Annotated in this window: 355 protein-coding genes, 6 tRNA genes and 8 pseudogenes (1 of these 369 running past the window's edge); 173 read left to right on the top strand and 196 right to left on the bottom strand. The window is 41.4% G+C overall.

Going from position 1 to position 416380, the window contains the following annotated elements; translation table 11 throughout:
- From NSP_RS26680 to NSP_RS04035, 7 genes and pseudogenes are all read left to right on the top strand, one after another.
- Positions 1-206: pseudogene (locus NSP_RS26680) on the top strand (RNA-guided endonuclease IscB); the annotation flags it as partial.
- Between the two features lie 229 nt (positions 207-435).
- A complete protein-coding gene (locus NSP_RS04060) occupies positions 436-717 on the top strand; it encodes a 4a-hydroxytetrahydrobiopterin dehydratase (RefSeq protein WP_006198209.1) in 282 nt (93 codons plus the stop codon).
- 372 nt (positions 718-1089) lie between these two features.
- A complete protein-coding gene (locus NSP_RS04055) occupies positions 1090-2856 on the top strand; it encodes an iron uptake porin (protein WP_006198208.1) in 1767 nt (588 codons plus the stop codon).
- Between the two features lie 183 nt (positions 2857-3039).
- Entirely contained in the window at positions 3040-3477 is a 438-nt protein-coding gene (locus NSP_RS04050; protein ID WP_071839270.1) for an RrF2 family transcriptional regulator, read from the top strand.
- Between the two features lie 51 nt (positions 3478-3528).
- On the top strand, positions 3529-4491 hold the full coding sequence (gene cysK, locus NSP_RS04045) for a cysteine synthase A (protein WP_006198206.1): 963 nt from the start codon (positions 3529-3531) through the stop codon (positions 4489-4491).
- 15 nt (positions 4492-4506) lie between these two features.
- Positions 4507-5212, top strand: a pseudogene (locus NSP_RS04040) (J domain-containing protein).
- Between the two features lie 129 nt (positions 5213-5341).
- Positions 5342-6208, top strand: a complete 867-nt coding sequence (locus tag NSP_RS04035; protein WP_006198203.1) for a 6-carboxytetrahydropterin synthase — start codon at positions 5342-5344, stop codon at positions 6206-6208.
- Positions 6209-6477: 269 nt separating this feature from the next.
- Here the strand turns inward: NSP_RS04035 and NSP_RS04030 are convergent, their stop codons facing one another.
- Entirely contained in the window at positions 6478-7395 is a 918-nt protein-coding gene (locus NSP_RS04030; protein ID WP_006198202.1) for a class I SAM-dependent methyltransferase, read from the bottom strand.
- 85 nt (positions 7396-7480) lie between these two features.
- Complete coding sequence (locus NSP_RS04025; protein WP_006198201.1) at positions 7481-9157, bottom strand: DUF3352 domain-containing protein; 1677 nt, start codon at positions 9155-9157, stop codon at positions 7481-7483.
- Positions 9158-9785: 628 nt separating this feature from the next.
- Here NSP_RS04025 and NSP_RS04020 point away from each other — a divergent pair.
- A complete protein-coding gene (locus NSP_RS04020; protein WP_006198200.1) occupies positions 9786-10019 on the top strand; it encodes a DUF3134 domain-containing protein in 234 nt (77 codons plus the stop codon).
- A 42-nt stretch (positions 10020-10061) separates the two neighbouring features.
- Here the strand turns inward: NSP_RS04020 and NSP_RS04015 are convergent, their stop codons facing one another.
- Positions 10062-11468: a 1-acyl-sn-glycerol-3-phosphate acyltransferase gene (locus NSP_RS04015; RefSeq protein WP_173403254.1), complete on the bottom strand. Its 1407-nt coding sequence runs from the start codon at positions 11466-11468 to the stop codon at positions 10062-10064.
- A gap of 93 nt (positions 11469-11561) precedes the next feature.
- Here NSP_RS04015 and NSP_RS04010 point away from each other — a divergent pair, with 93 nt between their 5' ends.
- Positions 11562-12197 (top strand): class I SAM-dependent methyltransferase, encoded by a 636-nt coding sequence (locus NSP_RS04010; protein WP_042202795.1) that lies wholly within the window; start codon positions 11562-11564, stop codon positions 12195-12197.
- On the opposite strand, the gene NSP_RS04005 is transcribed toward NSP_RS04010, so the two are convergent.
- Positions 12198-12270 (bottom strand) — tRNA-Ala (locus tag NSP_RS04005).
- Between the two features lie 56 nt (positions 12271-12326).
- Between NSP_RS04005 and trhO the strand changes: the two genes are divergently transcribed.
- Positions 12327-13223: an oxygen-dependent tRNA uridine(34) hydroxylase TrhO gene (gene trhO / locus NSP_RS04000; protein ID WP_006198197.1), complete on the top strand. Its 897-nt coding sequence runs from the start codon at positions 12327-12329 to the stop codon at positions 13221-13223.
- A 145-nt stretch (positions 13224-13368) separates the two neighbouring features.
- Here trhO and NSP_RS03995 read toward each other — a convergent pair whose 3' ends face one another.
- The gene (locus tag NSP_RS03995) at positions 13369-14031 is read right to left on the bottom strand and encodes a class I SAM-dependent methyltransferase (RefSeq protein ID WP_006198196.1); all 663 of its coding nucleotides are present in this window, start codon (positions 14029-14031) and stop codon (positions 13369-13371) included.
- 415 nt (positions 14032-14446) lie between these two features.
- Here NSP_RS03995 and NSP_RS03990 point away from each other — a divergent pair, with 415 nt between their 5' ends.
- Positions 14447-15301 (top strand): SDR family oxidoreductase, encoded by an 855-nt coding sequence (locus NSP_RS03990; protein ID WP_042202794.1) that lies wholly within the window; start codon positions 14447-14449, stop codon positions 15299-15301.
- Between the two features lie 185 nt (positions 15302-15486).
- Positions 15487-15744, top strand: a complete 258-nt coding sequence (locus NSP_RS03985; protein WP_006198194.1) for a hypothetical protein — start codon at positions 15487-15489, stop codon at positions 15742-15744.
- 120 nt (positions 15745-15864) lie between these two features.
- On the opposite strand, the gene mgtE is transcribed toward NSP_RS03985, so the two are convergent.
- Positions 15865-17265, bottom strand: coding sequence for a magnesium transporter (gene mgtE / locus NSP_RS03980; RefSeq protein ID WP_006198193.1), 1401 nt, complete (start codon positions 17263-17265; stop codon positions 15865-15867).
- A gap of 82 nt (positions 17266-17347) precedes the next feature.
- On the opposite strand from mgtE, the gene NSP_RS03975 reads away from it, so the two are divergent.
- The gene (locus tag NSP_RS03975) at positions 17348-17554 is read left to right on the top strand and encodes a hypothetical protein (protein ID WP_006198192.1); all 207 of its coding nucleotides are present in this window, start codon (positions 17348-17350) and stop codon (positions 17552-17554) included.
- A 358-nt stretch (positions 17555-17912) separates the two neighbouring features.
- On the opposite strand, the gene NSP_RS03970 is transcribed toward NSP_RS03975, so the two are convergent.
- From NSP_RS03970 to smc, 4 genes are all read right to left on the bottom strand, one after another.
- The gene (locus NSP_RS03970; protein ID WP_006198191.1) at positions 17913-18665 is read right to left on the bottom strand and encodes a TVP38/TMEM64 family protein; all 753 of its coding nucleotides are present in this window, start codon (positions 18663-18665) and stop codon (positions 17913-17915) included.
- Positions 18666-18880: 215 nt separating this feature from the next.
- A complete protein-coding gene (locus tag NSP_RS03965) occupies positions 18881-19591 on the bottom strand; it encodes a TIGR04283 family arsenosugar biosynthesis glycosyltransferase (RefSeq protein WP_006198190.1) in 711 nt (236 codons plus the stop codon).
- A gap of 208 nt (positions 19592-19799) precedes the next feature.
- The gene (locus tag NSP_RS03960; RefSeq protein WP_006198189.1) at positions 19800-20789 is read right to left on the bottom strand and encodes a PRC-barrel domain-containing protein; all 990 of its coding nucleotides are present in this window, start codon (positions 20787-20789) and stop codon (positions 19800-19802) included.
- A gap of 58 nt (positions 20790-20847) precedes the next feature.
- Positions 20848-24468: a chromosome segregation protein SMC gene (gene smc / locus NSP_RS03955; protein WP_006198188.1), complete on the bottom strand. Its 3621-nt coding sequence runs from the start codon at positions 24466-24468 to the stop codon at positions 20848-20850.
- Positions 24469-24623: 155 nt separating this feature from the next.
- Here smc and NSP_RS03950 point away from each other — a divergent pair, with 155 nt between their 5' ends.
- The gene (locus NSP_RS03950; RefSeq protein ID WP_006198187.1) at positions 24624-25370 is read left to right on the top strand and encodes a Uma2 family endonuclease; all 747 of its coding nucleotides are present in this window, start codon (positions 24624-24626) and stop codon (positions 25368-25370) included.
- A 155-nt stretch (positions 25371-25525) separates the two neighbouring features.
- Here NSP_RS03950 and NSP_RS03945 read toward each other — a convergent pair whose 3' ends face one another.
- The 3 genes from NSP_RS03945 to NSP_RS03935 form a co-directional block, all read right to left on the bottom strand.
- Positions 25526-25810, bottom strand: a complete 285-nt coding sequence (locus NSP_RS03945; protein WP_017803814.1) for a tetratricopeptide repeat protein — start codon at positions 25808-25810, stop codon at positions 25526-25528.
- Between the two features lie 190 nt (positions 25811-26000).
- Entirely contained in the window at positions 26001-28016 is a 2016-nt protein-coding gene (locus NSP_RS03940) for a serine/threonine-protein kinase (protein WP_006195789.1), read from the bottom strand.
- A gap of 213 nt (positions 28017-28229) precedes the next feature.
- A complete protein-coding gene (locus NSP_RS03935; RefSeq protein ID WP_006195790.1) occupies positions 28230-30071 on the bottom strand; it encodes an aspartate kinase in 1842 nt (613 codons plus the stop codon).
- A gap of 552 nt (positions 30072-30623) precedes the next feature.
- Here NSP_RS03935 and NSP_RS03930 point away from each other — a divergent pair.
- Entirely contained in the window at positions 30624-32825 is a 2202-nt protein-coding gene (locus tag NSP_RS03930; protein WP_006195791.1) for an HAD-IIB family hydrolase, read from the top strand.
- Positions 32826-32918: 93 nt separating this feature from the next.
- Here the strand turns inward: NSP_RS03930 and NSP_RS03925 are convergent, their stop codons facing one another.
- From NSP_RS03925 to rpmB, 14 genes are all read right to left on the bottom strand, one after another.
- A complete protein-coding gene (locus NSP_RS03925; protein WP_044482726.1) occupies positions 32919-34289 on the bottom strand; it encodes a PP2C family protein-serine/threonine phosphatase in 1371 nt (456 codons plus the stop codon).
- A gap of 723 nt (positions 34290-35012) precedes the next feature.
- Positions 35013-36674, bottom strand: a complete 1662-nt coding sequence (gene ftsY / locus NSP_RS03920; protein WP_006195793.1) for a signal recognition particle-docking protein FtsY — start codon at positions 36672-36674, stop codon at positions 35013-35015.
- 190 nt (positions 36675-36864) lie between these two features.
- Complete coding sequence (nusB, locus tag NSP_RS03915) at positions 36865-37494, bottom strand: transcription antitermination factor NusB (RefSeq protein ID WP_006195794.1); 630 nt, start codon at positions 37492-37494, stop codon at positions 36865-36867.
- A 106-nt stretch (positions 37495-37600) separates the two neighbouring features.
- Positions 37601-38839 (bottom strand): RNA-guided endonuclease InsQ/TnpB family protein, encoded by a 1239-nt coding sequence (locus NSP_RS03910; RefSeq protein ID WP_006195795.1) that lies wholly within the window; start codon positions 38837-38839, stop codon positions 37601-37603.
- A 189-nt stretch (positions 38840-39028) separates the two neighbouring features.
- A complete protein-coding gene (locus tag NSP_RS03905; RefSeq protein WP_006195796.1) occupies positions 39029-39805 on the bottom strand; it encodes a DUF502 domain-containing protein in 777 nt (258 codons plus the stop codon).
- A 420-nt stretch (positions 39806-40225) separates the two neighbouring features.
- On the bottom strand, positions 40226-41110 hold the full coding sequence (locus NSP_RS03900) for a glycosyltransferase family 2 protein (RefSeq protein WP_006195797.1): 885 nt from the start codon (positions 41108-41110) through the stop codon (positions 40226-40228).
- A 427-nt stretch (positions 41111-41537) separates the two neighbouring features.
- Positions 41538-42377, bottom strand: coding sequence for a hormogonium polysaccharide biosynthesis protein HpsJ (gene hpsJ-B, locus NSP_RS03895; RefSeq protein WP_006195798.1), 840 nt, complete (start codon positions 42375-42377; stop codon positions 41538-41540).
- A 284-nt stretch (positions 42378-42661) separates the two neighbouring features.
- On the bottom strand, positions 42662-43315 hold the full coding sequence (locus NSP_RS03890) for a TIGR04282 family arsenosugar biosynthesis glycosyltransferase (RefSeq protein ID WP_006195800.1): 654 nt from the start codon (positions 43313-43315) through the stop codon (positions 42662-42664).
- A 79-nt stretch (positions 43316-43394) separates the two neighbouring features.
- Positions 43395-43970, bottom strand: a complete 576-nt coding sequence (locus NSP_RS03885; RefSeq protein ID WP_006195801.1) for a type II secretion system protein — start codon at positions 43968-43970, stop codon at positions 43395-43397.
- Positions 43971-44143: 173 nt separating this feature from the next.
- Positions 44144-44854: a pilus assembly FimT family protein gene (locus NSP_RS03880; RefSeq protein ID WP_006195803.1), complete on the bottom strand. Its 711-nt coding sequence runs from the start codon at positions 44852-44854 to the stop codon at positions 44144-44146.
- A 25-nt stretch (positions 44855-44879) separates the two neighbouring features.
- On the bottom strand, positions 44880-45788 hold the full coding sequence (hpsC, locus tag NSP_RS03875; RefSeq protein WP_006195805.1) for a hormogonium polysaccharide secretion pseudopilin HpsC: 909 nt from the start codon (positions 45786-45788) through the stop codon (positions 44880-44882).
- A gap of 311 nt (positions 45789-46099) precedes the next feature.
- Positions 46100-46816 (bottom strand): hormogonium polysaccharide secretion pseudopilin HpsB, encoded by a 717-nt coding sequence (hpsB, locus tag NSP_RS03870; protein ID WP_006195806.1) that lies wholly within the window; start codon positions 46814-46816, stop codon positions 46100-46102.
- 26 nt (positions 46817-46842) lie between these two features.
- A complete protein-coding gene (gene hpsA / locus NSP_RS03865; RefSeq protein ID WP_006195807.1) occupies positions 46843-51210 on the bottom strand; it encodes a hormogonium polysaccharide biosynthesis protein HpsA in 4368 nt (1455 codons plus the stop codon).
- A 485-nt stretch (positions 51211-51695) separates the two neighbouring features.
- Complete coding sequence (rpmB, locus tag NSP_RS03860) at positions 51696-51932, bottom strand: 50S ribosomal protein L28 (protein ID WP_006195808.1); 237 nt, start codon at positions 51930-51932, stop codon at positions 51696-51698.
- A 547-nt stretch (positions 51933-52479) separates the two neighbouring features.
- On the opposite strand from rpmB, the gene iscB (NSP_RS03855) reads away from it, so the two are divergent.
- The 3 genes from iscB (NSP_RS03855) to NSP_RS03845 all read left to right on the top strand — a co-directional run bounded on the left by iscB (NSP_RS03855) (position 52480) and on the right by NSP_RS03845 (position 54084).
- A complete protein-coding gene (gene iscB, locus NSP_RS03855; protein ID WP_420892084.1) occupies positions 52480-53250 on the top strand; it encodes an RNA-guided endonuclease IscB in 771 nt (256 codons plus the stop codon).
- Positions 53251-53270: 20 nt separating this feature from the next.
- Positions 53271-53492: a hypothetical protein gene (locus tag NSP_RS03850; RefSeq protein ID WP_017803811.1), complete on the top strand. Its 222-nt coding sequence runs from the start codon at positions 53271-53273 to the stop codon at positions 53490-53492.
- Between the two features lie 292 nt (positions 53493-53784).
- Entirely contained in the window at positions 53785-54084 is a 300-nt protein-coding gene (locus NSP_RS03845) for a hypothetical protein (protein WP_017803810.1), read from the top strand.
- Here NSP_RS03845 and NSP_RS25030 read toward each other — a convergent pair.
- The 5 genes and pseudogenes from NSP_RS25030 to NSP_RS03830 all read right to left on the bottom strand — a co-directional run.
- Positions 54081-54203, bottom strand: a pseudogene (locus NSP_RS25030) (dehydrogenase); the annotation flags it as partial. The gene NSP_RS03845 and the pseudogene NSP_RS25030 sit on opposite strands and share 4 nt — an antisense overlap.
- A 138-nt stretch (positions 54204-54341) precedes the next feature.
- The gene (locus NSP_RS23875; RefSeq protein WP_017803808.1) at positions 54342-55301 is read right to left on the bottom strand and encodes a lamin tail domain-containing protein; all 960 of its coding nucleotides are present in this window, start codon (positions 55299-55301) and stop codon (positions 54342-54344) included.
- Between the two features lie 303 nt (positions 55302-55604).
- On the bottom strand, positions 55605-56663 hold the full coding sequence (locus NSP_RS03835; RefSeq protein ID WP_006198679.1) for a zinc-dependent alcohol dehydrogenase: 1059 nt from the start codon (positions 56661-56663) through the stop codon (positions 55605-55607).
- 190 nt (positions 56664-56853) lie between these two features.
- Positions 56854-57045, bottom strand: a complete 192-nt coding sequence (locus NSP_RS23870; RefSeq protein WP_006198678.1) for a hypothetical protein — start codon at positions 57043-57045, stop codon at positions 56854-56856.
- Positions 57046-57114: 69 nt separating this feature from the next.
- Entirely contained in the window at positions 57115-58170 is a 1056-nt protein-coding gene (locus NSP_RS03830; protein WP_006198677.1) for a glycosyltransferase family 4 protein, read from the bottom strand.
- Positions 58171-58615: 445 nt separating this feature from the next.
- Between NSP_RS03830 and xth the strand changes: the two genes are divergently transcribed.
- The 3 genes from xth to NSP_RS03815 all read left to right on the top strand — a co-directional run bounded on the left by xth (position 58616) and on the right by NSP_RS03815 (position 62126).
- Positions 58616-59398, top strand: coding sequence for an exodeoxyribonuclease III (gene xth, locus NSP_RS03825; RefSeq protein ID WP_006198676.1), 783 nt, complete (start codon positions 58616-58618; stop codon positions 59396-59398).
- Between the two features lie 37 nt (positions 59399-59435).
- Entirely contained in the window at positions 59436-60311 is an 876-nt protein-coding gene (locus NSP_RS03820) for an SDR family oxidoreductase (protein ID WP_006198675.1), read from the top strand.
- Between the two features lie 318 nt (positions 60312-60629).
- Positions 60630-62126 carry a beta-barrel domain-containing protein gene (locus NSP_RS03815; RefSeq protein ID WP_006198674.1) on the top strand — a complete coding sequence of 499 codons (1497 nt, stop codon included), beginning with the start codon at positions 60630-60632 and terminating at the stop codon, positions 62124-62126.
- Between the two features lie 60 nt (positions 62127-62186).
- On the opposite strand, the gene NSP_RS03810 is transcribed toward NSP_RS03815, so the two are convergent.
- The 4 genes from NSP_RS03810 to NSP_RS03795 all read right to left on the bottom strand — a co-directional run bounded on the left by NSP_RS03810 (position 62187) and on the right by NSP_RS03795 (position 68594).
- Positions 62187-63650 (bottom strand): S8 family peptidase, encoded by a 1464-nt coding sequence (locus NSP_RS03810; RefSeq protein WP_006198673.1) that lies wholly within the window; start codon positions 63648-63650, stop codon positions 62187-62189.
- 465 nt (positions 63651-64115) lie between these two features.
- Positions 64116-66761, bottom strand: coding sequence for a peptidase domain-containing ABC transporter (locus NSP_RS03805; protein WP_006198672.1), 2646 nt, complete (start codon positions 66759-66761; stop codon positions 64116-64118).
- Complete coding sequence (locus NSP_RS03800) at positions 66710-67468, bottom strand: peptidylprolyl isomerase (RefSeq protein ID WP_006198671.1); 759 nt, start codon at positions 67466-67468, stop codon at positions 66710-66712. The genes NSP_RS03805 and NSP_RS03800 overlap by 52 nt, the downstream gene beginning before the upstream one ends.
- 316 nt (positions 67469-67784) lie before the next feature.
- The gene (locus NSP_RS03795) at positions 67785-68594 is read right to left on the bottom strand and encodes a TIGR00297 family protein (protein ID WP_006198670.1); all 810 of its coding nucleotides are present in this window, start codon (positions 68592-68594) and stop codon (positions 67785-67787) included.
- A 360-nt stretch (positions 68595-68954) separates the two neighbouring features.
- Between NSP_RS03795 and NSP_RS23865 the strand changes: the two genes are divergently transcribed.
- Complete coding sequence (locus tag NSP_RS23865) at positions 68955-69386, top strand: VOC family protein (protein WP_006198669.1); 432 nt, start codon at positions 68955-68957, stop codon at positions 69384-69386.
- Here NSP_RS23865 and NSP_RS03790 read toward each other — a convergent pair.
- Positions 69316-69984 (bottom strand): esterase/lipase family protein, encoded by a 669-nt coding sequence (locus NSP_RS03790; protein WP_006198668.1) that lies wholly within the window; start codon positions 69982-69984, stop codon positions 69316-69318. The two genes, NSP_RS23865 and NSP_RS03790, sit on opposite strands and share 71 nt — an antisense overlap.
- A 474-nt stretch (positions 69985-70458) precedes the next feature.
- On the opposite strand from NSP_RS03790, the gene NSP_RS03785 reads away from it, so the two are divergent.
- Positions 70459-70899: a RodZ family helix-turn-helix domain-containing protein gene (locus NSP_RS03785; RefSeq protein ID WP_017803806.1), complete on the top strand. Its 441-nt coding sequence runs from the start codon at positions 70459-70461 to the stop codon at positions 70897-70899.
- A 1-nt stretch (position 70900) separates the two neighbouring features.
- Here the strand turns inward: NSP_RS03785 and NSP_RS03780 are convergent, their stop codons facing one another.
- The 4 genes from NSP_RS03780 to NSP_RS03765 all read right to left on the bottom strand — a co-directional run bounded on the left by NSP_RS03780 (position 70901) and on the right by NSP_RS03765 (position 75595).
- Complete coding sequence (locus tag NSP_RS03780; protein WP_006195678.1) at positions 70901-71971, bottom strand: tetratricopeptide repeat protein; 1071 nt, start codon at positions 71969-71971, stop codon at positions 70901-70903.
- 140 nt (positions 71972-72111) lie between these two features.
- Positions 72112-72819, bottom strand: a complete 708-nt coding sequence (locus NSP_RS03775; protein ID WP_006195677.1) for a 16S rRNA (uracil(1498)-N(3))-methyltransferase — start codon at positions 72817-72819, stop codon at positions 72112-72114.
- Positions 72820-72920: 101 nt separating this feature from the next.
- On the bottom strand, positions 72921-74840 hold the full coding sequence (gene sir / locus NSP_RS03770) for a sulfite reductase, ferredoxin dependent (RefSeq protein WP_006195676.1): 1920 nt from the start codon (positions 74838-74840) through the stop codon (positions 72921-72923).
- A 218-nt stretch (positions 74841-75058) separates the two neighbouring features.
- On the bottom strand, positions 75059-75595 hold the full coding sequence (locus NSP_RS03765) for a porin family protein (RefSeq protein ID WP_006195675.1): 537 nt from the start codon (positions 75593-75595) through the stop codon (positions 75059-75061).
- Positions 75596-76093: 498 nt separating this feature from the next.
- Here NSP_RS03765 and NSP_RS03760 point away from each other — a divergent pair, with 498 nt between their 5' ends.
- Positions 76094-77041, top strand: coding sequence for an ADP-ribosylglycohydrolase family protein (locus tag NSP_RS03760; protein WP_006195674.1), 948 nt, complete (start codon positions 76094-76096; stop codon positions 77039-77041).
- A gap of 72 nt (positions 77042-77113) precedes the next feature.
- On the opposite strand, the gene cutA is transcribed toward NSP_RS03760, so the two are convergent.
- The 4 genes from cutA to NSP_RS03740 all read right to left on the bottom strand — a co-directional run bounded on the left by cutA (position 77114) and on the right by NSP_RS03740 (position 80111).
- Positions 77114-77440 carry a divalent-cation tolerance protein CutA gene (gene cutA, locus NSP_RS03755; RefSeq protein ID WP_006195673.1) on the bottom strand — a complete coding sequence of 109 codons (327 nt, stop codon included), beginning with the start codon at positions 77438-77440 and terminating at the stop codon, positions 77114-77116.
- A gap of 5 nt (positions 77441-77445) precedes the next feature.
- A complete protein-coding gene (locus NSP_RS03750; protein WP_017803805.1) occupies positions 77446-78444 on the bottom strand; it encodes a helix-turn-helix domain-containing protein in 999 nt (332 codons plus the stop codon).
- A gap of 17 nt (positions 78445-78461) precedes the next feature.
- On the bottom strand, positions 78462-79313 hold the full coding sequence (locus NSP_RS03745) for a hypothetical protein (protein ID WP_173403253.1): 852 nt from the start codon (positions 79311-79313) through the stop codon (positions 78462-78464).
- 138 nt (positions 79314-79451) lie between these two features.
- Positions 79452-80111 (bottom strand): Npun_F0813 family protein, encoded by a 660-nt coding sequence (locus tag NSP_RS03740; RefSeq protein WP_006195670.1) that lies wholly within the window; start codon positions 80109-80111, stop codon positions 79452-79454.
- Between the two features lie 384 nt (positions 80112-80495).
- Between NSP_RS03740 and NSP_RS03735 the strand changes: the two genes are divergently transcribed.
- A tRNA-Arg gene (locus NSP_RS03735) sits at positions 80496-80568 on the top strand.
- A 22-nt stretch (positions 80569-80590) separates the two neighbouring features.
- On the opposite strand, the gene NSP_RS03730 is transcribed toward NSP_RS03735, so the two are convergent.
- The 10 genes from NSP_RS03730 to ffh all read right to left on the bottom strand — a co-directional run bounded on the left by NSP_RS03730 (position 80591) and on the right by ffh (position 89071).
- The gene (locus NSP_RS03730) at positions 80591-81757 is read right to left on the bottom strand and encodes an Arm DNA-binding domain-containing protein (protein ID WP_006195669.1); all 1167 of its coding nucleotides are present in this window, start codon (positions 81755-81757) and stop codon (positions 80591-80593) included.
- A gap of 213 nt (positions 81758-81970) precedes the next feature.
- Positions 81971-82042: transfer RNA gene (locus tag NSP_RS03725), tRNA-Thr, on the bottom strand.
- A gap of 89 nt (positions 82043-82131) precedes the next feature.
- Positions 82132-82217 (bottom strand) — tRNA-Tyr (locus NSP_RS03720).
- A gap of 97 nt (positions 82218-82314) precedes the next feature.
- Positions 82315-84135 (bottom strand): ABC transporter ATP-binding protein, encoded by a 1821-nt coding sequence (locus NSP_RS03715; RefSeq protein WP_006195668.1) that lies wholly within the window; start codon positions 84133-84135, stop codon positions 82315-82317.
- Positions 84136-84222: 87 nt separating this feature from the next.
- A complete protein-coding gene (locus NSP_RS03710; protein WP_006195667.1) occupies positions 84223-85011 on the bottom strand; it encodes a DUF6816 family protein in 789 nt (262 codons plus the stop codon).
- A 5-nt stretch (positions 85012-85016) separates the two neighbouring features.
- Complete coding sequence (locus NSP_RS03705; protein ID WP_006195666.1) at positions 85017-85424, bottom strand: ChuX/HutX family heme-like substrate-binding protein; 408 nt, start codon at positions 85422-85424, stop codon at positions 85017-85019.
- A 288-nt stretch (positions 85425-85712) separates the two neighbouring features.
- A complete protein-coding gene (locus tag NSP_RS03700) occupies positions 85713-86666 on the bottom strand; it encodes a PhoH family protein (RefSeq protein ID WP_006195665.1) in 954 nt (317 codons plus the stop codon).
- Between the two features lie 133 nt (positions 86667-86799).
- The gene (locus NSP_RS03695) at positions 86800-87258 is read right to left on the bottom strand and encodes a KH domain-containing protein (protein ID WP_173403252.1); all 459 of its coding nucleotides are present in this window, start codon (positions 87256-87258) and stop codon (positions 86800-86802) included.
- Complete coding sequence (rpsP, locus tag NSP_RS03690; protein ID WP_006195663.1) at positions 87221-87481, bottom strand: 30S ribosomal protein S16; 261 nt, start codon at positions 87479-87481, stop codon at positions 87221-87223. Before rpsP ends, NSP_RS03695 begins: the two co-directional genes overlap by 38 nt.
- A 117-nt stretch (positions 87482-87598) precedes the next feature.
- Complete coding sequence (ffh, locus tag NSP_RS03685; protein ID WP_006195662.1) at positions 87599-89071, bottom strand: signal recognition particle protein; 1473 nt, start codon at positions 89069-89071, stop codon at positions 87599-87601.
- Positions 89072-89415: 344 nt separating this feature from the next.
- On the opposite strand from ffh, the gene NSP_RS03680 reads away from it, so the two are divergent.
- Complete coding sequence (locus tag NSP_RS03680) at positions 89416-89850, top strand: hypothetical protein (RefSeq protein ID WP_006195661.1); 435 nt, start codon at positions 89416-89418, stop codon at positions 89848-89850.
- A gap of 13 nt (positions 89851-89863) precedes the next feature.
- Here the strand turns inward: NSP_RS03680 and NSP_RS03675 are convergent, their stop codons facing one another.
- Positions 89864-91219 (bottom strand): aminopeptidase P family protein, encoded by a 1356-nt coding sequence (locus tag NSP_RS03675; protein ID WP_006195660.1) that lies wholly within the window; start codon positions 91217-91219, stop codon positions 89864-89866.
- Between the two features lie 70 nt (positions 91220-91289).
- Here NSP_RS03675 and NSP_RS03670 point away from each other — a divergent pair, with 70 nt between their 5' ends.
- Together NSP_RS03670 and NSP_RS03665 are read left to right on the top strand one after the other, a co-directional pair.
- Positions 91290-92087 carry a PhzF family phenazine biosynthesis protein gene (locus NSP_RS03670; protein ID WP_006195658.1) on the top strand — a complete coding sequence of 266 codons (798 nt, stop codon included), beginning with the start codon at positions 91290-91292 and terminating at the stop codon, positions 92085-92087.
- Positions 92088-92181: 94 nt separating this feature from the next.
- Positions 92182-92619, top strand: coding sequence for a DUF4332 domain-containing protein (locus NSP_RS03665; RefSeq protein ID WP_173403330.1), 438 nt, complete (start codon positions 92182-92184; stop codon positions 92617-92619).
- A 41-nt stretch (positions 92620-92660) separates the two neighbouring features.
- Here NSP_RS03665 and NSP_RS03660 read toward each other — a convergent pair whose 3' ends face one another.
- Positions 92661-93275 carry a TetR/AcrR family transcriptional regulator gene (locus NSP_RS03660; protein WP_006195656.1) on the bottom strand — a complete coding sequence of 205 codons (615 nt, stop codon included), beginning with the start codon at positions 93273-93275 and terminating at the stop codon, positions 92661-92663.
- A 183-nt stretch (positions 93276-93458) separates the two neighbouring features.
- Here NSP_RS03660 and NSP_RS03655 point away from each other — a divergent pair, with 183 nt between their 5' ends.
- The 14 genes from NSP_RS03655 (at position 93459) to NSP_RS03585 (ending at position 105125) form a co-directional block, all read left to right on the top strand.
- Positions 93459-95069, top strand: a complete 1611-nt coding sequence (locus NSP_RS03655) for a M16 family metallopeptidase (RefSeq protein WP_006195655.1) — start codon at positions 93459-93461, stop codon at positions 95067-95069.
- 49 nt (positions 95070-95118) lie between these two features.
- Positions 95119-96612: a M16 family metallopeptidase gene (locus tag NSP_RS03650; RefSeq protein ID WP_231859530.1), complete on the top strand. Its 1494-nt coding sequence runs from the start codon at positions 95119-95121 to the stop codon at positions 96610-96612.
- Positions 96613-96853: 241 nt separating this feature from the next.
- A complete protein-coding gene (locus tag NSP_RS03645; protein WP_006195652.1) occupies positions 96854-97114 on the top strand; it encodes a hypothetical protein in 261 nt (86 codons plus the stop codon).
- A gap of 648 nt (positions 97115-97762) precedes the next feature.
- Positions 97763-98020: a hypothetical protein gene (locus NSP_RS03640; RefSeq protein ID WP_006195651.1), complete on the top strand. Its 258-nt coding sequence runs from the start codon at positions 97763-97765 to the stop codon at positions 98018-98020.
- Positions 98021-98189: 169 nt separating this feature from the next.
- Positions 98190-98426 (top strand): hypothetical protein, encoded by a 237-nt coding sequence (locus tag NSP_RS03635; protein ID WP_006195650.1) that lies wholly within the window; start codon positions 98190-98192, stop codon positions 98424-98426.
- Positions 98427-98587: 161 nt separating this feature from the next.
- Entirely contained in the window at positions 98588-98836 is a 249-nt protein-coding gene (locus NSP_RS03630) for a hypothetical protein (RefSeq protein WP_006195649.1), read from the top strand.
- A gap of 169 nt (positions 98837-99005) precedes the next feature.
- Complete coding sequence (locus tag NSP_RS03625; RefSeq protein ID WP_006195648.1) at positions 99006-99257, top strand: hypothetical protein; 252 nt, start codon at positions 99006-99008, stop codon at positions 99255-99257.
- A 144-nt stretch (positions 99258-99401) separates the two neighbouring features.
- Entirely contained in the window at positions 99402-99668 is a 267-nt protein-coding gene (locus NSP_RS03620) for a hypothetical protein (RefSeq protein ID WP_006195646.1), read from the top strand.
- 144 nt (positions 99669-99812) lie between these two features.
- Positions 99813-100067: a hypothetical protein gene (locus NSP_RS03615; protein ID WP_006195645.1), complete on the top strand. Its 255-nt coding sequence runs from the start codon at positions 99813-99815 to the stop codon at positions 100065-100067.
- 144 nt (positions 100068-100211) lie between these two features.
- On the top strand, positions 100212-100463 hold the full coding sequence (locus tag NSP_RS03610; RefSeq protein ID WP_006195644.1) for a hypothetical protein: 252 nt from the start codon (positions 100212-100214) through the stop codon (positions 100461-100463).
- Between the two features lie 242 nt (positions 100464-100705).
- Positions 100706-100951 carry a hypothetical protein gene (locus NSP_RS03605; RefSeq protein ID WP_006195642.1) on the top strand — a complete coding sequence of 82 codons (246 nt, stop codon included), beginning with the start codon at positions 100706-100708 and terminating at the stop codon, positions 100949-100951.
- 831 nt (positions 100952-101782) lie between these two features.
- Positions 101783-102973 (top strand): phosphotransferase, encoded by a 1191-nt coding sequence (locus tag NSP_RS03600; protein ID WP_006195641.1) that lies wholly within the window; start codon positions 101783-101785, stop codon positions 102971-102973.
- Between the two features lie 178 nt (positions 102974-103151).
- Positions 103152-104258 carry a T3SS effector HopA1 family protein gene (locus NSP_RS03595; protein WP_006195640.1) on the top strand — a complete coding sequence of 369 codons (1107 nt, stop codon included), beginning with the start codon at positions 103152-103154 and terminating at the stop codon, positions 104256-104258.
- A gap of 573 nt (positions 104259-104831) precedes the next feature.
- A complete protein-coding gene (locus NSP_RS03585) occupies positions 104832-105125 on the top strand; it encodes a hypothetical protein (RefSeq protein WP_006195639.1) in 294 nt (97 codons plus the stop codon).
- Between the two features lie 225 nt (positions 105126-105350).
- Here the strand turns inward: NSP_RS03585 and NSP_RS03580 are convergent, their stop codons facing one another.
- Entirely contained in the window at positions 105351-106772 is a 1422-nt protein-coding gene (locus tag NSP_RS03580; RefSeq protein WP_006195638.1) for an NADP-dependent isocitrate dehydrogenase, read from the bottom strand.
- 304 nt (positions 106773-107076) lie between these two features.
- Between NSP_RS03580 and NSP_RS03575 the strand changes: the two genes are divergently transcribed.
- A complete protein-coding gene (locus NSP_RS03575) occupies positions 107077-107802 on the top strand; it encodes a GUN4 domain-containing protein (RefSeq protein ID WP_042201971.1) in 726 nt (241 codons plus the stop codon).
- A 66-nt stretch (positions 107803-107868) separates the two neighbouring features.
- Positions 107869-109014 (top strand): ABC transporter ATP-binding protein, encoded by a 1146-nt coding sequence (locus NSP_RS03570; protein WP_006195636.1) that lies wholly within the window; start codon positions 107869-107871, stop codon positions 109012-109014.
- A 27-nt stretch (positions 109015-109041) separates the two neighbouring features.
- On the opposite strand, the gene NSP_RS03565 is transcribed toward NSP_RS03570, so the two are convergent.
- The 5 genes from NSP_RS03565 to NSP_RS03545 form a co-directional block, all read right to left on the bottom strand.
- A complete protein-coding gene (locus tag NSP_RS03565; RefSeq protein ID WP_006195635.1) occupies positions 109042-110268 on the bottom strand; it encodes a hypothetical protein in 1227 nt (408 codons plus the stop codon).
- 346 nt (positions 110269-110614) lie between these two features.
- Entirely contained in the window at positions 110615-111658 is a 1044-nt protein-coding gene (gene mtnA / locus NSP_RS03560) for an S-methyl-5-thioribose-1-phosphate isomerase (protein ID WP_006195634.1), read from the bottom strand.
- 65 nt (positions 111659-111723) lie between these two features.
- Positions 111724-113733: a cation:proton antiporter domain-containing protein gene (locus NSP_RS03555; RefSeq protein WP_006195633.1), complete on the bottom strand. Its 2010-nt coding sequence runs from the start codon at positions 113731-113733 to the stop codon at positions 111724-111726.
- Between the two features lie 286 nt (positions 113734-114019).
- The gene (dxs, locus tag NSP_RS03550) at positions 114020-115927 is read right to left on the bottom strand and encodes a 1-deoxy-D-xylulose-5-phosphate synthase (protein ID WP_006195632.1); all 1908 of its coding nucleotides are present in this window, start codon (positions 115925-115927) and stop codon (positions 114020-114022) included.
- Between the two features lie 168 nt (positions 115928-116095).
- Positions 116096-116788 (bottom strand): S-layer homology domain-containing protein, encoded by a 693-nt coding sequence (locus NSP_RS03545; protein WP_231859585.1) that lies wholly within the window; start codon positions 116786-116788, stop codon positions 116096-116098.
- 639 nt (positions 116789-117427) lie between these two features.
- Here NSP_RS03545 and rpiA point away from each other — a divergent pair.
- Positions 117428-118138 carry a ribose-5-phosphate isomerase RpiA gene (gene rpiA, locus NSP_RS03540; protein ID WP_006195630.1) on the top strand — a complete coding sequence of 237 codons (711 nt, stop codon included), beginning with the start codon at positions 117428-117430 and terminating at the stop codon, positions 118136-118138.
- 340 nt (positions 118139-118478) lie between these two features.
- On the top strand, positions 118479-120923 hold the full coding sequence (locus NSP_RS03535) for a GH116 family glycosyl hydrolase (protein WP_006195629.1): 2445 nt from the start codon (positions 118479-118481) through the stop codon (positions 120921-120923).
- An 87-nt stretch (positions 120924-121010) separates the two neighbouring features.
- Here NSP_RS03535 and NSP_RS03530 read toward each other — a convergent pair whose 3' ends face one another.
- Positions 121011-121619 (bottom strand): hypothetical protein, encoded by a 609-nt coding sequence (locus NSP_RS03530; RefSeq protein WP_006195628.1) that lies wholly within the window; start codon positions 121617-121619, stop codon positions 121011-121013.
- A gap of 1916 nt (positions 121620-123535) precedes the next feature.
- On the opposite strand from NSP_RS03530, the gene NSP_RS03525 reads away from it, so the two are divergent.
- From NSP_RS03525 to NSP_RS03505, 5 genes and pseudogenes are all read left to right on the top strand, one after another.
- On the top strand, positions 123536-123901 hold the full coding sequence (locus tag NSP_RS03525; protein ID WP_006195627.1) for a HetP family heterocyst commitment protein: 366 nt from the start codon (positions 123536-123538) through the stop codon (positions 123899-123901).
- A 2309-nt stretch (positions 123902-126210) separates the two neighbouring features.
- A complete protein-coding gene (locus NSP_RS03520) occupies positions 126211-126819 on the top strand; it encodes a helix-turn-helix domain-containing protein (RefSeq protein ID WP_006195626.1) in 609 nt (202 codons plus the stop codon).
- 21 nt (positions 126820-126840) lie between these two features.
- A pseudogene (locus tag NSP_RS03515) lies at positions 126841-129892 on the top strand (peptidase domain-containing ABC transporter).
- Positions 129893-130018: 126 nt separating this feature from the next.
- Complete coding sequence (locus NSP_RS03510) at positions 130019-131566, top strand: beta-barrel domain-containing protein (protein ID WP_006198646.1); 1548 nt, start codon at positions 130019-130021, stop codon at positions 131564-131566.
- Between the two features lie 378 nt (positions 131567-131944).
- Complete coding sequence (locus tag NSP_RS03505; protein ID WP_006198645.1) at positions 131945-132727, top strand: peptidylprolyl isomerase; 783 nt, start codon at positions 131945-131947, stop codon at positions 132725-132727.
- On the opposite strand, the gene NSP_RS03500 is transcribed toward NSP_RS03505, so the two are convergent.
- Complete coding sequence (locus tag NSP_RS03500; RefSeq protein WP_006198644.1) at positions 132694-133128, bottom strand: cytochrome P450; 435 nt, start codon at positions 133126-133128, stop codon at positions 132694-132696. The two genes, NSP_RS03505 and NSP_RS03500, sit on opposite strands and share 34 nt — an antisense overlap.
- Before the next feature lie 154 nt (positions 133129-133282).
- On the opposite strand from NSP_RS03500, the gene NSP_RS03495 reads away from it, so the two are divergent.
- A complete protein-coding gene (locus NSP_RS03495) occupies positions 133283-134569 on the top strand; it encodes a family 10 glycosylhydrolase (RefSeq protein WP_017803804.1) in 1287 nt (428 codons plus the stop codon).
- A 218-nt stretch (positions 134570-134787) separates the two neighbouring features.
- On the opposite strand, the gene rsmG is transcribed toward NSP_RS03495, so the two are convergent.
- Positions 134788-135528: a 16S rRNA (guanine(527)-N(7))-methyltransferase RsmG gene (gene rsmG, locus NSP_RS03490; protein WP_006198642.1), complete on the bottom strand. Its 741-nt coding sequence runs from the start codon at positions 135526-135528 to the stop codon at positions 134788-134790.
- 24 nt (positions 135529-135552) lie between these two features.
- Positions 135553-136233, bottom strand: a complete 681-nt coding sequence (locus tag NSP_RS03485; RefSeq protein ID WP_017803803.1) for an ABC transporter ATP-binding protein — start codon at positions 136231-136233, stop codon at positions 135553-135555.
- A 304-nt stretch (positions 136234-136537) separates the two neighbouring features.
- On the opposite strand from NSP_RS03485, the gene NSP_RS03480 reads away from it, so the two are divergent.
- The 3 genes from NSP_RS03480 to NSP_RS03470 all read left to right on the top strand — a co-directional run bounded on the left by NSP_RS03480 (position 136538) and on the right by NSP_RS03470 (position 138533).
- Positions 136538-137476, top strand: coding sequence for a Sll0314/Alr1548 family TPR repeat-containing protein (locus tag NSP_RS03480; protein WP_017803802.1), 939 nt, complete (start codon positions 136538-136540; stop codon positions 137474-137476).
- A gap of 105 nt (positions 137477-137581) precedes the next feature.
- On the top strand, positions 137582-138034 hold the full coding sequence (locus NSP_RS03475; protein WP_006198639.1) for a DUF3531 family protein: 453 nt from the start codon (positions 137582-137584) through the stop codon (positions 138032-138034).
- A gap of 43 nt (positions 138035-138077) precedes the next feature.
- Entirely contained in the window at positions 138078-138533 is a 456-nt protein-coding gene (locus tag NSP_RS03470; RefSeq protein WP_006198638.1) for an NUDIX hydrolase, read from the top strand.
- Positions 138534-138774: 241 nt separating this feature from the next.
- Here NSP_RS03470 and NSP_RS03465 read toward each other — a convergent pair whose 3' ends face one another.
- The 11 genes and pseudogenes from NSP_RS03465 to phnF form a co-directional block, all read right to left on the bottom strand.
- On the bottom strand, positions 138775-139107 hold the full coding sequence (locus NSP_RS03465; protein WP_006198637.1) for a hypothetical protein: 333 nt from the start codon (positions 139105-139107) through the stop codon (positions 138775-138777).
- The gene (locus NSP_RS03460) at positions 139107-139493 is read right to left on the bottom strand and encodes a hypothetical protein (RefSeq protein ID WP_006198636.1); all 387 of its coding nucleotides are present in this window, start codon (positions 139491-139493) and stop codon (positions 139107-139109) included. Before NSP_RS03460 ends, NSP_RS03465 begins: the two co-directional genes overlap by 1 nt.
- Positions 139494-139694: 201 nt before the next feature.
- On the bottom strand, positions 139695-141287 hold the full coding sequence (locus NSP_RS03455; RefSeq protein WP_006198635.1) for a glycoside hydrolase family 57 protein: 1593 nt from the start codon (positions 141285-141287) through the stop codon (positions 139695-139697).
- Between the two features lie 342 nt (positions 141288-141629).
- Positions 141630-142763, bottom strand: coding sequence for a small ribosomal subunit biogenesis GTPase RsgA (gene rsgA / locus NSP_RS03450; RefSeq protein ID WP_006198634.1), 1134 nt, complete (start codon positions 142761-142763; stop codon positions 141630-141632).
- On the bottom strand, positions 142760-143017 hold the full coding sequence (locus tag NSP_RS03445) for a sulfurtransferase TusA family protein (RefSeq protein WP_006198633.1): 258 nt from the start codon (positions 143015-143017) through the stop codon (positions 142760-142762). The genes rsgA and NSP_RS03445 overlap by 4 nt, the downstream gene beginning before the upstream one ends.
- Entirely contained in the window at positions 143017-144150 is a 1134-nt protein-coding gene (gene dnaJ / locus NSP_RS03440; RefSeq protein ID WP_006198632.1) for a molecular chaperone DnaJ, read from the bottom strand. Before dnaJ ends, NSP_RS03445 begins: the two co-directional genes overlap by 1 nt.
- A 499-nt stretch (positions 144151-144649) precedes the next feature.
- Positions 144650-146614 (bottom strand): molecular chaperone DnaK, encoded by a 1965-nt coding sequence (gene dnaK, locus NSP_RS03435; RefSeq protein ID WP_006198631.1) that lies wholly within the window; start codon positions 146612-146614, stop codon positions 144650-144652.
- 293 nt (positions 146615-146907) lie between these two features.
- Entirely contained in the window at positions 146908-147654 is a 747-nt protein-coding gene (grpE, locus tag NSP_RS03430) for a nucleotide exchange factor GrpE (RefSeq protein WP_044482724.1), read from the bottom strand.
- Between the two features lie 423 nt (positions 147655-148077).
- Positions 148078-148695, bottom strand: a pseudogene (locus tag NSP_RS03425) (RNA-guided endonuclease InsQ/TnpB family protein); the annotation flags it as partial.
- Positions 148696-148721: 26 nt separating this feature from the next.
- On the bottom strand, positions 148722-149999 hold the full coding sequence (gene iscB, locus NSP_RS03420) for an RNA-guided endonuclease IscB (protein WP_006194169.1): 1278 nt from the start codon (positions 149997-149999) through the stop codon (positions 148722-148724).
- 721 nt (positions 150000-150720) lie between these two features.
- A complete protein-coding gene (phnF, locus tag NSP_RS03415) occupies positions 150721-151461 on the bottom strand; it encodes a phosphonate metabolism transcriptional regulator PhnF (RefSeq protein WP_231859529.1) in 741 nt (246 codons plus the stop codon).
- Positions 151462-151624: 163 nt separating this feature from the next.
- Here phnF and phnG point away from each other — a divergent pair, with 163 nt between their 5' ends.
- From phnG to NSP_RS03345, 15 genes are all read left to right on the top strand, one after another.
- Entirely contained in the window at positions 151625-152083 is a 459-nt protein-coding gene (phnG, locus tag NSP_RS03410) for a phosphonate C-P lyase system protein PhnG (protein WP_006194171.1), read from the top strand.
- Between the two features lie 13 nt (positions 152084-152096).
- Positions 152097-152699, top strand: coding sequence for a phosphonate C-P lyase system protein PhnH (gene phnH / locus NSP_RS03405; protein WP_006194172.1), 603 nt, complete (start codon positions 152097-152099; stop codon positions 152697-152699).
- Between the two features lie 117 nt (positions 152700-152816).
- Complete coding sequence (locus NSP_RS03400; RefSeq protein WP_017803800.1) at positions 152817-153956, top strand: carbon-phosphorus lyase complex subunit; 1140 nt, start codon at positions 152817-152819, stop codon at positions 153954-153956.
- Positions 153953-154069 (top strand): VOC family protein, encoded by a 117-nt coding sequence (locus NSP_RS23855; protein ID WP_006194175.1) that lies wholly within the window; start codon positions 153953-153955, stop codon positions 154067-154069. The genes NSP_RS03400 and NSP_RS23855 overlap by 4 nt, the downstream gene beginning before the upstream one ends.
- An 89-nt stretch (positions 154070-154158) precedes the next feature.
- The gene (locus NSP_RS03395; RefSeq protein ID WP_173403328.1) at positions 154159-155013 is read left to right on the top strand and encodes an alpha-D-ribose 1-methylphosphonate 5-phosphate C-P-lyase PhnJ; all 855 of its coding nucleotides are present in this window, start codon (positions 154159-154161) and stop codon (positions 155011-155013) included.
- Positions 155014-155032: 19 nt separating this feature from the next.
- Positions 155033-155803 (top strand): phosphonate C-P lyase system protein PhnK, encoded by a 771-nt coding sequence (gene phnK, locus NSP_RS03390; RefSeq protein ID WP_006194177.1) that lies wholly within the window; start codon positions 155033-155035, stop codon positions 155801-155803.
- Positions 155804-155848: 45 nt separating this feature from the next.
- On the top strand, positions 155849-156577 hold the full coding sequence (gene phnL, locus NSP_RS03385) for a phosphonate C-P lyase system protein PhnL (RefSeq protein ID WP_017803799.1): 729 nt from the start codon (positions 155849-155851) through the stop codon (positions 156575-156577).
- Entirely contained in the window at positions 156570-157706 is a 1137-nt protein-coding gene (gene phnM / locus NSP_RS03380; protein WP_006194179.1) for a phosphonate metabolism protein PhnM, read from the top strand. Before phnL ends, phnM begins: the two co-directional genes overlap by 8 nt.
- A 41-nt stretch (positions 157707-157747) precedes the next feature.
- Positions 157748-158359: a hypothetical protein gene (locus NSP_RS03375; protein WP_006194180.1), complete on the top strand. Its 612-nt coding sequence runs from the start codon at positions 157748-157750 to the stop codon at positions 158357-158359.
- A gap of 141 nt (positions 158360-158500) precedes the next feature.
- Positions 158501-159124, top strand: a complete 624-nt coding sequence (locus tag NSP_RS03370) for a hypothetical protein (RefSeq protein WP_006194181.1) — start codon at positions 158501-158503, stop codon at positions 159122-159124.
- Positions 159125-159702: 578 nt separating this feature from the next.
- A complete protein-coding gene (gene phnD / locus NSP_RS03365) occupies positions 159703-160617 on the top strand; it encodes a phosphonate ABC transporter substrate-binding protein (protein WP_006194182.1) in 915 nt (304 codons plus the stop codon).
- 244 nt (positions 160618-160861) lie between these two features.
- Positions 160862-161638, top strand: a complete 777-nt coding sequence (gene phnC, locus NSP_RS03360; protein WP_006194183.1) for a phosphonate ABC transporter ATP-binding protein — start codon at positions 160862-160864, stop codon at positions 161636-161638.
- A complete protein-coding gene (phnE, locus tag NSP_RS03355; RefSeq protein ID WP_017803798.1) occupies positions 161607-162404 on the top strand; it encodes a phosphonate ABC transporter, permease protein PhnE in 798 nt (265 codons plus the stop codon). Before phnC ends, phnE (NSP_RS03355) begins: the two co-directional genes overlap by 32 nt.
- Before the next feature lie 2 nt (positions 162405-162406).
- The gene (gene phnE / locus NSP_RS03350; protein WP_006194185.1) at positions 162407-163207 is read left to right on the top strand and encodes a phosphonate ABC transporter, permease protein PhnE; all 801 of its coding nucleotides are present in this window, start codon (positions 162407-162409) and stop codon (positions 163205-163207) included.
- Positions 163208-163537: 330 nt separating this feature from the next.
- Entirely contained in the window at positions 163538-164299 is a 762-nt protein-coding gene (locus NSP_RS03345; protein ID WP_006194186.1) for a hypothetical protein, read from the top strand.
- Here NSP_RS03345 and NSP_RS03340 read toward each other — a convergent pair.
- The 4 genes from NSP_RS03340 to NSP_RS03325 form a co-directional block, all read right to left on the bottom strand.
- Positions 164296-169809: an ATP-binding sensor histidine kinase gene (locus tag NSP_RS03340; RefSeq protein ID WP_006194187.1), complete on the bottom strand. Its 5514-nt coding sequence runs from the start codon at positions 169807-169809 to the stop codon at positions 164296-164298. The genes NSP_RS03345 and NSP_RS03340 overlap by 4 nt on opposite strands.
- A 285-nt stretch (positions 169810-170094) precedes the next feature.
- Positions 170095-170982, bottom strand: coding sequence for a hypothetical protein (locus tag NSP_RS03335; protein WP_006194188.1), 888 nt, complete (start codon positions 170980-170982; stop codon positions 170095-170097).
- A 171-nt stretch (positions 170983-171153) separates the two neighbouring features.
- Positions 171154-171666: a hypothetical protein gene (locus NSP_RS03330; protein ID WP_017803795.1), complete on the bottom strand. Its 513-nt coding sequence runs from the start codon at positions 171664-171666 to the stop codon at positions 171154-171156.
- Positions 171667-171686: 20 nt separating this feature from the next.
- On the bottom strand, positions 171687-172340 hold the full coding sequence (locus tag NSP_RS03325) for a class I SAM-dependent methyltransferase (RefSeq protein ID WP_006194190.1): 654 nt from the start codon (positions 172338-172340) through the stop codon (positions 171687-171689).
- A gap of 113 nt (positions 172341-172453) precedes the next feature.
- Here NSP_RS03325 and NSP_RS03320 point away from each other — a divergent pair, with 113 nt between their 5' ends.
- Positions 172454-174037, top strand: coding sequence for an ArnT family glycosyltransferase (locus tag NSP_RS03320; protein WP_017803794.1), 1584 nt, complete (start codon positions 172454-172456; stop codon positions 174035-174037).
- A gap of 114 nt (positions 174038-174151) precedes the next feature.
- On the opposite strand, the gene NSP_RS27150 is transcribed toward NSP_RS03320, so the two are convergent.
- Together NSP_RS27150 and NSP_RS03315 are read right to left on the bottom strand one after the other, a co-directional pair.
- Positions 174152-174280 (bottom strand): hypothetical protein, encoded by a 129-nt coding sequence (locus NSP_RS27150; protein ID WP_017803793.1) that lies wholly within the window; start codon positions 174278-174280, stop codon positions 174152-174154.
- A gap of 415 nt (positions 174281-174695) precedes the next feature.
- Positions 174696-175832, bottom strand: a complete 1137-nt coding sequence (locus NSP_RS03315) for a cob(I)yrinic acid a,c-diamide adenosyltransferase (RefSeq protein ID WP_006194192.1) — start codon at positions 175830-175832, stop codon at positions 174696-174698.
- A gap of 387 nt (positions 175833-176219) precedes the next feature.
- Between NSP_RS03315 and fraC the strand changes: the two genes are divergently transcribed.
- The 3 genes from fraC to NSP_RS03300 all read left to right on the top strand — a co-directional run bounded on the left by fraC (position 176220) and on the right by NSP_RS03300 (position 178827).
- Positions 176220-176771: a filament integrity protein FraC gene (gene fraC / locus NSP_RS03310; RefSeq protein ID WP_006194193.1), complete on the top strand. Its 552-nt coding sequence runs from the start codon at positions 176220-176222 to the stop codon at positions 176769-176771.
- A 40-nt stretch (positions 176772-176811) separates the two neighbouring features.
- Positions 176812-177867, top strand: a complete 1056-nt coding sequence (fraD, locus tag NSP_RS03305) for a septal junction protein FraD (protein WP_006194194.1) — start codon at positions 176812-176814, stop codon at positions 177865-177867.
- A gap of 180 nt (positions 177868-178047) precedes the next feature.
- The gene (locus tag NSP_RS03300; RefSeq protein WP_006194195.1) at positions 178048-178827 is read left to right on the top strand and encodes an ABC transporter permease; all 780 of its coding nucleotides are present in this window, start codon (positions 178048-178050) and stop codon (positions 178825-178827) included.
- Between the two features lie 373 nt (positions 178828-179200).
- On the opposite strand, the gene NSP_RS03295 is transcribed toward NSP_RS03300, so the two are convergent.
- The 3 genes from NSP_RS03295 to psaK (NSP_RS03285) all read right to left on the bottom strand — a co-directional run bounded on the left by NSP_RS03295 (position 179201) and on the right by psaK (NSP_RS03285) (position 181445).
- A complete protein-coding gene (locus NSP_RS03295; RefSeq protein WP_006194196.1) occupies positions 179201-180397 on the bottom strand; it encodes a site-2 protease family protein in 1197 nt (398 codons plus the stop codon).
- 174 nt (positions 180398-180571) lie between these two features.
- Positions 180572-180838, bottom strand: a complete 267-nt coding sequence (gene psaK, locus NSP_RS03290; RefSeq protein ID WP_006194197.1) for a photosystem I reaction center subunit PsaK — start codon at positions 180836-180838, stop codon at positions 180572-180574.
- A gap of 358 nt (positions 180839-181196) precedes the next feature.
- Entirely contained in the window at positions 181197-181445 is a 249-nt protein-coding gene (gene psaK, locus NSP_RS03285; protein WP_006194198.1) for a photosystem I reaction center subunit PsaK, read from the bottom strand.
- 124 nt (positions 181446-181569) lie between these two features.
- Between psaK (NSP_RS03285) and NSP_RS03280 the strand changes: the two genes are divergently transcribed.
- Positions 181570-182205 (top strand): phosphoribosylanthranilate isomerase, encoded by a 636-nt coding sequence (locus tag NSP_RS03280; RefSeq protein WP_006194199.1) that lies wholly within the window; start codon positions 181570-181572, stop codon positions 182203-182205.
- 64 nt (positions 182206-182269) lie between these two features.
- On the opposite strand, the gene folE is transcribed toward NSP_RS03280, so the two are convergent.
- From folE to NSP_RS03255, 5 genes are all read right to left on the bottom strand, one after another.
- On the bottom strand, positions 182270-182977 hold the full coding sequence (folE, locus tag NSP_RS03275) for a GTP cyclohydrolase I FolE (protein WP_006194200.1): 708 nt from the start codon (positions 182975-182977) through the stop codon (positions 182270-182272).
- Positions 182978-183042: 65 nt separating this feature from the next.
- The gene (locus NSP_RS03270; protein ID WP_006194201.1) at positions 183043-183765 is read right to left on the bottom strand and encodes an SDR family oxidoreductase; all 723 of its coding nucleotides are present in this window, start codon (positions 183763-183765) and stop codon (positions 183043-183045) included.
- 374 nt (positions 183766-184139) lie between these two features.
- Positions 184140-185120, bottom strand: coding sequence for an acetyl-CoA carboxylase carboxyltransferase subunit alpha (locus NSP_RS03265; protein ID WP_006194202.1), 981 nt, complete (start codon positions 185118-185120; stop codon positions 184140-184142).
- 226 nt (positions 185121-185346) lie between these two features.
- Positions 185347-186387 (bottom strand): long-chain acyl-[acyl-carrier-protein] reductase, encoded by a 1041-nt coding sequence (locus tag NSP_RS03260; protein WP_006194203.1) that lies wholly within the window; start codon positions 186385-186387, stop codon positions 185347-185349.
- A gap of 368 nt (positions 186388-186755) precedes the next feature.
- Positions 186756-187451 (bottom strand): aldehyde oxygenase (deformylating), encoded by a 696-nt coding sequence (locus tag NSP_RS03255; RefSeq protein ID WP_006194204.1) that lies wholly within the window; start codon positions 187449-187451, stop codon positions 186756-186758.
- A 176-nt stretch (positions 187452-187627) separates the two neighbouring features.
- On the opposite strand from NSP_RS03255, the gene NSP_RS03250 reads away from it, so the two are divergent.
- A complete protein-coding gene (locus tag NSP_RS03250) occupies positions 187628-188455 on the top strand; it encodes a carbohydrate ABC transporter permease (RefSeq protein WP_006194205.1) in 828 nt (275 codons plus the stop codon).
- 720 nt (positions 188456-189175) lie between these two features.
- Here NSP_RS03250 and NSP_RS03245 read toward each other — a convergent pair.
- The 4 genes from NSP_RS03245 to NSP_RS03230 all read right to left on the bottom strand — a co-directional run bounded on the left by NSP_RS03245 (position 189176) and on the right by NSP_RS03230 (position 192928).
- Positions 189176-190207, bottom strand: a complete 1032-nt coding sequence (locus NSP_RS03245; RefSeq protein WP_006194206.1) for a hypothetical protein — start codon at positions 190205-190207, stop codon at positions 189176-189178.
- Between the two features lie 311 nt (positions 190208-190518).
- A complete protein-coding gene (locus NSP_RS03240; protein ID WP_006194207.1) occupies positions 190519-190995 on the bottom strand; it encodes a tetratricopeptide repeat protein in 477 nt (158 codons plus the stop codon).
- A 4-nt stretch (positions 190996-190999) separates the two neighbouring features.
- Positions 191000-191938 (bottom strand): homogentisate phytyltransferase, encoded by a 939-nt coding sequence (locus NSP_RS03235; RefSeq protein WP_006194208.1) that lies wholly within the window; start codon positions 191936-191938, stop codon positions 191000-191002.
- Positions 191939-192085: 147 nt separating this feature from the next.
- Positions 192086-192928, bottom strand: coding sequence for a methyltransferase domain-containing protein (locus NSP_RS03230; RefSeq protein ID WP_006194209.1), 843 nt, complete (start codon positions 192926-192928; stop codon positions 192086-192088).
- Positions 192929-193140: 212 nt separating this feature from the next.
- Between NSP_RS03230 and NSP_RS03225 the strand changes: the two genes are divergently transcribed.
- The 3 genes from NSP_RS03225 (at position 193141) to NSP_RS03215 (ending at position 195809) form a co-directional block, all read left to right on the top strand.
- On the top strand, positions 193141-194475 hold the full coding sequence (locus NSP_RS03225; RefSeq protein ID WP_006194210.1) for a TrkH family potassium uptake protein: 1335 nt from the start codon (positions 193141-193143) through the stop codon (positions 194473-194475).
- A 173-nt stretch (positions 194476-194648) separates the two neighbouring features.
- Positions 194649-195344, top strand: a complete 696-nt coding sequence (locus tag NSP_RS03220) for a potassium channel family protein (protein ID WP_006194211.1) — start codon at positions 194649-194651, stop codon at positions 195342-195344.
- A gap of 81 nt (positions 195345-195425) precedes the next feature.
- Positions 195426-195809, top strand: coding sequence for a DUF4346 domain-containing protein (locus tag NSP_RS03215; RefSeq protein ID WP_042201511.1), 384 nt, complete (start codon positions 195426-195428; stop codon positions 195807-195809).
- Between the two features lie 53 nt (positions 195810-195862).
- On the opposite strand, the gene psb32 is transcribed toward NSP_RS03215, so the two are convergent.
- Together psb32 and NSP_RS03205 are read right to left on the bottom strand one after the other, a co-directional pair.
- The gene (gene psb32, locus NSP_RS03210) at positions 195863-196594 is read right to left on the bottom strand and encodes a photosystem II repair protein Psb32 (RefSeq protein ID WP_042201495.1); all 732 of its coding nucleotides are present in this window, start codon (positions 196592-196594) and stop codon (positions 195863-195865) included.
- A 316-nt stretch (positions 196595-196910) separates the two neighbouring features.
- On the bottom strand, positions 196911-197108 hold the full coding sequence (locus NSP_RS03205; RefSeq protein ID WP_231859527.1) for a hypothetical protein: 198 nt from the start codon (positions 197106-197108) through the stop codon (positions 196911-196913).
- Positions 197109-197267: 159 nt separating this feature from the next.
- Between NSP_RS03205 and NSP_RS03200 the strand changes: the two genes are divergently transcribed.
- Positions 197268-198131 carry a hypothetical protein gene (locus tag NSP_RS03200; protein ID WP_006194215.1) on the top strand — a complete coding sequence of 288 codons (864 nt, stop codon included), beginning with the start codon at positions 197268-197270 and terminating at the stop codon, positions 198129-198131.
- On the opposite strand, the gene NSP_RS03195 is transcribed toward NSP_RS03200, so the two are convergent.
- Both NSP_RS03195 and NSP_RS03190 read right to left on the bottom strand, forming a co-directional pair.
- Positions 198106-199419, bottom strand: a complete 1314-nt coding sequence (locus tag NSP_RS03195; RefSeq protein WP_006194216.1) for a site-specific DNA-methyltransferase — start codon at positions 199417-199419, stop codon at positions 198106-198108. The two genes, NSP_RS03200 and NSP_RS03195, sit on opposite strands and share 26 nt — an antisense overlap.
- A 23-nt stretch (positions 199420-199442) precedes the next feature.
- The gene (locus NSP_RS03190) at positions 199443-199655 is read right to left on the bottom strand and encodes a helix-turn-helix domain-containing protein (protein WP_006194217.1); all 213 of its coding nucleotides are present in this window, start codon (positions 199653-199655) and stop codon (positions 199443-199445) included.
- A gap of 240 nt (positions 199656-199895) precedes the next feature.
- Between NSP_RS03190 and NSP_RS03185 the strand changes: the two genes are divergently transcribed.
- Complete coding sequence (locus NSP_RS03185; RefSeq protein WP_006194218.1) at positions 199896-200213, top strand: hypothetical protein; 318 nt, start codon at positions 199896-199898, stop codon at positions 200211-200213.
- A 203-nt stretch (positions 200214-200416) separates the two neighbouring features.
- Here the strand turns inward: NSP_RS03185 and NSP_RS03180 are convergent, their stop codons facing one another.
- The 4 genes from NSP_RS03180 to NSP_RS03165 form a co-directional block, all read right to left on the bottom strand.
- Positions 200417-200659, bottom strand: coding sequence for a hypothetical protein (locus NSP_RS03180; RefSeq protein WP_006194220.1), 243 nt, complete (start codon positions 200657-200659; stop codon positions 200417-200419).
- 391 nt (positions 200660-201050) lie between these two features.
- A complete protein-coding gene (locus NSP_RS03175) occupies positions 201051-201524 on the bottom strand; it encodes a heavy metal-responsive transcriptional regulator (RefSeq protein WP_006194221.1) in 474 nt (157 codons plus the stop codon).
- A 258-nt stretch (positions 201525-201782) separates the two neighbouring features.
- A complete protein-coding gene (locus tag NSP_RS03170) occupies positions 201783-202055 on the bottom strand; it encodes a thioredoxin family protein (protein WP_006194222.1) in 273 nt (90 codons plus the stop codon).
- Between the two features lie 107 nt (positions 202056-202162).
- Positions 202163-202993 carry an SDR family oxidoreductase gene (locus NSP_RS03165; protein WP_006194223.1) on the bottom strand — a complete coding sequence of 277 codons (831 nt, stop codon included), beginning with the start codon at positions 202991-202993 and terminating at the stop codon, positions 202163-202165.
- A 417-nt stretch (positions 202994-203410) separates the two neighbouring features.
- On the opposite strand from NSP_RS03165, the gene gatA reads away from it, so the two are divergent.
- The 5 genes from gatA (at position 203411) to NSP_RS03135 (ending at position 218857) form a co-directional block, all read left to right on the top strand.
- Entirely contained in the window at positions 203411-204868 is a 1458-nt protein-coding gene (gene gatA / locus NSP_RS03155) for an Asp-tRNA(Asn)/Glu-tRNA(Gln) amidotransferase subunit GatA (RefSeq protein WP_006194225.1), read from the top strand.
- A gap of 492 nt (positions 204869-205360) precedes the next feature.
- Complete coding sequence (locus tag NSP_RS03150) at positions 205361-206236, top strand: alpha/beta hydrolase (protein WP_006194226.1); 876 nt, start codon at positions 205361-205363, stop codon at positions 206234-206236.
- 1335 nt (positions 206237-207571) lie between these two features.
- Positions 207572-213427 carry a choice-of-anchor I domain-containing protein gene (locus tag NSP_RS03145; protein ID WP_006194227.1) on the top strand — a complete coding sequence of 1952 codons (5856 nt, stop codon included), beginning with the start codon at positions 207572-207574 and terminating at the stop codon, positions 213425-213427.
- A gap of 396 nt (positions 213428-213823) precedes the next feature.
- Positions 213824-216343 carry a metallophosphoesterase gene (locus NSP_RS03140; RefSeq protein ID WP_006194228.1) on the top strand — a complete coding sequence of 840 codons (2520 nt, stop codon included), beginning with the start codon at positions 213824-213826 and terminating at the stop codon, positions 216341-216343.
- Positions 216344-216442: 99 nt separating this feature from the next.
- Positions 216443-218857 carry a DUF4114 domain-containing protein gene (locus NSP_RS03135; protein ID WP_006194229.1) on the top strand — a complete coding sequence of 805 codons (2415 nt, stop codon included), beginning with the start codon at positions 216443-216445 and terminating at the stop codon, positions 218855-218857.
- A gap of 220 nt (positions 218858-219077) precedes the next feature.
- Here the strand turns inward: NSP_RS03135 and NSP_RS03130 are convergent, their stop codons facing one another.
- Positions 219078-219740 (bottom strand): HAD family hydrolase, encoded by a 663-nt coding sequence (locus tag NSP_RS03130; RefSeq protein WP_006194230.1) that lies wholly within the window; start codon positions 219738-219740, stop codon positions 219078-219080.
- Between the two features lie 171 nt (positions 219741-219911).
- Here NSP_RS03130 and NSP_RS03125 point away from each other — a divergent pair, with 171 nt between their 5' ends.
- Entirely contained in the window at positions 219912-220688 is a 777-nt protein-coding gene (locus NSP_RS03125; protein ID WP_006194231.1) for a glucosamine-6-phosphate deaminase, read from the top strand.
- A 171-nt stretch (positions 220689-220859) separates the two neighbouring features.
- On the opposite strand, the gene NSP_RS26675 is transcribed toward NSP_RS03125, so the two are convergent.
- The 17 genes and pseudogenes from NSP_RS26675 to NSP_RS03035 all read right to left on the bottom strand — a co-directional run bounded on the left by NSP_RS26675 (position 220860) and on the right by NSP_RS03035 (position 238891).
- Positions 220860-221105 (bottom strand): hypothetical protein, encoded by a 246-nt coding sequence (locus NSP_RS26675; RefSeq protein ID WP_410175160.1) that lies wholly within the window; start codon positions 221103-221105, stop codon positions 220860-220862.
- 632 nt (positions 221106-221737) lie between these two features.
- Entirely contained in the window at positions 221738-223312 is a 1575-nt protein-coding gene (locus tag NSP_RS03115; RefSeq protein ID WP_006194233.1) for a glycine betaine ABC transporter substrate-binding protein, read from the bottom strand.
- 202 nt (positions 223313-223514) lie between these two features.
- Positions 223515-224492 carry an ABC transporter ATP-binding protein gene (locus tag NSP_RS03110; RefSeq protein WP_006194234.1) on the bottom strand — a complete coding sequence of 326 codons (978 nt, stop codon included), beginning with the start codon at positions 224490-224492 and terminating at the stop codon, positions 223515-223517.
- 10 nt (positions 224493-224502) lie between these two features.
- Positions 224503-225756: a class I SAM-dependent methyltransferase gene (locus tag NSP_RS03105; RefSeq protein WP_006194235.1), complete on the bottom strand. Its 1254-nt coding sequence runs from the start codon at positions 225754-225756 to the stop codon at positions 224503-224505.
- Between the two features lie 35 nt (positions 225757-225791).
- Entirely contained in the window at positions 225792-227282 is a 1491-nt protein-coding gene (gene asnB / locus NSP_RS03100; protein ID WP_006194236.1) for an asparagine synthase B, read from the bottom strand.
- Between the two features lie 308 nt (positions 227283-227590).
- Positions 227591-228847 (bottom strand): DEAD/DEAH box helicase, encoded by a 1257-nt coding sequence (locus NSP_RS03095; protein ID WP_006194237.1) that lies wholly within the window; start codon positions 228845-228847, stop codon positions 227591-227593.
- 8 nt (positions 228848-228855) lie between these two features.
- A complete protein-coding gene (locus NSP_RS03090) occupies positions 228856-229314 on the bottom strand; it encodes a hypothetical protein (protein WP_006194238.1) in 459 nt (152 codons plus the stop codon).
- Between the two features lie 291 nt (positions 229315-229605).
- Positions 229606-230058, bottom strand: coding sequence for a type II toxin-antitoxin system VapC family toxin (locus tag NSP_RS03085; RefSeq protein ID WP_006194239.1), 453 nt, complete (start codon positions 230056-230058; stop codon positions 229606-229608).
- A gap of 38 nt (positions 230059-230096) precedes the next feature.
- A complete protein-coding gene (locus NSP_RS03080; RefSeq protein ID WP_006194240.1) occupies positions 230097-230321 on the bottom strand; it encodes a hypothetical protein in 225 nt (74 codons plus the stop codon).
- 135 nt (positions 230322-230456) lie between these two features.
- Positions 230457-231029 carry a transposase gene (locus NSP_RS03075; RefSeq protein WP_006194241.1) on the bottom strand — a complete coding sequence of 191 codons (573 nt, stop codon included), beginning with the start codon at positions 231027-231029 and terminating at the stop codon, positions 230457-230459.
- 72 nt (positions 231030-231101) lie between these two features.
- Complete coding sequence (locus NSP_RS27350) at positions 231102-231860, bottom strand: hypothetical protein (RefSeq protein WP_006194242.1); 759 nt, start codon at positions 231858-231860, stop codon at positions 231102-231104.
- A gap of 48 nt (positions 231861-231908) precedes the next feature.
- Complete coding sequence (locus tag NSP_RS27345; RefSeq protein ID WP_006194243.1) at positions 231909-233045, bottom strand: Eco57I restriction-modification methylase domain-containing protein; 1137 nt, start codon at positions 233043-233045, stop codon at positions 231909-231911.
- The gene (locus tag NSP_RS27340) at positions 233042-234574 is read right to left on the bottom strand and encodes a hypothetical protein (protein WP_006194244.1); all 1533 of its coding nucleotides are present in this window, start codon (positions 234572-234574) and stop codon (positions 233042-233044) included. The genes NSP_RS27345 and NSP_RS27340 overlap by 4 nt, the downstream gene beginning before the upstream one ends.
- Before the next feature lie 475 nt (positions 234575-235049).
- On the bottom strand, positions 235050-235805 hold the full coding sequence (locus tag NSP_RS03050) for a hypothetical protein (protein ID WP_071839268.1): 756 nt from the start codon (positions 235803-235805) through the stop codon (positions 235050-235052).
- 134 nt (positions 235806-235939) lie between these two features.
- A pseudogene (locus NSP_RS03045) lies at positions 235940-236287 on the bottom strand (IS982 family transposase); the annotation flags it as partial.
- A 241-nt stretch (positions 236288-236528) separates the two neighbouring features.
- Positions 236529-238223: a beta-carotene ketolase CrtO gene (gene crtO / locus NSP_RS03040; protein ID WP_006194248.1), complete on the bottom strand. Its 1695-nt coding sequence runs from the start codon at positions 238221-238223 to the stop codon at positions 236529-236531.
- A gap of 410 nt (positions 238224-238633) precedes the next feature.
- The gene (locus tag NSP_RS03035; RefSeq protein WP_006194249.1) at positions 238634-238891 is read right to left on the bottom strand and encodes a hypothetical protein; all 258 of its coding nucleotides are present in this window, start codon (positions 238889-238891) and stop codon (positions 238634-238636) included.
- A 594-nt stretch (positions 238892-239485) separates the two neighbouring features.
- Between NSP_RS03035 and NSP_RS03030 the strand changes: the two genes are divergently transcribed.
- Positions 239486-241690 (top strand): phosphoketolase family protein, encoded by a 2205-nt coding sequence (locus NSP_RS03030; RefSeq protein ID WP_017803787.1) that lies wholly within the window; start codon positions 239486-239488, stop codon positions 241688-241690.
- A gap of 138 nt (positions 241691-241828) precedes the next feature.
- Here NSP_RS03030 and NSP_RS03025 read toward each other — a convergent pair whose 3' ends face one another.
- The 4 genes from NSP_RS03025 to NSP_RS03010 all read right to left on the bottom strand — a co-directional run bounded on the left by NSP_RS03025 (position 241829) and on the right by NSP_RS03010 (position 243768).
- A complete protein-coding gene (locus NSP_RS03025) occupies positions 241829-242422 on the bottom strand; it encodes a hypothetical protein (protein ID WP_006194254.1) in 594 nt (197 codons plus the stop codon).
- Positions 242423-242498: 76 nt separating this feature from the next.
- Positions 242499-242951: a hypothetical protein gene (locus tag NSP_RS03020; RefSeq protein WP_006194255.1), complete on the bottom strand. Its 453-nt coding sequence runs from the start codon at positions 242949-242951 to the stop codon at positions 242499-242501.
- A 234-nt stretch (positions 242952-243185) separates the two neighbouring features.
- Positions 243186-243479, bottom strand: a complete 294-nt coding sequence (locus NSP_RS03015; protein ID WP_006194256.1) for a HigA family addiction module antitoxin — start codon at positions 243477-243479, stop codon at positions 243186-243188.
- 10 nt (positions 243480-243489) lie between these two features.
- Positions 243490-243768, bottom strand: a complete 279-nt coding sequence (locus tag NSP_RS03010) for a type II toxin-antitoxin system RelE/ParE family toxin (protein WP_006194257.1) — start codon at positions 243766-243768, stop codon at positions 243490-243492.
- A gap of 193 nt (positions 243769-243961) precedes the next feature.
- Here NSP_RS03010 and NSP_RS03005 point away from each other — a divergent pair, with 193 nt between their 5' ends.
- The 10 genes from NSP_RS03005 (at position 243962) to NSP_RS02960 (ending at position 247675) form a co-directional block, all read left to right on the top strand.
- The gene (locus NSP_RS03005) at positions 243962-244225 is read left to right on the top strand and encodes a type II toxin-antitoxin system ParD family antitoxin (RefSeq protein WP_006194258.1); all 264 of its coding nucleotides are present in this window, start codon (positions 243962-243964) and stop codon (positions 244223-244225) included.
- Positions 244191-244487: a type II toxin-antitoxin system HicB family antitoxin gene (locus tag NSP_RS03000; RefSeq protein WP_006194259.1), complete on the top strand. Its 297-nt coding sequence runs from the start codon at positions 244191-244193 to the stop codon at positions 244485-244487. The genes NSP_RS03005 and NSP_RS03000 overlap by 35 nt, the downstream gene beginning before the upstream one ends.
- Complete coding sequence (locus tag NSP_RS02995) at positions 244488-244706, top strand: type II toxin-antitoxin system HicA family toxin (protein ID WP_017803784.1); 219 nt, start codon at positions 244488-244490, stop codon at positions 244704-244706.
- Positions 244707-244944: 238 nt separating this feature from the next.
- The gene (locus NSP_RS02990; protein WP_006199366.1) at positions 244945-245232 is read left to right on the top strand and encodes a DUF2281 domain-containing protein; all 288 of its coding nucleotides are present in this window, start codon (positions 244945-244947) and stop codon (positions 245230-245232) included.
- Positions 245229-245630, top strand: a complete 402-nt coding sequence (locus NSP_RS02985) for a type II toxin-antitoxin system VapC family toxin (protein WP_006199367.1) — start codon at positions 245229-245231, stop codon at positions 245628-245630. Before NSP_RS02990 ends, NSP_RS02985 begins: the two co-directional genes overlap by 4 nt.
- 68 nt (positions 245631-245698) lie before the next feature.
- Positions 245699-245920, top strand: coding sequence for a ribbon-helix-helix domain-containing protein (locus NSP_RS02980; RefSeq protein ID WP_017803783.1), 222 nt, complete (start codon positions 245699-245701; stop codon positions 245918-245920).
- Positions 245878-246249, top strand: coding sequence for a type II toxin-antitoxin system PemK/MazF family toxin (locus NSP_RS02975; RefSeq protein ID WP_231859526.1), 372 nt, complete (start codon positions 245878-245880; stop codon positions 246247-246249). Before NSP_RS02980 ends, NSP_RS02975 begins: the two co-directional genes overlap by 43 nt.
- 109 nt (positions 246250-246358) lie before the next feature.
- Positions 246359-246886, top strand: a complete 528-nt coding sequence (locus tag NSP_RS02970) for a GUN4 domain-containing protein (RefSeq protein ID WP_006197349.1) — start codon at positions 246359-246361, stop codon at positions 246884-246886.
- 109 nt (positions 246887-246995) lie between these two features.
- Positions 246996-247262: a hypothetical protein gene (locus tag NSP_RS02965; protein ID WP_006197348.1), complete on the top strand. Its 267-nt coding sequence runs from the start codon at positions 246996-246998 to the stop codon at positions 247260-247262.
- On the top strand, positions 247259-247675 hold the full coding sequence (locus NSP_RS02960; RefSeq protein ID WP_006197347.1) for a PIN domain-containing protein: 417 nt from the start codon (positions 247259-247261) through the stop codon (positions 247673-247675). The genes NSP_RS02965 and NSP_RS02960 overlap by 4 nt, the downstream gene beginning before the upstream one ends.
- Positions 247676-247771: 96 nt before the next feature.
- Here the strand turns inward: NSP_RS02960 and NSP_RS02955 are convergent, their stop codons facing one another.
- Positions 247772-248032, bottom strand: a complete 261-nt coding sequence (locus NSP_RS02955; protein ID WP_006197346.1) for a type II toxin-antitoxin system RelE family toxin — start codon at positions 248030-248032, stop codon at positions 247772-247774.
- A 5-nt stretch (positions 248033-248037) separates the two neighbouring features.
- Positions 248038-248280 carry a hypothetical protein gene (locus NSP_RS02950; RefSeq protein ID WP_006197345.1) on the bottom strand — a complete coding sequence of 81 codons (243 nt, stop codon included), beginning with the start codon at positions 248278-248280 and terminating at the stop codon, positions 248038-248040.
- Between the two features lie 205 nt (positions 248281-248485).
- On the opposite strand from NSP_RS02950, the gene NSP_RS02945 reads away from it, so the two are divergent.
- Positions 248486-248701, top strand: coding sequence for a hypothetical protein (locus NSP_RS02945; protein ID WP_006197344.1), 216 nt, complete (start codon positions 248486-248488; stop codon positions 248699-248701).
- 1 nt (position 248702) lies between these two features.
- Here the strand turns inward: NSP_RS02945 and NSP_RS02940 are convergent, their stop codons facing one another.
- Positions 248703-250346, bottom strand: coding sequence for a fasciclin domain-containing protein (locus tag NSP_RS02940; protein ID WP_006197343.1), 1644 nt, complete (start codon positions 250344-250346; stop codon positions 248703-248705).
- An 828-nt stretch (positions 250347-251174) separates the two neighbouring features.
- Between NSP_RS02940 and NSP_RS02935 the strand changes: the two genes are divergently transcribed.
- The 4 genes from NSP_RS02935 (at position 251175) to NSP_RS02920 (ending at position 255220) form a co-directional block, all read left to right on the top strand.
- The gene (locus tag NSP_RS02935) at positions 251175-251948 is read left to right on the top strand and encodes an MlaE family lipid ABC transporter permease subunit (RefSeq protein WP_006197342.1); all 774 of its coding nucleotides are present in this window, start codon (positions 251175-251177) and stop codon (positions 251946-251948) included.
- Positions 251949-252343: 395 nt separating this feature from the next.
- Entirely contained in the window at positions 252344-253075 is a 732-nt protein-coding gene (locus tag NSP_RS02930) for a hypothetical protein (RefSeq protein ID WP_017803779.1), read from the top strand.
- Between the two features lie 103 nt (positions 253076-253178).
- Positions 253179-253946, top strand: coding sequence for a DUF1350 family protein (locus NSP_RS02925; RefSeq protein ID WP_006197340.1), 768 nt, complete (start codon positions 253179-253181; stop codon positions 253944-253946).
- A gap of 137 nt (positions 253947-254083) precedes the next feature.
- Positions 254084-255220, top strand: coding sequence for a PP2C family protein-serine/threonine phosphatase (locus tag NSP_RS02920; protein WP_006197339.1), 1137 nt, complete (start codon positions 254084-254086; stop codon positions 255218-255220).
- On the opposite strand, the gene NSP_RS02915 is transcribed toward NSP_RS02920, so the two are convergent.
- Complete coding sequence (locus NSP_RS02915) at positions 255217-255546, bottom strand: STAS domain-containing protein (protein WP_006197338.1); 330 nt, start codon at positions 255544-255546, stop codon at positions 255217-255219. The two genes, NSP_RS02920 and NSP_RS02915, sit on opposite strands and share 4 nt — an antisense overlap.
- 650 nt (positions 255547-256196) lie before the next feature.
- On the opposite strand from NSP_RS02915, the gene NSP_RS02910 reads away from it, so the two are divergent.
- Positions 256197-256469, top strand: a complete 273-nt coding sequence (locus tag NSP_RS02910; protein WP_006197337.1) for a GlsB/YeaQ/YmgE family stress response membrane protein — start codon at positions 256197-256199, stop codon at positions 256467-256469.
- A 120-nt stretch (positions 256470-256589) separates the two neighbouring features.
- Here the strand turns inward: NSP_RS02910 and NSP_RS02905 are convergent, their stop codons facing one another.
- Together NSP_RS02905 and NSP_RS02900 are read right to left on the bottom strand one after the other, a co-directional pair.
- Positions 256590-257357, bottom strand: a complete 768-nt coding sequence (locus NSP_RS02905) for a ChaB family protein (RefSeq protein WP_017803778.1) — start codon at positions 257355-257357, stop codon at positions 256590-256592.
- Between the two features lie 173 nt (positions 257358-257530).
- The gene (locus NSP_RS02900) at positions 257531-258070 is read right to left on the bottom strand and encodes a Dps family protein (RefSeq protein ID WP_006197334.1); all 540 of its coding nucleotides are present in this window, start codon (positions 258068-258070) and stop codon (positions 257531-257533) included.
- 443 nt (positions 258071-258513) lie between these two features.
- On the opposite strand from NSP_RS02900, the gene NSP_RS02895 reads away from it, so the two are divergent.
- The 4 genes from NSP_RS02895 (at position 258514) to NSP_RS02880 (ending at position 268181) form a co-directional block, all read left to right on the top strand.
- Positions 258514-266610 carry a phytase gene (locus NSP_RS02895; protein WP_006197333.1) on the top strand — a complete coding sequence of 2699 codons (8097 nt, stop codon included), beginning with the start codon at positions 258514-258516 and terminating at the stop codon, positions 266608-266610.
- A gap of 363 nt (positions 266611-266973) precedes the next feature.
- Positions 266974-267288 carry a hypothetical protein gene (locus tag NSP_RS02890; RefSeq protein WP_006197332.1) on the top strand — a complete coding sequence of 105 codons (315 nt, stop codon included), beginning with the start codon at positions 266974-266976 and terminating at the stop codon, positions 267286-267288.
- Between the two features lie 126 nt (positions 267289-267414).
- Entirely contained in the window at positions 267415-267849 is a 435-nt protein-coding gene (locus NSP_RS02885) for a PIN domain-containing protein (RefSeq protein ID WP_006197331.1), read from the top strand.
- Between the two features lie 2 nt (positions 267850-267851).
- On the top strand, positions 267852-268181 hold the full coding sequence (locus NSP_RS02880; protein WP_006197330.1) for a toxin-antitoxin system HicB family antitoxin: 330 nt from the start codon (positions 267852-267854) through the stop codon (positions 268179-268181).
- Between the two features lie 235 nt (positions 268182-268416).
- Here NSP_RS02880 and NSP_RS27470 read toward each other — a convergent pair whose 3' ends face one another.
- Entirely contained in the window at positions 268417-268569 is a 153-nt protein-coding gene (locus NSP_RS27470) for a phage integrase N-terminal SAM-like domain-containing protein (protein ID WP_107805826.1), read from the bottom strand.
- 827 nt (positions 268570-269396) lie between these two features.
- Here NSP_RS27470 and NSP_RS02875 point away from each other — a divergent pair.
- The 3 genes from NSP_RS02875 (at position 269397) to NSP_RS02865 (ending at position 275065) form a co-directional block, all read left to right on the top strand.
- Complete coding sequence (locus NSP_RS02875) at positions 269397-270176, top strand: peptidylprolyl isomerase (RefSeq protein ID WP_006197329.1); 780 nt, start codon at positions 269397-269399, stop codon at positions 270174-270176.
- Between the two features lie 54 nt (positions 270177-270230).
- A complete protein-coding gene (locus tag NSP_RS02870; protein WP_006197328.1) occupies positions 270231-273227 on the top strand; it encodes a peptidase domain-containing ABC transporter in 2997 nt (998 codons plus the stop codon).
- Between the two features lie 257 nt (positions 273228-273484).
- A complete protein-coding gene (locus NSP_RS02865) occupies positions 273485-275065 on the top strand; it encodes a beta-barrel domain-containing protein (protein ID WP_006197327.1) in 1581 nt (526 codons plus the stop codon).
- 505 nt (positions 275066-275570) lie between these two features.
- Here the strand turns inward: NSP_RS02865 and NSP_RS02860 are convergent.
- The 4 genes from NSP_RS02860 to NSP_RS02845 all read right to left on the bottom strand — a co-directional run bounded on the left by NSP_RS02860 (position 275571) and on the right by NSP_RS02845 (position 280618).
- Positions 275571-277805, bottom strand: a complete 2235-nt coding sequence (locus NSP_RS02860; protein ID WP_006197326.1) for a glycoside hydrolase family 57 protein — start codon at positions 277803-277805, stop codon at positions 275571-275573.
- A gap of 202 nt (positions 277806-278007) precedes the next feature.
- A complete protein-coding gene (locus NSP_RS02855) occupies positions 278008-278238 on the bottom strand; it encodes a NifU family protein (RefSeq protein WP_006197325.1) in 231 nt (76 codons plus the stop codon).
- Positions 278239-278438: 200 nt separating this feature from the next.
- Entirely contained in the window at positions 278439-280202 is a 1764-nt protein-coding gene (locus NSP_RS02850) for a sensor histidine kinase (RefSeq protein ID WP_006197324.1), read from the bottom strand.
- 179 nt (positions 280203-280381) lie between these two features.
- Positions 280382-280618 (bottom strand): hypothetical protein, encoded by a 237-nt coding sequence (locus tag NSP_RS02845; protein WP_042202456.1) that lies wholly within the window; start codon positions 280616-280618, stop codon positions 280382-280384.
- A gap of 450 nt (positions 280619-281068) precedes the next feature.
- Here NSP_RS02845 and lepA point away from each other — a divergent pair, with 450 nt between their 5' ends.
- The 3 genes from lepA to NSP_RS02830 all read left to right on the top strand — a co-directional run bounded on the left by lepA (position 281069) and on the right by NSP_RS02830 (position 285591).
- Positions 281069-282880, top strand: a complete 1812-nt coding sequence (gene lepA, locus NSP_RS02840) for a translation elongation factor 4 (RefSeq protein WP_017803776.1) — start codon at positions 281069-281071, stop codon at positions 282878-282880.
- Between the two features lie 326 nt (positions 282881-283206).
- Complete coding sequence (locus NSP_RS02835) at positions 283207-284397, top strand: glycosyltransferase family 4 protein (RefSeq protein ID WP_017803775.1); 1191 nt, start codon at positions 283207-283209, stop codon at positions 284395-284397.
- 162 nt (positions 284398-284559) lie between these two features.
- A complete protein-coding gene (locus NSP_RS02830) occupies positions 284560-285591 on the top strand; it encodes a cyanophycinase (RefSeq protein ID WP_173403251.1) in 1032 nt (343 codons plus the stop codon).
- Positions 285592-285732: 141 nt separating this feature from the next.
- Here NSP_RS02830 and NSP_RS02825 read toward each other — a convergent pair whose 3' ends face one another.
- The 4 genes from NSP_RS02825 to NSP_RS02810 all read right to left on the bottom strand — a co-directional run bounded on the left by NSP_RS02825 (position 285733) and on the right by NSP_RS02810 (position 288436).
- The gene (locus NSP_RS02825; RefSeq protein ID WP_006195727.1) at positions 285733-286899 is read right to left on the bottom strand and encodes a cysteine desulfurase family protein; all 1167 of its coding nucleotides are present in this window, start codon (positions 286897-286899) and stop codon (positions 285733-285735) included.
- A gap of 3 nt (positions 286900-286902) precedes the next feature.
- A complete protein-coding gene (locus NSP_RS02820; protein ID WP_006195726.1) occupies positions 286903-287529 on the bottom strand; it encodes a hypothetical protein in 627 nt (208 codons plus the stop codon).
- 164 nt (positions 287530-287693) lie between these two features.
- Complete coding sequence (gene bcp / locus NSP_RS02815) at positions 287694-288173, bottom strand: thioredoxin-dependent thiol peroxidase (protein WP_006195725.1); 480 nt, start codon at positions 288171-288173, stop codon at positions 287694-287696.
- Between the two features lie 41 nt (positions 288174-288214).
- The gene (locus tag NSP_RS02810; protein WP_231859525.1) at positions 288215-288436 is read right to left on the bottom strand and encodes a hypothetical protein; all 222 of its coding nucleotides are present in this window, start codon (positions 288434-288436) and stop codon (positions 288215-288217) included.
- A 7-nt stretch (positions 288437-288443) separates the two neighbouring features.
- Here NSP_RS02810 and NSP_RS02805 point away from each other — a divergent pair, with 7 nt between their 5' ends.
- The 4 genes from NSP_RS02805 (at position 288444) to NSP_RS02790 (ending at position 292642) form a co-directional block, all read left to right on the top strand.
- Positions 288444-289781: an aromatic ring-hydroxylating dioxygenase subunit alpha gene (locus tag NSP_RS02805; protein ID WP_006195723.1), complete on the top strand. Its 1338-nt coding sequence runs from the start codon at positions 288444-288446 to the stop codon at positions 289779-289781.
- Positions 289782-289904: 123 nt separating this feature from the next.
- On the top strand, positions 289905-290747 hold the full coding sequence (locus NSP_RS02800; protein ID WP_006195722.1) for an FAD-binding domain-containing protein: 843 nt from the start codon (positions 289905-289907) through the stop codon (positions 290745-290747).
- Positions 290744-291160 (top strand): adenine nucleotide alpha hydrolase family protein, encoded by a 417-nt coding sequence (locus NSP_RS02795; RefSeq protein ID WP_006195721.1) that lies wholly within the window; start codon positions 290744-290746, stop codon positions 291158-291160. The genes NSP_RS02800 and NSP_RS02795 overlap by 4 nt, the downstream gene beginning before the upstream one ends.
- An 87-nt stretch (positions 291161-291247) precedes the next feature.
- Positions 291248-292642: a TldD/PmbA family protein gene (locus tag NSP_RS02790; protein WP_006195720.1), complete on the top strand. Its 1395-nt coding sequence runs from the start codon at positions 291248-291250 to the stop codon at positions 292640-292642.
- Positions 292643-292775: 133 nt separating this feature from the next.
- Here the strand turns inward: NSP_RS02790 and NSP_RS02785 are convergent, their stop codons facing one another.
- Complete coding sequence (locus tag NSP_RS02785; RefSeq protein ID WP_006195719.1) at positions 292776-294188, bottom strand: hypothetical protein; 1413 nt, start codon at positions 294186-294188, stop codon at positions 292776-292778.
- A gap of 565 nt (positions 294189-294753) precedes the next feature.
- Here NSP_RS02785 and NSP_RS02780 point away from each other — a divergent pair.
- Both NSP_RS02780 and NSP_RS02775 read left to right on the top strand, forming a co-directional pair.
- A complete protein-coding gene (locus NSP_RS02780; protein ID WP_107805820.1) occupies positions 294754-295446 on the top strand; it encodes an esterase/lipase family protein in 693 nt (230 codons plus the stop codon).
- A gap of 99 nt (positions 295447-295545) precedes the next feature.
- Positions 295546-296154, top strand: coding sequence for a cytochrome b N-terminal domain-containing protein (locus NSP_RS02775; protein WP_006195717.1), 609 nt, complete (start codon positions 295546-295548; stop codon positions 296152-296154).
- On the opposite strand, the gene NSP_RS02770 is transcribed toward NSP_RS02775, so the two are convergent.
- Entirely contained in the window at positions 296144-298063 is a 1920-nt protein-coding gene (locus tag NSP_RS02770; RefSeq protein WP_006195716.1) for a cation:proton antiporter, read from the bottom strand. The genes NSP_RS02775 and NSP_RS02770 overlap by 11 nt on opposite strands.
- Positions 298064-298578: 515 nt before the next feature.
- On the opposite strand from NSP_RS02770, the gene NSP_RS02765 reads away from it, so the two are divergent.
- Positions 298579-298651 (top strand) — tRNA-Glu (locus NSP_RS02765).
- 297 nt (positions 298652-298948) lie between these two features.
- On the opposite strand, the gene NSP_RS02760 is transcribed toward NSP_RS02765, so the two are convergent.
- Positions 298949-299539 (bottom strand): SRPBCC family protein, encoded by a 591-nt coding sequence (locus NSP_RS02760; RefSeq protein WP_006195714.1) that lies wholly within the window; start codon positions 299537-299539, stop codon positions 298949-298951.
- Positions 299505-301565, bottom strand: a complete 2061-nt coding sequence (locus NSP_RS02755) for a sensor histidine kinase (protein ID WP_173403250.1) — start codon at positions 301563-301565, stop codon at positions 299505-299507. The genes NSP_RS02760 and NSP_RS02755 overlap by 35 nt, the downstream gene beginning before the upstream one ends.
- Before the next feature lie 388 nt (positions 301566-301953).
- Between NSP_RS02755 and NSP_RS26665 the strand changes: the two genes are divergently transcribed.
- Positions 301954-302127, top strand: coding sequence for a hypothetical protein (locus tag NSP_RS26665; protein ID WP_161942192.1), 174 nt, complete (start codon positions 301954-301956; stop codon positions 302125-302127).
- A gap of 155 nt (positions 302128-302282) precedes the next feature.
- Here the strand turns inward: NSP_RS26665 and NSP_RS02750 are convergent, their stop codons facing one another.
- Entirely contained in the window at positions 302283-302618 is a 336-nt protein-coding gene (locus tag NSP_RS02750; RefSeq protein WP_006195712.1) for a ribbon-helix-helix domain-containing protein, read from the bottom strand.
- Between the two features lie 84 nt (positions 302619-302702).
- Between NSP_RS02750 and NSP_RS23840 the strand changes: the two genes are divergently transcribed.
- From NSP_RS23840 to NSP_RS02720, 7 genes are all read left to right on the top strand, one after another.
- The gene (locus tag NSP_RS23840; RefSeq protein ID WP_006195711.1) at positions 302703-302948 is read left to right on the top strand and encodes a hypothetical protein; all 246 of its coding nucleotides are present in this window, start codon (positions 302703-302705) and stop codon (positions 302946-302948) included.
- A gap of 141 nt (positions 302949-303089) precedes the next feature.
- A complete protein-coding gene (locus NSP_RS02745; protein ID WP_006195710.1) occupies positions 303090-303521 on the top strand; it encodes an alr0857 family protein in 432 nt (143 codons plus the stop codon).
- A 340-nt stretch (positions 303522-303861) separates the two neighbouring features.
- On the top strand, positions 303862-304221 hold the full coding sequence (locus NSP_RS02740) for a hypothetical protein (RefSeq protein WP_006195709.1): 360 nt from the start codon (positions 303862-303864) through the stop codon (positions 304219-304221).
- Positions 304222-304982: 761 nt separating this feature from the next.
- On the top strand, positions 304983-307031 hold the full coding sequence (locus NSP_RS02735) for a serine/threonine-protein kinase (RefSeq protein WP_173403249.1): 2049 nt from the start codon (positions 304983-304985) through the stop codon (positions 307029-307031).
- 650 nt (positions 307032-307681) lie between these two features.
- Positions 307682-309001, top strand: coding sequence for a glycosyltransferase family 4 protein (locus NSP_RS02730; RefSeq protein ID WP_006195707.1), 1320 nt, complete (start codon positions 307682-307684; stop codon positions 308999-309001).
- 19 nt (positions 309002-309020) lie between these two features.
- Complete coding sequence (locus NSP_RS02725) at positions 309021-309281, top strand: hypothetical protein (RefSeq protein ID WP_006195706.1); 261 nt, start codon at positions 309021-309023, stop codon at positions 309279-309281.
- A 9-nt stretch (positions 309282-309290) separates the two neighbouring features.
- Positions 309291-309776 carry a class I SAM-dependent methyltransferase gene (locus NSP_RS02720; protein ID WP_071839265.1) on the top strand — a complete coding sequence of 162 codons (486 nt, stop codon included), beginning with the start codon at positions 309291-309293 and terminating at the stop codon, positions 309774-309776.
- Between the two features lie 60 nt (positions 309777-309836).
- On the opposite strand, the gene NSP_RS02715 is transcribed toward NSP_RS02720, so the two are convergent.
- From NSP_RS02715 to NSP_RS02705, 3 genes are all read right to left on the bottom strand, one after another.
- Complete coding sequence (locus tag NSP_RS02715; protein WP_006195704.1) at positions 309837-312500, bottom strand: chloride channel protein; 2664 nt, start codon at positions 312498-312500, stop codon at positions 309837-309839.
- A 223-nt stretch (positions 312501-312723) separates the two neighbouring features.
- Entirely contained in the window at positions 312724-314034 is a 1311-nt protein-coding gene (locus NSP_RS02710) for a TldD/PmbA family protein (protein ID WP_006195703.1), read from the bottom strand.
- A 256-nt stretch (positions 314035-314290) separates the two neighbouring features.
- On the bottom strand, positions 314291-315154 hold the full coding sequence (locus NSP_RS02705) for a Tab2/Atab2 family RNA-binding protein (RefSeq protein ID WP_006195702.1): 864 nt from the start codon (positions 315152-315154) through the stop codon (positions 314291-314293).
- A gap of 220 nt (positions 315155-315374) precedes the next feature.
- On the opposite strand from NSP_RS02705, the gene NSP_RS02700 reads away from it, so the two are divergent.
- Complete coding sequence (locus NSP_RS02700; protein WP_006195701.1) at positions 315375-316121, top strand: DUF561 domain-containing protein; 747 nt, start codon at positions 315375-315377, stop codon at positions 316119-316121.
- A gap of 125 nt (positions 316122-316246) precedes the next feature.
- Here NSP_RS02700 and NSP_RS02695 read toward each other — a convergent pair whose 3' ends face one another.
- A complete protein-coding gene (locus NSP_RS02695; protein ID WP_006195700.1) occupies positions 316247-317395 on the bottom strand; it encodes a DegT/DnrJ/EryC1/StrS family aminotransferase in 1149 nt (382 codons plus the stop codon).
- Between the two features lie 450 nt (positions 317396-317845).
- On the opposite strand from NSP_RS02695, the gene NSP_RS02685 reads away from it, so the two are divergent.
- Positions 317846-318622: an ABC transporter permease gene (locus NSP_RS02685; protein ID WP_006195698.1), complete on the top strand. Its 777-nt coding sequence runs from the start codon at positions 317846-317848 to the stop codon at positions 318620-318622.
- Positions 318623-318761: 139 nt separating this feature from the next.
- Positions 318762-320627: a tetratricopeptide repeat protein gene (locus tag NSP_RS02680; RefSeq protein ID WP_006195697.1), complete on the top strand. Its 1866-nt coding sequence runs from the start codon at positions 318762-318764 to the stop codon at positions 320625-320627.
- 169 nt (positions 320628-320796) lie between these two features.
- Here the strand turns inward: NSP_RS02680 and NSP_RS02675 are convergent, their stop codons facing one another.
- From NSP_RS02675 to NSP_RS02665, 3 genes are all read right to left on the bottom strand, one after another.
- Positions 320797-321045, bottom strand: a complete 249-nt coding sequence (locus NSP_RS02675; protein WP_006195696.1) for a hypothetical protein — start codon at positions 321043-321045, stop codon at positions 320797-320799.
- 32 nt (positions 321046-321077) lie between these two features.
- A complete protein-coding gene (locus tag NSP_RS02670) occupies positions 321078-321977 on the bottom strand; it encodes a succinate--CoA ligase subunit alpha (RefSeq protein WP_006195695.1) in 900 nt (299 codons plus the stop codon).
- Positions 321978-322061: 84 nt separating this feature from the next.
- Positions 322062-323288 carry a succinate--CoA ligase subunit beta gene (locus tag NSP_RS02665; protein WP_006195694.1) on the bottom strand — a complete coding sequence of 409 codons (1227 nt, stop codon included), beginning with the start codon at positions 323286-323288 and terminating at the stop codon, positions 322062-322064.
- Between the two features lie 850 nt (positions 323289-324138).
- On the opposite strand from NSP_RS02665, the gene NSP_RS02660 reads away from it, so the two are divergent.
- The 4 genes from NSP_RS02660 to surE all read left to right on the top strand — a co-directional run bounded on the left by NSP_RS02660 (position 324139) and on the right by surE (position 327945).
- Positions 324139-324336, top strand: coding sequence for an RRXRR domain-containing protein (locus NSP_RS02660; RefSeq protein ID WP_006195693.1), 198 nt, complete (start codon positions 324139-324141; stop codon positions 324334-324336).
- 132 nt (positions 324337-324468) lie between these two features.
- Positions 324469-326163: a hypothetical protein gene (locus NSP_RS02655; protein WP_006195692.1), complete on the top strand. Its 1695-nt coding sequence runs from the start codon at positions 324469-324471 to the stop codon at positions 326161-326163.
- Between the two features lie 261 nt (positions 326164-326424).
- A complete protein-coding gene (locus NSP_RS02650) occupies positions 326425-327159 on the top strand; it encodes a DUF1995 family protein (RefSeq protein WP_006195691.1) in 735 nt (244 codons plus the stop codon).
- Between the two features lie 105 nt (positions 327160-327264).
- On the top strand, positions 327265-327945 hold the full coding sequence (gene surE / locus NSP_RS02645) for a 5'/3'-nucleotidase SurE (RefSeq protein ID WP_042201980.1): 681 nt from the start codon (positions 327265-327267) through the stop codon (positions 327943-327945).
- Here surE and NSP_RS26660 read toward each other — a convergent pair.
- A complete protein-coding gene (locus tag NSP_RS26660) occupies positions 327942-328193 on the bottom strand; it encodes a zinc ribbon domain-containing protein (RefSeq protein WP_306424163.1) in 252 nt (83 codons plus the stop codon). The genes surE and NSP_RS26660 overlap by 4 nt on opposite strands.
- 210 nt (positions 328194-328403) lie before the next feature.
- Here NSP_RS26660 and iscB (NSP_RS02640) point away from each other — a divergent pair, with 210 nt between their 5' ends.
- A complete protein-coding gene (iscB, locus tag NSP_RS02640) occupies positions 328404-329681 on the top strand; it encodes an RNA-guided endonuclease IscB (RefSeq protein ID WP_006194169.1) in 1278 nt (425 codons plus the stop codon).
- 26 nt (positions 329682-329707) lie between these two features.
- Here iscB (NSP_RS02640) and NSP_RS23830 read toward each other — a convergent pair whose 3' ends face one another.
- On the bottom strand, positions 329708-329959 hold the full coding sequence (locus tag NSP_RS23830; RefSeq protein WP_269454134.1) for a transposase: 252 nt from the start codon (positions 329957-329959) through the stop codon (positions 329708-329710).
- A gap of 82 nt (positions 329960-330041) precedes the next feature.
- Between NSP_RS23830 and NSP_RS23825 the strand changes: the two genes are divergently transcribed.
- Complete coding sequence (locus NSP_RS23825) at positions 330042-330182, top strand: ribbon-helix-helix protein, CopG family (protein WP_071839264.1); 141 nt, start codon at positions 330042-330044, stop codon at positions 330180-330182.
- A 54-nt stretch (positions 330183-330236) separates the two neighbouring features.
- On the opposite strand, the gene NSP_RS02635 is transcribed toward NSP_RS23825, so the two are convergent.
- Together NSP_RS02635 and fraI are read right to left on the bottom strand one after the other, a co-directional pair.
- A complete protein-coding gene (locus tag NSP_RS02635) occupies positions 330237-331988 on the bottom strand; it encodes an ABC transporter ATP-binding protein (protein WP_006195688.1) in 1752 nt (583 codons plus the stop codon).
- A 276-nt stretch (positions 331989-332264) separates the two neighbouring features.
- Entirely contained in the window at positions 332265-332990 is a 726-nt protein-coding gene (fraI, locus tag NSP_RS02630; protein ID WP_006195687.1) for a septal nanopore formation protein FraI, read from the bottom strand.
- A gap of 304 nt (positions 332991-333294) precedes the next feature.
- Between fraI and galE the strand changes: the two genes are divergently transcribed.
- Positions 333295-334293, top strand: a complete 999-nt coding sequence (gene galE, locus NSP_RS02625; protein WP_006195686.1) for a UDP-glucose 4-epimerase GalE — start codon at positions 333295-333297, stop codon at positions 334291-334293.
- Positions 334294-334375: 82 nt separating this feature from the next.
- On the opposite strand, the gene NSP_RS02620 is transcribed toward galE, so the two are convergent.
- From NSP_RS02620 to pdhA, 9 genes are all read right to left on the bottom strand, one after another.
- Complete coding sequence (locus tag NSP_RS02620) at positions 334376-335017, bottom strand: hypothetical protein (protein WP_006195685.1); 642 nt, start codon at positions 335015-335017, stop codon at positions 334376-334378.
- On the bottom strand, positions 334992-336263 hold the full coding sequence (locus tag NSP_RS02615; protein ID WP_006195684.1) for an urease accessory protein UreH domain-containing protein: 1272 nt from the start codon (positions 336261-336263) through the stop codon (positions 334992-334994). The genes NSP_RS02620 and NSP_RS02615 overlap by 26 nt, the downstream gene beginning before the upstream one ends.
- A 301-nt stretch (positions 336264-336564) precedes the next feature.
- Positions 336565-337695 (bottom strand): mechanosensitive ion channel family protein, encoded by a 1131-nt coding sequence (locus NSP_RS02610; protein ID WP_006195683.1) that lies wholly within the window; start codon positions 337693-337695, stop codon positions 336565-336567.
- A 5-nt stretch (positions 337696-337700) separates the two neighbouring features.
- Positions 337701-338798, bottom strand: coding sequence for a mechanosensitive ion channel family protein (locus NSP_RS02605; protein WP_006195682.1), 1098 nt, complete (start codon positions 338796-338798; stop codon positions 337701-337703).
- An 820-nt stretch (positions 338799-339618) separates the two neighbouring features.
- Positions 339619-340176 carry an alpha/beta hydrolase gene (locus NSP_RS02600; RefSeq protein ID WP_006195681.1) on the bottom strand — a complete coding sequence of 186 codons (558 nt, stop codon included), beginning with the start codon at positions 340174-340176 and terminating at the stop codon, positions 339619-339621.
- 170 nt (positions 340177-340346) lie between these two features.
- Positions 340347-341426 (bottom strand): class II fructose-bisphosphate aldolase, encoded by a 1080-nt coding sequence (gene fba, locus NSP_RS02595; protein ID WP_017803772.1) that lies wholly within the window; start codon positions 341424-341426, stop codon positions 340347-340349.
- Positions 341427-341774: 348 nt separating this feature from the next.
- A tRNA-Lys gene (locus NSP_RS02590) sits at positions 341775-341846 on the bottom strand.
- Between the two features lie 57 nt (positions 341847-341903).
- A complete protein-coding gene (locus NSP_RS02585) occupies positions 341904-342776 on the bottom strand; it encodes an aldose epimerase family protein (RefSeq protein ID WP_006197351.1) in 873 nt (290 codons plus the stop codon).
- 207 nt (positions 342777-342983) lie between these two features.
- Complete coding sequence (pdhA, locus tag NSP_RS02580; RefSeq protein ID WP_006197352.1) at positions 342984-344018, bottom strand: pyruvate dehydrogenase (acetyl-transferring) E1 component subunit alpha; 1035 nt, start codon at positions 344016-344018, stop codon at positions 342984-342986.
- Positions 344019-344668: 650 nt separating this feature from the next.
- Here pdhA and NSP_RS02575 point away from each other — a divergent pair.
- Positions 344669-346954, top strand: a complete 2286-nt coding sequence (locus NSP_RS02575) for an IMS domain-containing protein (protein ID WP_006197353.1) — start codon at positions 344669-344671, stop codon at positions 346952-346954.
- A gap of 19 nt (positions 346955-346973) precedes the next feature.
- Here the strand turns inward: NSP_RS02575 and NSP_RS26185 are convergent, their stop codons facing one another.
- Positions 346974-347120, bottom strand: a complete 147-nt coding sequence (locus NSP_RS26185) for a hypothetical protein (protein ID WP_006197355.1) — start codon at positions 347118-347120, stop codon at positions 346974-346976.
- A 598-nt stretch (positions 347121-347718) separates the two neighbouring features.
- Here NSP_RS26185 and NSP_RS02565 point away from each other — a divergent pair.
- On the top strand, positions 347719-348972 hold the full coding sequence (locus tag NSP_RS02565) for a DUF4912 domain-containing protein (protein ID WP_042202471.1): 1254 nt from the start codon (positions 347719-347721) through the stop codon (positions 348970-348972).
- Positions 348973-349243: 271 nt separating this feature from the next.
- On the opposite strand, the gene NSP_RS02560 is transcribed toward NSP_RS02565, so the two are convergent.
- On the bottom strand, positions 349244-349900 hold the full coding sequence (locus NSP_RS02560; RefSeq protein ID WP_006197357.1) for a DUF2301 domain-containing membrane protein: 657 nt from the start codon (positions 349898-349900) through the stop codon (positions 349244-349246).
- Positions 349901-349971: 71 nt separating this feature from the next.
- The gene (locus NSP_RS02555; protein WP_006197358.1) at positions 349972-350775 is read right to left on the bottom strand and encodes an SAM hydrolase/SAM-dependent halogenase family protein; all 804 of its coding nucleotides are present in this window, start codon (positions 350773-350775) and stop codon (positions 349972-349974) included.
- Between the two features lie 106 nt (positions 350776-350881).
- Between NSP_RS02555 and pirA the strand changes: the two genes are divergently transcribed.
- Positions 350882-351037 carry an arginine synthesis PII-interacting regulator PirA gene (pirA, locus tag NSP_RS25855; RefSeq protein WP_006197359.1) on the top strand — a complete coding sequence of 52 codons (156 nt, stop codon included), beginning with the start codon at positions 350882-350884 and terminating at the stop codon, positions 351035-351037.
- 135 nt (positions 351038-351172) lie between these two features.
- Here pirA and NSP_RS02550 read toward each other — a convergent pair whose 3' ends face one another.
- Complete coding sequence (locus tag NSP_RS02550; RefSeq protein ID WP_006197360.1) at positions 351173-352105, bottom strand: DUF2382 domain-containing protein; 933 nt, start codon at positions 352103-352105, stop codon at positions 351173-351175.
- A gap of 364 nt (positions 352106-352469) precedes the next feature.
- Here NSP_RS02550 and NSP_RS02545 point away from each other — a divergent pair, with 364 nt between their 5' ends.
- Complete coding sequence (locus NSP_RS02545) at positions 352470-353276, top strand: S-layer homology domain-containing protein (protein ID WP_006197361.1); 807 nt, start codon at positions 352470-352472, stop codon at positions 353274-353276.
- An 87-nt stretch (positions 353277-353363) separates the two neighbouring features.
- On the opposite strand, the gene aspS is transcribed toward NSP_RS02545, so the two are convergent.
- From aspS to NSP_RS02525, 4 genes are all read right to left on the bottom strand, one after another.
- Positions 353364-355151: an aspartate--tRNA ligase gene (gene aspS / locus NSP_RS02540; protein ID WP_006197362.1), complete on the bottom strand. Its 1788-nt coding sequence runs from the start codon at positions 355149-355151 to the stop codon at positions 353364-353366.
- A gap of 271 nt (positions 355152-355422) precedes the next feature.
- A complete protein-coding gene (locus tag NSP_RS02535) occupies positions 355423-356748 on the bottom strand; it encodes an ABC transporter substrate-binding protein (RefSeq protein WP_006197363.1) in 1326 nt (441 codons plus the stop codon).
- Between the two features lie 9 nt (positions 356749-356757).
- Positions 356758-357420, bottom strand: coding sequence for a glycosyltransferase family 2 protein (locus tag NSP_RS02530; protein WP_017803770.1), 663 nt, complete (start codon positions 357418-357420; stop codon positions 356758-356760).
- A 165-nt stretch (positions 357421-357585) separates the two neighbouring features.
- Entirely contained in the window at positions 357586-358692 is a 1107-nt protein-coding gene (locus NSP_RS02525; protein ID WP_006197365.1) for a methyltransferase domain-containing protein, read from the bottom strand.
- A gap of 357 nt (positions 358693-359049) precedes the next feature.
- On the opposite strand from NSP_RS02525, the gene dnaK (NSP_RS02520) reads away from it, so the two are divergent.
- The 15 genes from dnaK (NSP_RS02520) to NSP_RS26180 all read left to right on the top strand — a co-directional run bounded on the left by dnaK (NSP_RS02520) (position 359050) and on the right by NSP_RS26180 (position 377294).
- Entirely contained in the window at positions 359050-360933 is a 1884-nt protein-coding gene (gene dnaK, locus NSP_RS02520; RefSeq protein WP_006197366.1) for a molecular chaperone DnaK, read from the top strand.
- A gap of 731 nt (positions 360934-361664) precedes the next feature.
- Positions 361665-363017, top strand: coding sequence for a UDP-N-acetylmuramoyl-tripeptide--D-alanyl-D-alanine ligase (locus NSP_RS02515; RefSeq protein ID WP_006197367.1), 1353 nt, complete (start codon positions 361665-361667; stop codon positions 363015-363017).
- A gap of 940 nt (positions 363018-363957) precedes the next feature.
- Positions 363958-364563: a hypothetical protein gene (locus tag NSP_RS02510; RefSeq protein ID WP_006197369.1), complete on the top strand. Its 606-nt coding sequence runs from the start codon at positions 363958-363960 to the stop codon at positions 364561-364563.
- 48 nt (positions 364564-364611) lie between these two features.
- Positions 364612-364989 carry a hypothetical protein gene (locus tag NSP_RS02505; RefSeq protein ID WP_006197370.1) on the top strand — a complete coding sequence of 126 codons (378 nt, stop codon included), beginning with the start codon at positions 364612-364614 and terminating at the stop codon, positions 364987-364989.
- Positions 364937-367684 carry a hypothetical protein gene (locus NSP_RS02500; protein WP_042202469.1) on the top strand — a complete coding sequence of 916 codons (2748 nt, stop codon included), beginning with the start codon at positions 364937-364939 and terminating at the stop codon, positions 367682-367684. The genes NSP_RS02505 and NSP_RS02500 overlap by 53 nt, the downstream gene beginning before the upstream one ends.
- A gap of 148 nt (positions 367685-367832) precedes the next feature.
- Positions 367833-368603: a hypothetical protein gene (locus NSP_RS02495; protein ID WP_006197372.1), complete on the top strand. Its 771-nt coding sequence runs from the start codon at positions 367833-367835 to the stop codon at positions 368601-368603.
- Between the two features lie 16 nt (positions 368604-368619).
- Positions 368620-369669, top strand: a complete 1050-nt coding sequence (locus tag NSP_RS02490) for a hypothetical protein (protein ID WP_006197373.1) — start codon at positions 368620-368622, stop codon at positions 369667-369669.
- Positions 369670-369713: 44 nt separating this feature from the next.
- Positions 369714-370538 carry a hypothetical protein gene (locus NSP_RS02485; RefSeq protein ID WP_006197374.1) on the top strand — a complete coding sequence of 275 codons (825 nt, stop codon included), beginning with the start codon at positions 369714-369716 and terminating at the stop codon, positions 370536-370538.
- 47 nt (positions 370539-370585) lie between these two features.
- Positions 370586-371266 (top strand): hypothetical protein, encoded by a 681-nt coding sequence (locus tag NSP_RS02480; RefSeq protein WP_006197375.1) that lies wholly within the window; start codon positions 370586-370588, stop codon positions 371264-371266.
- 23 nt (positions 371267-371289) lie between these two features.
- Positions 371290-372843 (top strand): TrbI/VirB10 family protein, encoded by a 1554-nt coding sequence (locus NSP_RS02475; RefSeq protein ID WP_006197376.1) that lies wholly within the window; start codon positions 371290-371292, stop codon positions 372841-372843.
- 156 nt (positions 372844-372999) lie between these two features.
- Entirely contained in the window at positions 373000-373548 is a 549-nt protein-coding gene (locus NSP_RS02470; RefSeq protein WP_006197377.1) for a hypothetical protein, read from the top strand.
- Between the two features lie 359 nt (positions 373549-373907).
- Positions 373908-375059, top strand: coding sequence for a phosphotransferase (locus NSP_RS02465; protein WP_006197378.1), 1152 nt, complete (start codon positions 373908-373910; stop codon positions 375057-375059).
- Between the two features lie 26 nt (positions 375060-375085).
- Complete coding sequence (locus tag NSP_RS02460; protein ID WP_006197379.1) at positions 375086-376177, top strand: T3SS effector HopA1 family protein; 1092 nt, start codon at positions 375086-375088, stop codon at positions 376175-376177.
- 189 nt (positions 376178-376366) lie between these two features.
- Entirely contained in the window at positions 376367-376711 is a 345-nt protein-coding gene (locus NSP_RS02455) for a hypothetical protein (protein ID WP_006197380.1), read from the top strand.
- A gap of 409 nt (positions 376712-377120) precedes the next feature.
- Positions 377121-377294, top strand: a complete 174-nt coding sequence (locus tag NSP_RS26180) for a hypothetical protein (protein WP_006197381.1) — start codon at positions 377121-377123, stop codon at positions 377292-377294.
- Positions 377295-377431: 137 nt separating this feature from the next.
- Here NSP_RS26180 and NSP_RS02450 read toward each other — a convergent pair whose 3' ends face one another.
- From NSP_RS02450 to gyrA, 7 genes are all read right to left on the bottom strand, one after another.
- Entirely contained in the window at positions 377432-378178 is a 747-nt protein-coding gene (locus NSP_RS02450; protein WP_006197382.1) for a peptidylprolyl isomerase, read from the bottom strand.
- Between the two features lie 655 nt (positions 378179-378833).
- Positions 378834-380336: a beta-barrel domain-containing protein gene (locus NSP_RS02445; protein WP_006196259.1), complete on the bottom strand. Its 1503-nt coding sequence runs from the start codon at positions 380334-380336 to the stop codon at positions 378834-378836.
- A gap of 136 nt (positions 380337-380472) precedes the next feature.
- Positions 380473-382968, bottom strand: coding sequence for an ABC transporter transmembrane domain-containing protein (locus NSP_RS02440; RefSeq protein ID WP_006196261.1), 2496 nt, complete (start codon positions 382966-382968; stop codon positions 380473-380475).
- Positions 382961-383113, bottom strand: coding sequence for a hypothetical protein (locus NSP_RS27465; protein WP_157133654.1), 153 nt, complete (start codon positions 383111-383113; stop codon positions 382961-382963). Before NSP_RS27465 ends, NSP_RS02440 begins: the two co-directional genes overlap by 8 nt.
- Positions 383073-383798 carry a helix-turn-helix domain-containing protein gene (locus tag NSP_RS02435; RefSeq protein WP_006196262.1) on the bottom strand — a complete coding sequence of 242 codons (726 nt, stop codon included), beginning with the start codon at positions 383796-383798 and terminating at the stop codon, positions 383073-383075. The genes NSP_RS27465 and NSP_RS02435 overlap by 41 nt, the downstream gene beginning before the upstream one ends.
- Before the next feature lie 437 nt (positions 383799-384235).
- Positions 384236-385798 (bottom strand): apolipoprotein N-acyltransferase, encoded by a 1563-nt coding sequence (lnt, locus tag NSP_RS02430; protein ID WP_017803768.1) that lies wholly within the window; start codon positions 385796-385798, stop codon positions 384236-384238.
- A complete protein-coding gene (gene gyrA / locus NSP_RS02425) occupies positions 385776-388418 on the bottom strand; it encodes a DNA topoisomerase (ATP-hydrolyzing) subunit A (RefSeq protein ID WP_042202134.1) in 2643 nt (880 codons plus the stop codon). The genes lnt and gyrA overlap by 23 nt, the downstream gene beginning before the upstream one ends.
- Before the next feature lie 733 nt (positions 388419-389151).
- Between gyrA and NSP_RS02420 the strand changes: the two genes are divergently transcribed.
- The 3 genes from NSP_RS02420 to NSP_RS26175 all read left to right on the top strand — a co-directional run bounded on the left by NSP_RS02420 (position 389152) and on the right by NSP_RS26175 (position 390944).
- Complete coding sequence (locus NSP_RS02420; protein WP_006196265.1) at positions 389152-389370, top strand: hypothetical protein; 219 nt, start codon at positions 389152-389154, stop codon at positions 389368-389370.
- A gap of 55 nt (positions 389371-389425) precedes the next feature.
- The gene (locus tag NSP_RS02415) at positions 389426-390346 is read left to right on the top strand and encodes a histone deacetylase family protein (protein ID WP_006196266.1); all 921 of its coding nucleotides are present in this window, start codon (positions 389426-389428) and stop codon (positions 390344-390346) included.
- A gap of 460 nt (positions 390347-390806) precedes the next feature.
- The gene (locus tag NSP_RS26175; protein ID WP_006196267.1) at positions 390807-390944 is read left to right on the top strand and encodes a hypothetical protein; all 138 of its coding nucleotides are present in this window, start codon (positions 390807-390809) and stop codon (positions 390942-390944) included.
- A 255-nt stretch (positions 390945-391199) separates the two neighbouring features.
- Here the strand turns inward: NSP_RS26175 and recR are convergent, their stop codons facing one another.
- The 3 genes from recR to NSP_RS02390 form a co-directional block, all read right to left on the bottom strand.
- Positions 391200-391757 carry a recombination mediator RecR gene (gene recR / locus NSP_RS02405; protein ID WP_006196268.1) on the bottom strand — a complete coding sequence of 186 codons (558 nt, stop codon included), beginning with the start codon at positions 391755-391757 and terminating at the stop codon, positions 391200-391202.
- A gap of 384 nt (positions 391758-392141) precedes the next feature.
- Positions 392142-393224, bottom strand: a complete 1083-nt coding sequence (gene psbA, locus NSP_RS02395) for a photosystem II q(b) protein (RefSeq protein WP_006196269.1) — start codon at positions 393222-393224, stop codon at positions 392142-392144.
- Between the two features lie 173 nt (positions 393225-393397).
- Positions 393398-393748, bottom strand: a complete 351-nt coding sequence (locus NSP_RS02390) for a histidine triad nucleotide-binding protein (protein ID WP_006196270.1) — start codon at positions 393746-393748, stop codon at positions 393398-393400.
- A gap of 125 nt (positions 393749-393873) precedes the next feature.
- Here NSP_RS02390 and NSP_RS26170 point away from each other — a divergent pair.
- A pseudogene (locus NSP_RS26170) lies at positions 393874-394838 on the top strand (Rpn family recombination-promoting nuclease/putative transposase).
- 68 nt (positions 394839-394906) lie between these two features.
- Here NSP_RS26170 and NSP_RS02375 read toward each other — a convergent pair.
- Complete coding sequence (locus NSP_RS02375) at positions 394907-395521, bottom strand: Uma2 family endonuclease (protein ID WP_006196275.1); 615 nt, start codon at positions 395519-395521, stop codon at positions 394907-394909.
- Between the two features lie 45 nt (positions 395522-395566).
- Between NSP_RS02375 and NSP_RS02370 the strand changes: the two genes are divergently transcribed.
- On the top strand, positions 395567-396190 hold the full coding sequence (locus NSP_RS02370) for a fimbrial biogenesis chaperone (protein ID WP_006196277.1): 624 nt from the start codon (positions 395567-395569) through the stop codon (positions 396188-396190).
- Between the two features lie 87 nt (positions 396191-396277).
- Here the strand turns inward: NSP_RS02370 and NSP_RS02365 are convergent, their stop codons facing one another.
- Positions 396278-396790 carry a Csu type fimbrial protein gene (locus NSP_RS02365; RefSeq protein ID WP_006196279.1) on the bottom strand — a complete coding sequence of 171 codons (513 nt, stop codon included), beginning with the start codon at positions 396788-396790 and terminating at the stop codon, positions 396278-396280.
- 6 nt (positions 396791-396796) lie between these two features.
- On the opposite strand from NSP_RS02365, the gene NSP_RS02360 reads away from it, so the two are divergent.
- Together NSP_RS02360 and NSP_RS02355 are read left to right on the top strand one after the other, a co-directional pair.
- On the top strand, positions 396797-399115 hold the full coding sequence (locus NSP_RS02360; protein ID WP_006196280.1) for a fimbria/pilus outer membrane usher protein: 2319 nt from the start codon (positions 396797-396799) through the stop codon (positions 399113-399115).
- A gap of 108 nt (positions 399116-399223) precedes the next feature.
- Entirely contained in the window at positions 399224-400756 is a 1533-nt protein-coding gene (locus tag NSP_RS02355) for a YifB family Mg chelatase-like AAA ATPase (protein WP_006196282.1), read from the top strand.
- A 93-nt stretch (positions 400757-400849) separates the two neighbouring features.
- Here NSP_RS02355 and NSP_RS02350 read toward each other — a convergent pair whose 3' ends face one another.
- Positions 400850-401554, bottom strand: coding sequence for an ATP synthase subunit B family protein (locus NSP_RS02350; RefSeq protein ID WP_006196284.1), 705 nt, complete (start codon positions 401552-401554; stop codon positions 400850-400852).
- 339 nt (positions 401555-401893) lie between these two features.
- Between NSP_RS02350 and NSP_RS02345 the strand changes: the two genes are divergently transcribed.
- Positions 401894-402142 (top strand): peptidoglycan-binding domain-containing protein, encoded by a 249-nt coding sequence (locus NSP_RS02345; RefSeq protein WP_017803766.1) that lies wholly within the window; start codon positions 401894-401896, stop codon positions 402140-402142.
- 382 nt (positions 402143-402524) lie between these two features.
- Here the strand turns inward: NSP_RS02345 and NSP_RS02340 are convergent, their stop codons facing one another.
- The 3 genes from NSP_RS02340 to NSP_RS25850 all read right to left on the bottom strand — a co-directional run bounded on the left by NSP_RS02340 (position 402525) and on the right by NSP_RS25850 (position 403468).
- On the bottom strand, positions 402525-402935 hold the full coding sequence (locus NSP_RS02340) for a helix-turn-helix domain-containing protein (RefSeq protein WP_006196287.1): 411 nt from the start codon (positions 402933-402935) through the stop codon (positions 402525-402527).
- Positions 402923-403210, bottom strand: coding sequence for a type II toxin-antitoxin system HigB family toxin (locus tag NSP_RS02335; RefSeq protein ID WP_006196288.1), 288 nt, complete (start codon positions 403208-403210; stop codon positions 402923-402925). Before NSP_RS02335 ends, NSP_RS02340 begins: the two co-directional genes overlap by 13 nt.
- A 114-nt stretch (positions 403211-403324) precedes the next feature.
- Positions 403325-403468, bottom strand: coding sequence for a hypothetical protein (locus tag NSP_RS25850; RefSeq protein ID WP_158442620.1), 144 nt, complete (start codon positions 403466-403468; stop codon positions 403325-403327).
- A 64-nt stretch (positions 403469-403532) separates the two neighbouring features.
- Here NSP_RS25850 and NSP_RS02330 point away from each other — a divergent pair, with 64 nt between their 5' ends.
- From NSP_RS02330 to NSP_RS02320, 3 genes are all read left to right on the top strand, one after another.
- Positions 403533-404555, top strand: coding sequence for a YihY/virulence factor BrkB family protein (locus tag NSP_RS02330; protein ID WP_006196289.1), 1023 nt, complete (start codon positions 403533-403535; stop codon positions 404553-404555).
- 75 nt (positions 404556-404630) lie between these two features.
- Entirely contained in the window at positions 404631-405926 is a 1296-nt protein-coding gene (gene purB, locus NSP_RS02325; RefSeq protein ID WP_006196290.1) for an adenylosuccinate lyase, read from the top strand.
- A gap of 316 nt (positions 405927-406242) precedes the next feature.
- Positions 406243-407457 (top strand): RNA-guided endonuclease InsQ/TnpB family protein, encoded by a 1215-nt coding sequence (locus NSP_RS02320; protein WP_006196291.1) that lies wholly within the window; start codon positions 406243-406245, stop codon positions 407455-407457.
- A 177-nt stretch (positions 407458-407634) separates the two neighbouring features.
- On the opposite strand, the gene hemH is transcribed toward NSP_RS02320, so the two are convergent.
- The 3 genes from hemH to NSP_RS02300 all read right to left on the bottom strand — a co-directional run bounded on the left by hemH (position 407635) and on the right by NSP_RS02300 (position 410486).
- The gene (gene hemH, locus NSP_RS02310) at positions 407635-408801 is read right to left on the bottom strand and encodes a ferrochelatase (RefSeq protein ID WP_006196296.1); all 1167 of its coding nucleotides are present in this window, start codon (positions 408799-408801) and stop codon (positions 407635-407637) included.
- Positions 408802-409082: 281 nt separating this feature from the next.
- Positions 409083-409982 carry an alpha/beta fold hydrolase gene (locus tag NSP_RS02305; protein WP_006196297.1) on the bottom strand — a complete coding sequence of 300 codons (900 nt, stop codon included), beginning with the start codon at positions 409980-409982 and terminating at the stop codon, positions 409083-409085.
- A gap of 12 nt (positions 409983-409994) precedes the next feature.
- On the bottom strand, positions 409995-410486 hold the full coding sequence (locus tag NSP_RS02300) for a HugZ family pyridoxamine 5'-phosphate oxidase (RefSeq protein WP_006196298.1): 492 nt from the start codon (positions 410484-410486) through the stop codon (positions 409995-409997).
- Between the two features lie 323 nt (positions 410487-410809).
- Between NSP_RS02300 and NSP_RS02295 the strand changes: the two genes are divergently transcribed.
- From NSP_RS02295 to NSP_RS02285, 3 genes are all read left to right on the top strand, one after another.
- A complete protein-coding gene (locus NSP_RS02295; RefSeq protein ID WP_006196299.1) occupies positions 410810-411172 on the top strand; it encodes a putative quinol monooxygenase in 363 nt (120 codons plus the stop codon).
- Between the two features lie 217 nt (positions 411173-411389).
- Positions 411390-412889: a CIA30 family protein gene (locus NSP_RS02290; protein ID WP_006196301.1), complete on the top strand. Its 1500-nt coding sequence runs from the start codon at positions 411390-411392 to the stop codon at positions 412887-412889.
- A 274-nt stretch (positions 412890-413163) separates the two neighbouring features.
- Complete coding sequence (locus NSP_RS02285; protein WP_006196303.1) at positions 413164-413505, top strand: hypothetical protein; 342 nt, start codon at positions 413164-413166, stop codon at positions 413503-413505.
- A 171-nt stretch (positions 413506-413676) separates the two neighbouring features.
- On the opposite strand, the gene petE is transcribed toward NSP_RS02285, so the two are convergent.
- The 3 genes and pseudogenes from petE to NSP_RS02265 all read right to left on the bottom strand — a co-directional run.
- Positions 413677-414096 carry a plastocyanin gene (gene petE, locus NSP_RS02280; RefSeq protein WP_006196305.1) on the bottom strand — a complete coding sequence of 140 codons (420 nt, stop codon included), beginning with the start codon at positions 414094-414096 and terminating at the stop codon, positions 413677-413679.
- A 403-nt stretch (positions 414097-414499) separates the two neighbouring features.
- A complete protein-coding gene (gene psbV, locus NSP_RS02275) occupies positions 414500-414991 on the bottom strand; it encodes a photosystem II cytochrome c-550 (RefSeq protein WP_006196306.1) in 492 nt (163 codons plus the stop codon).
- A 270-nt stretch (positions 414992-415261) separates the two neighbouring features.
- Positions 415262-415597: pseudogene (locus NSP_RS02265) on the bottom strand (carbohydrate ABC transporter permease); the annotation flags it as partial.
- 379 nt (positions 415598-415976) lie between these two features.
- On the opposite strand from NSP_RS02265, the gene NSP_RS02260 reads away from it, so the two are divergent.
- On the top strand, positions 415977-416380 hold the start of the coding sequence (locus tag NSP_RS02260) for a phosphotransacetylase family protein (protein WP_006196309.1). Its footprint extends 691 nt past the window's final position; only the first 404 of its 1095 coding nucleotides appear in the window; its start codon is at positions 415977-415979; its stop codon lies off the right edge, out of view.

Raw genomic sequence — 416380 nt, 5'->3', positions numbered from 1 at the left:
TATTCACTCATGTTTCTACAGGAGATTTTGTTAAGGCTACTTTGCACAAAGATCGTAAAAACATAACTTCTGGAAAGTATGTAAGTCGTGTTAAAACTCCCACAAAAAACGGATGTGAGATTGTTATCAATGGTTTTAGAGTTGAATTTTCAACAATGAAAGATATTACTAAGGTTCATTGTAGTGACGGGTATAGCTACGTTTGACTACGCAAAACTACAATTTTATGAGATTAAATGCAAAGACTGAAAGAGAAATTACGTTAAAGTCTTTTTAGACAACAAGAAATTTTGCACATTCATAGCAGCTAGACCTGGGAATTATTTCTACATCACAACATAATTATTGTGTAGGAATCAAAGGGTGCAGTGTAAATAAATTGCTAGGATAATACAGTGCAAGATTTAGCACAGATGTAAACAGGAATTTTTTCATATGACGCAACTACTGACTGATGCAACAATTCAAGCACAGGCGAGCCGTTTGTCAGGTTGGACAGTAGAGGGTTCTAAGTTGCAAACTACTCGCAAATTCAAAGATTTTATCGCCGCAATTGAATTTGTAAATAAGCTAGTAGAACCTGCGGAATCGTCAGGACATCATCCAGACATCGAAATTTCCTATAACAAAGTCACTATCAGCTTGACAACACATGATGCAGGTGGGTTAACGCAAAAGGATTTTGATGTAGCTCAAACAATTTCTCGGATCAGCTAAAGTGTTTTGCTGGAAAAGCCCTAATTATAGGCGATATCAGAAATTGAGGCGGACTGGGAACATATAAACTCTCAGAACGTCTTCTTTTTTCAAGATGATTGTATGTGACAGTTAATCAAGCGATCGCTAATATCTTGCCATATACTTCAGATGCCTTATAATGGTAGGCTAATAAGCTGTGTTTTTGCATTGATTAGTTAATTACATTAATTTAATTTTGAACTTTTAAATTAATCAGTTATTAGCTTTGCAAAAACTAAAATTGTGGTAGTGGTAACTATGCCTCATCAAAAGAGTTCAACAGTTGTTGAATTCGTGAGAATAAGTGCAGCAACAACAATTATCTATACAAGGTGTGAGGAAAAAGTGAAGATGTCTAATATATTGTGGAAATCCCTGGTGGTTAGTCCAGCAGTTTTGGGAGCAACATTGTTAGTGTCGGCCGCAGCAGTTGCAGCTCCAAGTACCACCACGGAAGTTTCGGCAAATGAACAACAAGCCGCTACTGAAGTTGCTCAAAAGCCAGAACTATTCGCTCAAGCAACCAACAACACCAATGTTGTTATTAGCCAAGTTAACAGCAGCGAAAACCAAGAAAATAATACACTGTCTCAAGTAACATCGGTTTCCCAGTTTTCGGACGTACAACCGACAGACTGGGCATTCCAAGCGTTGCAGTCCTTAGTTGAGCGCTACGGTTGTATTGCTGGTTACCCAAATGCGACTTATCGCGGTAATCGGGCTTTGACTCGTTACGAATTTGCTGCTGGTTTAAACGCTTGTTTGGATAGAGTTAACGAATTGATCGCCACAGCAACTGCTGACATGGTGACCAGACAAGATTTAGCTACTTTACAGCGATTACAAGAAGAATTTTCCGCAGAATTGGCAACTTTACGCGGTCGCGTAGATTCCCTAGAAGCGCGGACGGCTGAATTGGAAGCCAATCAGTTCTCCACCACTACCAAGTTGTCTGGTGAAGCCATTTTTGCTCTGACTGATAGCTTTGGCGATACAGTTGGCGACAACAATAACACTGTTTTCCAAAACAGAGTTCGTTTAGGCTTGGAAAGCAGCTTTAACGGTCGGGACGTTTTGACCACCCGTTTGGTCTCTGGTAATGCGAACAACTTTAACTTGGGTAATGATACAGCCGTTGGCCCTGCTCTTGCCCAAAGTGGTGAAGGTCTGCAAACCTTTAACGTTGATAACACTGGTGGTAATAACGTTGAGATAGACAGATTAACCTACCAAGCTCCTATCGGCCCAGCCCAAGTTTACCTCGCGGCTAACGGTGGTCAACACAGCCATTATGCAGCTGTTAACAACCCCTACTTTGCTGACGGCACTGATGGTGGTAACGGTGCTTTAACTACCTTTGCTTCTCAAAATCCCATCTATCGGATTGGTGGTGGTGCAGGTCTTGCCTTTACTTTACCCTTGGGTCAAGGTGGCGGTATCCTCAGACCAAGTTCAGTCACTGTAGGTTACTTGGGATCAGAAGCGAATGAATCCAATCCTGGTTCAGGTGTCTTCCAAGGTAACTATGGCGCTCTAGGACAGTTGAACTTTAGCGTGAGCGATCGCTTGGCACTAGCTGCAACCTACGTTCATGGATATCATGGAACAGGTTCTGCTATCTTCAATAGTGGATCTAATGCTAACCTCTTCAATCCAGCGTCTGCCAGACCTGTAGTGGGTACTACAATAGCCAACTATGGTGGTATTAACAACCAAACAGGTGATGGCAGCGCCTTCGCAACTAATTCCTACGGTGTGTCAGCTGCATTCCGACCCAGTGACAGATTGTCTGTGAGCGGTTTTGTTTCCTACACTGATGTCAATGGCTTTGGTGCTAACGACAGTAGCGAAGTTTGGAGTTACGGTGTTGGTGTAGCTTTACCTGACTTTGGTAAGAGAGGTAACGTCTTGGGTGTTTTCGCAGGCGCTCAACCCTATGCACTTAATAGACAAGAAGGTTCTAACCAAGTTCCATACCAAGTTGAAGGCTTCTACAAATATCGCGTTTCTGATAACGTCTCAGTTACTCCTGGGGTGATTTGGGTGACAAATCCTGGACAGAACAGCGACAATGAAGATGCGTTTATCGGTACTCTCAGAACAACCTTCACCTTCTAGAGTGTTGCACATCTGCTAAATATAAACAACATAAACTTGATTGCTCCCCGCCCTCACGCGGGGCTTTTTGTTGTCCATCAGAGTAAATAACAAACCCCAGTGGAGAACCGTAGTATACTAGAAAAAGTTAAGAGTCAAAACTCTATTTAACTTTTTCTTGATCCCTTACTCATATTGCTGCTTGTGGAACTATCATGTAAATCTGAATACGCCATTCTCGCCTTAATCGAAATGGCAACTCATTATCAAAGCGGCGAACCAATGCAAATTCGCCAAATCGCCGCCCAACAAAGCATACCCGACCGCTATTTGGAACAGCTACTGGCTACTTTGAGACGCGGAGGTATAGTTAAGAGTCAACGCGGTTCCAAAGGTGGCTATTTTTTGACCCGCGAACCTTGGAAAATTACGGTCTTCGATGTTTTAGAATGTTTGGAAGGGTTAGATGTGCGGACTTGTGAAGAAGACAACAATCCCAAAAGTATAGATACTGCTGTGATTAAAGAAATTTGGCAAGAAGCTTGTCAAGCAGCAAACTTAGTTTTACAAAACTACACACTTCAGGAGCTTTGCGAAAAAAGAGATTCTCGCAGGCAATTGGATATTATGTACTACATTTAGTCCCAAGTATTTTTAGCTGTTGATTGATAACTAAATAGATCAGGAATAATTATGAAGATTGCCCGTAATATTACAGAACTTGTTGGTCGTACACCGTTAGTACAGTTGAACCGCATCCCCCAAGCTGAAGGATGTGTGGCTCAAATAGTTGTGAAACTGGAAAGTATGAACCCATCAGCATCAGTCAAAGACCGGATTGGGGTAAGTATGATCAACGCCGCAGAAGCAGAAAAGTTGATTACTCCAGGAAAAACTGTATTGGTAGAACCGACATCGGGAAATACAGGTATTGCTCTAGCTATGGCCGCATCTGCTAAGGGTTATCGGTTAATTTTGACTATGCCAGAAACTATGAGTGGGGAACGCCGGGCGATGTTGCGGGCTTATGGGGCTGAATTAGAACTAACACCGGGAATTGAAGGCATGACGGGGGCAATTCGCCGCGCTCAGGAGATAGTTGATACTACGCCACATACTTATATGTTGCAGCAGTTCCGCAATCCAGCCAATGCCAAGGTGCATCGGGAAACTACAGCTGAGGAAATCTGGGAGGATACTGATGGACAGGTAGATATGATTGTGGCAGGTGTGGGTACTGGTGGTACGATTACTGGTGTAGCGGAAGTTTTGAAAGCCCGTAAACCGAGTTTTCAGGCGATCGCCGTTGAACCCAGCAATAGCCCCATATTATCGGGAGGACGACCAGGCCCCCATAAAATCCAAGGAATTGGGGCGGGGTTTGTACCTCAAGTTCTGAAAGTAGAACTGATTTCTGAAGTAATTACCGTCACCGACGACGAAGCGATCGCATACGGTCGGCGTTTAGCCAGAGAAGAAGGGCTACTATCTGGTATTTCCAGTGGTGCAGCCTTATGTGCAGCCATTCGTGTTGCTCAACGTCCAGAAAATCAGGGACGCTTAATAGTAATGATTCAGCCCAGTTTTGGAGAAAGATATTTAAGTACACCTTTGTTCCAAGACTTGGAAGCTAAAGTAGCCGCTAGCATCAGCTAACGTTACATTAAATCAATGGTCGATTTTAAACAAGTTTCTAACCACTACGAAACGCTCAAAGTTAATGCCAATGCTAGCCAAGCGGAGATTAAGCAATCTTATCGCCGCTTGGTAAAGTTGTTTCACCCTGACAGCAATCAGCAAACAGCAGATAAAGAGCAAATTATTCGGATAAATGCAGCCTATGAAGTCTTAGGAGACAGTCAAAACCGTCTGTGCTATGACCAACACCTGCAAGAAAATTCCCAAAAATTCCATAGTAGTTATCAACAGCGCGCCGCATCAGCTCAAAAACGGTACCAAACAAACAGACAGACAGACAGGACGAGATGCTGATCAACACGTTGAGGAATGGCTACGTTTAGTTTATCAACCAGTCAATGATCTGCTTGATCATATTCTCAATTCTCTAGACGATCAAATTGAGGAACTAGCCGCCGATCCTTTTGATGATGAATTATTAGAAGAATTTCAAGAATACTTAAACACCTGTCGAGACGATCTCAAGCAAGCCCAACTGACTTTTCGTTCTCTACCAAATCCCCCCAGTTTAGCAAAAACAGCAGCTTATCTTTACCATAGTCTCAGTCAAGTAGCCGATGGAGTGGAAGAGTTAGCTTACTTTCCTTTGAGCTACGATGAGCGTTATTTGCATACAGGACAAGAATTATTCCGTATAGCTGCGAGACTGCACTACGAAGTCCAAGAATCGGTGAGTTAATTCTCAATAGTCAATTATTAGTTACAAATACACAAAAATTACTGATAACTAACAACTGGTAAAGAAATTAGTTTATGCTGGAGTATAGTGAAAGTTTAAGAAATGTAAAGCTCAGTTTACAGAATACTCATGCAATGTATTGTTAATCGCCGCGCTCAGTTTTCGGCTAGTCATCGGTATTTCTTACCAGAACTGAGTGAAGCCGAAAATACTGAAAAATTTGGTGCTTGTTCTAGATTTCCTGGACATGGACACAACTATGTTTTATTTATCTCCCTGGCTGGAGAATTGGATAAATATGGCATGGTACTCAACTTGTCTGATGTGAAACACGTAATTAAGCACGAAGTTACCAGCCAACTAGACTATTCTTACCTCAATGATGTGTGGGCAGAATTTCAAGAAACTTTACCCACGACTGAAAATATTGCACGGGTGATTTGGCAGCGTTTAGTACCGCATTTACCCTTAGTGCGTGTGCAGTTATTTGAACATCCTGAACTTTGGGCAGATTATATAGGAGACGACATGGAAGCTTACCTCAGCATCAGTACTCACTTTAGCGCCGCCCATCGGTTGGCTCATCCTCAACTGAGTAACGAAGAAAATTCGCAAATTTATGGTAAGTGCGCCCGTCCTCATGGTCACGGACATAATTACCATTTAGAAGTCACTGTGAAAGGTAAAATTGATCCACGCACGGGGATGATTGTGGATTTAGGGGCTTTAAATCAGGCGATTGAAGATTATGTGCTAGAAGCATTTGATCACACCTTTTTAAACAAAGACATCCCTTTCTTTGCGGAAGTTGTCCCCACTGCTGAGAATATCGCACTTTACATCAGTAATTTATTGCGATCGCCTATTCAGGAATTGGGTGGTACACTTCACAAAATCAAACTGATTGAAAGTCCCAATAACTCCTGTGAAATTTACTGCACAGAATCGGATGCAAATACTGTCAGTGCAGTCAAATCTGAGCCAGTGTTAGTTTAACCGAAGAAAGAACCTCACCCCCAACCCCTCTCCTTATAAAGGAGAGGGGAGTATAGAACCTCACCCCCAACCCCTCTCCTTATAAAGGAGAGGGGAGTATAGAACCTCACCCCCAACCCCTCTTCTTATAAAGGAGAGGGGAGTATAGAACCTCACCCCCAACCCCTCTTCTTATAAAGGAGAGGGGAGTATAGAACCTCACCCCCAACCCCTCTTCTTATAAAGGAGAGGGGAGATAAAGGAGAGGGGAGGATATAACCATAAATAAATCAGGTACTAACTTGAGCAATGATAGTGCGGTGACGAGGGGAGTTACTGGTGATAGTGGGCGCTTGGAAACCAGCCTCAACTAAGGCTTGCTCAATGTCCAAAGCAAAATATTCATCTAAATAAGGTTCAGTACTTTTGAGCAGCGTCAAAATGTAGGGGGGCATTTTCTGGTATATTTCTGATCGGGGATTCATGTCCATAATTGCCAAATGACCACCGGGACGCAACACCCGCCGCATTTCGGCAAAAATCTGGCGGGTTGCGGATTGAGGCAATTCGTGGCACATTAAGAAGATAGAAACTAAATCAAATGAAGCATCTGGTAACTCAGTAGATTCAGCTGCGGCATGAAGCCAATTAATTTGACCTTGACGCTGTTCGGCGCGGTAGTGAGCAACAGCTAAAAAATAAGGCGATAAATCCAAACCTGTAATCTGAGACTGGGGATAAATTTCTTGCAGGGCAAAGGTACTGAGTCCTACACTACACCCGACATCTAGGATATCTTGCGGAGTATGGGGAAGGGAAGCTGTGAGAATATCGTGATAACTTTGACGCAGTTTAGCATCACCTTGGGCTTCTGCATCTTGCCAAATTTTAGCATGAACGGCATGAGCTGCCGGCTTGACTTCAAATGCAGCTTGCCAACTTAGATTACCAGTTTCGTAAGCATGAAATGAATTGAGGTAATAGTCTGGGTAAGAAAGCTGAGGATTTTGTACTTGAGCTAATTCTTGTGTCCAATCACGCGCCTGTAATGTTTTGACTTCTTGTGTCCAAGGAACGCCAATTCTTTCGGCGCGTTTGATCATCATTTGTCTGGCTTGATGCTTGGCTAGATTGGCTAAAGGTTTGATAGCCAAGATACCATTCACCAAACGGGAGGCTAAACCAGGAGTAGTTGTAGCAGCAGTCATAAGTTTTGCGTTTGTTTGTGTTTTATAGCCTATTTAACTTATGACACAATTACCCCAGGCTAGTCTAGAAGCACATTAGCTTTATCTACTTCGCCGTTTTCGGTTTCAGAGCTAATAACATCTCCAATTGAGCGATAGACTTGTTGGGACTGGTAAGGGTGACACCAAAACCATGAATGGCACTCAGGACTGTGTTAGCCTCAGATGGCAAAGGTTGTCCTTGTGTCATAAAGCGATTAACTAGGAACGCGGTTTTTTCTGCATCTATATAGAAGTAACCAGCATTGGGTTTTTGCAGTGAACCAGTTACAGCTTTGAAGGTGTCGCTACTATCGAGCTTGGGAGTATCGTTTGTGGCGATCGCATCAGCTACAGAACCACCAACTGCCAAAAATACGGTATCTTGATTTAGCCAACCATGAGATAATAAAGCTCCTTGTCCGGGCATTTGCCATTCAGTGATATCTTTACCGTCGATATTTATGGTAGTGACGTTGATTCTTTGAGTTTTAGCGAGGTTATCTAGTTTGCTAAAAGTGGCTGTCGCAGTTTGGCGATCGCTTGTTCCTAATACTAATGCACCGCCTACACCCAGATTCGCTAATATCCCTTGATTCGATGGCATAGCAGCAAAGGCAAATTCCTGATCCATCCACCCAAAAACGTCTTTATCTAGGTCAATATTCACAAACTTGAGTTGTCCCCGCATCTGTTGTAATATTTGATTAAATGCAGGATCATCTTCAGACTGTTCTACTATAGTTGACCAACTGCGGCTGATGCCATTACCAGTCATCAATGCAAAGGTATCCAAGGGTAATTGACTGACTATTTTTGCCGGCGTTGTTTGATACTCGAATGTATTCAGTTGTGGATTTAAATTAGCGATCGCCTTCATCCGCACTCCCTGATCATCAACCCCAACACGCGCCACCATAGATTTTACTTGTTGCAACTGTTTCAGACTTTGTGGTGGTAATTGCCTAGCCTGGGGACTTGCAGCTACCAATTGTTGCATCATTTCCGCATAGTCTGGTATATAAACTTGAGCGAGAATGTTTTTCATATCTGCGTTAGCAGTGAGAATCGTCTTTGCACCTTCTTGACTGGCGAAAGAAGGCTTTCCTTTGAAAGTTTCAATAGCCGTTTCTACATCTGGCTTTTCCGAAGATAATACTACATGATTATTATTTAAAACAGCACTATATGTCAGTCTGCCATTTTCTGTAACTGCTGTGATTGTTTCACCTTTGTAATCAAATTCCTCAACTTTGACATCTTTTTGTGCTTTTAATTTCTTGGCAAAATTCAAGGACTTCAGTTTATCTTTAATACCTACTACCATCAAGATATGAGATTTTGTTTGTCCCTTTGTCGCCGCACTAGGCTGATTCGATTGTGCAAGTTGAGTAGAATTGGGCGGTAGTACAGCCACCATCACACCACCAACCCAAGGCTTCAAATCTTGTTCGTATGAAATATTACCTTCACTCAAAAAATCTTGTTTAAAATCTTCTAACCCTTTGGCTAGGAGCTTTTGCGTTTCTGGAGTGCCAAACTCTGCTAACTTCGCCCAGGCTTCGGGTTCAGTGGTAATATAAGTTGCCATCAGTGCTGTAGAAGGGACTAATTTAGCACTCCCTAGAGCGCTGGAGCTATCTCCAGATGGCCCTTTAAAATAGATATAAGCAGCTACAGTTCCCGCCACGAGTACAGTCGCACCAACAGCAGGAATTAACAAATTCGCTTTACGTTCGGGCATTATTACTAACCTTTTTTGTTATATTTCTCATTAATAAAAGTCAAATTCCGGTAAAAAACCAGGACTTACGCAAAATCATGAAAAAACGAACCACATTCGCGTAGCGTCTCCCCTTCTCCCAAAGGGAGAGGCTAGCGCCAAGGGAGAAGAACGCGTTGGCGCTAGCCTCTCCCCTTCTCCCAAAGGGAGAGGCTAGCGCCAAGGGAGAAGGACACGAAGGAAAGAGGGTTGCAGAGAGTTATTGCGTAAGTCCTAAAAACTTGTTGCTTATCACTAAAATTCCCTCCATAATGCAATGACTCTTATCCCTGAGCAATTCGCCCTCAGTTACTGGGAAATCTCCAAGGCTGATCTAAAATTTTATTTTCTCCAGATTTGTCAAGCTGAATTATACTGAGAGTGTTGTTGAGTGATCATGAGTAAGCATAATTGTTTTTATGGCTTAGATAATATAGTTTATCACATCAGATGGGGTTAAATCCACTGAGCTTGTAGCCAATATAACCAGGAAATGCCAGTTGAAAAATCTCAGTTTTGAGATGATTTCGGCAAGTAGATAAAGGCTAAGATGCAGACTATGATTTACTTCTAGCCAGTCTAGTTTTTACCATTAAAAGTGAGTGTTTGTATGCCTAACGGCCCTTTGAGTGAAGAACCTCGGAATCAACGAGCCACTGTAATTCGTACTAGTAATGAATTTGTTTTGCTAGAATGGCTAAAGGCAAATGGTCGCCTGATAGAGCGTGAACATCAAGAATCTCAGCGTCTGAGTCAAGTAGAAGAAATCTCTGAGATGATTGAGCTTGATGATCTGCCCTATGATCATGACGATGATGATTCAGATATGGATTTAGAAGATTAAGTAGAAGAACAACTGGGTTTTTATCCAAAAACCCGGTGTTTGCTAATTATCCTGAATTAAATTTTCCATAGCAGTTTGTAAGTCTTTTGTCAATGTATTCACAGCTTGACGAGTTGCAGAGCGATTCCCTTGAGTTTTTTCCCAGCGTTCAGTCACAGAAATCGGTTCACCGACAGTAATCAGCGCCTTTCGCAAACCCAAGCGAGGTCTTCCGGGAAGAGTAGATTCCTGAATACGAGACAGCAAATCAAACATTAATAACGTTGTTTCTGCGAACCTTTCCGCCGTCGGTTTTTCCTGGATATAATTAGCAGTTACAGCCACAAAACTTTCCACAATTCTCATGTGTTGCATTTTCAAATCTGCTTCCGACGCAACCCAATCTGCTAAACCGCGTTTGAACGGTGGTAAAGCATTGATATCTGCTATATCATCCCGGTAAATGTAATTCCAACCGGCTTCTTCTAAACGACGACAACGATCAATAAAATTTCCTTGGGCTTGTACGCCAAAATATGCTTCAGGAACCTGTAAAGCTTTATCCATTAAACGATGCAATCTCGCAATTAAAATATCATTAGGACTTGCAGATTCATCAATCGATATGGTTTTGGGGATATCTTGATGATAGAAGCGGCGATAAAACTCTTCCATCTCGGTAATCAAATATTCACCCAAGCGACAAATGCGTTGATAGTAAATTTCTGGAGTCGCTGGTTGATCAATTGGTTCCAAACCGCTATCAGCTTCTAATTTAGTTAATAGCTTATGCAGTTTTGACCAAGGTGGCTCGACGTAACTATACTGAATACCAATCGGGACAATTACCACAGTCTCAGAACGCTGGGCTTTTTGCAAGTCTTCTACACACCAGAAACCTAATTGCGCCACACCGGGTTCTAGGGGACTGACAATTTCACTATGACCATTATTACCTCCTTCTGGTGCAACTGCGATCGCCATTTCACCATTACAAAACAATTCTCGTGCGGTTTGAATCGCTTGTCTATCTACTCGGCGACCACGACGAATGGGAACACCCCCAACTTTAGAGAATAACCGCCCTAGCCAATTTCCCGCCCATATAGTCATCCCACGGTCATAAAGAAAGTAGCTGTGAATGGGTTCTTGCAATTTAATCCCGTGCTGGCGAGCAACATTGGGCAAAATGTAGGAAAGTAGATATAACATACACAGAGGATCTTCTACCTCTGGATGACGAAATGCAATCAAAAAGCGAATTTTGCCAGCCTGGAATTGGTGATAAAGTTTAGCTAATGTCTCAACATTCTCAGCTTCAATGTGGACAATACCCGCAGGTAGCCACGGTTTAGTGCGAAAACGTAGCACAATAGGCAATAACCACCGGAAAATTTGGAGTATAAAGGGGTTAAAGCTTTGGCGAATAAATTTGAGTGGTGGTTGGGTCGAGTTGATTGATTTAGGCAAATGATTCTCCAGAGAATATGGATTTAGTAGGGCTACGCCCCGCTCCGCTAACACGCAAAGGCGCAAAGGCGCAAAGGACGGAAAAGTTTGGATATTAATATACCGGAGGATGCGCGACAGTACGCGCCTGCAACTCAACGCAATCGTGAACCTATTTTAGAGGTGCTTTTACAAGTGTTACCTACAACTGGCACTATCTTGGAAGTTGCTAGTGGTACGGGTGAACACGCTGTATATTTTGCGCCCCGTCTTAGCCCTCGTCAATGGCTACCTTCTGAACAAAATCCGTTGTTACGCGCTAGTGTGAGGGCTTGGGCTGAAGAATGTCCATCAGATAATCTTTATCCACCTCTGGAACTTGATGCTAGTGCGCCAATTTGGGGAGTGGAGAAAGGTAATTTACCTGACTCACCCATTGTAGCTATAGTTAATATTAATATGATTCATATTTCACCTTGGTCAGCTTGTTTGGGATTAATGGCTGGTGCTGGTCGCATTTTGCCGAATGGTGGAATACTCTATTTATATGGACCGTTCAAACAAAACGGCGAACATACTGCTTCTAGCAATGCGGCCTTTGACCAATCTTTAAAGGAGCGAAATCCTGAGTGGGGTGTGCGTAATTTGGAAGATGTCATAGAAGCAGCTAAAACCCAAGACCTGACTTTTAAAGAAATTTACCAAATGCCGGCTAATAATCTTTCTGTCGTCTTTCAACGTGCTGAATAGTGGAGATTAGCAGACTCGAACTGCTGACATCCTGCTTGCAAAGCAGGCGCTCTACCAACTGAGCTAAACCCCCATACAATAGAAAAAGCATTTGCTACTTTAGATAAAGATTATATCATTGCTCAGGAAATGAAGCAAGAAAATATCCAGGTGGTGGCAGCGCTGTATAAATTTGTCAGACTGCCCGATTTTGCCGAAAAACAAGAACCTCTGCTTTCTTACTGCCAATCACAAGGTGTTAAGGGGACAATTTTATTAGCAGCAGAGGGCATTAATGGCACTATTACCGGGTCGCGGCAAGCTGTTGACTCTGTTTTAACGTTTTTGCGTTCTGACCCCCGTTTATCCGACTTAGAAGCCAAAGAATCATACACCGAAACACAGCCTTTTGAACGGATGAAGGTGCGGCTAAAACCAGAAATTGTGACTATGGGTTTACCGGAAGTTGACCCAAATCAGCAGGTGGGGACTTATGTCAGTCCCGAAGAATGGAATGATTTGATTTGTGATCCTGACGTAATTGTAATTGACACTCGTAATGATTATGAGGTGAATATTGGGACTTTCAAAAAAGCCCAAAATCCTCAAACTAAATCATTCCGAGAGTTTCCCGAATATGTGAGTCAAAATCTCGACCCCAAGCAACACAAAAAAGTGGCTTTGTTCTGTACTGGTGGAATTCGTTGTGAAAAAGCCTCATCATTTATGATATCTCAAGGCTTTGCCGAAGTTTATCACCTCAAAGGCGGTATTCTGAAGTATTTAGAATCAGTCCCAACAGAGTCAAGTTTGTGGGAAGGTGAATGTTTTGTATTTGATGAACGAGTAGCCGTCCGTCATGGCTTAGAATCAGGTAGTCATGAATTATGCTTTTGTTGTGGACATCCAATTTCTGCGACAGATAAGACTTCCCCTAAATATGAAGAAGGTATTTCTTGTCCCCACTGTTGTGATAAACTCACCGCAGAAAAAAGAGTGCGTCAGCAAGAAAAGTGGAAACAATATCAATTAAGTCGTAATGCGTAATTTCCTCTTTCCTCTTTCTTCTTGGCGTACTTGGCGTACTTGGCGGTTCGTTGCTCTTATAGAATTTCTATAAAAACGAAATTGCAGATATCAAAATTCCAAACCTGTGCAATAGAGACAATTGATAAAATTGCCTCTACGGTAATTATTTCTTGTGCGCCAGGGTTAAACCATCAGCGATGGGAATTAAACTCAAATTAATTCGCTCATCTTGATGCAATTTCTCATTCAAGGCGCGAATCTTTGTAGTGCGATTGTCTTGAACTTCGGTATCTGCAACTCTACCAGACCAAAGCACATTATCAATCAAAATTAATCCACCAGGACGGACTAATTGCAGCGATCGCTCATAATAACCATCATAATTGCTTTTGTCAGCATCAATGAAGGCGAAGTCAAAGGTTTCTGCTTCACCTGCGGCGAGTAACTGATCTAATGTCTCCATTGCTGGGGCAATATGTAAATCAATTTTATCTGATACTCCGGCTGCTTGCCAATAACGAAGTGCGATCGCTGTAAATTCCTCACTCACATCACAGGCTACTACCCGACCTTCTGGAGGTAACGCCAAAGCCACCGCTAGAGAACTATAACCCGTAAATACCCCCACTTCTAAAGTTTTCTTTGCTCCCATTAATTGCACCAGCAAAGCCATAAATTGTCCTTGTTCCGGTGCAATTTGCATCATCGCCATCGGATGCTGCGCTGTTTCTTCCCTGAGTTGAGACAGGATTTCTGGTTCCCGTAAAGATACAGAGAGTAAGTAGTTATATAGTTGTGGTTCTATTCCCAGTGTTTTATTCGCCATAATTCAGTACAATTAACATCCAAATTATTTATTAATATTACTATATTTTACGTCTTAAGGTTGAGAAAAGCTAATTTGTCTTTCCATCTCCAGAATGATAAATTTCTCCAATTTCATAGTTAACTTAAAAGCAGATGAACAGGAGCAATCCTGACATTCCAAGAGAGTTGTGTACTTGTTTTCAGTGGTCAGATTAAGAGCGTGTGTCAGGTGTGAGGATAAAAATGTCGGTCGCGTACAATTGCCCTCAATTAGTACGTTTGGCTTACATCCGGGGTAAAAAGCCTAAACTTACAAATTGTAAGTTGGGAGTTAAAGCATAAATTAAACCTTGGATTGAATTATCGATCCAGGGTTTACTTTTAGAATTTTGTTAATTGTTTTTTCCTTAATTAATTTACCAGAAATTTATCCTATGCCAGAAGAAATCTTACAACCACCACAGGAACAAAAACCACCCGGTAAAGAATCAGAAATGAAGCCCAAACCTAAAGCTGATGACCCCCAGTATCAAGGTAGTGGCAAATTAAACAATAAAGTAGCATTAATCACAGGGGGAGATAGTGGTATTGGTCGAGCTGTGGCGATCGCCTTTGCGAAAGAAGGTGCAGATGTGGCGCTGGTTTACTTGATGGAACATGACGATGCGAAAGAAACCAAACATTTGGTAGAAAATCTTGGGCGGCGTGTAGTGGCGATCGCAGGCGATATTACCGATGAAACCTTTTGTCAGCAAGCTGTAGAACAAACCGTTGAGCAATTAGGTAAACTCGATATTCTGATTAATAACGCTGCTGAACAACATCCGCAAGAAAGCATTGAGGACATTAGTAAAGAGCAACTAGAGCGCACTTTCCGCACTAATATTTTCTCGATGTTTTACCTGACTAAAGCCGCAATGAAACACCTAAAAGCAGGTAGTTCCATCATTAATAGTACATCCGTCACAGCGTATAAAGGTAATGCCAAATTACTCGATTATTCCTCTACAAAAGGGGCAATAGTCGCCTTTACTCGTTCCTTATCACAAAATTTAGTCTCCAAAGAGATTCGAGTTAATGCTGTCGCACCTGGACCGATTTGGACACCATTAATTCCTTCCACTTTTCCCGCAGATCAAGTTGCAACTTTCGGTAAACAAGTTCCAATGGGACGAGCCGGACAACCTGAAGAAGTTGCACCCAGTTATGTCTTTTTAGCTTCCGATGATGCGTCTTATATGACTGGTCAAGTATTACATCCCAATGGTGGTTCAATCGTCAACGGCTAATTCAAACAACTGAGAATTTGGGATTGAAGATGTTATGTTACCCCGGATTAATCCGGGGCTAGAGAATTTTGGATTGACGAATTACGAATTACGAATTCTTACTATTCCATTGGATAGATGTGTTAATACTAAATAAATGCTAACCTATCTAAAGAAAAACACCCAAGAAATAACAACTACGACTTATGACATCCCCAAAACCATTGCTTGGCACAGAATTAGTAGATTGTGCTAGAGCAAATGCCAAGCAGGGAATAAAAATCGCTGCTTATCAATGTGGCTATGGCGATGATGTTAATACTTTTGCCCGTGAACTCAGAGAATCTTGCGAGAAAATGAATTTAAAAGTTAAAGAACTCAATGAATTAATTACTGATCAAGATATGATCCTAGAGTTAGGGACTGGAGAAATTGTTGCACCAGAAACGGCTTCAGAATTGTAAAAATTTTAGAGTCCGAATTGCAGAGTTTTCATTATATAGCAGGGCTTTCAGCCAAAGAAAAAATGTGTTCGTTTCATTTGTTGCGAGGGAATTTAATACTTTTGACTTTCCCTCTTGGGACTATAACCCTAAAATGACTCGCGCCAACTTAAAGTAAATCAAAACACCCAAGACATCAACGGCTGTAGTAATAAACGGTGCTGACATCAAGGCTGGGTCTAAGCGGAAGGCGCGGAATAAAAATGGCAGTGCTGAACCTGAGACAGAAGCAATCACAGAAATAGCTACCAGACTGATACCTACAGTGAATGCTACCTCGGCGCGTCCTTGCAGAAAGTAAGCCCAGATGGTGGCCATGCTACCTAACATTAAACCCAAGAACGCCCCGGCGATCGCTTCTCTGCCAATTACCTGCCATATCTTCAGGGATCTAATTTCATCGGTACTCATCCCCCGAATTACCACTGTAGAAGACTGCGCGCCCACATTACCACCAGTGCCTGTCAGCAAAGGAATAAAGGCTGTCAGGATAACTACTTGTTTTAAGATATCTTCTTGAGACTTAATAATTGTACCCGTGACTGTGTTCGTTATCAGTAAAACGAATAACCACACCACCCGCTTCCGGGCAACTTGCAGTAAACTCATTTGAAAATAGTTATCACCATCAGACTGCACACCACCGCCCAAGGCGTAGATATCCTCGGTGGTTTCTCGTTGCAGAATATCAATCACATCATCAACAGTGACAATACCTACTAAACGCTGTTCTTTATCCACCACAGGAACAGCTAAAAAATCATATCTTTGAATTAATCGAGCGACTTCTTCTTGGTCAGTATCGGTATGGACAAACACCACTTCACGGGTCATAATATCGCCAATGGTTTGTTCAAGCTGAGATACCACCAACTCTCGTAAAGAGACAATTCCCGTCAAACGCCTAGCGGTATCAGTAACATAAAGGTAGTAAATCATCTCACTCATATTAGCGAGGCTGCGAATTCGCTCTATGGCTTGAGATACCGTAAAATTTTCTTTGAGATAAATTAACTTTGGAGTCATAATGCGCCCAGCTGTATCCGCCTCATAACCCAAAAGTTGGGCTGTAGCTTGGCGTTCGGCTGGACTCAATTGTTCTAGCAAGCGATTGACAACTTTTGCTGGTAACTCGTCAAATAACCTGGCGCGGTCATCCGGGGACATTTTATCTACAATGTCACGGACATCCTGACTTCTGAGTTCTTCAATTAAATGTTCTTGAACACTGTAGTCGAGATATTCATAAACTTCGATAGCCTCAGTTTTAGGAAGCAAGCGAAACACCAAAGCGTGCATTGCTTCTGGTAAACCTTCAATGGCCTCAGCAATATCCGCAGGTTGCACAGGTTGGAGAATAGATTTGGCTTCCTGCAAGTTCCCCGATTCTAGGAGAATTTGTAGCTGATTTCGCACTAAATCTTGCAATTCGCTGCGCGTGATATTTTGGGTGGTAAAGTTTAAATGATTCGTCTCAGTCAAAATCTATTTTCCTTAGCCAGTTTCAACAAGTTTGCTGCTTTTAGTTTAGAGGAATGTGGGAATGAGGAAGTTAATTTTGTAATTGCTTCCATTTGCAGCAATTCGGGATTTATTACGCACCAGTGGCGGTGAATGGACTTTAGAACAAGTTATCAAACAGTTTAAAGTTACCCAGCGACAAAAGCAAGTGATTAATCACCATTTAGAAAGTTTAGAATGCTTCAATATTCTAGTTACCTCAAATGAAAATGGTGTAACACGCTGGCACTATGCAGAAGTAGAAAAATAGGCGTTAATTATGAATTAGGTAGATAAGAACCCCACTCCCAACCCCCTCCCCGCTTACCTACCGTGTACACACAAGTGGTATCTGTAAAGGTTTCAAGCTTTCTAGACACTTTAAATTGTCATTACGAGTGCAGCGATAGCGGAACGAAGTAATCGCATAATCCCGTGATTGTTGCGATTGCTTCGTCGTTCCTCCTCGCAATGACAGGTTTTTCGGCGCAATCCTAGAGCTTAGAATTAGACAACGAAACCAAGCGTTAGGTAGGATTTCAAGACTTGTGTGTACACCGTAGCCCCGCTTACGGGGAGGGGGCTATGATATAGCTTACCAAAAATCAAATAGTAGTCCTATATTTTATTTAATTATTAGTCTCATCTTTAGTAACTTCTGCTGTCACCATACTTTCGCCTAGAGCTTTTTGAGCAATTTTTGTCATATATATAGTTATCGCAATAGTGGCAATTAATCCAATTATTTGCATTACCCATTGCCAGATTTGCGCTTCGGGATTAATTGGCGGATTATTCTGATTTATCATGGCTAAATCACCTGCTAAGGAACCCATATAAACGTACATAACTGTACCGGGAATAATGCCAAAGGAACCTAATATATAGTCTTTGAGCGAAACTTGTGTAACTCCAAAAGCATAATTTAATAAGTTGAATGGAAAGATGGGACATAAACGCGTCAGTAAGACTATTTTCCATCCCTCTTTAGCTACTGCTAAATCTATGGCTTGAAATTGAGGATGTTTATTAATCTGTTGTGAAACCCAATCACGGGATAAATAGCGTCCGAGGATAAAAGCTAAAATTGCTCCGATAATGGCGGCGATTAACACATATACAGCACCCCAAAATAAGCCAAACAAGCAACCACCTTTGAGGGTTAAGAGAGAACCGGGGATAAATAATATTGTGGCTAAGTTATAAATGACAATATACGCAATGGGTCCGAATACACCCAGACTTTGCACCCATAAAATGGAATTATTTAAAATTACTGGAATGTTGATGTATTGGGCTAGGAAAATTAGGGTAATAATCAGAAAAGTAATTATTAAAAATTTGAGTGTACGATTTGTTCGGGGCTTGGGTTTTTGAATCATGCAATTTACCTGCGTTTTTCATATAGGACTCATATTTGATTTATGAAATACACGTAGGGTGTGTTATAGAGGAGAGTACGGCACCAAGACCACAGAAGACGGTGCGTTAGGCTAAAGCCATAACACACCCTACATATACTGAGATTTTTTCAATAATCAAATCGGATTCCTATAGCTACCTGCTATTAATATACGAAGCTGATTTGAGAAGTGGCTTAAAATTTATGAAGTTTTTCCCGACGATACCAGCTGCGAATGCGTTCGGGTGAAACACCGAGGAAATAAGCAATAATTACTATTTGATTGAGAAGGGTAGTGTGAAATACGCCTTTTTTTAACCATCTCCGGGCTGAGGTGATAACTGGTACAGGAATGATAGTAATATTACCAGTACGTTTTAAACGCCGGATGAGTTCCAAGTCTTCCATGATGGGCAAATTCGGAAAGTTGCCAATTTTATGGAATATTTCTGTGGTTAAAAATATTGCTTGATCACCGTAGGGCATTTGATAAAAGTGCGATCGCCAGTTTACTCCTTTTTCTACCCATCGCAAAGCCCAATTGTCGGCATCAATCCGCAACGTGAACGCACCAGCTACTGTTTGAGGCTGTTGTAGGGCGCTACGAACCATGTTATCAAAGCCAGCAGGTAAGCGGGTATCGGCATGAAGAAACAGGAGAATGTCGCTAGTTGCGGCCATAGCACCGGCGTTCATTTGACTAGCACGACCAGGGGGAGATAAAATAATTTTGACACCTAATGATTTGGCTATGCTTACAGTGTCATCTTGTGAGCCACCATCCACCACAATTAATTCTACATTTGTACTGGGTTGTGTGGATGCGATCGCATTCTCAATATTTGCCGCTTCGTTGAAGGTGGGGATAATAATCGAAATTGTGTTATGCACTGGGATTTGTCTCACGCAGAGGCGCAGAGGCGCAGAGAGGAGGAGGAGTTAGAAAATTAAATACCCCCTTCCGTTTGAATTATAGGAAGAGGGTTTACGAATTACGAACTACGAATTATGAAGGCTGATTAAAGTATGGCGCGGATGAGATTATTTGTGATAGCAACAGATGCTAAAATCCGTGAAATCCGTTAATCCGTCTCATCCGTGTTCACGAATTATCCTAATATCCGCCTTCTTCTTCGTATTCTGGCTGCCTTTCTTTGATTTTCTTGGGAATGTTGACTGGTTTTGGTGCATCTTCCCATGCGTCGCCTTCTACATCGTCGTAGTCGTCGTAGTCGTCGGCGTAAGGTTTGCTGTAGGGCTGGGGTTGGGCTTCATATCTGGCTGGTGCTTCTTGATATCTATCCCTACCACTGGCTTCACTCCAGTTGTCTTCCTCGTCGTCTTCGTATTCTATGGGTTCATACTGTCGCGCCCGCATGACTTGACGCTGTGGGATTTCTTCTTCCACATAGTCTTCTGTCCATTCTTCCTCAACTACGGGTTCGGGAGCGCGGACTTTAGTTCTGGGTGGTTGTAATGGGACTCCACTGGGTAGCTGATTCGCTGGTGACACTGTGCGCGGAGTATAGCCATATTCTTCTTCGGCTTCTCGCTCCCACGGTGCTTTACCTATGCCTAAGCGCTCTAGCACACCCACTGTTAACTGGTTAACTCGTTCTTCGGCTCCTTCAAAGACAATCAACCTGCTGGGGCCAGTGCTGACGATTTCATCTACTGAGAATTCGTAGGTGCTGAGAAATTGGTCGGGAATTTGGGGTAATCCTAAAGAGGCAATGACTATAGAAAGAATTTTTCCAGTTTCACCATTGAATTTGAAACCCCTCACCCTGCCTAATACTTCACCTGTTTCTGTGATTACTTCCCAGTTAATCAGGTTACTTAATGTTTCAACTTCGATGTCTTCAATAGCATCTTCGTTATCAACTAGAATTACATCACCAATTTGGTTGATGGTGCTGAGGTACATATATCGTGGCAAACTCGAAATAGAGATCAGGCTGTCTCGTAAACCAAGTGCCACAACCTCTCTTTGATCGATATCAACCCAAAGCTGATTGACGACACCGAGCCGTTTGCCGTTGTCGCGAGTAATCACCTGGGTGTTTAATATGTCGGAACGCCTAATTATCTGTTCAGAGGTCATTCTATACCGAGTCCTGATCTCGAATCCGGTTTATCTATACACTATTATTAACAAAAACTCAAGCAGATGTATGGGATGATTTTAATTTAATACCCAGAACTTGAGTATAAGCTCCTCGTGCTTGAGTAACGCCAATGGTGCGCTCGGCTGATTCTATCATCGGACGACGCAAACTCACAACTATAAATTGTGCTTGTTGGGCTTCTTGTTTAATCATTCTAGCTAATCGCTCGACGTTTGCCCCATCTAAAAACATATCTACTTCGTCAAAAGCATAAAATGGCGAGGGGCGGTAACGTTGTAGAGCAAAGATAAAACTCAAGGCTGTGAGTGATTTTTCACCCCCGGACATGGAAGCTAAACGCTGTACTGGTTTACCTTTGGGGTGGGCGACTAAATTTAGTCCACTGTTAAAGATATCTTCAGGATTTTCTAATTGTAAATAGCCGTCACCGTCGGAAAGAATAGCGAAAATCGATTGAAAGTTTTCGTTGACAGCATCGAAGGCTTCTTTAAAAGCCCGTTGCCGCAAGGTGGTAAAGTTTTCAATGCGTAAAAGTAATTCGGTGCGTTCTGCTTCTAGGGTTTGCAATTTTTCCGTTAGTTCCTGGAGACGGTTTTGGGTGCGTTCATATTCTTCCAAAGCCAACATATTCACAGGTTCCATCGCCTGTAAGCGTTTGGCTAGGCTTCGCAGTTCTTTTTGCAATTCCTCTAAATCTACTTTATCGGGGACTTCTGGCAAAGGATTGGGTAATTCTGCGCCAGTTTCTCGCAGTTGGTTTTGCAAGGTTGTCAACTCTTCTCGCCGCTTTTCTTGGGTTTCTTGGAGTTTTTGGATTTCCCATTGCAGTTGTTGTTGTTTGAGAAGTTGCGATCGCACTTCCTGTTCTGTTGCGTCGCGTTTTTGCTTTTCTGCCCCCAGATTCTGCTCCATTTGACTCAGATTCGCCTGTATTTCGCTGATTTGAGCGTTGAGTTCAAAATTCTGATTTTGCAGGGTGTTGAGTTGATTTTGTTGGCTGCTTTGCTGTTCGTGATATTGGTGAATCTTGGTTTGGGCTTCTTGGATTTTCTCTTGCGATCGCAGTTGCTGAATTTCCAAATTTTTTAATCTTTGCTGGGCATCCCTTAATTCTCCCTCTCGTTGTTGCAATTGTTGCTCTTTGCTTTTAATAGTTACTTGGATTTCTTGCCATTCACTAGGGGTTTGAGAGTCTTCTAACTCGGCTAAAGCTTGTCGCAATTGTTGCAATTCACTTTCTTGTCCTAGTAATTCCCGATCTAAAACTGATAACCGGGATTGGGCGACAGTAATTTTTTCGCTGTTTTGGGTAAGTTGCGATCGCGTCCCCTCCAATTGCGCTGTCAAACCCTGAATATCCTTTTGCAACTGTGACAACTGTAACTGCTGTTCTCGCCGCCCCTGTCTAGCTTCTGTGAGGGCTTGGGTATGTTCTTTGGTTCTGGCTGATAAAGTAGCGATCGCCTCGGTACAACGTTCTATAATGCGCTCAATATCTGCCAAGCGACTCTTTAAAGCCACAACTTCCTGAGATTCCGCCGATTCCCCCTGACCGAACTTTAAGGATGAACGCTGATTACTACTTCCCCCAGTCATCGCGCCGCTTGTTTCCAACAATTCCCCGTCTAAGGTGACAATGCGATACAGTCCGATATTGGGGCGCGCTTCTTGGATATTCCTAAAGACTACGGTATTACCGAATACATAACTAAACACATCTTGATAACGGCGATCGCACTCCACTAAATTCACCGCATAGTCAACAAAACCGTTCGCATAACGCAACGTAGCATCCTGCGTAAACTTACTAGCGCGAATCTTAGTTAAAGGTAAAAAAGTTGCCCTCCCAGCGCGTTTCTGTTTCAGTAATTCAATGCCGGCTGCGGCTACACTGTCATCTTCCACGACAATATGCCCCAAACGCCCACCAGCAGCGATTTCCAAAGCTAACTGATAGCGAGAATCCACCTTACCTAACTGGACAACTAAACCGCAAAGCCCCGGCAATCCAGATTGTAATATAACTTTACTTGCTTGAGTTCCCTGGACTTCCTGTTGGGCTTGGGCTTGGGCTTCAATTTTATCCAACTGGCGTTGTTTTTCCCGTTGTTCTTGGAGAAGTCGCTTTTGGGTTTCCTGTTGGATTTGTAATTCTTGTTCTGTCGCTGAGAGATTTTCGGCTAAATTTTGGATGGGTTCACTAGAAGCGTTAAACTCCGTTTCCAGACGATTACATTCAGTTTGTTTAGCGGCTAATTCTGGTTCTAAAGTCGCAATTAACTGAGTTTGTTCAGTAATCAGTTGCTGTAACTGATGATGGCGTTCCCGGAGTTGGGCTTGTTCAGTACGCTGGGGTTCCAGAGTTTGCAGTAAAGCTTCAATTTGACGATTGAAAGCCGTTTGTTGCTGTACCCAAGCTTCCGAAGCGGTGGCGATTTCAGCTGCGGCGGCGCGAGAAGCATCTAAAGCTTGTTGTGCTTCATCCCGTTGTTGCTGACAGGAGAGAATAGATTGCTGTTCTAAAACCTGAGTTTGGGCAAATTCCGTTAAAGAATGCTGATATTGTTGAACTTCCTGCTGAGTTTGCGCCAACCGCTTCACAGTTTCCTGAATAGCCGTATTTAACTCAGCTTGTCGGCGTTGGAGTTGTTTCCGTTCCGCTTCCTGAGTCGCCAGAGTTGATTGTACCGCCAAAAGTTCCTCTTCACCCAAAGCCTTGACACGGGCATTGAGTTCTTCTAATTCAGCGCTTTTCTGAGAAATTGCAGAATTGAGAGTTGTGAGTTGAGAAATTAATTCAGTAGAAGTGCGATCGCCTGCTTGAATTTCGCCAATTAATTTTTCTTGTTGTGCTTGAAGCGATCGCCAAGAAAGAACCGCCTCCCAAGACTGTTTAGCCAAAAATTCCGTCCGCAGTTTTTGATACTTTTCCGCCTTCGCCCGATCCTGAGACAAGCGATCGCGCTGAGTAGTCAACTCCGTCTCAATAATCCGACAACTATCCTCCTTATCCTTCACCTCATCCAGAGTTTTTTTCGCTTGAATAATCTTGCGATCGTAAGCCGAAACCCCAGCCAACTCATCAATAATTTCGCGACGTTCCTTAGCATTCATCGAGATAATGCTAGTAACATCCCCTTGCAGCACAACATTATACCCCTCTGGATAAATGCGGAGATTATTCAACTCCTCATGTAACTCCGTCAGAGTACAAGCCAAACCATTCATATAATAATTCGACGTATAACTCCCATGATGAGTCACCCGTAACCGCCGAGTCACACTCCATTCAAGAGGGGAGTCGGGAGTAGGGAGTGGGGACTGGGGAAATTCCTCCTCTTCCTCTTCCCTCCGCGCCTCTGCGCCTCTGCGTGACACATCCTCCCCCGACAAATCAAAAGTCACCGTCACGCTAGCCTCAATCGAAGCCCGTCCCCTAGAAGTTTGATTATTATTTACCAAATCCGGTAATCTATCCGCCCGCATTCCCTTAGAACTAGAAAGCCCCAAGCAAAACAGCAAAGCATCGAGAATATTAGATTTACCGGAACCATTCGGCCCAGAAATGACAGTAAACCCCGGTAGGAGAGGGACTGAGGTAGTACCACCGAAGGATTTGAAGTTGGTAAGTTCCACGCGCTTGACGTGTACCATAGGCGCTGTTTATCTGGGCTGATGGCTAATGAAAGACAAGTGTAACAATTAATTAATGTTTCGCAACAGTGGAGAAGAATTTTATCGAACCGCAGAGGCGCAGAGGACACAGAGGTTTCATAATAGAGGGAGGACTTCGACAGGACTGTTTTCTAATGTATCAAACTGATCCGCCCCTTTCTCCCCAAGAAGTTTTACCCACAATGTATGATCTCATGAGTGAAGATCCAAAGGAACCTGGTTTGCCTGATCATTTTCATTTATTACAACCGCGTTTGTTAGACGAAAGTTTTAACTCGCCTAGTTATCCTAGCGACAAGATATTTACTGCTAGTGATATGAATCTTTATTATGACCCCCATCATCCGACATGGTACAAAAGACCAGATTGGTTTGTGGCTGTGGATGTTTCGCCGCTTTATAAAAATGGTGATTTACGTCTGAGTTATGTGGTTTGGCAAGAGGGAATTAGTCCGTTTATTATTGTGGAATTACTCTCACCTGGAACGGAGAAGGAAGATTTAGGACAGACTTGGCGAGATGTAGCAAAACCGCCGACAAAATGGGAAGTCTATGAAAAGATTTTAAGGATTCCTTATTATGCTATTTTTGACCGTTATAAATATGAATTTAAAATGTTTAAATTAGATGGCGGTCGTTATGCGGAAGTTATTTTATCAGATTCCCGTTTTTGGATTCCAGAAATAGAGTTAGGTTTAGGAGTTTGGGAAGGAAGTTATCATAATATTCAGCAGCCTTGGTTACGTTGGTATGATAGTACAGGTAATTGGGTTTTGACTCCCACGGAAGCGGAAAGGGAACGCACAGCACAAGAAAGGCGACAAAAAGAACGGTTAATAGAACAATTGCGGGCTTTGGGTGTAGAACCTGATTTAGAGTAATGATGATTAGTTATTGTTTCTGATTTTTCTTCTCTTTGTGTACTTTGCGTACTTGGCGGTTCGTTTAAAAAAATGACTTTTATAAATGCGAGAGGATCAGATCCCCGACTTCTTGAAGAAGTCGGGGATCTTTGAGTTCTTAGTTAAAAGTGATATCAGGTACTTTTAAGCTTGCTAATTTGCTTCCTAGCTTTTTGATAAGATGTTTCATACCCTGATTTTTTAGATAAATTTGCAGCAGTTTCAAAATCATCAATTGCATCCTGTTTATATCCTAATGCAGAGCGAGCAATCCCCCGATTCTGGTAAGCTTTAGCAAAATAGGGGTCAATGTTGATAGCTTGGGTATAATCATCAATTGCACTCTGGATATTTCCCAATTTATGACGACAAGTACGCCAAGTGAAGAAAGAAAAGGAAGAAATTATTGGCTCAACCATATTGGGATTAGTGCAAAATTAGGAATAAAATTAAGATATAGCAGTTTTAAATCATTTCTGAACTTCTTCACTTGGCGACCTTGGCGACTTGGCGGTTCGTTTAAAAAAATTGACTTTTACAAATAGCGAAAGTATCAGATACCCGACTTCTTGAAGAAGTCGGGTATCTTTGGGTTTGTAGTTTGATTTCTCACCTATTTAGTAATAAATTAAGTTCTTTCTGTGCATCTTTAAGACTATTTCTTTCTCCACTTTCTCGGAAGAGTCTTATAGCTTGTTGAAAATCCGCGATCGCACCTTGTCTATTTCCCTGTTTCGCGCGAGTTACACCTCTGTTATAATAAGCTAAACCGTATTTAGAATTAATGGCGATCGCCTGAGTGTAATCTTCATTAGCAGCTTTATAATTTCCCTGTTGATAATTAGCATTCCCACGGTTATTGTAAGCCGCAGCATCCTGAGAATTGAGTTCAATGGCTTTGGTATGATCTGCAATTGCGCCTTGGTAATCTCCAAAGGAAAGGCGATGAATACCTCTGTGATTATAAGCTGCGCCCCATTGCGGATTTAGCTGTAAAACTCGATTATAATCTTCGGTAGCTTCCAATTTATACCCCAATTCACTATGCATATTACCTCGTCGGAGATAAGCTACTGCATAATTAGGATTGCGGTTAATTGCTTGAGTATATTCCTTAATAGCTGCATACTTTTGATTATTACTAGCTTGGATTAAACCTTTTTGATAATAAGGTCTAGCATCATCAGGATTAATCTTAATTATAGCATCAAAATCTTGGTTTGCTGTTCTGTAAATTTTGAGGCGACGGCGAAGGATACCCCGTTGTAAATAGGCTTCAATATAATTAGGTTGCAGTCTAATAGCTGTGCTAAAATCTTCATTAGCGTCTCTATTCTCCTGCATTTGCACCAGGGCTAAACCCCGGCCATAATAAGCGTAAGCATTACCAGAATTTAATTCAATTGCTTTGGTGTAATCAGAAATTGCTTCTTTGTATTTGCCTAATTCATATAATGCAAATCCTCGATCATAATAAGCATTGGCATTTTGAGGATTTAATTCAATGGCTTTAGTCGTATCTGCCTTTGCTTGCTGATAGTCTCCTAACTGATAAAAGGCATTACCTCTTTTATTGTAAGCCGAAGCATTTTCGGAATCAAGGGCGATCGCCTGAGTAAAATTCTCAACTGCGGCTTGATAGTTTCCGGCTTGATATTTTTTTAATCCTTCCTGATATAGTTTCTCAAAATCAACTTCATTAACTACATTTCGTGTTGATTGAAAAAACCAGGTTGCTGTGACAATTACGATAAAAGTAGCTATCCCGGCTAAAATTAACCAAAGTTTTGGTTGATGCTGTTTTTCCTGAGTAAATTTATGACTTTTCACCTGCTGTATATCGTTTAAAACTTGAGTTACAGACTGGTAACGCTTGTGGTAATTAAAGCATACCATCTTATCAAGAATTTTTGCTAATTCTTTACTGACGTTTACATTCTTGTTCCGCCAAATAATTTCGCCTGTGAGTAGATTTTTCTGATGTTGTAATCGAGAGATTTCCTGAACTGGTAAACCGATAAGTGCGGCGATCGCAACTATGCCCAAAGCATATATATCGCTGTTATAATGGGGTTGACCGCGCAATTGTTCCACTGGTACATATTCCAGATTACCCACAATAGTAGTCACAACTTCTTGAACAGCCCCAAAGTCAACCAAAACCAACTTTTTATCTGAATCTCGACGAATGATATTTGCTGGTTTAATGTTCTGGTGAATCACTCCCCGACTATGAACAAATGCTAAAATTTCTAATACTTCCGATAAAACACTAATTACCTGTGATTCTTCTAGAGGTATTCCCCGAAAAAATTCTGAGGTTAAGTTATGACCAATAATATATTCTTGAACTAGATAAAATTCTTGATTCTCTGCAAAATAATTGACTAAATTTTGGATTTGTTCGTGTAACTCTCCTAACTGCTTTAACTTTTTTGCCTCATCTGCAAATAACTCTCGCCGAATTGTTAAATCTTGGAGATTATCACTACCAGGATGTAGCTGCTTTATGACCAATTGGCTACCCGGAAGCATAGCATCTTCAACTAAATAGGTTTGTACAACCTCCTCCACATTCAGAACTTTGACAATTTGATAACGTTCATCCAAAATTTGACCATTCATAAATTCCCCAGTGATTCCACTTGTACTGTTTTATTAGACATCTGGTGGGAAAGAATGTAGAGACGCTCCATGAAATGTCTCTACAAGGATTCTGTGATCACACATATTTGATTTGCACCAGATGTATATCTATTGTCATGTTAGTTAACAGAATTGTAATCTGAATCACTGAGGAGTTGGGCAGATAATCAATGACCAATAACAAATGACAAATTAAACTGGAATGACAAATTTTTCGCTACCAGCTAACCCAAAAGCGGCGTGAATCACTTGTAAAGCTTTCACACCTTCTTCTTGTGCGACGACGCAGCTAATTTTAATTTCTGAGGTAGCAATCATTTGAATATTGATGTGGTTGTGGGCTAAAGCCTCAAACATTTTAGCCGCAATACCTGGTTGTCCTACCATCCCAGCCCCAACGATACTTACCTTAGCGATCGCATTATCTAAGACAACTTCACCCCATCCTAACTCAGACGCTACTTGAGTCAACATTTGCTGTGTACTTTCCCCATCTATCCGCGAGACGGTAAAAGCAATATCTCGTTTGGGAACACCTTCCACCATGCGACAGCGCTGTGATTGAATAATCATGTCAACGCTGACATTGTGCTGTGCTAATAGTCCGAACAATTTCGCCGCCATTCCCGGCCGATCTGGGACTTGACGAATTGCAAGACGTGCTTGGTTCATATCTAGGGCGACACCACGGACAGGGGGGGGAGTGGGGAGTGGTCCGTGGGGAGTGGTCCGTGGTCCGTGGGGAGTGGGATTTTCCTTTTGTTCGTTGTCTGCTTCAATTTCAAAGGCTTGACGAAGTGCAGCTACGGCGCGATCGCATTCGGTCGCATCGACTACACAACTTACTTTGACTTCACTGGTGGAAATCATTTGAATATTGACTTGCGCTTCGGCTAAGGTGGCGAACATTTTCGCCGCTACCCCAGGACGACCAATCATTCCCGCCCCTGCGATGCTGACTTTGGCAATATTTTGTTCTACCATCACCTCGGCTTCGTCTGAATTCGGGTGAGATTGATTTCTCAATGCTGGGGCGATGGCTGCTGCTACAGCTTCCGCGCGTTTTAATATAGGTGCTGTTACCGTAAAGGCAATGTCATTACTATTACCTTCATGTATTGACTGAATAATTAAATCTACATCGACATTTTGCCGAGATATTTCCCCAAATAACCGCGCAGCTACCCCTGGTTTATCCGGTACACGCAACAATGCCACTTTTGCTTGGTCGGTGTCAAAATCTACATTATCGACAGGACGAGCAATTTCTAAATTAACAAGCGATCGCCCTTGGGGTTTCGGTGATATTACCCAAGTCCCAGGTTCATCACCCCAACTAGATTTCACTACCAGGGGAACACCATAATTTCGGGCAATTTCCACAGCACGGGGATGTAACACTTTTGCCCCCAAGCTCGCCAGTTCCAGCATTTCATTACAAGTAATTTCGTCCATTAACTGGGCTTCGGCTACCAAGCGGGGGTCTGTAGTCAATATCCCTGGTACGTCGGTATAAATTTCACAAAAGTTTGCCTGTATTGCGGCGGCGATCGCCACGGCGGAAGTGTCGGAACCCCCACGCCCCAAAGTCGTAATTTCCATATCTCTCAGGCTAGATATCCCCTGAAATCCAGCCACTACAACCACTTTACCTTGAGCAATATGATAATTCAGCCGTTGGGTTTCAATATGCAAAATCCGGGCGCGGGTGTGTTCAGCTTCGGTAACAATTCCGACTTGAGCGCCAGTCATAGAGATTGCTGGCTGTCCGATTTCTTGCAAAGCCATACTGACTAAAGCAATAGTCACTTGCTCACCAGTGGAAAGCAGCATATCCATTTCCCGGCGGTTGGGATGTTGAGAAATTTCCTGAGCTATTTTCACCAAACCATCAGTGGTTTTACCCATAGCGGAAACCACTACCACTACAGAGTTTCCCGCCTTAACAGTTTTGTAAACACGCTGTGCAACAGCTTGAATACGTTCTACCGAACCAACAGATGTACCACCGTATTTTTGAACTATGAGCGCCATAAGTTTATATTAAATCAGTGCTGCCTACTTTCATCAATGCGCCGTCACTTGGGAAACCAAAAGAAAGCATTGCCAGTTGTTTAGTCTATTCATATCAGAATCAGTGCCGACAAAAAACCTGTAATTTAGGTTTTTTGGTGACTTTTTGGACAATGTATCTAAAAATTACTGAAAATTCCAGTCTGCTGAGTGCGATCGCAAAGGTAAGACTATAGTATATTGTGTGAGCAGAGCGATGAAATAATTTGAATGTATACAATGTGAATGTGGCATTTTTGTCAGATCAAAAAATCACCGATTTAATCATCATCTGCCGCAGACATAAAACCAAACTTCCTATAACTCCAGAGACGCTGCAATTTTTGAGATGATTCCTGGGCTTGATCATGCCTGACTGTCACTCCTTTGACATATATTGTGATAAATAGGCACATCTGTTTTATAATATTTAAACATCAGCATAATTTTTTTTACTAAATCTGTAGCGGACAACAGCCAAGTGTATGAGAAGCTGTTCCCGGGCTGTAATACAGTAAAATTGAGGAATGCAAAATGTCAAATAGCCCAGGATTGTATATTCTACTAGTCAGTGTTCACGGCTTAATTCGTGGTAAAAATTTAGAATTAGGACGAGATGCAGACACGGGTGGACAAATTAAATATGCTGTAGAATTGGCTCAAGCCTTAGCAGCAAATCCACAAGTAGAACGAGTAGACCTGGTAACCCGTTTAGTTAATGATCCCAAAGTTAGTTCCGATTATGCTCAACCAGTAGAAATTCTAAGTGACAAAGCCCAAATTATTCGTGTTAACTGCGGGCCACGTCGTTATCTCCGCAAAGAAGTTCTCTGGCCGCATTTAGATAATTTTGCCGATGAATTACTCAAGCACCTGCGCCAAGTAGGAAAATTACCCCATGTGATTCATAGCCATTACGCCGATGCTGGATATGTGGGTTGTCGGGTTGCTGGTTGGTTAGGTGTACCACTTGTGCATACTGGTCACTCTCTGGGACGTGTGAAACAACAACGACTTTTAGAGCATGGCACTAAAAAGGAAACCATTGAAAGCACTTATCACATTAGTACACGCATTGAAGCCGAGGAAGCCACTCTGGCCAGTGCAGCATTAGTCATCGCCAGTACCCATCAAGAGGTGACACAGCAGTACGGTATTTACGACCACTATCAACCAAAAAGAATGGTTGTCATTCCTCCTGGGGTAGCACTCAAAGAGTTTTACCCGGTTCCCGAAAATTGGCAAGAACCACCCATTTATCAAGATTTAAAGAGATTTCTCAATAATCCCGAAAAGCCCATGATTATGGCGCTTTCCCGTCCAGCTATTCGCAAAAATGTAGCTACTCTGGTCAAAGCCTATGGTGAAGATCCAGAATTGCGTCATTTAGCGAATTTAGTCCTGATTTTAGGCAATCGAGATGACATCACCACGATGGAATCAGGACCACGCCACGTACTGACAGAAATTTTCCAGTTAATCGACCGCTACGACCTTTACGGATACGTCGCTTACCCCAAACACCACCGTTCCGATGAGGTCGCTGACCTGTATCGATTGTTGGCGAAAACACGGGGCGTTTTTATCAATCCCGCATTAACTGAGCCATTTGGTCTAACTTTAATTGAAGCGACAGCCTGTGGTGTGCCAATTATTGCCACTTCCGATGGTGGTCCGCGAGATATCCTGGAGGTTTGCGAAAATGGGATGTTGATTGATCCTCTAGATATTAAACAGATTCAGGATGGTCTGCGAACAGCGCTCACAGATAAGGAACAATGGGAAACTTGGTCTAAAAATGGATTAGATCGAGTTCGAGAAAATTTCTCTTGGTCTAGTCATGTAGAACGTTATCTCGAACAGGTGAAGCAGTTACCGCAACGACGAGTTAAATCTGTACTGAGTCCTCTAGCAAAAGCCTTAGCAACTGACTTACCTGATTGGAATATTCCCGACCAAAACCGCTTACCAACCGCAGATCGTTTTCTGGTTTGCGAAATCGATAATACTCTGTTAGGCGACCAAGAAGCTCTGCATAAACTGATTTCGCGACTACATAACGAAGGCCAATCAACTGGAGTGGGAATTGCTACCGGGCGCAATTTGGAAAGTTCTTTGCAGATGTTAGAAGAATGGCATTTCCCCAGACCAGATTTGCTGATTGTTTCCGCAGGTAGTGAAATCTATTATGGACCCCAGGTAGTGCCGGATAGCAATTGGCAAAGACACATTAGTTACCATTGGAATGCTGAAGCTATTCGTCAAGCAATGGAGGAACTACCCGGAGTCGGACTACAACCCCCGGAAGCTCAAGGTAAGTTTAAACTCAGCTATTTTATTGATGAAGCTAAATCTTTAAGCTTTAAGGAAATCATGCGACACCTGCGACGGCGTAGACTCCATGTCAAAGGAATTTACAGCCATAATATGTATCTTGATTTGTTACCTATCCGCGCTTCTAAAGGTGATGCGATTCGTTATTGTGCTTTGAAGTGGGGATTACCTATTAAACGATTCTTAGTAGCAGGTGCATCTGGTAATGATGAATCAATGCTGTCTGGGAATACACTAGGTGTGGTTGTGGGTAATTACAGCGCCGAACTGGAAAAGTTACGCGGTTATCCACAAATTTACTTTTCCGAAGGACATTATGCTTGGGGAATCTTGGAAGCACTAGACCGCTATGACTTTTTTGGTACTCTGTCTCATACAGAACCGGAAATGACCGCAGTCTAAGAAACTCACAAATCAAAAAATTATCCCCAATTTTCTGGTGGAGTGGGCATCTTTGCCCGCTCATGTACTCCAATACATGATTTGTGGTAAATGTCAATCAATTTTGAGGACAACTAATGTCATATCATCGGTGTTTTGCTTTTCAGCACCGATAAATTGCAAAACTTGGTCAAAAAGATAATCCACAATTTCCTGTGGTCCACTGTAATACCTGCAAGCGGCGCTAAAGGCCGCAACAAAATTTTCTTCGTCGAAGCGATCGCCACTGGCAGCGGCCGCATCAGTCAAACCATCTGTATAATAAATTACTGTATCCCCAGGTTCTAACTGTGCCTGAGCATCTTCGTATTGGCTATTGGCATCTAAACCAATCAGCATTCCCAAAGTATCTAAACGGGTAATAGTTTTCGTGGCGGCGTGCCACCACAAGGGCGGATTGTGTGCCGCATTACTATAAGATAAAACTCGATTAAAGGGATTATATTCTGAGTAAAACAGGGTCACAAAGCGGTGGGAATTTTCTAAATCCGCATACATAACGCGATTCAAATTTTGCAGAATTATACATGGCGAATTACCATGCAATACCTCTCCGCGCAGCATTCCCCGCATCATCGTCATAATTAGTCCGGCTGGCACACCTTTACCCATCACATCGCCAATTACCAAACCCCAACGCCCGTTTTCCTGGGCAGTTTTGCTATTAGTGGGGATAAAATCGTAGTAATCTCCACCGACACGATTAGCAGGTTTACAACGTGCAGCGAGACTTGCACCCGGAATCATCGGACATTGACGTGGTAGGAGTCGCCGTTGAATTTCTGCGCCAATTTCTAATTCTTGATCTAGGCGTTCTTTTTTTCGCAGTTCTACGGCTAGCTCGTCGTTTTCAATGGCTACAGCCGTTTGGTCCGCTACCAATCTGACTAACTTTTGTCTGGTTTCCGTCCAGCTATATTCAGGGTCACGGCTGAGGACATAAAGCCACCCCCGTTCCGTATGCTTCACCAAAATTGCTGTGCCAAAGATTTGCACATCTGGCCCCAAGTAGCGATGCATTTGAGCATCCAAAATCCCCGTCGCTGTTGATAAACCAGACGTATTCGACAACAGTGTGATTTGACTAGTAGCAGTTTCTAGGGCTTTGCGGATGTTCTTGCGCTGGCGGCTATCCTGCCAATGTAGTTGCTCTAACTTAATTTGACCGTTAGGTTTATGCAGAAACAAAGCACTACCATCTGCATCTGTGACTCTGGTAGCCATGAGCGGGATCAGCTCCAAAAACTGGTTCAAATTATTGAAGCTTCTCAGGGCAAATCCTAAAGAACTGAGTAAATCTGGGATTTTATTCTGTTCTCGGCGCAGCCGTGCCACGAGTTCTTTGAGTGCCACGACTGGTGTGACATCCGTCGCAGCACTACTATTACTATCAGTGGGTTGAGAGGGCAGTTGAGACACAGGCAAAGGTATTATTGCACTTGATATAAGTAGGTGGGCGTAAATAAAGTTAACTGGCGGGGGTCGTCATTTGTCCTTTGTCATTGGTTATTGGTAAGGGTTTCATGGGTGTTTACGAGTCGTAATATAGTTTGGTTTTTCCCTACCCACCTACTTAGATAGAGTTGAGATTACTTATAAATAAAGTAAGTTGCCGGGGAATTGCTCAATTATATTGGGACAAGAGTTATGACTTTAGCAAGAGTAAAAAGACGTAAGACATAGCTGGAGATAAGTATTGTATTTGCGTATGATATCTCTGGCTCAATTTGGATGTATTTTTAGTGAAAAATCATTAGGTAAAAATCCGTAAATTCTGTCATTACCGATAAAGCCTTTTATTTTTCCAGAACTTGATTAGCAAATCATACATCTTTAGACCTAAAAAAGTACCTGGTCAACAAAATAATTTTGTCACCTTTGCGGATTTTCTCCTAAAACTGTTAAAAATCATCCGTGTAGCCTACGGCAAGGCGAATTTCGCGTCTACATCTGTGTTGAATTGGGTCTGTAGCAGCCAGATATTCTGTGTGTCTTTGGGTCTTGGTGGTGCAAAAATCAATGAGCTTAACCACTAAGACACCAAGACACCAAGCAAATCAGGTGAATAAAAGTGAATTTTTCATCCACCTTAACAGAAGTAATACGGCTAAGGTATACCCAAAAAAATCTTAACTAAAAAATTCTCCACTAGCCACTCAAGAGCGCTTCCACAAACTCGTAGCTAGAAAAAGGACGCAAATCTTCCATACCTTCGCCAGCGCCAATAAAGCGAATGGGCAAACCTAGCTGCTGCACAACGGCTAGAGCTACACCTCCCTTGGCTGTGCCATCGAGCTTGGTTAAGACTACGCCACTGAGTTGGGCGGCTTGGGCAAAAACTTCAGCTTGGCGCAATCCATTTTGCCCTAGAGTGGCATCTAAAACCAGTAGGGATTCTATTTTGGCATTAGGGGCTTTTTTGTCAATAATCCGGCGTATTTTGGCAAGTTCGTCCATTAAGTTTTTCTTATTTTGCAGTCGCCCGGCGGTATCTACTAAGAGTAATTCAGTTTCTCTTGCTTGGGCGGCGGCGATCGCATCAAAGACGACGGCGGCGGGGTCTGTATTTTTCCCAGGATTGGCAATGACTTCTACACCGCTTCTGTTGCCCCAAACCTTCACCTGTTCCACTGCCGCAGCCCGGAAGGTATCTGCTGCCCCAATTAAGCATTTATAACCGGATTTTTGGGCGAGGTGGGAGATTTTGCCGATAGTGGTGGTTTTCCCAGCACCATTCACCCCAGTAATTAACCAAATATTCAAGGTTTCTTTTTCTGGGGTAAAGCTAAGACTTTCGGCTTTTTGCAGTGGTGCATCTAACATATCCCGCAGGATTTGTTTCAGGTAGGCGATCGCCTCCTCTGGCGGGGTAACTTCTGCTAAGAGTTTTTTCTGTAGCGCACTAATAATGTAATCAGTAGCTTCTACACCCACATCAGCTTGCAGTAGTGCGGTTTCTATTTCGTCCACAGCCGCTTGATTTAGCGGCCCCTGCCCCACAATTGCCTTGAGTTGGTTGAGGATATTACGACGGGTTTTACCTAACCCTTGGCGGAGCTTTTTCAGCCAAGTAATTTCCTCAATAGAAACATCTTCTGGTCGCCTACCTTGAGCCGCCAATACTTCTGCTGACCAGACAAAACCTTCATCAAAAGCTAATCCGGCAATGTCTTCGGCTGTTTCTGTTGTAGTCGCTACTGGTTGTAATACTTCGGGTTCTGGGACTTCAATCGCATTGGCTATCAGCCGTTCTTGCTTGGCTTGCCTTTCTGCCGCCGCCCGTTCTAAAAATGATAAATTACTCGGCGCTGCTTCAGTAGGTGTAGTCTCTGGCTGCTCAACTGCCTCTGCTGGTGCTGTGGGCGTGACTTCACTTACTGTAGATGGCTCGGTTTCTATTTCCGTAGCAGCAACGGTTTCTAGCACTTCGGGTGTTTCTGATGGTGTTTCCACTTCCACTGCATCAGCAGCAGTTTCTACAGCTTCGGGTGTTTCTGATGGTGCTGCCACTTCCACTGCATCAGCAACGGTTTCTACAGCTTCGGATGTTTCTGGTGGTGTTTCCACTTCCACTGCATCAGCAGCAGTTTCTACTTCTGGAGTTTGTTGTTTTTGCTGGATATTCTTATAGGCAGATTTAGCAAAAGCCAATAAATCTGCCGTTGAATCTGGTGTAGTGTCAGCCGTGGGGGTGGGAGTTACAGCTGGCTCTGGTTGGGTTTCTGGTGCTGAAGGAGTTTCTTCGGGTTTTTGTTCAGGTGGAGTATCAGAGGAATCGTTATATTTACGGCGGAACCAATTAAAAACCATTGCAGCTATGGGTATTTGTGAGTTTGAATTATTAGTTATTAGTTAAAAGTTTAATTGAACCCGTAGCTCTTGACTGGGGTATTAACCTGCCGATTATCCTCACCTTTCAAAGCCAGTTTGCTTAAGAGGGGGAAAACACCTCAAAAACTGGCTTCTGCCCACAACCATCAGAAAATCAGGATACGAAATCCTACACGACTGCTTTTTGTTCTGTAACTCGGCGCAGAACACCATTAATAAACCGATGTCCTTCATCTCCACTGTAACGTTTAGCTAGTTCCACCGCTTCGTTAATAGCTACTCTGTCGGGCAAATTGAAAAACCTCATTTCTCCCACAGCGATTCGCAAAATATCTCTGTCTATTTGGGCTAGGCGAGTCACTTGCCAATCTACTAAGGCAGAGGAAATTTCTTCATCGATGCTAACTCGATGTTCGTTGACTAATTTGACCAGTTGGATGGCATATCTGCCCACTTCCTTGTCTTGATTTGCTAGTTGAATCAATTCGGGGAACTCAACTGCGGCTCCGAGTTGATTGATTGCTGTTTGGGTGTAGTCTATGGCCTCTTTGAGGAGGTTTCTGGCGGTATTGAGGTCTGAGGCGCGAGTTTGGCTAGTTAAGAGGCGCTCGTTACTGCGTTGCAGTTCTCCGGTGGCGTTATCTAGAGTATCTTGCACTTCTGATCTCAGAGTGCGGACTGTGGCTAGCACTAATTTTGGCAGATGCTCTTCTGTCAATTTTTTGGGGTTAATTGGCAACTGGCTGAGACTTAAAAGTGCCAATTCACGAGCAATTTGCTGGGGTTTTCGTTCTTGCATGGCAGTGAGTTGTAGTAGTGCCTAAGCACTAATGATTGGAGGTTAATAATGGAGCAATTATGGCAAAGTCAGATAATCATAGTTCCAAAAAGCATGAACAAATATCTCATGCCATTTGTTTACCGGGAATAATCCCGACAGCGCGAACTACAACGCCCCCTATCCCTAGACTAAATGCTGTCGGGACTACTTTACGTAAGATATTCAAACTACCATTGACATCAGCGTGAATCAGTTTACCATTACCTGCTTTATAAAGCTTAGTTCTGATTCTTCGACCACTAAATTTAACTTCTTTCGCGTCAGCTTTTCCATAGGTAGGAATCATATCTTGGTCTAAAAAAGAAGCCACACTGGTGTAAGACTCCTCAGAAACCAATACCTTTATCCCCACTAATTTCGCTTTATAAATCAACTGCTGTACAAATCGATGATGCGGAATACAAACAAAGTTTTGATTATTTCGTTTACCCAAATTAGCATTTTGCTTCCACAGTGGACTTTGACCAATTACTAAAGTGCCAAGCCCCTGCTTCACTAAAAGCTCAATAACTAACCGACTGGCTTTATGCAGATAATCATCAACTCGAAAATTCCGTTTTTTAGTTAAACTTTGCAGTTGTTGAGATGTCTTTTGATGACTTGGTAGTAAAGATTGTAATTTAGCTTTTCTTTGATTGTAATAACGATTAATTGATTTGATAATTCTCCCCGAAACCAGAACTGGTAAAAACCCAGGCTGGTTAGATGTTAAGGTAGCTAGGTTATCTATGCCTAAATCAATCGCTGCTATAGCATGAGAGTCTAAATCATCATCTAATTCCTCTTTTTCATACACAGCTTCTAGCACATAATGGTCAATTTTTGGGACAATTCTCACCTGATTTAGATGTACATACTCTACTTTGGTTGGAATGTCAATTTGTGTTTTTGACAGATGAATTACACCAGCTTTCATTTTGGGTTTACTCACAGACTGGGCTGTGTAAACTAATAAATGTCTGCCTTTGTCTTTGTGTTTATATTTGGGTAATTTTGGTCTGCCTAAAAACTTGCTTTTATTTTCTGTATATACTTGAATTGCGGCAAAAAAACTTACCCAGTTGCGATGTAATCCTAATAATACTTGTTGGGCGACTTTGGCGGGTAAAGCTTGATATGCTTCTGTAGATTTTAATTGTTTAGCTAAACAATTGTAGTCTAGATATTTTTGAGTCAGAATAAAACTTTGGCGGATGTGGAAGTTAGCATAATTGTAGAGGTTTTTAGCAGCAAAACATAACTGATCAATCTCTTGATAGTGGGGATGATTTCGTTGAATTATATGCCGTTCGACCAACTGCATAGACTAGCTGCCAAAAATTAAATGCATGATTACATATACTAACATTTGTCGGTACTTGGCTTAATGAATTTATGTTAATTATCTGGATTGAGATTTGCTCTATCCCCATCTATTAGCTGGTTTCACTGTGATGAATGATAATAGATGGAGATATTTGTCTATATATTCGGCGAAGTTTTACAATACTATCTATTTACTGGTAAGTTTGCCGGATTGATTTGAAGTTTCGTCTAAGGGTGCTGCTTCTAGGTTTTGCTCTTTGGACATCGCTAGGGGCGCTAGGGGCGTGTTTTGAGCGATGATACCGCCAGAAACTAAGACTTTAAAGGCATCTTCTATGGGCATTGATAGGTTTACTACTTCATCCTCTGGAACGATGGCATACCATCCTGTGGTGGGGTTGGGGGTACTGGGAATGAAAATACTGAGCATGGGACGGGGTAGATGAGCTTGAATGTCGTTACTCATGGTTCCGGTGACGAAGGCGATCGCCCATATGCCTTTTCTGGGATACTCTACTAAAATCACCCGGCGAAATTTGTTGCTGGAATCTTTGAGTAGGGTTCCTAAAAGCTGTTTCAGGGTTTTGTATACCTGCCCAGCTAAGGGAATTGCCTGTAATACTCGCTCACCAAAATCTAATAACCAACGCCCAGCAATATTCCGAGCCATCAACCCTATTAAAAGAATGCTTAATAGAGGCACGGCTAGTCCCACGGCTAGATTCAGTATATTTACTAGTATAGGTTGGAGTCCGTCAAAGGGATTGAGTTGTTTGGGAATTTTGGTGAGAAAGTTGATTACCCAATTAGCGATAGTAATAGTTAGCCAAATAGTTGTTGCTAAGGGAATTACTACCAATAAACCAGCAATCAGGTCATTCTTTAAATCTTGTTTGATTTGATTAATTCCCAAGTCCCTATTCTCCTGTTGTAGGTTACTGGAACTTTTGTTATTGGTATTCATATACTTGTCAAATTGCGAAGACATTGCTTGTCATATTTTATACTCAAAGCAACTGCCTAACATTGTAAGCATCTGAGCTAATGCTATAAAAATATACACTTATTGCTAGAAAAATTCTATTTTACTAGCCGGGTACATATAGACACTTACCAACCAAGATCATGGCTGATTTGACTTTGAGGATGTTACTTTTCTTTGTCAGAGTTGTAAACGTTTGTTGCAAATCTCTGACATATTACTCATCTTACCGCGCGCAATTAAAAGCTGCTGAGAATTCTTATAGTAATACACTACCACTAGAGGCGGATTCTCATCAGGTTTTCAAGTTGTCACTTAGCAGGAGTTATTTTTGTGAAAATTGAGTTAAATATCTTAACTTATTATTCGAGCAAGCATCGCGCCTGTCTTGAGACCTGAGAGTTAAGAAACAGTATTATGGGCTTGGGCTTTGTGATCTTCACCGTGAGATATGCCCATGTCTAAACTGGGTGTAGGCATATTTTTCATTTCCCAGGCTTTGAGCAAAATCAGGTATTCGTAAAACGCCTGCAATGTACACCAAGCTATGCCGGCGCGTCCGTCTAGGCAACCGCCCAAAATAAAATACATATACAGAAAGCGCAGAAATGGTCTGGCGGGTAAGCGTAAAGATAAATCTTTTAAGGCGCGTCTTCTTTCGATTTCTGTTTTGCCGAGAAATAAATCTTGCCAGTTGACTTCACCTTGTTCTATTTGGTACAATGTTTCTCTGGCTTCGTCTGTAGAATAACGGTTATGTTTTTCAATCCAACGGCTTAAACCCTTGCTACAAGTGTAGTGAGGATATGTTTCTTTGATGAAGCTGGTAGCGCCGTTACATACTTCCCGTTCAGTATGACCATAATCTGTAAACCAAACTTGACCGTGGCGGAACAGACGCATTTGATAGCGGGGATATTGGGTGCTGTGGCGAATCCAATGATTCATGAACATCACACGCTCGGCGACGTAGTAGCCTATATAGTCGGGGTTTTTAGTGGCTTGTACACATTCGGCAAACAGTTCTGGTGTCATGCGTTCATCGGCTTCGAGAATGTATACCCACTCATATTTGGGGGGAATAGATTCTAACATCCAGGTGCGTTGCAGTCCGTGGCTTTCAAAGGCGTGTTGGATGGTGCGAACAGGATAGCGATTGGCAATTTCTACGGTGCGATCGCTACTGCATGAGTCTACAACAATAATGTCATCAGATAGCATTGCGGACTCGATACAAGCAGCAATATCTAGCTCTTCGTTATATGTCAGTATGTAAATTGAAAACATTTCTGAGTTTTTCAAGGAATTTATTAATTGCTAAGAGGATATTGAAAAAGTATTATAATTCACATTAATTAGCAAACCTCACCCCTAGACAATACTGTTCGGTTAAGCAAATTCCTGAGCCGAAAACCATTGTAGAGACGTTCCATGGAACGTCTCTACATCCCTTAACCGAAAGGTATTGCACCCCTAGACCCCCCAAATTTGTTACTTTTCGTCCCCTTTTAGGAGAGCATACGCTAGGGGTGGGGGTGAGGAATGGAAGCGGGGTTATTCGATCAAGTTTACGAGTTGAGAAACATTTTCTCAGTATATTTGTTGTACTATCACTTAGGCTCTCTCAAAGAGGCTGACCGAGGCTCTAACACAACAGACACCAGAGGACTAAAGTCCTGCCTTTAATAATTTTTGCTAACCCATTGATGGTGAACTAGCGTGCGGCTACTTTCCGTTTACTACCTTGTAAAACACCCATGCTTCGTAAACCTGTCCAGCCAATGATCATATAACCAATGGATAAGAGCAAACTACTAATACCAATTCGCATTCCCGACTTCCAAGCGCTTTCTTTAGCTTGTTTTTCAGCCGCTTCGCGACGTTGGCGAATTTGGGTGACTCTTTGAGTTACCTGTGCTTGAGGATCTGTTTGCTGGGCGATAAATTTATCCAGTTCTTCGGGATTTTCTTTAAATCTCTGGAGTAATTCTTTTTGGGCTGCGGGAATTTGAGGGTTGTTTAGTGCTTGCTGGTATGATTCCTCGTTTTTCAGTACCTCGGTAAACTGGTTTCTGGCTTGCTTTCGGATCTGTTCTAATTGAGCTTTTCCTTGCTCGCTGTTGATTTGGGCTTGCAATTGGGGTAGCTGACTTTGCAGTTGATTTTCTGCCTGTTCGGCATCTTGTCCGATTTGCTCGACGTTTTGAGTGCTAGCTTGTCGGACATTATTCAAGTGCAAAGGAAAAATTAGCAAGAACATTAACCCTAAGATGCTAGAGAGTACCAGGACGGGAAATCTGATATCTAAAGATTTTTGGCGATCGCTATCATTAACACCATCAATCCAATAACCCACGAATAGCATTCCTATACCCACTAAAGGCACTATACCTCTGTCTACTAATGCGGTGGCTAAATTGATTTGCCATAGCCGATCCGTTGGTTGGAAGGGGAATATCAGGATTAAAAAGTCTAGTAAAAAGGACAAAATTAAAATTATCCCCACTACTTTCACTGTCAGTGCAGCGTTCCCAGAAGCAAAACGATTAGTCATAGTTTTTCAAATTTTTGGTGTATCAGAGTGATTATCCTATTTAAAGTAACTTGAATATTGTTCCTATAACTGTTGTATGAAACTTCTTTTCTCTACCTACCTGTTCTACAAAAGTATTAGGCAAGTATATACTTAGATGGCATTTCTTCAACTGTCAGCATCAAGGTAACATTTGTTTTGGTGACTGTCTTCAGAAAACACTAGGTAATCCAAGCTACGAGTCTAGGGTAAGAGTCAGCAGTCAAAGAATATGAAGAACAGACAAAGAGATACATGGAATTTGTTTACCTCATAGTTCTGTTTTTATACTTGAGACTCTGTTCCCAAATCGGTAAATCCTCTGGAGTATCTACATCAGCTAAAGGAGGTAAATACCCAAGTGACATTTTCAGCTTTTGTGCAATATCCACAGATTGCTGTAATACTTGAGAAGTTCCCCAATCGATGTTAACGAATAATTCTGGAGTCAGCCGACACAAACCAATCAAGTAATAACCGCCGTCAATGGCTGGTCCGAGTGTGAGATCACAAGTTTTTAGTACCTCAAAGGCTTGGGTAAGTATATCAGCATTTATCCCAGGACAGTCTATACCAATGATGATTACTTGTTCTGCACCAAATTCAAAGGCATGAGCAAGCGATCGCTCCATCCGCGCACCTAGATCACCGTCTCCTTGAGTGTGGTAGACTAAATCTGACCCCAGCCAATCTTGCATGAGTTGCAAGTTACCGCCGGCAAATCGCACTTCCCAAGATATCGCCGTGGTTTTCTGCAATTCTTGAACCTGAAATATGGTATCCTCTGTCATCTGCCGTTGTAAATTGGCAGCGCCTACAGTACCCAAGGCGGGGATGAGTCGGGTTTTGGTCTTACCTGGTTCTGGGTAGCGAGTAAAAATAATTAAGTGCTGTTGAGCAATTTCTAATATTTTCAGCACAGTATAACTTTGAGTTAGGTACTAGGTGGGCATCTTTGCCCTCTCCACAAGATTTATTTACTTTGAAACTGTGTAGCAGTTAATAGCAATACTTATTGTCTTTCATCTTACTTTGCTCTTTTGCAGTTCGCATTGCTCCTAAAATTGTCGAAACAATCACGCAACGCTTGACTTTACCACCGCACGTTGTAGATAGGGTAGATAGGGTAATCCTTCCTAGGGGTGGTTGTTTCACATTACCTGTATAATCAAATTTAATTCGTCTGACACCATTTGAGAGTTGCAAGGTGGTTTCAGGATCAAGGCAGATATTCGAGTTTAAATTGTTCCAGTTAGCATCAGATGGGTTAACTGTATCACGATGAACCGCCCATTGAACAATACCATTTTGTTCCCGAAAGCTAGCTTGAAAAGTTAATTTTTCTTTTTTAGCTTGGCGTTGGGCTTGGCGCATAGCACTGTATACTTGACTTTGCCCAGCGTTGAGGCTTTGAGTTTGGACAAAACCTAACCAGCTAGGTACGGCGATCGCAGATAATATGCCTATCATCAAAATAACGGTTAATGTTTCTAGCAGAGTAAAACCATCACTCAAGTTGGCATGGCAATATTTTCTACTTTTAAAGTAATTATCTGAATTTTTATATACCTTCATTGTTATTACTATATTGTGGGATGGGCATCTTGCCCGTCCTCATCATCAAGTTAAATGAGGAAAGCTCAAGACTAAAAAACTACTCGTGATATTTAAATTTTCCTATCAGCACGCAGTTTGATGTACCGTGTTTATACGGATTTTATTATGTTGTTTTAGAAAAGACAATTGATTTAATCGCATTGATCATCTTTGTGTGTAATCATTGTACCTAAAAGAGTTTTCACAATCACACATCGCTTCATGTCATTAGCTGATGCAGAAGTACCAGCCTTGCGTGTGACTACAGCAATTTTTAAGCCTGGTGCATCGCCAGAACCATTTACTCCGCCAAAGTCAGCATCTGGCAAACTTCCTATGTAATCAAAGGTAATACTTTTAGGAGTATCTAAAAAATCGTAATTTGGATTTAAAGCACCAGTGGTAGCAGTTTGATTGGTAGCAGTCAGATTTGTTAAAAGCACTATTTGTTTTGCTTTATTTCCCGCACCATCGATTAAGTTCTGCCAAGGAAGTGGGTTGGTAAGAGGCGTTGTAACTTGATAAACTGCAAATTGGGGAATATGATTATTGTCAGTTTTAAAACTAACACTGTAATTAACTTTTTTATTTTTGGCTTCTCGCTGTGCTTGCTGTATGGCAGATAAAACAGCATCATTACCTTTATTTACCCGTTGACGGTTGACAAAACCCAGCCATCCTGGAGCTGCGATCGCTGCTAAAATACCCACCATAATAGCCACAACTATCACTTCCAGCAAAGTAAACCCAGCATCTTGCTGATTGTCCTGAAATGCTAAAACTCCTAGTTTTTTGTTTGCATTCCTTCCACGAAGTAGGAATGATTTGATATTCAACTTTTCTCTTATGTAATCAGCAGCCATAGCTTGCTCCTTTAATTTAGAAAATTTACTTAAATAAGAATCCCTTACCTTGAACCATGACATTTGTTGTGGGAAAATAAGTGCTATTAGCCACAGAATATTTGATTTTATTTGCATCGTTTTCCAGGCGAGCCAGTGCATTACCTCGGATGAATACCTGCGCTGTTGTGTTCTCTCTATCTACACAAACATAAAACCCTGTCATGCCATTTGCTGGTGTTATTGTTGACCATGTATTTGTAGCAGTTGTTGTGGGACAAGTTGCAGGTGGTACAGAATTTGTGCTTTGATCTACATAGTCAATCAGAGGTGTAACTGGAGCATTAGACGCTGGAGTAGCTTGTGTCCATTGGTTCATACCGTCCTCTAAACTGTCAGCATTATTCACCTTGTCTGCAAAGGGAGCAAAACCCTGATCGGGAGGAGAGATATATTGACCATTAACGCTGACACCATCTTTAATTTGCCATCTAGCGATGCGAGCAGCTTTTGACCAAGTAGAATTAGTATCTTTGATTAAATAGTATGCTATTAACGAGTATACAAAAGCATCATCTTTGGTATTATCGGCGGCTGGTACTACGTTAGGAACTAATTCTCGTTTCCAAAAAACTAATAAGGGCGACTGTCCTGTACCATCTGGTAATTCGTCTTTTATTGCCGTAACACCGGCATTATCATAAATATACACTGCCTGCTGTAAATCACGGGCAATGTAATTGACAGCAGTTTGAATTTCTTGCTCAGAATTGGCTTTAGCTTGTTCCTTGCGGTCTGTAGTCATTACACTAATCATAAAGCCTAATAATGGCGTAATGATTAAAACTGAAATCAGCCCAGCTACTAACAATTCAATGAGAGTAAAACCACCAGGGTTTTGCGTAACTTTAGAGCTTTTGAATTGACTCCTCACTATAAATTGAAATGTCTTCATCATGGGTTTATCCTTTTACTGAAGATGCACTGATTATATCAGGTTGTTAATCACTTATAAATTAAGTAAGTTGGGTATAGGCTTTGCGTAGGCGTAGCCTTCTCGTAGATTAACCCAACACCAAAAATAACTGGTTTCGTGAGTTTTCACTTCTTTCTACCCCTAACGAATATTTGATTTTTTTAGAGTAATAAAAGAGCGCTAAATGGTAAAAAGTTTGTAGTCAGGAATTTAGTCCTGAAATTTATTTCCAGGAGGGATAAATCCCTCACTACAAACAAGGTTTTTCTTTGACTGGGGATGATGTTTAGCTAATTACAGGTTTGGTTGTCTCCTGCCGCGTTTTTTGCTATACCAAAACGCTGACATAAAGCCCCAAATGAAGTGCTGATGTTGCTAATATCAACTGTTCTTTCAACTGCTGGCGCTTGCTTGTTACCCATTCCTGCGGTAACAACTGATGACGTTTTTTTGTTAGTACCATCACTAGCTAGAAGGTCTTCACTAAAATCAACATCTCCGCGATAAACCCGCAGTGCTAGACGATAACCGTCATTGGCTCCATCTGTGGCTATAATCTGACGTGCTTGAATGAAAAACTCCTCAAATGGGCTATCTGGTTTTTTTGTACAATCATTTGCGCCAAAGGGTTTGCAAATAGTGCCATCACTCTTAACGAAATACAAATCTGCATCTGTTGCACTTCCAGGAGCAGGCATTTTCTGAAGAGTAATTAAATTTTCTTCGAGTGTTCTCTGATTAGTTGTGGTTACTAGGTCTAATTCAATTTTGTTGGCTGTAGGTGCTTCAATTGAGCCAATTCTCACACCATCAATGAATGTATTTGCAGCTTGAGTTGCTTTTTCTGTGCGTCGAGATTGGACACGCATAGCTGTTGACATTACCAGCACCGGCGATATACTTGCCAATAAAATCGCAACTACAACTACGCCTAAAAGTGACTCAATAATGGTAAAACCAGAATCACTGGAAGATGAAGTTTTTGGCTGTGGTTTGAGTTTAATCATGACTTATCACCAGTTTTTCAGTTTGATTAGTTGCAAATTGCAGGACGTTGTTGGGGGTCGGGGATAGCATAATTATTGCCATCTTTAGCACACATTAATGTCTCTACCCATTTGTCACTGCGACTAACTTCACGGAAGTATTCATCTGGTAATTGAGTAGATGGTGTGGTGGGCATTTTTTCTGACAATAAGTCAGGTTCTTGAGTCAGCAGTCCCACATCATAACCCCAGTTTCTCGCAGGAGGAATGTAACCTGTTCTTGCACCATTATCAAGAGCAATGCCGTAGTTTGTCCCACTATTAACTGCGGTAAATGGGGCGGTAGCGTAGAGGCTCTTTTTCACCTGACCCAATGAGCCACGAATCTGATTAACTGCAAGTCCTGCCGGTGGGTGCCAGTTTTCCATATACCGGACTAAGTTGAGCAGACCACCGTTCTTTTCCGTAGCATTAGCGGGACTATCTCTGGTGATAATAACGGCGTTGACTGTAGTGGTAGAGGCTGGTTGTAGCCATCTATTGGTGTCGTTTCCACCAGTAATCTGGGTGGTATTGTTGATATTATTAGGTTTAGCAAAGGGTTGTTCAATTTGCAAGAGAGGTTTGAATCCTGTAACCTGACCATTTGTGATTGTTAGGTTTAACAAAGGTACAGTTATGTTGTTAGGTGGAGGCAAGATATTGGGACCAGGATCAGCAAAATCGAAAGCACCGATGTTGCCATTGTTCGCAACACCAAGGACATCAGGGGTACCCGTTGAATCTACTAATATTGCTCCCGTAGTTAAATTTCTATTGAAGGCGATTCGGCGCGGAGCGTTATCATCAAAACATTTTGGACCCTTGTTATTTTCCACTGTAAAAGTTTCCGGGTCATCGAATAGATATCCAGTTTTCAATCTATTGTTATTCGGATTACCATTTTTACCTTCAATTTGCCCATTATAAAAGGTGTTACCGCCACCTCCACCACAGGATGTCTGAATAGTCCAGTTTAATGGGTTTTTACAATGGTCGTCTACATTTACTGTTGCCCCGTTTACGGTTGCTGTGCCATCAGGTTGGATATTGTCTACAGGACAAACTTCTGTTAAGAATGACCCTGGTATTGTCCTGTGAATAATGGGTGTGACAAAGTTGTTTAAGTAGGAACTGAAGTAGGCAGGTTTACTAGACTTGTCTGCGTCATCCCACTCATACCACTGTTTGACAGTGACAAAGTTATTGTATTCAGAGAAACCAGGTGGTAGTGTTTTTCCGGCATTTAGTTGGCTTTGGATTGCTGGAGCTAAAGTCCAATCGTAATCACCTTCATCACGGAATCCTTCCCTAAAGGTATCAGAAACTATGGACACAGCATCGGCTATCACTGACGCAGGTCGCCATGTATCGCTAGCAGTACAGCCCGGTTTGGTGGTGTCACCGTTACGACAGGCAAATGTCTGATTAATTGTGCTGCGAGTGTAGAAATTACTCCAATCATTTGTGAGTGTTTCGCCGAATTCTTCTTGGCCTGGGCTATGTAAATTAAAGTCACCTTTAATATAAGCTGGCAAGTTTGTCGCTAAAATGAAGCCTTTCTCTTCTGGGTCGTAAGTTGGCCCCCAAAGTTGTTGACCATTTTCTAACATAATGCCGTTAGGGCGACGAGTCGGGTCAAGTCTATAATCTACAGGACTACGACTACGATCAAGTAGATTCAGGTTGGTAATGTCATAAGTGCTAGATTTACTAATACCTGCACTGTCATCTGGCAAAGCATCATTACGTGTGGCGTAAATAAGACCGCTCTTGGGTAATGGGAGTACCCCTAAATTGAGGACAGTGGCGCGAATTTCTACGGGTCTTCTGTCCTTAATGGGCATATCATAGGTTTGAGGAGTTCCAGAATCACTATTTTGCTCAACTTCCCTGGGGTCTAAGTAGGAAATTTCTCGAATTGCACCGTGAGGAATGACAGAATTGTTGGGAGTAGCATTATTTAAAATTTGCAGGGCGCAAAGTTGAGCATCAATAGCAGACTGTTCGGCTAAAGTGCGATTTGCTGTTTTTGCTAACGCTCTTTTTAAGAGTCCATCATCTACAGAACGCCCATTGGGATATTTTAAGTCAGCTTGGTAGTTTAGTACCGTTTGATTATTACCGCTAAGAGTTGCGGTCAGTGGCCCATAAACTATACCGTTGTTGGAAAGACCACCAGTAGCATTATTCCAGGTTGATATATTCTTAGCTGTAATACTGTTAGTCGGCACATAATAACTACTGACACATATTGGTGTGGCAGCTAGTCCATAAACTGCCGTAGCTCGCATTCGCAAGCGAGGTTTGTTCGCATCTGTCAGGTCTTCCCATGTATATATTAGGGATCCAAAATCAAATACATTAGGATCAGGAGCTGCATTATCTAGGTAGGCATACATCCAGTAGGGTTTGATACTCTTGTTAGTTGGGCCTGTACCTGGAACTGGCTTGGTGTCAGGCCAAATAGTTTTGTCTGTGCTATTGAAACCAGTGGGAGTAGGAGTGTTTAAATAAATCCCTGCACCAGTGACGACTCGCAAACCGCCTTTTGTAGCAGCGTCTACTTCCCATTGTCCATCTCGTTCTGTAAAGGCGATATTATCATCGAAGGTTTTGACCGCAGAACGACGGGTGCGGGTGTCATCGTTACCAGCCGGCTTGTTCCATTTAATGTCACTAATTTCTTCAGTATCATCAATACCGGGACCAACAAACCGCCCTTTGTCTGGGTCCCACCAAATTTCCGGTAAATTATTACCTACCAGAACTCTGTCACCTAATTCCTGTTCTTTCCCACCTTGTTTTTTCAGTTCATCTGGTTCTGTGGCTTTTGGCTCTAGGGATGCACCATTAGTATTTAGTGCTAGTGTAGTGAAGCCTGTACCAGTTTTACCATCATTACCAGTGGGATAGATCCATTTATCAATAGGACGTAATGTATCACCAGTACCTTGGGTGACTGTACCAGATATAGTTTCAATTCCAGCAACTTCGGCAAAGGGTACGCGACGAGTGCGTTTCCTAAAGTAAAATTCTAATTGTTCCCGACGGAACTTCTCGTCATCGCCAGTAAAAGCGCCTAAATTTAAATCTTGCTTTCTCCGGGTAATACCGTTTGTAACTTCCGTGGGGTCAGAACCTGTGTTCTTACCCATTTGCTCATTAACTAGCGCTTGAATGCGGTCTTCATAAGCGCGGTTGTTATAAGCTGTGCTGTTGGCATCATTAGTAACTGAGTTCAGGAGATTGGTATTAGTAATCGCAGTACCTTTACCCTGGAATAAATGAATTTGTGCAGGGTTATTACTCAAGGCTACATTACCACCCACGGTGATTTTGGAGTTGGCAGCTTTGTACACACACGAGTTTAGAGAACTAACTTGATACAGTGTTATCTGTCCAGAATTAACACTAGAATTCAGGATGTTACTATTGGTAAATACAGACGCATTTAACTTATTATTAAAATTCGCTTCCGTATCAATTATTAAGTCATCGTTGTAAATAACAGCGTAGCTATTTGGATCTTGTATCCGGTCTTGCTGATATTCTACTGTGGCAAAACTTTTGTTACCATTATATTTCTCAAAATTGCCTGCATCAGCACCAGTGGGAGGAATTGTAATGGGAACTGTGGCAGTATAAACAAAGAAGGATTTTGTCAACTCGTTGTTTTGTTTTACCCAACCAGTGTCACCTATTAAAGAAGGAATTGTAGCACCACATTCAGGGTCTAACTTATCCACTACCATAGGTGAGGTTCTGGCCTCTAAGGTATTTCTGGCACGCTCATATTTATTATTACTGTTGACTGGGGGAGTTTTAAAGTAAATTCCATAGAGGGTGTAGCTATCAAATTTGCCGTTGTTATCGCTATCAACGGGAAATCTCCAAGCTGTGTCTAATGTATTGTTGCTATCACCAGGGTCTGTTAGCCTGATGGGAGTTTCGTCGCCAAAGGTATATTCGTTTAACTTGTTGTCTTTTGTCAAAGCATCGTATAGTTCATCATCCGTTGGTGTTGACCGTGGTAAGGTGGTATCTTGAAAGAGCTTATTTAACTTGGCTCTACCTCGATCAATTGCTGGAGTAGCAGCACTTAATACAGATGAATTCACACGGACATTACTAGCATTTTGCGCCCGGTCAAATGACCGGAACAGAATTGCAGTGGTTAATACAACCACAACTACTGATACCATTGCCACTGTGGGCAACACAAAACCAGCATTTGCAGAAGTTGTCCGTTTTTTTGTGAGGAATAAGGTTCGCAGTAGCCAAACGAGTTTCTTTTTGATTGCAGAGATAAAATTCCGGCTAAATTGAGGGAAGTTTTTTTTAATCGTCTTGACTAGACGGCGTTTTCTAGACATGGCTGCTTTCCTGTCAAGTGATTTTTAAGGTTAATTTCTTTTTTCATTAATGGATTGTGCCTGTATAGTGAATTTGCAGGCATATTTGCAATTTTATTGACAATTTGTTACCCTGTTTAACTAACTCCTCTGTGAATGCATGGTCAAGTTTTTGTAAATGCTTGTATCAGTTATACCATTTATATTTTTTTTAGCTTTGAAGGAAAATACTTATTTTTGCCAAATATTTAATTCATGGAATATGGCGTTAATAACTACGTAATTTTCCTGGCAAATGACAAATCTAGATTTAAAAGTCCGTCAATTTGACTAACCAAGATATAGTTAGGCCATTTAACTTATATTACCCACTTGGTAAAAAAACATATCACGTAACAATAAATTAAGTGAAAATAATTAAAAACCTCCCCATGAGCGGGAGGTTTTCAAAGTTCAATCTGGCTGTCTATTCTACCAGTTGGAGATTTTTGTGTTTGAGAAATGCCTTAGTAATGATTGAGATTAATTCCAGCTTCTTTAGCCATTGCTTCTAAACCTTTAGTTTCTAGGCTTTTGATGGCTTTGGTGGAAAGCTTCATTCTTACCCAGCGATTTCCCCCAGCCCACCAAACACGCTTGTTTTGCAGATTTGCGTGCTGGAGGCGTTTGGTACGGCGGTGAGAGTGAGAAACTGCAAAGGCGTTGTTAGCTTTTTTCCCAGTTAATTCGCAGCGACGAGACATAGCAACTATCTCCAAATTTTTATTTTAATACAACCTTTCTATTCTAGTCGGCATTAGGTCTTTCCTGTCTGAGCAAGTCCTAAGTTGACAATTTCATAGACAAAACTATACTTATATTGACAAAAATCAATATATATTTTAGGAAAAAATCAACTACTTGATATATAATACGGTGATATCAAGTATTGAATTGAGACTATTGCCGACGCGAAAACCAAGCAATGATGGTGGTAGTCTTTTTCAGAAACTTAATTGGAACACAATCGCGTCTGGCTAAGGCGTGAAAGTCTACTGAGGGATAACTGCTCCCATGCTCCCGTTGAAGTAGAAAGTAAAGTCTAGTTTTGTCTAGGTTTTATATAGCAGTACTACGCATCTCGTGCCGAAGAAGATTAAGAAGAGAGCATAAATAAACGGAGTAATCTGTAGTTTATGTGAACCAAACCACTCAAAACATGAGTAAACGTTATCTAGGTCATAACACCTTGGGATTCGCTAGTCCCCTGCCATGTTGCTACTTATTAAACAATAGCTAGAAAACCCGGAGATATCAGGCTTTGAGTATCAACAGGGAGAGTTACAAGGGTATGAAGTCCGTGAATATCTTTTGAATAAATGGAATAGAAAATGTGCATACTGTACTGCGGAAAATGTCCCTTTACAAGTTGAGCATATTAAACCAAAAGCCAAAGGAGGAACTAATAGAATTTCTAATTTGTGTCTAGCTTGTGAGAAATGCAATATCAAAAAAGGTACTCAAGATATTGAGAAGTTTTTAGCAAAAAAGCCTGAGTTGTTGAAGCAAATTTTATCCCAAGCCAAGCGTCCACTAAAAGATGCGTCTGCTGTAAATTCAACGAGATGGGCTTTATTTAATAAGTTAAAAGAAACTGGATTACCTATAACAACAGGTTCAGGAGGTTTAACTAAGTTTAATAGAACTCGTTTAGGATTGCCTAAAACTCATTGGATTGATGCTGCTTGTGTAGGAAAAGTTGAAACTCTCAAAATACTGACAACAAAAATTTTAACAGTAAAAAGCACGGGGCATAGTTGCAGAAGATTCTGTAGGATCAATAAATTTGGTTTTCCTTGCACTGAGCCTAAAAAAATATTCACTCATGTTTCTACAGGAGATTTTGTTAAGGCTACTTTGCACAAAGATCGTAAAAACATAACTTCTGGAAAGTATGTAAGTCGTGTTAAAACTCCCACAAAAAACGGATGTGAGATTGTTATCAATGGTTTTAGAGTTGAATTTTCAACAATGAAAGATATTACTAAGGTTCATTGTAGTGACGGGTATAGCTACGTTTGACTACGGAAAACTACAATTTTATGAGATTAAATGCAAAGACTGATATTACCAAAGATAGCAAATTAGGTATTAAACCAACGAAGCTGAAGTCACCTCAAGGCATCAGCTTTTCGTTTAAATATTATCAAGATGGACATACAAAATTTTTGTGTACCGAAAAAGAGGTAATTTATTGGCTGACCCTACTTGATCCGTTAAAAGCTTTATCTAGCTTGACCGAAAAACGAGACGCAAGCCCCTGACTTTAGGCATGGGGAGAAGGCGGTAAGAACTTTTAAGTTCCGTCAAACGATTGCGTGGCTTTAGCCACAGTGTTAAAATAGATTAGCGAGAAAACAAGTAGGAATAACCTTCAGCGCCTTGAAATATCCTAGTACGGAGCAATCCCGGCAACGGACATATCCGACTCGATTCGGAATAGTTAAAGGGCAAATAAGGGCAGGATATGGAGCGTTCATCTTTAAAATATGAAGGACTCAGAAAGTATGCGCGAATGAGAGCAAAAGCTCTTTGAGTGAGTAGAGGGATACTTGAATGTCCCGTTGTCGCCTTTTTCAGGTGGGCAAGAATCCCCTGGCTTTAGACGTGGGGAGGTTCAAGGCTCAAGATTTGTTAATAAATCGTAGTAGTAGCCTCAGATGTCATCCTATAAAATGGGAAGATACCAGCGAAAGCGGATTTGGTTTGCCCAACGAAGAACAATTGGTTGATACTCCTTATCAATTTTCCCTCTCCTCAAATAAACATGGTAGGATTCATGGGTTTTTTATTGACGAGATTTTTTATATTGTTTGGCTAGATCCAGATCATCTACTTTACCCTGCAAAAAACTAAGGAATCATCGCCACCTTAATCACTTTACGCGCCTTCATATCACAGAATACCTGTTCTAAATCCTCTAGCGATCGCTGTTCACTAATCAGTAACTCAAAAGGTATTTTAACACTACGGATATCTGGGGGGACCAGAAGCCCACCCCACAATATTTATGCTGATGCACAAAGTTAGCTGTCTGCTATATAAAACCTAGACAAAACTAGACTTTACTTTCTACTTCAACGGGAGCATGGGAGCAGTTATCCCTCATCTCCTCACTGTCCTTTGATGGGCGCTCCATCGGAAAACAGATAGCGTTTTGTTTCTTGATTTTCAATGATAACACTATCACCACTGGGTATAATCTTCCATAAAGCACGGTTGTAATAATTGGCATCAGCACCAACGACTTTAGGACTTTCAAAGCCGCTTGATGCTAGCCAGCCACCTTCATCTCCTCGCTGTCCTTTGATGGGCGCTCCATCGGAAAACAGATAGCGTTTTGTTTCTTGATTTTCAATGATAACACTATCACCACTGGGTATAATCTTCCATAAAGCACGGTTGTAATAATTGGCATCAGCACCAACAACTTTAGGACTTTCAAAGCCGCTTGATGCTAGCCAGCCACCTTCATCTCCTCGCTGTCCTTGGATGGGCGCTCCATCGGAAAACAGATCGCGTTTTGTCTCTTGATTTTCAATGATAACTGTTTTGTTTACTAGCTCATTGATATTTGCATCTGTGCTTTGTGGTATCACATTTTCCGCAACGCTGTCCACGGCTGATGTCTTTTGGTTAGCAGTGGCTGTTTTCGTGAAATTGCCTTTGCTGTCATAGGCTAAACCCGATACCAAATTTCCTTGAGCATCTAATAGTCTGGCCTCATCTCCTGAATCTTTCCACAGAGATACGCCGCTACCGTAACTAAAGCCGCCTGACTCTGGATGCACCTCATTGGTATAAACCCGCACGCTCTGACCTGGAGCTAATATTGTTCCTTGGGGAAAAGTGAACGCTTTATTTCGTCCTACCCCTGAAACAATTTGCCAACCAGATACATCGGCGGGTGTCTTTTCCTGATTGCTAATTTCAACATATTCGTCAGATTGAGTTCTCTTGACCTCAGCCTTGTAGACAATATTGGTAATCTCTACCTGTGGAGTAGCAACCACATTACCACCTAGAGTTGCTGCTGTTTCTTTGGCTGGATTGATAGGTAATTCTTCTTGCATAAATCCTTTTACTTATAATTGAAAGGAGAGTTAGCTCACCCCGTAGTTTTAGGGTGCTTTATCGCAGTATTTTGCAATTACAACCATACAGATAAACACGCCTAATTTCAGCACTTATACATATAAATTTAATATTTATAGGCGTTTTATGTGATTAAAAATCCAATTAGTTGCTCCCTGGTGTCATCGACGCTATACCTACGCCTAGTTATGGTATCCAGGTGATTTTTTGGGAAATTGGTGAGGTTACGAATGTTTTTCAGATTGCGGTACGTTAAAAGTCAATTTTGGCTCAACTGAAACCTAAAATTTAATCTCCGCGCCTGGTGCGCTTGGTGCGTGAGGAATCATCGCCACCTTAATCACTTTACGCGCCTTCATATCACAAAAAACCTGTTCTAAATCCTGAAGCGATCGCACTTCACTAATCAATAACTCAAAAGGTATTTTACCACTAGCTATCAGCGCCAAGGCTGCCCTGACATATTTCGGTGTATTGTGAAACACACCTTTCAAAGTCAGTTCACTATAATGTAACTGCTCCGTATTCACAGTAATCGTCGTATCACGTGGACAACCACCGAATAAATTCACAGTAGCACCAGGACGAGCGCAAGCGATCGCAGTTTCCCAAACACTAGGTACACCAGTCGCCTCAATCACCACATCAGCACCCCAACCCTGAGTTAATTCTTTCACCACACCGGGAATATCTGGGATTTGATGATAATTAAAAATCTTCGCAGCACCAAGTTTTTCTCCAATTTCCAGCCTGTGGTCATTACCTCCCCACAGCATAACTTCAGTTGTATCAGCTAAAACAGCCACAAACATCAACCCAATCGCCCCATCACCCAAGATAACTACCCTGTCTTGGGGTTTAATGTTAGAACGAGCGATACCATGTAAAACACAAGCTAAAGGTTCCGTCATTGATGCTAACTGAAACGGCAAATCATCGGGAACCCTTAACATATTATGCTGCACTATTGCCGACGGAATTTTCAGATATTCCGCAAAAGTACCATTATTCCAGGTAATATGGGGACACAAAGAATATTCTTGGCGTTGACAAAAGAAGCATTTCATGCACGGGGCAGAATTATTCGCCACAATGCGATCGCCTATTTGCCAATCTGTCACCCCAGCACCCACAGCCACAATATGCCCAGCCGCCTCATGACCAAACAGCGTCGGTAGTTTCAGCATCTTCGCATGACCACCACGCCGCCACACCTTCAAATCTGTGCCGCAAGTTGTCGCCGCACCCACTTGAATCACGACCTCACCAACACCCGGAGTAGGTTCAGCAACCTGCTCTAAGCGTAAATCTTCTTTACCGTAAAGTAACGCTGCTAACACAGCTTTTAACCTAATTCATGAGCTTCACCCGATTTTATCAGATTGCCGAAATAGGGAAGAAAAATTCTCTCTCATCTCCCCAATCTCTTGTACAGCAAGACGTAAATAGCACAACCCTACGGGTTCACCATCTTGAATCAAGTTTTTGATTTTTGACTTTTGACTTTTGACTTCCGCCTTCAAGGCGGTACTACTCCCTTAATGTTGTCTGAGGAAGCACCGCCGTATTCTGAGTTTCCCCACGAGGATTAGGCATACGAATCACAGTCAACAGAGGTACTTCTTGCCTACAAGACTGACAAAACCAATACAATTCACTATGACGCGCATGACGCAGGAGGAAACCACCGCAGCATGGACAGGTATTAACTTTCATATTCATACCAATATGCCCCTAAAACAAAGTTGTTGTGGAAAATCTTGAAAAAAACTTGTTAATTAAAGTCTGACTCTAGCCGCATCTAAAATAACTATTTAAATGAATGCGGCTCTTGATAATTTGTTGGTAAACTGCTTCATAGTCATTAACCATGTGGTTAACACTAAATTTGTTTTCTATATGTTTTCGACAGGCTTGACGATTGAGTGCTAACGCCGCCGGAATCATTGTCGCCATTTCTGCATAGTTTTGGCAGATAAAACCTGTTTCACCGTGAACAATCACCTCCTGTACAGAACCTAAATTCATGGCGATCACTGGTGTTCCAGTCGCCATTGATTCAATCATCACCAAGCCAAAAGGTTCTTGCCAATTAATCGGAAACAGAGTTATGGTAGCATTTCCCAGAAGTTCAGCTTTTTCGGCGTGGTTGATTTCGCCCAAATATTCAATTTGCTGACCATCAATATGGGGGACAATCTCTTGTTCAAAAAACTGAGCATCATCAACATCAACTTTTCCGGCCATTTTCAAGCGCCAACCAGTCTGCTTTGCAATGGCGATCGCTTGATGTGGCCCCTTCTCTGGAGAAAAGCGACCTAAAAATGCTAAATATTGCGGTTCTTGCGGTTCGGCTATAAATGGATAATCACTCGTTTCTATGCCGTTATAAACCGTAGCCACATAGTTTAATTTGATTTGACGTTGCGCCTCGCTAATGCTGACATAAGGTTGCTGGTGGTGGTAGCGAAATACTTTTTGGTTATCCGGGGTAAAATTGTTATGCAGAGTATGGACTGTAGGAGTTGAGACCAAACTTGCTAAAGGTAATGCCCTCATCCCTACATGAGAATGAATAATATCGAATTCCGCCGCTTGTTGGTAAACTTGGCTAAGTTCTATAATTTCATACCCCGCATAATCTCCGACATTTTTGTCTAAGCGCAATGCAAGGGGAGAAACTGCTTTTAAATCAGCCAAGGTTTGAGAGTCACCAGAAGCAAATAAAGTAACTTCATGACCACGACGAACTAATTCATCGGTCAAGTGACTCACTACCAGTTCAATTCCTCCATAACTGGGAGGTGGAACTCGTTCCCATAAAGGGGCGACTTGAGCGATCTTCATAAAGTTGTTTCGGTTCAGCCGGGAAAATATTCCTCAAAGCAAGTCATATTCTCATATTTCAAAACAGAGGATTTATACTTACTTTGTTGCGATTTAAATTAACCTGATTTACTCTTTAGAGGGCAATTTTGGTTAACCGTACCTTCAACCACCACCAATACATTTTAAAACATTAATAATAGCTACTCAGCAGCTACACTTTTAAAATATAGCTTAGGTTCTAGCAGTTTCATCTACCTTGGGGATCATGCTATTCTGAGGATTTTTTGTAGCTAAACTGACAAAAAAATAGATTTTGTAGCTGAGAATACTAAAAATATGAAATAGTAGTAATTTTTCTTAACGCTAAGTTAACCAAAATGGGTATATTAAGTGAATGCTCATGAATGCTCAACACATAACTAATTAAAAATTAATATTTATTTTCAATACTGACAACTAACAAATGAAAATTGCCACTTGGAATGTTAACTCAATTCGGACTCGCCTAGAACAGGTGATATTTTGGTTAAGCGAAAATCCCATTGATGTTCTCTGCTTGCAAGAAACAAAAGTTGTAGATGCGGACTTTCCGCGATCGCCCTTTGAAGAATTGGGCTATCATGTTTATTTTTCTGGACAAAAAGCTTATAACGGCGTAGCCTTAATTAGTCGCCAACCACTAACCGATGTCAGCCCTGGTTTCACCCCCATTTTACCCAATATCGATCCACTCTGGGATGAGCAAAAGCGCGTGATTACAGGCGTAATTGACGGCATTCGCATTGTAAATTTATATGTCCCTAACGGTTCCGCAGTGGGAAGCGAGAAATATGAATTCAAGCTGCGCTGGCTAACAGTTCTACGGGAGTATTTGCAAACCCTTTTACTTTCACAACCTGGAATTTGTATGTGTGGTGACTTCAACATCGCTCTAGCAGCCGAAGACATTCACGAAAACGCAAATCCAGACAATCATATAATGTCATCGGAACCAGAACGCCAAGGCTTACGAGATGTTCTAGAACTGGGATTTGCTGATGCCTTTCGCAAATTTACCACAGAAGGCGGACACTACAGTTGGTGGGACTATCGCGCCGCCGGCTTTAGACGCAATCGGGGTTGGAGAATTGACCATCATTATCTCACCCCCACGCTGTACGAAAGCGCTAAAAGCTGCATAATTGACATTACCCCCAGAAAATTGCCCCAACCCAGCGACCATACCCCAGTAATCGTCGAATTTTAGATTAGTCTGTAGATGGAATTCATCACCGAAAATCCTTATGTTTCTGGTAACTGGAGCAACGGGAGCAATTGGTCGCCGAGTCGTGCGACTTCTACGCCTACAAGAAAAGTCCGTGAGGGGATTTGTTCGCCTCACTTCACGTTATAACGAGTTAGAACACCGAGGAGCAGAAATCTTCATCGGTGATTTGCGACGAGACAAAGATATTGCAAAAGCTTGTCGCGGTGTCGATTATATTATTAGCGCCCACAGTTCTGATGGTGACTCCTTATCTCTGGATTATCGCGCCAATATTGAACTGATCGATCAGGCTAGAGCTAATGGAATCAAGCATTTTGTGTTTATTTCTGTACTGGGAGCCGAACGGGGCTATGAAGATGCTCCCGTATTCAAAGCCAAACGAGCAGTAGAACAATATCTAGAAGCTAGTGGCTTGAATTACACAATTTTACGCCCATCTGGATTAGCATCAAACTTACTGCCATTAGCAGAACGGTTTCGCGAAACAGGTTTGTATTTGCTGATTGGTGATCCTAAAAATCGGACTTCGGTTGTCAGTACAGATGATTTAGCCAGGATAATAGTGGATTCAGTCACCGTTGAAGGCGCACGCAACCAAATATTACCAGTCGGAGGACCGGAGATTTTATTGCGTGAGGATATTCCCCAAATTTTCAGTCGCATCTTCAACAAAGAACCAGTAGTTATTAATTCCCCTTTGTTTGTTGTGGATGGGTTACGCAGTGCATTTGGTTTATTTAACCCCCAAGCACAAACAGCTTTGGGAACCTATCGCACATTACTGTCCAATGAATTTTTCTGTAGAAAAGAGGAAATAGCCAATCTAGAAAAGATTTTCAATTTTCACTTGGAAACTTTAGAAAATTTTCTGCGGCGCTATCTTGCGGTTTGAATTCTGGGGAGTAGGGAGTAGGGAGTAGGGGGATTGAATAGGCAGGGGAGCAGGGAGCAGGGAGCAGGGGTGAGTTGGAAATTACTTTACACGGACGACTGCTTACAGCAGTTTTTATGTATTTAGACCACACTCTTAATTCCTCTGGTGCGCCTTTGCGCCTCTGCGTGTTAGCGTAGCGGGGCGTAGCCCGACATAAAAATGTGGTTCATTTAGCTGAAAATCGCCCCCTCAACCTATTCTCTTCTCCCCAATCCCCAGTCCCCCAATCCCCATTCCCCACTCCCCATTCCCCAGTCCCCAATAATCTAAAATTTTATGAAATATTCCTTACTTGCAAATGCTGCTCAAGCGCGACAAACGAAAGAACAATTTGCCAAACCAGAAGACCAATTGTCTTATGAAGTGGGTAAGGCTGTACAGGAATTACCACCGCTATATACCAGAGTTTTAGCAGGAACACTGAGCTTAGTGGTATTTGGGGCGATCGCCTGGGCAAATTTCTCTCAAATCGATGAAGTAGCGATCGCACCTGGGGAATTAATCGCCTCAACAAAGGTACGACCAGTGACATCCTTGAATGGTGGCTCTATTTTAAAAGTGAATGTAGAAGAAGGCGATCATGTCACTAAAGATCAAGTTTTAATTCAACGGGACACAAATTTAAAACAAACAGACGTTACCCGTCTCGCCCAATCTGCGAAATTAATCAGCGAAGACTTAGGACGTTTACAAGCAGAACGCATTGGAACCACAACGACTGGGACAAAACTACAAAATGAACTTTTAGAATCGCGCCTCGCAGATTACCAAGCCCGTCAAGCTGTCACCGAAGCCGAAGCAAATCGCCAACTAGCAATTATTGCACAGGTAAAACAACGCCAGAAACGGTTGCAAGAAAACCTCGTAAATGCTCAAAGCAGCTTTGAAAATGCCCAAGCTAATGTAGTCAACGCCGAAAAAGTCGTTGTCGGAGTCGAAAAAAATGTGGCGATCGCCCAACAAAGAGAAGAAAATCTACGTACCCTAATTGCTCCTGGTGCATTACCTAGAATAGATTACCTAGAAGCCCAAGAAAGATTAAATCGCGCCAACACAGAAATGACCAGAGCCAAAGATGAAGTCATAAACGCCCAGAATAGAGTCACAGAGACTCAAGACAGAATAGCATCCTTAAAAAGAGAAATTGCCGCCCAAGACCAAGAAATTCGCCAAGCAGAACAAGCCTATCAAGGAGTTCTCCAGCAAGCCCAGCGTTTAGCATCTGAGCGCCAAAGCGAAATATTAACCCAGATTAAACAGCGCCAAGAAGAACTTACCAATATTAACGGTCAACTCGAACAAGCCAGAAAACAGCAAGCCGGGGAAACCATTAAAGCCCCAGTCGCCGGGACAATTTACAAAATTCAAGCCACCCAAGGCCCTGTACAAGCCGGTGAAGAATTACTCTCAATTTTACCTGCGGGAGAAGAAATCCTATTAGAAGTGAAAGTCCTCAACCGCGACATTGGCTTTATTCGTCCAGGAATGAAAGCAAAGGTGAAAATGGCAACCTTTCCCTTTCAAGAATTTGGCACAATTGACGGTAAAGTTGTACAAATTAGTCCTAATGCCGTAGTCGATAAAGAATTGGGTTTAGTGTTTCCCACCAGAATACAGCTAAGTCAACACTCAGTGAATGTCCGGGGAGAAGAAGTAGAATTTACTCCCGGAATGTCAGCCAACGGTGAAATTGTCACCCGTCAAAAGTCAGTTTTAACTTTCATCATTGAGCCTGTAACTCGTAGATTTAGTGAAGCTTTTTCAGTCAGGTAGTTGAAGAAGCAGGGGTGCAGGGTGCAGGGTGCAGGGGGGATTTGGAGTTCCCCTGTCAAATTAGAAACCAGGGAAAAATCTTCTAAATTCTTCTATCTGCTGCTGTAATTGATTGAGAATTTTTTCGATATCTGTGATATCTGGGTTATTGTCGTCAACATTATCAGCATTGAAGATGTTATTCATGATGCTGCCCACAGTGTTGAGGGTGCTATGGTAATATCGGAATTGCTTCAGGTCTCCTAGATTCATTGATGAGCCTGTGCTGACAAATGAAGAGATTGAAGGTTGATGAGAAGTTATAATTTTTAATTCCCAGTTAATGGTAGTATCTGATGTACTATTGCCTACCATCTGTGCGATCGCCTGAGAAATTACCGGGCTGATCTGGAAGGAATTAGACGTTGCTATGGGTGTACTATTTCCCGCAGTTTCTATGATAATTTTCCGGATTTCGGCATCAGTTAAATTGGGATTAGCACCCAGCATTAAAGCAACTACACCAGCAACGTGGGGAGTAGCCATAGATGTGCCACTATATGTAGCGTACTGATTACCAGGAACTGATGAATAAATCCCAACCCCTGGAGCGGTGACATAGGGAAATGAATTCAGCCCTGCTCTGTTCGAGAAGTTAGCCATATTATTATTCTGATCAACTGCTCCCACTGCTAATCCCCAGTTACTGGCATAGCTAGCAGGATAGTTTGTAAATAAGTTACCATCATTACCTGCTGCCATCACCACCACAGTCCCTTGACTACTAGCGTATTTAATTGCAGCTTCCAGGGTGCTGTTCGGAAAATTTCCACCCAGACTGAGATTAATCACATTAGCGCCATTCTTCACAGCATAGTAAATACCATCGGCGACAGAATTACTGCTGCCTGCTCCCTTGTCATTCAGCACTTTAACTGGCATAATCTTGGCATCATAGGCAATACCCGTCACCCCAAAGCCATTATTCCCCCCAGCAATGGTTCCCGCTACGTGACTACCGTGACCATTAACGTCCATAACATTGTTACTATTGTCAGCAAAACTCCAACCTTGGGCATCATCAATATAGCCATTACCATCATCATCTATGCCATTACCAGGAATTTCTCCGGGATTAGTCCAAATATTATTCTTCAAATCTGCGTGGTTGTAGTCAACCCCAGTATCTAACACAGCAATCACCGCACCTTTCCCGGTGTATCCCTGCGCCCAAGCTGCTGGGGCTTTCACTAAATCTGCTCCCCAATTATTACCACCAAGATTAGGAACATCAGCAAAAGTATTTTCACCAGCAGCTCTAGCCACTGCGGCGGCGCTGTTAATTAAGCCATAGCCAGAAGTAAAATTATAGTTAGCAGTTCGGGCGGAAGTTGCAGCAATATCACTGGTTGGATAAAAGCTACTGCGACCACTGAAACTGAATCTCTGATCATTCTGGGTTGAAAATGTATCTACTGAGGAGATAGGGGTGAAGTTTAGCCCGTTATGAGGAAACAAATTGTGACTAATATCGTCAATGGGCATATATATTTTCTCCTCAAATAAAGTATTTTTTGGCAACACTAATTGTTAAAACCTGTCTCTAAGGTTTTAAAGTAAAAGGTGAGTTTACCCCTTTGCCAAAAATTACTATGAAATGAAATAGAAAAATGACACTTTTTTGACTAAAGAACATAGTTGAAAGTGTAATCTTTCTGAAAATTATTATTTTTCATGTATTTGAACCATATCTGTCTTAGGGGCGCAAGACCTTGCGATCCTACCACTTGGTATATTTACCTGAAAATAACTGTAAGCAACTTCCCAAAAATAAGTTATCCAAATACGTAATTTTCTTGTAGGGTGTGTTGTCGCAAAGCGCAACGCACCGTCAATACTTCAGCAGCGCTCAGTGTAAATAATTCAAGGTGCGTTAGCCTACGGCATAACACACCCTACGAATTTGGTGGTGCTGAAAAACGAAGACACGAAAAAGAATAAATTTGATGACTAAATATTTGCTTGCTGTCTTTGATATAATGACCAGTACAAACCTTTTTGTTGTAACAAATCTAAGTGTGTTCCGCGTTCAGCAATCACGCCTTTTTCTAAGACTAGAATTAAGTCAGCACGTTTGAGGGGAGCGAAACGGTGAGCAATGAGGAATACAGTTCGGTGAGCCGAAACTTTTTGTAAGTTTTGCAAAACTTGCTGTTCAGTTTCACTATCTAAGGCGCTGGTAGCTTCATCTAAGACTAAAATTGGCGCTTGGGAAAGAAATAATCTGGCTAAGGCTATGCGTTGTCTTTGTCCACCAGATAAAGCTGTTCCTCTTTCTCCCACGTTGGTTTCGTAACCGTAGGGTAATTCACTAATAAAGTCATGTGCTACAGCTAACCTAGCGGCTTCTACTACTTGTTCTGCACTAATATCGGGATTACCGAGGGTGATATTTTCTAAGACAGTACCGTTAAATAAAAAGTCTTCTTGGAGAACTACGCTAATTTGTTGGCGCAATGAGGCTAAATCGGCACTTTTAATATCAAATCCATCAATTAAAATCCGTCCTGATTCAATTTGATAGAGGCGTTGTAATAGCTTGGAAAGGGTACTTTTCCCAGAACCACTGCGGCCAACGATTCCCACAAATTGCCCTGGTTCTACGTTGAAGGAGATGCCTTTGAGGACTGGTTCAATGTGTGGTTGGTAGCGGAAAAAGATTTGCTCGAAGGTGACTTGACCTCTCAGGGGTGGTAAAACTAACCCTGTACCAATTTCTGCTTCTGGGGCGATGTTGAGAATATCACCAATTCGGTCTACTGAAAGTAGAACTTGTTGCAGATTTTGCCATAGTTGCACTAGACGCAATAGTGGTCCGGTAACTCTTCCCGATAGCATTTGAAAGGCGACAAGTTGCCCAATGGTTAAGTTTTGCTCGATGACTAATTTCGCACCAAACCAGAGGATAAGTAAGGAGGAAAAGTTGGTGAGAAAGTTACCAATATTACTGCTAATATTAGAAGTGGTGGATGCTTTAAATCCTGTACGCACAAAACGGGCAAATAATCCTTCCCAGCGATCGCGTGCTACTGGTTCGGCTGCATGGGCTTTAACTGAGTGTATCCCTGAAACTGTCTCTACCAGAAATGATTGACTGTCAGCACTGCGATTAAAGGTTTCGTTGAGCCATTTACGCAGAATTGGTGTAGCAATAATTGTCAAAGCTGCAAATAACGGTAATACAGCCAAAGCTACAAAGGTGAGTTGGACGTTGTAGTAAAACATCAATACCAGGTACACTACAGCAAAGATACTGTCTAAAATTACAGTTAATGCTGTACCTGTGAGAAACTGGCGGATTTGTTCTAGTTCTTGAACTCTGGCTATGGTGTCTCCTACGCGCCGGGATTCAAAGTAAGCTAAAGGCAAACGCATGAGATGGCGAAATAGTTGCGCCGATAAGCTTAAATCTAAACGCCGGGCGGTATGAGTGAAGATAAATAGCCGCAGAATACCTAGTATAGATTCAAATGAGGCAATCATTAAGAGGGCGATCGCCATCACATCCAAAGTGGGCAAACTCTGCTGCACCATCACTTTATCAATTACAACTTGGGTAATCAGTGGTGTCCCCAAACCCAGAAGCTGCAAAGTAAAAGATGCGAGTAATACTTCTCCTAACAGTTTCCGATACTTCCAAACTGCTGGAGTGAACCAACCCAGGTTAAATTGTTCTTGATTAGATACCAGTTCAACTTGCCATAGTCTACCATCCCAGGCAGACTCAACTTCTGACTGCGGTAAACTCTCACAAGCATAATCATCTTTGAGGGGATTAGCAATAATTAAGTTAGATCCTTTCATCCCATAGGCTACTACCCAGGAAGCCGGTGGAGATGAATCGGGTTGCCATTGTAGTATTGCTGGAAACGATAACTGCCGCAAGTCAGCCCAACTAACTTGCACCCTTCGCAACACCAACCCTAACTTTTCCCCCGCTTCCACCAGATTTTTCGGGCTTTGTCCCCTGAGTTGGCGTTGCACCCATTCTAATTTGACTGGATGTTCTAATTGTTGCGCCACCATTGTTAAGCAAGCAGCAGCAGTATTCCAACTATAAACGAAGGGATACCCCGATGTCACCGGAGTCGGGAATGGGATAAGTTGCTGAATGTCCCGGCTCTTCTGAATCTCCTCTGTCTCCTTATCACCCTTTGCAGCTAGCCAAAACTCTGCAATTTCGGGAGTGGAAAATTCTGACCACAGCGCTGTATTCCAACACACTACTACTACTTCTTTGCTAGCAGCTACGGCTTTACAATCCACAGTCAACTGATATAAGTCGCCAAACCAATCCCCGGCTTGTAGGGCTGCTAAAGGCTTTCCTTCTCCTTCTTCCCGCAAGCGGACTTTACCAGTAAAAATAAAAAACTGATAACCACCTGCTGCGGTTGACCAAATTTTTTCTCCCAGAGCATACTGACGAATTTCTGCCTGATTTTGCAGTTGGGATTGTTGCTCGTTTGTCAGCGAAGATAGGGGCGGTTGATTCCAAGGTATAGAAGCTAAGGCGTTGATTTGTAAAGATTGATTATTCAGAAGTTTTAGCTCATTTGTAGTTTGACTGTCAGCTTTTGAATTTTCTCCACTAGCCATTTCTCAAATAATTCATTTTGTAGTGCTTGTTTGAGTTGCATATCTTCTAAAGACGCGGGCAGAAATTGTTCTACTCGAAATAAGCCATAACGTCCTTCGATTTCTATAGGACCGACAACTTTTCCAGGATTAGCTATATCAATAACTGCTCTCAATTGATCTGGCATTGTGCCTCGGCTGACTGGCCCCATCATGCCGTTAACCATTCGATCCTCTGACAAGGAATATTCTTTTGCTAGTTGCTCAAAACTACCTCCTTCTTCAATTTGGGTTTGTAGTTCTTCAGCTATTTCTTGATTGTCAACAATAATCCGGGAAACTATCACCCGATCTAGAAAAATTTTGCGTTCAATAAAGTATTCTGAGATTTTTGGTTCGGCAATTAAAACTTTTAGTTTTTCTAATTTAAAGCTAAAGGCGATTGATTCGTAAAAGGTAGCGTAATCTGTGGCATTTTGCTGTAACCATTCTTGAAAAGTTTGGGGGTCGTTGAGTTGATTTTTGAGGCGGAAATCAATGATGGTTTGTTCTGTTAAAGCGGGGCTGATTTGTATGTCATCTCTGTTTTGTATTTCTTGTTCAATAACATACTGGCGGAGAATGTCGCCAATGAAATGCGCTAGTTTTCCAGAGGCTTGCAGATATTTTACTGCCTGATTTATAAAAATTGGCTGGTCATTTACTGTCAAAAATGATGAAGATTCCATGAATTAATCTGATAAGGAACAGCGAAAGTTTGATATATTACAAAATATATATTGGCAATTTTTCCAGCCAATCTGGTTCACAGCGAAATCATTAACTGCAATAAACACAGTGAACAGTGAACAGTGAACAACGTCTCTTGAGGTGATAACTGATTTTGCGCGGATTAAATTATTTATGATAGCGACAGATACTAAAATCCGAACGCTGATTAAAGGATTACGCGGATTAGATTAACGTGAGTTCGACAGATGGTAAAATCCGTGAAATCCCTTAATCCGTCTAATCCGCGTTCATACTTGTGTTTTTTTTCAAGAATTAGGCAGAGAATGCAGAAGTCGTAATTGTCCAGATTAAGGCGAGTAAGATGGCGGCGATCGCACCAATTAATGTGTTGAAAATATTTACTACTTCATTGGTAAGCCAGTCATATTTAGATTGCAATGTTGCACCAATTACACTTTCTAAATTAGTGGCGATAAATGCAGCCAATATGCACCAAGCTACTCCTAATAAATCTATCAAACCCACTGCCCAACCTACGCAGGCGATCGCAATCGAAGCCACCACACCTGCTATTGTTCCCTCTAAACTCACTGCTCCCTCTGTACCACGAGCTACAGGTTGCAGTGTCGTAATCAAAAAGGTACGTTTACCATAGGCTTTACCGACTTCGCTAGCAGTGGTATCAGAAAGCTTAGTACTAAAACTCGCCACATAGCCTAACAACAGTAACAACTGAGGATTAGGGATTAGAGACTGGGTACTGGGTATGAGTAATCCTGAATTGAGAATCCCTACTCCCAAAGCACACAAAGCCCCAGTCAGCGCCGAACCCCAAACATTTTCCGGGCCTCTAGCTCCAGAACGCTTTTCAGCTATTCCTGCTGCTTCTTTCTGTGCCATACCAATACGTGTTACACCAGAACCAACTAAAAAATAGAACCCTACCACGAGATATCCTTTCCAACCGAGAGTTACCCAAATGAGTACTCCTAGAAACCAAGCGTGAAATATTCCTGCTGGAGTCAGTAGCTGTTTGGGCGAAATCCATACTAAACCCAATAAAATGGTGTTCAATCCTATTGCTACCAACCAGGGATTTGCAGAGTCAATAAAAGATAACATCGGTAATAAATCATCAGTAGTTTTGCCAGAATATCAACAGAATAACCAATTTTAGAATTGAGATGTTGAATTCCTGCCACTACCTAATTCAAAAAATGCCCCGGTTCTATTCCTCTTACACGTCCAAAAGAGAAGAAACAGGGAAAACAACAAAAAACCTTTCCCTACTTTTACAGGTGCGATTCATCGGCTCTCTACCCCACTCCACGCAAACATCGTTATCAGGATATAAGTTTAAATTATCTAAAACTGTGTGCAAATTGACCGCACCAATTTTGGATGAACGGATTTTTTCGTTTTCAATCTCAAATACTCGCTGCGTTGCCTAAAATTATTTAAAACCGGAGTTTAACAATACCCATGAGCCAAACTTTATTTCATCTGGCTTTTCCCGTGACTGACATAGCCCAAACTAAAGCATATTATGTCGATGCCCTCGGCTGCATCCCTGGGCGTGAAAATCCTCAAGCGCTAATTCTGAACCTCTACGGACATCAATTAGTAGCCCACGTCACCAAAGAAACCCTATTACCGCAAAAAACTATATATCCCAGGCACTTTGGACTAATTTTTCTCCAGGAACATGACTGGGAGGACTTACTAGAAAAAGCACAACAGCAAAATCTAATTTTTCGGGAATCACCTAAAACTCGCTTTGTTGGTTCTCCCTTAGAACATCGCACTTTCTTTTTAGAAGATCCCTTTTACAACTTGATGGAATTTAAATATTACCGCCACCCAGAGGCGATTTTTGGCAGTTATCAGCATACCCAAATTGGTGACAGGGGTTAACTGGCTCGGCTAAAGCAGATGCGACTGCTGCCAAACTTCTGGAATCTGTTAACATCCAAGAGTGTAGTACAACTGGTACTACTACTTCTTTTCCCAGTGGCATTTGTGAACTATTTGCCGGAACTATCATCAAATCATAGGGTGTCCATATTGACGTAAAATTTAGCTGCCCTAACATCACAGCATCAGCATTTAAATCCTGGATAAATTGACTATTGCGGCGCATTTGCAAGCAGCCGTGACGTTGGGAAGCATAAGCCGTCACAGTTCCATGATGAGGTGAGGAAATAGTGATAAACCTCTGCACACGGTTAATTCCTCCTAGCCGTTGAACATAATAACGGCTGACAATTCCTCCCATGCTAAAGCCTACTAAATCGATTGGTTCTTCTGGCGCAAAGGTTTTGACGACATAATCAGCTATCTGCTGTGCCAAAATATCCAGCCCAACAGCACCATTATTAGGAACGAGATCCAAAGTATGCACAGACCAACCCAATTGTCTGAGATAACTGGCCATTTGATTAAAAACGGCTCCCGTGTCATCAATACCGTGTATTAATAATACGGAGTTGCGCTGTTGGTTTTTGGTGTTCATTTCCCAATGTTGCCTGCATTAACAAGTCTGTAGGAAATTTAACTGAGTATGGTTATGCCCTGCCAATCGGCTATGACACTTTTCCCACTGGTTGAACAATTCCATATCTTCGAGATGTCTTGGTTGAGTCACTGGCGTGGGGGGCTGGAATCGCACAACAATTCTATTGTCTAATTTTTTAAGGAAATCTGTGTAAGCTAAACCAAAAAATGTTAATTTTGATTAAGCATTATTTCATAATCTTGCTCTTAGCTACCATAAAATTTGATAATTAATTCTTGATATCTACGAGTTGCGAGTGCTTGCACTAAAGAGTTAAGACTATTTGCTCTGTAGTTTTACTACAATGTTAATTAAGTAGATAATTATAAGGTTTGTCACCCTAATCGCATAGTTGGTGCAAAAAAATGTAATATATTACGGTTTTTTTGACACCACGTTCAAAGATATATATACACGACGGGAGAAATTTTCATGTTCGGTTTTATCAAAAAGTTAATCACGGGTATTCTCGGCTTCATCACTGGGTTGTTACCTGGCAAAAAAGGCAATGGCTACTACTTGGAGTTAGATGAACCTGCATCTGAGAAAGCACCTGCAACTACAGTTAATGGTACAAAAGCTGCGGCTTCAGTAGCAGTAGCTTCGCCAGCAGACGCGCCTGCGGCTAAGAGCAATGCACCCACTGCAAAAAAAGCGGACAAGGTAGAGCCATCAAAAAATGGCAAAGCTCCTCAAGCTGAACCCGCTACAGTTCCAGCCGCAACATCTAATGGTACAAAAACAGTACCTGCTGAAACTACATTTGCACCCAAATATCTTGCTCCTTCAGGTTCTAGCTCTAGTCGTCGTCGTCCAGGTGCGAACATGAGTTCTTACCTAGATATGGCTAGTAAAATGAAAACTTCTAACTAAGTTAGGTTTGATTCACAAATACCAAGCCACTATATAAATGAAACGCTGGGTCCCAATTAGTCTTTTCCCTACGCAATAGGTGAATGTGAGACTCAATGTTGCCCAGCATTTCTGTTTGGTCTAATACGGTCTGTGCGAAGGATGTGAAATTTGACCAAGTTTTAACTTCTGGTATTTGTGATGAGATCCATTGCAGTAAACTGTTCCAATTAATTCTGGTTGTATTTTGGCTGGCTTGAGAAGTCATTTCTACGCCTTTCTGGAATTCATAACCATGATCATAAAATCGGAGAATGCAATTTCTACTAGGTAGGTGTAAATCACAAAACTCGGCATAGTCTTGGGTTTCGGTTTTGCGTTCTAATCTCCCACGCTTGTCAAGGTCTATAACTTGCTCAAACATGGGTAAACGTCCTACCACTTTGGCTGTGACTTCTGACCAGTCAAATGTGAGGGAACCAAGTTGATTTTCTTGGTTGCGGCAAACAATAGTAGGTTTTGGTTGTGATTCTGAAAAATATTTAAGCTGAAAAACTTGAATTTGCTCTACTGCGGCTATTGTTGTCCAGAAGCAAGGAATACTGGCTTGTTGTAGCTGTTGACCATAAAATTTGAGTTCTCCTATTTGTCCAGTACGATAGAATCTCCAGCCGCGACTCGGTAGCAATAGCCTGGCTGTGTAGGGGTCTAGTTGCATAATCTGAGCAAATTTTGGCGCTGCTATAGTTTTTAGTTCAGTTGCTAAAGGTTCTAATACTAATACTCCCAGTTCAGCATTACTGGGTTCAGATGTGGCTTTGGATATGGCGCGTTGTCTTTCTTCTTGCTCAATTTCTTGGAGTCGCTGCAAACCTTGGCGAGCTTGAGCGAGTATTTTGGTGTTGGTTGTACTCCGTAGCAGGTGTCGATAAATTTTATCTGCTTGCTGGTGCTTTCCAGATACTTGATGCAGTAGTCCTAGATAAAATTGCACCCAAGGATTTTCTGGTGTTTCTTTTAATAACTGTTTGAGTAGTTTGGTTGCTGTGTGATAATCTTTACGCTCAAAGGCGGTGGCAAGTTGCTCAATCATTGTATAATTCCTGATTCGTAATTCGTAATACTCGCCAAGGGCGAGAAGCAAGCTACGTAATTCGTAATTCGTAATTAAGAGTGTAGAAGTTTCCAATGATTGCAACTACGAATTATTTTAAATGGGACATCCTAAATTATTTATACTTCATAATTTGCGGAAATTAAGGTTAATGCTACTACTGGTGCTGTAACTGCGCGCAAGATACGGCGACCAAGGGATACTGGTTGAAATCCAGATGCGATCGCATTTTCAATTTCTGGTTCTGTCCATCCCCCTTCTGGACCAGTAGCAATAATGATTTCAGGTATATCAGTTTTAACTAGGCTGTTTAAGTGCGGATAATCGCCACGCCCTTCACAAATATAACGGTGAGTTGCTTGACTAGCATTAATCGCAGTCATAAAACTTACAGGTTCTAAAATTGTGGGTACAAAAGCACGTTCTGATTGTTCTGCTGCTTCTGTAGCTATGCGTCGCCAACGTTCGAGTTTTTGCGGACTGGGATTTAGTAAGGTGCGATCGCTCAATAACGGAGCAATACAAGTTACACCTAATTCCGTAGAATACCGGATGATGTCATCAAATCCATTGCCTTTGGGTAAGGCTACCATGAGCGTAATGGCTACAGATAATTCAGTTTCTACGGTGAGTGTTTCTAAAACCTGGGCTTGCTCTGATTCTAATTGAGTTAACCACCATTTGCCTTTACCATCCATCGCAATGAAGCGATCGCCTGTACGTAACCGCAACACTCTTCTGAGATAATGTTGTTGCTCTTTTGTCAAGGTAATCAGATTTTCTTGAATTTGAGAGGGTGCGATCGCAATTCGTTGTAGTTGCGCCATGTGAATTACCTGAAGCCGAAGCTGTAAACAGCATAAAATTAAACCTACTCTCTATTACAAGTAATGGAGAATAGGTTGGAAATTAACCACGAAGTTGGAATTTACGGCAGATTTTGGAAATAAGCTTCTAGGGCTTCGTTGACTAACTCAGTCATAGGCTTGTCTTGGCTATTGGCTGCTTCTTTCAACTTGAGATATACTTCATCCTTAATACTGACTCGATGGCGTGATTTACTGACAGTATTAGTAGTTTGGGGTTGGTAAGTGGCAGCAAATTCACGTAGAGCATCAAAACCCAGGCGATCGCAAAAATCACCAAAGCTTTCTTCATATTCCCGGAAATTCTTGAAGTAAACGAAAATTGGCTCTAAAAAGCTTTCTATGTCGTTATGATGTAGCTTTTCTATGTAAGGTTGCGCTAATCTTGTTTGATCCGGCGAACCTCCCAGCCAAACTTGGTAAGATTCGGGGGCGCTACCCACAAAACCTAATTCTGCCATGTAAGGACGAGCGCAGCCGTTGGGACAGCCTGTCATCCTTACCACAAAATGTTCTTTTTGTAAACCTAGTTTATCCAACAGAGTGCGAATTCGTTCTAATATACCTGGGATTGCCCGTTCTGATTCGGTGATCGCCAAGCCGCAGGTAGGCAAGGCCGGACAAGCCATTGCATACCGGACTAGAGGTTCGATGGTTTCGGGGTCATCAACGATACCGCAACTTTGTAAAATCTCCTGAATGGCTGACTTATTTTCTGGCTGAATGTCGTAAAAAATGATGTTGTGGTGGGGTGTCAAGCGCATAGGTAAGTGAAATTGCTCGACAACTTTCCGCAAGGCCGTTTTCAGTTGAAAGGAACCTTCATCTTTAACTCGACCATTATCAACGGAAATGCCTAAAAATAGCTTGCCATCACCTTGTTCATTCCAACCGAGGAAATCGTAATATTTAAATTCTGGTAGGGGTTTAAAGGGGGCGACTGATTTACCGAAATAATCCTCAACTTGGGTGCGGAACTTATCTACACCCCATTCGTTAATTAAATATTTTAATCTAGCATGACGACGGTCAGTGCGATCGCCATAATCTCTTTGAGTCGCCACAATCGCTTTGACTAGCTGATAGACATCATCTTTATCTACATAGCAAATCTCATCTGCTATTCTGGCAAAGGTTTCTTCTTTATTGTGTGTCCTGCCAAAACCGCCACCGGCAAACACATTAAATCCTTCTAATTCTCCCAGAGGATTGGTAATTACGACTAAAGTCAAGTCTTGGGAATATAAATCTACGGAATTATCACCAGGTACAGTCACGGAAATTTTAAATTTCCGGGGCATATAGTGAGTCCCATAAATCGGTTCTTCGCTGTCATGGATAATTGTACCAGTGCCATTACGCTGGCGTGCAGCTTTGACTTCTGGACTTTCTTCGGCACTAATGATTTTTTCCCCGTCTAACCAAATTTCGTAATATGCCCCGGTTTGCGGTGTCAGCAAATCAGCGATATTATTGGCATATTCCCAGGCGTACTGGTAATCTCGGCGATTTTTAAAGGGGGCGGGTGGAGCCATGACGTTACGGTTGAGGTCCCCGCAAGCACCCAAGGTTGAACCCATATTTTGTACTATAGTGGCGATCGCCGCCTTGAGATTCTTTTTTAAAATCCCATGCAACTGAAAGCCTTGACGGGTAGTAACTCGTAATGTGTGATTCCCGTGTTCATCAGATAAATTATCTAAAGCCAAATACAACTGCGGCGGTACAAACCCACCAGGATTTCTTGTCCGCAGCATAAACTGATAATCTTTCTCCTGTCCCTTGACGCGATTATCGCGGTTATCCTGCTGGTAGGAACCATGAAATTTGATCAGTTGTACTGCTTCTTCGGTAAAATGAGTTGTATCTTCCAGAATTTGGGTAGCTACAGGTTCGCGTAAAAAATTACTTCTTTCCTTAATGCCTTCTACTTTGGAAGGCTGATCACGATTGGCAATTGGGGCAGGAGCAGATTTAACCATCAGAATTGTTATAGTATTCTCAATAAGGCATCGGTCAACGCCGAAGCATTTTTTCGGCTGAGTGATTCCCGGTAATCCGGTCGGAAATAAGAGGAATCATCTAATTTTAACACGGCAAAAAGCCGACTTTATCCGTGATTTAACACTTCCAAAAATCGGCTTTTTTATAGTTGTTTGTCGAGACGCGATAAATTGCGTCTATCAGGAAGTATCCAGTCCTACCTAAAGCGATAGCCTACACCGCCATTAATGCTGACAGCAGAACCACCGCTATTTTCGTAGGAGCGGATACCCACTTTGGCATTGGTATAAACCAGAAGATTCTTAGCAACTTCCGACTCTACCCCAGCACCCACAACTACAGCATCTTTGTCGCCTAGGGGAGTAGGTAAGTTATTCTTTTCTAGGAAAGAATAACCACCAGTGATAAAGGCATTAGTACCTTTAGCAATTGGCACGTCTACGGAAACTTCTGGGATAATAGCACTCGTCTCATTATTCCAAATCACATTACCGCGTGCCGACAATGGTGTATTTCCCAATTTCACACGACCAGTGACATTCCCACCAAAGTTACCAGTATCTTGGTTTCCTCCATCATTAGTCAGACCACCTGTAACACCAATACCAACATAACTAGCATCTGTACCTTTTTTTGGTTGAGCAGAAGCTTGACCTGCATTAATAATCAGAGGGGCAACTATTAAAGAAGATAATGCAGAAATTGCCACAAAAGACTTGAGGATATTTTTCATAATCTTGAAAAAACTTTGTAGGTTTTGCTGATATATTCCAGGTCGAAAACAGTATAAAAATGTTCCAGATAATTTCTATATTTTGGGAAAATCTTTATGATCTTTGTTGCAGCAGATTTCCAGGCTGATTAGGTGTAACCGATGACCAAAAGAATTTTCCCATGAGCGCAAAGTTTAAATAATCGCTGTTGTTGTGGCGTTTGCCTCACCCATCATTATTTATGTATTGGGCTTTCGGCTGAAATTGCTCAAGGAAAAACTTGATATTTTCTGGCTGGTTTTTCCCGTTCCGGAATTTTTGCTCAGAGTAGGCACTTGATCAACTGGCACAACCAGAAAAATAAATTTTCCAGAAGATATAGTAGATAAAATAGTTAATTAATACCCGTTATTCTGGCTATTCACATAGGAAAAATAATAGGCTGTAGCAGTTATGGCAACAAGGTTGAGAGGGAATCTATAAAGTTAAGTTTTGGTAATTCTCATGGAGAGTGAATAATGCTAACCGCTACAAAAACGTTGTCTGGTTTGATGGGTTTATGTGTCGGTGATGCGTTGGGTGTGCCAGTTGAGTTTACTAGCCGGGCTGAAAGAGTGAAATCTCCAGTGACAACGATGCTAGGTTATGGCACATGGAATCAACCACCGGGAACTTGGTCTGATGATAGTTCGTTGACATTCTGCTTGGCAGAAAGCCTTTGTAGAGGATATTCGTTGGATGCTATAGCCAATTCTTTTTGGCGCTGGTATAAGCAAGCTTATTGGACTCCTCGTGGCGACCTGTTTGATATTGGTCAAAACACTCATGAAGCCATTATGCGCCTGAAACAGGGGATCGTACCTCATCAGGCAGGAGGTAAGGTAGAAAATAGTAATGGTAATGGTTCTTTGATGAGAATTTTGCCGATGGCTTATTGTCATCAAAGCATAACTTTCACCGAATTGATCGAGCGGGTGCATGATGTTTCTGCAATTACTCATGCTCATGTGCGATCGCAAATGGCCTGCGGTATTTATATTAGTATTGCCGTAGCCTTACTAGAAGGGGCTAACCTGGACACAGCTTATTTACAAGGATTAGAAAGAATTCAATCAGTTTACGTTGACCGGGAATATATTTTAGAAAAGCCGCATTTTCGCAGAATATTCAGTGGTGAAATAGCCAAGATACCAGTGGAAGAGATTAATTCTGGTGGCTATGTGATTGATACCCTCGAATCATCCCTGTGGTGTTTGTTAAATAGCTCATCTTACTCCCAGACAGTCCTGAAAGCCGTTAACTTGGGTGGAGATGCAGATACTACTGCTGCTGTGACTGGGGGGTTAGCAGGCATTTACTACGGTGTGGAAAATATTCCCCAAGAATGGATCAACAAAATCGCCCGCAAACAGGACATTATCAAGTTGGCAGAGCGTTTTGCCGACGCTATGGACGCTCAAATGTAGAGCAAATCACCCAACCCCCAAACCCCTCCGGTGCAAGGGAGGAGGGGAGCAAGAGGGGTTTTTAGACAACTGCTAAGGTTTAACCTGTTGAGAAATCCATTGCAAGTAGGCTTGCGAACCCGCAACAATAGGTAAGGCGATGATTTCTGAAACCTCGTAAGAGTGGAGTTCCCGAATTTTGGCTTCCAAAGTGGAAAATAGTGCCAAATCAGTTTTAATCAGCAACTGCCACTCATACTCTTTGTATATTTCTCCTTGCCAAGCGTAAATTGAATGGATGGGCAACAAACTCACACAAGCAGCTAGTTGAGCTTCCACAAGGGCATTTGCGATTGTTTCTGCTTCCTGCTTGTTGGCAGTTGTCACCAGTACTACACCATAATCAGCAGGTATCTCCATAACTTTTAAACCATAGACAGAGAGTACACCTGACCATCAATCAACAGTCGCGTAATTCCCTTGGCTTGCAGATGAGTACTAGCCTTATGTAGTACTTTACTGTCGGGAACTTTAATCACGCGATCGCGCTTGGTTGAGAAACGCTTTGCGACACGATGGTTATCAAACACTGGCAAAGTTTTTTGCAGGGTTTCTAGGTTAGGAATTTGTCCCAAGTCACCAAAATCCTTAAGTGGTCGGGTAATTAACTCAGAGGACCTATCGATGACCAAATAGCAACTTTTCGGCAACTGTGCTGCCGACAATGGCAAGACTTGAACTGGTGCTTCACTTACCCTGCGTGTTGTCACTAAAGGTGTTGAATCCTCTAAGTCTTCTTCCTCGTCCTCGTAATCGTCCTCGTAATCGTCCTCGTCTAAATCATCCTCTAAATCTGACAAATCTTCTGACTCGTCTAGCAAGTCTTCTCCGAGCATTTGGGCGATGACATTTGCTTCAGGATGTTCGTCCTTTAATATGGGGCCAGGAACACTGGTGATTTCCGGCGGCTTGGGTTCGACTATTTCTAATCGCTTTGCTGGGCGTAACTTTGGTTTTTCCTCTGCTGAGGAACGCCGCCGGACTCTTCTGATAGAGGAACTAATTTCCTCCTCTAGCTCTGACTCTGGATGAATTTCCTCTACCACTGGCTTGGGAGGCGAAATCTCTGGTAACTTCAAGCGAGGAGTTGCTTTTTCCTGGCTTGGTTGCGCTTTCTCTGGCTCTGGTTGAGTTAACAAAGGCAACTGCTCGTAACTTACCTGCGCCCTGCCTTCAGGAGTCCTAGCGGCACGTTTGAGAGAAACGAGATATTCGTATTCATCTTCTGGTAAGGTACTTTTGAGCAGACGACTAATTGTCGAGTTACTCACACCATAGCGTTCTGCCAAAGTTGAGGTTGTTTCGGCAGTTTCTCGATATAACTTCAGAATTTCTTGTTTGTCAGGATCTGTTAATTTTCTCACGGTAGACACCAAATTTTCTAAGCTCGTTTGCGCCCGCTCGAACGCCGAGTTCGGCTCAATGATGCGTCATGTTCTAGGACAGCGCCCATACCAAATAAAACTCCACTAAATACCCAAAACACTTCTAGTATCTCCCCACTTTGATAGTTTGGCCCTTGAGCATAGTTAAACCACATATCTGCAATGTAGAGCGAAAACGCGGCCGCTGCAATCATTCTCCACGACTGAGCAACTCTTCCCCCCCAAAAAGCTAGTAACAAAGTGGTAGCAATAATTAACAAAACTACATCGCTAACTATGTAAAACCAACTCAAGACAGTAACTAGCGGCTCTGAGGGTTCTGACTCTTTCATCGAAATCCACCATGGCAACAGACTACCAAACACTCCTATTGCCCACACAATGAGCAACTGCCATTTTTCTAAATTAATTCGTCTGGAAGCTACAGCTAAAATCATGCCTACGCCAAGGGAAAGATAAGTCAGGACAAAAAAGATATCGCCAATAGACACATCCGGTTCTTCGTCTAAAATTATTTCTGTGTAACCGAAAAATATCCCTCCCAGGAAATAAGAAAACATACCAATAGCAATTGCGAGCCAAATATTCCGGCTACTGACGATTTGCGGGCTACGCCAATTCCTTAAGCATAAGATACCTGCACCCAAGTAAGCCAAGCCTTCAAAAATATTTGTACCAATGACGTACCAGTCAGCACGACTTTCTACACCATCTGCTCCTGGGACTTTGGCACTAAATAATAAAAAGTATAACAGTGCCAACACAGCCCAGGCGGTACCAGCCAAGATGATGTTCCGATTGGTGAAGAGGGATGGAGAACGATAGGACTTGTCGTAAGAGCTACTCATAAAAATTGACTATGTAAATGCACTCAGCAGTATTTTGGTGTGCAGGACTGTGTAGGAAGCAGTCTATCTATCCAGTGATACACTAGTTAATTACCAGCATCACTACCGATAGCTGTAGTTTTTCCCACACTTGTCATGCTATTGCCACAGTTTACTCAGTGATGTTTGATTTAGCCAAGTGATAAACAGCGATCGCTCGGCTTCTGGCATATCTTGTAACATATCAGTGACTTGATGGGCAAAGTTAGTATTCCCGAAATATGTTTTTCCGAGTTTATGCAGTTCTTGCAATAAACTAATCAAATGTTCTTCTTGCCAGGGAGGAAGTTTGACTAAATCTAGCGGGTCATTTGTTACCAAATCTTTGACTGCTTCTAGGGAAGATGTCTCAGGAAATTTTTGCTCTTGTAACACTTGTGCAATATCTTTCTCAAAAATTCCCGCTTGCCGATTGCCTAATAACTCCTCAATGTCGAGATAAACTGCTTGCAGCAGTAAAAGACTCCCTTGAATGTAAATTCCTCTCTTGCTATAGCCACCAGTGTCATTATCTATTTGATCTAAGCGGACTTTCCCCCAGACACTAAAGCGATCCGGTTCCTCTAGCAAGACACAGGCCTTACCCCGGTTATCAGTTAATTCTCTCCACAAGGCTCTAGCTTCTTCTTCTTGACTAGCTTTAAAGACGCTAATCAAGCGAAAGGTTTGCCCCTGATAATTAAGGATCGACACTTGCTGATCCCGTTTTGGGTGCTGAATACTCGATATTTCAACATCCTGCCGTTTGAGAATAAACATGGCACTAGCAAATAACTCATCAGGGGCTTTGTGGATAATGCGATCTGTAGTCGTGTTTTGGTAACATCGCCAAAGGAGCGATTACCTAGCGTGTCATGGGGTTGAGCTTCGCGATCGCCAGAAGCTAACCTAGAGTATGCCGCCCAGAGGGCATTTTCCAGTAGGAGAGGAAAAGTCAGACGGGGTTCGCTCCGCATTTTCCGCCAGTATCCTAGAATCCCTGTCCCGAATGGGGCGGGGAGTATGTCAATGTAAATCAAATCACTAGCGACTTGGATCTTACCCTTGCTAGTGGGCAATATGCAATTTTTGCTTGCTTATTGCTACGAAATAACGATATAATGATTTATCAGTTGACTCCTTTGGGAGCAAACTAATTAACTTGGGTGCGTAGCTCAGTGGATAGAGCCACGGATTTCTAATCCGTTGGTCGCAGGTTCGATCCCTGCCGCACCCGTTTTATGATATTGAATGAATAATTAAAGCGGTTTCAGTTGGTCTAAAAGACCAGCATCAAGATACTTTTGTTCTATAACATCTACTGAATTATCACACCATTTTGCCACTACAGCAGTAGGAACACCTTTAGCAATTTGTTCAGATATAAAAGTATCACGACATGAATATGGAGTAGTTTGACGGGCTACTAAAGGATCTACGATTTTATCCCAAGCCCGTCGGGAAAAGTTTCTATAATGTATTGATAGTCCTTCTGGAGATGGAAAGACTAAAGATTCAGGTTCAGAGTTTTCAGGCTTAATGGACAATAATAATACTTGTAGTTTTTGATTACAGTTAAAACCGCGCATTTTATTATTCTTGGAGCCATTAACTCTTACCCTTTCACCGTTTCCCACCTGAACTAATGCACTATCAAAAGTAATTCTAGAACAATCAGACGTAATATGCTTCCATTGCAAGCCAATGGCTTCTGATGGTCTGCATCCGGTCAAGAATAAAAACTCTACAAATGAAGCATAATAACTGTAACCCATACCTTTTAAAGGTTTGTGATTTTTAAAAGCCTGAATTATCCTTTGCTTTTCTGCTTCACTAAAAGCATTAGGTTTTGAATTATCCTGCCAATTATGCTTGGGAAGTGAATTATACATTCCTTCAAAGGGATTAAAATTCACTAAACCGTATTTCATGCCCCATTTACAAGCTGCTGCCAGATACATCAGTACATCTTTAGCTTGTGAATTGGTTGTTTGTTGTAATAAAGCCAGTTTAATTTTGATACTTTCGTTCAAATTTTGATAACGACAGCGTTTAATATGTTTTTCCAGTACAGCCAGTTTATCTAATGTTCTCGGTTTTAGAGATGGACGTTTGTACTCAATGTACTTATCCCATAATGCTGAAATTGTGGTTATAGTCTGTTGTTCACCTGGAATAACTATAGATAAATGTCTCTGGGGTTTGTACTTAGTAAGTGTTTTGTCAAATTCGCCAGAGAGAATATCTAACTCTATTTGATGCGCTGTCTGTTCTGCTATGTGGTGATTTTCTGGTGTATCAGCTAAACCCAGGGTCAGATACTTTTGTGAACCTTCATAAAGTTGTCTTGGTAATCTCAGACGTAATCTTCCCTGAAAGGATTCAATACCTGCTGATCCTTTAGAAGCCTTTTCTGGTTTATGCATATATTTTGACTATGAAAATAATTGGTTCTACCAAAATCATAGTCAAATCATAGTCAAAAAGGCAAGGATGATTGTTTAGGTTTTGACCTCATAGTCAAATCATAGTCAAAATCATAGTCAAAAAAGAACTCAGGGAGTAAGTTTATGAATCCCTGAGTCTATTGGAAAGGCTGAAACCCTTGGTTTAGCGTTGATTATTTCTTCAAATAAATAAGCCCGTGACGAGGATTGAACTCGTGACCTCACCCTTACCAAGGGTGTGCTCTACCACTGAGCCACACGGGCAAAAATTAGAAACTTGGATTTTTGAGTTATGAGCTATAAAGCTGTGAGTATACCAATCACTTAGCTATTATAGCTCATGACTTTAGAAGTGGTGGGCCGGGCTGGATTTGAACCAGCGTAGGCGCTAGCCAACGGATTTACAGTCCGTCTCCATTAACCACTCGGACACCGACCCATTTGTCTCACGATTACTAACGTTAGCACCACTTTTTAGAAATTGCAAGTGTTTTTCCAAAAAGATTTCAGAACAGATTAATTTCACCGACTGACAACTAACTCAGCAATTCTCCGGTTTCTTGGAGAGAGTGCAAGCGGTGGTAAATACCCTCATGACGCAACAGTTCATCATGGCTACCCACCTCGGCAATTCGGCCTTGATCGAGAACCACTATTTTATCGGCTTCCCGGACTGTACTTAAACGGTGGGCGATAACAATTGTGGTGCAAGTCCCCTGAATTGAGCGCATGGCTAATTGAATAGCACGCTCGGACTCGTAATCTAGGCTAGAAGTAGCTTCATCAAAAATCAGCACATCTGGTTCGACTAATAACGCCCTCGCAATTCCTAAGCGCTGTCTTTGTCCTCCAGATAACCTCACACCACGTTCCCCCACAACGGTGTAATAACCTTGGGGTAGGTGTGACATCACTTCATCAACTCTGGCAATTCTACAGGCTTCCTTGACCTCTTCCAGAGTCGCGTTTGGTTTGCCGTAGGTGAGATTATCCAAGATAGTACCGTTGAAAATGTCCACTTCTTGGTGAACGATCGCCAGTCTGCGCCTATACTTACCTACATCCAAGGTGCGAATATCTTGACCATCAATGGAAATTTGACCTTCTTGAGGTTCAAAATACCGCAGCAGCAATTTCACTAAAGTGGACTTACCGGAACCGGAACGCCCAACTAACGCCACTGTTTGATAGGGTGAAATCAACAAGTTGATATCTTGCAAAACTTGACGGCTGTCATCATATCCAAAATTAATGTGCGATAACTCAATTTTTCCCGTGAATTTATATGGTGATTCCTTTTGCTTTTCCTCTTCCAAAAGTCCAACCGAATCAGATGCAATTGGTGCTTGCAAAAACTCGTGAAATCGCAACATCGAAGAATAGCGACGGGCAAAAAGTTCTGCGAGTGTGCTAATAGGTTCCAATTCGGCATAAGCCATACTAGAAAGAGTTAAAGTCATGACAAAATGACCGAGAGTAATTCTCCCGGCTACTGTTGCGGCTAAGGTTAAACCTAAGATGGTAAACACGCAAAACTGAATGACAACCTTTTGTAAAGTCAACAGTTTGACATAACCTTTATGAATCCGATGATCAACAACTGTCAATTCACGCTCTAAACGTTGCTTTTGGCGCTTCAATTCCTGGGATTCCGTGGCAAATGCTTTGACTGTTTTGATATTAGTAATCAATTCTGACGTGCGGCTTTCTGTACCTTCCATATATTTATCGAGGCGACTTTCATGCCAAATTATCCGTCGTAAAGTCTTTAAACTAAAGGCGAGGATAAATACAAAGGAAATTAGATATAAAACCGCAATTCGCCATTCAATCAATAAAATAAATCCGAAAATTCCCAGCACCCGAAACAGTTTAGGAATCAACTGACCAGCAATTTCGGGATATGTCCAAGTATGGTTAGCCAAACCTCTGGCTACTCGCCCAGAAATGCGTCCGGGGTTATTTTCATCATAAAATTCTAGTGGGAGTGTGAGAATTTTGGCTATGGCTGTTTCGTTTTGATGGCGACGCGCCCTTAAGGGTATATCCCAATGAAACCAAACGGTTAGCCAAGGCTGTGTGGGCGCTTTGACTACGGTGACTACAAAAATTAAACCCAATAATACACCCAAAGATAGTGTTTGATTAACTGGGTAATTGATATATTCTGCAATACTAGCGATCGCACTTTGCAATGGTTTATCCAACGGTTGATTAGACAAAACATTTAAAATTTGCCCAATCCCATAAGGAACAAGCAAATCAATAATTTCGTAAACGCTGGATGCAGCAATAGTGAAAACACTCAGCTTCCAGTCCGAATGAAAGTAATTGAGAATATCTTGAAATTTGGCCATGATGCACACCATCCAAGAGCGCGAACTTAGCTTGGAATAATTATATTACAAAATGTAATATTTTGTAATCAAGTGTCGGTAAATAAATCAATCTTGAGAAGTAGGTGAAAATTCTAAGCGGTAGCGATAAAGGGCGACTGGATGAGAAGCTGCGGCGAAGTAATCTGGGTCTTGAGGTGAAAGATAAACAGCAGTTACTTGATCCGCCTCAATTGACGGATAAGATGTAGAAAGTTGATGGTATGCGGTAGTAGATTCCACTGTATTGAAATAGGGACGGGAACCGCCTTTAAATAGTTGTTGAAATACTTCTGATGTGATGAAGTTTCTATTTGAAGTAGTTTCGGTAAGACGTGCAGTTACAATAGAAATTAATTGGCTATCGCCACGCAAAAAGGTAATTTGCCGATTAGGTGATTCTGGATCTACTTTGGTTGATAATACAGCTTCATCACCTAAATAAGCCCTGGCTAAATTCAAGCTATTAAAAGCTCTATCTGCTACTAAAATTGATGATTTATTCACAATTTTAGGAATAAATTTCCAGGCAGTAATTGGAGATTTTTCTGGAATAAAACGCACTAAAAAACTCACAGGTTGATTTAGTTGTTGGCGATTCGATTCAAATCCAGGGGTGATGATATCGGGTGCTAAAGGTGCAACTAAATCTACTAATGTACTTGTAACTTCCCATGAACCAGCAAACCAGTCAGGATAAACCAAATCGCCCTGAGCCGGTTGTACAGATGTGAGTTGTTCCCACTGGGGAAAATTTGCTAGGCGTTGAGATAATTCTCCGGCTTTTGCTGTTCCACTCGATCCCAGTAGGCAGAAAATAATTAAGCAACAACTCCAAATCGCCCTGATATTCAGCATGAATTTTATAAGGTTTCAATGGGTACAGGTTGCCAAACTTCTCCATACTGTTCCCGTAAATTTTGCCAAGCTTCCACTTGTCCGGGTTCATATTCTCCCGGTTTACCCCATTGCAAAAATAAGCTTAAAGCAACTTCTTGTTTTTCATCTAAAAACCGAATTGCATAGGTGGTAAAGTTACCTCTTTTCGCGTTACCTGTTTCAAATTTAACTTGAGTAATTTTATCCATATTAAAGTGAAACTCAAAGCCCTCAGTGTGCAGATTGACATACTTCCCTTTGAGCAATTCGGCGTAAAATAACTTTTCTATTTTGCCGCGAGCTTCTAATACAGCAGCGCTGCTAGTAACAATAATCCGTAAAGTTCCTAAGTTTTCACAAGCTTCTAAAAAGTCTTTCAAATTGTTATTCATAGTCAGTTATTAGTTATATAGTTTTGCTGTTAGTCGTTTTTTATTACTCTCACCAAATAAACACCAGAAACTTGTTTAAATATTTTGATAAACTAGGTGTTGGTTGGATTTCGTTACTCAATTATACCCTAAGATTCCCTGCTTTTGTTGGGTTTTGCAAAGCCTCAACCCAACCTACAAATAGCTGCTTTTTTCAGATTAAATCACATCAAAATCCAGTTTTTAAGTTTTCTTAAATTCTCCCCTCTCCTTACTAAGGAGAGGGGTTGGGGGTGAGGTTCTTTCCCATTATCTTTCATAACGTTCGTAAGCGGCAACAATGCGCTGAACTAGGGCATGGCGCACAACATCTTTTTGGGTGAATTCGCAAAAGCCAATACCTTCAACGTTCTTGAGAACTTGTAAGGCTACGGCTAGTCCTGATTTTTGGCTCAGGGGTAAATCGGTTTGTGTGGTGTCACCTGTAATTACCATTCGAGAACGGAAACCCAAACGAGTCAACACCATTTTCATTTGGGCGGGTGTAGTATTCTGGGCTTCATCTACAATTACAAAAGCATGATTGAGGGTGCGTCCTCGCATATAAGCAAGTGGCGCAACTTCAATGACACCCCGTTCCATTAAACTAGGGACTTTTTCTGGATCAATAAATTCATAGATAGCATCGTAAAGTGGGCGGAGATAGGGATTAACTTTCTGCTGTAAATCTCCGGGAAGAAATCCCAATTTTTCCCCAGCTTCTACAGCCGGACGAGTTAAAATCAGCTTTTCTACTTGGTTGTTTAGGAGTGCTTGCACCGCAACCACAACAGCAAGATAGGTTTTACCTGTTCCAGCCGGGCCAATGCAAAATGTCAGGTCACGCCTACGGATATCCTTAATGTATTCTTTTTGGCGAAAAGTTTTAGCACGAATTTCTTCACCGCGACGAGTTTTAGCCAAGACATCTCGCTGTAATTCCTGAAGTTCGTCTTGTCGATCGCTATCCAGGGCTTGGCGGGCTGTTAAAATGTCGGCACTGGAGAGAGTATTGCCCTTAGTCCAGATTACTTCAAGCGATCGCACTAATTGATCAGCCAGATGCATTTGCGCTTCTGTACCACCAATGTGTAGTTCTTGTCCGCGCAACACTAAACTAGCTCCTGTTTGTCGGGATAGGAGTTTGAGATTTTCTTCTCTATCACCGGCGAGAGCGATCGCACTGGGAATATTAGGCAGCTGAATGATTAAGGCATCTGCCATAAGTATTTATTGCTGAGTTTCTTAAGTGCAGTTTTTGACAACAAAGGTGATTTTTACTGAAATATCTGAGCGGGATTAACCACAGCACTTCGGCGAGCTTCAGTGTCCACCGCTCAGACTTTCTCTAGCCTAACTAGCGAATTCGGGGTTTGACAACAGGTTTGGGTATATTTACAGTTCTGTCTGGCGTTTTTGGTTCTGGCGATTGCCCTCCCCGCAGTGCCGAAGGCGAGCGCTCTTGCTGGTCGTCGTCAGAAGACATTCCCTCTCGTCCAAAACTATTACTGCCGTACATATCCCAGTAAACGGATTGTCCCGCAAATTCTGCTGCCGCCGCAATTACTGTTCTAATTGCCTGAATATTGCGTCCCCCTCGACCAAACACTTTTCCCTTGTCCTTGCTTTCAAAGGCGATGCGAATCCAAACCCGTTTGAGGGTCTGAGAAATTTCACAATCAATGCTCAAAGTCTCTGGAGATTCTAAAAATGGCTGCATCAAAAATTTAACTAGCCTAACATAGTTAGGACTAGCTGTGAGGGATTCTATTCCGGCGTTAAGATGCGGTTGTGGCACTGACCTGTTCAAAAACATTGGCTTTTACTAAAATGCTACGGACGGTCTCAGTCGGTTGAGCGCCTTGTTGTAGTCGCTTGACGATACCGGGAACATCTAGTCGCACTTCATCCGTGATGGGGTTGTAGAATCCCAATTCTTCTAGGGGACGGCCATCGCGGCGTGCAAGGCTGTTAATGGCGATAATCCGGTAACTTGGTTCCCGCTTTTTGCCGAATCGCTTCAAGCGCAATTTAATCATGGTTAAGGACTGATTCTTCTATTTGTTGGTACCCAAATGACAATTTTAGCACTTGCTAGCCTTCGCTGCTATGAATCAGTTAACAGTTATCAGTTAACAGTTAACAGTTCATCAAGTCTAGAGAGTGCCGAAGCCTTTTTTCTTTTTCTCTTTGTTCTTTTTCTTTTTCGTGGTGCGATCGCCGCTATTATAACCCCGCCAGCCAGGGGACGAAGGACGACTATTATCACCACCGCCAAAAGGATTACCCATGCCGCCACCGCCAAACATTCCAGGCATTCCCGCCGGCATTTGACCTTGACCCATTTGCTGCATAAGAGTTCGCATTTTTTGGAAATCAGCCACTAGCTTACTCACATCCGGCTCTCTGTAACCAGAACCTTTGGCAATGCGCCGCCGCCGACTGGGAGAACTTGCCAATAAATCCGGGTCTTGGCGTTCTTGGCGAGTCATGGAGTTAATCATCGACTCGCAGCGCTTGAGTTGAGTTTCGCCCTGCTTCAATTGCTCATCGGAAATCTTGTTCATTCCGGGAATCAACTTCATGATCCCGCCCAGGGAACCCATATTTTTCAGCATCCGCAACTGTTTGACAAAATCATTAAAGTCAAACTTGGCTGACAGGATTTTATCCTGCATTTTCTCGGCATCTGCCAAATCAAATTCTTCCTGAGCTTTTTCTACTAAGGAAAGAACATCGCCCATTCCCAGAATCCGGGATGCCATGCGCTCAGGATAAAAAGGTTGCAGTGCTTCGACTTTTTCGCCTACACCCACAAACTTAATTGGCGCTCCCGATATTTGTCTGACTGATAGCGCCGCACCACCACGGGTATCACCATCTAATTTGGTCAGAATCGCCCCAGTAATGCCGATTTTGTCGTGGAAGGTGCGAGTCAGATTTGCTGCCTCTTGTCCAGTCATAGAGTCCACGACTAGCAAGGTTTCATGAGGTTGGACAGTGGCTTTAATTCGGGCTAATTCCCCCATCATGTCTTCGTCAATTTGCAGACGACCAGCCGTGTCGATAATTACTGTATTGAAACCTTCTGCTTTGGCACGTTCTACACCTTGGCGGGCAATTTCTACAGGGTCGGCATCGCTTCCCAATTCAAAAACCGGAACGTCAATTTGTTTACCTAACGTCACCAGCTGATCAATAGCGGCTGGGCGATATACGTCTGTGGCGACTAACAAACAGCTACGCTCTAATTTTCTTAAATGTAAGGCTAATTTAGCTGTAGCTGTGGTTTTACCAGTACCTTGTAAACCAGCCATTAAAACGATTGTGGGCTTTTCCTCGGTTTCCGCTAAGGGAACATTTTCCGCCCCCATCACCCGCACCAATTCATCGTGAACAATTTTGATGAATTGTTGGTCAGGTCGCACACCAGCCACAACATCAGCACCTTGGGCTTTGGTTTCGACTTCGCTAATAAAATCTTTGACTACCTGGAGATTGACATCAGCTTCCAATAAGGCGCGGCGCACTTCCCGCAAAGCGTCTTGAATATTGGATTGAGATATTTTGTCCTGTCCCCGTAGTTTCTTCCAGGCACTTTCTAAACGATCAGATAAGGCATCAAACATAATGTAATTACAGGTAATTCGTCAATGAGTCAGCCGGGACCGCCCAGGTTAAATGTTTCTAGGGTGGTTCAGAATTTTCGGTAAAATTTTAACGTGCTATTTACAGCTTAGGTGATTTCAACGCGAGTTGAGCAACCAGATACCGACGATAACTCAATCTATGGTGAGGTTAATTGGTAGAGGTTTGACTTTTAGCGATCGCAAAGCCCATGATCAATGAGGTTATGTACCAATTATGACTCGTGAACATCTTTATACTTGTACTTTCGTTGAGTTTGGCAGTAGGCTCGTAAAACTGTGAGAAAATGGAACTTAATGCCAAATTTTAAATTAAAGTCAATCTTATGAAAAAGAACTATGTTTTCCTGACTTTAGCTTTATTGACTTGCGCTGCTGCACCTCAAAAAGCTCTAGCAGATGAGGTTTGGACAACGGAAGAATATAATGTGGTCTATCAAGAGGATCGCAATAAAACTGCTGTGTGGCGCTATGGTTCCGATGGAGTGATCTTTATTGATGGTTTAGCAGGAGTGTTCACAGACAGAGGTTCATATAGCGGTTATTGGGTACAAAACTCTTCATCAGTACGTTGTGATACCTATAGAGAAGGGGCTGATGGTAAACCTACCTATCATTGGGGCCGAGTTGAAATTACTTTCATTGATCCAGATTTCCCCTCTCGTTGGCAAGCTGATATTAGTATTTGCGATGGGCTGCGCCCCGCCGGAGGCGATCGCAATCCTGTGATGACTTTAAATGGTACACCTGTGACAAAATAATTACAATGAGCCATTAATTTGCTATTGTTTCAATGGCGATCGCCTGATTTGGTAAAGCATCTGTCAAAACTTCGCTGCCTGATTCTGTAACTAAAACATCATCTTCTATACGTATTCCCCGCACGTCGGTGAATTCAGATAAACGCTGCCAATTGACGATATTTTCATATTTTGAGCGCACGTTAGGATCATTTAAAATTGCTGGAACTTGATAAAATCCCGGTTCAATTGTGACTAACATTCCTGGACGCAAAAGACGATTTAAACGCAGGTAGCCCAAGCCAAAGCGATCGCTTCTGGTTCTTCCTTCTTCATACCCAGCTAAATCGCCCAAATCTTCCATATCATGCACATCTAAACCCAATAAATGACCAATTCCATGAGGGAAAAACAGCGCATGGGCATCCATTTCTACTAAATCTGCGGGATTTCCTTGTAAAATGCCTAAATCTACCAAACCTTCAGCGATGACTGTAGCGGCTAATAAATGAATATCTCCATACTCCACACCTGGGCGTATTTTAGCAATACAAGCATCATGAGCCGCCAGCACTACATCATAAATATCTCTTTGGGTAGATGAAAACTTACCAGATACAGGCCAAGTCCGGGTAACATCAGCAGCCCAACCCATTGCGGTTTCTGCACCGACATCAGCCAAAATTAAATCACCTGGTTGCAGTGGATGGTGATAATGTTCGTTATGTAGAACTTCGCCGTGAACGGTGACAATACTGTTGTAAGAAGTGGTCATATTTTCACCAATAATCACCGCTTCCATAGCTGCACGAACTTCTGCTTCTAGTTTAGCTTTTGATGTGGCTGCTATCCCGGCTTTATGCGCCGCAACAGTTACAGCCGCAGCTTTTCGCAATTCAATTAATGCGCCTGCGTCATGGGTGAGACGGAGGGAAATTATGGCTTTGGCTAATTCTAAATCATTTCCTTGGGGCGGTTGTTGTGGTAGCACCCATCTATTTAATAACTGTGTTTGCTGTGTCCAAGTAGCTGCATTCTGGACGGGAATTGTGGCTGCATCTTCTAAATATGATTCTAATTCTGCCATTGGTCGGGCTGTATCTGCGCCTATTTGCTCGGCTATTTCGTCACGGGTGGGCATTTGTCCATGCCACAGGGCGCTGCTGGGTGTGGGATTATCTATGAATAGTTCTAGTTTGCCTCCTTCTAGGCGAATTGCGGCGTTTTGTAATGGTAGTCCGGCGAAGTAGAGGAAATGGCTACTGGCTCGAAATGGGTAAGTGTTGGCGGGGAAGTTGCGGGGGTTGGTGTTTCCTGACCACAATATTGCGGGAAAGTTGATGAGGGTGGCTAGTTGTTGTCGGCGGTGGTGTAAGGTTTGTTTGAGCATGATTTAACGCAGAGGGGCGCGGAGGTAAGCGCAAAGGTTCGCGGAGTGGTTATTTTATTTTAGGTGAGTTATGGGATTGGTGATTTTTCAGGTTGATGCTTTTACAAATAGGTGTTTTGCGGGGAATCCGGCGGCGGTTTGTGTTTTGTCTGAGTTTCGGGATGATGCTTGGATGCAAAATGTGGCTCAGGAGATGAATTTGTCGGAGACGGCTTTTTTGCTGCGACAGGATGATGGTTTTAGTTTGCGTTGGTTTACTCCAACGGTGGAAGTTCCTCTTTGTGGTCACGCAACTTTGGCTAGCGCTCATGTTCTTTGGTCTGAGGGGTATTTGTTACCTGATGAGGTTGCCCGTTTTTATACTAAAAGTGGTGTTTTAATTGCTGAATGTTTGGGTGAGTGGATTTCGTTAGATTTTCCGGTGAATTTATCTCAGGAAACGGTCGCTTCTGGGGAATTAAGCGAGGCTTTGGGTGTTAGTTGTAAATCGGTGCTGCAAAATTCTCTGGGGTATTTAGTCGAGGTGGAGTCTGAGGATTTGGTACGACAAATGCAGCCTAATTTTCAGCTATTGAAAACTTTGCCTATACCTGATGTGATTGTCACTAGCCAAACTAATGCTGATTCTGAATATGATTTTGTTTCTCGCTTTTTTGCACCGGGATTAGGTATAAATGAAGACCCTGTGACTGGGGCGGCTCATTGCTGTCTGGCGGCTTTCTGGCGCGATCGCCTGCATAAAGATGAGTTTTTGGCGTTTCAAGCCTCCCAACGCGGTGGAGTGGTCAAGGTGCGCTATCCAGGAGGCGATCGCGTGCTTCTCTCTGGACAAGCAATAACCGTAATGCGGGGCGAATTATTTACCTAAAAAACTCCGCGTACCTCTGCGCTTACCTTAGCGCCCCTCTGCGTTAAAAAACGTTAGGATGAACTCCAAACACAGCCATACTCAACAAAAGCAAATGCCCGCCAAACAGCCAAATACTAAAAATCCGATCACCGCTTGTGATTGGCCAATTGAACAATTACCAGGATTAACTGAGTCAGAACAAGCCAAACTGCAAAATTGTGGAATCATTACCACAAAAGAGCTAATTAAACAAGGAAAAACTGCCGAAACCAGGGTAAATTTAGCAAATAAATTACAAGTTAATCTGCAATATGTAAATAAATGGATCGCCTTAGCCGATTTGGCGCGTATTCCTGGAATAGGAATGAAATATTGTGGTTTATTGCTGCATTCTGGTATTGCTTCTGTGGCACAACTAGCTCAAACACCCACCCATAGATTACACCAACAAATTATGCGCCTACAGGTATCAACAACGCAGCGACGAGACTTGTGTCCAACGATTGATGTAGTAGAACAATGGAGTCAGCAAGCAAAACAAATCACCTAAAACGCCTTCATCGGCGTACATCGGCGTACATCGGCGTTCAATTATTCTTTAGCCAACACACCATTGAGGAAGATATCAGCCAAACCTTCCGCCATTTGTTGCATTTCTTGGGGTGAAGCATCTGGAGCCATGAGAGTATTGTTAGAGAATCCAGCGATCGCAAACATTCCCAAAAACACCTTAGCCACTAATTTAGCATCAGTTTGGCGATAAATACCCTTGTCCATCGCAGATTGAAAGAAAGCTTCAGCCACATCAGTCATTTTACCAATGACTTCTTCTTGAATGCGATCGCGCAAATCTGGATGAAACTGCACCTCCATAAAACAAACCTTCATCAAATCTACATTTTTATGTAAATTCCACATCCGGCGGCGCATCACTTGAGCGATCGCCTTATAACTGCCCATTTCACTCAATTCTGTGAGCAAATCTGTTAAAATGTCCACCCAGCCACTTGTAGCGACTTCCACTAAAATAGATTTTTTATTGGCAAAATAACGAAACAAAGTACCTTCAGCAACACCTGCTGCTTGGGCTAAATCGCGGGTGGTAGTACCATCAAATCCCTTAGAAGCAAATAACTTCTGTGCGGCCTGTAAAATGCGGGTACGTGTTTGTGCTTCTGAAGGTGGAGGTGAATTAAAAACTCGCATATCAATTATTGTGTGATTTTCGGAACGCGACTTGTATCATTATTGTCTAACGTCAGGTACAAAAAGCACAGAAAGCTTAATACAAGGTTAACCGTAGCTCCTGAGCTAGGAGAGAGTTGGGGTGAGGTTTTAGCTCCCACAGGATATTTATCAGATAATGGAACTTTAATTTTATTCTCGCTTATGAATCAACCCAATTATTCAACTATCATATTGCGTCGGCTCTCGACCATTTTGATGGTACTTGTAATTTGCTGGTGGGGGTTACTTCCCAACATAGCTCAAGCTCAAGCTCAAACTCAAACTGCAAATCCTCTGCAAAGAATTCGGCAATTTCGTCAAAACCCACCCGAAAAAACTTCAATTCAACCGTATTTAGATCGGGTAATTAAGCAATTAACTGAGTTTCGCTTGGAAAATGGGTTAAAATTCATCGTCTTGGAACGGCATCAAGCCCCTGTAGTTTCGTTTCTGACTTATGCTGATGTGGGTGGTGTGGATGAGCCAGAAGGACAAACTGGTGTAGCACACTTTCTAGAGCATTTAGCATTTAAAGGCACAACACGCATCGGTACAAAAGACTACGAAGCGGAAAAACTTTTACTCGACCGCTTAGAACAATTAGATGCTCAAATTAGAACCGCAAAAGCCAATGATAAACAAGATGATCTGGCTAAATTGCAAACTGAATTTAAGCAAGTAGAGTCCCAAGCAGACACGCTAGTTACACAAAACGAAATGGGGCAAATTGTCAACCAAGCCGGGGGTGTAGGTTTAAATGCTACCACTTCATCGGAAGCGACGAAATACTTTTACAGCTTTCCCTCTAATAAGTTGAAACTGTGGATGTCTCTGGAATCAGAGCGATTTTTAGAGCCTGTGGTGCGTCGGGAGTTTTACAAAGAAAAAGATGTGATTTTAGAAGAACGGCGGATGCGGGTAGATAATTCGCCTATCGGGATGATGGTGGAGAATTTGATGGATACTGCTTTTACAGTCCATCCCTACAAACGACCGGTCATCGGTTATGAAGAAGATATCCGCAATCTCACACCGGAAGATGTGCAAAAATTCTTTGATGCTCACTATGTACCGAGTAATTTAACCATTGCTGTGGTCGGAGATGTCGATCCGGTGGAAGTGAAAAAACTGGCAAAAATTTATTTTGGCCGTTATCAAGCCAAACCAAAAGCAACAGCCAAAATTCCGGTTGAACCACCGCAAGCACAAACACGAGAATTTACTTTAGAACTAGCTTCTCAACCTTGGTATTTGGAAGGCTATCACCGCCCATCAGTTACCCATCCCGATGATGCAGTTTATCAAATTATTGCGGGTTTATTAAGTAATGGGCGCACGTCGCGTTTGTATAAATCTTTGGTAGAACAGCAGCGTTTAGCATTAAATGCTCAGGGTTTTAGTGGCTTTCCTGGGGATAAGTACCCAAATTTAATGTTATTTTATGCTCTCACGGCTCCCGGTCACACGGTGGATGAGGTAGCAACAGCTTTGCAACAAGAAATTGAAAAGTTGAAAACTGAACCTGTGGCGGAGGTTGACTTACAACGGGTGAAAACCCAAGCACGGGCGAGTTTATTACTTAGCCTTAATTCCAATATGGGTATGGCGCAGCAGTTATTGGAAGCAGAGGTAAAAACTGGTTCTTGGCGGAATTTGTTTAAGCAATTAGATGACATTTCGGCGGTGACAACTGCGGATATTCAACGGGTGGCGAAGGCGACTTTTACACCAGAAAATCGCACTATTGGCAAGTTGTTGTCGAAACAAGGATAAGGGAATGAACCGCAAAGACACAGAGCGTAAGAGACAGATGGGATTAAGAATGTTCAATTTTAAATTGAGGCTGGGTAAGAATAAGGGGCTATTTTATAGTTTGATTCTGGCTGTCACCTGTTTGTTGGTCAGTTTTAACTTTTCTTTGGCAGCGACGGCAGCAGCGAAGCATTATACTGAGTTGGAGCTTCCACCGTTACCTGAGATTAAGTTACCTAATAATGAGCGCTTTGTTCTCGACAACGGTTTGGTTGTGTATTTGATGGAGGATCATGATCTTCCGTTGGTGAATGGTACGGCGTTGATTCGGACAGGCGATCGCCTAGAACCAGCTGATAAAATTGGCTTGGCTGGTTTTACTGGTGCGGTGATGCGGACTGGGGGAACTCAGACGCATTCGGCGGATCAGCTTAATCAGATTTTGGAACAACGCGCCGCTTCTGTGGAAACTGGGATTGGTGAAGCTTCCGGTAGTGCTGGTTTTCAATCTCTGACTGAAGATTTAGAAACGGTGTTTGATTTGTTTGCCGAAGTGCTGCGAGAGCCTGTATTTGACGAAAAACAGTTAGAATTAGCAAAAACTCAGGCTAGGGGTGGTATCGCCCGCCGTAATGACGATCCAGAAGATATTGCGAGCCGAGAATTTCAGAAGTTAATTTATGGCAAAGATAGTCCCTATGCTCGCACACCCGAGTATGCGACGCTGGATAATATTTCTCGTGAGGATTTAGTCAAGTTTTACCAGGAATATTTTCATCCGAATAATATAATTTTGGGAATTGTGGGGGATTTTGAACCGCAAAAAATGCGATCGCTGATTCAAGCAAAGTTTGGTGATTGGAAACGTTCCCCTAAAATGACTCAACCCCAGTTATCAGAAGTAAAGCCAGCTAATACAGGTGGTGTATTTTTTGTCAATCAACCACAGCTAACTCAGAGTAGTGTATTGATGGGACATATCGGCGGTAAGTTTGACAATCCTGATTATGCGGCTTTGGATGTCTTGAATGGGGTATTAAATGGATTTGGTGGACGCTTATTAAACGAAGTGCGATCGCGCCAAGGATTAGCATACTCTGTATATGGCTACTGGAGTCCTCGCTTCGACTACCCAGGAATGTTTATCGCCGGGGGACAAACGCGATCGGATGCTACAGTCCAGTTTGTCCAAGCCTTACAGACTGAAATCAAGCGTATCCAAGCCCAACCCGTTACCGCCCAAGAACTAGCCTTTGCAAAAGAGTCCACCCTCAACTCCTTTGTATTCAACTTTCAAAACCCGGCTCAAACCCTATCACGATTGATGCGATACGAATATTATGGCTATCCGGCTGATTTCTTATTTCGCTATCAAAAAGCCGTAGCAGCCACCACAGAAGCTGACGTGCAACGGGTAGCACGAGAATACCTCAAACCAGAAAAACTGGTAACTCTCGTAGTGGGTAATCAGACAGCCATACAACCCCCATTGACACAACTAGCTGCATCAGTAACGCCCATAGATGTGACAATTCCCAGTTCACAAACACAAGCGCAGAATTAACACTTACTCAGAGACGTGATAAATCGCGTCTCTATTCCTATCTAAAAAACTCAATATGAAAAACTGCTACTACAAAAACATCTCTTTTTCAGACCTAATTACTTGCTTTTTGTCTATGTAATTAACAAAAACTATTGACTTATGTAAATCAAATTGCAAAATATAATAAGTGATTATAATTCTGAGCATATAATTTGCCAGGTCTTACTGAATTACTGTAAGTATTTAGGGAGTAAATTACATGGCGAAGATAGAAATTTATAACTTGTATCCTAGTAATGAGCAACAGCTTCTTAATGAAATAACAGAAGGAGAAATCAAAACGGTGGAGGGACGTGAAGGAAGTACCGTCACAGCAGGTAACAGTGATATAAATGAACAACCTTTAGGAAATACGGTAGATCAAAATCTAGATAACCTTCTTTATCGCTTGAGAAATCAAATGGGTATAGTGATTTTTGGTGCTAGAAATCAATTCAATGAAAGATTAAATTCTTTTTAATTCATTTTGACATTTTTAATTATCATTAACTTCGACTATAATTAACCGAAATATAGACTATTTTTCAGATAAATTAATCTTTATATCACATAATTCATAGCCTCACAGGCTAAAGCCAGCATATAGCAATCCTATCTGATTTGCAAATACTAAGAGACTCACATACCCGGCTTCTTCAAGAACTTGGGTATTTTTCTTTTTGTCACTTATCTACATGATATAGGACTCCTATTTGATTTCTGTTGGCGTAGCCTGCGCTTTGCGCTTACAACTCAAAAAGCTGTTTCCCACGGACCACTCCCTACGGACCACTCCCCACCTACGCAAGTAAGTTCAAAATCCAAGCGGATTACTATAAATCTTCTGAGGTGGGCATCTTGCCCGCCCTTATCTACGATTTACTGTAAATCTGCATTTGGTATGTTGTAATTATTCAAATAAGTATTACTAGCAACTGAAACACATAATCTATCAGATCCAAATACTATTTTAAAAAAGACACAACTCTTGAATATATGTCTTTTCAAACAGGGTTTTAGCCTTGACTTTCTGATTTTGAATCAATAAAAATGACAGTATCAGTTAAGCAAACACAGATTGATTGCTTACCGATTTCATTTACCACCGACAAGTGCTTGAGGAGCTAATATGGCAAACATCAAATTGTTTGAACTAAACACCACTGGTTCTGAATTATTCCTAGATTCTGAGAGTTTTCTCAATGAATTGAACGATGTCGATTCTATTTCCGGTGGTAGTACCTCTAGTCAAGGTTACGACCAAGGCTATGGCTACAAAACAGTTAGTGGAATTTCAACATTAACTAAACTAGCCGAGGCATTTGTTACGGTTTATGCCATTGGTCATGTTACCGTGCTAGCCAAGTCATTCAGCCACGGATACTAATGGCTTCAGGTAACTAGTAAGCTATAGGGCTTTTTGGGGATTAAAGCTAATAAGTAATCTATGTGATTAACATGGACTTTCTTAATTATCAATAATCCCTGAGAGCTAACCAGCTTAAACAATTTTCTGTAAGCTTGCTTAATTGCGACAAGACTGTTAGGAGTAAATCATGGCTAATATTACACTGTCCGAACTACACGTTGCTGGTTCTGAATTATTCAACGATTCTGAAAGTTTCTTGAATGAATTCAGCGATGTAGATTCTATTTCTGGTGGTCAAGTTGGCTACGCTGGAGGAGTTAGCGACCCCACAACATTAATGAAGCTAGCTGAGGCATTTGTGACTGTATATGCTATTGGTCACGTTACCGTGTTAGCAAAATCATTCAGCGCAAGCAACGTTTAATAGTTCTGGATCACTACAGAGCTTGATGGTTTTCCAGGGATTAAAGGTAAAAAGCTATCTATGTGAATAACATGAGCTTTTGTTATTACCAATTATCCCTGTGGTCTAGCTAAATCTAAGCAATTTTCAGTTCATTACAACAAGTCTTTTAGGAGAAAATCATGGCAAATATTACACTGTCCGAACTACACGCTGCTGGTTCTGAATTGTTTCAAGATTCTGAAAGTTTTCTGAATGAATTCAGCGATGTAGATTCCATCTCCGGTGGTCAAATCGGCTACGGTGCTGGAATAGGCGCTCAAGTTGCTGTCAGTGATCCTACGACACTGACTAAGCTTGCTGGAGCATTTGTGACTGTATATGCCATTGGTCATGTAACTGTGTTAGCCAAGTCATTTAGTGGCATTTAATGACTTCGGGTAACTGCTGAAATTGATGGCTCTTTAGGAATTAAAGGTAAAAACTAATTTATGTGATTACCAATAATTCCTAAGAGCCGACTAGACACCATCTTGATCTTCACTGAAACTAACAAGTCTTCACAAGTTCACAAGTTCACAAGTCTTTTAGGAGTACATCATGGCTAATATCACTCTTTCTGAATTACACGCTGCTGGTTCTGAATTATTCCACGATTCTGAAAGCTTCTTGAATGAATTCAGCGATGTCGATTCTATCTCTGGTGGAGGAGCAGTTGCTGCTACAGGTGCTACCTACGTCGCCAGCAATCCTTTGACACTGACGAAGTTGGCTGAAGCGTTTGTAGTTGTATATGCGATTGAGCATGTCACAATCGTGGCTAAATCCTTCAGCATAACTGGTGTTTACTAGGTCTAGTTAACAACTGAAATAAATGGCTCTTTAGGGATGAAAGGTATTGTTTGATAATCAAACATCCCTAAGAGCCAGCCAAATTCAACGCTCTCGATTTTCACTGAAACCAACAAGTCTTCACAAGTCTTTTAGGAGTACATCATGGCTAATATCAAACTTTCTGAATTACACGCTGCTGGTTCTGAATTATTCCACGATTCTGAAAGCTTCTTGAATGAATTCAGCGATGTCGATTCTATCTCTGGTGGACAAGTTACCATCGCTACTGGTACTGTCGCTACAGGTGCTACCTACGTTGCTAGTAATGCTAGTACATTGACCAAGTTGGCTGAAGCATTTGTAATTACATATGCTGTTGAGCATGTCACAATCGTGGCTAAATCCTTCAGCATAACTGGTGTTTACTAGGTCTAGTTAACAACTGAAATAAATGGCTCTTTAGGGATGAAAGGTATTGTTTGATAATCAAACATCCCTAAGAGCCAGCCAAATTCAACGCTCTCGATTTTCACTGAAACCAACAAGTCTTCACAAGTCTTTTAGGAGTACATCATGGCTAATATCAAACTTTCTGAATTACACGCTGCTGGTTCTGAATTATTCCACGATTCTGAAAGCTTCTTGAATGAATTCAGCGATGTCGATTCTATCTCTGGTGGACAAGTTACCGTCGCTACAGGTGCTACCGTAGTCGCCGCCAGTAATCCTTTTACATTGACCAAGTTGGCTGAAGCATTTGTAATTACATATGCTGTTGAACACGTAACTATCTTGGCTAAATCCTTCAGCATAACTGGTGTTTACTAGGTCTAGTTAACAACTGAAATAAATGGCTCTTTAGGGATGAAAGGTATTGTTTGATAATCAAACATCCCTAAGAGCCAGCCAAATTCAACGCTCTCGATTTTCACTGAAACCAACAAGTCTTCACAAGTCTTTTAGGAGTACATCATGGCTAATATCAAACTTTCTGAATTACACGCTGCTGGTTCTGAATTATTCCACGATTCTGAAAGCTTCTTGAATGAATTCAGCGATGTCGATTCTATCTCTGGTGGACAAGTTACCGTCGCTACAGGTGCTACCTACGTCGCCAGCAATGCTAGTACATTGACCAAGTTGGCTGAAGCATTTGTAATTACATATGCTGTTGAACACGTAACTATCTTGGCTAAATCCTTCAGCATAACTGGTATTTACTAACTCTAGTTAACAACTGAAATCAATGGCTCTTTAGGGAGAAAAGGCATGATTTGATTACCCAAAATCCCTAAGAGCCAGCCAAATTCAACGCTCTCAAATTTTCACTGAAACCAACAATTCTTCACATGAAATCAATGGCTCTTTAGGGAGAAAAGGCATGATTTGATTACTAAAAATCCCCAAAGAGCCGACAAAATTCCGTAATTTACCATTTAATTCCACAAGTCTTTTAGGAGTAATTCATGGCAACTATCACTGTTTCTCAACTATACGCTACTGGCTCTGAACTGTTCGACGATTCCGAAAACTTTCTGAATGAACTGAGCGATGTCGATTCTAGCTCTCTGGGTGAATACAATGTTGTCGGTGGCATAATTACATTCACTGCATTAACTGGAACATTTGTCGGTACATATGCCATTGGTCATGCTACTTATGTGGCTAAGTCATATAGTCAACCATACTATGGGCATAGACGGCGCTTCTAGCTTTGTAGTTAATTATTAATCTTGATGGCTGTCTTGAGATAAAAGGTAAAAAGTAAGCAATTTTATCTGAAATAAAACCTCAGAATACAAAGTGAAGTGAAAGCAAAAAGTTCACAAATAATCTACAATTGCAAACTATTATCTTAATCTGGGTTATGAATACTAAGATACCCTAATAGCCAGCCAGATTGAAAAATATATGCTGTAATTCGACAATAGAATTGAAACTTAATTAAAATAAATATTTCGACAGTCGCCAAAATTGCTCAACCACCTAAATTAAATGTATTTAGTTTGGTAGTTATAAAAGATTGCAAATAAATAACAGTTTTATCTGAGTTGTGATAGCAGATTAGTTGACTAATGATTGAGGGAATTACTGAAACCAGGATAATTAACTCATTAATCAATAATTTGTCTAGGAATCAAGTAAATGGCAGGAATTATCATTTCCGAACTACACTCTACGAACTCAGAAAGCTTTTTAGTTGAAATAACAGATACGTGTTTCCTATCTATATATGGGGGTAATGAATATGCTTTGGACTATGCTTTCCATCAAATGCTGAATTTTAGTTATAGGCTGATGGATTTTATGTTATCAGCATTTGCTATCTACAGTATCGTGTCCCTAGCACAATCATTTATTACTACGACTGATTTTAACTTTGCACCTGTTCAGTTTACCCCGTTCTATTTATTGAATTCAAATTGAGATGATCACTCATAAAATGTTGTGTGCAATCAATGCTTGGATAGGAATTCTCTGGTTTTACAGTTTCTTGATTAACCAGGAACAAGTTTTCACATTACTGAGGAGTATTTAACGCTATGCCATTTTTATTAAGCTATCAAAATGTTTTTGATTACCTAATTCCCCTGGGATTATGTTCGGAAGAAGAACGTTCATTGAGTAATATTGAATTAAAACCTGCGAAAAACTTTAATTTATTACTCAGCTTATCAGAGGATAAAAAACTTCTAGTTAAGCAAGAGCGCCACAACCGAGAAGGAAAAACTGCGGGCGAGTTTGTGCAGGAATGGCGCATTCATGGGTTTTTGCAACAAAACCCAGAACTTAGCTATGTACGTCCTTTGCTTTCGGAAGCGGTACATTTTGATGCGGAAAATTCGATCATTATTTTCAACTATCTCAAGAATTATCGAGATGTGGCGGATTTCTACACTAAGGAGAATATTTATCCTACACAGGTGGCGACCAAAATTGGCACTATTCTGGCGTTAATTCATCGCGTCAGTGTTCAACGTCCTGAGTATCGGGAGTTCTTTGAAAATTCCCAGGATGGAGTAACTCCAGAGGCTCCTAAGCTCAATCAGAGAATGGATAGAATTACGCCGGAAATTTTTGGTAATGTTCCATCTGATGGGTTGAAATTCTTTGCTCTATATCAACGTTACGACAGTTTGGGTCAGGCGATCGCACAATTAGGAAATTCCTACACTCCCTACTGTTTGACTCATAACGACATGAAGCTGAACAACATTCTCATCTCCTTAAATTGGGAAGATGTGAATTTAAATAGCTCATCCTCAGACGAAAGCATGATTCGCTTAATTGACTGGGAACGCTGTTCTTGGGGAGACCCAGCTAACGATTTAGGCTCATTGCTCGCCAGCTACCTGCAATTGTGGCTGTATAGCGTAGTTGTCGGTAAAGGAATGGAAATTGAAGAATCTTTACGTTTAGCTACAACACCGTTACAAACACTCCGTCCTTCACTTGCTGCACTGGTTAAAGCTTATTTGGCTGAATTCCCCCAAATTCTAGAAGATCGTCCTGATTTCTTACAGCGAGTAGTGCAGTTTTGCGGTTTAGGCTTAATTCAATCTATTCAAGCCACACTCCAGCACGAAAAAACCTTTGGTAATCCTGGTATCAGTATGCTCCAAGTCGCCAAGAGTTTATTGTGTCGCCCAGAAGCATCTATACCAACTATTTTCGGTATGGATGCTTCGGATTTGACTCCCAAAAAATATTCATCTGCGACGAAGAGTCATTAGTCCTTAGTCCTTAGTCATTAGTTAACCACATCCACAAACCGCAGGGTATACACCCCGAATAACTAATGACTAGGACTACTTAATCAAAACGATTTTCACTCTACACGCTCTCTTCAACGCGATGAATCGGGTCTCTACAATCTTTTCAACACACTCTCTTATTTACAGGTAATCTCTTATGCAACTATTAGATTCGCTACAAACACAACTAGCTAATATTCCTGAGCCTTTGCAGACATCAATACAAGACATTATTCATAAGGTTGAAATCGTTTCTCATTATTGTATTAAGCACCCAAACTATAAAAGCGTAGAATTAACTGAGCAAGCAGTTTCTCGCTTTCAAAAATTGCCTTTAGACCTCCAGAACAAGTATTTAGGTGTGCAACTGCGTAGTTTTCTTTATGGTGTCTACTATAACGGTTCTTTAAAAGAGGATCTCAATCTCGCATCAGATGGAGAGTCAAAAAATGTTGCATTAAATCAGGATTTAGAAAATAATAGCTTTTTGGGTGTAGATATCGGTTTTTATGACCGCTTACATGAAAGCAACAGAGGTGAAGGCTACTTCAGTAATGATTGGTTGGTAGTTAAAGAAGAAACAGATGGTGCTTTGGCTGTGCATAAGGGTGGTTTAACTGTACATATTGAGCGCGATATTCACTTACGACAAGAAGATAAAGCTGTAACTATCGGTAGTTTAGTTCCGATCAAATTGCCTAAAAATGTGGTACAAAATGGGTTCTATATGGCAGTTGGTAATGAAGCTGCTCATGGTGATCAAGAAATAGTACGGATTTACTTTAATTTATCTCCAGACGGTGCTGTGGCTGTGATGGATGGGTTGACTACAAAACTCAATGCTCTGCCAATTTCCTTCACGTTTAAAGCACTCTATAATCCTACTGATTATGGACGTTGTGATTCAGCAGTGCTTTACTTTGATAAACATAATTATGAAGTTGTTCGCCCAGTATTAGAAAGGGTATATACAGAAAATCAATCACATTTTGCTGATTCAGTGCCTTTGTTTACTAAATTACTTGCGCCGGGGTTAGCTCTGGCGGAAGAACCAAATAGCAAATTTACAGATAGGGAAAGTTTTGGGATGAACCGTTGTCAAATTATTGCTAATGCTTTGCTTGATGTTTGGCAGCAAGATAATGATACGCCAGCAGGTAGGTTAGAATCTATTCTGAAACATTTCTCTATGCTGGAAATTGAATTGCAATGTCCTTATCTCAATCCCCATTCTGAAGATATCTTTACTTCTTTGCAGTTTTAATATTGGAACCTCACCCCAACCCTCTCCTTAGTAAGGAGAGGGAGCCGGAATTTCGTTTTTCCATTCTTCTGTAAGCCAAAATCCCATAAATAAATTGAACTTGCACATTTGCGATGCTCCCGATAAATAGTCTATTTAACTTGATGGAATAGCGCAACAAAACTTCACCCTGCTTTTGCTGGGAATTTTTGTTGCGTAATTTATTCAGGACTTACGCACAAGTTACGAAAGAATGAACCACGTAAAGCCTACGGCATAGCTTCTCTACGAGACGCTCCGCGTTAGCGGAGCTTTCGCTTTAGCGATACGCTTATGGCGCTAGCCTCTCCCCTTGGGAGAAGAACACGTAAAGCCTTCTCTACGAGAGGCTTGTCTGCGACACGCTACGCGAACGCCAACGGCATAGCTAGAGCCTCCGGCACGCTACCGCGAACGCTTACCGCGTTAGCGTCTCCCCTTCTCCCAAAGGGAGAGGCTAGCGCCAAGGGAGAAGGAAAGAAGGTTTGAGAGATATTTTGCGTAAGTCCTAACAATAAAACATCTTATTATATCAATCAAGATGAATGGGAAGATTTGATAAAAGAGGAAATAATTGAATATGCCATAGCTGATGCGAGTTTAGAAGTGCTAAATGGCAATTATAGTCGTTCTGAATTATCAGTAATGCTGAATAAACAGCAACTTTTAACTACAGCCATTAAATTTCTATCTTTAACTTATATAGGACTCCTATTTGATTTCTGTTGGCGTAGCCTGCGCTTTGCGCTTACAACTCAAAAAGCTGTTTCCCACGGACCACGGACCACCTACGCAAGTAAGTATGGCTACGCCACGCAAGCTATCAAAAATCAAAGCGGATTACTATAGTTATTCGCCAAAAGAATTACCAATAATTATGGATGATTATCTTCGTCAATTACCTGGAGGCGAAACTTGGATTTATAGATTAGGTCATTGAAATTGCTTAGAGTTGCGAAAAACTTAGGACATAGGGCGGGATGGCGTTGTACAAACCAAGTGGTTTTGACATGATCACAAATGGTGTTCATACTTCAAATCAGCAACGCCGGCGGGATTATCCCGCCACTACTATTAATCGAAATGTTTGATAATTGCGTCGGCAAATTCAGAACATTTTAAGGGTTCTACTGGTGGTTCTAGTAACCGGGCTAAATCGTATGTAACTTGACTATGAGCGATCGCCTGTCCTAAACCTTTTTTTACCAGGTCTGCGGCTTCTTGCCAACCCATAAATTCCAGCATCATCACACCAGAAAGAATGACAGAACCGGGATTAATTCGATCTAAGCCAGCGTGTTTCGGTGCAGTCCCGTGGGTAGCTTCAAATACGGCACAGGCATCGCCTATATTTGCCCCTGGCCCCATGCCTAAACCGCCGACAATGGCCGCAGCCGCATCAGACAAATAATCGCCGTTTAAGTTCATTGTGGCGAGGATAGAATACTCATCTGGTCTGGTTTGGATTTGTTGAAAAATACTATCAGCAATCCGGTCATTGACCATGATTTTGGCTTTCCATTGACCGTTTCCGTGGGTTTCCCAAATTGTGCTGAGAACAGTTTCGACTTCCTGGACAATTTGCGCTTTTTTCTCTGGTGTCAGGGAATCATAACCTGGGTCAACTTCACGGGCGTTATCTTCGGGGGAAATATCAGGATTTTTTTCTTTATTAATTAAAATCCAAGATTCCCGTTCAGTCACGCATTGGCTGCGAAATTCACTGGTTACTAATTCATAACCCCAATCACGGAAAGCGCCTTCAGTATACTTCATAATATTGCCCTTATGCACCAGTGTTACCTGTTGCTTGTCTTTAGGCAATAACAAAGCGTGTTTCATCGCTCTGCGTACTAGGCGCTGAGAACCTGTTTTGCTGATGGGTTTGATACCAATACCAGCATCGAGGGGAATCTGCTTTTTCCCATGTTCTGGGGTAGCAGGGATGAGTTCTTCATTGAGAATTTTAATTAAGCGATCGCCGATTTCACTTCCCTGCTTCCACTCAATTCCCAAATAAATATCTTCCGTATTTTCCCGATAAACAATCACATCCAGTTTTTCAGGATTTTTGTGAGGCGAGGGTGTACCTGCATAATATCGGCAAGGACGCACACAGGCATATAAATCAAAAATTTGCCGTAGCGCCACGTTTAAAGAGCGAATCCCACCGCCCACGGGGGTAGTCAAAGGCCCCTTAATCGCTACACCATATTCTTTAATTGCTGTTAAAGTATCTTGAGGCAAATACTGATAAGTACCGTATAAATCACAAGCTTCATCACCAGCATAAACCTTAAACCAACTGATTTGACGCTGACCTTTGTATGCTTTAGCTACCGCCGCATCTAGCACCTTTTGGGTAGCAGGCCAGATATCTATACCTGTGCCATCGCCCCGAATAAAGGGGATAATTGGATTATCAGGGACAATCGGTTCACCATTTTTAAAGGTGATTTTTGTTCCAGTTGTGGGGGGGATAATCTTGTCGTACATATTTCAAACACTCCTGAAGGATACGCCACCCGCCAAAAAATCTGGCTTTGACAGGCTGGTTAATTTTACTGTGTCTTTTGTTCACCAAGTCATGAGGCGCAGATTTTCCCCTTATTCCCGTTATACAGTCTTTGGGGTTAAGCTATTGAATTCAGTGAAGCGATTGCAATTTTGTACGATTGCCTTCGGCACTGCGCGCAGCGCAATCAAAAATAGTAAACTACTTTTCGCTATCAGTACTTCATCTGGGAAAATACCCGATAGCCCATCGCTTTTTCACGCTCACGCTAACACGATTAATGGCATGACAGACCAAATGATTTTATCAGGCACTGCTGACATCGACTCCCTTCGACAATCGTTAATCACTGGGTCTGTTCAAGTCCAACAGCAAATCATCCCACAGTTGGCTAACTTGGGCGACGAGGGATTAGATGTGTTGATGGAATTTTTACAGCAACGACGTGAACACCCAGCGACTTGGATCGATGGTAAAGCTTACCAAGTCCTCTATAACTCTGATGCACCTCAAGTTAAAGAATTTCTGCTTGACTGTTTTCCTGAAGGAATTGTACCTCTAAAATCAGAGTGCGGGATTAATTATAATCCTTTGCAACAGTTACTGGCTATGCAAGACTTCCAAGCTGCTGATCTCATGAGTATCCAAAAAATGTGTGAACTAGCAGGGCCAATGGCTGTACAAAGAAAATGGTTATATTTTACGGAAGTCGAAAACGCCCCAATTGTTGACTTACAAACGATTAACAACCTCTGGTTAGTCCATTCAGAAGGTAAATTTGGCTTTTCGGTACAGCGCGAAATTTGGTTGAGTTTAGGCAAAAACTGGGAAAGTTTATGGCCGAAAATTGGCTGGAAAAGCGGTAATAACTGGACACGCTACCCAAACCAGTTTACCTGGGATTTGAGCGCCCCTAAAGGTCATTTACCCCTGTCTAATCAACTGCGGGGGGTACGGGTCATGGCTTCGTTATTGTCTCACCCTGCTTGGTCTAAGAGTACCAAAAATTGATAGTCTTAGAAGGAGTAGACTCGCCTTTATCCGCAGAAATTCAAACTGGAAATTTTAAATTGGCTCATGGCAAAAGTTCATTTAGAAGATATTAGGCGTAGATTTAACAATGTCACTGCTATTGAGGACATTAGTTTTGAGATTCCTGATGGAGAGTTTTGGGTTTTAGTCGGACCGTCGGGTTGTGGTAAGTCTACAATTTTACGCACGATCGCCGGGTTGGAATCGGCGACATCTGGTAATCTGTTTATTGGCGATCGCTTGGTCAATAATATCCCCGCTAGACAGCGTGATATAGCGATGGTATTCCAGAATTACGCCCTGTATCCCCACATGACGGTGGCGGAAAATATCGCTTTTGGCTTAAAAATGCGGAAAGTTGACCCCAAGATTATTCAAGAACGCGTGGTGAATGTGGCGCGCTCGCTTTCTCTCGAACATCTACTAGACCGCAAACCCAAACAACTTTCTGGGGGACAGCAACAACGGGTAGCATTAGGACGAGCGATCGCCCGTGAACCACAAGTATTTTTACTTGATGAACCTTTGTCTAATTTAGATGCCCAGTTGCGAGATGATACTAGGGCAGAGTTGAAACAGTTACATCAACAATTAGGCATTACCACGATCTATGTCACTCACGATCAAGTTGAGGCGATGACCTTGGCTGATAAAATTGTGGTGCTAGATCGGGGTAGGATTCAGCAAATTGGTGATCCTCAAAGTATTTATGCACTTCCCGCTAATCACATGGTGGCGACTTTTTTGGGGAATCCTCCCATGAATATTTTACCTGCTATCTACAAAAATGATGTTTTTGATGTGAGTGGACAATCGTTGGCGGTTCCAGCAGTTGTCAGGGAAAAAGTGCAGTTACGTCAGGGTCAAAGTTTTGATTTGGGAATTCGTCCCGAACATATTACAATTAAGATTGACGAACCGCCAAGTCGCCCGCGCGCAGCGATGCCCGACAGGGCTGTAGTACGCCAAGAGGAAGAGTTGGGAGGGTTATCGGTTGAGGTGAAGGTGGTGGAACCTTTGGGAAGGGAAACTTTGATTCGTGCGAGTTTACCCGGTTCAATGGGGGTGATTAATATTCAGACATCTGCTGATGTTCGTCCCCGTCCAGGCGATCGCTTGTCTTTGCAACTTGATTTAAACCAGTTGTTTGTCTTTGACACCGCAACTGGTGACAGAATCTCACCGGAATAATGGCGATCGCCTGAGTAGAAAATTCAGCTAGACAAGTTTAAATCCTGTCGCATTCAGGATTTCTTTGTCGCCTTGCTTCACAATGAGGGTGGGAGAACCATTTCCATCTTCAGTAATCGGTTGTGACAAAATGTATCTATAATCTCCATTCACCCAACCAGTCACACATCTACCATCCCGACAGCTAACTTTACCACCTGTTAAGTTGATACAATTGCCTTGAGCATCACATCCTTTATAGGTGAGATTTCCCGTATTGTTCACCCCTGACCAAGAATTTCTATTACCAATGGTAATTGTCCACTTACCATTACTGTAAGTAGATGAATTACTTGATTGGGGAGGAGTTGGTGATTGTTTATCTTTAAATCCTGTCGCATTCAGGATTTCTTTGTCGCCTTGCTTCACAATGAGGGTGGGAGAACCATTTCCATCTTCAGTAATCGGTTGTGACAAAATGTATCTATAATCTCCATTCACCCAACCAGTCACACATCTACCATCCCGACAGCTAACTTTACCACCTGTTAAGTTGATACAATTGCCTTGAGCATCACATCCTTTATAGGTGAGATTTCCCGTATTGTTCACCCCTGACCAAGAATTTCTATTACCAATGGTAATTGTCCACTTACCATTACTGTAAGTAGATGAATTACTTGATTGGGGAGGAGTTGGTGATTGTTTATCCAAAATTTCCATTTGGGAAATTATCGATTCTTGACGACTTTTACCGCAGGGTTCATTACTTTCGCAATCATTTAATGATGCGATTTCATAAGAAGCGCGTACCTTCTTATTTAAATATTTTTCGGATTCTGCACACAGTTCAAAAGACGCACCATCACGAAATTCTTTTCCCTGTTCATCTACTAGCGTCGCGTAGCAGATAATATCGCCAGTAACTAATTCTTTAACTGTACCAATTTTGGGTTGTTTGTTAACAACTGATTTCGTTTGATTATTAGCTTGATTGCTGCTAGAACTGCTATTGACTACCTCAGTTGTCTTTGGTGGACTTTTAGGATCTACCTGGGCAGTATTAGTTCCATTAGAATTTACTGTAGAACTCTTTGGTGTAGATGAAGTAGTTTCATTAGAATTTACTGTAGAATCATCTAGTTGAGATTCGGATTGTATTGTTTCCACATTATTAGTCGTAGTGTCCCGTACAGTATCAGTAGGGGAAGTACCACAACCCGTAATTAGGATTGAGGAAACAATTAATGCAATTGTGGGGATTAACTTGTTCATATGTTTTCAGACTCTCAATTTATCGATTTCGGTTCCCATATAAATCAACTACAGCCTTCAAATCCAGATTTTTGCACTCAGTAATAAAAGTTAACAAAAGCATTTATCGCCTTAACTAACCGAGGTCAGGATTTATCTGTGTTTATCTGTGTCCATCTGTGTTCAACTAATTCTTGGTGTATTTCATTGAAGTTATAGCAAGAAAAAGGTTGTTAGGACATAGGAAAAGTCTCAAACCCAGTCACAGCAGGTCTTTCACTTTTGACTTTTGCTATACATGGTGGGTTACGCTGTTGTAACCCACCCGAAAATTTATAGTTGTTTGCGGCTGAATATAGGAAATTTGTTAACCGACTGGCTGAGGCTGAGATTTTGCCAACTCACCAGGAGTAAATGCCCCATTTTCCGTAATTATAGCCGTAATTAACTCAGCAGGGGTAACATCAAAAGCAGGATTGTAAAAATCAACCCCCGAAGGTGTCAGCATAGTCTCGCCCACTTGGTAGATTTCCTCTGGGTGACGCTCCTCAATGGGAATTTTGCTACCATCAGCTAAGGCAAAATCGACGGTAGAAAAAGGAGCTGCCACAAAGAAAGGGATATGATGGGCTTGAGCTGCGATCGCTACACTATAAGTCCCAATTTTATTCGCAGTATCACCATTAGCAGCAATGCGGTCAGCACCCACAACTACAGCATGAATTAAACCCTGCTTCATACAATGAGCCGCCATGCTATCAGTAATTACCGTAACGGGAATACCTTCTTGAACACATTCCCAAGCCGTAAGTTTTGCCCCTTGTAACCGAGGACGAGTTTCATCAGCAAACACACGTTCTAAACGCCCTTCCCGCCACGCAGAACGGACAACACCCAAAGCCGTACCATAACCAGCCGTAGCCAACGCCCCAGCATTGCAGTGAGTCAGAATCCGCAGCTTTTCAGGAGTGCTAGGTAACGCTGTCAAACCATGATCACCAATCGCCTGACAGGTTTGTAAATCCTCAGCATTAATCCCTTGGGCTGTTTGCAAAAGATGCTCTTTAATTTCCGCCACAGTTCCCAAACTTTCGTAAGCAGTTTTCATCATCCGGCTAATCGCCCAAAATAAATTAACTGCTGTGGGGCGAGTAGAACGCAACAACTCGGCCACCCTTTCCAAACCTGATAAAAACTCATGGTGATTTTCCGCCGTAATTTCCCGCGCCCCCAGATACATACCATAAGCAGCAGCCACCCCAATAGCAGGCGCACCTCTGACAATCATCGTCTTAATCGCCCGTGCCATATCCTCACTACGGTGAATCTGCACCACAGTATACTCACCAGGTAAACGAGTTTGATCAATCAAAGAAACCGAATCATTTTGCCAAATAACAGGATAAAGCATAAAAAACCAGATAAATAACTCAACTCCTACTCTCTGCGCCTGGTGCGCCTGGTGCGTGAAACTTCCTACTGAGGAAAATACGCTATAATCATTGCTACTTGAGGATGACTACGAGCGATCGCTTCCGGCGCATGACCCAGAAGAGAAAACAACTGAGTTTTTTGTTCAACAGTACCATTTAACACCAGCAGGTCATTAGATTTGAGTAACCGAGAAACTTGGCGGACAAAATTACCTCGCACCTTGAGAATCGGTGTATCTGGCGGTAGTTCAAGACCAGTAAGTTCCACAGTTGCACCTCTGACTGCTACAACGTGTAATAGTTGTAAGGTGGCTTTGAGTTCCGTCGCCAGGCTTTTAGCTAATTCGATACTTTGCTTAAAAGAACTAGCGTAAGTCTGTTGAGTCGTGAAAGCGATAAAGACGCGCCCTGTATGTTCAATTGGTAATGGGAATCGACTGACTAAAACTGGTACAGAACTGCGATTCACAATTTTGTCAATCACACCGCCAAATAAATTTTCCTCATAAGTAGAGTAACCCTTCCAACCGCAGACAATCACACTAGCTTGTTGTTCTTCTGCTACACGGGCAATACCCTTATCAATTGATTCATCAATGCGACCAATGGGCGTAACATTGGTAACAGCAGCATGGGCAATCATTTCCGCAGTTGATAATAATTGGTTTTGTCTGGTTTTATCCTCTGGGGAAATAGTGGAATTTTGCTCTAGTAAAATGTGGAGGGGTAGCAGAGTTCCTTTAGCGGATTTTGCCAGGAGAATTGCCAACTGTAGGAGATTATCTTCAGTTCTGGGGTTAGCAACTGGGACTAAAACGCGATCGCCAATGGTTCCTGTCTTCGGGTTTTGAGTCGTCGCTTCTCCGGGCTTAATTTTTTGTCCCCATTGCGCTGTCACCCAAGGAGAAGCAACACAAGTCACTAAAATCATGGCGATAGTGCCATTTACAGTTAATTGGTCAACCAACTCGATATTATAAGCAACAGTAATCGCCGCTAGAGTAGAAGCAGCTTGAGCTACCGATAGCCCAAACATCACCATAATATTGTCAAAATTGAAGCCAAATAACTTACCCGCACCCCAAGCCGGGATAAACTTAGAGCCAAGAGCAACAGTCACCATCACACCTGATACTACAAGCGATCGCGGTTCTTGAATTAAAATCATAGGATTAACCAACATCCCTACAGAAATCAGGAAAAATGGCACAAACAGCGTATTACCGATAAATTGAATCCGATTCATTAAAGGGCTAAGTTGCGGTATCAGTTGAGTAATCGCAACTCCAGCTAAAAAAGCCCCAATAATTGGTTCAATTTGGATTAATTCTGCGGCGTAGGAAACAACAAACAAACTAGCTAAAACAAAGGTAAACTCTGCCCCTTCGTCATGTCCAAAGCGTTGAAAAAACCAACGTCCCAGGCGAGGTAATCCCCACAGAATCAGGAAGGTGTAGATAATCAGAGAGGGAATTAGAAATAGCCAAAACTGTAAAGTTAAATTGCCTTCATGCGCTCTTACCACCACCGCTAACACTAAAAGTGCCAAAATATTAGTGATTAACGTCCCTCCCAGAGTGGTAGTCATTACCTGCGATCGCATAATACCCAGTTTACTGGCTACAGGCAATGCTAGCAGGGTATGGGAGGCGAAACAGGATGCAACCAAAACAGCCGGCAATAAATCGTAGCCGATAGCCATCATGGCTCCAGTACCCAATACCATAGGTACTAGAAAAGTAGCCAAGCCAAAGATCACAGCCTTATCAGCATTATATTTCATGTCATCCAGGCTAGTTTCCAGTCCCGCCATGAACATGAGAAATAATAAACCGACTGTACCCAGTAGCACAATTGTATTATCTCGTGCCAACAATCCCAGCCCATTGGGACCGACTACGACCCCAGCCAAAATTAAGCCCACAATTCCAGGTAGCCGAATTTTCTCAAATAACAGGGGAGCGATGAGCATAATCCCCAAAATCATCAAAAACACAGGTACGGGGTCTTTAATGGGTGTTGATATGAGGGTAGTCATTAATAAATCAGTCATGTCCTGCCCTTGGGTTGCGATATCTACGATAAGCTACGCTAGTGCATCTGGTCTCATAAATGTTTGTCAGAATTTGCACTGACTCAAATATTAATACTTTCTCAAAACTCTATAAAACTAAGACTAATTTGAGCGCTATCTTTTGCCATCAAAGAAATTATCTAATTTTCCCGCTTAATGCCGATAAATGACACAAAAAAAGGTGAGTTATCCCCACCCTTCTTGCTCAATAATTTAACAACTAGGCATAAATCAACCCAGTTATTTTTAGTTAATAGTTCTAGCCCTAGACAACAGGAGATGCTTGCTTTGCAAAGAAAGCAGCCATTACTCTTTCCGCTATTTGACGACTCGTTAAACCTAATTCCGCCTTAGATTCATCAGGTGTCGCATGGTCTACCAATATATCTGGTACACCAATCCGCTTGACAGGAACCACAACATCTGCATCTAGTAATGCTTCCGCCACAGCCGAACCAAAACCACCCATTACACAACCTTCTTCCAAAGTGACAACCCGGCCGATTTGCTTCGCCAAAGGCAAAATTAATTCTGTATCCAAAGGCTTGACAAAACGAGCATTAATCACAGTGGCTTCAATGCCATGTTCGCTGAGAATTTCCGCAACTTGCATACTGGGATATACCATAGTCCCGTAACCGATGAGTAACACATCATCACCGTTACGCAGAATTTCTGCTTTACCAATTTCTAAAGGTTCCCAGCCTTCTTCCATCAAAGGAACACCGTAACCGTTACCACGGGGGTAACGCATGGCAATTGGTCCACTTGTATGGTTAACGCCAGTTACTACCATACGTTGCAATTCCGCTTCGTCTTTGGGTGCCATCATCACCAGATTGGGAATACAGCGCAGATACGCAATATCATACATACCTTGGTGTGTGGGACCATCAGCACCAACAATTCCCGCCCTGTCTAAACAGAAGAACACAGGTAGGTTTTGAATACAAACATCATGAACTATCTGGTCGTAAGCCCGTTGAAGGAAGGTGGAGTAAATAGCCGCTACAGGACGCATTCCTTCACTAGCCATCGCCGCAGCTAAGGTGATAGCGTGTTGTTCCGCAATACCAACATCAATATATTGATTGGGTAGTTTAGTTTGGAGTTTATCTAAACCTGTTCCCGTAGCCATTGCGGCGGTAATGCCCACAATTTTGGGGTTTTGTTCCGCCAATTTGACTAAAGTGTGGGAAAAAACTTTGGCGTAAGCGGGGGGTTTGGGCTTCGTTGAGGGAACCGCTTTACCTGTGGTTAAGTTAAATGGGCTTTGGGCATGGTAGCCTACTTTGTCGAGTTCGGCGATTTCGTAGCCTTTACCTTTAACTGTAATCACATGGACTAAAACTGGCCCTGTCATCTCATGTGCTTGGTTGAATGTGGCAATTAATTCTTCTAAATTATGCCCATCTACTGGCCCCATATAAGTAAAGCCTAGTTCTTCAAAGACTGCACCAACTTTGGGAACTGCTAAACGTTTCATTCCTTCTTTGATGCGTCCCAGTTCGGGAGACAAAGATTCGCCAACAAAGGGAATTTGCTTAAACTGTTCTTGAAAATTATCTTTGATAAACTGCACGGGTGCGCTGAGGCGCATTTTATTAAGGTAGCGAGGAATTGCGCCGACGTTGGGAGAGATGGACATCTCGTTGTCGTTGAGAACCACCAGCAGTTTTGTTTTAGGTAAGTGTCCCGCATGGTTGATGGCTTCTAAAGCCATACCACCAGTTAAAGCACCATCACCAATTACGGCTACTGATTTAAATTTTTCTCCTTTCAACTCTCCCGCTAAAGCCATACCCAATGCTGCGGAAATACTGGTTGAAGCGTGTCCAGCACCAAAGTGATCGAATTTGCTTTCACACCGTTTGAGATAACCAGCAACGCCGGCTTTTTGTCTGAGGGTATGAAAGTCGTTGTAGCGTCCTGTCAGCAGTTTGTGGGGATAAGCTTGATGTCCCACATCCCAAATGACTTTATCCCGATCCAAATCCAGTGTCTGGTAAAGTCCTATTGTTAACTCTACAACTCCCAACCCAGGGCCGAGATGTCCCCCACTTGTGGCTACGGTTTGTAGGTGCTTTTGTCGAATCTGATGGGCGATTTGTTGCAATTGTGGGATCGACAAACCATGCAACTGGTTAGGATGTGTGATTTCACTCAGATGCATATTATAGGGTGTTCCTCTCTAAACTCTACTTCTAACATTCTTTGATTTTCCCACGGTGGGGATGCCTCGATAATTATTTAGTCATTGGTCAATCAATTTTAGATTTTAGATTTTAGATTTTAGATTAGACTGCAATCTAAAATCGCTTTCTCCAAAATCCAAAATTCTTTACGGACCACTCCCCACACTCCCCTGCTTCTTCTCCCCACTCCCCACTAATGGCATTTCTGGTTGTGGCTGCTGTCTTTGTAAATATTGACTCAATAAATAAGCCATGTCTCCACGGGTCATGGGGCGTAATGGGGAAATGTTATTTTGGGCATCTGTGTTAATAAATCCTTCAGCAACTACTGTGGCGATCGCTCTTCTGGCCCATACTGGAATTGATACTGCATCTGGATGCGGCTCAAGTATTTCATTTACGGTACTATCACCAAATTGAAATACACCATAAGCTTGGGCAAAAATCGCCATACCTTCTGCCCTTGTTACTCTTTGATTAGGAAAGAATAAATTGCCTCGATATCCTTTCATAATGTCAGTTTTAAGAACTGTCTGAATATCATTAAATGCCCAATGGGAACGGGGAACATCTGGCACGGTTTTCGACTCTTGTTGTTTAACAGCTTCGCGTTGCTCTAGGTTAAATGCTTTCACCAAAATGGCAGCTAATTCTGCACGACTAATCATCCTTTCTGGATAAAAGTTTCCATCAGGTGAATTCGTCATTAACTTAGCTGTAATTACCTGTTGAATTTCTTCAGAATGCAATTTTTCACTTGGTTCTAGCGCTTTAGCAACACTTAATGGCAAGTTTTGCAGTAGTAATACTAAGGAAAGAGTACTTAGCAACTTTCGCATATTGTTCATGATTTTGATTTTGCTACTTTGCATCTACAAGCAAATGAGAGACTCACCTTGGTGGGTGATGCTCAGAATATTGACTTGAACTGATTGACGCGTTTTCGCTTGACAAAGTTGCCATTATTAGGTAAAGAAGTAATCTGACGGTTTTTAGTTAATAAATCATGTCTCACTAATTATGTGGGTGGGCAATTTTTGCTAATTTGAATTTAATCAAGCTAGCTCTTTTTTGATTCAGCCTGCATAGTCTATATTAACTAACTTTATTGGTACATTTCAGATTATTAGTGTTCAGATTAAATCTAAAATTTTCCTAATTTCAAATGTCAAGTTAGTTTTATAGTCACTACAGAATAAACCCTCACAGTAGGGGGGTAAGAATTTATCACTGAAGATGCACGATTGAAATCAAGTAATCATTATAACGAGATTCAAAATAATTTTACGTGGTATTAAATTTGATATTGAAGCCAGACAAATATTATAACCTAACTGCTTTTATGCGGTTGTGTCGTTGGTAAATCTGGTATTTTGCGGAAATAATGAGAAATTTTGGGTGAGTGAATTAGGAATTGCCGAGGATGTAGTATAGTCGGCCGTGATAGAGCATTTAGTCAATATTTCAGGAGTTTTGGGATGAGCGCAACAGCAGACCCAGTAAAGTTAATGAAGCAAGAAGTTGGCAAGGCGGCGGCGGCTCTGGTAAAATCAGGGTCGATTGTCGGTTTGGGTACAGGGTCAACTACAGCTTATACAATTCAGTTTTTAGGCGATCGCATCAAATCCGGTGAACTTAAAGATATAGTGGGTATTCCTACCTCTTTTCAATCAGAAGTGCTGGCGAAAGAATACGGCGTACCTCTGACCACCTTAGATGCTGTTGACCACATTGATATTGCCATTGATGGGGCTGATGAAGTTGACCCCCAGAAGAATTTAATCAAAGGCGGTGGTGCGGCACATACCCGCGAAAAAGTAGTAGATTACTTAGCAGAGCAATTTATCGTCGTGGTTGATAGTGGTAAATTAGTCGAGCGCTTGGGTTCTACTTTTGCCGTACCTGTAGAAGTGATACCTATGGCCATTACCCCTGTTACCAACGCCATTAAAAAACTCGGCGGTAAACCAGAACTCCGCATGGGTGTGAGAAAAGCCGGTCCAGTAATTACCGACCAAGGTAACTTTGTATTAGATGTCAGATTTGACTCTATTGATGACCCTGTTAACCTAGAGAAAACACTGAATAATATTCCTGGTGTTTTAGAAAACGGCATCTTCGTCAATTGTGTAGATGTAGTTCTAGTAGGCGAAGTTATAGACGGTCAGCCCTTAGTACGTCAACTGTAAGACTGGGAACTGGGTGAAAATTTTGCTCATCTCCCCATCTCTTTTGTGGAACAGGCATCTTGCCTGTTCTGGGGGAACCAGTAGTTCACCCCACAATATTTATGCTAGAACTTACGCAAAAACTCTCTTAAACCCTCTTGACTCGGTGTACTCTGTGCCTCTGTGGTATGCGCTACGCGCACGCTACGCGAACGTTTTCCCATAAATTTGCCTAAGTCCTATATCCTATATGCTTATGCACAAAATTAGCTCTGTCACAGTTAATTTTTTTGATAAATCGCACCGGATTTCTATATAAATTACAGTTAAATACCGTAACCGCACGTTGTAAAATTAGGCGATGACAAAACCGCACTCCACCGTAATTCCCTCTTGCACTTGGAGCCGTCCCATCGGTTTAGGCTGGGACAAGCCCTACACTGTTCGCTACGCTAGTAATATTGATGATGGCCCTTGGCACGGTATGCCTTTAGGTGGCTTTGGTGCGGGTTGTATCGGTCGTTCTTCACGAGGAGACTTTAATCTGTGGCACATTGACGGCGGTGAACATACGTTTCAAAATATCCCCGCTTGTCAATTTAGTGTATTTGAATCTGATGGGACATCGGCTCAAGCTTATGCTTTGGCTACAGAAGCGCCAGAAAATGGTAGTCTCTCAGCTTGGAAATGGTATCCAGCATCTACAGCTACACAGTCAACAGGAACTTATCACGCCTTATATCCTCGTAGCTGGTTTGTCTACGAAAATGTCTTGCAAGCACAGTTAACCTGTGAGCAGTTTTCCCCAATTTGGGCAGAAAATTATCAAGAATCTAGCTATCCGGTGGCGGTGTTTAACTGGAAGGCTCATAACCCCACAAATGCACCGATTACGCTGAGTATTATGCTGACTTGGCAAAATATGGTGGGCTGGTTTACTAATGCGCTCAAGTCTCCAGAAGTGCGGATACGGGATGATGGTAGTCCGGTTTATGAATATCAGCCACGTTTAGGCGATAGTCAAGATAATTATAATTGTATCACAGAAAATACAGAAAACTTTAGTTGTTTTTGTAGCCGAGTTGTTGATGATGACTCAGTAGCAGAAGGCGATGGTAGTTGGTGTATTGCGACTATCAAACATCCCCAGTTTAAAGTATTTTATAATACTTGCTGGAATCCTGCTGGTACTGGGGCAGATGTGTGGGAAACCTTTGCTGCTGATGGTTCTTTAACTAATTATCAAGATGCTACTCCCGCGTTAGAAAATACACAAATCGGGGTAGCGATCGCCCTGCGTTTCACTCTCCAACCAGGGGAAACTTTAGCCATTCCTTTTGTCCTGTCTTGGGATTTTCCGGTAACAGAATTTGCAGCCGGAATTAATTATTACCGCAGATATACTGACTTTTTTGGGCGTGGTGGTGATCATGCTTGGGCGATCGCCTCTACAGCCCTGACTCAATATCAAACTTGGTATAAAAATATAGAAAATTGGCAACAGCCGATTATTGACAGAGAAGATTTACCCGACTGGTTTAAAATGGCTTTATTTAATGAGCTATATGACCTCACAAGCGGTGGAACTCTCTGGAGTGCAGCCTCAGAACTTGACCCCATTGGGCAATTTGCCGTCCTGGAATGCTTAGATTATCGTTGGTACGAAAGTCTCGATGTGCGGTTATATGGTTCTTTTGGGCTACTGCACTTGTTCCCGGAACTGGAAAAATCAGTAATTCGCGCCTTTGCCAGAGCAATTCCCCATAGTGATAATCACCAGCGTGTCATAGGCTATTATTATACCATCGGGGCGGATACCACAACCGCAGTTCGTAAAGTTGCAGGTGCAACACCCCACGATTTAGGCGCACCGAATGAACACGTTTGGGAAAAAACAAATTATACCTGCTATCAAGATTGCAATTTGTGGAAGGATTTGGGTAGTGATTTTGTCTTGCAGGTATACCGAGATTTTCTGCTAACTGGTGCTGATGATGTCCAGTTTTTGGCAGATTGTTGGGCGGGAATTGTGCAAACTCTCGACTATCTGAAAAGCTTTGATTTAGACGGTGATGGGATTCCTGAGAATTCTGGCGCACCTGACCAAACTTTTGATGATTGGCGGTTACAGGGGGTGAGTGCTTATTGTGGCGGGTTGTGGTTAGCGGCTTTAGAAGCTGCGATCGCAATTAGTGATATTTTATTAACGAACCACAGAGGCGCAGAGGACACAGAGGAGTTAGGACAGAGGTATCGGGTTTGGTTGGCGCAGTCGCGTACTATTTATCAAGAAAAGCTCTGGAATGGTCAGTATTTCCGCTTGGATAGTGAGAGTGGTTCTGATGTGGTGATGGCGGATCAATTGTGTGGACAATTCTATGCGCGTTTATTGGGATTGCCTGATATTGTACCAAGCGATCGCGCTTTATCTGCTTTACAAACTGTTTATCATGCTTGCTTTGTTAAGTTTTGTAACGGTGAGTTTGGCGCGGCTAACGGTGTGCGTCCTGATGGTTCAGCAGAAAACCCCAATGCTACCCATCCTCTGGAAGTCTGGACAGGGATTAATTTTGGATTGGCGGCTTTTCTTGTACAAATGGGAATGCAGGATGAAGCATTGAAGTTAACAGGCGCTGTAGTCCAGCAAATTTATCACAATGGCTTACAATTCCGCACACCGGAAGCTATCACCGCATCTGGGACTTTCCGTGCTAGTACTTATCTACGGGCGATGGCTATTTGGGCAATTTATCTGGTTATCGATGCTAAAAAGCACATCCTACATAGTGACACTAATACAGTCTGAAAAATAGCAGATAGCATTTTCCGTTGCATTAATTCCCACAATTCGGCTGCTTAAATCCCTAATTTTACAGGCTTTATCTGTAAGGAGTTAACAAGCTTTTTTGCTGAACTTTAATTTAGAAATTCCCACTCCACCTGCAAACAAAACACCTAAAACAGTATTTGGTTCTGGTATAGATTGTGGGTTAGTACTAATAGCACCATTGACTTGGAGTTGTACATCGTCATAACTCAAATCCCCACCGTTTTGATCATCTTCAAAAGTAGCATTGATTACTCCTAGTTTAATCGTTGCTAAACCTGCATGGATAATATTATCAGGGTTGCGATCTGCTGAACCTAAGAAGTAAGTTTGGTCATTATTCGGGACATATATGCCGAAAAATAGTTCTTGTCCAGAGGGAAATATACCTAAATTGACGGTTTTACCAACCTCTTTATTAGTACCAATAGGCGTGAATGCTCCATTGGGGTCAAGTGAACTAAATAGTCTTAATTCACTGATAAATGAAGTATTGGGGTTACCTTCTAGAATTGTTGCTTCTACGTTACCTCCGGTGGCAAAAATTTGTTCGCCCAGGGTATATTCAATACCGCCTATAGTTATTGCTTGAGCAGAAGCAACACTTCCTAGAAGCATAAATGTAGCTCCAGTTGTTGCCATTGCTAAGTTTTTCAAAAAAGTGGTTGTTGTCATAAAATGTAAACACTTATGGAACTAGTAATTGAGTTTTTCCAGTTTTGGTATAAACAATCTTAAAGTATCTGTCTGTAAAATAAAGACCCTAGCAAATGACTTAACAAAAAAAATACACATAAATATTGTTGATAAAGGTAGTAATTATTTAAAACGGCTCAAATTCAAAGGGTTTGAGGTCATACCAAACACAAATTTCAGCTTCACAATGTCTTTGTGTATATTCCAATACGAATATAGATGCAGAGCAATACAGATGTTTTACCGTACCGCTCCTCATTCGTATACTGTCTCCAGCCCCAACACTCAGCATTTCCAATTTTTGGATTTATTTTCCGGGTGTTTCATGAACCAAAAGAACATATAACTAGGGTTAAAAAAAGATTTCCAATACTTACGAATTAAAACTGCTAGTTGCCACAATACAAAGGTGACTAATTTTCGTCATACCAAGATTAGTAAAATTTCCATTAAATATGACTTGAGATCACAATGCAATAGCATCTGTTCAAAACTCTGATATTGGTCGCATCTGGGTTGGGTGAGTAAAATCCTTGTGTAAAAGACTTTGGGGAAAATGAAACTGAAAAATAGCGATTAATAAAATCCTGACTTAAAACCCAATCATTAACACGAATTACAAGACTGCATCCGCCTACCCAGTATCAGTTAAACCATGCACCCCTCTTAGTCCTTCAGAGTCCAGTACCCTTCTCGGTTACATCAATCGTGTTTAGACAAAACCTGCTAGATTATACTTTTCAAACAGCCTCAAAAAGATGTTTTATTTTAGGTATTTAGGAATCTGGAAAATTTCGCAAATAATACCATAAACCATTCATAAGTACAAATTCTTCTTTGTGGTTACTTGCTAAAACCTCAGCCAAATACATAATGAAATTGGATAAAATGATCAAATACCCTACGACTACAACCCTTGTATAGCAAGGGCTGACACTCATATAAACCATGAAAAATGCCAAGAATAAATAATAAATGTTCTCAATAGCTAAGTTAGTCAAGATATTTTGATTTTTTTTGATGCTATTTATATGACTCTAATTATCAGTCGTTGATTCATCTATTTAGTGGTAAATTGTCTAGGAACTTCATGAATACACCCAACTCAAATCAATTACAAGCGAGGGGTTTGACCCCCCTAACAGATTAGTAACTCAATGATATAAAATAAGTTTAAACAACATATAATTAGAGATGAAAAAACTCACCAAATCTCATGATACACATACTAAAATAAGATATGATATTAACAGCAAACAATAGTATACTTACTAAAGTTGTCCCTCACATTCTCAGATAAATAATGATTTATTTTAGAGAGTGAATGGAATTTATTAGAAAAATGCTCTCAAATTAAGAGCAAAAAAAATAAAATAAATTTGTTTATCAGGGAAAGCTAGTTTAATGAAAAATTAAAACATTCAAAACGAGTCACAACTGCATCTACCACCAGCCATATAAAGCAAGAAATAGACTTTTAATTGAAGGTCAGCTTATGGAAAGAATCATCAGGTCACATGCAGTCGCAACCTCAAATCAAGGGAGAAGTTTAAAGATGAAATTTTATCATTTTTATTTTTATTACTATTTCGCTTTTCCTCTGGTGTCAATTTCTAGCAGTCTTGTTACCTCAATAACAATGAATTTACCAAAAATAAATATCCTCGTGTGCCTATTGCCGCAACCTTTTATATTTTTGCTCCTAGTTTTCCAGTCGGAAGCTCAAACTCTGCTGAACTGTGTCCCAGCCAAACTCAAAGAACCTTCTGTATGTATCTGTTAATCAAGTTCTTGGTTTCTCAATAATCTGTTGTATTGTCAATCAGTAACTGCAAGTCAAGTTTCACACCAAGCACCGAAGAACCTAGCTAGTCTCATCAAAGATAACTAACACTATGAATCAAGATATTCCTGGAATTAGTAGCAACTTTAATCAAGCAATGAATCCTCAACAATTCGAGCAAATAGTAGAAGCGATTCTTGCCGGTAAGTATTCCTGGGCGTGTGTTTTAATGCTACGCATAGTTGGTTACAATCCTTTACATTACATTCCTTATCGCACTTACAATCGATTACTCAAAGAAAATACCCAAGCTAGCAGAGCGCAGCAACAGCATCATCAAAATATGAAAGCTGGTAAACCATCGATAAGTAACAGGTGTAATACTAATGCTTCAGCCAGTTGTTTAAATAAAATTAAAGACCTTGCTTATCTTGAGGTGGTAGGAAAGCAAACAAGCAAAATTCGTGGTGGCGGTTGAGATAATTAATTTACCACATCAAATGTTTACCATAAGCTGCTCTATTCCTCTCAGTAGGGATAGAGCCAGATTTTATAGGGACTGCTGGGTGTGTTATTTAACATATTTTTTATCTGCTTAACTAGCCCTATTCGATAACAGCAAAATTGCTGAATAAAATCTGCCAAAATGGCAAATATTGCCTACCAAAATCCGATAAATTAGAGATAGCTACTAAACAAGAGGTGAGTAAATAAAAATTCCGTTAAAAACATCAAATCAATGAATAGATTATGAAACATATCTCACTGATTGCTGTTGCTGAAGTAGTCAGTATCTGAGGGAGTAATAACTCCTAAACCAAGACTGACGATTTAAGCGTTATTATTGGTGGTTCTTTTTGCAAAGAAGTCTGGCTACAGTAAATTTAGAGTCGCGTCTCCCCGCAATTTTAAATTTTAATGCTTGCTGGCTATTGAGTCTTCAGACGTGGGGAAACTCAATGGAGCTTCTTGACTGAATTTGGTGTTATCTGTGCCTAAAAAGGTGATATGTAGCATCATAAGCAGCAGTGGAAAAAGAAAAAGTAACGTTTCAATCGTAGTTATGCAGGACTTACGCAAAATTATGGAAAAACGAACCACGTAAAGCCTTCGGCATAGCTTCGCTTACCGCGAAGCGTCTCCCCTTCTCCCAAAGGGAGAAGTTAAGAAGGTTTCAGAGAGTTCTTGCGTAAGTCCTATTATGGTTGATAGATTTTATAGCACTGATGTTTTTTTTTCAAATATCATAATCCTCTTTCTCCCAAATAGGATTATTTCTGCTTTATAAGTTGACAATTTATACAGCAACTACTGGAAGCTCACAATGAGGAGCTTCCAGTTTTTTTATCTCACCCCCTACCTATTCCTGTACGGGCGGGTTTATTCAGAATTTCGTACGCAGGGAGGGCAGTCCTTGCCCTCCCCCACAAGATTTATAATATTAATGTGTGTACTTGATTTACTTGCAAAGTGCTGTATATTACGAGAAGTAAACACGCCAGAAACCCTTAGCAATGACAAAGGATAAATGACGACCCCCACGGGTTAACTTTATTTACCCAAATCAATAAGTTTCATCCTAGAGATAGATACTTTAAATATAAAAAACTAGATATTAATCAATATATATCTCTCCGGCTGGAGATAGAGGTAAAAAGCTTATTTATTATATAGTATGAATGTTTTGATTAATAAATAACTGAGTAATCTCCTAATATCTAAATACATACTATAGGGTAATTACTAAAGTTTAATGACGGAATTTTACCGAGAAGAAACTAATAATAAATTTGTAAATTTCATGGAGACAAAATTATTATTAATTTCAAGTAAAGATATAATCAATATTGAGTAAAGATCTCGTCTTTTTTAAGAAAACCCTTGACTAGATGTAGGAAAATTTCTAAAAGGATAACAGTAGGTTAAGACAACAGAGTGAAAACCTGTGGCTTTTTCGTTAAACTTGTTTTTCAGATAATTCCAGATTTATTGAAATCTGCTGATGAGATATTAGCTAGTCTTAGGCTAGTCTAGGAAGTAGATTTGTATTCATAACCTGACCTTAGCTGCCTCTAAGTTCCATTTTTTGATGGAACACATTCCAACCACATTTTTGGTAATCGAAAAAAACCAGTTTAAATATTTTGAGGTTGACTGATGAACCTGTATCACAGAGTTTAGGAACATCCTCAAAATAGGAGTCACTAAAAGACTGCAAAGCACTTCCCTGTGATGGTCAACTAATTATCTTGGTTGAAATCACTACCAATATCACACCATTTTTTCAGGGAAGTTTTTCAAGTTATTGGGGTTAGCCAGTGATTAGTTTACTGGTTTTAGGTATCTTACCAGAAATTGCTGTTTATTAGATTAGACAACAGCTATGCTTGCTTCATATTTTGTCAGGTTTGTTTACTACTACTTACTGACTATCGCTCACACTACAAGAGCGCAGCTTTTAACTAAGAATGTGTTGACTGGGAAAAATAGAAAAATTCCGTGATGTATCGGCTGCTTTTTGATTACATTTCTGATTCGTTGTATAGCCGATAAAGCAGGGTGAAATATTGAGGATAAAAAGCCAAGATCACACGGGTATATGCCCTCGATTTCGTCACAATAGCAGAGGGAAGTTACCAAGCATTATACCCGCATCAGGTAAATACTTAATTAGCTGGAAAAGGCTAATTACTTTTGCAGTTGTCAAGCCTTATTTATAGAGCGTTGACTATAGCTGCAACGGATAAAATTGCCCACATTTTCAGTAAATGACAATTGGTAATTAATATGTCACACTCTCTTAGCCAAAGCGAAACCTTGGAAAATTACAACATCCAAAATTTTCAAGAAGGTAAGTTTTTAACATCTTTCCAAAAAAAGGCTTTGCAGAAAAGCTTACAAGGTGATTTACAGCCAGAATATCGGCGACGCATTGAAATTATGTTGTTAGCTGATGTGGGTAAATCTCAAAGTCAAATCTGTGAAATTATCGGGTGTTCTCAGGAAATGGCTCGCTATTGGATTGGTTTAGCTGAAGCGGGTTTAGCACACAAATGGAATGAGCGCCCCATCGGTAGACCGAAGATTGTGAATGATCAATATCTGGATAGACTTAAAGAATTGGTTAGCCATAGCCCTCGTGATTATGGTTATGCGTTTACTTATTGGACTGCTCAATGGTTGAGCAAACATTTAGCTAACGAATTTAATATCCAAATTAGCGATCGCCACATTAATCGTCTACTTAAACAAATGGGACTGTCAACCAAAAAGAAAAGTTCCAGCCCTCCAGAAACTGAGCAAACCAAGGATGCTGGGATTACAATTTGCGATTTGCAATCTCACTCCGAGCCTAATTTGCATTGGTCATTAAATCTGATTCCGACCAATAAATAATTCTGTCTTGGAGGTCAAAAAATGGCATCAACGTTTTCTCCAGAATACTTAGCGCAACAACTTATCCACAGCCTGGGTGAGCCGCTATCAGAGCCAGAAATTGAAAGATGTTTGATTGGGGTGGAAATTGTCGAACCACCTGTAGCAAAGCAATTTTGGCAAGCAGCAAGCGCACCGAATGGGATATATATCGTCCTGGGGGGTAAAGTCAGGCTTTTAGATAGCGCCAATAATTTAATTACCACCCTGACAACAGGAGCATCATTTGGCGAACTGACTTTATTTACAGAAGAGCAATTTAGCCCTTATGTTGCTAGAGCTTCTGTGAAGTTAAAAGTTGCTTATTTTCCCCAAGCATCTTTACAAGAAGTAATCCGCAAACATCCGAGTATTCGCGATCGCCTCAAACAACGTGCCGAACTGTGGGATTTACTGTTACTATGTTGTCAAACGTCCCTCATTCCTCACAATAGTTCTGTAGAAGAAATACTCAAAGCTTTGGCTTTATTTGAGCGCCACACCGTCGAAGGCGACTCACTTCCAGTCAATTTATTCCAAGATACCAAACTGTGGCTACTGCATCAGGGCGAACTACAGCACACAGATGGACGCAGATTAACACCGGGAAACATCTACGTATATCCCCAGCAGGAAGATTGGCGCGCGACTCAACCCACAAAGGTTTATAGCCTGAAAAATGCCCATTGGCAAGTCGCATTAGAATATTGGCCGGAATTAGCCGAATTATCGCAAAATCGCCAAGCCGTTACAGAAGACACACCTACACCAGTAATTCCCCCAACTCTAATTAGACAGTTACCACCACCAGACCCAGAACCGAAAAAGAAGCAAAGAAAAGCCTATTTTCCCAGTCCTACAGTCAAAGCTGGCCATTGGTGGGGACGATTAACCAAGAGGTATCCGTTCTATGAACAACAAAGCGCTGCTGACTGTGGAGCCGCTTGCTTGGTGATGATTAGCCGCTATTGGGGTAAGCGTTTGAGCGTTAACCGACTGCGAGATTTAGCTAACATTAATCGCACCGGTGCATCATTGCGGGGTTTAACAACTGCGGCGGAAAGTATCGGTTTTACTACCCGTCCCGTAAAAGCCAGCTTAGATAAATTAGCACAACAAACCTTACCTGCGATCGCACATTGGGAAGGTAGACATTACATTGTTGTCTATGAAGTCAGCAAAAAACAGGTAATTGTCGGCGACCCCGCTTTTGGTCAACGCACCCTCAGCGAAGAAGAATTTAAAGCTGGTTGGACTGGTTACGCGTTATTATTACAACCCACAGCCCAACTTAAAGAAACCGAAGAAGCGAGTACACAATTTTGGCAATTATTTGAATTAGTCAAACCCCATTCCAAAGTATTGCTAGAAGTCTTCATGGCTTCGGTGTTCATTCAAATATTTGGATTAGTTACGCCCTTATTAACTCAGTTGCTTTTAGACCGAGTATTAGTACAGCGTAGCACCCTGACATTAAACGCCGTGGGGTTCGGGTTGCTAATTTTTGGCTTGTTTAGTGTCGTAATTAATGGACTGCGCCAATATCTACTAGACCACACAGCCAACCGCATTAGCGTAGCCTTATTGGTAGGTTTTATTAAACATACCTTTCGTCTACCTTTAGCCTTCTTTGAATCCCGCTACGTTGGTGATATTATTTCCCGCGTCCAAGAAAACTACAAAATTCAGCGCTTCCTCACCGGTGAAGCTTTATCCATCACTTTGGATTTGCTGACAGTGTTTATTTACGTGGGATTAATGTTTTGGTATAGTCCACCAATGGCTTTGCTGAGTTTAACGATTATCCCACCATTCTTTATTCTCGCACTGGTGGCTACACCGTTCTTTCGGCGCATTAATCGTGAGGCTTTTAATGCCACAGCCAGCGAAAATAGTTATCTGATTCAATCCCTCACAGGTATTAGCTCAATTCGCTCAATGGCTATTGAACAAACAGTACGTTGGCATTGGGAAGAGCTATTAAATAATGTCATTAAAAAGACATTTGCAGGGCAGATAATTAGTAACAAAATGCAGCTTTTTAGCTCCGGGATTGAAACTTTAGTAACTACGGGTTTGCTGTGGTTTGGAGCATGGTTAGTCATTCAAAATGAACTCACAATTGGGCAGTTAGTGGCGTTTAATATGTTGTTGGGGAACATTATTCGCCCATTTCAAAGGTTAGTGGTTTTGTGGAATCAATTCCAGGAAGTAGTTATTTCTAGTGAAAGAATTAATGATGTTCTGGAAGCGGAACCAGAGGAAGATTTACACTATCAACCCCGGCAGTTTTTACCGAGATTAGAAGGACAGATTAAATTTGAAAATGTAACTTTTCGCTATCACCCAGAGAGTGATATTAATGTCTTAGAAAATCTCAGCTTTGAAATCCTTCCTGAGCAGACTGTAGCGGTGGTTGGGCGTAGTGGTTCAGGAAAAACAACCCTCGCCAAGATGATATTAGGACTATATCTGCCGACAGATGGAAAAGTATTAATTGATGCTCAAGATGTGACTAGCATTTCTTTGCGATCGCTACGTTCTCAAATTGGAGTTGTTGATCAAGATACCTTCTTATTCGGCGGGACAATCCGCGAAAATATCAGTATTGCTCATCCAGAAGCCACCTTAGAGGAAATTATTGAAGCTGCCAGTTTAGCAGGAGCCGATGAATTTATCAAGCTCATGCCCACCGGCTACGAAACCCAAATTGGTGAAGGTGGGGGGATGTTATCTGGTGGACAACGCCAACGAATTGCGATCGCCCGTGCGTTACTCGGAAATCCCCGCTTATTGCTCTTAGACGAAGCCACCAGCCACCTCGATTCGGAATCTGAGCGAATCATTCAAAATAACCTGAAAACCATCCTCAAAGGGCGTACCAGCCTAATTATTGCCCATCGCCTGTCCACAGTCCGTAACGCTGACTTGATCCTAGTTTTAGATCGAGGTCTACTCGTCGAAAGCGGGACTCACGATGAATTAATCGCCAAAAAAAGGTCATTACTTCTATCTCAACCAGCAACAACTGGCTCAAACAGCACAAACAGCTTGAAGAAGAAGCAGGGGAGCAGGGAAATCAATTTTGGATTTTGGATTTTGGATTTTAGATTACACTTCAATCCAAAATCTAAAATCTAAAATTCCTAATCCCTATAGAAAATAAACTGTTGAATTACTTATGCCAAATCCATCTCAACATTTATCATCTGTACTTGCAATACCAAAGCAAGACCAAAATAACCAGGTTGAAAACTCTAGTGCTGTTGTTGATAATCAGACAGAGGTAGAAAACGAAGCCAACGATTGGTTTTATGGTACAGAAGAACTGCTAGATGCTTTACCAAAGCTTTGGACACGTTCCATGCTGTACTTTCTGGTAATATTTACTTCGATCATTTTACCTTGGTCGATGCTTACCAAAATTGATGAAACCGGCAGCGCTAGAGGGCGTTTAGAACCGAAAGGCGCGACACATCAATTAGGTATTTCAGTTCCTGGGACTGTGAAAGCTGTTAATGTCCAAGAAGGGGCGATGGTGAAAGCTGGACAGGTTTTACTGGAGTTGGATTCTGATATCCTGGAAAAGGAGTTACAGCAAAGACAAACACAATTACAAGGATTAAGCGATCGCCAAGCACAACTCAAACTGCTAAAAAACCAATTGATGCTGGCGATAAATATCCAAGAACAACAAAATCAAGCCCAAGAATTAGAAAAAATGTCTCAAGTAAATCAGGCGCAGCAAAACCTGGATGCGAGACAAAGTGCATTAAATTTACAAAGGTTAGAAAGACAGGCTTTAGTTGAACAAGCTCGACAGAATATTAATTCTACCCAGACTGCTGAAAAGTTAGTTAATAGTCGTTTTAATCGAGATGTCGCCGAAGTTGCTCGCTTTCGTCAACTGTACGAACAGGGTGCAATTCCGCAAATCCAATTAGTGGAATTAGAAAAGACAGCCGAGGACAGCCAACGCTTGCATTTACAAGCACAATCTGATGTTACCCAAGCGCAACTGCGTTTAAGAGAAGAAATGAGCCGCTATCAGGCGACTATGAGTCAAGTTGTCGCCGATATTGAGCAAGCAAAACTACGTTTACAAGAACAACAAAGCAGTTATCAAAGCATTGTCCAAGCGGGTAAATTAGCGGTGCTGAGAAGTCAGGAACAACTCAAAGATATGGAGACGCAAATTAGCAGTTTGTCATCAGAAATCAGTCAAACCAAGAGTCAGATTGCGTCCTTGCAGATTCAGATGAAACAGCGCATAGTGCGATCGCCTATTGATGGTATAGTTTTTGAATTACCCATCAGTAAAGCAGGGCCAGTGGTAGACCCAGGACAAATCGTTGCCCAAATTGCGCCTCAAGATAGTAAATTGATTCTCAAAGCCCAGATACCCAGCCAACACAGTGGTTTCTTAGAAGAAGGAATGCCGGTAAAAATCAAATTTGATGCCTATCCCTATCAAGATTATGGTGTAATGGAAGGGCGTGTAAGTTGGATTGCACCTAATTCTAGAACTCAGTCTAGCAACCAAGGCAGTATAGACACTTATGATTTAGATATCACCCTAGATCAGCCTTATGTACAAACTGCTAACCAACGCGTTAATTTAACCCCCGGTCAGACAGCTACCGCAGAGGTAGTTATTCGTCAACGCCGAGTAATTGATTTCATCTTAGATCCCTTTAAGAAATTGCAACAAGGCGGTCTAGAACTTTAGACAAATAATTAGGGACAAAAAAATGTAGGTTGGGGAGCCAGTGCGATCTTGGGGGTTTCCCCCATGAGCAACTGGCGTTTGACGCAAGGAAACCCAACATCTTTACCAGGGCTAGGTGTCAAATATTTGTTATTAACAATAACCCCTATTTTTAGAGTTAAAATAGTTATGGAATAGGGTAAAGTTTATCATTCTTTTTATTTCATGAAAATTTGCAAAAACTAATAGTTGTAATGAGGGTAAATTAAAAGATTAAAACTATCATTAGATAGAGACGTTAAACAATATATCAAGCAAAGATGGTGAAGAAGATACTCGCTTGCTTGTCAACGGTCAAAAAACTAATTTCAATTAGTTAATAAGTGGAGGATTTTAATTATGTCAAATATTGTAAAAATTTCGGCTGAAGACATTATTTATTATATAAAGATGGCTTGCCAAATACCTGGAATATTAGAGGCGATCGCCACTCAAAAAATTATTGCAGAAGCCGCTGACAAAGCCGGAATTGAAATCTCAACAGAAGAACTGCAAACAGCCGCAGATAATCTTCGTTTAGCGAACCGACTACTCAAAGCAGAAGACACTTGGAGTTGGTTAGAAAAACATCATCTTTCCCTAGATGACTTAGAAGAAATAGCCAAAATCAACCTCACATCCTCCAAATTAGCCAATCATTTATTTGCAGACCAAATCGAACCATTCTTTTATGCACACCAAGCCAAATATTTTGGAGCAGTAACTTATGAAGTTATTTTAGATGATGAAGATTTAGCCTTAGAGCTATTTTATGCCCTCCAAGAAGGCGAAATCAGCTTCCAAGAAATTGCTCGTCAATACATCCAAAATCCCGAAACCCGGCGCGCAGGTGGTTATCAGGGAATCCGCCGCCGCATTGACTTTAGAGCCGAGATTGCAGCCGCAGTTTTTGCCGCAACTCCCCCACAAATTCTCAAACCAATCATTACACCCAAAGGAGCGCATATCATCGCCGTTGAGGAAATCATTAAACCAGAATTAGATGAAAACTTGCGGCTTCAAATCATGGGAGACTTCTTTACAAATTGGTTACAGCAACAAATAACCACAGTGGAAATTGTCGCCAATATGCAACAAAATACCAACTCTCAAACATCAACTAATTTGGTCAAACCAGCATAGATATCATTGACTGTGGTTTCATGACCAGCAGTTAGTAAAAGCGCCACCATAGCAATTAATTCATCTTCCGATAATTTCGAGCCATCGGATTCAGCTTGTAGCAGGGCGCTGGTTAAGTCATCTTGGGGATTTCGGCGATGTTCGCGGAAAAGTCGGCGCAGAAACCTCACAAGTTGATACAAGCAGGGGATAGCAAGAATACCGTCAATCGGTTTACTGGTGCTGGTCATCACCCTTGACCAATGATGAAAAGCGGCTCGGTCTTGTTCAGCAACGCCGAGCATTTCGCTGATCACAACCATTGGAATTGGCAAGGCAAAATCATGAATTAAATCCATTTTACCTTTGCTTTGGGCGCGATCAATCAGTTCATGGGCGAGGCGATGAATGCGGGTTTGCATTTGCCCAATCAGGCGTGGTATAAACGCCTGATGCACCAGGGAACGCAGACGGGTATGGTCGGGGATGTCGGAGGCGATCGCACAATTAGGAGTTTTTGCGGAATCCCACCACTGTATCTTGATGTTAGATATTGGATAGATTCAACATATTAATATGTCAGGACAGAAAAAAGAGCCGAATGGGTGTGGATGCGCGAATATCCCCATATCAGTAATTCTCATAATTTTAGGATTTGGTGGATGGTGGTTGAGCCAGAAAGGTAATCGAGATATGATCACTAATCTTTTTACTAACCTTGTATCTCAGAATCCGCAAATAACTATACCAATTTTGAATACCACTCTCACTCCCATTTCCACTCCAATTCCCACTCCCACTCCTACCCCAACTCCTACCCCTACCCCCATTTCCACTCCAATTCCCACTCCCACTCCTACCCCAACTCCTACCCCATCAAACACAGTCAATCCTGATACTAAACCAAAATCGGCTTTACCACCAACAACCCCTATTCAAAAAACAACATTACCTCAAAATCCTTGGGATAAAAAAGTAATTAGAGGTATTTATTTCAGTCGTTACTATATTACTAATAATGCTAACGAAAAAACCATTCGTCAACGAGTTCGCCAATATCGTTCCCAAGGATTTAACACCATAATTCATGGCGTTTGGGGTAATGGTTGTACAATGTATAACAGCGATGTCATGCAAAATAAATTAGGGTTTAAAAGTTGTCCTAATAAGTTTCAAGATAAATGGTTAGATTGGTTAATTGATGAAGCGCATAAGCAAGGAATGGAAGTCCATGCTTACTTTGAAAAAGGCATTAAAATCGATAAAAATAGTCCAATTTTTGATTTAGCGATCGCGCGCCGATGGGTAGTTCCTGGTGTAGATAGAACATACTCCAACATTGAACATTATGTTTTAGATGTAGAAATACCAGAAGTTGCTAATTTCTTTAAAGATATCTCAGTGGAATTTGTCACCAAATACCCCCAAATCGATGCCGTGCAATGGGATGATTATTTAGGCTACCACGCTGAACTACCAGGACAAGTAGACCGTACCGCTAACTTAACAAAATTTGTCCAACAAATGGTGAGTGGAATTAAACAGGCTAACCCAAACGTTAGTTTTGATATTTCTCATCATAATCCTTATTGGGCTAAAAGATATTTTGCAGCAGATTGGCCAAACTGGAACGTTGATAGAGTGTTTATTCAAGTTTATAATGATGACAATTACCAAGAAGAATTAAAATATGTGAGAAATGTTGATGGAATTGGCATTAGTGACAACCAATTTCATCGATTAGAGGCAATAATTAATAACCCACAAATAAAAAGTGTTTTAGTATTTCCCATAGATGGAAAACCAGAAAAAACCGCCAGTAACCTGCAAAATTTAGTACAATCAATCACTCAAAAACCATAACTTTAGCAGTCCCAAATCATTCGTTAACACCTGTCTTTGTAATCTCTCTGTGTCCTCTGTGTCTCTGTGGTTCCATTAAAAAATACATTGATGGCTACACCAAGCCAACTATCACAAATAAAATAGGATTACTATAAATATTTTAAATTACTGATGAAATAATCTATAAAACCTCACCCCAACCCTCTCCTTTGTAACCAGAGGGTTGGGGTGAGGTTTTAGGACAAAGGCTTTTGCGTTGCTACACCCGCACCACGAGGAAAACTAGCTGGAGTATTTACTACTTTTCGCAAGTACAAGCAATGACGAATGCTGTTAGTTAAAGGTGTTGTAAATTGTTCTAAAGATTCAATTATTCCACCCAATTGGTTAACAGCATTTTGCAAAGATTTAGTTTCTTCTTCTGTCCAATTACCGCGATAAATTACAGCTAAACCACCGTGTTTGAGCAATGGTAAAGTATATTCTGCACAGACAGCCGCATTACTAACTGCGCGAATTAAAGCTATATCGTAGGTTTTGCGGTGCTGGGGATGATGTCCTATTTCTTCGGCTCTTCCAACTAAAGTTTTGGCATTGCTCAGAGTTAATTGTGTCAAGGTTTCGTTAATAAAGTTAATTTTTTTGCGGGTGGAATCTAGCAGAGTTATTGTACAATTAGGCACGGTAATTGCTACGGGAATTCCGGGAAAACCCGCACCTGTGCCGATATCAATTATAGAAGCATTTTCTGAGAGAGAGGGGATAAATTGCCCTTGTGGTGCAATTCCTCGCAAGGAATCCCAAAGATGTTTTTCCCAAAAATCTTGGGGGTCGGTAATGCGAGTTAAATTTAACTGTTGATTACCTAGTACAATTAATTCATACAACTGCTGAAATTTTTGCTGCTGTTGTTCGTCGGGTTGCCAATTTAGGGTTTGTTGCCATATTTCCGCCATTTCTGGCAATAAGTTAGTCATTGGTCATTGGTCATTGGTCATTGGTCATTGGTCATTGGTGATCACAGGTTCTTGAGCTTTCGCTTTCAGTATGGCTGGGTCTACTGATTGTAGTTCACCGTGGTTCAGTGTCCAACATCGGTCGGCGATCGCCAACAAATCCCCAGCATCATGAGTCACCACTAACAGTGTCCAATCTTTTTTCAGTTTCGCTAATAAATTTACCAGTTGCCGACGCATTGACCAATCTAACCCGGCTGTGGGTTCATCTAATAACAGTAAATTCGGCTGACGAATTAATTGTACCGCTAAAGCCAAACGCCTCTGCTGTCCACCACTTAAAGCGTGAGGTGCGGCGGAAAGTGATAAATGCTCTAATCCTACCTCGCTTAATGCTCCCCTGACTCGCTCTGAGCCTAATTCCGGATGTCCTAAACGCAATTCTTCTAAAATCGTACCACCACAAAAGTGCCTTTCGGGGAACTGAAATACTAATCCAGCCAATTGTTGTAACTGTTCAGGGATAAGTTCTTGTTCTCTCCAGAAAAGTGAACCTGAAGTTGGTTCGGCTAATCCAGATAAAATTTCTAGTAAGGTACTTTTACCTGAACCACTCGGTCCAATAATCATACCCAGTTGCTGGGGGACTAATTCTAGATTAATTGATTTGAGAATCTCTGCTGGGCTGGCTGTGGGATGATAAGTTAGATTTCTGATATAGAGCATTTGTGAGGACTATGAAAAAGTTGGCTGATTATTCCTAAGAGTAACTAGAAAATTAAATTTCGCAAATTACGAGTTTTTTTTGGCGAAAATCTGATACTAACTGCAAAAAGCTACCTTGATCTTTTCTCTATTGTGGCAGATTTTACCTTGAACAAAGGCAACAAAAATGGAAACCTGCCAACATAATCGCAGTCAACTTGTGTAGAATATTTGGGCTGAAACCGACACAAATTATAGTTAACTTTTTTTGGCATTCTAAGTAACACTTGCAATAATTTTAACTGCAATTTTTTGAAGGGTGACAATGAATAAACGGTTTTCTACTGCGAAATCTATGGGGTTGGCTAAAGTCTCTAAGCTGGCTCAGAGGACTTTTGTAACTGCACTTGCACTTAATTTGTGGGTTTATCCTTCTCTGGCTGGCGATCCTTTCCGCACTAATGAAGCTCGTAACATTGGAGACAATACAGCAGCAGCTTTTAAAGCGGTTTTCCAAAACGGTGATTATCCAGCAGCCGAAAGTTATTTACAAAAAGCAATATCCACCGAAGCAAATGAGCCTTTAGCCTATGCGATGAAAGCATCTTTAGCTTATGCAAATAAAGACTTGGCTACACTGGATACTTACAGCAAAAAAACTCTTGAAGCTGGAGAAAAGCTGATTGCTACAGACAAACTACGTGGTAATATATACACTGCTGTGGGACATTTTTTTGAAGGAGCAACCATTCTCACCCGTGAGGGTACACTCAAAGGTGCGCCCCAAGCTTTAACTCGCCTACGGCAAGTTTATCAACATTTAGACAGAGCCGAAGCGATCGCACCTCAAGATCCAGAATTGAATTTGCTCAAAGGCTACATGGATTTGATGCTAGCTGTGAATTTACCCTTTGCTAATCCTGATGATGCGATTGCGAGGTTAAAAGCAAATGCTGCGCCTCAATACTTGGCGCATAGGGGTATAGCCCTTGCTTATCGCGATTTAAAACAGTATTCTCAGGCTTTGGAATATGTGAACAGTGCTTTAAAAACCACATCTGAGAACCCAGAGTTATATTATCTCAAAGCTCAAATTCTTAGAAAACAGGGAGAAAAAGCGAAAAGTCAGTCAATAATCCAAGAAGCTGTGGTTAATTTTGACAAAGCTTTAACTAAAAGATCCCAACTTCCCGCCGATTTGGTGAGACAAATTGAACGTGAACGCAACAATACCTTTAACAACCTCAATAATTTAGGTGGTTGATTGAGAATGGGGAATAGTCTTATACAGACGCGATTCCTCGCGTCTCCCCATTTCTTACCCTGATATGCTAATTCTTAGAGACAATAATAGAGATATTCCAGCACAATGCAAATTCAGTTCCGTGAAATTAACCCTTTTGATGTGTGGATTTGGCTGAAATTCACTACAATTCCTTCTGGACGTGAAAAGCAATACATAGAAGAAGTTTTTAATTCCTGGTTTTATTTGGGGAAATTGGGCGCATTTAATGCCGAAAATCTGCAAGTTCAAGAAACAGGACTGGAAATCAGCTACATGAATTATGACCCAGAAGGGTATGATAAAAGTTTGCTGGCACTGATGCACAATATGGGAGAATTTGAGTATGAAGGACAGTGGGCGCGTTGTTGGTTTGACATGGGAACTGCTGATGCGATCGCTCTTGATATTTTAATCAATGCTCTCAAACAGTTAAATCAGGAATATGTCGCTATTGAGGAATTATACATCGGTGGCGAAAATGAAGATTGGCCTGTAGAGGATAGTGAAAACCCAAATCACTCTATGTACGATAATTAACTACGGCTAAAAAAAACGTTTCCATATTCCCGGAGATTTTTAGATGAGCAAACTAGGAAAAATTCGGCTATTAGCTTTAGGATTGATCCGGGATAGCGAGTACGCAAAGCGTACGCAAAGCGAACGCATTTTTGTTTCCCAAGGCTACGATTCCCTCAAACAAGAATCTTATTATCGAGCTTTAGGTGGTGGGGTTGACTTTGGCGAAACTAGCCAAGCTGCTTTAAAAAGAGAATTTCAAGAAGAAATTCAAGCAGACTTAACAAATATTAACTATTTAGGCTGCATAGAAAGTATATTTATCTGTAATGGTAAGCAAGGACACGAAATCATTCAACTTTATGAATGTGATTTTGTTGATTCTAAATTTTATCAATTGGAAAGTTTGATATTTTCTGAATCCAAAAATCATCAACATAAAGCACTATGGGTAGATATTTCTGAATTTAAATCTGGTAAATTAAGATTAGTTCCCGAAGATTTTTTCGCCTACTTGTAAAGTATTAATCCAGTAGCTCAGTAATTTTTACGAACTACGAATTACGAATTACTCATAGGGTGCATCCCAGTTTTTATTTTGCAACAAGAGAATAATTGTCATTGCGAGGAGGAACGACGAAGCAATCGCATAGGTTTGTTGTTAGTCGGAGATTTTGCGATTGCTTCACTCTACTTCGTTCCGTAAGTCCTTCGGACACGCTACGCGAACGCAATGACGTGCAAAAAAGTGGGATGCTCCCTTACTCATATCTATCTCTCTTTGATTTAATAACTTTAATCACATCATCATGTTGTTGACCTTCAATAATGTCTTTTAAATGTATTTTTCCTTCAATATATTGAATATGGATGCGCCAACCTGATATTTTATCGATATCGGCTCTGTATATTGCTTGTTTAATACCTGTGACTTTATGGAGTCTAGTTTTAGGAAAACTTCTGGTTCGATGACACTCATTATCTTCTAGTTCAGCTAAAGCTTGGAGAAAATCAACTTTTAACTCCTCTGGTAAAATCTTAATTGCTTCATGGATGACACCATATTCATCTAAAAGAGGCTTGATTTGTGCCATTAGCTGGAATGAACCTCAATCTCTTGATTTTCTACAGTGAAGTCTTGGTAAAGAGTTTCCGCAACTGAATTATATGCTTTTGTTGCATCTTCAGCCTTGACGGCTCTAAATAAAGTTATTACAGTCCGGTCAAAAATGGGATCATCATCAATAGTCAGAATAATTCTAATTTGTTCATTAATTCTCAGAGAATATATGGAAGAATCATAATTTTCATTGAGTCTGATATTTCTTAATTGCGTGCTATTCTTGTAAAAGAGATTTGTATCTATTGAAAGTAACTCAACATATCTATTTAGTTTTTTAATAATCTTAAATTTTTCTGTATTACTAAATTGCTCTAAATCTTGTTCAAAATCTTTTGTAGATTCAATCAATATATCCATAGCAATTGCTCCTGGGATTAAATCCCCAACTTACTTCAATTTAACGTAGATAATCAATAAATAAAACCTCACCCCAACCCTCTCCTTACTAAGGAGAGGGCGCAGGAATGTTTTTTGCTGATTCAAAAGATGAATCCCCAACTTCTCAAAGAAGTCAGGGATATGGGTATGAAGTTAATTGATACTCAACTTTCAAAAAGACTACGACAAAGGACGGTAAACCCGATAGTTGATTGCAGGGAAAATATTATCCATTAATTCCACCTTTTCCAGCCAACCACTATCCACCTTGCCGATTTTAACATCTTCGTAGAGCTTATTGAACCGCATTAAGTGCGATCGCGTTCTTCTCACAGCATAGGGAACCATTGTACCCGTCCGCATAATAAAAGCCCAGTCAGAAGATTGCGCTAATAAAAGTTCCCGCGCAGCTTGGTTGAGAGCTTTTTCCTGCAAATCATCTTCAGCTTCTATATGCGATATTTCAATCATGCGTTCAGTTGCTTTGTGTAAATGTGGATAAATCCAAGCATTTGTTTCATTCAACCAATACTCATGGAAACCCTTATAACCCCAACTCGACTGCGAAGGGCGACAAACTTGCTGAGTTGGTTCTGTCCGCAAATAATCAGCCAAATGAGCCATTTCATATGTGCCTTGGTCGTGCCATGATTTCCGGAACAGGTAATCAATAAACCAAGGGCCTTCATACCACCAATGACCAAATAACTCAGCATCATAAGGCGACACAATAATGGGCGGGCGACCCATGATACCGTTTAAATGCTCAACTTGACGTTCCCGGTTATACATAAAGTTAGCAGCGTGTTCTGCCGCCTTTTCCCTCGCCCAATAAGGATCATAGAGTGCTTTATCAGAAAGTCCTAAACCACGCCCAGTAATTTTATGATACTTAATCCCCGTGTTTTTGCGCTGACCATTGGGCATGATGTAGGGTTTAATGTACTCATATTCTGCTTCCCAGCCCAAATCTTTGTAAAATTCCCGATATTCAGCTGCACCGGGATAACCCACCTCAGAAGACCATACTTGCTGAGAAGATTCATGGTCTCGACCAAAAGCCGCAACACCAGGTTCTGTAAAAATCGGCGCATAAGTACCAAAGCGTGGGCGAGGACGAGCGTATAAAATGCCATGTCCATCAGTGAGGAAATAGCGTAAACCAGCATCCGCCAGCATTCGCTCCACACCTTCATAGTAAGCGCATTCCGGCAACCAAATACCTCTGGGGGCTTGGCCAAAGGTTTGCTCGTAGTGTTCACAAGCTACCTGAATTTGCGCCCACACAGCTTGTGGATACATTTTCATCAATGGTAGATAGCCGTGAGTAGCACCACAAGTGATAATTTCTAAGTTATTGCTATCTTGAAACTTCTTAAAACCTGTGATTAAGTCACCTTTGTAGTGTTCCCATATCTGACGCGCTTCGTTAAACTCGTTAGCGTAATGTTCGGCTAAATAACGAAGATGCCCATTTTTGACATTACGCTCAATTTCCAGTTCTATAAGTTCTTCTAGTTGGGATAAGTGCGCGTCATAGCGTTCTTGGAGTAGGGGGTCACGGAGCATGGACACTAGGGGGGGTGTCATACTCATGGTGATTTTAAAGTCGATACCGTCTCGTTTTAAGCCCTCAAATACTTTTAATAATGGAATGTATGTTTCGGTGATGGCTTCATAAAGCCATTCTTCTTCTAACACATAGTCACTTTCTGGGTGACGAACAAAGGGTAGATGTGCATGAAGTACAAGCGCGACGTAGCCGATAGCCATAGTTATTTTAGGGTAGGACTTGTAAGTTTAAAAACGAGGGTTTGGCGAAATTAACAATATTTTAAGACTTTATGGGGTGCGTGAATGTAGTTTTATAGTGGGCTATATTGTTAAGATATTTATCAGTTATCAGTTCAGGACTTACGCAAAAACCCTCTCAAACCCTCTTAACTCTGTGTCCTCTGCGTCTGGTGTGGTATGCCTCCGGCACGCTCCGCGAACGTTATTCCGTGATTTGTGCGTAAGTCCTACAGTTATCAGTTAGCAATCGGAAGGCATCATTGGGTCTAAATCGCCTAGGACATTGGCTTGATAACTGATAACTGTTCACTGTTCACTGATTCACTCTTCGGGTTCGTTATACAATTGTTCTAATTCTTGCAACTGTGTTTTCCGAGAAACGCGACGATATTTTTTACTCTCTAACTTCGGTTCGTACTGTTGCTTACCCTGACCTTTGCTTTTGATTTTCATGGTTGATTCGGGATCGGCTTGTTGGTGCAGATGGGTCTGATGTGCGATCGCCTGATCTAAAAATTCCAAGTAATGTTCGTATCTTTCCCAGTCGCCCCGCACCACACAATCAGGCTCGTCTCGATGCAGACAGTCACTAAAACGACAGCTAGCCACTGCTAACCGTTCTCTGGCTTCTGGGAAGTAATAGATTAATTCTTCGGGGCGACAATCTAAGTCAGGTTGATTAAAGCCGGGAGTATCGGCCAGCAAACCACCCCCTGGTAATTCAAATAATTCTGTATGGCGCGTTGTATGGCGACCTCGTGCTAATTTGCCAGAGACTTCCCCCACTCGCAGGTTAAGAGTGGGTATCAGCACGTTAATCAGGCTAGATTTTCCCACGCCAGAAGGCCCAGCAATGACAGTAATTTTATGATTGAGATACTTAAGTAATGCGTCAATATTGATGTTGTTTTGGACGCTAATAAATAGGGGTTTATAGCCCCAACCTAATAGGCGATCGCTAATTTCCTGTTGTACCTGTGGTGAGACTAAATCACTCTTATTCAGGCATAAAAGCACATCAACATCAGTAGATTCAGCTTTTAGCAGAAATCGACTTAATTGATAAGGTTCCAGAGGTGGGTCTGTAACGGCAAATGCCAGGAGGATTTGGTCAACATTGGCGATCGCTGGTCGGTCTAATAAACTTTCACGGGGTAGAACATTGGAAATTGCCCCCCTACCACCAGACCAATCAGGCTCGGAAACAATGACGCGATCGCCCACCATCACCTGTTGCCCGATTTTTTTCAAACGGGTTCGGCGAGTGCAGAGGAGGATGGGGGGAGTAGGGAGTAGGGAGTAGGGAGTAGGGAGTGGGGAAAAATCTTCCTTCTCACCCTGTACCCTCATACTCTTGTCTTCTACATCCAGCTGCACGCGATAAAAATTAGCTTGCACGGCTAGCACCGTACCGAGCAACTGTCCATTAGTAGACATAGTTTCCACTGTTGTCATTGGGCAGTAGCCGGACGGCGTACTAACAAAGAAAAATAGCCCATGCAATCTGTAATTTGCTCAACCTGATAACCTGCCATTGTGAGGCTATCAGGAACTTGCTCAATCGGTTCTCCAGAGTCTAGCCAAACTTCGAGTAAACTTCCGGGCAGCATTTTTTCCAAACATAATTTTGTCCGCACGAAATTAATCGGGCAAGGAGTGCCGCGCAAGTCAAGTTGAGCGTCGGGAGTTGAAAGGTGAGAAGACTTCATTACTTAAACAGATTTCCCAAGAATCCTTCTAGACCACCTTTACCAGTACGGTCTCCCTTAATTTTAGCCAGCTTCTCCAGCAATTCTCTTTCTTCGGGAATCACCTTGGTAGGAATATCAATTAATATTGTCAGCAGATGGTCTCCGCGACTCACCGGATTTCCCAAACGAGGTACGCCGCGATTTTCCAGCTTCATGACTGTATTCGGCTGAGTTCCGGCGGGGATAATCAGTTCCACTGGCCCGTCTACTGTTTCTACTTCCAAACGACAACCTAAAATTGCTTGCAGATAGCTAACTTTAATTTCTGAGAGAACATTAATGCCATCTCGTTGGAATTCTTCGTCTTCATTGACAAATAAATAGACATACAAATCTCCAGGAGGGCCACCACGTTGACCAGCATCCCCTTCTTGGGAGATTCGTAAGCGCGTCCCATTATCCACCCCAGCTGGAATGGTAATCTTGAGTTTTTTAGGTACTTGATTTGTACCCTTACCATCACAAGCATCACATTTGTCTTCAATCACCATTCCCGTACCGTTACAGCTCGGACAAGTTGAGACTTGAGTGAAGCTACCAAAAGGTGTTCTAGTCACACGACGCACTTGACCAGAACCGCCACAAGTGGAACAAGTACGAGGGCGAGTACCTGCTTTGGCACCTGAACCACCACAGGTATCACAGACCTCTAAATGGGAAATCCGAATTTCTTTTTCGCCGCCAAATACCGCTTCTCGAAAGTCTAACTTCAGGTCTAGCCTTAAGTCGTCACCCCGCACCGGGCCACTGCGCCGTCGTTGCGTGGGACCACCCATACCGCCACCAGCGAAGCCACTGAAAATACTTTCAAAGATATCGGCAAAGCCGCCCATATCGCCCATGTCTTGGAAACCTGCGCCAGCAGCAGCCCCTGAAACACCAGCTTCACCAAAACGGTTATAACGTTCTCGAATATCTGGCTCAGAAAGCACTTCATAAGCGCGGTTAATTTCCTTAAACCGATCTTCCGCTCCCGGTTCTTTGTTCACATCTGGGTGATACTTCCGGGCTAAACGGCGGTAAGCTTGTTTGATGTCTTCTTTGTCGGCGTCACGAGAGACACCCAGAATTTCATAATAGTCGCGGGCCATATAGCAAAGGTAAAAGTTAGGGGTAAGGCAGTGTTCTTTAGAGGGCGGCTTGCCGGAGGCTAGGCAGAAAGAAAAAGTAAATTTTTATTAACATCTTAATTTTACCTTTTACCTTTCACAAAAATCACCAGCAAGTTTAAAGCAACAGTTTTTTGCTCATGCGAGACAATAAAAGTCGCCAAAGTTCGACACATCAACTGTCTCTTTTACAATTGTGCTACTTAGCAGGGTCAAGCCCCGCTTATGAACTATAGGAGCTAGCCGCACAATTAGGTGCGGAAAACCCCCCATCTGCATTTGATCGCATTTGTACGAATGCAATGTCTAGCCCACGGCAATTCGCTTCTACAATCTAGCAAAAATAGGGACAGGGGGCAGGGAGAAAGAAGCAGGGGCAGGGGGCAGGCAGAAAGGACAATACACCAATGACTAATGACCAATGACCAATGACCAATGACCAATGACCAATGACCAATGACCAATGACTAATGACCAATGACTAATCTATTGCTTCATAATCAGCCTGTGCTGTACTTTCGTCATCAAAATCAAAGTTGAATTGTGGTATTAGTGTTCCATTCAACGGTTGCTCTAATTCTGATGTCAACAGTTGCTCTGAAACTTCTGCCACTTCGGCACTATCTTCTTCATCGTTAGCTCGGTTGTAGACATCAGCACCAATGGCAAACAAAGTTTGTTGGAAGTCATCTAAGCACTCTTGAAATTCTGTGAGCGTAATGCGGGGATTAGCCATTACGGCTTGGAGTTGAATGACTTTTTCGTTGGCTAAAGCTTTCATCTGCTCACCAATAAAGTCACGGTTATCCCTGATGCTTGATTGGTAACTAAACAACAAATTATCTGCTTGATTTTTGAGTTCAACCAGTTCTTTCCGTTTTCTATCTTCTTCGGCAAATACTTCGGCTTCTTGTTGCATCCGTTCTACTTCGTTGGTTTTGAGACCGCCTGTATTCGTGATCCGAACACTCTGCTCTCGACCAGTACCTTTGTCTTGGGCTGCAACCTTGAGAATACCGTTAACATCAATTTCAAAAGATACTTCTATTTGTGGAACGCCACGGGGAGATGGCGGAATTCCTTTCAGGAGAAATTTCCCCAGACTTTTGTTATCCCTGGCCATTGCCCTTTCCCCTTGGAGGATGTGAATTTCTACAGAGGTTTGTCCATCAACAGCAGTGGAAAAAACTTGAAATTTACTGGTGGGAATTGTGGTGTTACGTTCAATAATTTTTGTAAACACTTCTCCCAAAGTTTCAATTCCCAGGGATAGGGGAGTGATATCCAAGAGCAGAAGATTATCGACCTCGCCACTCAGTACCCCTGCTTGAATTGCTGCACCAAGTCCTACTGCCTCATCAGGGTTGATAGAGCGATCGGGAGCTTTACCGTTAAAAAACTTAACGAGGGCATTCTGCACTGCTGGAATGCGGGTGGAACCACCTACCAAAATAATTCGATCTATGTCTTGTGTTTGGAGGTCTGCGTCTTTAAGGGCTTGAATCATTGGCTCGATAGTAGCGTCAATTAAAGGCTTTGCCATCTCTTCAAATTGAGCGCGATTGAGTTCCATTTCCAGATGTTTTGGCCCAGCCTCATTGGCAGTGAGAAATGGCAAGTTAATGGAAGTACTCGCCATATGAGAAAGTTCAATTTTTGCCTTTTCTGCTGCTTCCCGCAGACGTTGCAGTGCCATTTTATCGGGGGAAAGATCGATTTTCTCTTGTTCCTGGAAACGTTCAATCATCCAGGTGACGATCGCGTTATCAAAGTCATCTCCGCCCAAGTGGTTGTTACCACAAGTTCCCTTCACTTCAAAAACTCCATCCCCAAGTTGGAGGATGGAAACATCGAAAGTCCCGCCTCCTAGGTCAAATACTAAAATCAACTGCTCTTGGTCTTGTTTTTCTAAACCAAAGGCTAAAGCCGCAGCAGTTGGCTCGTTGATGATCCGGAGAACTTCCAGTCCAGCAATAGTACCAGCATCTTTAGTTGCTTGTCTTTGGGCATCTGTGAAATATGCTGGTACGGTAATTACTGCCTGAGTTACTTCTTCACCCAAGAAACTTTCTGCATCCTGCTTGAGTTTTTGCAGAACCATAGCAGATATTTCCTGGGGTGTGTAGTCATGGCCCCGAATTTGCACATCAACAGTATCATCTCGACCTTTGATACAGCTATAAGGTACACGACTGCGTTCTGTTTGAGTATCTTCCCAGCGACGACCGATAAATCGCTTGACACTATAAACTGTGTTTTCCGCATTAGTGACGGCTTGGCGCTTTGCCATCTGACCGACTAAGCGAACATCACCCTTGCCAAATCCCACAATACTAGGTGTAGTACGTCCCCCTTCAGTGTTGGAGATCACAATTGGTTTGCCACCCTCCAAAACTGCGACGCAACTGTTAGTAGTGCCTAAATCGATGCCAATAACTTTTCCCATACGTACAGTATTTTTACCGAATTATTCTACCCTAATGTTTGGCAGATTATTTTTTGTATCATCTAAAGCTTATGGTAACTTCTATGGAACTCCTCTTGCGAGCAGTTGAAACATTGACAGTTTTTGAGGGTCGGCTGTTTGTGTTCAAGTCGCTCCCCAGATGCAAGCTGCTATCAAAAGGCGGGCTGCGAAAGTGCGGCCAACTGTCCACAGCCCTATCCTTTCTGAGATATGCGATGCCTATCCTGGATAGAACCTAGCCACTTTTGGTTAATGAGACGAGCAACTACAGTTTAACTGTCAGAGGAACTCGACTGTTCGTCGGGTGCAGGTGGTGTGTCTTCCTTGGGAGCAGCCACCTTGACCATTGAATGGCGCAGCACGCGATCGCCCAAATAATATCCGCGTACTAACTCTTCTAACACTGTTCCTTCTGGATGTTCATCCGTAGGTTCGCGCATAACTGCTTCATGGAGATTGGGATCGAATTCTTGACCTTCAGGACGCATCGGTGATACACCTATGCGTTTCAGGCATTCCACTAGTTGTTTATAAACCCCTTGATAACTTTTGTGAATTGTCATCTCGCCGTCACTTTGTGGCTTGAGGTGCGCTCGCGCCCGTTCAAAATTATCGACTATGGGTAGCAATTCCAAAATAGTGTTCCGCTTGACTTGCAAATCCAACTCTTCTTTTTCTTTGCTAGTACGTTTGCGGTAATTCTCAAAATCTGCGGCAATCCTCATATATTGAGTACTGCGTTCTTCTAGTTGCACTTTGAGAGACTCAATTTGTTGAGTCAATTCTGCCAAAGCAGCCGTTTCTACTTCAGTTTTTTCAGTGGTAGCAACACTATCTTCTGGGGAAAATATTGTATCTGAAGATACATTTTCTGGTGTTGTCACTTGCTCAGTAACCTCGCTGTCAGATTCGTTGGAGTTTGTTTGGGCTGGGGAGTCGCTCTTCATTGATTGCTTTACCTCTGTTGGTTCACCCAATTGCTGGCTTGTATTGTTTACCTGTTTATTTTCGTCCATCATTGTCTACTCGTCCCAGATTATTTTTATGGCAGTACGTCACCACAGCTTACAACTGAGGCTAATTTTTGTGCCGACATTTTCCTGTTTGTGATGCCACCGTCCTTTTATTGTGACAAATGGTGAACACGTTAGCGTAGACACCCTGGGGACGGTATCCCGAACGAGTCGGTTTACACCAGAAGTAAGCCTTTTGGAAGAGTAGTGCTTGATATTATTCGCCTTTCCTCATCAGAAAAATGGGTATAGCTGCTGACTACGACCCAAGTTAAATATTGTTACATTACTTAGTTCTCTCTGGCAAATCCCAGCAGTGGAAACCCGACAGAACAGACAGGAGAGAAGAGGAAAGCTTGTTAAAAGGTGAATAACTAAATTTACTCAGTTTGACATACTCCCCAGCCTAAAGGCATGGTGATTCTAGGCTCAAACAGCAATTGCAGGCATAGCCTGTCTGACATTGCCTAACCCAACAGTCGATGCCCCGACTGCACAAATATTCCTACTAGCGTTTTCATCCCTCCCATTCACTGATTGACAGGACGGACAACGCCACTCTCTAACCGACAAATCTAAACTTTCTAGAACGTGTCCACAACTAAAACAAGTCTTAGAACTTGGATACCACTGGTCGATGAAAACAACCAGTTTATTCTTCTTTTTGGCAACCCACTCTAGGATTTGTAGGAACTCACCGAAAGCCAAGTCTGATATTTTTCTACCCCAAAGACGCTGCATTCCTTTCAAATTTAAGGTTTCAAAGCACAGCACATCACACTTATCAGTCAGTTGATGCGCCAACTTCCAAAACCAATCACGCCGACGATGATAAATATCCTCATATTTGCGTACTAGATTCTTCCTGGCTCGTTCTCTGTTAGATGAGCCTTTTAGTTTTTTGGAATGCTGTCTACTGGCTTTTGTGATGGAATTTAGAGATTGCTTGAAAAATTGGGGAGACTCAATAGTGCTACCGTCAGAGCAGGTGAGGAATGTCTTCAACCCAAAATCAAAGCCAGCGATTTTACCCGTCTTTGCATTTAATCTCATAAAATTGTAGTTTTGCGTAGTCAAACGTAGCTATACCCGTCACTACAATGAACCTTAGTAATATCTTTCATTGTTGAAAATTCAACTCTAAAACCATTGATAACAATCTCACATCCGTTTTTTGTGGGAGTTTTAACACGACTTACATACTTTCCAGAAGTTATGTTTTTACGATCTTTGTGCAAAGTAGCCTTAACAAAATCTCCTGTAGAAACATGAGTGAATATTTTTTTAGGCTCAGTGCAAGGAAAACCAAATTTATTGATCCTACAGAATCTTCTGCAACTATGCCCCGTGCTTTTTACTGTTAAAATTTTTGTTGTCAGTATTTTGAGAGTTTCAACTTTTCCTACACAAGCAGCATCAATCCAATGAGTTTTAGGCAATCCTAAACGAGTTCTATTAAACTTAGTTAAACCTCCTGAACCTGTTGTTATAGGTAATCCAGTTTCTTTTAACTTATTAAATAAAGCCCATCTCGTTGAATTTACAGCAGACGCATCTTTTAGTGGACGCTTGGCTTGGGATAAAATTTGCTTCAACAACTCAGGCTTTTTTGCTAAAAACTTCTCAATATCTTGAGTACCTTTTTTGATATTGCATTTCTCACAAGCTAGACACAAATTAGAAATTCTATTAGTTCCTCCTTTGGCTTTTGGTTTAATATGCTCAACTTGTAAAGGGACATTTTCCGCAGTACAGTATGCACATTTTCTATTCCATTTATTCAAAAGATATTCACGGACTTCATACCCTTGTAACTCTCCCTGTTGATACTCAAAGCCTGATATCTCCGGGTTTTCTAGCTGCTGTAGGTCAAACCTAGCAAGCTCTTGAACTATGTCAGTTATTGGGGCAAAATTACATAATCTTTTAACCCAAGTGTTAATAGTTAAAACTCTATGGCTTAAAGAAGGTGCTAACCAACCTTGAGGTTTAGTGCGGTTAAGAAATCTAGCTTGACGATAACGAGTATGTCTAGAACGTCTTCCTCGCCTTACTCCTTTTCGAGTTTCTAGGCTTTCTTTAATAGCTAAACCTCTGTGTTGTAATTCCATACCCCAGATGACTTTATTATTTTGAACTAACGCAAAACCTGTAGTTTTACTCCCTGGATCTATTTTTAATTCAATCGGTTGAGTTGGAACTTCAGATTTAGGTTCTTTCAAAATTATGGTAAATGGAAATCTTCTAAATACAGCAGCTTTTTGTTGATTTAATAAAAAACGTGCATCTCCTGGATGAATTGGAGTAAGTGGTTTTTTGTTGGTATCAAGAACTAGAACAAAATTAGACATTTAAATTTCACCTTTTCAGGGTAATGTTTGCTTCAACCTTGTTATCTGAGCTTGTTATGCTAAATACACTATCCTTGCGGATTGTTTAATAAGTAGCAACATGGCAGGGGACTAGCGAATCCCAAGGTGTTATGACCTAGATAACGTTTACTCATGTTTTGAGTGGTTTGGTTCACATAAACTACAGATTACTCCGTTTATTTATGCTCTCCTCCATTCTAGCAACTTGTATATCTTTAGGACTTACGCATAATCTAAGTTTTCTTGGCGTTCTTCTCCCAAAGGGAGAGGCTAGCGCCAAGGCGGCTTGGCGGTTCGATAAATCAAGATTTTTGGTAATTGTTGCGTAAGTCCTGATCTTGATAAATTTGAATTTAAAATACTTGTCCTATCTTTTTCTTACGTAAAAACAGTCACACTCTTCTATTTTATTGGCTTCAGCCCCTTTGTCACCCCTTCAGTTTTGATAGCTTACAAGGGGAGCAACGGGATTTGATGAGGTGCGGGAAAGTAGTAATATAAGTTACCTAATTTTTTAGCGAACTGACAAAAGTCCTCCGGACATCCAAGAAACAACGCTGGCGCTATCGCTACCTAGAAAAGGTAAAAATGGGAACTTCGAGCAGGGTTTATTAGGAATAAGCCCTGGCAATTGAGATATAAAATCCGAACATTTTCGCGTAAGTCCCCGTTATATAATATTTCGGACAGGTCTAATGGGCTAAACTGTCAAATCGTTTTCAAAAAACAACTCCATGCGATCGCCCCGAAATCTAGTCACACCATATTCAATCACATTACCTGTTTGATCGACATTGACCGACTCAGCCAGGAGAATAGGTTGATTTAGGGGAAGTTGCAACCAATGTGCATCATCAGGCTGAACTATACGGGCGGAAACACACGTACTACGACGAATATGGTCACATCCATATACTTGCCGCAAAAACCAAGAGATTGATTGCTTTTCTCGAAAAATCTTGATGTTATGCGGTGCTAAAAAATCTGGAAAGCGCTGGAGGGGAAAGTATCCTGTACTCACACTAATTGCTTCTTCATCCGCTAAACCCAAACGTTCAATTAAAGCCACAGGTTCACCAAGCTTCATCTCTAAGCCTTTGGCAACAGCCCGATCAGCAGGTACTTCCAATATCCGGAGTAGCTGAAATCTGGTTTGCCAACCTTGACCTTTCAGGGTTTGGTTATAACGCACTCGCTTACCGATGGCATAGCGGATAGTTTTAGCAGCCACAAACGTACCTCGCCCCTGATCAACTCTGAGTAACCCCTCATTTTTCAAGAGTGCGATCGCTTGTCTTAATGTATGACGATTGACGGCAAATTGTTCTGCTAACTTCGTTTCTGTCGGTAATTGGTCGCCAATTTGGTAAGTCCCTTGATGGATATTCTCTCGTAACTGGGCAGCAATTTTGGCGTAAATAGGCATTAGTTCATGATTCATAAAATAATTATCTGTATTTAGGTTGTCAACTGAATAGAATTGAGTTACTGTATTTTCATCTAGATGTCTAGATGAATTTAAGAACAGGTTAAGACATGAAAAAGGAATTGGGGAATCAACTCTCAGATATTCAATAACATAATTACTGACATCCTTGAAGACAATGGCTAGCATAACCCAAAGACAAGCTTGGATGAAAACAGTGGCTAAAGCCGAACTAAAGCAACTCGAAGCATTGGTAAGCAAGTTAGACACATTACCCAGTTATAGTTTTTTACGTTCTCCAGAGATTGGTTTAACGATGGTTCAAGGAAGTACAGGGGGTACAGGAAGTCCCTTTAATCTCGGAGATATGACTATTACTCGCTGTGTAGTCAAACTAGAAAGCCCGACCAAATCAGAAAGCATCGTCGGTTTTGGTTTTGTCGGAGGGCGATCGCATCGTCATGCTGAATTAGCAGCCTTTTGTGATGCCCTACTGCAAAGTCCTGAATGGCATGATCAGATTCAAGCTGAAGTAATTCAACCACTACAAACCGCCAGTCTGCAACGGCAAGAACTCAGAAAACGCCAAACCGCCGCCACTAAAGTCAACTTTCTCACAATGGTGAGGGGAGAATAATCAAAATTTACAAATGACTCCAACATTTACGCATTTACCAGGCTTTTCAGACCCGATTCACGACTCTCAACGAACGTTTCGGGCTTTACTTGATGCTAGTTCTCGACCAGCAAAAGTATTTAATATTACATCTGATTTAACTACGCCCACAGGATTAACACTTGCTTGTGCCACAGCTTGTTTGACACTCTTAGATTTAGATGTTCAGGTCTGGCTGCAACCGGGTTTTGCACCCGAAGTAAAAGACTGGTTACTATTCCATACTGGCTGTCAATTTACAGAACAACCCGAAAAATCCGATTTTGCCTTAATTCACGAATTGCCATCACTGTCACAATTATTTAGTTTTCATCAGGGGACAGCGGAACAACCCGAAACTGCCACAACGTTATTGATCCAAGTCGAAAGTTGGCAAGGAGGGCAACCTGTAATATTGACAGGGCCAGGAATTTTAGACAAACAAATTATTACCCCAAAACTTCCCAACTATTTTTGGGATTTTTGGACAAAAAACAATCAAGTATATCCACTTGGTATCGATGTTTTTTTATTAGCAGAAAATACAGTCATGGGATTACCACGCACAGCAAAATATCAGGTCTACCATAATGCTTGATATTCTTTCAAGATAATAGTTCACTAATCTAATCAAACATGAGGATTTGAACAGCTAGATTGAAATTTAAAACCTGTATTAGCTAACACACAATATTTTTAATTAAACATAAAAATCATGCCATACGTTGCAGTCAAAGGCGGTGAACAAGCAATCCAAAATGCAGAAGCATTACTCCAAAGCCAGCGCCGGGGTAATCCGGCTATTCCCGAACTAACCCTAGACCAAATTGAACAACAATTGACCTTAGCTGTAGAAAGGGTGATGTGCGAAGGCAACTTATATGACCGAGGATTAGCAGCCTTAGCCATCAAACAATCCTGGGGTGATTTAGTAGAGGCAATTTTTTTAATTCGAGCCTATCGCACAACACTGCCACGCTTTTACTACAGCCAGCCTCTAGACACCAGTCAAATGCAAATTCAACGGCGAATTTCTTCTATCTTTAAAGATGTGCCAGGAGGACAAAACTTAGGGCCGACCTTTGACTACATTCACCGCTTGCTAGATTTTCAGCTAATGGCAGAAAGTGAAGTTTCATCAGCACCGGAAGCAGAAGCCAGTAATGAACCTGTTCCCTGGGTGATTGACACATTAGATCAAGAAGGGTTAATCCAGGCAGAGATAAATGATGGTTCTCCCACGTCTCCACCGTTTGATTTAACTCGCCAACCTCTCACCTTTCCGGCCGGAAGGGATGCGAGACTTCAGAATTTAGCGCGTGCAGACGAGGGCTTTTTACTATCTTTGGCGTACTCTACTCAACGAGGTTACGGCAGAAATCATCCATTTGCGGGGGAAATTCGCATGGGAGAAGTAGAAGTAGTGATTTGTCCTGAAGAATTGGGATTTGAAATTGCGATCGCTGATATAACAATCACTGAAGTGCAGATGGTGAATCAGTTTCAAGGTAGCAAAGAATTACCCGCCCAATTCACTCGCGGTTATGGTCTCACCTTTGGCTACAATGAGCGCAAAGCTATGTCAATGGCCTTAGTAGATAGGGCAATGCGATCTGAAGAATTGGGTGAAACGGTAGATAGTCCCGCTCAAAATATTGAGTTTGTACTTTCTCACTCTGACAACGTAGAAGCACAGGGATTTGTCCAACACTTAAAATTACCTCACTACATTGACTTTCAAGCAGAGTTAAATTTAGTACGCAAAATGCGACAAAATCAACAGCCAGAGAAGAATCATGATGTGCCTCACGCAGAGACGCACAGACGCACAGAGGAAGTGAGAAAAGCCAAATGATTACAGGAATTAACCATATAACTTTATCACTTGCCGATATAGAAGAATCTTTTAATTTCTACACCCAAGTTTTAGGTTGTCAAGCGATCGCTAACCAGAATCGCCGCCATTAAACAATCCCCCTACGAAAACATAGAATTTTTTGTCTAAAAAACCTCAGCGAACCTTTGCGGGAACTTTGCGCTCCTTTGCGTTAAAAAAAATGCCCAAATCACAAACCCAAACCGGCTTCAACTTTGCTTACCTCGACGAACAAACCAAACGCTCAATTCGCCGCGCCTTACTCAAAGCCATTGCCATCCCAGGACATCAGATTCCCTTTTCCTCTAGAGAAATGCCCATGTCATACGGCTGGGGAACTGGAGGAATGCAAGTCACAGCGGCCGTAATTGGTCAAACTGATGTTCTCAAAGTCATCGACCAAGGTGCAGACGACACCACCAACGCCGTGAATATTCGCCGCTTTTTCAAAAAAGTGTGCGGGATAGAAACAACAGAACAAACAGAAAAAGCCACCCTGATCCAGACACGCCACCGCATACCCGAAACACCACTGAGGGAAGGACAAATTTTAGTTTACCAAGTCCCAATTCCCGAACCTTTACGCTGGCTCGAACCCTCATCTGTAGAAACGGGCAAAATGCACGCCCTAGAAGAGTACGGGCCAATGTACGTCAAGCTGTATGAAGATATTACCAACCACGGACACATTGCCACATCCTACGATTACCCCGTAATGGTGCATGACCGTTATTTAATGAGTCCTAGTCCCATACCACGTTTCGATAATCCCAAAATGCAGATGAATCCAGCACTCCAGTTATTTGGTGCTGGAAGAGAAAAGCGCATCTATGCCGTACCACCTTATACCAAAGTTAAAAGCCTCGACTTTGAAGACCACCCCTTCACTGTGGAACGATGGCATCAAGGCTGTGAGTTATGTGGTTCTACTGAAAGTTATCTAGACGAGGTATTAATTGATGACAAAGGAGGCAGGCTGTGGATTTGTTCAGATACAGACTATTGCCGTCAGCAACAGCAGCAAAGAATGTCTTAATTACGAATTACGAATTACCATGAAGCCTATTTTACAGATACAAGAACTCAGTAAATCTTACAATCAAATCCAGGCTTGCGATCGCATCTCTTTTGATTTGTATCCTGGGCAAGTTCTCGGTATTGTCGGCGAATCAGGGTCGGGTAAATCTACTTTGCTCAAAGCGATCGCCAATAATATTACCATCGACAAAGGTAACGTTATCTACAAAAGTCGCCAAGAAAAATATTTAGAGATCACCCAACTTCCAGAACATCAACGCCGTTGGTTAATGCGAACCGAGTGGGGTTTTGTCCAACAAAATCCTCGTGACGGCTTACGAATGCAAGTAAGTGCAGGAGCGAACATTGGTGAACGATTACTAGATATTGGAGTCCGACACTATGGCAAAATTCGGGATGAAGCGGCGCACTGGTTACAACAAGTAGAAATTGATCCAACGCGAATGGATGACTTGCCAACAACTTTCTCTGGAGGGATGCAGCAAAGGCTACAACTTGCCCGTGTATTAGTAACGCAACCACAGTTGATATTAATGGATGAACCCACAGGCGGACTAGATGTATCAGTCCAAGCACGCTTATTAGACTTATTGCGATCGCTAGTCAGAAACTTTAATTTAAGTGTAATTTTAGTCACCCATGACATCGGCGTTGTCCGACTCCTAGCCCATCGCTTACTAGTAATGCAACAAGGACAAGTCGTGGAATCAGGACTAACCGACCAAGTACTAGACGATCCACAACATCCCTACACCCAACTCCTAGTCAGCGCCGCCCTCACACCATAACCTCTCCTTCTTTCCTCCTTTGCGCCTTTGCGTGAGATAAAAAAAATGCTAACCCTCAACCACCATCACCCACCAATTAACATCCATCCTCAAACCCTCCTACACATTGAAAACCTACATAAAAGCTTCATCCTCCATCAACAAGGAGGAGTACGCTTACCAGTCCTAGAAGAAATTTCCCTCACCTTAAATCCTGGAGAATGCGTAGCCCTATCAGGTGCATCTGGTTCCGGTAAATCTACATTTATGCGCTGTATATATGGCAACTATCGTGCTGATAGCGGCTCAGTGTGGGTCAAACACGAAGGACATTGGCTCGACTTATGTCAACTTCTACCCCATGAACTTCTAGCCGTGAGGCAAAAAACCATTGGATATGTCAGCCAGTTTTTGCGAGTAATTCCCAGAGTACCAGCCCTAGAAGTTGCCGCAGAACTGTTGTTGGATTTAGGCGAAGATCCAAAAGTTGCTTTGACCAAAGTTGAAGACTTATTTCATCGACTGCAACTACCAGAACGCTTGTGGCATCTTTCCCCCACAACCTTTTCTGGCGGCGAAAAACAACGAGTAAATTTAGCTCGCGCCCTTGTAGTTAACTTCCCAATTTTGCTACTAGATGAACCCACCTCAGCCCTAGATGCGACCAATCGCCAAGTAGTGATGGAAATTCTAGAAGAACGTAAAAGTATGGGCTGTGCCTTAATTGGCATTTTTCATGATCAAGAAGTGCGATCGTCGCGACTGTGTAACCGGGAGTTAACCTGCAATGAATGAGCAAATATATACCAACTATCGTCTCCAACTTCCAGATCAAGAAATCCTCGGTACTCTTTTAGTTCGAGATGGAATTATTGCCGATATTCAACCAGGAGTAGTTAATCATGGACAGAATGGACAAGGAGACTATCTCCTACCAGGATTGATTGAACTCCATACAGACAATTTAGAACGCTGTATGTCTCCCCGTCCAGGAATTCGGTGGCCTTTAGAAGCAGCAGCCGTTTATCATGACCGAGACTTAGCCAGTGCTGGAGTCACAACAGTATGTGATGCGATCGCTATTGGCGATATAGCTGCCAGTTCCCCCCGTTTAACTAACTTTGCTCCCATGATTGATGTCATCTGTCAGGGACAAGCAACAGGACGCTTTTCTGTCGAACATCGAATACACCTGCGCTGTGAACTAGCTTATGAAGAGGTTTATCAAATTACCGAAAATTATGCCGATAATTCCCTCTTATCAATGATTTCCCTAATGGATCATACCCCTGGACAAAGACAGTTTATCAATCTAGACAAGTTCAAAGAATATTACATGGGCAAACATGGAGTGACAGCCACAGAAATTGAAAACCTCATCATAACTCGTCAACAAAAACAACAAATGTATGGACAAAAAAACCGGAAAGCTTTAGTAGAATTAGCTCAAGCTCAAGGTATTTCTTTAGCTAGTCATGATGATGCTACCGTTGATCATGTGCAGGAAGCTGTACAAAATGGAGTAGTGTTAGCGGAATTTCCCACCACCATAGAAGCAGCAAAAGCCGCCCATAGTTCAGGTTTACAAGTTTTGATGGGTGCGCCTAATTTAGTCTTGGGTGGTTCTCACTCTGGAAATGTTTCGGCACTGGAATTAGTTTTGTTGGATTTAGTAGATGTGATTTCCTCCGATTACGTTCCTCAAAGTTTGTTGCAATCTATTTTTATCATTGCCCACAAAACTGGGAAACCTATTTATGAAGCCATGAGATTATTTACCAGTAATCCAGCCAAATCTATTGATTTATTTCATAATCGTGGCAGTCTAGAAATTGGTAAACGGGCTGATTTTATCACTGTTCATGATGATGGCATTGTACCGTGTTTAATTTCCACTATCTGTCGAGGTCGTCGTGTTAGCTGATGCCGAGTTATAGTAATTGTATTTAAATTTTGAGGTAAAACATGGATTCAATTACAGTGTTACCAAATACCACGATTGAAAATCGAGGATTAGTATCTGAAAAATTTCTCAATCACGGAATTAGTAACTTTCACCAAGCTTGCAACTGGGTAAAAAATCTCCCCTATGGATTTAACTCCAATACCGAAAATTCTTTAATTATTTTTGCCGAAAATTGTGGAACTTGCACGACAAAACACGGCATAATAGCTAGATTAGCTGAAGAGTTAGGATTAGACATACATAAAACTCTAGGTTTTTATCGACTGAATGACGAAATCATCACTGGTGTTAACAAAATCATTCAGCCCTATGGTCTAGATTTTATTCCCCAAGTACACTGCTTTTTAGCATATCAAAATTTCAGAGTAGATTTAACAGCAGGAAATTGCAACGGTAAAAATAAACCAATAGAGAAATATGATTTTTTTGTAAAAGTAAATCCAGATTTAACAATCGAGCAAAGCGAGAACTATTATACAGACTACTTAGAAAAATATTATTTAATTGAGCCAAAATTTCAAAAGATTGGTTCTTTTAAAATATTACGAATTATTGAAGAATGTGATCGACAATTAAAATATCAATGCTCATTAATGTTTGGAAATGCTTAATTCCTCTGAAACGCTATGCTTTGGCGCAATGTTTTTATCAAGAGAAGGATAGAAATTATATTAGACCACTAGTGTCGCAAGGCGGAAGTCAAAAGTCAAAAGTTTATTTACGCCGTACTGTACTAAACTAATTAGTTAAAAATGAAAGTTGGTGTTGCCCTAATTCCCAGCCATGATACTATCGAATCAATTATAGAATTACAACAAAAAATCATAACTATCTGCCCGCTTTATCCAATTTTGTACAAGACATTTAATCTTCCTCATCTTACACTTTTACAAGGAAGATTTGATAATTCTATTAATTGGTTAACCTTAATCCTCAATTTGCAAGATTATTGGCAAAGACAACAATATTCACAAAAATATAAATTAATTAAATTAGAATATAAATCACCAGGATGGTATTTTTTAATACCTCAGCAGCAACTTATATTTTTGGAATTGCATAATTTTGTATTTTCAGCTTTAAAAAACAATCTCTTCGTTACTGAAGAAGATTTAAACAAAGATATTTCATTATATGATGATTTAGAAAAGAATAATTATATCAAGTACGGCTATCGATATATTGGCAATGCCTTTTATCCCCATATTACTTTAGGACAAACTATAGATAAATCTAGAGATCCTAACCAAGCTGATTGGATACATCTAGTAGAGTCATTTACAGCCAAACATATAATCAAACTTGAAAGAATAACTGTTTATCAAGTTGGTGAACATGGCAGTCATGCTAAAATTTTATACTCTGTAAAGATTTAGATACAAGATTATTTCAATAATCTCCAAATATTTCGCATATCCCTGAATAAGGTTATAAAAACCAATTTTAATGAGAATCTCAGTATTTTAGAGGTACTGGGATTTTTAAATTTCTTAAGTATCATGAAATATGTAAATTTAATTATTACTTCAAACAAAATTTTAAACTTCCGTTAATCATCCATTAATGACTAGTTTACCAAGTTCTAGTATTGTGTAAATCAGATTCAAATTAAATACTTGTAAATGTTAGCGAACTTTGTTTAGTAGTACGTTTAGAAAAATATATCTGAACAGCTAATAACCAACTAGAAGACATAAACCACAAGTATTGAATGTTAAGAAAAAGTATCCAGGTAGATGTATATGAAATAAGAATAATGTTTACTACTTGCATTTACCCTAAAACTTGATCATAGGAGTATTGGGCTTTATTTATAGATGCAAAAACTCCAAAAATTCAAGTATCTAAAAACAAATAGATTTTGTCATCTTCAACAGTTCAGTATTCGTTGGTTAAGCCTTGCAAAAAATTGCTTTAACTGATGTCACTTAAATATATTAAGGAGCCAAAATTAATGGTTGTATCTCGTCGTAACCCACTGCTCTTAGGTATAGCAGTTGTGCTAATAGGAGCTATAAGTTCATGCGCCTTGCTTAATAGCAATAGCCAAAAAGAAAACCTCGCAGACAATGATAAAGAAATAGTCTTGGGTTTAATTCCAGCAGAAAGTAACGAGGAAGTAGTAGCTCAATTTGAGCCGATGCGAGCCTATATGGAAAAGAAAATAGGTCGCCCAATCACCATGTTCACAGCTACAGACTATGCCGGGATTGTGGAAGCTATGCGCCGTGGCCGAGTTGATATTGCCTGGTTTGGGGCCCTTTCTTACATCATGGCAGAACAAGAAGCCGGAGCTGAAGCTTTTGCTGTCGGTGTACCTGAAAGTGGCGATTCTACTTACAACGGGATCATGATGGTGCCTGCGGATTCTGACATTCAATCCATAAAAGATTTAGAAGGTAAAAATGTAGCTTTTGTAGACCCCGCTTCCACATCCGGTGGTCTTGTACCTTCTTTTATGGTGAAACAAACATTTAACCGTGATCCTCAAGAAGTCTTTGGACGTTTGACCTACGCTGGCTCTCATGACGCGGCGATGTTAGCAGTACGGAATAAATCGGTGGATGCAGCAGCTTCTCATACCGTGATTTACCAAACCATGATTGACCGTGGCTTAATTACAGAACAAACAAATCGCATTATCGCCAAATCCGCCCCCATTCCTGGACCACCTCTGACTTATCGTCGTGATCTCGACGATAAACTGAAAACTCAAATCCGAGAGACTATCCTCAATGCCCATAACGATATTGATGTCACCGGGTTCGGCAAGCTAGCTAGGTACGAAGTTGCCACCCCAGATGATTACAATCCCATTCGGGAAATGATTAAAACTTTGGGACTAAAACGGGAAGAAATTCTGAAATAGTTGTTACTCCCTTCGCGGTGTAATTCTTCCTGATGTTTCTCTTGTGGAACAGGCATCTTGCCTGTTCTGGGCGGGCTAGACCCGGATTTCTCACAATATTTATGCTTATGCACAAAATTACCTGTGTCACACCAATATCCAAATACAGGTTTTTAGACTTGTGTGTACACGAACTAACCCACAAAGTAAATTCAGAGTTCAATCTGGCTTCAATTTGCACAGTTATTGACTTTTAAGGTTTTTCATGTCTTTAATTCGCATTGAGCAAGTAAGCAAGCGCTATTCCAATAACTTTCTGGCACTTCACCCCACTAACCTGACTATTGAACCTAGTTGCTTCACAGTAATTTTGGGGCCTAGTGGAGCTGGTAAGTCCACATTACTTCGTACCATTAACGGCTTAGAACAGCCGAGTACTGGCACAATCACTGTTGACGGTAGAAAACTGACCCCTGCAAGTATGCAACGGTTGCGGGCTAAGGTTGGTATGGTGTTCCAGCAATTTAATCTAGTGGGACGCTTAAATGTCATGACCAATGTCTTGACTGGGTGTCTCTATAATCGTCCGTGGTATACCAGTCTGCTTTATTTATTTGCCAAAAAAGATTATGAATTAGCTCATTGGGCTTTAGAACGTGTTGGCTTGATTGATAAAGCTTGGGAGCGGGCTGACCAGCTTTCAGGAGGTCAACAACAGCGCGTAGGAATTGCTCGTGCTTTAGCCCAGCGCCCGCAAGTAATTTTGGCCGATGAGCCAGTGGCTAGTCTAGATCCTCTCACGAGTGAGGAAATTATGGGGTTATTGCTAGAGATTTGCCGGCATGAGCAGATTGCAGTAGTAGCTAGCTTACACCAGGTGAACTTGGCTATGCGTTACGCTGACCGGATTATTGGCTTGAATCAAGGACAGGTGGTGTTTGATAACGCACCCGCAGCCCTCACCTCAGATATGTTGCAAACAGTTTACGAACGGCAAGAAGGTACGACAGATGAAGACTTTAAACTGGAGATGGCCAACTAAATACGGTAGGTTGCCTACTTCAATAGTGGTGGGCATTCTGTTGGCAATCTCCGCACTACTGGTAGCAGCACCCGCCGCAGAAATCAATCCGCTCAAAGTTTTGGGTTCAGTAGGTCAATTATTAGAGTTCTTGGGCTTTATGCTGATTGCTCCTGATTGGGCATATCTGCCCGACCTACTAGCCAAAATGCTAGAAACGATTGAAATTGGCTTTTTAAGTACCTTTATGGCATTGGTGGCGAGCCTGCCACTAGGAGTATTAGCTGCAAGTAACACCTCTCCACATCCTTTGGTATATCACTTTACCCGTAACTTGATGAATTTGATGCGGGCTTTACCAGAGTTTATGTGGGCGCTGGTGTTTGTCTCGGCGGTAGGTTTAGGCCCTTTACCGGGGGTGATGGCATTAGCATTTGTCACCACTGGGTTTATGAGCAAGTTTTTTGCTGAAAGCATTGAGGTGATTGACCCGAAAGCGGTGGAAGGGGTGAAATCAACTGGGGCGCAGCAATTTCATATATTGATGTTTGCTGTACTACCACAGGCACTTCCTGATTTTATTAGCACCACCCTTTATATTTTGGATAACAATATTCGCTCTGCTACAGTTTTGGGGTTAGTAGGAGCTGGCGGTATTGGCTACGATATGGTGATGGCTATGCGTCTATTTAACTACAGTCGCCTGATTATGATTGCGGTCTGTATTTTTATCGCTGTAACTATTTTTGATCGGCTTTCAGATAAGTTTCGTAGTTGGGTGATCTAATCGTGAAACCATTAAACATTAAGTCTAAACTTCAGCCTTTACCACCCAAGCCATTCAGTTTTATTCCTGTGTGGTTTAGCTTATTAATAGCACTGTTTTTTTTGGCAGTAAATGATTTAGGTTTGTCTTTTGGTGAACTTTTAGGCGGATTAGGAAATATTTTTGAATACTTGAGCCGCTATCGTTCTCCCAATTTTACTGATCTGAGAGAGTATTTGGTCTTGATGGGGCAAACTTTAGCTATGGCGTTGTGGGGAACTGCGATCGCTTTTTTTATGGGTTTTCTACTGGCTCCTTTAGCAGCCAAGAATCTCACACCCCATCCGGTAATTTACCGTTTGTCAAGAGAATTGCTCAACTTTATGCGAGCTATGCCTGATTTGCTCCTAGCTCTAATTTTTGTGGCTGCTGTTGGGCTAGGGCCACTACCAGGAGTGATGGCGCTGGGGTTTCATACAACTGGTTTTTTAGGTAAGTTTTTTGCTGAGAGTATGGAACGAGTCAACCCTGGTATTTATGAGGCGGTGTCAGCAACGGGAGCGAGTTTTTTACAGCAGATTATGTTTGCGGCTTGGCCAGCAATTATCCGGGAAGTGGTGGGTTATACCTTATACATATTTGACCGGAATGTGCGAATGGCCGCAGTGCTGGGGTTAGTTGGGGCTGGCGGTATCGGTTTGGCACTGCAACAGAATTTACGTACCTTTCGTTACGATGAATCAGCAGCCCTGATTATTGTGATGTTAGTCAGTATTGTCGCTATTGACTATCTATCGGCAGCAATTCGGTCACGTCTATCCTAATTGTTTTAACTAGGGTATTGAGACTAAACACATCTAGAACTAACCCAGGAACCACCGAGACAGATATTAAGGGACTGACAAATAAAAAAATACGAAATCACCTAACCCAAAAACCTCTCAAACCCTCATAACTCTGTGTTCTTTGCGTCTGGTGTGGTAGCCTTCGGCAAACCCTTCGGTCTACATTTATCTGGATAATTTATTCCTTGGAAGTCCCTTACGTTAAAATCTGGCGGAACTAACAGCGATAAATATCTATCTTCTTGTATACTCACAAGGTGTAGTGGATACCATTAGTCTGCAAGTTCTGGCTCAGGATTATCACAAAAAATGTTGCGCGTTTATCATCTCTTTCTCGGTGCTATTTTATTGGCTTTAACGCCAGTGGGAGTCAAAACTTTTCTCCCCCGGTTTTCTCCTGCGGTTATAGAAAATCCGAGTCCTGTAGAAACGACAACTCCCAGCAGTTCTCCTCAACCCACTCCTTCAATAACTCCCAATTCCGTAGAAGGAAATACTTGGAGGAAAATTTTGGGGAAAACACCTACCCCCAATGGTTGGGAAGTTCTCCCTTGTGAGGGAAACGCCCCCCTGCTGTGTGTTTCTTCCCAAGGTAAACTTTTGGGTACGGTGGAAATCGGTGTTTACCCGGTGAAAAACAATCCAGATTTCCAAAAAAATCTCACAGATGCAGGTATTCCACTCGACTCTCAGGTAGATTACCAAAGTCCTGAATACCAAGAGAAGTTATTAACAGCACTCAAGGCTTGGGTTGCAGATTTAAATGCTACTTTTATGAAAGACCGTCAGGGAACCTATGGAAATACAATAGTGTTCTCAGCCTACCCACCACAACAGGTATCAGTTGGTAAACTCCAGGGAATACGCTACGGGTTTGTGGGAATTAAGGCAGAGGGTGGAGTAGAAGAGCAACATATTAGTCATGTTGCTTTCGATGGTAAGGCTATGTATATAATTACCACAGCTTTTGACTCAGCCTCGATTACAGGTAAATTCGAGGAACTGGAAAATTTGGCAATTTTTCAACCTTACTTTGGGGCGATCGCAGCTGATTTAAATTTGCCCAATTAACGAGATAATGGGATATCAATCAAAAATTCTGTACCATTTCCCGGAGCAGAATTACAGGTTAAGCGGCCTTGGTGCTGACCAACAATTACCTGATAACTAATAGACAATCCCAACCCCGTCCCACTTCCTACAGGCTTAGTAGTAAAAAATGGGTCAAAGATTTTTGACTGCACCGTTTCTATCATACCATAAGCATTATCAGCAATGGTAATCCTTAACATATTTCCATCTATGAGTTGAGTGGAAACCTCAATTATGGGATTGTCTGTGGTTTTTCCCTTAAATAATGAATCTTCTAAAGCATCTATGGCATTATTTAATATATTCATAAATACCTGATTCATTTGACTAGCAAAACAGCTAACTTTTGGTAGTTTAGCGTAATTTTTGATAATTTGAATTTCTGGGAAATTACTCCTTCTCTGGAGCCGATGATCTAAAATCATTAAAGTGTTGTCAATACCTTCGTGAATATCTACAGCTTTCATTTGCGCTTCATCGAGGCGGGAAAAGTTGCGTAAGCCCAAAATAATATTCTGTATACGTGAACTCCCAGCGTTCATAGAATTGAGAATTTTCGGTAAGTCTTCGCTCAGGAAATCCAAATCAATTTCTGCGGTTTTCTGTTGAACTAAATTTGCATCTTCTTGTTGATAAACAGCTATTAAATCTAGTAAATATTGCACATACTGATTGACATGGGAAATATTACCATGAATAAAATTGATGGGATTATTAATTTCATGAGCAATTCCCGCTATCATTTGTCCCAAGGAAGACATTTTTTCACTGTGAATTAATTGGGATTGGGTACTTTGTAATTCTGAGAGTGCTTGTTGCAAACTTTGATTTTTTTCGTGGAGTTGCTGCGTTCTCTGCTCTACTTTGGCTTCTAATTGCTGATTCACTTGTGCGAAACTTCTATAAAGCATGGCATTTTCTAGAGAAATTGCAGCTTGGGTGGTGAGGAGTTTGAGAACTTCGATGCGATCGCCTGTAAATGCTCCTATGGTAAGATTGTTTTCTAGATAAATAATCCCCAGCAATTTACCCTGATTAATAATGGGGATACATAACAGACTCTGAGGTTGCTGAGTAAGAATATAAGTATCTTCTGCGAGGAATGTGACAGTTTTAGCATCATCGCTGACGAAGACTTCCAGGGTGCGTTTGACGTATTTAATCAAAGGAACGGGAACATCTGCGCTCAACTCTAGGCTCATTGATGGAAAAGTTGTCACCATACCCGCAGTATTTGCACTAGAAGCCACAGCAGTGACAATTAAGGGTAATTCTTCATCTTCGCTCAAAATCAAAGCAGATTTAGAAGCTCCCGCATTTTCCATCACAACTTGCATGATAGTAGCCAGCAGTTTATCCAACTCAATTTCCTCAGAAAGTGCTTGAGAAGCTTTGATAACAGTAGCCAAATCTAAAGAGTCGGAAATACTGCTTTTAGAGCTAGAATCAGGAGGATTATCACTTTCAGGGAGACTTAATTTTTCTGGTTGGAGTATAGGCGCGAGCAATTGGGGATAACGTTTTACCAAATCATTAACTTTAGCTTTTGCTCCCCAGCGAATGTAACTATTGTAAGCATCAATTAAATAAGTTTGAGCAATTTTGGTTTTTCCCCATTCCAGATAAAATTTAGCTGCTAATTCCTGAGCGAGAGCTTCTTCATTCATAAACTCATGCTCGTGGGCGAGAGAGATAGCTTGATCATATAATTCCATTGCTTGCAGATATTCACCGCTCACCCGATATTTTTCTGCTTCTACTAAATAAAACTTATGCAGATAATTCATCGGTGCATGATGTGCAAAGTGTTGTAACTGTGCTTGGTTATCTGCTACCTGCTGAAGTAAATTAGCTTGCTCATTTTCCACAGTTGGATATATGGCTAAAGCTATGAGAGAATCATAAAAATAAAATACAGGCTGGGTTGTTAAACCAGGAGTTGTTGCTAAATATTTTTTTCCTTGACTACAATTTTCTTGGGCTTTAACAAAGTTCCCAAATAAATAGCAGGGGATGAGTTTATATAAATAGTAATATTGCAATCCACTGATATCATTGGCATTTATTAGCAGCAGCAATGATCTATCCTCATTATATGCCTCGCCTATGATCTTAGAGGCATCATCAGGATTACCTAACAACTTGATAATACTTTGCAAACATATTTGAGCATAGTTCAAGATGCTTGCTTGCTTGATTTTTTTGAGTACATGACTGTAGTCTCTAACTTGTTCTTTCAGGCTTGTTAATTCTTTACCCATAAAATATGATTGGTGACAAATATCATTTATACAGTAACCAACATATTGAAAATTACCTATTTCTAATGAAGTTTGGTAGCCGTCTAACAAAATTCGTAAACATTCTCGAATGTGGTACTTTCCATGAAAAACGAATGTTCCTAATGGATATATTACTTTAGCTTTTATATCTGGGTCATTAAATTTATCAGTTAACTTCAGAGCTAAATTACCAAACTCAACTGCTAGCTCAATATCTTTCTGAATCCCATTTAAAATAATGGCATAACCTGCATAAGAAGTAGCACCTAAAGGATCATTTCCATACTGAATTGATAACTTCACCTGTGAACAAATAATTATTGGGAATAATAGGGGATTTGCCATATAAGTCGCAGCGCCCATACTGGCGAAAATGCGAATAATTGCCAATTGCTTTTCATCGGTCATCAATGGTAAGTTGAACAAATCTGCAACGGTTTTATCTGCTAGCAGTGCTGTGGTTTCTGCAAGACCTTTCTGGATATCACTTGCGCTTGGGGAATCAGGGAAAGTCAGACCTAAATATTGTAATACTTGTCGGGCGATCGCGATCGCTTCCAACAATCTATTCTGCGATGTATAAGCCAGAATTTTGATTTCATAAACTTTCACTTTCTCTAGCACGGTTTTCGCTCGTTGCAGTATGACCTCTCCTAATTCTTCCATTTCCTCAAAATTGCGACCGAGATATGCTACATCTGCTGCTGTTTCATACAAAGCCAAGGTTAACTGATATTGTGTCTCCCAGCTATCATCTGCAAGTAGTTTAATTCCAGTATTTAAATACTTCAGGGCTGAGGGATAAGCCATTGATTTCACAGCTTTTCTTCCAGCCACAAGATTCATTTCAGCTAATTGCTGGCGTTCTGCGGGAAGATGAATTAAAGGTATGGCGATATTAAATTGATTTACCAGTTCAAAAATCAGGTCTTCCCTTTCAGACTTTGAAGTGTTATTTAATAACAATTTCCCAATTCTTAGGTGAATTGACTGTTTTTTTGATTCAGGAATTAAAGCATAAGCAGCTTGTTGTACACGGTCATGGATAAATTTATATTTAGGTGATTGGTTATGACTATCTTTGACGACTAACTGGCTCATTTCACCTCGCAGTAAAACTAGCCCTTGCAATAATGCTGGCCATAAGTCCGAAGCTGTATCTACCGCTAATTGCTCATAGACAATCGCCAGAGTTTTTAAGTCAAATTGGTTCCCTACACAAGCTGCTAACTTCAGAACTTCCTGAGTTGGCATTGGTAGCTTCATTAGTTGAATTGACATAAATTCAACTACATCATCTGTGAGCGCTAATGCTTGTATTCCTGATAGCTTATACTGCCAATTACCCAGTTCAAAATTAAATTTAAATAATCCATTTTTATGTAAAGCTTTGAGAAATTCATGGATAAAAAAAGGATTGCCTTTGGTTTTAGCAAATACCATTTGTCTCAAGGCGATCGCCTGATTTTCTCCCCAACGCAAACTATCAGCAATTAACTGATTTAAATCAGCTTGCGTTAAAGGCTTTAACCTGATATAATTAAGAGTAGATGCCTGTTTTTTTATTTCATTAATAGCCAAATGTAATGGATGTGCATTGTTAACTTCGTTATCCCGATAAGCACCAATAATTAAGAGACTTTTTTGTTTTTCCAGTGTAGCACTCATGGCAATATTTTCGGAATCATTGCTGGCACTGTTTAATAATTGAATTAATTTCAAGGATGTGAAATCTGCCCATTGCAAGTCATCGAGAAATATTACCAAAGGATGTTCCTTAGTCATGAAGACTCGGATAAATCTTTGCAATAATAAATTAAATCGATTTTCAGCAGCAGAGCCAGATACTTCTGCCACCTGCGGTTGCTTACCAATAATTAGTTCCAGTTCAGGAATGAGATTAACAATTACTTGACCTTGTGTACCCAAAGCCGACAATATTTGAGTTTTCCATTGGGCAATTTCGGCATCGGTTTCTAATAGTATTTGGGCGATTAAATCCCGAAAGGCTTGGATAAATCCTGACAAGGGAATTTCCCGTTTAAATTGGTCATATTTTCCTTTAATAAAATAACTACGTTGGCGCAAAATTGGTTTGTGAATCTCATTGACTACTGCTGTTTTGCCAATACCAGAAAATCCTGTCACCAAAATCATTTCTGTTGTACCACTACTGACACGCTCAAAAGCTGCAAGTAGTTTTTTTACTTCTGCGTCGCGTCCATAGAGTTTTTCGGGAATCAGGAAACGGTCAGATATATCTTTTTCTCCTAACTCGAAGCTGGTGATATTTCCTGTCTCTTCCCACTGCTGGTGACATTTTTCTAAATCATATTTAAGTCCGTAGGCGCTTTGATAACGGTCTTCGGCATTTTTTGCCATCAGTTTGCTGATGATTAAAGACAGTATGGGCGGAATATTGGGGTTAATTTGGTTCGCTGTGGGAGGCTGTTTAGCAATGTGACAGTAGACTAACTCCATTGGGTCTTTAGTTGTGAAGGGTAACTCACCTGTGAGGAGTTCAAAAAATGTCACACCCAAGGAATAAAAATCACTGCGGTAATCAATACCTCGGTTCATCCTTCCTGTTTGTTCCGGGGACATATAAGCTAATGTCCCTTCTAAAACATTGGGGTTGATCTGGAATTGAATTTCTCGCGGTAATAGGGTAGCAATACTGAAGTCTATCAGTTTGACTTCCAGAGTTTTGGGGTCAATTACTATATTGGCGGGTTTGATATCTTTATGGATGATGCGATTCCTTCGGAGCGCTGAGTGCAAGGCACACGCTTCGCGAACGCTATCGCTATGTAGTCCCTCTATAGTAGATACTATTTCTATAGCAATCTGAAAAAACTCTCTGAGCGCTAAACCATTTCCTGGTTTGTGCTGTTTCCCAACTGTCCAATCTTTGAGCGATATACCGCCAAAGTCCTCCATAATTAGAACTTCACTGTTGCGGTAATTTTCTAAGCTTAAAGGTTTGACTATGCCAGGAATATCAAGGTCTTTGGTGATGGTATACTGATGACGTAACTGGGAAATTTCGCCGAATGTAGGGTGTTCGTTCCGCATCAGTTTGATGATGACGCTTTTTTGGTCGTTTTCTCTGATACCTCGATAAACTAGGGTTTTGTTGCTCGAATATATTTGCTGGGTAATGCGATATCCAGGAATAGTGAATCTGGTATCAGAGAATATTGACATTGCAGCGACGCTCAGAGGGATTGTTTCTTTAGCTTATTATGCCCTCGATATATAGGCCAAGTATCAGATTTTATTTCTAAATCATAGCTAAATAAAATATAGAACCTCACCCCCAACCCCTCTCCTTATCAAGGAGAGGGGAGAATTTACTGAAATTCCCACCCCTGTCCTTAGCAAACAAAGGGGAGACTTTACTGAAATTCCCACCCCTGTCCTTATCAAGGAGAGGGGAGAATTTACTGAAATTCCCACCCCTGTCCTTAGCAAACAAAGGGGAGACTTTAATTAAATTTCAGCTACAGCGCGTTCAATCAAGCGACGTGCTAAAGTTTGTGTACCTGTGTGTTCGTAGTAATTTGTGGCTACATCCAAAAATGCGGCTAGATAATCTAACTTATCATCAGCAAGTTGCACAAAACTTTGCAAATTACCCACTACTTTTTGTGGTGTTAAATTATTTTGGCTCACAATTCCATCCATCCAACCTTTAACAGAATCAAAGCTTTCGCCAATAAAGTTTAATTTACCAGCAGCACTGTTACCGGGAATTGCATCTTGGATACCTTGAAAAGTCGAGTTTTGTTGTAACTCCTGGGGATTCATTTGATTAAGTCCAGATAAGGCTTTATCAATGAAGTCTGGCCCTAGGGGTATTAAACCATCAACACAAACCAAAGCCACCATCCGAATCAGGGACTCTCCACTATACTCACCCAAAGAACCGACAAAATCGCCGATGCTGTCTCCGGGAATGCCGTTAATTTGGCAAAAAGCTACTAGTTCTACCACTAATTTGAGACACAAATCAATAGTTTGGGCTTTGTCGGCCTTGGGAGTTACCTTATTTAAAAAACCCAACAGAGGAATTTTTTCACCGATTTTGTTCGCTAAAGCTGCTGCACCCAGGGCTTTATCTGTCGTATCTACAGTTTGATAAAGCCACATTGCTCGTTGGTATCCTTGGGAGCGGTCATTATAAAGATAAATCGCTCTTTCTCCAATTTGCTGAATTAAATCTTCGTCAGTTTCACCAGTTACCTTCTTAATGGTGTTGACAAAACCTACAGTGTTTTCCCACTGTCTAGGAGCGACAAAATCCAGGGCGTTCAACATGGAAATGGTCAAGTTACTAGTTGGAAGTTCATCAACTAATTCAAAAATCGGTTTGTTCACAAGAATCTCCTGATTTGGGGTGTTAATTTGGGGTACTTAGGAACTGAGAAATAAAAAAATATTCCAAATTTTCTGGTGGAGCAGATATCTTTCCTGCTAATCACTAAGGACGGGCAGTCCTTGCCCTCTCCCACAAAATGGGATAATTTATTTTCTGGTGTTCCGTTAAACTTATTTCAATGTCGCTAAACCATCAAGATTAAATTTCTCGATCCAATCGGCGCGATCGCTTGCCGTAAATGACGGATCACGGGATAATACTTTTACTTGGTAACGATTATTTACCAGAACTGCTGTTTGGGTATTGCCAATTTCCCGCGCTGGATAACCTGCAATTGTTTTAGTGCTATTAGAGTAACTTTCTGCTGTTTTTGGTGTGCTGCTGGTATCAGAAACAGCTAGCATTGCTAACTCTTTGCCGTCTTTCTTTAATTTAGCTTCTGCAAAACCTTTTTTCTCTTGGGTAAATACTCTCTCGTAGTCATCATCAGCAGCAGGAAAGAATTTATTAAATTCTCCACCTTGAGTAGCTTTTGCGTCAACTGCTTGACCTCTTTTTTGTTGGGTACTTTCTTGCTGTACTTGGTCAAAACGACCGGGTTCTTGGGGAGTACAAGCGGTGGTCAGTAGTAAAACTGACAGTAACAAAGCAGGTAAAATTTTAGATACGCGAGAGAAATTCATTTTTGGTTGTTCCTGATGTTTCAACTTTGAGGAATGCGGTGTGCTATTACAGCATAGAATGGGTCTCCACCACCAGCACCTAACCACTGTAAAAAATTCGGCGCTGTGGATTTATTCACAATTACCTCTGGAACTGTAAATCCAGGTACTGAGGTGAAGTATTGCTTGACTAATTCCACCCTAGTAGTTTCTGAAGCGTCTCGCCAAGCTTGAATCGCTTTTTGGAAAAACATCCGGTTGGAAAAGCTGATAATTGCTACACCACCAGGTTTAAGGATACGATGAATTTCAGCAAATATGGCTTCTGGATACTGCAAATATTGTACAGAAACGCAATTCAAAACAGCATCAAAACTTTGGTCTGGTAGGGGTAGTTGAGGCTGCTGATTCAGATTCTGGACAAAGTAATGATTTAAACGGCGATTTCGTGCTAGTTCCTCGGCGTTGAGTCCGTGTCCCTCAATATGAGCAAATTCCATTTCTGCGGGGAGATGGGACACCCAACTGCTCATCATGTCTAGTATAAGGGTGTTGGGTTGGAGGCGATCGCTATATAAATCCGTTAGCTGTTGAATAAATCCATCATCGACATGGGTGACGAAGCGGGGATAGTCGTAAAACAGCTGATCGTCTGTATCGTCTAATTTCTGGCGTTGATCGGGTTTGAGCATCATAAAGATTTATCTATCTTGTGCAAGTTTTTTGCCCAATTATGAGTTTTTAGCTAATATCTTGTATCTTAATGAATCTCTGGGCTAAAAATCAGGAGAGCGTCAATATTAAATCAATGTTGTATAGATTTCGTTTATTAGCACCTATTTGGCAGCAAATCCGCTTTTCCTCGGTATTTCCTTATCTCAGTTTACTGCTGTGGATACTCCCCTTATTGCTATTTAGTTCTGGGGATAATAGCCTGATGGCGCATGATGAAGGGCTTTACGCCAGGCGATCGCGTGTAATGTTTGAATCTGGTGATTGGATAGCGCCTTGGGGTACTGTTCATCATAAAACCCCTGGCCCTTATTGGATAATTGCCATTTCATATCAATTATTTGGTATCAGTGAAGCTAGTGTGCGATTACCTAGCATGATTATTGGGATTTTGAGCGTATTACTAATATATGAAATTGGTAAAATTCTGCTCAATCAAAAATTAGCTTGGCTAGCAGGTTTAATTTTAAGTGTACAATTTCTCTGGCTGCAATATTGCCGCTTAGGTACACCAGATGTACCCATGATTTTTTTAGTATTGTTAGCTATTTTCTCTTTCCTGAAAGCAGAATTACATCCTAAATATGGCTATTTTTGGACTTTTATCGCTGGCTTAAGTTTGGGGTTAGGCTTCTTAGTTAGAAGCTTTATGATTTTTCTGCCAATTGTCGCTTTATTACCTTATTTAATTGGAGAACATCGCCGTCATCGCCATCTGACCAACCCTGGTTTATATTTAGGTTTTGCAGTGGGTTTAATTCCTACCTCGGTTTGGCTATGGCTGAATTGGATGCGTTATGGCAATGATAGTTATGAAGAATTATTCAGGTTTGTTTTTCAGTTGGGTTCTAATGAGCGTGGTGGAAATGGCATAATTTTCTATTTGTGGAATGTGCCACTAAAAGCCTTTCCCTGGTTCTTTTTGAGTCTTTTAGGCTTATTTTTGCTGCTGCGTCGTCCCATTCCTCGCTACCAATTAATATTAGTTGGTTTCCCACTGACGCTGTTTGTTGAACTGAGTGTTTTCTCAACTCGTCTGTCTCACTATAGCCTTTGTCTTTACCCTTTTATAGCAATGCTTGCGGCTGTGGGTTTAAGTTGGTTGGGGAAATGGGGAGATAGAAAATTAATCAGGAAAGTTGCTGGTGTTCTCAGTTATACCTTTGGCGGATTGGGTATTTTATTGGTGGTAGCAGGGATAGTTATTTTAATTGGGGTGGATGGTGTGGAGGTTCGCCAGTACGCCTTGCTGGGCTTAATTATGGGGTTTGGGTGGTTAATTTTGCCCCTGGTGTGGATTGGTCGTTACCAGTTTGAGTATTGGGTGGCGGGTTGGTTAATTCCTTGTTGGTTAGGTTTGGCTGTGGCTGGAAATTTAGGCTTATTAGGTGACTATAACCCGGATGTGAGGGTGTTTCTGCAACAACCTGCGATCGCCTCAATTGTGCAGAATCACCCTATTTATTTTTTGCAGGTAGAAGGTAAAACTGGGGTATTACTCAATTTTTATACTCCCGTTCATGGTAAACAAGTAAATTCAATTACCGAATTACCAAGTTCTAGCTACGCTTGGATTTCTGCAAACCAAGGGGCGGAATTAACCACACCCCACCAAGTTATTGGTACTGTCCAAAAACACCAATTAATTCAAGTTTTTTAAGAGAGGGAGTGGGGAGTGGGGAGTAAAGAATTTTGGATTTTGGATTTGCAATTTTAGATTGCAGTTTAATCCAAAATCTAAAATCTAAAATCTAAAATTGATTGACCAATGACCCTATTTCTTACCTTTCTTGGTATTAAACTTGGTGGAAAATACAGTAGTAAACATCATTAACATACCGCCGATAAGAATAGCGATCGCCAATCCTCCTGTGATTAAATCAAGTAAATTGCTGTTTTCCATAGTTAGTAATTAAATCAGTGAACAGTGAACAGTGAACAGTGAACAGTGAACAGTTATCACACCAATGTAGTCATACCAATTCTTTATGAGGATGCGCTGAATTATAGGAGGAACGAACCACGTTCGCGAAGCGTCTCCCCTTGGGAGAAGAACACGAAGAACACAAAGAAAGAAAGAAAGAAAGAAAGAAAGAAAGAAATTCAGCGCAGCTTTACACAGAAATGGTATCAGGGATTTCGAGCTAATTATTGCTCTTAGGACTTCCAAATAAAAAAATACTCAATCACCTAACGCAAAAAACCTCTCAAAATCTCATAACTCTGTGTCCTCTGTGTCTGGAGTGGTTCGTTTATTTAGATAATTTATTTCGAGGAAGTCCCTTAAGTGATAACTGATAACTGATAACTGATAACTGTTAAAAATCTACTCCGCGTTTGAGTTCTACGCCTTGATTGGCATAATGTTTGTGACAGTATACCTCAGAGTGAACGCTGGCTAAATCGAAGTAGGCTGGTTGTTGTTGACAGCGACCAGTGATAATGACTTCGGTATCGCGGGGTTTGCGGAGTAAGGCTTGGACTATGGGTTCTACGGGAAGTAGTTCTAGGTCAACTGTGGGATTGAGTTCATCGAGAATGATGGTTTTATACAGTCCAGAGGCGATCGCAGTTTTGGCAATTTCCCAACCCCTTTCAGCTTCTACATAGTCCAATTCTTGGCGACAATTGCGCCAAACAATCGCATCTCGACCACAGCGTTGATGATCTACCACCTCTGGATATGATTGCTGTAAAGCGGCGATCGCTGCGTCCTCTGTGTAGCCACTACCACCTTTGAGCCATTGCATAATCAACACGCGGGTAGACCCTGGATGATTAATTCCCCGACCAATGGCTTTTAATGCTTTGCCTAAAGCACTGGTAGACTTACCTTTACCAGCACCAGTATAAATTTCAATCCCCTCAATAAATAGTTCTTTGGCTTTTGGATGGTCTTGGGGTTTCATTTCCGAATGTAAATCGGCAATATCGAGCAAATCTTGGGGTGCGGCGCGTCCAGTGGCGATGATTTCTAATTCCTGGGGTTTGGATTTTAATGTCCGTACCACCTCATCCACTGGTAGCAAACCCAAATCTAAGACTGGGTTAATTTCATCTAAAACCACAACTGAATATAAACCAGAAGCGATCGCACCTTTGGCGACATCCCAACCCCTGATTGCTTCTTCTCGGTCAAAGGAGGTAATTTCCTCATGGCCAAAAAATTCGGCTCTCCCAGTGCGAACCTGATCAATTAAATGGGGAAAACCACGCTGCAAAGCTGCGATCGCGCCATCTTCATCATAATCACGTTCTGGCCCTTTCAAAAACCGCAACAATAAGACCCGACTGGAATCGCCCGGTGTATTTATTCCCAAGCCAATTGAGCGCAAAACTACCCCTAAAGCCGCTTGAGACTTACCTTTACCCACGCCATCGTAAACGTGAATTTGACCTGTGAGCCGTTCAGGACGCACTTGCGCCGTGCGAATACCGATACCGTTCCTTGTCATGTCTTGAAAAGCTGTAACGTGGGAATCTGTCACCTAAATTTTACCTTAAACAGCAGAAGCCATTAAATAGCAGTACAGATATAGCGCTGCTAGACTCAAGCCAACAGGGTATAGTATCAAAATGACCAATAGTTCCTTAATGGTACAAGCCCCCAGATTTATCTGTGGAATCAATCAATCGAAAATCCCAAATCTAAAATCCTCAAGCCCGTAGATTTATCTGTGGGGTCAATCTAAAATCTAAAATCTAAAATCTAAAATCTAAAATTGTTTGACAAGCCCTAGGGCTTACTGACTACACAATGAATAATATTATACTGTGACACCAAGATGACTATCAACAATAACAATGAGATAATTAAACTCAGCCATTAATCTGAAGATTTTATGCTTGGACTTGGAGATTTCGCTATTCCTAGAATATTGCCTATCGGTGCAATTTTATTTGAATTTTTGTTTTTACTGATTGCCATTCCTATAGAAGCATACGTTTTGAACAAGAGGCTAAAATTTGACAAAAAAACTAGTGCTTTTTATGCCATAGCTATAAATCTTTTTTCCAGCACTATTGGTTGGATAATCTTTTTTATCATAGAACCAATGTTACCTATAAATTTAAAATCAGAATTAATTAGTTACACATTTTTTCATACTTTTAGATTGCAAAGCACACAAACTTTTCTGATTTTCACTGCTTCGATCATGTTTTTTATGACATTTTTGATGAAATTCTTTCTTTTAAGGTTTTTTGTAATTTCATTAAAAGAGAATTTGCCAAAACTTTATGAAAATACTCCAGAGAATAAGCGATTAAAATGGCGACGCTCCAGCATTGCTAGATTGCAAAGTACAAATTTAGTTACTACTATCTTGATCGCAAATTCCCTGAGTTACAGCGCCATTAGCTTAATTATCTTGTTGAGTAGAAAGTCAAGTTAATTGATAATTTTATAGGTTTAATTAATTAGAGGTGTGAAGGATGCAAACATTATTTAAAGATATTTTCGTATTTTTCCAGTTTTTTGCCGGCATTTATGAGGGAATTAAAAAGCTATTAATTCCCCCCAAAGCTTATTCCTGGCAAACATTCATTTATTTGAGTGCTTATTCGTGGATACTTTCATTTTTGGCTGCGGGTTATGTAGAAAATGTCATTGCATTTTTAGGGTGGTTATTTTTAATTGCTGGTACGGCTTGGTATACTACTGAAGATCCTTTAAGAGTTCCTGGTACTTTTATGCCAGTGGGAGCAGTCATAACTGGATTTTTAGTCAGTGTTTTTGCATTTGGTAATTCCGAGGATGTGATTACACCCAGAACAATTATCCTCTGGCCGACAATCGCGGGAATAATTACAGCAATTCCAGATTTTATTGAAGGTACTGATAGCAGCACTACAGCGAAAATTCCGAAACCAGAAGTTCGGGAAAAAATCATAGTTTTAGTAGCTAGCTGTATGCTAATCAGTTGCTGGATTCAGTTTTACTTTGTCATGGATAATTGGTTAACACAATACCCCAGCATACTCACAGATGACTTTGGGCGTAGTACCTTTGTGATTAGAATCGCAGAACCAGAAACACAGACAACACCAGAAGTCCGAAAAATCCCCAAAAATGGTGTTACCATTCTCGATACACTGCAAACAAGAGTAGAAGAAGAGTTAAATCAAAAACCTTGGTCACAAGTGGAAAGATGGTTGCTAGAAGCAACAAAGGAAGTGAAAAGCTTGGGGAATCAAGTTATAAATCAGCAACTAGGAGAATATGAAGAAAGAAAGTTATGGCGTTTGGAAGCGCGTGTAACTAATATCAAATCTGGATATAAATTAGATTTACTCAGTATTTGGGATGGTCCGAGTTCTGATATTAAGGGGTATTATCTGCAAAAGTCTTGTCAAGTTGAACCAATAGCAGTCTCCCAGGGAAATTCCAGAATTGCTCTGAACGAGGTAGAACAGAACAATACAGTGGCGGAAATTGAATGCGATCGCCTGAGTAAATTTATGGCGGGTGAACTACCAGCGAAGCAGTGAGTGGAAATGCTCGGAATTTGGGCATAATTTAACTGTTGACACTTTCCGGGAGCCAAACCACTCAGATGCTTGGTTCAACGAATAGGGGCGGGTTTAGACTCCCTACAACTACGTTGCTGTTTCGGGTGGGGTTTTCAACCTACCCTTGATAACTAATCATTGATTTTGAACTAAAAAACCATGAATTTCGGCAGAGTTTTTGTAATTGCGAAGAATGTATTTCAGGAAATGGTGCGCGATCGCATTCTGTATATTATCGGGTTTTATGCTATCCTACTGGCGATCGCTCTGCGGGTATTACCTGAATTTGCAGCTGCGACTGAAGATAAAATGTTTTTAGACTTTGGTCTAGGCGCAATGAGTGCTGTGTGTTTAATTGTTGCCATCTTTATCGGTACGGGATTAGTTAATAAAGAAATTGATAAACGGACTATTTTGGTATTAATCGCCAAACCTGTCAGCCGCAGCGAAATTATTGCAGGTAAATTCTTAGGTTTATCGGCTGTGTTGGCTGTACTTGTCGCCGTAATGACAATACTTTATTTGGGATTTTTGCAGATTGGTAATATTCCCCATTCAGCACTGAGCATTTTAATTGCCGCCAGTTTTTTAGTTTTGCAGTTATCTTTAATCACTGCTGTGGCTATTACCTTCGGTGTATTTACCAGTTCTCTGTTAGCGGTGACTTTAACATTTGCAGTCTACTTAATGGGGAATATTACTCCAGATTTAGTTAATCTGGGTCGTCTGAGCGATAACCCTGTAATTGAACGTATCACTCAAGGCTTGTACTTGATTTTGCCAGATTTATCGCGATTAGATTTGAAAAATGATGCTGTTTACGGCTTACCAGCGTTACCTGATACCACTGTACTGATTCACAATGTCAGCTATGGTTTACTTTACAGTGTCATGCTGTTAGCGATCGCTAATATTATCTTCTTACGACGCGAGTTTTGAAAAAGCTAGTCATTGGTCATTGGTCATCAAATCCCTTGTGAATATCGTATTTCAAGGACTAAGAACTAAAGACTAATGACTCCGCGAAGCGGTTTAATCAATAATAACTAGGGGTTGCTGAAAAAGTCTTGTCGTGGAGACAGGGAACAGGGAACAGTTTCAAGAGTTGGATAGGAGCGATTTTTCCTTTGAATCAAATTTAAATGCAAGGTTTTTAAGTTCTCACAGCCTAAAGGCTTGCACTTTTTCAATTTAAAACTCCCTGAAATCCTTTACCTGTAAGGTTTTCGTATTTATTCAGCAACCCCTAATTCATAAAACTCTCCCCTCTCCTTACTAAGGAGAGGGGTTGGGGGTGAGGTTCTGTATTCTATTAATTTGTAGCTGATTTCGCGATCGCCCCCAATTGTAACCCAGGCGGATAACTACCTTCTTCTTTAATCCGCTTAATTTCCTCATCGGTAATGCGTAAACTTAACTTTTGGGCTAATTCCCGGACAATATCCCCCCGGTCAATGACACCCGCTACCGTACCAGCAGGCGAAAGCACAGTAATTCGAGGTAACTGCTCATTTTCCAGCTTATTAATTACCTCAGCAATAGAAATCGATTCAGTTACAGAGGGAATTTCTGCTAAAGGATGGACAATACTTTGCACAGTTCGGTTTTCCCATTCGCTTCTTTCTACTAAGCGTAAATCGTCAATGGAAACCATACCCCGATAACGCCCATCAGAGACAGCAAAATAAACACTTGGGGCGTTGGTGTCCAATAAGTAAGAGTCAGCAAAAGCACGTAAAGTTTGGTCAGCATCGACTACGCGAAAATCACGAGTCATCGCATCGCTGGCTATTACCTTGAGTAGAGTTTCTTGTAATGTGGTTACACGGTCATAGCTGTTAGCATTACGCACAGCAAACCAACCGATTAAAGCAATCCACAAACCAGTGATTAACTCTCTGGTGAAGAAGTCTACAGCTAATCCTAATGCGATCGCACTATAACCTAAAATCTGCCCAGACTTCGCAGCCCAGTGTACAGCTTGAAAGCGGTTCCCTGTAATTTTCCACAGGGCGGCTTTTAAAACTTGTCCCCCATCCAGAGGTAAACCAGGAATCAGGTTAAATAGGGCGACTACTAAATTAATTCTCGCCAAATCCGTAACCATTGCTGAAAGGGGTGTAGATTCGGGCGTGATGTTAGTAGCTAGGCTAAATAGCAAAAATAGAGCAATACTTACCAAAGGACCCGCGATGGCGACTTGAAAGGCTTTTCCTGGGGTTTTTGATTCTTCTTCAATAGCCGCAACCCCGCCAAACATAAACAGAGTAATTGAATTAACTCTAATACCTTGCGATCGCGCTGCCAAACTGTGACCCAATTCGTGTAACAACACTGAACCAAATAATAGCAGTGCCATCACCATTCCAGCACTCCAACCGATAGCCGTACCCCATTGCTGGTAAGCTATGCCAAAGTTAAGCGTAGCTAGCCCTAAAATTACAAACCACAGTGGGTCTAAAAATAACGGGATGCCTAGTAAAGACCCGATGCGCCAATTTGTTTGCACTATATTCTCCTAAAACTAAATATTTGCCGCAATTAATCCTAAAAATGTGCAGTTTTTTTATACATAAAATTTAATCCCAAATCTCAAATCCAAAATAGTCTGAGATGTCCTAACTTCTAGGTTGACATATTCCCGACCCCCAGGACAAATAGCTGAGGGTGGGGATTTCCGCCGTTAAATAATGCCGAGATTGGTCAATCCCAAAACAGCACCGATACCAATCAGATGGCCAGCACTCATAGCCGCCAGGAAGGAACCGACGCTAGGATTGTTAAAAAGTCCTGGAAAAGGTAAAGGCATTTTATTCCCAACGTGAGGGTAGCTAATGGTGCGGGGAATAATCAGAAGGCATAATAAACAACTACCAATAATAATCGGAGTACCAATCCAATTCCATGTAGTGCCGGTATTGGGAACAGTAACTTGGACGACTAATAACATTGATGAGAATGAGATCATGGTTCTTGCTCCTGCATGAACAAACTGATTTAGCTGTCATTTCTCAACCATGTAAATAGTCCGCCTGATGAAGTAAGCGAATCCTCCCTCAAAGGGAAGGTTAGTTTCTCTCTCTTCTGTCGGAGTGATTACAAACCAATCTGATCATGCTAAATTCAATAGTTCCTTGAGTGGGGAGTGGGGAGTAGGGAGTGGGGAGTAGGGAGTAGGGGAATGGGAATTGGGAATTGGGAATTGGGGAATTGGGGAGTCTTAATTTTCCCCCCTGCCCCCTGCCCCCTGCCCCCCTGCTTCTTCCCCCCTGCCCCCCTGCTTCTTCCCAGTCCCTAAGTTCTCGAACCTACAGACGACCGATGTTAGTCAGCCCTAAGACAATACCAATGCCGATTACATGACCAAAAGCCATCGCACCGATAAATGCGGGAATGCTGATGGGCAGGATAGGCAACTTGGGGCCGACTAAAGGATACTGAATTCTGAGAGTTAGCAAAAGAACTATCAAGCTGCTGACGCTAATAATGATCCCTACTGTGGGAGTCCATTCAGGTGTGACGGGAACAGATGCGGCGGCTAGTAATGATGAAATCAAACTGGTATCTCCTAAATGACAAAATTAATTAGTCCTCCAAGATTATAAAGTTCCACAGCAAACAACCGAAAATTATTAGGAAATTTTCGATCTTTTTTTTCAGTTACCAATATCTCAAATTTATATGCGGGTTAAAATTTGCGGCATTACTCAACCAAAACAGTCTGTAGCGATCGCCAATCTGGGCGCAACTGCATTAGGATTTATTTGTGTACCCACCTCACCCCGCTATGTTACCTCACAGCAAATTCGGGCGGCTGTGGCGCAATTACCGGAAAATATTGACAAAATCGGGGTTTTTGCCAATACGAGCATTTCTGAAATTAGCCAAATAGTGATCGATTCTGGATTGACTGGTATCCAGTTACACGGAGACGAATCACCAGAATTTTGCTCCCTGTTACGTCAAAGTCTCCCAAATGTAGAAATTCTTAAAGCTTTTAGAGTTCGCAGTCTTGAGCATCTAGCTCAAGCCTCAAATTACACCGAATATATAGATACATTACTACTTGATGCGTATCATCCGCAACAGTTGGGAGGTACTGGACAAACTCTAGACTGGCAGATGTTAGAGCAATTTAAACCCAGTTGTCCTTGGTTATTGGCTGGGGGACTAACGCCAGATAATGTAGTGACTGCTTTAAATCAAGTCAAACCCGACGGGATAGATTTATCTAGTGGTGTGGAAATTAAACCAGGAGATAAGGATTTAAATAAAGTAGCACTGCTATTTGAGAAGTTAGGAAAATGGGAAAGCTAGAGGTTACAGTAATTTGTAGTCCCCATTCCCCACTCCCTACTCCCCACTCCCTACTCCCTACTCACTAGTAAAATGAAGGTTGGTGACGAATCAGGTTAAAGAATTCTTCACGAGTTTTTTGGTCTTCATCAAATGCACCAACCATTGCGCTGGTGACAGTCCAAGAACCGGGTTTTTGCACACCCCGCATTGCCATGCACATATGGGTAGCTTCCATTACCACGGCTACACCTTGAGGTTCGAGAATGGTTTGAATGGCTTCGGCGATTTGACGGGTTAATCTTTCCTGGACTTGTAAACGGCGAGAATACATCTCGACAATGCGGGCAAGTTTACTTAAGCCTACAACTTTTTGGTTGGGGATATAAGCAACGTGGGCTTTACCCATAAAAGGCAGCATATGGTGTTCGCAGAGGCTAAAGAAGTTAATATCCCGGACTAATACCATCTCGTTATGTCCTTCATCAAAGATGGCATCGTTAAGGAGTTCTTCGAGAGATTGGTTGTAGCCACTGGTGAGAAACTGCATGGCTTCTGCTACACGTTTGGGTGTTTTCAGCAGTCCTTCTCTTTCGGGGTCTTCTCCAACTCCTACGATTATCGCTCTGACTCCATCCATCATTGACTCCATTTCTTCGGCTGTCGGTGGGTGCAAATTCGGCTGTCGTCCATTATGGGTGTTGCGGTCGGGTTTGGGGCTGATGGCTTCTACTAAATCTGGGCTTAGAGGAGATTTCGAGCGATTGGAACCGTTGGAACTAGCAATAGTCATGATGTGATTACTTGGTTATGGTTTGAATTATTAGCGTTGCTGATTGAACACCAGGCGCACCAGAGTTAAAGAGCGCCAGCACTGGGCATTAACGTTAATTCGTCTATGACGGCTTGCTGTGGTAGTAAGGCTGTGTAGAGAATTGATTGGGCAACGACTTCTGGCGTTAACATTTTGGAACGGTCAAAATCTGACTGGACGGTTTCTGTGTCCCAGAGTTCGGTATTGACAGCACCAGGACAAATGGCTGTGACACGAATGCCGTGGGCGCGTTCTTCTTGTGCCAAGGTTTGAGAAAGTGCCATTACACCAGCCTTGCTGACGCTGTATACTCCCCAACCAGGAAAGGGTTGCTTGGCAGCAATTGAGGCGACGTTAATTATTGTGCCTGTGTGGCGTGAGCGCATTCCGGGTAATATTCCCATCAGGCATTGAAAGACGCTGGTGAGGTTCAAGTTTATGACTTTCTGCCAATCTTCTAAGGGGGTTTCGCTCAGGTTGGCTGTGTATGCTATGCCCGCATTATTTACTAATATATCTATGCCTCCAAAGTCAAGGGCGATCGCCTCTATTTCTGCTTTGACTTGAGTTATATTCGCAAGATCAACAGCGTAAGCTTTGGCTACTACTCCTGTATGTCTAGCTGCTTGGGCTACTGTCTCTAACTTATCTAAAGAACGGCTGACTAAGGCGACATCAATTCCCGCCTTGGCAAATGCTAAAGCCGTTGCTTTGCCAATTCCACTACTAGCCCCAGTAATTAGGGCGCGTCGTTTATCAAGACTCATGCTGTCTCCAATTTTGTTGGCAGTTCTGAAAACTTTTTTCCACCAGCCAATTACCCAAATCTTGCGGATGGGTTAAATTTAATTAACCTGAATTTCCGATGATTTATGGTTGATAACTAACTGCTAATTTTTTCTGTGAGCGTGGGTATTTTTTCCCGTCAGGTGTGTTCCCAGTCAGGATAACAAATGTTTAACTGGGAAATTATGTCATAGATTTAAATGTGATTACTGAATAACAGGCAAATCACTGAATCAAATCAAGTTGATTTGCTTAAAATACAAAAACCTATGGCTGTTGAGATTGTTAAAAATCTTTAAGTAGCCATAGGCATTATAACATTGCTGATGAGTAAAGCGGTTATTTTCTCGCAGGATTAGTGGGCAGCTTCAGTAAAAACACCAATTTTACGGAATTTTTCATAGCGGAGTTGCCGACGTTCTGGAGATGTTAAGCGGTTGAGTTGGTCTAAGTTGTCTAATAAGCTCTGCTTGAGAGTTGTGGCGGCTTTGAGTGGGTCAGAATGAGCGCCACCAGTGGGTTCAGGTAATATTTCGTCGATGATTCCCAAGTTTTTCAGGTCGTGGGAAATAATTTTGAGGGCGACTGCTGCTTGGGGAGATTTGCTAGAATCTTTCCACAGAATGGCGGCACAGGCTTCGGGGGTAGCGACGGTATAAACGGCGTGTTCAAACATCATGAGGCGATCGCCTACGCCAATACCTAAAGCGCCACCAGAACCACCTTCGCCGATGACTGTGCAGATAATTGGCACATCAAAGCAAAACATTTCCCGTAGATTATAGGCGATCGCTTCCCCTTGTCCTTGGTGTTCGGCTTCTATGCCTGCCCAAGCGCCTGGGGTGTCGATAAACGTTAAAATCGGCATCCCAAACTTATTGGCGTGTTCCATCAAGCGCAGGGCTTTCCGATAACCACCAGGGGAAGCCATACCGAAGTTACGGGCGACATTATCTTTAGTGTCGCGGCCTTTTTGATGCCCTAACATTACCACTGGTTGCCCGCCCAAACGACCTACACCACCAACTAAAGCTGGATCGTCACCGCCGCAGCGATCGCCATGCAACTCCATCCATTCATCACTAATGGACTGAATGTAATCAAGAGTACTAGGGCGGCGAGGATGACGAGCTACTTGCAGGCGCTGAGACGGTGATAAATTACTAAAAATTTCCTCCCGTAGTTGCATAGCCCGTGTTTCTAGTTTGCGAATTTCACCAGAAACATCAACGCTATTTTCTTCTGCAAGTTGCCGAATCTGATCAATTCGGTTAGCCAGTTCTGCTAGTGGCTTTTCAAAATCTAACAGTAGTGGTTTGCGCTCGGTAGTTGCCATCGTACAAGTTAAGAGTGTTGAGTGTGGAGTTATTTAAGGTGGGGATGTAGGGCATGGACTATTGGCTGTGATTTACTTAGATCGTAGTTCTCTCTTGGTACAGAATTGATTAATCTTGTCTGTACATCAGCTAAGAATTAATTAACCACAGATGTAGACGCGAAATTCGGCTTCTTGTAGGCTACACAGATAAATTCTGAATTTACAGATGAGATAATGCTATGAGTCATGAGTTCACGACTAAGGACTCAACTAGCAGGGGTCTAAATCCGTGTTTTATTGATGCTTGACCAATCTGCTCCATTTTGTCTACGGTAATCTGATTCCGCCCCCAAGAAAAGTTCGTGTATAACTTCTCAAATTCCAGCAGCATCGATTCCGCAAAACAAGCAAACAACTGACGTGCTGGCACATCCATATTGACTATTTTCATAATTTTCCAGTCAATATCCAGAGAATGTTCGACAATCCCACCATTTAGCACATGAACACCAGGATATTGAATTTTAGTCGCTAAGTTTTTCGGATAGCCACCATCAATGAGCAAACAAGGCCGCTTCAATACTTGGAAATCAATTTCCATGCTTTTGGGCATACTAGCAACCCAAACTACAATATCAGCTTCGGGCAGTGCTTCGTTCAAAGCCATGATTTTTCCTCGCCCCAGTTCGTCTTGTAAATCTTTGAGACGTTCATGATTGCGGGCGATGAGCAAAAGTTCCTTGACATCTGTTCTGGCATCTAACCAGCGTGTAACGGCGCTGCCAATATCTCCAGTTGCCCCACATATAGCAACAGTCGCTTTCGACAAATCAATTCCTATTTGTTTCGACGCTTGTTCCACTTGCCGACAAATAATGTAAGCCGTGTGAGTATTCCCGGTGGTGAAGCGTTCAAACTCTAGTTTGATGTTGCGGACTTGGCTAAACTGCTCCAATTTAAAATTTTCAAAAATAATTGAGGAAAATCCTCCTAAAGCAGTGATATTGATGCCATGCTTTTGAGCATGAGCCATAGCGTTGAGAATTTTGCGTGTTGCGGCCTTGATGCGGCGATTAGCTAGCATTTCCGGCAGAAAACAAGATTCTACATACCGTCCTTCAATTGTCTGCCCAGTTACACTGGTAACTGTGATTTCATCGACAATTTGCGGCGGGGCGCTGCACCAAAAATCTAGCCCTTGATCGGCATATTCTGGATAACCTAATTCTTTGGCTACCGATTGAGCGTGTTCTAAACTAGTCAAATGTCCAATTAGACCAAACATGTATTGATGTATTAGGCGTGTGCTTTGTCGAAAGCGTTGAATAAGTGGGCAAGAATTAAATACCAATTCGTAATATTTCCTTCGGAAACGCTACGCGAACGTAATTCGTAATTCGTAATTAACAAAATCCGACTCTATTCTAGTTTCCTAGTTGGTATCTGTCGGATTATCGCTTCAAATTGATACAACTTTGAGAAAGAGGAAACAAAGCGTAAGATTTGTCCGGGTCAAAACAGGCAATTTTTAATACTCAGCACTCAGCACTCAGCACTCAGTGTCCGGGCGGGTTTACTAAGGATTTCGACAAACCACAGACTGATTGCTTAAACCCGCCCCTACCCACTCAGCACTCAGCACTCAGCACTCAATTAAGCGGCTGTGAGTCCGTAAGCTGACATTTTCATAATGTCTCTGGTAGTGAAACCAATGTTACTCAAAGTTTCACCGTATTGAATCATGAAGTCTTCTACCAAAGCTTCTTTTTCCATTGCTAAGACGTGGGCATCATTTTCAACTTCGTTGAGCATTTTCCAAACAATGGGTAGGTTTTGGCGATTGGCTGCTTCTAATTCCGCTTTGGATTGTGCGAAGTTTTCTTTTAACCAAACTTCCCCAAAGTTGAGGTGACTATACTCATCTTTTACGACTCCCTCTGTGATTTTACGGGCAAAATCATCAGCGACGGGAATGTAGATGTTGTATGCTGCGATCGCAAAGCATTCAATAATCAAAGATTGAATCAGCAAGCAAGTCACTACTTGACCTTCAGCCGCCGCTTTTTGGAAATTTTCGTGTAGTCCACTGAAAAACTTCTGAGCAAAGGGCATATCTGGTTTTACAGACAGATTCCGCCCACAAGCTTCAAAACCCTTTTTGTGGCGACTTTCCATTTTCGATAAACGAATCAGTTCATCTTTAAGCTCTGGGAGCATTTCTCCCAATGTGATGTAATTGTCATGAGCTTCCTGTTCGCCTTCAATCACAATCGCATTAATGCGGCTGTAGGCATCTTTGTATTTTTCGCTCTGAAAATCAATTTTTAATTCGGCTGCAAGTTGTTGCATGGTGTGTTTACTCCTGTAAACTTGAATCATTTGATACAAAAATTCGATTTTCCCTGTTTATTAAGGGTAATGATCGCTATGGTTTAATTTAACTTAACAAGTCACTATGTTATAGATTAGCTTTTGCTGGGGGCAATTCTCTAGTAATAGAACACAAATGCTTTAACGCTCAACTCATGTCCAAAATCAACTGGAATCTAAAATCTACCAATTTATTGAGATTAGGAGTGCTGGTATTGGGGGCATTTATTGTCCTATTGCCGTTGCTCGTGGTCTTTATCACCTCTTTTGCACCTCCAGGGGCTATTTTAGAAGTTTCACTCAAAACTAAGTGGTCTTTAGCTAATTACCGCGATGCTTGGGAGCGAGGTAAATTTTTACTAGCGTTTGCTAATTCTACCTTAGTCGCGATCGCTGTGACGGCTTTTCAGATGGTAACATCTGCATTAGCGGGTTATGCCCTAGCCAGATTTCAGTTTCGCGGGAAACAAGCGCTGTTACTGGTTGTCTTAGCTACTTTAGTCATTCCCTTTCAATTATTGGTGATTCCCATCTTCCTAGTTTTAAAGTGGGGACACCTGATAAACACTTACGGGGCGCTGATTTTACCAACGGCTGTCAATGGCTTTGGGATTTTCTTGTTACGTCAGTATTTCCAGACAATTCCCGTAGAGTTAGAAGAAGCCGCAACCATAGACGGAGCGAACCGACTGCAAATTTTGTGGCGAGTGATGTTACCTTTAGCACGTCCAGCCTTGGTGACGCTATTTCTGTTTACCTTTATTGGGGAATGGAACGATTTATTTAAGCCTTTGGTATTTACGACACGACCAGAATTAAGAACAGTGCAATTGGCTTTAGCCGAATTTCAAGAACAATTCACGAATAATTGGCCTCTCATGATGGCTGCGGTGACTATAGCCACTGTGCCGGTGATGGTGTTATTCCTCATCGGTCAGCGTCAATTTATACGTGGTATAGCCGCCACAGGGATTAAGAATTGAGCAGGGAGTGGTCCGTGGTCCGTGGTCCGTGTGGTCCGTGTGGTCCGTGTGGGGAGAAGACGGTAACTTCCTAATGACCAATGACCAATGACCAATGACCGAAGCGATTTTGGATTTTAGATTTTAAATTTTGGATTAAATGAAAATCTGAAATCTAAAATATTTGGTCTCAAGCCTCTGGGTTCACGCAGAAGAAAAACAAAAAGTTTTCCATGTTTAAGCCTCTTCTTTATAAGGAGAGGTTAATCCAAAATCGTAAATCCAAAATCCAAAATTAAGTGACCAATGACCAATGACCAATGACCGAAGCGATTTTGGATTTTAGATTTTAAATTTTGGATTAAATGAAAATCTGAAATCTAAAATATTTGGTCTCAAGCCTCTGGGTTCACGCAGAAGAAAAACAAAAAGTTTTCCATGTTTAAGCCTCTTCTTTATAAGGAGAGGTTAATCCAAAATCGTAAATCCAAAATCCAAAATTAAGTGACCAATGACCAATGACCAATGACCAAAGCGATTTTGGATTTTAGATTTTAAATTTTGGATTAAATGAAAATCTGAAATCTAAAATATTTGGTCTCAAGCCTCTGGGTTCACGCAGAAGAAAAACAAAAAGTTTTCCATGTTTAAGCCTCTTCTTTATAAGGAGAGGTTAATCCAAAATCGTAAATCCAAAATCCAAAATTAAGTGACCAATGACCAATGACCAATGACCAATCCCTAATTCGTTTCCTGAATTTGTAGGCGGATTGTGTGTTCAGTACCGCCACTCAATTGTAATTCCATGATTTCACCGCCCAGAGGTTCGACGCAAGTCAGGAGCGATCGCAAATTGGGAGTGCTTGCGCCAGTATCCACATATAATCTATCTGCCAAGTTACCGATGCGTTTCCAAGTCATGTATAACTTGGCAATGGTTTGTTCTATCTGTGATGCTTGATTGACTAAATCAGCAGCTATACTCAAACAGCCGATTCTTTGGGCTTCTTCTAGGGCTGTTTCAATGTCAATATCCGCCTGTGTCAGTGCTTGGACTTGAGCGGCTGATTTAAGATATTTAGCTAAATGACGCGCCTCTGAAGTTGCTTGTTTGAGAGTATCAACGTCAGGATTAGCCGCAATTTCGGTGTGAATCATCTTCTGGTGTGATTCTGGCAGTTTTTCCATTTCCTTCACCAGAGGGGCAATGTAGCGCGAGGGAAGGGAGTTGTCGGCTGCTTTTACCTTGACTGATTCTGGTAGTAACTCCGAGGACATGGCTGTCCATTCGTCGGTGAGTTGACGCACTTCTCTTCTGGTAATCTGGTCGCCTTTTTGCGCCGCTTCACTCACCATCTGTTGGACTTCTGGGACGGCTTTGGAGGTTTCAATAAATGCCCGTTTGCTAAAATTATTCACTGACGCTGGGTCAAGTTTTCCTTCTTCGAGGAGAGTATCAGCACTATTAGCTAGTTGAATCCAGGCGTAAGCTTGACTTTTACTGATTTCGCGTTCTTTGAGCCATCTGAGAAATCCTGTACCTCTTCCGTCACCACCTCTTTTTTCTCGGTCACGGATAGCCCGTAAGATGCGCCCCCGCCAGATTTCAGTTTGCAGGTCAAAGCGATCGCATACCTGCCATGCTACATCCAGTTGTTCTTGAAAATCTGACTCTAAAATCTCTTCATCTTCTGGATCTGGTAGTTCAAAGCTGAGGTCGGCTGGTTGTTGCAAAGCCGCAGCTAGGTCGTTGATGGATTCGGTATCTTGCACAATTGATAGCTAACTAATGTATGCGATTTTCTTTGGCACTGCGCGCAGCGCAATCGGCTTAATTATTACATATTTTTGTAACACATGAAACCTCACCCCAACCCTCTCCTTACTAAGGAGAGGGAGCCGGAAGGGGAGTTTTTTCTATCTAGGCTTGATTGCCAGTTTTAGCGGTAATTTTCTCTAATAGATGTCGGAGCGCAATCGGCTTAATTATTACATATTTTTGTAACACATGAAACCTCACCCCAACCCTCTCCTTACTAAGGAGAGGGAGCCGGAGGGGGGAGTTTTTTCTGTGCTAGATAAATCTAGGCTTTATTCCCAGTTTTAGCGGTAATTTTCTCTAACAGATGACTGACTTTTTGCGCCCTTTCAGGTTGTCGCTGTTTTTGTAATAAGGCTTTGGCTTGTTCTAGATTTTCTTTGGCTTTTTCTGGCTGTTTTTCTTCCATGAAAACATTTGCTAAACGCAGGTAAGCATCAGGATTTTTCGGACTGCTGCGAATCACTTCTTGATATAATTCTGTTGCTTCTTTGACATTACCTTTCTCTTTGAGAATATCTCCCAATAACAAGCGAACTACGTCGTTAGTGGAGTTGTTAGAAATCACTTTCCGAAAAGCTGCTTCTGCGCCTGGGTAATCTTTTTGTTCATAGAGTTTTACACCTTTTTGGAAAGAGTTTAAAGTTACCAAAGTTTTCCAAGAGAAATAAACGAGAATTGTCAAAGCGATCGCCACTGGAATTATGGCGAAAATGTCTGTATTTTTGAGATTTTCTAACATGGTTTTAAGCTAAAAGACAAGCGATGGGGAACATAATATATTCGAGGTAAAAGAGTTTCCAGATAAATTGGTAGAAATCAGCGATCGCACTTTTATCTTCTAAGTCTACGCCTAAACTTCGCATCCACATTCCAGCCAACACAATTAGATGAGTAATTACTAAAAACATTGGGTTGATTCCCGGAAAATTCAGCACACCAATGAGCATGATTCCCAAATAGCAAACAGTTAGTACCCAAAGCGCTAAATTAAATACGGCTTGTGGTCCGAGTTGGATGGTGAAAGTAGTGATATTGTAAAGGCGATCGCCTTCTAGATCGGGGATATCTTTAAAAATGGCGATCGCAAAGGTAAACACCAAAATAAATATGGTCAAAACCCAAACCGCAGGAGGAATTGTTGGAGTTTTTCCTAAAGCCCAATTAAAGTGTAAAAATAACCCCAAATTCACGATAGTTCCCCGCACTGAAAATATACACAGTGCCGCCCAAAAAGGAAATCGCTTCAAGCGAATCGGCGGTAAAGAATAAGCCGTACCAATAGCCAAACTCGAAGCAACTAATCCCAATAAAAAAGGACCAGTTAGCCAAGCCACAACCAGCGCCACAACGCCCATAGTGATGACAATTAACTGCCCTTGTTTATGAGAAAATTCTCCTGATGCAAGGGGTAAATGAGGTTTATTAATTTTGTCAATTTCAACATCTTCTAATTGATTCAACCCCACAATATAAACATTGCCACATAAACAGGCAATCCAAGCACCCAGAACAGAAATCAGTTGTTCATTAGAAAAACCAGTCGCAGAGATAGCAACAGCAATTAAATACAAACTCCACACACTCAAACTCGTACCAATAATCGTATGCGGGCGGGAAAACTTCCAAAAAGCATAAAGCCAATTACCTTGAAAATTAGAAGACTGACCAGAAATTTGATTCATAAAAATTGTAGATGAAGGAATGGGGAAAAGAGGAACGGGGGCAGGGGGCAGGGTGCAGGGGAGAAGTGGAACAGTTGTTGTGAAGTAACTGGAAGTTTAAAGTAATTTCTAAATCCCCCTTGCTCCCTGCTCCCCGCTCCCCTGCCTCTATTTAGTTCCGCATAACAAAGCAAACCGAATTAACCCACGTTTGTAACCGTCACTCATTAATCCCAGTGATAGTGCGCCTTGAATAGTTTCCCAACCAGAAGTGAGTAACCCAAACAGCGCCTGGGGAGTGAAAGCCGAATCAATCACAAAATCCCAAAATGGAGCCACAGCCGTTGACCAATCAGCCGTGCGAAGATTATTTAAAGGAAGTTGACGAGCGATCGCTTCGTATTCTGGCAACGAAATCACGTAGGGTAGACAATATACGCGATAAATATCTTGTAAATGCTTTTGTTCATCAGCCGTCAACGGTGAATTATCAGTGGGACGATGACACCAAGTCACCACAATCAGCTTTCCACCAGGCTTGAGAACTCGATAGCACTCTTGCAAAAACTTCGTTTTATCTGGCATATGTTCACCGCTTTCTAGTGACCAAACCAAATCAAAAGAATCGTCAGCAAAAGGCATTGCTTGAGCATCTGCGACTTGAAACCGACATCTACCACTCAAACCGGCATATTGGGCGCGTTCGTTGGCTCTAGCCGCTTGTACTGGACTTAAAGTAATCCCCGTGGCTTCAGCCTTAAACTTACCTGCTAAGTAAAGAGAACTACCGCCGATACCACAACCCACATCCAGAATGTTTTCTGCTGTTTCTACCTCAGCCCATTTGAGTAGTTCTTCGATTAAATCAATTTGAGCCAGTCGGCGCTCTTTTTTTTGGCTACCATCTGCGCCGTAATAGCCGTGGTGCATATGTTCGCCCCAAATCTGTTCCCACAGACCAGAGGAAGCATCATAAAATTGTTGTATTTGCTGGTAAAGAGTTTCGCTCATGAAGAAAGCAGTGTTAAAACAATGCCGAATTTAAATAAACATACTGGTAGGCTACCATGTGTGTTTTTAATTGAATAAGAGTGTTTTTGATTCCAGGGGTGTTAAATCCGTGAACAGTGAACAGTGAACACTGATCAAGGCATCAGGTGTGGGATTTCAACCCAATTATGTTTCTTGACTGATAACTGATAACTGATAACTGATAACTGATTATGACCGTTTCTCGCACAGTTTGCTTGGGATTTTTAGCTGTGATCACCGTGGGGACTATCCTGCTGATGATGCCTTTCTCTACTAGCAGTGGTAATTGGAATGACCCCATTGTGGCGCTATTTACAGCCACCTCCGCCGTTTGTGTCACGGGGTTAGCTGTAGTTGATACTGGGACTGATTTTTCTTTTTGGGGTCAGTTGTGTATTTTGCTGTTAGCTCAAATCGGCGGCTTGGGGTATATGACAACCACCACCTTTCTGATTATGCTCGTGGGGCGGAAATTTAACCTGCGGCACAAATTAGCCATTCAACAAACTTTAGATCGACCGGGAATGCAAGGTAGCGCTCAAGTGATCCGGTCAATTATTGCCACAACGATGATTTTTGAAATTACAGGCATTTTGTTACTTCTCCCGGCATTTGTTCCCGATTTTGGCTGGAATGAAGGACTTTGGCTGGCGATCTTTCATAGTATTTCGGCTTGGAATAATGCCGGCTTTAGTTTATTCTCAGATAGTTTAGTGGGATATCAGTCATCTGGGTTAGTGGTTTTCACTATTACCATGTTGATAATTTTTGGCGGTATTGGTTATCAGGTAATATTAGAAGTGTATCTTTGGGTGCGCGATCGCCTGCTCAAAAAAACCACCAATTTAGTTTTTTCTTTAGATTTTAAAGTCGCATCAAGCACAACTTTAATACTTTTATTTATCGGCACAATCGCATTTTTTCTCATAGAAACAAAAAATAGAGAAACATTTGGTTCACTGAATTTACCTACCCAGTTACTAGCAGCTTGGTTTCAATCAGTTACTACCAGAACTGCTGGTTTTAATAGCATTGATGTCAGTCAAATGACCACGGCTGGTTTATTTATTACCATTGCATTTATGTTTATTGGTGCTAGTCCCAGTGGCACAGGAGGAGGTATAAAGACTACAACCGTGAGAGTTCTCACCAGCTGTACAAAATCAATTCTTCAAGGCAAGGAAGAAGTTTTATTATATGAACGCAAAATCGCCATATCTTTGATATTAAAAGCTGTTGCTGTTTTAGTTGGTTCTGTCGCTATGGTGCTGTTCTCTACAATTTTAATTTCCCTCACAGATCCAGAATTAAATTTTATTCAACTGCTGTTTGAAGTTGTATCAGCCTTTGCGACTGTAGGGCTTTCCACAGGAATCACGAGTAGCGTCTCAGTACCAGCCAAACTGATTCTAATTGTGACAATGTATGTGGGACGAGTCGGTGTTTTACTGCTAATGGCTGCTGTACTAGGAGACCCCCGCCCCAGTAGGGTACACTATCCTGAAGAAAGTTTACTTGTGGGATAGCTGATTAGGTAGAGAGGGTGATGGAATGTTAATTAATGGCTAATTAATCAATCAATGTCAGTAACGTCTACTGATAAAATATGAATGAGTAGGCAAAAAACTAAAACTTTTAACAAATTTTAGTGTCATCGTTTTTACCCTATCCCCAGGTAGCGAAAATAAGGATAACAAATGTGAATCTGTCATCGATAGGCTTTTTTCGCAGTTTACGTCGAGATAACCACCAATTTGCTGTAATTGGGTTGGGTCGTTTTGGTAGATCAGTATGTTCAACGTTACATAAATTGGGTTATCAAGTACTGGCCACAGATGTTGATGAAAAGCTTGTATCAGATGCATTACATGAAGAGATGGTTGGTCATGCTTTACAGCTAGACTCAACTGAACCAGCTGCTCTTAAAGAAGCGGGAATATTTGAATTTGATACGGTAATCATCGCTATTGGTAACTACATTCAAGAAAGTATTATCACTACTTTGAATGTGAAAGAGGGTGGTGTACCTCATGTAGTGGCTAAAGCTTCTAGTGAAGTTCACCGTAAGCTGTTAAAACGAGTGGGTGCAGATCATGTAGTGTTTCCCGAATTTGAAGCAGGTTGCGCCCTAGCGCGATCGCTCACTAAACCATCTATTTTAGACCGATTTGACCTCGACCCAGAAAACAGTATTGTCGAGATGATTGTCCCTGATGAATTCCACGGTCGAACCATCTCGGAATTGCAACTGCGTAACCGCTATGGCTTGAATTTACTAGCCGTGAGTCAGGATGGTAAATTTAAAATCAATCCCGAACCCACTAAGCGTCTAGAACGGGGTACAGCAATGGTGGTGATTGGCCATAACAAAGATATTAATCGCTTGCCGATTTGAATTAGATAAATGGAAGATAAGAATTACACTTGATATGGGTGTAAAAAACCAGTAGAAACAAGTTTGCTTTTTTGAATGTTTATGGATTTAATACTTGAAGATTTGGCAGCAATTGATAATAAACTTTCTCAACGTTATATTGAACTTGACCCCGGCGGATATTTCATTATCTATTTAGATCGAGGCGCAGGGTTAATTTACGCCAAGCATTTCACAAATGTGATTGATGAGAAAGGTTTAGCCGTCGATCCCGAAACCGGTAAGGTAATTCCTGCTAGGGGGAAAGTGGAACGAACTCACACAACGGTTTTTAGTGGAAGGACGGCTAAGGAACTTTGTGTAAAGATTTTTGAAGAAACTCAGCCCTGTCCAGTCACTTTTTTAGACCATGCGGCTTATTTAGGGCGCGAATTTCTCCGGGCTGAGGTGGCTTTAGTGTCAGGGCAAGAGTATATTCAAGATTAAATCAGTGAACAGTTAGTTGATAACTGTTCACTGATAACTGATAACTGTTAGAGTTAGCCTTCAGATGATGGTTGGTTTACCTGGTAAACAAAGTAAGTAGCCATCGGGATCACGGTAGCGGCAATTAAAAGTCCTACTACCCAAGCAGTAGCGTTACCTTGATCCGTATCTTCGGCTTTGGTGAAAGTACCTTCTACCTGCACAGTTTCAGTAACTTCCGGTGGTCCTGGATCTGGTTCACCAGAGAGGACGGCGAGCAGGCGATCGCTTGCATCCACAAAAGCTTGGTTGTATTTATTACCATCTCTTATGGGTATACCCATAGTTTCTGAAACCACACTTTCGGCGATAGAGTCAGTCAACAAGGGCTTAACTTCTTCACCAGTCACAATAGCAGTACCGTTGGTAACAGTATCCAGTACCAACAATGTTTGATTAGCTTGTTCTGCTGGTGTAGGAAACCATTTTTCAAACAGTTCTTGAGTAAAACTTGCTGGTGTTTCACCGTAATCGAGGCGACGAATAGTCACAAATCTGACTTCGTTACCTGTTTTTTTTGCCAAATCCTCAAAGGTACTGTTGATTTTACCTTCGTTGACGCGACTAATAATGTCACTTTGATCTAAAACCCAGTTGTTTCCGCTCAGATTTGGGATTTGATATACACCTGTAGCTAATGCAGGTGAGACAAACACGGAAGCACCCAGAACTACCATCAGTAAGGGTACAACTAGCCGAAGTAGGTATTTTTTAAGACTAAATATTTCGTTAAGGATCTGTTTCATCGGATGATCTGTTTAAGACAGGCTTGCACCAAAAATACTACAGAACCAAGGTCAAAATCACCTGATTTACACATCTATTCAATTTTGGCGGTATTCAGCAGGATATTTTTCCTGTAACCATATATTTTACAGCTAGTCTTGACGATGAGCGATCGCGCGCCAGTGGCTTCTCTTGTGGTTTAAGCTACGGTGTACACACAAATGATTAAATTTACTCAAAATCCTTATTTGTAGGGTGTGTTGTCGCGTAGCGCAACGCACCATCATTTGTTTCATCTAGCAAAAAAATTAATCCCTATTGAATAACCCTCTTAACTCACCCTTTATTTCTAATTCGCTTCAGGTCTTCCCAAAACTTTTCTCTTGTTACTTTAGCTAAAGTTTCCTTTCTTTCCTGTGTATAGTCACCGCTTCCCCATCCAGCTTGTTGTAAAAAGCGAATAGCATCTACTTGACCCAAATTTTCTACTAAAATCTGATAACCTTTGTTTCTCAACTCAATTGGTGTCATCATTTGTTTTCCTCTTAATTAAAATAAGTATTCATTTGCAAATGAGAAAACCCATGCAGGATCAGGGGTTGAAAATTTATTGCAGGATTTAACTCGGATATCTGATCAATGCCGTTTATACTGGATTAATTGTATTCATTATGGCAACGGAGATTTATTGTTGTGTTTAATCCATTCAGTAGTTACAAAGCAACAGCATCTAAATGGATTACTATATTTGACTCAGCATTCTACCCAGATTCTTTAGATGAAGCTAAAATACTCTATGAAAAAGTTCTAGAGCGCTTTACAGAATTGGTAAATCAAGCGGAAAGTTCTGCAAACTTACTTGAACTTATTACAGAAGATCCTGATCCGCTACGAATTCAACTTCTTAGAATATTTCGCAGGTACGTATCACCTGATACTTCAGTTGAAATGATTAAGAGGAAGACAAAAATATTGAGTATAATTGATGATTTTGGTGATAGATTCCGTAATTTAGATGAGGTTAGGAAAAAATTAAAAGCTCGCCCAATCCCTGATGAAGCTCTGATGGCAATTCTTTTAGAACAGAAGACACGAGGACAAAAAGGTTATGACTTGACAGAAGCTTTTTTCTCACATTTTCGTAAAACTTTTGGAGAACATTACCTAATTCAAGGACCGATTCGGGGTGGAAGAGATGTAATGCTTAATGAGGTTTTAGACAATTGGGAAACTAAAACTCCAGCTGATATTCTGATATCTCGATTAGATGGAACTCCATTGGTAGTTGGATTTGCTCGTTATGACTCTGACAGAGGAGGCTCGCAAGAAGATGATCGAACAGGTGGTAATCGAGATAAAATAACAGATATTTTTAAATATGCTGATACCTATGAAGTCCCTTTAAAAGTGTTTTTTCTGAATGATGGACCAGGATTACTTCTAGGTTCTATGTGGAACGATTACGCTAGCCTGGAAAGCAACGGGAACGGTAGAATAATGGTGTGTACCTTGAAAATGCTTGACGATAGATTTACAAAAGATTGGCTTGACAGTTAAGTTGGCTATTCCAATTTTTTATCGCAGTATCAGAGATTAACTCTAACTCAGGTGTTTCCTCAAAATATAAATCCAGACCAGTATGTAAAATTCGATTTGTATTAATTAAGCTTTGTTGTTCATATTTAGTAGGATTATTTCTATTAACGAAGTCGCCCATTGCTTCAGTTCCTTTAACTAAACGTTGAACTATTGTAGTTATAGCTAGTGATGAGTTATCAATGGCTATCCATTTTCTGCCTAGCTCTTCAGCTACGGCTACAGTAGTTCCACTTCCAGCAAAGGCATCTAGAACAAGGTCTCCTGGGTTAGATGAGGCTAGAATTATTCTTTTGATAAAATCTAAATTTTTTTCTGTGGGATAGCCAGTAATTTTTATATTTTGATTATGAGCATCCTTAAAATTCAGCCAGATATCTTGAACGGAAATACCTTGACTATTATCTAAATAAACTTTTCTTCTGGGATTTCCTGTAGAAGACCAGTAGATTTCTCCTCGTGTATCCATTTCATCTAAAGTTTGAGGAGTATATTGCCAGTGTTTACCAGGAGGCGGCAGCATTCCTCTCCAAGGTTGGCCTGTTGCGCCTTTTCTTACACCTGGCGCATGAATGGGAACTTTTTTATAAATTCTTCCAGTGCGTTCTTCAACATATTGATACTCCTTCTTCGCAGTATTTTCAGTCCAAGGATCAAATTGCTGATTCCATACATAATTTTCTGTTTTTGTATAAAATAGAATATAGTCTGCAATGTTTCCATACTGATTACGTGTATAGTTTTTAGGATTACATTTTTTTCTAGTAATCCAATTGCGAAAATTTTTGGTTCCAAAAATTTCGTCCATTATAATTTTTACAGCACAAGCCATATTTTGATCTAAATGCACATATATAGAACCTTCTTCAGATAAAAGTTCTCTTAATAAAATAAGGCGTTGACGCAGAAATTCTAAATATTCCGCACCTTCCATTATGTCATGATAAGCATGGTCTCTTTTTCGTGACTCAAAACTACTCCCAGTTGCGTAAGGGGGATCAATATAAATTAACCCTACTTTACCAACAACAGCATCATTTTTTATTAACGAACTAAGAACCCTTAAATTTTCCCCATAAATTAATTGATTTATTGGTTTTTTATCTACGCTAATTATACGCCGAAGTCGCGCAGGCTGAGTCTTTAGGATCTCTTCTACAGGGATTTTTCCTTCATATTCTAGGCGGAATGATATTGTATTTTGTTTTTTACTTTTATGACCATTTTTTTTTGTTATACCTGTTGCCATTTCAACTCCTATTTTTAGTGTAATTAATTTTCATTGTGATCAATTCCCATAAAATCGTCTAAATCTTGTTTTTTAATACGCCAAACTCTTGGTCCTATTTTTGTAGCTTTAAGACGATTTGATGATATCCATCGTTGTACAGTCCTTTGGTGAACACGAAGAAGATTAGCCACTTCATTAGTTGTCAGAAATGAAATTTCATCTTCATTATTGTTGTGTTGTGCATCTTGGAGCATTTGTCGCTTTTGTCGTTAGAGTTGTATAGTATCGTTAATTATAATGTTTGACAAGGCCTTAAGCCACCACACCAACGGAGCGTTTTCGGACAAATACCCCCAAATCTGGACAATCATGGCAGTCCTGCAATAGGCAGAATTGTTGTGTAGATATTGGGCTGAGTGAAGTTTGATCGCGATCGCTCACCCAAGTCAGAAATGCTGCAAAATATAGATATTGGACTCAACAGATAATTAACTATGACTGAAGCGAAGTCAACTCGTAGAGTACACCGGGGAAGAATTTTTCCCGAAATTCAGTGGACAGAACACCAGAAAACCCAATGGAAAACTGAACGCCAAGCATTTAAACAGCGTTGTCAGTCAATTTTTGCTCAGGTACAACCAGAATTAATTAAAACTCACTATAACTGGTATGTGGCAGTTGAACCCGAAAGTGGAGAATATTTTATTAACGAAGATATCTTAGTAGTTGCACATAAGGCACATGAAAAATACCCGAATGTGAGGCTGCACGTTTTCCGCATTAATGAAAGTGGGCTGTCCGGTGGGATATGATTTTGGGCAAATTTGGTGATGAAGATGAATTATTTTGTGAAATAGAATTGATAACTGCTGACAGATTAGAAATATCAGTAGATGCACTTTTTGATAGGAATCAACGTGAATTTGTGATGTGGTAAAACTTGGTAATATAACCTACTTGTATTTTCAGCAACCCCTACTTACAAAAAGTAAAAATAGAAAACTAAGTCCTCTGTTTAGTGAGAATATTCGTTGGTAATTGTGATAGAAAATTCGATATCACCAAGTCGCGTTGCAGCCCATTTATGAGAAAGTTGAATTTCCGCAGTTGTTACAACCTCAACTAAACTCTGGCTCAACGCACTTTTACTTTCTTGAAAACCCCCAATTGTCTTCTTGCTTTCTTCATCCGTTAGTTCAATCCACACCGAGCGCGAATCAGAGAGTTCCTCGATTGATATTTTTTTATCTGACTTCATTAAAGTTGGCTCCTCATGTTATGCTTCTGACAGAATTGTAGTAGAAAATTAGAGAAAATTTCCTATATTGGGTAAAGTCTCAAGAGGGTTAAATCAGGAGCTAGATATACTGAAACTATTGCTATATATACTTTTTGATAATCATTTTTCTGTAAAAAAAATTTAGACCTAACTCGCACGGGAGATGTGGCGGTGGATATGTCGTTAGGGGTGTTAAACCTGGGATAATTTTATCACTAAATCAAAGGGTTTTCGATTTATTAAGACTTTATCATCTGTTCAGCTTTAGCTGCATTCCGCAGATAAACTGTCAATCGTTTGCTGGTGTTGCTGAAACCAAGTATGAATGTAGGTGTAGACATGGAACGTCTCTACAGGGGTTTGTACATGATCAAAAATCGTGTTCATACTTCAAATCAGCAATGTCGTTTTCTCGCTCTACAAGCCAACAGATTGCGCTGTGATCAATTTCATTGCTCGGTATATTTGACGGATCTGCAAGCAGTGTATCAATTTCTTGATAACGATGAGCTAAACTCTCGCGTAATGCAGCCATCTCCTGGATCTGATAGTCTAATTCATCTAAATGCTTCTTTACCATTACCTTCAGGTCAGCACAGGGAAGAATACCAGAGATCCTAATATCAATCAACTTTTTAATTTCGTCGAGAGAAAGCTTGAAGCGCTTGGCTTTGAGAATAAACTGCAAGCGTTCTACATCTTCTTCTGAATAGACGCGATATTGAGACTCTGTTCGCTGCGGTGGGTTAAGCAGTCCCAACCGTTCGTAATAGCGAATGGTTTGTGTTGGGATACCCATCTGACGGCTTAACTCGCCAATAAATAAACCTGATTTCACTGTCATTTTGCCTCCTGAGAGCGTGAGAGGGAGAGATAATTACCGAAGAGGCAGAGGGGCAGGGGGCAGGGAGCAGGGGGAACAAGCCCGAACCCTCTGCGCGGAGCAAAGCGGAGCAGGGGTACTCTTACCCGCCACTTCGACAAGCTCAGTACAAGCCTTTTAGGGTGCTTGGACTGGGGCGGAGTACAAGCTCCATCTCAGTCTTCTCCCTTGCTCCCTGCTCCCTGCTCCCCTGCTTCTTTTGACCCTCCCCCAAATGCTTTATCCTTGTCCGATACCAGCAGCTATCAGTGCTTCGCGGGAAACTGGTTTTTGCTGACAACACTCAGCTAGTTTGCCATTAACAACAACAGAGGGAACACGATAAACGCCGTACTGAGATGCCTTTTCTTGGTAAGATTTGGTGTCAGATTCTGAATGCAAATCGTAAATTTGTATTTCGCAGTTAGGACAGGCTAACTCTCTGACTAATTTGACAGTTTCATCACATAAGGGGCAACCTGCGGTAAAGACTTCAACTAAACGCTTGGACATATTAAACTTCTTTTTCTAAACTCTAATACCATGCTAGACCTTATACTTGACTTCAATGTCAAGCACATTATCCAAATGGGAAATGCTGTGATTTTAGGTTTGGGATATTAGTATGCTACGGAATCAGAGCTAGAAGTCTGACTAAGCTGAGAAAAAATTGTTTCCCAGTCTATTACAGGCGGTCTTGCTCCTTTGTTGACTAAATTAAAGGCTTTGTTGGCTGTGGATGGGTGAAAAATAGATTCTACACACGCAGCAGCTACGTCTATGCGGCTAGCGTCTCCTGCAAGTTGGTCGCCATTTTCTACTATTACGCCCTGTTTTCCGCCTGTTTTGGCTTTGAGTAAGGTGTTGAGGTCGTAGGATGTGTAAGGACCATCAATTAAGCGTCCTGGACGAATAATTGTATAGGGTATTCCAGAACTGATGATGGCTTGCTCTCCTTTTTCTTTGGCATCAAGTACACCAAAGGCGTTGAGAATATTAAAAGGTGGTTGATCTTTGCGGTGAATTCCCACTGAAGAGACGAAAACGAAGCGTTTTAGCTGGGGAGGTGCTACTGATACTAAGTTGCTGACACCTTCCGCATCTACTTTTGGGGGGTTATTCTTGGCTGTGCGATCGCGATATTCTGAGTCAATTAAAATTCTTCCCCATTCTAATAAGTTGGGTTTGGGTTCAAATTCCCATCTCTGGGAAGGAAAGGCAGTAGTTCCAGTACAACAGATAATATAGTTAATATCCTGAATGGCTGGGGCGAGTGTAGTGATATCGCGGATGTCACCAACGGCAATTTCTACCTTTTCATTAAACATTTTTGCGGCTTTGGCGGCGTTGCGGGTGAGGATACGCACTTTCATCCCTTTCTCTAGCAAGTTGGCTGTGACAAGTTGTCCTACGCCACCAGTAGCACCAGCAATTAGCACTAAATCTTCCATGAACTGACCTTAAGATAGTTTAATGCTAATCTAGCTAATACTTTGGGTGTAATGTTTCTGCCTAGAGAGAGCATCTCATACAAAAACCCGGTCATAATAACCGGGCTTCTGATTCAGGAGGTGGGGATATGTTCCCCGATGAGTTATAGAAGTTCTGTATAAATCGCCGTACTGATAAGTAATACCACCGCAGCCCAGACAATTCCGGAAAACTAGCAAAATTTTTTTCGCCCAAACTCTTGAGATTCCCTAGTACAGCACGGCGTAAATAAGCATAACTATTGCAAAAAGTTCAAAATTCCAAAATAAAAGCCTTTTGACTTTTGACTTTTGACTTTTGACTTCCGCGAAGCGGTAATACCCATTACCCTGGAAAATATACTAAAATCAATGACTTGAGTCATAAAGAGAGCAATCATGGCATCCATCCGCGAGTTGCATGAACAATTAATTAAAAAAGAATGTTCTGCTGTTGAAATTACCCAAGAAGCTTTAGACCGTATTCAAGCCTTAGAACCGAAATTACACAGTTTCTTACACGTAACGACAGAGAAGGCGTTAGCGCAGGCTCGTGCTGTGGATGCCAAAATCGCTGCTGGTGAAGAAATAGGACTACTGGCGGGGATTCCTATCGGCATTAAAGACAATTTGTGTACTCAGGGGATTCCTACTACTTGCGCTTCGCGAATTTTAGAGAATTTTGTGCCGCCTTATGAATCAACTGTGACACAAAAGTTGATTGATGCCGGGGCTGTAATGATTGGCAAAACCAATCTAGATGAATTTGGTATGGGTAGTTCTACAGAAAATTCTGCCTACCAAATTACTAATAATCCTTGGGATTTATCACGGGTTCCTGGTGGTTCTTCAGGGGGTTCGGCGGCGGCGGTGGCGGCTGGGGAATGTGTTGTGTCTCTGGGTACGGATACGGGCGGTTCTATTCGACAACCTGCGGCTTTTTGTGGTGTGGTGGGAATGAAGCCAACTTACGGGCTGGTGTCTCGCTATGGTTTGATTGCTTATGCTTCATCTTTGGATCAAATTGGACCATTTGGACGCACAGTGGAAGATGCGGCTATAGTATTGAATGCGATCGCAGGTTACGATCCCAAAGACTCTACTAGCCTAAAAGTGGAAATCCCCAACTACGTCTCCAGCTTAAAACCAGACCTCAGAGCTAGAGGAAAGCTGCGAATTGGCGTGATTAAAGAAACTTTTGGGAATGGTTTGGACTCTGTGGTGGAACAAGCTGTTACTAAAGCCTTAGATGTCTTACAAAGTTTGGGAGCCGAGGTTCATATCATTTCCTGTCCCAATTTCCGCTATGGCGTACCTAGTTACTACATCATTGCGCCATCGGAAGCATCAGCCAATCTGGCTCGTTACGATGGTGTAAAATACGGCTTCCGGGCTGAGGATGCCGATAATCTGCTATCTATGTATACTCGTACCCGTTCCACTGGTTTTGGTACAGAAGTTAAACGCCGAATTATGATTGGCACTTACGCTCTTTCGGCTGGCTATTATGACGCATACTATCTGAAGGCGCAGAAAATCCGGACTTTGATTAAGCAAGACTTTGAAAAAGCGTTTAAGATGGTTGATGTTTTAGTTTCTCCTACTGCTCCCACCACAGCATTTAAGACAGGAGAAAAAGTTAGTGATCCTCTGAGTATGTACTTAAATGACTTGATGACTATTCCCGTAAATCTGGCAGGTTTACCGGGCTTAAGTATACCTTGCGGTTTTGATCAACAAGGCTTACCCATTGGAATGCAGCTCATTGGCCAGGTGCTGCGAGAAGATCAACTATTTCAGGTAGCTTATGCTTATGAGCAATCTACTAGTTGGCTTGTCAATAAGCCGCGAATTTGAGGTATTGCGACTACTTCCATCGGTACTAGAGGAATTATTCGACCACAGATAAGGGACTTGCAATTAATCAGAACTTACGCAAAAACTCTCTCAAACCCTTATTCCTCTGTGTCCTCTGTGTCTGGTGTGGTTCGTTATTCCCTAATTTGTGCGTAAGTCCTAATTTATTTTTTGGTGAACCCTAAACACAGATAAACACAGATAATATAGTACCTAGCAGACTAGGAAATTCTATATCGCTGGGTTAGGTTGCAATCAGAGCAAATTTTGCTCTTGATCATCTGCTCTTGTGCGCCTAATCCACTGTCATTCTCTGTGAAAAATCAAATATTATTCCCATATTTAAGGGTGAAACTACTTAAAATCGGTGGATAAGTTCGATTTTTATGGTAAATTACCCAACCTGACTAGGTTGATATTTATTTCTGCCATTATAAATATTTGTTAAAGTATAAACTCAAGTAGTTAAATTTCAACAAACCCCAATTTTCAATGTCATTGAGTTTCAAGGTGCTACTGACGGTAGGAATATTTGTTGTCATCGCCTACTTAGCCATTTGTCTACTTCTGTTTGTGAAGCAGCATCAGTTTATTTTCTTTCCCTCTAGTGTGATTGAAAGAACACCAGAGGTTTTTAATCTCTCATACGAGGATGTCTGGTTACCTATAAACAGCGATGGTGAAACGAAACTGATTCACGGTTGGTGGATTAAATCCCCACAACCAGATGCTCATGTTTTGCTGTATCTGCATGGTAACGCCATCAATGTAGGTGCAAATGTTGGTCATGCTAATCGGTTTCATCAACAAGGATTTTCTGTGCTGCTGATTGATTATCGCGGGTATGGTCGCAGTGAAGGTGACTTTCCTAACGAAAAGCGGGTTTATCAGGATGCAGTCTTAGCGTGGAATTACTTGGTACAAGATCAGCAGATTCCGCCGGGTGAAATTTTTATTTATGGCCATTCTATGGGGGGTGCGATCGCTATTGATTTGGCTCTCAAACACCCAGAAGCTGCTGGTTTGATTGTGGAAAGTTCTTTTACTTCTATCCAGGATATGGTGGCTTACCGGAACTTGTTTCGGATTTTTCCGGTCAATTTGCTTTTGACGCAGCGCTTTGAATCAATTAAAAAAGTCCCGCAGTTAAAAATACCAGTGTTGTTTATTCATGGTACTGCTGATACAACTGTGCCATCTTTCATGAGCCAAAAACTTTATCACGCTACTCCCGAACCGAAAAAACTGTTTTTGGTGCCAGCAGCAGATCATAATGATACAGCGATTGTGGCTGGTGATGAATATATGCAATGGGTCAGGTCTTTTGTGGAACGAGTCAAAAAATACAGCTATTTAAGTAATAATTAGAACTTGACTTTTGTGTAAATTCTGTTTAACAGGTGTTGAGGATTGCGTCATGGCGCTGCACAAATATCGGCTTTAATAGCAATTTTTACGGACAACATTAGCGTTATACAGCAATAGTAAATCAAATATCATTCAGTTAGCTAACTATTTTTTTGGGAAAACTAGATAATTCATCCAGAATAATCCGGATATTCAAACACTGAAAGCGAGAAATTATTGTGAAACTAGAATCCCCGTGCGTTCACGCCGGGGAGTGCCAACCTCATTAATTAGGGCTTGCTGAATAAAGGTGAAACCGTTATCCATCAAGGGTGTAAATCACCTGAAAAGTTAAAAAGGTGCAAGGAATAAAGCTTGTGAAGATGAAAAGTTATGCATTGATTGCATAGTCAGATATTTTCGCCAAGATAAATCCTCAAAACCCTGTTCCCTATTTTCACAAATTACTTTTTACACACCCTGCTATATAAAACCTAGACAAAACTAGACTTTACTTTCTACTTCAACGGGAGCATGGGAGCAGTTATCCCTCAGTAGACTTTCACGCCTTAGCCAGACGCGATTGTGTTCCAATTAAGTTTCTGAAAAAGACTACCACCATCATTGCTTGGTTTTCGCGTCGGCAATAGTCTCAATTCAATACTTGATATCACCGTATTATATATCAAGTAGTTGATTTTTTCCTAAAATATATATTGATTTTTGTCAATATAAGTATAGTTTTGTCTATGAAATTGTCAACTTAGGACTTGCTCTAACTCTGCAAAGTTCCCTTGGTGGACTACTGGAGTGGTAAAAAAGATACTTTTAAAGATTTATTAATCATTAAATAATAATTCCTTAACTTTGAAATTGCATTATATACGAGTCGTTATAGCAATTCTTAAAGATTTATGAACAACTTTTTCACCTACACAAAGAAGCCTTTTTAGGGATGATTCTGGGGTATTGGGTGCTGGGAATGAAGAAGAAAATTCTTTGTTCACACCAAAGTTTGGAAATTGACTACAGGTTATCCCTAATACTTCTTGACGTGAAATCTTGGCCGTCTCAGGATTTCAAATGTGACTGTTGCTTAAATTACGTATATTTTCCTGTTTTCACAAAAGATCAGTGTGAATTCTACACCATCCAGGGGTGAAAGGGCATATCGTGACTAATTGATAAGTTACCTGGACATCAAATATATACGTACATTTTCTTAGATAACGCCCAAACATTGGATCACTTTTGAGTAAGTTCCAAGCCTCGACCAATACCGTCTTCCCTACACCCTACCCCCTACACCCTATTCGTGACCCTGTTTTTAGCAATTTTGATTCTTCTAAACCTACTATGTCTAAAATTCAACTGAATCCCATTGGAACCTACGAAACTGCCATCTTTGATGATAGCGCTGCTGAAATAGTCGTCCATGATCCACAAACTCAACGACTGTTTGTAGTCAATGCCAGCACTCCGGCAGTAGATGTGCTAGATATTAGTGACCCTACAAACCCTACCAAGCTGTTTTCCCTTGATCCATCTGCCTATGGGTCAACTGCCAACAGTGTAGCGGTGTTAAATGGCATCGTGGCAGTAGCTATTGATAATGTTGTGGCTACAGATCCCGGCAGCGTGGTATTCTTCGACACGGATGGTAATTTCCTAAATGCTGTCACCGTGGGAGCCTTACCTGATATGTTGCTGTTTACCCCCGACGGCACCAAAATACTGGTAGGTAACGAAGGGGAACCTAACGATGATTACACCATCGATCCAGAGGGTTCTGTCAGCATTATTGATATTTCCGGCGGCGTTGCTAACCTGACTCAAGCCAATGTCACCACCGCCGACTTCACAGGCTTTAATGAGCAGAAAGAAGCCTTAATTGCTGCTGGAGTGCGGATCTTTGGACCCAATGCTACTGTAGCTCAGGATGTAGAGCCAGAATACATTGTAGTTTCTAGTGATTCTCGTACAGCCTATGTAGCCCTGCAAGAGAATAACGCCATTGCGGTAGTAGATATTGAGTCTGGCACAGTTACAGATATTTTACCCCTTGGCTATAAGTCCCACGGTGTGGAGTTATTTACCTTTGACCGCACCACCCTACCTGCCTTTGATGGTACTACTAGCGTAGAACCTGCTATCAGTGGGGAGATTTTACTGGGTGGCTTGTCTGGGATGTTCTTTGAAAGCTTCACCGAGTCGGGAAATCTGCAATTTATTGGCGTACCCGATCGCAATCCCTCCAGCACCAGGGATACTACAGGAGATGGTAGCAATGATGCACGGGTGTTTCCCTTTGCCGATGCACCCACAGAAATCGTCCGCTTTGAGCTAGACCGCAACAGTCGCCAAATCACTGTTACCGAGCGTGTGCAACTGTTCCGCGAGGATGGTACAACCCCTGTCACCCGCTTGCCTAATATACAGGGTGATGACAATGGTTTAACCCCCATTGCTCCCGATGGAACTGTGTTGGACTTCGACCCCTACGGCGCTGATTTTGAAGGGGTGTTGCGTACAGAGGATGGCAGTTATTGGCTAGTAGACGAATATCGCCCCGCCATTTACCACTTTGACACTAACGGTATTTTAATCAATCGTTTTGTAGCTGAGGGTACTGCTGCAAGTGCTGGACAACCTGTAGGCACATTTGGTTCAGAAGTTCTACCTGCCGAATACGCTCTAAGCAGAGATAATCGAGGCTTTGAGGGGCTAGCCTACCAAGATGGTAAGGTTTTTGCCTTTGTGCAAAGTCCTTTAAACAACCCCAACTCTCGCAACTCAGAAGTAATTCGCATTGTAGAGTTGGATGTAGCTACCTCCACCGCTACAGGTGAATACCTCTACGTACTAGAAGGTGGTCAAAGTGATAAAATTGGCGATGCAGTTTCCCTGGGAGACGGTACCGGCGAATTTTTAGTAATTGAGCGAGACTCAATAGCCGGTCGTGATTCCATTAAAAATGTCTTCCGCATTAACTTAGCAGAAGCCACCAATTTGATGACTGTGGATGCCGGCACACTACCTGCTGATGCCACCTTTGACAGCTTATCTGCCACAGAACTACAAGCCTTGGGTATTAATCCCGTAGGTAAAACTTTAGAAGTGGATTTAGCCAAGATTGGCTATGATTTGGTGGATAAACCCGAAGGATTGGCTTTAATTGATGCCAATACTATTGCTGTCCTCAACGATAATGACTTTGAGGCTGGCCCTTCAGTCTTGGGATTGATTGACCTACGCAGTGTAAATAATCCTCTGGATGGGAGCGATCGCGATGGGGCTATCAACATCACCAACTATCCTAATCTGTATGGTACATACCACCCAGATGGAATTGCTATCACCGAAATTAACGGTCAGACCTACATCGTCACTGCCAACGAAGGGGATGCTCGCGACTACGACGGATTCAGCGAAGAGGCTAGGGTAAAGGACTTGGTACTCGACCGCGATGCCTTCCCCCACGCCCGTGAACTGCAAGCTGATGCAAATTTGGGTCGTCTGACAGTCACCACCGTCAATGGTATTAGTGATGGGGTCTTCTTTAAGTCCGACCTCACCGGCTCTCAGGAAACGGTTCCTGTCACCACTGAAGCTAGTGGTAGTGCTGTTCTGAAGCTGAACGAAGACCGCACCGCTCTGAGCTACGAGTTGACCGTCGAGGGTCTGGACTTTGGCTCGATTTTAGGATTAGATCCCCAAACCCCTGATACCACTGCTGATGATGTGACTATGCTGCACTTACATGAAGCCGCAGCAGGGGAAAATGGTTCTGTAGTCTTTGGAATTTTAAGCCCCAACCAAGACCCGGAACTGAGCTTCACCATTAATCAGGATGGTTCTACTACCCTTAAAGGCATCTGGCGGGAAAGTGACCCAGCTAACAAGTCTTTGAGTGAATTTATCCCTACCTTAGTCGATGCCAGCATTGATGATCAGGTGAATTTGTACTTCAATGTCCACACTGAGGGCAACCCTGGGGGTGAAATTCGCGGACAACTGACCTCAACCCTAGCTTACAACGAGCTATACGCCTTTGGTGGACGCTCTTTCGGTATCTGGGATACTGAAGGAAATCTGGTCTATGACAGTGGATCTGACTTTGAGCGAATCACAGCCGCGCGGTTCCCTGACAATTTCAACTCTAACCACAGCGAAACCAACTTTGAAGGCCGCAGCGATAATAAAGGCCCCGAACCGGAAGGGGTGACTATTGGTGAAATCGACGGACGCACCTATGCCTTTGTGGGTCTGGAGCGTATGGGTGGCGTAATGACCTACGACATTACCAATCCGGCTGAGGCTTTCTTTGTAGACTACACCAACAACCGCGACTTTAGTGAAGCTTCTGATTCAGGACTAGCTGGGGATTTAGGTGCTGAGGGTATAATTTTCATCTCTGCCGAAGATAGCCCTAATGGTCAACCTCTGCTAGTGGTGGGCAATGAAGTCAGTGGTACTACGACTCTATTTGAAATTGCTCCTGCTCCCTTTACCCTGCAACTGTTCCATTTTGCCGACCAAGAAGCAGGTATTTCCGCTTTTGAAGACGCGCCTCGGTTCTCTGCGGTACTAAATGCCCTTAAAGCAGAAGATATTGATCAAGATGGTGTGTCTGGCTTCGACAATACCCTGATTCTTTCTTCTGGCGATGCGATTATTCCAGGTTTATTCTTCAACGCCTCTGAATCTGTTTATGGTGGCAGAGGCCGGGGCGACATTTTAATTCAGAATGCTTTGGGAGTACAGGCGATCGCCTTTGGAAACCACGAGTTTGACCTCGGTACGGAGGTAGTTAGAGATTTAATTGCCGGTGATGCAGAAGATAATTTCCCTGGAACTGCTTTCCCTTACCTGAGTTCTAACCTGGACTTCAGCACCGATAGTAACCTGGCTGACTTAGTTGTTCCCGATGCCCAAGCTCCTGAACCTAACAGTATTGCCGCTAGCGTGGTGATTGATGTCAATGGCGAGAAAATTGGGGTTGTTGGTGCTACCACGCCAACTCTGCCCGTGATCTCTAGTCCGGGAGATGTCACTGTTAACCCACAACCCTTTGATGGCAATCCCACTTCTGCCCAACTCGATGCCTTAGCAGCTGAGATTCAAGCTGATGTCGATGCCCTGTTAGCGGCTAACCCCGATATCAATAAGGTGGTTGTACTGGCTCATATGCAGCAGTTAGCTATTGAGCAGGAGTTGGCAAGTCGGTTGAGCGATGTCGATATTATTGTGGCTGGTGGTTCCAACACCCGCTTGCTAGATGAAACTGATCGCCTCCGGGCTGGGGATACAAATCAAGGAACCTATCCCATATTCACAACCGATGCTGATGGCAACCCTGTCGCTGTTGTCAATACCGATGGTAACTACAAATACCTGGGTCGTTTAGTTATCGACTTTGATGACAACGGTGTAATTATCCCAGACAGCTATGACTCAGCCATTAGTGGAGCTTATGCTACCGATGCTCAGGGAGTGGCAGATTTAGGGGCTGAGGCTCTGGTTGATCCGCAAATTCAAGCCATTGTGGATAATTTGCGTGATGTGGTTGTGCAGCAGGAAAGCAACTTCTTTGGTATTAGCGAAGTATTTTTGAATGGCGATCGCAACAGTGTACGACGGCAGGAAACAAACTTGGGTAATCTCACCGCCGATGCTAATTTGGCACTGGCTCAGGAAGTAGACTCGGATGTAGTGATTTCTTTGAAGAACGGCGGCGGTATTCGCAACAATATTGGTCGAGTAGTTGTACCTACAGGCAGCACCGGGGAAGTTGAAACTCTACCCAACGAAGCCGTCACAGATGCTGACGGTAATATTGTCAAGCCCGAAGGTGGCATTTCGGAAAACGATATCGCCAACGCCCTCAGTTTCAATAATGGCTTGACATTGGTGACTGTTACTGCAACCGAACTCTTAGCTTTGGTAGAACACGCCGTAGCTTCTAGCACTTCAGATGATTCCACAACTCCGGGAAGTTTCCCACAAATTGCTGGCTTCTCCTTTAGCTTTGACCTCTCCCGTGAACCAGGTAATCGTGTTCTATCTCTAGCTATTGAAGACGAAACTGGAAAAGACTTGGATGTAGTAGTGCAAGCAGGGGAAATCGTCGGTGATGCCAACCGCACCTTCCGCATGGTTACTCTTAACTTCCTAGCTGGCGGCGGTGACGGTTATCCTTTCCCCCAAGGCGACAGCGCGAACAGAGTAGATTTAGCTCAAGCAGACGATGCCCCTCGCACTGGTAATGCTTCCTTTGCCGCCGATGGTACTGAACAAGATGCTTTGGCAGAGTACCTATTCGATAATTTCCTGAACACACCCTTTAGTGAAGCAGATACACCTCGTGAGTTTGATCAACGACTGCAAAATCTAGCCTTCCGAGCCGATACAGTTATTGACCCCGAACCCCTGACAGTATTTAGCGGCACTCCTGGTACTGACGAGTTGATGTTGACTAGCGCTCAATCTGGATTCACAGCCTTTACAGGCGATGGCGATGACGATGTAGACGCAAGTCAGGCTTCTCCAGCGCAGATATACGGCGGTAGAGGCAACGATACAATCTTAGTCGGTAGCGAAACTTACGCCAGTGGTGGTGATGGTGATGATACTTTAATCCTCGGCGCACAAGGTGCGGCTGGTGGCAGCGTGTTAGATGGCGGTAAGGGTAATGATTCCCTCCTAGTCATCGAAGCGGCTGAGTCTAATATCCTGCTTGGGGCGGCTGATAACGACAATCTCCAAGTTGCCGAAGGAAGTGGGCAAATGCTCTTTGGTGGTTCTAGTAATGATGTGCTGCGTTCTAGTGCCGACGGTAACAATCGCCTCTACGGTGGTTCCGGTGATGACACATTGTACTCCACAGTAGGCGATCGCCTGTTTGGTGGCGATGGCGATGATAGCCTCTACGCCGGACAAGGAGGTAACAATTTCCTCTGGGGTGGTGCTGGGGCAGATAACTTCTGGTTAGTAGTTAGTGGTTCCTTACCCGATGCTTCCAATGTCGTCAAGGACTTTGAACTAGGAATAGACCGCATCGGTATGGGTGGCATTACTTCTAACCAAGTAAGTTTCCTGAGTCAGAACGGCGATACCCTAATTCAAATTGGTGGTACTGATGTCGCCCTACTAGAAGGCGTGAACCAGAACCAATTCAATGTCAACGATCCTAATCAGTTCATCTTTGCTTAAGCGTTAGACAGATAGCGTTGCAAGTCCAGCTTTATCGGCTGGACTTTTGGGGAGCAGGGAGCAGGGGAGAGACTGGGACAAAGCTTGTACTCCGCGCCAGATCAAGCGTCCTAGAAGCGGCACACTGTATCAGGACTTACGCAAAATTATGAAAAAACGAACCGCAAAGGACACAAAGGACACAAAGTTAAGAGGGTTTTAGAGAGTTCTTGCGTAAGTCCTATGTATCACTTGCCGAAGTGGAGGAAGCTTGATACCCATGTTCCGTCTCTCTACAAGACGCTGCGCGGTAAGCGGAAGCTATGCCGAAGGCTTTACGCTCCACAGCAAGAGGGAAGGGCTTTGCTCCCCCTGCTTCTTCGGTCAAAAAAACTACTATTTGAGAGGCTGCATACAATGTCTGAATTTCGGGTCAATCCCTATCTCCAAAATCCATCATCTGAAGGCATCTACCTTACCTGGTTTACCGAGCAGGATGTAACTGGAACCGTAACCGTAACTGGTCCAGGATTAAACACTCCCCTGACCTTAGTTAGTAACCCCGCATTTCAACCTTTGTTGGTTTATACCACGGCTGAGAAAAATCAAAATATCTCTGGGCTAGAGCCAGGCTCATGGTTAATCAGTGACAATAACTATAAGCACGCTTTAGATATACAAGGTTTATTACCTGGACAAACCTATAACTACACAGTCAGTCTAGGAACAAACACTTTCACCTCCACCTTTAAGACTGCCCCCAGTAACACAGACTGGTCTAGTGTTCGCTTTGTGGCTATGTCCGACAGTGAAACCCAACCCCAGGGTAGAGTTACAAATCGTGAATGGCAACCCGGTTCCCTAGACCCCAATTCATTAGAACGTCCGGCACTCAATGATAGTCAATGGGCTGGCACATTTGGTACTAGTGGTTCTGGGGCTTCTCAAACTTTGCGTTATGCTCTGACTGAAACTGAAGGCTACCGCCAGAATTTAGCCATTGTCAACAGCCGTAACCCAGATTTTCTGATGATGCCTGGGGACTTAGTGCAAGGAGGAGGCTATCAGCCAGGTTGGGATGAATTCTTTAGACACAATGCTGGGGAATACGATGGCGGTTTGTCTCAATACCCGATTTTACCAGCCCTGGGCAACTGGGAAAACTTCGGTGCTTTGAATGGTGGCTATGGCACAGATGCAGACGGCAGATTTGGCCCCCAATTTGGGCGGGAGAAGTATCATGTTTACTTTGATGCCCCAGATAATGGCACACCTGAGCATCGGGACAATTACTATCGCATTGATTATGGTCCGATTACTGTCCTCACCCTTGATAGTTCCAATGGCGAACCAGATGACCGCCGTTCTAACTACGGTGGTGAAGGACAACCTGCTAAAATTAGTGGCACAGAGTACACAGGCCCTGGAACTGATACTCAAGACAACTACACCCGTGAGCAGTATGAGGCCACAGGTGGTACTGACTTAGCTGACTTCAATCCTGGTAGCATTCAATGGAATTGGGTGAAAGAACAGCTTGAAGATGCCCGCAGCCAAGGGCAGATTATTTTTGCCCAGTTCCATCATGCCCCCTACAGCAGTGGTGAACACGGTCAACCCATGAACCATGCCCTTTCCACCGGTCAGGGCGGAACACCCATGCGGCAATACCATAGCCTGTTTGAAGAGTATGGCGTAGCAGGGGTATTGTCTGGCCATAGTGAGATGTTCGAGCGCAGCTTTGTGGATGAAGACGGTGATGGAATTGGGGTGAGCTACTACGATGTGGGGGTAGCTGGTGATGGTTTAAGAGGTCAAAAACGAGATGGTTCTGGATTAGACCAACCTCTACTAAATTACAACGAGTTTAGCCAGTGGACTGCTGACCAAAGTGAATCGGAGTTGTGGCAAGAAATTGATGGAGTTGCTCAACTGATTGCTGGGGGTAAGCACTACGGTCACTTAGAAGTAAACTTGGAGCGCTTAAATCCCGTCGGCGGAGCCAGTGCCAAAATTGTCATGACTCCAGTTTATAGTTTCCCGATTCTGGATAGCGATTACAACCTGACTAACACTGAACGTCGGGTTTACGGAGATGAGATTCTGTTGTTGGCGGATACAGAAGGCAAAATAGCCAGTGCGCCTTTAGATGCTAATCCTTTAATTTTCGGCACTGCACAATCTGACGATATCGTTTTGAACCGTAACCAACCACTAAAAACGGTATTTGTTGGGGATGGTGATGATAGCGTTGATGCCAGTCTGGTTTCCTATGCAGACATCTCTGGTGGCGAGGGTGATGACACCATTATGGTAGCCAGTGCATCTCATGCTAGTGGTGGTGACGGTGATGACACTTTGATGCTCGGCGCACAAGGTGCGGCTGGTGGCAGTGTGTTAGATGGCGGTAAGGGTAATGATACTCTCCTGGTCATCGAAGCGGCTGAGTCTAATATCCTGCTTGGGGCGGCTGATAACGATAACCTGCAAGTTGCCGAAGGAAGTGGGCAAATGCTTTTTGGTGGTTCTAGTAATGATGTACTGCGTTCTAGTGCCGACGGCAACAATCGCCTCTATGGTGGTTCCGGTGATGACACATTGTACTCCACAGTAGGCGATCGCCTGTTTGGTGGAGATGGTGATGATAGCCTCTATGCCGGACAGGGCGGTAACAATTTACTTTGGGGTGGTGCAGGCGCAGATAACTTCTGGTTAGTAGACGCTGGTTCCATACCTGATGCTGTCAACGTAGTCAAGGACTTTGAAGTAGGAATAGACCGCATCGGTATGGGTGGTATTACTGCTAACCAAGTCAGTTTGTTGAGTCAGAACGGTGATACCTTAATTCAAATTGGTGGTACTGATATTGCCTTGTTAGAAGGAGTGAACCAAACTCAGCTTGACCTGAGTAATCAGCAGCAATTTGTCTTCATCTAACAAATTTTAGGAAGGGGCAGCTAAAACACTGCCCTCCTAGCACTAGGAAGAGCCGCAAATATTTAATTCTCAGGTAATTACAAATCACAAACTACTGAAATGAATTTAATAAATACAGAAACAGCAAATATTCTCAAAGCACTAGAAGCCCAGGCTATTCAAGAAGCCACAGAAGGTATAGTCAATGAGTCCAGAATATTTGGTACTGATAGTGAAGATGAAATATTCGCTCCCGTTACAGGGGATATTCAAGTATTTGGCTTGGTGGGTGATGACATTCTTGACGCTACTACTTCCCAAGGAGAGGTAATTTTATTTGGTGGGCTAGGTAATGACACGCTGATTGGTGATAATAACCATACTCTCTACGGTAGTGATGGGGATGATCAGTTGTTTGCCGCAGGTGCTATTGGGGGAAATAAATTATATGGTGCTGCCGGTAATGATACTCTGATTGTGGTTGAAGGTAGCCATAATGAGCTTTACGGCGGAGAAGGTAACGACAGGCTGATAGTTTCAGATGGTGGTGGATTTAATCTTCTGCATGGGGGCGACGGAGACGATTTTCTAGATGCTTCTAGTGGTACGGGAAATAATCAACTGTTTGGCGTATCTGGTCATAACCGCTTGATTGCAGGAGACGCTACCGATGAACTGTTTGGCGGTGAAGGAGATGATCAACTATTTGCTGCTGCTAACGGTGGTATTCTGACAGGAAGCGGGGGAGCGAATATTTTTTACGTCGCCAATGCTTCGATACCCACTGAGTTTGCTGTAATTAAAGATTTTAAACCAGGAAGCGATCGCCTGGTGGTTGCTGGTCTACCCGGTCTGACAGGGGTAAAGGCAATTTTGCAGGATGGAGACACCTTGATAACTGGTCTGTTATCGGATACAGAAGTACCCTTAGCCCGTCTCTTAGGTATCCAGCCGACTGCATTAGTAGCAGGCCGTGATGTCTTTTCTCAGCAGCAAGATCATCCTCTAGTACCTGTAAATATTCAGACACTCGACCCAGTTGACCCAGATCCAGTTGATCCAGACCCGGTTGATCCAGACCCAGTTGACCCAGACCCAGTTGACCCAGACCCAGTTGACCCTAGCTTGATTAACCTGCTTCCCGGTAATTTTGAAATCACCGATATCAATTTTATTAATATTCTCCGTGATACCAATCTGCTGGAGAGATTAACACAGGATATTCCAGATGGTGAGTTACATACACCACTGTTATCATTCACCATTGCCCCTACTCCTGGTTCTGACCCTGATATCTTCTCTGGTAGAATTCAACGGGCAGAAGTGATATTTAGTGAAAGACCATCAGACGCTCCCGACTACAACGCCTTTTTGAAGCTGGTTGACGGTCAGTTCTCCCTCACTGACTTCAATCCGAATAATGGCTTAGGTGTAGTACTGCGAGACCGAGATGGTAATGGTCGTTTTGATGGGGCGACACTGTTCTTAAAAGATAATGGACAGGGAGATTTAGACCCAACTCTTGGGGTCATCCGTGACTCTGCTGCGCCTTCTGTGATTGGGGTTAATCAGAACAATCCCCTGACGGTGACGATCACAGATGGTCAAAGCGACCCCTTGACAACAATCTTTGGCACTACCTTTAAATTCTCTGTGGAAGGCTCAACCTCTTCATCTCAGGTGCTAGAGGCTATCTTCCGGGATGGTACAACTCAAACAATTTTGACTACTTTGGGCGATGCTTCTGGGCTACCTACTGGTATCAACTCAGTTCTTTCTAATCTCCAGTCGTCCCTGGGTACTAAGGACAGCGACGGTAGAACAGTGCGGTTTCAACTGCGGGAAGTGGGGACTAATGCCATGACTGAGTTAACTATTGGAGACGTTACTTCCACTAGCTTCACACTTTCAGGCGGTAGTTTTAACATTGGGGCAGAGATTATTAACGCAACTAATGTTGAAATTTATACTCAGGGACTTGAGGTTAACAGTGAAAGCTTTCCAGCCCTTAGTCTGAGAGACTTAATTCCTACTGCTGCTTCTGAACAGGATACAATCAAAATTCAGGTCGAAGCTACCCTTAACCGAGAAGCAGCTTTTGATAATTTGGTGGGTTTTTACTTAGCCGAAAGAACTACAGGTGCAGTTGTCGATCCACTGACAGGTTTGAGTGTAGCTGACCTTGGTAATCGTCAGGAATACTTAGGTGCAGTCCGTGACCACTCCGTGCTGACTGGTAGCCTTGCCAACAACCAAACTGGACAGTTTGCTAACAATGGTCAATTTGAAATACTTACCAGTATTGACCTAGCCGCCCATGTTCTGCTGCCCTTCTTGGTGACAAATGGCAATATAAACTCAGTCAAACCTGACTTTAGTAACCTTTATGTGAGCGGTATTAGTACTAACTTTGACAGCAGCAACCATGTAAAATTGCTGGGTAACAACATCTTCGGCTTTGAGGATTTACCTGGGGGTGGTGACAATGACTTTGATGACATTGTTGTTCAAATAAATGGATTAAGCCTAGTCTGACCACAGCAATTTTAGATTTTGGATTTTGGATTTTGGATGATTTCTTCGGTACAAGCCCCGCCCCTTGTGGGCGGAACAAATCTCAAATCTTCAATCTAAAATACTCGCTGCGCTGTGTACGCTGCGCTAAGGGACTTCCAAATAAAAACACTCAATCACCTCACACAAAAAGCCCCTCAAAGTCTCATAACTCGGTGTCCTTTGTGCCTCTGCGGTTCGTTTATTCGACCTTGATCAAAGAATTGAGGAATTTCCACAAGTGCAAATCAGTAAAATCTGGAATTGCCATCAATGTGCCAAATTGCTGCAACACTTGCGGATCATGGGTAGAAGCTATGCCAATGGTACGAATACCTGCACCGACTGCGGCACGAATGCCAGAGGGAGAATCTTCTAAAGCGATCGCTTGTTCTGCTACAATTCCTAAGTTGTTTAAAGCAACTTGATAGGGTTCAGGATCAGGTTTACCTGCTCTACAATCATCAGCTAAAACAATCGTGTGGAAAATTTCTTTAATTCCTAAAACTTCTAGCATATATTTGGCATTTTGTCTAGGAGCATTAGTTACTAAAGCCCGTTTTAGCTGATGTGTTTCTGTCCATGCTATGAGTTCAGCAAATCCATTCAATGCTTGAAGATCGGGGGCGAGTTGGCGGAAAAGCGTTTCTTTTTCATCTGCAAATTTTTGACCTTCAGCTACTGATAATTGTGGCAAAATATCTTTAACAATTTCTGGGTTTAGTCGGCCACTAATTCGAGATTTATAGAATATTTCATCAATTTGAATATTGTAACTCAGTAGCATTTTCTGCCACGCTTGGTAGTGTATGGGGTCAGTATTGACGATAGTGCCGTCTAAGTCAAAGAGAATTGCAGCCAGCATGATTTTTGGTAAACTGTAAATAATTATGAAGTTAATTTACATAGTTTACAGGGTTTTTTGTCCTCAATGATTGTGCTGGGGTTAATACAAGAATAAAACTGTTTGAAATTCTCAAATCTATACTAAAGAAAGGATGTCAGTGGATTATTGTCAAATATTCCATATAAGCAAATGTTAGCCGCTACAAACTTTTTTCGCGTTGATGATTTATTGGTGCAGATTTATAACTCTGAAGTTGAAATGGCAGAGAAAGTTGCCGAAATCGCCCAAAATTATTTACAGCAAGTTCTCCAGCAACAGGAAACCGCAGCAGTACTGTTAGCCACAGGAAATTCCCAACTCAAATTTCTCGATGCTTTAATTAAGTTGGGTGGTGTAGATTGGTCACGGATTATCTTATTTCATTTAGATGAATATTTGGGAATTACGGCTGTTCATCCGGCGAGTTTCCGGCGATATCTGCAAGAACGTGTAGAGAAGCGGGTTTCTCCCCGACAATTTCATTATATAGAAGGTGATGCATTGGAACCTCTCATAGAGTGCGATCGCTACACCAAACTATTGCAATCCCAACCCATTGATTTATGTTGTCTTGGTATTGGTGAAAACGGACACTTAGCTTTTAACGACCCCGCAGTAGCGAATTTTCAAGATCCTTACAGCGTCAAACTGGTGAAACTAGATACAGCCAATCGCCAGCAACAAGTTAACACAGGTCAATTTCCCAATATTGATAGTGTTCCCCAGTATGCTTTTACTGTAACTTTGCCTTTGATTTGTTCAGCCAAAAAAATTATTTGTCTAGCACCAGAAAAACGTAAAGCCCCGGTAGTAAAACAGATGCTAAAAGGCTCAATTAACACCAATTGTCCGGCCTCAATTTTACGTCAACAATCCCAAGCAACCTTATTTTTAGATGTAAATTCTGCCAGTTTATCCCTCCCTTAATCCCCCTCTCCGGCTCCCTCTCCTTACTTTCGCGTAGCGTCTACGGTTGAGGTGAGGTTCTCCCCCTCTCCGGCTCCCTCTCCTTACTTTCGCGTAGCGTCTACGGTTGAGGTGAGGTTCTCCCCCTTTCCGGCTCCCTCTCCTTACTAAGGAGAGGGTTGGGGTGAGGTTCTATGGCATTGGTTTATGACCGAGTTTAAAATGAGATAAACAAGCTTCTAAATAGGTACAGTCCTCACACTTCAGTTTCTTTCCAGGATTTTCACAGTCACAGGGAGGATTGACAAAACAATCAGCAGGAGTTTTGGGTGCGGAGTATTTTTTCAAAATATAATAAGAAGTAGCTTCTTTGAGACAAAAAATAATATCTTGTACCATAAAGACGATTAGCTGAAATGTATTTACAGAATATTTCATTTGGATGAAGTACACTAGGGCGGGCAAGATGCCCACCCCACAAGATTTTTAACATAAGAATTTGTACTTCATTTACCTGAAAACTGCTGTCAGTGATGAGTAATGATACTTTCTTGAGCATTGAAAGCTTATATAAGTTGAAACCACACACCACTGATTTCATGCATAAATATTATCTTCTACCAAAAATGTGAACATAATTATTTGCACATTCTCATTCTCTATACGCTAGTAAATAAAAACCTCATACGTTGATGGTGTTTTATTTTAAACTTAAGTATGATTTTATTGTCACTCAGCTTATTACTCTGGATATATAGGAATCCGATTTGATTATTGAAAAAATCTAAGTATATGTAGTATATGTAGGGTGTGTTATGGCTTTAGCCTAACGCACCGTCTTCTGTGGTCTTGGTGCCGTACTGGACTGGCAAGGCTAAAATGTTGTATTATAATTTTCTTGTGGAACAGGCAAGATGCCTGTTCTGGGAGGGCAGTCCTTGCCCTCCCCCAAAAAAGTTTTGTCTAACGCACTGTTTTAGGCTTGTCAGTCCACTACTTGTGTTTCATAAATCAAATATGAATCCTATAGCGATTCTCAGGGAAATTAATTGACGAATTACCCCTCACCTCTAAATATCGTTTAAATTACTCAGATTATCTAAATATTCTTTCAAATTAGAAATAGAACTAATATTGAATTTGGTTGTATCTTCCCTACGCATCATCAGTCCATAGGTGTTGTTGAAACCAAAGGAGGTTAGCCAATCTACATCATAACGCTTTTTCGATTCTTCTTTGACGTAGTTGAATACTTGATCCTTACTTTGAATAATTTCGTCACGAGTTTCTTCGTCTACTTGGATAATAGTTAATAGTCCCGTTCCCGTATACTCAGGATAAAGGTCAATATCTCCTTTAATTAGGGCATTAAAAGCAATTTGTGTCCCAGCTAGTCCCGTTTTTAAATCTACATCAAGATTTGTGTAATTTTCAATAATCACTGCTAACATCTCTGCTAACAGATATTGCTCGGTGAAATTCTTCGAGCCAACAATTATATCAGCTGCACCGCTTCTTTGGGTAGATGTTTTGAAACCTAACTTTTGGAGAAATTCCCTGGCTACCTGACTAGGTGGTTGCTTTTTCTCATCAACGAGGTAATTAAGTTCTGCCATGATTTCATCAGAAATTTTACCTGTCAATTTGTCTAAAGCTGTTCCTATTTCTGGATATTTTCTCAGGGTTTCACCTCTGACTAAAGGTGCTGCATAGTAGGGCGGAAAGTAATTTTTATCATCTTCTAACACTTCCAGATCATAGGCTTTAATTCTCCCGTCTGTAGAGAAGCCACTAATAACATCTACCTGTTTTTCTTTAATTGCTTCATACATCAGTCCTGGGTCTAGTTCCAAAGTATTAAATTGCAAATCATAATGCTCTCTTAAGCCGGGATAGCCATCAGCACGTTCCATAAATTCTGATGTAAATCCAGCTTGGAAGACGGCCGGAGTAGAAATAGTTAACGCCCACAAAATTGCAGAACTCAGTAATACTAAGCTTGTAACTAGAATGGGCTTGATTAACTTGGTAACATTTTTTTGCAGGACACCAAGCAGAAAATCTAACATTAAAGCTAAACCAGCTGAGGGAATTGCCCCAGCTAGAATCATATCTGTATTATTTAAGGCGATACCACGAAAAATAAATTGTCCTAACCCACCGGAAGCGATTAAGGCGCAGAGGGTGGCTACACCAACATTCGTAACGGCGGCAGTGCGGATACCTGCAAAAATTACCGGGGTGGCTAGGGGTAATTCTACTTTTAACAAAATTTGAGAGCTAGGCATACCCATACCTTTGGCTGCTTCTTTGATGGAATCATCTACTTCTTCAATCCCAATAAAGGTATTGCGGATGATTGGTAATAGGGCATATAAAAATAGGGCAACTATGGCTGGGGTAACTCCAATTCCTAATACGGGGAGCATGAAACCTAATAGGGCAACGCTAGGAATTGTTTGGATCATACCAGCTATACCAATAACGTTATTAGCTACTTGTTTATAGCGAGTTAAAATAATGCCTACTAAGACACCGATGACTATGGCAATTGATAGCGAGGCTAATGTTAGTCCCAGGTGTTCTATTGTTTGTTTGGCAATTTCTTCTCTAGAATTGATAAAAAATGTCCAAAGGTTGGTCATGTTAGGTTGGGATAATTAGTTGTGTTATTTTAAGAGGACTTACGAAAAAACCTCTCAAACCCTCATTTCTCTGTGTACTCTGCGCCTCTGTGGTTCGTTTTTCCCTGACTTATGCGTAAGTACTATTTAAGAGGAACGAACCGCAAAGGACACAAAGGACACAAAGGAAGAAGGAAGAGAATTCGGAGCGTTTTTTTAAACCCTAAGAATTGTTATGTAGTGATTCTTTGAATTGGTAAAATGCAGCAAGCAGGTCTTCACCACTGACTATGGCAATTGCGCTATGTTGCGAATTTTTAATCTGGATAAAGGAATTTTTGAGGGATGTTTGTATTTGTTCGAGAATTTTTAATAGGCTGGTGTTTTCTTCGTGTTCCTGAAAGTTTTCGGTGTCGGTTTCTTTTTTCGATAGCCAGGGAAGTAAATCTTTCAGTGTGGTGACTTGTAGTTCTAGTTGAAATAGGTAGGCTTGGAAAAAGTTACGTACAAAGTCGTTGTGCGGGTTAAATATCAACTCTTTGGGTGTGCCAATCTGCCGGATTTTTCCTTGGTCCATTAGACAAATGCGATCGCACAAGGTTACTGCTTCAAAAATATCATGGGTCACTAACACAATTGTTTTATTTAACAAACTCTCCAGCTGTTTAAATTCTTGCTGAATTTGTCGTTTGGTAATTTGATCTAATGCTCCAAAGGGTTCGTCAAGCAAGATAATCGGAGGATCAACAGCGAGGGCGCGTGCTAATCCTACCCTTTGTTTCTGCCCCCCACTGAGTTCTTGGGGATAACGCCGAGCAAATTTTTCTGGCGCTAGTCCCACAAGTTTGAGTAACTCAGAGGTGCGGCGAACTATGTTTTTTTCCTTCCATTTCAATAACCGGGGTACAACAGCTACGTTGTCAGCCACGGTGTAATGAGGGAAAAGTCCGATATTCTGAATGACGTAACCGATACTTTGGCGCAGGACTTCGGGACGACGACGGCTGATTTCCTGTCCAGCAATCAAAATTTGACCTGAATCTGGCTCAATTAATCGATTCAGCATTTTTAGGGTGGTAGTTTTGCCGCAGCCACTAGTGCCAATTAGGCCTAGAGTTTCCCCTTCAGCAACGTGGAATGAAATATTATCTACCACAGTCAAATCTTTGTATCGCTTTGTGAGATTGGTTACATCAATCATTAAAATTAAGTTATTTTTGGACTTTTAAGATTGCCAGAAGACCGTGACCGCAGCCCATCCCAGTCTGCATTTCGTATTCTAAGGTTCGCAAGGCATAACCCAATTGCGGCTCAATAATGTTGGCTCTAGGGTCTCCATACCACATCCAGCCTACATCTGCAATCACCCGATCCATTGTCATCAGGGCAAAATGCAAGGGTTTGGGAAACTCATCCCAGTCTCTTAAATCGGTGAGTTGAATTTCGTTGCGAAGTCTTTTTTGGGTGTAATCTACCAAGATGTTCCAGGCTTTAATCAGACTGTGCAGAAATGGAGCTACTTCAGGGTGGTTGGGAACCATTCTCTCATCAAGCATCAATGTTTGCAAGTCAGTGCGAAAATAATCTTCATGCAAACAATTGCTCAACCTGCGAATCGGTTTTAGTTGCTGATTGTATTCTCTGGTGTCTGTATGACGACCGACGAGAATAGAGCGGTCCATCAGTTTTAATACTTCTAGTCCCACTCCTGTTTCTGCGGTGAGTCCTTGAGCTAGTTCTTTAACTTCATTGCCTGTCCAGAATCTCAGGGGAAATTTCTCAATGTCTAAGCTTTCCCTCACTGGTTCGGAGTAAAGATAACTCATGGTATAGTCGCGCACTTTTTCATCTTCGGAATTTGCTGACCAAAATTCTGGCCATTCGATGGAGTAGCGCCCGACTAAATCTAATACGACTAGACTCTCGTTTGTACCGTGTGCGGAAATATCCTGCAACAAATTTTGCAGTTGTTTTTTAGAAAGATGAGACAGCGCCGCATATGAAGAAAAGTAGATATCAAAGGGCTTTTCTGCGGTTTTAATTCTGCCTAAACCGTCTCGCAGGTCTAATTGAGCAAATTTGACATTAGGTTTATCCGCAAATAAGACTTCACCTTTATCAACCATCGGTTGACTGATATCTACGCCGTAATACAAGTCAATACTATCTTCTGGTAGCACTCTTTCGTGCTGTAAACCCAAGTCTAGATCACGGCTATCAATTTTGACGAGAATTTCATAGCCTTGTCCAGAACCACAACCCAAATCTAAAATTCTGACACCTCGGTTTTCCTTGCGCCGACGTTCCACAAGGTCGAGTAAAAATGGTCTAAAAGCTATGCGAGTTAATTGATCTTCCCAATAGGTGCGGACGTTATCATATTTACCAAAAAGGTTGCCGACATAAAGATCGTATTTTCCCTCTTTGACAGCTTGTGAGTAGGTTTGTTCTCCAACTGATTGCATGATTTTTCCTTGTGATAAATTACAGAGTTTCAGCTTCAATGAAGAGTACCTTGCCACTTACCAATGAGAGCAGCAGCATCCGGATGTGTGAAATGATTTCGGAAAATCTGGTAATAGAATAACTCTTCTTTGCTACTTACAGGAAATTTCTTTTTTTGAGCTTCTTCTAGAGTTTGCTCAGTAATGCAACTATTGGCATGGTCTTCTAAGACTGTGGAAGAGGCGCAACCTTGGGCAAATTCCATTTTGTCCCGCCACACTATTTCTTGTGGTAGTAAGTCGCTAAAAGCCTGACGTAGTAACCATTTTTCAATGCCAAAGGTCTTGTATAATTTGAGTGTGGGATCGATGCTTAGGGATAGTTCGATAAAGTCAGTATCTAAGAATGGGACACGTCCTTCTAAGCCGTGAGCCATTGTCATTCTGTCCAATCTTTGCAGATTCAGGTTGTGTAATCCTTTAATAATTGTGACTGATTCTTTGTGTAATGCGATCGCATCGTCATAATCTGCAAAGTAACTATAGCCAGCAAACAACTCATCGGCACCCTCTCCCGAAAGGATCACCTTGACGTATTTACTCGCTAGTTGAGAGACGATATAACAGGGAATGGCGCTACGAACTAAAGCGGGGTCAAAGGACTCCAGATAATAAATTACATCGGGGAGAACTGCTGACATCTCGGCTTCTGTGTAGACGTATTCGTGATGAATGGTCCCCAAATGTTCCGCAACTAAACGAGCCGCTTTCAGGTCAGGTGAATTGGGTAATCCTACAGAGAAGGAATGCAGATTTGGTATATGTTGCCGCATCAAAGCTGCTATAATGCTGGAGTCTAGCCCGCCACTTAAGAAGACTCCCACTGGTACATCAGACATTAGCCGCTTCTGCACACTTTGAGATAATGTCTGCCGGATTTTTTCCAGAATAGTATCTAAATCTGTGATGAAAGTCTGTGCTTCTGGAAGTTGGTAGTAAGGTTTTATTCCTTGGGTAGAGTGATAATAATGACCACTGGGAAACTCTTTGATTTCATCTGAATGTTCTACCAGGGCTTTGATTTCTGAAGAAAAGTAAATATTTTCTCCAGTAGTACCATAGTAGAGGGGTTTAATGCCAATGCGATCGCGCGCTGCCAAAAATTCTTGGTCGTCACTGATAACAAAACTAAACATCCCATCCAGACTGCTGGTTAGTTTAGAACCTAACTTTTGGTACAATGGCAGCAGAATTTCACTATCAACGTGCGACTGAAAGTCATAATTCTGACTCAGACCTGCTCTTAATTCCCGAAAATTATAAATCTCGCCGTTACAAATGCCGTAAAGTTTTTGCCCAGCAGCGCATAAAGGTTGATGACCACCTTCCACATCCACTATAGATAAACGCTGGTGTCCCAAGACAAAGTTATCCTGTGCAATTACCCCAATATCATCAGGGCCTCGATGAGCCAAAGTTGATAACATTTCTTGGAAATCATCGCTATTTGTTACACTTGCGCCGAAAACGCCAAGAATGCCACACATAATTCGTAGTATTAGACCTTTATAATCTTATAATATAAATCTATAAACTTATTAAGGTTTAATAAATTTATAGATTTATAGATTTCAATACCTTAGCCAAAATAAGAGCCTTGATAATTTTTGGCAAAAACGGCAAAAACAAGCATACATAAGCGTTTCGAGAAAAAGGTTGTTTAGAATCTAAAACCCTTATCCTACCGTCAATACATTAAAAAACCCTTGTGGGAAACCTTCAAGGAATTTTTAGGACTGATTGTTTTTGCCAAGCCTAGCAAGAAACGGGAGTTCATGGTTGAAGCATTATCATCTCACCCTCGTAATTTGGCTAAGGTATTGTTTTGGGGAAGGAATTTAGCAAAGTCTTTTTTAGGAACTCGTCCTTTTTTTTTGGTTTCGGTAAACCAAGAGTCAGGAAGTCTTTCTTCATCAGTTCTAGAGTCCCAAAGTCCTGGTTCATCTAAGGTTAGATAACCTGCTTGAATATCTGCATATTCGGGACTCATATTTAAAGCTGTGGGGAGTTGGGGAAGGACTATTTGTTTGTCGTTATTGTAGTTGACTACGTAATAGTCTTGTCCGCATTCCCGACAAAAGACGAGGGGATAAAGTAATCGGTCTTCTGTGGTGGTATATTGGCCTTCGAGGGTGAGTAAGCGTTTTTCTGGACTTTCGATTGTAGCGTAAACACTACCACCTTGAGAAATAAATTGATGTAGGCGAAATGCTAGTCCTTTGGTTTTACTTCCCCATAAAAACATTTGTTTGAGAACATTTAAACATATTTCGTAGTCGCCCTTGAGCGCATTCTCATTTTCTAGTGCTGAAGTAGAGTTAGGAGCGTAAATATTCGCATCCTGATTTTCTAGTGCTGAAGTAGAGTTAGGAGCGTAAATATTAGCTAATTTTTCTGCACCTGTTTCTAAACTTATGGGTGTACGTCGGACAAGATGACCTTGTTTATCTTCTAAACCAAAGGTCATTTCTATCCAAGAACTCAGGGGATGGTTTTGGAAGTTTTCTAATGTTTGTTCTGATTCTGCGCGTAAACCTTGTTGAATACTTTCTCGCAGTTCTTTTATAGTCGGTTCAGCCCGTTTAATCGAAGGTTCTAAGGTTTCGTCTATGACGTTATCGGGTTTAATTCTTACACCAAATAATTTACTGGCGACATCTGCAACTACTTGACGGCGTTCTGTGCGTGTTCCTTCTGTGGACATGGTAGCACTTGTCCCAATATACAAAAGATTTTGCCCACAGCGTTGGCGGAGTTTACGAATTAAAATGGCTACGTCTGCACCTTGTCTACCGCGATAGGTATGGAGTTCATCTAATACTAAAAATTTTAATTCGGGGGAAGCAACCAGTTTTTCTTCGTGGGTGCGGGAAAGCATTAGTTCCAGCATCACGTAGTTGGTTAATAATATATGGGGTGGGTTATTTTGAATTTCGGTTTTTTTGGTTAAACTTTCTTGTCCGGTATATTTAGCAATGCGAATATGGGTGTTAGGTACGTTATTAAGAAATTTATTTAATTCTTCTTCTTGGGAGTTAATCAGGGCGTTCATGGGATATACTAATATTTCCCTGACTCCGGTAATTTCTGGATGACGGAGGTATCGCGGATTTTTAAGAAGCTTTCTATATAGCGGCGATAGTCGCCGATAATTTGATTACGGAAATTGAATATATCGAGAGAATCAGTAATTGGTAGTTGGTAATGCTCCCTTTGGGAGAGCTTCGCTAACGTAATTACGGAAGATTTGGGGGTGCGTCCTAAGCGCTGGTCGATATATTCACAAAGTTGGATAGCAAAGGTTTCTGTGAGGGTGTCAGCATCAAAGATTTCTGTGATTTCTGCATAATCCCATGTTGGGGGAATATGGGTGAAAATTAGGTTTAGTTGTTCAGGGGTGAGGGAAGCGAGATTTGTACAATCAACTAATGCTAGTTTTTGTCCCATGAGGGAACTAATTGATAAAATGGCTGCTTCTGGTTGTGGGATTAGTTCTTGAAGTTTAACTGGGATTTTCATAAGTTTTAATTGATAGTTTTGTTTTCAGATCCCCTTGTTTTCAGATCCCGGACTTCTTAAAGAAGTCCGGGATCTTGTTGGTGTGCTTTTAAGATTGATTTTTTGTATGATAGCGTAGTGTGACGTAGCCATATCAGGATATCCAGGATTTAGAGGATGTTGTTGGATATTTGATTTTTTTGATTTTTCTTGATAAAATTGAAGATATAATAATAATTGAAGATAACGGAATTTCTGTAAAACCTGTTGAGGAAGTATTTGTTTTAGTTATCGATTTTTTTAGGTATTTATTTACCCATTTATATGCCAATTTTCTAAAGAAAAATTCCATGCTTGTTGAATTTTTTGAAAATCGCTATCACGAGAAACTACAATTAAATTATTTTCTATAGCAGTAGCAGCAATCCATAAATCATTTTCACCAATACCCAAATCAGTAATTTTGGTTTTCCGGCGTTTATTTCTTTCCTTTGGGGCAAATTTATCCATAATTTTGGCTTTCAGTTTTGCATAAATATGGCTGACGCTATCATTTATATCATAAATAGAAATATCTGCTATAAAATCTTCTATAATCCGCAAGTTATCTGCTATTTTTTGAGAATTTTCAGCCATATATAGTAATTCTCCTTCAGTTACTACCGAAATAGCTAAATTAGATTCTCCAGCATTTTTCGCATGATCTATAATCAGAGAATCACCAAAAATTAAAGCACTACAATGGTTAGTATCAAGTAAATACATAAAAATATACTTTTAGATTATTTAATTAATTGATTTTATTAAAATTCCGCTACTCCACGGGAATCATAAACTGCTTGTAAACAATCTTTAAGATCATCACCCTGCCATTTACCAGCATGGCGTAAAATTGATTTACCTGACCCTGGACGTTGAGGAGGTTTTGCTTTTTTAGTTTTGATGTTTTTTACCATTATCAGCAATTCTGCTATTTGTGCTTCTGTCATGGTTTCAATTTCTGCAACTAGCTCTTCTTTAAATGTCATTTTTGTTTCTCCTAGATTTACTAAGCTTTAATATTGTATCATATACAATTTTCTGATATCGTAGCGCCAGCTATGGTGTTTTAGATCGTTTAGATCCCGGACTTCTTTAAGAAGTCCGGGATCTAAGTTGGGATTTTAGTCGTTATCAAGTAGGAGTTTACGAAAGTTATCGCTATGGGGTAATTTTTCATCTATTAAAAATTTTCGATATTCTATTTCATTATCTATTTCCATTTTAATATAGTCCATTGTAGGTAGTTTTCCTGGTCTTAGTCCTGCATATTCTAAATAACTTGAAAATTCCCATTCTTCTATTTTATCAACTATTCCCGCTTTGATGGGGTTTAAATGAATATAACGGACAAGATTAATTAAATATTCTGTTTCGGTGACATGAAGATTTTGAAAACGTCCTTGAAATAATACTCCTGAACGATTAAACCTTTTATTAATTGCTTTTGTATAAGCTACGGAAAGTGATTTCATTGCGTCAGATAGATTTTCATTTTTTAAATATAGTAGAAAATGATAATGATTGGGCATTAAACAATAAGCTAAAATATCTACATGATTGATAAGATGTAGTTTCATTAGTTTTAAGAAATATATATAATTATCCCGTTCAAAAAAAATGTTTTGACGGTTGTTACCACGATTATAAATATGGTAAAAGTTATCAGGTTTTAATGGTGTTTTTCTTTGTGGCATTTTTAGATACCCTTGTGGTGTTTCAGATACCGGACTTCTTTGAGAAGTCCGGTATCTTGGTCTTAGTAAGATTTATTTAAACATTCTATCCCACGCTTCTAGGACTAATCTTTGGGTGCGGTATTCGCCAAATTGTTTGATTTCGTTGTTCTTTAATACGCGGAAGGTTTCGCTGGGGAAGTCTGCACCATAAACTTCTTTGGGGTCTAATATATATCTCAGTTCGTCGCGGGTGAGTTGGTAAAGTTTGGCGTAATATGCGTCTAATTCTGCTCTGATTAAGGCGCGTCTGTTGGGGTTCCATATAAAGGGTTCTCCGTTGTATCCCATGTCTTGCGCGAAGGGTTGCATATCCCAGGCGGTGTATACTAATTCTAATACGCGGGGGGTGATATATTCGATGTCTTCTGGGGTGTATTTTTCTGGGGGAATGACGGGGAGTTGACGAATAAGGCTAAAAGTAAGATGAGTACCTCCTATTTTTTGTTTAGTAAGAAAATCTAAAATTAAACTATTAAAATTTCCTAATAAGCAAGAAATAAGAAAAGTATTTTTATTGCTCAACAAGATTGGTGCTGTATGACCTACTGCAACTTTAGGTAATAAACTAAAAATAGTAGTGCGTTCATTAGTTGAATTAGTAATATCTCTAAAAGCTAACAACCAATTTTTATCCCACTTATCACTTAACTTATTTTCAACTTCTTTTTTATCTACCCAATAACGAGGTTTAACAGTAAAAGATAAATCGCTTTTTTCATCATCTGTTAAATCACGAGTATCACCATTATCTGTATAAGTAGCCCAACGGTGATCAAATTGATGAAACATTTTCGCTTCATATAATGGTAGTTTCTGGGTGTTCAGATCCCGGACTTCTCAAAGAAGTCCGGGATCTTGTTCCTGTGGCCTCAGATCCCGGACTTCTTGAAGAAGTCCGGGATCTTGTTGAGGATCTTGGGTGTGAAATAACCCGCTATCATTACTCATGTCAAACATACGCATAAATGAAATACCCCAAGGGGTAATTCCGGTATTTTCATTTTCTAAAACTGGTACATTTTGATATATTTTTTTAGTTAATTCTGCATCTTGACTACTTCTAAAAATTGGACAAGTGAGAGTATTAGGATTAATTAACGAAATATCTTGAGGTGAAAGATTAAAATGACGTTGTAAATTGTTAGTATCTGCAAAATAACGACAGAAAAATATAAAATCTGTTTGTTGAATTTTGATTTTTTCACCAGTGATAGTTAGAGTACAGAATTTAAAAGCATGATGAACTGACTGGAAAATAAAAGCCTCATTTTCAAAACCTGTAAGACTTGCTAAATTCTGCTTTTTAATTAAATCACCAAAAAACCGTTTACAAGTATCATCCGTTGCTATTCCTGTAGGAACAATTACCCCAACTCTTCCATGAACAGAAATCAAACATCTCGTAGTTTCCGCAAACACAGCATAAGTATTAATATCACCCACCGCAGTTAACGGAAATCTCCCCCCTTCCCGAATAAATTTACTCTGTGCTTCCGCATCATGTTTAGCATCTTCAAAAGCTTGTGCTAAAGCTGGATTTTGCTTTGGTAACTCCTTTATCAACTTTTCCCGCACTGCTTTATTTTGTGCATTTGCAATTTCTAAACTAAAAGAAGCGAAAAACTCCTTTTCTTGTAATTTAATCCTCTCCCAAGGTGGATTTCCTAAAACACAATCAAAACCCTTGGGTAATTCGTAATTATTGGGCTGTGGGTTGAAAACTTCAGGAAATTCTAAAGGCCAGTGAAAGAAGTGTTTTTCCTCAGCTAACTTATTAGCAGCTTCAATCAATCTTTTATTAGTTAAATTACCTGCTAAAACCTGAACTAAAGCCGCAGTAGTTGGTAATAATTGTAAATTCTGTTCCGTCAACGTCATAAAAAACGCCGCAGTCCATAAATTACAAGCAGAAAAATCACGCCACCAACCGGGAATCTTCCGCAATTCCTGATATTTTTCCTGCTTCTTTTTCACATCCAGGGGTGTAGATTCCCCAAAATCTCCCAACTATTCAAATCTACCCCATAAATGCAATTTTGAATTACATCCCGCACAGCTTGACGTAAAGGTTCCGGTGCTGGTTGAGATTCCCCGGTTCTAATTTTCGCTAATTCCTTAGCTATGCGTCTTGCTGCTGCTAATAAAAAATGTCCAGAACCACAAGCAGGATCTATTACTTTTAGACTTAATAACGCTTCTTCTGCGGCTGATATGACCTCTCCCCCAGCCCCTTTCCTAGCAGGAGAGGGGGGTAAGATATTCTCCTCATTTCCTTGTATCTCATGCTCCCCTTTCCCTTCTATATCATGCTCCTCTTTCCCTTGTAATGTCACCCGCAAACCTTGCCAAATATCTTGAAATCCTTCTCGCCGATAGCGGGGGCGTTCTGCAAATTCCCTCAGCCGTTCAATGCTGTAATATTCCTGATAAATTCTGGCTGTTTCGGCATCTTTCCCAGTTAATAATAAGTGGCGCGATTCAGCTACCATTAAAAATAATAGGCGATAAATTAGCCGCAACAATTGACGATAAAAAGACCTCACCCCTAACCCCTCTCCTACAAGGCGAGAGGAACTGTCTTCATTCCCTTGGAGGGCAGGATTTTGGGGGGTTAGGTGTGTTAGTTTTTGGCGTAATTTTTCACTTTCAAGATGTTGAATAAATCCATTACCTAGCTGTTTTAAGGCTTTTTCTACCCCGTCGCGCAGTCTATCCCGTACCCTTCCCCCTTGTTGTAAGCTCTCTTGGTGGTAATATTCCAATAAGCATTTATCCGCATCATCCGCAGTTTTGGGTAAACGAGAACGATGGAAAAGCCGATAAAATAAGCCAAATTCGGCAAAGTTCTCACCGTTGAGAATCTGCTCTAGGTCAAATTCGATATAAGTAAGGCGCGTCATTAGGGAAGAGTCGCGCAATAACCGCCAGCGCAATCCATTGGTGGCGATCGCCCAAAGATGCTCTGTCTTGTTAAGATATTCCTGTACTAACCCGTGTGCTGATAACCGGGGTGTTCCACTGGGAGGACGTTTATCTATATCCAGCCGACAACCCATAATATGGATAGGGGGATAATTCGTAATTGCTAATATTTCTTTCGGTTCAGTTAGGGATACGTCATTGGTATTTGAAGCGTCTGCTGGTAAGAAAGCGCGATGAGATATGGCGTAGGTTTGTCCGTCTACGATTTCAGCTTTGGCGGTATAAACAAGGGTGTATCCAAGAGTCCGTAACAAAGGTACAGCCCAAACTTCACGGGTTACACTGGTAGCAGTATCCTCAGCATTGAGTTTATTTAATTGACGTTGAAAATCTGCCCAATACGCCTTAGCATAACCCCAGGCGATCGCAATTTCATCTTCTAATTTCTCAGTTTTGGCTAGTCCAAAGTCCTCTGCTGCTTGTCCCTTGATACTCCCTGCTAACAGTTCCGCAGTCATATCTGCTGCTAGTAAGTTACCCTCGAACTGCACACCCGCTAAAGTAATACCTGCTACACCCATTTACCGCTTAACTCCACTGAAAATATCAAATTTACCCGTCAATTTTGTTGGTCTTCAAATCCATTTAAAATCGCTTTTTAATCCCTTTTTAATCATTCTTAAATTCATTTAAAATCGCTTTTTAATCATTTTTTAATCGCTTTTAATTACCTGTCAAATCGCTTTCAATTACCTGTCAAATACCTGTTAAATCATTTTCAAATCCATTTTTTATCCCTAGGACTTACGCAAGAACTCTCTGAAACCTTCTTAACTTCTCCCAAAGGGAGAGGCTAGCGCCAACGTGTCCTTCGTGTCCTTCTCCCAAGGGGAGACGCTTCGCGGTAAGCGAAGCTATGCCGAAGGCTTTACGTGGTTCGTTTTTCCATAATTTTGCGTAAGTCCTGATCCCTTCAAAATCCATTCCAAAGACCTTTTAAATACCTCCCAAATCCCTTTCAAATCCCTAACTTTTTTGAAAAGTCAGAGGTCTTGGTTAGCTATTCTTTCTTTTTCCTGGTTGCAAGATATACACACCCAATAAATCCATTGGTAATTGTGGTATTACCTGAATCTTACCCTCCTGCGTAATTGCCCGTACACGCTGATGGGATTGGGATAAGGAGAGCGATCGCTCTAGCGCAAACCGTTCCAAATCTGCTGTCAACTCATCCAGACGATTTAACAACTCTTCCACCTCTTGTTTTTTCATCCCCAAAGAAGCATCATCCACCGGGTTAGCTTGCTCTAACAAAGCTTTCGCCTCTTCCGGTGCTAACCAAATCGGATTGGATGGCGGCCCTGTAAACCCAACTACCGCACATTCTTCCCCTAACAGTTCATGGTTTCGCTTCAACCCCTCCCCACCTGGAGATAGAGCTTGACTACTAACCCTTTGTATCAACAAATGCCGCAACCTTAACAATAATAAAGTTGTACGTTTAGTTACAGTATCAGTAGTTGTAAATCCACACCTAGCCGCTACAGGATCTTGAGTATTCACCAAAGCCTCTTCGATAATGTGACGCGCCAAACCCTCCACCAACAGATGATTCCGCCCTACATATTCCACTCCTTCCGGTGCAGGTGTCGTAAAAGTAATTACACGTTTTTCATTCCCTAATACTGGTTGTAAAAAACTGGGAATTGTCGGTAATAACCATCCTTGTTTTTTCTGAATCAACCCACAAGACAACCGTTCACAAGCATTCTGAACAAACCTAGTACAAGACGGCGTAAATAAACAGACCATTCAAAATCCCTGAAAAGCCCATTTTATAAGCTTTTTGACTTTTGACTTTTGACTTTTGACTTCCGCCTTGCGGTACTAGCCACATCCTCCTCACTACCAAGAATCCGGTCAGATTCCATCAATTCTTGTTCCACTTTGGTATCTAACAGCAAGGTGCGTTCAAAGATTGCCCCCAAGTCTCGAAGCCAAAAACGTCTTAATTCTTCCAGCATTCCCTCCAATCGTCTGGCTCTGCGGTTGAACTGGCTTTGGTCTAACAGTTTTGGAAACAAACTCAAATAATTTGCCCTCACGAACCCTAAAAACTGCTGTTCTCCTGGGTATGGGAAAAAATCCATTGCTACCAACAGTGTTAACATCTCACTATCCGTAAATTTTGGTGATGGCCCTGGCAATAACGGTACGTAACGATAGCCTTTTTGTTGATACCAGTCATCTATTAGCACAAAAATTGTCGTCAATAGGGTCGAACCGTCTACCATATTCATTAGGAGACCTCAAGCTTTGGTGTCGTTACCTTTATCTTGGGGTTTCCCCTTCTTTTTTGCTACCACATCTCACATAAGGCGTTTAATATCATAAATCTTGTGGGGTGGGCATCTTGCCCGCCCTTGTGTACTTTACCCAAATGAAATGTGCTGTAAAATGCAGAACCTCACCCCCAACCCCTCTCCTTCTCCCAAAGGGAGACGCTACGCGAAAGTAAGGAGAGGGGAGACTTTATTAACTAATTCCAAATACAGAACCAACACTGGATTTAAATGAGTCCCTAGCATCCCTTAAAGTTTGAGCCAAAGGATGTTTTGCTTGCAAAAATACCCGCGCACAATTACGTCCCGGCATTCCCGAAATTGACCCACCTGGATGAGTTCCCGCACCAGTTAAAAAGAGATTTCCAATAGGTGTTTTATAATTAGCTAATTCTGGCAAAGGACGGAAAAACACCATTTGATCTAAAGTCATATCAATATGATAGTAATTCCCTTTGTAAGAACCTAACCTTTCACCTAATTCGGCTGGACTTTCCACACGACGAGCGATAGTTGCTGCTTTGACATTTGGGGCATAATTAGCTAACTTATCAATTACTCTATCTGCAACTTGATTCTTCAATTCATCTGTCCAACCAGTACCTTTTAAACCAGTACCTTCAGCACCGGCTATTTGATAAGGTGCAAAAAATTCAATCCATAAAGTATGTTTACCTGGTGGTGCTAATGTGGGGTCAAGGGCGCTAGGCATCACCGCATAGATGGAAGGGTTAGCATCGGGAATCTCTCCTATGGTACATTTACTATGAGCCTGTTCAACGTGAGCCATTGAATCTGCAATTAAAATAGATCCAATGAGATACTCATCTTTGTGGTCATGGTGAGGAAAATGCAGAGGTTCGTCTAAAGCCAAATCTATTTTTAGGATTGTTTCGTTATTATTAATGATGCGGCGTTCTAACCTTTGTCGTAAATCAGGGTCAGCATCATCTACTTCACTGGTATCTATTAGTTGTAAAAATAGACGTTTAGCATCAATATTGGAAATAACCCCATATTTGGCACGATATTCTTCACCACCTGCAACCCTGACACCAACAGCTTTACCGTTATCAATTAATACTTTTTCTACCTGTTGGTCTGTTAAAATTGTCCCACCTTTACTAGTAACTAATTTAACTAATGCTTGGACTAACGCCCCAGTTCCCCCACGAGGTCTAGTCATACCGGGGTTATGACGCATAGCCATCATCATCACACCAATAGCTAGGTTTTTTTGTGAAGGTGGCGCACCGAGTTCTGAAGCTAGTCGAGAAAGTGGGGCTTTTAAGAATTCCTCATCAAACCATTCGTCCAGAATATCTTCAGCACTGTTTAGCATAGTGCGAATAAAATCCAAGCTTTTGGCTGGGGAACCGACTACCGAAAATAAATCTTTGAATTTTTGGACATTGTAGTTCCCAAAAATATCTATAAATGATTTTGGTGGGGCGTTAAACATGGGAACCATTGCACTAATTGCCCTTTGCCAGTAATCTATAAATTCGGCATATTTTTTAGCATCGCGTTCATTGTAACGGGCAATTTCTGCACAAGTTTTTTCCACTGATTTGTGAGCTAAAAAATATTTTCCATCAGGATGGGGACAAAAAACAACTGGGTCACAATCTAAATATTCTAAACCATATTTTTCTAATTCTAACTCTTCCACAACTGGTCCTAAATGAATAAATTCGTGGTCAATTGCACACAAGTTAAATTTAAATCCTGGGGCTTCTTTAGGTAAGCATTCTTCTGTTGTGGCTGCACCCCCGGGAACTGAACGTTTTTCTAGTAGCAGGACGCTATAGCCAGCTTTCAGCAAATAACCTGCACAAACTAGCCCGTTATGTCCTGCGCCAATAATGACAACATCATACTCTTGCATATTTGTAGTTGGGGAATGTAGTAATAACTATTATTATAAATTGTGATTTCCTAAAAATTTTGATACTTCTGAAAATTTAATTAGCATTGACTACACGTAAAACGGCATCAAAATTCAACTTTGTACTGAGAAGTTTAATTCTATAAAATGGCTGGATCTGCTTAGTAAGAAGTTATTTAGCAAGTTTTATCTCAGTTAATATAATTTCAGTTTCTACCAATTTTATGAGTTTTTGTCAAGCTGTTTGAGGTAAACTTAAGAATTAATTAACCACAGATAAACACAGATGTAGATAGGGTGTATGGGCGGGTTAACAGATATGAGCAACAATTAAGGATGTCTCAATGAACCCGCCCTTTATGACTCCAGAGTACACAGATCAATTTGTGTCTCATTCTATTTTAGTTATACTAATTAACGAATTCAATTTGTGATGCTGATATTTGCTTTACATTGGCTTCAATCAAGAGGATTATACTATCTTGTATAACTTGCATATCTATAATCCGAAATGCTATATCTTCCCACTTTAAGAAAGGTAGATTTGCTAGTTCTTTTACTTTCTGCATGAATGCTAAAATTAGTTCTACAGAAATTCCTTCTCCTTCAGTACAAGTGACACTTTCTAATAAGATGGGATGGGAATTAGTCCGGGGGCGAAAAGTCAATTTAGCACCTATTTTACATTTATATCAATTTGTTCAGATGCATCTAGTTTCTCTGATACTCTTCTTTCTGCTTCATGTGATACAAACTGTTCTTCTAAGCGTTGTTTGTCTGTCATCAAGTTTGGCGATCCTAAGTTCTCTATACTGGTTACTTTAAACTTTGGAGACTCAGGAACGTATCTACAGTAAGATATATGTAAATATGAGTATATCAGAAGAGGGGAAAAAGTTTTTTTCTGCCAATGACTCCCATGATAATTTTCTCGTTTTGTGGGTTGAGTAATTAATGCAGAGTTATATAGTTAATTTTAATTTTAGTTTTGTTGAATGAAGATATGAATTTATTCACGCAGAGGCGCTCCAGACGCAAAGAGTAAGAGTTTGAGATGAAACTGCTGGGATGTAGGTATAACCTTTTTTGTTTTTAGAACAGTAATACTACTTAAAAGAATTCGGTGTTTGTTAGACAACTATTTAAAGTCCTTATCCTAACCTGCTGAAAATGCAATAAGTTCTGATTACCTCAAAGATGTAAAATTTTTGTTAAATTCATCAAGCATCTAGAATTTGTCCTCTTTTTATAAGGTTCTCAGCATGACATCAAAAGCATCTTCCGCGCTTCCTAATTTTTGTACAGGAATTCAATATTTTGGTGAGGCGTTCCCAAATTTTGAAAAATATGGTATAATGCCAGCTATAGAGTCTGGCAAGAAGGCGATCGCAGATCCTACAGATCCCGCAGCCGTCTATCAAACTTTACTTGCTGCTGATGCTCTGCGCTACCTGACGCTGCAAGTTACAGCCAGTAAGGCATCTGGACACCCAGGCGGTTTTGCCAGTCAAGCAGAAGCTTATGCAGCCCTGGTGATGCTGGGTCATAAGAATATTATCACCGAAGTGGGACACCACGCCCCTGGATTCTATAGTGCCATGTTTTTGGATCGTTCCTTAGAAGACATGGGCATCTCTACAGTACAGCAATTGCGCGATCGCTTCCGAGAAAAGCACGGACTCTTAGGACACCTTTCCGGTTTTATCCCTGGTATTCTCGCACCGGCTGGACCTCTAGGACAAGGACAACACTTTGCTATGTCCGCCGCCTTGCTGCATCAAGATAAATTATTCCCCTTTACTGTGGGTGATGGTGGATTGGGTGAGCCTTATATTGTCAGTGCGATCGCCCACTTTAACACAGCTTATCCCAGCGTCACCAACTTCTTACCTGTCATGGTGTGGAATGGTTACAGCCAAGAACATCATAGTATGGTTTCCCTGAAAACCAACGCCGAAATGAAAGCCTACTGGCAAGGAAACGGTTTTGCGGAGGTTGTATTAGTCGATGCGAAAGACTTTGACGACCAAAACCAACCAGGGGATTATGTAGATAGTACCGTCTTTTCCTTCGAGCAGCGCCTAGCCTTCACCAAAGCCGTACTTTTAGGAATAGATAAAGCCGCCCATTCTGCCTTAAATGGACAGTTAACGGTATTCATTATTAAACAACTCAAAGGCGCAGGAGTTCACGCCCTGGGTTCCAAATCTCACAACCTTTATCCGAAAGATACCCTAGATGCGCCGCACATTATCAGTGCATTAAAAACCCGTGCTTTATCAGTAGAAGCTTGGGAATTAGTCCGCACAAATGCAGAACGCGCCGGAGGAGGTCCCGCAGCCAAAACAGTAGTCACAGAATTTGAATTACCATTAGCAGATTTAGGACAATTACCCTTAGAAGAATATACAGTAGGTGGAGATCCCAAAGTTGCCACAACCGCAATGGGTAAATTAGTGGGATATGTGGGTAAAAAAGATAGTAACTTCTTAGTCACCAACGCCGACGGAAACGCCGCATCAGGAATTGGTAACATTAATGAGACATTAAAAATCATTCACCCCACTACCGATGACACCTATCATCAAGCACCAAACGGACAAGTTTATGAACCATTGAGTGAAGATGCTTGTGCAGGTTTAGCGGCTGGTTTAGCGTTAATGGGTGCGAGAACATTATGGTGTTCTTATGAATCTTTTGCCATCAACGGTGTACCAATTTGGCAAACAGTCATCCAAGCAATGGCAGAATTGCGCCGTCAAACACCGTCTAGCATAACATTATTTACAGCCGGAGCATTAGAGCAAGGGCGCAACGGTTGGACACACCAACGCCCCGAAATTGAAGCTTACTTTGCGTCACTGATGCGGAATGGAAATGTCTTCCCATTATTTCCCCCTGATGCTAACAGTATCCAAGGCTGTTATGACTGGGCTTTGCAAACCAAGAATAAGGGAATTGTGATTACAGCCAGTAAGTCACCGTTACCAATTCGCACTACTTTAGAACAAACTCGGCAAGGGTTAGAAGATGGTGCAATCTTATTACAAGAAGTGGCAGGAGATAAACAAGTTGTGTTTGCAGTCATTGGCGATATGACATTAATTCCTGTGTTTGAAGCGGCGGCTTTCTTAGAAACAGAAGGTATTGGAGTGAAGATAATTTCTATTATCAATCCTCGCCGTTTGTATCGTCCTAATGATACAGCTTGGGAAACTTGTTCAGAAGCCGATGGCAATTTTATGGATGATGCCAAATTTGCCGAATTGTTTGATGGAAGTGCCTTAATTGGTGTAACTGGTGGTGCTGCGGCGATGCTGGAACCAATTATGTTACGCAGTAATTGCAAGCGTGATACTTTCGCCTGGAAGCGTGGGGAAACTACCGCCAGTGCTGGTGAGTTGATGGCGTTTAATGGCTTGACTGCTGAGGCGTTGACTAAGCGGGCTATTGAATTAGTGCATTAACATAATATTTCCATGTAGGGTGTGTTAGCGACAGCGTAACGCACCTCAACAATAATAATGGTGCGTTACGGATTTCATCCTAACGCACCCTACTAGCTACATCCTAATTGTATGAAATGATCAATATAGATATTAAATTTAAATAATTTCAATATCTCTCACTACATCTAACAATATTTGTAGAAAATCATCAGATTCTGACAATTTACCTATAAATCTTACATCTGAAAGACTTTCTATTTCTATCAATCCTTTTGGTGTTTTAAGCCTGAGCTTGATTTCATGTTCATAGGTATCATACTCATAATCTAAAGGCGTTGTTTTCCAAACTATAAAAACGTTGTCTTTTCCAGGAAATTTATTGTAAACATTACTATAAATAAAAGTTTCAGAAGATTTATAAATTAATATAGAGTCATATCCTGAACCACCCACAGCATGAGGATTTTTGGCGAAACATTCCAGTCCTTTAAAAGTTCCATTATCAACAATACTCACAGAGCCATCTGTTTTTGCTATTACTCTATAATTAGCAGGAATTTTTAAACGAATACCAAACTGTTGTAATTCAATGCTTCTACTAAGTTGAGAAGGATATTCTGCTTCAATACCGCAATTAACAAAATCAGAGATTTCAGCTTTTACAGGAAAATTAATAAACTTAGTGATTAAACAAGATAGAAAAACAGTAGAAAGAATTATTTTTTTTTGGTTATTCTTTTTATTAGACATGGGTTTTTATGTAGGACATGAGAAGATATAAAATTATTTTTGGTTGTAATTGAAAATGAATTGAGAAAAATACTATTTATTCCTTGGGTTCTTTTTCTTCAATATACCAGCGAAAAAGATTTTCTTGGTTTTCAAAATTATTGGATGTAACGACGGATAAAATTTCTCCGTAGGCACTTTCAAACTGAAAATAGCAAAGACCTAAACCAGAACCAGAACAATCTGCTATTTCGTCATAACCTTTGTTAATAAAATATTTTAAAAAACTTCTTCTTTCAGGATTCCTAAAATTATCTTGATTAAATATTGCTTGCCAACCTGCTTCTAATAACATCTCCCTAGCTTTTGAATAAGGCATACCTTGTTTAAGTTTTGGTAACTCTTGCCTTACACAATGTTGTGAATTTGTATCTATTTTGGTTATTTGTGCAATTGCTTTACTAGCAATTCGAGGGATACCACTACATATAATTAAACTGCTGATACTAATTCCACTGACAACTACTAAATTTATTAATTTAATTTTCATTAATTACATTTGCAAGTACAACTCTCTTAATGATTATATAATCCCATGCTTTGCCTATGCAAATTTTATACATAGGAATACTCTATGCTTTCACTTCATTTAATTGTTTTGACTCTATCGATTTCATCTCTCAGGGTGTAATATGTAGGGTGGGTTAGCGATCGCCTAACCCACCAAAGCAATAACCTAAGTGTAAATAGTGGCTGAAGTTGCAAAACAGTCCGTCGAACTATTTTAACTAATTTCAATAGGTGAGATATTTTTCCATTCTTCAGACTCATTTTTTGCACACCAAAGATCAAATTTCTGCTGAAGATTTAACCAAAGTTCCGGCGTAGTTTGAAAAGCATTTGCTAACCGCAAAGCAATATTAGGTGTTACACTTGCACGTTCATTCACAATTTCCGAAACCGTTTTTCGAGACACACCCAAAATATTAGCAAGTTCTGTCACCGTTATATTTAAAGGTTCTAAATATTGACGTTTAATCAAAGCACCAGGATGTCTAGGTTTTCTGTTAGTATTCATGTTCATAATCCTAATGATAATCCTCGTAATTTACGTCGTAAGCATCCCCATCTTCAAAAACAAAAGTTAAACGCCAATTACCAGAAACTGTAACTGAATATTCACCTTTCCTATTCCTTATTAATTGATGAAACTTAGAGCCAGGAAAATTCATATCCTCAGCTACAGATGCAGCATCTAGTCTATCTAATAAATCTAACAGTTTTTCAGCATGATTTGGATTAACCCCACTTCTATTATCATCTTCAAACAGCTTTCTTAACCCCTTATGCTTGAAATTTCTGATCATAATTACAATAACAATTATTATTGTAACCCATAGGGTTACACCTGTCAATCCGCAATATACGCTAAATTTGGTAATTTTGAAAACTTATTGATTAGGATTTACAATATTTTACAAATAATCATCACCGTTATCATGGCAGAAAATGACAAAAACTGCCATAATATAGAAAAGCAGATTCACCAAACTAACCATTATGAAAAGTATGAATATTTCCTTACCTGATACTATGCGAACTTATATAGAAGAACAGGTAGCTCAAGGTGCTTACAGCAGCGTCAGTGAATATTTTCGGGAATTAGTGCGACAAGACCAAAAACAGAAAGCAAATGAACGTCTACAAACCATCCTCTTAGAAGGATTAAACTCTGGAAATGCAACAGAAATGACTGCTCAAGATTGGGAAGATATCCGTCAAACAGTCAGTGAAAGAATTAACAAACGTCAAAGCGCAAATTAGCAGTGATGTATTAAATTTAAAAAAGACCTCCAAAAAAAACGCTATGAAATTTCAAGTAATTTTCACTTATGATTCAGAATATCTAGGTTACGTTGCTGAAGTACCAGAACTTCCTGGTTGTGTCAGTCAAGGTAAAACCTTAGATGAAGCAATTGAAAATATCAAAGATGCAATAAAAGGCTATCTTCACGTATTAGAAAAACATGGTAAACCGTATGTACCTAAAGAGTCTCAATCTTTTGTAGGAGAAGTATTAGTATAAATGGGACGTTTATCCAATATTTCCGGTAAACAAACAGTCAAAATTTTTGAAAAATTTGGCTATGCTGTAGATCATCAAACCGGAAGTCATATCATACTTTGGCACGAATCAAAACCCATTTTATCAGTTCCCAATCATAAAGAACTAGCACCAGGGTTACTCAGAAGTTTAATTAGACAAGCAGAAATTACAGTAGATGAATTTTTAGGAAATAAGTAATACCTTTAGTGGGTAATCGCGTAACCCACCAAAGCTATAACCTAAGCTAAAATGGTGGGTTAGGTTGCAAACAAAAATCTTCACGTTGAACAGATTATTCTCTCTCTGCGCCTAACCCACCCTACATCCTTTGTGTCTTTAGGTTGCAAAGGTCAATCATTATGTTTACCAGATTATCCGGTGCGCCTCAGTTATAATAAAATAATACCGAAAATTTTACTCAATATAGGAGTTAATAATGGTAACAAAAATTGAAGAAATATATAGAGATATTGATACTTTACCAGAAGAAGCTCAAAGCTTACTACTTGATTTTATTCAGTTACTCAAAAAGCGTTACCAACAAACAGAAAATCAACACATAGAAAATGAGAAAACTTTCTCATCTACCCAAAAGCCAAAACCACATCCACTAGACACATTTATAGAAACACATGGTGTTTGGGAAGATGAACGCACAGCAGAAGAAATAGTCAAAGAGATTTATGATAGTCGGACTATTTCTAACTACGATATTAGCTTATGACTTATTTATTAGATACTGACACTTGCATTTACTGGATTAAAAACATTAATTCCGTCAGAAATAAAATTCAACAAATAGGATGGGAGCAAATTTGTATTTGCAACATCACCGTTGCGGAATTATATTTTGGTGCTTATAATTCTCAACGAGTAGTAGAAAATTTAACTCGTGCAGAAAACTTTATTAGAGATGTTGAGGTTATAGCTTTAGATAATCAGGCTGTAAAAAAGTTTGGAGAATTAAAAGCTGAACTTAGAAAAACAGGACAACCAGTAGCAGATTTCGATTTACTAATTGCTAGTGTTTCACTGACGAGAAACTATATTTTAGTAACTAATAACACTCGTCATTATAGCCGAATTTCCGAGCTAAAATTAGAAAACTGGATTTCATCTTAAAAAAGTTACTACTAGACTAAAAATATCAAAATAATATATACTACTGATAGTATGACTTTGGGTAGGATATGGCTAAAATCTCAATTTCATTGCCAGATGAACTACTAAATTACATTGACCAAAAAGTTGAAAACCGTAGTGCATTGATTGAAAATCTCTTGAAACAATGGCAAGAAAAACAACAAGATGAAGCACTAGCGGCCGCTTGCGCCTTGGTTGATGAATTAGAATTAGGTTGGGAAAGTGAATGGCAAAATATAGCGATTACCGAATGGGAAGCATCTGGATAGTAACATTTGATCCCTCTGTAGGTACAGAAATTCAAAAAACTCGTCCAGCACTCATAGTTTCTGGGACTTTGTTTAACAACCAACGCAGCAAAGTCACAGTTTTACCTTTTACTTCCGCCAAACCTAATAATCCTCGTATTTCACCTGCGGTAGTTGAAGTACCTTCATCATCACAAAATGGACTTTCTGTAGAGAGTCTTTTGATATGCGTTGAACCGATGACATTTGACAAAATTCGTTTAACTCAACAATTAGGTGAATTAGAAGCAGAATTATTAGAAAAAACCCAAAATATTCTGCGTCGGTATCTAAGTTTAAATAACAATTAATTGTCTTATGTTACGCAGTAATTGTCAGCGTTCGATTATTTTTGATGCTTGGGTTATGTTACAATTGCGTACATATTTAAGCATACATCTATGGAGGACACAGAGAAAAATGGATTTTTTTAATCAAGAGGTAGAATTAAAATCAGATATAGGAATGGACTATATGTCACTGCACAACTACCTCCAATCTGGAAACTGGGAATACGCGGATAAGGAAACATATAGGGTCATGTTAGCAGTTGCAAAACGGGAAATAAAAGGTGATTTAGATGTTAAGAGTATTGATAGCTTTCCCTGTCGAGACCTCTGCACTATTGACAAGTTGTGGGTAAAATACAGTAACGGTAAGTTTGGTTTTTCTGTACAAAAACGGATTTATCAAGGATTAGGGGGAACTAGAAATTATGATAGAAAAATTTGGTACGCTTGGGCTGATAAGGTAGTCTGGAAAACAGCAAGCAGTTGGTTATACACTAAAAGATTTTACCCAGCTATGAATTTTACTTATGATATGGAAGCACCAGAAGGTCACCTCCCAACACCTAGAGTCTATCAACATTGGGCTTCGACGATTTGGTTTGAGGAGGCGGCAAAAGGTTTAAGCCTATTCTCTCGCGTCGAGACTTGTAAACTGTAACATTTAAAGGTGACAGAAAATTATTAAATCTGAATCAGTGAGTAGGTTGGGTTGACGCAAGGAAACCCAACACCAACCAACTTAATATTTATCAACATAGGAATTAATGATGGTAATAAAAATTGAAGAAATGTATAGAGATATCGATACTTTACCAGAAGAAGCTCAAAGCTTACTACTTGATTTTATTCAGTTACTCAAAAAGCGTTACCCACAAACAGAATTAGAAAATCATACTTCTATTTCTCCTCACCAAACCTTAGAATCTTTATCTGAGCTTGACCCCTGGACACAAAGCCTAATAGGTGTAATTCGCTTAGAATCACAAAATCCAGAAGAAAGTTATGTTAATTACCTAGAGGAGAAATATAGTTGAAACGGGTATTATTTGACAGCGATGTTTTGCTGGATATTTTAGCAGAGCGTCAACCGTTTATTATCGCCTCAGCGCAAGCATTAAATACAGTCATAACAAAACAGGTGCAAGGCTTTGTTTCAGGACACGGTGTTACTAATATTTTCTATATTTTACGTCGCCAAATCGGTAGCGAAGCAGCACGTAAATTAATAGAAACCTTATTGCAACACATTCAAATTGCCAGCGTTACAGATGAAGTAATTCACCAAGCTTTGCATAGTCCAATTAAAGATTTTGAAGATGCGGTGACAAGTGCAGCAGCAATGGCTGCAAGTTTAGAAATAATTGTGACACGAAATACATCCGATTTTGTAGCTTCTTCAGTCCCAGCAGTGTTACCAGAAGAGTTCTTAAAAATGCTTTCTGATTAAGTTAGTATAAATAAAGGTATGACTACACAGGCAAATAGTGGCTGAGGTTGCACGTCGCCAAATTGGTAGCGAAGCCGCACGTAAATTGATATAAACCTATTTTTTATACACCTCTCGCCGATGCTTACATTGAATGAGTAAAATAATTAATTCTTCATCTTGAATTTCATAACGTAAGCGATAGTCTCCAATTCTAATTCGATATTCATTTTCATAACCTTTCAGTTTTACTACTCCATTAGGACGAGGTTCGTCTGCAAGCTGGCCAATCTTTTCATATACACGCTCTTTGAGATTATTAGGAAGATTATCTAATTGTTTTTGAATAGATTTAGTTATAATAATTTGGTACGTCATAGTATTTATTTACGCTGATTGCTTAGATACTGCTCAAAAGTAGTATATTCACCATTGGCGTATTCATCACGTACTAACTGAATCTCTCTTGCAGTTGCTTCATCTTCTTCCCAACTTTCTTCTTCAGCTTCAGCAATAGCTTGATCAAGAATCTCCCAAAGTAGCTTTTTTTCTGATAGATTTAGCGCACTTAAGGAGTTAATGAGTAACTCCATAGGAATGAATAAATTTAGTCCTGCTTGTGACATCGCTTTGATTATCCTAATGTCTATTTTTATATTTTATCAGATAACTATTAGGCGATCGCACAAAATCGTGTTTTTGAATAGATTAAGTTATAGTATTTAGGCTGAGTTAGCGATCGCATAACCCACTAAACCAATAAACCAAGTGTAAATAGTGGGTGAGGTTGCAAAAACGGAAATATTAAATTAAAGTTGCTTTTAAAGAAATATGGACGCAGAGCAAAAAGCAGTTATATCACCAGTCAATTTACAATCGCAAGCAGACGCAGAACTAGAACTCAAGCTGCGGGAACTCAAGTTTAGACAAGAACTCAGAAAAGACTGGATTTTATTTATTGTACGGGATGTTGTTATTTTTTCTGTGGCGATCGCCTTCGTGTTTACAATGTGCGGCTATTCATTTTTCATTCTCATTTACCGCTAATTTAAAAATTATAACCGATACCCAGGAATAAACCAACATCAGTACTATCCAAAAATGTGGCATTCACAGTACCTGTGGCGGTAAAGCGGTTCGCTAAAGGTAAATCCACACCACCAGTTAACAAGAAACCAAAATCAGAATCGCCCCCACTTCCAAAAGCTACACCACCACCTAAAAAAGGAGATATGGATAACTGCTCTCCACCCAAAGGATCTGCGGAACGGGGAGCAAAATCTAAAGTTATCGGCACTAAAAACAGAGTATCACCCCCAAATACCACCGATGGGCGCACCGAAATAGTATTTGTCAGCCCAATTTTGCTGATGAGTGCATAGTTACTTTCGCTGAGAGTAGAATCGCCAGCTATACCAATATTACCAGCAACACCCACATAACTAGAGCCACCACGAGTAGTTGTACCAGCCGCAATACCAGGAGTAGTTTCTGCTGGTGGTTCCTGAGTTACTCCCAGATTAGGTGGTATCAGGACTTCATTAATTACATGGATGACACCATTACTGGCTTGTACGTTGGGCTGAATCACATTCGCATCGTTCACCGCAATTTGATTTGTCGCTCTGTCTACCTGAATATTTACAGGTACATCCTCAAAAGTTCTCAATTCTCCATCTGAGAGTTGATTAGCAGTTACCTCCCCAGGAACCACATGATATCTCAAAATTTTAATCAATAATTCTCTGTTTTCCGGTTGCTGTAACTCCTCTAAAGTCCCCGCCGGTAAAGCAGCAAACGCCGCATCTGTGGGCGCAAACACTGTATAAGGGCCTGGTTGTTGCAGAATACCTGCTAAACCTGCTGTCTGCAATAAAGAAGTCAAACTTCTAAAAGATTCACTCGATGCAGCAATAGAAACAATATCTTGAGCCGTGGAAGTCTGTTGAGCAGCCCCAACTATATAATTATTCGCCGCAACATTGCTAGTCAGGGCTGGCATTTGTCCCTGTCTGACTAAAGCTTGATACAAAATAGCCGATGCTTCGGCGCGAGTTAAAGGATCTAACGGGTTCAGTCGGCTGACATTGGGATAATTGACAACAATATTGGCTTGTGTGGCTGCTGCGACATTATCCAATGCATACCTTGGTATTGCTGAAGCATCTGTGTAGTAAGTATTCACTACACCTAATGAATTATCGCTGGTTTGCAAACCCAAACCAGTTGTTAAAGCAACTATGGCCTCAACTTTGCGAATTTGCTGATTTGGGAGAAATAAGTTTCCCGGATAACCTGACATAAATCCCGTTTCGTAGGCTTCTTTAATTGCCGAACTTGCCCAGAAGCCAGCCGGAACATCTCTAAAACCTTGTGAACTTATTTGTCGCATCGGTTGTTGATTAAAAGCACTTTGAATCATGGCTGCAAATTCAGCCCGACTCACAGGTTGATTCGGCCTAAATGTGCCATCAGGAAAACCAGATATGATATTTCTGGTCGCTAAAGCTTTAATAAATGGACTTGCCCAATAATCTGAACTAATGTCAGACAAATTAGCCGCTAAAGCAGGCGAGGTATTAATAGGAATGCTACTTTGACCAGAAACTATTATGGGATTGATTGTGGCAAATGTCACTCCCAATGCTAATAAACTTGTACTTGCTGATGTCCAACGCCAGAATCTAATCATGAAAATATCCTCCAATAAAAATTGCCAATTATTTTATGTAAATCTGAGTAGATAAGGATAGACAATTAGGCATTTAATCGGCATTTTGCCAACATCAATGAAAAGGGCTAATATCACTAAACTCATACAGTATGGGAGCTAAATATGATTAAAATCAATGATTTCCCATAAAGTTACTCTAAATCCTCTCAGATTTCACTCAATTACACAACTAGCTTAAGGTCAAAGTCTGATTTTATTTCTCTTCCTTTAGATAGTTGACCATGATCAAAAAGTATTATGTTTAAAAATTAGCCACCATTAATCAAGTGTTTTTATTTAGAAGATTTTTTTTAGGGTTATTCATAATTGGTTTTTTACTATTAAAAGCTGGTTTTTTTTAAATTTAAACAGGACTTATGCAAAATTAGGAAAAAACGAACCACGTAAAGCCTTCGGCATAGCTTCGCTTACCGCGAAGCGTCTCCCCTTGGGAGAAGGACACGTTCGCGCTAGCGTCTCCCTTTGGGAGAAGGACACAAAGGAAAGAGGGTTTGAGAGAGTTCTTGCGTAAGTCCTATAAATAACAAAATATTTTGACCACAATAATGGCTAATATAGCAATTTGTTTAATTTGTCAAACTTTACTGGCTTCATTGTGTGATGTCATCAAGTACACAACATTCTGGCTGCTCTAGTGGGAAAATATTTTGATACAAGACACAATTTCCGGTAAGCTAATGACGAGGCTCAGTTTATACTTACTCAACTCTGAGGGGTTGTTTGCTATGTCTTGCAATTTGGATCACATCCTTATATAAGTCCAAAAATTCAGTCTTAAGGGCGGTAATGCAAACCAAAAAAAAATTAGATGAATTATGGATTGTACGCTGTTTAGCCGCAGTGTTACTCTTTGGTCAAGTTCTGTTGCATTTACTCCAAGGCAAAACTTACTACCGGAAAATTTTGCAACATATGGTGACAGCAGGGCCGGCTTCGGTGTCTCCAGTTATCCTTGTCAGTGGGTTTGCGGGGATGATTTTTACTATTCAAACTGCTAGAGAATTAGTCAGATTTGGGGCGCTAGATGCTGTCGGAGGTGCTTTTGCTTTGGCTTTTTGCAGAGAATTAGCGCCACTTTTGACAGCTAGTATTATTGCGGGACAAGTGGGTTCTGCTTTTGCAGCAGAAATAGGTGCTATGCGAGTTACAGAACAAATTGATGCACTTTATATGCTGAAAACTAATCCTATTGATTACTTGGTGCTTCCTAGGGTAATTGCTTGCATTTTGATGATGCCAATTATGATGGTTTTTGCTTTAATTGTCGGCATCAGTGGCGGGGTTTTTGCTGCATCACAATTTTACAATGTTGATCCGGAAGCATTTTTAGAATCTGTGAGAAGTTTTTTACAACTATCAGATTTATTTATGGTTTTAGTAAAAGGGCTGATTTTTGGAGCTATCGTTGCTATCAATGGCTGTAGTTGGGGACTCACTACCAAAGGGGGCGCAAAAGAAGTGGGAGAATCAGCAACTACCGCAGTTGTCACTACTTGGGTATTAATTTTTATGATGGACTTTTTTCTCTCTTTGTTGATGTTCGAGAAGCCTATAGTTTAACTAATGTGTAAAATTAGGGGTGAATGTGCTAAATAATAAATGTTCTAACCAGGGTTTTATCCGCTATGTGTAATCATTTACGACGAAGCTGTCATCTGAAAATATAATTAATTATATTGTAAAAAAAATATCAAATTATACTTAAAATCTTTTATTTTGTAGCAATTAGTTCAATTAAACAAAAATGGCAAATATGACTATTTAACGCGCAATCAATAAATTTGATTGCTATATTGTACTAAATAAGGAGTGCGGATTTAATAAAGTAGATAACCTCACCCCCCATCCCTATCTTTACCCAGCAGGGGGAGACTTTGGGAAGGTCAAAAACGGTGTGAGGTGAAAAACTAGGTTTGCACGTTATTTAATTCACATTTATAAGTAGTTTGATGAGGATGGACAAAGCTGTGCGTGATGATTTACATGGCTTAGATATTAGTCTGAAAGAGTTGCGAAAATTGACTAATTTACCTGTGAAAGATGAGCTTATTATTATTACCAATCCTTTGAAAAAAGTCGGTAAAATGATTGTAGCTAAAGTTAAGGGGTCTGAGGGAGCTACTGTGGTTTTTCTGAGTTGTTCTATATTTGTTTTTAGTTATTTGCTTTTTGATATAATTATTAAAGTGTTTGCTAGATGGATGACGATTCCTAGTTGGTTATTGTTAATAATATTAGGTTTTTGGGGTGCAGGTGTCACACAGATTACTTTGTATTTATTATGGTGGAAAAAACTCAAAATAATTAATCAAAATATGACAAATTCTTTAGAAATACTTTTAAATGATGTTGATAGATATAATGCGGTGATCAAAGCTATAGATATCAATGATCAAATAGAAGCTGCGGGTAATCCAGGAGTAGTTATTCAAGAAAGAGAAAGAGTGATCGAAGCTCTGAAACTCACAAGAAACGATTTAATTCGGGCTTTGAAAACGGAAAGAATTTTAAGAGAAAATAAGCATTTTATTCTCAAGAATACAGAGCTATTTGCGAATAATTTAGCGACTTTAACTGCAATGCAAGTCACGGAAGAAGCTACGGAGCATGGTAGGTTACTCAATGAAGCATTGCAAATTGCCTTAGATGTGCAAATTGAAATGAAAAGGCTGCAAACCCAAGGCTAAAACCAATGTCATCGCTTTTTCGGTGAAGTCAAGCAGGACTGCAATCAACGGTCTAACATAAAGAGGTGTGAATTTAGCGATCGCCTACAGGTATAGACTAGGTATGGACTGGAAAGAAATTAGAGGTAACTGGGTACTGATTCCCCCCAAACCCATCGGGATCATCCATTTTCTGGGAGGTGCATTTGTGGCTACTGCACCCCATTTGACTTATCGCTGGTTACTCGAACAACTGGCGAACAAAGGATATGTTATAATTGCTACACCATTTCTGAATACATTGGATCATATTGCGATCGCTAAAACTGTGCTGCTGAACTTTGAACGCACCATAGAACGATTACAAGACTCTGGGACATTACGCCAGCTTTATCTCCCTACTTATGGACTAGGGCATAGTATGGGTTGTAAACTGCACTTGCTCATTGGGAGTCTTCTACCTGTAGAACGTGCCGGAAATATTTTAATTTCCTTCAACAACTACGCCGCCAAGGAGGCTATCCCCTTAGTAGAACAGTTAAATTCTACTTTCTTGGTTGAGTTTACACCCTCGCCATTAGAAACCAACCAGATGATACAGGAAAGTTACAATATCCGGCGGAATTTATTAATAAAATTTACCAATGATACTATTGATCAATCAACGCCTTTAACTAAAATCTTACAAGCACGCTTTTCGGAGATGGTGACAGCACAAACCCTACCAGGCACTCACACGACACCTTTAGGTCAAGATATCAAATGGCAACCAGGAGCATCTTTTACCCCCTTAGACGCTTTAGGGCAATGGTTTAGACAAGAAGTTTATCGCGATTTGAACCAGCTAAAACGCGCCATTCTCTTATGGCTAAATCCGTTGTCACCTCCCTAATATGGGAGAAATATTCCCAAAATATGCTGTTGATTAGCTTTTTAATAATTGCTGAGAAATATTTATCAATCCAGAATACTAATCTGTAAAATTCCGCATATTTTGATTTTTAATTAATTTTTTAATTAGCGCTTTCTATGTTTCAAATCCTGGTAATTGATGATGATATTTCTATACAAACTCTCTTGAAGCGGATGTTAGAAAAACAGGGCTATAAGGTAGTTGCGGCGAGTAATGGAGAAGAAGGAATTGCTCAGGCGATCGCTTACCAACCCGCTTTGGTTATTTGTGATTGGATTATGCCAGGATTGAATGGATTAGAAGTCTGTAAGCGCATGAAAACAGACCCCAATTTATCCACTACTTTCTTTATATTTTTAACATCTTTAGATTCCATCGCTGATCGTGTCAAAGGGTTGGATGCTGGTGCGGATGATTTTATCTCCAAACCTATTGAGCAAAATGAATTGAAAGCAAGAGTCAGAGCCGGATTGCGCTTGCATCAGTTAAGTCAGGATTTACACACCCAAAAACTGCTCTTAGAAACAGAATTAGCAGAAGCCGCAGAATATGTGCGATCGCTTCTACCTTTACCAAGCACCGAACCCTTCTGCATCAATTCTCGATTCATTCCTTCCCGACAACTCGGCGGCGATTGTTTCGATTACTACTGGCTAGATTCTGACTATCTCGCTATATACCTACTAGATACAGCAGGACATGGACTCAAAGCCGCCCTCCCCTCAATTTCCGTCCTCAACCTGTTACGTTCCCGCGCCTTAAAAGGTTTGAATTACTATCAGCCTAGCGCTGTACTCAAAGCTTTAAATCAAACCTTTCAGATGAACTACCAAAATGACAAATATTTTACTATTTGGTATGGAGTTTATAACCGAGTTAACCGACAATTAATTTATGCCAGTGCTGGACATCCACCCGCAATATTAGTATCAGGAACATCTCCCAAAAAGACTGATGTTCAACTATTGAGAACTCCTGGTATGCCAGTGGGAATGTTTCCCGACGCAAAATATGTTGATGCCTATTGTAAGATTGAAAAATCTAGTAGTCTTTATATTTTTAGTGATGGTGCTTACGAAATCACCAAATCAGATGGCACACTTTGGAGTTTAGAAGCTTTCATTCAAGTACTTGTTAGCTTACAACATACTATTGACCGCCAACTCGAACAGGTATTGAATTATCTCATTGCTGTGAACTCCAAAGAGGCTTTTGATGATGATTTATCGATTTTACAAATTAATTTTGATTAATACTTTGCAGATAGTAAAGCCTGATTAAACTCATCTTGATTAGCAAATATCTCAAATACTTTATCCATACCTGTTAATTCCAATAATATTCTGACTTGTTCATTAATAGAACAGAGAACTAGCCTAGTCTCTGCTGCCCGTAAGGTTTTGAACGCTAATACCAAAGCCCCCAAGGCAGAACTATCCATAAAAGAAACATCTTGACAATCAACTAACACTATTTTTGCATCACTTTCTAGAAGATGAGTAATATGTTGGCGTAGCTCTTCTGTGCTTGTAGTATTGACAATTCCACTGAGTTTCACAACTTTGACTTGTTGATTCATAATACTTATGCCCGGATTGTTTTAAAAAAAATGTAATGATTTTGTTAGTATTATATACCAATAGGCATGATTTGGAAAAACCTGGCAAAATCACACACAAATTATTCAATGATTAGTGGCATATCATAAATCCTTGTTTATCAATAAAAAAGTATCCAAAATTTCACTTTACCAAAATTATAAATATTACCTAATCTCAAATTTAATAAAAGAAAAGTTTTGGGCGAATATAATATGGCTACGCCACGCCAAGGGCGAACGCTGCTACACAAGCAAAGTCCACCTGCGTGGACTAATGAGATATTAACCCGCGCAGGCGGGTTTCGTCTGTGTAGCTGCGACTTCTAGTCGCCAAGTTAGTCTTCTCTGAAAGAGAACAGGAAAGAGCAGAGGTAGTGAAAGCTTGGAAAAACTTGTCAAAGAAACAATATTGGTATAAACGTTTTACTATAAAAATTAGCTAAATTAGGCTTAACTTTTGCTGAATATACTGAGTCTATTTTGTCTGGAAGCTAAATATTAAAAAGGTTCATTTATTTAATAGTTCTTAGTGCAGATTATTCCAAATAATTAATGATTATATCTTCTGGTAGAAGAAAAACAAGATAGAAATTAATAAATTATTTATAAACCTTTTGTGAATTTAAACTATGAACCTACTTGCTTGGATAATTCTGGGTTTAATTGCCGGAGCTATTGCTAAAGCTATTTACCCTGGTCGTCAGGGCGGCGGAATTCTGACAACGATGATCTTGGGTATTATCGGTGCTTTAATTGGGGGAACTATTGTGACTCTCCTAGAAACAGGAAGATTACAACTGACTGCGGCAAGTCTGAGTATTCCTGGTCTAATAGTCGCGATCATTGGTGCAGTAATTGCCATCTTTTTATGGGGCTTGCTAACTGGTAGTACCAGTCATTAGTCCGAAAGTCAAGATAATCATCGTGAGAGCCAAGTTATGAGGAGCAAACATAAAATACTCCACTTTTTTACAAGTGGAGTTGTGAACAAATATGAGAGATTTTTTTATTTAACTAATTAGCTAAACATTCACCTTAGCCTTTGACCAAACGCCGTTTTCGTCTTCATCAAACTGCTGATGAACAGCTTCCCAAGCTGCTTGTTCAGCTGTGAACTCGTCACTTGTCTGATTTAAAACCGCATTATAACGATCCATGAATGTACGTTGAGCTTCTTCAGAAAGATGAGAGCGAACTTCCACAGACAAATCTTCTGGACTGTTACATGGACCAGAACAAGGATGAGTCAATGTTTTATCAGTTGTGTGAATTTCTTCACCACCAGAACTTTCGATCAGCAATTGAAATTCGCCCAGGCGATCGCTCGGCACTTCTGCCATTAACATAAACTCGCCAGCTTGTAAGCGTGTTTGATAAACTGCGGCTTTATCTTCAGGCATTCCCCAAGCAGTTAAAGCCGATACGAGTCCAGCGCCAGCGCTCCCGGCGATCGCACCACTAGCAGCACCGAGCAACAACGCACCAATCGGGCCTGCTGCCACAATCGGACCAACAAAAGGAACGAACAGTACACCCACACCAGTCAGCAAGCTGAGAAACGAACCAAATAAGGAACCAAAAATTGCTCCTGTTCTCAAGCCTCCCAGAATCACATCTTTCTTGGTAATGAAACCAGAAATTCGCGTTTCTGACTGGAAATTTTTGCCCATGATCGAAATATGATCTCTAGGCACACCCCTATCGAGTAAACGTCGAATCACCTGATCAATCTGCTTTTGTTCCTTAAATACAGCTGATATGGTACGTTCTGCTTGATAAACTTCTGGCACTTTATACTCCTTAAAACTTATTTTTGCAATAGATATTGAGTGAAATTAAATATCCGTTATCTGGAAACCATAAATTGCATAGGTAGATGTAGGAAGATTGATTCTCAGACACCAACTTGAAAGAACCAACCCTCCTTGACTTCACAGGTTATTTACAGGTTATTTACCCAGTTCTACACGCCCACAGGAGTTTTAGTTTCTCCGGCTGGTTGCACACCGTTAGGTTCTAACGCTTCTCCTTCAATGAACGAGCGCAACATCCAGGCCATCTCTTCATGCTCTTCCATGATTCCAGTTAAAAAGTCAGCAGTTCCCTCATCATGAAACTGCTCACTGCACTGATCCACATGATCCCGCAAATTCCGAATCACCTGCTCGTGATTTTCTCCCAGTTGAGCTACCATTCCTGTTGCTAAGGGGACATCACCGCTATGTTCTTTGAGCGTAGCAATCTTGAGAAAGCCCTCCATTGTACCCAGTGGGAAACCGCCCAAAGCGCGAATCCGTTCCGCTAAAGCATCAATACTTTCAGTGAGTTTTTCATACTGTTCTTCCCAAAGTTCATGCAAACTGCGGAACTGAGGGCCGACAACATCCCAATGGTACTTTTTGGTTTTTACGAGCAAAACGTAGGCATCTGCTAAATCTTGATTCAACAGATTCATCACACCTTGACGCTGCTCTTCTGTCAAACCAATATTAATTGTACGCATTGTTTTCCATCCCTAAGCTAACCTATGTATAAATTCTCCACAATCTGGGCATCATAAACATCAACCATAGGAAAGATCATCTCAGCATAATGAATTACAACTTAAGGTTAGTTTTATCTCTACCTCCTAACCGATAAAGCCAATTAAGTTTATAAGTTATTTACCTGCAAATATTTGGAAATTTAACCTGATGCTAGCTGTTTCTTAATCTAGCTCGTATAAATTGAGAGAATTGTAGCCAGCCTAATACTGATAACAAAGTATGCTTTATTGGAAAATTAATACTTAGATTTACCATACCCTCCCCCTACTAAGTAGATATTTGCAGTTGAAATGGTTGTTTAGATATTCCTGATGCTTTCCGTTCTTCCGAACATGACCCGGTGATTATCGGGCGGAATTTGAACAGCGTCGATGATGTAATTAACACCCCTCCTAGTAACATGGTAACTACCAGTACAGTTCGCTTTTCCCAATTCAATGCTTCGCTGAACCGCAACGCTGATGGTCAATTAGTCACCGATTTGTCTACTCCAGACAATGCTCAAGCCAAAGCTGTGGCAGAAATCATTCGGCGCAACACCCCAGATGTGCTATTGATTAATGAATTTGATTACTTTGGCGCTAATCCCACTGAGGCTGTTGAACTATTTCTGCAAAATTACCTTGCAATCAGCCAAAACGGTGCAAATCCAGTGGAGTATCCCTACTTTTACATTGCACCCTCTAATACAGGTATTGCTTCTGGGTTTGATTTAAACAACAACGGCACAGTTGTCACCACCCCAGGCGCACCGGGATATGGTGATGATGCTTTTGGCTTTGGAAATTTTCCTGGTCAGTTCGGGATGTTGTTGCTGTCCAAGTACGAAATTGACACAGCCAACGTTCGCACCTTCCAAAACTTTCTCTGGAAGGATATGCCGGATTCTTTACTACCTACGATTGCCACTCCTGATTCTGCCACTCCTTGGTATTCAGCCGAGGAACAAGAAGTATTGCGGCTTTCTTCCAAGAGTCACTGGGATGTCCCCATTAAGGTGAACGGCGAAATTATTCACGTCCTCGCCAGTCATCCTACACCACCTGTATTTGATGGCGCAGAAGACCGCAACGGTAAACGCAACCATGATGAGATTCGCCTGTGGTCAGACTATATCAGCCCTGGAAAAGGCAATTACATCTATGATGATCAGGGACAATTGGGTGGTTTAAATCCTGGTTCCCGCTTTGTGATTATGGGCGACCAAAACGCCGATCCTTTTGATGGGGATAGTTTTGATAATGCCATTCTTCAGCTATTACAAAACCCTGGCATTAATACTAATTTCGTTCCCAGCAGTCCTGGTGCTGTGCAACAGTCAGATTTACAAGGTAACGCTAACCTGAATCACGGAGGTAATCCGGCTTTCGATACCGCAGATTTTGCCGATGGTAACTCGGGTAATTTGCGCGCTGACTATGTACTACCTTCTTCTGACCTGCAAATTCAAGACTCAGCAGTATTTTGGCCTCTCAATACTGACCCAAGCTTCTCCCCTGTAGGCACGTTTCCCTTCCCCAGTTCTGACCATCGCCTCGTGTGGGTAGATGTCGCCGCAGGAGCAACAGAAGCGGGTAAAACTATTCCTGGTATCCAATTCCAGGGCGAAACTACTTTTACCACAGGCTTTATTCCCTCTGGTGAAGCGGGAATAGTGAACGGCACAGCGACTCAAATGGGTGGATTATCTGGTGTCACCTACGATCGCACAAATAATCTTTATTACTCTATCTCAGATGATCGCTCGCAAAATGGCCCGGCGCGTTTCTATACCTTCACTCTTGACCCGGACACATCTGCGGTAACATTTACTGATGTCACTCCCCTCAAAGATGCTGACGGTAATTTCTTTGCTGCGTTAACTGTTGACCCTGAAGGTATTGCCTTAACTCAAGATGGGACTATTTTTGTTTCTTCTGAAGGTGAAGCCAATATTAATGCAGGTCGTGTCAGTGACCCCTTCATTAAAGAGTTTGCTTTAACCGGAGAGGAATTGCGATCGATCTCTGTCCCCAGTAAATATCTGCCAGTAATAGAAGACACCAACGGCAACGGAATTATAGATGCAGGTGATACTCAAATATCAGGTATTCGTAATAACTTAGCCTTTGAAAGCCTGACTATTACACCCAACCAAAAAACGCTATACACAGCCACAGAAAATGCTCTGTTACAAGATGGTGAACGGGCTTCTCTGAGTAATGGCAGTCCTTCCCGGATTCTGCAATATAACTTGCTCAGTGGACAACCAGAAAAAGAATATCTCTACATTACTGATGCCACTATCACACCAGATCCAATCACAGCCTTTAATGATAATGGCTTAGTGGATTTGTTAGCCATTGATAACCGAGGTACTTTGCTGGCGTTGGAACGCTCTTTTTCCGTAGGCGTAGGCAACACCATCAAAATCTACGAAATATCTCTGCAAGATGCCACCGACATCAGCACAATTGATTCCCTCTCAAATCTCGATGAAACTCAACTAGCTGCCATTAAACCAGCCCAGAAGCGCCTAGTCTTGAATTTAAATGACCTCAACTTGCCCAATGGGACAGATAACATTGAAGGCATTACATTTGGCCCCAAATTGGCAGATGGTAGTCAGTCAATTGTATTGGTGAGTGATAACAACTTCAACCAAGCCCAATTTACCCAAATCCTGACTTTGGGTGCTGACTTAGTAGCGACTGTCACCCCCAGAGTAGAAACCCGTCCTGATTTGTTTGACGATGAAGACCCAGCCCAGTCTGTTGTTGATCAAAATGCTGATGCTGATGACCCAGCAATTTATGTGAATGCTACCAACTCAGCTGATAGCTTGGTACTCACAGCAGTGAAAAATGCTGGTATCCGGGTTTATGACTTGTCTGGTAATTTATTGCAGACAGTTAACCCTGGTGGTATTCGTTACAACAACGTTGATTTGCAATACGGTTTTCAATTAGGTGGTGAGTCTGTTGATATTGCCGTAGCAAGCGATCGCCAAAACGATACACTGGTATTCTTCAAAATAAATCCCAATGGTAACGCCAACGGTGAATACCTAGAAGACATTACCGATAGCAATATTGGCACTCTCTTCCAAGCTGCACCCTTTAGCCCACCTTACTCAGCAGACGACATCAGCGCTTACGGTGTAGCAATGTACCGTAGTCCCGTCACCAATGATTACTATGTCTTCGCTAATCGTGCCGACACTGGAGATGTTGCCCAGTACAAACTAATTGATCAAGGTAATGGCAAAATTGGGGTAGAACGAGTTAGAGAATTCACCGTACCCACCACAGCCGGAGTTGACCCCCAAACCGAGGGGATGGTGGCAGACCAAGAAACAGGTTTCCTCTACATCGGTCAAGAAAATGTCGGCATTTGGAAGTTCCTAGCAGAACCCAACGGCGGTACAACTGGCACACTCATCGATCAAGTTAAAGACTTGGGTGGTAGCAATCTCACCGCCGATGTCGAAGGACTGACGATTTACTATGGTGCTAACGGTACAGGCTATCTACTAGCATCCAGTCAAGGGGATAACACCTTTGCTATCTATAACCGTCAAGGTAACAACGAATACTTAGGACGCTTTGCCGTTGGTAGGAATGGCGCAATTGACAGCGTGCAAGAGTCAGACGGCGCAGATGTGATTAACGTCCCCTTGGGCGCTAACTTCCCTTACGGTCTGTTTGTTACCCAGGATGGTAATAACGACCCAGCCAAATTAGTTGAAGATGACGGCGAACAAGAAAACGTCAATAGCAACTTTAAATTTGTCCCTTGGGAAAACATTGCTCATGCTTTCCCCAATCCCCTAAACATTGACACCACTACATACGACCCCCGTAATCCTATGTCACAACCCAACAATCAACCCACTACCCCAGACGTAACACTCGTAGGTTTTGCTTCCCTCCCGGCTGATAGCTTTGCTGAAGGGCCTGCTTCGGGTACTGCCATTACAGGTAATACTAACGGACGGAATGTACCTTTTGCCAAACAGCCGATTCAAGGATTTAGTTCTGTCCAAGTTGCTGATGAAAATTCCTTCTGGTTCTTGTCTGACAATGGGTTTGGTAGCAAGGCGAATAGTCCTGATTATTTACTGCGGATTTATCGGGCTGACCCCAGTTTCCGAGGTGCAGAGGGTGGCGATGGTAGTGTGAATGTGTTGGATTTTGTGCAACTATCCGACCCTGACAATAAAATCCCCTTTAAGATTATCAATGAGGATAGTTCTGAGCGTTTCTTAACTGGTTCAGATTTCGATATTGAATCTTTGGTAGTTGCAGAGGATGGTAGTTTCTGGATTGGTGATGAGTTTGGCCCTTACCTGTTACATTTCGATGCCACTGGTAAGCTGATAGAAGCTCCCATTGATACGCCTAATTATGTCAGTTTAAATACTCTTAATGGTCAAGCACCGATTGTAATTGGACATCGGGGCGCAAGCGGTGAACTACCAGAGCATACTTTGGGCGCTTACAAACTGGCAATTGAACGCGGTGCAGATTTCATTGAGCCTGATTTGGTTGCTACTAAGGATGGGGTGTTGATTGCCCGTCATGAACCTAATTTAATTGCTACCACTGATGTTGCTTCTCGTCCAGAATTTAGCGATCGCTTGACCACTAAAATGGTCGATGGCGTTGCGGAAGAAGGCTTTTTTGCTTCTGACTTCACTTTGGCGGAAATCAAGACCCTACGGGCGATTATGCCTCAAGGTTTCCGTAACCAAGTGTTTAACGGTCTGTACGAAATTCCGACTTTAGAGGAAATTATTCAGTTAGTTCAGCAAATCGAAGCTGATACAGGCAAAAAGATTGGCATTTACCCAGAAACCAAGCATCCTACTTTCCACGATGATTTGGGTTTGTCCCTGGAAGAACCCCTGTTAGCAACCTTAGAACAAACTGGATTTACTGACCCCAGTCGGATTTACATCCAATCTTTTGAAGTCGGCAATCTCAAGGAACTGAGTCAGTTAACTAATATACCTTTGGTTCAGTTATTCGATGCTATTGATGTCAATCTTGATGGTTCACTGATTGAAACTCAACCTTATGATTTCGTAGTCAGTGGCGACACCCGCACCTATGCTGACTTGCGGACACCAGCAGGTTTAGAAGAAATTGCCACCTACGCATCTGGTGTTGGTCCTTGGAAACGGATGATTAAATCTGTGCAAGGTGTTGATGCGGATAATGATGGTCAAGCCGATGATGTCAATGGTGATGGTGTTGTTAACGATGCTGATAAAACCCTCACCGCTCCCACAACACTGGTGCAAGATGCCCACACCGCAGGTTTGCTGGTACATCCTTACACCTTCCGCAATGAAGGGCGTTTTCTCGCCGCCGACTACAACGGCAACCCAGAAGCGGAATTCATCGATTTCATTAATTTAGGTGTTGATGGCTATTTTACAGATTTTCCAGGTACTGGCGATCGCGTGCGTGATCAATTAACTGGGCAGTTTGTCATCTCCCCTGATAACCCTGCTGTAATTCCCCCTGAGTTTGCTACTTTAAATGGTTCTGCACCTTTGGTAATTGGACACCGGGGAGCTAGTGGTTTACGTCCAGAACATACTTTAGAAGCATACAAGTTAGCGATCGCAGATGGGGCTGATTTCATTGAACCTGATTTGGTCGCTACTAAAGATGGTTATTTAGTGGCGCGTCACGAAAACGCCTTGGCAATTCTCAATGATGATGGTTCAGTGAATAGAACTGACACCAGCACCGATGTTAACGAACGTCCAGAATTTGCTGACCGTTTCACCACTAAAGTTATTGATGGTCGCACAATTAACGGTTGGTTTAGCGAAGATTTCACCCTAGCAGAAATCAAAACTCTCAATTCTATTGAACGTCTGCCAGATTTACGGGGAACCAAGTTTGATGGTGATGGGCTGAAAGTTCCCAGTTTGGAAGAAATCATTGATTTGGTGAAACAGGTAGAAGCCGAAACAGGACGCAAAATCGGCATTTATCCTGAAACCAAACATCCTACCTTCTTTGCTTCCGAAGGCACTCTTTTAGATGGTTCCCCCATCAACATTAGCTTGGGACAAGTTCTAGTTAACACTTTAGTCGCCCAAGAGTTTACTGACCCCGAACGGGTGTTTATTCAATCCTTCGAGGTGGGTAATCTCCAGGAACTGAAACAGTTGATCATGCCAGATGCCGGCATTGATATTCCCCTCATTCAACTGCTGGGCGGTGCGAATGGTAGACCTTATGATTTTAGAGTTAGTGGTGACTCCCGCACCTATGGCGACCTTACCAAGTCTACAGAATTAGCGGCGATCGCCACCTACGCCGCAGGTATTGGCCCCAACAAGCGCCTGATTGTCCCTTCTGTAGGTGGAGTCCTCCAAGCACCCACCACCCTGGTAGAAGATGCCCATGCAGTCGGTTTACTCTTACACCCCTACACCTTCCGCAACGAAGATATTTTCCTCGCACCAGACTACAACGGCGATCCGAAACTAGAATATCAACAGTTTATTGAGTTAGGCGTTGATGGTTTCTTCTCTGACTTCCCAGGTACAGGTAGCTTAGTGGTTGACCAATTATTGGGTGATCCTGTTTACTCAAATCTGGCGCGTTCTCGCGGCTTTGAAGGCATGGCTATCAGCCTGGATAAGAAAACCATCTATCCCTTACTAGAAGGTACTGTAATTGGCGACCCTGCTAATTCCTTACGCATCTATGAATTTGATGTGGAATCGAAGCAGTATCAGGGTTTAGCTGGCTACTACCGCATGGAACAACCCAATCACGCCATCGGTGCATTAACCGTAATCAATGAAAATGAATTTCTCGTGATTGAACGAGACAATAATCAAGGTGCAGATGCCCAGTTCAAGAAGATATTCAAGATTGATTTGTCTCAAAAAGATGCCAATGGTTTTGTGACCAAAGAGGAAGTTGTTGATTTACTGAATATCAGTGACCCCAATGATTTAAATGGAGACGGTGACACTAAATTTACCTTTCCCTTTGTCACTATTGAATCTGTGGTGGTAATTGATGAAAACACACTCCTACTGGCTAACGATAACAATTATCCCTTTTCAGTCGGTAGACCACCTGTCATAGATAACAACGAAATCATTCTCTTAGGTTTAGATAAGCCGCTTAATTTGGCTACTCCTGTAGTCAGCATTGTAGCCCCGGTTCCCGATACAGCAGAAGCAGGTAATCAACCAGGAGTTTTCCGCATTTCCCGCATTGGTAACACCAGTAAATCCCTGACAGTGAACTACACCGTCGAAGGTGCTGCTACTAATGGCGTTGATTACAACAACCTCATGGGCTTTGCGACTATCGCCGCCGGTCAAACCTTTGTGGATGTCACAGTAACACCAGTAGATGATGATTTACTGGAGGGTGATGAAACTGTGATCCTCAACTTAGTTGATGAAGCTGAATACGTTCTCGGTATATCCAACACTGCCACTGTGACAATTGCCGACAACAATTTTGTGCCACTGGTGAATAATCCTGGTAGCGATACTTTTACGATTCGCGGTAGCGGTGACACAGTACAACTCCAAGTTAGTCTGACTAGAACTAAACCGAATCAGGTGAATGAATTGGGTGTATTTACGGTGGATGATGCTGAAGGTAGAATCAACGGTATTGCCCCAGGGGAAGCTGGTTATGCGGAAGCTGCATTAGAACGGGCGCAAGCAATTTTCTCTGGTGTGCATAGATTGCCTACTGGCTTTAGCCAAGACAACATTACCCGGTTATTGGAAGTTAATTCTGGCGATAATCTGAGATTCTATGTAGTGCCAAATGGTACAAGTGATGAAGTCCGGGCGGGAGTTATCCCCATCACAGATGTAGTATTTGCTGATGCTTCAACTCAAAGAGTTACTGATTTGGGAAACGATGAATTTTCCTTAGCTTGGAAGGTAAAGTCTTTGATTAGCTCTACCTATGAAGATTTTGAGGTGAAGATTCAGGCGACTGAGCAACCATTACCTTTAGGTACAGGTTTGCAAGGGACATCACAAGCTGAATTGATTGATTTACGAGGTATTACGCAATCGGTACAAGCTGAATTTGTGGTCAACCGAGAAGCCGCTTTAAACAACTACGTCAGTTTTTATCGCGTAACTGATGAAAATGGGGGTATTGACGTTGACGGTAATGGCACAGCAGATATTCTTCCCGGAGAAGCTGGTTACACCCAAGCCGCCGTTAGTGCGCGTATTCCAGGGATTGACTTAACGACGAATAACCGCCAGACAAGCACTTACACAGCTATTTTAGAGGCTGGTTCTCTTTTAGCACCATTCATGATTGCTGATGGTAGTCCCGCAAATATGAATGCTCAGTCGGTTTATTTCCCATTCTTGGGGGCTAATTCTACACAGGTAGATCACGTCACCCTCTTAGGAAATAATGTCTTTGCCTTTGAGGATTTACAACGTGGTGACAAGGACTTTAACGATATGATTGTCCGCGTTAATTTGACTTTTGGCTAACCGATAGGTATAGCATAAATAATAATCAGAGTCAATACCTATGCTGGTGTGGCTCTGATTTTTTTTACATGGGCGATCGCGTAGCAGATCCGAAGGAGCATGATCGAACGGGGTCTGCACATACTAATGGAGAAGAAAAGATCCGAATTATCAGCGCTCGAAAAGCTACCCGACAAGAGAAAAGGGCGGTTTTACGGAAATGAGGTAGCTGTAATGCTAGATATATTAAAATTTAGAAAAAGATTATACCGATATTCTACGTATAATGGATAGTTAGCTATCTTCTTGCTTTGGAGGCTACGATCAAGACATTTTAGGTTGGTAATAAAATTATGTGAGTAGGGCTACTGAACTGGAGGATTTATGGCAAGAGCAAGAGTACCTAAAGGACAAGTTTTTGTCAAAAAGGAAGAGAAGATTTTAAAGACACTGAATAATTTAAAGCTAACTCATTCAGATGAGGATTTTATTCTGAAGTTTCAAGATTTGTACCCCAACGACTGGCAGAAAATAGTTGCACGCTATGAAGCACATGAGAAGCTCACTCCCAAAGGGAAAAGCCATCCAATGCCAAAACCAGAAAAGTATTTGTTAAATATCTCTTACAAACTTCGCACAGCTTACGCCAAAGGTGAAATGCTAAGTTCGGTTGTACAAGAATCAGAAACTGAGGACTAAAAATCTATTATTACGTCTTGGTACAGCAATCTAAGCCTACTACTTTTGAGGTTGAATGCGATCGCCTGATATTGTAGTAACGCACTAACATATTAATGACACTAAAGATGGTGCTATAGTAGTGTCATGTCTACTGCACCCTTACTTTGTGTTGTCATCGATACGAATGTTGTGTTTGAGGGGTTAACAAAACAGGGTAGTGCTGCTGGCTTAGTAATTGATGCATGGTTAGCTGGCTTACTCCAAGTTCATGTCTCCAATGCACTTGCTTATGAGTACGAGGATGTTCTATCTCGTAAACTCTCAGACGCTCGTTGGCAAGAATTGAAACCTGTTTTAGGTGCTTTGTTAAGTTGCGCTCAATTTACAACAATCTACTATTCATGGCGACCGACTTCACCAGATGCAGGAGATGATCTTGTAATCGATTGTGCGATGAACGCAAGTGCGATTGTCACAACCTCTAACCTACGTGACTTTAGAAATGCTAGAGAGTCTCTAGGTTTACAAGTGATGACTCCCGTTGAATTAGTTATCAAATTGTCACTGGAAGAAAGTTAACTATGAGTCGATTAACACTTCGATTACCAGAAACACTACACCAGCAGTTAATTCACTTAGCTGAGAGCGAGGGTGTTTCTTTAAATCAGTACATTGTTTATACGCTAACTCGTCAAGTTACATTAGCTTACACAGTTCAATCAACGCCTTTAGAGGAAATTAATCAACAACAACAGGCTTTTCAGGCTTTACTCAAAGAGCTTGGACAACCGTCTTCAACTGAGATTAAGTCAGTTTTAGATAAACGAGAAGTTGTTCAGCCAGAAGAAGAACTAAGTCCTGAAATTGTTGTCCTTTTTCAGCAGCGTATACGTGATGCTTCAAAAGCTTGAGGTTGAGCGAGTGACGAGGGCTAACAAGTCGTTTCCAAGGAACCTTGAACGCATGACAAGCTGAGTTTGAAGCTGGGGATGTCCGCGAAATCTACGGTATTTCTTGGTTTTGGATTGGGACACACGCAGAGTATGACAAATTGATCAATAAGTTTTAGTGCGGCATAAAAACCTCAATACTGCATCAACAACAATCAGAGCTAATACCAAGCATGCTGGTACGTCTCTGATTGTTTTACATAGGACAAGCGATCCTCCTATTGACAAAAAGGTGTGTTAAAAATGCTTCAATTTTTACAGATCCCATATCTTGAGGATGGCATTTTTTATGACACAGGATATATCGCCTAATCCAGTAAATACAGCAATGTAAGTAAATGAAGTACACATCTTAAGATTATAAATCTTGTGGGGGAGGGCAAGGACTGCCCGCCCATTTGTACCTCACTCAGATGAAATGTGCGTATAAGTTTTCTCTGTTGGGTAACAATAGTGCTTAAGTCGGTTAAGATTTGGTTTGAAGTGAGATAGCCAGATTCTATGAGTTCATTGGTTCTAGAATTACAGGGAGATGCCCTTGATGCATCTGTAACTGTGTTGCATTTTAGAGTTATCACAAAAGCTGGGGGTTCCAATCGATATTAATGTACCTGCTATATAAAACCTAGACAAAACTAGACTTTACTTTCTACTTCAACGGGAGCATGGGAGCAGTTATCCCTCAGTAGACTTTCACGCCTTAGCCAGACGCGATTGTGTTCCAATTAAGTTTCTGAAAAAGACTACCACCATCATTGCTTGGTTTTCGCGTCGGCAATAGTCTCAATTCAATACTTGATATCACCGTATTATATATCAAGTAGTTGATTTTTTCCTAAAATATATATTAATTTTTGTCAATATAAGTATAGTTTTGTCTATGAAATTGTCAACTTAGGACTTGCTCTCCTCAAGCAGTTTGAATAACTTATCACGATCGCTGTAAAGAAATTAATCAACGAAGAAATATAACCAGCTAGAAATATAGCCAGCCTGACTAGCATCTAAAAGAGTGCCTAGATTCCCTAAAGATGTCCTGTATTTATCTATACTCATTTACTTGTACTATATCCAAAAAGTATGATATATGTAAATTATAGGTAAAATTAATCGAAAAATTACCTAAGATTACACTTTTTCCAGTATTATTTTGAAAACTATTGTTAATAAAATAATATGACAGCAGTTCTAGAATCAGGCAATATCTGGCAACAAGCGGCTACTAATCTCAATCAGTCAACCACCGCAGAAATTTTGCAACTGCTGGAAAAATACCAAATGTTACCAGCGCTAATCAAAGAGGTGGTGCTTGACCAAGCGATCGCACCAATCTCATGTACGCCAGAAGAAGAGAAACTAGCCTGGGAAAAATTAGCCCAACATCATCAAATTACCTCTGATGATGCGCTTCAGCGTTGGCTGGAGCAAAATAATCTGAGTGCGGAGCAGTTCAAGGCGATCGCCATCCGCCAATTTAAAATAGAAAAATTCAAGCACCAAACTTGGGGAAACGATTTAGAATCTTATTATTCACAGCGCAAACCCCAACTAGATCGAGTAGTTTATTCTCTAATCAGAACTAACAACATTGGGATTGCTCAAGAAATCTATTTTCGCCTCCAAGCCGGAGAACAAAGTTTTGCCGAATTAGCACGGGAATATTCTCAAGGGCCAGAAGCACAGACAAATGGTTTAATCGGCCCAGTGGAATTGCAAACGATTCATCCAGCATTAGCAAGGATGTTAGCTACTAGCCAGCCAAAGCAACTCTTACCACCAACTCAATTAGAAAACTGGATAGTCATAGTCCGCCTAGAAAAGTTGTTGGTAACACAGTTAGATAATTCACTGCGTCAACGCTTGCTGAATGAACGTTTTCATAGTTGGCTACAAGCACAGATGACAGCGCCAAATCAGCAAATACAGCAACTAGAAAAAGCCACAGTGAAAATATAAACCTATCTTTTAGGTTGCAATTATCAATACACTTCTATATATACTATTCAGGGAATGACTTATATCACCAGTTCCTTTCAAGAATTCATTCCAAACCTAGAGGGGTTTGAGCATCTACCTAGCGAAGAGATAACTCATCTCTCCAAACAACTACAACCTTTGCGCTACCGTATAGGACAAAAAATAATTGGGAAAGATAAACTTCCCGAACAAATTACCATCCTTTACGAAGGAAAAGTGCGGTTGTTGGGCTATCATCCCCAAACGCAAACACCTACGACATTAAAATTGTTGCAACCAGGCGCAATCATCGGTGAGATTAGTATATTACGCGAAGTTGCCTGTGAAACGGCGATCGCCTCCACCGAAGTTATCTGTCTGAGCTTGAGTAAAACCGAATATTTACGCCTCCTGGCTTCCTACCCAGACTTTGCCAATATACGCTTAAACCGCACTCACTTAATAGAAATTTTTGATGTTCTGAGTTCACAAGTCCAAAAGCAAGCCAACGCAGTTCTTAACCTCACAGAACTGGTTCAACAAGCCTTATCCAAAGCCAAAATACATTACCTCAATCCAGGAATCACCCCAGTCATCCAACTAGATAGCGAAAATATCTGGTTTGTCAGTGGTGGTGGTTCAGTCACCAATTTCCCTCCTGGTTCCCGCTTACAATTAACTGACACACTCGCAGTTAATAGCACAAATCGCGTGCGTTTGATAGGTTTATCTCCAGCCGACTTATCATTTTTAGATAGTCATCAAGCGCAGGTTCCTATAAATAATACCCAACCCACGATCACCAATCACCAAGATATTCCCTACGCCTATGACCAAGAAATTCCCCAGCCAGAACCATCTCCAGAGAAAGATAGACAAAAATATCAAAATTACCCATTTGTTAGCGGAAAAGGCGAATTAAATAGCATCTCAGCCTGTTTTCAGATGCTCTCGAAACACCTAGAAATGCCCTTTCGCAAGGAGGTGATTCGTCGCATCTTAACTGAGCAAATCAAACGCCAAGGTAACATATCCTTTCCAGCTTGCGCTTACATCGCCGAATTAATTGGACTCAAATCCCAGTTAATCGACTTACCTGTGGCGGCAATTACGCGCATTCCTACACCAGCACTAATTTACTATGGTGATAGTTATGCTGTTCTATATGAAACAAACCCTAATACCATTGTTGCAGGTGTACCCTCCCAAGGAATTGTCCGTTGCAAACCTGCGGAATTTGTCGCCAAATTAGATGTTGATGAAAGCAATTTACCTCCCCAGGTAAAAGTTTTATTACTCGCTGCTACTAAAGAAACACCTCAAGAACGCTTTGGACTCCAATGGTTTATTCCTTATCTGTCAAAGCATCGACAAGTTCTCATAGAAGTTTTCATTGCTTCGTTTTTTGTGCAGTTAGCCCAGTTAGCTAATCCCCTCGTCATTCAGTTAATTATCGACAAAGTTATCGTTCAAAATAGCATTAGCACCCTGAATATTTTAGGAGTATTGCTATTAGTAGTCGGCATATTTGAAGCATTGCTAACCACATTAAGAACTTACTTATTTGTGGATACAACCAACCGCATTGATATGGGTTTGGGTTCACAAATTATCGACCACTTATTACGTCTACCACTGCGCTATTTTGAACGGCGACCTGTAGGTGAACTAGCCACTCGCATCAACGAATTAGAGAATATTCGGCAATTTCTCACTGGTACTGCCTTAACAGTCGTATTAGATGCCGTATTTTCGATAATTTATATTGTCGTGATGCTGTTTTATAGTTGGCAGTTAACCTTAGTAGGTTTAAGCACAATACCTGTATTTATTATTATCACATTAATCTTTTCCCCCACAATTAGAAAACAGTTACGTACCAAAGCCGAACGCAACGCCCAGACTCAATCATATTTAGTTGAAGTCATGTCGGGTATCCAAACAGTAAAAGCGCAAAATATTGAACTACAATCGCGTTTTTCCTGGCAAGAGCGTTATGCTAGGTATGTAACCTCTGGTTTTAAAAACGTCATCACTTCCACACTGGCTAATTCTACCAGTAGTTTTCTTAATAAACTCAGTGCATTGCTAATTTTGTGGTTAGGTGCTTATTTAGTCCTACAAGGAGAATTAACCCTTGGTGAATTAATCGCTTTTAGGATTATCTCAGGTTACGTCACCAGCCCCATATTACGATTAGCTCAACTTTGGCAAACTTTCCAAGAAACAGCTTTATCTCTGGAGCGTTTAAGCGATATTGTCGATACACCACAAGAAGGTGAAGAAGATCGCGATAATATTCCTTTACCAGCAATTTCTGGAAACGTAAAATTTGAAAATGTTTCCTTCCGATTTGCGACTAGCGGCCCCTTTCAACTGACTAACGTTAATCTCGAAATTCCATCGGGAAAATTTATTGGGATTGTCGGACAAAGTGGTTCAGGGAAAAGTACATTAATGAAATTACTGCTGAGATTGTACGAAGTGGAATCCGGCAGAATTTTAATTGATAATTACGATATTTCCAAAGTGGAACTTTATTCGCTGCGGCGACAGGTGGGTGTAGTTCCCCAAGAAACACTGTTGTTTGATGGAACTGTTCAGGAAAATATTGCTTTAACCAATCCCGATTCTACAACTGATGAAATTATTGAAGCGGCTCGTATTGCTGTCGCTCACGATTTTATTATGTCCTTACCCAACGGTTATAATACACGGGTAGGTGAACGGGGTGCGGGACTTTCAGGAGGACAAAGACAAAGAATAGCCATAGCGCGTTCTATTTTACAACGACCAAAATTATTAGTTTTAGACGAAGCCACCAGCGCCCTAGACTATCCCACAGAGCGACAAGTTTGTTTAAATTTAGCTAAAGCCTTTGAAGGTAACACAGTTTTCTTTATTACCCACCGCCTCAACACTGTTAGCCATGCAGATATGATTGTTGTCATGGATAATAGCAGAGTTATCGAACAAGGAAGCCATAAGGAATTAATTGCTGCTAAAGGTCATTATTCTTATCTTTATCAGCAACAAGAAGTCAATTTGTAACTGAGTGCTGAGTATAAAACCAGTTGCTTCATTGCTCTCACCGAAATCTAAAATTCTCTCGCCCCTAAATTTATCTATGGGGTCAATCTAAAATCCAAAATCTAAAATCTAAAATTGTATGACCAATACTTCCTTGATGGTGCAAGCTCCCAGATTTATCTGTGGAATTAATCGAAAGTCCGAAATTTAAAATTCTCTCGCCCCTAAATTTATCTATGGGGTCAATCTAAAATCCAAAATCTAAAATCTAAAATTGTATGACTCTACTTAATGGAAATAGCAACGGTCATAATGGCAACGGTAAGCCAAAAAACGGTGTTAAGTCAAATCCGGGGGTACTCACACCTCTAACGAAGGATGCTAATCAGCCTTTTGGAAATGCCAACTATACTAATTTTGAACAATCAGTTGTGTTACGCCAATCTCCCATTTGGTCACGTACAATTATGCTCACCTTAATCGGGTTAGCTTGTTTCGGAATTATTTGGGCTTATTTCGCCAAAATCGAGCAAGTAGTACCTGCTACAGGTCAACTTAAGCCAGAAGGGACAGTCAAAGAAGTTCAATCTCCTGTGAATGGAGTAGTCAAAACGGTTCATATTAAAGATGGAGAAAAAGTCAAGCCAGGAGACTTGTTGCTAACTTTTGAGACTGTTGCTACCGTTGCTGAATTGGATGCTTTAAAAAAGATTCGCACGGCGTTAACTGAAGAAAACCAAATTTATCGTCGGTTAATGGAAACTAGTTATACTACAGCATCTGAAGTAGGATTTTCCAGGGGTAAATTACCAGTAAATGCCGAATTTCTCTTGAAAAGTAGGACAGCTTTAATTAAAGAAAATGAATTGTTACGTGCCGAATTAAGCAACTTAAATACAGTTGCAGGTTTAGGAGTTGATGAACAAAAACGTCTCCAATTTGCTCAAAGAGAATTTGATTCTCGTTCTGCTGGAAGACAGTTAGAAGTAGAGAAAACGAAGAAAGAACTTGCTCAAATACAAGTGAGAAAGAATAATACTAAATCTAGTTTAGCTATTCAACAGGGTATTTTAGATAAAATTAAAACCCTCGCAGAAGAAGGTGGTATTTCTCAGCTTCAGTATCTCAATCAGCAACAACAAGTCCAAACCCTCCAAGCCGAAATTGCACAATTAGATGAGGAACAGCAACGTCTACAGTTTGCAATTGAGCAAGGACAGCAGGAACATAAAAATACTGTGGCGGCTTCTGGGAAAAATGTTTTAGAAAAAATAGCTGATAACAAAAAACGTATTGCCGAAATTGATAGCCAATTCATGAAAATTGTGCTAAACAACGAACAAACATTGGCAGATTTAAATAGTAAGATTTCTCAAGCTCAGTTAAACTTTGAATATCAAGAACTTCACGCTCCTGTAGCTGGAACAATTTTTGATTTAAAAGCAAAAAACCCCGGATTTGTAGCCAATGCTAGCCAAGAAGTCCTGCAAATTGTGCCTGAAGATAAATATATTGCTGAAGTTTTTATCACCAATAAAGATATTGGTTTTGTGCGGGAAGGAATGCAGGTTGATGTAAGAATTGACTCTTTTCCTTTCAGCCAGTTTGGGGATATTAAAGGACAAGTCATGAGCATAGGTTCAGATGCATTACCACCAGATGAAACATATAAATTTTATAGATTTCCCGCAACAATTAGTTTGGATAAACAATATTTAGATGTTCAGGGTAGAAATATCTCCTTACAATCAGGAATGTCTATTGTTGCCAATATTAAGGTACGTGAAGAACGTACAGTTATGAGTCTATTTACGGAAATGTTTACTAAACAAGTTGAGAGTTTGAAAGAGGTACGTTAATCAAACAAAGCCTCTCATTAAATGAAGTGCAAATTAGGGACTGACAAATAAAAAAACAGTTCAAATTTTCTTGTGGGATGGGTGTCCCCACCCGTCCCGTAATCAGGGCGGGTATCTTTACCCTCCCCCACAAGAGGCCCACGGTATACACACAAGTCCAAAAACCTTTCATTTGGTAGGGTGCGTTATGGACTTTAGTCCTAACGCACCGAAACTTAGGATGGTGCGTTGCGCTACGCGACAACACACCCTACAAAAAAAAAGATTTGGGGTAACTCAATCATTTGTGTGTACACGGTAGCCCACAAGAGGCGGGCAAGATGCCCACCCCACAAGAGGCGATAATTTATTTCTGGGAAATCCCTCAATTATAGCAACTGCCAAGGATATAAACTGATCATAAAAGTTAGACACCGAAAGGTTTTTACCCTACTCACCACTCCCCACTCCCCACTCCCTACTCCCCACTCCCCACTCCCCACCTCACAAGAGGCAAAATTGAGATTTAAGGCATTTCAATGGGAATTAAACCATTTTCTGGCAAATAGTCGCGAAAACGTGCTTCATCCGCCAGCACTAACACCAGACGCAGGGGATAATCTGGTGAAATTTGCAAATCAGCCCAGGGGACTGCAATTTCTAAACAATTATTGAAAGCAACTTGGGCGCGACTACAACGAGGACACCATTGATAATCTTCTCCAGCTTCCTGAAACTGGATTGATTGGGTGAGTAAATTAATTTCCAGATGGTGGTGGTAATGGTAATTAAGTGGCGCGATATCTGGCACATCTGCGATGGAAATGGGGCTATTGTGCATTGTCCTATCAGGATAGAACCACAATAAATTCAACTCTTGGGGTAAATCCCGTCCTGGGACAATACCATTTTTAAAGTCCACCCGCACATAGAAATTTAGGTGATCTACCCCATACCAAAGTCGCTGAATAACGCTGCTATTGTGCATGGTTCCCCGCGCCCCGCCAATTTCTATGCGTCCAGCTTTGTCCCAGTCCTGTTCATCACCCTTACCATTAATGACGGGATGAATGAACCCTTCGGGCTTGTGGTCAGTTCGTGCTTCATGAACCTCTAGTGGTTCCCTGAGATAAGATGGTGCGGGTTCATTTAAGGCTTGGTAAATTCCTAACAGGTGTTCCCGAAATAATTGGTCGAAAATGGCATCTTGATTGGAAGAATGTCCTTCACCAAACCACCAGAACCAATCGGAACCTTCGGCGGCGTATAAAGATTCCCATGCGGCTGGGTTGCTTTCTTCGGTGGCTTCGGGATGTTTTGCGAGTGTTTCCCTGGCGTGGGTGAGGTAGTCCCAGGCGCGATTTTTGGCGGGGTCGCCTATCCAGGTGGTGAAGCTACCATCTACCCAAGAACCACTATGTAGCTGTCCTCCGGGTATGGTTGCAGTGGCGGGAAATTCTTGGAGAAATTCGGAGACGGTGACGAGTTTGAGATGGGGTTCGTTGCTTAAATTGTGATATAATGCTTCTAAAAACGGTTTTCCATCTTGGGGATAATACTCCCAGCAGTTTTCCCCGTCTAAGGCAATGGTGACTAGCCAAGGTTGTTCGCTGTCGCTTTCTCTTTGCATTTTAGCGATCGCCTGTAGATGTCCCACCAAGTCAGCAGCAGCCTGTTTTGGTGGCATTGCACCGTAGGTAAAGCCAATCAAATCTGATAATCTGTGGTCACGAAAGACAATAGATAAATCACCGGCGGGAGTTTCTAAGCGATAGGGTCTATATAATAATTCTGGTTTCTCAACGTTCCCTGCCCCATCCCGATGAAAGAAGTGTTTCAAAGACCACCCCAAAACCGCTTCATCTGAGCAAATCCACTGAAATCCTTGTTTAATAATATAGGGCAGAATTTCCGGGCTGACTGATTGTTCTGAAGGCCATAAACCCCGTGGTTCTTGTCCAAAACGTTCTGTATATAATTCCCAAGCTTTACGCAAGTGGCGGGGAATGTCTTCTACCCACTTAAACCGTTGGTGCGGTAGTGTCATAGAAGGCACTGCTATTTGCCCGGAGTTGGTATCAGCTAGTAAGGGCAAAATGGGGTGAGTGTAGGGCGTTGTGGTGACTTCTAGCTGCCCTGTGGCTTGCATTTTCCGGTGTTGGGGGATAATGCGACCCAGAATGTCGCGCTGTTTGGAATATATGCGCTGGCGATCGCTTAAAGTAAAATTACGACCTTGTTTTAACCAAGCGGCAATTTCCGGGTCATCCCAAAATAAAGGATCAATCCATGCCAAATTATGCCACGCCAGCAAATCGCTGTAATCTGGCAATTGCCAATTAGCCAAACACCAAGCTTCACCTTTTTCCTGTCTTTGGTAATATAACTCGGCATAACGGGGATGAGGGTCAATTAGAGTATGGTGATTAGCATCAAAAAAGTGTTGGATAATAAATTCTCGTTGCTGCTGAGTTATTTGGGCATCTGGTGTCAAACTAGCCGTAAGATACGGGTCAAACGCAGTGCCTGCAATATAATCTTCCAGTTGTAATATCAGGGATGGGACTAAATTTACTGTCTGGTGTAACTTGGGATACTTTTCCAGAATTAATATTAAATCTAAATAATCCTTGGTTCCATGCAATCGTACCCAAGGTAAGTGGTAATGCTGACTGGTAGAAAGCGCAACACCGCTTTTAGGGGACTTGTACAGAGGCTGGTGTTGATGCCAGATAAAAGCGATGTGTAATGGATGAGACATAAAAAGTGAATAATAGAAAATAGGGAATTGGGCATGGAGCATGGGGAGTAGGGCATTGGTTATTCCCGTTGCCCTTCATCACCCCAGCCACTAATACAGCACGGCGTAAATAGGTATACTATTTCTGGGAAAAAGTTCAAAATCCCAAAATACAAGCCTTTTGACTTTTAACTTTTGACTTTTGACGAATGCCTTGCCGTATCTAGATTACTTGCTCAATTTCGGCGATTTCGGGAATCATTTCCTTCAGGCGACGTTCAATACCCATTCTCAAAGTCATTGCGGAACTAGGGCAAGAACCACAAGCACCTTGTAACCGCAGTTTCACAATTGGCCCATCAAGTTCTACCAATTCCACGTTACCGCCATCAGACATCAAGTAAGGGCGCATTTCATCTAAGACTGTTTCGACGTTTTCAGTTGTCAGTTCCATTGTGTGAGACCTCTTTTGGTAGGAAAATTTTGATATTCAAAGTTTGTTAACTTAATTTTAGATATATTCGCCCCTAGATTGTGTGTTGACCAGAGTGCAAAACCTAATAGTCATGCATTCATGACTGACAAGTTAATATCTGCTGGTATAGTAGCAGACCCAACTTCACAGGTATAGGTGGGAGAAAACTATAAATAATCTCAATGGCTATCGTGAGAAGAAACTAAAACTGGTTTTTGATACAGAGGGACTGTGAATGTGACTGTGGAACCAAGTCCTTCGCCAAGACTGTAAAAATGGACTTCACCGCCCATAGCCTCTATCAGCTTCTGGGATATGGCCAGTCCCAAACCTGTACCGCCGTACTGCCGAGTCCGGGAACCATCCACCTGAGAGAATAATTGAAAGAGTTTGTCTTGTTTATCCAGGGAAACACCAATACCTGTGTCGGCTACTCTTACCCTCACCATTCCTGGGAATTGCTGCTTTTGAAATTCCACCTGCTTCAAGACTAAATCAGCGCTGACGGTGATGCCGCCTTCTTGGGTGAATTTGATGGCATTATTTGCCAAGTTGAGCATGACTTGTAGCAGCCGTTGGTAATTACCTTGGACAATAATTTCATCGGAGGTGGGAAGCATATGCATCCGAAAGCTGAGGTTTCTGGACTCGGCTTGGGGACGCAGAAAATTTTCGACATCTTCAAATAGCTCATTTAGTTTGACAGGAGAGCAAACTAACTCCATTTTGCCGGCTTCGATTTTGGCTATATCTAAGATATCGTTGATAATATTGAGCAGATGTATTGATAGATGATGGGCTTCTGATGTGAACTGATGTTGTTCTTCAGGATCATCTGCCATACCTTCCAAAATTAACTTCAAAAATCCGATCATGCCGTTGAGAGGAGTGCGAATTTCATGGGATACATTAGCCAGAAATTCGCTTTTGAGGCGGGAGGCTTCTTCGGCTTTTTGACGAGCTGCTTCTAGTTCTTTGTATAAAGTAGCATGAGCGATCGCTGTTCCCAACTGATCGGCAAACTCTTTTGCTAGTTCTAGTTCTACATCTGTCAACGGGTCAAATTCATCTCTGAGACTGATAGCAATGAGGGCGTTGGCTTGGTCTTGATAGCAGGTAGCCACCACTAAGATTTTCTGCTGGGGACACAGATTATACCCCGGCACCTCCATCACAATGGGTTCTAGGGTTGCCAAAGCCTGAGCAAAGGCTGGCTCAGAAGTGACATCTATTTCTAAGCCAAGCATGGAAGCTCGCTCTGGGTGGTGATATTCTGCTATCACCCGGACTCTAGAACTAGAGGCCTGGTAAGGACAGATAATGCAACGCTCTAACCGTAGTGCTTTTCCCAAACTGTCAACTGTTTGTTGCCAGATAACATCTAAATCCAATGTCCGCCGAATATTTCTGGTAATTTTATTTACCAGTTTCTGGTATGGCTGCGTTCGCCCGGTATTCCGCAGTAAACGTAAAGCCAATTCTACCTGCGTGAATTCTGGTGGTGTCGTCTTGAGTTCTGGTTTTTTGAGCCTAGCTTGCAATAACCGCCCCATTACTAAAACTGTAGTAGCGACGGTTCCCAATGGTGGCATCATCGGACAAATTACCAACTCCAACTCCAACAATTCTTGGTCGTAGCTAAACCAGCATTGAAACTTCTCCGGTACCAAACTATTTAAAATCCGATGCAACCGTTCCAAATAAGCACCATTGTCTACAGGGACAAAAACCGCCTGCTCATGGCATTCATTAACTATTTGCTTCGGGTTTAACCCCAACAGTTCGCTATGCTGCCAATAAAATGTCAGGTAGCGTCCTGCTCCATCTTGCGTATACACCAACTCAGAACCTAGCGTTGGCAAGGAGCCATCGGTTTTATTAGTGGAATATTCCAGATTATGGGGAAATAAGTTCGGCAATTGGGAGTTAGCAGTAATAGTCATTAATCGAGTTGGGTAGACAAATGGCAACTCAGAACAGTGTTGCTTCAGCTGCTCAAAAAACTTTGGCGTAAATTATTACAGCTTTCGCATCCTTACATTGGGTATTTTGGCGTTTATTGAATCGAGATTGACCAACTTTACATTTTTTTCATTTTCTATTTACAGCTTGTTTATGGATATCAATCATTCCATTCACCTCGTGGCGGCACAGGTACGCGACGAGGGGTGCGTGTCAGTTCATCATCCCTGGGAACCTCACCGCGCAACCATTGACGAATCGCCACTTCAATCACTTTACTAGGGTCGTTGGTTAAGTGCTGAATTTGCTCTACTAACTCCGAGTCCAGGCGGACAGCGATTTCTACCTTATCGGTTGGTAGTTGTTCCGACTTGGTAGCTTTCTCTTTCATATTCATAGGTTTCTATACTCAGAGATTGTTGCCTCTAAAGCTTTGTCGCGCGGTGATTATGTCCTATTGGGGTGAGTTTACTGACTACTCTTAAAGTGCAAATTTACTACACAATAAGATAGTTCCCCAAAATTCCACCAAAGTCACAGGATTTGGTTTGGAATGGTCAATATCATCAAACTCGCTAGACAACAGCTCTAGAATTTGTGGGAGTAAATCAGTAGTTCTAGGCAGTCACGGAGTGTAACAGCCCACGATCTCTACATTATTTACTTATATATATTTATTGTACGCTCCTGCTTGGTGAATCCCATCATGTAAAATAGACTTTATATATCTTTTTTAAAATCCTCAATTGTTTGACCTCCCAAAACAGCGTCTTGGCTAAGAAAGCATTAAAATATATGAAGTAAATTTCTTGTTTAACTTTGGTTGCCACTTCAGCAAAGATAGTATATGACTGACGTTCCCGCAGATCGCATTCGCAATTTTTGTATTATTGCTCACATTGACCACGGGAAATCTACCCTCGCGGATCGCTTACTACAAGCTACTGGTACTGTAGATGAGCGCAAAATGAAGGAACAGTTCCTCGATAACATGGATCTTGAACGGGAGCGCGGCATTACAATTAAGCTGCAAGCTGCCCGGATGAATTACCAGGCCAAGGATGGTCAGGAGTATGTATTGAATTTAATTGATACTCCCGGTCATGTGGATTTTTCTTATGAGGTGTCCCGGAGCCTTGTGGCTTGTGAAGGAGCGCTGTTAGTAGTAGATGCTTCTCAAGGTGTAGAGGCGCAAACTTTAGCCAATCTGTATTTGGCTTTAGAACATGACTTAGAAATTATTCCGGTTTTAAACAAAATCGATTTGCCTGGGGCAGAACCAGACCGGGTAATTGCCGAAATCGAAGAAATTATTGGTTTAGATTGTAGTGGTGCGATTCTGGCTTCTGCTAAAGAGGGCATTGGCATTAATGAAATTTTGGCAGCAGTGGTAGAGCGCATACCACCACCAAAAGATACGCTAGATGCACCCTTAAGGGCATTGATTTTTGATAGCTATTATGATAGTTACCGAGGAGTGATTGTTTATTTCCGAGTGATGGATGGCACAATCAAAAAAGGCGATCGCGTTTATTTGATGGCATCTGAGAAAGAATATGTCATTGACGAGTTAGGCGTGCTTTCTCCTACAGAAATCCAAGTTGAAGAACTCCACGCTGGGGAAGTAGGCTATTTTGCCGCCGCCATTAAAGCTGTAGCCGATGCGCGAGTGGGAGACACCATTACCTTAACGAAAGCTAAAGCCGCAGAACCCTTAGCTGGTTACACAGAAGCTAAACCAATGGTATTTTGTGGAATGTTCCCCATTGATGCTGACCAGTTTGAAGACTTACGGGAAGCTTTAGGCAAGCTGGAACTCAACGATGCGGCGCTCAAATACGAACCAGAAACTTCTAGCGCTATGGGCTTTGGCTTTCGTTGTGGGTTCTTGGGGTTACTGCACATGGAAATTGTCCAGGAACGTTTAGAACGAGAGTATAACCTAGATTTAATTATTACAGCACCTTCAGTAGTTTACCGGGTAGTGACGATTGGGGGTGAAGAACTATATATAGACAATCCCAGTCGCTTACCCTCTCCCAATGAACGGGAAAAAATTGAGGAACCCTATGTTCAAGTAGAAATGATTACGCCAGAAACCTACGTTGGTAGCTTGATGGAGTTGTCGCAAAGTCGGCGAGGCGTTTTCAAAGATATGAAATATCTCGCCCAAGGACGTACCACCCTAACTTATGATTTACCTTTGGCGGAAGTCGTCACCGACTTTTTTGACCAGATGAAGTCGCGATCGCGCGGTTATGCCAGTATGGAATATCATCTCATTGGCTACCGGGAAAATCCCTTGGTGAAGCTGGATATTATGATTAACGGTGATCCCGTTGATTCCTTAGCGATGATTGTTCACCGAGATAAAGCCTATAACATGGGACGCTCCATGGCCGAAAAACTCAAAGAACTAATTCCGCGCCATCAATTTAAAGTCCCAATTCAGGCATCAATTGGCAGTAAAGTCATTGCCAGTGAACACATCCCAGCTTTGCGGAAAGACGTACTAGCTAAGTGCTACGGTGGCGACATCAGCCGGAAAAAGAAACTATTGCAGAAACAAGCCAAAGGTAAAAAGCGGATGAAATCTGTGGGAACAGTGGATGTACCCCAGGAAGCTTTTATGGCTGTGCTGCGCTTAGATCAAAGTTAACCACGGGAAAAACCTCACCCTGCTAAAGCTTGTGCAAAACCTGTCCCTCTCCTTGGTAAGGAGAGGGTTTTGTCTACTTTGCAAGTAAATGAAGTACACATCTTAATATGATAAATCTTACCCGCCCTGTATAAAAAATGTCCTAACCTTCTTGGCGGTTGCTATATTCTCCCCTCTCCTTACCAAGGAGAGGGGCTGGGGGTGAGGTAGATTTTTCTCCTCTTTCGCTGGTTGTGTTATTTTGATTGATTATCTCTATCCAAAAATTGTAACAATTACCATCTTTGTATTTTTAGATATTTATAGGGTATTGGAGACTTTAGTAAATGAAGATATTGGTGCTGAGTTGGGAGTTTCCGCCGAGAATAGTTGGGGGAATTTCCCGTCATGTAGCGGAGTTATACCCGGAACTGGTGAAGCTAGGACATGAAATTCATCTGATTACTTCAGAGTTTGGTCAAGCATCAATGTATGAACTAGTTGAGGGCATCAACGTCCATCGAGTCCCAGTGGCACATAGTAACGACTTTTTCCACTGGATAGGCAATCTGAACCAGAGTATGGGAGATCACGGTGGGAAGTTGATTCTGGAGGAAGGACCGTTTGATTTAATTCATGCCCATGATTGGTTGGTAGGGGATGCGGCGATCGCCTTAAAGCATAACTTTAAAATACCCCTCATTGCTACCATCCACGCCACTGAATACGGGCGGCACAATGGTATTCACACTGCTATTCAAAGTTATATTCATCACAAAGAACATTTACTAGCTCATAACGCTTGGCGAATTATCGTTTGTACAGAGTATATGCAGCGAGAAATCACACAAGCATTACACAGTCCTGGGGACAAAATAGATGTGATTTATAACGGTATTCGACCAGAAAAGAAACAGCACGACGAAGGCTTTCATGCTCGCGAGTTTCGCCGCCAATTTGCCGCAGACCATGAAAAAATTGTTTATTATGTCGGTCGCATAACTTATGAGAAAGGTATATCTGTATTAATTAATGCTGCTCCTCAAGTGCTGAACTCAATGGCAGGAGATGTAAAATTTGTCATTATCGGTGGGGGAAATACTGACAATTTCCAGCATCAAGCCTGGAATTTAGGAATTTGGCAAAAGTGTTATTTTACAGGATTTATCTCTGATAAATACTTAGATAAATTCCAAACCATCGCTGACTGTGCCGTATTTCCCAGTCTTTACGAACCCTTTGGTATTGTCGCTTTAGAAAGTTTTGCCTCTCGCGTTCCCGTTGTCGTATCCGATACAGGTGGTTTTCCCGAAGTAGTACAACATACCAAAACAGGCATTGTGACGCGGGCAAACAATCCCGATTCTCTGGCTTGGGGAATTTTAGAAGTTTTGCAACATCCTGGTTATCGGCAATGGTTGATTGATAATGCTTACAAGGATTTAGCGCAACGCTTCAACTGGACAAAATTAGCCAAGCAAACAGAAACAGTTTATCACCGAGTCGTGCAAGAGCGATCGCAAATTGTTTGGCTTTAAAACACACTAGTAACACAGTGAATATCCTAGAATAGCGCCGAGAATTAAACATTACTCTAGATTAATTCGCGTTAAAAAACAGTACAATCCCTATACGCTGGAAATTTCACCCTTTCTGGTGCGAGAGTTAGCAATAATTGTGGTTTGCACCAGCAGCATAGTATGAGAAAGGTATTCCCAAGCATAGCAAAGTGGTTCAAGAACGTAGGAACCTTATGGAAGAAGATGGGAGCCGAAATCATATCCCGTCTCACCGCATTCCTGAAACCCCACTTACCAGAGAAAACTTTAGATTTACGTCCCCCCTTACCTAGCCCCTTAGCTGGCCCTGTGCATCTTTTAGGTGGGGGCGGCCCCGATGTAGAAGAAGCTATTCAGTGGATGATTAATCAAGTGAGGGGGGCTACCAACTACTCGACCAAAGTTAATGTTGTCGTCATCCGCACTTATGGTAGTGATGACTACAATCGGTTAATTTATGATATGCAGGGAGTCAACTATGTAGAAACTCTGATTATTAGTAATCGCCAAGATGCCAACAGACCTGAGATTCTGGAAAAAGTTAAAAATGCTGGCGTAATTTTCTTTGCTGGTGGTGACCAATGTGAATATATCCGCAGCTGGAAAAACACCAAATTAGAAACTGCCATTAAATCAGTTTATGCCAAAGGCGGTGGCATTGGCGGCACTAGTGCCGGTGCAATGATTCAAAGTGATTACGTCTACGATGCTTGTGCTTCTTCCGAAGAAGGTATTGAAACTAGAGAAGCCCTCGAAGACCCTTACCAAGACATTACCTTCACTTATAACTTTTTCCCCTGGAGTCATTTGAGAGGAACCATCATCGATACCCATTTTGACAGACGCAAAAGAATGGGTCGAATTATGGCTTTTATCGCCCGTCAAATTCAGGATGGCGTATCGAAAAGCGTTTTAGGGATAGCCATTAGCGAAGAAACATCCGTTGTTGTCGATAAATACGGGATGGCGAAAGTCATGGGTAGAGGTGCAGCATATTTTGTATTGGGAGACCATTCACCAGAAGAATGCAAACCCCAAACTCCCCTAACATTTTACGACTACAAAATTTGGCGAGTTCCCCGTGGCGATACCTTCAACTTAAAGGATCTACCGACCAGAGGTTATTATTTCAGAAGCGTGAAACGGGGGCGCTTTGATTCAGACCCCTATTAAAATCAGTTAACAGTTATCAGTTAACAGTTATCACGGCGATTTAGTCGGAAATTTTGACCTGATAATTGATAATTGTTAATTGGGAACTGGAAAACATTATTCTACACTCTTTTGGTGCGGGCATCTTGCCCGCTTTTAGATTCAAGCTCTGGCTGTAATAGACTTTAAACTTTGAACAGTAGAAATTACCTGCTGTGCTACCGTGTCTATTTCTTCAGCAGTATTAAACCGCCCAATTCCAAACCTTACCGCAGCATAAGCTAATTTTTCCGACCTTCCCAAAGCTGTCAGCACATGAGACGGTGCTGTGCTGGTTGAAGAACAAGCAGAACCAGAAGAAACCGCCATAACTGGCTGCAAACCTAACAATAACGCAGCACCATCCACTCCCTCAACACTGATATTTAAATTTCCCGCTAGTCGCTGCGTCGGATGTCCATTCAGGTGAACCCCTGACAACTGCGAAAGCTGTTCCCATAATCTTTGTCTGAGTTCTATGAGGCGTTGATTTTCGGTTTCTTGTGTTGCTAAAGCGATTTCGACAGCTTTTCCAAAACCGACAATTTGGGGTGTGTACAAAGTCCCAGAACGCATTCCTCGTTCATGTCCACCGCCATGCTGTTGGGGTGCAATTTGGACTCTGGGGTTACGTCTACGGACGTATAAAGCCCCGATACCCTTGGGACCATATACTTTATGTGCAGTCAGCGACATCAAGTCAACTTTCATCGTCTGCACATCTAGGGGAATTTTACCAATAGCTTGGGCTGCATCTGTATGAAAAATTATATTTTTTTCCCGGCACATTTCCCCAATTTCTGCCAACGGTTGCAATACACCAATTTCATTATTTGCAGCCATCACCGAAACCAAAATTGTTTCCGGACGAAAGGCTTTTTTTAACTCATTTAAATCAATAATTCCATCTGGCTGAACCGGGAGAACAGTAATATCAAAACCCAGAGATTTCAAATAAGTACAAGGGTCAAGCACTGCACTATGTTCTGTCGCTACAGTAATAATATGCTGCCCTTGGGAAAAATAAGCTTCAGCGACACCTTTAATAGCTAAATTATTCCCCTCAGTTGCACCACTTGTAAAGACAATTTCTTCAGGTGTCGCATTAATAGCTGCGGCTAATATTTCCCGTGCTTGTTTAACAGCCGCTTCTGCTTCCCAACCGTAAACATGACCAATACTAGATGGATTTCCAAAGTGTTCTGTAAAATAGGGAATCATTGCTGCTAATACCCGTTCATCTACAGGCGTAGTAGCGTGACCATCGAGATATATAGGACGAATAGACATAAATTAACTCAAAATTTGGCTGAGGTTTTTTAAAATACTGAGGACTTTATACAATTCATTTTCTCGCCTGGATAAAGTAAATTTATCAGATAAAGCATACTCAGGTTTATCTTGTTTGATTAATTTGATAAATTGAAAATCTTCTCCACTAGTCACACATCCAAACACAGGTTTTTCTGGATGAGGATTAGCTAACATATAACTTAGCGCTTGGGGTATAGCTTCTAAAAGAGAAAAACTAGAGCGTTTAGACTCAATAACTAATAACCAGAATTGTTCTTGAATTACCAGAACATCAATTCTACCTCGAATAACTTCTCCTTTATCCTCCGCCGAAATTTCAATTGATTGTTCACTTCTCATAAAAAAAGGTTCGTCATAAAAACCAGCCAGATTTAGCAAAGGTGATAAAACAACTAATTTTACTGTTTCTTCGGATAAAGGCGGATATTTTGCTAAACGCAGAAAATGAGATTTGATTTTGTCTAGCTGTTGTTTTTCTAAATCTGTAATTCCTGGTAAATTCTCCCACCATTCCGGAAAAAATACCTCATCTTTAGACTGTTGCAGACCAAATTTTTCTTCTAAATAGGCGAGTCCAACATTTTGCGCTTGAATAAATTGAACCATGTTTATAACAACTGGCGAGAAGTCTAAAACTCTACTTGGATCATAACGCTGTTGGAGTTGAAATCTATCCTTACTGGAGATAGAAAAAAAATTGAAGTCAGGGCTTGAGTGAGTATCGGAAACCCTTGTCAAAGAGCGATAAATCGCTTACTACAAACAAAAATTTATTTTAAATTTATTTCCTGTAATTTGTTTAATACTGCTTGTGCATGACCTTTAGTTTTGACATTCGGCCAAGTGTAAGCAATTATCCCATCAGGTGAGATGAGAAATGTTGACCGGGCTACACCCATATATTCTTTACCCATGAATTTTTTCAAGCGCCAAGCACCATAGGCTTCTATGAGATGATGTTCAGGGTCACTTAACAGGGTGATGGATAAATTATGTTTGTCTATAAATTTACAATGAGCTTTTTCTGTATCTGGACTCACACCTAATATTTTTGCTCCCAAGGCGCTGAAGTCTGGAGACAAGTCTGTAAAGTCCTTGGCTTCGGTGGTACAGCCTGGGGTGTCATCTTTGGGGTAAAAGTACAGTACAACCCACTGACCGTTAAAATCACTGAGGTTGACGGGCTGATTATTTTGGTCTGGTGTGGAGAAATTTGGCGCAGGTTGTCCAGTTTGGGGAATGTTATTCATGATTGGGGTGAGATGGGGATGGTATCAAAATTTTACCTGCATTAGGCGACCATGAATTTTTTATCACGCACCAGGCGCAGAGTCGCACCAGAGGAAGAGTTAAAGAGATGTAATTTTGGCATTTTATCTTCAAATTCAGCAATGCCCACTTTTTTATCTCGTGTCAAACTATTTATATCTTGACTTTGCGTCTTTGCGCCTAACGGACTGCGTCCTTCGCTTCGCTGGTGCGTGACTCTTTCATCCAAATTAAGCCTCGCCAATATTAAAATGTCATCTGAATTTAACTTTTTCCAACAGTGGTATCCTCTGTCACCTGTAGAAGATATTGACCCCACACGACCAACGCCAGTCACTCTTTTGGGAATTCGTTTAGTTATCTGGAAACCTAAGTCATCTGAGACTTACCAGGTATTTTTAGACCAATGTCCCCACCGTCTCGCGCCTTTGAGTGAAGGACGTGTTGACGAAAAAAGTGGTAATTTAATGTGTAGTTATCATGGTTGGCAATTTGATTCTCAAGGGATTTGTACTCATATTCCCCAAGCTGAGAAGCCAGAAATTGTTACTAAAAATGAAAAAATTTTCTGTGTAATTTCACTACCAGTTCGCCAAGCTAATGATTTACTTTGGGTTTGGCCTGATGCTAATTCAGCAGAAGCAGCAGCAAATACGCCGTTACCATTGTCACCTCAAGTAGATGCTGATAAGGGATATGTTTGGTCTTCTTATGTCCGTGATTTGGAATATGATTGGGAAACTTTAGTGGAAAATGTGGCAGATCCTAGTCACGTACCTTTTACTCATCACGGGGTACAGGGTAAGAGAGAATATGCTACACCCATTCCGATGGAGGTTGTGCAATCAACATCAAAGTTAATTGAAGCAATGACTTCTGGACGCTTCAAAACGACAATTACTTTTGAACCTCCTTGTCGGTTAGAGTATGCTATCAACCTTGGTGATTCTGGAGAGAAGAAAGTTGGACTTGTGACTTACTGTATTCCTGTGTCTCCAGGTAAGTCAAGAATTGTCGCCCAATTTCCCCGTAACTTTGCTAAAACACTACATCGCTTGACACCCCGGTGGTGGAGTCATATCAATACCCGTAATCTGGTGCTGGATGGAGATATGATTGTTTTACATCAGCAAGAGAATTTTTTACAACAAAGACAAGCAGTTGAAAGCTGGAAAACCATCTACAAGTTACCAACAAGTGCAGACCGTTTGGTAATTGAGTTTCGGAATTGGTTCGATAAGTATTGTTTCGGTCAGCTACCGTGGAGTGAAGTGGGAATTACTGTTCCACCCAGTCCGCAAATTAATGATAATCGTTCTGTGTTGCTGGATCGTTATTCACAACATACCCAACATTGTAGTAGTTGTCGCAATGCGCTAAAGGTTATACAGCGCTTACAGGTGGGACTTTTAATATACAGCACAAGTATTATTGCTGGGGTGGCTTTACTTCCTGATGCACTCAGAATTAAGCTGGGTTTACCTTTGGTAATTACGGCTGCTTTAAGTATGGCTGCTTACTCTTGGCTGAAATTCCGGCTAATTCCTAAGTTTTACTTTGTAGACTATATCCATCCAGAAAAAGTTTAGTTAAGCTATATTCTACCCTCAGAATAGAATTCTGGGGCTATACAGACAAAGCCCACCTACGTGGGCTAATTAATAAATAAATAGTATCAGAAGTTACCAACTACGAATTACGAATTAAAAAATATGCGACGTGATTTTACTAACCGAGATGAGTTAATAGCCTACCTGCGGGAACAATTCCCCAATGCGGTAGAACGTGATGATTATATTAGTGAAACTGTGGGAGGACGTAAAGCGGCTGAGAAAGCACTGCAAAAAGTTAATCCTGTGGATTACGCAAAAACACGTAATTCTTTAACTGGCGCTGTAACCAGACTTTCGCCCTATATTCGTTATGGGGTTTTAAGCTTGCGGGAAGTTCGGGATGATGTGCTGGAAAAAGTACAAGACCCTAATGATGCTAGTAAATTGATTAATGAATTAGGCTGGCGTGACTATTGGCAGAGATTATATGTTAAATTAGGCGATCGCATCTGGGAAGATCAAGAAGAATATAAAACTGGGTACAGTCCAAAAGATTACGCTGACCAACTACCAGCCGATATCACCGCAGGGACTACAGGAATGGTTTGTATTGATAGCTTTAGCCAAGAATTACGCTCAACTGGCTATTTACACAACCATATGCGGATGTGGTTAGCCGCTTACATTGTCCATTGGCGGCGCATTCGTTGGCAAGCCGGAGCCAAATGGTTTCTAGAACACCTGCTAGATGGCGACCCTGCCAGTAATAATATGTCATGGCAGTGGGTAGCCAGCACTTTTAGTCATAAACCTTATTTTTTCAATCGTGAGAACCTAGAACGCTATACCAAAGGAGTTTATTGTCGCCAATGTCCCCTTTACGGCCATTGTGACTTTGAAGGTAGCTACGAAGAATTAGAACAACGACTATTTCCCCAAGGAGAATTTATCAAAAAACCCAATAGTCAAAGTTGGCAAAGAGGCAAAAAAGGTAAAAAATGAGTAAACCAATCGTTTGGGTACATGGAGACTCCCTGAGTCCCTACAACCCCGCCTTACAAGAATACCCCAAAGCCCCAGCCATCTGGGTATGGGACGAGGAATTAATTGAAGAATCGCAACTAAGCCTCAAACGCATCACATTTATCTATGAATGCTTATTAGAACTACCCGTGATCATTCGCCGTGGTAAAGTAGCCCAAGAAATCTTAAAATTTGCCCAAGAAAACCATGCCGATTTAATAGTAACATCCACCAGCCCCAGTCCCAGATTTAATCACATTTGCGACCAAATAGAAAAAACCTTACCCCTAGAAACCTGGGAAACAGAACCATTCTTTGAATACGAAGGTTACATAGACCTCAAAAGATTCTCCCGCTATTGGAAAATAGCCGAAAAACACCTCCTCACCTAACTCCCCCTGCTCCCTGCTCCCTGCTCCCCTGCCTCTTAATCCCCCCTGCTCCCTGCTCCCCTGCTCCTCTGCCTCTTAATCCCCCAAATGCCAACCACCCTCACCGACACCCAAAACATCCTTTCCGACCTCATCAGCCGCTACTCACCCCGTGTAGATTACCTAGTCATCCGCCTCGAACAATCCGAAGGAACAGATATTTTATTACGTGGCGACCAAGTAGAAACCCTGAGTGAGGGCATTGCCATTGGTGGACATATTCGAGCGTGTTATAAAGGTGGCTGGGGATTCAGTAGTTTTAACCAACTAGCGACCATTAAAGAAAGGATTGAAGAGGCGATCGCCGCAGCTAGAATGGTAGGTGATGAAAAAACCATACTAGCACCCATTGACCCAGTACAAGCAATATGCCAATTACCCCTCACAGGCACTGATCCCCGCAAAATTCCGGTTGGGCAGAAAAAAGAATTGTGCGATCGCTATACTGATATATTAAAAAGCGTTGATCCCCGCATCACCACCACCTCAGTCCGCTACAATGACAGCGCTCAAAAAGTAATTATTGCTACCTCAGAAGGAACTTTAATTCAGCAATCTTGGGTAGATATGGAAATGCGTTTTGCCGCCACCGCCAGAAACGGCGAAACTGTGCAAACAGGTAAGGAAACTACAGGTTCTCGCACAGCTTACGAAGATTTAACAGCTTTGGATGAACAAGTTAAAGGTGCCGCCCAAAGAGCGATCGCAGCCTTAACTATACCAACAGTCAAAGGCAATACTTACACAGTAGTAATTGACCCCATTCTCACGGGTTTATTTGTTCATGAAGCCTTTGGACACCTTTCCGAAGCTGATATGGCTTACGAAAACCCAGACTTATTGGAAGTCATGACCATTGGCCGGCGGTTCGGCACAGAAGAACTACAAATTTTTGATGGTGCTGCCCCAGAAGGTCATCGTGGTAGCTATTTTTACGACGATGAAGGAACACCCAGTACTACTACCCAACTAATTAAAGATGGCATTTTAGTAGGACGTTTACATTCTCGTGAAACCGCAGGTAAATTAGAAGAAGCCCCTACTGGTAATGCACGTTGTCTGAATTATCACTTTAACCCCATTGTGCGGATGACAAATACCTGGATTCAACGAGGTAAAACACCAGTTACCGACTTATTCAGCGATATAAAATCAGGTGTATATGCCCGTAACTGGTTAGGTGGTATGACAAACGGGGAAATGTTCACCTTTAGTGCTGGGGAAGCCTGGATGATTAGAAACGGTAAAATAGCCGAACCTGTAAGGGATGTCACACTTTCGGGGAATGCTTTCCAAACCCTAGCCGATATTGAAGCCATTGGCGATGACTTTTATTGGGATGAGTCTGGTGGCTGCGGTAAAAGTGGACAGAACGGTTTAGCTGTTGGTTGTGGTGGTCCGAGTCTCAGGATTCGGGATGTGGTAGTTGGGGGAGAAAGTTGAAAACCAGTCTGGGGAGCGGGGTGCAGGGCGCAAGGGGAAGTTAGAAATTTCTTTAAACTTCCGGTTACTTAACAACCTTTCCTCTTCTCCCCTGCCCCCTGCACCCTGCCCCTCTGCCTCTTCCCACTCCCCACTACTGTGGACTAGAGTCTTTTCTTTCCTCGCGCACTTGGCGTAACTGTTGTATGAGTTTTTGACCAGATTCTAAAGTAGAAGACAGTGAATTGTTATTGGCTTCGGGTGTAGTCGATGGCTGGGGAATAACCACCGATGCGGGTGCTGACTGCTCATTTGTAATTCGCAGTTGTGGTAATGGTCTAAGACTAGCCGCCGGTGTCTGCTCTTGATTAGTCTCAGGAGTGTTGCCGTTGTTTTGGAAACGGAGGCTAAATGGATAACTGCTGATTTGCTCACCTCCTTTAGGAGACCTGGCATTAAAATATTCTCTTGCCTTTAACTGCAAGTCAGTAGAGACTGATTCCCCTTGGAATTTAATATCTAAAACCCTGCCTTGAGGGTCTACCACTAAGACACCCAAGACTGTGCCTTCAACATTCGGCTGCTTGGCAATAATCGTTTCCCGGATAACTGGTTTTTCTACTGAATTGGGGTATGCTTGCTGAATTTCTTTTCTCACGGCTTCGTATGAGTTTAGGGCGATGAGTCCCTGTGGCTCATTGACTCTCTGCAAAGGCAACTCAGGTGTTTTGGGGGCAGATCCTGGCTGCCATTTGGGAATACTTTGATTTGCCAAGACTAATTTGTCTTGAGCTTGTGGAGTTGGTTGGAGGCGCGCTATTAGCTCTTGGTTGGCATTAGTTTTAGCCGCATCATTACCAGTCCGTGGAGTTCGTGCAGTGGTATTTGTTGTGGTGGTAGTGGGTGGCGTATTTGGTAAGTCACTAGGTAATTGAGACGGAGTTACTTTTGGCAATCTGTCTACAGGTAGTGCTTGAGTTGCCACTCTGACTTCGCTTTGATTAAAACTGCGAGTGGATGGGGCAAATCTATGATTAGCCGCATTGAATCCAGAGGGATCAAATCGAATTGCCTGTCTGGGTGCGATCGCTTCAGGCTCAGGGACAATCGCAGGGGCAATCGCAGTCCTACGCGCGGCAGGTGCAGGTATAGGCAGCCCTTGGGGCAAGGAAACAGTGCGATTAGGATAAATAGAATAGTTAGATGTTATGTTTGGCGGCAATACAGACTGCCTATACACAGGCGGTGGTAAGGGGGGTAATAAACTTCTCTGAGTATCCAGATTCGGCGGCAGAAGTTGTGGTTGTTGAGGCAGTGCCGGTTGCAGAGAAACTTGGGATGGGGATGTATTGGGAGTTTCTGGTAGACGGTTTTGATCAGCTTGGCTTAATTCCAAGATACCCACTGATTTTGGTGATGCTGTGACTTGAGATGGCTCAGAGTCTACAGGCATCAATGGCACAATCAACGCAATAGCACCGTGAATGCCAATAGAGGCTATTGCTGCTATCCCAGTTGGTTGGCTGAGGATGTCCGGTATATTTTTTAGCAGGGAGACGTAAGACATAGCTGTTATCGTTCACTCGGCTCGGTTGCGGTTGACTAGCAAAGCAATTTTATCTTAATTACAAGAGATGCGTCCTTCTCAAAATCATAAATTCCTATACTGGTACTCAAAATGCCAGGATAGGCTTTTTTCAAGTTGTTAATTTTTCCATGAGAAAATGTTTCTCTTGTTAACTAAGCACTGGAAAATGATCACTTTTGAATGGCAATTTTTATGAGGAGATGCAGGATATAGACTGGAATCTAGGGTAGTTGCCACTGGTAGAGATGGCTACGCGCGCCGTAGGCTTCGCATCAGTCTAAGTGTATAACTATATTTGTTGGAGTTGCTTGTTTGATTAGCCGAATATTTGGGCGTGTTTGGCATAAATTACGTTCTGCCAACAAATATCAAGCGTACTTTTAAAACAAATTATAGTTTGGCTCAATTTTACCACATTAGTCCCATTTCTCACTGTAGCCAAATTGGCTATTTACCTGGAGTTTCAATTGGGAAAAATGGTAGTCCACAAATGCCAATTTGCCTGTGTTCACAAAATACTCTCTCTCACCCACATTCCCCAAAAATGCCATTACCCACAATTATTGTGCCTGGATATTTAGAAAGCGCGATCGCTTACCGTCAATTAGAACAATCTTTATTGCAGTTGGATATACCCACGGCCACAGTACCACTGCGGCGGCGTGACTGGTTACCTACCATTGGCAGACCTGTCACACCCATTGTGCAGCAACTCGACCGCACAGTACAACAGATGTTGCACAAACATAACGCGGCTCAAGTAAATTTAATTGGTCACTCCGCCGGAGGTTGGGTTTCCCGCATTTATCTGGGAGACCAGCCTTATTTAGCACCCGGTCAGGTGACATCCTGCTGCTGGAAAGCTCATTCTTTAGTTGCTAGTTTGATCACCCTCGGTACACCCCACATTAGCCAAGAACGTTGGACACGGCGAAATTTGGATTTTGTGACTCAGAACTACCCCGGCGCTTTTTATAAAAGTGTTCGTTACATTTGTGTAGCCGGGAAAACTATCTTTGGTCAAAGAAGACCCGGTGGCTGGTTAGCTTACAACAGTTATCAACAAACCTGTGGTCAAGGTAACACCTGGGGAGATGGTATCACCCCCATTGCGGCGGCTCATCTAGAAGGCGCGGAAAATCTGGTAATTCCCGGTGTCCAACATTCTCCCAGAAGCCCTGGAATTTGGTATGGCTCCCCAGAACCTTTAAAATCTTGGGTGCAGTATTTACTTTAGGAAAATTTACTTTTTTTAATAAATGCAAAATAATTTCATTTTTCTTAACTAAAATTGTAATAGAAATACATATTTAGCTAAGAACAGCAAGGGGACACCATGAACAGTACCCAGTTCGATAGAATTTTCCGGCGACTGGCGACGATTTTAGCCGTGGCGATTCTCAGCCTGTGCTTGATTTACATCACCACGGGAATTTTGCTTTCTTTTTACTACGAACCCACAGCAGGCGGTGCGTATGCATCTTTGAAAACGATTAATACAGAAATCCCCTACGGGTGGTTATTCCGCAGAGCGCATGATTTAGCTGGGAATGCAGTCATCGTGGTCGCGTTAGTGCAAATTGTGGTGATGTTTTTAGGGAGGCAATTTCGCAAAAGTTGGCTGACTGCTTGGATTAGTGGGATTTTCTTAACTTTAAGCGTGATTGGTCTAGATTGGACGGCAATGCTTTTAGACTGGACTCAAGAAGGCTACTGGCGTTTTAGCATTGAGCTAGGAACCATCGAAGCCATTCCTTTTATCGGTGGGCAACTACGAGACATCCTCACAGGAGGTGGAGCCATTAGCACAGTCACTGTTGCACACCTTAATACTATCCACAGCTATATTCTCACGCTTGCTGCTATTATTTTGGCTTTCGTACATTTATCTGCCCTCATTTGGCAAGAACAGCAAATGTACAAGGTCAGAGCATTTACTTCTTAGGAGCATCACCGCTAAAAAGTTGAGATAATTTCTCCAATGGTAGTTCTTCCACCTCTGGTAAAGTTTCTAGAGACAGGCGAGTTGATTGGCTACCACCGGATAAACGCTTTAATAAGTTAGGTCTAGGGTCATGCAAGAGATAGATAATGCGATCGCCTACTAACCATTCTTGACTAGCTGGCATCACCTGTAAACGGTCTTCTCGTTCTACCAACAACGGAATCAAATCTCCAGTCTTAATTTTTTCTTGGATGCGTTCTTGTTGTTTAGTAAATTCGGAATCATTGAGTGTAGTTGTCCCCAGCTTCACTCTGCCATCATTTAAATATTCATTCCAAGTCTTAATCACTAACTCAGTCGCGAAAGCTTGGCTAACTTTGTGACTAGGGCTGGAATTAGGTTGGGGTTTCCGGGGAAAAACTGCCAACACACGCGGCGGACTAAATTCTTCAGCCGCCCGTTGAGCCAAAACAAAATTCACCTCACCGTTATTCGTCATCGCCAAGAAAGTTCCCATAGAAGCCAGTCCAGCTTCTTCCAAAACCGAAACATCCAGGGCGCTGCTAGAAATCACCCGCACATCTTGTTCTGCTGCTTTTGCACAACGTTCCGGGTCTGTATCAATCATCACCACTGCTTCTCCCCGTTCTTGAAAGAAACGGGCAATCAACAAACTCAAGGGATTACAACCCACAATCACTGCCCCAGTGGCATCCTTGGAGGTGATTCGTAGCCATTTAGCAATGGTTCCCGCCGTTAACCCTTGACAAACCACCGTCATGATAATTGTCAAGAATACGAGAGCTTTGATGGCATCACCACCGTTAATACCGCGCTGTGTCAACGAAATGGCAAATAAAGAAGCCACCGAAGCCGAGACAATTCCCCTGGGAGCTACCCAGCTTAAAAAGAGTTTCTGCCGCCAATTCAGGTTACTGTTCCAAGTACAGCAGAGAATGTTGATCGGACGAACCACGAACATCAGTACCAAAACAGTAAAGACACTGCCCCAACCCAAGGCAAACACACTCGCAATGGAAAGGTCAGCCGCTAGGAGAATGAATAGCACCGAGACGCTGAGAATTGTTAGCTGACCTTTAAAGCTTCGCAATGAACGCTCTTCTGGGACTGAGGAGTTAGCAAATACCGCCCCAGCAATAACTGTAGTCATGACTCCCGATTCACTACGAATCATCTGCGCCACAGTAAACAGACCCCAAAGAATCGCCAGTACCACCAAGTTTTTTAACTCTGGCGAGAGAAAATTTGCGCGCTTGAAAATTAAGCTCATCAAGTAGCCGCCAGCGCCACCAATTGCCGCCCCAATTCCCAGACGCATCACTAAACCGATAATGGCATTGATGGGGTCAGCATCGCCGTTCATAATCGTGTCTAGGACAACGAAGGCCAGAATAGCTCCTACTGGGTCGATTAAAACTCCTTCTCCTTCTAAGATCGTTGCTACTTGACGATCTACATTGATTTGTTTAAGCAGGGGGCTGATGACAGTTGGCCCTGTGACTACAATGATGGAGCCGTAGAGAAAAGCTATATTCCAAGGGAATTCGCCCAGCCAGTGGGCTGCCATACTACCACCAATTAAGGTGATCAGTGTTCCCAGGGTGACTAGCAATTGTAGGCTAACTGAAACTCTGCCCAACTCCTGTACATCCAGGTTGAGTCCGCCTTCAAATAAAATTATTGCCGTTGCTAGGGCCACAATCACTTCTAGTCCAGTTCCGAGGACATGAGGATGCAGCACGCCCAGCCCATCGGAGCCAAGGAGAATGCCTAGTAGCAATAACAAGACAATACTAGGTAAGCGAAAGTATGCAGCCAGCACCTGGGCGGTAATGCCTGCAACAACTACGCTCACCATCTGTAGGGTTATTTCAAAAGATGCTTCCATGTTGTAGATTTTGAGCTATATATTTCAAAATCTTTTGTAAAGAATAGTAAATATCACCTCTACAGAGTACAACATCACATCCTCTGTCCCCAGGGAAATCCAGAGTTTTTTCATACTTAGTCCTGTATATTACTCCATTGGTCATAATTTGGAGAAACATCTGATGGTGCTAGGGCGGAAATTAAGGGACTTCCAATTAAAAAAATATTCCATTGCTGAGGTAGGCAGGGGAGCAGGGAGCACCGGAGCAGGGGGGATAAAGAACAAAGATGGTCTGATGAAATGGGGCAATTTATTTTCTGGAAATCCCTAAGAGTCCTTTGTTTAGTATCAAACACCAGGAAAAATTCAACCGCTACATTAGTCGCTGCTGATGCTACTGCCTTGTGTTCCTGATGCACAAATTCAACTATAAGCTATGTATTGCCGCCTATTTTAGTCTGGAAAATTTTTTTTGGAAAAACTGTTGACATCCACTAGAAAATTAGTTACTCTATATAAAGTCTGAGTCTTACGCCCCCATCGTCTAGAGGCCTAGGACACCTCCCTTTCACGGAGGCGACGGGGATTCGAATTCCCCTGGGGGTATTTCCAGAACATAAAATCAAATAATATCTTTTTGTTTTTCAGATAAGCCTTTTCCTCGGTGATTCGTCCCGAAGAAAAGGCTTATTATTTTGGATGATTTCAGATTACAGAAAAAAGGGTGTGGGGTGTGGGGTGTAGAAGAGCAACAATCAAAAACTTTAGTTCTGAGTTCAGAGCTTCAGTTCAAAAAAAGGAATTGTATCAAGAATGGGGCGCGAGATACAAAGCGTCCTTACTTCAATCCCATGTTTTTAAACGTGGGTTCCGCACACCCTACACCCTATCCCCTACACCCTCTCAAGTAGTTAATTGCTCTACACGCTGGTGAATAGCTAAAAGATTTACCCGCAGATCATTGCTGAGACGACGCTCAATGATGGTGATGGGCATGGTGAGTTTAGGCCAGACTTGAATGGTGTAACATACAGTAGTGCCTTGATCCTCACCCTGAGAATAAGGCTCTAAACACCAGCTACCAGAAAAGCCTTTGAAATCGCCTTCTACCATTGAGAAATTAATTTCTTGAGGGAAGCATTCTTCCAAATCTAAAACTACACGCGCCGAAAAGTTGAACTTGAGTAAGCGCTGTGAGCCTATTTGTTCGAGTCGGATACCACCTTGAGGATGCTCCAGCAAACAACTCTTCGCTAGGTTGGGAATGAACTCAGACAAGGCTTCATAGTCTGTGAGTACTTTCCAGATGCGTTCAACGGGTTGAGGAATTTGGATTTTAGCGCTAATTTTCCTCTGCCTCTCGGCTATTTTCTCAACTTTCACTACTACATCTGGTAAACCAGCTGCATCAATAGTTATGTTGTTTTCTAGCTGTATGTGATCAGTTGTGGCGCTGGGGTCAAGATTTTCTGTGATGTTGTATTGTTGAGTCACTGTTAGTATATGGTTTGCTTTCGTGGGAAAATTGGGGCAGAGTCAGGGTGAAACAAACTTCGCTCAGTGGGGAATCTGAGATTTGCATACTCTCAACGGCGATCGCCCCATTCAAGTGCTGTACTAAAGATTTGACTAAAGCTAGTCCCAGTCCAGTCCCAGGGTGCCAGCGTCCTTTACCACGACGGAATTTGTCGAAAATATAGGTGGCTTCCTCTTCGCAAATGGCACGCCCTGTATTAATCACCTTAATAATAATTTGATCAATTTGTGCTTCAACTTGGTGAAATGCTTTTAGGTGAATAATCGTATCATGTTCAGAATAGGTATAGGCATTATTTAATAACTCTTGGAGGATGCGGTCAAAACTGTCTAGTTCGGTTTGTAGTGTTAATGGCTGCTTCGGTAAATCTACGGTAATGCTTAAACCTTTATCTCCTAGCCTTTTCTCAAAGGCTGCACCTAGTTCCTCAATTTTGCTATTTAAATCAATGCTTTCAAATTGTAGGGGTTCTTGATCAGATTCTAGTTTCTGTAAGGTGAGCAAGTCATTAATTAAGTTGATTTCTTTGGTACATTCTTGCTCTAAAATGTCCATGTATCTAGCTTGACGCTCTGGTGCTATTCCTGGCAGCCGTAAATTCTTAATTGACATCAGCATATTTGTCAGGGGGTAGCGCAAGCGATCGCTCATGTTGCTCAAAAATTCATCTTTGAGTTCGTTGATTTCCCGGAGTTGTCCCACATATTGCCGCGTTTTTTCATGCAATTTGGCTTGGAGTTCCAAACTGCTTTTTAATTTGGCTGTCCGTTCATCTACTACAGTCTGTACTTGCCTTAATGTCTGTGATTGAATTATGGCATTGCTGACTTGGGCGCAGACCATTTCTAGAAGATTTAATTCTGCTGGTTGCCAATTGCGTGGTAGTGCTTGTTGTAACACTAGAAATCCTAAAACTTTGCCTTGATTCTCTAATGACATTAACAGCACTGTCGGTAAAGCCTCAATTCTCAACAATGGGGCTACTGTACCAGCTGCTTCTATGTCTATATAGTCACTGATGATCACTGGGCTGCCAAATTCTGTAAATACCCGTTGACATAAACTACAGTCTTCGAGGGAAAATGTCTGAGTTGAAGTTTCCGGTTTAATCGTCTGGAAATTTGGGATTTCCCGGTTCCATTCACCCACAACAGTCCCTTTGGCTTTGGGAATTTGGTTTTTAGATTTAATTTTAAATAGTGGATCTGTGTATTGGAGTAGGATCAACAAACCCCGATCTGCCTGTAATGATTCGGCTGTCGAGGCGATCGCTAACTGGAGCATTTGATTCAATTCCAAGTTAGTCCGACTTAGTAAAGCTAATTGCTTGATTAAGGCTTGATGATGCTTGTTCTTTTGGAGATACTGATGTTGAGTCGCAATTAGCTGGGCTTGTATGACTTGAGAAAAGGCGATCGCACAGGACGATTCTATGTCTTTGAGCAGTTGTTTTTCTGACTCCTGCCAATCATAAGTCTGGAATTTAATCAAGCAAATCACGCCGTTATTTTTGCCCCTTAACCGCGTCGGGATTGCCAAAACAGCTTTAATCGGTAATGGCAAATATTCACACCCCACTACCAAACTGTTTTGAATAGTTGAAATGTCCTCCATCGTTAATGGTTCAGCAGCACATTGCACCACTGGTAAGTCCATCATTAACTGTTCGGTTGAGAACGTCTCGCTCAGGTGCGTCCTTCTCAGATATTCATCAGAACACCAATTAGCAGCAGTCGCATTACCTGAGACTTCGTTAGTAACTGTAACTAAGCAGCAACAGTCTACATCAAAGGTAACTCCTAGCAATTTGGCAATCTCTTGCAGCATCAATGACGTTACCGAACTCTTGGCAATGATGTGGTTGATTGTTTGTGCCAGATGCTGGGCTGGTTCTTCCTGATGCTGCATCAACTTCACTGCGTATGATTGTGGCCGCTCTAGATCATTCGAGTATTTTGGTGGCAATGATAGATAATTGTTCATTTCTGGTACGCTCTTGGATAATTACCCCGTTTTGTGTCTACCCAATTTCTTGGCATATCCTTCACCGTTAATTACGTTGCGACACCCTGATCAATTGCAAATCTTTTATAAAAACTGACTTTCACCTGTTATAGCCCTTTCTATTTCAGATGAACAAGTTACTGATATATGGAACTGATGTCTATATAATAAGCATAAAAATATTTCAAAGATCCTAATCATGCATCCAGATACTGTTTAAATTTTTGTGCAGATTTAATTAGCTAACTGGACACTAGGATATCTTGTTTGTCACTATACATAAACCGTATTTTCTCTTGATTTTAGACAAGAATTCTAGAAATATAACTGTATTAATACTGTTTTTACTGATAAATTTATGTGTTTTATGCTAAAACTTTTTTTAGATCCAGGTAACTTTACTATTGGTGTAACAAAAAGCCAAATATTGCCATTGCAGCCCTTGGGAACCAACTTCAGTGAACAACTTTCGACAAAGGCGCTCATTCAGCCAAAAATCCTCTGCGCTTCATCTGGGAGGATTAACTTCACAAAACTTTAAACAGGTCACAGATAAATACTTGAGCAGAGATAAAGACATAAAACAGCATATATTTTGTTCCCATAAAATCTACCCATAGTCAGAATGAAGCTAAATTCCGAATGCAGCCCATTTGTACTAGTGAGTCAGTGGGCTGCATTCACCGGCATCAAAGACTAAGATGTTAAACTTTCGAGACTTAGAGGAACCATATCGCCATTCCTCGTGAGTCCTAACAACATCGGTTGTTGGGGTTGAATTAATTGACCTGTGAGTACACAACGTTCTTCTTGTTGAGCTGTAGCAGCTATACTAGCTCGAATATCGGCTTGCGAAAATCTGGGTTTCCACTCACCTGATTTTTGTTGTACATAATTCCAGAGGATATCTCTGATCAAAGCTTGATATCCTTGATTTCCGGCGATTTCTTTGAGTTTATCTTTAAGTTCCCGTTCCAGGCGGATACTGGTAACTTCCATTTCGGTGGTGGGAGTGCGAGCGATTGTATGCATAACTTTTGTGACTTAAAGGTATGGACAGTATAGTAATACAAGTGTAGTATGTTTAAAGAAATGTTCAAATAGGTGAAATTTGCTGTGAAATTCGTCTATCCCATCTCCACTTCCTTGTGTGCTAACATCTGCCGAGCCAGTTGGGAATTAGCCGCCGTGGGAGTGGAATACTTATTTATGGGCGATAGTAACCGAGATCATTGGCAAATCACAAAAAGTAATCATGATTTGAGATATATCAGCCAGAGTCTGCTGAGTTTACAACCAGAAATAAATCGAAGAAGTGGGGGCGGGAAACGCTACAGTCTGAGGAATACTGTACCCAAGTAAGACCAGAAAATTTTGCGGTCAAATTTTAACCCCCGCCTCACCCACAGGAGAAGCGGGGGTTTTTGGTCTGGAGTAAAGCTGTGACAATACAGTTCTGGATAGATGTGCAAGCAAACCTGGAATCACACGAGAGCATAAGGAATGCTGAAATTAACTTACACCGAAAGCAGCTTTTATTTAGAGTGTCTAACTGAGTCACTAGAGAAATGGGTGGCGCAGCGAGTAGTTTTTGCACTGCGTGTTGGGCAAAATCTGTATGTTGAATCCAGCACTGCTTCCTTTCTGCTTCCTCTTGATTTACCAGGAATAGAGATGTTGAAGGCGGAAGTTAAACAAAATAACAGTGAAATTATTACCTTGTGTGCTTGTGATAGTGAGTATATGGAAGTTACTTTGAGGGGTTTTTGGCTATCAGATAATTGTGAAGATGCTGTGGGTTTGTTTGCTACCACTATCAGTGATTCTTCTAGTGAGGCTTTGTCCTCAGCTTCAGCCATTGAGGTATTTTTACATCAACTTTGGCAAGACGCGCAAGCTTGTGCTTCTGTGATGAGCGAGTGGTATGATTCCTAGATTCAGCCGATCTACCTAAAGGTTGATTTCGTCGCAAATATAAATAGAATAAATTTCATTCTACAGGTCGATACAAATGTAAGTGAATTACAGGTAAAACTGTAAGAGATGAAATTTGCTAGAAGAATATATGTCTGTGTACAACACAATGATTAATTAGGTATTGACGATTTGATTATTCAAAACGGAAACACCAAAAAAAATCTTCACTATTTCATGGTTTAAAGAATAAAAAAAGCACCCATTAATGATTCAATGCCCATGTTTTGGTAATAAAGGCATTGATTAATTTTTCAATGTGCAAATCTAGCGTTGTTGAAGCTGTTATTGAGGATTAAAGATGAAGATTGTTGATTTTGTTTTATCTATTTTACGCCCAGTGCGTTTTGTAGTTGTGGCTTCTGCCTGTACGTTGCTATTTTTATCTAGTGTATCACCTGCTTTTGCCATCAGTAGCTATCAAAGTGATCCCCAGGAAGGCCCGACACAACTTCTGGAAACTCAACGAAGAACTGACGAGGTGGCTAAATCCCAACCCTTGAAACTGAAAGAAGTTCAAGAAAATTCCAACAAAGGACTCAATGAAGTTCAGGGAGATGCTGACATTGACAAGATGAAGAATCCTGAAAATTCACAGAGTTCAACTTCAGTAGAAGATAATGTCCAGAATTTCTTGGAAAAGGTGACAGGTAAAAAGTAAGCTATCAAATTCATTAGAAATACTCTAAGCTTTAGAACCCCGTTTTCTCAAATTAATCGGGGTTCTGGGATTTTTATGTTTTATAGCCGGGGAGTGGGGAGAAGAGGAACGGGGGCAGGGGGCAGGGGGCAGGGGAGAAGAGGAACGGTTGTTAAGTAACCGGAAGTTTTAAAGTAATTTCTCACTCCCCCTTGCTCCGGTGCTCCGGTGCGCCCCTGCTTCTTCTGGGGAGTGGGGAGTATGTCAAGATTTGATGGTTAGTTTTGGTAGCTCTGACACTCTGAAGTTTCGGGATGTTTGAAAATTCGTAGAGTAGTATACCAAATTCCCTTTGCTACAACTCTTTTTGAAGAGTCGAGAGGTTTTGAAAACCCGATTTTGTGCTAATAACAAAAGTTTTTCCTTTCCCTGTGCTGCTAGGAAATGGCTGAGGAGGGAAGGGGGTTAAGTGCGGTGATGTTTTGGTGTGAGCAATAATACTTTTGAAACATTCTTTAAAAGAGCGATCGCTTAAATAGAATATTCTTTTGAAGAAGTTTATAATATAATATAATCAATAAAATTAAGAATTCCGTGGCTCTTGTAGTTTTCGTTGCAAAAAGAATGACGGGTGAGCATTTACCAAAATTTACTATATAAGTAATTCCCCGATCCCCTACAGCAGTGTTTTCTACCATCATGACGCGAGAGCCAATCTTAATTAAGGGAAATTGCGGGGGCTAACTTAACATAATTTATTGTGCAGTCGCGCCTGTCAGAGAATGATCTGCTGCTTAAATCCCGATTGCCCAAATCCCCTAAATCTCGACAAAACGAAGTTATGCCGAACTTGTAGCACCCCCTTGGTGCCACTTTTGCGAAATCGCTTCCGCGTCATTCGGGTCCTTTCCGATGAGGGGGGATTTGGCAGAACTTATTTATCTGAAGATACAGATAAACTCAATGAACGTTGTGTAGTTAAGCAGTTAGCGCCGAAGTTTGAAGGAACTTGGTCGCAAAAGAAGGCTGTAGAGCTATTTGCCGAAGAAGCAAAGCTTCTGCAAGAATTGGGAGAACATCCACAAATACCAACTCTGTTAGCTTATTTTGAGCAAGATAACTGTTTGTATTTGGTACAACAGTTTGTCAATGGGCAGAATTTGTTAAACGAGTTGCAACGGCGAAAACTTTATAAACCTGGGGAAATCCACGGGATTTTGCTGCATTTATTGCCTGTGCTTCAGTTTATCCATGATCGTGGTGTGATTCACCGCGACATCAAACCAGAAAATATTATCCGCCGATATGGTGACGGACGATTAAGCCTGATAGATTTTGGTTCCTCGAAGCAATTAACGGCGAGAGTACAGAAAAAAGTCGGCACATCTATTGGTTCTCATGGTTATTCGCCATTGGAACAAATTAGAGATGGTAAGGCTTACCCAGCTAGTGATTTGTTTGGTTTGGGGGCTACTTGCTTTCATTTGCTGACTGGAGTTTCCCCGTTTCAGTTGTGGATGGAATATGGCTATGGCTGGGTGACTAATTGGCGACAATATTTGCGAAGTCCTTTGAGTGCTGAATTGGATTATGTTCTGGATAAATTATTGAGAAAAGATATCCAGCAGCGTTACCAATCAGCTGATGAAGTGATTAGAGAGTTGATTCCAAAACAACCACTAGCACTACCGCCCACAGGTAAGTCTTCGGGAAAAATACCAGTAACTCAAGTTTCATCTTTACCAGTTAAATATACTTTACTGAAAAATGTTGTCTTGGTAAGTGCTTTAATTCTGTTATTTGGTATCCAAGATTCCTGGTATCAGCAATATCGTCGTGTCCACACTGTTTTATTGTCTCGGCTGAGTCAAACTCGGAGTAGTTCGAGAAAGTCAGTTGTTGATCAGTCGCCCAATTTGAATTTAAAGAACATTTCTTTAAGTAAAGTTTTACAAGCTGATCAAGGTTTGGTTTTATCTGTGGCGATTAGTCCCGATAGCCAGATTTTTGCTAGTAGTGGGGAGCGCCTAATTAAAGTTTGGCATCTAGGTACAGGAAAAGAAATTGCTACTCTCAAAGGCCATGAACAAAGGGTAAATGTGGTAGCTATTAGCCCAGATGGACGTACTCTGGTGAGTGGTAGTGATGATCAAACTATTAAAATTTGGGATTTGTTTACTGGTGAGTTAATTCGCACGCTGAGGGGACATTCTAATTCAATTCAGGCGATCGCTATCAGCCCCGATGGTGCAACTTTGGCTAGTGGTAGCGATGACAACACGATTAAACTGTGGAATATGTCCACGGGAAGTTTAAGAAGCACACTCAGAGGACATACATCTTGGGTGCGATCGCTGGCTATTAGCCCGGATGGTATAACTCTTGTTAGTGGTAGTTTTGACAAAACGATTAAGATGTGGGATCTGAACAAAGCCGTTTTTATCGACACACTTAATTCAGATACCCAAACGGTGACATCTATTGCTTTTAGTCCAGATGGTATGACTTTGGCTAGTGCTAGCCGCGATGTCTACGGCGGGAAGCTACGCACAATTAAACTGTGGAATTTAGCCACAAAACATAAAAGTCACACACTGGCAGAAAATGCCCAAACGGTGACATCTATTGCTTTTAGTCCAGATAATACCACTCTTGTCAGTGGTAGCCGCGAGCGCACAATTAAACTGTGGAATTTAGCCACAGGTAAGGAGATGGGTACACTTCTGGGACATAAAGATACTGTAACATCAGTAGCCATTAGCCCCGATGGTAAGTCCCTTGTCAGTGCTAGCGAAGACAACACGATCATGATTTGGCGCGTGTCGGAGTAATGGGAGTTGCATATAGCTTGCAAATGAGATACTCAATTGCATAATATGAATTCCAACAACAGCGATGAAATATTTTCGGTGAAAAACAATCGGCTATGTTGGCTTTCGGTGTTGACTTTGTGCATGGTTGAAAAATCATAAATTGCCACACATCCATGTGTATTTAGCACGTTTACCAGGCTTTATATAGTTTTTCAAACAAAAACTTTCGATATACGATTGTATATGAGTTGGAAAAATCTTGCTAACATAATACGCACACCAATCACAATTTACGTGATTATTACACAGTGTTATAATTGTTTCGATTCTATGCTGAAATAGCATTCTAGTTTTTAGCCAAATGAATGCAGTTAAACCTGCATTACCATTACTGCTGATATATGCAAACATTACTAGATACTTCTTTATAGTCAGGACTTACGCAAAATTATGAAAAAACGAACCACGAAGGACACAAAGGACACGAAGTCAAGAGGGTTTCAGAGAGTTCTTGCGTAAGTCCTAATAGTGTCTAATAAATGATCACAACAGTGGAAGAATGTACCTTTATTTTTTCTAAAGGTTCGTTTTGAAGTGGAACTTGGATACAGCAGTCAGCAGTTTTATCTTGACTCTAAACAAGAAATCAGACTACACATTAAATAATAATGAACAACCAACCTCTCCGTATTGCTATTTTTACAGCAGTGTATGCTCCGTTTTTGTCGGGGATTTCCATCGCAGTACACCAACGGGTTCGTTGGTTACTACAGCAAGGCCATGAAGTCTTTTTAATCCACCCTCAAATCAACGACCAGTATCCCAAAGAAGTTTGCTCGCGCCCCATGCTAGGACTAGATGAATTAAAATCTTTTCCTAAATTTTCTGCTTATGCATACCCGACAAAACCACTTTTCTACTACAAGTCTGCTCCCGAACCATTACACCACAAGCATTGGAGCGATACCAAGTTGCTCGAAAACTTCCAGCCTGATGTTGTGCTTGTTGAAGAAGCAACGCAAATGAGGGGTTTTTACTCACTTTTTTGGGGAGGTTATGGCCGCGCTATTGGAACCGAATATGCACATCAAACAGGTACGCCAACAGTATCACTTTTCCATACTAATGCTGTTGGTTGTATCCAATATTTCTTAGGAAATTCATTATCTCGTTTGATTCAGCCGATAATTCCCCTCGTGAGCAAACGCTTTAGTGAAGCTTATGACATAAATTTCTTTTCGTCTAAAGAACAGCTTGCTCAGTATAAAAAGATGCAAGTTAAACGTGGTGTCTATCTACCTTATCAAGGAGTTGATTGCCAAAAATTCCATCCTAAAAATATTTGTTACGATCCTATTCCTGATGACCACAGACCAACGATGCTATTTGTTGGACGCATTACCCCAGAAAAGAATGTCACTCAACTCTTAGAGATATATCCCATCGTTGCTGCAAAAATACCTGATATCCATTTGGTAATTGTTGGAAGTGGTCCCCAGGATGAAAAAATTCTTAGGCTTGCTCAAAAGTTTAAATCCGGAGTGACGATTTGGGGAGAGTCTCATGGCACAGAACTTTTGGGTTGGTTTGCTCGTGCAGATATATTTGTTAACCCCTCTTTCGTCGAAAATTTCTGCACAACTAACAATGAAGCATTAGCTTCTGGAACCCCTGTGGTTACTACTTTTGCACCATCCACATCGGAGCAGATATTTCCTAGTGTTAATGGCTTTTTAGCTGAACCCAATAATCCCAAGGATTTTGCCGAGAAGGTGATCACAATTTTATCAAATCCTGACCTCAAAGAAGAAATGTCTCTACGTAGTCGTAAGTCAATTCTAGAGTTTGATTGGTCGAGATGTATGGAAAAGTTAGAGGAAAAACTCTATCAACTTGTTGAAGCATCAAAGCCTTCGGAAGTATTATCGGTCTCGTCACGAAAGAATACAAAAGAGCGTGTTGTTGTAAACACTCTTTCAAGTCAGTAATAACTTGTTAAAAAAACAAATGAAATCGGAACACAATTTTCCTAGCAATCAATTAGTCCTAAGTAACTCTCTACCCTTAACCTGGGAGCGTATTGTTCCCAACCAGACAGCAAATGATTCGGCAAGTCAAAAGTTTCTTGATCTACATTTTGGACGCTACAAAACTGCTTCTAGCTATGTTACCGATAAAAAAGTTCTAGACATTGCTTGTGGTAGTGGATACGGTAGTCGAATACTTCGGCTTGCAGGAGCCAAGTCTGTAGTAGGAGTAAGTAGGTAGGCACAAACAATCGAATATGCCAAGAAAAATTATCAAGAAAACGATCTAGACTTGATCAGCGCCGATGCAGAGCAGTTTGAATGGTCAGAGCGTTTCGATATTGTTACCTCGTTTGAAACTATAGAACACCTCTATGATCCTGAAAAATTTCTCGAACGCATTCATAATCTTCTGATTCCTGATGGAGTATTTCTGCTCTGCGTACCACTAGGAGAGACACGTCACATGGACCGATACCACCTTCATGCATTTAGTCAGGAGGAGATGTTCGCTCTTTTGAAAAAGACGGGATTTTCGGTAGATTGGCATCATTGCGATGAGTGTTTTTTGACTCGTTCTGAGCTACTGCGCTGGGGAAAGTTATATCCAGAATCTAGTCCATCAATCAATGAATTGTTGTTTAGCCGTAGAGGATGGCGAATTATATATGACTTTGTTTTTCGTGGCGGTTTTGACATCCCTCAAGTATTAATTTATGCTCGCAGGATAAATTGAAAGTTTGCTTACGGACTCTTCAAGAATCCCCCGGCTTTAGACGTGGGGAGATGTCAAATCTTAACTACTAATCGCGCCTCTGACTAAGATGACTGTGCAGTCTACACCAGAGGCGATCGCTTCGGGAATATTACCTTGAACTGCTTGCTGTAATAATCCCTCACGAGAAGCCCCTAAAACCACAACATCATAACCTTCGGTTTTCACGAGATTAATCACTCCTTCAGCCACCGAATCAGCTTGGACGGGGATAGCAACTACATTGCTGGATAATTTACGGCGACGCATTAATATCCGGATGGCTTGTTCTAAAACTGTCATGTCTGGCTTTAACTGAGATGGTTTAAACACCTGCGTCAGCCGAATGTATGGATTATCCCCCAATGTCGCTAAAGCAGGTAATAATTTAATCGCTACTCTGACATTAGGACCGCCAGCCATTGTGACTAGCCAACGGTTGAATTTGGGAGTGGGGAATGGGGAATGGGGAATGGGGAGTAGGGAGTGGGGAGTATTACCCAGTTTTACTAGCATTACGTCGCAGGTGGCTTGACGAATGATGGTATCTACAACATTGCCAAAAATCCGCCCAGGGGTAGAAGTTTCACCTTTCCAGCCCATTAAAATCAGGTTTATATGTCGTTCGTGGATGGTTTCCAATATTGCCTCGGCTGGGTCGTGGGCGACTCTAATTTGGGTGTGTAAGGGAATTTTCCACTTTTTAGCCAAAACTTCGGCTTGTCGTAGTAAGCGGCGACTTTTGGCGGTTCTGACTGATGTTTCTGAGGGGGAATTGTGACGCGATACTAAGATTATTTGCACACACTCGATTTCATAGTGGCGATCGCGCGCAATAGCTGCGGCCATTTGCAAGAGAATGGCGGCGGTTTCGGGATTGGCTACTGGTACTAATAATCGACCTCTGCCAATATTAGGCGATCGCGTTTGATAAACTACATAAGAAGGTTCCGGCTGTGATTCTGGGGTAACGTTGCCATAATTCAAATGTTCAGCTTGGGCGCGGATGATGTCTGCACGGGTAATAATCCCCACTAATTTCCGCCCTTCCACCACTGGTAAGCGACTAATTTGATAGCGATCTAGCAAATACAAAACATTACTGAGGTGATGCTTGGGTTTGACAGTTATGGGGGAGTGGATCATAATCTCCCTTAATGAGACATCCTTTGGTGACTGGCTATTACTCAGGATGTAGGAATCACTATCGCGTTTGGTGACAAAATCCGATTGTGTGATAATCCCGATGAGTTTGCCATTCTCTACCACTGGAAAGCCCCGATGATGGGAACGGGAAAATACTTGCATTGCTTCTTCTAATGTCATATCTGCATCCAGAGTTTCGACTCGATGCTGCATGACATCGTTAGCTGTTAACTTTGTTAATATTCCTTCGGGGGAAACAGCTTTAGTAATTGTGATGCCTTTTAGCTGTAATAGTTTGTCATATAAAGATCCCGGCATTACTTTGTCCGAAACCAAGTATGCAGCTACAGATACAATCATCAAAGGTAGTACCAAATTGAAATCTGTAGTCATTTCAAAGACAATTACTATGGCTGTGATTGGTACTTTAGAAACAGCACTAAAAAAACCGCCCATACCAGCTAAAGCGTAAGTTGTGGGGGAATCCACTGCTAAGAAATAAGAGGCGGATACACCAACTAGATGTCCTAAACAAGAACCCAAAATCAGACTCGGCGCAAATAACCCCCCAGGCGCACCGGAACCAAAGGCCACCAGGGTGAGCAGAAATTGAGATAAAAAGGCGATCGCCGCAAAAGTTATATTAGCTTCACTGATAATCATGTACTCCCGTAAGCCCGCATAATCACGGAAAGATTCCGGAAGCATTGCCACTAATAAACCGGAAATACATCCAGCTAAAGCCATTTTTAGCGGTAAGCTGAGGTGTAAATTTTGATAAATTTTAATACTGGCGATTAAACCACGATTAAATAATGCACCCAGGAACCCTGCTAAAATCCCCAACAAGACAAAAAAGGGAATTTCTGGCAAAGTGAAGTTACTGGCGTATTGCAACAATTCCAGGTTAAGTTGCAAACTACCCCCACCCAACAGCCGAGATACTACACCACCAATAAAGGAAGCGATAATGGCGGTTCCTAAAGTCAGCCCTGATAAATCTTGGAGTAATTCCTCTACGATAAACAATACACCAGTGATTGGGGCATTGAAAGCGGCCGCTAAACCCGCACCAGCACCCGCAGCAATCATCTGTCGTCGATGATCTGGGGAGGTGGGAACCCAGCGACTCATTCCTGCTGCTAAACCCGCCCCTACATGAACGGTGGGGCCTTGTCGCCCCAGAGCCATTCCTGAACCGAGGGTGATAATAGCACTGATTAACTTTACCGTTGCCACTCGCCAGGATAATGTAATTGGGACGTTAGCAAGAGTGGCTTTGACTTGAGGGATACCGCTCCCTGAAGCTTCTGGTGCAAATCTATTCACCAAAGAGCCAGCTATAAATCCAAAGCTCAGACCAATGGTAGGTAAGACTAACAATGCTGGTACAATTTGGCTAGTTTGGACTCGCCATGTTCCTAAAAATCCTGAGCCGAATTTCAGGAACACCGCAGAAAGGGCGGCTACAAGTCCAATAATACAAGCTTCGGCGATCGCTAAACCTCTTGTCGGTTGCAACCAAAGGCGAAAGCGCTGAGTCAGACCAGAAATCGCCATAATAATTATAATTAATCAGATTAAATTAACCAAAGGTCAACATAATTAAACATAAAACCTTGAGGATATAGATCCCCGACTTCTTAGAGAAATCGGGGATCTGAGTATTGCGTTTTTTAAGTTTGAGCTACTTATTCGGCAATTTGTGACAAAAATAATTTTACAGGTATTGAACATAGGTTGATTTTCCCTGGTTATAGTTATAGCTTGACAAAGCTCATTTTTAAATCCTACCTGTTGTAGATAACCCTTCTACAATCAGTGATGGGGTATAACAAGACCCATTCCAATCAGCGTCGCTACCTAGTGCTACTAATTGTTTGAGAACTGTGTAGACATTACCGGCAACCATTGTATCTTTGACACGGCCAATTATCTGACCGTTTTTAACACGATAACCCAAATCAACGTTGATGGAAAAGTCGCCAGAAATACCGTTGCCACCACCTAACATTTGATCCACAATTAAGCCATCATCCATTTGCTCAATTAAGTCTTGTAGTGATGCTGAACCAGGCTGAATCAAGAAATTAAATAAGCCAGGGCTAGGATAACTGCCAAAACTAGGGCGAAAACCATTACCGGTAGTGTTGATACCTAGTTGTTTTCCTGTGGTGCGATCGCAATAAAAATTTTGTAAAATTCCGTCTTGAATAAATACTACAGGCTTTGTGGGAGTACCTTCATCATCAAAGGGACAACTATAAGGGCCAGCCTGTGGGTCTTGGTATAGGGTGAGACTCGATGACATCACTGGCTTACCCAGGCGTTCTACCCAAGGAGACGCTACTTCCAAAATGCGTTTCCCATTCAAAGCTGCTTGTGCAGTTCCCCACAGCATATCAGCAGCTTTAGAGGTAAACAACACGGGAACGCCACCGGTGGGCGGTGGGACGTTTCCTTTCGCCCAATCTAACCTTTGTAAAATTTGATGGGCTAATTTCTCAGGGTGGAGAATATCCCGTTGGGTTTGTCCATCAGCAACACTCAAAAAATCATCACCCCGTACCCATTCGGCTGACATATAGCAATTCAGGGTAGTGTCAGTGTAGTAACAATCTAAACCTTGACTATTGACAAGTCTAGTAGTTTCCACATCACACTCCCAATCACTGCTGCAAAGCACATCGGGATAAACATCACGAATCAGAGCGATCGCCTCTTTACCCCAATTTACCAATAATTGTAATGGTACAGTTGACCCGATGTCTGGATAAGATGGCTGAGAATTCTGGACTAACTCCACTGGTTCTGGTTGATTCAGCTGACTCAAAGCCAAAGCTCGTTCCACCATTGTTTGTGCGGCGACAGAACCATAAGCTACCGTCACTCCTGGTCGCCCATTGCGCCACAGTCGGAGGGCTGTGCCTTCAGATTGGCTGGTTTCTAGCTGTTTAAGACGGTTAGCCTCAAAAAATACGGGACGAGAAAGCGATCGCGACTGATAGACCTCCGCAGCTTCTGCTCCCGATTTGATAGCTAGTTCCAGCAGCTGTTCTGCTAGTGTATCTTGTGACAAGTTTTCAGAACCCATGACCCTCGGTGAATTGTGGATTTTGAGGTCTAATCTTGCTGCAAATGGATAAAAGCAGGTAATTATCCCAAATCATTGGTGTCCGTCGGCATATATTGGTAAAAGCCATTTAAAAATGCAGATGGACGCAGACAATTATCCCAAATCATTGGTATCTATCTGCGTTTTATGCACTCACAAAATTCTCCGAAAATCGTCCTTGTGTATTAGTTTGTATCAGTATTTGACATTTAACTCAGTTATAAGCACTCCCTACTTACGCAAGATTTAAATTTTGTAGCAGCCAAAATCCGGTGAAAGACTCTGCTTGAGGATCAGACTGCACACCAATAAAATGCACTCCATTCGCTTTTTCTTTGGCTTGCTCATAACCTTTGGCTTCTGCTAAAGTTTGGGGGTTTGTGATATTAGCCAAAATCCAACTTTCAGTAGCACCAGTTTCTAAAACCAATCTCTGTCCTTGTTTAGTGTCAAAGTTTAAGCAAGCCAACTCCAAACCCGACATCCACCCTGCTATGGGTAAAGCTCTGGGTGAGAAAATTAACACACCAGGAATGCGAGTTTCAGGGGACACATTAGCCAATTCCAAAGGAAAAGCTTCGCCAAAACCAATATCCCATTCTGACATATCCGCAAATTCAGCCGCTTGTAGGCTGACAAATGCCCACTGCTTCCCTTCTAAAGCATCTGGTAAACGTTGAGGTAAAGGGCTGTCTAAGCGCACCGAGGGATTAGTCCCGCCTTGATACCCTGGTTCTTGAGGATAAACTTCCTCCATGCGTTGTCTCAACCATTGATTGAGAACTAAAATCCGGCGGCTAGGTTGAGCAGGAATACCCACATCCTGGCAAGCTTTAGTAATCATATTGCTCATTTGACGGCGGAAAAAGCGGATTCTGATTGGTGCTTCCCCTGCTTTGTCAATTGCTTCCTGTAACGCTGTCCGCAACCAAACCGAATTTACCTGAGTACTGGGACAATACTTGGCATAACGAAACAAAGATTCCGGTTTTGTGCTGATATCCGAAGGACTTTCGCAAACTAAGACTTCCCAAACTTTTTTCTGCTTTTCGTCCAAAATTGGACGAGAGTAAAAATCAATTTCCCAAATACTACCCATGTTTTGCCGTGAGATTCTGGCGACTTTATATTTTCTTATATTTTCATGATAAGAGGGAATGGGGAATGGGGAGTGGGAAGTGTGGGGAGTGTGGGGAGTGTGGGAAGTGTGGGAAGTGTGGGACTTAAACCAAATTATGTCTCTTGACTGATAACTGATAACTGATAACTGATAACTGATAGTAGAATGGGTCTTATTTCTTACCGTCAACAGAAAAACTATGACAATACATTCTACTCTCCAACGTGCGTTTGCTGAACGTAGCGTTCTCAAAGTGATTAGCGGCTTGAACAATTTTGATCGCGATCGCGTTGCTGCTACGATCAAAGCTGCTGAACTGGGTGGTGCTACTTTTGTCGATATCGCCGCCGATGCTGCTTTAGTACAGATGGCGAAAAACTTGATCAATTTACCAGTTTGTGTTTCAGCAGTTGAACCAGAAAAGTTTGTCGCTGCTGTCAACGCTGGTGCAGATTTAATTGAAATTGGTAACTTTGATAGTTTTTACGCCCAAGGACGCAAATTTGAAGCTGAGGAAGTTTTAGCCCTAACTCACCAAACCCGCGCCCTCCTGCCTGAAATCACCCTATCTGTGACTGTTCCCCACATCCTGGAACTCGACCAACAGGTACAGTTAGCTGAGGAACTGATAAAAGCTGGAGCCGATATTATTCAAACCGAAGGCGGTACAAGCAGTCAGCCTGCACATTCTGGAAGCTTGGGATTAATTGAAAAAGCCGCCCCCACCTTAGCCGCAGCTTATGAAATTGCTCGTGTAGTTTCCGTACCTGTACTGTGTGCTTCCGGTATTTCTAGCGTCACTGCAGCTCTAGCGATCGCCTCTGGTGCAGCTGGTGTTGGTGTTGGTTCGGCGATTAATCAACTCAACAGCGAAGTAGCCATGATTGCTGCTGTGCGTGGCTTAGTTGAAGCTTTAGCCATTGCTAACAGCCGCGCGATCGTTTAGTTGATTTGGGGCGGGTTTAGTAATATTGTCGTTTATCTTGAATGATATCTGTAAACCCGCCCCTACAGGGGACTGGGTACTCTTATATTTTCCCCCCTGCCCCCAGCACCCTGCCCCCCTGCCTCTTACCCCAAGGTATCTTTTAAGGCATAAATCACCTGATCTTGCTGTTCCTGTGTTAGTTCTGGGAACATGGGTAAAGATAGAACCTCGTGAGCTGCTAACTCGGCTACTGGTAATTGTCCTGGCTGATAACCCAGGCTTTGATAAACGGGCTGCAAATGTAAGGGGTGGGGATAGTAAACCATTGAATTTACTCCCCGGTCTTGCAGTTGATGACGCACTGAGTCTCGGTAGGTGGCGCTCGCACCATTTCTTCCCTCAGTTAATACGCGAATGGTATATTGATTCCAGACACTCAACCCCCCGGCTAGTTCTTTCGGTGCAACAATACCGGGAATTTTACTGAGAAACTGTTGGTAATAAGCTGCGATCGCACGTCTTTGATTATTCCAAATATCCAGATAACGCAGTTTAATTTGCAGAATAGCAGCTTGCAGACTATCTAAACGACTATTTACACCAATTTCTTCGTAGTAGTAGCGATTTTTCTGCCCATGTTCCTTGAGTACCCGGATTTTTGCCGCAATTTCAGGATCATTAGTGGTAATGGCTCCACCATCGCCACAACCGCCCAAATTTTTGGTAGGGTAAAAACTAAAACAACCAATATGTCCGATGCTACCGACTTTTTGATTGTTCCAACTTGCACCTGTAGCTTGAGCGCAATCTTCAATGACTGCTAAATTGTGAGCGTTAGCTATGTCCATCAGTGCTGTCATATCCACAGGTTGTCCAAATAAGTGAACCGGGATAATCGCTTTGGTTTTAGGTGTAATGGCTGCGGCTACTTGCGGCAAATCAATATTAAAAGTATTAGTTTCAATATCAACAAAAATTGGTTTCGCACCCACAGCACTAATAACTTCGGCTGTGGCGACAAAGGTAAAAGGTGTGGTAATAACTTCATCACCTGTACCAATTTCCAGAGCGCGTAGAGCTAAGTAGAGCGCATCAGTACCAGAATTACAAGCTATACAATTATTTACATGATGATAGTCCGCAAACTGTTGCTCAAAACTTTCAACTAAAGGGCCGCCAATATAACGCCCAGAAGCCAAAACTTCTAAAACTGCTGCACTCACTTCTGCTTCAATAGTGGCGTATTGTTGCTTAATATCAAAGGCAGGGATAGAATTTACACTTTGGAACATGAGTTTTTATTTTATCTGAAGATACAAAGGATGCGCTGCGACTGCCTATTTTTGCTGTTTGGATTTTGCTCAAAAAGCAATGCTCCCGACTGTCGCCCCGAATACGCATCAAAATTGGGTTTTTACTGTAATTATTTTATGGTTAAGGATAGCACTGGTTGGGAGAAAATGTGATACATATCAACCAAGATCCCAGTCTGGGAATTAAAGTTCCAAGTTGTTTGATTCGGAAAACGGGGAGTGGGGAGAAGAGGAACGGGGGCAGGGGGCAGGGGGCAGGGGAGAAGAGGAACGGTTGTTAAGTAACCGGAAGTTTTAAAGTAATTTCTCACTCCCCCTTGCTCCCGTGCTCCGGTGCGCCCCTGCTTCTTCTGGGGAATGGGGAATGGTCGGTGGTCCGTGGTCAGAAATATTTTCATGTTTTTTTTGTGAGCAGGAAATGGAAAACTCATGGAGGATTTAATCAAGCTGGATTTTGTTGATTTAGCTATTGCTGTAGGATTGATGGCGGGAGCTATTGGTTTATCTGCTTGGGAAAAACTAGGACTAGAGTTGAATTTAGTCACCGCTACAGGCAGAACCATCTTACAATTACTCGTATTAGGATACGTTTTAGACTTCATCTTTGCTTTAGACAATGTTTGGGGAGTGTTGGCGATTTTAGCAGTAATTATCACTATTACAGCGATTGTTGCCCGAAACCGTATCAGTCCGAAAATTCCCCTAGTTTTACCCTTGGTATGGGGAGCAATTTTCATTAGTACTGCTGTGACAGTTCTTTATGCTAATTTCTTAATTATTCAACCAGACAGATGGTATGAACCCCGTTATGTAATTCCTCTAGCAGGGATAGTATTAGGTAATGCCATGAATGCAGCTGCGATCGCTGGGGAACGTCTTGTAAGTACAATGAATGCTCAATCTGTGGAAATAGAAACACACTTAAGTTTAGGCGCAACTCCCCAGCAAGCAGTTAGCCAGTACCGCAAAGCAGCCATTAGAGCCGCATTTCTCCCCACTCTCAATCAAATGACCCTTGTGGGGATGGTGGCGATTCCCGGAATTACCACAGGACAGTTAATCGCCGGAATTAGACCAATTGATGCGGTTTCCTACGAAATTTTAATTATCTTTATGGTTGCGGCTTCCAACTTGCTGACAACTATATTAGTCACGAGAGGATTGTACCGTCAGTTCTTCAACTCCGCCGCCCAGTTAGTCAGGTAAGCCGGGGAGCAAAGAATTTTGGATTTTGGATTTGCGATTTTAGATTGCCGTCTAATCCAAAATCTAAAATCTAAAATTGATTGACCAATGACCAATGACTAATGACTAAAATAGAAATTGACGTTCCCCAGCAGTTACAGTGTCTGAATCTTTGCCAATCCGCGATAGCGCCAGCGCTGACTTGTCAGTTCGCTATCTTACTTTTATTGATGAAATTATTGAATCCACCCTCAAGGGCAAAATTAGCTCTGTAGAGATGGTGTATCAAATGCTGCAAAAAAATATAATTTCAGGGACGGGGGAAGTCTTTGAGTTAGTTTTGAGCGATCGCCTCAGTAGCATTCAAAGCCAAATGGATGTTGAAACAGACGAACTGAAGAAATCTAAGGCGAACCGGAAATTACGAGCGATTAAAACTATTCAAAGTCAATGGCAAAGATATTCAGAGCAAAATAAAGCTACAGAAGCGATCGCCACCGCAGTTAGAGAAATTACTACAGCTTCCACAGATGAACGTCTGACTATATTTTTACGGGTTATCGACCCCAATCAAAAGCACCCGCCAAATACACAACAACTACAACAGTTAGCCAAAGGTTTACAACAATTTGCTCAAGTAGATGCTGATTTACCAGAAATCTCCCAGGGAATTACTCGTGGTTTAAGCACTTGGCAAGGGCTGCAAGACGACTTAGTAAGCTGGATGTATGAGAAAAATCAACAGTTGGGTTTTGGTGGCGTTCCCGGCGAAAGTGGTCCCTGGGCAACTTGGGCAAAGCACGTGAAAAGTCATGTCCCCCAATCGCTGTTTCGCGCCTTAGCAATGGGAGAATCTGCTATTGAATTTGCTGAAAAACAAAGCAGTATTAGTCTGAGTGACTGGGTAGAAGTGGCGTTAATTTTACAGTATCTGCAACGGGGTTTAGTCAACTGGTTCGACCAACAAGCTTACAACGTCCAAGCAGGCTCAAAATTGTCAATTTCCACTTACTTGACCTTTGCAGTGATTTGGAGTCAGTTAGCCAGTGGTTTTCAAAGTAGAGCCGCATACAGTAATGGCTGTTCTCAAGTTATGCTCCAGATTCTGCGAAACTTTTCCCAGCGGCCATATTTTCCCTTGTATGGTGGTATTTTCGCCTCTTTTGCCGGCAATTCTTTACGAGATGCTTTAGATTATCTCGATGAACCACTGCGACGAGTGGAGGGAACCCAGGAAAAGGCGAGAATTCTCACGCTTTTAGGCTATTCACAACGAGCGTTAGGACAATATGAGCGTTCTATTCAGTTTCATCAGCAAGCGCTGGAGATAGCGAGAAACGCAGGCGATCGCCCCTGTGAACTTGCCAATCTCAACCACCTCAGCCGTACCTATGTACAAGAAAAAAATTATACTGAAGCGATAAATAATAGTCAACGAGCATTAATGCTGAGTCGCCAAGCCGGAGAACGCACAGCAGAAGCCAATGCTCTGGTAAACTTAGGTTACAGCGAAGTCATGCAGGCGCAAAAGCTGGAACAAGTAGAAACAGAAGTTTATGAATCAGCTATTAATTATTTAGAACAAGGCTTAAAGTTATCAGAACAATTAGGCGATATTCAAAGTAAAGCTTTATGTTTTAGTAGCTTAGGTATTGCCTATTTAGTTATAGGTCAATCATCAGCCGCAATCCCCTATTTAGAAAATGGTTTTAAAACCGCCCAAGTTTCCGGTGATTTATATCTCCAAGGGCGAAATTTAGCTTATTTATCGGAAGCTTATTACAATTTACAAAATTCAGAAAAAGCGATTTATACTGGTAGTTTAGGAATGTATTTATTAGAGCAAATTGCTTCTAATGAATGGCGACAACCAGCAGGGTTACTGACAATTTTACAAGGACAAATGGGAGCAGAAGCTTTCCAAAGTTTATTACAGCAACATCGCCCGAAAATCATGGCGATTATTGGTGTAGATGGATATGATTATATTCCCCAATTGTTGGAAATTTACAAAGAAAATATCTAATTGCCATTACACCGCATCTGAAAAATTACAGCAGTAGGGTGTTTATCTAGGAGAGTACGGCACCAAGACCACAGAAGACGGTGCGTTAGGCTAAAGCCATAACACACCCTACATATACTACATATATTTAGATTTTTTCAATAATCAAATCGGATTCCTATCTAAAAAATTACAGCAGTCGTCGCAATTCTGCAACTGTATTTGCTGTGATAATTGCCCGTAAAATCAATTTTAAACGCTCTAAATCCGATATTTCGACAATTTGCGGCATCAATTCCAAACCATCGCTACCAAATTTGGCTTCTAAGCTAGTTTCAATGCTAAAAGTTATTCCTTGTCGTTGTCCGCGTGTTTCACCGCGTGCTTCACCCTCGCGTAATATTTCTTGATACCAAGGCGACTCATGTAATACAGCCATATCCCACCTCATTATCGAGTTTAACAAACAAATTAGTGACTTTTTTCAACTAATTTAATTCCCTTTTTAACTAATTCTGGGATGAGAGAAGGACGTTCAGCGACTGGAACTTTAGCTTCTTTAAACGCAGCTAATTTACTTTGGGCTGTGCCAAAATTAGGGTCACGTCCGATAACTGTGGCTAAAGTTCCACTTTGTCGCCAATTTTTGGCTCGTGGTGCGTGTCTACCGGCAATATAGGCAATTACTGGTTTATCAATGGCTTCAATAATATACCGCGCGGCGGCTTCTTCACTATCACCGCCGGGTTGACCGACTAAAACGATCGCTTGTGTGGTATCGTCTTCATCGAGAATTTGCAGCCATTGCAGAAATGATGAACCAACGATCGCATCACTACCAATACTGACACTAATTGATTGCCCTAAACCAGCTTTGGTTAATTCCCAAGCAACTTCATAAGTCAGGGTACTACTCCGGCTGACAATCCCCACTGTCCCCGGTGTATACAATTCGCTAGGTTGAGTACCCAAGAGAATTTTCCCCGGTACAATAATTCCGGGACTGTAGGGACCGACAATCAAGGTTTCACCGGTTTCGGCTTTGCGAAGTAATTGCACCATATCCAAGGGTGGTACGCCACCAGTGATAATGATAATCTGGTTGATATTGCAGGCGATCGCTTCTAATGCTGCATCTAAAACTTGGTACGGGTGTACGCAGATAATCGCTGTGTCAATTGCGCCAAATTTCGCCACTACCTCTTCCACCAAATCGAATATTGGGAGGTTGTGGAGTTTTTGTCCACCACATCCGGGATTGACACCAGCAACCAAATTTGTACCATAAGCTTTCATTTGAGCAATATGAGTTGCTGAGATAAATTCAGAAAAGCCTTGGATTAATACTTTGCTGTCTGGTGTTAAGTTCATATAAGTTTTTGGTAGTTTTGGCAATTATCTGTGTTTATCTGTGGTTCATTAATTCTGTGCGTACCGACTTCAGCAAAAATTGTGTTATGCCTTTTTGTAAGCAATGGGCTTGGCTAGACGAACTGCTGCTGCTACAGCCTCATCTAAATTTTCTACTACTGTCAGAGCATCAGCTTGAGTATTTAATGTGGCTAAAAAATCCTTAGCAACATCGAATTCCGAACCAGTAATCCGGACAACCAAGGGCGGAAAATGAGACTCTCGGCGGGTTTTGCTGCTAGGTCTGACAGTTGGTGATTTGATTTCGCTTTTGTCGTGCTGGACAAAATTGCTAATGATTTGGGCTACTTCCTCAGTCTGAGGTACACTACCCAGAAGGTTCAGCAGTATGACTTGAATGCTTTTATCTGCTGCGAGGATGTTTAAACCTTTGGCTAGGCGTGAGCAAAAAGTCGTCGGTGAAACATCTGTAACCAAAGCATGGCGCAGATTCAGACAACTTCCCGCTTTACCACCAGCACTAGTGACTAAATCTAAGGTAGCCATTATTGAACCAGTACCATTACCCAGAATGCCAATTTTACCGTGTAATTCTAAACCATCCCAATCGCCTAAGTGACCGTTGACGGAACTTCTGCTCTGACGGTTAGCTATTTTGACGGCTATTTCCGCTAAGTCCCGATGGCGACCAATGGCGCGTTCGTTGATACTGACTTTACCATTGAGAGCCATCACTTGACCTGACGCACTCACAGCCAAGGGATTAATTTCCACCAAGTCTAAATCTTTCTGTACAAATAACTGGTACATTTTCTCGACAACCGAGCTGACAGACTGCATTAATGTACCTTTCAATCCCATTTTTAACGCCAGTCGCCGCGCATAGAAAGGAGAAAATTCTTGTTCAACTACAACATGATGCATTTTCTCTCCTGCGGATTCCCAATCAATATCGGGTTCTGTGGAACCTAAAAGCACTGGTCTACAAACAGCTGTATCTAAAACTACTGCTAGATAAAATTCTTGTTCACCAATATACTTAGATTCTGCCAGTAAAACTTCTGGTAATTCGCCCCAAATCGGCAAATTAAAGATCGTTTGCGCCGCAGCGATCGCATCAATTGTAGTTTCTACAAACCTGACTCCACCAGCCTTTGCTCTTTCGCCCGTATATACCTGCGACTTGAGTACAATCGGATAGCGAATTTTTAACCGTTTCAAATCTGTAGGATGGTCAATTCGTTGGGAAGGCAATACGGGAATGCCTATTTTCCCAAACCATTCTTTAACTTGGTACTCCAATAAATCCATTTACTTGCACCCTGTATTTACACTTCCAAAAGCATTTGTTTGGTGCTGATTTTAACTTTCAATAGCACTAGAATTACATAATTGAGCTTTGTTCGTCTATAATAAATAATTTATTTCTTATGTATTAATTCTATCGGATTCGGTAAAGGATGCCAATTTATTTTTTAAATGAAAAGATGAATACTGTACTTACTAAGAGTAATTAATATTCTCCGTGAATTTGTCAGCATATAACAAAACCAGCATTAATGTCAAAAAAAATTGATATTATGTTATTTCTGTCCCCCCTTCAGGCCTGAGACACTTTTGTGGTGCAGCTTGTAGCACTTGGGGAGTTTTAGCTCCCTCCAGTCAGTAGCTTTAGTTTCTCCATTGACCAAGCCCCCTTCGGGCGGGGTTGCAGGTTTGGGTTGTGGGGTGTAGGAGAACAAAGAGCAAAGAGAACAACCCAAGGGTTTCAAGCCTCGTTTTTCAAGACGATTGCATTGGTCGGGGTTCAAGCTCCGTCCAATACCGGATTCACTACCCCCTACCCCCACACCCTTCTTTTTGACAATTGAAGACCGTGAAAAATTACCAATATTTAAGATTTTGCTAAAAAGTCAGAATTTATGTTAAAAAGTTGGACTATATGACTAAGTAGTCATTAGCACTAGTCATTAGTGTTTTGGGGTGCATACCCCGATTCTAGTGTGCTGGAAAACTAATGAATAACGACTCTTTTCACCGTATATCTCTGGCTACGCCACGCAAGCTATTGTGGGGTGTGGTTAAATAAAGACTAAGGACTCAGGGCTAATGACTCCGCGTAGCGGATTTATTTTATGCTTTCCCAGACAATACACCATTGATGCCAACTAAACCAAGTCGTGCTAGACGTTGGATGAAAAAAGGTAAAGCAGTTGGTAAATTCAACAAATTAGGTATTTTTTATGTTCAGTTGGTGATTATGTCGAAGCTACTCAAGGCAATAAAACATATAGAGGTTGGGTTAGTGGCGACACCGAAAAACAAGTTTCTGTCTCTGACCAAAACTGGAAACGGTTAGGTCAATTCAGTAAAAACAAAGTCCGACTAATTAGACGCTATATCGGGCTAATTTCCACTGCGGTTAAAACCGCTTGCGTCGCTTCCCTCTCAGGGCTAAAGCCTCTGAGTTTCCCGCATACCATGTAATCTTATGAAAGTAGCAGTTCAGCAGGAAGATTTAGAAGTTTTAGCCAGAAGTTTGCACGAACAAGTTTTTGCAGCAATTCCCTCTGGTGAAATCTTCCAAATTAAGTGTGCTGTCAAAAAAGACGAGTTAATGATTTTAACTCAACATCCAGTGGGTGTAAGTGTGGAGACTGAACATATCTTTGTCATACTCAAAGAAGCCCTCCAGTCGTCACTAATCTACAGTGAACAGCGCGTACAGTGCTTTATCAGAAGATTTGGGGAAGAACTTCCTTATGCTAGATGTTCTTTCATCATCGAGCAACAGGAGCAAGTGAGGCGACCAATACCTCTCTCATCTTCTCTGACCTATACTCCATCTCCCATAGAGGATAAACCAGAAGAACAGTTTGATCCTTTCCAAGATACACCGGATGTGTTGACTACCCAGTCACAACGCCCGGTTAAATCTCTACTGCTAGGAATAACTTTGATGGGAATTGGGGTGTTTGGTACTGGTTTTTACTTGCTAACTCGTCCTTGTGTCATGTCTTTTTGTCAAGAACTTCAAACTGCGGAAAAATTGAACTTGGGATCTAGACAACTGATGCGTAGTGCTAATTCGGAAAATCAATTAGTAGCAATACAACAGCAACTAGAAACAGCTACCAGTGACTTGATAAGTATTCCTAGTTGGTCATCGCGCTACCAAGAAGCTGAGGTGTTAAAAACTAGCTTGTCTATGCAGTCAGCTAAAATTAACCAGTTGCTAACAGCTTTCCAGGCGGCTGATGTGGCTGAGAAAAAAATGCAAGCTACAGCCAATAGTATAGAAGGATTACAGGATATACAACATTCATGGCGAGGTGCGATCGCACCACTGGAGGCTATATCTTCTACCAGTGAACTCTATGAGCTAGTAAAACCGAGATTATCAAAATATCGTGTGAGTTTGCAAGCTGTAAATCAGGAGTTAGTAGCCCAAGAACAATGGCTAAAAAAACTGAATGATGCTAAGGCTGTAGCAATTGTAGCCAAAGAGCGCGAAACCACTGCTAAATCTTTAAATGACTGGCAAAAAGCACAGTCTACTTGGCAAGTAGCCATTAATGCTTTGAAGATTATTCCCCATACTAGCCCCGCGTACCCAGAAGCACAAGAACTGTTATTAGTGTATGAACCTCGATTAGCAAAGACACGCATCAGCGCCACGATAGAAAAAATAGCCAGTGACAATTATCAACAAGCCATCAGCACAGCCAATCAAGCCAAAATCTATGAGCAACAAAACCAGTGGCAGGTAGCAGTGACATACTGGACACAGGCTTTAGAGAGTGCGAAACAAGTTTCTCAACAGAGTTTTTACTACAATCAATCTCAGAGGCTGATTGAACCTTATTCAACCGCCCTGAAGCAAGCACAAGAAGAACTCCAATTCCTCAGTCGTTTGGAACAAGTTCGTAATGACCTCGATCAAACCTGTTCTCGAGAAATTCTGGTTTGCACTTTCACCATTCATAAGACGGGAATTGTCATATCCCTTACCCCTAACTATGAACAAGTGCTACAAACCACGTTATCTGAAACCGAGCTTGAAACTACAAACCACTGGTATATTTTACAAGAAGCTTTAGGAGTAATTGGTGATTCTGCCAATCTGCCAGTCTTTATTTACAATACCCAAGGTCAAGGATTATATACGCATATACCGCAGGGGTAGTATAGCAAAAGTCAAGAATAGGGTGTTGGGGGTAGGGGTTAGGGTGTAAGGAAGACAGCATTGGTCGTGGCTTGTCACCCACACCAATGCAATCGTCTTGAACAGACGGGGCTTGTCACCCCTTTCTTGGTTGGGGCTGTCTCGAACCTGCAACCCCTCCCCAACGGGTCTGGGTTATCTCCTAACCACCCTGGCGGTTGCTATAAATTAAGACCGGATAATGTTGAATCTCTGTGTAGAACCTAAATTTATATCTCAATTATGCCTGAACTTCCCAACAGTCTTGAACAAGCGATCGCTCAATCTCGTATAGCTACCCAAGCAGCCCTTGCAGATGGCTACACACGCTTACAAGTTGATTTTTTGTTCCCAGAACTTAAACTTATGCCGGTGGCGGAACAATTTTTATCTTTGTTTACAGAATATGATTCTCGCCTGAAAATTTTCTTTCCTGATGCTGGTGGTGCAGCTTTGGCTAACCGTGATTGGGCTGGTACACCATTTAAAATTTTGGATATCGGTACAGGGAGGGTGGCCTCCATACAGTCGAAAATTCAGCCAGAAGATGAAATTTTCCTATTTATTGCTCCGACTTCTGTAGAGGTTCCCCAAGTGGAAAAGCTATGTGAAAATATAGGCGATCGCCCTTTTGTGATGTTAAATCCTCGCCTGGAAGATTCTGGTGTGGTGGGTATTGGTTATACAGCCAGGCAAACCCGCCAGCGTTTTATTAGTACTCTGGAATCTTGTTACTACCTGCGTCCTGTAGATGATACCACGGCTGTATTTCGCTGCTATCCCGGATTATGGGAAGTATGGGTAGAAATAAACGGCGAGTATCAAAAAGTTGCGGAATTACCGAAAAGACCCACGGGTGATGAGTTGGATGTAATTGTGATGCAAGGACAACCACAAACAGGGACAGATGCTGCACCTGCGAAAAAGCCCAGTGTGTTCAAGAGTTTGCAACGGTTTTTTAAGGCGTTGAGTAGCTAACCTGAATAAAAACATTAACCACAGATGAACACAGATATTTTATCCTTGTCTGTGGTTAAATTCATGTTTGCCAAATTGATAACTGATAACTGATAACTGTTTACTATGACGATAATGCTCACCAATGACGACGGAATTGATGCTCCTGGTATTCAAGCTCTGTTTAAGGCTTTAAATGATCAAAAAGCAATTATTGCCGCCCCTAGAGACCATCAATCTGGATGTGGGCATCAAGTTACTACGACTCGTGGAATTAATCTGCAACGGCGTTCTGAAAATGAGTATGCGATCGCAGGTACTCCCGCAGATTGTGTGAGAATCGCCACTAGCCAAATTTGCCAAAATATCAAATTTGTGCTTTCAGGTATCAATGCTGGGGGAAACTTGGGCGTAGATGCTTATATTTCCGGTACTGTTGCGGCTGTGCGGGAAGCTGCTACACAAGATATTCCCGGAATTGCTATTTCCCAATATATCAAAGGTAAGCAAAGTCTTGATTGGGATCTGGCTGCTAAGTGGACTGCTGAAGTTTTAGCTGATTTACTCCAGCGTGATTTAGAACCGGGAAGCTTCTGGAATGTGAATTTACCACATTTGCAACCAGGTGATCCCCATCCTCAGATGGTGTTTTGCCTACCTTGTACCAAACCGTTACCGATTAACTATCGCATTGATGGCGATGATTTTTATTATGTGGGGGAATATAGCAAACGCGATCGCACTCCTGGCAGTGATGTTGATGTCTGTTTTTCCGGTAATATCGCCGTAACTCAGTTAAAGGTTTAAGTGTTGACATACTCACCGCCCTTAAAGTGCGGGGAAACACTTGACGACTCACTGCAACTTGCTACCGGAGTAGTCTGATAGTCCCTCCTCGTCCATTTAAGGTCGTGCCGATGCCCCATGCCGACCATTTCTATGTTTTTAGAAGCATTTTCGTCCCTGTCGTGTTCAGCATTGCAATTTAAACACAGCACTGAACGGATAGAGAGATCCACCTTACCCCACCTATACCCACAACAAGAACAAGTCAGAGAGCATAAATAAACGGAGTAATCTGTAGTTTATGTGAACCAAACTACTCAAAACATGAGTAAACGTTATCTAGGTCATAACACCTTGGGATTCGCTAGTCCCCTGCCATGTTGCTACTTATTAAACAATCCGCAAGGATAGTGTATTTAGCATAACAAGCTCAGATAACAAGGTTGAAGCAAACATTACCCTGAAAAGGTGAAATTTAAATGTCTAATTTTGTTCTAGTTCTTGATACCAACAAAAAACCACTTACTCCAATTCATCCAGGAGATGCACGTTTTTTATTAAATCAACAAAAAGCTGCTGTATTTAGAAGATTTCCATTTACCATAATTTTGAAAGAACCTAAATCTGAAGTTCCAACTCAACCGATTGAATTAAAAATAGATCCAGGGAGTAAAACTACAGGTTTTGCGTTAGTTCAAAATAATAAAGTCATCTGGGGTATGGAATTACAACACAGAGGTTTAGCTATTAAAGAAAGCCTAGAAACTCGAAAAGGAGTAAGGCGAGGAAGACGTTCTAGACATACTCGTTATCGTCAAGCTAGATTTCTTAACCGCACTAAACCTCAAGGTTGGTTAGCACCTTCTTTAAGCCATAGAGTTTTAACTATTAACACTTGGGTTAAAAGATTATGTAATTTTGCCCCAATAACTGACATAGTTCAAGAGCTTGCTAGGTTTGACCTACAGCAGCTAGAAAACCCGGAGATATCAGGCTTTGAGTATCAACAGGGAGAGTTACAAGGGTATGAAGTCCGTGAATATCTTTTGAATAAATGGAATAGAAAATGTGCATACTGTACTGCGGAAAATGTCCCTTTACAAGTTGAGCATATTAAACCAAAAGCCAAAGGAGGAACTAATAGAATTTCTAATTTGTGTCTAGCTTGTGAGAAATGCAATATCAAAAAAGGTACTCAAGATATTGAGAAGTTTTTAGCAAAAAAGCCTGAGTTGTTGAAGCAAATTTTATCCCAAGCCAAGCGTCCACTAAAAGATGCGTCTGCTGTAAATTCAACGAGATGGGCTTTATTTAATAAGTTAAAAGAAACTGGATTACCTATAACAACAGGTTCAGGAGGTTTAACTAAGTTTAATAGAACTCGTTTAGGATTGCCTAAAACTCATTGGATTGATGCTGCTTGTGTAGGAAAAGTTGAAACTCTCAAAATACTGACAACAAAAATTTTAACAGTAAAAAGCACGGGGCATAGTTGCAGAAGATTCTGTAGGATCAATAAATTTGGTTTTCCTTGCACTGAGCCTAAAAAAATATTCACTCATGTTTCTACAGGAGATTTTGTTAAGGCTACTTTGCACAAAGATCGTAAAAACATAACTTCTGGAAAGTATGTAAGTCGTGTTAAAACTCCCACAAAAAACGGATGTGAGATTGTTATCAATGGTTTTAGAGTTGAATTTTCAACAATGAAAGATATTACTAAGGTTCATTGTAGTGACGGGTATAGCTACGTTTGACTACGGACAACTACAATTTTATGAGATTAAATGCAAAGACTGGTGGGTTCCCATCGGCTAATGACCCTGAAATCACGGTGAAGTTTTTCAGCTTTAGCCTCGCAAAATCCCCGGAATTCTCGCCATCCCTGTAAACTAATTGCTCTTGCCAGTTGACGATTTCTGACCATTCCTGACACATTCAAATCTTCCAAAACAATTGCTTGGTTGTCCCTAACTACTTTAGTTGATAGTTTGTGTAGGAAATGTTGACGAGTATCTGCAATTTGGTTATGCAGTTTAGCAATTTGAATTTATCTGGCTTTCACTATTTTTCCTTCAAAACTGCTACTATTGTATATCATATGAATATACAATAGTATGAACAAAAGTGTATTTTTTCGATTAACCGAGGAAGAATTGGCGCATCTCGAAAGTTACTGCAAGGTGACTCAGAGAACGAAATCTGATGTACTTAGAGATTTGATTAGAAAACTGAAAACAAATAAAAAGCCGTCCTAGAAGGCTTGTACTGAGCTTGCCGAAGTGACGGGGCTTGTATCCCATTATTTTCGGTCAACGCAGTAACTCTTCTACTTGATGCTGACTCCACAAAGTTTTGTAAAGACCCTCTGTTTGTAATAATTCTGAGTGTTTGCCTATCTGCACAATTTTACCCTGCTCCATGACAAAAATGCGGTCAGCCGTCGCCGCCGCCGATAGCTGATGAGTGATAAAAATTATGGTTTTGCGTGTCGAATCACTGGCAAGATTATTGAGAATTTGTGTAGCAGTTTGATTATCCACGCTGGAAAGGGCATCATCTAAAATTAATATTGGAGCTTCTACCAACATCGCCCTAGCTAAGGCTGTACGTTGTCGCTGACCACCAGAAAGAGTTATACCGCGTTCGCCAACAATGGTTTCATATTGATGCGGAAAATTGCTAATTTCGGCATCAATTTGGGCTAGTTTGGCAGCAAACTCTACATCTTGAGCTTCACTAACTGGGTCAGCATAACGGATATTATTTTTAATTGTGGTGCTAAACAAAAAGCTATCTTGAGGAACGTAGGCGATCGCCTGACGTAAATCTGCCAATGATATCTTAGTAATATCCATACCATCCACAAACAATTGCCCTGGTGCAATATCTAACAAACGCGGTAAAGCATTGGCCAAAGTTGATTTACCAGAACCAATAGCCCCGACAATCGAGACTGTTTCCCCAGGAAAAATAGTAAAATTGATATTTTCTAAAGCCGGAGTAGTCGCACCAGGGTAAGTGTAGCTGAGATTTTCGGCTGTGAGTTTTCCTTGAATATCAGCTAAAGGCAAATGTATAGTATCCGCTTCGTCTTGAATTTTTGGTGTTACAGAAAGAATAGACTCCAGACGATCAACACTCACTTCACCACGTTGATAAGCTGTAATTGTGAAACCTAATAAAGCTGTGGGGAAAACTAAACGTTCTACATAAATCAGCAGCGCCAAAAAGTCACCTACAGCTAGGGTTCCAGTAGATATTTGTGTAGCCCCCAGCCAGATAATTACCAGAGAACTGAGATTAGCTAGACCACCGATTAAAGGAAACAGAATATTTCGACTTTTAGCCAGTTGTAGGTTAGCCGCCAATAGCTGGTCATTCTTTTGAGCAAAAGCTCGACGCTCATTTTCTTCTTGGGCGTAGATTTTAATTAATGCAATACCGCTCACATCCTCTTGAATCAGTTCACTGATGTCTGATAGTTCCTCTTGGACTACAGCTTGCTGTTTGCGGAGACGACTGCTAAACAGATGCACTAACCAGAACATGAAAGGATAAACCGCCAAGGAAGCTAATGTGAGATTTACACTAATTGTTAACATTACTGGTAGGGTCAGAGCATAGGCAAACAGAGTATTTGCCAAACTCAGTACCGCAAAACCCACCAACCTCTTGACATTTTCCACATCACTGGTAGCCCGATTAATTAAATCTCCAGCCGTGTTAGTAGCAAAATAAGCAGGTTCCAGCTTGAGTAAGTGTTCAAAAATTCGTTGTTTCAGGTCAAATTCTACCTGTCTTCCTACCCCAAACAGCCAGATACGCGAAGCCATACGGATGAGCCACATCGCGGAACTGAGCAAGATAATCGGCACTACGTAATATAATATGTTGTTGAAATTAAAGCTAGCCGAAAGTTGGTCAACGGCTGAACGAATCAACCAGGGGATATAAACACCCAGCCCATTGACCGATAATAAAGCGAGAATGCCTAATGTCGTTTCCCGCCAATGGGGACGTAAATAAGCACCGAGTTTAGCAAGTCTTCGAGATTCTGCCATTAAAGCGATATTGCCACTTAATCATCTGAGAATGAACTGCTGATAAATCTCTATTTTATGGAACTTTCGGCAGTCCGCCCTATCCTACTTTAGCGAATAGAGAAGCCCATAAAGCAGCAATTTGTCAACATTGTTGAGATTAAACCACAGATACAAATAGATAAACACCAAGCAAACATCTGTGTTCATCTGTGTAGCCTACGGCAAGCCGCTAACGCGTCTACATCTGTGGTTCATTTTTCCTGACTCGTATTTTTGCCAGCTAAAGTTACTTTTTTAGCGAGGTGTCTGATTACCACGCAAGAAGAAATAAATCTGGTTAAGATAACTTTCCCATACTTGGGTTGTGAGTTGCAGAGTTTCAGCACTAGGTACAAAGTCTTCAATTCGCAATCCGCGATTGGCAATATCTTGAGGAGGAGTTTGGGACAAGTAAGGTGGAACTGTAACACCCAAAGAGTTTAATGCTATGGTTGCACGACCCTGTTCTTGATTCAGCAGAATAGGATTGCCTACTATATCAGAAATTATCGTGGGGGTAGTTGTTGTCCCCCATGCCACAAGCGCCTCCGGGGAGGAAGTTTCAGGTGTGAGAGCCGAAACGAGCTGATTATTCTGAATAATTTCCTGAGTTGCTACATCGGGTACTCTCACCAGAAAATAAGCGATCGCTGGTGTACTTGCCAACAGTAAAATTGTCAGCGACCAACCCACCAAATAACCACCCGGCTTATCTATCCCACCGCCCTTAATCCTCTGAGCAGCAAACATCATCAGCAACACCGAAGCTCCCAAAGGCTTGAGGGGAAATGATACAACCCTCCACAAAGATGCCACAGCAGGTTCATTAGGGTTAATAAACGACAAAGCTATGACAATCAACACAATGACTAAAACTAATCTCCCGATAAAGGTTCCAGAAGGATAAAATCTCTGAAACAGAGAGTAAACAACAGTGCCAATCAGCAACCACAGTAGTACTCGGCTTAGTAATAGAAACATAGATTAACTCTCAAATTTTATTGTGCTGTGAGCCAGTTTAAAACAGGAGTTTCCCCCATGATTGACTGACACACCCGTAAAAATCAGCCTAGAGATTTTCGGCATCAGATGTATTTTCTCGTCAAATTGTAATCGCACTATTACTTGAGAGCAAATACCTCCAGCCCAACACCAAAGACTACCGTCGTAGTGATTTTAGTGCAATTTTTTCACACTGCGTCGATTATTTGTCATTTTTCGGATGAGTAATGTGGCACCAGTAAACTAAATTAATTGAACAGTTGTCAACTCTAAAGGAAAAACTATGTCGAATGGAAAGCCCAGCATTTTAGTCACGGGGGGCGCTGGATATATTGGTTCCCATACTGTACTTGCTCTCAAGCAAGCGGGTTATGAAGTAGTCATACTCGATAATCTGGTTTATGGGCATCAAGACTTGGTAGAAAAGGTTTTGCAAGTAGAATTGGTAGTCGGAGATACAGGCGATCGCCCTTTGTTAGATGACTTATTTAAAAGCCGGAATATTACGGCAGTCATGCACTTTTCCGCCTATGCCTACGTAGGTGAATCGGTGACTGACCCAGCCAAATATTACCGGAACAACGTTGTGGGTACACTGACGCTGTTAGAAGCGATGCTAGCTGCATCTATTCACAAATTCGTCTTCTCTTCCACCTGTGCGACCTATGGAGTCCCCGAAATCGTACCTATCCCCGAAAACCACCCCCAAAACCCCATTAATCCTTACGGGGCTACCAAGCTAATGGTAGAGCGAATTCTGTCTGATTTTGATGTAGCTTACGGTTTGAAATCGGTACGTTTTCGCTACTTTAATGCAGCTGGCGCTCATCCGGGTGGCTTATTAGGCGAAGATCATCAACCAGAAACCCACTTAATCCCCTTAGTACTGCTGACAGCTTTAGGTAAAAGAAAATCTATTTCCATTTTTGGTACAGATTACCCCACCCCTGATGGTACTTGTATTCGCGATTATATTCATGTTAATGACTTGGCAGATGCCCATGTTTTGGGATTGCAATATCTATTAGAAAATGGCGACAGCGAAGTTTTCAACTTAGGTAACGGTAACGGCTTCTCCGTCAGAGAAGTGATTGCAGCTGCCAAAGAAGTAACTGGACTAACCATACCAGTTGAAGAGTGCGATCGCCGCCCCGGAGATCCCCCATCTCTCATTGGTAGTGGCGAGAAAGCCCGAAAAATCCTCAACTGGCAACCGCAATACCCAGACATCAAAAATATTGTCACCCATGCCTGGCAATGGCATCAAAAGCGACATCTGTAATTACCGAATTTATTAGTATTAAACTAAACATCCAGTGTTATAAATATTGTGGGGTGGGCATCTTGCCCGCCTTTCTTTAACGCTATTCCTGCCCTTTCTTCATCCGCAGGATAAAAAACACAATCCCCAAAGCCACAAGCATCGCCAAAACTAACAACGTAATCGTCAACCCAGACCTGAAATTCATATCTTGAGTCGGTGCATTATTATTGACATCTGGCACATTTGCTGATTTTTTAGCAGTTCCAGTTGCCACCGTGACTTCAAACTCAAATTGAAACGGTTTAAAACTGGCCTCAGTCGCCGGTTTACCACTTAGCTGTAACTGATACCGTCCAGGCTTAGGAAAAGTAATTTCTGCACCGGGAATGCCTTGATAACGTTCAGCTGATACAGGTGCTAAAGATGGCTCTATGAGGGCGGGTTCCCCTGGTGTATGGGGTTCGGCATAAATCAATAATTCACAATCGCACTCTGTCAAGGGAATTACCTTACCACCTTTACGAGTAAGAGCAAACCAGGTTTGGCTGGGTTCACCAGCACGAGGATTATCATTCGGCTCAATGTGGATAGTAGCACCGACATCTTCAGATATTTGCACCTGATGGGCAAAAGTGGGATGAGCAGTAATAATTGATATGACTAAGCAACTCAAAAATAAGCAGTAATAAATGATTCGGGGAATCTGATCATACCTGTTACGGCGATTTGGTTGGGGGTACATACAACTTTTCTATATTTAACTTTGACCAAAACAAACGTGAACGCAGCAATAACACGCCAAAGGTGACAATTCCCAGCAACACTACCGCTAATTTATTTCCCCATGTTGATTGTAAGGAACCCAAGTAATGGGAACCAATCAATACAGCATGAATGGCAGTTAAGACTAAAGCTGGTACACCCAAGAGATGAATTTGTCGCCAACGCTTACCTAAATATTTTTGCAGTGATTCAAAACTTGTGAAAGCCGCCGGAGTAATTAAGACTAATGCTACAGCACCCGCAGCCATGCCCCACTGAAAATCTGGGGGTAAGAAGAAAAAAGCCGCAAATTGCCACTGTAATGAATGTTCGATCATGTGGGTAGTATGAACCACAGCCAGCACAAAAGCACCCACTCCCAAACCTCGACGGTAACGCAAAGGTGAAGCCCACAGGCGGCTAATGGGACGGGCAATTAGTGTCAAGATTAAGCAGATCAAAGCAGCGTGTCCACTGTAATCTACCATTGTGTCACCAGTCCGCAGCAAAGTAAGCACGCCAATGGTGAGTGTCACCCAGCCGCCTAAACGAAATAACTGGCTGCGCCTATCTTTATTTACCAAAGAAGTGGAGACACCCACACCTAGCATCGTGGGTAGAGTTCCCAGCCCAAAAGCCAGCATAGTTGCTCCACCCATCCATAAATTACCAGTTTCCGCAGCTTTAATTTGGGCAGCATATAAAAAACCACAGGGCATTAAACCCCAAGTCATGCCTAAAAGCATCGGTGTCCACCATCTAGTTTTGTAGGAAAGCTTGAGCATCCCTGTACTCAGGCGGTCGTGTAAACGTCCTTGTAGTAAGGGATGTAATACAGGAATTCGTGGCAGCAAGTCGGGTGTGACTTGCCCTAACCCAAACCAAATTAGCATTAAGCCGGTAATAATTGCCATCCAGCGCCGGAAATCGCTGCCTACGCCCGCAAACTGACCACCTTGCAGTAATACCGAACCCAGCGCCCCTATGCCAGCACCGACTAAAGCATAGCTCAACATTCGCCCTAGATTCAGTAAGAAATGAAATCTTAATTGCTGTTGCCACGAATTGGGTATTTTCCGAGGTGGTGTTTGTTCAGAGGAAACTGTTTGTGGAGTTGTTTGCTGCTGGGAAAGGGAAAACGCCACAGTTAGGGGACCACACATCCCAAAGCAATGTCCAAAACTGCCCAGGAACCCCAGGATCGTGATGAGTGACAAATCTAGCATTCTGATAAATTCCTGCGGCTCGTTTCTAGTGCGAAAATATACCTTAAGTTTATAGCTTTGTCAAAAGACGAGTTGTCAAACTTAGGCTCTCGCCAAGGGCAATTTTCCCGCCGCGTTCCTCTTCAGCCAGGAATACAAGCACATCATCAGTTGAAATTAGTGTGTCAAAGTCTCCCCTCTCCTTAGTAAGGAGAGGGGCTGGGGGTGAGGTTCTATATTTGATTTATCCAGCCATATGCTAAGGAAATTAAACCCAATTAAGTCCCTTAACTGATAACTGATAACTGATAACTGTTAACTGTTAAAGTGGGATTGGTGAATCTACATAAATTGTCGGTTCTTGCATAGTAAACACAATTCCAAAACTAACTAGTTTTTTGGAAATTTTCTCATTGGCTAACTCCAATAGACGTTTACGTAATTGGAGAGAGTTATCACTAGAACCTAAAATAAAGAACGTTACTCTGGTTCGAGTTGTCTGCTTGGCCAAATTCTGATTTAAAAAAGTAATACTGGTGCTTCCTGGGTCTATACCAAACAGTGAGTTAGTACTTTCGGCTACCACTTGCTCAACTAAAGCTTTTTCTTGATGTTCCAGCAGGGTGGCAAAATCGAGGTAAAGTAAAACCATCACTTTTTTACCTCGCGTAATATTTTCAATTTCTAAGTTGGCTAATATGGAATTGGGAATAATGAATAACGTACTTTTAGCAGCAGTCCGAATTTTACTGGAACGAATCCCAATTGATTCCACTCTTCCAAATAACCCTTCGGGAATTTGTCCAGATTTCTGTAAGCGAATATATTCCCCAGGAATAAAGGGTCTATCTAAATACAACACAATTGTTCCTAACAACTGCTCTAGTGTCTTTTGTGCCGCAAATGCGATCGCTAATCCACCAATACCCAAACCAGTTAATAAACCAACTAAATTAAATTGCTGACTCTGAGCAAAAGCAATAATAGCAATAAACCCAATCATCACATTTGCTAAAGTTTCAAATACTAAAAGTAATTCGTCTACTTCTCGTCCCAATTTCCGCACTAATTCAATACCATATACGCGAATAAATTGCCGAAATAGACGAGAACAAAGCCAAGCTAAACTACTAATAACGGCTAAGTCTACAATGGGGGAAAGAAATCTATATATAGATTGATATTCGATAATCCATGCTAAGGATAACGATATCAGAATTAAAGTACCTGTGATTCTAAATAAGTTTCTAATAGGTTCGATTAAATTGTTATAAATACTAGCTACCTGTTGCGGTGCAAAACGTTGAATAACAATTCGCAGAAAAGTAGGAGTATATCGTCCAGCTAGTATAGATAGCAGGATAAACAATAAAAATATTCCAAATCTAGATAGGGCTAATATTGTGGTGTCACGCTGGAAAAATTCCAGGATAATCTGTGAAATGTTCTTCATTATGTCTAAATCGTAATCGGTGAGTCAACGTAAATTGTTGGTTCTTCTATCTCAAATGCAATCCCATATTCTTTCAAATATTGAGTCATACTTTGAGTAGCCAAATCTAAAAGTTGACGACGTAATTCCATTGAAACATCTCCAGAACCCAAAATAAAGAAAGAAACTTGCGCTTGACTTTTGTCTGGATCTACTAGATTATTTATATTTTTAAAAGTGACGTTTGTATTACGTGAATCCAGTCCAAAAATACCGTTTGTACTTTCTAAAATAATTTGACGAATTAGCGCCCTTTCTTCACTGCTGATAGCTCGATAAAAGGTTAAATAAAGTATAGACATGACTTTTTTCGCACCCGTAAAGTTTTCAATATTTACTTGTGTCAAGGAACTATTGGGAACTATGACTACGGTTCCTTTACCAGAGGTGCGAATGCGAGTGGATCTCAAACCGATAGATTCAACTCTGCCAAAAGTACCGTCGGGTAGTCCGATATAATCATCAATTACAAAGGGACGGTCTAGATAAATCACAATACCACCCAAAACTTGCTCTAATGTCTTCTGAGCCGCAAAAGCTACTGCTAAACCACCAATTCCTAAACTAGCTAACAATCCTAAAAGATTAATTTGATGACTTTGAGCATAGATCAGAACAGCTACAAAAATAATGATGATATTAGCTATCCATTTGAAGAGTATCAGGAATTCACTGCTAATTTTCTGCCCAGTTTTAAAAGCCGCATTTAATAAATAAAAATCAAAAAAGTTTTTAAATAATCTAGAGGCTAATAAACTCGTAGTGATGGCTAAAGATAAACTAATAACTATTTCTAAGGAGTTAGTCCAGCTATTTTTGGGTAATAGAACTGAAATTAACTCAACCAATAAAATTACAGTTGCAGAAGTTATAAAAATTTCATTAGGCTTAATTAACTTTTGGTAAATATCTTTAGTTTGGAAAATTGTTAGTTGTTTCAAGAGTAATTTTAACCATACAAAAGTTAACCGAAAAATTACGAATATGAAAGTTCCAACTACTAAACCCAATAAGGCAATTGTGATTTCTCTAATCGTAATGGTTTCTGGTAAAAAATCTAACATTTATCCCATGAATGATGCAATTTTCTCTTTGGCTCAATTCTGCACAAGAATCATCGCTGACTACCTCTTACAGACGCGTGTTATTTACTGCGTGCTATACTAGTCAGCGATTAAAATTTGTTCTGCACAATCTTACAATAATTTGTCACTCATTTGAGTGTTGAGAAAACGCTATCCACAAGTAAATACTGGATAGATAGGCTACTGAAATAATGCAGATATTTAATATACAATTAAAGTCTTTCATGGTACTGAACTCAAGGTAAAAGTGTGTGAGAAGCTGGAGGATTTTAATGTATAAACCTTGGGGTCAACATCTAAATCATGGGTTGCTGAAACAATAAATTTAAGTACAAATGCTTAAATTAACCAAAGTTAATCAGGTCATTTAATAGATGAAACTAAAAATTTAGGGCAGATTAGACACGGCTAACCCCCAGTAGTTATTTATCCACAATGAATGTACAAACAAATGCACTTATAAACCTGACCTCAATTCGGCTGAGGTAGGTGGCTAAAGAGCTGTGATGAGTTAAACTGGCCTAATATTTGACTAGCTTTTCACCAAAGCTTGATTTTTGCTGCTTGCTACAAACTGCTGTACAGACCAGCAGGAATAACCAGCGAGCTAGCATTGGTTAGCCTATGAGGCTGTTATTATGTACGCTATCTTTATCTTTGCTTTTTATTATAAATCTAAACTAGGCGAAAGCGAAAAAAATAGTTAGAAAATTTAGTCTTCAAAGCAGTTGTTGAGAATATTCTCTTGATGTAGCTGTCACGAAAATGGCAAAAAGTTTGTTTAGTGCGATCGCCTGTTTCAATCTGTCATCTCGTAGTTAATCGCTTCTGGAGTGCGCCAAAAAGAGGTGTTGACACTTCTCGCCACCTGGAAAGCCTTTAGCACATTAATTTCTAGGCGTTGGCTGGGATAAGCAGCAATAAAACTGAGTAGAGAAAGACCTTCCGGTTGGGTAGCACCTAAAACGAATGCGGCTCTGAGTGCTTGTACCCCCGCCTGATCTTCTCTGACTAAAGCCTCAGATAGATTGCTCAGAACCGTTGTGCCAATCTCAGTATGCAGTAAACTACTGAGGGTGACAACATCGATGGGTACTTTCACTTTCAGCATTCTCAAAAAGTTGCGGCGTTTTTCTGGAGATATTCCCCCAATGTAAAGTTCTAAACCCCTGGGAAATTCCCCAGTATCCGCAGCCTTGTGTAACTCAGCCAGGGAGATAGATTCTGCCAACAGGCCAAAACGCACAACCACCGTATCAGCAGCACGTACAGAGGTATTTGACCCACAAAACTGTGTCAAAGCGATCGCGCTCAATAAACTTGCAACTATCTTGAGGTTTTTCCAGTTGCTTCCCATGAAATTTTTACCAATGAATGCTTAGGGGAATAGATACCACAAGTCAAAAGTCAAAATTGAAATGCTTCGACTACCCCAGTCATCATAAATTAAAAGAGCATAGCCATGCTATGCTCCTATTGAATTAAAAGAGCATAGCAGTTTATGCCCCTATTTATTTTTTGTCAAAATTAAACTTTAGCAGATGCCTTAGTAATCATATTCAGTTCGCCCTTGGCATACTTAGCAGCAAAATCTTCCAAAGAAATTTGCTTAATCTTGCTAGCATTGCCGGCTGTGCCAAATTGCTCATAGCGGTCAGAACAAACCTTCTGCATATATTTAATGGAAGGCTTGAGGAAGTGACGGGGGTCAAATTCTTTGGGATTTGATGCTAAAGCTTCACGCACGGCGGCGGTGATAGCTAGACGGTTATCGGTGTCAATGTTAACCTTACGTACACCACACTTGATGCCTTTTTGAATTTCTTCTACAGGTACACCGTAGGTTTCGGGAATTGCACCACCATATTGGTTAATTAGTGCCAATAAATCTTCTGGTACAGAAGAAGAACCGTGCATTACCAAGTGAGTATTAGGCAGACGGCGGTGAATTTCTTCAATGCGGCTAATTGCCAAAATTTCGCCTGTGGGCTTGCGAGTAAACTTGTAAGCACCGTGACTAGTACCGATAGCTACAGCCAAAGCATCTACTTGGGTTGCTTCTACAAACTCTGCCGCTTCGTCTGGGTCAGTCAGCAATTGAGAGTGGTCAAGTGTACCTTCAAAACCGTGACCATCTTCAGCTTCACCAGCACCGGTTTCCAGAGAACCTAAACAACCAAGTTCACCTTCAACGCTGACACCCAAGGAATGAGCAACATTTACCACTTCACGAGTGACATTGGTGTTGTACTCAAAGCTAGCGGGGGTTTTAGCGTCAGCTTCCAAAGAACCATCCATCATGACACTAGTAAAGCCATTCTTAATTGCTGAGTAGCAAGTAGAAGGAGCATTACCATGATCTTGGTGCATGACAATGGGAATCTCTGGATAGGTTTCTGTCGCTGCCAAAATCAGGTGGCGCAGAAAGTTTTCGCCAGCATAAGCACGAGCGCCACGAGAAGCTTGTAGAATTACAGGGCTATCTGTCTCGGCTGCTGCCTTGAGAATTGCCTGAATCTGCTCCAAATTGTTAACGTTAAAAGCTGGGATGCCGTAACCGTTTTCAGCCGCGTGGTCCAAAAGCAGCCGCATTGGTACAAGCGCCATATATAGTCCTCCTAATTTGTTTTTGAGCTAATCAACGTGAGAAAAGCGTTATTATTACGCTAATCTTAATACTTTTTTCAACTTATAGGAAATTATAACTAGTGACGGGCGTTTATGTTGAACAACTTTACGCCATCTTTCACAACGATGCCCTATACTTCCCATATACTACTGTACAGTAAGTTACACTCTCATTAAAGCCTTTAGTTAGTAGCCGCTATCCTCGATACCATATCCGCTCTTACTTGGGTAAGGTACAAGTTAAACCTCAGCAATGAAAAAACCAGTAAACCCTCAGATTCTGGCGATCGCTCATTTTGGCAAACTAAATATATTCTGACTTAGAAGTGGGTCGCCCGAGACTCGAACTCGGAACAAATCGGTTAAAAGCCGAGTACTCTACCATTGAGTTAGCGACCCTTTTTTCTTTTGCAACTTTGCCATCATAGCATGAGCATCTGAGATTTGCAACCAATTTTATAAAAGATTTGCTGTTAACCTTACAGATGCCGTGCAGCTAGCCTTGGGAGCTACTACCGTCAGGTTTGCGCCAGTATTGAGAGCATTACGAGGGGCTGTCCAAGGTTCGAGACAGTAGAAGTCTTTGCCTTTGACTGTCCAAAACACCAGATGAGAATAAATCGGCTCGTAATCTAAACTTAATTTTAACTGACGGCTATGATCTATCACTGTAGCAGATTGGCTAGTTAAATCCTTAAAAGCAACATCAATTTCATCACGGTTAAAATCGAAGTTCCCGTCAAACGAGTGAATTTCCTTAGTATTTTGGTCTTGATACTGCTGTGAGGGAATTTGAAACTCTAGCTGATTCTTATCACCACCAGTGAGAAAATAAGGATGGAAACCAGCCGAAAAAGGCATGGGTGTGGATGACAGATTTTTATACTCCTGGCGAATTGCGAGAGTATTCCCTTGCAATTCATAGGTAAAAATGAGTTGAAAATCAAAAGGATAAACTGCCTTAGTTTGCTCGTTACTATTGAGTACCAAAGTCAGGCTGGCTTTATCTTCAGTTTTCTGCTCAGTGACTTCCCAAGGTAACTCACGCGCAAAACCGTGTTGTTTCAGAGTGTACTGTTGACCATTATGGGTGTAAGTATTATCTGGTAAGTTACCACAGATAGGAAACAGAATGGGATTTCCACCTCTGACGCTCAAATCAGGATGAGTAAAGCGTTCAGTATCGAGATAGAAAATTTCTTGCTCCTGGATACGCCAACGGGTGATAATACCGCCTCTTTCTGGTACTACTTCTATTTGAGAACCAGCACTTTCATCGGTGAGGATGTAAGTTTTGTATTGTTGCTCTTGAAGGGTGATAGTAAACACAAGTTTCAGTCCTAATTGAGGGTGAATTTAGAGTAGACATAGACCGAATTAAAATATGCGTCTGACGAACCCTTGTAGAGACGTTGCTGAATCAAAGTATGAAATGCCAAAATCACCTTGATTTTTCTTAGTTCCTTTGCGCCTTTGCGCCTTTGCGTGAAACTAATTCATATCTCAATTCAGCAACGCCCTACATTCTTTGTCTCTCTACTCGTCTTCTGCAAACACAAAGCGATACAACTCGCTGGGGTCAGGTTCGGGGCTACTTTCGGCAAACTTCACGGCTTCGTCGATGACTTCTTGAATTTTCCGGTCAATGGCTTTGAGTTCCGCATCGTCTGCTAAGTTTTGCTCAAGGAGATAAGCCGCTAGCTTCTTAATGGGGTCACGGGAAAACCAAAATTCTTTCTCGGCTTTGCTTCGCATTTCATCTGGGTCTGCGAGGGAGTGTCCCCGGAAACGGTAGGTGAGGGCTTCAATTAATGTGGGACCTTCACCAGCACGGGCGCGGGCGACGGCTTCTTGAGCAACGGCTCGCACTGCTAGCACGTCCATCCCGTCTACTTCCACGCCTACCATGTTAAATACACTGGCTTTTTTGTAAATTTCTGGCTGGGAAGTTGCTCTTTCGTGAGACATCCCAATTGCCCATTTATTATTTTCGACTACAAAAATAATCGGCAGTTTCCACAAGGATGCCATATTTAAGGTCTCGAAAAACTGACCGTTGTTAGCTGCGCCATCACCAAAAAAGCAAGCTGTTACTTGGTCAGCGTTTTGGTCTTTCAAAACTTCGCGGCGGTATTTGCTTTGAAAAGCGGCTCCGGCTGCTACGGGAATACCTTCAGCCACAAAAGCATAACCACCGAGTAAGCCATGCTCGGCGGAAAACATATGCATGGAACCACCACGTCCTTTGCTGCACCCTGTGGCTTTCCCAAATAATTCTGCCATGACTTCTCTGGCTGGTACACCGGCGCTGAGAGCATGAACGTGGTCGCGGTAGGTGCTGGAAACAAAATCTTCACCCGGTCGCATGGCCTGGATAACACCTGTGGAAACGGCTTCTTGACCGTTGTAGAGGTGGACAAAACCAAACATTTTGCCCCTATAGTACATCTCAGCGCATTTGTCTTCAAATGAGCGACCTAGTACCATGTCTTCATACAACCGCAATCCTTCTTCTTTGGTGATTTTGGTAGTTTTGGTATTAAATGTAGGTAACGTGCGTTCTTGAACCATTATTTTGTAGTATTCCTATAGTAAAACTGAAAGTTACCATCTCAAATAAGTTGCGAAAAGACAATATCTGCTTTTCATCCCCAAAAATTTATGCCCCAAAAAGGTTTATAGGCAATAGAGGTGAAACAATGAGTGAATTTTTGATGCTTCTACCCACGCTCTGTGAGGTTCTTGCCCCTGAGTTTTCCCATTCCCTACTCCTGTTCATAGGCTATCAATCAGGATAGCTTGGTTTCTGCATATCCATGAACAATTTAGGAAAAATCAACCTGTAAATTTGTTTATCCAGTTCGATAGTTGTAAGTTAAATTGATTTGTGTTATAATACTGAGTCTTTAGTTAGTTTATCTGTTTGGCGATGGTTTCTCTAACTGCGTAGCTGGGGAAATCCGGGAACGATGAGTAACTATAAGTGCTTACAGGCAAAAATACGCAAAATTAACACAAAGTATTGGGGCTTTCTAGGCATGGAAAATATTATCATGAAAATATTATTCAAATTTTAGGAAGTCACAAAATTGGTTGTGGCAATATACACTGATATTGTAAGTCAGCCACGGTATTATTCACTGTATTATTATGGCACGGTTTTACAGGCCACCGAATGCTCTAGGTGAATTATGTTGATCACGGTGCAGGGGAAGTAGACTGTGCGAATTCCGCTAGATTACTACCGAATTTTGGGATTACCGTTAGCGGCAAGTGATGAACAGTTGCGGCAATCATACAGCGATCGCATTGTGCAGTTGCCACGACGAGAGTATTCTCAAGCAGCAATTTGTTCTCGCAAACAACTCATTGAAGAAGCTTACGTGGTTTTATCCAATCCTAAAGAACGTAGCAGTTATGACCAGCTTTATCTTGCCCATGCCTATGGCCCTGACGGCAATGGTAATGCTACTGTTGCAGTTGGGAACCACACAGAAGAAGGCAACAACGCTGATCCTGATATCCAGAGTCTGAGTATCGACATTTCCCAGGAGGAATTAGTTGGTGCTTTATTGATTCTGCAAGAATTGGGGGAATATGAACTGGTACTCAAACTCGGTCATAATTATCTCACGACTCAAAACGGGGTAGCATCTGCCAGAGGAGAGAATAATCTGGCAAGTGAAGAATTTCTCGAAAGTTCTGACTACCCAGATATTGTTCTGACTGTGGCTCTGGCTTGTCTAGAATTGGGTCGGGAGCATTGGCAACAAGGTCACTATGAAAATGCGGCTATTTCTCTAGAAACTGGTCAAGAACTGCTAGGGCGTGAAGGGCTATTTTCCAGTGTACAGGCGGAAATGCAGGCTGATTTGTACAAATTGCGTCCTTATCGAATTTTGGAATTGTTGGCATTACCAGAAGAGAAGGTTGCCCAAAGACGACAAGGGTTAGCATTTCTGCATGATATTTTAAGCGATCGCGGTGGAATAGATGGTACTGGTAATGATCAATCTGGTTTAAATATAGATGATTTTTTGCGATTTATCCAGCAATTACGCAACTATTTAACGGTTGCTGAACAGCATAAACTATTTGAAGCCGAAAGCAAGCGTCCTTCTGCTGTTGCTACTTACTTGGCGGTTTATGCCCTATTAGCAAGGGGATTTACTCAACGTCAACCGGCTTTAATTCGTCAAGCCAAGCAAATGCTGATGCGTTTGGGAAAACGTCAAGATGTGCATTTAGAACAATCACTGTGTGCGTTGCTACTGGGACAGACTGAAGAAGCCACCCGCGTTTTAGAACTGAGTCAAGAATACGAAGCCCTGGCTTTAATTCGCGAAAAATCCCTAGACTCTCCCGACTTGCTACCGGGGTTATGTTTGTATGCGGAACAGTGGTTACAAAATGAAGTATTCCTGCACTTTCGAGATTTAGCTACGCAGCAAGCCTCGTTGAAAGATTATTTTGCTAACCAACAGGTACAAGCTTATTTAGAAGCCTTACCTAACGATGCCCAAACCACTCATGAATGGGCTGTAATCAATCGGCAATCTTTTTCCCAGCCTCCCCTGCACAGTGACCATTCTACTGCTGCTGCTCCCCAATTTGCTCAAGGTAGAACACCATTACCGGATTTATTAGCAACAGCAGCTCACAAAAAACCTGAAAATGCCAATTTTTCCCCAAATAGTGGGAATCCACTACCAGATAAAATTACAGGGGATGTCTACTCACACCCAGATTTAGCCGATTTTTCTCATCCTCAGCGCACCACCGGAGCGACTCACCCTCATCTCAATGGTGCGGCTCATCCCACTTCCACTGGTCAAGTCAAAAAGCGCCGGAGGCGAAAGCCCAGTCAAGCTGTCAACCGGGGTTATCCTCAACATCAACAAGCTTTTGCGGCGACTTTAGAAGGGAAAACAAAACTGGTTTGGACTGTATTTGGTTCTTTAGCCGGGATATTAGTGTTTTGGCTGTTAGTTTCAACGACATTTGGATGGGTGAAAAATTTGTTGTTCCCTGCTCCAGTTTTGCAAGGTGAACAGTTATTTGTGGAACTGAATGAACCACCAATAAATATTCCAGACAAAAGTAGCAAGTTGCAACCCCCAGAAGGTTCTTTGACGGATGCGACGGCGCAAGAAGTTATTCAAACTTGGCTATCTACTAAAGCCGCAGCTTTAGGGCCGCAATATAACCTGGATAGTTTAGAAGACATTTTAACAGGTGCAACTCTTTCTCAATGGCGGCAACTTGCCCAACAAGAGAGGTTACAGAACCGCTATCGGACATATAAGCACACGGTGAAGGTGGAATATTTTGATCAAAAATCAGATCAAGCCGTCGTTGTGGCTACAGTCAGGGAAGTTACACAGTTCTATGACCAGGGTCAAATCAGAAATTTTACTGATGAAACTTTGCGCGTGCGATATTCTTTAATTCGACAAGCTGATGTCTGGCGCATCCAAAATATGTCAGTTATTAATCAGATTGGCTGAATTTTTAAAGGGGAAAAACTCAAATCAAGTCTGTATGTTGTGGTTTATTAGCAATAATATTGATTTGATGGACTTCCAAATGACAAAATATCCCAAAATTATCTGTGGAGCGGGTAAAGATAATCACCCAGGAGGGGCCAGATGCCCATCCCACATTGGGAATCATTTATTTTTTGGTGTTCCCTGAGTTCTGATTTTTCTTTAGGAGGGGCAAGATGCCCATCCCACAATTGAGAATCATTTATTTTTTGGTGTTCCTTGAGTTCTGATTTCTTTTGATGTACTTACTCCTGGTTTTGTGAATGAGTCTGGGGGGCTTCACTCCGGCTTTTTTCTTTGTGGATTAAGGTTTTCAGCTAATGGATAAATTAAATGTTATGGAAGTATGACATTTACTCCATGCTCTCAAACTGAAGTACCTCAGATTGTCATGGTTTTATGACAATGCGATCTCCGAAAAGCTTATAAATTCGTATAACAGGGAAAAAAGTGCCTGGAACCCCCTTGATCCCTACCCAGGTTTACTGGTTAATATTTACTTAACAAAAGAACTCCTCCGATCCCAAAGAAATGCTGATCATGGCATCATCGAGGAATTGAAAGGTAGTGATTCTCAATTTAAGAAGAAACTTAAAAGTTAAAAACTGGGCAAAACCAGAAGTCAAGAATCAGAAATTCATCTGGGGTAGATGAAATTTTATTTTATAGAAGATTCTGTAACCCAGGGAAATCATTTACCTTGCACACTACTGGAGGCCAAAATTATGGCAAAAGAACGCCCACCACTAGAAGAGATGACATTAAGGCAATTACGGAAAGTTGCCAGTGAATATAGCATCTCTCGCTATAGCCGAATGCGTAAATCTCAACTGCTGGCAGCGATTCAAGAAGTCCAGCGCAGCAAAATATCGCTTAGTCCAACTCGTTCATTGGAGGCACAGGAAACCGTGGAAGCAGCAAAATTTGAATTAGGTCAAGAAGACCGTACTGGTGGTTCTCTGGCTGATGTTGATGAAGGACTCGCAGACCTACCACAAGGTTATGGTGAAAGTCGAATTGTACTTTTACCTCGCGATCCTCAGTGGGCTTATACCTATTGGGATATTCCTAACGAACACAAAGCGGAACTACGTCAGCAAGGCGGACAGCAACTAGCACTACGGATCTACGATGTTACCGACATCGATATTGATCACCAAAGTCCTCACAGTATTCAGGAATATCCGGCTGATGAACTGGCTAGAGAATGGTATATTCCCATTCCAGTGAGCGATCGCGATTATGTCATAGATATCGGTTATCGTACTGCTGATGGTCGTTGGTTAGTATTGGCGCGTTCTGCGAGAGTACACATTCCTCCGGTTTATCCATCTGATTGGATTGAGGATGCCTTTGTTACTGTCAACTTTGAAGAAGACCTCCGTGGTAAAACTGTTTACGAATTAGTCCCCCCTGCGAAGAAAGCAGCCGCCGCACCTTCATCAGGAGTAAATGGTAACAGTAACCCCATATACGAAGAAATCTTTGGCTTGGCTGAATCTGCCGAAGCACAACGAGTTGCTGGTTCTATCTTCGGTTCCATGCACCAAGTACCAGGTTCTGCACGTCCTGAAGAGGCGATTAGTTCCTATGTTTTCCCTTCTGGTGTAGGTATGTGGGCGGTTCCCACTGCTTCTGGTTTAACCATGTCGGGTGTTGGGATGTCTGGTGCTGGCTTCTCGGCTGGTGTACCAATGAGTCCCCGCAAATTCTGGTTAGTTGCTGACGCTGAGTTGATTGTTTACGGTGCAACTGAACCTGATGCAACTGTGACTATTGGCGGTCGTCAAATTAAACTGAATCCAGATGGGACATTCCGCTTCCAGATGTCCTTCCAAGATGGTTTAATTGACTATCCAATTGTGGGTGTTGCTGCTGATGGTGAACAAACACGATCAATTCAAATGAAATTCAATCGTGAGACTCCTTCTCGCAATACCAATACTAAGGATGAAGCTGTTTTAGAATGGTTTGCTTAAATTGCTGATGGTGAATTGAGAATTTAAATTATTTCCCGCTATATTAATTTTATGGCGGGTTTTTCTTTGTCTGTGTGAATCACCCCACCCCCAGCCCCTCCGGTGCAAGCGAGGAGGGGAGATAAAGCTAATATTTGCAGGGGTTCGGGTTAAATAAGTGATAAAACTACGAACATGATATGACACATAAAATCTCTGAAACTCTCATGACTCTGTGTCCTCTGAGTCCTCTGTGGTTCGTTATTTCCTAAAAAGAAGTAGGACAGCGTAATTACATTTTGGCTAAACTTTGCGTTTTCAAATAAGTAAATACAGATTTATCGCCAATATCTGGCGGAATGGCTTGAAATACTTTACGCAAGGCAAATACTAGAAAGAAAATTGCCCAAACTCCTAATAAAACTTCTTCCCAGTGAGTTGGTAAAATTCCTACCAAATGTCCCAGTAAAAGTACAGGTACTAAGAAAGTTAATAACTTCGTTTCAAGGCGATTAAAGCAAAAAGCTTCTTTGAAGAAAATACCTGTTAATGCTACGAAGGTAAAACCTATGCCAAATAAAGTTAGCGGTTGGTTGTAAACTGCGATCGCTAAAGGTTCACTACTAGACAATGCCAGTACTATTGCTGATATACTGCCGATACCCCAACAAACTTGTAATAGTCGGTGCAGAAATGCCATGTAGATGTGAATGGTTAATAAGCTGACACCTAGACCCAGACTAAAACAGGCATATAAAGGGGTGAGTGCGGCTATAGTCGTGGGATTATTGTTAAATAAAACCAAAACGCTACCAATGGCAAAGCTGAGTGCTGCTACCATTAACCCAGCCCGGTAGATAATCACGCCTGTGCGATCGCTATCATCAACTGTAAATTCCCCAAACTGACCTTGATAAACTTCTGATGCAGATGCTGTTTGTGTATTCATATTTAGTTAATTTTGTCAATAGTATTTAAGCTGAAAATGAAATTTTATTAATTTTATGCGGTGTGGTTTGACTACAAAAATAAGACTTGTAACGCATCTTGCCAGTTAATCTGCAACTTTGAGGAGGCATTACCGCCATTGATGGCAACTTCTACCCAGCCATGACTACCAACTAAAGCGGCTACTTCTCCCACTTTAACATCACTATAAGTTTCACCTCCGGGTATTTTTACCCCAGCGACTTGCACACACCAATTTTTACCTTGCACATATTTTTCGGGAATATTGCTGACTAAGTTGCCAAAATAATCAATATATTGAATACAACCTGTTACGCCGGAATTGGTTTGGTGACATTCGCCTATATCCAACTGTACCAAAGTTGCGGAATCGATTTCTTGTCCTAGCTGTTTTAAAGTGACACCATTAGCAAGATGAGCGCCCACAGGTGCAAAGATATCTCTACCGTGAAAAGTTTTACTGGGTTCGGGTGTGCGCCAATAATTAGGGTTTGTCAGTTCAACGGTGTTAATGGCTGGACTTTGACTGAGTACCCCACTAAATATGCCATTATCAGGCCCTACCAGATACCCTTGAGCAAATTCTACCGCGATCGCTCTGCGCTTACTGCCCACTCCCGGATCTACCACTGCCACATATACCGTACCCACCGGGAAATAGGAATAAGCATTCATCAGACAAAACCTAGCTGCGGCGATATTTTGCGGCGGAATCTGGTGTGTTAAGTCTACCACCCTTAGCAGGGGATTGATTTGGGAAACAACACCTTTCATCACACTAACATAAACATCGCGATCGCTAAAATCGCTCAGTAATGCTACGAGTGATGATTGATTTATCTGTTTTTCAGGCATGGCTTAATAAAATTATATTAAGACAGAATTTTCTGTATCGACAGATACGAAAAATATGATATGTTAAGAATACCAGACATAATAAAAATTAAACAGGAGTATTATGATGACTCGGAATAAACTACAAGCTATGAGTCAAGCACAAGAAACTCATAGAGTGAATATTCAAAAAAGTCTAGAACATCGCTTGCAAGTAGCCAAGGCTAAGAGTGATGAGCAGCTAATTCATCAACTTGAAGCTGAAATTAAATATAACCGTTAAATAAAAAGTTTGTAGTTCATAGTTTTGTTGTGTGAAACCCAGCTGCGGCGGGTTTTTTATTTTAAGGGGTTGCCAATTTAATTGACAACCCCAGAATACTGCTAAATTCAACTACAGAATCAGCTCTAAAATTGCTTAAATCCTTCTTTTTTTCTGTGAGCGGTCATTACTTTTATTCACGTCTAATTCTTCTCGACGTAGGTTTTCTTGAGCCTCAACCGTATCCTCTTCTACAACCTTTTTAACTTTTACTTCTTCACGCACAACAGCTTCCTTCCGAATGTCAGCATTCTCCTCATAAACATCCATACGTGCAACTTCACCTTCGCGGAAGTTAACTTCATCAGGAGCGGCTGTTCGTCCAGCATCTGTTGGCGTAGTGCGTTCAATAACTACACGCTCTTTTTCAACAGGGACAGAAACATTTGCTCTCTCAGTTTCAACGTGCTTACCAACTGCTACCTCTCCTGTTTTAACACGGGATTTATTCGCAATTAACCGTTCTTCGTAAAGTTTCAAGTTTTGATGATTGCGCTCACTGGTATCATACAAATCCGGTTCCCGGTCGTAAGTATAGGTATCACGATTATAACCAGTCCTGGGTGCAGGTGTAGTTCTTCTGGCTGTAGTATCGGCATAAGCCGATGGAGTATCTAAAGGTGCTGTAGCCTCTACAGGTGTAGAAGTTTCTAAAGGTGTTTCTGCAAACGGAGTCCGATAAACTCCGCGGACCTGCTCTTCATAATCATAATCAACCCGTTCCAGGTCGTTAAAATCAGGTAAGCTCTCTACTTGCTCTTGGGTGAGTCCTGTAGCGTAGACTCGTCTATCTGCATAGCTAATGCGAGAACGCCCAATTGGTAACAACACTTGCTTACCAAAAATCCAAAAACCTGTATCAACAACTAGGTAACGAAAACTTCCTGTCTCGTCCACTAAAATATTTTTGACCGTGCCAACTTTTTCATTATTGATGTCTGAGTAAACATCAAAATCTCTGATTTCATAATTATCAGAATCAGTAATTGTATAGTCAGCAGCCAAATCTTCAAGTTTATAAAGAACCATATTTTATATTTGCCAAAATCTACATTTACAATCCTAAAAGATATCTGAAATTACTACTTCTTTCTAGCGATTGAATTTAATTAATTGCCTATTTACTACTTACAGTAGAGTGACTAATTAGGTAGTTTATAAAATAAGGCTCAAACTTGGGATTATTCAAACAATCTGAGGTCTTACTTTTTCGTTTATTTGAGTTTATAACTTGATTGCTGTAGATTAATTAGTATTCATTCCATCTGACTTCTAACTTTAGATACAATTCTTTGAATCGACAGGTAGATAACTATTTAGAAATAAAAAAATATCATATACATATAAATTTAAAAATAATTAATTTACTTTAAATTAATGGAGGTATGTTTGGATGTCTAGCTTATCTCATTTATCTGCATCTTTGCTAACTTTAGGGTTAGCAGCAAGTTTAACTTCCTCAGCTTCAGCACAGAATACTTTTCCTGATGTCCCCCGTGATTATTGGGCTAAACCATTTATTGAGCGTTTAGCCGAAAGAAATATTATTGTGGGATATCCAGATGGCACATTTCGACCCGAACAGGCTGTACAGCGTGATGAATTCGCTGCAATGATTCGGCAAGCTTTTGAGCAAGAACCAGTGCGACAAATCGAAGATGCCAGTGCCTTTCAAGATGTTCCTCAAGGACATTGGGCATCTCTAGCCATTGAGTCAGCCTATCAACAAGGATTTATGAGCGGTTATCCTGGTGGTTTCTTTCGCCCAAATCAGCCAGTTTCTAGAGTAGATGCGTTAGTTACCTTAACTAGAGGTTTAAATTTAGCACCAGAAACTCGGCGAGTTGTGAGAAGGCCTGTATATTTACCACTGGCGATGACTTCTTTAATGCAGCCTTTAGTAGCAGCAGCACCTCAGCCAACTACCCCTGTAGCCGCACTGGCAAAAGATTATTATGTCGATGCCCAACAAATTCCTCAGTATGCTATTAATGATGTAGGCATAGCGACACAAAAAAATCTGGTGGTCAATTATCCGAATCCTAGAGCGCTAGAACCTAACCAACCTCTCAGACGTGCAACTGCGGCGGCTTTTATCCACCAAACTTTGGTTGCTCAGGATAGAATTGAACCTCTGCCTAGTAATGTAGAAGCTCATAACTATATTGTGCGTCCGGAAGTTACCCAAGCGGCTCGATAAATACAAGAGTTCAAGAGTTCAGCTATTGGCTCGTAGTTGCGCTAAAGCGCTAAAGCGCAACTACAAACTATGATGATTTATCTTAACTTAAGATTTTGGCTTGTAAGTCGAAGCAACGTGTAAGTCTTTCAATTGCTTGACATCTACCCCTGAAGGTGCATCAGTGAGCAAACAACGGGCTTGTTGTGTTTTGGGAAAAGCAATCACATCTCGAATTGATTCTTCCCCAGCTAGCAACATTACCAAACGGTCTAAACCGTAGGCAATGCCACCATGTGGCGGTGTACCATATTCAAAGGCATCTAAGAGAAAGCCAAATTTATTTTGTGCTTCTTCAGGCGACAAACCAATTGCTTCAAACACCTGCTGTTGAATATCGCTTTGATAAATCCGCAGACTTCCACCACCAATTTCTAAACCGTTTAATACTAAATCGTATGCTTGGGCGCGGGCGGTTTTTAAATCACTGACATCTTCAGGATGGGGTGCAGTAAAGGGGTGGTGCAGTGCTTCTAGGCGTTTTTCGTCAGCATTCCACTCAAACATGGGGAAATCTGTAATCCAGAGTAAGTTGATTTTTTCGGGATTAATTAATTTAAATTCCCTAGCCACAACTTGCCGCAATCTGTCTAAAGTTTTATTAACTGTGGCAGTGTCACCAGCCCCAAATAATAGCAAATGTCCGGGTTTTGCGTCTGTACGTTGTAAGATTTCCTGTTTTTGCTCGGCGCTGAGGTTGTCTTTAATCGCGCCAATGGTGTCAATTTCACCATTTTCTCTGACGCGGATGAAAGCTAAACCTTTTGCACCGGCTTCGCTGGCTTCCTTGAATAAGTCACCACCTGGTTTAATGCGGACATTAGAAATGGCATCGTTACCGAGGGGAATTGGTAGAATTTTCACGATACCACCATGAGCGATCGCATCCCGGAAAACTTTAAAACCAGAGTCTTTTAAAACATCGGAAACATTGACTAATTCCAAACCATAACGGGTATCTGGTTTATCGCTACCATAGCGTGACATGGCATCGGCGTAGGTCAGGCGGGGGAATGGTAAGTTTAACTCAATACCTTTAACTGTTTTAAAGATATGAGCCACTAACTTCTCATTCAGTGCCAAAATTTCTTCTTGAGACATGAAACTCATTTCCATGTCCAACTGAGTAAATTCTGGTTGTCTGTCGGCGCGTAAATCTTCATCACGGAAGCAACGGGCAATCTGATAATATCGATCCATGCCCGATACCATCAGTATCTGTTTAAATAGCTGGGGTGATTGCGGTAAAGCAAACCACTCGCCAGGATTGGAACGACTGGGTAAAATGTAATCCCTCGCACCTTCTGGGGTGGAACGGGTGAGGATGGGGGTTTCGATTTCAATGAAACCTTCCAAATCTTCTAAGAACCGACGCATAGCTTTAACGACTTGATGACGCAATTGCATATTTTGCGCCATGCGTTCTCGTCGCAAGTCCAAATAACGATACTTTAACCGCAAGTCTTCCCGGACAGATTCACTGTAAGCTCTGGAAACTTGAAACGGTAATTGCTTACTAACGCCATTGAGGAGTGTAATTTTATCGGCGTAGATTTCTACTTCCCCTGTGGGGAGGCGGAGATTCAAAGATTCTTCGGGACGTTGCGTTACTGTCCCAGTAATTTCCACAACGTATTCATTCCGCAGGGTATTTGCTAGATCGTATGAATCTGGGGTGCGTTGCGGATCACTAACAACTTGGACAATGCCAGAGCGATCGCGTAAATCTAAGAATATCACGCCCCCATGATCGCGGGGACGGTCTACCCAACCGTACAAGGTAACAGTTTCTCCAATATCTTTTTTTCGGAGTTCGCTGCAATAGTGAGTTCGCATAGGTGTTAGTCTTATCTGTCGGGCTAGATGGGCTAATAAATGTCAAAGCTTTCCCATTATCTAGCATCAATAGTAATTGTAGTAGTTTCAGTTAAAGAAAAAACAGCTATATTTTGCACCAGGCGACTGAAGTCGCGGCTATACAGGCAAAACCCGCCTGCGCGGGTTAAATACCTTGATTTGCTTCTTAGTCCGCGCAGGCGAACTTAGTTTGTATAGCCGCGTTCGCCCTTGGCGTTGCGTTAGCAATATTCTAATCGCCTGGGCTTTATCAATTCTGATGCCAAATCAGTTCCAAACGGTCTTGGGCTGTTTTCAGAGCCTTTTCGGGAGACTCACCCAGCAACGTCGCCTCAATAGCTCGCCCCAGACTATCAGATAAACTATTATAACCAGCAATAATTGGTCTACCACGAGCCACAGGCATTTGATCCAGAAAAACTTTTAACACAGGTTTTTGGTTCATGAATTTCTGATAAGCTGCACTTTGGGCAGATTTGATATTCACCGGCAAAAAACCCGTCCCGATACTCCATTCTGTTTGGAACTCTTCACTCAAAACAAACTCTAAAAACTTGAGCGCAGCTTTTTCTCTGGCAGGGTTAGTCTTCATCACATAGAAATTACCATCGCCAATGACCGTAGCTTGTTCCACACTTGCAGGCATGGGAAATACCTGATAATCAACATTAGACTTCATGATATAAGTCCAAGGGCCTGTAATTTGCATAGCAACGCGACCGGCGATAAAATCATCCTCTTCATAACCTCGCTCAGGTGGAGACAATTTCACTGAACCATCTTTGATTAAATCTTGCCAAAATTGCAAAGCCGTCACTGCTGCTTCGGTGTTTAAATTTGGTCGATTATCAGTAATTATCTCCCCGCCAGCACTCCATAAAAAGGGGAACCAACTAAATACAGTCCATTCGCCTTTACCTAAAGGTAATAACATTCCATGTTGTTCTGGTTTACCATCGCCATTTTTGTCTATGGTCAATTTTTTGGCAACTTCTCGTAATTCTGACCAAGTTTTCGGCGTTTCGGTAATTCCCGCCGCTTGGAAAAGCTGAGGGCGGTAAAAAATGCCGATGTTGCTGGTGTAAAGTGGAACTGACCAAAGATGATCGTCTAATGTTAATGCTGCCAATAAGTTGGGGCTAACTTCCGATTTCAGGGGTAATTTGTCCAGCCAATCTTCTAAAGGTCTAATTGCATCTAGTTCACGAAACTGACCTGTCAATTGCGGGTAGAAACTCAAAATATCTGGAGGTACATTTCCCACAACTGCGGCGAGAATTTTCGGCAATTGTTGGTCTAGTCCACCAGCAAAAATAGATTCTACTTGGATATCAGTATGAGTTTGATTAAATTTATCTACTAATTTTTGAAACACATCTCGATTAGCTGGGGGATTAATTCCTTGCCATAATGTTAAACGAATTACACCATCATCTTTCGGTGCTGAAGCTTGACAGCCTGATAAGATGATTAGACATGAACTTAGAACTATTGCTAGAAATAATCGCCTAAGAGCAGAAGGAATGAACTGACGAAAAGAATTGCTGATTTGGTGTAGTAAAGGCGGAATTTTCATGTCTACTGGTTAGCTAGATGAGGAAATTTTTTCTAACACGCTCTTAGTAATACTCGTTTCGGCTCTGGTGTAGATATAAGTTTCTGGTTCCCTGACTTTTTGAGTTTGGCAAATTTTTTCCGCCCGTTCCCAAAAGTCTGTATCTTCTCCATAAGGTATATTATGAAATCCCTTTAATTGAAAAAATATGTGCCGTTTACCAAAAAATGTGGGACCTAAAACACATTCTCGTAAGTTAATTGTTTTTTCTGGTTGAAAATAATCTGCTACAAAAATCTCTTCTTCCGAGTCAAATCCTCCTTCAATTAAATCAATTTTTGGATTAGCTTTCATATATTCTAGACGTGAATCTAGATGATTGGGTTTGTAAGCATCATCACTGTCTATAAATGTAATGTAGTTCCCAAAAGATGCCTGAATTCCCGCATTTTTAGCATATCCTAATTTGCGATTTTGATGTTTCAAATAACGAATATTGGGGATTTTTTGCAGATAGGAATCAACAAGTTCAAAGGTGTTGTCTTGACTCCCATCGTCTACTACAACAAGTTCCCAATCTTTAAAGGTTTGATTAATCACGCTATCGATACAGTTTTTTAGGTGATTTACCCGGTTATAGGTGCATAAGATAACTGTTATTTCTGGATTGATGTCAAAGGTGATGCTGCTCATTTGTTTTGATATTTAAAAGTAGATTAGCTAGGATTTAGCGACTTCCGAGAAATAAATTATGTATATTGTGGGGTGGGCATCTTGCCCGCCCTGATTAAAGGACGGGTGGGGACACCCATCCCACAATCAAATTTGTCATGTTTTTTATTTGGAAGTCCCTTAGTTTTATTTTTCAGCCATGATACAAGTAGCAACGGGATAATCTGGATGAAAAGCATCTAGTTCTGCTGTTGTCAGTTCTTCTACGGCGATTCCATGATAACTAGCGATCGCACTTGTGGGATTACCATATACATATAATTGCTGTTGACTATATTCCCTAAATATGTATGTAAAAGCATCTGGTAAAGGTCGCCAATAATCGGCGGGAGTAGCATGAAGTCTAATGGCACTGGGAACCATTGCAAAACATTTTCCTCCTGGTTTTAACCAAGTGAGAATATTTTCAACTGCTATCCAGGGTGCATAACAATGTTCTAAGACATTAAAAATAATCACGGAATCAAAAGATTCTGGTTTGATGATTGATACATCATGCACATCCCCAACTATATCTACACCAGCGCCGGCTTCTATGTTGAGAATTTTATATGATGTCCCTGGATTAATTTGATAAAAATCTTTGTCTTTTGGTGTTCCTCCTATTTCGAGGATATTACCGACAATCTGAGATTTAATCTCTGCAATAAATTTGCCCAGATAGTATCTATCAACTGGTTTTCCTCTGGTTAATCCAAATGCTTGACAAATGGGAACTGCTTTTTTCAAGTCACCCCAATCTATAGAACCTGTTGCAGGTGATAATAAACCTATGGTTTCTAGTTTTTCTACTAATTTGCGGAAGTCTTCTAAACTTTGAATAGAGTCTAAATCATCTTTTAATTGATACTGAGAAAACAATTGCGGTAGAACTTGGTAAGTTGCTTGACTTAATTCCCCCAGTTCAAATTGCATATCTTTTTCAATAAAGCTACGAAAGCCTTTACCAAAAATTGTCAGGCTACCGTCTGCTAAAAATACTATGGCATCTTGAGATAAAGGTTGATATTTATCTAGTTCCTCAATGAATTTATCTGCAAGTGAAGCGAATTGAATTTTTTGAAAGATTTGGTATGCACTTTCTAGTGAATGTTCATGGACAAATATTTCGAGGAGCGTTAACCATGATTTAGCCGGAATGATTTCGGCGGTGCGCTGACTCCAAGCAAAGATTGCATATAACTGAGAATCTTCGACTTTTATAAAAGCGTTAGGAATATATTTTTTAGCCATCAAATTAATTTTTAATTTTTTATTTAAATGATATGTCTCAGGTATTATAAGCTATTTATGGCTACTTTTATGATTGATATCTGGATTTTGTAACGAATTGTGTATCTCAGAATAAAGTACGGTTATTGCGATCGCACCTTGCTATAAAACCGAACCCACTCAATTATCAGTTGGTCTAATGTTTGAAGTAGGAAGCTTAATAGATTGATTGAGGAAAAATACTGGTTGTCTGCAAGCTAGCACGCTTGAGATTAAACCTCCTAAGACTAAATCCACTAGATAATACCCCATTTTCGATACCCAGTGTCTTATCCTCAACGCCACAATTGCTGAAACGAAGCTAGAGAGGAAGATTATATGCCGAAAGTAATTGGAATTGATTTAGGAACGACAAACTCTTGTGCTGCTGTCATGGAAGGTGGACAACCTTTAGTCATTGCTAACGCTGAAGGACAACGCGTCACTCCGTCGGTGGTGGCTCATACTAAGTCTGGTGAACGCTTGGTGGGTCAAATAGCCAGACGACAAGCGGTGATGAACCCGGAAAATACCTTTTATTCTGTGAAACGCTTTATTGGGCGTAAACATGAAGAAATTACCCATGAAGCGACAGAGGTGACATACAAAGTTGTGCGCGATCGCGACGGTAATGTTAAACTGGACTGTCCCGCAGCAGGTAAACAATTTGCACCGGAAGAAATTTCCGCCCAAGTTCTGCGGAAGTTGGTTGATGATAGCAGTAAATATCTGGGAGAAAAAGTTACCCAAGCTGTAATTACGGTTCCAGCTTACTTCAATGACTCCCAACGCCAAGCTACCAAAGACGCGGGTAAAATTGCCGGTTTGGAAGTTCTCCGGATTATCAACGAACCGACAGCAGCAGCACTGGCTTATGGTTTAGATAAAAAGACCAACGAAACTATCTTAGTCTTTGACTTGGGTGGTGGGACTTTTGACGTTTCCATTTTGGAAGTAGGAGACGGTGTATTTGAAGTAAAATCTACCAGTGGGGACACCCATTTAGGTGGTGACGACTTTGATAAAAAGATTGTAGATTGGATGGCGACTGAATTTCAACGTAATGAAGGTGTTGACCTCCGTAAAGATAAGCAAGCTTTACAAAGACTAACTGAAGCCGCAGAAAAAGCCAAAATTGAACTTTCCAGTGCGACTCAAACCAATATTAACCTCCCCTTTATTACCGCGACTCAAGCGGGACCAAAACACCTAGATACAACTTTGACAAGGGCTAAGTTTGAGGAAATGACGGCGGATCTTTTAGACCGTTGTCGAAAACCTGTGCAGCAAGCTCTGCAAGATGCCAAACTGAGTAATGCGGAAATTGATGAAGTTGTATTAGTGGGTGGTTCAACTCGGATTCCGGCTGTGCAAGAATTAGTGCGGCGAATTATTGGTAAAGATCCTTGTCAAGGTGTGAACCCTGATGAAGTTGTGGCGATTGGTGCTGCTATTCAAGCGGGTGTGTTATCAGGTGAGGTGAAAGATATCCTGCTGTTAGATGTCACTCCCTTGTCTTTGGGTGTGGAAACTCTCGGTGGTGTGATGACGAAGATTATTAGCCGTAATACTACTATCCCGGTGAAAAAGTCGGAAATTTTCTCGACTGCGGCTGATGGTCAAACAAATGTCGAAGTTCATGCTCTCCAAGGTGAGAGAGAATTCGCTAAAGATAACAAGAGTTTGGGAACTTTCCGCCTAGATGGAATTCCGGCAGCACCTAGAGGTGTACCACAAATTGAGGTGACATTTGATATCGATGCTAACGGTATTCTTTCCGTGACTGCTCAAGATAAGGCTACAGGTAAACAGCAGTCGATTTCGATTACAGGTGCTTCCACTCTCGATAAGGGGGATGTGGAAAACATGGTGCGGGATGCAGAAGCCCACGCTGAGTCAGACCGCAAACGCCGTGAACAAATTGATACGAAGAACATGGCAGATTCTTTGGCTTATCAAGCCCAGAAGCAACTGCAAGACTTGGGTGATAAGGTGAGTTCTGAGGATCGTAGCCGAGTTGAAGGGTTAGTACAAGATTTACGGGAGGCGATTAATCAAGATAATTTTGAGCGCATGAAGTCTCTGACGAATGAGTTACAGCAAGCCTTGATGCAAGTTGGTAGTGCTGTTTATGCTCAAGCTGGTGGAGGTGATGGCAGAACTACAGGCGAAAGCCCCACAGGTGAAGATGTGATTGATGCCGATTTTGTGGAAAGTAAATAAAAGAACCCATTTCCCACCCCTCCTGTGCAAGCGAGGAGGGGTGATATAGCAAAAGTCAAAAGTCAAAAGTCAAAGACTCGCTGTGACTGGGTTTTAGGCTTTTGCCATGTCCTCACAACCTTGGCGGTTGCTATATTTGGTATTTTTATACTAAACCGTTTAGTTTAGTAGGGTGTAGGGTTAGCGTGGCACATTTACTTACCTGCCTGCTAACCTATCTATCATATCATAATATGTTGATTAAATCACAGTTAAATACAAACAGATGGATATAGCAGAGATCAATAGTGAAGTCTGTAGTTGGGTTGGGTTTGGGGTTGGGATAAAACTTGCTTCTAGACTAAACCGTTTAGTTTAGTAGGGTGTAGGGTTGGCGTGGCACATTTACTTACCTGCCTGCTAACTTATCTATCATATCATAATATGTTGATTAAATCACAGTTAAATACAAACAGATGGATATAGCAGAGATCAATAGTGAAGTCTGTAGTTGGGTTGGGTTTGGGGTTGGGATAAAACTTGCTTCTAGACTAAACCGTTTAGTTTAGTAGGGTGTAGGGTTGGCGTGGCACATTTACTTACCTGCCTGCTAACTTATCTATCATATCATAATATGTTGATTAAATACAAATAAATTTCTACTTCAGTTGAAAGAAATGATGGGACTAAGCACGAGAAAATTTGTATACTTTGGGTTTGGCTCATTTAACTTGAAAAATTAGTTCATCATTATGCCTTGGTCTGTTAGCATCTCCCAATTGTTAGAAGTTCTGTGCGCTCAACCTATCAATTTATCTGAAGCTGCTTTAACACAAGTCAGCAGCACTATCCAAACAGATACCCGGAGGATCAAACCTGGGGAAGTGTTTTTGGCTTTAAGAGGAGAAAATTTTGATGGACACGATTTTGTTTCCCATGCGATCGCTCAAGGTGCAATAGCGGCTATTGTGGATTCTGATTATGAAAATGCAGATGTAGCTGTATTGCAAGTAAGAGACACTTTACAAGCATATCAGCAACTGGGGAGATGGTGGCGCGATCGCCTGAATATTCCAGTCATTGGGGTGACAGGTTCTGTGGGGAAAACCACAACGAAGGAACTCATCGCCGCAGTGTTAGCAACTGAGGGACGAGTTCACAAGACTTTTGGCAATTTTAATAACGAAATTGGCGTTCCCAAAACCTTGTTAGAACTGGATACAGAACATGACTATGCGGTGGTGGAAATGGCGATGCGGGGTGAAGGACAAATCCGTGAACTCACGCAAATAGCCCGTCCGAATATTGGGGTAATTACGAATGTGGGAACCGCACATATTGAATTACTGGGTTCTGAAGAAGCGATCGCTCGTGCTAAATGTGAATTATTAGCCGAAATGCCTGAAGATAGTGTAGCTATTCTCAATCATGACAATCCCCTGTTAATGGCTACAGCGCAGCAAGTGTGGTCTGGGGAAGTTGTAACTTATGGCTTATCTGGTGGTGATATTCAAGGAGTGCTGACCGATAACCAGACGATAAAAGTTGGGGAAATGCGGCTACCTTTGCCCTTACCTGGTCGTCACAATGCCAGTAATTTTTTAGCCGCTTTAGCAGTGGCGCAGGTTTTGGGCATCGACTGGTCAACCTTGCAAAATGGCGTGAAAGTGAATATGCCTACGGGGCGATCGCAACGGTTTACCCTGCCCCATGATATTATTCTCTTAGATGAGACTTATAATGCTGCACCAGAAGCTATGACCGCAGCTTTGCAATTATTAGCAGATACACCGGGAAAACGCAAAATAGCTGTGTTAGGTGCGATGAAGGAATTGGGAGAGCGATCGCTGCAATTGCACCAAAGAGTGGGTGAAACGGTGCAGAGGTTGCAATTAGACGGTTTGCTGGTTTTAGTAGATGGTAAAGATGCACAAGCGATCGCTCAAAGTGCCGAGGGTATTCCATCGGAGTGTTTTACGACTCATGCTGATTTGGTAGCTCGATTAAAGACATTTGTGCAAGCAGGCGATCGCATCTTATTCAAAGCCGCCCATTCCGTAGGACTTGATCGCGTTGTTAATCAATTTCGCGCCGAATTCCTGTAATTAATTGGCTAAATTATTCCTGTTGATTAAATTCCCCAAATTAAGCCTCTGGAATTAAATATTCCGAAATAATTCCTGATCTAAAAATCTAGAATTGGAGGACAAATAAATAAAGTCCGCAGGTGCGGACTTAGAAATTTGGATAAGGTTAGGTTCTTAACAAGATGGACTACAACTTGTTAGAGGTTATCTTTATTGTTAATAACTTCTTTGAAAAAATCAAGTGTTTCACAAAGAAACTTTAGACATAATTCCTGTATTTTTGTCTGATTAAGCAGATATACAGATTGTATTTTTTTGACAACAAATGCGCGGTATAACCAGAATAATTTTTACTTGTAATTAAAAAATGATGCGCTGATTTTGCCTTTAATTAGATAATTAGATGCGTTTAGCCCGGTAAAATCCATCTTCACAAGTTTAGAGAAAAAATCATTTGTCAATCAGTGATGGTGATGAAAAAACAAAGCCAGGGGGTAAAAACACAATTTGGGAATTTTGGGCTTAATATCCTCAAAGTATAAGGCTCTGTTTCTCTTTTCCTGTAAAAGAAGTTCGACTCAAATCAAAAAGGGAGCAGTGGTTTGTCCCCCTTGATCACCAAAACTACGCATTAACAAATATACACTTACATATCCGTACTTATGCTCTTATCTAAAATTCGGAAATCCAGATAAAATCTAGATTTATTCATGAAGTATGGCGAATATGTATTATTCGTTACAAAAATAAAATCAGTGGTAATTTAACTAAATGTTAAGAATTAATTACCTAAACCTTAATACACAGTAACAAAGCGAAAATATACTATAGATGTAAAATATAAATACATCAAATCTCTGGATAAATACAGATGACAGGTGACAGCTTTAAAACTAGAGTAAAAATTTTAAGAATGAACATCACTGATATTTGTGATCGATAACAGGGAAATTAGTAAATGCCTCAAAATTATAGTGTGAGAAAACTCGGCAAAGATTCAACGACAACATCAGACAAATTGAGAGTGAGTGGGAAATCATGGCATCTTAGCATAGTTGAATCAGTACCATTTTTGTTGGCTTGCGCTGTGTTTTTAAGCGTCATTAGTTTAAAAAGTCCTATCCTGCTGTTTTGTTTGCTAGCGGGTAGTTTAATAGCAATAGTCATGCAACAAGTTGGGCAACAGGTGCATTTGCCAAAGCGATGGCTTATAATATTACAAATATTGGCAGTATCTGTCATTCTCTGTTTATTTTGGTTAGACTATTTTGCCACACCTGTATATGCACAATTTTTTGGCAGAGCTGAAGATTTTTTCCGAAATACTCTAACTCAAGGAACAGGAGACAATAACAATAGCCAAGCAGCAGTCAGTTTAATATTTAATGTGTTAAGGGCAATTTATTTACTTTATATTGCAGTTTCTCTAATTGGTGTGATTAATGCAGTGCGTAAAGATGAAGATTGGCAAAGTATCGCGAGAGTTCCGTTGTTAGTGGTTGTCGCTGTGACTGTTGCGGATGTCTTGACAGGGTTTGTAATTGGTGATACAAGCAGTAGGTAATTCCTCTTTGGTGATCAGATGAAGTAAAGTTCAAGTTCAATATTTGTTATGTCTGAAGAACAAGATCAAAAATTTCGTCCAGTTAATCAAATTCTCGGCTCACAACCATCATTAGGACCAATTCCTGCTGACCAAATTTTTCCTTGGCTGGTAATTGTTTTAGCCTCTTACTTTATTGTCAATGGAGTTTTTGGCGGAATTTTTGCAGATGATTTCCAAAAATGGTTGTGGACAGCATTAATTTCAGGTTGGGGAATCGCCACTTGGTGGATTTTAACTGGTGGTAGGAGTTGGCGCTTTTTAAGCAAATTCGTTGGAGTTCCCACTTGGACAAGAGGCTTTGCGCGTTATCAAAGCTTGTTAGAAATTAACCATGAAGCAAAAAATCGGAAAACAAACCCTAAGCATCGCCGGAAAAGAAAGTAGATTAACACCATTTGAGGATGCGTTACATTTAGCGACAATGCTCCGCATTGCGCTTGATGGTCGTGATATCGGCGCTTACATTTTAAACAAAGAAACCCAAAAAGATCGGTTTTGCTTTGTGTTTGGGTTTGAATGTCGAGGTATCCATACTACCTTAAGGTCTGAACAGATAGAGACAATTTTTAATAATATCGAATCAGGTTTAAAAGATATTCCTGAAGGTGAAAAAATGACCTTACACATGGGGTCATTTAGTTCAGACAAAAAACGACAAGCAGAATTAGCCGATTTGGTAAAGCGGACACCATCACGAGACATCAAATATTTATTAACAGCCGAAAGAGCCAGAATTCAAGAACTGACTAACTCAGGTATTCGTAAGCCTAAATTTCTGCGAATTTATGTGACTTATACGATTGAACCAAATACTACACAGACAGATGATTGGATTGAGAAACTTTTAGCCAAAGGTGAATTATGGTGGTTGAAATTTAAAGGTGAATTGGCAGAAGTTCAAAACCAACGGGTGGAAACTCTGATCATCAAAGCTTACCAACAAGGATTTTCCCGTTGGGAACAGCTTTTATCTAACAAAATGGGGTTAGATGTCAAACCTTTAAATGCTGATGAATTATGGGAACACGCTTGGAGAAAATTTAATGATACAGAACCAATAGAAATTCCCCAATTACTTCATTTAGATGAAAATGGATTGCATGAGCAAGTTAATTCAGACTTAGCTAGTACCAAATTGCTGATTGAAAATATTCACAGTACAACTTTGCTGATGGAGTCTAATGTACCTTGTGCTGACCGCCGTTGGGTGAATGTGAAAAATCGCTATATTGGGGCGCTGACGTTTCTGGAAAAACCTGGTGGTTGGCAGAATAAATTTGCTCAAATGCGTTATTTATGGGAATTATTAGCCAGAGAAACGGTAGTAGATACAGAAATTTTTTGTGAATTAACTGCCGCTAATCCAGCTATAGTCAAAAATACTTTACAACGAGTGCTGAAACAGTCAAATATGACAGCACTTATGGCGCAAGAGAAAAGTAAAACTATTGATGTGAGCGCGCAATTAAAGTTAAAGAAATCCGTAGCAGCCCAAGAACAATTATATGAAGGAGCAGTGCCGATATATACGAGTATAGCTATTTTTGTGCATCGTCCCAGTGTGGAAAAATTAGATGCAGCTACAAGATATATTGAAAACTGTTTTCAACGACCGGCTCAGGTAATTAGAGAAATAGAGTATACTTGGAAAATTTGGCTGCAATCTTTACCGATAGTCTGGGAAGGTTTGTTGGTAAAACCTTTTAACCGTCGTCAGTTATATTTAACCAGTGAAGTTCCGGGATTAATGCCTTTAGTGTTAACGAAAGCTGGAGATAGCCACGGTTTTGAGTTGATTGCTGAAGAAGGCGGAACTCCTATACATCTAGATTTGTTTAACCAACATAAAAATTTAGCACTATTTGCGACAACTCGTGCTGGTAAATCGGTTTTGGTATCGGGAATTTTAACTCAGGCTTTGGCTCATGGAATTCCTGTTGTCGCCTTGGACTTTCCCAAACCAGATGGTTCATCTACGTTTACTGACTATACAGAGTTTATGGAGGGGAATGGGGCGTATTTTGATATTTCCAAACAATCGAATAATTTGTTTGAGCAGCCTGATTTGCGATCGCTTTCTCCAGAAGAACAACGCGATCGCCTATTGGATTATACTGGATTCTTAGAATCAGCTTTAATGACAATGGTTTTAGGCTCATCCACCGAAAACCAACTGCTCTCCCAAACAGTGCGTTCCCTGATAAACTTGGCTTTAAGCGCTTTCTTTGCAGATGTAGGGATTCAAGAGCGATATAAACAAGCGATCGCCGGCGGATTTGGTAGTCAAGCTTGGCAAAAAACCCCCACATTAAAAGACTTCCTTTATTTCTGTTCCCCAGAACATCTGCAATTAGACTCTCTGAGTGGTAGGGTAGATGACGCACTCAGTCAAATTCAACTGCGGTTACGGTTTTGGCTTTCGAGTCGCGTCGGACAATCGATTTCTGCACCATCTAGCTTTCCCACCGATGCACAACTTTTAGTTTTTGCACTGCGGAACCTCTCAGATAACGAAGATGCGGCCGTACTGTCTTTAAGTGCTTATTCCGCAGCTTTGCGACGGGCGTTAAGTAGTCCAGCTTCTATTTTCTTTATTGACGAAGCCCCAATTTTATTTGAATTTGACCAAATTGCTGATTTAGTGGGGAGAATTTGCGCCAATGGAGCCAAAGCTGGTATCAGAGTTATTTTATCAGCCCAAGACCCCGATACCATCGCCAAATCCAAAGCAGCATCGAAAATTTTACAAAACTTATCAACACGATTGATTGGGCGTATTCAACCAGTAGCAGTAGATAGTTTTGTGAGCATTTTAAAATATCCCCGTGATATTATTTCTCGTAATGCTACAGAAAGCTTTTTTCCTCGCAAAGAAGGCATTTACAGCCAATGGTTATTAGATGATAACGGGATTTATACCTTTTGCCGTTACTATCCAGGATTCGAGCAATTAGCTGTAGTTGCTAATAATCCTAATGAACAAACTGCACGCCAAAAAGCCATGTTACAACACAGGGATAAATATGAAGCAATTTCTGTATTTGCACGTCAGCTAATAGCTTCTTTACGTGGGAGTTGAAAGAGGAATGAATCTCACGCACCAGGCGCACCAGGAGCAGAGAGTTAAATTTGGATTTTAATAACTGCACTGAATTTCTTTCCTTCCTTCTTCCTTGGCGTACTTGGCGGTATGCGCTACGCGAACGTTCCTCATATCTTCAAAATATATGCAGAAAACTACATTCTTCACCCTGACCCTTTCCTGCTTATTAGTCTTACCAGCAATGGCACAATTAGGTAAAGTTTGGACAGAATTTCAACTTTACTCTGTAGATATGCAAAATTATCTGAGACAGAACTTGAGTGAAACTTTAAGACCTTTAGAAATTAGAAGTCAAACTGCACTGAATAATTCTACAGGAGAATTGAATATACCGAATCCAGTTGAGGCTGGAAAGAGTTTGCGCCAAGATTTATTTTTTAACCCAACAACAGATAAATTTGAAAACAATCCCGTTGTCCAATCTAATGCGGTAACTAATGAAATTAATCGTTTAATTACCCGTAGTTCCATAGAGAGTTTTATGGGTAGAGAGGGACAAATTCGCTTAAAATCACAATTACAGAATACTGAAATTATTCTGGATAATATCGAAGATTTTTCTCAACAATCTGATAATATTTTCAATCAAATTGCTAACACCCTCACGTCATTATATCCTACAGAACCTTTAAAACAAGCACTGGAAGGTGATCAAGCCAATTTGCAGTTACAAGCTATTAAAATTCAACAAGAACAAGCAAGAATTAGCAGTGCAAATCTAGCTCAAACAATCCAAACAAATCAATCTTTGCAATACTCTAATTTAAATTTAGCAAGTATTTCTCAGCAAATGGATGAAATGAATCGCTCGCGTCGAGTAGATAGCGCAACAGAGACTGCAAGACTCATTCGTACTACTGCTCAAATAGATTTGTTTGGTAGAGAAGAGAATTAGGATATTGTGAACAAAAATGCAGCTTTATATTTTACAAATATTTCCTGAAATTGGTATCAATGAAACTTTCGATAGTGGTGCTGCAACGGCAAGAAGCATGACTGAAAGTTGGGATAATCAATGGCTAGATTTATTACAGAATAATACCAGTAACAATTTATATGGAGCGCTCACAAATCTGGGTGTATTTTTCGCTGTAGGCACTTTATTATTTTTTATGATGCAATGGCTCAAAGATGTTATCTACAGTGAATATTCACGTCCGATAACGGGTTTAATTTGGCCTTTTATCGTAGTCTTATTATTAAGTAATGGTGGAGATGGTAGCATACTTTCTAATTTGACATTGGGGGTAAGAAACTTTATCAATACAGTCAATCAGCAAGTAGTTACTACAGCAGATGCGGAAAAAAATTATCAGCAAGCACTGAATATGAGTTTGGCGGAAGAAATAGCTGGTTCTTTACTTCGTCCTTGTCAATCATTGACTGGTGAACAACAAACCCAATGCTTTGCGAAAGCCAGCGACCAAATAGATAAACTCTGGCGAGAATATAGAGATTTATATGGTAATAGAATTTGGATTGAAAGATTGGAAAATAAGGTAATCTCGCTGAAATTCGGTACAGGAAATTTATCAGATACTACCTTTAACTCCTTGTTAGGGAATACAGCACAAACGAGTATTAAAAACTTTTTAATTTCTTTGCAATATGCCTTTCAAAATTTAATAGAAGCCACTATGCTACTCATAGCAGCTTTAGGACCATTGGCTGTGGGCGCATCTTTGCTACCTGTAGCGGGAAAACCTATTTATGCATGGCTAACAGGTTTATTCTCGGCGGGAATTGCCAAGATTTCATTTAATATAATTGCAGCTGTAACCGCCGCAGTAATTATCAACGGTCCAGCAGAAAATCCCAATGCGAATCCTGACTTAATGTGGTTCATAATTTTTCTCGGAATTTTAGCACCACTATTATCCTTAGCAGTAGCTGGTGCTGGAGGATTTGCCGTTTTCAGCGCCATTAATAATACAAACGCCTTAGTCAAAGATAGAATATAGCATGACAATTAAATCTTCTAATACTCTCTATAAATAATGAAAAAATGACCAATTTACTGCATAAAAAAAAACCAACCGCAAATATTTTAACAATTTTTGCGATCGCCACCTTAAGCTTGCATCTATCAGTGTTATTTCTATTCATCTTGCAAGGGTTAAATATTCGCCAACTCAGCCTGAGAAAACCGCCTAACTTTGTGCAAATGATCGATGGTCAACCCATAGCTGCTGTAGATGATTTAGCCAGAGACCCCGAAGCCATTCGCCAATTTATCAGTAAAACCATGACATCCATGTTTAACTGGTCAGGAACTCTACCACCACAAAGTATTGCAGAAGTTGCAAAACCCCAACCAGATCCAGGAATCGCGGTGAGAACGCCGCAAGGTGGTAACCAAAAAGTGACTACCAGCAGTTGGGTAGCAAGTTTTGCGATATCAGAAGATTTTCGGAAAGGTTTTTTAAGTGCGATCGCGCAAATGACACCACCAGAAGTTTTCTCTAACAATCCTAATCAAATTATATCAGCAGAATTAGTCATCCAACGCATTTATCCCCCAGAACAAATAGCCCCTGGTAAGTGGCGAGTGGGGATGGTAGCCGACCTGATTCAAAAAAAACAGAATGATGATAGAAAAACAGTAACACCCTTTAATAAAGATTTATTGGTGCGTGCAGTAGATTATTTTCCCTACCCGCTACCTAAGAATACTACCGACATCCAAAAAGCGATTTATAGTAATCGGGCTGACAAATTAGAAATTTATGAAATTCGCAATTTATGTTTACTCGATGACTACAGTAACCTCAGCGAAGATCAATCAAACCCCTGTGCAAATCAAGGAAATTCCGAGAGTTTTACGAGATAATTATTCTCTGGACAAAATTAACTTATAATTTATATACTCAAGTATTTATGCAATTAGTCAAGCCAGAAAACAAAAAAACCAGCATCTTGCCACTGTTAGCTGTAGGAACATTTGGATTACATCTATTTAGCTTACTATTACTTTTGTTCCACAGTTCGATGCTCCAGGCTTTAAAAAAGCAGTTAACGCCCCAAACCTTGGTGCAACTTGTGGATGGTCGAGCGATTACCGTAGATACTCAAAAAACTGATGAAAGACATCCAGAGACAATTCGCCGCTTTGTAGGTGAAACCATGATCTTGATGCTTACCTGGTCACAGCAACAACCGCCACTCACAGTTTGGCAAATTAGTTCGCAACTCTTAGCTAGTAATTTAAAACCCAAGTTTCAGGCAGAAATTAGTAACTTAAATCCCACTGGACAGTTAGCCAATATTAATCGGCAAACAGAATATGTATTAGTAGTAAAAAAAATCTCTCAACCAACCAAAATAGCTGATGGTAAATGGAAAATTGAAATGCTGGCTAATCAATTAAATTTTAGCGGTTCTAATAATTTAGGAACCTCAACTGCGTTCAATAAACAAATCCTAGTGCGAGCCATAGAGCAACCAGCAACTTCACTTCCAGCCCAACCATTACCCTGGGATTTAGCAGCTTACCGACTTGGGGAAGCTAGACTAGAAATTTATCAGATATGTGACATCAAAGACAAAAACTGTTCTTGAAATTAAAATTAAAGTAATACATCATGACTTCATATTCAATTCATCCAGAATTTTCGACAAAACATCTCATTAAACCAATCCCTGAGCAGCACGAACCAGAAGTAGACGCTTCGGATTGGGAATCCAGAATGGCTAAATTGGTTGGCTTTCAAGAAGAATCTCCACAAATTAACGTTGACGCAGTAGAAGCAGATTCAGCCAGCTTGGAGCCTTTCCAGTCGCAGCCACAAGAAGTACAAACAGAGCAATCTCTTTCATCTAATCCCTTTGCTAAATTAGCCTTGGTAGGTAGTGCTACCTTAGCTGTAGTGGTAGTTGCGGGGGCATTTTTATCGCAGATCATGAATACCAGCAATCAACGGCCAAGAAATAATTTTGTTTCTTCCACACCACCATTACAAGCAACAAGTGAATCTTTGCAACAAAACTTAGCACAAGAAGTAGAGATTCTCAAAACCAAATTAGCTCTTGCGGAACAAGCCCAAACAGTGACAGCAGCCCAACAAAATCTCAGAAATAGGGTAGCTGCGCGGGTGGAAACTCCACCAGTCAGAGAAGCCACTCCAAGACCTGTGCAAACTGCTTCTACGCCCAGGGTAGTGACAGTGGAACGGATTATTGAAATACCAGCTTCTCCACCAGTTGCTGTCCCACCAATTGCTATAGCTCCTACACCTCCACCCGCACCCGCACCAGTTGCAGTTGCAACCCCAGTCACTCAAGTATCTCCACCCGATCCCCTGGAGGAATGGACAAGGTTAGCCAAGTTAGGTAGCTACGGTCAGGTCAACACTACTGGTCAATCGAGAGTGAATACAGCTTTATCTGTACCAGAAAGTAATACTAATGTAGAACAGGTAAGCAACTCTAACCCGGAACCAACGCTACCACAGCCAGATATTCTAGTCAGCCAATCACAAAGTGCGAAATCTGTCAAGGTGGGAAGTAGTGCTAAAGCTGTATTAGCAACAGCTTTATTTGGGGAAACTACTAAGTCAAGGAATAATGAAAGTAATGAAGACGGTAATGTATTTGTTTTGCGTTTGACAAACCCATTAAAATCAGTGGATGGTGCGATCGCTTTACCAGCTAATACTGAGTTATTAGCTGAAATTATTTCTATTTCTGAAAAAGGACTACTACAGTTAAATGTAGTCAAAGTGGTATCCGAAGAGAACGGCGAACTAATAGAAAGGAATTTACCCAAGAATGCAATTATGGTTCGCGCTCCCCAAGGTAAACCTTTAGTAGCAAGTCAATACCCTGATCAAGGAGCATCAATAGCGGGGATGGATGTAGGGCTATTTGTTTTGGGAGGTATTGGTAAAGGAGCCGAGTTATTTAATCGTACTGAATCCCAAGTTTCCATAGAAGGTAGTAGCACCATCGTCACCAACACCAACAATAGACGCAATATCCCGGCGGGAATTTTAGAAGGTGGTTTAAAGTCTGTAGTTCCCCAAATTGCTCAACGTAACCAACAAGCGATCTCACAAATGATGCAACGAACGAACGTTTGGTTTATACCAGCTGGCAAAGAAGTAGAAATTTACGTCAATAGAACGATGCAGTTGTAATTCTTAATTCGTAATTAAATGAAAATTTAGCATTTCCTCATCTGTTCGTTAGGGATTTACAGCACTTTTCAAGTAAATGAGAACACATCTTAAGATTATAAATCTTGTCGGGGAGGGCAAGGACTGCCCGCCCTTGTTTACCTCACGTTTGCAGCCATGAAAATAAAATATTCTGATTTATTGCCTCTGACTTCTCTAATTTTCTCCGCCGCCATATTATTACTTGCAGGACGAGCCTTAGCTAATAATGCTGTTTTGCGTTCCATGTTTTCTTGTCAAGCAGAAGGTTTAGGGGGAGTAGTACCGACTATCGAAGTTTCCTATCAGCAAGGAACAAATTTAAGCTTTTTACCAGCCGGCGAAACCATTAAAAAAGTGTGGTTAAACGACCCCTCACAAGTAACTATGGATTTTGATGGACCGATGTGTATGCAGTTTGGCGCAGAACGTAAATTGAGTTCAGGAGATTGTGCCAAATCATCAGCAAACGTCATTCAACTGCGGCGAATTCCCAGACTAAATATTCCCGGACTACCTAAAACAGACAATACACTTTTAACAGTGATTACTGAAGAAGGAGAGAGAAGTAAACTCTATACATTCAGAATATTATATCAAGACACTGCGCCTAATTATCACACCTTAGCCATTTATCCCGATCCTGTACCTGGGGAAAATGCTTGCGTAATCAATCAGAACTTCTAACCCTCTGCGTACCTTTGCGTGAACCTTTGCGACCCTCTGCGTTAAAAAAAACCTTTTCCTCAAGTGTAATAATTTAAAAGTAATCGGGACATAATTGTTTTAGTTTTAGCCTTTTTACACTAGGGATAATTTTTAAATTTTGTTCCTTGACTATAGTTCTGTTGATAAAAAACCCAAACTTAAAGAAGTTTAGCTTCAAGATACTGCGACAACTGATCGATTTTGATGATCAAACTGTAACTTTTATGTCATCTTTACTTCATATAAATTTCTAGACAAAGATCCTGAAGTTCAATAGGATGTGAGCAATAGCTATATTTAGTAATTGCTCGGAAAATTAGTGCAGAAATTCAAAAATTATGACATTTATCTTAAATTCCGATAATGCTTTTGATTATTTGCTCAAACAAGGGTTATTGGATAATTCGCAACAACCTCCCAGCAAGATAGAACCACTGACAGCCAAGAATTTCAACCTATTACTCAGCTTTACAGATAAACACAAGCTGCTGATTAAGCAAGAGCGACTTAATCAAGAAGGTAAAGCAGCTGGTGAGTTTTTGATTGAGTGGCGCATTCAAGAATTTATACAGCAATTTCCAGAACTCGATAACTACCGTCAAGTTTTACCAGAAGTGCTGTATTTTGATGTAGAAAATTCCATTATTGTTTTCAGATATCTGGATGATTACCGCGACTTGATGGATTTCTACACTAAAGAAAAGAACTTTTCTATAGAAATTGCTACCGCAATTGGTACTCTTTTAGCAACAATCCACCGTGATACTTTTAACCATCAAGAATATGAAGATTTTTTTACGAAAAATTCTGTTAATTTTAATCAAATATCAAATTTGGCTCTCTCATTAGGACAAGTAAAACCAGAAATTTTTGGTTTAGTTCCTGATGACGGGTTAAAATTCTTTGCTCTCTATCAACGTTATGATAGTTTGGGACAAGCAATAGCAGAATTAGGTCAATCTGTCAAGCCTGCTTGTGTCACTCACAATGACTTAAAACTAAATAATATCTTACTGCAAAACAATTGGCAAGATTCTCATAATATTATTCGGTTCATTGATTGGGAACGTTCGGCTTGGGGAGATCCAGCTTTTGATTTGGGGACAATTATTGGTAACTATGTTCAAATCTGGTTGGGTAGTTTAGTTATTAGTAATTCTTTGAGTATTGAAGAATCTCTACGTTTAGCAATCACACCTTTAGAACTGCTTCAGCCTTCTATTGGTGCATTAACCAAAGCTTATTTAAACACTTTTCCAGAAATTTTAGAACATCATCCCGACTATTTGCAGCGAGTAGTACAATTTGCGGGGTTTAATTTAATTCAACAAATTCAAGCGATGCTTCAATATCAAAGATCCTTTAGCAATATGGGGATTGCTATGATGCAAGTTGCTAAAGCGTTATTAAGTCGTCCTGTACAATCAATACCAACTATTTTTGGTGCTGCTGCTGAGGAATTAACCAGCTTTAATCGTTCCGCAGTTTAAATCATTACATTACTACTCAATCAATTATGCAATTATTAGATACTGGTTTAACTGGACAATTACTAGAAGTTATCGAAGATATTGTTGAGAAAGTTGAGATTAAATCTGATTTTTCTATACACAATCCAGATTACAAGCCTTTAGATTTACCACTTGAAGTAGTTGAGCGGTTCCAAAAAATGCCCAACCAGATACAGCAAAAATATCTCGGTTTGCAACTACGAAGTTTTATTTATGGCATTTATTATAACGGTTCCATGCGAAGTGCATTGGCACTAGATGCAGAAGGAAATAATCTACCCCAAGATTTAGAAAATAATAGTTTTTTGGGTGTGGATTTGGGATTTTATGATCGGTTACACAACAGTAATCAGGGAGAGGGTTATTTTGATTCTGCTTGGTATGTTCTCCGAGAAGAAACCGATGGGACATTAGCGGTTACTAAAGGCGCATTAAGGCTACATATTGAGCGAGAAAAACATCTGCAAAATATCGAAAAAGCGGCTGTAGTGGGTGATATCGTCGCCATTCATTTACCCAAAAATCGAGTGCAAAATGGCTTTTACATGGCCGTTGGTAATCAGGGTTTTACTCGTCTGGAAGATGAGCAAAATAATTCGGTAACTGTGCGGATTTACTTTAATTTTACTCCTGAATGTGCTGTAGCAGTCATGGGTAGTTTGACTGAGCAATTAAATAGCTTAAAAATCCCTTTTAGTTTTAAAGTTTTGTACAATCCCCAGGATTACGGACGACATGATTCAGGGGTATTGTATTTTGATAAAAGCGATTATCAGGAAGTGAGGGGAATTTTACAGCGTGTATATGGGGAGAATAAATCATATTTTAAGTCAGACGTTCCTTTATTTACAATGCAGCTTGCACCGGGGTTAGGTTTGGCTGAAGAACCAGACCAAAAATTTGTTGAAAAAGAAAGTTTTGGGATGAATCGCTGTCAGATTGTAGCCAATGGGTTATTAAAAGCTTGGTATCAAGGGGATAACTCAGTTGATGCTAGAATGCAGGCCATTTGTGCAGAATTTTCGACTTTGGGAATTGATTTACAACGAGTTCATTTAAATGCTGGTTCTGAGGATATTTATCAGCTTTTGGCTTGAGTGGCGGTAAAGATATATCCTGATTCGTAAGTAAGTATAGGAATCAGAACTTCTAACCCTCTGCGTACCTTTGCGTGAACCTTTGCGACCCTCTGCGTTAAAAAACCTTTTCCTCAAGTGTAATAATTTAAGTGTAACTATTTTGTCCCCTTTATTTGATAACAATATGTAGACATTATCGGTGGAACGGTGACAGAACCGCGTGTAGCCTATCTGAAACAACCCCAGACGATGACGGAGGAACTAATAGCTAAAGTTAGTCCCGTAAATCCGGCTGAGGTTTTTCGTACAGCCTCAACTTGTGCGACCAATAATTGTCAGCATTTTGATGGAAAAGATTGTGGTTTAGTAACACGAATTGTTGCTCAGTTTCCCATAGCATTAGAAGAATTACCTCCCTGTTCTATACGTCGAGATTGTCGCTGGTGGCAGCAAGAAGGTAAAGCTGCTTGTATGCGTTGTCCGCAAGTGATTACAGATAATTACAATGCTTCTGAATTAATGATTCAAGTGGCAACACCAACTGTGAGTTGAGGAAATTTCCAACTATCAGCCATAAAAGCCTATTAAAATAAATCTTAATTAGTCAGGAGAAGATTTTGTCTTTTCCTGATTTTGCTTTTTGGTAATGTTTCAGAAATATCACATTAATCGGGACATAATTTTTACATTTGTGTCCCTTTTGTATTCCGTTTAATTCTCGATTTTATCTGTTTATTTCTAGAGTTTTTAACTATGGCGGTAGAATGTTTTTTTAAACTCCCATATAGTTTTACATCTGTACATTTATTTTTAATGCAAAAAATGTACCTTTTATGTCCCCTTTAATTGATGAAAATATCTAGACATAAATTCTGAAGTTGAATAAGATACTATCAATCGAGGTTCCAAACATTATGTTTGATTCTTGAAAACAATAAATTTGAAAAAGGAAAAAACTCAAATGGCTAACATCGTAATCTCTGACTTACGTCCTGCTGGTTCCGAATTGTTTATGGATTCTGAGAGCTATCTCACTGATTTGACTAATGATGAGTTGAATCACACTTCTGGCGGATTATTTTGGTTCGGAGTTGCGGTAGGACTTGCTATTTCTCATCTTCTCAGGAACCACTAATTCGTAGGTTGGATTTAGGCCTTACGAAACCCAATACCAAGAATACCTACTTTTGTGGGGTTTCGTAACGCCTCAACCTACGTCTAAGTTTATCAAGACATTTTTGCCATTATTTTGAAGTTAACAACTAAAGCTGCTTAATTACTTAGCTCAAAATTAGTTTGATCTTCTATCTCTCCAATTTGGTGTTTTAGCCATCCCGAAAACAAATCTGATAAAATTTGAAAACGCAACTTATCATCCAATTCCGGCTGTATAATCTCCTCCACAAAAATCAAACGTACATCGTTAGCTGTCACAATAGGTTTAAGCAACTGAGGTGGTTTTGCACCAAACACAGCAGCAGATATTTCTGGTTTTAAATCCTGGCGACGCAATACTCCTAAATATCCCCCTTTACGCCGCAATTCTACATCCTGAATATATTGGTGAGCCACATCATAGAAACTCATCTCACCTTCTTTAATTGCATAAAAAAGTTCTAGCGCCAAATCTTCATCATCCAAAACAACTTCATACATGACGACACCAGCATAATTTAGCTGATTCTCAAAAAAGTAAGGCTCTATTTTATCTGCAAACAAATGTTGGCTTAACTTGCCAATCATTATATTAATATAGACTATTTCTTCAAATTCATCTATAGATAAGCCATGTTTTTCTAACCATTTCCAAGTATCTTCAGCACTGGTGAGTTGATTCTGTAAGCGCAATAAATTCGCTGCTTTTTGTAATTCTTCTGTATCCACTTTTATCCCTGCTTCCTCCGCAGCAGCTAAAATAATTTTACGGCTAACAATCTGCTCAACTAGCTCAGGAATTTTGCAGGATAGCTTAACTTGGTGAATAATATCTTCTTTGGTAATTGTGATGGGTTGTGACATGATTTTACTCCTTAAATTTGGATAGATAAACTTAAATTCGGAAGCATCTCATTTTTTGAGTGAGCTTCATGAAACCTCACCCCAACCCTCTCCTTATTAAGGAGAGGGAGCAGGAGTGGAAATCTTATTTCCGTGCTTCACCAGGTGGACTTAAGATACATTGGCAAACCTGAGATGCTTTCTTAACTCCTAAGAAACACATTTTGTAACCGTTATATAGTAAGGCTTTTAGCCAAATAATAAAAATGTGTTTGTTTCATTCGTTGCGAGGGTATTTAATCCTTTTGACTTTTGACTTTTGACTTTTAACTTTTGACTTCCCCTCCTGGGGCGCTCATATCTTGCATCAGGCGACGGTCAGTCACAGCTACACAGGCGAAACCCAGCTACGTGGGTTTCAAAACCCTTGTTTTTCCGTGAGTCCGCGTAGGCGGACTTTGTTTGGGTGGTTCCGCGATTTTAATCGCCGGGGCTAGGTGCAAGATGTCAGTTAAATTGAGGGTAATTAAAAATCGCGTCTATACAGACGAGTTACAGTATATTCGAGGTAAATGAGTTCCAGATATAAATGATAAAACTCTTGTGTTGCAGGCTATTTGTGTGCGTTCATCTGATGCTCACGGAAGCAGCACTCAAAAATATAAATTTAGGTTTTCTACAACTTCACACCCCCCTGCTGCAACTGCTTAAACGGATCAAGCAGAAAATCAATAATCCGGCGCTGACGCACAATTACCTCAGCCGTTGCTGTATCCCCAGGGTTTAAAGGAATACATTGATTATTACTAGGAATACAATCTTGATTAATGGCAATTTCTAAATTATAAGCTGCTACTTTGCCATTAGGTGTATCTATTTCTGTTGTAGTAGGAGAAATTTCTAATAATTCACCGGCAATAACTCCATAGTCTTGAAAAGGATAGGCATCAAATTTCAACTTTACTGGTAAACCCTGACGTAAGGAACCACTCTCAGTTGTCGCCATTTGCGCTCGAACTATTAAAGGAGAACCTATGGGAGAAATTTCTGCAATCATTGTTCCTGGCTGCACTACAGAACCAGCTTTTTCAATTGGTAACTGAAATAAAGTCCCGGTGACGTTGGCTTTTACAACTCGTTGAGTAATTTGAAATTCTAAAGATTGAATTTGACTCTTAGTTTGAGCAATTTCTGCATTGAGTGTGGAAACTTCTGTATCTATATTTTTCAGTTGCTCCTCGGTTCTTAGTATAGCCAGTTCCCCTGCATGAGTCAATGTTTTGTAACCATTTTCTTGTTCATTGAGCCGTAATTCAGCCTGTTCAATATCTGCATTAAATTGAGTAATAGTGCGCTCATAACTACTCTGTTGTTCTGCTAACCTTAACTTCGCTTGTTCAATTTCTGACTTACTTTGTTCATATAACCTTTCCTGTTCTTGAGCTATATCCTGCTTTTCTACGACTGTAGTCTCTGGGATAACTCCTTGTTCCCAAAGCTGAAGATAGCGTTTAACTTCCCGTTGACTACTGGCTAAACGACTAGCGATTAATTTATTAGCAGTTTGACTGAATTCAACACTTTGCTTTGCTTGATTGACTTGGGATGATTTTTCCTCTTTTTGTAAATTAGATGAACTTTTAATTGCACTCAACTGCTGTCTGGCTTGGTCGATTTGAGACTGTTTCTCTAACTCTTGAGATTGATTTTGTTGTCGCTGAGTTGCCAAAGCTACAATTAACTGATTTTTTAATAAATTTAATTGTGCTAATCTATTTAATTGCCCTTCCAATCTATCTTTTGTTTGTCGTAACTCAGATGTAACTAATTCTGATTCTAGTACCAATAGAGTCTGTCCAGCTTTTACTACATCGCCTGATTTTACTTGAATATCCGCCACGGTTCCAGCAACAGGCGCATCTAGTCTGACTGTTTTACCTTGGGGTTCTAATCTTCCTCTAGCTACACCTGTTTCATCTACCCGCGAAAGAATTGCCCAGGGTAAAATTATCGATACAAAGACAATCAGGAAGTATAGTAATCCTCTTGTCCAAACTTGGGGTAAGCTATCCAGTAAGTCTTTGGTGACATGAGACCAATCATCGGTTGAGATAGCTGGATTGGCAAGTTGATCTTGATTATATTCGTTGTTGACTGTTTGATTTAAGGTTTCTGGCATGATTCCTGTGAATGTAATTGTATGGTTGTGAAAGTTTGGAAGGAGGAGAAAAACGAACCACTAAGAACACAAAGGACACAAAGTCAAGAGGTTTTGAGAGAGCTATGGGGTAGGGAATCAGGGGGAAATAACACAGTTAAGCGACATTATCTAATTGTTGTTGATTGAGATAAAAATAATGTCCCCGTTTAGCCATTAACTCTTCGTGAGTACCACTTTCAATTAACAAACCTCTATCTAGTACCAAAATTAAATCTGCATTGCGGACAGTGGAGAGACGATGAGCAATTAATAATGTGGTTCTGCCTTTGAGAATGGTATTTAAGTTATTTTGAATTATGCGTTCTGATTCAGCATCTAAATGAGAAGTGGCTTCATCTAAAATCAATAGTGAGGGATTACCTAATAATGCTCTTGCTATGGCTATTCTTTGTCGTTGTCCACCAGATAACATTCCCCCACCTTCACCAATTTGGCTTTCATAGCCCATAGGTAACTTTTTGATAAACTCATCAGCCCCCGCCAATCGTGCTGCTTCTATAATTGCTGATAAATTTGCCCCTGGTTGTCCTAAGCTAATATTTTCTCGAATTGTGCTACCAAATAGAAATGTATCTTGGTCAACTACCCCGACTTGTTCCCGTAAGGAACGTAAGGAAAGGCTGGTAATATCATGTCCATCAATTAATACTTTACCATCGGTAGGTGGATACAAGCCTAAAGCTAACTTAGAAATAGTGGTTTTTCCTGAACCACTACGACCGACTAAAGCCACCATTTGTCCTGGTTTTACGGTAAAGCTGAGGTTTTCTAGAACGTTAATATCACCTTCTGGGTGATAACGAAATGTGACATTATCAAAGCGAATATGACCCTGAATTGGTGGTAAGGATTGCCTGATTTGATGCTGTAAATCTTCTTCTGGTTCTGTATCTAATACATCATTAATCCGCTCGACGGCAATGATAACTTCTTGTAACTCATTCCACAAAACTGTTAATCTTTTAAATGGGGTAATCACATTTCCTAGCAGCATATTAAATGCTACGAGTTGTCCAATAGTTAACTGATTTTGAATTACTAAATATGCCCCATACCATAGTAAACCAGTGGTGACAACTGCTTCAATTAAATTACTAAAAATTTGCAAACGATTGCCAATAATTTGCCCTGAGAAGCTGGTTTTAACTCTCTTATTTAATAATTCTTCCCAATGCCAACGGACTGTCTGTTCTACTGCTGTAGATTTAACTGTTCTCACGCCAGAAAGAGATTCAATTAAGTAACTACTTTCAGTTGCATAGGCGTTAAAAATATCTCTGGAAATCCTGCGTAAAAAGGGGGTAGCAATCAATGCTAACAGGAAAAAAGGCGGCACAATTACTAAAGCTAAAAGTGCCATTTTCCAACTATACCACCACATCAATCCCACATAGATAAATACTGTAATTAAATCTAGTAAGATAGATAAGGCTTCACCGGAAAGAAAGCGTTGAATTTTGGTATTTTCTTGGACACGAGAGATGATATCACCGACATAACGGGATTCAAAGAAACTCAGGGGTAGACGCAGGGTATGGCGAATAAAAGCCACGATTAAAGCCACATCTAACTTATGGGCTGTGTGGTCTAATAGATATTGTCGTAACCCCATCATGGCTACACGGAATAAACTGAAAATTAGTAGCCCTAAACCGACAGCAAATAAGGTGAGTTCTGAACGTTGAACTACTACTCTGTCTAAGATTAATTGAGTAAATAATGGGGTAATCAGTCCAAATATCTGAATAAACACAGATGCAGCAAATACTTCCAACATCACCAAGCTGTGGGGCTTGATTAATTCAAAGAATTGCCAAAAGGGGGTGATGGTCTCTTGGGTATCTTTTAAAAATGCTGTGGGTTGCAGCAGCAGTGTATAGCCAGTCCAATTGGCTGTAAATTCAGCATGGCTAAGGGTTAATTGACCAATGCCTGGGTCGGCGACAATGACGGATTTGGGGGTAATTTCATAAACAACAATGTAATGTTTGCCTTCCCAGTGAACAATTGCTGGTAATTTTTGCTCGGCTAACTTGTTGAGAGTGGCTTTTACTGGTCTGGTACTAAAGCCAATACTTTCTGCGGCTGTGGATAAACCGCGCAAGGATGCACCATTGCGGTCAACATTGGCGATTTCTCGCAGGCGATTGACACTAAACCGTTTTCCCCAATAACGAGACACCATTACTAAACAAGCTGCTCCACAATCTGATCCACTTTGTTGGGCAAAAAACGGGTAACGGCGAATGGTTTTTTGGAATAAATGTCCGACGCGCTGTGTGGGACTGGGGAGGTAAGCTTTGCTAATCTTTTTTGATAGCTGTGGTTCTATGACAGGTGTTGGAAGAATTGACTGTTGAGGAGATGTCAGTAATTCTTCTGAATTTACTAGGTTGGAATTAATTGCATTAGCCTTGGCAAATAAATGGTTTCGGATTTGGGGATATTTAATCATCAAGGCTGACAAAACTGTGGACGGAATAAAGCATAGTTGTACGTTGACACTTGCTCTGGCTCCGTAAGGCTGAAAGTTAGCTTCTGGGAATAAGGTAAATTCCCCAAAAGATTCTCCAGGTTTTACATTAGACATCTCCGTCATCATGTACTAATCTGACTTTACCTGCGATCGCAATGTATAATCCTGGCTCTACATCTTGTCCTTGCCAAACCTTGCCTACTTTTGGGCTTTTGAATTTAAATTGTTGGTAGTAGTTCTGAAATTCTGCTGCGGACAAAGAATGACCTAACGCCTGGTTGATCTGTTCGGGAGAAAGTACAGAATTGGATAGATTTTGCACCATAGGTTTCTGATTCCTTAGCTAATTTGGTCAATTCAATGGGCATAAATCCGTTATTTTCGGGGATATTTTCGGATTTAAGGTCGTAAATCAAGATGCTATTACTTGCAGCATTTTCCTTGACTGTTTCTTGGTTATTATTGGTTATGGGTCGAGTGGATAATCCCATTTGCTTGAGTAGTCGCTTGATGTGGCGATCGCTCACTTCAATACCAAATTCCTGAGCCAAATGCTTACCAAGGTAGTTAACCGTCCACCGCCCAAAAGCATAACCATAATCACGGGGACTATTAAGCACCAATTCTTGCAAACGCTGCAAATATGCCTCATTTACCACTTTAGGGCGACCAATGGGACAATCTTGCCATTGATGAGCCATACCAGTCCGGGCTATGTGCATCCAATGTCTGACTGTGGCTGGACAACAGCCTAAAATTTGACAAATTGCTGCTTGAGATTTTCCCTGGTCTGCGAGTAGCATAATCTCAATGCGTTGTCGATATGAATTAGGTAAATCTGCTTGTAACCTTTTTTGTAATAATCTCCGTTGAAAGGGTGTTAAAAATTGACCTATTTCATGGTCTGTAACTTTTACCTCTGCATTAGCTTGATGCTCAGACATAAACATCCTCTAAATATAAAGTATAGCTGGGTACACCTGTGGTACGGGCGGGTTTAGTCATCTCCTGGTTGATCTTGAATGATATCTGTGTAGCTTGCGTGGCGTAGCCATACCCGCCCCTACACCGGGACACCGGTTAAGATCCTTTTGGTGTCTTTTGTTTTATGATCCGTTTATGTCCTAACCTCCTTGGCGGTTGCTGTAGGATCAATTTAGAGTTTTTACTTATATTTTTACGTTCATATGTATGATTACTTAAAAAAATCGCCAAAATTCCTGACTTTAAACATTCTTAAACATTCATTCATACATAATACCCAAAATCAAAGAAAACATATCACCTTAACTGACAGTTATAACATTGCGAAAATGAAGTTAGTTGCTACTTACATGAACTAAGTTAAGATAGTGATATTACTTAGAATTACAGTTTTTTGTTATGCTTTTTTTATAAAAAAAACAGTATAAATAAATATATTTAAACCCAGCAACAAAACTGTCAACCAATCGCCCCAACGCACATACAAAGTCTGAGTTTGCCGTCTGTATATGGTTTGGGCATGAGTTTGGTAGGTGTTATATCCAGATAACCATAAAGTGCGACCATGAGGATCTACAAAGGCTGAATATCCCGTATTCGTCGCCCGCACTGACCATCTATCGGTTTCAATTGCCCGCATCATATCTAAGGCGTGATGCTGAAATGGCATAGATGCGGTATAATGAGCATCATTAGAAGCACTGAGAATAAATTGCCCACCGACCGCAGCTTGACGGCGAAATAATTCAGGAAACGCCGAGTCGTAACAGATACCAACTATCGCCCGACCAAAGGGGGTATCAAATATCTGATTTGTTTTACCTGGGACTTGGTGGGCATTTAAAGGTGATAAGCGTTGAACTATCCCGCCGAAAATCCCCTCAAAGGGTATATACTCGCCTAATGGGACTAATTTGGTTTTGTCGTAGCGGCTGAAAATTTCACCGTTACCAGTGAAGGTAAATAAACTATTTGTATAGCTGCGTTCTCTTTGTCCAAAAGCTCCAACCCAAGCAACTACGCCTTTTTCTGTCACTGCTTGCACTAAGCTGGTGTTGGGTAAGTCACGCTGGAAGTATGGTAAGGCGGTTTCTGGGGTGAGGACTGCATCTACACCTTGATCTACTAGATTGTAATATCCGGTGGTGTAACCTGCGATCGCCTGTCGCAAACCTTGGGGTATAAGTTTAATTTCGTTGGGGATGTTACCTTGAATAATTCCCACTTTTAATGCGGCTTCTGGTGGTTGGGCTAGGGGACGGCTGTATAAGTAAAAACCCAGGAGGTGTAGGGTGATTAATATTGCTGCGGCGGAGGTTAAGTTTTTATTTTTTACGAACCGCAGAGGCGCAGAGGAAGTTTTGGCGTTTATCCATGCTTCGGCTATGAATCCATTGACTGCAACTATGGCGGCTGTGACTGTGTTCGCGCCGGAGAGTTGACCGAGGTGTAATATTACGAGGTTGTGAGGACTTTGGGTATAAGCTAGTGAACTCCACCACAGGGGGCTTGCACTCCAAAGGCTTTCTAAGGCGCACCAAATGGCTGTACCAAATAGAACACGTTGCCAAGTGTTTTTTACAGTGAAACGAGTCATAGCAGCCGCCCAGAGGGTAACGAGGGAACCCCCGTAAAGGCTGATAAATGACCAACAAAATAGGGTAATTGCTAAACTCGGCAACCAAGGAACGCCCAACCAATTCATTGGATGAATGCCAGTAATCCAGGATAGGGCGACTCCGTGATAGCCCACACCCCAGGCGAGGGCTAGGAGGAGGGGAGATGAGGTAGAGGTCAGAACTAATACCCACAGGGGCGCTAGGGCAATCCATGCCAAAAACCATGCACCGACTGGGGCTACTGTTAGCCCCATTGATACACCACTGGCTAAGGCGATGAAGTAAGGGAGTAAGACTTTTAGCTTCTCCCTGTGTTTTTTACTCAGCTTCTTCCACCACATCAACATCATCAACTGCATCAGGAGGAACTATGGCTACACCGTTAATGGCATCTTCTTCATCGAGACGCTGCACTCTTACGCCAGTGGCTGACCGCGATTGTATAGAAATCGCATTCACTGCTTGACGGATGATAATACCACGCTTTGTTACCATCATGATTTCATCGTGATCATTATTAACAATGCGTAAAGTGGCTAATTTGTCTTTGCCTTTACGGTTTTTGAATTTGGTAGCCATTAAACCCTGACCGGCACGGTTTTGCAGTCGGAATTGAGCCACTGGAACGCGTTTGCCATATCCGCCCATTGTAATTACCAACACCCAAGGGCCTATACTGCCGGTACTTGTTACTTCTGCGGTTTCCTCCTGATTTTCGGTTTCTACGGCTTCGATTTCTACGGCTTCGATTTCTACGGCTTCGATTTCTACGGCTTCGATTTCTGCGGTTTCGGGTTCATCTGTATTTAAGGTGTCCAGAATGGCGGCTGGAAGTATATCCATTCCTACCAATTCATCCCCTTTCTTCAGTTTCATAGCCCTGACTCCACGAGTTGCTCTACTTAAAGGACGCAACTGTTCATGGGTACATCTAAAGTGAATGGCCATACCTAGACGAGAACCAACTAAGATGCTGTCCTCTACTCGCGCCCGTCGCACCCAGCGCAGTTGGTCGCCTTCTTCGAGAGAAATGGCAATTAAGCCGTTAGCCCTGATGTTACTAAATGAGGCTAGTTCGGTTTTCTTAATGTTGCCGCCCTTGGTGAGCATCACTAGATATTCTTCCCGGCTAAACTCGTCTACGGGGACAATTGAGGTGATTTTTTCTTCCCTGGGAATGGGCAGCATTTGTACAATGGCTGTACCGCGACTGGTACGCGAACTCACGGGAATTTGATAGGCTTTGAGGCAGTAGACGACACCGCGATCGCTAAAGAATAAAATACTATCGTGGTCGCAGCAAGTCAAGAAATGCTCAATGGTATCATCATCTTTGACCTTAGCAGCAGCTTTACCTCTGGTAGCACGGCTTTGAGCTTCAAAGGTGTTGACAGGCATCCGTTTGATGTAACCTTGCTCTGTCACTAAAATGATCGCTTTTTCATTGGCAATCAAATCACGCTCATCTATTTCGCCTTCTCCGGGTAAAATTACTGTGCGCCGGGGTGTGGAAAAGCTCTCTTTTAACTGAGCGATTTCGGTTTCAATGATTTCTAGTATCCGTTCTCGCCGTGCCAATATATCCTGCAAATCTGCAATCTGCGTTTGTAAGTCTTCGTGTTCTTGACGAATCTTATCTGCTTCTAGGGCAGTTAAACGTCGCAGCTGCATCTGCAAAATAGCGTCAGCTTGCACTTCTGACAGCCCGTAGTTGGTAATTAACTCTCCTTTGGCTGTGGGTGCGTCGGGTGCGTGACGAATTAAAACGATAATTTCATCTAACTGGGATAAAGCAATTAATAACCCTTGTAAGAGATGATCACGGGCTTCAGCTTTTCGCAGTTCGTAGCGGGTGCGTCTGGTAATGGATTCGATGCGGAAATCTAAGAAGACTTCTAAGAACTTCTTCAGGTTGAGAATTTCCGGTTTCCCATTCACCAACGCCAGCATATTTGCCCCAAAGTTGGCTTGCAGTGGGGTTTGCTTGTAGAGGTTGTTGAGGACTACACGGGGATAAGAATCGCGTTTCAGTTCGATAACGATTCTCATACCGTCGCGATCGCTTTCGTCGCGGATGTCTGCAATGCCCTCTAACCGCTTCTCATTCACCATATCGGCGATTTTTTCAATCAACGCCGCTTTGTTGGTTTGGTAGGGCAGTTCGGTGATAATAATTGCTTCCCGATCCTGCCGTCCTCGTTGTTGGACGGTTTCAATGGTGGCGACACCACGCATGGTAATGGAACCGCGTCCAGTGGTGTAAGCTTCCCGAATGCCAGATGTTCCTAAAACCTGCGCCCCGGTGGGAAAGTCCGGCCCGTGAATATAGTCCATTAACTCCAGGTCGGTGATCTCTGGATTATGAATCAGTGCCACCAAACCATCAATTAATTCGCCCAAGTTGTGGGGAGGAATATTGGTAGCCATCCCCACGGCAATTCCGGACGAACCATTGAGCAATAATTGGGGGATGCGTGATGGTAATACTGTGGGTTCTTGTTGGGAACCGTCGAAGTTATCGATGAAATCTACGGTTTCTGATTCAATGTCTTGCAGTAGGGATAGATTCGTTAAGGCTTGCAAGCGACATTCTGTGTACCGCATTGCCGCCGGCGGATCGTTGTCTACTGAACCAAAGTTACCATGCCCGTTAATTAGGGGCGATCGCATAGAAAAATCCTGTGCCATCCGCACCAAAGCATCATACACTGCTGTATCGCCGTGGGGGTGATATTTACCCAACACTTCCCCGACTACACGGGCGCATTTCCGAAACGGGCGATCGTGCATCAGACCCAACTCGTGCATTGCGTAGAGGATGCGACGATGCACAGGTTTCAGACCATCCCTGGCATCTGGGAGCGCCCGACCCACAATAACACTCATGGCGTATTCCAGATAAGACTGGGACATTTCGTTCCGCAAGTCTGTCGGGATAATCCTCTCCTGTGAGGTTGTCATAACCTAAAAAACTCCAAAAAATGTAGATTTTAGCCCTTACGCTTTTGCAAGCGTCAAATTATTCTCAATTAATCTTGAATAATTGCCATATTTTGTTAACATTCTAACACATAGAGTTGTGTTTGGCCGATCAAGTAACTAGCTCAAACATCAGAATTTAAACTTTAAAAGTTAAATTTTTATTTGCTGCTATATAAAAATTTTCACAAGTAACTTTTTAGGGTATTTTTTTTATAGAAAATAATCTATCACATCCTTTATTTAAAAAGTTTATTATAAATGCATTTTATCCGCCCAATAAATTAATTAGTAATATTTTATTAATCAATAAAATATTATCCAATTGACTCAGATACCCGACTTCTTAAAGAAGTCGGGTATCTTTCTTTGGGGTGATAACTGATTTAGGATTGCCATATCAATTCCCCATAATCGCTGGTATGACCTAGCCATAGATGCGCGTAACCATAGCATTTAGTAATTTATCTTCTGTAGTTAATTAATTATTTGCTTTTGTAGAGACGCGATAAATCGCGTCTTCTATATTTTATTTGATCGCGTCTCCTCTATTTCATTATTATATCTAGAGAGTGTTTACAAATTAACACTTTAGTGCAACCCACCATAGCTACTGTTGAGCGCTGCCTAAAAACGGTAATTTTAAGCCTCAAGATAGTGTACACCTCGCCACAATATATCTTAAGGTGAAGACTAGCAGTTCAAGGAGTTTTCCATGAATAAGGAAAAAGTTCCCAAAGCAGGGGAAAAAACCCATCCAGAAGATGCTGCACCTCAATTAAGTCCAGAGGTGCTGGACATGATTAAACATCCTCCGAAAATGGATGATGTGATCAGAGGACAATCGCCTGCGGAACGTCGAGGAAATCCGGCTTTAGTACCAGAAATGCTGGAGCAACCAATTGATGAAACACTGATGGATGATCGAGAGTAGGGTAGTAGTTAGGATAAAATGATTTCAGTATTTTATTGCTGATATTTTTCTCCTTATGCTATCAGTCATTTATTCTCAAGAGTTTCTGGATCACAATACTGGAAGATACCATCCAGAATGCCCAGAACGCTTAACAGTCATCGTTAATGCCCTCAAGTCAGCCGCTTTTGCCGAAAAAATTACTTGGCGATCGCCTACCGCAGCATCACAAAGGCGATCGCTAATGTCTACACTATTAAAAGCGCACACTCCAACCTATATCAATAAAGTTAAGGAAATTGCTACTACTGGTGGCGGTTATTTAGACGGTGATACACCAGTTTCTCCGCGCAGTTATGATGTAGCATTGTTAGCCGTAAGTGCTTGGATGGATGGAGTTGATACTGTACTCGCCACAAAAAATCCGGATTTTGTCCTAGCACGTCCACCGGGACACCATGCTGAAAGTCATACGGGGATGGGATTTTGCTTATTTTCCAATGCAGCGATCGCCGCTTTATATGCCCTAGAACAACCAGGAGTTAAGCGTGTCGCCATTTTAGATTGGGATGTACATCATGGCAATGGTACACAGGCGATCGTTGAAACTCATCCCCAAATTGCCTACTGTTCTTTACATCAGTATCCGTGTTATCCCGGTACTGGCAAAGCTTCAGAACGCGGACTTCATGATAATGTTTTAAACCTACCTCTACCTCCTGGTACTGATATCACCGCATATCAGCCACTCATAGAAAACAAGGTAATACCGTTTTTAGCTAACTTTCACGCAGATTTACTGATTGTCAGTGCTGGTTATGATGCCAATGAGGCAGATCCTTTAGCCAGTATCAATTTACAACCAGCAGATTATGCCTTATTTACAGATGCTTGTCTGGGAGTAACTCGTAAAATTCTCTTTGGTTTGGAAGGTGGTTATGATTTTCCATCACTTTCCCAATCTGTCTTAGCCACAATTGAACGCTGCTTAATGTAAGCTGTTTAATTCTCCAATTACAATTTATTCATAAATACTTCAACTTCAGAAAAACTTGAGGTAGATTTGGATGCACATAAGTGATAATTTATCCAGTAAATTTTTGCAAGATATCTTCTTTGTATAGCAGCGATATTAGAAGCAGTAATCAACGTTTCGTAAATATTTGTAAATTTGATAGTTCCATAATATTTATTTTTGTTCTGTAGTTTAAGTAACTGGTTAAATCAAGCATTTACGTAAAATTTTCTCGTCATAATGATGACATTAAAAGTTTTTCAGTATTGTTTGTGACAGAAAGCTGATCAACTTCATCTAATCTTTAAAAAAAAAACTGCGAGCGGTCTCGTGAATTAGCTAAAGTTTTGTTAAGATACTAATATCAATTTTTCCACAAAAACTACTAAGTCATGTGGAAAAACCAAAACTACTAGCAGCGCAAAGTTGAGAAGGTGAAGGAATGACCACCTATATGTTTTTTGAAGATGCCCTCCAAATGTTCAGCAATATGTATTTGCTTTCAGCAGTCATGCTCATAGCAGCTTCTGGTATTGGTTTAGCAGTCATAGAAACAATTGAAAAAACAGGGGAGCGCTAAATTAGCCCCTGGTGGAATGCTTCGTGTTAACTGATATGTGATAAAAGTGTTCACCGTGAAGAAATTCTGGTAACACTGAAAGAATGGAAGGTTCATAGCACTACAGCATTACCTGAAATTCAACACATCCACAGGTAAATAACTGTAAAGCTACTGAAATCCCAGCTAACGAGCAAGTAATCTTAGTAGCATAGCCTCGAAAAATGCAGACTATTAAGCACGCAACGCCTGTTCTTAAGCAATTCTTGATAAAACTTAATCTAACTCTCTGCGACCTTCCAAGGCTCTTGCCAGCGTCACTTCATCGGCATATTCCAAATCCCCACCCACAGGCAGACCAAAGGCGATACGTGTCACCTTAGTAAATGGTTTCAGTAGCTGACCGATATACAGGGTTGTTGTCTCCCCTTCAATAGTCGGACTAATTGCCATAATCACTTCTTGGGTTTTTTGTTGACTCACCCGCCGCACCAAAGCTTGAATAGTTAGTTGTTCTGGGCCAATACCATCCATAGGGGAAATTACCCCACCCAAGACGTGATACTTACCTTTATATTCGCGGGTTTTTTCCAAAGCAATTAAATCACGAGAATCCGCAACCACACAGATTGAAGTATCATCACGGTTAGGATGACGACAAATTTCACAAACAGGATCAGCAGATAGGTGAAAGCAAACAGAACACAAACCTATCTGCTTTTTTGCATCAATTAGGGCTTGTGCTAAAGCTTCTACTTCTGCTTCTGGGCGCTTCAGGATGTGCAGAGCTAGGCGTTGGGCTGACTTAGGGCCAACTCCCGGTAGGCGTTGCAACTGCTCAATTAACCGTGCTAAGGGACGTGCGTAAACCGTAGTCTTATCTCCAGAATTTTTTCACCATCACTATGATGACATTTTTCCAGTCATCACGCACCAGGCGCAGAGGCGCTGAGAATAAGAGTTTTAGATTATCTTCACAAATATACATATAGCAACCGCCAAGGAGGTTAGGACATTGTTGATTACTGAAAGCCTTGATGTAGGGGCGGGTTTATTCAAATTATTATTAGTAATTGAGCATATCTGTCATAGCTTGCGTGGCGTAGCCATACCCGCCTTGGTTTGCAGGGCTTTACAGCACTCAGCACTTTGCTATACATACATTAAAAAACGCCCCCCATTTCTGAGAGGCGCTTTTCATTCAGCTAAACTTGATAATTAACCGTTGATAGCAGGTGCTGTTAAAGCAACAGGAGCAACATCAGCAGCAGCCAAGTCTAGAGGGAAGTTGTGAGCGTTACGCTCGTGCATTACTTCCATACCCAAGTTAGCGCGGTTGATTACATCAGCCCAGGTAGCAATAACCCGACCTTGAGAATCAATTACTGATTGGTTGAAGTTGAAACCGTTCAAGTTGAACGCCATTGTGCTGACACCCAAAGCGGTAAACCAGATACCGATTACAGGCCAAGCAGCTAGGAAGAAGTGAAGTGAACGGCTGTTGTTGAAGGAAGCGTATTGGAAGATTAACCGACCAAAGTAACCGTGAGCAGCTACGATGTTGTAGGTTTCTTCTTCTTGTCCGAACTTGTAACCGTAGTTTTGAGACTCGGTTTCGGTTGTTTCACGAACCAAGGAAGATGTCACCAAGGAACCGTGCATTGCGGAGAATAATGAACCACCGAATACACCAGCTACTCCCAACATATGGAAGGGGTGCATCAAGATGTTGTGTTCTGCTTGGAACACAATCATGAAGTTGAAGGTTCCAGAGATACCCAAAGGCATACCGTCAGAGAATGAACCTTGTCCGATGGGGTAGATTAAGAATACTGCTGTAGCAGAAGCCAAAGGCGCAGAGTAAGCTACACAGATCCAAGGACGCATACCCAAGCGGTAAGATAGTTCCCACTGACGACCTAGGTAGCAAGCGCAACCGATCAAGAAGTGGAAAATTACCAATTGGTAAGGACCGCCGTTGTACAACCACTCATCTAAGGAAGCTGCTTCCCAGATTGGGTAGAAGTGCAAGCCGATAGCGTTGGAGGAAGGAACAACTGCACCGGAGATGATGTTGTTTCCGTAAATCAAGGAACCAGCTACGGGTTCGCGGATACCGTCGATGTCTACTGGAGGAGCAGCTACGAATGCGATGATGAAGCAGGTGGTAGCAGCTAGTAGGGTTGGGATCATCAGAACGCCGAACCAACCGATGTAAATCCGGTTATCGGTGCTGGTAATCCACTCGCAGAAGCGATCCCATACGTTGGCGCTTTGGCGCTGTTGTAAGGTAGTGGTCATATTTTTATAATTGCTTTTCGTGTTTACGAATTGGGTAGGTAAACTTGCCTACTTGAATACTACCTTAAAGGATAAGTTTTGTTTTGTAAAGGGGTTTTAATAAATTTTTACTTATAAAAATGATTAGTTTTTCTAATGAATCGCATCTCAAGACACGATTCATTCAGGTTTGATTAACCAGGAGGCCAGGCCATTTGCCGTCCTCCCAGAATATGTAAATGTAAATGGTAGACACTTTGACCGCCATCAGCACCATTATTAATCACAACGCGATAACCGTTGTTTAATCCCGCTTCTGCGGCTACGCGTTGAGCGGTTAATAACAGATGTCCTAAAAGAGCTTGGTCTTGAGATTCGGCATCTGCTAATTTAACTATGGGTTTTTTGGGAATGACAAGGATGTGAACTGGTGCTTGAGGGTTAACATCTGTAAAGGCTAAAGCCAAATCATCCTCATAAACGATGTTTGCGGGGATTTCCCGACGGATGATTTTACCGAAAATGGTATCTTTGGTTTCACTCATGTGGTTTTACCTAATATATCTGTTAGAGATTTTAGGGGATGGTTGGGTGAGGTGGCGATCGCTTTTTTGCAGAGAAAAAGTTAAGCTGTTGTGTAATCAGATGTTGTGTAAATCTATACAGCTTTATGTCCAAACCTGCGGATGTCAGCACCAAACGTTTAATTAGTCTCGCACCCAACAACTGGGTAAAATGGGTAACACAAATCCCGGATGTAGTTGCTAAAGAAATACTCAATTCTGAATTTCAGTGGATTAGTAGAGAAAGTGATGTACTTATCCGCGCTGAGAGTCAAGAATACGGAAAATTTCTGGTTCTTAATGAACTGCAATTGCGGTATAAACCAGAAATGCCTCGAAGAATGGGAGCTTATGCAGGACTAGCTGAGGAAAAATATCAATTACCCACCTATCCTGTACTCATTAACATTCTGAAAACAGGTAATGAAGAAATACCAACTCGATATCAGTCAAATATTGCTGGTTTGGAGGTGCGTCAAGATTACCGAGTAATTAATCTTTGGGAAGTAGATGTTAAAATTGCCTTAGAACAACCTTTACCTTCTTTACTGCCTTTTGTACCAATCCTCAAAGGTGGTGAAGATGAAACTATAACAGGACTTACGCAAAATCATGAAAAAACGAACCACAAAGAACGCGAAGGACACGAAGGAAAGAGGGTTGCAGAGAGTTATTGCGTAAGTCCTATATAATTCGGGAAGCATTGCGTTTATTAAAAGCCGATGAACAGTTAAATCAATTAGAAACAGTTCTGGCTTTTTTTGCTACTTTTGTATTAGATAGTGCCTTAGTTCAAGAAATCATGAGGTGGGATATGGCTGTTTTCCGTGAATCACCTTGGTATCAAGAAATATTGAAACAAGGGGAACAAAGAGGAGAACAAATAGGAAAAAGAGAAGAAAGAATCTCAAGTATTGAATTATCTTTAGAAGTGAAATTTGGTAATGAAGGATTAAAATTCATGCCGAAAATATCAGAAATATCGGATTTTGAAACATTAAAAATAATTCAACGTTCAATTCTCACAGTTGAAAGTTTAGAGGAATTAAGACTGATCATGGAAAACTTGTAACCATTAATTACTCAAAGATTGAATTGAGAATCAAGTAATGCGTAAAGAACAATAAAGATAAATACTGCTCAAATATTACCAGCTTGAAAAATCTGTTGGGCAGTCAAATTCAAATCTGGAAAAGTTGATGATATGATCCTTTCATCATTTCTAAACTGCGTTACTTGATACTCACCATCAATCAACAAATGAATAGATATAGTAGGTTGTTTAGGACTACCTATATAACGAATACCACCTAAACCTAAATAATCAATAATCCAATATTCAGGAATACCAATCTCTTCATAATCTCGTAATTTAGTTAAGTAGTCATCGCGCCAATTAGTGCTGACAACTTCAACAATTAAGGGAATAGAAGCAGCTTGAGTTACAGTTGATTGTTTTTGCCACAGAGGTTCACTGACTAAATTAGTCCGGTTTAATAATAGAATATCTGGTAAATAACCTGATTCGCTTTCAGGTGGTTTGACTAATGCTTGTTTAGGAATGGAATAAGGAAGATTTAATCTATCAAATTCTACAGTTATTTTTCTAGCTGTAAAACCTATGATATCTTCATGTAGTCCTGTTGGTTGTGACATTTCCACAATTACTCCATTATGCAGTTCATAGCGTTCTCCATCTGGTTTCCAATCTGCAAATTCTGCAAAGGTTACTGGTTTTTGTAAAACTTGAACCATGATTTATATACCTTAACTTCACTGTTATGGATGATTTAATTATACTTGATAGAGAATGAATCTGCCAGCTTTCAATTCAAAGTATTCAAATGGGAACAAAATGCCCAAGGAGAAGACAAACTCACCCCTACTGAAGATATTATTCTGTTTCCATCTCTACTTTCCGTAGAATCCCAGGAAGAGCGGCAAATTAGACTCGGTTCTAAAGTTCCCATTAATACTGTTGAAAAAACTTACCGACTGATTGTGGAAGAACTACCGACAAAAACCAGTCAACCCACTCAGAATGCAGTCCAAGTCTTAACTAATTTAAGTATTCCTATTTTTCTACAACCGAACCAAATCAACCAGTCAGGAAAAATGGGACAACTAGCAATCAAAAAAGGTAATTTATCTTTTGAGATTAATAATACTGGTAATGTGAATCTTCGTCCACAGCAAATTACAGTCCAAGGAGTAAGTGCCACAGGGGAAAAAATTATTGAAACTGCTGTTAATAGTTGGTATATTTTAGCGGGTAATACTAAATCCTACAGTGTAGAATTACCACCCAAGGAAAAATGTAATGGGGTCAAGAAACTGGTAGTGGAAGTCAAAACTGCAAAAACCACCCTGAAAGAAACCCTAGATACTCCCCAGGGCGCTTGTGCTGCTGCTTACCCCCCTTAGTCCCCCCTTGTAAAGGGGGGAAACTGGAGAATCTTGTCCCCTCCCCTTGGTAAGGGGAGGGTTAGGGTGGGGTTAATTTCAAAATGCTTACAAAGCCGCTTTCAGTTGCACCGTGTCCTGGTAATTTCCCGCCGGCACATTTTGCCCCGCCGGAATCTTAATATAAAGATTGACATTACTGGCTGAACCCGTACCAGTCAATGACAAAGCAGTGTTATCGGTGTTCCCCCAAATTATTGTCCTAGATTCATCTTGATATAATTCATACAATAAGTAATTTCCCGCACCATCAGTCATGCGGCGCACGGGCTGAGTGTCTGTGGAGCCAGTAGAGGGATTTTGTCCTTGTCCCAGGGTAATTTTCCCAGTAGTATTACTCGGTAAAGTGATAGCGATTGGTACTGTTGCCGTTGCCGGAGTAGACGGGTTAGTTATGTTCTCAACTGGTATTGGCACAGGAGCAGCAGCTGGGGTAATTACAATACTAGGAACTACTGAAGCAGAAACATTCAAATTAGCATTTGCGCTACCTGCCATTGCGGGAGCAGTGGAACTAGCCATAAGTAACAAAACAGTTAATAGGGAAGGGCGCAATTTCATGGTTTTATGTCTGTAAATAATGGCTGGTGGTTGCTGTTAGTTTCGGGTTGGAGTTTTGTAGTCTGTTCTGAGGTTGCTGCACAAGAACAAAATGCCATTTTGGAACTTACCGTTAATCAGGTGGCTAAAGAAGCAATTTTTGTGATTTTACGCCCCCAGGATATTCTTGTTAGTCTTCCTGATTTAGAAAAAGCCGGGTTAGAAAGTTTCGCTGGTAGTCGAGAAACTATTAATAATGAAATTTATGTTTCTCTGGTTTCCTTAGCTCCCCAGGTCAGCTATATTTTTGATAAAAAAGCCTTAACTTTAAGTATAACAGCCCAACCGGAATTATTAAGGAGTAATTCATTTAATTTAGGTCAGGAGTCACAAAAAAATATTACTTATAGTCAAAACACTAGTGTTTTCTTTAATTATGCTTTTAATTTACCTGTTGACATTGAAAAATTCAAGTTTAACAATTATACATTTTTTGGAGAATCAGGATTAAGCATTAATAAAAGTTTACTTTATACCAGTTTTTCCCGCAAAACTGACGGTTCTTGGTTGCGAGGTTTAACCAACTTCACCTTAGATAATCCCCAAAAAATGACTAAATGGGTAGTTGGTGATTCCTTTGCCAGCACCGGTGATTTAGGGGGAGGAATGTTTATGGCTGGTGTGAGTAAGTCACGGGATTTTGGACTAAATCCTGATGTCATTCAACAACCAACTTTTAGTTTATCTGGTGTAGCCTTAACACCTTCCAAAGTAGAGGTTTTTGTTAATGGACAAAGAGTAAATCAAACAGAAGTACCCCCCGGTCGCTTTCAATTTGATAATTTACTCCTACCTACCGGTAGTGGTTATAAAAAAGTTGTAATTCGTGATGCTTTGGGTCGAGAACAGGTAATCACTTCACCTTTTTATTTTGCTCCAGGGTTGCTAAAACCCGGTTTATCTGACTACAGTTTTAATTTAGGTTTACAGCGATTTAAACTAGATTCTGATAATTTTAATTATGGTTCTTTGGCCTTTCTCGGTCGCTATCGTCAGGGTATCACCAACTCCCTGACCCTGGGCGGGCGCTTGGAGGTTGCTAGTAATTTAATTAGTGGTGGTTCTAGTCTAACCACTACCCTACCCTTTGGGGCTTTAGGACTATCCCTAGCCGTCAGTAGTGAATCAGGAATTCCCGGGGCTGCGGCTGCCCTCACCTATAGCTATTCTGGTCGTAATATCGGTTTTGGTGGTTCGGTGCGGCTGTTGAGTGACCAATATGCTAATTTAAGTTTGACAGCATTAGATGACAGAGCCAAGTTAGAAAATAATGCTTTTATTTCTGTCTCTCCCACCCGTAATTTAAGCTTAGGTTTGCAGTATGCGTCCTCTGACTTCCGTGATAAAGGACACAGTAACCGCCTAGCTCTCACCAGTAGTTTGCGTCTCAATTCCCATGCAGATTTATCTATAAATCTCAGCCGGTCTAACCAACCTACACAACCAACTACAAATGAACTATTTATCGGTTTCAATTATACTTTAGGTAATGCTAGAGCTAGTATTAATCGGCAAGATACCAATGGTAAAACTGCAATTAACTCAACTGTATCTGTGCAGAAATCTCCACCGGCGGGAAATGGCTTGGGCTACCGTCTTCAGGTTAACCCCAACGGGGAAAAAATTCCCGCTAATGGTAGTATTCAGTATCGCGCTCCCTTTGGCGTTTATGAGTTAAACCTCAACCGCAGTAATGGTAAAAATAGTGGTTCTGTTAATGTTTCTGGTAGTATTATCGGGATAGGAAATAGTGTTTTTATTGCTCCTCCCGTTACCCAAAGCTTTGCACTCATACAAGTTCCAGGGGTGAGGGGTGTGCGTGGTTACAGTAATAATCAGGAAGTTGGACGCACTGATTATCGCGGTAATTTAATAATTACTAATCTGCGCCCTTATAATGGGAATAATTTGAAAATCCAAGATGAAGATATTCCTTTAAACTACAAAATTGATGCTAATGAAAAAGTAATTACTCCACCTTTTCGAGGTGGGGCGGTTGTGCGTTTTCCTGTGCAACTAATTCAGAGTATTGTTGGTACTTTGTCGGTAGAAACATCAGGAAAAACTGTAATTCCTTCCTATGGTCAGTTAAATATAACTGTGAATAATCAAATTATTAACTCACCTATTGGTAAGGAAGGAGATTTTTATTTAGACAGTGTTGCTCCGGGAAAATATGCAGCTAATGTGGACTATGAAGGCGGTATTTGTAATTTTGAGCTAACTATTCCCCAGTCTCAGGAACAAATGGTTAATTTAGGTAATTTAAAGTGTATCATTCCTTAGAGGGTGTTTTAAAAGTTTTTAATAACATTTGTATTCGGTGATTTCACTCATTGTTAATTTACCTGAAAATCTGGTTTGATATAATTAGGGTTTATTCATATATGAACAATGCTGGCTAGAGTCTGGAGTGCATCTATTGTTGGTATCGACGCGGTGAAGGTGGGTGTGGAAGTGGATGTTTCTGGTGGTTTACCGGGAATTGTAATTTTAGGTTTACCAGATTCGGCGATTCAAGAATCAAAAGAACGGGTAAAAGCCACTTTGAAAAATGCGGGTTTTGCTTTTCCCATGAGAAAGATTGTAATTAACCTCACTCCCGCAGATTTAAGGAAAGAAGGACCTGCTTTTGATTTACCTATTAGTGTGGGAATTTTAGCAGCTTCTGAACAAGTAAACCCTGATTTATTAGGGGATTTTTTATTTTTAGGTGAAGTTTCTTTAGATGGTACTTTGCGTCCGGTTGCTGGTGTTTTACCTATTGCTGCAACTGCTGAGAAAATGGGAATTTCTGGTTTAGTTGTTCCTGTTGACAATGCTCAAGAAGCTGCCGTTGTCCAAGGATTAAATGTTTATGGTTGTCATCATATTTCTGATGTAGTTGATTTACTAAATAATCCGGGCAAATTCAAACCTGTAAAATTAAATGAAAAGCCAGAAACTTTAATTGCCACATCTTCAATTTTAGCAGATTTACAAGATGTCAAAGGTCAGGCTCATGCTCGTCGGGCTTTGGAAATTGCAGCAGCTGGTGGTCATAATTTAATATTTGTTGGACCTCCAGGAAGTGGGAAAACGATGTTAGCAAGACGTTTACCGGGTATTTTACCACCTTTGGAGTTTGCGGAATCTTTAGAAGTGACTCGGATTCACTCGGTGGCTGGGTTGTTGAAAAATCGCGGTTCATTAGTACGAGAAAGACCTTTTCGCAGTCCTCACCATTCAGCATCGGGACCTTCTCTAGTTGGTGGTGGTAGCTTTCCCCGTCCTGGGGAGATATCTTTATCACATCAAGGTATTCTTTTTCTCGATGAGTTAACTGAGTTTAAAAGAGATGTATTAGAATTTCTTCGCCAACCTTTAGAAGATGGTTATGTTACCATTTCTCGTACTAGACAATCGGTGATGTTTCCGGCGCAATTTACTTTAGTCGCCAGTACAAATCCCTGTCCTTGCGGTTACTATGGCGATACTATTCAACAGTGTACCTGTTCACCCAGACAACGGGAGAATTATTGGGCAAAGCTTTCGGGACCTTTGATGGATCGGATTGATTTACAAGTTGCAGTGAATCGTTTAAAGCCAGAGGAAATTACCCAACAACCCACGGGAGAAGGTTCAACTTCAGTTTTGGAGAGAGTTACAAAGGCACGCGATCGCGCTGTTAAACGTTTTCAAGGAGAACCAAATCTGCGTTGCAATGCTCAAATGCAAAGCCATCATCTTCAGAAATGGTGCAAGTTAGATGATGCTAGCCGCAGTTTATTAGAAGCAGCAATTAGAAAATTAGGCTTATCTGCAAGGGCGAGCGATCGCATTCTCAAAGTAGCCAGGACTATCGCAGATTTAGCAGGAGAAGATGAATTAAAAGCCAATCATATAGCTGAAGCGATTCAATACCGCACAATCGATAGGATGCAATAATATAGGACAGTGTTTAAGTGATTTATCGTAAAAACTCATTCATCAGCACTTTTAAATCAATTTAGCGAATTTCACCTAACTGAATCAATGTTTCTACGCGTCAGTATCTTGTTGTTTAACACGATTAATGTATGTCAGTAGTTCTTGATTCTCAGCTTCGGTAATTTCTCCATTCTCTTTTTGCTGACGCAGATAAGAGAATCTATTTTGTTCTTCCAGAGATAACCGACTTTGAATAATTTGTAATAAAGCTGCTTCGCTATTGGCAGTTTCTGGGGTTTCGGATAGAGGTAAAGACTCATAAGCAAGGGATTCTAAAAATTCTAGTGCTTTTAATAAAGACTCTCCTGGTAATTGTTGCAGTAGTGCGATCGCTCTTTGGCGAATTTCTGTAGGTGCAGTCATCGTCAACCTAACCTCATTTACATCTAGGTCAAATTTTAGCCCAAGTTCTTCGCTCTCCTGTCTGTCTAAAGTCTTATCTTTGTAGGCCTCTGGCTGCTGTGACTGTGAGCTAGTTATGAGCAGTGGAGTCGTGGGTATCTCATAATCATCCGGCTCTAATAACAGGTTGAAGGCCTGAAAGCATCGAGTCAGAGACTGCGTATCAACCTTGCTTTTACGCCTAAAAATTTTACACAGGGTATGAGTGTCTAAACCTATGTGATAACTCAGATAATCAAGTGTAAATCGCTTATTTTTGTTTTCATTAAATTCTGCTTGTTGTCTTGCATACTGAAGTTTATGCAATCCTTTGGGCGTAAGGATTGCACCACGTTTGCGTTGTTTTTTAGGCATGAAGAAAACGTTGTATTTGATTTACACAACCCCAAGCAAACAAGAGAATTAGTCAGCTTAGAGTCAGCCTCATACTCTAAGTGGTTTGATTTCACTGAATGTTAGTAAAGTGGCGTTAGTGAGAGTATATGGACATCAGATGAAGATTTACAAGAGTATAGCGATTGCTTGACGTGCTTATTAATACTATATTATTTAAATAGCGAATTTTAACAATTTAAAACAATTTTGCGGTTTAATTGGCTCAAAACCTAAACCTTTGGAGGGATTGCTACTGATGGTTTAGAGCGATCAACAGTAGATGGTAGATTCGGTCCCCAAACAGCAGCACGAATGGATATGTCTCCAGCCGAAGGTTTTGCTATGGCTAGGCTTCTAAAAATCACTGCCCCTAATTTTTTGCAAGGTGAAGATGTTCGCAAAGTTCAGCAAGCACTAGTTAATGCTGGTTTTCTTAGCGCAAATCAAATTAATGGTATTTATGATAACGATACAGAATCTGCTGTGGAGAAGTTTCAGGAAGAAAAAGGTTTAAGTCAAGATGGTGTTGTTGGACCTCAAACCCGCAGACTATTAGGTATATCTTAACAGCAACCTCTGATATTTAAAGGTATTGCGATCACTCCCCCAAATGAGACAAACTGGAATAAAAGAGGGATGCTGTTGAACCTTTCATTTTGCAGGTGAGAAATCGGTTATAGGTTTGTTTAATACAGTCTGTCCGCTTCTTGTAATAACTACACATGCATGACGCGTAGCGGCTTTCCGTAGAGAAGTCCAGCCACCTGGATTAATGAAAAAATAGGATTTTTAACCCGCGCAGGCGGGTTTCGTTTGTATAGCCGCGACTTCCAGTCGCTAGGGCTGTAATAAATTAGACTTTTCAAACAACCTCTTACACCTCTGGGATTCTTTCATTCTACTATTGCGATCGCTTCCCTCTCCACAGGCTGTACACCTGCCTACGAGATTAATCTAAAAATACTTGAGGTTGAACTTTAAAACGTTGTACTAACTGCTGAATTTGACTCAGAGTTAGTGCTTGATGTTTGTTTAAAATAGCCTCTATTGTTTCTGATGTACCAATCTCAGGTAAATCTGATAAACATAATTTATGTTCCTCCATTAAATAAGCCAATATATCGCCACCGCTACAATTAGGGATAGAATAATACTCTCTCTCATAAGCCTCAATCAGCGTCCCTAACGTATCAAGCAAATTATAAAGAGGATGCTGTTCATTTGTGCCAATTTCATCAATTAAATTATTTAATCGCTGAATTGCTTGCTCATATTCGTCCTCATTGCGAATTGTCAGCAGTGGTGCGATCGCACTCCAATGAGTATTAATATCTGGGGGAAGTGTGATTAACTTTTCCATGTGTCTTTGTCGTATTCTGAATGGGTTAACATATAACGAATATAAACTTTCTGACGATTAAAGTGGATTGAAGTAATTAATCTGTATTTGTTACCACCAATATTAAACACGATTAAATCACCGACAATATCAGCACTAGGAAAAACAGAGCGTAATTCTTCAAAACTTTGAAAGTTTGCCGATTGCATCAGCTTAAACCAACGAATCAGCGCAGTTTGACTGTCAGGATACTCTTGCCAAAATTGACGCAATACTTTACGAGAAATAATGTGCATAATTCGGTGAACTGATTAAGCATAGATAACCTTTGTTTTCATAGTTAACCTCCTGAAATTTCGGTATCTTAGCATTTGTCGAAGGCTTACACCTCTGGGGATTCTTTCATTCTACTATTGCGATCGCTTCCCTCGCCGCAGGCTGTAAGCTACTACACAGGTATGACCCGTAGCGGCTTTCAGTTCTACATTCTTTCCCAGAGATATAAATTCTGTCTCACGAATAGGGCAAAAACACCTTGAGGAAGATGTAGCCAACTCATAAACCAGTATCAAATATAGCAGGAGGGTAGCAACTTCCTAGTATAAGGAGACTGATTTCATGAAGTTACAGGCGGTTTGGACGCTATTTCCAGAAACATTGAAACAATGGAGTGAAGATAAAGCCTCACGGTTAGCCGCAGCATTAGCTTATTACACGATATTTTCTATTGCACCATTGCTAATTATTGTAATTGCGATCGCAGGCGCAGCATTTGGAGAAGAAGCCGCCAGGGGTGAAATTGTTCGCCAAATTGAGGATTTAGTCGGCAGAGATGGCGCACAATTCCTGGAAATAGCTATTAAAAATGCTAGCAGACCACAAGCCGGTGCGATCGCCTCTATTCTGAGTGTTGTAATTTTACTTATAGGTGCTACTGGTGTATTTGCGGAGTTACAAGACTCCCTCAACACCATTTGGGATGTCAAAGCCAGACCGGGACGTGGCATCATGACCATCATTCGCCAACGCTTTTTATCATTCACGATGATTTTAGGCATTGGCTTTTTACTTCTCGTTTCCTTAGTCATTAGTGCCGGATTATCAGCACTGATAACTTATTTTAGCAACGCCTTACCAGAAATTGATTCCATCTGGCAGATGCTCAATTTTATTCTTTCTTTCGCCATTACTACAGTTATTTTTGCACTAATTTTTAAAGTTTTACCAGATGTCAGAATTACTTGGAGTGATGTTTTAATTGGTGCATTGCTTACCTCTCTCTTATTTTCCATCGGTAAGTTTTTATTAGGACAGTATATCGGTAGGAGTACTTTGGGTTCAGCTTATGGTGCGGCTGGTTCACTGGTGGTAATCATCGCTTGGGTTTACTATGCTGCCCAAATTCTGTTTTTTGGCGCAGAGTTTACCCAGGTTTATTCCAGGAGATACGGTACTGACATCACTCCAACTGCAAATGCTATCCCACGCACGGCTAAAACTGCTGTCGAGGGAAGGGTAATAAATAATCATCCGCAAAATACTCAAAGAAAAAAGCAATCCTCTCGCTTAATTAATCGTGTTCTCCACTACTTTAGGCATCCCAAGCGCTTAAAACGCCGTCGCAGAAATCGCCGCTATTGAATTTATTGCCTAACTGATAGTTATGGATGGGTTAATTAAACGGTAAAATATGACAGTTGTATTCTGCCGCGAACGTTGATTGAGCGTTATACTCTGCCCGAAATGGGCAACCTGTGGACTGAAACTTACAAATTAAAAACCTGGCTTCAGGTGGAAATTGCAGTTTGTGAAGCCCAAGCTGAACTGGGTTATATTCCTTCTCAGGCAGTTGAAGAAATTAAAGCTAAGGCGAATTTTGACCCGAAGCGAGTCTTGGAAATTGAAGCTGAAGTCCGTCATGATGTCATTGCCTTTTTAACTAATGTCAATGAATATGTGGGTGATGCTGGGCGTTATATTCATCTAGGTTTAACTAGCTCGGATGTACTAGATACCGCTTTAGGACTACAATTAGTTGCTAGTCTGGATCTCATATCCCAACATCTGGAAGAGTTGATTCAGGTAATTCGCCTCAAGGCGCGAGAACATCGTTATACAGTCATGACTGGCCGTTCACACGGTATTCACGCTGAACCGATGACTTTTGGATTTAAGTTAGCTGGATGGTTAGCTGAGGTGTTGCGCCATCAAGAAAGGCTGAAAGTTCTCCGGGAAACCATCGCCGTGGGGAAAATTTCCGGTGCTGTGGGAACCTATGCCAATATTGAACCACGAGTGGAAGCGATCGCTTGTGAAAAACTAGGACTCAAACCTGATACGGCCTCAACTCAAGTTATTTCGCGCGATCGCCATGCCGACTATGTGCAACAATTAGCCTTAGTTGCCGCATCCATTGAACGCTTTGCTGTAGAAATTCGGAATCTCCAAAGAACAGACGTTTTAGAAGTAGAAGAATTTTTCGCCAAAGGTCAAAAAGGCTCGTCAGCCATGCCTCACAAGCGCAACCCCATCCGTTCAGAACGGTTGACGGGAATGGCTAGGTTGGTAAGAAGTCATGCCGGTGCAGCCCTGGAAAACGTGGCTTTATGGCATGAACGGGATATTTCCCACAGTTCTGTAGAACGGGTAATTTTGCCAGATGCTTGCATTTTGACTCACTTTATGCTTGTAGAAATTACCGGATTAGTGAAAAACTTGCTGGTCTACCCCGAAAACATGGCGCGGAACCTCAACTGTTATGGCGGTGTAGTGTTTAGCCAAAAAGTTCTCCTGGCTTTAATAGACAAGGGAATGAACCGAGAAGAAGCTTACGCCATTGTTCAAGAAAGCGCTCATACTGCTTGGAACAAGCCAGAAGGAGACTTCCACGCCTTAATTACTCAAAACCCGCGTGTGACTCAAAATCTGTCACCAGCAGAAATTGAAGCCTGTTTTGATCCGCAGCAACATCTGCGTCATTTAGATCAAGTTTACCAACGATTAGGGATTTAGGCAGGGAGAAGAGGCAGGGGAGCAGGGAGCAGGGGAGAAGACGTTGGGCTTGTACCAAAATTTTTCTTCCTGATCTCCCCTTTTGACTAAAATTAAAATACTTGAACTCGTGCTAAACCATAGGGAATTTCTCGCGCCAAGCCCAGATGATTACCGAAAAACGAGCCAAAGCCCCTGGCTTTAGACATGGGGATGTAGGCGATTTGTGGCTTTAGCCACTGTGCAACCTTTGTATGGCTTTAGCCACAGAAAGTTTATCTTTCGTATTGACCTTAGTTAAATATAACGTATAATTCTTTTAGGAGGTGATGAATAAGTGTTTTCTTTGACTTATGAGTTTCGACTAAAACCAACTAAGCAGCAAATAAAAATCTTTCAAGGCTGGTTAGAAATTAACCGCAAAGTCTATAACTATGCCTTAGCAGAACGCAAGCATTGGTATAAATCCCGCTCCTGTCAAATTAACGCTTGTTCATTGCATTCTGAATACATTATCCCCGCAGATACACCACGCCCTACCTACTCAATTCAGTGTAAATCATTAACTGCAGCAAAGGAACAATATCCAGAATTAAAAAGTGTCCATTCTCAGGTATTGCAACAAACACTCAAAAGACTGGAAAATGCTTTCACTTCCTTATGGGAGCGCAATTTTGGATTCCCTCGTTTTAAGAAAGCTGGGCAGTTCCGTTCTTTTGTATTTCCGCAACTAGGAAAAGAACCCTTAAAAAACAATGCTGTTAAACTCCCTGGAATTGGATGGGTAAGGTTGAGAAAATCCCGTGAGATTCCCACAGATGCAACAGTTAAACAAGTGAGAATTGTCAAACGGGTATCTGGATGGTATGCAATGTTAACATTGCAATGGAATGTGTCTGTTCCTCAACATCAACCAGTGGGAGAAGCAATTGGTGTCGATGTGGGATTAATCAGTTTTGTTGCTACTTCTGGTGGACTTTGTGTTCAACGCCCTAAATTCTTTGTAGACCTCCAACGCCAGCTTAAATTGCTGCAACAAAGAGTTAGTCGTAAAGTTAAAGGGTCAAATAATTGGCACAAAGCTCAAAAGAAAGTGGCAAAATTGCATGAACATATTGCTAATACTAGAAAGGACTTTCATTGGAAAATAGCACATCAACTTTGTGATACTGCTCAAACTATCTTTGTAGAAGATTTGAATTTAGTGGGATTGTCCAGGGGAATACTTGGCAAGCATTGTCTAGATGCTGGATGGGGACAATTCTTTGAAATTCTGGAGCAGTGTTGTTTTAAGCGTGGTGTATTTTTCCAGAAAGTAGATAGCCGAAAGACTTCTCAGATTTGCCCTAATTGTAGAATAGAAACGGGTAAAAAAGAGTTGTCACAGCGTGTTCATGTTTGTGAACATTGTGGCTATACAACTGATAGAGATGTTGCAGCCGCTCAAGTAGTTCTGATTAGAGGACTTGCAGCCGTCGGGCAGACGGTAAAGATGCTTGCTGAGGGTAAATTCGTTGGAATCCCTGTGACGCAAGAATCCCCCGGCTTCTAGCCGTGGGGAGTGTCAAAAAGGTTAAAAATAGATTGCGTCTCACTAATGGGATATTTAATATAAATCTTGTGGGGAGGGCAAAGATGCTCGCCCTTGGATACCTAATTCAGATCAATAAAATAGGGGCGCAAAGTCTCGCGTCCCCACCAATTTGATAATTGCTATTGGATTTTAAATTTACTGCAAAAGGCCAATCATGTGCAGAAAACCATGACCAGTAACTATCTCAATTACTAAAGCAATAAAGCCCAGCATCGCAATGCGACCATTCCAAACTTCAGCGCTAGTAGTCATCCCCCATTCCCAGTTCTCTTGGGGGTACATTTTCACCCTTTTTTTCATTTGTGCAGCTTGGGAAAGCTTGAAACTGGGTTTATTTAGGGCATCAATTACTAGGTCTGCCAATGCTTTAATAAATACTGGGTGAGTATTGGGAGCAGCAGCGCGACGGAAGTTTTCAATTCCTGACTCTTCGGCTATTTCTCGATATTCAATATCAATTTCTTGTAAAGTCTCGATGTGTTCGGAGACAAAACTGATAGGTACAACAACTAAATCTTTTACACCTTGTGCGCCGAGTTGTTGCAGCGCATCTTCAGTATAAGGCTGTAGCCATTCTACGGGTCCGACACGACTTTGATAAGCTAGGGTGTAAAGATTGGGTCGATTGAGAGTCTGCATAATTAATGCAGTACATTCTTCAATTTCTTGCTCATAGGGGTCTCCGGCTTCTTCAACGTAGCTTTTAGGAACGCCGTGAGCGCTGAAAAATATATGAGCTTCATCGGGGTTGGGACATTGGTCGAGTTCTTGGGCTATGAGTTCCGCCATAGCTTGCAGATAGCTTGGTTCTTTGTACCAAGAGGGAATCACAGTATAGTCAATGGGCTGAAGTTCTGGCTTTTCTCGCCAAAGTTTATCTAACAGCCGAAAACTAGAACCACTGGTACTAATGGAAAACTGTGGGTACAGTGGTAAAATTACCAGGTGTTCAATATTATCAGCAGCAATTTGTGCGATCGCTTCTTCTGTGTAAGGATGCCAATAACGCATTCCTACGTAGATATCCACTTCTTGACCCAAATCACCCAAATGTTGTTTCAGGGCTTGTCCTTGTTCCTCAGTGATTCGCCGTAGTGGAGAACCGCCGCCAATTTGCTTATAATTCGCTTGAGATGTTGTAGTTCGCCGTGTAGCAATAAACCAAGCTAGAGGTTTTTGCAGCCAGCGAAACGGTAGGCGAATGATTTCTGGGTCGGAAAATAGGTTATACAAAAAAGGCCCGACATCCTCTAGCTTATCGGGGCCACCGAGATTGAGTAATAAAACGCCTACACGACTCATAGCACTTATTTTCCCCCAATCTTTTCAGGTTTTTTACTAATGTTAACAATATATCTTTATTAAATATAAAGCTTTATAGCCAGCAAACACGAAATGTCAACAATCTTAAGGGATTGATGTTACCAGTTCGTAGTTGCGCTTTAGCGCTCTCTCTTTCAGCAACGCCTTGACAATGCTGATAATTTAATTAATCTTTCTTAATTCTAGACTATTTTTGTAGCAATTATCAAGATAGGCAATTTTCAACAATTTATTCATAGAATGTAATATTCTGCCATTTTTTATGAGAAACAAGCTGTCAAATAGGGTTGTAAGAGACCAATGATCACTTCTGGGGTTTCGAGATGGGGTAATATTCCGGTATGTGCGATCGCATAAAAATCGCGAATTGCGCCTATATTCAGATTGGCTAAACGTCGCCCTAACTTGATGCTGGTAAATTGTGCCTTCTCGCCCCAAAACATCACCGTAGGAGTTTGCAGTTGCTGAATGTACAAACTTAAATCAAAATACAAGTCTCCCCGCAAAAACGCCAAAGCCGAAAACTTAGCATTAGGCTGTTGTGCAGAAATTAAATAAGCATCGACGATTTCTTGAGAAACCCGTTCGGCTTTCGCAAACAGAAAGCTTTGCAGAAAATTTCTCACAGCAAATTCATTTTCAGCGCCTAGAGTATAAATTAAATTATCCACTAGCGGCGAATTAATAATTGGCAATGGTATTCTGCGTCCAGCACCCTGACCAAAGTCATCAAACCCAGAAGGACAGACTAAAAACAAGCTGTGAAATAAATCAGGATGGTTAATAGCCAGACGGATAGCGAAAGCAGCTGTTAAAGAAGAAGCCACTACCGTGACTGGTTGGCGGCAAGTTTGGGTGATAAACTCCTGAATAGTATGCAAATAATCCCTAATTTGATAGTCTCGCACTGGATGAGCAGATTCACCCCAACCAATTAAATCTGGTGCTAATATGCGGTGAGTAGCTGCAAAAGCCGGGTAAACCTTAGACCATTCAAACGCAGAAGCCCCACCGCCAAAATTATGGAGAAATAACAGAGGAGGTAAATCTTCCGTCTCAGCATTTAACCAAGGCGTAGTGGTTTGGGTATAGTAAACCATAGCCCCTAGAGATGTATGAATAACTTTATGCCCAAAGCCGGGAGGTTGAAACTGAAGCATAAATTAAATTATTTATTTGCCTGTAATATGAACCAGTTTATCCAGTTGTTCACCACTAATCTCATAAGCTGTCCCGAAACCAATCACAAAACGACCAGCGCTAGGAGTTAAGCGGAAAATCCGAAAGTCTGGTAAACCCCGAAATACTTCAATCAGTTCACCAAAACGGGCTTTAAATTGAGCGACAATTTGATTCCAGGTCTCAGTTTCTCGCTCTATCAAAGTCGCTGTACAATCAAAACTCAACCGACGACGGGCAAAAATTTGGTAACACTTAGATTCATCCTCAATAAATAAGACACTCACACGAGGATTGATATGGATATTTTGAGTGTGAATTGCTAAACCACTAACGTAGATATAGATATTTTTAGCATCATCCATCACAAAAGGAGTGTAACCAGTATTGGGTATGCCTGCTTGATTAACCGTGCTAATGATTACACTCTCAACAGTTTGAGGAAAAGTTTCATACTCAGCTTGAGCTTGTTCAATTTTGCTCATAAGTCAACTTCTGGTTTATTAGCAACTTTTTCTTAAGTATCCTAACGCGAATAGAGTTTTGCAATTGGGTAATTGTCGGGTGCGTTCAGAAATCACAGGACTTACGCAAAATATCTCTCAAACCCTCTTTCCTTCTCCCAAGGGGAGACGCTAACGCGAACGTGTCCTTCTCCCAAAGGGAGACGCTAGCGCCATAAGCGAAGCTATGCCGAAGGCTTTACGTGGTTCATTCTTCCGTGACTTGTGCGTAAGTCCTAAATCAAATAGTAGTCCTATAGATATAATTTTAAATAAATTACTGTGTCAACAATCACAAGATATTTATGTCAACTCAAGACAAGTGCTGTACAATTGTCCCCTACTTTAAAGTTCATAGTGGCAAACTAGACCTTTTTAAGGATCTATGCCAGCAATTCGTCACAAAAGCAAATGAGGAGCCTAAGTGCCTCTATTATGGATTCAGTTTTGACAAAGACCAAGTTCACTGCCGTGAAGGCTATGAAGATGCTGAGGGAGTGCTAACTCATCTCGATCATGTGGGTTCTTTATTGGAAGAAGCCCTAAAGATTGCTGATTTGACTCGTTTGGAAATACATGGCCCAGAAAAAGAATTGGTAAAACTGAGGGAACCCCTAGCTAAATTGAATCCACAGTTCTTTACTCTTGAGTATGGTTTTCGACGTTGACAATCTGTTAGGATTTATATATTGACAGAAGCTGCTAAATATGCGGTGTGGATTTCAGGCATTTCCACTTGATTTTTCGATGATTTTTGAGCGATGCCTGGGTTGGGCTACTTTATCTCTAAAAAGCCTGAGATGAAGTAATTTCCTCAACACAGATAATGGTTTATTTGTAAAGTGTGTAAGTCCTAGTAACAGAAAAAATTATCAAGACGCGATTGTGACTGACAAAAATCGTTCTCAATGGGACTTAGGGAGGTTTATCGAAACCTTAACCTATTTCGAGGTGTTTCCTTTGCTTAACTGGGTACAGCAGTTAATTCAAGGTGGTTCCAACGATAATCAAAATCTACCCAATGGAGGCAGAAATGTGGGTGTAATACTGGTAGCAGGTGCGACGGGTGGAGTGGGAAAACGAGTTGTGCGGCGACTTGTGGAACGAGGTGAGAAAGTTCGCGCCCTTGTGCGAGATATTGATAAAGCCCGGTCAATTCTTGGCGATGATGTTGACTTGGTAGCTGGGGATATCACTAAACCAGAAACTTTAAATTCTCTGGTCATGGCTAATATCCAAGCTGTAATTTGTTGCACTTCCGTGCGTGTCCAACCAGTGGAAGGCGACACACCGGATAGGGCTAAATACAATCAAGGTGTAAAATTTTATATGCCGGAAATTGTTGGGGATACTCCCGAAAATGTGGAATATCAAGGTGTGAAAAACTTGGTGGAAGCTGCGGCTAAATATCTCCCTCCAGCTAATGAAAAACTGATATTTGATTTTACTCATCCCTCGGCGGAATTAAGAAATGTTTGGGGTGCGGTGGATGATGTGGTGATGGGTGGTGTGAGTGCCAGTAATATGCAATTATTAGAAAATACTGCTGTGTTTGCTGGTAATGTTTCCACGGCTAACTCCGGTGGCTTTGCGTCGGTGAGAACGAAGAATTTTGAACCGCCCTTTAACTTATCCGGTTACGAAGGTGTAGAACTGCGGGTCAAAGGTGACGGTCAACGTTATAAACTATTTTTACGGACAGATCAGAAATGGGATGGGGTGGGTTACAGTTATTCTTTTGACACTGTAGATAATACTTGGATAACGGTTCGCGTTCCTTTTAAAGATTTGGTTCCCGTATTTCGCGCTAAAGTTTTGCAAGATGCGCCGCCGATTTATGCTGGTAAAGTTGCGTCATTTCAACTGATGTTGAGTAAGTTTGAATATGATGGGGCTTTAAATCCTAAGTTTTCAGCCGGTAATTTTGCTTTACAAATAGAGTCAATTAAGGCTTATGGTGGGGAGAGTTTTCCGCAGTTTGTCCTTATTAGTTCCGCCGGGGTAACTCGTCCTGGAAGACCTGGGATTAATTTAGATGAAGAACCGCCAGCAGTGAGATTAAATGACCAGTTGGGAGGAATCTTAACTTGGAAGTTGAAAGGGGAAGATAGTGTAAGAGCCAGTGGGATTCCTTATACAATTATTAGACCTTGTGCTTTAACTGAGGAAGCTGGTGGTAAGGAATTAATCTTTGAGCAAGGTGATAATATTAGGGGCAAAATTAGCCGCGATGATGTAGCTGAATTGTGTGTGCGATCGCTCCAACAATCCCATGCTCATAATATCACCTTAGAAGTGAAATCAGGTGAAAATATTGCTCATTATATCAATTGGCAGCAACTATTTTCTAACTTACAACCGGATGAATCAGCATCTTTTAAATAAAAAAATCTATATGTAGGGTGGGTTAGGACGTTAGTCCGTAACCCACCATAAATTTAAGGGTAATGGTGAGTTACGCTGTTGCTAATTCCCTAGAGGGTAATGGTGAGTTACGCTGTTGCTAATTCCCTAGAGGGTAATGGTGAGTAATGGTGGGTTACGCTGTCGCTAACCCACCCTACAATTTTTAGCGAAAGGAGGACATGGAGACAGGGAAAATACCACAAGATAAAATAATCATTTCCCACCTCCCACCTCCACCGCAGGAGTCAATGAAATGTTTCGCAGATTAATTTTAGCTGGAGTTGTGGTAATTATCGTTTGGTTGGGCTTATTGTCTCAACCAGTTTCATCACAACAAATAGAGTCTAGATTTAATAATTTAGAAGCTGATTTCAATCGTGTAGAGTCGCGCTTAAGGCGAGTAGAGTCTCAGTTAAATCAAATGGGTAAAACTCCATTACCCAGAATATCACTTACCCGACCGCAGTCAACTGATGCTGAACGTAACTTATCACCGCAAGAACAAAAGCTGAAGCGTTTGGCTACATTAGTGGTGGAATTGAAGCAACAAGTTAATGAATTAGAAAAAAAAGTTTCTCAAATAGAATCAATGTGATGGGAAAATTTGAATGTTAATTAAAATTAGCGGTAACAAGTTTATTTCTCTATCGCCAAAAACTTCCAACGTTCTCGCCGGGAATAAAACTCATTACCGCTATTTATCCCATTTTATGGGTGTAACTTGCTAGTTTTCGCTAATTCGCAGAAAAACTTAAAAAAGCAACTTCTAACCTTCGACAATTAATTTACCAACCATACCAGCACCACGGTGAGGCTCGCAATAGAAGGTGTATTCACCAGCAGGTGCGTCTGCGGGAATTGTGGTGGTTTGTTTTTGACCAGGACTCATCAGCAATTGCTTGTGAGACAGACTTTTTGCCAAATCAGCACTCTTAGCGGGGTTTAGCGCCTTATCAAACACAACGTTATGGGGAGGAACTTTGTTGTTAACCCACTCAATTGTGTCACCTGGTTTAACTGTCAATTTTTTAGGTTCAAAGGCCAGCAGTCCTTTGTCAGTACCCAGTTTTACCTGGAAGGTTTCAGCTGAAGCGCTGGGTGTGAAAACGACAAAGCTACTAACAACTAAAAGGACTGTCAACACCGATAAAGTCAAACGTCGCCAGCTTGCAGCAAACAATTTCATGGCTGTCTCCTAACTATAGTTTCTATTTCACCTTTACCATTTTAAATACAATCAACGCCAAAATATGACAATCTGTCGTAGATAAAATTTTTTTTTTATGATTTCGGCTAAATCATCAGTTTTTCTTGTGCAATGGACGATGATTACGAGGCTACATCACACCGAATAGTTCAGGGTTAAAATGTCATATTTTGAGAAGATGGGTTAAAAATGGTGAAATAGGGACATTTTATCGACTATCCCTACTATAAACACCACGGGAAACCTTTTTTCTACAAAGAGCTACGGTATACACCCCATTCCCAAATCAAGGTTTTGGGTAGGGTGTGCTGTCGCGTAGCACAACGCACCCTACAAAAGTTGTGTGTACTCAGTACCCAGGAATGAGTTATCTATCTAGAGTTTAGTAATAAATTTTACCACCACCCCACTTGTCGCCAACTATTTTTGGTTGGAGAAGAATATGACCAGCAGTCGCTACTAAGTCATCTTCTGTGAAAATTCTCATTTCTGTGAAAATATCTGCACTCTTGAGGCTGGGGTGTATTTCAGAAATTTCCATTTCACCATCATAGGTAGTAGGATTTTTCATGTAGTCCACCAATCCTTCAATATTATTGCGGTTTGGTGATGCTAGTGCCAGAGTTTCTGGTTCTAGTCCCACGTTTTGGTTAGTTTTGGTAACACCCCCAGCATGACACTGGGCGCAAGCAAATTGAAATAAGCGTTTACCTTCTTTTACTTGTTTAAGGCTGAGTACAACAGTATCACCTTGGTCATTTAACGGCACTGTTCTGATTGCTTCGTCCAGTTCTAATGCTGTCGCGCTACCGACAACTAACTGAAATGTCAGCAAAAGGGTAGCAACAACAACGCCAATTAGTCTTCTAAACATGATTCCCCTTAAAATTTTTGACGCTCAACATAGCTAATAAAGCGATGCCCAATCTCCATGTTGCTGTAGTTTGCTGCTATCTCTGCGCTCAGTCGGTTTGCAAAACCCATAATAGTGATTAACACAACAGATAGAGATTGAGTCACTGTAATACCAATATCACGTTCAGAGTGCAATTTGTCGCCCAAAATATGGTGATAGTTGAAGTGGGTATCAATGGCTAATACGTCAATATAGACTTAATATTATGTAATATTTGAATGAGACAATTCAACCTTTGCCTCCGGTGAATGTCGCACCTTGAATAAAGTAGCGGTTAAAAAAGGCATAAATGCCTAAAGCTGGCAAGGTAAATATCATGGAAGCAGCCATAATATAATTCCAATAGCTGATATATTGCCCTTTGAAGCTGTTCAAGCCCAAAGGTAGGGTAAACATTTCTGGGTCAAAGAGAATAACGATGGGGAGTAGAAAATTATTCCAACTACTCATGAAGACGAAAACAGCTTGGGCTGCGAGGGCGGGTTTGGCTAGAGGTAAGACGATATGCCGAAAAATTCCCAAGGTATTTAAACCATCTAATTGACCTGCTTCTTCTAATTCTTTAAGTGCTGTTTTTGCTATGGTTGGAAGTAGGGATTTTTGGTTCATTCCGCGTCAACCAGTAGGTGTTTTTTTGAACATTGAAAATTTTACGCCTGAAATCCTTACCTCATCTGGCTTTGAACCCTAAAGTCTGTTTCTTTTCAACTCAGCGCTGCTGGGTGGTTTTCTGTCCCTTAGTCTAAACTCCAGATATTGAGATCCGAAAATATTAATCATATTTTTATGTGGAAATACGAAATTGGAAAATTCAAAATATACCCAAAAAAAGTACATTCGGGGAAACTGCACTTTGTCAGCACTCCAGCCTGTTGCCGGAACCAACTAAAATTAGAAAACACCTAGCTTAGTTCTACTTCCTTTTGCAATTAGGAGTGCATTTGTGCCAAAATCTGCTAAATGTTTGCTGATTGGCTCAACCGAAACTTATAGTGGTAAATCTGCAACAGTTTTGGGTTTGTCTTATCAGCTACAGCAAAAAGGACTAGATATTGCCTACGCTAAACCGCTAGGCACTTGTTTTAGTGAATCTGGCGGAACCGTAGTTGAGGAAGATGTCCAGTTTATTGCCCATAGTCTGAGCTTGCCGACAAGCCGTGTTGCTGCCACAATGCTGGCTTTGGATGAGGTTAATGTCCAAAAACGCTTGCGCGGCGAAGACAAAACCGATTATCGGCAGCTCTTAAAACAGCAATATTTGCAAATTTCCCAAGGAGATTTAGTGTTGCTAGAGGGGCCTGGTGATTTGACACAAGGCAATCTGTTTGATTTATCTTTGTTACAAGT

This window comes from Nodularia spumigena CCY9414 (assembly GCF_000340565.2).
GTDB classification, from domain to species: domain Bacteria; phylum Cyanobacteriota; class Cyanobacteriia; order Cyanobacteriales; family Nostocaceae; genus Nodularia; species Nodularia spumigena.
Note: the sequence above shows the minus strand (reverse complement) of the source record. Positions and strands in the feature narration are given on the sequence as shown.

Coding starts and splice junctions, on each gene's coding strand:
- NSP_RS04060 (WP_006198209.1), top strand. CDS start 436: ATGACGCAACTACTGACTGATGCAACAATTCAAGCACAGGCGAGCCGT.
- NSP_RS04055 (WP_006198208.1), top strand. CDS start 1,090: ATGTCTAATATATTGTGGAAATCCCTGGTGGTTAGTCCAGCAGTTTTG.
- cysK (WP_006198206.1), top strand. CDS start 3,529: ATGAAGATTGCCCGTAATATTACAGAACTTGTTGGTCGTACACCGTTA.
- NSP_RS04035 (WP_006198203.1), top strand. CDS start 5,342: ATGCAATGTATTGTTAATCGCCGCGCTCAGTTTTCGGCTAGTCATCGG.
- NSP_RS04030 (WP_006198202.1), bottom strand. CDS start 7,395: ATGACTGCTGCTACAACTACTCCTGGTTTAGCCTCCCGTTTGGTGAAT.
- NSP_RS04025 (WP_006198201.1), bottom strand. CDS start 9,157: ATGCCCGAACGTAAAGCGAATTTGTTAATTCCTGCTGTTGGTGCGACT.
- NSP_RS04020 (WP_006198200.1), top strand. CDS start 9,786: ATGCCTAACGGCCCTTTGAGTGAAGAACCTCGGAATCAACGAGCCACT.
- trhO (WP_006198197.1), top strand. CDS start 12,327: ATGAAGCAAGAAAATATCCAGGTGGTGGCAGCGCTGTATAAATTTGTC.
- NSP_RS03995 (WP_006198196.1), bottom strand. CDS start 14,031: ATGGCGAATAAAACACTGGGAATAGAACCACAACTATATAACTACTTA.
- NSP_RS03990 (WP_042202794.1), top strand. CDS start 14,447: ATGCCAGAAGAAATCTTACAACCACCACAGGAACAAAAACCACCCGGT.
- NSP_RS03985 (WP_006198194.1), top strand. CDS start 15,487: ATGACATCCCCAAAACCATTGCTTGGCACAGAATTAGTAGATTGTGCT.
- NSP_RS03970 (WP_006198191.1), bottom strand. CDS start 18,665: ATGATTCAAAAACCCAAGCCCCGAACAAATCGTACACTCAAATTTTTA.
- NSP_RS03960 (WP_006198189.1), bottom strand. CDS start 20,789: ATGACCTCTGAACAGATAATTAGGCGTTCCGACATATTAAACACCCAG.
- smc (WP_006198188.1), bottom strand. CDS start 24,468: ATGGTACACGTCAAGCGCGTGGAACTTACCAACTTCAAATCCTTCGGT.
- NSP_RS03950 (WP_006198187.1), top strand. CDS start 24,624: ATGTATCAAACTGATCCGCCCCTTTCTCCCCAAGAAGTTTTACCCACA.
- NSP_RS03945 (WP_017803814.1), bottom strand. CDS start 25,810: ATGGTTGAGCCAATAATTTCTTCCTTTTCTTTCTTCACTTGGCGTACT.
- NSP_RS03940 (WP_006195789.1), bottom strand. CDS start 28,016: ATGAATGGTCAAATTTTGGATGAACGTTATCAAATTGTCAAAGTTCTG.
- NSP_RS03935 (WP_006195790.1), bottom strand. CDS start 30,071: ATGGCGCTCATAGTTCAAAAATACGGTGGTACATCTGTTGGTTCGGTA.
- NSP_RS03930 (WP_006195791.1), top strand. CDS start 30,624: ATGTCAAATAGCCCAGGATTGTATATTCTACTAGTCAGTGTTCACGGC.
- ftsY (WP_006195793.1), bottom strand. CDS start 36,674: ATGGTTTTTAATTGGTTCCGCCGTAAATATAACGATTCCTCTGATACT.
- nusB (WP_006195794.1), bottom strand. CDS start 37,494: ATGCAAGAACGAAAACCCCAGCAAATTGCTCGTGAATTGGCACTTTTA.
- NSP_RS03910 (WP_006195795.1), bottom strand. CDS start 38,839: ATGCAGTTGGTCGAACGGCATATAATTCAACGAAATCATCCCCACTAT.
- NSP_RS03905 (WP_006195796.1), bottom strand. CDS start 39,805: ATGAATACCAATAACAAAAGTTCCAGTAACCTACAACAGGAGAATAGG.
- NSP_RS03900 (WP_006195797.1), bottom strand. CDS start 41,110: ATGTTTTCAATTTACATACTGACATATAACGAAGAGCTAGATATTGCT.
- hpsJ-B (WP_006195798.1), bottom strand. CDS start 42,377: ATGACTAATCGTTTTGCTTCTGGGAACGCTGCACTGACAGTGAAAGTA.
- NSP_RS03885 (WP_006195801.1), bottom strand. CDS start 43,970: ATGAAGGTATATAAAAATTCAGATAATTACTTTAAAAGTAGAAAATAT.
- NSP_RS03880 (WP_006195803.1), bottom strand. CDS start 44,854: ATGGCTGCTGATTACATAAGAGAAAAGTTGAATATCAAATCATTCCTA.
- hpsC (WP_006195805.1), bottom strand. CDS start 45,788: ATGAAGACATTTCAATTTATAGTGAGGAGTCAATTCAAAAGCTCTAAA.
- hpsB (WP_006195806.1), bottom strand. CDS start 46,816: ATGATTAAACTCAAACCACAGCCAAAAACTTCATCTTCCAGTGATTCT.
- hpsA (WP_006195807.1), bottom strand. CDS start 51,210: ATGTCTAGAAAACGCCGTCTAGTCAAGACGATTAAAAAAAACTTCCCT.
- rpmB (WP_006195808.1), bottom strand. CDS start 51,932: ATGTCTCGTCGCTGCGAATTAACTGGGAAAAAAGCTAACAACGCCTTT.
- NSP_RS03850 (WP_017803811.1), top strand. CDS start 53,271: ATGAGATTAAATGCAAAGACTGATATTACCAAAGATAGCAAATTAGGT.
- NSP_RS03845 (WP_017803810.1), top strand. CDS start 53,785: ATGTCCCGTTGTCGCCTTTTTCAGGTGGGCAAGAATCCCCTGGCTTTA.
- NSP_RS23875 (WP_017803808.1), bottom strand. CDS start 55,301: ATGCAAGAAGAATTACCTATCAATCCAGCCAAAGAAACAGCAGCAACT.
- NSP_RS23870 (WP_006198678.1), bottom strand. CDS start 57,045: ATGAATATGAAAGTTAATACCTGTCCATGCTGCGGTGGTTTCCTCCTG.
- NSP_RS03830 (WP_006198677.1), bottom strand. CDS start 58,170: ATGAAGATCGCTCAAGTCGCCCCTTTATGGGAACGAGTTCCACCTCCC.
- xth (WP_006198676.1), top strand. CDS start 58,616: ATGAAAATTGCCACTTGGAATGTTAACTCAATTCGGACTCGCCTAGAA.
- NSP_RS03820 (WP_006198675.1), top strand. CDS start 59,436: ATGTTTCTGGTAACTGGAGCAACGGGAGCAATTGGTCGCCGAGTCGTG.
- NSP_RS03815 (WP_006198674.1), top strand. CDS start 60,630: ATGAAATATTCCTTACTTGCAAATGCTGCTCAAGCGCGACAAACGAAA.
- NSP_RS03810 (WP_006198673.1), bottom strand. CDS start 63,650: ATGCCCATTGACGATATTAGTCACAATTTGTTTCCTCATAACGGGCTA.
- NSP_RS03805 (WP_006198672.1), bottom strand. CDS start 66,761: ATGGCTAGTGGAGAAAATTCAAAAGCTGACAGTCAAACTACAAATGAG.
- NSP_RS03800 (WP_006198671.1), bottom strand. CDS start 67,468: ATGGAATCTTCATCATTTTTGACAGTAAATGACCAGCCAATTTTTATA.
- NSP_RS03795 (WP_006198670.1), bottom strand. CDS start 68,594: ATGTTATCTTTTATTGACTCTGCAAATCCCTGGTTGGTAGCAATAGGA.
- NSP_RS23865 (WP_006198669.1), top strand. CDS start 68,955: ATGAGCCAAACTTTATTTCATCTGGCTTTTCCCGTGACTGACATAGCC.
- NSP_RS03790 (WP_006198668.1), bottom strand. CDS start 69,984: ATGAACACCAAAAACCAACAGCGCAACTCCGTATTATTAATACACGGT.
- NSP_RS03785 (WP_017803806.1), top strand. CDS start 70,459: ATGTTCGGTTTTATCAAAAAGTTAATCACGGGTATTCTCGGCTTCATC.
- NSP_RS03780 (WP_006195678.1), bottom strand. CDS start 71,971: ATGATTGAGCAACTTGCCACCGCCTTTGAGCGTAAAGATTATCACACA.
- NSP_RS03775 (WP_006195677.1), bottom strand. CDS start 72,819: ATGGCGCAACTACAACGAATTGCGATCGCACCCTCTCAAATTCAAGAA.
- sir (WP_006195676.1), bottom strand. CDS start 74,840: ATGGTTAAATCTGCTCCTGCCCCAATTGCCAATCGTGATCAGCCTTCC.
- NSP_RS03765 (WP_006195675.1), bottom strand. CDS start 75,595: ATGAAAAATATCCTCAAGTCTTTTGTGGCAATTTCTGCATTATCTTCT.
- NSP_RS03760 (WP_006195674.1), top strand. CDS start 76,094: ATGCTAACCGCTACAAAAACGTTGTCTGGTTTGATGGGTTTATGTGTC.
- cutA (WP_006195673.1), bottom strand. CDS start 77,440: ATGGAGATACCTGCTGATTATGGTGTAGTACTGGTGACAACTGCCAAC.
- NSP_RS03745 (WP_173403253.1), bottom strand. CDS start 79,313: ATGAGTAGCTCTTACGACAAGTCCTATCGTTCTCCATCCCTCTTCACC.
- NSP_RS03740 (WP_006195670.1), bottom strand. CDS start 80,111: ATGTTTATTCTCAAACGGCAGGATGTTGAAATATCGAGTATTCAGCAC.
- NSP_RS03730 (WP_006195669.1), bottom strand. CDS start 81,757: ATGCATAAACCAGAAAAGGCTTCTAAAGGATCAGCAGGTATTGAATCC.
- NSP_RS03715 (WP_006195668.1), bottom strand. CDS start 84,135: ATGGCCAAATTTCAAGATATTCTCAATTACTTTCATTCGGACTGGAAG.
- NSP_RS03710 (WP_006195667.1), bottom strand. CDS start 85,011: ATGCTGAATATCAGGGCGATTTGGAGTTGTTGCTTAATTATTTTCTGC.
- NSP_RS03705 (WP_006195666.1), bottom strand. CDS start 85,424: ATGAATAACAATTTGAAAGACTTTTTAGAAGCTTGTGAAAACTTAGGA.
- NSP_RS03700 (WP_006195665.1), bottom strand. CDS start 86,666: ATGGCAGATGCCTTAATCATTCAGCTGCCTAATATTCCCAGTGCGATC.
- NSP_RS03695 (WP_173403252.1), bottom strand. CDS start 87,258: ATGTTTTTGAACAGGTCAGTGCCACAACCGCATCTTAACGCCGGAATA.
- rpsP (WP_006195663.1), bottom strand. CDS start 87,481: ATGATTAAATTGCGCTTGAAGCGATTCGGCAAAAAGCGGGAACCAAGT.
- ffh (WP_006195662.1), bottom strand. CDS start 89,071: ATGTTTGATGCCTTATCTGATCGTTTAGAAAGTGCCTGGAAGAAACTA.
- NSP_RS03680 (WP_006195661.1), top strand. CDS start 89,416: ATGAAAAAGAACTATGTTTTCCTGACTTTAGCTTTATTGACTTGCGCT.
- NSP_RS03675 (WP_006195660.1), bottom strand. CDS start 91,219: ATGCTCAAACAAACCTTACACCACCGCCGACAACAACTAGCCACCCTC.
- NSP_RS03670 (WP_006195658.1), top strand. CDS start 91,290: ATGGGATTGGTGATTTTTCAGGTTGATGCTTTTACAAATAGGTGTTTT.
- NSP_RS03665 (WP_173403330.1), top strand. CDS start 92,182: ATGCCCGCCAAACAGCCAAATACTAAAAATCCGATCACCGCTTGTGAT.
- NSP_RS03660 (WP_006195656.1), bottom strand. CDS start 93,275: ATGCGAGTTTTTAATTCACCTCCACCTTCAGAAGCACAAACACGTACC.
- NSP_RS03655 (WP_006195655.1), top strand. CDS start 93,459: ATGAATCAACCCAATTATTCAACTATCATATTGCGTCGGCTCTCGACC.
- NSP_RS03650 (WP_231859530.1), top strand. CDS start 95,119: ATGTTCAATTTTAAATTGAGGCTGGGTAAGAATAAGGGGCTATTTTAT.
- NSP_RS03645 (WP_006195652.1), top strand. CDS start 96,854: ATGGCGAAGATAGAAATTTATAACTTGTATCCTAGTAATGAGCAACAG.
- NSP_RS03640 (WP_006195651.1), top strand. CDS start 97,763: ATGGCAAACATCAAATTGTTTGAACTAAACACCACTGGTTCTGAATTA.
- NSP_RS03635 (WP_006195650.1), top strand. CDS start 98,190: ATGGCTAATATTACACTGTCCGAACTACACGTTGCTGGTTCTGAATTA.
- NSP_RS03630 (WP_006195649.1), top strand. CDS start 98,588: ATGGCAAATATTACACTGTCCGAACTACACGCTGCTGGTTCTGAATTG.
- NSP_RS03625 (WP_006195648.1), top strand. CDS start 99,006: ATGGCTAATATCACTCTTTCTGAATTACACGCTGCTGGTTCTGAATTA.
- NSP_RS03620 (WP_006195646.1), top strand. CDS start 99,402: ATGGCTAATATCAAACTTTCTGAATTACACGCTGCTGGTTCTGAATTA.
- NSP_RS03615 (WP_006195645.1), top strand. CDS start 99,813: ATGGCTAATATCAAACTTTCTGAATTACACGCTGCTGGTTCTGAATTA.
- NSP_RS03610 (WP_006195644.1), top strand. CDS start 100,212: ATGGCTAATATCAAACTTTCTGAATTACACGCTGCTGGTTCTGAATTA.
- NSP_RS03605 (WP_006195642.1), top strand. CDS start 100,706: ATGGCAACTATCACTGTTTCTCAACTATACGCTACTGGCTCTGAACTG.
- NSP_RS03600 (WP_006195641.1), top strand. CDS start 101,783: ATGCCATTTTTATTAAGCTATCAAAATGTTTTTGATTACCTAATTCCC.
- NSP_RS03595 (WP_006195640.1), top strand. CDS start 103,152: ATGCAACTATTAGATTCGCTACAAACACAACTAGCTAATATTCCTGAG.
- NSP_RS03580 (WP_006195638.1), bottom strand. CDS start 106,772: ATGTACGACAAGATTATCCCCCCCACAACTGGAACAAAAATCACCTTT.
- NSP_RS03575 (WP_042201971.1), top strand. CDS start 107,077: ATGACAGACCAAATGATTTTATCAGGCACTGCTGACATCGACTCCCTT.
- NSP_RS03570 (WP_006195636.1), top strand. CDS start 107,869: ATGGCAAAAGTTCATTTAGAAGATATTAGGCGTAGATTTAACAATGTC.
- NSP_RS03565 (WP_006195635.1), bottom strand. CDS start 110,268: ATGAACAAGTTAATCCCCACAATTGCATTAATTGTTTCCTCAATCCTA.
- mtnA (WP_006195634.1), bottom strand. CDS start 111,658: ATGCTTTATCCTGTTATTTGGCAAAATGATTCGGTTTCTTTGATTGAT.
- NSP_RS03555 (WP_006195633.1), bottom strand. CDS start 113,733: ATGACTGATTTATTAATGACTACCCTCATATCAACACCCATTAAAGAC.
- dxs (WP_006195632.1), bottom strand. CDS start 115,927: ATGCATCTGAGTGAAATCACACATCCTAACCAGTTGCATGGTTTGTCG.
- NSP_RS03545 (WP_231859585.1), bottom strand. CDS start 116,788: ATGCGAAAGTTGCTAAGTACTCTTTCCTTAGTATTACTACTGCAAAAC.
- rpiA (WP_006195630.1), top strand. CDS start 117,428: ATGAGCGCAACAGCAGACCCAGTAAAGTTAATGAAGCAAGAAGTTGGC.
- NSP_RS03535 (WP_006195629.1), top strand. CDS start 118,479: ATGACAAAACCGCACTCCACCGTAATTCCCTCTTGCACTTGGAGCCGT.
- NSP_RS03530 (WP_006195628.1), bottom strand. CDS start 121,619: ATGACAACAACCACTTTTTTGAAAAACTTAGCAATGGCAACAACTGGA.
- NSP_RS03525 (WP_006195627.1), top strand. CDS start 123,536: ATGAATCAAGATATTCCTGGAATTAGTAGCAACTTTAATCAAGCAATG.
- NSP_RS03520 (WP_006195626.1), top strand. CDS start 126,211: ATGTCACACTCTCTTAGCCAAAGCGAAACCTTGGAAAATTACAACATC.
- NSP_RS03510 (WP_006198646.1), top strand. CDS start 130,019: ATGCCAAATCCATCTCAACATTTATCATCTGTACTTGCAATACCAAAG.
- NSP_RS03505 (WP_006198645.1), top strand. CDS start 131,945: ATGTCAAATATTGTAAAAATTTCGGCTGAAGACATTATTTATTATATA.
- NSP_RS03500 (WP_006198644.1), bottom strand. CDS start 133,128: ATGCAAACCCGCATTCATCGCCTCGCCCATGAACTGATTGATCGCGCC.
- NSP_RS03495 (WP_017803804.1), top strand. CDS start 133,283: ATGTCAGGACAGAAAAAAGAGCCGAATGGGTGTGGATGCGCGAATATC.
- rsmG (WP_006198642.1), bottom strand. CDS start 135,528: ATGACTAACTTATTGCCAGAAATGGCGGAAATATGGCAACAAACCCTA.
- NSP_RS03485 (WP_017803803.1), bottom strand. CDS start 136,233: ATGCTCTATATCAGAAATCTAACTTATCATCCCACAGCCAGCCCAGCA.
- NSP_RS03480 (WP_017803802.1), top strand. CDS start 136,538: ATGAATAAACGGTTTTCTACTGCGAAATCTATGGGGTTGGCTAAAGTC.
- NSP_RS03475 (WP_006198639.1), top strand. CDS start 137,582: ATGCAAATTCAGTTCCGTGAAATTAACCCTTTTGATGTGTGGATTTGG.
- NSP_RS03470 (WP_006198638.1), top strand. CDS start 138,078: ATGAGCAAACTAGGAAAAATTCGGCTATTAGCTTTAGGATTGATCCGG.
- NSP_RS03465 (WP_006198637.1), bottom strand. CDS start 139,107: ATGGCACAAATCAAGCCTCTTTTAGATGAATATGGTGTCATCCATGAA.
- NSP_RS03460 (WP_006198636.1), bottom strand. CDS start 139,493: ATGGATATATTGATTGAATCTACAAAAGATTTTGAACAAGATTTAGAG.
- NSP_RS03455 (WP_006198635.1), bottom strand. CDS start 141,287: ATGGCTATCGGCTACGTCGCGCTTGTACTTCATGCACATCTACCCTTT.
- rsgA (WP_006198634.1), bottom strand. CDS start 142,763: ATGACAACAGTGGAAACTATGTCTACTAATGGACAGTTGCTCGGTACG.
- NSP_RS03445 (WP_006198633.1), bottom strand. CDS start 143,017: ATGAAGTCTTCTCACCTTTCAACTCCCGACGCTCAACTTGACTTGCGC.
- dnaJ (WP_006198632.1), bottom strand. CDS start 144,150: ATGGCCCGCGACTATTATGAAATTCTGGGTGTCTCTCGTGACGCCGAC.
- dnaK (WP_006198631.1), bottom strand. CDS start 146,614: ATGGGAAAAGTTATTGGCATCGATTTAGGCACTACTAACAGTTGCGTC.
- grpE (WP_044482724.1), bottom strand. CDS start 147,654: ATGATGGACGAAAATAAACAGGTAAACAATACAAGCCAGCAATTGGGT.
- iscB (WP_006194169.1), bottom strand. CDS start 149,999: ATGTCTAATTTTGTTCTAGTTCTTGATACCAACAAAAAACCACTTACT.
- phnF (WP_231859529.1), bottom strand. CDS start 151,461: ATGAATCATGAACTAATGCCTATTTACGCCAAAATTGCTGCCCAGTTA.
- phnG (WP_006194171.1), top strand. CDS start 151,625: ATGGCTAGCATAACCCAAAGACAAGCTTGGATGAAAACAGTGGCTAAA.
- phnH (WP_006194172.1), top strand. CDS start 152,097: ATGACTCCAACATTTACGCATTTACCAGGCTTTTCAGACCCGATTCAC.
- NSP_RS03400 (WP_017803800.1), top strand. CDS start 152,817: ATGCCATACGTTGCAGTCAAAGGCGGTGAACAAGCAATCCAAAATGCA.
- NSP_RS23855 (WP_006194175.1), top strand. CDS start 153,953: ATGATTACAGGAATTAACCATATAACTTTATCACTTGCCGATATAGAA.
- NSP_RS03395 (WP_173403328.1), top strand. CDS start 154,159: ATGCCCAAATCACAAACCCAAACCGGCTTCAACTTTGCTTACCTCGAC.
- phnK (WP_006194177.1), top strand. CDS start 155,033: ATGAAGCCTATTTTACAGATACAAGAACTCAGTAAATCTTACAATCAA.
- phnL (WP_017803799.1), top strand. CDS start 155,849: ATGCTAACCCTCAACCACCATCACCCACCAATTAACATCCATCCTCAA.
- phnM (WP_006194179.1), top strand. CDS start 156,570: ATGAATGAGCAAATATATACCAACTATCGTCTCCAACTTCCAGATCAA.
- NSP_RS03375 (WP_006194180.1), top strand. CDS start 157,748: ATGGATTCAATTACAGTGTTACCAAATACCACGATTGAAAATCGAGGA.
- NSP_RS03370 (WP_006194181.1), top strand. CDS start 158,501: ATGAAAGTTGGTGTTGCCCTAATTCCCAGCCATGATACTATCGAATCA.
- phnD (WP_006194182.1), top strand. CDS start 159,703: ATGGTTGTATCTCGTCGTAACCCACTGCTCTTAGGTATAGCAGTTGTG.
- phnC (WP_006194183.1), top strand. CDS start 160,862: ATGTCTTTAATTCGCATTGAGCAAGTAAGCAAGCGCTATTCCAATAAC.
- phnE (WP_017803798.1), top strand. CDS start 161,607: ATGAAGACTTTAAACTGGAGATGGCCAACTAAATACGGTAGGTTGCCT.
- NSP_RS03345 (WP_006194186.1), top strand. CDS start 163,538: ATGTTGCGCGTTTATCATCTCTTTCTCGGTGCTATTTTATTGGCTTTA.
- NSP_RS03340 (WP_006194187.1), bottom strand. CDS start 169,809: ATGTCAATATTCTCTGATACCAGATTCACTATTCCTGGATATCGCATT.
- NSP_RS03330 (WP_017803795.1), bottom strand. CDS start 171,666: ATGAATTTCTCTCGCGTATCTAAAATTTTACCTGCTTTGTTACTGTCA.
- NSP_RS03325 (WP_006194190.1), bottom strand. CDS start 172,340: ATGATGCTCAAACCCGATCAACGCCAGAAATTAGACGATACAGACGAT.
- NSP_RS03320 (WP_017803794.1), top strand. CDS start 172,454: ATGTTGTATAGATTTCGTTTATTAGCACCTATTTGGCAGCAAATCCGC.
- NSP_RS27150 (WP_017803793.1), bottom strand. CDS start 174,280: ATGGAAAACAGCAATTTACTTGATTTAATCACAGGAGGATTGGCGATC.
- NSP_RS03315 (WP_006194192.1), bottom strand. CDS start 175,832: ATGACAAGGAACGGTATCGGTATTCGCACGGCGCAAGTGCGTCCTGAA.
- fraC (WP_006194193.1), top strand. CDS start 176,220: ATGCTTGGACTTGGAGATTTCGCTATTCCTAGAATATTGCCTATCGGT.
- fraD (WP_006194194.1), top strand. CDS start 176,812: ATGCAAACATTATTTAAAGATATTTTCGTATTTTTCCAGTTTTTTGCC.
- NSP_RS03300 (WP_006194195.1), top strand. CDS start 178,048: ATGAATTTCGGCAGAGTTTTTGTAATTGCGAAGAATGTATTTCAGGAA.
- psaK (WP_006194197.1), bottom strand. CDS start 180,838: ATGTTATTAGTCGTCCAAGTTACTGTTCCCAATACCGGCACTACATGG.
- NSP_RS03280 (WP_006194199.1), top strand. CDS start 181,570: ATGCGGGTTAAAATTTGCGGCATTACTCAACCAAAACAGTCTGTAGCG.
- folE (WP_006194200.1), bottom strand. CDS start 182,977: ATGACTATTGCTAGTTCCAACGGTTCCAATCGCTCGAAATCTCCTCTA.
- NSP_RS03270 (WP_006194201.1), bottom strand. CDS start 183,765: ATGAGTCTTGATAAACGACGCGCCCTAATTACTGGGGCTAGTAGTGGA.
- NSP_RS03265 (WP_006194202.1), bottom strand. CDS start 185,120: ATGGCAACTACCGAGCGCAAACCACTACTGTTAGATTTTGAAAAGCCA.
- NSP_RS03260 (WP_006194203.1), bottom strand. CDS start 186,387: ATGTTTGGTCTAATTGGACATTTGACTAGTTTAGAACACGCTCAATCG.
- NSP_RS03255 (WP_006194204.1), bottom strand. CDS start 187,451: ATGCAACAACTTGCAGCCGAATTAAAAATTGATTTTCAGAGCGAAAAA.
- NSP_RS03250 (WP_006194205.1), top strand. CDS start 187,628: ATGTCCAAAATCAACTGGAATCTAAAATCTACCAATTTATTGAGATTA.
- NSP_RS03240 (WP_006194207.1), bottom strand. CDS start 190,995: ATGTTAGAAAATCTCAAAAATACAGACATTTTCGCCATAATTCCAGTG.
- NSP_RS03235 (WP_006194208.1), bottom strand. CDS start 191,938: ATGAATCAAATTTCTGGTCAGTCTTCTAATTTTCAAGGTAATTGGCTT.
- NSP_RS03230 (WP_006194209.1), bottom strand. CDS start 192,928: ATGAGCGAAACTCTTTACCAGCAAATACAACAATTTTATGATGCTTCC.
- NSP_RS03225 (WP_006194210.1), top strand. CDS start 193,141: ATGACCGTTTCTCGCACAGTTTGCTTGGGATTTTTAGCTGTGATCACC.
- NSP_RS03215 (WP_042201511.1), top strand. CDS start 195,426: ATGGATTTAATACTTGAAGATTTGGCAGCAATTGATAATAAACTTTCT.
- psb32 (WP_042201495.1), bottom strand. CDS start 196,594: ATGAAACAGATCCTTAACGAAATATTTAGTCTTAAAAAATACCTACTT.
- NSP_RS03205 (WP_231859527.1), bottom strand. CDS start 197,108: ATGATGACACCAATTGAGTTGAGAAACAAAGGTTATCAGATTTTAGTA.
- NSP_RS03195 (WP_006194216.1), bottom strand. CDS start 199,419: ATGGCAACAGGTATAACAAAAAAAAATGGTCATAAAAGTAAAAAACAA.
- NSP_RS03190 (WP_006194217.1), bottom strand. CDS start 199,655: ATGCTCCAAGATGCACAACACAACAATAATGAAGATGAAATTTCATTT.
- NSP_RS03185 (WP_006194218.1), top strand. CDS start 199,896: ATGACTGAAGCGAAGTCAACTCGTAGAGTACACCGGGGAAGAATTTTT.
- NSP_RS03180 (WP_006194220.1), bottom strand. CDS start 200,659: ATGAAGTCAGATAAAAAAATATCAATCGAGGAACTCTCTGATTCGCGC.
- NSP_RS03175 (WP_006194221.1), bottom strand. CDS start 201,524: ATGACAGTGAAATCAGGTTTATTTATTGGCGAGTTAAGCCGTCAGATG.
- NSP_RS03170 (WP_006194222.1), bottom strand. CDS start 202,055: ATGTCCAAGCGTTTAGTTGAAGTCTTTACCGCAGGTTGCCCCTTATGT.
- NSP_RS03165 (WP_006194223.1), bottom strand. CDS start 202,993: ATGGAAGATTTAGTGCTAATTGCTGGTGCTACTGGTGGCGTAGGACAA.
- gatA (WP_006194225.1), top strand. CDS start 203,411: ATGGCATCCATCCGCGAGTTGCATGAACAATTAATTAAAAAAGAATGT.
- NSP_RS03150 (WP_006194226.1), top strand. CDS start 205,361: ATGTCATTGAGTTTCAAGGTGCTACTGACGGTAGGAATATTTGTTGTC.
- NSP_RS03145 (WP_006194227.1), top strand. CDS start 207,572: ATGTCTAAAATTCAACTGAATCCCATTGGAACCTACGAAACTGCCATC.
- NSP_RS03140 (WP_006194228.1), top strand. CDS start 213,824: ATGTCTGAATTTCGGGTCAATCCCTATCTCCAAAATCCATCATCTGAA.
- NSP_RS03135 (WP_006194229.1), top strand. CDS start 216,443: ATGAATTTAATAAATACAGAAACAGCAAATATTCTCAAAGCACTAGAA.
- NSP_RS03130 (WP_006194230.1), bottom strand. CDS start 219,740: ATGCTGGCTGCAATTCTCTTTGACTTAGACGGCACTATCGTCAATACT.
- NSP_RS03125 (WP_006194231.1), top strand. CDS start 219,912: ATGTTAGCCGCTACAAACTTTTTTCGCGTTGATGATTTATTGGTGCAG.
- NSP_RS26675 (WP_410175160.1), bottom strand. CDS start 221,105: ATGAAATATTCTGTAAATACATTTCAGCTAATCGTCTTTATGGTACAA.
- NSP_RS03115 (WP_006194233.1), bottom strand. CDS start 223,312: ATGACCAACCTTTGGACATTTTTTATCAATTCTAGAGAAGAAATTGCC.
- NSP_RS03110 (WP_006194234.1), bottom strand. CDS start 224,492: ATGATTGATGTAACCAATCTCACAAAGCGATACAAAGATTTGACTGTG.
- NSP_RS03105 (WP_006194235.1), bottom strand. CDS start 225,756: ATGCAATCAGTTGGAGAACAAACCTACTCACAAGCTGTCAAAGAGGGA.
- asnB (WP_006194236.1), bottom strand. CDS start 227,282: ATGTGTGGCATTCTTGGCGTTTTCGGCGCAAGTGTAACAAATAGCGAT.
- NSP_RS03095 (WP_006194237.1), bottom strand. CDS start 228,847: ATGAACGCCCTGATTAACTCCCAAGAAGAAGAATTAAATAAATTTCTT.
- NSP_RS03090 (WP_006194238.1), bottom strand. CDS start 229,314: ATGAAAATCCCAGTTAAACTTCAAGAACTAATCCCACAACCAGAAGCA.
- NSP_RS03085 (WP_006194239.1), bottom strand. CDS start 230,058: ATGTATTTACTTGATACTAACCATTGTAGTGCTTTAATTTTTGGTGAT.
- NSP_RS03080 (WP_006194240.1), bottom strand. CDS start 230,321: ATGACATTTAAAGAAGAGCTAGTTGCAGAAATTGAAACCATGACAGAA.
- NSP_RS03075 (WP_006194241.1), bottom strand. CDS start 231,029: ATGCCACAAAGAAAAACACCATTAAAACCTGATAACTTTTACCATATT.
- NSP_RS27350 (WP_006194242.1), bottom strand. CDS start 231,860: ATGTTTCATCAATTTGATCACCGTTGGGCTACTTATACAGATAATGGT.
- NSP_RS27340 (WP_006194244.1), bottom strand. CDS start 234,574: ATGGGTGTAGCAGGTATTACTTTAGCGGGTGTGCAGTTCGAGGGTAAC.
- NSP_RS03050 (WP_071839268.1), bottom strand. CDS start 235,805: ATGGTCTGTTTATTTACGCCGTCTTGTACTAGGTTTGTTCAGAATGCT.
- crtO (WP_006194248.1), bottom strand. CDS start 238,223: ATGCAAGAGTATGATGTTGTCATTATTGGCGCAGGACATAACGGGCTA.
- NSP_RS03030 (WP_017803787.1), top strand. CDS start 239,486: ATGACATCAAAAGCATCTTCCGCGCTTCCTAATTTTTGTACAGGAATT.
- NSP_RS03025 (WP_006194254.1), bottom strand. CDS start 242,422: ATGTCTAATAAAAAGAATAACCAAAAAAAAATAATTCTTTCTACTGTT.
- NSP_RS03020 (WP_006194255.1), bottom strand. CDS start 242,951: ATGAAAATTAAATTAATAAATTTAGTAGTTGTCAGTGGAATTAGTATC.
- NSP_RS03015 (WP_006194256.1), bottom strand. CDS start 243,479: ATGAATACTAACAGAAAACCTAGACATCCTGGTGCTTTGATTAAACGT.
- NSP_RS03010 (WP_006194257.1), bottom strand. CDS start 243,768: ATGATCAGAAATTTCAAGCATAAGGGGTTAAGAAAGCTGTTTGAAGAT.
- NSP_RS03005 (WP_006194258.1), top strand. CDS start 243,962: ATGAAAAGTATGAATATTTCCTTACCTGATACTATGCGAACTTATATA.
- NSP_RS02995 (WP_017803784.1), top strand. CDS start 244,488: ATGGGACGTTTATCCAATATTTCCGGTAAACAAACAGTCAAAATTTTT.
- NSP_RS02990 (WP_006199366.1), top strand. CDS start 244,945: ATGGTAACAAAAATTGAAGAAATATATAGAGATATTGATACTTTACCA.
- NSP_RS02985 (WP_006199367.1), top strand. CDS start 245,229: ATGACTTATTTATTAGATACTGACACTTGCATTTACTGGATTAAAAAC.
- NSP_RS02980 (WP_017803783.1), top strand. CDS start 245,699: ATGGCTAAAATCTCAATTTCATTGCCAGATGAACTACTAAATTACATT.
- NSP_RS02975 (WP_231859526.1), top strand. CDS start 245,878: ATGGCAAAATATAGCGATTACCGAATGGGAAGCATCTGGATAGTAACA.
- NSP_RS02970 (WP_006197349.1), top strand. CDS start 246,359: ATGGATTTTTTTAATCAAGAGGTAGAATTAAAATCAGATATAGGAATG.
- NSP_RS02965 (WP_006197348.1), top strand. CDS start 246,996: ATGGTAATAAAAATTGAAGAAATGTATAGAGATATCGATACTTTACCA.
- NSP_RS02955 (WP_006197346.1), bottom strand. CDS start 248,032: ATGACGTACCAAATTATTATAACTAAATCTATTCAAAAACAATTAGAT.
- NSP_RS02950 (WP_006197345.1), bottom strand. CDS start 248,280: ATGTCACAAGCAGGACTAAATTTATTCATTCCTATGGAGTTACTCATT.
- NSP_RS02945 (WP_006197344.1), top strand. CDS start 248,486: ATGGACGCAGAGCAAAAAGCAGTTATATCACCAGTCAATTTACAATCG.
- NSP_RS02940 (WP_006197343.1), bottom strand. CDS start 250,346: ATGATTAGATTCTGGCGTTGGACATCAGCAAGTACAAGTTTATTAGCA.
- NSP_RS02935 (WP_006197342.1), top strand. CDS start 251,175: ATGCAAACCAAAAAAAAATTAGATGAATTATGGATTGTACGCTGTTTA.
- NSP_RS02930 (WP_017803779.1), top strand. CDS start 252,344: ATGGACAAAGCTGTGCGTGATGATTTACATGGCTTAGATATTAGTCTG.
- NSP_RS02925 (WP_006197340.1), top strand. CDS start 253,179: ATGGACTGGAAAGAAATTAGAGGTAACTGGGTACTGATTCCCCCCAAA.
- NSP_RS02920 (WP_006197339.1), top strand. CDS start 254,084: ATGTTTCAAATCCTGGTAATTGATGATGATATTTCTATACAAACTCTC.
- NSP_RS02915 (WP_006197338.1), bottom strand. CDS start 255,546: ATGAATCAACAAGTCAAAGTTGTGAAACTCAGTGGAATTGTCAATACT.
- NSP_RS02910 (WP_006197337.1), top strand. CDS start 256,197: ATGAACCTACTTGCTTGGATAATTCTGGGTTTAATTGCCGGAGCTATT.
- NSP_RS02900 (WP_006197334.1), bottom strand. CDS start 258,070: ATGCGTACAATTAATATTGGTTTGACAGAAGAGCAGCGTCAAGGTGTG.
- NSP_RS02895 (WP_006197333.1), top strand. CDS start 258,514: ATGGTAACTACCAGTACAGTTCGCTTTTCCCAATTCAATGCTTCGCTG.
- NSP_RS02890 (WP_006197332.1), top strand. CDS start 266,974: ATGGCAAGAGCAAGAGTACCTAAAGGACAAGTTTTTGTCAAAAAGGAA.
- NSP_RS02885 (WP_006197331.1), top strand. CDS start 267,415: ATGTCTACTGCACCCTTACTTTGTGTTGTCATCGATACGAATGTTGTG.
- NSP_RS02880 (WP_006197330.1), top strand. CDS start 267,852: ATGAGTCGATTAACACTTCGATTACCAGAAACACTACACCAGCAGTTA.
- NSP_RS02875 (WP_006197329.1), top strand. CDS start 269,397: ATGACAGCAGTTCTAGAATCAGGCAATATCTGGCAACAAGCGGCTACT.
- NSP_RS02870 (WP_006197328.1), top strand. CDS start 270,231: ATGACTTATATCACCAGTTCCTTTCAAGAATTCATTCCAAACCTAGAG.
- NSP_RS02865 (WP_006197327.1), top strand. CDS start 273,485: ATGACTCTACTTAATGGAAATAGCAACGGTCATAATGGCAACGGTAAG.
- NSP_RS02860 (WP_006197326.1), bottom strand. CDS start 277,805: ATGTCTCATCCATTACACATCGCTTTTATCTGGCATCAACACCAGCCT.
- NSP_RS02855 (WP_006197325.1), bottom strand. CDS start 278,238: ATGGAACTGACAACTGAAAACGTCGAAACAGTCTTAGATGAAATGCGC.
- NSP_RS02850 (WP_006197324.1), bottom strand. CDS start 280,202: ATGACTATTACTGCTAACTCCCAATTGCCGAACTTATTTCCCCATAAT.
- NSP_RS02845 (WP_042202456.1), bottom strand. CDS start 280,618: ATGAATATGAAAGAGAAAGCTACCAAGTCGGAACAACTACCAACCGAT.
- lepA (WP_017803776.1), top strand. CDS start 281,069: ATGACTGACGTTCCCGCAGATCGCATTCGCAATTTTTGTATTATTGCT.
- NSP_RS02835 (WP_017803775.1), top strand. CDS start 283,207: ATGAAGATATTGGTGCTGAGTTGGGAGTTTCCGCCGAGAATAGTTGGG.
- NSP_RS02830 (WP_173403251.1), top strand. CDS start 284,560: ATGAGAAAGGTATTCCCAAGCATAGCAAAGTGGTTCAAGAACGTAGGA.
- NSP_RS02825 (WP_006195727.1), bottom strand. CDS start 286,899: ATGTCTATTCGTCCTATATATCTCGATGGTCACGCTACTACGCCTGTA.
- NSP_RS02820 (WP_006195726.1), bottom strand. CDS start 287,529: ATGGTTCAATTTATTCAAGCGCAAAATGTTGGACTCGCCTATTTAGAA.
- bcp (WP_006195725.1), bottom strand. CDS start 288,173: ATGAATAACATTCCCCAAACTGGACAACCTGCGCCAAATTTCTCCACA.
- NSP_RS02805 (WP_006195723.1), top strand. CDS start 288,444: ATGTCATCTGAATTTAACTTTTTCCAACAGTGGTATCCTCTGTCACCT.
- NSP_RS02800 (WP_006195722.1), top strand. CDS start 289,905: ATGCGACGTGATTTTACTAACCGAGATGAGTTAATAGCCTACCTGCGG.
- NSP_RS02795 (WP_006195721.1), top strand. CDS start 290,744: ATGAGTAAACCAATCGTTTGGGTACATGGAGACTCCCTGAGTCCCTAC.
- NSP_RS02790 (WP_006195720.1), top strand. CDS start 291,248: ATGCCAACCACCCTCACCGACACCCAAAACATCCTTTCCGACCTCATC.
- NSP_RS02785 (WP_006195719.1), bottom strand. CDS start 294,188: ATGTCTTACGTCTCCCTGCTAAAAAATATACCGGACATCCTCAGCCAA.
- NSP_RS02780 (WP_107805820.1), top strand. CDS start 294,754: ATGCCATTACCCACAATTATTGTGCCTGGATATTTAGAAAGCGCGATC.
- NSP_RS02775 (WP_006195717.1), top strand. CDS start 295,546: ATGAACAGTACCCAGTTCGATAGAATTTTCCGGCGACTGGCGACGATT.
- NSP_RS02770 (WP_006195716.1), bottom strand. CDS start 298,063: ATGGAAGCATCTTTTGAAATAACCCTACAGATGGTGAGCGTAGTTGTT.
- NSP_RS02755 (WP_173403250.1), bottom strand. CDS start 301,565: ATGAACAATTATCTATCATTGCCACCAAAATACTCGAATGATCTAGAG.
- NSP_RS26665 (WP_161942192.1), top strand. CDS start 301,954: ATGCTAAAACTTTTTTTAGATCCAGGTAACTTTACTATTGGTGTAACA.
- NSP_RS02750 (WP_006195712.1), bottom strand. CDS start 302,618: ATGCATACAATCGCTCGCACTCCCACCACCGAAATGGAAGTTACCAGT.
- NSP_RS02745 (WP_006195710.1), top strand. CDS start 303,090: ATGCTGAAATTAACTTACACCGAAAGCAGCTTTTATTTAGAGTGTCTA.
- NSP_RS02740 (WP_006195709.1), top strand. CDS start 303,862: ATGAAGATTGTTGATTTTGTTTTATCTATTTTACGCCCAGTGCGTTTT.
- NSP_RS02735 (WP_173403249.1), top strand. CDS start 304,983: ATGATCTGCTGCTTAAATCCCGATTGCCCAAATCCCCTAAATCTCGAC.
- NSP_RS02730 (WP_006195707.1), top strand. CDS start 307,682: ATGAACAACCAACCTCTCCGTATTGCTATTTTTACAGCAGTGTATGCT.
- NSP_RS02725 (WP_006195706.1), top strand. CDS start 309,021: ATGAAATCGGAACACAATTTTCCTAGCAATCAATTAGTCCTAAGTAAC.
- NSP_RS02715 (WP_006195704.1), bottom strand. CDS start 312,500: ATGGCGATTTCTGGTCTGACTCAGCGCTTTCGCCTTTGGTTGCAACCG.
- NSP_RS02710 (WP_006195703.1), bottom strand. CDS start 314,034: ATGGGTTCTGAAAACTTGTCACAAGATACACTAGCAGAACAGCTGCTG.
- NSP_RS02705 (WP_006195702.1), bottom strand. CDS start 315,154: ATGGGTAGTATTTGGGAAATTGATTTTTACTCTCGTCCAATTTTGGAC.
- NSP_RS02700 (WP_006195701.1), top strand. CDS start 315,375: ATGACAATACATTCTACTCTCCAACGTGCGTTTGCTGAACGTAGCGTT.
- NSP_RS02695 (WP_006195700.1), bottom strand. CDS start 317,395: ATGTTCCAAAGTGTAAATTCTATCCCTGCCTTTGATATTAAGCAACAA.
- NSP_RS02685 (WP_006195698.1), top strand. CDS start 317,846: ATGGAGGATTTAATCAAGCTGGATTTTGTTGATTTAGCTATTGCTGTA.
- NSP_RS02675 (WP_006195696.1), bottom strand. CDS start 321,045: ATGGCTGTATTACATGAGTCGCCTTGGTATCAAGAAATATTACGCGAG.
- NSP_RS02670 (WP_006195695.1), bottom strand. CDS start 321,977: ATGAACTTAACACCAGACAGCAAAGTATTAATCCAAGGCTTTTCTGAA.
- NSP_RS02665 (WP_006195694.1), bottom strand. CDS start 323,288: ATGGATTTATTGGAGTACCAAGTTAAAGAATGGTTTGGGAAAATAGGC.
- NSP_RS02660 (WP_006195693.1), top strand. CDS start 324,139: ATGCCAACTAAACCAAGTCGTGCTAGACGTTGGATGAAAAAAGGTAAA.
- NSP_RS02655 (WP_006195692.1), top strand. CDS start 324,469: ATGAAAGTAGCAGTTCAGCAGGAAGATTTAGAAGTTTTAGCCAGAAGT.
- NSP_RS02650 (WP_006195691.1), top strand. CDS start 326,425: ATGCCTGAACTTCCCAACAGTCTTGAACAAGCGATCGCTCAATCTCGT.
- surE (WP_042201980.1), top strand. CDS start 327,265: ATGACGATAATGCTCACCAATGACGACGGAATTGATGCTCCTGGTATT.
- iscB (WP_006194169.1), top strand. CDS start 328,404: ATGTCTAATTTTGTTCTAGTTCTTGATACCAACAAAAAACCACTTACT.
- NSP_RS23825 (WP_071839264.1), top strand. CDS start 330,042: ATGAACAAAAGTGTATTTTTTCGATTAACCGAGGAAGAATTGGCGCAT.
- NSP_RS02635 (WP_006195688.1), bottom strand. CDS start 331,988: ATGGCAGAATCTCGAAGACTTGCTAAACTCGGTGCTTATTTACGTCCC.
- fraI (WP_006195687.1), bottom strand. CDS start 332,990: ATGTTTCTATTACTAAGCCGAGTACTACTGTGGTTGCTGATTGGCACT.
- galE (WP_006195686.1), top strand. CDS start 333,295: ATGTCGAATGGAAAGCCCAGCATTTTAGTCACGGGGGGCGCTGGATAT.
- NSP_RS02620 (WP_006195685.1), bottom strand. CDS start 335,017: ATGTACCCCCAACCAAATCGCCGTAACAGGTATGATCAGATTCCCCGA.
- NSP_RS02615 (WP_006195684.1), bottom strand. CDS start 336,263: ATGCTAGATTTGTCACTCATCACGATCCTGGGGTTCCTGGGCAGTTTT.
- NSP_RS02610 (WP_006195683.1), bottom strand. CDS start 337,695: ATGAAGAACATTTCACAGATTATCCTGGAATTTTTCCAGCGTGACACC.
- NSP_RS02605 (WP_006195682.1), bottom strand. CDS start 338,798: ATGTTAGATTTTTTACCAGAAACCATTACGATTAGAGAAATCACAATT.
- NSP_RS02600 (WP_006195681.1), bottom strand. CDS start 340,176: ATGGGAAGCAACTGGAAAAACCTCAAGATAGTTGCAAGTTTATTGAGC.
- fba (WP_017803772.1), bottom strand. CDS start 341,426: ATGGCGCTTGTACCAATGCGGCTGCTTTTGGACCACGCGGCTGAAAAC.
- pdhA (WP_006197352.1), bottom strand. CDS start 344,018: ATGGTTCAAGAACGCACGTTACCTACATTTAATACCAAAACTACCAAA.
- NSP_RS26185 (WP_006197355.1), bottom strand. CDS start 347,120: ATGATTCCCAATGTGGGATGGGCATCTGGCCCCTCCTGGGTGATTATC.
- NSP_RS02565 (WP_042202471.1), top strand. CDS start 347,719: ATGGCAAAAGAACGCCCACCACTAGAAGAGATGACATTAAGGCAATTA.
- NSP_RS02560 (WP_006197357.1), bottom strand. CDS start 349,900: ATGAATACACAAACAGCATCTGCATCAGAAGTTTATCAAGGTCAGTTT.
- NSP_RS02555 (WP_006197358.1), bottom strand. CDS start 350,775: ATGCCTGAAAAACAGATAAATCAATCATCACTCGTAGCATTACTGAGC.
- pirA (WP_006197359.1), top strand. CDS start 350,882: ATGACTCGGAATAAACTACAAGCTATGAGTCAAGCACAAGAAACTCAT.
- NSP_RS02550 (WP_006197360.1), bottom strand. CDS start 352,105: ATGGTTCTTTATAAACTTGAAGATTTGGCTGCTGACTATACAATTACT.
- NSP_RS02545 (WP_006197361.1), top strand. CDS start 352,470: ATGTCTAGCTTATCTCATTTATCTGCATCTTTGCTAACTTTAGGGTTA.
- aspS (WP_006197362.1), bottom strand. CDS start 355,151: ATGCGAACTCACTATTGCAGCGAACTCCGAAAAAAAGATATTGGAGAA.
- NSP_RS02535 (WP_006197363.1), bottom strand. CDS start 356,748: ATGAAAATTCCGCCTTTACTACACCAAATCAGCAATTCTTTTCGTCAG.
- NSP_RS02530 (WP_017803770.1), bottom strand. CDS start 357,420: ATGAGCAGCATCACCTTTGACATCAATCCAGAAATAACAGTTATCTTA.
- NSP_RS02525 (WP_006197365.1), bottom strand. CDS start 358,692: ATGGCTAAAAAATATATTCCTAACGCTTTTATAAAAGTCGAAGATTCT.
- dnaK (WP_006197366.1), top strand. CDS start 359,050: ATGCCGAAAGTAATTGGAATTGATTTAGGAACGACAAACTCTTGTGCT.
- NSP_RS02515 (WP_006197367.1), top strand. CDS start 361,665: ATGCCTTGGTCTGTTAGCATCTCCCAATTGTTAGAAGTTCTGTGCGCT.
- NSP_RS02510 (WP_006197369.1), top strand. CDS start 363,958: ATGCCTCAAAATTATAGTGTGAGAAAACTCGGCAAAGATTCAACGACA.
- NSP_RS02505 (WP_006197370.1), top strand. CDS start 364,612: ATGTCTGAAGAACAAGATCAAAAATTTCGTCCAGTTAATCAAATTCTC.
- NSP_RS02500 (WP_042202469.1), top strand. CDS start 364,937: ATGAAGCAAAAAATCGGAAAACAAACCCTAAGCATCGCCGGAAAAGAA.
- NSP_RS02495 (WP_006197372.1), top strand. CDS start 367,833: ATGCAGAAAACTACATTCTTCACCCTGACCCTTTCCTGCTTATTAGTC.
- NSP_RS02490 (WP_006197373.1), top strand. CDS start 368,620: ATGCAGCTTTATATTTTACAAATATTTCCTGAAATTGGTATCAATGAA.
- NSP_RS02485 (WP_006197374.1), top strand. CDS start 369,714: ATGACCAATTTACTGCATAAAAAAAAACCAACCGCAAATATTTTAACA.
- NSP_RS02480 (WP_006197375.1), top strand. CDS start 370,586: ATGCAATTAGTCAAGCCAGAAAACAAAAAAACCAGCATCTTGCCACTG.
- NSP_RS02475 (WP_006197376.1), top strand. CDS start 371,290: ATGACTTCATATTCAATTCATCCAGAATTTTCGACAAAACATCTCATT.
- NSP_RS02470 (WP_006197377.1), top strand. CDS start 373,000: ATGAAAATAAAATATTCTGATTTATTGCCTCTGACTTCTCTAATTTTC.
- NSP_RS02465 (WP_006197378.1), top strand. CDS start 373,908: ATGACATTTATCTTAAATTCCGATAATGCTTTTGATTATTTGCTCAAA.
- NSP_RS02460 (WP_006197379.1), top strand. CDS start 375,086: ATGCAATTATTAGATACTGGTTTAACTGGACAATTACTAGAAGTTATC.
- NSP_RS26180 (WP_006197381.1), top strand. CDS start 377,121: ATGGCTAACATCGTAATCTCTGACTTACGTCCTGCTGGTTCCGAATTG.
- NSP_RS02450 (WP_006197382.1), bottom strand. CDS start 378,178: ATGTCACAACCCATCACAATTACCAAAGAAGATATTATTCACCAAGTT.
- NSP_RS02445 (WP_006196259.1), bottom strand. CDS start 380,336: ATGCCAGAAACCTTAAATCAAACAGTCAACAACGAATATAATCAAGAT.
- NSP_RS02440 (WP_006196261.1), bottom strand. CDS start 382,968: ATGTCTAATGTAAAACCTGGAGAATCTTTTGGGGAATTTACCTTATTC.
- NSP_RS02435 (WP_006196262.1), bottom strand. CDS start 383,798: ATGTCTGAGCATCAAGCTAATGCAGAGGTAAAAGTTACAGACCATGAA.
- lnt (WP_017803768.1), bottom strand. CDS start 385,798: ATGTGGTGGAAGAAGCTGAGTAAAAAACACAGGGAGAAGCTAAAAGTC.
- gyrA (WP_042202134.1), bottom strand. CDS start 388,418: ATGACAACCTCACAGGAGAGGATTATCCCGACAGACTTGCGGAACGAA.
- NSP_RS02420 (WP_006196265.1), top strand. CDS start 389,152: ATGAATAAGGAAAAAGTTCCCAAAGCAGGGGAAAAAACCCATCCAGAA.
- NSP_RS02415 (WP_006196266.1), top strand. CDS start 389,426: ATGCTATCAGTCATTTATTCTCAAGAGTTTCTGGATCACAATACTGGA.
- NSP_RS26175 (WP_006196267.1), top strand. CDS start 390,807: ATGACCACCTATATGTTTTTTGAAGATGCCCTCCAAATGTTCAGCAAT.
- psbA (WP_006196269.1), bottom strand. CDS start 393,224: ATGACCACTACCTTACAACAGCGCCAAAGCGCCAACGTATGGGATCGC.
- NSP_RS02390 (WP_006196270.1), bottom strand. CDS start 393,748: ATGAGTGAAACCAAAGATACCATTTTCGGTAAAATCATCCGTCGGGAA.
- NSP_RS02375 (WP_006196275.1), bottom strand. CDS start 395,521: ATGGTTCAAGTTTTACAAAAACCAGTAACCTTTGCAGAATTTGCAGAT.
- NSP_RS02365 (WP_006196279.1), bottom strand. CDS start 396,790: ATGAAATTGCGCCCTTCCCTATTAACTGTTTTGTTACTTATGGCTAGT.
- NSP_RS02360 (WP_006196280.1), top strand. CDS start 396,797: ATGTCTGTAAATAATGGCTGGTGGTTGCTGTTAGTTTCGGGTTGGAGT.
- NSP_RS02355 (WP_006196282.1), top strand. CDS start 399,224: ATGCTGGCTAGAGTCTGGAGTGCATCTATTGTTGGTATCGACGCGGTG.
- NSP_RS02350 (WP_006196284.1), bottom strand. CDS start 401,554: ATGCCTAAAAAACAACGCAAACGTGGTGCAATCCTTACGCCCAAAGGA.
- NSP_RS02345 (WP_017803766.1), top strand. CDS start 401,894: ATGTCTCCAGCCGAAGGTTTTGCTATGGCTAGGCTTCTAAAAATCACT.
- NSP_RS02340 (WP_006196287.1), bottom strand. CDS start 402,935: ATGGAAAAGTTAATCACACTTCCCCCAGATATTAATACTCATTGGAGT.
- NSP_RS02335 (WP_006196288.1), bottom strand. CDS start 403,210: ATGCACATTATTTCTCGTAAAGTATTGCGTCAATTTTGGCAAGAGTAT.
- NSP_RS02330 (WP_006196289.1), top strand. CDS start 403,533: ATGAAGTTACAGGCGGTTTGGACGCTATTTCCAGAAACATTGAAACAA.
- hemH (WP_006196296.1), bottom strand. CDS start 408,801: ATGAGTCGTGTAGGCGTTTTATTACTCAATCTCGGTGGCCCCGATAAG.
- NSP_RS02305 (WP_006196297.1), bottom strand. CDS start 409,982: ATGCTTCAGTTTCAACCTCCCGGCTTTGGGCATAAAGTTATTCATACA.
- NSP_RS02300 (WP_006196298.1), bottom strand. CDS start 410,486: ATGAGCAAAATTGAACAAGCTCAAGCTGAGTATGAAACTTTTCCTCAA.
- NSP_RS02295 (WP_006196299.1), top strand. CDS start 410,810: ATGTCAACTCAAGACAAGTGCTGTACAATTGTCCCCTACTTTAAAGTT.
- NSP_RS02285 (WP_006196303.1), top strand. CDS start 413,164: ATGTTTCGCAGATTAATTTTAGCTGGAGTTGTGGTAATTATCGTTTGG.
- petE (WP_006196305.1), bottom strand. CDS start 414,096: ATGAAATTGTTTGCTGCAAGCTGGCGACGTTTGACTTTATCGGTGTTG.
- psbV (WP_006196306.1), bottom strand. CDS start 414,991: ATGTTTAGAAGACTAATTGGCGTTGTTGTTGCTACCCTTTTGCTGACA.